General features: G+C 74.1%; 376 protein-coding genes, 7 tRNA genes, 3 rRNA genes, 64 pseudogenes and 2 riboswitches (2 of these 452 only partly in view). Of the genes and pseudogenes, 285 read left to right on the forward strand and 165 right to left on the reverse strand.

The genetic code is table 11. From position 1 onward, the window contains the following. Positions 1 to 995, reverse strand: the 5' portion of a protein-coding gene (locus tag REH70_RS04570; RefSeq protein ID WP_310752675.1) for a DUF2252 domain-containing protein. It extends 208 nt beyond the left edge of the window; the window shows 995 of its 1,203 coding nt (coding positions 1-995); it begins with the start codon at positions 993 to 995; the stop codon falls past the left edge of the window. A 647-nt stretch (positions 996 to 1,642) separates the two neighbouring features. On the opposite strand from REH70_RS04570, the gene REH70_RS04575 reads away from it, so the two are divergent. Beyond that, positions 1,643 to 2,494, forward strand: coding sequence for a PPC domain-containing protein (locus REH70_RS04575; RefSeq protein ID WP_310752677.1), 852 nt, complete (start codon positions 1,643 to 1,645; stop codon positions 2,492 to 2,494). Positions 2,495 to 2,606: 112 nt separating this feature from the next. Here REH70_RS04575 and REH70_RS04580 read toward each other — a convergent pair whose 3' ends face one another. The 3 genes and pseudogenes from REH70_RS04580 to REH70_RS04590 form a co-directional block, all read right to left on the reverse strand. After that, complete coding sequence (locus tag REH70_RS04580; RefSeq protein ID WP_310752679.1) at positions 2,607 to 3,467, reverse strand: hypothetical protein; 861 nt, start codon at positions 3,465 to 3,467, stop codon at positions 2,607 to 2,609. A 59-nt stretch (positions 3,468 to 3,526) separates the two neighbouring features. After that, positions 3,527 to 4,405, reverse strand: a complete 879-nt coding sequence (locus REH70_RS04585; RefSeq protein ID WP_310752681.1) for an ROK family protein — start codon at positions 4,403 to 4,405, stop codon at positions 3,527 to 3,529. Then, a pseudogene (locus REH70_RS04590) lies at positions 4,402 to 5,332 on the reverse strand (SIS domain-containing protein). The gene REH70_RS04585 and the pseudogene REH70_RS04590 overlap by 4 nt, the downstream one beginning before the upstream one ends. 173 nt (positions 5,333 to 5,505) lie before the next feature. Between REH70_RS04590 and REH70_RS04595 the strand changes: the two are divergent. After that, a pseudogene (locus REH70_RS04595) lies at positions 5,506 to 6,287 on the forward strand (DeoR/GlpR family DNA-binding transcription regulator). Beyond that, complete coding sequence (locus REH70_RS04600) at positions 6,284 to 7,834, forward strand: Gfo/Idh/MocA family oxidoreductase (protein ID WP_310752683.1); 1,551 nt, start codon at positions 6,284 to 6,286, stop codon at positions 7,832 to 7,834. The pseudogene REH70_RS04595 and the gene REH70_RS04600 overlap by 4 nt, the downstream one beginning before the upstream one ends. Here REH70_RS04600 and REH70_RS04605 read toward each other — a convergent pair. Continuing rightward, positions 7,772 to 8,712 (reverse strand): annotated as a pseudogene (locus REH70_RS04605) (DUF4862 family protein). The gene REH70_RS04600 and the pseudogene REH70_RS04605 overlap by 63 nt on opposite strands. A gap of 340 nt (positions 8,713 to 9,052) precedes the next feature. On the opposite strand from REH70_RS04605, the gene REH70_RS04610 reads away from it, so the two are divergent. The 5 genes from REH70_RS04610 (at position 9,053) to REH70_RS04630 (ending at position 13,905) form a co-directional block, all read left to right on the forward strand. Then, positions 9,053 to 10,303: an FAD-binding oxidoreductase gene (locus REH70_RS04610; RefSeq protein WP_310752687.1), complete on the forward strand. Its 1,251-nt coding sequence runs from the start codon at positions 9,053 to 9,055 to the stop codon at positions 10,301 to 10,303. Positions 10,304 to 10,385: 82 nt separating this feature from the next. After that, entirely contained in the window at positions 10,386 to 10,478 is a 93-nt protein-coding gene (locus tag REH70_RS04615; protein WP_310752689.1) for a BBE domain-containing protein, read from the forward strand. 33 nt (positions 10,479 to 10,511) lie between these two features. Then, positions 10,512 to 11,204, forward strand: a complete 693-nt coding sequence (locus REH70_RS04620; protein ID WP_310752691.1) for a TetR family transcriptional regulator — start codon at positions 10,512 to 10,514, stop codon at positions 11,202 to 11,204. 62 nt (positions 11,205 to 11,266) lie between these two features. Then, a complete protein-coding gene (locus REH70_RS04625; RefSeq protein WP_310752693.1) occupies positions 11,267 to 12,232 on the forward strand; it encodes an ABC transporter ATP-binding protein in 966 nt (321 codons plus the stop codon). After that, positions 12,229 to 13,905 (forward strand): hypothetical protein, encoded by a 1,677-nt coding sequence (locus REH70_RS04630; RefSeq protein WP_310752695.1) that lies wholly within the window; start codon positions 12,229 to 12,231, stop codon positions 13,903 to 13,905. Before REH70_RS04625 ends, REH70_RS04630 begins: the two co-directional genes overlap by 4 nt. 115 nt (positions 13,906 to 14,020) lie before the next feature. Here REH70_RS04630 and REH70_RS04635 read toward each other — a convergent pair whose 3' ends face one another. Both REH70_RS04635 and REH70_RS04640 read right to left on the reverse strand, forming a co-directional pair. Continuing rightward, the gene (locus REH70_RS04635; protein ID WP_310752697.1) at positions 14,021 to 15,022 is read right to left on the reverse strand and encodes a matrixin family metalloprotease; all 1,002 of its coding nucleotides are present in this window, start codon (positions 15,020 to 15,022) and stop codon (positions 14,021 to 14,023) included. A 100-nt stretch (positions 15,023 to 15,122) separates the two neighbouring features. Further along, positions 15,123 to 16,160: a Gfo/Idh/MocA family oxidoreductase gene (locus tag REH70_RS04640; RefSeq protein WP_310752699.1), complete on the reverse strand. Its 1,038-nt coding sequence runs from the start codon at positions 16,158 to 16,160 to the stop codon at positions 15,123 to 15,125. Positions 16,161 to 16,425: 265 nt separating this feature from the next. On the opposite strand from REH70_RS04640, the gene ggt reads away from it, so the two are divergent. After that, positions 16,426 to 18,207 (forward strand): gamma-glutamyltransferase, encoded by a 1,782-nt coding sequence (ggt, locus tag REH70_RS04645; RefSeq protein WP_310752702.1) that lies wholly within the window; start codon positions 16,426 to 16,428, stop codon positions 18,205 to 18,207. Here ggt and REH70_RS04650 read toward each other — a convergent pair. The 3 genes from REH70_RS04650 to REH70_RS04660 all read right to left on the reverse strand — a co-directional run bounded on the left by REH70_RS04650 (position 18,204) and on the right by REH70_RS04660 (position 20,697). Next, positions 18,204 to 19,157, reverse strand: a complete 954-nt coding sequence (locus tag REH70_RS04650; protein ID WP_310752704.1) for a DMT family transporter — start codon at positions 19,155 to 19,157, stop codon at positions 18,204 to 18,206. The two genes, ggt and REH70_RS04650, sit on opposite strands and share 4 nt — an antisense overlap. 5 nt (positions 19,158 to 19,162) lie before the next feature. Continuing rightward, positions 19,163 to 19,549, reverse strand: a complete 387-nt coding sequence (locus tag REH70_RS04655) for a hypothetical protein (protein ID WP_310752706.1) — start codon at positions 19,547 to 19,549, stop codon at positions 19,163 to 19,165. A 71-nt stretch (positions 19,550 to 19,620) separates the two neighbouring features. After that, the gene (locus REH70_RS04660; RefSeq protein WP_310752708.1) at positions 19,621 to 20,697 is read right to left on the reverse strand and encodes a hypothetical protein; all 1,077 of its coding nucleotides are present in this window, start codon (positions 20,695 to 20,697) and stop codon (positions 19,621 to 19,623) included. A 528-nt stretch (positions 20,698 to 21,225) separates the two neighbouring features. On the opposite strand from REH70_RS04660, the gene REH70_RS04665 reads away from it, so the two are divergent. Both REH70_RS04665 and REH70_RS04670 read left to right on the forward strand, forming a co-directional pair. Next, positions 21,226 to 21,717 carry an OsmC family protein gene (locus REH70_RS04665; protein WP_310752711.1) on the forward strand — a complete coding sequence of 164 codons (492 nt, stop codon included), beginning with the start codon at positions 21,226 to 21,228 and terminating at the stop codon, positions 21,715 to 21,717. Beyond that, positions 21,714 to 23,375, forward strand: a complete 1,662-nt coding sequence (locus tag REH70_RS04670) for a sodium:solute symporter family protein (RefSeq protein WP_310752713.1) — start codon at positions 21,714 to 21,716, stop codon at positions 23,373 to 23,375. Before REH70_RS04665 ends, REH70_RS04670 begins: the two co-directional genes overlap by 4 nt. Here REH70_RS04670 and REH70_RS04675 read toward each other — a convergent pair. Continuing rightward, positions 23,372 to 23,821 (reverse strand): hypothetical protein, encoded by a 450-nt coding sequence (locus REH70_RS04675; RefSeq protein WP_310752714.1) that lies wholly within the window; start codon positions 23,819 to 23,821, stop codon positions 23,372 to 23,374. The genes REH70_RS04670 and REH70_RS04675 overlap by 4 nt on opposite strands. 869 nt (positions 23,822 to 24,690) lie before the next feature. Between REH70_RS04675 and REH70_RS04680 the strand changes: the two genes are divergently transcribed. From REH70_RS04680 to REH70_RS04695, 4 genes are all read left to right on the forward strand, one after another. After that, positions 24,691 to 25,407, forward strand: coding sequence for a hypothetical protein (locus tag REH70_RS04680; protein WP_310752715.1), 717 nt, complete (start codon positions 24,691 to 24,693; stop codon positions 25,405 to 25,407). A 16-nt stretch (positions 25,408 to 25,423) separates the two neighbouring features. After that, entirely contained in the window at positions 25,424 to 26,230 is an 807-nt protein-coding gene (locus REH70_RS04685) for an FAD binding domain-containing protein (RefSeq protein WP_310752717.1), read from the forward strand. Beyond that, entirely contained in the window at positions 26,227 to 29,109 is a 2,883-nt protein-coding gene (locus tag REH70_RS04690) for a molybdopterin cofactor-binding domain-containing protein (protein ID WP_310752719.1), read from the forward strand. The genes REH70_RS04685 and REH70_RS04690 overlap by 4 nt, the downstream gene beginning before the upstream one ends. A gap of 107 nt (positions 29,110 to 29,216) precedes the next feature. Continuing rightward, positions 29,217 to 30,011 carry a hypothetical protein gene (locus REH70_RS04695; RefSeq protein WP_310752721.1) on the forward strand — a complete coding sequence of 265 codons (795 nt, stop codon included), beginning with the start codon at positions 29,217 to 29,219 and terminating at the stop codon, positions 30,009 to 30,011. 57 nt (positions 30,012 to 30,068) lie between these two features. On the opposite strand, the gene REH70_RS04700 is transcribed toward REH70_RS04695, so the two are convergent. Further along, positions 30,069 to 30,509, reverse strand: a complete 441-nt coding sequence (locus REH70_RS04700; protein ID WP_310752723.1) for a hypothetical protein — start codon at positions 30,507 to 30,509, stop codon at positions 30,069 to 30,071. A gap of 160 nt (positions 30,510 to 30,669) precedes the next feature. On the opposite strand from REH70_RS04700, the pseudogene REH70_RS04705 reads away from it, so the two are divergent. The 3 genes and pseudogenes from REH70_RS04705 to REH70_RS04715 all read left to right on the forward strand — a co-directional run bounded on the left by REH70_RS04705 (position 30,670) and on the right by REH70_RS04715 (position 34,670). Then, positions 30,670 to 31,951, forward strand: a pseudogene (locus REH70_RS04705) (IS3 family transposase). Between the two features lie 218 nt (positions 31,952 to 32,169). Next, entirely contained in the window at positions 32,170 to 33,519 is a 1,350-nt protein-coding gene (locus REH70_RS04710) for an IS110 family transposase (protein ID WP_310752724.1), read from the forward strand. A gap of 83 nt (positions 33,520 to 33,602) precedes the next feature. Then, positions 33,603 to 34,670 carry an IS110 family transposase gene (locus tag REH70_RS04715; protein ID WP_310752725.1) on the forward strand — a complete coding sequence of 356 codons (1,068 nt, stop codon included), beginning with the start codon at positions 33,603 to 33,605 and terminating at the stop codon, positions 34,668 to 34,670. Between the two features lie 275 nt (positions 34,671 to 34,945). Here REH70_RS04715 and REH70_RS04720 read toward each other — a convergent pair whose 3' ends face one another. After that, positions 34,946 to 35,398, reverse strand: coding sequence for a hypothetical protein (locus REH70_RS04720; protein ID WP_310752727.1), 453 nt, complete (start codon positions 35,396 to 35,398; stop codon positions 34,946 to 34,948). A 322-nt stretch (positions 35,399 to 35,720) separates the two neighbouring features. Then, on the reverse strand, positions 35,721 to 36,755 hold the full coding sequence (locus REH70_RS04725; protein ID WP_310752729.1) for an XdhC family protein: 1,035 nt from the start codon (positions 36,753 to 36,755) through the stop codon (positions 35,721 to 35,723). Positions 36,756 to 36,847: 92 nt separating this feature from the next. Between REH70_RS04725 and allB the strand changes: the two genes are divergently transcribed. The 4 genes from allB (at position 36,848) to REH70_RS04745 (ending at position 40,549) form a co-directional block, all read left to right on the forward strand. Then, complete coding sequence (gene allB, locus REH70_RS04730; protein WP_310752731.1) at positions 36,848 to 38,182, forward strand: allantoinase AllB; 1,335 nt, start codon at positions 36,848 to 36,850, stop codon at positions 38,180 to 38,182. A gap of 47 nt (positions 38,183 to 38,229) precedes the next feature. Beyond that, complete coding sequence (gene pucL / locus REH70_RS04735; protein ID WP_310752733.1) at positions 38,230 to 39,123, forward strand: factor-independent urate hydroxylase; 894 nt, start codon at positions 38,230 to 38,232, stop codon at positions 39,121 to 39,123. Continuing rightward, on the forward strand, positions 39,120 to 39,593 hold the full coding sequence (locus tag REH70_RS04740) for a nucleoside deaminase (RefSeq protein ID WP_310752735.1): 474 nt from the start codon (positions 39,120 to 39,122) through the stop codon (positions 39,591 to 39,593). The genes pucL and REH70_RS04740 overlap by 4 nt, the downstream gene beginning before the upstream one ends. Positions 39,594 to 39,639: 46 nt before the next feature. Beyond that, a protein-coding gene (locus REH70_RS04745) for an IS5 family transposase (RefSeq protein ID WP_310751787.1) occupies positions 39,640 to 40,549 on the forward strand; the annotation gives its coding sequence in 2 pieces (ribosomal slippage) (positions 39,640 to 40,008 and positions 40,010 to 40,549; 909 coding nt in all). 10 nt (positions 40,550 to 40,559) lie between these two features. Here REH70_RS04745 and uraH read toward each other — a convergent pair. After that, the gene (uraH, locus tag REH70_RS04750; RefSeq protein ID WP_310752737.1) at positions 40,560 to 40,883 is read right to left on the reverse strand and encodes a hydroxyisourate hydrolase; all 324 of its coding nucleotides are present in this window, start codon (positions 40,881 to 40,883) and stop codon (positions 40,560 to 40,562) included. Next, complete coding sequence (locus tag REH70_RS04755) at positions 40,880 to 41,374, reverse strand: 2-oxo-4-hydroxy-4-carboxy-5-ureidoimidazoline decarboxylase (RefSeq protein WP_310752738.1); 495 nt, start codon at positions 41,372 to 41,374, stop codon at positions 40,880 to 40,882. The genes uraH and REH70_RS04755 overlap by 4 nt, the downstream gene beginning before the upstream one ends. On the opposite strand from REH70_RS04755, the gene REH70_RS04760 reads away from it, so the two are divergent. Beyond that, positions 41,373 to 41,939 (forward strand): NTP transferase domain-containing protein, encoded by a 567-nt coding sequence (locus REH70_RS04760; protein ID WP_310754140.1) that lies wholly within the window; start codon positions 41,373 to 41,375, stop codon positions 41,937 to 41,939. The genes REH70_RS04755 and REH70_RS04760 overlap by 2 nt on opposite strands. 150 nt (positions 41,940 to 42,089) lie before the next feature. Here the strand turns inward: REH70_RS04760 and REH70_RS04765 are convergent. The 7 genes and pseudogenes from REH70_RS04765 to REH70_RS04795 form a co-directional block, all read right to left on the reverse strand. Beyond that, a pseudogene (locus REH70_RS04765) lies at positions 42,090 to 43,151 on the reverse strand (hydantoinase/carbamoylase family amidase); the annotation flags it as partial. Beyond that, a complete protein-coding gene (locus REH70_RS04770; protein ID WP_310752740.1) occupies positions 43,148 to 44,299 on the reverse strand; it encodes an alanine--glyoxylate aminotransferase family protein in 1,152 nt (383 codons plus the stop codon). The pseudogene REH70_RS04765 and the gene REH70_RS04770, both read right to left, overlap by 4 nt. A 61-nt stretch (positions 44,300 to 44,360) precedes the next feature. Continuing rightward, positions 44,361 to 44,855 (reverse strand): hypothetical protein, encoded by a 495-nt coding sequence (locus REH70_RS04775; protein WP_310752743.1) that lies wholly within the window; start codon positions 44,853 to 44,855, stop codon positions 44,361 to 44,363. Then, positions 44,843 to 45,583 (reverse strand): amidase family protein, encoded by a 741-nt coding sequence (locus tag REH70_RS04780; protein ID WP_310752745.1) that lies wholly within the window; start codon positions 45,581 to 45,583, stop codon positions 44,843 to 44,845. The genes REH70_RS04775 and REH70_RS04780 overlap by 13 nt, the downstream gene beginning before the upstream one ends. A 1-nt stretch (position 45,584) precedes the next feature. Beyond that, positions 45,585 to 46,100 carry a cupin domain-containing protein gene (locus tag REH70_RS04785; protein ID WP_310752747.1) on the reverse strand — a complete coding sequence of 172 codons (516 nt, stop codon included), beginning with the start codon at positions 46,098 to 46,100 and terminating at the stop codon, positions 45,585 to 45,587. Between the two features lie 81 nt (positions 46,101 to 46,181). Continuing rightward, entirely contained in the window at positions 46,182 to 48,212 is a 2,031-nt protein-coding gene (locus REH70_RS04790; RefSeq protein WP_310752749.1) for a helix-turn-helix transcriptional regulator, read from the reverse strand. After that, entirely contained in the window at positions 48,146 to 48,610 is a 465-nt protein-coding gene (locus REH70_RS04795) for a hypothetical protein (RefSeq protein WP_310752751.1), read from the reverse strand. Before REH70_RS04795 ends, REH70_RS04790 begins: the two co-directional genes overlap by 67 nt. 257 nt (positions 48,611 to 48,867) lie before the next feature. Between REH70_RS04795 and REH70_RS04800 the strand changes: the two genes are divergently transcribed. Continuing rightward, entirely contained in the window at positions 48,868 to 49,578 is a 711-nt protein-coding gene (locus REH70_RS04800) for an SDR family NAD(P)-dependent oxidoreductase (RefSeq protein ID WP_310752753.1), read from the forward strand. A gap of 548 nt (positions 49,579 to 50,126) precedes the next feature. Here REH70_RS04800 and REH70_RS04805 read toward each other — a convergent pair. Next, on the reverse strand, positions 50,127 to 50,726 hold the full coding sequence (locus REH70_RS04805) for a CueP family metal-binding protein (protein ID WP_310752755.1): 600 nt from the start codon (positions 50,724 to 50,726) through the stop codon (positions 50,127 to 50,129). Between the two features lie 288 nt (positions 50,727 to 51,014). Here REH70_RS04805 and REH70_RS04810 point away from each other — a divergent pair, with 288 nt between their 5' ends. Continuing rightward, positions 51,015 to 51,263, forward strand: coding sequence for a hypothetical protein (locus REH70_RS04810; protein ID WP_310752757.1), 249 nt, complete (start codon positions 51,015 to 51,017; stop codon positions 51,261 to 51,263). On the opposite strand, the gene REH70_RS04815 is transcribed toward REH70_RS04810, so the two are convergent. Continuing rightward, on the reverse strand, positions 51,260 to 52,234 hold the full coding sequence (locus tag REH70_RS04815; protein WP_310752759.1) for an aldo/keto reductase: 975 nt from the start codon (positions 52,232 to 52,234) through the stop codon (positions 51,260 to 51,262). The two genes, REH70_RS04810 and REH70_RS04815, sit on opposite strands and share 4 nt — an antisense overlap. 423 nt (positions 52,235 to 52,657) lie before the next feature. Further along, a complete protein-coding gene (locus REH70_RS04820) occupies positions 52,658 to 54,112 on the reverse strand; it encodes a DUF222 domain-containing protein (protein ID WP_310752762.1) in 1,455 nt (484 codons plus the stop codon). A 619-nt stretch (positions 54,113 to 54,731) separates the two neighbouring features. On the opposite strand from REH70_RS04820, the gene REH70_RS04825 reads away from it, so the two are divergent. The 6 genes from REH70_RS04825 (at position 54,732) to REH70_RS04850 (ending at position 60,628) form a co-directional block, all read left to right on the forward strand. Beyond that, positions 54,732 to 55,880 carry a 2-dehydropantoate 2-reductase N-terminal domain-containing protein gene (locus REH70_RS04825; protein ID WP_310752764.1) on the forward strand — a complete coding sequence of 383 codons (1,149 nt, stop codon included), beginning with the start codon at positions 54,732 to 54,734 and terminating at the stop codon, positions 55,878 to 55,880. Positions 55,881 to 55,964: 84 nt separating this feature from the next. Beyond that, positions 55,965 to 56,963 (forward strand): FAD-dependent oxidoreductase, encoded by a 999-nt coding sequence (locus tag REH70_RS04830; RefSeq protein WP_310752767.1) that lies wholly within the window; start codon positions 55,965 to 55,967, stop codon positions 56,961 to 56,963. Further along, positions 56,939 to 57,205: a hypothetical protein gene (locus REH70_RS04835; protein ID WP_310752770.1), complete on the forward strand. Its 267-nt coding sequence runs from the start codon at positions 56,939 to 56,941 to the stop codon at positions 57,203 to 57,205. Before REH70_RS04830 ends, REH70_RS04835 begins: the two co-directional genes overlap by 25 nt. Then, positions 57,205 to 58,107: an RNA polymerase sigma factor SigJ gene (gene sigJ / locus REH70_RS04840; RefSeq protein ID WP_310752772.1), complete on the forward strand. Its 903-nt coding sequence runs from the start codon at positions 57,205 to 57,207 to the stop codon at positions 58,105 to 58,107. The genes REH70_RS04835 and sigJ overlap by 1 nt, the downstream gene beginning before the upstream one ends. 95 nt (positions 58,108 to 58,202) lie before the next feature. Further along, a complete protein-coding gene (kynU, locus tag REH70_RS04845) occupies positions 58,203 to 59,459 on the forward strand; it encodes a kynureninase (RefSeq protein ID WP_310752774.1) in 1,257 nt (418 codons plus the stop codon). Then, a complete protein-coding gene (locus REH70_RS04850; protein WP_310752775.1) occupies positions 59,456 to 60,628 on the forward strand; it encodes an alpha/beta hydrolase in 1,173 nt (390 codons plus the stop codon). The genes kynU and REH70_RS04850 overlap by 4 nt, the downstream gene beginning before the upstream one ends. Positions 60,629 to 60,681: 53 nt before the next feature. On the opposite strand, the gene REH70_RS04855 is transcribed toward REH70_RS04850, so the two are convergent. The 12 genes and pseudogenes from REH70_RS04855 to REH70_RS04910 all read right to left on the reverse strand — a co-directional run bounded on the left by REH70_RS04855 (position 60,682) and on the right by REH70_RS04910 (position 73,950). Beyond that, entirely contained in the window at positions 60,682 to 63,663 is a 2,982-nt protein-coding gene (locus REH70_RS04855) for an NtaA/DmoA family FMN-dependent monooxygenase (protein WP_310752776.1), read from the reverse strand. Between the two features lie 4 nt (positions 63,664 to 63,667). Beyond that, positions 63,668 to 64,468: an energy-coupling factor transporter transmembrane component T gene (locus tag REH70_RS04860; protein WP_310752777.1), complete on the reverse strand. Its 801-nt coding sequence runs from the start codon at positions 64,466 to 64,468 to the stop codon at positions 63,668 to 63,670. Next, positions 64,465 to 66,459, reverse strand: a complete 1,995-nt coding sequence (locus REH70_RS04865) for an ABC transporter ATP-binding protein (RefSeq protein ID WP_310752779.1) — start codon at positions 66,457 to 66,459, stop codon at positions 64,465 to 64,467. The genes REH70_RS04860 and REH70_RS04865 overlap by 4 nt, the downstream gene beginning before the upstream one ends. After that, the gene (locus REH70_RS04870) at positions 66,456 to 67,103 is read right to left on the reverse strand and encodes an ECF transporter S component (protein ID WP_310752781.1); all 648 of its coding nucleotides are present in this window, start codon (positions 67,101 to 67,103) and stop codon (positions 66,456 to 66,458) included. The genes REH70_RS04865 and REH70_RS04870 overlap by 4 nt, the downstream gene beginning before the upstream one ends. 15 nt (positions 67,104 to 67,118) lie before the next feature. Continuing rightward, positions 67,119 to 67,805: a YkoF family thiamine/hydroxymethylpyrimidine-binding protein gene (locus tag REH70_RS04875; protein WP_310752783.1), complete on the reverse strand. Its 687-nt coding sequence runs from the start codon at positions 67,803 to 67,805 to the stop codon at positions 67,119 to 67,121. Between the two features lie 71 nt (positions 67,806 to 67,876). Continuing rightward, positions 67,877 to 67,957, reverse strand: a riboswitch (TPP riboswitch). 82 nt (positions 67,958 to 68,039) lie between these two features. Then, on the reverse strand, positions 68,040 to 69,035 hold the full coding sequence (dhaK, locus tag REH70_RS04880) for a dihydroxyacetone kinase subunit DhaK (RefSeq protein ID WP_310752785.1): 996 nt from the start codon (positions 69,033 to 69,035) through the stop codon (positions 68,040 to 68,042). After that, entirely contained in the window at positions 69,032 to 69,676 is a 645-nt protein-coding gene (gene dhaL, locus REH70_RS04885; RefSeq protein ID WP_310752787.1) for a dihydroxyacetone kinase subunit DhaL, read from the reverse strand. Before dhaL (REH70_RS04885) ends, dhaK (REH70_RS04880) begins: the two co-directional genes overlap by 4 nt. Positions 69,677 to 69,764: 88 nt before the next feature. After that, positions 69,765 to 70,502: an HAD-IA family hydrolase gene (locus tag REH70_RS04890; RefSeq protein WP_310752789.1), complete on the reverse strand. Its 738-nt coding sequence runs from the start codon at positions 70,500 to 70,502 to the stop codon at positions 69,765 to 69,767. Next, the gene (locus REH70_RS04895) at positions 70,499 to 71,152 is read right to left on the reverse strand and encodes a class II fructose-bisphosphate aldolase (RefSeq protein WP_310752791.1); all 654 of its coding nucleotides are present in this window, start codon (positions 71,150 to 71,152) and stop codon (positions 70,499 to 70,501) included. The genes REH70_RS04890 and REH70_RS04895 overlap by 4 nt, the downstream gene beginning before the upstream one ends. A gap of 83 nt (positions 71,153 to 71,235) precedes the next feature. After that, positions 71,236 to 71,358, reverse strand: a pseudogene (locus REH70_RS04900) (class II fructose-bisphosphate aldolase); the annotation flags it as partial. A 129-nt stretch (positions 71,359 to 71,487) separates the two neighbouring features. Continuing rightward, positions 71,488 to 72,732, reverse strand: a complete 1,245-nt coding sequence (locus REH70_RS04905) for a LuxR C-terminal-related transcriptional regulator (RefSeq protein WP_310752793.1) — start codon at positions 72,730 to 72,732, stop codon at positions 71,488 to 71,490. A gap of 90 nt (positions 72,733 to 72,822) precedes the next feature. Continuing rightward, positions 72,823 to 73,950 (reverse strand): ROK family protein, encoded by a 1,128-nt coding sequence (locus REH70_RS04910; protein ID WP_310752795.1) that lies wholly within the window; start codon positions 73,948 to 73,950, stop codon positions 72,823 to 72,825. Positions 73,951 to 74,088: 138 nt separating this feature from the next. On the opposite strand from REH70_RS04910, the gene REH70_RS04915 reads away from it, so the two are divergent. From REH70_RS04915 to REH70_RS04950, 9 genes and pseudogenes are all read left to right on the forward strand, one after another. Then, on the forward strand, positions 74,089 to 75,498 hold the full coding sequence (locus tag REH70_RS04915) for an extracellular solute-binding protein (RefSeq protein WP_310752797.1): 1,410 nt from the start codon (positions 74,089 to 74,091) through the stop codon (positions 75,496 to 75,498). Between the two features lie 51 nt (positions 75,499 to 75,549). Continuing rightward, on the forward strand, positions 75,550 to 76,515 hold the full coding sequence (locus tag REH70_RS04920) for a sugar ABC transporter permease (RefSeq protein ID WP_310752799.1): 966 nt from the start codon (positions 75,550 to 75,552) through the stop codon (positions 76,513 to 76,515). After that, positions 76,512 to 77,378, forward strand: a complete 867-nt coding sequence (locus REH70_RS04925) for a carbohydrate ABC transporter permease (protein WP_310752802.1) — start codon at positions 76,512 to 76,514, stop codon at positions 77,376 to 77,378. The genes REH70_RS04920 and REH70_RS04925 overlap by 4 nt, the downstream gene beginning before the upstream one ends. A 15-nt stretch (positions 77,379 to 77,393) precedes the next feature. Further along, positions 77,394 to 78,449: a zinc-binding alcohol dehydrogenase gene (locus REH70_RS04930; protein ID WP_310752805.1), complete on the forward strand. Its 1,056-nt coding sequence runs from the start codon at positions 77,394 to 77,396 to the stop codon at positions 78,447 to 78,449. Beyond that, positions 78,446 to 79,588, forward strand: a complete 1,143-nt coding sequence (locus tag REH70_RS04935; RefSeq protein ID WP_310752808.1) for a Gfo/Idh/MocA family oxidoreductase — start codon at positions 78,446 to 78,448, stop codon at positions 79,586 to 79,588. Before REH70_RS04930 ends, REH70_RS04935 begins: the two co-directional genes overlap by 4 nt. Before the next feature lie 460 nt (positions 79,589 to 80,048). Then, a complete protein-coding gene (locus REH70_RS04940; protein ID WP_310752810.1) occupies positions 80,049 to 80,900 on the forward strand; it encodes an alpha-galactosidase in 852 nt (283 codons plus the stop codon). Next, positions 80,897 to 82,582 (forward strand): alpha-amylase family glycosyl hydrolase, encoded by a 1,686-nt coding sequence (locus REH70_RS04945; RefSeq protein ID WP_310752812.1) that lies wholly within the window; start codon positions 80,897 to 80,899, stop codon positions 82,580 to 82,582. The genes REH70_RS04940 and REH70_RS04945 overlap by 4 nt, the downstream gene beginning before the upstream one ends. Then, a pseudogene (locus REH70_RS20385) lies at positions 82,567 to 82,695 on the forward strand (hypothetical protein); the annotation flags it as partial. The gene REH70_RS04945 and the pseudogene REH70_RS20385, both read left to right, overlap by 16 nt. A 70-nt stretch (positions 82,696 to 82,765) precedes the next feature. Then, positions 82,766 to 83,707 carry a glycerate kinase gene (locus REH70_RS04950; RefSeq protein ID WP_310752814.1) on the forward strand — a complete coding sequence of 314 codons (942 nt, stop codon included), beginning with the start codon at positions 82,766 to 82,768 and terminating at the stop codon, positions 83,705 to 83,707. Between the two features lie 34 nt (positions 83,708 to 83,741). Here REH70_RS04950 and urtE read toward each other — a convergent pair whose 3' ends face one another. From urtE to urtA, 6 genes and pseudogenes are all read right to left on the reverse strand, one after another. Continuing rightward, on the reverse strand, positions 83,742 to 84,437 hold the full coding sequence (urtE, locus tag REH70_RS04955; protein ID WP_310752816.1) for an urea ABC transporter ATP-binding subunit UrtE: 696 nt from the start codon (positions 84,435 to 84,437) through the stop codon (positions 83,742 to 83,744). Next, positions 84,437 to 85,300, reverse strand: coding sequence for an urea ABC transporter ATP-binding protein UrtD (gene urtD / locus REH70_RS04960; protein ID WP_310752818.1), 864 nt, complete (start codon positions 85,298 to 85,300; stop codon positions 84,437 to 84,439). The genes urtE and urtD overlap by 1 nt, the downstream gene beginning before the upstream one ends. Further along, entirely contained in the window at positions 85,297 to 86,217 is a 921-nt protein-coding gene (urtC, locus tag REH70_RS04965) for an urea ABC transporter permease subunit UrtC (RefSeq protein WP_310752820.1), read from the reverse strand. Before urtC ends, urtD begins: the two co-directional genes overlap by 4 nt. Next, the gene (locus tag REH70_RS04970) at positions 86,154 to 86,543 is read right to left on the reverse strand and encodes an ABC transporter permease subunit (protein WP_310752822.1); all 390 of its coding nucleotides are present in this window, start codon (positions 86,541 to 86,543) and stop codon (positions 86,154 to 86,156) included. Before REH70_RS04970 ends, urtC begins: the two co-directional genes overlap by 64 nt. Beyond that, positions 86,540 to 87,423 (reverse strand): annotated as a pseudogene (gene urtB / locus REH70_RS20390) (urea ABC transporter permease subunit UrtB). The gene REH70_RS04970 and the pseudogene urtB overlap by 4 nt, the downstream one beginning before the upstream one ends. 93 nt (positions 87,424 to 87,516) lie before the next feature. Beyond that, complete coding sequence (urtA, locus tag REH70_RS04985) at positions 87,517 to 88,797, reverse strand: urea ABC transporter substrate-binding protein (RefSeq protein WP_310752828.1); 1,281 nt, start codon at positions 88,795 to 88,797, stop codon at positions 87,517 to 87,519. A gap of 259 nt (positions 88,798 to 89,056) precedes the next feature. On the opposite strand from urtA, the gene REH70_RS04990 reads away from it, so the two are divergent. From REH70_RS04990 to REH70_RS05040, 11 genes are all read left to right on the forward strand, one after another. Beyond that, positions 89,057 to 89,359, forward strand: a complete 303-nt coding sequence (locus REH70_RS04990; protein ID WP_310752831.1) for an urease subunit gamma — start codon at positions 89,057 to 89,059, stop codon at positions 89,357 to 89,359. Between the two features lie 11 nt (positions 89,360 to 89,370). Next, positions 89,371 to 89,766, forward strand: coding sequence for an urease subunit beta (gene ureB, locus REH70_RS04995; protein ID WP_310752833.1), 396 nt, complete (start codon positions 89,371 to 89,373; stop codon positions 89,764 to 89,766). Next, positions 89,759 to 91,462 (forward strand): urease subunit alpha, encoded by a 1,704-nt coding sequence (locus REH70_RS05000; protein ID WP_310752835.1) that lies wholly within the window; start codon positions 89,759 to 89,761, stop codon positions 91,460 to 91,462. Before ureB ends, REH70_RS05000 begins: the two co-directional genes overlap by 8 nt. An 8-nt stretch (positions 91,463 to 91,470) precedes the next feature. Then, entirely contained in the window at positions 91,471 to 91,968 is a 498-nt protein-coding gene (locus REH70_RS05005; protein ID WP_310752838.1) for an urease accessory UreF family protein, read from the forward strand. After that, entirely contained in the window at positions 91,965 to 92,186 is a 222-nt protein-coding gene (locus REH70_RS05010; RefSeq protein WP_310752840.1) for a hypothetical protein, read from the forward strand. Before REH70_RS05005 ends, REH70_RS05010 begins: the two co-directional genes overlap by 4 nt. Before the next feature lie 84 nt (positions 92,187 to 92,270). Next, positions 92,271 to 93,080 carry an urease accessory protein UreG gene (ureG, locus tag REH70_RS05015; protein ID WP_310754142.1) on the forward strand — a complete coding sequence of 270 codons (810 nt, stop codon included), beginning with the start codon at positions 92,271 to 92,273 and terminating at the stop codon, positions 93,078 to 93,080. Positions 93,081 to 93,101: 21 nt separating this feature from the next. Further along, positions 93,102 to 93,881, forward strand: coding sequence for an urease accessory protein UreD (locus REH70_RS05020; RefSeq protein ID WP_310752842.1), 780 nt, complete (start codon positions 93,102 to 93,104; stop codon positions 93,879 to 93,881). 83 nt (positions 93,882 to 93,964) lie between these two features. Further along, entirely contained in the window at positions 93,965 to 94,732 is a 768-nt protein-coding gene (locus tag REH70_RS05025) for an energy-coupling factor ABC transporter permease (protein WP_310752844.1), read from the forward strand. Next, positions 94,699 to 94,965, forward strand: a complete 267-nt coding sequence (locus REH70_RS05030; protein WP_310752846.1) for a PDGLE domain-containing protein — start codon at positions 94,699 to 94,701, stop codon at positions 94,963 to 94,965. Before REH70_RS05025 ends, REH70_RS05030 begins: the two co-directional genes overlap by 34 nt. 93 nt (positions 94,966 to 95,058) lie before the next feature. Continuing rightward, on the forward strand, positions 95,059 to 96,255 hold the full coding sequence (locus REH70_RS05035) for a hypothetical protein (RefSeq protein WP_310752848.1): 1,197 nt from the start codon (positions 95,059 to 95,061) through the stop codon (positions 96,253 to 96,255). A 398-nt stretch (positions 96,256 to 96,653) separates the two neighbouring features. Next, a complete protein-coding gene (locus tag REH70_RS05040) occupies positions 96,654 to 97,226 on the forward strand; it encodes a M1 family aminopeptidase (RefSeq protein ID WP_310754144.1) in 573 nt (190 codons plus the stop codon). Positions 97,227 to 97,298: 72 nt separating this feature from the next. Here REH70_RS05040 and REH70_RS05045 read toward each other — a convergent pair whose 3' ends face one another. Further along, entirely contained in the window at positions 97,299 to 97,976 is a 678-nt protein-coding gene (locus tag REH70_RS05045; RefSeq protein ID WP_310752850.1) for a class I SAM-dependent methyltransferase, read from the reverse strand. 140 nt (positions 97,977 to 98,116) lie between these two features. On the opposite strand from REH70_RS05045, the gene REH70_RS05050 reads away from it, so the two are divergent. The 4 genes from REH70_RS05050 to REH70_RS05065 all read left to right on the forward strand — a co-directional run bounded on the left by REH70_RS05050 (position 98,117) and on the right by REH70_RS05065 (position 101,596). Then, complete coding sequence (locus tag REH70_RS05050) at positions 98,117 to 98,920, forward strand: NAD(P)-dependent oxidoreductase (protein ID WP_310752852.1); 804 nt, start codon at positions 98,117 to 98,119, stop codon at positions 98,918 to 98,920. Positions 98,921 to 99,078: 158 nt separating this feature from the next. Next, the gene (locus REH70_RS05055; protein WP_310752854.1) at positions 99,079 to 100,002 is read left to right on the forward strand and encodes a zinc-binding dehydrogenase; all 924 of its coding nucleotides are present in this window, start codon (positions 99,079 to 99,081) and stop codon (positions 100,000 to 100,002) included. Next, complete coding sequence (locus tag REH70_RS05060; RefSeq protein WP_310752856.1) at positions 99,999 to 100,481, forward strand: FGGY family carbohydrate kinase; 483 nt, start codon at positions 99,999 to 100,001, stop codon at positions 100,479 to 100,481. The genes REH70_RS05055 and REH70_RS05060 overlap by 4 nt, the downstream gene beginning before the upstream one ends. Next, positions 100,454 to 101,596, forward strand: coding sequence for an FGGY-family carbohydrate kinase (locus REH70_RS05065; protein ID WP_310752858.1), 1,143 nt, complete (start codon positions 100,454 to 100,456; stop codon positions 101,594 to 101,596). The genes REH70_RS05060 and REH70_RS05065 overlap by 28 nt, the downstream gene beginning before the upstream one ends. Before the next feature lie 77 nt (positions 101,597 to 101,673). Here the strand turns inward: REH70_RS05065 and REH70_RS05070 are convergent, their stop codons facing one another. The 5 genes and pseudogenes from REH70_RS05070 to REH70_RS05090 form a co-directional block, all read right to left on the reverse strand. Further along, complete coding sequence (locus tag REH70_RS05070; protein WP_310752860.1) at positions 101,674 to 102,177, reverse strand: ribose-5-phosphate isomerase; 504 nt, start codon at positions 102,175 to 102,177, stop codon at positions 101,674 to 101,676. After that, complete coding sequence (locus REH70_RS05075; protein ID WP_310752862.1) at positions 102,174 to 103,946, reverse strand: dihydroxyacetone kinase family protein; 1,773 nt, start codon at positions 103,944 to 103,946, stop codon at positions 102,174 to 102,176. The genes REH70_RS05070 and REH70_RS05075 overlap by 4 nt, the downstream gene beginning before the upstream one ends. After that, a pseudogene (locus tag REH70_RS05080) lies at positions 103,943 to 104,832 on the reverse strand (NAD(P)-dependent oxidoreductase). Before REH70_RS05080 ends, REH70_RS05075 begins: the two are co-directional and overlap by 4 nt. Beyond that, entirely contained in the window at positions 104,829 to 105,827 is a 999-nt protein-coding gene (locus REH70_RS05085) for a sugar phosphate isomerase/epimerase (protein ID WP_310752864.1), read from the reverse strand. Before REH70_RS05085 ends, REH70_RS05080 begins: the two are co-directional and overlap by 4 nt. Before the next feature lie 115 nt (positions 105,828 to 105,942). Further along, positions 105,943 to 107,226, reverse strand: coding sequence for a sugar ABC transporter substrate-binding protein (locus REH70_RS05090; protein ID WP_310752866.1), 1,284 nt, complete (start codon positions 107,224 to 107,226; stop codon positions 105,943 to 105,945). Between the two features lie 293 nt (positions 107,227 to 107,519). On the opposite strand from REH70_RS05090, the gene REH70_RS05095 reads away from it, so the two are divergent. After that, positions 107,520 to 108,599: a substrate-binding domain-containing protein gene (locus REH70_RS05095; RefSeq protein WP_310752869.1), complete on the forward strand. Its 1,080-nt coding sequence runs from the start codon at positions 107,520 to 107,522 to the stop codon at positions 108,597 to 108,599. A gap of 103 nt (positions 108,600 to 108,702) precedes the next feature. Here the strand turns inward: REH70_RS05095 and REH70_RS05100 are convergent, their stop codons facing one another. Next, complete coding sequence (locus REH70_RS05100; protein WP_310752871.1) at positions 108,703 to 109,953, reverse strand: MFS transporter; 1,251 nt, start codon at positions 109,951 to 109,953, stop codon at positions 108,703 to 108,705. Positions 109,954 to 110,241: 288 nt separating this feature from the next. Here REH70_RS05100 and REH70_RS05105 point away from each other — a divergent pair, with 288 nt between their 5' ends. From REH70_RS05105 to REH70_RS05120, 4 genes are all read left to right on the forward strand, one after another. Beyond that, positions 110,242 to 111,561, forward strand: coding sequence for a LacI family DNA-binding transcriptional regulator (locus tag REH70_RS05105; RefSeq protein ID WP_310752873.1), 1,320 nt, complete (start codon positions 110,242 to 110,244; stop codon positions 111,559 to 111,561). 10 nt (positions 111,562 to 111,571) lie between these two features. Next, a complete protein-coding gene (locus REH70_RS05110) occupies positions 111,572 to 112,543 on the forward strand; it encodes an aldo/keto reductase (protein WP_310752875.1) in 972 nt (323 codons plus the stop codon). 175 nt (positions 112,544 to 112,718) lie between these two features. Further along, entirely contained in the window at positions 112,719 to 113,291 is a 573-nt protein-coding gene (locus REH70_RS05115; protein WP_310752877.1) for a DoxX family protein, read from the forward strand. Between the two features lie 301 nt (positions 113,292 to 113,592). Beyond that, positions 113,593 to 113,979: a hypothetical protein gene (locus tag REH70_RS05120; protein ID WP_310752879.1), complete on the forward strand. Its 387-nt coding sequence runs from the start codon at positions 113,593 to 113,595 to the stop codon at positions 113,977 to 113,979. A gap of 145 nt (positions 113,980 to 114,124) precedes the next feature. Here REH70_RS05120 and REH70_RS05125 read toward each other — a convergent pair whose 3' ends face one another. The 3 genes from REH70_RS05125 to REH70_RS05135 form a co-directional block, all read right to left on the reverse strand. Beyond that, positions 114,125 to 114,991, reverse strand: a complete 867-nt coding sequence (locus REH70_RS05125; protein WP_310752883.1) for a DUF222 domain-containing protein — start codon at positions 114,989 to 114,991, stop codon at positions 114,125 to 114,127. Next, positions 114,874 to 115,479: a DUF222 domain-containing protein gene (locus REH70_RS05130; protein ID WP_310752885.1), complete on the reverse strand. Its 606-nt coding sequence runs from the start codon at positions 115,477 to 115,479 to the stop codon at positions 114,874 to 114,876. Before REH70_RS05130 ends, REH70_RS05125 begins: the two co-directional genes overlap by 118 nt. A 661-nt stretch (positions 115,480 to 116,140) precedes the next feature. Continuing rightward, entirely contained in the window at positions 116,141 to 116,665 is a 525-nt protein-coding gene (locus REH70_RS05135; RefSeq protein ID WP_310752887.1) for an SRPBCC family protein, read from the reverse strand. A gap of 6 nt (positions 116,666 to 116,671) precedes the next feature. Here REH70_RS05135 and REH70_RS20395 point away from each other — a divergent pair, with 6 nt between their 5' ends. From REH70_RS20395 to REH70_RS05160, 5 genes are all read left to right on the forward strand, one after another. Further along, positions 116,672 to 117,913 (forward strand): SPL family radical SAM protein, encoded by a 1,242-nt coding sequence (locus tag REH70_RS20395; protein WP_396134678.1) that lies wholly within the window; start codon positions 116,672 to 116,674, stop codon positions 117,911 to 117,913. 13 nt (positions 117,914 to 117,926) lie between these two features. After that, positions 117,927 to 119,150, forward strand: a complete 1,224-nt coding sequence (locus tag REH70_RS05145; RefSeq protein ID WP_310752893.1) for a spore photoproduct lyase family protein — start codon at positions 117,927 to 117,929, stop codon at positions 119,148 to 119,150. Between the two features lie 59 nt (positions 119,151 to 119,209). Further along, positions 119,210 to 119,509: a DUF1905 domain-containing protein gene (locus tag REH70_RS05150; protein ID WP_310752895.1), complete on the forward strand. Its 300-nt coding sequence runs from the start codon at positions 119,210 to 119,212 to the stop codon at positions 119,507 to 119,509. A 16-nt stretch (positions 119,510 to 119,525) separates the two neighbouring features. Then, positions 119,526 to 120,746 carry a M20 family metallopeptidase gene (locus REH70_RS05155; protein ID WP_310752896.1) on the forward strand — a complete coding sequence of 407 codons (1,221 nt, stop codon included), beginning with the start codon at positions 119,526 to 119,528 and terminating at the stop codon, positions 120,744 to 120,746. A 458-nt stretch (positions 120,747 to 121,204) separates the two neighbouring features. Then, positions 121,205 to 121,597, forward strand: a complete 393-nt coding sequence (locus REH70_RS05160; RefSeq protein ID WP_310752898.1) for an aromatic ring-opening dioxygenase LigA — start codon at positions 121,205 to 121,207, stop codon at positions 121,595 to 121,597. Between the two features lie 165 nt (positions 121,598 to 121,762). On the opposite strand, the gene REH70_RS05165 is transcribed toward REH70_RS05160, so the two are convergent. After that, entirely contained in the window at positions 121,763 to 122,644 is an 882-nt protein-coding gene (locus REH70_RS05165; protein WP_310752903.1) for a sulfite exporter TauE/SafE family protein, read from the reverse strand. Positions 122,645 to 122,939: 295 nt separating this feature from the next. Here REH70_RS05165 and REH70_RS05170 point away from each other — a divergent pair, with 295 nt between their 5' ends. Further along, positions 122,940 to 124,253: a Gfo/Idh/MocA family oxidoreductase gene (locus REH70_RS05170; protein WP_310752906.1), complete on the forward strand. Its 1,314-nt coding sequence runs from the start codon at positions 122,940 to 122,942 to the stop codon at positions 124,251 to 124,253. A 99-nt stretch (positions 124,254 to 124,352) separates the two neighbouring features. Here REH70_RS05170 and REH70_RS05175 read toward each other — a convergent pair whose 3' ends face one another. Together REH70_RS05175 and REH70_RS20400 are read right to left on the reverse strand one after the other, a co-directional pair. Further along, entirely contained in the window at positions 124,353 to 125,144 is a 792-nt protein-coding gene (locus REH70_RS05175; RefSeq protein ID WP_396134725.1) for a hypothetical protein, read from the reverse strand. 3 nt (positions 125,145 to 125,147) lie between these two features. Further along, positions 125,148 to 125,486: pseudogene (locus REH70_RS20400) on the reverse strand (Gfo/Idh/MocA family protein); the annotation flags it as partial. A 417-nt stretch (positions 125,487 to 125,903) separates the two neighbouring features. On the opposite strand from REH70_RS20400, the gene REH70_RS05180 reads away from it, so the two are divergent. The 3 genes and pseudogenes from REH70_RS05180 to REH70_RS05190 all read left to right on the forward strand — a co-directional run bounded on the left by REH70_RS05180 (position 125,904) and on the right by REH70_RS05190 (position 129,109). Next, positions 125,904 to 126,842 (forward strand): sugar ABC transporter permease, encoded by a 939-nt coding sequence (locus tag REH70_RS05180; protein WP_310752908.1) that lies wholly within the window; start codon positions 125,904 to 125,906, stop codon positions 126,840 to 126,842. 75 nt (positions 126,843 to 126,917) lie between these two features. After that, a pseudogene (locus REH70_RS05185) lies at positions 126,918 to 127,739 on the forward strand (carbohydrate ABC transporter permease); the annotation flags it as partial. Between the two features lie 83 nt (positions 127,740 to 127,822). Further along, complete coding sequence (locus REH70_RS05190; protein WP_310752910.1) at positions 127,823 to 129,109, forward strand: extracellular solute-binding protein; 1,287 nt, start codon at positions 127,823 to 127,825, stop codon at positions 129,107 to 129,109. Here the strand turns inward: REH70_RS05190 and REH70_RS05195 are convergent. From REH70_RS05195 to REH70_RS05215, 5 genes are all read right to left on the reverse strand, one after another. Next, positions 129,078 to 130,256, reverse strand: a complete 1,179-nt coding sequence (locus tag REH70_RS05195) for a hypothetical protein (protein WP_310752912.1) — start codon at positions 130,254 to 130,256, stop codon at positions 129,078 to 129,080. The genes REH70_RS05190 and REH70_RS05195 overlap by 32 nt on opposite strands. 132 nt (positions 130,257 to 130,388) lie before the next feature. Beyond that, complete coding sequence (locus REH70_RS05200; protein ID WP_310752914.1) at positions 130,389 to 130,598, reverse strand: hypothetical protein; 210 nt, start codon at positions 130,596 to 130,598, stop codon at positions 130,389 to 130,391. A 70-nt stretch (positions 130,599 to 130,668) separates the two neighbouring features. Then, positions 130,669 to 131,544 (reverse strand): SDR family NAD(P)-dependent oxidoreductase, encoded by an 876-nt coding sequence (locus REH70_RS05205; RefSeq protein ID WP_310752916.1) that lies wholly within the window; start codon positions 131,542 to 131,544, stop codon positions 130,669 to 130,671. Between the two features lie 59 nt (positions 131,545 to 131,603). Then, positions 131,604 to 131,804, reverse strand: coding sequence for a hypothetical protein (locus tag REH70_RS05210; RefSeq protein ID WP_310752918.1), 201 nt, complete (start codon positions 131,802 to 131,804; stop codon positions 131,604 to 131,606). Further along, positions 131,804 to 132,196 carry a hypothetical protein gene (locus REH70_RS05215; protein ID WP_310752920.1) on the reverse strand — a complete coding sequence of 131 codons (393 nt, stop codon included), beginning with the start codon at positions 132,194 to 132,196 and terminating at the stop codon, positions 131,804 to 131,806. The genes REH70_RS05210 and REH70_RS05215 overlap by 1 nt, the downstream gene beginning before the upstream one ends. A gap of 202 nt (positions 132,197 to 132,398) precedes the next feature. On the opposite strand from REH70_RS05215, the pseudogene REH70_RS05220 reads away from it, so the two are divergent. Beyond that, positions 132,399 to 133,381 (forward strand): annotated as a pseudogene (locus REH70_RS05220) (ATP-binding cassette domain-containing protein). Positions 133,382 to 133,447: 66 nt separating this feature from the next. On the opposite strand, the gene REH70_RS20405 reads toward REH70_RS05220, so the two are convergent. After that, positions 133,448 to 133,609 (reverse strand): hypothetical protein, encoded by a 162-nt coding sequence (locus REH70_RS20405; protein ID WP_396134679.1) that lies wholly within the window; start codon positions 133,607 to 133,609, stop codon positions 133,448 to 133,450. A gap of 102 nt (positions 133,610 to 133,711) precedes the next feature. On the opposite strand from REH70_RS20405, the gene REH70_RS05225 reads away from it, so the two are divergent. The 3 genes from REH70_RS05225 (at position 133,712) to REH70_RS05235 (ending at position 135,980) form a co-directional block, all read left to right on the forward strand. Next, positions 133,712 to 134,263, forward strand: coding sequence for an ABC transporter permease (locus REH70_RS05225; protein WP_310752924.1), 552 nt, complete (start codon positions 133,712 to 133,714; stop codon positions 134,261 to 134,263). Positions 134,264 to 134,340: 77 nt separating this feature from the next. Further along, complete coding sequence (locus REH70_RS05230) at positions 134,341 to 135,615, forward strand: hypothetical protein (RefSeq protein ID WP_310752926.1); 1,275 nt, start codon at positions 134,341 to 134,343, stop codon at positions 135,613 to 135,615. Then, positions 135,552 to 135,980 carry a hypothetical protein gene (locus REH70_RS05235; RefSeq protein ID WP_310752928.1) on the forward strand — a complete coding sequence of 143 codons (429 nt, stop codon included), beginning with the start codon at positions 135,552 to 135,554 and terminating at the stop codon, positions 135,978 to 135,980. Before REH70_RS05230 ends, REH70_RS05235 begins: the two co-directional genes overlap by 64 nt. 125 nt (positions 135,981 to 136,105) lie before the next feature. Here REH70_RS05235 and REH70_RS05240 read toward each other — a convergent pair whose 3' ends face one another. After that, positions 136,106 to 138,406, reverse strand: a complete 2,301-nt coding sequence (locus REH70_RS05240) for an immune inhibitor A domain-containing protein (protein WP_310752930.1) — start codon at positions 138,404 to 138,406, stop codon at positions 136,106 to 136,108. A 231-nt stretch (positions 138,407 to 138,637) separates the two neighbouring features. Here REH70_RS05240 and REH70_RS05245 point away from each other — a divergent pair, with 231 nt between their 5' ends. The 5 genes from REH70_RS05245 (at position 138,638) to iolC (ending at position 142,902) form a co-directional block, all read left to right on the forward strand. Continuing rightward, entirely contained in the window at positions 138,638 to 139,603 is a 966-nt protein-coding gene (locus REH70_RS05245) for an ATP-binding cassette domain-containing protein (protein WP_310752933.1), read from the forward strand. Continuing rightward, positions 139,600 to 140,421, forward strand: a complete 822-nt coding sequence (locus REH70_RS05250; RefSeq protein WP_310752935.1) for an ABC transporter permease — start codon at positions 139,600 to 139,602, stop codon at positions 140,419 to 140,421. Before REH70_RS05245 ends, REH70_RS05250 begins: the two co-directional genes overlap by 4 nt. A 42-nt stretch (positions 140,422 to 140,463) precedes the next feature. Further along, complete coding sequence (locus REH70_RS05255) at positions 140,464 to 140,865, forward strand: VOC family protein (protein WP_310752937.1); 402 nt, start codon at positions 140,464 to 140,466, stop codon at positions 140,863 to 140,865. Positions 140,866 to 140,944: 79 nt separating this feature from the next. Then, positions 140,945 to 141,919: an aldo/keto reductase gene (locus tag REH70_RS05260; RefSeq protein WP_310752939.1), complete on the forward strand. Its 975-nt coding sequence runs from the start codon at positions 140,945 to 140,947 to the stop codon at positions 141,917 to 141,919. Between the two features lie 35 nt (positions 141,920 to 141,954). Then, positions 141,955 to 142,902 carry a 5-dehydro-2-deoxygluconokinase gene (gene iolC, locus REH70_RS05265; RefSeq protein ID WP_310754145.1) on the forward strand — a complete coding sequence of 316 codons (948 nt, stop codon included), beginning with the start codon at positions 141,955 to 141,957 and terminating at the stop codon, positions 142,900 to 142,902. A gap of 6 nt (positions 142,903 to 142,908) precedes the next feature. On the opposite strand, the gene REH70_RS05270 is transcribed toward iolC, so the two are convergent. Beyond that, positions 142,909 to 144,288 (reverse strand): 6-phospho-beta-glucosidase, encoded by a 1,380-nt coding sequence (locus tag REH70_RS05270; protein ID WP_310752941.1) that lies wholly within the window; start codon positions 144,286 to 144,288, stop codon positions 142,909 to 142,911. 233 nt (positions 144,289 to 144,521) lie between these two features. Here REH70_RS05270 and REH70_RS05275 point away from each other — a divergent pair, with 233 nt between their 5' ends. From REH70_RS05275 to REH70_RS05295, 5 genes are read left to right on the forward strand one after another with little or no spacing between them, the layout of a single operon-like run. Continuing rightward, entirely contained in the window at positions 144,522 to 145,262 is a 741-nt protein-coding gene (locus REH70_RS05275) for a hypothetical protein (RefSeq protein ID WP_310752943.1), read from the forward strand. Beyond that, the gene (locus REH70_RS05280; protein WP_310752944.1) at positions 145,175 to 145,744 is read left to right on the forward strand and encodes a PfkB family carbohydrate kinase; all 570 of its coding nucleotides are present in this window, start codon (positions 145,175 to 145,177) and stop codon (positions 145,742 to 145,744) included. Before REH70_RS05275 ends, REH70_RS05280 begins: the two co-directional genes overlap by 88 nt. Then, positions 145,741 to 147,108, forward strand: a complete 1,368-nt coding sequence (locus REH70_RS05285) for an extracellular solute-binding protein (protein ID WP_310752945.1) — start codon at positions 145,741 to 145,743, stop codon at positions 147,106 to 147,108. Before REH70_RS05280 ends, REH70_RS05285 begins: the two co-directional genes overlap by 4 nt. Positions 147,109 to 147,115: 7 nt before the next feature. Beyond that, entirely contained in the window at positions 147,116 to 148,012 is an 897-nt protein-coding gene (locus REH70_RS05290; protein ID WP_310752947.1) for a sugar ABC transporter permease, read from the forward strand. Continuing rightward, positions 148,009 to 148,803, forward strand: a complete 795-nt coding sequence (locus REH70_RS05295; RefSeq protein ID WP_310752949.1) for a carbohydrate ABC transporter permease — start codon at positions 148,009 to 148,011, stop codon at positions 148,801 to 148,803. The genes REH70_RS05290 and REH70_RS05295 overlap by 4 nt, the downstream gene beginning before the upstream one ends. Before the next feature lie 87 nt (positions 148,804 to 148,890). Here the strand turns inward: REH70_RS05295 and REH70_RS05300 are convergent, their stop codons facing one another. Beyond that, complete coding sequence (locus tag REH70_RS05300) at positions 148,891 to 149,733, reverse strand: formate/nitrite transporter family protein (protein ID WP_310752951.1); 843 nt, start codon at positions 149,731 to 149,733, stop codon at positions 148,891 to 148,893. A gap of 165 nt (positions 149,734 to 149,898) precedes the next feature. On the opposite strand from REH70_RS05300, the gene REH70_RS05305 reads away from it, so the two are divergent. From REH70_RS05305 to REH70_RS05325, 4 genes and pseudogenes are all read left to right on the forward strand, one after another. After that, complete coding sequence (locus REH70_RS05305) at positions 149,899 to 151,047, forward strand: zinc-dependent alcohol dehydrogenase (RefSeq protein ID WP_310752953.1); 1,149 nt, start codon at positions 149,899 to 149,901, stop codon at positions 151,045 to 151,047. A gap of 2 nt (positions 151,048 to 151,049) precedes the next feature. Next, a complete protein-coding gene (locus tag REH70_RS05310; RefSeq protein WP_310752955.1) occupies positions 151,050 to 151,613 on the forward strand; it encodes a hypothetical protein in 564 nt (187 codons plus the stop codon). 389 nt (positions 151,614 to 152,002) lie between these two features. Continuing rightward, a pseudogene (locus REH70_RS20410) lies at positions 152,003 to 153,013 on the forward strand (DUF4872 domain-containing protein); the annotation flags it as partial. Positions 153,014 to 153,149: 136 nt separating this feature from the next. Beyond that, on the forward strand, positions 153,150 to 154,025 hold the full coding sequence (locus tag REH70_RS05325; RefSeq protein WP_310752957.1) for an SRPBCC family protein: 876 nt from the start codon (positions 153,150 to 153,152) through the stop codon (positions 154,023 to 154,025). A 91-nt stretch (positions 154,026 to 154,116) separates the two neighbouring features. On the opposite strand, the gene REH70_RS05330 is transcribed toward REH70_RS05325, so the two are convergent. The 4 genes and pseudogenes from REH70_RS05330 to REH70_RS05340 all read right to left on the reverse strand — a co-directional run bounded on the left by REH70_RS05330 (position 154,117) and on the right by REH70_RS05340 (position 157,091). Then, positions 154,117 to 154,470 (reverse strand): SpoIIE family protein phosphatase, encoded by a 354-nt coding sequence (locus tag REH70_RS05330; protein ID WP_310752959.1) that lies wholly within the window; start codon positions 154,468 to 154,470, stop codon positions 154,117 to 154,119. Between the two features lie 91 nt (positions 154,471 to 154,561). After that, a pseudogene (locus tag REH70_RS20415) lies at positions 154,562 to 154,651 on the reverse strand (hypothetical protein); the annotation flags it as partial. A 260-nt stretch (positions 154,652 to 154,911) separates the two neighbouring features. Beyond that, a pseudogene (locus REH70_RS05335) lies at positions 154,912 to 155,940 on the reverse strand (PAS domain-containing protein); the annotation flags it as partial. Continuing rightward, positions 155,937 to 157,091: a PAS domain-containing protein gene (locus tag REH70_RS05340; protein WP_310752963.1), complete on the reverse strand. Its 1,155-nt coding sequence runs from the start codon at positions 157,089 to 157,091 to the stop codon at positions 155,937 to 155,939. The pseudogene REH70_RS05335 and the gene REH70_RS05340, both read right to left, overlap by 4 nt. 130 nt (positions 157,092 to 157,221) lie before the next feature. Here REH70_RS05340 and REH70_RS05345 point away from each other — a divergent pair, with 130 nt between their 5' ends. The 7 genes from REH70_RS05345 to recQ all read left to right on the forward strand — a co-directional run bounded on the left by REH70_RS05345 (position 157,222) and on the right by recQ (position 164,023). Continuing rightward, positions 157,222 to 157,761 (forward strand): DUF2945 domain-containing protein, encoded by a 540-nt coding sequence (locus REH70_RS05345; RefSeq protein ID WP_310752965.1) that lies wholly within the window; start codon positions 157,222 to 157,224, stop codon positions 157,759 to 157,761. Next, positions 157,758 to 158,105 carry a DUF3140 domain-containing protein gene (locus tag REH70_RS05350; protein WP_310752967.1) on the forward strand — a complete coding sequence of 116 codons (348 nt, stop codon included), beginning with the start codon at positions 157,758 to 157,760 and terminating at the stop codon, positions 158,103 to 158,105. The genes REH70_RS05345 and REH70_RS05350 overlap by 4 nt, the downstream gene beginning before the upstream one ends. A 40-nt stretch (positions 158,106 to 158,145) precedes the next feature. Then, positions 158,146 to 159,249, forward strand: coding sequence for a hypothetical protein (locus REH70_RS05355; RefSeq protein ID WP_310752969.1), 1,104 nt, complete (start codon positions 158,146 to 158,148; stop codon positions 159,247 to 159,249). A 51-nt stretch (positions 159,250 to 159,300) separates the two neighbouring features. Next, on the forward strand, positions 159,301 to 160,239 hold the full coding sequence (locus REH70_RS05360) for an ABC transporter ATP-binding protein (RefSeq protein ID WP_310752971.1): 939 nt from the start codon (positions 159,301 to 159,303) through the stop codon (positions 160,237 to 160,239). Beyond that, on the forward strand, positions 160,226 to 161,041 hold the full coding sequence (locus REH70_RS05365) for an ABC transporter permease subunit (protein WP_310752973.1): 816 nt from the start codon (positions 160,226 to 160,228) through the stop codon (positions 161,039 to 161,041). The genes REH70_RS05360 and REH70_RS05365 overlap by 14 nt, the downstream gene beginning before the upstream one ends. Before the next feature lie 73 nt (positions 161,042 to 161,114). Then, on the forward strand, positions 161,115 to 161,903 hold the full coding sequence (locus tag REH70_RS05370) for a pentapeptide repeat-containing protein (RefSeq protein WP_310752975.1): 789 nt from the start codon (positions 161,115 to 161,117) through the stop codon (positions 161,901 to 161,903). 140 nt (positions 161,904 to 162,043) lie between these two features. Next, positions 162,044 to 164,023 (forward strand): DNA helicase RecQ, encoded by a 1,980-nt coding sequence (gene recQ / locus REH70_RS05375; protein ID WP_396134680.1) that lies wholly within the window; start codon positions 162,044 to 162,046, stop codon positions 164,021 to 164,023. Here recQ and REH70_RS05380 read toward each other — a convergent pair. Continuing rightward, a complete protein-coding gene (locus REH70_RS05380) occupies positions 163,990 to 164,766 on the reverse strand; it encodes a DeoR/GlpR family DNA-binding transcription regulator (protein WP_310752979.1) in 777 nt (258 codons plus the stop codon). The genes recQ and REH70_RS05380 overlap by 34 nt on opposite strands. Positions 164,767 to 164,992: 226 nt before the next feature. Between REH70_RS05380 and REH70_RS05385 the strand changes: the two genes are divergently transcribed. The 4 genes from REH70_RS05385 to REH70_RS05400 all read left to right on the forward strand — a co-directional run bounded on the left by REH70_RS05385 (position 164,993) and on the right by REH70_RS05400 (position 167,232). Beyond that, positions 164,993 to 165,562: a GXWXG domain-containing protein gene (locus REH70_RS05385; protein ID WP_310752981.1), complete on the forward strand. Its 570-nt coding sequence runs from the start codon at positions 164,993 to 164,995 to the stop codon at positions 165,560 to 165,562. Further along, positions 165,555 to 165,836: a DUF2087 domain-containing protein gene (locus REH70_RS05390; protein WP_310752983.1), complete on the forward strand. Its 282-nt coding sequence runs from the start codon at positions 165,555 to 165,557 to the stop codon at positions 165,834 to 165,836. The genes REH70_RS05385 and REH70_RS05390 overlap by 8 nt, the downstream gene beginning before the upstream one ends. 74 nt (positions 165,837 to 165,910) lie before the next feature. Continuing rightward, positions 165,911 to 166,288, forward strand: a complete 378-nt coding sequence (locus REH70_RS05395) for an ATP-binding protein (protein WP_310752986.1) — start codon at positions 165,911 to 165,913, stop codon at positions 166,286 to 166,288. Further along, on the forward strand, positions 166,285 to 167,232 hold the full coding sequence (locus REH70_RS05400; RefSeq protein WP_310752988.1) for a DUF72 domain-containing protein: 948 nt from the start codon (positions 166,285 to 166,287) through the stop codon (positions 167,230 to 167,232). The genes REH70_RS05395 and REH70_RS05400 overlap by 4 nt, the downstream gene beginning before the upstream one ends. Before the next feature lie 395 nt (positions 167,233 to 167,627). Here the strand turns inward: REH70_RS05400 and REH70_RS05405 are convergent, their stop codons facing one another. Beyond that, positions 167,628 to 167,996, reverse strand: coding sequence for a GntR family transcriptional regulator (locus REH70_RS05405; protein WP_310752990.1), 369 nt, complete (start codon positions 167,994 to 167,996; stop codon positions 167,628 to 167,630). A 454-nt stretch (positions 167,997 to 168,450) separates the two neighbouring features. On the opposite strand from REH70_RS05405, the gene nagB reads away from it, so the two are divergent. Next, a complete protein-coding gene (nagB, locus tag REH70_RS05410; RefSeq protein ID WP_310752992.1) occupies positions 168,451 to 169,233 on the forward strand; it encodes a glucosamine-6-phosphate deaminase in 783 nt (260 codons plus the stop codon). 110 nt (positions 169,234 to 169,343) lie between these two features. Here nagB and REH70_RS05415 read toward each other — a convergent pair whose 3' ends face one another. After that, positions 169,344 to 171,623, reverse strand: a complete 2,280-nt coding sequence (locus REH70_RS05415; RefSeq protein ID WP_310752994.1) for a DUF222 domain-containing protein — start codon at positions 171,621 to 171,623, stop codon at positions 169,344 to 169,346. Between the two features lie 214 nt (positions 171,624 to 171,837). Between REH70_RS05415 and REH70_RS05420 the strand changes: the two genes are divergently transcribed. From REH70_RS05420 to REH70_RS05430, 3 genes are all read left to right on the forward strand, one after another. Then, the gene (locus tag REH70_RS05420) at positions 171,838 to 172,218 is read left to right on the forward strand and encodes a DUF3039 domain-containing protein (RefSeq protein WP_310752996.1); all 381 of its coding nucleotides are present in this window, start codon (positions 171,838 to 171,840) and stop codon (positions 172,216 to 172,218) included. Then, the gene (locus tag REH70_RS05425) at positions 172,215 to 174,035 is read left to right on the forward strand and encodes a DEAD/DEAH box helicase (protein WP_310752998.1); all 1,821 of its coding nucleotides are present in this window, start codon (positions 172,215 to 172,217) and stop codon (positions 174,033 to 174,035) included. Before REH70_RS05420 ends, REH70_RS05425 begins: the two co-directional genes overlap by 4 nt. A 287-nt stretch (positions 174,036 to 174,322) precedes the next feature. Then, on the forward strand, positions 174,323 to 174,478 hold the full coding sequence (locus REH70_RS05430) for a hypothetical protein (RefSeq protein WP_310753000.1): 156 nt from the start codon (positions 174,323 to 174,325) through the stop codon (positions 174,476 to 174,478). Positions 174,479 to 174,575: 97 nt separating this feature from the next. On the opposite strand, the pseudogene REH70_RS05435 reads toward REH70_RS05430, so the two are convergent. Beyond that, positions 174,576 to 175,860, reverse strand: a pseudogene (locus tag REH70_RS05435) (nicotinate phosphoribosyltransferase). Positions 175,861 to 176,158: 298 nt separating this feature from the next. On the opposite strand from REH70_RS05435, the gene clpS reads away from it, so the two are divergent. From clpS to rdgB, 6 genes and pseudogenes are all read left to right on the forward strand, one after another. Next, the gene (clpS, locus tag REH70_RS05440) at positions 176,159 to 176,452 is read left to right on the forward strand and encodes an ATP-dependent Clp protease adapter ClpS (protein ID WP_310753002.1); all 294 of its coding nucleotides are present in this window, start codon (positions 176,159 to 176,161) and stop codon (positions 176,450 to 176,452) included. 225 nt (positions 176,453 to 176,677) lie between these two features. Beyond that, positions 176,678 to 177,193, forward strand: a complete 516-nt coding sequence (locus tag REH70_RS05445) for a DUF2017 family protein (protein WP_310753004.1) — start codon at positions 176,678 to 176,680, stop codon at positions 177,191 to 177,193. 9 nt (positions 177,194 to 177,202) lie between these two features. Further along, on the forward strand, positions 177,203 to 178,018 hold the full coding sequence (gene murI, locus REH70_RS05450; protein ID WP_310753006.1) for a glutamate racemase: 816 nt from the start codon (positions 177,203 to 177,205) through the stop codon (positions 178,016 to 178,018). Positions 178,019 to 178,025: 7 nt separating this feature from the next. Next, a complete protein-coding gene (locus REH70_RS05455; RefSeq protein ID WP_310753008.1) occupies positions 178,026 to 178,814 on the forward strand; it encodes an MBL fold metallo-hydrolase in 789 nt (262 codons plus the stop codon). A 52-nt stretch (positions 178,815 to 178,866) separates the two neighbouring features. Beyond that, entirely contained in the window at positions 178,867 to 179,631 is a 765-nt protein-coding gene (rph, locus tag REH70_RS05460) for a ribonuclease PH (RefSeq protein WP_310753010.1), read from the forward strand. Positions 179,632 to 179,677: 46 nt separating this feature from the next. Further along, positions 179,678 to 180,315, forward strand: a pseudogene (rdgB, locus tag REH70_RS05465) (RdgB/HAM1 family non-canonical purine NTP pyrophosphatase). Here rdgB and REH70_RS05470 read toward each other — a convergent pair. Next, positions 180,266 to 180,694 carry a DUF3054 domain-containing protein gene (locus REH70_RS05470; protein ID WP_310753012.1) on the reverse strand — a complete coding sequence of 143 codons (429 nt, stop codon included), beginning with the start codon at positions 180,692 to 180,694 and terminating at the stop codon, positions 180,266 to 180,268. The pseudogene rdgB and the gene REH70_RS05470 overlap by 50 nt on opposite strands. Before the next feature lie 96 nt (positions 180,695 to 180,790). Here REH70_RS05470 and REH70_RS05475 point away from each other — a divergent pair. Next, positions 180,791 to 182,514, forward strand: a pseudogene (locus REH70_RS05475) (ABC-F family ATP-binding cassette domain-containing protein). 77 nt (positions 182,515 to 182,591) lie between these two features. Here the strand turns inward: REH70_RS05475 and trxA are convergent. Next, complete coding sequence (gene trxA / locus REH70_RS05480; RefSeq protein WP_310753014.1) at positions 182,592 to 182,978, reverse strand: thioredoxin; 387 nt, start codon at positions 182,976 to 182,978, stop codon at positions 182,592 to 182,594. A 121-nt stretch (positions 182,979 to 183,099) separates the two neighbouring features. On the opposite strand from trxA, the gene REH70_RS05485 reads away from it, so the two are divergent. Further along, positions 183,100 to 183,663: an NUDIX hydrolase family protein gene (locus REH70_RS05485; protein WP_310753016.1), complete on the forward strand. Its 564-nt coding sequence runs from the start codon at positions 183,100 to 183,102 to the stop codon at positions 183,661 to 183,663. 40 nt (positions 183,664 to 183,703) lie between these two features. On the opposite strand, the gene REH70_RS05490 is transcribed toward REH70_RS05485, so the two are convergent. Both REH70_RS05490 and bcp read right to left on the reverse strand, forming a co-directional pair. Further along, positions 183,704 to 183,784 (reverse strand) — tRNA-Leu (locus tag REH70_RS05490). Positions 183,785 to 183,834: 50 nt separating this feature from the next. After that, positions 183,835 to 184,305: a thioredoxin-dependent thiol peroxidase gene (bcp, locus tag REH70_RS05495; RefSeq protein WP_310753018.1), complete on the reverse strand. Its 471-nt coding sequence runs from the start codon at positions 184,303 to 184,305 to the stop codon at positions 183,835 to 183,837. A gap of 54 nt (positions 184,306 to 184,359) precedes the next feature. On the opposite strand from bcp, the gene REH70_RS05500 reads away from it, so the two are divergent. From REH70_RS05500 to REH70_RS05510, 3 genes are all read left to right on the forward strand, one after another. After that, positions 184,360 to 184,710: a GroES family chaperonin gene (locus tag REH70_RS05500; protein WP_396134681.1), complete on the forward strand. Its 351-nt coding sequence runs from the start codon at positions 184,360 to 184,362 to the stop codon at positions 184,708 to 184,710. A 111-nt stretch (positions 184,711 to 184,821) separates the two neighbouring features. Beyond that, the gene (locus tag REH70_RS05505; RefSeq protein ID WP_310753020.1) at positions 184,822 to 185,097 is read left to right on the forward strand and encodes a hypothetical protein; all 276 of its coding nucleotides are present in this window, start codon (positions 184,822 to 184,824) and stop codon (positions 185,095 to 185,097) included. Between the two features lie 65 nt (positions 185,098 to 185,162). Then, positions 185,163 to 185,238 (forward strand) — tRNA-Lys (locus tag REH70_RS05510). Between the two features lie 624 nt (positions 185,239 to 185,862). Here REH70_RS05510 and REH70_RS05515 read toward each other — a convergent pair. Next, complete coding sequence (locus tag REH70_RS05515; protein ID WP_310753022.1) at positions 185,863 to 186,060, reverse strand: hypothetical protein; 198 nt, start codon at positions 186,058 to 186,060, stop codon at positions 185,863 to 185,865. A 2-nt stretch (positions 186,061 to 186,062) separates the two neighbouring features. Continuing rightward, the gene (locus REH70_RS05520) at positions 186,063 to 186,449 is read right to left on the reverse strand and encodes a hypothetical protein (protein ID WP_310753024.1); all 387 of its coding nucleotides are present in this window, start codon (positions 186,447 to 186,449) and stop codon (positions 186,063 to 186,065) included. Positions 186,450 to 186,719: 270 nt separating this feature from the next. On the opposite strand from REH70_RS05520, the gene REH70_RS05525 reads away from it, so the two are divergent. The 4 genes from REH70_RS05525 to REH70_RS05540 all read left to right on the forward strand — a co-directional run bounded on the left by REH70_RS05525 (position 186,720) and on the right by REH70_RS05540 (position 191,097). After that, the gene (locus tag REH70_RS05525) at positions 186,720 to 187,157 is read left to right on the forward strand and encodes a hypothetical protein (protein ID WP_310753026.1); all 438 of its coding nucleotides are present in this window, start codon (positions 186,720 to 186,722) and stop codon (positions 187,155 to 187,157) included. Positions 187,158 to 187,184: 27 nt separating this feature from the next. Further along, positions 187,185 to 187,667, forward strand: a complete 483-nt coding sequence (locus REH70_RS05530; protein WP_310753028.1) for an NUDIX hydrolase — start codon at positions 187,185 to 187,187, stop codon at positions 187,665 to 187,667. Between the two features lie 313 nt (positions 187,668 to 187,980). Then, positions 187,981 to 189,615, forward strand: a complete 1,635-nt coding sequence (locus tag REH70_RS05535) for an AAA family ATPase (protein WP_310753030.1) — start codon at positions 187,981 to 187,983, stop codon at positions 189,613 to 189,615. Between the two features lie 174 nt (positions 189,616 to 189,789). Next, complete coding sequence (locus tag REH70_RS05540) at positions 189,790 to 191,097, forward strand: ISL3 family transposase (RefSeq protein ID WP_310753032.1); 1,308 nt, start codon at positions 189,790 to 189,792, stop codon at positions 191,095 to 191,097. A 317-nt stretch (positions 191,098 to 191,414) separates the two neighbouring features. On the opposite strand, the gene REH70_RS05545 is transcribed toward REH70_RS05540, so the two are convergent. From REH70_RS05545 to REH70_RS05555, 3 genes are all read right to left on the reverse strand, one after another. After that, positions 191,415 to 191,582, reverse strand: a complete 168-nt coding sequence (locus REH70_RS05545; RefSeq protein WP_310753034.1) for a hypothetical protein — start codon at positions 191,580 to 191,582, stop codon at positions 191,415 to 191,417. A 45-nt stretch (positions 191,583 to 191,627) separates the two neighbouring features. Then, the gene (locus tag REH70_RS05550) at positions 191,628 to 192,695 is read right to left on the reverse strand and encodes a hypothetical protein (RefSeq protein ID WP_310753036.1); all 1,068 of its coding nucleotides are present in this window, start codon (positions 192,693 to 192,695) and stop codon (positions 191,628 to 191,630) included. Positions 192,696 to 193,481: 786 nt separating this feature from the next. Beyond that, positions 193,482 to 194,813 (reverse strand): DUF3500 domain-containing protein, encoded by a 1,332-nt coding sequence (locus REH70_RS05555; RefSeq protein ID WP_310753038.1) that lies wholly within the window; start codon positions 194,811 to 194,813, stop codon positions 193,482 to 193,484. A 173-nt stretch (positions 194,814 to 194,986) separates the two neighbouring features. Between REH70_RS05555 and REH70_RS05560 the strand changes: the two genes are divergently transcribed. After that, positions 194,987 to 196,012 (forward strand): hypothetical protein, encoded by a 1,026-nt coding sequence (locus tag REH70_RS05560; protein WP_310753040.1) that lies wholly within the window; start codon positions 194,987 to 194,989, stop codon positions 196,010 to 196,012. A 178-nt stretch (positions 196,013 to 196,190) separates the two neighbouring features. After that, positions 196,191 to 196,664, forward strand: coding sequence for a response regulator (locus REH70_RS05565; protein WP_310753042.1), 474 nt, complete (start codon positions 196,191 to 196,193; stop codon positions 196,662 to 196,664). A 35-nt stretch (positions 196,665 to 196,699) separates the two neighbouring features. On the opposite strand, the gene REH70_RS05570 is transcribed toward REH70_RS05565, so the two are convergent. Continuing rightward, the gene (locus REH70_RS05570) at positions 196,700 to 197,056 is read right to left on the reverse strand and encodes a TetR/AcrR family transcriptional regulator C-terminal domain-containing protein (protein ID WP_310753044.1); all 357 of its coding nucleotides are present in this window, start codon (positions 197,054 to 197,056) and stop codon (positions 196,700 to 196,702) included. Between the two features lie 654 nt (positions 197,057 to 197,710). On the opposite strand from REH70_RS05570, the gene REH70_RS05575 reads away from it, so the two are divergent. The 6 genes from REH70_RS05575 (at position 197,711) to REH70_RS05600 (ending at position 204,420) form a co-directional block, all read left to right on the forward strand. Next, on the forward strand, positions 197,711 to 198,718 hold the full coding sequence (locus REH70_RS05575; RefSeq protein ID WP_310753046.1) for an IS481 family transposase: 1,008 nt from the start codon (positions 197,711 to 197,713) through the stop codon (positions 198,716 to 198,718). Between the two features lie 130 nt (positions 198,719 to 198,848). After that, on the forward strand, positions 198,849 to 199,286 hold the full coding sequence (locus REH70_RS05580) for a hypothetical protein (protein ID WP_310753048.1): 438 nt from the start codon (positions 198,849 to 198,851) through the stop codon (positions 199,284 to 199,286). Positions 199,287 to 199,533: 247 nt separating this feature from the next. Next, positions 199,534 to 200,373: a PRC and DUF2382 domain-containing protein gene (locus REH70_RS05585; protein WP_310753050.1), complete on the forward strand. Its 840-nt coding sequence runs from the start codon at positions 199,534 to 199,536 to the stop codon at positions 200,371 to 200,373. A gap of 149 nt (positions 200,374 to 200,522) precedes the next feature. Next, on the forward strand, positions 200,523 to 201,167 hold the full coding sequence (locus REH70_RS05590; protein WP_310753052.1) for a hypothetical protein: 645 nt from the start codon (positions 200,523 to 200,525) through the stop codon (positions 201,165 to 201,167). Between the two features lie 41 nt (positions 201,168 to 201,208). Next, the gene (locus REH70_RS05595) at positions 201,209 to 201,607 is read left to right on the forward strand and encodes a DUF2382 domain-containing protein (protein WP_310753054.1); all 399 of its coding nucleotides are present in this window, start codon (positions 201,209 to 201,211) and stop codon (positions 201,605 to 201,607) included. Between the two features lie 251 nt (positions 201,608 to 201,858). Beyond that, the gene (locus REH70_RS05600) at positions 201,859 to 204,420 is read left to right on the forward strand and encodes a SpoIIE family protein phosphatase (RefSeq protein ID WP_310753056.1); all 2,562 of its coding nucleotides are present in this window, start codon (positions 201,859 to 201,861) and stop codon (positions 204,418 to 204,420) included. 151 nt (positions 204,421 to 204,571) lie between these two features. On the opposite strand, the gene REH70_RS05605 is transcribed toward REH70_RS05600, so the two are convergent. Then, complete coding sequence (locus REH70_RS05605) at positions 204,572 to 205,432, reverse strand: NAD(P)-dependent oxidoreductase (RefSeq protein ID WP_310753058.1); 861 nt, start codon at positions 205,430 to 205,432, stop codon at positions 204,572 to 204,574. Between the two features lie 422 nt (positions 205,433 to 205,854). On the opposite strand from REH70_RS05605, the pseudogene REH70_RS05610 reads away from it, so the two are divergent. After that, a pseudogene (locus tag REH70_RS05610) lies at positions 205,855 to 206,612 on the forward strand (SMP-30/gluconolactonase/LRE family protein). Positions 206,613 to 206,731: 119 nt separating this feature from the next. Here the strand turns inward: REH70_RS05610 and REH70_RS05615 are convergent. Together REH70_RS05615 and REH70_RS05620 are read right to left on the reverse strand one after the other, a co-directional pair. Next, entirely contained in the window at positions 206,732 to 207,592 is an 861-nt protein-coding gene (locus REH70_RS05615; RefSeq protein WP_310753060.1) for a spherulation-specific family 4 protein, read from the reverse strand. Between the two features lie 129 nt (positions 207,593 to 207,721). Then, positions 207,722 to 207,904 (reverse strand): hypothetical protein, encoded by a 183-nt coding sequence (locus tag REH70_RS05620; RefSeq protein ID WP_310753062.1) that lies wholly within the window; start codon positions 207,902 to 207,904, stop codon positions 207,722 to 207,724. Between the two features lie 155 nt (positions 207,905 to 208,059). On the opposite strand from REH70_RS05620, the gene REH70_RS05625 reads away from it, so the two are divergent. Both REH70_RS05625 and REH70_RS05630 read left to right on the forward strand, forming a co-directional pair. Further along, the gene (locus REH70_RS05625; protein WP_310753064.1) at positions 208,060 to 208,791 is read left to right on the forward strand and encodes a methyltransferase; all 732 of its coding nucleotides are present in this window, start codon (positions 208,060 to 208,062) and stop codon (positions 208,789 to 208,791) included. A gap of 19 nt (positions 208,792 to 208,810) precedes the next feature. Continuing rightward, positions 208,811 to 209,317, forward strand: coding sequence for a VanZ family protein (locus REH70_RS05630; protein ID WP_310753066.1), 507 nt, complete (start codon positions 208,811 to 208,813; stop codon positions 209,315 to 209,317). Here the strand turns inward: REH70_RS05630 and REH70_RS05635 are convergent. Together REH70_RS05635 and REH70_RS05640 are read right to left on the reverse strand one after the other, a co-directional pair. Continuing rightward, a complete protein-coding gene (locus REH70_RS05635) occupies positions 209,307 to 210,653 on the reverse strand; it encodes an extracellular solute-binding protein (RefSeq protein WP_310753069.1) in 1,347 nt (448 codons plus the stop codon). The genes REH70_RS05630 and REH70_RS05635 overlap by 11 nt on opposite strands. 234 nt (positions 210,654 to 210,887) lie before the next feature. After that, positions 210,888 to 211,094 carry a hypothetical protein gene (locus tag REH70_RS05640; protein ID WP_310753071.1) on the reverse strand — a complete coding sequence of 69 codons (207 nt, stop codon included), beginning with the start codon at positions 211,092 to 211,094 and terminating at the stop codon, positions 210,888 to 210,890. A gap of 145 nt (positions 211,095 to 211,239) precedes the next feature. Here REH70_RS05640 and REH70_RS05645 point away from each other — a divergent pair. Continuing rightward, positions 211,240 to 212,746: pseudogene (locus tag REH70_RS05645) on the forward strand (dihydrolipoyl dehydrogenase family protein). Positions 212,747 to 212,849: 103 nt separating this feature from the next. Here the strand turns inward: REH70_RS05645 and REH70_RS05650 are convergent. From REH70_RS05650 to REH70_RS05660, 3 genes are all read right to left on the reverse strand, one after another. Then, positions 212,850 to 213,866 carry a glycine betaine ABC transporter substrate-binding protein gene (locus REH70_RS05650; RefSeq protein ID WP_310753073.1) on the reverse strand — a complete coding sequence of 339 codons (1,017 nt, stop codon included), beginning with the start codon at positions 213,864 to 213,866 and terminating at the stop codon, positions 212,850 to 212,852. Between the two features lie 187 nt (positions 213,867 to 214,053). Beyond that, a complete protein-coding gene (locus tag REH70_RS05655; RefSeq protein ID WP_310753076.1) occupies positions 214,054 to 214,797 on the reverse strand; it encodes an ABC transporter permease subunit in 744 nt (247 codons plus the stop codon). Next, positions 214,770 to 215,450, reverse strand: a complete 681-nt coding sequence (locus REH70_RS05660) for an ABC transporter permease subunit (RefSeq protein ID WP_310753078.1) — start codon at positions 215,448 to 215,450, stop codon at positions 214,770 to 214,772. The genes REH70_RS05655 and REH70_RS05660 overlap by 28 nt, the downstream gene beginning before the upstream one ends. A gap of 86 nt (positions 215,451 to 215,536) precedes the next feature. On the opposite strand from REH70_RS05660, the gene REH70_RS05665 reads away from it, so the two are divergent. Together REH70_RS05665 and REH70_RS05670 are read left to right on the forward strand one after the other, a co-directional pair. Further along, positions 215,537 to 216,640 (forward strand): ATP-binding cassette domain-containing protein, encoded by a 1,104-nt coding sequence (locus tag REH70_RS05665; protein WP_310753080.1) that lies wholly within the window; start codon positions 215,537 to 215,539, stop codon positions 216,638 to 216,640. Between the two features lie 43 nt (positions 216,641 to 216,683). Then, positions 216,684 to 217,595, forward strand: coding sequence for a hypothetical protein (locus REH70_RS05670; protein ID WP_310753082.1), 912 nt, complete (start codon positions 216,684 to 216,686; stop codon positions 217,593 to 217,595). 119 nt (positions 217,596 to 217,714) lie between these two features. Here REH70_RS05670 and REH70_RS05675 read toward each other — a convergent pair. Both REH70_RS05675 and orn read right to left on the reverse strand, forming a co-directional pair. After that, positions 217,715 to 217,788: transfer RNA gene (locus tag REH70_RS05675), tRNA-His, on the reverse strand. Between the two features lie 117 nt (positions 217,789 to 217,905). Next, the gene (gene orn, locus REH70_RS05680; RefSeq protein ID WP_310754150.1) at positions 217,906 to 218,625 is read right to left on the reverse strand and encodes an oligoribonuclease; all 720 of its coding nucleotides are present in this window, start codon (positions 218,623 to 218,625) and stop codon (positions 217,906 to 217,908) included. On the opposite strand from orn, the gene REH70_RS05685 reads away from it, so the two are divergent. Both REH70_RS05685 and REH70_RS05690 read left to right on the forward strand, forming a co-directional pair. Then, entirely contained in the window at positions 218,615 to 219,058 is a 444-nt protein-coding gene (locus REH70_RS05685) for a hypothetical protein (protein ID WP_310753084.1), read from the forward strand. The genes orn and REH70_RS05685 overlap by 11 nt on opposite strands. Further along, the gene (locus tag REH70_RS05690; RefSeq protein ID WP_310753086.1) at positions 219,028 to 219,477 is read left to right on the forward strand and encodes a phosphatase PAP2 family protein; all 450 of its coding nucleotides are present in this window, start codon (positions 219,028 to 219,030) and stop codon (positions 219,475 to 219,477) included. The genes REH70_RS05685 and REH70_RS05690 overlap by 31 nt, the downstream gene beginning before the upstream one ends. 113 nt (positions 219,478 to 219,590) lie before the next feature. Here the strand turns inward: REH70_RS05690 and REH70_RS05695 are convergent, their stop codons facing one another. Both REH70_RS05695 and REH70_RS05700 read right to left on the reverse strand, forming a co-directional pair. Beyond that, entirely contained in the window at positions 219,591 to 222,158 is a 2,568-nt protein-coding gene (locus tag REH70_RS05695) for an efflux RND transporter permease subunit (protein ID WP_310754151.1), read from the reverse strand. Further along, the gene (locus REH70_RS05700) at positions 222,068 to 222,646 is read right to left on the reverse strand and encodes an efflux RND transporter permease subunit (protein WP_310754153.1); all 579 of its coding nucleotides are present in this window, start codon (positions 222,644 to 222,646) and stop codon (positions 222,068 to 222,070) included. Before REH70_RS05700 ends, REH70_RS05695 begins: the two co-directional genes overlap by 91 nt. A gap of 197 nt (positions 222,647 to 222,843) precedes the next feature. Here REH70_RS05700 and REH70_RS05705 point away from each other — a divergent pair, with 197 nt between their 5' ends. Continuing rightward, on the forward strand, positions 222,844 to 223,251 hold the full coding sequence (locus REH70_RS05705) for a MarR family transcriptional regulator (protein WP_310753088.1): 408 nt from the start codon (positions 222,844 to 222,846) through the stop codon (positions 223,249 to 223,251). Between the two features lie 31 nt (positions 223,252 to 223,282). Here the strand turns inward: REH70_RS05705 and REH70_RS05710 are convergent. The 3 genes and pseudogenes from REH70_RS05710 to REH70_RS05720 form a co-directional block, all read right to left on the reverse strand. Next, positions 223,283 to 223,355 (reverse strand) — tRNA-Arg (locus REH70_RS05710). 105 nt (positions 223,356 to 223,460) lie between these two features. Next, positions 223,461 to 225,233 carry a SpoIIE family protein phosphatase gene (locus tag REH70_RS05715; RefSeq protein WP_310753090.1) on the reverse strand — a complete coding sequence of 591 codons (1,773 nt, stop codon included), beginning with the start codon at positions 225,231 to 225,233 and terminating at the stop codon, positions 223,461 to 223,463. A gap of 133 nt (positions 225,234 to 225,366) precedes the next feature. After that, positions 225,367 to 227,297: pseudogene (locus REH70_RS05720) on the reverse strand (gamma-glutamyltransferase family protein). A 149-nt stretch (positions 227,298 to 227,446) separates the two neighbouring features. Here REH70_RS05720 and REH70_RS05725 point away from each other — a divergent pair. The 15 genes and pseudogenes from REH70_RS05725 (at position 227,447) to REH70_RS05795 (ending at position 245,252) form a co-directional block, all read left to right on the forward strand. After that, positions 227,447 to 229,183: a dynamin family protein gene (locus REH70_RS05725; RefSeq protein WP_310753092.1), complete on the forward strand. Its 1,737-nt coding sequence runs from the start codon at positions 227,447 to 227,449 to the stop codon at positions 229,181 to 229,183. Beyond that, entirely contained in the window at positions 229,180 to 229,962 is a 783-nt protein-coding gene (locus REH70_RS05730) for a GTPase (RefSeq protein ID WP_310753094.1), read from the forward strand. The genes REH70_RS05725 and REH70_RS05730 overlap by 4 nt, the downstream gene beginning before the upstream one ends. After that, positions 229,959 to 230,837 (forward strand): hypothetical protein, encoded by an 879-nt coding sequence (locus tag REH70_RS05735; RefSeq protein ID WP_310753096.1) that lies wholly within the window; start codon positions 229,959 to 229,961, stop codon positions 230,835 to 230,837. Before REH70_RS05730 ends, REH70_RS05735 begins: the two co-directional genes overlap by 4 nt. Before the next feature lie 84 nt (positions 230,838 to 230,921). Further along, positions 230,922 to 231,497, forward strand: coding sequence for a single-stranded DNA-binding protein (ssb, locus tag REH70_RS05740; RefSeq protein WP_310753098.1), 576 nt, complete (start codon positions 230,922 to 230,924; stop codon positions 231,495 to 231,497). Positions 231,498 to 231,794: 297 nt separating this feature from the next. Further along, complete coding sequence (locus REH70_RS05745) at positions 231,795 to 234,380, forward strand: rhamnogalacturonan lyase (RefSeq protein ID WP_310753100.1); 2,586 nt, start codon at positions 231,795 to 231,797, stop codon at positions 234,378 to 234,380. A 143-nt stretch (positions 234,381 to 234,523) separates the two neighbouring features. Next, on the forward strand, positions 234,524 to 236,206 hold the full coding sequence (ettA, locus tag REH70_RS05750) for an energy-dependent translational throttle protein EttA (RefSeq protein WP_310753102.1): 1,683 nt from the start codon (positions 234,524 to 234,526) through the stop codon (positions 236,204 to 236,206). Positions 236,207 to 236,212: 6 nt separating this feature from the next. Beyond that, positions 236,213 to 238,231, forward strand: a complete 2,019-nt coding sequence (locus tag REH70_RS05755) for a dynamin family protein (RefSeq protein WP_310753104.1) — start codon at positions 236,213 to 236,215, stop codon at positions 238,229 to 238,231. Positions 238,232 to 238,594: 363 nt separating this feature from the next. Continuing rightward, entirely contained in the window at positions 238,595 to 239,863 is a 1,269-nt protein-coding gene (locus REH70_RS05760; RefSeq protein ID WP_310753106.1) for a GTP-binding protein HSR1, read from the forward strand. 175 nt (positions 239,864 to 240,038) lie between these two features. After that, on the forward strand, positions 240,039 to 240,632 hold the full coding sequence (locus REH70_RS05765) for a thioesterase family protein (protein WP_310753108.1): 594 nt from the start codon (positions 240,039 to 240,041) through the stop codon (positions 240,630 to 240,632). Continuing rightward, positions 240,629 to 241,381 (forward strand): glycosyltransferase family 2 protein, encoded by a 753-nt coding sequence (locus REH70_RS05770; protein ID WP_310753110.1) that lies wholly within the window; start codon positions 240,629 to 240,631, stop codon positions 241,379 to 241,381. The genes REH70_RS05765 and REH70_RS05770 overlap by 4 nt, the downstream gene beginning before the upstream one ends. A gap of 53 nt (positions 241,382 to 241,434) precedes the next feature. Beyond that, positions 241,435 to 241,833 (forward strand): annotated as a pseudogene (locus REH70_RS05775) (NAD(P)H-binding protein); the annotation flags it as partial. Positions 241,834 to 241,906: 73 nt separating this feature from the next. After that, positions 241,907 to 242,290, forward strand: coding sequence for a hypothetical protein (locus REH70_RS05780; protein ID WP_310754501.1), 384 nt, complete (start codon positions 241,907 to 241,909; stop codon positions 242,288 to 242,290). 82 nt (positions 242,291 to 242,372) lie between these two features. Next, a complete protein-coding gene (locus REH70_RS05785) occupies positions 242,373 to 242,867 on the forward strand; it encodes a VOC family protein (RefSeq protein WP_310753112.1) in 495 nt (164 codons plus the stop codon). Between the two features lie 683 nt (positions 242,868 to 243,550). Continuing rightward, positions 243,551 to 244,147 (forward strand): L,D-transpeptidase family protein, encoded by a 597-nt coding sequence (locus tag REH70_RS05790; RefSeq protein WP_310753114.1) that lies wholly within the window; start codon positions 243,551 to 243,553, stop codon positions 244,145 to 244,147. Positions 244,148 to 244,250: 103 nt separating this feature from the next. Continuing rightward, positions 244,251 to 245,252, forward strand: a complete 1,002-nt coding sequence (locus REH70_RS05795) for a DUF222 domain-containing protein (protein ID WP_310753116.1) — start codon at positions 244,251 to 244,253, stop codon at positions 245,250 to 245,252. A 24-nt stretch (positions 245,253 to 245,276) separates the two neighbouring features. Here the strand turns inward: REH70_RS05795 and REH70_RS05800 are convergent, their stop codons facing one another. The 4 genes and pseudogenes from REH70_RS05800 to REH70_RS05815 all read right to left on the reverse strand — a co-directional run bounded on the left by REH70_RS05800 (position 245,277) and on the right by REH70_RS05815 (position 249,198). Then, entirely contained in the window at positions 245,277 to 246,782 is a 1,506-nt protein-coding gene (locus REH70_RS05800) for an SDR family oxidoreductase (RefSeq protein ID WP_310753118.1), read from the reverse strand. Then, positions 246,775 to 247,686: a DNA topoisomerase IB gene (locus REH70_RS05805; RefSeq protein WP_310753120.1), complete on the reverse strand. Its 912-nt coding sequence runs from the start codon at positions 247,684 to 247,686 to the stop codon at positions 246,775 to 246,777. The genes REH70_RS05800 and REH70_RS05805 overlap by 8 nt, the downstream gene beginning before the upstream one ends. Before the next feature lie 143 nt (positions 247,687 to 247,829). Beyond that, positions 247,830 to 248,668: pseudogene (locus REH70_RS05810) on the reverse strand (acyl-CoA thioesterase). A gap of 137 nt (positions 248,669 to 248,805) precedes the next feature. Then, positions 248,806 to 249,198 carry a globin gene (locus REH70_RS05815; RefSeq protein WP_396134726.1) on the reverse strand — a complete coding sequence of 131 codons (393 nt, stop codon included), beginning with the start codon at positions 249,196 to 249,198 and terminating at the stop codon, positions 248,806 to 248,808. Positions 249,199 to 249,320: 122 nt separating this feature from the next. Between REH70_RS05815 and REH70_RS05820 the strand changes: the two genes are divergently transcribed. Continuing rightward, positions 249,321 to 249,584, forward strand: a complete 264-nt coding sequence (locus tag REH70_RS05820) for an HPr family phosphocarrier protein (RefSeq protein ID WP_310753124.1) — start codon at positions 249,321 to 249,323, stop codon at positions 249,582 to 249,584. 50 nt (positions 249,585 to 249,634) lie between these two features. Here REH70_RS05820 and ptsP read toward each other — a convergent pair. Both ptsP and REH70_RS05830 read right to left on the reverse strand, forming a co-directional pair. Then, positions 249,635 to 251,244: pseudogene (ptsP, locus tag REH70_RS05825) on the reverse strand (phosphoenolpyruvate--protein phosphotransferase). Positions 251,245 to 251,326: 82 nt separating this feature from the next. After that, on the reverse strand, positions 251,327 to 252,661 hold the full coding sequence (locus tag REH70_RS05830) for a PTS transporter subunit EIIC (RefSeq protein ID WP_310753126.1): 1,335 nt from the start codon (positions 252,659 to 252,661) through the stop codon (positions 251,327 to 251,329). Between the two features lie 230 nt (positions 252,662 to 252,891). Between REH70_RS05830 and REH70_RS05835 the strand changes: the two genes are divergently transcribed. The 4 genes and pseudogenes from REH70_RS05835 to REH70_RS05850 all read left to right on the forward strand — a co-directional run bounded on the left by REH70_RS05835 (position 252,892) and on the right by REH70_RS05850 (position 254,728). Further along, complete coding sequence (locus REH70_RS05835) at positions 252,892 to 253,689, forward strand: GntR family transcriptional regulator (protein WP_310753128.1); 798 nt, start codon at positions 252,892 to 252,894, stop codon at positions 253,687 to 253,689. A gap of 61 nt (positions 253,690 to 253,750) precedes the next feature. Continuing rightward, complete coding sequence (locus REH70_RS05840; RefSeq protein ID WP_310753130.1) at positions 253,751 to 253,981, forward strand: glucose PTS transporter subunit EIIB; 231 nt, start codon at positions 253,751 to 253,753, stop codon at positions 253,979 to 253,981. A gap of 28 nt (positions 253,982 to 254,009) precedes the next feature. Beyond that, positions 254,010 to 254,264, forward strand: a pseudogene (locus REH70_RS05845) (glucose PTS transporter subunit EIIB); the annotation flags it as partial. Next, complete coding sequence (locus tag REH70_RS05850; protein WP_310753132.1) at positions 254,264 to 254,728, forward strand: PTS glucose transporter subunit IIA; 465 nt, start codon at positions 254,264 to 254,266, stop codon at positions 254,726 to 254,728. The pseudogene REH70_RS05845 and the gene REH70_RS05850, both read left to right, overlap by 1 nt. Positions 254,729 to 254,782: 54 nt before the next feature. Here the strand turns inward: REH70_RS05850 and REH70_RS05855 are convergent, their stop codons facing one another. Beyond that, positions 254,783 to 255,844, reverse strand: a complete 1,062-nt coding sequence (locus REH70_RS05855; protein ID WP_310753134.1) for a mechanosensitive ion channel family protein — start codon at positions 255,842 to 255,844, stop codon at positions 254,783 to 254,785. A gap of 92 nt (positions 255,845 to 255,936) precedes the next feature. Here REH70_RS05855 and malQ point away from each other — a divergent pair, with 92 nt between their 5' ends. Then, entirely contained in the window at positions 255,937 to 258,078 is a 2,142-nt protein-coding gene (gene malQ, locus REH70_RS05860; protein WP_396134682.1) for a 4-alpha-glucanotransferase, read from the forward strand. A 104-nt stretch (positions 258,079 to 258,182) separates the two neighbouring features. On the opposite strand, the gene pepN is transcribed toward malQ, so the two are convergent. After that, complete coding sequence (gene pepN, locus REH70_RS05865; RefSeq protein ID WP_310753138.1) at positions 258,183 to 260,768, reverse strand: aminopeptidase N; 2,586 nt, start codon at positions 260,766 to 260,768, stop codon at positions 258,183 to 258,185. A gap of 110 nt (positions 260,769 to 260,878) precedes the next feature. Between pepN and REH70_RS05870 the strand changes: the two genes are divergently transcribed. Both REH70_RS05870 and REH70_RS05875 read left to right on the forward strand, forming a co-directional pair. Then, positions 260,879 to 261,514: a DsbA family protein gene (locus tag REH70_RS05870; RefSeq protein ID WP_310753140.1), complete on the forward strand. Its 636-nt coding sequence runs from the start codon at positions 260,879 to 260,881 to the stop codon at positions 261,512 to 261,514. Between the two features lie 168 nt (positions 261,515 to 261,682). Further along, positions 261,683 to 262,276 (forward strand): hypothetical protein, encoded by a 594-nt coding sequence (locus REH70_RS05875; protein ID WP_310753142.1) that lies wholly within the window; start codon positions 261,683 to 261,685, stop codon positions 262,274 to 262,276. A 96-nt stretch (positions 262,277 to 262,372) separates the two neighbouring features. Here the strand turns inward: REH70_RS05875 and REH70_RS05880 are convergent, their stop codons facing one another. Beyond that, positions 262,373 to 263,584: a GDSL-type esterase/lipase family protein gene (locus REH70_RS05880; protein WP_310753144.1), complete on the reverse strand. Its 1,212-nt coding sequence runs from the start codon at positions 263,582 to 263,584 to the stop codon at positions 262,373 to 262,375. Between the two features lie 397 nt (positions 263,585 to 263,981). On the opposite strand from REH70_RS05880, the gene REH70_RS05885 reads away from it, so the two are divergent. After that, the gene (locus REH70_RS05885) at positions 263,982 to 265,379 is read left to right on the forward strand and encodes a DUF222 domain-containing protein (RefSeq protein ID WP_310753146.1); all 1,398 of its coding nucleotides are present in this window, start codon (positions 263,982 to 263,984) and stop codon (positions 265,377 to 265,379) included. A gap of 67 nt (positions 265,380 to 265,446) precedes the next feature. Here REH70_RS05885 and REH70_RS05890 read toward each other — a convergent pair whose 3' ends face one another. After that, positions 265,447 to 266,454 (reverse strand): IS481 family transposase, encoded by a 1,008-nt coding sequence (locus REH70_RS05890; protein ID WP_310753148.1) that lies wholly within the window; start codon positions 266,452 to 266,454, stop codon positions 265,447 to 265,449. 413 nt (positions 266,455 to 266,867) lie between these two features. On the opposite strand from REH70_RS05890, the gene REH70_RS05895 reads away from it, so the two are divergent. Further along, a complete protein-coding gene (locus REH70_RS05895; protein WP_310753150.1) occupies positions 266,868 to 267,542 on the forward strand; it encodes an SPFH domain-containing protein in 675 nt (224 codons plus the stop codon). An 80-nt stretch (positions 267,543 to 267,622) separates the two neighbouring features. Here REH70_RS05895 and REH70_RS05900 read toward each other — a convergent pair whose 3' ends face one another. Further along, on the reverse strand, positions 267,623 to 269,638 hold the full coding sequence (locus REH70_RS05900) for a M13 family metallopeptidase (RefSeq protein WP_310753152.1): 2,016 nt from the start codon (positions 269,636 to 269,638) through the stop codon (positions 267,623 to 267,625). Positions 269,639 to 269,784: 146 nt separating this feature from the next. Here REH70_RS05900 and REH70_RS05905 point away from each other — a divergent pair, with 146 nt between their 5' ends. After that, positions 269,785 to 270,234 (forward strand): ribose-5-phosphate isomerase, encoded by a 450-nt coding sequence (locus REH70_RS05905; protein WP_310753154.1) that lies wholly within the window; start codon positions 269,785 to 269,787, stop codon positions 270,232 to 270,234. 19 nt (positions 270,235 to 270,253) lie between these two features. On the opposite strand, the gene REH70_RS05910 is transcribed toward REH70_RS05905, so the two are convergent. Beyond that, positions 270,254 to 271,606 carry a GNAT family N-acetyltransferase gene (locus REH70_RS05910; protein ID WP_310753156.1) on the reverse strand — a complete coding sequence of 451 codons (1,353 nt, stop codon included), beginning with the start codon at positions 271,604 to 271,606 and terminating at the stop codon, positions 270,254 to 270,256. Between the two features lie 54 nt (positions 271,607 to 271,660). Between REH70_RS05910 and REH70_RS05915 the strand changes: the two genes are divergently transcribed. Continuing rightward, a complete protein-coding gene (locus tag REH70_RS05915; protein WP_310753158.1) occupies positions 271,661 to 272,758 on the forward strand; it encodes a PP2C family protein-serine/threonine phosphatase in 1,098 nt (365 codons plus the stop codon). A gap of 40 nt (positions 272,759 to 272,798) precedes the next feature. After that, complete coding sequence (locus REH70_RS05920; RefSeq protein ID WP_310753160.1) at positions 272,799 to 273,212, forward strand: MGMT family protein; 414 nt, start codon at positions 272,799 to 272,801, stop codon at positions 273,210 to 273,212. On the opposite strand, the gene REH70_RS05925 is transcribed toward REH70_RS05920, so the two are convergent. The 6 genes and pseudogenes from REH70_RS05925 to REH70_RS05950 form a co-directional block, all read right to left on the reverse strand. Further along, positions 273,190 to 273,804: a CoA-binding protein gene (locus REH70_RS05925; protein ID WP_310753162.1), complete on the reverse strand. Its 615-nt coding sequence runs from the start codon at positions 273,802 to 273,804 to the stop codon at positions 273,190 to 273,192. The genes REH70_RS05920 and REH70_RS05925 overlap by 23 nt on opposite strands. Positions 273,805 to 273,808: 4 nt before the next feature. Beyond that, the gene (locus tag REH70_RS05930) at positions 273,809 to 275,176 is read right to left on the reverse strand and encodes an O-acetylhomoserine aminocarboxypropyltransferase/cysteine synthase family protein (RefSeq protein ID WP_310753164.1); all 1,368 of its coding nucleotides are present in this window, start codon (positions 275,174 to 275,176) and stop codon (positions 273,809 to 273,811) included. Then, positions 275,173 to 277,349, reverse strand: a pseudogene (gene acs, locus REH70_RS05935) (acetate--CoA ligase). Before acs ends, REH70_RS05930 begins: the two are co-directional and overlap by 4 nt. Continuing rightward, positions 277,346 to 278,275, reverse strand: a complete 930-nt coding sequence (locus tag REH70_RS05940; RefSeq protein ID WP_310753166.1) for an ABC transporter permease — start codon at positions 278,273 to 278,275, stop codon at positions 277,346 to 277,348. The pseudogene acs and the gene REH70_RS05940 overlap by 4 nt, the downstream one beginning before the upstream one ends. A gap of 32 nt (positions 278,276 to 278,307) precedes the next feature. After that, complete coding sequence (locus tag REH70_RS05945; RefSeq protein WP_310753168.1) at positions 278,308 to 279,363, reverse strand: aliphatic sulfonate ABC transporter substrate-binding protein; 1,056 nt, start codon at positions 279,361 to 279,363, stop codon at positions 278,308 to 278,310. A gap of 158 nt (positions 279,364 to 279,521) precedes the next feature. After that, positions 279,522 to 280,331: pseudogene (locus REH70_RS05950) on the reverse strand (ABC transporter ATP-binding protein); the annotation flags it as partial. Positions 280,332 to 280,673: 342 nt separating this feature from the next. Between REH70_RS05950 and REH70_RS20420 the strand changes: the two are divergent. Genes REH70_RS20420 through REH70_RS20430 form a run of 3 tightly spaced genes read left to right on the forward strand, consistent with a single transcriptional unit; the run spans position 280,674 to position 282,141 of the window. Beyond that, complete coding sequence (locus REH70_RS20420; protein WP_396134683.1) at positions 280,674 to 281,276, forward strand: hypothetical protein; 603 nt, start codon at positions 280,674 to 280,676, stop codon at positions 281,274 to 281,276. Beyond that, positions 281,240 to 281,725, forward strand: a complete 486-nt coding sequence (locus REH70_RS20425) for a hypothetical protein (RefSeq protein WP_396134684.1) — start codon at positions 281,240 to 281,242, stop codon at positions 281,723 to 281,725. The genes REH70_RS20420 and REH70_RS20425 overlap by 37 nt, the downstream gene beginning before the upstream one ends. Before the next feature lie 50 nt (positions 281,726 to 281,775). Next, complete coding sequence (locus REH70_RS20430) at positions 281,776 to 282,141, forward strand: PQQ-binding-like beta-propeller repeat protein (RefSeq protein WP_396134727.1); 366 nt, start codon at positions 281,776 to 281,778, stop codon at positions 282,139 to 282,141. Between the two features lie 75 nt (positions 282,142 to 282,216). On the opposite strand, the pseudogene REH70_RS20435 reads toward REH70_RS20430, so the two are convergent. From REH70_RS20435 to cysK, 4 genes and pseudogenes are all read right to left on the reverse strand, one after another. Further along, positions 282,217 to 283,527 (reverse strand): annotated as a pseudogene (locus tag REH70_RS20435) (DUF4214 domain-containing protein); the annotation flags it as partial. Between the two features lie 160 nt (positions 283,528 to 283,687). Next, positions 283,688 to 284,721, reverse strand: a pseudogene (locus REH70_RS05960) (LLM class F420-dependent oxidoreductase). A gap of 38 nt (positions 284,722 to 284,759) precedes the next feature. Beyond that, entirely contained in the window at positions 284,760 to 285,344 is a 585-nt protein-coding gene (gene epsC, locus REH70_RS05965) for a serine O-acetyltransferase EpsC (protein WP_310753174.1), read from the reverse strand. 53 nt (positions 285,345 to 285,397) lie between these two features. Next, complete coding sequence (gene cysK / locus REH70_RS05970) at positions 285,398 to 286,333, reverse strand: cysteine synthase A (protein ID WP_310753175.1); 936 nt, start codon at positions 286,331 to 286,333, stop codon at positions 285,398 to 285,400. A 540-nt stretch (positions 286,334 to 286,873) separates the two neighbouring features. Here cysK and REH70_RS05975 point away from each other — a divergent pair. Continuing rightward, positions 286,874 to 287,386: a hypothetical protein gene (locus REH70_RS05975; protein WP_310753177.1), complete on the forward strand. Its 513-nt coding sequence runs from the start codon at positions 286,874 to 286,876 to the stop codon at positions 287,384 to 287,386. Between the two features lie 31 nt (positions 287,387 to 287,417). Here REH70_RS05975 and cls read toward each other — a convergent pair whose 3' ends face one another. The 8 genes and pseudogenes from cls to REH70_RS06020 form a co-directional block, all read right to left on the reverse strand. Then, the gene (gene cls, locus REH70_RS05980) at positions 287,418 to 288,872 is read right to left on the reverse strand and encodes a cardiolipin synthase (protein WP_310753179.1); all 1,455 of its coding nucleotides are present in this window, start codon (positions 288,870 to 288,872) and stop codon (positions 287,418 to 287,420) included. A gap of 174 nt (positions 288,873 to 289,046) precedes the next feature. Beyond that, positions 289,047 to 289,250, reverse strand: coding sequence for a hypothetical protein (locus tag REH70_RS05985; RefSeq protein WP_310753181.1), 204 nt, complete (start codon positions 289,248 to 289,250; stop codon positions 289,047 to 289,049). Positions 289,251 to 289,632: 382 nt separating this feature from the next. Then, positions 289,633 to 290,751 (reverse strand): annotated as a pseudogene (locus REH70_RS20440) (S8/S53 family peptidase); the annotation flags it as partial. Between the two features lie 126 nt (positions 290,752 to 290,877). Next, positions 290,878 to 291,759: an alpha/beta hydrolase gene (locus REH70_RS06000; RefSeq protein ID WP_310753187.1), complete on the reverse strand. Its 882-nt coding sequence runs from the start codon at positions 291,757 to 291,759 to the stop codon at positions 290,878 to 290,880. 382 nt (positions 291,760 to 292,141) lie between these two features. Then, positions 292,142 to 293,101 carry a phosphotransferase gene (locus REH70_RS06005; protein WP_310753189.1) on the reverse strand — a complete coding sequence of 320 codons (960 nt, stop codon included), beginning with the start codon at positions 293,099 to 293,101 and terminating at the stop codon, positions 292,142 to 292,144. A 334-nt stretch (positions 293,102 to 293,435) separates the two neighbouring features. Next, positions 293,436 to 293,506, reverse strand: a tRNA-Gly gene (locus REH70_RS06010). Between the two features lie 86 nt (positions 293,507 to 293,592). After that, positions 293,593 to 294,237: a DUF305 domain-containing protein gene (locus REH70_RS06015; RefSeq protein ID WP_310753191.1), complete on the reverse strand. Its 645-nt coding sequence runs from the start codon at positions 294,235 to 294,237 to the stop codon at positions 293,593 to 293,595. Then, positions 294,234 to 294,887, reverse strand: a complete 654-nt coding sequence (locus REH70_RS06020) for a DUF3105 domain-containing protein (RefSeq protein ID WP_310753193.1) — start codon at positions 294,885 to 294,887, stop codon at positions 294,234 to 294,236. The genes REH70_RS06015 and REH70_RS06020 overlap by 4 nt, the downstream gene beginning before the upstream one ends. Before the next feature lie 246 nt (positions 294,888 to 295,133). On the opposite strand from REH70_RS06020, the gene REH70_RS06025 reads away from it, so the two are divergent. The 9 genes and pseudogenes from REH70_RS06025 to REH70_RS06065 all read left to right on the forward strand — a co-directional run bounded on the left by REH70_RS06025 (position 295,134) and on the right by REH70_RS06065 (position 303,018). Beyond that, positions 295,134 to 295,207: transfer RNA gene (locus REH70_RS06025), tRNA-Pro, on the forward strand. A 57-nt stretch (positions 295,208 to 295,264) separates the two neighbouring features. After that, positions 295,265 to 295,912, forward strand: coding sequence for a DEAD/DEAH box helicase (locus REH70_RS06030; protein WP_310753195.1), 648 nt, complete (start codon positions 295,265 to 295,267; stop codon positions 295,910 to 295,912). Beyond that, the gene (locus REH70_RS06035) at positions 295,909 to 296,157 is read left to right on the forward strand and encodes a hypothetical protein (RefSeq protein ID WP_310753196.1); all 249 of its coding nucleotides are present in this window, start codon (positions 295,909 to 295,911) and stop codon (positions 296,155 to 296,157) included. Before REH70_RS06030 ends, REH70_RS06035 begins: the two co-directional genes overlap by 4 nt. Next, positions 296,097 to 297,701 (forward strand): annotated as a pseudogene (locus REH70_RS06040) (ATP-dependent helicase C-terminal domain-containing protein); the annotation flags it as partial. The gene REH70_RS06035 and the pseudogene REH70_RS06040, both read left to right, overlap by 61 nt. Before the next feature lie 375 nt (positions 297,702 to 298,076). Beyond that, a complete protein-coding gene (gene tig, locus REH70_RS06045) occupies positions 298,077 to 299,594 on the forward strand; it encodes a trigger factor (RefSeq protein ID WP_396134728.1) in 1,518 nt (505 codons plus the stop codon). Positions 299,595 to 299,880: 286 nt separating this feature from the next. Continuing rightward, positions 299,881 to 300,492 (forward strand): ATP-dependent Clp protease proteolytic subunit, encoded by a 612-nt coding sequence (locus REH70_RS06050; RefSeq protein WP_396134729.1) that lies wholly within the window; start codon positions 299,881 to 299,883, stop codon positions 300,490 to 300,492. 37 nt (positions 300,493 to 300,529) lie between these two features. Continuing rightward, positions 300,530 to 301,228: an ATP-dependent Clp protease proteolytic subunit gene (locus REH70_RS06055; RefSeq protein ID WP_310753199.1), complete on the forward strand. Its 699-nt coding sequence runs from the start codon at positions 300,530 to 300,532 to the stop codon at positions 301,226 to 301,228. Positions 301,229 to 301,405: 177 nt separating this feature from the next. Further along, positions 301,406 to 302,691 (forward strand): annotated as a pseudogene (gene clpX / locus REH70_RS06060) (ATP-dependent Clp protease ATP-binding subunit ClpX). 4 nt (positions 302,692 to 302,695) lie between these two features. Further along, a pseudogene (locus REH70_RS06065) lies at positions 302,696 to 303,018 on the forward strand (chorismate mutase). Positions 303,019 to 303,101: 83 nt separating this feature from the next. On the opposite strand, the gene REH70_RS06070 reads toward REH70_RS06065, so the two are convergent. Beyond that, positions 303,102 to 303,500: a VOC family protein gene (locus tag REH70_RS06070; RefSeq protein WP_310753200.1), complete on the reverse strand. Its 399-nt coding sequence runs from the start codon at positions 303,498 to 303,500 to the stop codon at positions 303,102 to 303,104. A gap of 108 nt (positions 303,501 to 303,608) precedes the next feature. On the opposite strand from REH70_RS06070, the gene REH70_RS06075 reads away from it, so the two are divergent. Beyond that, the gene (locus REH70_RS06075; protein ID WP_310753202.1) at positions 303,609 to 304,328 is read left to right on the forward strand and encodes an AAA family ATPase; all 720 of its coding nucleotides are present in this window, start codon (positions 303,609 to 303,611) and stop codon (positions 304,326 to 304,328) included. A gap of 8 nt (positions 304,329 to 304,336) precedes the next feature. On the opposite strand, the pseudogene REH70_RS06080 reads toward REH70_RS06075, so the two are convergent. After that, positions 304,337 to 306,149: pseudogene (locus REH70_RS06080) on the reverse strand (AMP-dependent synthetase/ligase). A 253-nt stretch (positions 306,150 to 306,402) separates the two neighbouring features. Between REH70_RS06080 and REH70_RS06085 the strand changes: the two are divergent. Then, positions 306,403 to 307,605 (forward strand): hypothetical protein, encoded by a 1,203-nt coding sequence (locus tag REH70_RS06085; RefSeq protein ID WP_310753203.1) that lies wholly within the window; start codon positions 306,403 to 306,405, stop codon positions 307,603 to 307,605. A 158-nt stretch (positions 307,606 to 307,763) separates the two neighbouring features. On the opposite strand, the gene valS is transcribed toward REH70_RS06085, so the two are convergent. Beyond that, the gene (gene valS / locus REH70_RS06090; RefSeq protein ID WP_310753204.1) at positions 307,764 to 310,487 is read right to left on the reverse strand and encodes a valine--tRNA ligase; all 2,724 of its coding nucleotides are present in this window, start codon (positions 310,485 to 310,487) and stop codon (positions 307,764 to 307,766) included. Between the two features lie 216 nt (positions 310,488 to 310,703). Here valS and REH70_RS06095 point away from each other — a divergent pair. The 3 genes and pseudogenes from REH70_RS06095 to REH70_RS06105 all read left to right on the forward strand — a co-directional run bounded on the left by REH70_RS06095 (position 310,704) and on the right by REH70_RS06105 (position 314,407). Then, a pseudogene (locus tag REH70_RS06095) lies at positions 310,704 to 311,707 on the forward strand (TIGR03557 family F420-dependent LLM class oxidoreductase). Beyond that, positions 311,704 to 312,501 carry a coenzyme F420-0:L-glutamate ligase gene (locus tag REH70_RS06100; protein WP_310753205.1) on the forward strand — a complete coding sequence of 266 codons (798 nt, stop codon included), beginning with the start codon at positions 311,704 to 311,706 and terminating at the stop codon, positions 312,499 to 312,501. Before REH70_RS06095 ends, REH70_RS06100 begins: the two are co-directional and overlap by 4 nt. Positions 312,502 to 312,613: 112 nt before the next feature. Continuing rightward, positions 312,614 to 314,407: a DUF222 domain-containing protein gene (locus REH70_RS06105; protein WP_310753207.1), complete on the forward strand. Its 1,794-nt coding sequence runs from the start codon at positions 312,614 to 312,616 to the stop codon at positions 314,405 to 314,407. Between the two features lie 116 nt (positions 314,408 to 314,523). On the opposite strand, the gene REH70_RS06110 is transcribed toward REH70_RS06105, so the two are convergent. Then, the gene (locus REH70_RS06110; protein WP_310753208.1) at positions 314,524 to 315,111 is read right to left on the reverse strand and encodes an HhH-GPD-type base excision DNA repair protein; all 588 of its coding nucleotides are present in this window, start codon (positions 315,109 to 315,111) and stop codon (positions 314,524 to 314,526) included. A gap of 281 nt (positions 315,112 to 315,392) precedes the next feature. On the opposite strand from REH70_RS06110, the gene REH70_RS06115 reads away from it, so the two are divergent. From REH70_RS06115 to rrf, 20 genes and pseudogenes are all read left to right on the forward strand, one after another. Next, complete coding sequence (locus REH70_RS06115) at positions 315,393 to 316,826, forward strand: aspartate aminotransferase family protein (RefSeq protein ID WP_310753210.1); 1,434 nt, start codon at positions 315,393 to 315,395, stop codon at positions 316,824 to 316,826. Beyond that, positions 316,823 to 317,584 carry an SDR family oxidoreductase gene (locus REH70_RS06120; RefSeq protein ID WP_310753212.1) on the forward strand — a complete coding sequence of 254 codons (762 nt, stop codon included), beginning with the start codon at positions 316,823 to 316,825 and terminating at the stop codon, positions 317,582 to 317,584. The genes REH70_RS06115 and REH70_RS06120 overlap by 4 nt, the downstream gene beginning before the upstream one ends. A 432-nt stretch (positions 317,585 to 318,016) precedes the next feature. After that, positions 318,017 to 318,583, forward strand: a complete 567-nt coding sequence (ssuE, locus tag REH70_RS06125) for an NADPH-dependent FMN reductase (protein WP_310753213.1) — start codon at positions 318,017 to 318,019, stop codon at positions 318,581 to 318,583. A gap of 57 nt (positions 318,584 to 318,640) precedes the next feature. Then, positions 318,641 to 320,191, forward strand: a complete 1,551-nt coding sequence (locus REH70_RS06130) for an ABC transporter substrate-binding protein (RefSeq protein WP_310753215.1) — start codon at positions 318,641 to 318,643, stop codon at positions 320,189 to 320,191. Between the two features lie 156 nt (positions 320,192 to 320,347). After that, positions 320,348 to 321,370, forward strand: a complete 1,023-nt coding sequence (locus REH70_RS06135; protein ID WP_310753216.1) for an ABC transporter permease — start codon at positions 320,348 to 320,350, stop codon at positions 321,368 to 321,370. Next, positions 321,367 to 322,296, forward strand: coding sequence for an ABC transporter permease (locus REH70_RS06140; RefSeq protein WP_310753218.1), 930 nt, complete (start codon positions 321,367 to 321,369; stop codon positions 322,294 to 322,296). The genes REH70_RS06135 and REH70_RS06140 overlap by 4 nt, the downstream gene beginning before the upstream one ends. Beyond that, a pseudogene (locus REH70_RS20445) lies at positions 322,293 to 323,168 on the forward strand (ATP-binding cassette domain-containing protein); the annotation flags it as partial. The gene REH70_RS06140 and the pseudogene REH70_RS20445, both read left to right, overlap by 4 nt. A gap of 317 nt (positions 323,169 to 323,485) precedes the next feature. Beyond that, positions 323,486 to 324,181: an ATP-binding cassette domain-containing protein gene (locus REH70_RS20450; protein ID WP_396134685.1), complete on the forward strand. Its 696-nt coding sequence runs from the start codon at positions 323,486 to 323,488 to the stop codon at positions 324,179 to 324,181. Between the two features lie 29 nt (positions 324,182 to 324,210). Next, a pseudogene (locus tag REH70_RS06150) lies at positions 324,211 to 324,804 on the forward strand (LLM class flavin-dependent oxidoreductase); the annotation flags it as partial. Positions 324,805 to 324,905: 101 nt separating this feature from the next. Continuing rightward, the gene (locus REH70_RS06155; protein ID WP_310753219.1) at positions 324,906 to 325,592 is read left to right on the forward strand and encodes an LLM class flavin-dependent oxidoreductase; all 687 of its coding nucleotides are present in this window, start codon (positions 324,906 to 324,908) and stop codon (positions 325,590 to 325,592) included. Between the two features lie 131 nt (positions 325,593 to 325,723). Continuing rightward, positions 325,724 to 327,232, forward strand: coding sequence for an acyl-CoA dehydrogenase (locus tag REH70_RS06160; protein ID WP_310753220.1), 1,509 nt, complete (start codon positions 325,724 to 325,726; stop codon positions 327,230 to 327,232). 436 nt (positions 327,233 to 327,668) lie between these two features. Then, on the forward strand, positions 327,669 to 330,983 hold the full coding sequence (ileS, locus tag REH70_RS06165) for an isoleucine--tRNA ligase (protein WP_310753222.1): 3,315 nt from the start codon (positions 327,669 to 327,671) through the stop codon (positions 330,981 to 330,983). Beyond that, complete coding sequence (locus REH70_RS06170; RefSeq protein WP_310753223.1) at positions 330,980 to 332,353, forward strand: folylpolyglutamate synthase/dihydrofolate synthase family protein; 1,374 nt, start codon at positions 330,980 to 330,982, stop codon at positions 332,351 to 332,353. Before ileS ends, REH70_RS06170 begins: the two co-directional genes overlap by 4 nt. A gap of 151 nt (positions 332,354 to 332,504) precedes the next feature. Continuing rightward, positions 332,505 to 333,499 (forward strand): annotated as a pseudogene (gene dhaK / locus REH70_RS06175) (dihydroxyacetone kinase subunit DhaK). 144 nt (positions 333,500 to 333,643) lie between these two features. After that, a pseudogene (dhaL, locus tag REH70_RS06180) lies at positions 333,644 to 334,281 on the forward strand (dihydroxyacetone kinase subunit DhaL). A 1-nt stretch (position 334,282) separates the two neighbouring features. Then, a pseudogene (gene dhaM, locus REH70_RS06185) lies at positions 334,283 to 334,600 on the forward strand (dihydroxyacetone kinase phosphoryl donor subunit DhaM); the annotation flags it as partial. Between the two features lie 223 nt (positions 334,601 to 334,823). Beyond that, positions 334,824 to 335,060 carry an HPr family phosphocarrier protein gene (locus tag REH70_RS06190; protein WP_310753225.1) on the forward strand — a complete coding sequence of 79 codons (237 nt, stop codon included), beginning with the start codon at positions 334,824 to 334,826 and terminating at the stop codon, positions 335,058 to 335,060. A gap of 615 nt (positions 335,061 to 335,675) precedes the next feature. Beyond that, positions 335,676 to 337,198, forward strand: a 16S ribosomal RNA gene (locus REH70_RS06195). 392 nt (positions 337,199 to 337,590) lie between these two features. After that, positions 337,591 to 340,700, forward strand: a 23S ribosomal RNA gene (locus REH70_RS06200). Positions 340,701 to 340,818: 118 nt separating this feature from the next. Continuing rightward, positions 340,819 to 340,935, forward strand: a 5S ribosomal RNA gene (rrf, locus tag REH70_RS06205). Together the 16S, 23S and 5S rRNA genes form the textbook arrangement of a ribosomal RNA operon. A gap of 2,060 nt (positions 340,936 to 342,995) precedes the next feature. On the opposite strand, the gene REH70_RS06210 is transcribed toward rrf, so the two are convergent. Beyond that, complete coding sequence (locus REH70_RS06210; protein WP_310753226.1) at positions 342,996 to 343,700, reverse strand: hypothetical protein; 705 nt, start codon at positions 343,698 to 343,700, stop codon at positions 342,996 to 342,998. Here REH70_RS06210 and REH70_RS06215 point away from each other — a divergent pair. The 13 genes and pseudogenes from REH70_RS06215 to REH70_RS06275 all read left to right on the forward strand — a co-directional run bounded on the left by REH70_RS06215 (position 343,687) and on the right by REH70_RS06275 (position 357,779). After that, positions 343,687 to 344,714, forward strand: a pseudogene (locus REH70_RS06215) (HAD-IIA family hydrolase). The gene REH70_RS06210 and the pseudogene REH70_RS06215 overlap by 14 nt on opposite strands. A gap of 76 nt (positions 344,715 to 344,790) precedes the next feature. Continuing rightward, positions 344,791 to 344,970: a hypothetical protein gene (locus REH70_RS06220; protein WP_310753227.1), complete on the forward strand. Its 180-nt coding sequence runs from the start codon at positions 344,791 to 344,793 to the stop codon at positions 344,968 to 344,970. A gap of 20 nt (positions 344,971 to 344,990) precedes the next feature. Next, positions 344,991 to 345,915, forward strand: a pseudogene (locus REH70_RS06225) (TlyA family RNA methyltransferase). Next, positions 345,912 to 346,810 (forward strand): annotated as a pseudogene (locus REH70_RS06230) (NAD kinase). The pseudogenes REH70_RS06225 and REH70_RS06230 overlap by 4 nt, the downstream one beginning before the upstream one ends. Then, positions 346,807 to 348,525, forward strand: a complete 1,719-nt coding sequence (recN, locus tag REH70_RS06235) for a DNA repair protein RecN (RefSeq protein WP_310753228.1) — start codon at positions 346,807 to 346,809, stop codon at positions 348,523 to 348,525. Before REH70_RS06230 ends, recN begins: the two are co-directional and overlap by 4 nt. Before the next feature lie 6 nt (positions 348,526 to 348,531). Next, positions 348,532 to 349,722 carry a putative cytokinetic ring protein SteA gene (gene steA / locus REH70_RS06240; protein ID WP_310753230.1) on the forward strand — a complete coding sequence of 397 codons (1,191 nt, stop codon included), beginning with the start codon at positions 348,532 to 348,534 and terminating at the stop codon, positions 349,720 to 349,722. 55 nt (positions 349,723 to 349,777) lie between these two features. Then, positions 349,778 to 350,908, forward strand: coding sequence for a copper transporter (locus REH70_RS06245; RefSeq protein WP_310753232.1), 1,131 nt, complete (start codon positions 349,778 to 349,780; stop codon positions 350,906 to 350,908). 739 nt (positions 350,909 to 351,647) lie between these two features. Beyond that, positions 351,648 to 351,857, forward strand: coding sequence for a hypothetical protein (locus tag REH70_RS06250; protein ID WP_310753233.1), 210 nt, complete (start codon positions 351,648 to 351,650; stop codon positions 351,855 to 351,857). Continuing rightward, the gene (gene murJ, locus REH70_RS06255; protein WP_310753235.1) at positions 351,854 to 353,578 is read left to right on the forward strand and encodes a lipid II flippase MurJ; all 1,725 of its coding nucleotides are present in this window, start codon (positions 351,854 to 351,856) and stop codon (positions 353,576 to 353,578) included. Before REH70_RS06250 ends, murJ begins: the two co-directional genes overlap by 4 nt. After that, on the forward strand, positions 353,575 to 354,687 hold the full coding sequence (locus REH70_RS06260) for a glycosyltransferase (RefSeq protein ID WP_310753237.1): 1,113 nt from the start codon (positions 353,575 to 353,577) through the stop codon (positions 354,685 to 354,687). The genes murJ and REH70_RS06260 overlap by 4 nt, the downstream gene beginning before the upstream one ends. A 134-nt stretch (positions 354,688 to 354,821) precedes the next feature. Further along, a complete protein-coding gene (locus tag REH70_RS06265) occupies positions 354,822 to 356,447 on the forward strand; it encodes a CTP synthase (protein ID WP_310754155.1) in 1,626 nt (541 codons plus the stop codon). Next, positions 356,444 to 357,091, forward strand: a complete 648-nt coding sequence (locus REH70_RS06270) for an NUDIX hydrolase (RefSeq protein ID WP_310753238.1) — start codon at positions 356,444 to 356,446, stop codon at positions 357,089 to 357,091. The genes REH70_RS06265 and REH70_RS06270 overlap by 4 nt, the downstream gene beginning before the upstream one ends. A 109-nt stretch (positions 357,092 to 357,200) precedes the next feature. Then, positions 357,201 to 357,779, forward strand: coding sequence for a dienelactone hydrolase family protein (locus tag REH70_RS06275; RefSeq protein WP_310753240.1), 579 nt, complete (start codon positions 357,201 to 357,203; stop codon positions 357,777 to 357,779). On the opposite strand, the gene REH70_RS06280 is transcribed toward REH70_RS06275, so the two are convergent. From REH70_RS06280 to REH70_RS06295, 4 genes are all read right to left on the reverse strand, one after another. Next, on the reverse strand, positions 357,713 to 358,534 hold the full coding sequence (locus tag REH70_RS06280) for a hypothetical protein (protein ID WP_310753241.1): 822 nt from the start codon (positions 358,532 to 358,534) through the stop codon (positions 357,713 to 357,715). The genes REH70_RS06275 and REH70_RS06280 overlap by 67 nt on opposite strands. Beyond that, on the reverse strand, positions 358,531 to 359,535 hold the full coding sequence (locus REH70_RS06285; RefSeq protein ID WP_396134686.1) for a heme A synthase: 1,005 nt from the start codon (positions 359,533 to 359,535) through the stop codon (positions 358,531 to 358,533). The genes REH70_RS06280 and REH70_RS06285 overlap by 4 nt, the downstream gene beginning before the upstream one ends. A gap of 72 nt (positions 359,536 to 359,607) precedes the next feature. After that, entirely contained in the window at positions 359,608 to 360,435 is an 828-nt protein-coding gene (locus REH70_RS06290) for an ABC transporter permease (protein ID WP_310753242.1), read from the reverse strand. Next, positions 360,432 to 361,379, reverse strand: a complete 948-nt coding sequence (locus tag REH70_RS06295; protein WP_310753243.1) for an ABC transporter ATP-binding protein — start codon at positions 361,377 to 361,379, stop codon at positions 360,432 to 360,434. Before REH70_RS06295 ends, REH70_RS06290 begins: the two co-directional genes overlap by 4 nt. Positions 361,380 to 362,400: 1,021 nt before the next feature. Here REH70_RS06295 and sufB point away from each other — a divergent pair. The 7 genes and pseudogenes from sufB (at position 362,401) to REH70_RS06335 (ending at position 368,458) form a co-directional block, all read left to right on the forward strand. Continuing rightward, entirely contained in the window at positions 362,401 to 363,855 is a 1,455-nt protein-coding gene (sufB, locus tag REH70_RS06305; protein WP_310753245.1) for a Fe-S cluster assembly protein SufB, read from the forward strand. Beyond that, on the forward strand, positions 363,855 to 365,117 hold the full coding sequence (gene sufD / locus REH70_RS06310; protein ID WP_310753246.1) for a Fe-S cluster assembly protein SufD: 1,263 nt from the start codon (positions 363,855 to 363,857) through the stop codon (positions 365,115 to 365,117). Before sufB ends, sufD begins: the two co-directional genes overlap by 1 nt. Further along, positions 365,114 to 365,464: a non-heme iron oxygenase ferredoxin subunit gene (locus tag REH70_RS06315; RefSeq protein ID WP_310753248.1), complete on the forward strand. Its 351-nt coding sequence runs from the start codon at positions 365,114 to 365,116 to the stop codon at positions 365,462 to 365,464. The genes sufD and REH70_RS06315 overlap by 4 nt, the downstream gene beginning before the upstream one ends. A gap of 5 nt (positions 365,465 to 365,469) precedes the next feature. Continuing rightward, positions 365,470 to 366,234, forward strand: a complete 765-nt coding sequence (gene sufC, locus REH70_RS06320; RefSeq protein ID WP_310753249.1) for a Fe-S cluster assembly ATPase SufC — start codon at positions 365,470 to 365,472, stop codon at positions 366,232 to 366,234. 41 nt (positions 366,235 to 366,275) lie between these two features. Next, positions 366,276 to 367,561, forward strand: a pseudogene (locus REH70_RS06325) (SufS family cysteine desulfurase). Between the two features lie 22 nt (positions 367,562 to 367,583). Further along, positions 367,584 to 368,099 carry a Fe-S cluster assembly sulfur transfer protein SufU gene (sufU, locus tag REH70_RS06330; RefSeq protein WP_310754159.1) on the forward strand — a complete coding sequence of 172 codons (516 nt, stop codon included), beginning with the start codon at positions 367,584 to 367,586 and terminating at the stop codon, positions 368,097 to 368,099. After that, positions 368,096 to 368,458 carry a metal-sulfur cluster assembly factor gene (locus REH70_RS06335; RefSeq protein WP_310753250.1) on the forward strand — a complete coding sequence of 121 codons (363 nt, stop codon included), beginning with the start codon at positions 368,096 to 368,098 and terminating at the stop codon, positions 368,456 to 368,458. The genes sufU and REH70_RS06335 overlap by 4 nt, the downstream gene beginning before the upstream one ends. Positions 368,459 to 368,540: 82 nt before the next feature. Here REH70_RS06335 and REH70_RS06340 read toward each other — a convergent pair whose 3' ends face one another. Continuing rightward, the gene (locus REH70_RS06340; RefSeq protein ID WP_310753252.1) at positions 368,541 to 369,503 is read right to left on the reverse strand and encodes a neutral zinc metallopeptidase; all 963 of its coding nucleotides are present in this window, start codon (positions 369,501 to 369,503) and stop codon (positions 368,541 to 368,543) included. Between the two features lie 129 nt (positions 369,504 to 369,632). Here REH70_RS06340 and REH70_RS06345 point away from each other — a divergent pair, with 129 nt between their 5' ends. Next, positions 369,633 to 370,925, forward strand: coding sequence for a hypothetical protein (locus REH70_RS06345; RefSeq protein ID WP_310753254.1), 1,293 nt, complete (start codon positions 369,633 to 369,635; stop codon positions 370,923 to 370,925). 44 nt (positions 370,926 to 370,969) lie between these two features. Here the strand turns inward: REH70_RS06345 and REH70_RS06350 are convergent, their stop codons facing one another. Genes REH70_RS06350 through REH70_RS06360 form a run of 3 tightly spaced genes read right to left on the reverse strand, consistent with a single transcriptional unit; the run spans position 370,970 to position 372,889 of the window. Next, entirely contained in the window at positions 370,970 to 371,581 is a 612-nt protein-coding gene (locus REH70_RS06350; protein WP_310753255.1) for an energy-coupling factor transporter transmembrane component T, read from the reverse strand. Further along, positions 371,578 to 372,288 carry an ABC transporter ATP-binding protein gene (locus REH70_RS06355; protein ID WP_310753257.1) on the reverse strand — a complete coding sequence of 237 codons (711 nt, stop codon included), beginning with the start codon at positions 372,286 to 372,288 and terminating at the stop codon, positions 371,578 to 371,580. Before REH70_RS06355 ends, REH70_RS06350 begins: the two co-directional genes overlap by 4 nt. A 43-nt stretch (positions 372,289 to 372,331) precedes the next feature. Then, complete coding sequence (locus REH70_RS06360; RefSeq protein WP_310753259.1) at positions 372,332 to 372,889, reverse strand: biotin transporter BioY; 558 nt, start codon at positions 372,887 to 372,889, stop codon at positions 372,332 to 372,334. Positions 372,890 to 373,150: 261 nt separating this feature from the next. Between REH70_RS06360 and abc-f the strand changes: the two are divergent. After that, positions 373,151 to 374,748: pseudogene (gene abc-f / locus REH70_RS06365) on the forward strand (ribosomal protection-like ABC-F family protein). Between the two features lie 41 nt (positions 374,749 to 374,789). On the opposite strand, the gene REH70_RS06370 reads toward abc-f, so the two are convergent. The 3 genes and pseudogenes from REH70_RS06370 to REH70_RS06380 form a co-directional block, all read right to left on the reverse strand. After that, positions 374,790 to 375,740 carry an SURF1 family protein gene (locus tag REH70_RS06370; RefSeq protein WP_310753261.1) on the reverse strand — a complete coding sequence of 317 codons (951 nt, stop codon included), beginning with the start codon at positions 375,738 to 375,740 and terminating at the stop codon, positions 374,790 to 374,792. Positions 375,741 to 375,750: 10 nt separating this feature from the next. After that, on the reverse strand, positions 375,751 to 376,020 hold the full coding sequence (locus REH70_RS06375; RefSeq protein WP_396134687.1) for a hypothetical protein: 270 nt from the start codon (positions 376,018 to 376,020) through the stop codon (positions 375,751 to 375,753). A gap of 220 nt (positions 376,021 to 376,240) precedes the next feature. After that, positions 376,241 to 376,477 (reverse strand): annotated as a pseudogene (locus REH70_RS06380) (DUF3099 domain-containing protein); the annotation flags it as partial. 196 nt (positions 376,478 to 376,673) lie between these two features. On the opposite strand from REH70_RS06380, the gene REH70_RS06385 reads away from it, so the two are divergent. Genes REH70_RS06385 through REH70_RS06395 form a run of 3 tightly spaced genes read left to right on the forward strand, consistent with a single transcriptional unit; the run spans position 376,674 to position 378,766 of the window. Beyond that, the gene (locus REH70_RS06385) at positions 376,674 to 377,411 is read left to right on the forward strand and encodes a beta-ketoacyl-ACP reductase (RefSeq protein ID WP_310753263.1); all 738 of its coding nucleotides are present in this window, start codon (positions 376,674 to 376,676) and stop codon (positions 377,409 to 377,411) included. 51 nt (positions 377,412 to 377,462) lie between these two features. Beyond that, positions 377,463 to 378,230, forward strand: coding sequence for an enoyl-ACP reductase FabI (fabI, locus tag REH70_RS06390; RefSeq protein WP_310753265.1), 768 nt, complete (start codon positions 377,463 to 377,465; stop codon positions 378,228 to 378,230). Between the two features lie 5 nt (positions 378,231 to 378,235). After that, complete coding sequence (locus tag REH70_RS06395; protein ID WP_310753267.1) at positions 378,236 to 378,766, forward strand: histidine phosphatase family protein; 531 nt, start codon at positions 378,236 to 378,238, stop codon at positions 378,764 to 378,766. 76 nt (positions 378,767 to 378,842) lie between these two features. Here the strand turns inward: REH70_RS06395 and REH70_RS06400 are convergent, their stop codons facing one another. Genes REH70_RS06400 through glgC form a run of 3 tightly spaced genes read right to left on the reverse strand, consistent with a single transcriptional unit; the run spans position 378,843 to position 381,539 of the window. Continuing rightward, positions 378,843 to 379,568, reverse strand: coding sequence for a ThuA domain-containing protein (locus REH70_RS06400; protein WP_310753269.1), 726 nt, complete (start codon positions 379,566 to 379,568; stop codon positions 378,843 to 378,845). Then, on the reverse strand, positions 379,565 to 380,254 hold the full coding sequence (gene serB, locus REH70_RS06405; protein WP_310753271.1) for a phosphoserine phosphatase SerB: 690 nt from the start codon (positions 380,252 to 380,254) through the stop codon (positions 379,565 to 379,567). Before serB ends, REH70_RS06400 begins: the two co-directional genes overlap by 4 nt. A gap of 43 nt (positions 380,255 to 380,297) precedes the next feature. Then, positions 380,298 to 381,539 carry a glucose-1-phosphate adenylyltransferase gene (gene glgC, locus REH70_RS06410; RefSeq protein WP_310753273.1) on the reverse strand — a complete coding sequence of 414 codons (1,242 nt, stop codon included), beginning with the start codon at positions 381,537 to 381,539 and terminating at the stop codon, positions 380,298 to 380,300. 82 nt (positions 381,540 to 381,621) lie between these two features. On the opposite strand from glgC, the pseudogene glgA reads away from it, so the two are divergent. Then, positions 381,622 to 382,838 (forward strand): annotated as a pseudogene (gene glgA, locus REH70_RS06415) (glycogen synthase). Between the two features lie 125 nt (positions 382,839 to 382,963). After that, positions 382,964 to 383,194, forward strand: a complete 231-nt coding sequence (locus REH70_RS06420; RefSeq protein WP_310753275.1) for a hypothetical protein — start codon at positions 382,964 to 382,966, stop codon at positions 383,192 to 383,194. A 16-nt stretch (positions 383,195 to 383,210) separates the two neighbouring features. Here REH70_RS06420 and REH70_RS06425 read toward each other — a convergent pair whose 3' ends face one another. Further along, positions 383,211 to 384,008 (reverse strand): hypothetical protein, encoded by a 798-nt coding sequence (locus REH70_RS06425; protein ID WP_310753276.1) that lies wholly within the window; start codon positions 384,006 to 384,008, stop codon positions 383,211 to 383,213. 106 nt (positions 384,009 to 384,114) lie between these two features. On the opposite strand from REH70_RS06425, the pseudogene REH70_RS06430 reads away from it, so the two are divergent. The 7 genes and pseudogenes from REH70_RS06430 (at position 384,115) to REH70_RS06460 (ending at position 392,543) form a co-directional block, all read left to right on the forward strand. Further along, positions 384,115 to 384,898 (forward strand): annotated as a pseudogene (locus tag REH70_RS06430) (ABC transporter ATP-binding protein). A gap of 202 nt (positions 384,899 to 385,100) precedes the next feature. Further along, positions 385,101 to 385,634 carry an NfeD family protein gene (locus tag REH70_RS06435; RefSeq protein ID WP_310753278.1) on the forward strand — a complete coding sequence of 178 codons (534 nt, stop codon included), beginning with the start codon at positions 385,101 to 385,103 and terminating at the stop codon, positions 385,632 to 385,634. Beyond that, positions 385,631 to 386,932: an SPFH domain-containing protein gene (locus REH70_RS06440; RefSeq protein ID WP_310753280.1), complete on the forward strand. Its 1,302-nt coding sequence runs from the start codon at positions 385,631 to 385,633 to the stop codon at positions 386,930 to 386,932. Before REH70_RS06435 ends, REH70_RS06440 begins: the two co-directional genes overlap by 4 nt. Positions 386,933 to 387,178: 246 nt before the next feature. Further along, a complete protein-coding gene (locus REH70_RS06445; protein WP_310753282.1) occupies positions 387,179 to 388,924 on the forward strand; it encodes an ABC transporter ATP-binding protein in 1,746 nt (581 codons plus the stop codon). Positions 388,925 to 389,112: 188 nt separating this feature from the next. Beyond that, positions 389,113 to 390,998: pseudogene (locus REH70_RS06450) on the forward strand (ABC transporter ATP-binding protein). Between the two features lie 43 nt (positions 390,999 to 391,041). Continuing rightward, positions 391,042 to 391,941 (forward strand): RNA methyltransferase, encoded by a 900-nt coding sequence (locus REH70_RS06455; protein WP_310753284.1) that lies wholly within the window; start codon positions 391,042 to 391,044, stop codon positions 391,939 to 391,941. After that, complete coding sequence (locus tag REH70_RS06460) at positions 391,938 to 392,543, forward strand: GNAT family protein (protein ID WP_310753285.1); 606 nt, start codon at positions 391,938 to 391,940, stop codon at positions 392,541 to 392,543. Before REH70_RS06455 ends, REH70_RS06460 begins: the two co-directional genes overlap by 4 nt. Before the next feature lie 62 nt (positions 392,544 to 392,605). On the opposite strand, the pseudogene REH70_RS06465 reads toward REH70_RS06460, so the two are convergent. The 4 genes and pseudogenes from REH70_RS06465 to REH70_RS06475 all read right to left on the reverse strand — a co-directional run. Then, a pseudogene (locus REH70_RS06465) lies at positions 392,606 to 393,616 on the reverse strand (GGDEF domain-containing protein); the annotation flags it as partial. A gap of 133 nt (positions 393,617 to 393,749) precedes the next feature. Beyond that, entirely contained in the window at positions 393,750 to 394,337 is a 588-nt protein-coding gene (locus REH70_RS06470) for a YbaK/EbsC family protein (RefSeq protein ID WP_310753287.1), read from the reverse strand. Next, positions 394,334 to 394,441, reverse strand: coding sequence for a hypothetical protein (locus REH70_RS20455; RefSeq protein ID WP_396134730.1), 108 nt, complete (start codon positions 394,439 to 394,441; stop codon positions 394,334 to 394,336). Before REH70_RS20455 ends, REH70_RS06470 begins: the two co-directional genes overlap by 4 nt. Beyond that, the gene (locus REH70_RS06475; RefSeq protein WP_396134688.1) at positions 394,423 to 394,863 is read right to left on the reverse strand and encodes a YbhB/YbcL family Raf kinase inhibitor-like protein; all 441 of its coding nucleotides are present in this window, start codon (positions 394,861 to 394,863) and stop codon (positions 394,423 to 394,425) included. The genes REH70_RS20455 and REH70_RS06475 overlap by 19 nt, the downstream gene beginning before the upstream one ends. A 678-nt stretch (positions 394,864 to 395,541) precedes the next feature. Between REH70_RS06475 and REH70_RS06480 the strand changes: the two genes are divergently transcribed. The 8 genes and pseudogenes from REH70_RS06480 (at position 395,542) to REH70_RS20480 (ending at position 401,394) form a co-directional block, all read left to right on the forward strand. Continuing rightward, positions 395,542 to 396,030 (forward strand): hypothetical protein, encoded by a 489-nt coding sequence (locus REH70_RS06480; protein ID WP_310753289.1) that lies wholly within the window; start codon positions 395,542 to 395,544, stop codon positions 396,028 to 396,030. 92 nt (positions 396,031 to 396,122) lie between these two features. Further along, positions 396,123 to 396,701 carry a hypothetical protein gene (locus REH70_RS06485; RefSeq protein ID WP_310753290.1) on the forward strand — a complete coding sequence of 193 codons (579 nt, stop codon included), beginning with the start codon at positions 396,123 to 396,125 and terminating at the stop codon, positions 396,699 to 396,701. 115 nt (positions 396,702 to 396,816) lie between these two features. Continuing rightward, entirely contained in the window at positions 396,817 to 397,941 is a 1,125-nt protein-coding gene (locus REH70_RS06490; RefSeq protein WP_310753292.1) for a hypothetical protein, read from the forward strand. Next, complete coding sequence (locus REH70_RS20460; RefSeq protein ID WP_396134689.1) at positions 397,938 to 398,921, forward strand: PHP domain-containing protein; 984 nt, start codon at positions 397,938 to 397,940, stop codon at positions 398,919 to 398,921. The genes REH70_RS06490 and REH70_RS20460 overlap by 4 nt, the downstream gene beginning before the upstream one ends. Next, positions 398,884 to 399,030 (forward strand): annotated as a pseudogene (locus REH70_RS20465) (hypothetical protein); the annotation flags it as partial. The gene REH70_RS20460 and the pseudogene REH70_RS20465, both read left to right, overlap by 38 nt. 62 nt (positions 399,031 to 399,092) lie before the next feature. Further along, complete coding sequence (locus REH70_RS20470) at positions 399,093 to 400,805, forward strand: hypothetical protein (protein ID WP_396134690.1); 1,713 nt, start codon at positions 399,093 to 399,095, stop codon at positions 400,803 to 400,805. Then, the gene (locus REH70_RS20475) at positions 400,736 to 400,984 is read left to right on the forward strand and encodes a hypothetical protein (RefSeq protein WP_396134731.1); all 249 of its coding nucleotides are present in this window, start codon (positions 400,736 to 400,738) and stop codon (positions 400,982 to 400,984) included. The genes REH70_RS20470 and REH70_RS20475 overlap by 70 nt, the downstream gene beginning before the upstream one ends. Further along, entirely contained in the window at positions 400,981 to 401,394 is a 414-nt protein-coding gene (locus tag REH70_RS20480) for an OB-fold nucleic acid binding domain-containing protein (protein ID WP_396134691.1), read from the forward strand. The genes REH70_RS20475 and REH70_RS20480 overlap by 4 nt, the downstream gene beginning before the upstream one ends. A gap of 34 nt (positions 401,395 to 401,428) precedes the next feature. On the opposite strand, the gene REH70_RS06500 is transcribed toward REH70_RS20480, so the two are convergent. Next, entirely contained in the window at positions 401,429 to 402,661 is a 1,233-nt protein-coding gene (locus tag REH70_RS06500; RefSeq protein WP_310753294.1) for an AI-2E family transporter, read from the reverse strand. Between the two features lie 142 nt (positions 402,662 to 402,803). Here REH70_RS06500 and REH70_RS06505 point away from each other — a divergent pair. Beyond that, positions 402,804 to 402,887, forward strand: a tRNA-Leu gene (locus REH70_RS06505). 992 nt (positions 402,888 to 403,879) lie between these two features. Here REH70_RS06505 and REH70_RS06510 read toward each other — a convergent pair. Then, on the reverse strand, positions 403,880 to 404,674 hold the full coding sequence (locus REH70_RS06510; protein WP_310753296.1) for a fructosamine kinase family protein: 795 nt from the start codon (positions 404,672 to 404,674) through the stop codon (positions 403,880 to 403,882). Positions 404,675 to 404,801: 127 nt separating this feature from the next. Between REH70_RS06510 and REH70_RS06515 the strand changes: the two genes are divergently transcribed. From REH70_RS06515 to REH70_RS06530, 5 genes and pseudogenes are all read left to right on the forward strand, one after another. Continuing rightward, the gene (locus REH70_RS06515; RefSeq protein WP_310753298.1) at positions 404,802 to 405,866 is read left to right on the forward strand and encodes an aminoglycoside phosphotransferase family protein; all 1,065 of its coding nucleotides are present in this window, start codon (positions 404,802 to 404,804) and stop codon (positions 405,864 to 405,866) included. Between the two features lie 82 nt (positions 405,867 to 405,948). Continuing rightward, positions 405,949 to 407,063 (forward strand): annotated as a pseudogene (gene ald, locus REH70_RS06520) (alanine dehydrogenase). Between the two features lie 133 nt (positions 407,064 to 407,196). Next, positions 407,197 to 407,502: pseudogene (locus REH70_RS20485) on the forward strand (dihydrofolate reductase family protein); the annotation flags it as partial. Between the two features lie 353 nt (positions 407,503 to 407,855). Further along, positions 407,856 to 409,823 carry a M3 family metallopeptidase gene (locus REH70_RS06525; RefSeq protein WP_310753300.1) on the forward strand — a complete coding sequence of 656 codons (1,968 nt, stop codon included), beginning with the start codon at positions 407,856 to 407,858 and terminating at the stop codon, positions 409,821 to 409,823. A gap of 114 nt (positions 409,824 to 409,937) precedes the next feature. Beyond that, positions 409,938 to 411,268 (forward strand): annotated as a pseudogene (locus tag REH70_RS06530) (M20/M25/M40 family metallo-hydrolase). Between the two features lie 34 nt (positions 411,269 to 411,302). Here REH70_RS06530 and REH70_RS06535 read toward each other — a convergent pair. Then, entirely contained in the window at positions 411,303 to 411,551 is a 249-nt protein-coding gene (locus REH70_RS06535; RefSeq protein ID WP_310753301.1) for a DUF5703 family protein, read from the reverse strand. A 103-nt stretch (positions 411,552 to 411,654) separates the two neighbouring features. Here REH70_RS06535 and REH70_RS06540 point away from each other — a divergent pair, with 103 nt between their 5' ends. Further along, entirely contained in the window at positions 411,655 to 412,011 is a 357-nt protein-coding gene (locus tag REH70_RS06540; RefSeq protein ID WP_310753302.1) for a primosomal protein, read from the forward strand. A gap of 21 nt (positions 412,012 to 412,032) precedes the next feature. Here REH70_RS06540 and REH70_RS06545 read toward each other — a convergent pair whose 3' ends face one another. After that, positions 412,033 to 412,995 (reverse strand): aldo/keto reductase, encoded by a 963-nt coding sequence (locus tag REH70_RS06545; RefSeq protein ID WP_310753304.1) that lies wholly within the window; start codon positions 412,993 to 412,995, stop codon positions 412,033 to 412,035. Positions 412,996 to 413,106: 111 nt separating this feature from the next. On the opposite strand from REH70_RS06545, the gene REH70_RS06550 reads away from it, so the two are divergent. Further along, positions 413,107 to 413,985, forward strand: coding sequence for an undecaprenyl-diphosphate phosphatase (locus REH70_RS06550; RefSeq protein WP_310753306.1), 879 nt, complete (start codon positions 413,107 to 413,109; stop codon positions 413,983 to 413,985). Positions 413,986 to 414,016: 31 nt separating this feature from the next. After that, positions 414,017 to 415,284 (forward strand): annotated as a pseudogene (gene mshC / locus REH70_RS06555) (cysteine--1-D-myo-inosityl 2-amino-2-deoxy-alpha-D-glucopyranoside ligase). A 19-nt stretch (positions 415,285 to 415,303) separates the two neighbouring features. On the opposite strand, the gene REH70_RS06560 reads toward mshC, so the two are convergent. Together REH70_RS06560 and REH70_RS06565 are read right to left on the reverse strand one after the other, a co-directional pair. Further along, positions 415,304 to 416,167, reverse strand: coding sequence for a PAC2 family protein (locus tag REH70_RS06560; protein WP_310753307.1), 864 nt, complete (start codon positions 416,165 to 416,167; stop codon positions 415,304 to 415,306). Positions 416,168 to 416,268: 101 nt separating this feature from the next. Then, a complete protein-coding gene (locus REH70_RS06565; protein ID WP_310753308.1) occupies positions 416,269 to 417,117 on the reverse strand; it encodes a sigma-70 family RNA polymerase sigma factor in 849 nt (282 codons plus the stop codon). Between the two features lie 251 nt (positions 417,118 to 417,368). Continuing rightward, a riboswitch (SAM riboswitch) is annotated at positions 417,369 to 417,480 on the forward strand. A 15-nt stretch (positions 417,481 to 417,495) separates the two neighbouring features. Here REH70_RS06565 and REH70_RS06570 point away from each other — a divergent pair. Further along, the gene (locus tag REH70_RS06570) at positions 417,496 to 418,986 is read left to right on the forward strand and encodes an LLM class flavin-dependent oxidoreductase (protein ID WP_310753309.1); all 1,491 of its coding nucleotides are present in this window, start codon (positions 417,496 to 417,498) and stop codon (positions 418,984 to 418,986) included. Between the two features lie 96 nt (positions 418,987 to 419,082). Beyond that, positions 419,083 to 419,835, forward strand: a complete 753-nt coding sequence (locus tag REH70_RS06575; protein ID WP_310753311.1) for an HAD family phosphatase — start codon at positions 419,083 to 419,085, stop codon at positions 419,833 to 419,835. A 76-nt stretch (positions 419,836 to 419,911) separates the two neighbouring features. On the opposite strand, the gene REH70_RS06580 is transcribed toward REH70_RS06575, so the two are convergent. Together REH70_RS06580 and REH70_RS06585 are read right to left on the reverse strand one after the other, a co-directional pair. Then, on the reverse strand, positions 419,912 to 420,337 hold the full coding sequence (locus tag REH70_RS06580; protein ID WP_310753312.1) for a VOC family protein: 426 nt from the start codon (positions 420,335 to 420,337) through the stop codon (positions 419,912 to 419,914). 66 nt (positions 420,338 to 420,403) lie between these two features. Beyond that, entirely contained in the window at positions 420,404 to 421,360 is a 957-nt protein-coding gene (locus REH70_RS06585; RefSeq protein ID WP_310753313.1) for a PD-(D/E)XK nuclease family protein, read from the reverse strand. 164 nt (positions 421,361 to 421,524) lie between these two features. On the opposite strand from REH70_RS06585, the gene REH70_RS06590 reads away from it, so the two are divergent. From REH70_RS06590 to hisF, 12 genes and pseudogenes are all read left to right on the forward strand, one after another. Further along, a complete protein-coding gene (locus tag REH70_RS06590; protein WP_310753314.1) occupies positions 421,525 to 422,685 on the forward strand; it encodes a site-2 protease family protein in 1,161 nt (386 codons plus the stop codon). 32 nt (positions 422,686 to 422,717) lie between these two features. Next, a complete protein-coding gene (locus REH70_RS06595; protein WP_310754161.1) occupies positions 422,718 to 423,743 on the forward strand; it encodes a tRNA (adenine-N1)-methyltransferase in 1,026 nt (341 codons plus the stop codon). 89 nt (positions 423,744 to 423,832) lie between these two features. Next, the gene (gene arc, locus REH70_RS06600) at positions 423,833 to 425,560 is read left to right on the forward strand and encodes a proteasome ATPase (protein WP_310753315.1); all 1,728 of its coding nucleotides are present in this window, start codon (positions 423,833 to 423,835) and stop codon (positions 425,558 to 425,560) included. Positions 425,561 to 425,686: 126 nt separating this feature from the next. Beyond that, positions 425,687 to 425,794 (forward strand): annotated as a pseudogene (locus REH70_RS20490) (hypothetical protein); the annotation flags it as partial. Positions 425,795 to 425,804: 10 nt separating this feature from the next. Beyond that, a pseudogene (dop, locus tag REH70_RS06605) lies at positions 425,805 to 427,078 on the forward strand (depupylase/deamidase Dop); the annotation flags it as partial. Between the two features lie 94 nt (positions 427,079 to 427,172). Further along, complete coding sequence (locus REH70_RS20495; RefSeq protein ID WP_396134786.1) at positions 427,173 to 427,340, forward strand: hypothetical protein; 168 nt, start codon at positions 427,173 to 427,175, stop codon at positions 427,338 to 427,340. Between the two features lie 101 nt (positions 427,341 to 427,441). Then, positions 427,442 to 427,633: a ubiquitin-like protein Pup gene (locus REH70_RS06610; protein ID WP_310753317.1), complete on the forward strand. Its 192-nt coding sequence runs from the start codon at positions 427,442 to 427,444 to the stop codon at positions 427,631 to 427,633. A gap of 6 nt (positions 427,634 to 427,639) precedes the next feature. Continuing rightward, positions 427,640 to 428,538: pseudogene (gene prcB / locus REH70_RS06615) on the forward strand (proteasome subunit beta). Beyond that, positions 428,535 to 429,230 carry a proteasome subunit alpha gene (gene prcA, locus REH70_RS06620; protein WP_310753318.1) on the forward strand — a complete coding sequence of 232 codons (696 nt, stop codon included), beginning with the start codon at positions 428,535 to 428,537 and terminating at the stop codon, positions 429,228 to 429,230. Before prcB ends, prcA begins: the two are co-directional and overlap by 4 nt. An 8-nt stretch (positions 429,231 to 429,238) precedes the next feature. Next, positions 429,239 to 430,600 (forward strand): Pup--protein ligase, encoded by a 1,362-nt coding sequence (gene pafA / locus REH70_RS06625; protein WP_310753319.1) that lies wholly within the window; start codon positions 429,239 to 429,241, stop codon positions 430,598 to 430,600. A 217-nt stretch (positions 430,601 to 430,817) separates the two neighbouring features. Then, complete coding sequence (locus REH70_RS06630) at positions 430,818 to 431,678, forward strand: FKBP-type peptidyl-prolyl cis-trans isomerase (RefSeq protein ID WP_310753321.1); 861 nt, start codon at positions 430,818 to 430,820, stop codon at positions 431,676 to 431,678. A 3-nt stretch (positions 431,679 to 431,681) separates the two neighbouring features. Continuing rightward, positions 431,682 to 432,452, forward strand: a complete 771-nt coding sequence (gene hisF, locus REH70_RS06635) for an imidazole glycerol phosphate synthase subunit HisF (RefSeq protein ID WP_310753322.1) — start codon at positions 431,682 to 431,684, stop codon at positions 432,450 to 432,452. 95 nt (positions 432,453 to 432,547) lie between these two features. Here hisF and REH70_RS06640 read toward each other — a convergent pair whose 3' ends face one another. Further along, a complete protein-coding gene (locus REH70_RS06640; protein WP_310753324.1) occupies positions 432,548 to 432,676 on the reverse strand; it encodes a hypothetical protein in 129 nt (42 codons plus the stop codon). A gap of 709 nt (positions 432,677 to 433,385) precedes the next feature. Here REH70_RS06640 and REH70_RS06645 point away from each other — a divergent pair. The 15 genes and pseudogenes from REH70_RS06645 (at position 433,386) to pyk (ending at position 453,434) form a co-directional block, all read left to right on the forward strand. Further along, the gene (locus REH70_RS06645) at positions 433,386 to 435,266 is read left to right on the forward strand and encodes an ABC transporter ATP-binding protein (RefSeq protein ID WP_310754163.1); all 1,881 of its coding nucleotides are present in this window, start codon (positions 433,386 to 433,388) and stop codon (positions 435,264 to 435,266) included. Further along, complete coding sequence (locus REH70_RS06650) at positions 435,263 to 437,158, forward strand: ABC transporter ATP-binding protein (protein WP_310753326.1); 1,896 nt, start codon at positions 435,263 to 435,265, stop codon at positions 437,156 to 437,158. Before REH70_RS06645 ends, REH70_RS06650 begins: the two co-directional genes overlap by 4 nt. A gap of 63 nt (positions 437,159 to 437,221) precedes the next feature. Beyond that, positions 437,222 to 437,620 (forward strand): phosphoribosyl-AMP cyclohydrolase, encoded by a 399-nt coding sequence (hisI, locus tag REH70_RS06655; protein ID WP_310754164.1) that lies wholly within the window; start codon positions 437,222 to 437,224, stop codon positions 437,618 to 437,620. Continuing rightward, the gene (locus REH70_RS06660) at positions 437,617 to 439,254 is read left to right on the forward strand and encodes an anthranilate synthase component I (RefSeq protein ID WP_310753328.1); all 1,638 of its coding nucleotides are present in this window, start codon (positions 437,617 to 437,619) and stop codon (positions 439,252 to 439,254) included. Before hisI ends, REH70_RS06660 begins: the two co-directional genes overlap by 4 nt. Continuing rightward, positions 439,251 to 439,895 carry a Trp biosynthesis-associated membrane protein gene (locus REH70_RS06665; RefSeq protein WP_310753330.1) on the forward strand — a complete coding sequence of 215 codons (645 nt, stop codon included), beginning with the start codon at positions 439,251 to 439,253 and terminating at the stop codon, positions 439,893 to 439,895. The genes REH70_RS06660 and REH70_RS06665 overlap by 4 nt, the downstream gene beginning before the upstream one ends. A gap of 146 nt (positions 439,896 to 440,041) precedes the next feature. Further along, positions 440,042 to 440,338, forward strand: a complete 297-nt coding sequence (locus REH70_RS06670) for an HGxxPAAW family protein (RefSeq protein WP_310753332.1) — start codon at positions 440,042 to 440,044, stop codon at positions 440,336 to 440,338. A gap of 407 nt (positions 440,339 to 440,745) precedes the next feature. Then, positions 440,746 to 441,015: a DUF4190 domain-containing protein gene (locus tag REH70_RS06675; RefSeq protein ID WP_310753334.1), complete on the forward strand. Its 270-nt coding sequence runs from the start codon at positions 440,746 to 440,748 to the stop codon at positions 441,013 to 441,015. A gap of 7 nt (positions 441,016 to 441,022) precedes the next feature. Continuing rightward, entirely contained in the window at positions 441,023 to 441,700 is a 678-nt protein-coding gene (locus REH70_RS06680) for a DUF2752 domain-containing protein (RefSeq protein WP_310753335.1), read from the forward strand. Next, positions 441,697 to 442,509, forward strand: a complete 813-nt coding sequence (gene trpC / locus REH70_RS06685) for an indole-3-glycerol phosphate synthase TrpC (protein ID WP_310753337.1) — start codon at positions 441,697 to 441,699, stop codon at positions 442,507 to 442,509. Before REH70_RS06680 ends, trpC begins: the two co-directional genes overlap by 4 nt. 65 nt (positions 442,510 to 442,574) lie before the next feature. Beyond that, positions 442,575 to 443,795 (forward strand): annotated as a pseudogene (gene trpB, locus REH70_RS06690) (tryptophan synthase subunit beta); the annotation flags it as partial. A gap of 40 nt (positions 443,796 to 443,835) precedes the next feature. Further along, positions 443,836 to 444,658, forward strand: a pseudogene (gene trpA / locus REH70_RS06695) (tryptophan synthase subunit alpha). Positions 444,659 to 444,705: 47 nt separating this feature from the next. Continuing rightward, the gene (gene lgt, locus REH70_RS06700; protein WP_310754165.1) at positions 444,706 to 445,737 is read left to right on the forward strand and encodes a prolipoprotein diacylglyceryl transferase; all 1,032 of its coding nucleotides are present in this window, start codon (positions 444,706 to 444,708) and stop codon (positions 445,735 to 445,737) included. 139 nt (positions 445,738 to 445,876) lie between these two features. Continuing rightward, positions 445,877 to 450,436, forward strand: a pseudogene (gene gltB, locus REH70_RS06705) (glutamate synthase large subunit). Continuing rightward, positions 450,429 to 451,903: pseudogene (locus REH70_RS06710) on the forward strand (glutamate synthase subunit beta). The pseudogenes gltB and REH70_RS06710 overlap by 8 nt, the downstream one beginning before the upstream one ends. 100 nt (positions 451,904 to 452,003) lie before the next feature. Then, positions 452,004 to 453,434: a pyruvate kinase gene (pyk, locus tag REH70_RS06715; RefSeq protein ID WP_310753338.1), complete on the forward strand. Its 1,431-nt coding sequence runs from the start codon at positions 452,004 to 452,006 to the stop codon at positions 453,432 to 453,434. 170 nt (positions 453,435 to 453,604) lie between these two features. Here the strand turns inward: pyk and REH70_RS06720 are convergent, their stop codons facing one another. Continuing rightward, positions 453,605 to 454,177, reverse strand: a complete 573-nt coding sequence (locus REH70_RS06720) for a DNA starvation/stationary phase protection protein (protein ID WP_310753339.1) — start codon at positions 454,175 to 454,177, stop codon at positions 453,605 to 453,607. A 582-nt stretch (positions 454,178 to 454,759) separates the two neighbouring features. Between REH70_RS06720 and REH70_RS06725 the strand changes: the two genes are divergently transcribed. The 3 genes and pseudogenes from REH70_RS06725 to REH70_RS20500 all read left to right on the forward strand — a co-directional run bounded on the left by REH70_RS06725 (position 454,760) and on the right by REH70_RS20500 (position 457,779). Beyond that, on the forward strand, positions 454,760 to 455,467 hold the full coding sequence (locus REH70_RS06725; RefSeq protein WP_310753340.1) for an alpha/beta hydrolase: 708 nt from the start codon (positions 454,760 to 454,762) through the stop codon (positions 455,465 to 455,467). A 93-nt stretch (positions 455,468 to 455,560) separates the two neighbouring features. Beyond that, positions 455,561 to 457,525: pseudogene (locus REH70_RS06730) on the forward strand (SpoIIE family protein phosphatase); the annotation flags it as partial. A gap of 56 nt (positions 457,526 to 457,581) precedes the next feature. After that, the gene (locus REH70_RS20500) at positions 457,582 to 457,779 is read left to right on the forward strand and encodes a SpoIIE family protein phosphatase (RefSeq protein ID WP_396134732.1); all 198 of its coding nucleotides are present in this window, start codon (positions 457,582 to 457,584) and stop codon (positions 457,777 to 457,779) included. A gap of 9 nt (positions 457,780 to 457,788) precedes the next feature. Here REH70_RS20500 and REH70_RS06735 read toward each other — a convergent pair whose 3' ends face one another. Then, entirely contained in the window at positions 457,789 to 458,235 is a 447-nt protein-coding gene (locus tag REH70_RS06735; RefSeq protein WP_310754167.1) for a DUF6098 family protein, read from the reverse strand. A 206-nt stretch (positions 458,236 to 458,441) separates the two neighbouring features. Here REH70_RS06735 and REH70_RS06740 point away from each other — a divergent pair. Continuing rightward, positions 458,442 to 459,052, forward strand: a pseudogene (locus REH70_RS06740) (DNA-3-methyladenine glycosylase I). Here the strand turns inward: REH70_RS06740 and REH70_RS06745 are convergent. Then, positions 459,040 to 459,951, reverse strand: a complete 912-nt coding sequence (locus REH70_RS06745) for a Gfo/Idh/MocA family oxidoreductase (RefSeq protein WP_310753342.1) — start codon at positions 459,949 to 459,951, stop codon at positions 459,040 to 459,042. The pseudogene REH70_RS06740 and the gene REH70_RS06745 sit on opposite strands and share 13 nt — an antisense overlap. Positions 459,952 to 460,212: 261 nt before the next feature. Here REH70_RS06745 and REH70_RS06750 point away from each other — a divergent pair, with 261 nt between their 5' ends. Beyond that, on the forward strand, positions 460,213 to 461,373 hold the 5' portion of the coding sequence (locus REH70_RS06750; protein ID WP_310753343.1) for an extracellular solute-binding protein. Its footprint extends 231 nt past the window's final position; the window shows 1,161 of its 1,392 coding nt (coding positions 1-1,161); the start codon lies at positions 460,213 to 460,215; its stop codon lies beyond the right edge, outside the window.

Below are 461,373 nucleotides of genomic sequence, written 5' to 3' on the forward strand. Positions count from 1 at the left end.
TTGGCGAGCAGGTGCCCGACGATGCCGGCGTAGTCGGCGAGCGCTGCGGCGTCCATCGCGTCCAGCGGGACGGTCCCCTTCATGTTGCGGAACTGCCGCACGTAGTACTGCCGGTCCCCGACGGTGGTCCAGCCCAGCAGCGGGTCGCTCACGGTCTGCAGCGCCTGCTGGTACTCCACCACCCGCTGGCCCTGGTGGGCGTGCCACGCGGAGTCGCCGTGCACGAACGGCGCGAGGACGGAGCGCCGGGCCTGCTTGAGCTGGAGGAACAGCACGTCGTCGGGGTCGCTGCCCTCGAGCAGGGCGACGTACGCGCGCAGGCCGACGCTGCCGACGCCGACGACCTTGTGCGCGAGGTCGACGAGCGTGTAGCCGCCCAGCACGCGGCGCCAGTGCGGGGCGAGGGTCTCGAGGTAGTCGTCCAGGGCGGCGGCGAGGTGCTCGGCCTCGTCGTCGGGGGCGTGGGTGATGAGCGGTGGCTGCTCGACGATGCGGCGCCGGCCCTCGTGCTCGTGCGTGAACTTCGGCAGGGCGCGGTCACTGGTCCGGGTGCGGGCCCGCCGGACGGCGCGCTCGATCTCGGCCCGGAGCGACTTCTCGGTCGCGGTCTCGTGCAGGCGCTGGACGTCGAGGCGGTTGTAGGACCGCATGAGCAGCGGCTGCTCGGCGAGGAAGACCACCTCGGCGCGGTAGGCGGCGACGCAGGACCGGACGGCGTCGGCGCAGTGGTCCTCGCTCGCGCCGTTCTGCCGTCCGGCCACCCAGATGCTCGCGACGAGGCGGCGCAGGTCCCACTCCCACGCGCCCGGGTGGGCCTCGTCGAAGTCGTTGAGGTCGATGACGAGCTCGCCCTCGGGCGAGGCGTAGAACCCGAAGTTGCCCAGGTGTGCGTCGCCGCAGATCACCGGGGTGATCCCGGTGGCGGGCAGCCCGGCGACGTCGTGGGCCATGACGACCGCCGTCCCGCGCAGGAAGCCGTACGGCGAGGTGATCATGCGGGCGACCCGGATCGGGACCAGGTCCGCGAGCCGGCCCTCGTGGGAGCGGCGGATCAGCTCGACGGGGTCGGGCCGGTCGTCCGGCGGCTCCCACTCGCCCAGAGCGGGCCGGGGGACCCCTGGCGCAGCGACCGCCCGAGGGCGAACCGCTCGCTGCGGGACGTCGGACGCCGCCGGAGCGAGCCGAACGCCTCGCCCCCTCGCCGGCCAACACCGTGTGCCGTCGCGGACTGGTCGTCACCGCAACCTCCCCGCTCGTGGTCGGACAGGTTGTACCAGACCCGCGGCGTCCGGGACCGGCCGAGCGACGGCCACCACCGGCGGTGCTCGCGGCGGTGGGGGACGGCCGGCGCCGTCCGGGGGACCGGCGCGCTCGGCGTTCTCCCCTGCCGATCGGGTCGAGACTCCTTGACGCGTGGGCTCGGGCGCGAGGACGCTTCGATGCCGGAGGCTGGACGGGCGCAGATGCCGTCCACGCCGCGGGACCGGTCGGGCCAAGGGGGCTCCATGTCGCGGACGCGGATGCGGCGAAGCGGTTGGGCTGCGGCGGTGCTGTCGGTGAGCCTGCTGGCTCTCGCTCCACCGGCCACGGGCGCACCCGGCGACGACGGGGACGACCTCGCGGGGGCCTCGGGTTCCAGCTCGTGCCGAAGGGCTCCGCCGACCAGCGGCGGGCGCCGGGCATGGTCGAGCCGAACCCGTACCTCAGCCTGCTGCCGGACCCGTCGGCGATCGACCGGCACGCGTGGAAGGCGCGCTCCGCCGCGGGATCCGCGGCGCGGGAGGAGAGCCGGTCCGCCGTGCCGGACGCCAGGACCGAGCAGCAGCGGACCGGCGGACGGCGGGGCGCGACCCCGCTGGTCGTCCAGGAGGCCGAGCCGGGCTCGGCGTGGGGCGTCAACGACACCCCGGCGACGGCCGAGCCCGTCCCGGGGTTCGGGTCCCGCCGCAGGGAGGCGTCGGCGGCGGACATCCGGGGCACGCTGTCGTCAGGCCCGGCGCCCGTGCCGTTCGCGTCACCGCCCGAGGACAACGGCTCGATCCCGCTGGCGGGCGCCACCGGCGTGAGCGCCGGCACGGCGATGCGCACGACGGGCACCATCGGTGACGGACCGCACGGCTCGGCGGGTGACGCCACGGGGGACCTGGACTTCTACGCCGTGCCGGTGGTCGCGGGGCAGCGGCTCGTCGTCGACACCGACACCGCCGGCGACGGGCTCGACACCGTCGTCATCGTCTGGGACGCGACCGGCGTCGTGATCGCGTCCAACGACGACGACGGCTCCGGCGGGTTCGACAGCTCGCTGTCGGTGCCGGTCCCCGCGACCGGTGACCTCTACGTGTCGGTGTCGGCGTACGGCTCGTACCCGACCGACCCGTTCGACTCCGCCAGCGGGTCCGGTGCCACCAGCGAGGGTGACTACGCGGTCACGTTCGCCCTCGACGCCACCGACGTCGACGTCTACGCGGTCCGGCTGCGGCCGGGGACGTCCTGAGCGGGTCGGTCACCGGCTCCGCGACCCGGCTGACCGTCCGGGCACCGTCGGCCGAGGGGAACGGGTGGTCTTCGGCTCCGGCCAGGACCTCAGCCTCCTGTACCCCCTGGCGTCACCGCTCGCCGGGGGCGGCAACGCCGTGGTCGACCACGTCGCCGAGACCGAGGGCCTGCACTACGTCGCCACGGAGGGCGCGCCGGGCGACTACGCCCTCACCCTCGAGGTCTACCGCCCGGGCCCGGGCGCCCGGGCCCGGCAGACGCTGTTCCTCGACTTCGACGGCGCGCGGGTCAACACCGGCATCTGGGGCGGGCCGGGCGTCCGGCAGCTCTCCCCGTTCTCGGGCTTCGTCACGGCGTGGGGCATCCCGGCGTGGCAGGAGGACGCGCTGGTCGACCGGATCGTCACGACCGTGACGGAGAACCTCGAGCGCGACTTCGCGCGGACCGGCGTGCGGGTCCGCGTGCTCGACAGCCGCCACCACGCCGACGGGTTCGGCCGACGCCCGCACGTGAGCCGCGTCGTCGTCGGCGGCACGATCGCCGAGTCCGGCATCCCGACCATCGGCATCGCGCAGTCCATCGACCCCGGCAACTTCGAGACGGCCGAGACCGCGCTCGTGCTCCTCGACGTCCTGTCCGCCCCACCGGACGAGCCCGCATCCCTCAACGCCTTCCTGCGGCCGGGGAGCGACCGGCTCAGGTTCGTGGGGACCGCGCTCGGCAACGTGGTGTCGCACGAGGCCGGCCACCTCCTGGGCAGCTGGCACGTCGAGCCGTTCAACGAGGTCGCGAACCTCATGGACTCGGGCGGGAACTTCGCCGTGCTCTTCGGCGTCGGCCCGGACGGTGTCGGCGGGACGGCGGACGACCCGGACGTCGACTTCGGCCCCGACACCCTCGATCCCTTCGAGGGCTTCACCGGCACGGAGGACACGTGGGTCCGGACGCGCTGGGCGCTCACCCCTGACCACCGGTCCGCGCCCCCGCGCGCCGGCCACGGCACGATCGACAGGCGATCCTCAGGCGTCCGTCATGACGTCAGCGCCGCGTCCCCTGCGAGCATGGCCGCCCCGAGCGCGCCCGCGCCGTCCCCGTGGTGGGCGACGACGAGCCGGGGCACCCGCAGCCCGGCGACCCGGCGCGCGAGCTCGGCGCGGATCGGCTCGAGCAGCAGGTCACCGGCCAGGGCCAGCCCGCCACCGACGACGATCGTCGAGGGCGCCACGGTCACCACGAGCCCGGCGAGCGCCCCGGCCAGCACGGACGCCGTCGTCCGCCAGACCTCGACCGCCGCGGGGTCGCCGGCCGCCACCCGGGCCGCGACGGCGCGGGCGTCCGGCTCCCCGGCGCGGCGCGCGGTGCCGGTGGCGGACGCGACCTCCTCGACCCGGGACCCGGCGAACGGCCCGTCCGCGAGGACGAGCTGCCCGATCTCCCCGGCCCAGCCGCCGGAGACGACCGGCCGGCCGTCGACGAGCACCGCGGCCGAGAGGCCCGTGCCGACGGCCATGAACGCCACGACGCCGTCGGCCCCCTGCGCCGCGCCCGAGCGGACCTCCGCGACCGCGCCGGCACGCACGTCGTGACCGAACGCGACCGGCCGGCCCAGCCGCTCCTCGAGCCGCGCGCGCAGGTCGAGGTCGCGCCAGCCGAGGGCGACCGACAGCACCGCGAGCCCGCGGTCCTCGTCGACCACCCCGGGGACCACGACGCCGACCGGGACGTCGTCGGGCACGTCGAGCGACGCGACCAGCGCGGCGATCGACTCCACGACGGCGGCGCCGCTCGGGTCGGGGGCCGTGGTGGCGGCGCGGCGCTCGGCGACCACGTGCCCGCCGGCGTCGACCCGCACGGCCTTGGTGCTCGTGCCGCCGACGTCGACGCCGACCCGATGGGCGGCCGGGCTCACGGCAGGATCACCGACCGGGTGAGGGACCGGGGGCTGTCGGCGTCCAGGCCGCGCCGGTTCGCCAGCGCGATCGCGAAGCGCTGAGCGACGACGAGGGCCGCTTGGGGGTCGAGGTCGTGCCGGACGAGGGTCGCCCCGGTGGCCGCGACCTCGTCCGTGAGCCCGGCCGGGGGCGCGCCGAACGACCAGACCAGGCGGCCCGGCTCCGCGATCGCGATCGGGCCGTGCCGGTAGTCCATGGCGGGGTACGACTCGGCCCACAGCTGGGCGGCCTCGCGGGTCTTCAGGGCCGCCTCGTGCGCCAGCCCGAGGCACCAGCCACGGCCGAGGAACGTGCACTGGTCGGCGTCGAGCAGGGCGTCGACCGGCACGTCCAGGGCGCGCACGCCGTCGGCGACGACCGCCTCGACGTCCGCGCCGAGGTGGGCCCGGAACAGCGTCAGGGCGGCCGTGGCGAACCGGGTCTGCACGACCGACTGCTCGTCGGCCCACGGCATCGGGACGACGTGCGTGGCGGCGTCGGCGGCGGGGAGTCCGGCACGGCGGTGACCAGCGTCGTCGTGCCGCCCAGGTCGGCGAGCAGGTCGACGACCTCGCTCGTGGTGCCGGACCGCGACAGCGCCACGACGCGGTCGTAGGTGCGCCCGCGCGGGTACTCCGACCCCGAGAAGGCGTCGGTCACCCCGTGCCCGGCCCCTCGCGCAGCGCGGCGTAGCTCATCGCGATGAACCAGCTCGTGCCGCAGCCGACGACGGCGACCCGCTCGCCCGGCTGGGGCAGGACGTCGCCGGCGGCGCCGGCGGCGCCGGCGAGCCGGGCGGCCTGCCGCCAGACGTCGGGCTGGGACGCGATCTCGGCGTCGACGAACGTGGACGGCACGGGGGCCTCCTCCCGCCGGCGCGGCGAAAGGTCTCCCCGCGCAGGCATCGAGCGAATATGCTGCGGTGCAGCCTCATCCGAGCAGAATCGCTCGGGGTCGTCAACGGAGCTCGGTCGTCAACGGAGTCGAGCCTCCACCACCCGAGTCCCGCGAGAGGTCGCCCGTGACGCAGCAGCAACGCCTCACCGCCGTGCTCGAGTTGGTCGGCCGCCGGGGCAGCGTGACCATCGCGGAGGTCGGCGACGCCCTCGGGGTGTCCAGCGCGACGGTGCGGCGCGACCTCGGCGTCCTCGCCGACCAGCGCCTGGTGACCCGCACGCACGGCGGCGCGTCCGCGCTGGGGTCCGGCTACGAGCTCCCGCTGCAGTACCGGTCCGCGCGGCAGGCCGAGGGCAAGGCGGCGATCGCCCGCACGGTGGCCACCATGGTGAGCGCCGGGGACTGCGTCGGCCTCAACGGCGGCACGACGACGACCGAGGTCGCCCGGGCGCTCGGCCGGGACGAGCGGCTGCGCACCTCGGCCGGCTCACCGGGGGTGACGATCGTGACGAACGCGCTGAACATCGCCTACGAGCTGTCGGTGCGCGAGCACGTGAAGATCGTGGTCACGGGGGCGTGCCCCGGCGCCAGTCGTACGAGCTGGTCGGACCGCTCGTCGGCTGCGCGCTGCGGGACCTCAGCCTCGACCTCGCGGTGCTCGGGGTGGACGGTCTCACCGCCGCCGGCGCCACGACCGTCGACGAGGGGGAGGCCGAGGTGAGCCGCCGGCTCGCCGCCGCCGCGCGCCGCGTCGTCGTCGTGGCCGACTCCACCAAGCTGGGGCGGGCGACCTTCGCGCGGATCGTGCCGCTCGACCACGCCGACGCGCTCGTGACCGACGCCGCCGTGCCGGACGACCTGGCCGCGGACCTCGACGCCGCCGGGGTCGAGGTCGTCGTCGCGGACGCCGGGTCGAGGTCGGCGCAGGCTGTGCCCGAGCGTGTCGGCGGGACGGACCGGTGAGCCGGCCGTCCGCGGCGGGGCTCGCCGTCGCCGTCATCGGGACGGGCTCGCGCGCGCAGATCGCCCTGCACGTCGCCGTCGCACGACCGGACGCGCGTGTCGTCGCCGCGGTCGACACCGAGGAGGCCGGGCGGCGTCGGGCCCGCGAGCTGTTCGGCGACGTCACCGTGCACGCCGACCACCACGCCCTGCTCGCGGCCGGCGGCATCGACGCGGCCATCCTCTGCACCCCCGACCACACCCACGCCGACATCGCCGTCGACCTGCTGCGCGCGGGCGTCGCGGTCTACGTCGAGAAGCCCCTGGCGACCACGCTCGCCGACGCCGACCGGGTGCTGACCGCCGCGGTCGACACCGGCGTGCCGCTGTACGTCGGGCACAACTTCCGTCACTCCGGGGTGGTCCGAGCCATGCGCGCGGTCATCGAGCGGGGCGAGATCGGCGAGGTCAAGGCCGTGTGGGTGCGGCACTTCGTCGGCAACGGCGGCGACTACTACTTCAAGGACTGGCACGCCGACCGCAGCAAGACCGGGACGCTGCTGCTGCAGAAGGCGAGCCACGACATCGACGTCGTGCACTACCTCGCCTCGGGCTACAGCCGCCGCGTGGTCGGCATGGGCGACCTCATGATCTACGGCGGGATCACCGACCGCCGCGAGCGCGTCGGCCAGACCATGCCGGACTGGTTCTCCTTCGACAACTGGCCGCCGGCGGCGCAGACCGGGATGAACCCCGTCGTCGACGTCGAGGACGTCTCGATGATGCTCATGCAGCTCGACAACGGGGTGATGGCGAGCTACCAGCAGTGCCACTTCACGCCGGACTACTGGCGCAACTACACGGTCATCGGCACCGAGGGGCGGCTGGAGAACGTCGGCGACACCGCGGGCGGCGTCGTGAAGGTGTGGGACCGCCGGCACGAGTGGCAGGTCGCGGGGGACCGGGAGTACCCCATCGAGGGCGTCGTCAGCGGCCACGCCGACGCCGACCTGCTGACGATGCGCGAGTTCCTCGACCTCGTGGTCGACGGCGTCCCGACCGTCGTCTCCCCCGTCGCCGCCCGGGAGGCGGTCGCCGCCGGCGCGCTCGCCGCGGAGTCGCTGCGGGACGGCTCGCGACCGCGCGACGTGCCGCCCCTGCCGCAGCACGTGCTCGACCACTTCGCCCGACCGCCGCGGCCCCGCCGGGACCCGGGAGTATCGCCCGGGAGCAAGCGGGACCGGGTGGTCGACTACGTCCTGCACGGGGCGCCGACGACCTTCACGATGGCCGACCTGCGCGAGGCGCTGCCCGGGATCGGTGACGGGACGATCCGCAGCACCCTCGGCCGGCTCACGGCGGCGGGGACGGTCACCCCCGGGCCACCCGCCGGGGGACGGGCTGGTCGCGGGTCTAACCCGCGAGCGCCATCACGCGCTCGACGTTCCGCGCGACCGCCGACGCCCGCTCGGCGGGGCCCGGGTCGTGCGGCCGGACGGCGACCTTCACGCCCACGAGGTCCACCGGCCCGGCGGCCGCGAGGGTGGCACGGACCGCGTCGTCGGTGAGGAGCGACGCCGGCTCGCCCGCCGGTGCCGGCAGGTCCCGCAGCGGGGGTGGGCGTCCGCCCAGGCCGGGCCGAACGCGCCGTCGCGGTCCGCGCAGCCGGACAGGACCACACCGACCAGGACACCCGCCCGCGCGGCCCGGGCGACGTGGTCGACCGGCCCGCGGGCGGAGCGGGCCTCGAGCGCCGAACGGCCCCAGTTCACGACGAGCCCCGCCGACGCGTGCCCCGCGGCGCGCAGCGCGACGACGACGTCGATCTCGGCGGCGAGGTCGAGGAACCCTTCGCCGGCGGCTGACCCGGGACGCGGGCGTCGCAGTGCTCCACCAGCACCCGGACGCCCCCGGCGCCGGTGCGGGTGTGGATGCCGGTGCGGGCGCCGGCGTCGAGCACGCCGGCCAGGCGCTCGGCGAACCGGGCCGCGCGTGCGCCGTCGGTCGCCGCCCTGTCCGCCGAGCCGTCCGTCGACTCGTGCGGCGACGTCGTCCCGGGGCGGGTCGGTGCGGAGACGACCCCGATCGCCGTGACGGCGCGCCGCCCCAGGCCCGCGTCGATCCGCGCCGCCGTCGACAGGCAGCGCTGCAGGTGGTCGACGGCGGCGTCGCCGCCGCGGTCGTCGGGCGACGCGAGGCCGAACGTGGGGTCCTGCGCCATCCGTGCCATGGTGCCCGGCACCGTCGTGAGGACGACGTCCCAGTGCGCCGGGATCAGCGGCAGGACGAGGTCGGCGTCCGGCAACCCGCCGTCCGCGTCGAGCGGCAGCTCCACCGCGCCGATGCCCGGGACGTCGTGCAGCCGTGCGTACACCGCGCGCACGGCGACCGGGTCGGTGGGCTCAGGGGTGAGGAGCGCCGGGTAGGCGCTGACCAGGATCGTCATCTCGCGGATGCTACTGACGCACCGCCCCGTCCGACGGAGGGTGCCGAGCCCGACGGAGGACCACGGTGCGCACGGTCCCCGGGGCTATCGGTGGGCCCCGGCGCCTCGCTAGCCTGGTGGACGAGACGCAGATCACAGGTCTCGGCGCGGCCCGCGTGGCTGGCGCCATGGTGGCGGTCCGGTTCCGCGCGCAGGCGCGGCTCGCCCCTCCCGGTGCGGCGACCGGGCGCGGCGCGGACGGGGCCGTCGGGTCGGCGGGTGCGTGGTCCCGCTCACGGCACGGCACGGCACGGGTCGGCGCGGCCCGACCATCCGCACGGACAGACATCCGGAGGGTGCCATGAGCCCCGCACCGCTGACCGACGACCTCCTGCACGGCTTGCGCGCCCGCGTCCGGGGCCGGGTGGTCGGTGCCGCCGACGACGGCTTCGACCTCGCGCGTGCGGTGTGGAACGGCATGATCGACCACCGCCCCGGCGTGGTCGTCCGTGCCGCGCACCCTGACGACGTCGCCCCGACCATCGCCTTCGCCCGCGCCCACGGCCTGGACCTCGCCATCCGCGGCGGGGGCCACAACGTCGCCGGCAACGGCAGCGTGGACGGCGGCGTCGTCCTCGACCTCGGCGAGCTCACCGCGGTCGAGGTGGACGCGGAGCGGTGCACCGTGCGGGTGGCCGCAGGTGCCACCCTCGCGCACGTCGACGCCGCGACCGCACGCCACGACCTCGCGGTGCCGATCGGCGTCGTCTCCGGCACGGGCATCGCCGGCCTCACCCTGGGCGGAGGGCTGGGCTGGCTCACCCGCCCGCACGGCCTCGCCGCGGACAACCTCCTGTCCGTCGAGCTCGTCACCGCGGACGGGGAGCGCCTCACGGTCGACGACACTCACCACCCGGACCTGCTCTGGGCGCTGCGCGGTGGTGGCGGGAACTTCGGCGTCGTCACCGCGTTCACGTTCCGCGCCCACCCGCTGGGACCGACGGTGCTCGGCGGGAACCTCGTCTACGGCGTCGAGCGCTGGCGTGAGGCGTGGACCGCGCTGCGCGAGTGGACCCGTGACCTGCCGGATGCCATGACGACGATCACCACGACCCTCACACCGCCCGCGCTGATGGAGGCGGGCGACGAGCCGCTGCTGATCGTCGGGTTCGCCTGGGCGGACGCGGACCGCGCCCCGGCCCGGGCGCTGGTCGACGCGCTGCGGAGCCGGGCGGCACCCGACGTCGACGACGACGTCGGGGAGGTCTCCTGGCTGGAGTGGCAGTCCGCCTTCGACCCCGCCTTCCCCCGCGGCGTGCGCGCCTACTGGCGCAACACGTCCTTCGACCGGCTCGACGACGACGTCATCGAGGTGCTCGTGCGCCGTGGCGCGGAGCAGCGGTGGCCGGGCACGGCGTTCGACGTGCACCACATGGGCGGCGCGTTCGGCCGCGTGCCGCAGGCGGCGACCCCGTTCCCCGGCGGGACGCCGGGTTCTGGCTCAACGTCTACGGGTTCTGGGCCGACCCCGCCGACGACGACGACCGCATCCGCTTCGTCCGCGGCCTCGCCGACGACATGGCGCCCTTCGCGACGGGCGGGCAGTACGTGAACTTCGAGGGCCGCACGATCGCGGGCCACCGCCCGGTCGACCTGCGTGCGCTCTACGGCGACGCGCGGCGTACGCGCGGCTCGTGGACGTCAAGCGCCGGTACGACCCCGCGAACGTCTTCCACGTCAACACCAACATCCCGCCGGACGGGTCACCACGGCGCCCAGCCTCTTGAACCTGTGCTGAACACGCGTATAGCGTGCTGTACGTGCGTTCAGCCAGTCCGTCCCGCCCGCCCCGTCAGGTCGCCGCCGACGACCTGACGACGCGCGCGCGCATCCGGGACGCCGCCGTGGCGCGGTTCGGGCGCGACGGGTTCGCCACGCCGCTGCGCACCATCGCCGCCGACGCCGGCGTCAGCGCCGGGCTGGTGATCCACCACTTCGGGACGAAGGACGGGCTGCGCGCGGAGTGCGACGCCCAGGTCCTCGCCGACATCCGCCACGCCAAGCACGAGAGCCTCGCCCAGGGCGGCGGCGGTCGCTTCCTGGAGTACCTGGCCACCGCCGAGCAGTTCGCCCCGACGTTCGGCTACGTCCTGCGCTCCCTGCAGCACGGCGGGCCGTTGGCCAAGGCCTTCGTCGACCACATGGTCGACGACGCCGTCGAGTACGTCGGTGCCGGCGTCGCGGCCGGCGTGATCGTCCCCAGCCGCGACGAGCGGGCCCGGGCGCGCTATCTCGTCCTGTCGTCCCTCGGCGCGACCCTCCTCCAGGCCGCCCTCGACCCGCCGGCGGACCCGGCGGACCTGGCGGGGGTCCTGCGCCGCCACTTCGACGCGATCGCCCTGCCCGCTCTCGAGCTCCACACCGAGGGCTTCCTCACCACGCGCCGGATGCTCGAGGACTACCTCGACTACGTCTCCGACCCGCCGGGTGCGCGCGACGAGGACGCTCGCTGACACCTCGCCCCCGGGCGACACACCGCTCGACCCGCACCACCCTTCGGTGAACGAGGCACGACATGACCACCACCACCCCGGGCGCCTCCGCGCCCGCCATCGACATCCACGGGCTGCACAAGGCGTTCGGCGCCGTGCGCGCCCTCGACGGTCTCGACCTGACCGTCGCCGCCGGCGAGGTCGCCGGCTTCCTCGGCCCCAACGGCGCCGGCAAGTCCACGACGCTGCGGGTGCTGCTCGGCCTCCTGCGCGCCGACGCCGGCACCGTGCGCCTGCTCGGCGGTGATCCGTGGGCGGACGCCGTCGCGCTGCACCGCCGGCTCGCCTACGTGCCCGGCGACGTCAGCCTCTGGCCCAACCTCACCGGCGGCGAGGCGATCGACCTGATCACCCGCCTGCGCGGTCCGGTCGACCCCCGCCGCAAGAGCGAGCTGCTCGAGCGCTTCGAGCTCGACCCGACGAAGCGGTCGCGCACCCTGTCCAAGGGCAACCGTCAGAAGGTGGCGCTGGTCGCCGCGTTCGCCTCGGAGGTCGAGCTGCTCGTCCTGGACGAGCCGACGTCCGGCCTCGACCCGCTCATGGAGGCGGTGTTCACCGACCTCCTGCGTGAGTTGAAGTCCGAGGGACGGTCGGTGCTGCTGAGCAGCCACATCCTCCACGAGGTCGAGAAGGTGTGCGACACCGTCACCATCATCCGCGGCGGGCGCGCGGTCGAGTCCGGCACGCTGCACGAGCTGCGGCACCTCACCCGGTCCACGGTCGACGTCGTCCTCGCCGGCCACCCGGGCGCGATCGCCGCGCTCCCCGGCGTGCACAACCTCGTGACGGAGCCCGACGCCCGGGGCACACGACTGCGCTTCGACGTGGACGACGACCGGATGAGCGGCGTCCTGCGCGCGCTCGGTGCCGTGGACGTGCACGGCTTCACGGCGACGCCGCCCTCGCTCGAGGAGCTCTTCATGCGCCACTACGGCGACGCCCTTGCGGACCGCGAGGACGTCCCGGCGGCCGCGGCAGGTGCGCGATGACCGCCACGACGACCGCCCCGCCGCGCGCCGTCCCGCACGGCGCGGGCGCCCCGCGAGCCGCCGCGGTGGACCTGACCGGCACCGGCACCCTGCTTCGGTTCGTCCTGCGCCGCGACCGGGTCCGGCTCGCGGTGTGGACCGGCTCCGTCACGGCCCTCTACGCGTACTTCGTCACCGCGCTCTCCGCGCTGTACACGACCGCCGAGGAGCGGCAGTCCCGGGCTGCCCTCATGGGCAGCCCGGTCAGCACCCTCATGGGCGGCCCCGGGTACGGCCTCGACGACTACACGATCGGGGCGATGCTCTCCAACGAGCTCATCGGCTGGGTCGCGATCGCGGTCGCGCTCCTGGGCGTCCTGCAGGTCGTGCGCACGACCCGCGCCGAGGAGGAGAGCGGCCGCGCCGAGCTCGTCCGTGCGGGCGCCGTCGGCCGCCACGCGCCGGCTGCGGCGGCGTTCCTCGCCGTCCTCATCGCCGACGTCGCCATCGGGCTCCTCAGCGCGGCGGTGATGGTTGGCGGTGGGCTCGCCGTGGCGGACTCGCTCGCGGTCGGCCTTGCCACCACCCTCGTCGGCGTCGTGTTCGCCGCCGTCGGCGTCGTCGTCGCGCAGCTCACCGAGCACGCGCGCGCCGCGACCGGCCTGGGCGTCGCCGTCCTCGGCGCCGCGTACATGGCCCGTGCGCTGGGGGACATGCAGCAGACCCACGGCTCGTGGCTCTCGTGGACGTCACCGGTCGGCTGGGCGCAGCAGATGCGCGCCTTCGTCGACCTGCGCTGGTGGCCTCTCGCCCTGCACGTCGCTCTGGTCGCCGTGCTGCTGGTGGTGGGCACGCTCCTCGCGTCCCGCCGCGACGTCGGCGCGGGTCTGCTCGCCACCCGCCCGGGCCGGGCCGACGCCGCCCGGACCCTGCGGTCGCCGTTCGCGCTGGCCTGGCGGCAGCAGCGGGTCGCACTCCTGTGGTGGACGCTCGGGCTCGGCCTGCTGTGGACGGCGTCCGGCACGTACGTCGAGGGCGTGGAGGAGATGTTCGCCGAGGTGTCGCGGACGAACCCCGAGCTGCTCGCCCTGTTCGGCGGACGCGACCAGCTCGTCGGGGGATTCGTCGCGGTCATGATGCTGTTCGGGATGCTGCTCGCGGCGGGGTACGGCATCGCCGCGGTGCTGCGGGCGCGCAGCGAGGAGTCCGCCGGGCGCCTCGAGCCGGTGCTCGGCCTGCCGGTCTCGCGCACCCGGTGGTTCGCCGCCCAGGTCGGGGTGGCGGCGCTGGGCACGGCCGTCCTCGCCGTCACGACCGGCGGGACGATCTGGCTCGGTGCGGTGCTCGTCGGCGTCGGCGACCCCGGCCCCGGCACGTTCGTCACCGCGGTGCTGGTGTACCTCCCCGGGCTCGCGGTGTACCTCGCCCTGACCGCGGCGCTGTACGCCTGGGTGCCGCGCGCCGCCGCGCCGCTGCCGTGGGTCCTGCTGACGCTCGGGTTCGTCGTGGGCGTCTTCGGTCCGCTGCTGGACGTGCCCGACGGCGTCGCGGCGGTCGACCCGTTCGACGCCGTCCCGCGCGTGCCGATCGAGGACGTCACCGCCGGACCGCTGCTCGCGCTGACGGCGCTCGCGGCCGCCCTCGCCGTGCTCGCCGTCGTCGGCTTCCGGCGGCGGGACCTGCCCGCGGTGTGAGGACCGGCTGCCCCGTCGGGCTGAGTTCGTGCCGCCCTCGGACGGGTGACGCCGCGGTCGGTGGACCGCAGGGGAACGTCCGCCTCACCGGGAACGATCCCTCGGTTCGAGGGGCCTACAGCCCCGGTGCGCAGGGGCCCCGGCCGAGCGCGGCGAGGCCTGCGAGGTCGCCGGCCTGGAACGAGACGACGTCCGACGTGACGGGGTGCATCAGCTGGGTGCTGTCCTCGGTGTGCGCGAGCCCGACCAGGTGCCCCAGCTCGTGGCGGAGGATCGGGAGGTATGCCGGTTCGGCGGTCGTCGGGGGCTTCAAGAACACGTCGACGTCGAGGTACACGATTCCGGACACGTAGTGCATGGTTCCCGTTCGCGGGTCCACCGCCGACGTGGCCCCGCCGACGCCCGCGACGTCGCCCGCGAGGTCCGGGACGGTCGCCGGGCCCGTCACGCCGATGAGGACCGGTGCCCAGCGGTCGCCGTACCGGTCGGGCTGGAAGGACTCACGGCTGTCCGCCGGGCCCTCCGTCGTGGCGCCATCGTCGACGAACGACAGCCCAGTTGCCGCGGAGAGCTCGGCGACGGCCCGGCCGACGTCGGCGGCGAAGGTCGGTGGCGCGCCCGTCGCGTCGACCACGTAGTGGATGGGACGACACGGCGACCACGTCACGGGGGCTTGTGCTCCGTCGGGCGTCTGCGTACCGCTGAACTCGTGACTGCCACCGGTCGCCGGCGGGACGGGTCCGGCGAGCACACGGGTTGCCTGCTCCTCGTACCCCGGGGCGGGAAATCTGCGGCTGCCGGCGGGCGGCAGCGGCCCACGCTGCGCCGTCCAGGCCCAGTCCTCGATCGCTCGACGGACACCGGCGCCGTGGTCGGGTGACAGCCCGACCACGACGACACCGGCTCCGACCAGGGTCGCGATGAGGGCGACGACGAACCCTCGCCGCACGATCGGGCGGCGCGGGTTCGCGACGGGTCGGCCCGCCCGATAGCCGACGGGGGACGCATGCTGGCGCCAGCCGTCCACCACCCGGGAATGGCCGGTGGCCTCGTCGAGGACCCACTGCGGGACCCGGCCCGTCGGGGAACGGGGCAGGTCGTCGAGAGGCAGCGGCACATCGGCCCATCGGCTCGGCGCGGTGCCGCGATGAGAGACGGCCGGCCCGCGACCGGCAGCAGCACTCGAACGGTCGTGCGTCCGGCGGCGCCTGACGCGCTCAGGGCGTGACCGGCACCCCCGTGCGTGCGGACCGGTAGACGGCCTGCACGAGCTCGACCGCGTGCCGGCCCTCGACCCCGTCGACGAGCGGCCGCCTGCCTGCCGCGGCTGCCGTGATGAAGTCGGCGAGCTGCGCGCTGTGCGCCTGACCCCACCCGTCGGGCCCGGGCTCCTCGGCCGCCTCCAGCGTGGCCTCATCGACCGCGGCGGTCGCCGCGCGGGTGCCGCCGGTCGCGATCTGGACGGCGTGCGCGTTCGCGCTCTCGCCACCGCTCGTCCTGCCGTCGACGGTCGCCAGCGTGGCGAGGCGGTCGCCCTCGATCGACGCGCCGCCACCGGTCCCGTACACCGACAGCGTCGCGGGGAAGCCGGGGTACGCGCTCGTGGTCGCCATGAGGGTGCCGACCGCGCCGTTCGCGAACTGCAGGGTCGCGCAGACGACGTCCTCGACCTCGATGCGCTCGTGGGTCGCCGTCCGCGCGGTGGCGTACACGGAGGTCACCGGGCCGCAGATCCACCGCAGCAGGTCCAGGGTGTGCACGCCCTGGTTCATCAGCGCGCCGCCACCGTCCAGCGCGTACGTGCCGCGCCACTCGCCCGAGTCGTAGTACTCCTGCGTCCGGTACCACGGCACCCGCGCCTCGGCCAGGACGAGGCGGCCGAGGTCGCCGTCGTCGAGCGCGGCCTTGACCACCTGCGACGCGGCGTCGAAGCGGTGCTGGGAGATCACGGCGAGCGTCGCGCCCGACTGCGCCTGCGCGGCGAGCAGGCGGTCGCACGCCTTCAGGGTCACCTCCATCGGCTTCTCGACGACGACGTGCTTGCCGGCGAGCAGCGCCGGCACGCCGACCTCCGCGTGCAGACCGCTGGGCGTGCAGACCGTGACGGCGTCGATGGCCGGGTCGGCGAGCACGTCGGCGTACGGCGTGGCAGTCAGCCCGAACTCGGCGGCGAGCGCCTCGGCGCGCTCGGGGACGACGTCGGAGCAGGCGACGAGCTCGGCCTGGCCACCGAGCGTCGCGCAGCGCGCGGACATGGGTGGGGGCGATGACGCCGCAGCCGACCAGGGCGAACCTCATCGGGCCGACCTCGCAGCGGACGGACGGGACAGGACGCGGTCGGGCACGGATCTCCTCGGGGTGGCGGGACGACGGCGCGCACCGGCGGTGGTGCCGCGCCGCACCCGTGACGCTAGGGCGCCGCGCCGACGTGCGCCCGTCCGGCGCGCCGGGAACCCCTGGGCGTACTCACCAGTAGGTGGTAGGACGAGATCCCGCGCCACCTCGCCCCAGGAGCCCCCCATGCGCTCGTCCCGGCAGCCCGCAGCACTCGGCGCACTCGCCGCCGTCGTCCTCGTCCTCGCGACCGGCACGGCGCCGGCCGCGGCCGTCCGCACCGAGGACAAGGTCCCGGTCGCCGTCGGCACCGGCGGGGCGGTCGCCACCGTCGACGCGGAGGCCACCGCCGCCGGCCTCCAGGTCCTGCGGCGGGGCGGCAACGCGGTGGACGCCGCCGTCGCGGCCGCCGCGACCCTGGGCGTCACCGAGCCGTACTCGGCCGGCATCGGCGGGGGCGGGTTCTTCGTGTACTTCGACGCCGCGACCGGGCAGGTGCACACCATCGACGGCCGCGAGACCGCGCCGTTGACGATGGGCCCCGACGCGTTCGTCGAGGACGGCGCGCCGATCCCGTTCGGCGAGGCCGTCACCTCGGGCCTGTCGGCCGGCGTGCCCGGCACCCCGGCGACGTGGGCGACCGCGCTCGAGCGGTGGGGGACCATGAACCTGCGCCAGGCGCTGCACCCCGCGATCGCGGTCGCGCGCCGCGGGTTCGTCGTCGACCAGACCTTCGCCGACCAGACGGCGGCCAACGCCGACCGCTTCGCCGCCTTCACGTCCACGGCCGAGCTCTTCCTGCCCGGTGGCGCCCCGCCCGAGGTCGGCTCGGTGTTCCGCAACCGCGACCTCGCCGACACCTACCGGCTGATCGCCAAGGACGGCGTCCAGGCGCTGTACACCGGTGAGCTCGCCCAGGAGATCGTCGACACGGTCCAGTCGCCGCCCACCGTCCCGGGCACCACGCTGACCGTCCGCCCCGGGCTCATGCAGCTCGGCGACCTGGCCGCCTACACCGCCCCGCTGCGCGAGCCGACGCACGTGAGCTACCGCGGGCTCGACGTGTACGGGATGGCACCGCCGTCGTCCGGCGGGTCGACCGTGGGGGAGGCGCTGAACATCCTGGAGACGGTCGACGTCGGTGCGCTGAGCCGGACGCAGGCCCTGCACCACTACCTCGAGGCGAGCGCGCTCGCCTTCGCCGACCGCAACCGGTACGTCGGCGACAGCGACGTCGTCGACGTCCCGCTCGGCGAGCTGCTCTCCGACGACTTCGCCGCCGAACGGGCGTGCCTCATCGGCGAGGCCGCGGCGCCCAAGCCGGTCCCCGCCGGCAGCCCGGACGGCGAGTACGCCCCGTGCGACCCCGCGCCGGCCGGTCCCGGCACCGACGCCGGGGACGGCGAGGGGCTGTCCACGACGCACCTGACCACCGCGGACCGGTGGGGCAACGTGGTCGCCTACACGCTGACCATCGAGTCGACCGGCGGCAACGGCATCGTCGTGCCGGACCGCGGCTTCCTGCTCAACAACGAGCTGACCGACTTCAACTTCACCGACGGCCAGGGCGGCGCCGACCCCAACCTGCCCGGCCCCGGCAAGCGACCGCGCAGCTCCATGGCGCCGACCATCGTGCTCGACGACGGCCGTCCGGTCCTCGCGGTCGGCACGCCGGGGGGCTCGACGATCATCACGACCGTCCTGCAGGTGCTGGTCAACCGCCTCGACCTCGGCATGACCCTGCCCGAGGCGATCGCCGCTCCCCGGGCCACGCAGCGCAACACCGCGAGCGTGCAGGCCGAGCCGACGTTCCCCCGGACCGACCTCGAGGCGCTCGGGCACACGTTCGCGGACAACCCGGAGATCGGCGCCGCCACCGGCATCGAGCTCACCCCGGACGGCTTCGTCGCCGCCGCCGAGCCCGTACGGCGCGGTGGGGGCAGCGCGGGCGTGGTGGACGCCGGTTAGCCCTCCGCCGGACGGGCCGCGGCCCGCAGCCTGCGCCCGCCCGAGGACGACAGCGCACCCACCACGCCGGCCACGGACACCACGCCGCCGAGCACGTGGAGGGCGGTGATGCGCTCACCGAGCAGCAGCCAGGCCAGGGCGCCGGAGATGAACGGGACGGCCAGCTGCACGACCGGCGGGATGTTCGCCGCGACCCGGCTGAGCGGGTACGTCGACAGGAAGTGCCCGAGCACCCCCGGGACGACCGCGATCGCCGCGGCGATCGACAGGTCCCGACCGCCCACGTCCGCGACCGGCTCACCCGCGACCAAGACGTAGACCGAGACGGTCAGCGCCGCGACCACCCCGACGCCGAAGAGGAACGGCAGAGCGCCGATGTGGCTCATCGCCCGCTTGGACCACACGACGTAGACGGCCGCGAAGACGACGTTCGCGAAGGCCAGCGACATGCCCACCGGGTCCCCGTCCGGGCCGGAGGTGCCGGCCACGACCACCACCCCCGCGCCGAGGACGGCGAGCCCCGACCACAGCCGGAACGCGACACCGGGACGCTCGCCGAACAGGACGCGCGCGAGGACGCCGACCAGCACGGGGGCGACCACCTGCATGAGGGTCACGTCGACCACCGAGGTCGCCTTGATCGCGACCATGAACAGGAGCTGGTGGATCCCGAACGCGATCCCGGCGAGCGCGGCCCACCGCCAGCCCACCCGGCTCGTCACGACGGCGTGCGTGCGGCGACGCCACAGCAGGGTGACGCCGAGGACGGCCGCGCCGATCCACAGCCGGTAGAACGACAGGACGGCGCCCGAGCCGGTGGACGCCCCGACGAGGACGGGGCCGACGCTGAACAGCAGCATGCCCAGGACGACGAGCAGCAGGGGCCGGTCGTCGACGGCGGCGACCCACGTCGGGCGGCGCCGAAGGCTCGCCGTGCCCCCCGTCGTCACGGGGGTCATCCCGCGGGTCCGACGAGGGTGGCCACGTACTCGAGGACCCGGTCACCCGTCTGCGTGCGCTCCTCCGTCACGACCAGTGCCTGGCCGGGCGCCGTCGGCGCGATGTCCCAGACGCGACCGGCGCGCAGCATGCCCGTCACGGTGCCCGTGGTGGCATCGAGCACGGTGACCTGGTCCCGGTCGGTCCGGGGCAGCAGGGGGTTGTGGCCGAGCGGCCGGGAGAGCATGGCGACGGCACCTCGCCCGAGGGTCGTCCCCGGCGCCGGGCCGGTGTCGGGACCGGCGGGCCGGAACCGCCACAGCCGCTCGCCGGAGCCCGGCGCGGTGGCGTTCACCGTGGAGGTGTTCGCGGTGTCGTGGGTGAGGACGACGTCGTTGCTCACCGAGTCGGCGTAGTCCCGTCCACGCCAGGAGGGGACAGGATCGGCCGGGATCTCGGCGACCTCCCCGGTCGTCAGGTCGAGGGTGACGACGGGCTTCTCGTCGCCCCGGACGCCGTCCGCTCCTCGTCGGGATCGGCCGTCCCGGTGAGCCGGTAGACGACGCGCTCGGTGTCGGTGTGCACGACGCGGTCCACGCACGGCACGGAGGCAGACCACTGCTCGGCGTCGCCGGTGACGGCCGTCGCACGGCACCGAGCGGCCCGTGAGGGGTCCGCGGCGGGCGTCGTCCACAGCACGGTCGAGCCCGCGGCTGCCATGGGCCGGTGCCCGACGGGCGACGGCAGGACGGATCCGGTCCGTGCGTCCATCGCGGTGACGTCCTCGTCGCCGGCGAGGCGGACGAGTGCGACGGTCGGGAGTTCCAGCCGGCCCGGTGCGCCGGGCGCCGGGACGTCCAGGCCCGGGTTGTAGGTCGCGCCCTCGCGCGACCAGAGCGCCGAGCCGTCCGGGGCGAGCGCCTGCACGGTGCCGGAGCCGTCGTCCGGATCTCGCCGGGCCACGACGACGGTGCCGTCGTCCGCGGCGACGGCGTTGACCGGGCCGCCGTCGGCGAACCGCTCCAGCCGCCACCGCTCGTGCCCCGCACGGTCGACGAGGCGGACGGCGTCCGGGCCGGTCAGCACGACGAGGCCGGCGCCCGCATCGGAGGCACCGACGACCGCGGCGTCCGCCACGAGCTCGGTCACGGCCCCGTCGGCGAGGTCGACCAGGTCGGCGCCCCACGGCCCGGCGACGACCACGGCCCCGTCGATCGCGGCGACCCCGTCCGGGGTGTCGCGCAGCGTCACGCTCCACCGGACCTCGTCGCCGGTACCCCGGGCGGTCCACCACGGTCCACCGACCGTCGCGAGCAGGACCGCGACGGCCACGGCACCGCCGACGAGGACCGACCAGCGCGGGGTGTGCCGTCGCGTGAGAGCACGTGCGACGGCTGCGGCGGTGAGCGCGACCAGCACGCAGCCGGCGACGTAGAGCACCGGGGTGATCGTCGCGACCCCCCAGGCGGCGAGGGCGACCCCAGCGACCGCGGCGGCACCCCACCGGGCCAGGGCGCGCCGTGCCGGCGGTCGGGTGGTCGGTGCGGTCATCGCTGCTCGGTCCAGGTCCAGCACGGAGCCCCTCCAGGTCGTCCGGCCGAACTGTAGGTGCGACCGGCGGTCCTCGGCGCACCGTCTCCACGGGCGGGAACGCCGCCCGAAGCAGGTCGGCAGCCCAGGGTTCCAGTGGATGAGACGCTCTGTCTCACGGGCGGTGACCAGTGTCATCGTCGTGCCATGCCACTGAACTCCCTGCCGACCGGGCCGTGCGACGTCGTCGTCGCACGAATGTGCTCGTCCGCGGGTGCGGTGGCCATGCGCTGTCGCTGACGGCCCCCTGACGGTCCGCGCGCCCCCGGCGCGCCGAGGACCCGTCGCCCCGCCCCGTCCGCGTCGCGCCGCTGCGCGCCCGGACGCTCCGCGGCGCCCCGCCCGGCGACCACCGTCGCCCGGCCGGCTGCCGCGCACCCGCCTCGCCCGGCGACCACCGTCGCCCGGCCAGGGGCCGCGCACCCGCCTGCGCATCCACAGCTCATCCACCGCAGCCCACCCGGACCCGCAGCCCCGAAAGGCACCGGCATGACCACCTCCACGTCCGCGCCCACCGCAGCCCCCGCCCCGGACGGCCCACGCCTCAAGACCCTCCGCGCCGACGGCGTCTGGGAGGGCCGGCAGCGCACCCGGCTGACCGTCCGGCACTTCGACCTCGCGACCGGCGAGCCGGAGAAGGTCGGCGGCGACGACAGCGCGCCCACCCCGATGGAGCTGATCCTCGCCGGCCTCGACGGCTGCCTCGCGGTCGTCGTCGAGACCGTCGCCGGCGAGCTCGGCCTCGGGCTGCACAGCCTCGCGCTGCACTCCGAGGCGGTCATGGACTCCCGCGGGTTCGGCGGCGTCCCCGGCGTCCGCCCGTACTACCAGGACGTCCGCACCCGGGTGGAGGTCGGCCTGGGCGAGCACACCCCCGACGACGTCGCCCGCCTGCAGACCTCGGTCGAGGCGCGCTGCCCCGCGCTGACCCTCATCCGCGCGGCCGACGTCGACGCCCGGGTCGAGTGGGTCGTCCGATGACCGCCGTCGGGGCCTGGGCGGTCGGGCTCGCCCTCGGGTACACGCTGCTGCTCGTCGTCCTGGGTCGGCGGGCCGGTCGCGCGGGTCAGGCCCGCGAGGGCTTCTTCGTCGGCGGGCGGTCCTTCAGCCGCTGGACGGTCGCGTTCTGCATCACCGGGCTGTTCTCCGGGTCGTCCTTCATCGCGATCACCGAGCTCAGCTACCGCACCGGCATCTCGGCCGTCTGGTACGGCGTCGCCGAGACCGTGCAGATCCTCCTCATCGCCCTGCTGCTCGTCGCGCCGCTGCGCCGCCGGCTCGTCGTCACGGTGTCCGGGCTCATCGGGGACCGCTTCGGCCGTGGGCCACGCGCGCTCGCCGGCGCCATCACGGCGGTCACCTTCCCCATGTGGTCGGTCGCGACCGCCATCGCGTTCGCGTCCGCGCTGCACGCCTTCACCGGGCTGTCGATCCAGCTCGCGGTCGTGTTCACCGCCGTGCTGCTGCTCGCGTACCTGTGGGCCGGTGGCATGCGCTCGGTGGCACTGACCCAGACGGCGAACTGCGTCGTCTTCGCGCTCATGCTCAGCATCGGGGCCGTCGCCATCCTCGCCCGGCCGGGCTGGTCGGGGCTGACGACGGCGCTCGCCGACGCCCCCGAGCTCGCGAGCTGGTCGAACGCCGGCAGCCCGCTGATCATCGCCTGGTTCGGCACGTTCGTCGTCAACGTTATCCTCGCCCAGGCCGCGTTCCAGATGTCGCTGTCCTGCCGGACCCCGGAGGAGGGCCGCCAGGGCCTGTTCATCGCCGCCGGCTTCGGGCTGCCGTTCATCATCCTCGGTGTCGGCCTCGGGGTGGCCGCCGCGATCGTCGTCCCGGGGCAGGATCTCGGGCTCGTCGCGATCCCGCTCTACATCGCCGAGGTGGTCCCGGCGCCGGTCGCCGGCGTGTTCGTCCTCGGGATCTGGGCCTGCGCCCTCGGGTGGGGCGCCCCGTGCCAGTTCTCCGGCGCCACCAGCCTGGGCCGGGACGTCGGCTCGGCGATCCGCCCGCGTGCGAGCGAGGCCGACCTCGTGCGGTGGACGCGCTGGTCGCTGGTCGCCCTGACCGTCCTCATGATCGTGTTCGGCTTCCTGCGCACCGAGCAGTCGGCCTGGTGGAACGTCCTGGCCTGGACGCTGCGCAACGGGTCCACGCTCGCGCCCGTGGTCGCGGCCCTGTTCTGGCCGCTCGCCACCCGCACGGCGGTCTACGCCGCCCTGACGTCCGGGTTCGTCACCGGCCTGACCTGGTACCACCTCGGTGGCTGGCAGCCGACCGGGTTCTTCTCCGGCGTGCACCCGGTGTGGGTCGGCATGGGCGTCAACCTCGCCGTCCTGGTCACCCTGACCCTGGTCGGCACCCGCTCCCGGCAGGCGATCACCACCGACGCCCGCCGCCGCGCGGTCGCCGGGGCCGCGCTCACCGCGGCGATCGGCGTGGCTGCGGTCCTCGCCGTGGCCTGGCAGTGGGTGCACCCGCGCGGGGTGTCCGGGTTGGGGCTCTTCGTCGTCGTGGTCCTGCTCGCGACCGTCGCCATCGCCGCCGTCCGGGAGCGCACACCGGGGCAGGTCGCGGCGTCCGACACGCCGGACGCCGCGGGGGCCCGCCGGCCCACGTCCGTCAGCGCCCGCGCCTAGCGCGCGGGCCGGTCGCCCTCGTCACCGCGCTCGGTCGGCCGACGCCGGCTGACCCCGGTGGCGAGGGCGACGAGCCCGGACAGCAGCGCCACCCCGACCAGGACGAGAAGTGCCCCGACCAGCCACAGGCCGGTGTCGTCGGCGGAGGCCGCGGTGACCGACCACGCGACGGTGAACCCGGCCGTCACCCCCACGACCGTGGGCCGGGCACCGGCCCAGCGCGCGCCGACCCCGGCCACGACCGCCAGGGTCACGACCGCGCCGACCACCTGCCACGTCTCGTAGGGCCCGGACGCCACGCCCGTCGCCGGGTCGACCTGGTACGTGTCGTCCCAGCCGAGCCACGCGAACCAGCACCCCGCGGCGAGCGCGGCGAGGGCGACCGCGCGCACCCAGCGTTCCGCGGGGCGGTCCGGGCGTCGGTCGGGCTCGAGCTGTCGGGGCATGCCGCGCATCCTGCCCCGTGCGGGCACCGCCGCCCGGGAGGCAGTGCCCGGGTTGTGCCGGTGAGGGCTGGTCGTGGCCCGGGTGCGGCGCCTACCGTTCACGGACCGGTGCCCGTGCCCGCGCTCGTCGGCGGTGCGGGTACCCGGCGCCGGTCCCGGTGCGCGTGCCACGGGCCCGACCCACGCAGGCGAGGGGGCGTAGTGACCCAGCGGCGCATGGTCGTGATCGGCGCGAGCCTCGCGGGCGCGTTCGCCGCGGCAGCGGGGGCCGCGGCCGGCTGGTCGGTGACCGTGGTCGAGCGCGACGTCCTGCCGGACTCGCCGCGGCCCCGGGACGGCGTCCCGCAGGGGCGGCACGCGCACGTGATCTTGCGGCGCGGGCTGCTGGCGGTCGAGGAGCTGCTGCCCGGGTTCGAGGCGGAGCTGCGGGCCGCCGGCGCGGTGCCGCTCGACACGGGCGACGTCGCCTGGCTCGCGGAGAGCGGATGGTCCCCGTTCGGCCGACCGGAGTTCGAGATCCTGTCGGCGAGCCGGCCGCTGTTCGAGCACCTCGTCATGGCTCGCGTGCGGGCGCTTCCCGGTGTCCGGGTGCGCGACGGGGTCCGGGTCGACGGGCTCGCCCGGGCGGGGGAGGCAAGCCCTCGGAGCTCGGTACGGCCGCGGTCGGTACGGCCGTGGTCGGTCCGGCTGGAGGACGGGACCAGCGAGCCGGCCGACCTGGTGGTCGACGCCGGCGGCCGGTCCTCGCGCCTGCCGGTGTGGCTGGCCGCCGCCGGGGTCCCGTCGGCGCCCACGACCCGGGTGGACGCCCGGATCGGCTACGCGACCCGGCAGTACGCGGTCGACCCGGGGTCCCTCGGGGTCGGGGAGTGGTGCTCCTCGCGACGCCGAGCCACCCGACCGGCGGGATCGCCCTGCCGATCGAGGGCGGTCGGTGGCTGGTGGGTCTGGTGGGGACCGGGGACGACCGCCCACCTCGGGACCCCGACGCGTTCGACCGGTTCCGGCGCGGCCTGCGCGACCCCGCGATCAGCGAGGTCGTCTCGACGGGTCACCCGGTCGGTGAGGTCGCGCTGCACCGGCAGACCGACAACCGGCGCCACCACTACGAGCGGGTGCCCGGCTGGCCCGCCGGGCTGCTCGTCGTGGGGGACGCCCTGTGCGCGTTCGACCCGATCTACGGCCAGGGCGTCACCGTGGCGGCGCAGGAGGCGCTGGCGCTGCGCCGGACGCTCGAGCGTGGTCTGCGGCCGGGTGACGAGCGCCGGCTGCTGCGCGCGTTCGCCCGCGTCCTGGCGGTGCCGTGGAGCGTCGCGACCGGTGAGGACCGACGCTTCCCGACCAGCGTCGGCGCGCCGCCCACCCGCGTCGAAGCGGTGCTGGGCTGGTGGGGCGGGGAGCTCGGGCGCCTCGCCGCGCACGGCGACACCCTGGCGTCGGACAGCCTGTCCCGCGTCTACCACCTCATGGCGACGCCGCTGCTGCTGTTCCGGCCCGGACTGGTCGGGCACGCGGTCCGCGCCCGGCTGCGTGGCCTCGGGCCGCCGAACCCGCGCCCGGAGATTACCTCCGCGTCACCGGCATGAGGTTGACTCCCGATCCATGGACCTGACCACCGTCGACGCCGTCCGCGTCGCGCGCACCCGCGCCGACGTGGTGATCGGCCCCGACGCCGCCGTGCTCGCCGGCGGGACCTGGCTGTACTCCGAGCCGCAGCCCGGCCTGCGCGAGCTCGTCGACGTCACCGGGCTCGGCTGGCCGCCGGTCGAGATCGACGACACCGGCGTGACCCTCGCGGCGACGTGCACGATCGCCGAGCTCGTGGCCCTGGCGCCGGTCCCCGGCTGGACGTCCCAGCACCTCGTCCGCTCCTGCGCCGAGGCGCTGGTCGCGTCCGAGAAGATCTGGGGCGCCGCCACCGTGGGCGGCAACCTCTGCACCGCGCTCCCGGCCGGCGCGATCACGTCGCTCGCCGTCGCGCTCGACGGCACCGCGGTGGTCTGGACCCCGGACGGCGGCGAGCGGCGCCTCGCGGTCGCCGACCTCGTCACCGGCGTCCGCACCACGGCGCTGACCCCCGGCGAGGTGCTCCGCGCGGTCCACCTGCCGGCCTCGACCCTCCGCGCCCGCGCCGTCTTCCGCCGCGCGGCGCTCACCCCGCACGGGCGGTCCGGCACCGTGGTGATCGGCCGGCTCGACGACGACGGCGCCCTGGTCGTCACCGTCACCGCCGGCGTCCGGCGACCGCACCGCCTGCGGTTCGACGCCCTGCCCGATGCGCACGACCTCGCCGTCGCGCTCGACGCCGTCGACGACTGGTACGACGACGTCCACGGCGCCCCGGACTGGCGACGCGCGATGACGCTCCGGCTGGCCGAGGAGGCCCGTGCTGAGCTGAGCCCCGCATGAGGTTCACCGTCAACGACACGTCCGTCGACGCCGAGCCCGCCCCGGGCCAGGTGCTCCGCACCCTGCTGCGCGCGCAGGGGCACACCGAGGTCAAGAAGGGCTGCGACACCGGCGACTGCGGGGCGTGCACCGTCCTGCTCGACGGCGCCCCCGTGCACTCCTGCCTGACCCCGGCCCACCGGGTCGAGGGCCGCGCGGTGACCACCTCGGCTGGGCTGGGCGGACCGGACGGCGACCTGCACCCCGTCCAGGAGGCGTTCGCGCAGGCGGCCGCGTTCCAGTGCGGGTTCTGCACGCCGGGGTTCGTCACCACGGCCGTCGGCCTGGGTCTCGGCTGCGGCGCCGCGGGCGAGTGCCCCACCCCGTGCACCCCTGGCACCACCCCGGGCGGTGACGAGGTCGCCCGTCTCCTCAAGGGCAACCTGTGCCGGTGCACGGGCTACCGGTCCATCCGGGACGCCCTCGCCGGCCGCCGCAACACCGTCGTCCCGGAGGCGGGCGAGGCCGCACGGGTCTCCGCGCTCGCTCCCGCGGCCCGGCGCGTGGTCACCGGGACCGAGGCCTACACGGTGGACGAGCCGTCGACCGACCTCGCGCACGCCGTCGTCCTGGGCAGCCCGCACCCGCACGCCCGGATCGTGTCGATCGACGCCACCGCGGCGGTCGACGCCCCGGGCGTGCTCGCGGTGCTCACCCACGAGGACTCCCCGGCGACGCTGTTCTCCACCGCCCGCCACGAGAGCCGGCTGGACGACCCGGACGACACCCTCGTGCTCGACCCGGTGCTGCGCTTCCGGGGGCAGCGGGTCGCCGTCGTCGTCGCGGAGTCGGTCCGCGAGGCCGAGCGTGCGCGGGACCTGCTGCGCGTCCAGTACGACGTGCTGCCGCACGTCGTCGACCCCGAGGCCGCCCGCGCCCCCGGGGCGCCGCTGCTGCACGCCGACAAGGGCCCGGCGTCGCGCATCGGCGACGCGACCCGCAACGTCGTCGCCCAGCTGCACGCCGAGATGGGCGACGTCCGCGCAGCGATCGACGGGGCCGCGCACCGGGTGCGGCTGACGACCCGCACCCCGCGGGTCTCGCACGCCGCGATGGAGACCCATGTGACCCGCGGGCACCTCGACCCCGACGGCCGCCTCGTGCTGCGCACGAGCAGCCAGGTGCCGTTCCTCGTCCGGGACGAGATCGCGCACATCTTCGGGCTCGAGCCGGACCGCGTGCGGGTGCTCACCGGTCGGGTCGGCGGCGGGTTCGGCGGCAAGCAGGAGCTGCTCACCGAGGACGTCGTCGCGCTCGCGGTCCTGCGCACCGGCCGCGCCGTCCAGTACGAGATGAGCCGCGCCGACGAGTTCACGATCGTGCCCAGCCGGCACCCCATGCGCGTCGAGGTCGAGGTGGGCGCGGACTCCGACGGCGTGCTGACCGGGCTGCGGGTCGACGTGCTGGCGAACACCGGCGCCTACGGGAACCACGGGCCCGGCGTGATGTTCCACGGCGTCAGCGAGTCGCTCGCGGTGTACCGCTGCGCGAACAAGCGGGTCGACGCCGAGTCGGTCTACACGAACACGCTGCCGTCCGGGGCGTTCCGCGGGTACGGCCTCGGCCAGATCATCTTCGCGGTCGAGTCCGCGATGGACGACCTCGCGCGCGCGGCCGGGCTCGACCCGTTCGAGCTGCGGCGCCGCAACGTCGTCGTGCCCGGGGACCCGCTGCTGGTCACCGACCCGGACGAGACCGGCGACCTCGGCCTGCACGGCTACGGGCTCGACCAGTGCCTCGACCTCGCCCAGGCCGCCCTCGCGGACCGCTCCGCCGAGCCGGAGGCGCCGCCCGGGACCGTCGTCGGCGAGGGCATGGCGCTGGCGATGATCGCGACCATCGCCCCGCGCGGCCACTACGCCGAGGCGTCGGTGCGCCTGCTCGACGACGGCGTCTACGAGGCGAGCGTCGGCACCACCGAGTTCGGCAACGGCACCACGACCGTGCACGCCCAGCTCGTCGCGCAGGCGCTGGGCACCACGCTCGACCGGGTGGTGATCCGGCAGTCGGACACCGACGTCGTGGCGTACGACTCCGGCGCGTTCGGCTCCGCGGGCGTCGTCGTCGCCGGTCTCGCGCTGCACCGCGCGGCACACCAGCTGCGGGGCAGGATCGTGGCCGCGTCCGCCGCGCTGCGCGGTCACCCCGGCGACGACCCACGCGCGTGGGACGGCGCGGTCCTGAGCCGCGACACGGTCGCCCTCGGTGACCACGTCGTCCCGCTCGCCGAGGTCGTCGCGAGCGGCGCGCACCTGGTCGGGCGGGGCACGCACGACGGCACGCCGCGGTCGGTCGCGTTCAACGTGCACGCCTTCCGGGTCGCGGTCGACCCCGCGACCGGTGCGGTGCACATCCAGCGGTCCATCCAGGCCGTCGACGCCGGCGTCGTGCTCAACCCCGAGCAGCTGCGCGGCCAGGTCGAGGGCGGGACCGGCCAGGCGATCGGGTCCGCGCTGCTCGAGGAGATGCGGCTGGACGACGACGGCCGCGTCATCACGACCTCCTTCCGCGGCTACCACGTGCCGCAGATGATCGACCTGCCCGTGACCGAGGTGCTGTTCGCGACGACGTCGGACGAGCTCGGCCCACTCGGGGCGAAGTCGATGAGCGAGGCCCCCTACAATCCCGTCGCGCCGGCGCTGGCCAACGCGGTGCGGGACGCGCTCGGCGTGCGCCCCACGACCCTGCCGATGACCGCTGACCGGCTCTGGCGCCTGGTGGATCAGGGGTCCGACCGGTTGATGGACCCCTCGCCGGCCGGCCGCGGCGGAGCCGTAGCGCGGCGGCGTCAGATGCGCGCAGCGAAGGCGCGCGCACTTCGGGAGTCCGGGCCGACGTAGCCGCCGCCCTCGAGTCGGCATGAGCGGAAGGCGGTTCGCCCTCTGTGGCGGGCGATCGTTCGAACGTGCACGCGCGGTGACGGTGCTGGATGCGAGAGGGTGGGCGGGTGGAGCGTCGGGGACTTGGATCGCTGCAGCCGCTAAGCGATGACGTCAGCGCTGCTGACTGGCTTGTGGCCGCGGTCCGCGACTTCGACCACAGCGTCGGCTCGCTGGTGCCCCCGGTGTTCCAGGCTTATGCCCGCGCCTTTCACCCGGCCCGCCGCCACGGCAAGGCAGGCGCGGACGTCGACGTTTCCTGGACCGAGGTGGCTGCGTTCAATGGCCGCCACGCCCATGCCGGAATGCAGTGGACGTCCATCACCGGCTCCTGGCAGTACCTGCACGAGGACACCCAGCCGGGCGTGTGGGACGTCGAGCCGGAGGAGGGGACCCTGCCGGCCGCGCAGGCCGAGGCGCTGGTGCAGGTCCTCGCCCGCTTCACCAGCTCACCGCAGCAGTGCTTTTTCTCGGTGTGGGAGGGTTTCGGTGCCCTGGCGGTGCCACCGGTCGCGCGGACGGTGCTGATGCCCCAGCGAGAGATGCGGCTCCTGACGGGACCGTTGTCGGAGGCAGTGACGGCGTCGATGGAGACCCCGCCGTGGGAGCAGAGCCCGAGCCTGTGGTGGCCGGCCGACCGAGCCTGGTGCGTGGCCACCGACGTTGACCTGATGAGCACCTACATCGGCGCGAGCTCCGCCTGCGTCCAAGCGGTCACCACCGCCGCCGACCTGGAGGCCTGGTCCATCGACAGCCGCCACGGCATCACCTACGACAGCGACAGCCTCAACACCGTCGTCGCACCCCCGCCTGACACAGCCCGCTTCCTCACTGCTTGTCTCCACTCGCCCACGCGGCAGTAGCTCGAGTCGCCGGTGGCCGGCGGACCTGTCGACCGCGTCGCGGCATGACGTGCGTCATCAGCCGTACGGCATCACCGTTCTCTGGGCGAGGACGTGCGCCAAGGAAGGCCGGAAGTTGCCGCGAATGAGTCGGTCGATTCCTCCGCGGAGAGTCGGGCCGTCACCGGTTCGAATCTCCACCCACGGCGTGTCCATCGAGACATGCACTCGCTGACCGTCGTCACGAAGATCGAGGCCGCAGAGGTGGACCGCCGGCCGCCGCGCAAGAGGCGGCGTAGCGGAGAAGAAGACGGTGAACTCCACGGAGTCAGCGTCGGTTCGAACCTCAGTGAGCCGCGCCGTGCCGGCCCAGCCACCACCGGCCGGGTCGCTCACCATGAGCAGTTCCGCGCCACTGTCGACGGCACTGAGCTTGATGGCGCTGCCGTACGCACGCCGGATCCGCGACATCTCGTCGACCGACCACCGGACGACCTCGGCAGGAAGAGAGTCCGTCATGCCACTCATCCTCCTTGGACGCACCGGTCCACGACACACTCGGACGGCGGCTGTTTGTTGCTCGGGTGCTGGCTGGCCGGTCAGTCTCGAGTAGGTGCCCGGGCCGGGTTGATTCGCCCCGGGTTCGGTGGAGGCTCTCAACCCAGGAAGGATGAGAGTCATGCCGGCACCGAAGAAGTACAGCGAGGAGCTGCGTGAGCGGGCCACGAGGATGGCGTTGGACGCGATCGCGGCGGGTGAGCAGCGGATGGTCGTGGTCCGTCGGGTCGCGGGCCATCTGGACGTGCACCCGGAGGCGTTGCGCACGTGGGTCAAGCGTGCGGAGATCGACGGCGGGCAGCGGGCCGGGACGACGAGCCAGGACGCGGCACGGATCACCGAGCTAGAGCGTGAGGTCAAGGAGTTGCGGCGGGCGAACCACATCTTGAAGACGGCTTCGGCTTTCTTCGCGGCGGAGCTCGACCGCCCGTCCGTCAGGTAGTCGACTACATCGACGCTCACCGCCACGAGGTGGTGGAGGGGCGCGAGCTCGGGGTCGAGCCGATCTGCGCGGTGCTCAAGGGCACTGCGGCGCAGATCGCTCCGAGCACGTACTACGCGACCAGCACGCGGGCCCCGTCGGCGCGTGCGGTTCGCGATGCGCAGTTGGTGCCGTTGATCCGCAAGACCTTCCAGGAGAACTTGTGCGTCTACGGGGCCAAGAAGGTCTGGGCCGAGCTGAACCGGACCGGCACCGCGGTGGCGAGGTGCACGGTGGAACGGCTCATGCGGGCCGAGGGGCTGCGCGGGATCAGCCGGGAGAAGACCCGCCGCACGACCACCAGCGACGGTGCGCAGACCGAGCGGCCGGCGGATCTGGTGGACCGCGCGTTCGTCGCGGACGCACCGAACCAGCTGTGGGTCGCGGACCTGACCTACGTGCGCACCCACGCCGGGTGGACCTACGCGGCGTTCGTCATCGACGTGTTCTCCCGGCTGGTCGTGGGGTGGCAGGTCTCGACCTCGCTACGCACCGATCTGGCCCTGGACGCACTCGACATGGGCCTGTGGGCACGGCTTCGCGCCGGGCAGGACGTGACCGGCCTGACCCATCACAGCGACCGCGGAGTGCAGTACCGAGCGATTCGCTACACCGAGCGGCTCGCCGAGGCCAAGGCCGTCGCTTCGGTCGGCTCCAAGGGCGACTCCTACGACAACGCCCTGGCCGAGGCGTTCAACGCGCTGTTCAAGACCGAGTGCATCCGCAACCCCGCGATGCGCCCACCAGGGGCTGGAAGTCCGTCGCCGACGTCGAGATCGCCGTCGCCGAGTACGTCGACTGGTTCAACCACCGGCGCCTGCACGGCGAGATCGGACTGGTCCCACCAGCAGAGCTCGAGCAGCACTACTGGGCGCACTACCCTGCAACCGCACCGGCCGAACTCACTGCCGGAGCCAGATAACCGGGCCTCCACCGAACCCGGGGCGAATCGGGTCGCTCTGATTGCGGCTGCCCACCGGTGGGTTCGGTGTGGCTCTTTCATGGAGTGCGTCCGGGTCGGGCACCGCGGCGGGGGTGTGGCTCACGAAGGGTCTGCTCTGCTCGAAACAGCGTTGCCCGTCCTCGCCAGCGCGCCGGTCAGCCCTGGCCGGTGCCGGTTCTCAAGGTGGAGGACGGGACATGCAGGAAGCACAGCACGAGGAGTTGGCCGCGGGAGACGTGGTGATCATCGGGGTTGACCCGCACAAGGCGTCGGTGACGATGGAGGCCCGTGACACCCGGGAGATCCTGCGGGCCACCGGCACGTTCCCGACCACGACGGACGGGTATCGGGCGATGCTGTCCGTCGCCCGGCAGTGGTCTCGACGAGTCTGGGCGGTCGAGGGCGCCCGCGGTGTCGGCCGCGGTCTGGTCGCGCGGCTGGTCGCCGGCGGGGAGCGGGTCGTCGACGTGCCGGCGAAGCTGTCGGCCCGGTCGCGGGTGTTCGACACCGGGCAGGGCCGCAAGACCGAGTCCCACGACGCGCACGCGATCGTGATGGTCGCACTGCGCGGCAAGCGGCTGCGGGAGGTCGTGATCGACGAGGACCTGGAGGTGCTGCGGCTGCTGGTCGATCGCCGCGACGAGCTCGCCGCCGCACGAACGCAGGCACTGAACCGTGCGCACCGGCTGTTTGCCGAGGTCACACCGGGTGGGGCGCCGACGAAGAAGTCCATCGCCCAGTACCAGGCGCTGCTGGCCGGGATCCGTCCCCGCGACGGCGCCGGCAAGGTGCGACCCAGGATGCTGGCCGAGGAGCTGACCGATGCCCACCGACTGGACGTGCGCGTCAAGGAGCTCACCGCGGAGATCAAGGCCGCCGTGCTTGCCCGTGGGTCGCACCTGATGGACCTGCCCGGGATCGGCCCCGCCGGTGCGGGCCGGATCCTGGCCGACATCGGCGACGTGGCCCGGTTCCCGTCCCGGCATCACTTCGCGTCGTGGACCGGGACCGCACCGATCGACGCCTCGTCCGGCGCGCACCAGCGGCACCGGCTGTCGCGGGCCGGGAACCGGCGGCTCAACCACGTCCTGCATATCGCCGCGACCGTCCAGATGCGCCACCCCGGCACCCTGGGCAAGGCGTACGACGACCGCAAGAGGGCCGCCGGCAAGCGGCCGCTGGAAGCGATGCGATGCCTGAAGCGGCGGCTGTCCGACGTCGTGTACCAACAGCTCGTCAAGAACGCCGTCGACGTCGAGGCGACGACGATGAACGCGGGCCCGGGAGGGCACAGCGGGGCGACTCTTCAATCCAGCGCGGCCGGCCTGCCCCCGCACACCGGCACTTCACTATGGATCGGTGAGGCCGGGTGGCTGATCCCCTGGAGGGGCGTGACGGTCCGCCTGGTCGGGGCTGAGGATGGTCCTGGCCAAGCGGGTCTGACCCACGGCACTTCTGACGTCGCCGTCACGGTGGCTGTCCTTGATCCGACATGTCGACCGGCTCGGCTCACGACCAGTGCAGCCGGGCGGGCCGTCATGTCCTGATAGGGGTTTGGCAAGGGTCCCGATAGTGAACTGACTGGCGCCCGACCGGCTGCGCACCCGACGGTGAGGAAGGGCGCAGTTCCATGGTGAAGCACAGTGCTGGACCGGTCTATGCCGGGATCGACACCCACGCCGAGACCCATCACGTCGCGGTGATCGACAGCAACGGTCGCCCGTTGGGAGACATCCGCGTCGCGGCCACCGCTGCCGGCTACCGCGAGGCGGTGCGATTCATCGGTCGGTGGCCGCAGGTAGCGAAGGTAGGTGTGGAGTGCACCGGCAGCTACGGCGCCCAGGTCACCCGCGAGCTACGTGCGCAAGGCTGGGCGGTGATCGAGGTCAACCGGCCCAACCGGTTCGACCGGCGTGCACGCGGCAAGACCGACGTACTGGACGCCTACTCGGCGGCCGAGGCGGTGCTCAGCGGCCGGGCCGATGCGGCACCCAAGGGCGCTGATGGCCTGGTGGAGGCCCTGCGGGTGCTGCGCACGACGCGGTCCTCGGCGCTGCGTGAGCGGACCGCGACGATGAATCAGATCACCGCGATGCTGATCGCTGGACCGGAACCTCTGCGAGCCCGCTATCGCGGCCTGTCCAGCAAGCGCCTCGTCGCGGCGCTGGCCACGTCCCGACCCAGCAAGACGCCGACGACCGCGGCCGAGTCCACCGCGTACGCGTTGCGCGTCCTGGCTCGACGCCACCAGCTGCTGTCCGAGCAGATCAACGACCTGACCCGACATGTGACGCGGCTGCTCGATGACCACGCCGCGAAACTGATGGCGGTGTTCGGTGCCGGCCCTGACACCGTCTCCCAGCTGCTGATCACCGCCGGGGACAACCCCGAGCGGCTCCGCTCGGAACGACACTTCGCCGCTCTGGCGGGCGCCTGCCCGATCCCGGCGTCATCCGGCAAGACCAACCGGCATCGACTCAATCGCGGCGGCGACCGGCAGGCCAACGCCGCGCTCTACCACGTCGTCATCGTGCGGATGCGCTACGACCCAGCAACGCGCGAGTACGTCGCCCGTCGAACCGTTGACGGCAAGAGCAAGAACGAGATCATCCGCTGCCTCAAGCGCTACATCGCTCGCGAGCTCTACCCGCTCATCCGCGACGTCATTCAGCCGCCCGGCACAGCCCACGCGGCTTGACGAAGATCTATAGGAGTGTCGGACCAGCCACTTCCCGGACCCGCGAGCCCAACGCTAGACCCGACGACCACCGCTCGGCAGGTCCCTGTCACCGCCGGTTGACAGCCGCCGCAACAGAAGGGAGCCATGAGCGCGCGGGACGACGTCCGTCACGACCTTGCGCTCCACTGGGTGCAAAGGCGGTCGGGCCTGGAGTTGAGGCCACGTACTACAAAGGCGTCGAGCGCACAACTCTGGAATGCCGTACAGCAACCTCGCTGGGTGTTAGCACTACGTCAGTGACGGTGAGCGGTCACCGTCGTCACCGGAAGCCCGAATCTGCGTTGTACCTTGCTGGGCAAGTCGGTATGCAGCCAGTGCGAAAGTCCTGTCGGAAGCGTGGAGACGATGACCTCGTCGAAGTGTTCGCGTGACAACACATCGCTCACCGCAATGAAGGGGTCCTTGTCGCTCACCTCGCCGCCGGCGGGAATACCCAGGTGCTCAAATCGGTAGAGTGCATCCCGTAGGCGCCCCTCGGCCACCTCGGCGGCACTCCGGTCTTGCGCAAGATGCGCCTCGACGACGACCGCGTGGCCCTCGACCATTCGAATGGATGGCTTAGCGATAGGCACCACAACCCATAACTCCGTCTCCGTCGCCCCATTCAGAACTCGTTCTCGGACGGCCGCGGTCAACTCCTCGCCGCCGAGCGTCCGATTTGCCACGAGGAGTATCCGGTGCGCCACGACGCTCTCCCTTAGCATGACCAATCGTCGAAAGGGTCTCCGCACTGAGGGGCGACATTGACAAGACACGCATGAGAGCCGCCTGCGCGATCAACACACACGATCCTCGCTGAACTGACGGATGGCAAGAGCATGTGGCGGCTACAGCACGTTCTGAGCCGTGCTTAGTCTTGGCGTGGCGTCGCCGCGACGCGCCGGAGACAGAGAAGTCTCAGGCCGATGAGCGAGGGCTGCAGAGCACCCGCTCATCAAGCATGTGCGGTAGACGGGTTGTCGCACCGTGGTCGTGAGTGATGATGCGAGTCTTGGTGCCGCACCCGGTTCAGCGGACCGACCGGTGGATCGGCCCGTCCCCGTCGGCGAGCGACCGCCCGGTCGCGCCGGTGCGCACTGCGAGGATCTCTGCCAGCACCGACACCGCGGTCTCCTGCGGGGTCGCGGCACCGATGTCCAGGCCGATGGGGGACCGGAGCCGGGCGAGCTCGTCGGGGGTCGCGCCGCGCTCGCCCAGCGCGGCGATTCGGCGCTCGTGGGTGCGCCGCGACCCCATCGCCCCGACGTAGCCGGCGCCGCTGCGCAGCGCCGCGAGGACGAGGTCGGCGTCGTAGCGGTCGTCGTGCGCGAGCACCGCGACCGCGTCGCGGGCCGTCAGGCGCGTGGCGGTCAGGTGCTGCGGCGGCCACGCCACGACGACGTCGTCCGCGCCGGGCAGCCGCGCGGGTGTGGCGAACACCGGCCGCGGGTCGCACACCGTCACGCGGTACCCGACCGCGCGAGCGGCCAGCGCGAGCGCCGCGGAGAACTCCATCGCGCCGTACAGCACGAGCCGGGCGGGCGCGGCCGCGACCTCGACGAACGCCTCGACCGGGCCGTCGTCGCACGCGAGCCGCACGGTGCCGGACCGCCCGAGCGCGAGGCGCGCGTCGGCGGCGGCGCGGAGCTGATCCATCACGGCGTCGGGCACGGCGGCGAGCGGCACGACGGCGACCGCCTCCCGACCGGCCGCCGCGCGGCGCAGGGCGGCGACGTCGTCGTCGGTCAGTGCGTGCGCGTGCACCCGCAGGATGCCGCCGCAGGTGAGCCCCACCGCGAAGGCGTCGTCGTCGGAGATGCCGAACTCCTCCGCCTGCGGCGCGGCCCCGCCGAGCACCGCGTCGCACAGGGCGTGCACCGCCCCTTCGACGCAGCCGCCGGCGATGCTGCCGGTCACCTCGCCGGCGTCGTCGACGGCCATCGACGTCCCGACCGTCGACGGTGAGCTGCCGCTCGCCGCGACCACGGTCGCCACGACGACCCGCCGGCCGGCGTCGACGAGCGCGAGCAGGCGGTCCGCGATCTCCAGCACGTCGCCCCTCACCGTCCGATCCCCGCCCCGTGCGGTCCTCACCGCGGCACGGGCAAGCGTGCCATCGATACCTGCCGGCAACGCGCGTCTGGTCTGCTGGGCCCATGAGCAACGACCTCGTGGTCCGCGGACGGGCGGTCCTGCCGGACGGCACCCGCCGCGTCGACATCGGCGTGCGCGACGGGCGCATCACCGCGATCAGCGACACCCCGCTGACCGCCCCGACGGTCGTCGCGCTCACCCCCGACGAGGTGCTCCTGCCCGGACTCGTCGACACGCACGTGCACGTCAACGACCCGGGCCGCACGCAGTGGGAGGGCTTCGCGACCGCGACCCGCGCGGCCGCCGCCGGTGGTGTCACGACGATCGTCGACATGCCGCTCAACAGCATCCCGCCGACCGTCGACCCCGCCGCCCTGGCCACCAAGCGCGCGGTCGCGGCCGGTCAGGTCGCGGTCGACGTCGGCTTCTGGGGTGGTGCGGTCCCCGGCAACCTCGGCCGGCTGCGCGCCCTGCACGACGATGGCGTCCTGGGGTTCAAGTGCTTCCTGGCGCCGTCCGGGGTGGACGAGTTCGGCCACCTCGACCCCGACGGTCTGCTGGCGGCGATGACCGAGGTCGCGTCGTTCGGCGGGCTCCTGCTCGTGCACGCCGAGGACCCCGGCGTGCTCGACGCGCACGCCCACACCCCGCCGGGTCGGGACCACGCGGCGTTCGTCGCCTCCCGCCCGGACGACGCCGAGACGGTCGCGATCCGCCGCGTGGTCGACGGCGTCCGGCGCACCGGTGCCCGCGCGCACGTCCTGCACCTGTCGTCGGCCGCGGCGCTGCCCCTGCTGGCCGACGCGCGGGACGAGGGCCTGCCCGTCACGGTCGAGACGTGCCCGCACTACCTGACTCTCACCGAGCCCGTCCCGGACGGCGCGACGCAGTTCAAGTGCTGCCCACCGATCCGCGGCGCCGCCAACGCCGACGCGCTGTGGCAGGGCCTGCGCGACGGCGTGGTCGACGCGGTGGTGAGCGACCACTCGCCGTCGACCCGCGAGCTGAAGCTCGCCGGCGGCGGGGACTTCGGGGTCGCGTGGGGCGGGATCGCCGGCCTGCAGGTCAGCCTCCCGGCGGTGTGGACCGAGGCCCGACGACGCGGCGTCGCCCTGGACGACGTCGTGCGCTGGATGGCTCACACCCCGTCACGCATCGCCGGCCTGGCGAAGGGTCAGATCCACGTCGGCGCCGACGCCGACCTCGTCGCCTTCGCCCCCGACGAGCCGTGGACGGTCGACGCCGACGCGCTCGAGCACCGCAACAAGGTGACGGCCTACGACGGCGCCCGCCTGCACGGCGTCGTCCGGCGCACGTGGCTGCGCGGCGTCGTCGTCCACCCGCGCCCGGACGCCGGGCCGCACGGCCGGCTCCTGACGCGCGGGACACACACCTGACACGAGATCGCGTCACGCCGGACACGCGATCGGCGCACACTGCGGCCATGACCGTCCGACTCACCGCCCACCAGTACGGCAAGGCGGAGACCCGCGTCGTCCGGATCGTGCGCGACGCCCCGCGCCACGAGATCGTCGACCTCAACGTCTCGACCGCCCTGCGCGGCGCGTTCGACGCTGCCTACCTCCAGGGAGACCAGTCGGCGGTGCTGCCGACCGACACCCAGAAGAACACCGCCTTCGCCGTCGCCAGGTCCCACGGCGTGCCGTCGGCCGAGAGCTACGCGCTGGCCCTCGCGCGGCACTTCGTGGACGACGTCGCCCCGGTCGAGGCCGCGCGGGTCGACGTCGACGCGTACGCCTGGACCCGCGTGACGGTCGACGGGCGCGAGCACGACCACACCTGGGTGCGCACGGGCGGTGAGGTGCGCACGACGGGGGTCACCGTCGAGGGCTCGGACGCCGTCGTGATCAGCGGCGTGCGGGACCTCGTCGTGCTGAAGTCCACCGGGTCGCAGTTCCGGGGCTTCCTCACCGACCCGTACACGACCCTGCCCGAGACGGACGACCGCATCCTCGCGACGTCGCTCACGGCGCAGTGGCGGTACGCCGGCACCGACGTCGACTGGGACGCGGCGTACGCACGCGTCCGCACCACGATGCTCGAGCAGTTCGCCCAGCAGCACTCGCTCGCGCTGCAGCAGACGCTGTGGCACATGGGCTCCGCCGTCCTGGAGCGCGTGCCGGAGGTGGTGGAGGTCCGGCTGGCCGCGCCGAACAGGCACCACGTCCTGGTCGACCTCACGCCGTTCGGGATCGACAACCCGGGCGAGGTGTTCCACGCCGCGGACCGGCCGTACGGGCTCATCGAGGCGGTGGTGACGCGCGACGACGCACCTCCGGCCGGTGCCGCGTGGACCCGATCGGTGGGCGCGCCGTGACCCCCGCGGACGAGCGCTGGCTCACCGAGGCGGTCCGGTTGGCGACCTCGAACGTCGCGGACGGCGGCGGGCCGTTCGGCGCCGTCGTCGTGCGTGGCGGGGAGGTGCTCGCGACCGGGCAGAACCGGGTCACCCGCGACCACGACCCCACCGCCCACGCGGAGGTCGTCGCGATCCGTGCCGCCTGCCAGGCGATCGGGGGCTTCTCGCTGGTCGGCGCGACCGTCTACGCCTCGTGCGAGCCGTGCCCGCTGTGCCTTGCGGCGGCCCTGTGGGCGCGGGTCGAGCGGGTCGTGTTCGCCGCGGACCGGCACGACGCCGCGCGTGCCGGCTTCGACGACTCGGAGTTCTACGACCTCTTCGCCCGTGAGCGCGGCACCTGGCACATGCCGGTCGTCGCGCACCGCATCGACGGAGCGGACGAGCCGATGGACGCGTGGCTGCGGTCCGGCACGCGGATCGACTACTAGGGCGTGTCTCCCATAGATGCGGTGAGGCTCGCGGCACTGTGACGGGGTGACGACTTCTCGGTACCGGGTGTTCTCCGATGATCAGTGGGCACGGGTCGAGCCGTTGCTGCCCTCGAACGCGGGCCGGCGTGGGCACCCGTTTGGTGACAACCGTCGGGTGGTCGAGGCGATCGCGTACCGGTACCGCACCGGGATCGCGTGGCGTGACTTGCCGCGGGAGGAGTTCGGGCCTTGGCAGACGGCGTGGAAGAGACATCGCCGCTACGCCGCCGACGGCACGTGGGACCGGGTGCTGGCGCGGCTGCTGGCCGAGGCTGACGCTGCGGGCAAGGTCGACTGGGCGGTGTCGGTGGATGCCACGATCACCCGGGCGCACCAGCACGCGACGAACACGACCCGTCCCGAGCAGGACACAGGGGGCCGGGTCGAATCACAGGAATCAGCTGCCGGCTGAGCGTGAACCTGCAGGTCACGGCATCGGACGCTCGCGAGGTGGGCTGACTACGAAGATCCACGCGGCGGTCGACGGGCGCGGACGCCCGCTGGCTGCGGTCGTCACCGGCGGGCACCGCAACGACGGCGCCGTGCTCGCCGCGGTCCTCGCCGACATCCGGGTCCCCAGGATCGGTCCGGGCCGCCCGCGCACCCGTCCCGATTCCGTGATCGCGGACAAGGCGTACTCGGCCGGGACCTACCGGCGCGCCTTGCGCGCCCGCGGGATCGCCGTCGTCATCCCGCAGAAGTCCGACGAGATCGCCGCCCGCAAACGCCGGGGCTCACGCGGCGGCCGACCACCCGGCCTGGACACCGACGCCTACAAGCGCCGCAACGTCGTCGAGCGCCACTTCGCCCTGGCCAAGCAGTGGCGAGGACTGGCCACCCGCTACGACAAGCTCGCCATCACCTACCGCGCCGCCGTCATCCTCGCCGCCTGCCTCATCTGGTCACGCATATAGGAGACATGCCCTAGCTCCCGCGGTACGTCGAGTACGCGAACGGGCTGAGCAGCAGCGGGACGTGGTGGTGGGCGTCGTCGGCCACCTCGAAGACCACCACGACCTCGGGGTAGAACCCGGTCCCCGCGAAGTACGTGCCGGTGTCGAACCGCAGCCGGTAGCGCCCGTGCGGCAGGGCGGCCGGGCCCAGGTCGCCGACGCGTCCGTCGGCGTCCGTCACGCCGTGGCCGAGCGGGCGCCAGGTGCCGTCGTCGAGGGCCTCGAGGTCGACCGGGACGCCGGCGGCGGGGCGGCCCAGCGCGGTGTCCAGGACGTGCGTCGTCACGAGGCTCATGCGTCGCCCTGGGCAAGGGTTCGTAGCCGCAGCCCGGCGATCTCGCGCAGCTGCTGCGCGACCTCGGCGCGCTCGGCGTCGTCGTCGAGGACGAGGCGGCGGTCGAGCTCCGCGAGGATCTCCCGGCGGCTGCGGCCGGCGGCGCGGATGAGGAAGATGCGCCCGAACCGCTCCTCGTAGGCGACGTTGCCCCGGGCCATGGCGTCGACCAGCTCGGGGTCGTCCGCGTCGGCCGACGCCTGCTCGCTGCGGCTGATCCCGGTCGCCCGCTCGCCGATCCGCGGGTGGTGGGACAGCGCCTCGTCGATCTCCGCGGGGTCAGGGTCGACGCGGCGGCGTCGGCGGCGGCGAGCAGGGCGTCCAGGTCCCGGTACGGGCCGCCGGCGGCGACCTCGTCGACGTAGCGCTGCACGCCCAGGCTCGTCGCGAGGCGCCCACGGAGGGTGTCGTCGGGGATCATCGGGGCACAGTAGCGATCGGGAGGTCGGCATGGGTCAGCTGTGCGGCGTCGTCCTCGCCGCCGGTGCCGGCACCCGGTACGGCGGCCCGAAGGCGCTCGCGGCCGGGCCGGACGGGCCGTGGCTGCCCGCGGCCGTGCGGCTGCTGCGCGACGGCGGGTGCGAGCGGGTCGTCGTCGTGCTCGGCGCCGGCGCCGGGGCGGCCCGGGCGCTGCTGGCCGATGACCCGGCGGTGACGGCCGTGGTCGCCGAGCACTGGGAGCGGGGCCTGGGGGAGTCGCTGCGCGCCGGCCTCGCCCACGCCTCCGGGGACGCCGCGGTCGTGACGCTCGTCGACCTGCCGGGGACGCCGGCCACCGTCGTCCGGCGCGTCCTCGCCCCCGGCGCGGACCCCGGCACGCTGCGCCGGGCGGTGTTCGACGCGCGCCCCGGGCACCCCGTCGTCCTCGGGCGGGACCACTGGGGGCCGCTCGCCGACCACCTCGCGGCCGACCCGGGGGACCACGGTGCGCGCACCTACCTGCGCGCGCACGGGGTCGAGCGGGTGGAGTGCGGCGACCTCCACCACGGGCAGGACGTCGACACGCCCCGTCAGTGAGACCGCGCCAGGGCGAGGACCGCCGCCTCGAGGGCGTCGACCGCGGCGGCGACGTCTTCGGCGCGGACCGACTCGTCGGCATGGTGGCTCACCCCCACCGCACCGGACGAACAGCATGCCGATGGGCGCGACCGCGGCGACCGCCATCGCGTCGTGGCCCGCGATGCTCGGGAGCTCCAGCGGGTCCGCGTCGCAGGTCGCGGTGATCCCCGCGCGCACGGCCGCGCGCAGCGCCGGGTCGCACGCGACAGCCGCGGCGACGTGCGTCGGGGTGACGGTCACCGTGACGCCGCGGCGGGCGGCGATCGCGTCCAGCTCGGCGAGGATCCGCGCGAGGGTCGCGTCGCGGGCGTCGTCGTCGGCGTCGCGCAGGTCGATGCTCAGCTCGGCGAGGCCGGGGATGACGTTGACGGCGTCCGGCTCGACCCGCAGGTGCCCGACCGTCGCGGGGCTGCCCGCGTCGCGTGCGACCCGCTCGATCGCGAGGACCATCTCGCTCGCGGCGGCCAGGGCGTCGCGGCGCCGGTCCCACGGGGTCGCGCAGTGCCGCGTCTCGCCGGTCACCGTCACGAGCATCCGCCGCGCCCCGGAGATCGCGGTGACGACGCCCAGCGCACGGTCCTCCTCCTCCAGCAGCGGCCCCTGCTCGATGTGCACCTCGAGGTAGGCGAGCAGCTCGTCGGGTCGCCGGGCGGCGTCGCGGACCGCGCCGGGGTCGAGCGCGAAGGCGAGGGCGGCGTCCTCCATCGAGACGCCGTCGGCGTCCCGCAGGGCCCACCAGGTCTCGTCCCAGGTGCCGGCCAGCGCCCGGCTGCCCAGCAGCGTCGCGCCGAACCGGGTGCCCTCCTCGTCGGCGAACGCCACGACCTCGACGGCGAACGGGAGCTCACCCAACCGCTCGACGACGGCGAGCGCGACCATCACGCCGAGGACGCCGTCGTACCGCCCCGCGCCCGGGACGGTGTCCAGGTGGGACCCGAGCAGCAGCGCCGGCAGCCCCGGGCGGGTGCCCTCGAGCCGCCCGCACAGGTTGCCGGCGGCGTCCTGCCACGTGGTCAGCCCGGCCTCGCGCATCCACGTCGCGGTGAGCTCGTTCGCGGCGGCGTGCTCGGGGCTGAGGTAGACCCGCTCGATGCCGTCGGGCCGGCTCGACAACGCCGCGAGCCGGTCGCAGCGGTCCAGGACGGTGCGGGCGGTCGCCGCCGGGCTCACGCCGCCACCCCGTAGGCCTCGAGCGCCGCGTCGACCCCGCCGCCCGGGGGCACCGCGACGCCCTCCGCCCGCAGCGCGTGCTCGAGCGCGGCGAGCGTGGTGAGCACGGTGTCGCGGCGCGCGTTGTAGCCCATCGTCCCCACGCGCCAGATGCGCCCGTGCAGCGGCCCGAACGACGTGCCGATCTCGATGGCGAAGTCGGTCAGCAGCCGCCCGCGGACCGCGTCGCCGTCCACGCCGTCGGGGATCTCGACGCCGACGACGTTCGACATGCGGTGCCGCTGGTCGCCGAAGAGGTGGAGGTCGAGCCCGACGAGGCCGGCGGCCATCGCGCCACCGTGCAGCCTGTGCCGCCTGACCGCGGCGTCCACGCCCTCCTCCAGCAGGATCCGGGCGCACTCGCGGGCGCCGTACAGGGCGGTCGTCGCCTCGGTGTGGTGGTTGAGCCGGGCCGGGCCCCAGTAGTCCAGGATCATCGCGAGGTCGAGGTAGTTGGACCGGATCGGGTGCGCGACGACCCGCGACGACGCGTCCCGCAGCCCCGCCTCGATGCTGCGCCGCCGGTCGAGCACGGCGACCGCCCGGTCGGACAGCGTGACCGGCGCGGTGCCGGACGGCCCGGCGAGGCACTTCTGCAACCCCGCGCTCACCGCGTCCAGCCCCCAGTCGTCGGTGCGGAACGGGTTCCCGCCCAGCGACGCCGTCGCGTCGGTGTACAGCAGGGCGTCGTGCTCGTGGCAGACGTCGGCGAGCCCCTCGAGCGGCTGCGCGAGCGTGGTCGAGGTGTCCCCGTGCACGACGGCGACCAGGTGGGGCCGGACGCGGCGCACGGCGTCGGCGATCTCCTCGACGTCGAACACCTCGCCCCACGGCCGCTCGATCACGTGCACCTCGGCACCTACCCGGGCGGCGATCTCGGTGAGCAGCAGGCCGAACCGCCCGAACACCGGCACCAGGACGCGCTGCCCGGGCTCCACGAGCGACACCAGGGCCGCCTCGATCCCGGCGCGGGACGTGCCGTCGACCAGGACGGTCGCGGCATGCGTGGTGGCGAACACCCCGCGGTACAGCTCCGCGGTCTCGGTCATGTACGCGGTCATCGCGGGGTCGAACTGGCCCACGAGCTGCGCGGACATCGCGCGCAGCACCCGGGGTCCGCCGTGATGGGCCCGGGACCCATGAGCAGGCGGTGCGGCGGGTGGATCTGCGTCATGGACGTCCTCCGGGATGGTCGGGGCAGGCCGCGAGGGCCAGGTCGATCAGTGCCAGGTCGAGCAGTGCCAGGTCGCGTCCGCGCGGCCCGACCAGGCACAGCCCGACGGGTCCGTCCGCCACGCGCAGCACCGGCACGCTGACCGCCGGTGCGCCGAGGACGCCGGCGAGGCAGGTCAGCGCGAGCGTCGCGGCGCGGGCAGCCTCGAGGGCGGCCGGGTCGGCGGTCGCGCTCGGCGCCGGGCCGGCGGCCGACGGCAGCAGCAGGACGCGGTCGCGGAGCACGTCGTCGAGCCGGTCCCGGGCCACGCGGAGCACCGTACGCCCGTCGCGCTCCTGCTCGGACGAGACCGTCGCCGCCCACGCGAACCGGGCGGCGACGTCGCTCCCGAGCGCACCGGGGTGCGCCGTGACCCAGTCGCCGTGCGCGCGCCACGCCTCGGCCGCCTGCACGGTGCGGAACGCCGCCGCGACGTCGGTCAGCGACCCCACGGCGCCGACGACGTCGACCCGTCCGGCACCCAGGCGCGCGGCCGCGGACCGGACGGCCGCGGCGACGTCGGGCACGAGGGGGTCCAGGAGCGTCGGGTCGAGGACCACCCCACCGGGCGCGAGGGGCGCGGTCCGGCGTCGTCGTGAGCCGCATCGGCGGCGAGCGTGGCGACCAGCGCCGCCCGGAGCGTCGCGCCGTCCCGGGCGAGCCAGCCGACGGTGTCGAACGACGGCGCGAGCGGCAGGACGCCGTCGGACGGGACGAGCCCGTGCGTCGGCCGCAGCCCCCACAGCCCCCCGTACGACGCCGGGACGCGCACCGAGCCGGCGGTGTCGGTCGCGAGCCCGAGGTCGGCCTGCCCGAGCCCCACCGCGGCGGCGGGTCCACTGGACGACCCGCCGGGCAGCCGGCCGCGCACGGCGGCGTTCGGCGGAGTGCCGTAGTGCGGGTTGCGTCCGGCGAGGCTGTACGCGAGCTCGTCGGTCCGGGCGACGCCCTGGACGTGCGCACCGGCCGCGAGCAGCGCGGCCAGCGCGGGGGCGTGCGCGGGCTCGACCGGGGCGTGGGTCAGCCACGCCGGGACGCCCGCGCCGCGGGCCTGCCCCGCGACGGCGATGACGTCCTTGACCGCGACGCGGACGCCGTCGAGCTGCCCACGCGTCGTCGGCGCCACGAGCGGCGCGCCGACGACGCGCCACACCGTGGGGTCGATCGGGGGCGGGGTCACCTCACCCACCACACACCGGCGAGGTCCGCGCGTCGTTTCCGCCGGGTGACGCCGGGGTTACGCGATCACCCTCCGGGAGGCGGACGCCGTGCCGCGCCGTGACCGCACGCATCGCGGCGATGGACGCGGGCGCGGGCGGCCCGGCCGGGACGGACGCGGCGGCGTCGGCGAAGAACCGCCCCGCGCCGTCGCCCGTGGTGACCGCCAGGAAGCGGGCGTTGTCGCCGGTGACGGTGAAGGTGCACGGGGTCCCCGCCGGGAGCGTCACCAGGTCGCCGGGACCGACGGCGCAGGTCGCGGAGTCGACCAGGACCGTCAGCGAGCCGTCGAGGACGTACAGCACCGCGCTCCACGGCGAGATGTGAGGCGGGGCGGGCGGGCCGGCGGGCGCGTGCACCTCGAAGACCTCGAAGGTGCCGTGCGCGTCCCGGACCGTCGTCTTCGCGATGTGGTCGCCGTCGATCATGGGCAGGTGGGCGCCCTCGTCGGTGCGGACGACGGGGCTCGTGATCGTCATGGTGGTCTCCTCGTGGCGGGTCGGGGGACCAGCGTCCGGCGCGGGGCCGGGGACGTCGCGAGTGGTGCACCACTCGGATGGTCAGCCGTCGCCGAGGAGGTCGGCGAACCGGGCGCGGTCGGAGATGTCGAGCTTGTGGCCGGCCCGGTAGAGGTGGCCCTCGACCGTCCGGACGGACACCGTGAGCCGTCCGGCGATCTCCCGGTTGGACAGGCCGCGCGCCGCCAGGACGACGACCTCGCGCTCGCGCGCCGTCAGCGGGAGCGGTCGCGCGGCGGTGGCCAGGGCGGGCGTCCGGGCTCCCGAGCGGTCCGCGATCCGCTGGGCACGGGCCGCGGCCGCCACGGCCGATCCCGCGCGCCCGTGCCGACGGTCGACCTCCGCGGCCTGGGCGGCCGCATCACCCGCCGCGACGAGGTCGCCCCACCGCTCCCAGGCGCCCGACGCCGCCCGCAGGCCGTCCCCGTCGGCCGCCGCCCACGCACGGGCGTGCGCGAGCGCGGTGCGGGCCCGCGGCCCGGACACCTCGGTGACGAGCGCGGTCAGGCGGGTCACCGCGTCGGCGGACCCGCCGAGCTGGGTCACCGCCTGCCAGGCCTGCACCTCGAGCGCCGGCGACGCCTGCCGACGCGCGAGCCCGGCCGCCCCCAGCGCGAGCCGGACCGCCTCGGTGACCGCGCCCTCCGCCGCGGCTCCCCAGGCCTGCGCGAGAGCGTCGTCGGGTGCGAGCAGCGCGTACGCCGGGTGCCGGTGCGCGGCCAGGCCGTCGAGCAGCGGTCGTGCCGCGGCGGGCTCCCCAGCCAGCGCGGCCGCCGTCGCGAGCAGGGCGCGGCACCGGAAGCGGAACTCGTGCGGGGAGGGCTCGAGCGCCGCCCACGCCTCCCGCAGCGGTGTGAGCGCCTCCCGGACGTGACCCGTCGCGAGCGCGGCGTGGCCGGCGAGGACGAGACCCATGACCCGGGCGGGACTGGGGAGGTCGGCGGACGCGGCCAGCAGCGCACGGGTCGTCTCGACCCCGGTCACGGGGTCCCCGGCCAGGCGGTACCCGAGCAGCACCCAGTCGGCCAGGCCGAACACCGGGATCGCGCCTGGCAGCCGGACGGCGCCCCCGTCGCGGACGACCTGGTCGAGCAGATCCGTCCGCCCGGTGACCGCGGCGCCGGCCGCCACCGCGACGGTGGCCAGGGTCCGGGTGAGGTCGTCCAGATCGTCCGGGTGGTGCGCGAGCACTGCGCGGCCTCGGGCCACCGCCGCCCGGGCGTCACCCAGCGCGGCGTCGAGCGCGGCCGCCATCGCCTCCACCGCCGGACGGGCCGGCCCCGCGTCGGGGGCGTCGAGCGCACCGTGGAGAACCGATCGCGCCTCGTCCGCCCGGGCGAGCGTCCACAGCAGGTTGCCCGCCCGGTACACGCGGGCGCGGGCCCGGAGCTCGCCGCTCGGTGCGTCGGTCACCAGCTCGGCGAGGACGGTCTCGGCCTCGGCGCCGCGGCTGAGCCAGGACAGGATCGAGGCGTGCAGCAGGCGGGCGTCCCAGCTGCCGTCATCCGTGGACGCCCCCGCGGCCGAGGCGGCGCGGGCCAGCCGCTCGGCGAGCGGCAGGTCGTGGAAGCTGAGCGCCCTCGCGGCGGCGCGCCGGAACAGGTCGAGGTCGGGGGCGAGATCCGAGTCCAGCAGGAGGACGGCCCGCTGCAGGGGATCCGCCTCCCCGTCGAGGCGCGCGGCGAGCAGGCCGCGCAGCCGGCGGGCGCGGACGCCACCCATCGACTCACGGCGCACCTCGCCGTAGAGCGGGTGAGCGAGCCGGACGACCGGTCCCGCGGGGCCGCCGGCCGATCGCACGAGGCCGCGCCCCTCGGCCTCCTCCACCGCGTCGGCGGTCGCCAGGTCGAGCAGCGTCGCGGCCCCCACCGGCTCGCCGAGGGCGACGAGGTCCACCACGGTCCGCACCGCGGGTGCCAGGGCACCCATCTCGTGCTGGAGCAGGGCCGCGAGCCGGGGCGAGAGGTGCGGGTCACCGGTCCACGCCCACAGCCCGGAGGTCGGGCTCAGCCGACCTGAGGTGATCTCCTCGGTGACCAGGTGCCGCAGGAGCAGCGGGCTGCCGCGGGACATCCGCCACAGTCGGTGGGCGGACGCGGACTCGACCGGCCCCTGCAGCACCTCGGCGACGAGCGCCGACGTCGCCGCGGCGTCGAGCGGCGTGAGGTCGAGCCGGGGAGCAGGTCCTCCCTCCACAGTGCGGTGACGAGGTCGGGCGCGGTCTCCCGGTCCCGCACCGTGACGAGGACGGGGGCGATCCCGCGGACGACGACCCGGTGCAGCACCACCGCCGAGAGGTCGTCCAGCAGGTGCGCGTCGTCGACCGCGAGCACCAGCCGGCCGCGCCGCACGAGTGCGTCCAGGGCGCGGGTGACCGCGCCGGCGGCGTCCCCGGCGGGGACGTCGACGAGCCCGGCGAACGCGCCGAGCGGGAACGGGTGGGCCGCCCGGCTGCCGAGCGCCCACGCCACAGCCCCCGGCTGCGCGCCGCGGCCTCACGCGCGAGGCGGGTCTTCCCCACCCCGGCGGCTCCCGACACGAGGATCCCCGCCGCACCGGGCCGGATGGCGGCGGTGACCGCCCTGAGCTCGCCGTCGCGGCCGGTGAGCGGCCACTGCCGCCCCATGCCGTGATGCTAGCCACGCCGTTCCGGGTACCGCACTACTCGCCTCGAGGTGTCGTCGCGGCGGCAGGGTGGTGACCTGCCGACCCGTCGGAGGGGATCTCGATGACCGCCACCCGCACCGTCCTGGTCACCGGCGCCGGCCGGGGCATCGGCCGCGCTGTCGCCGTCCGCCTCGCCACCCGGGGGTGGCACGTCGTCGGTGGCGTCCGGACCGCCGCCGCCGCCGCGTCGCTCGTCGCGGAATCCGCCCGGATCAGCGCGGTGCGTCTTGACGTGACCGAGGACGGCGACGTCGACGCGCTCGACGCCGTCCTGCCGGACCGGCTCGACGCACTGGTCAACAACGTTGGCATCGCCGTCGCCGGGCCGGTGGAGACGCTGTCCCGGCAGGACATGCACCGGCAGCTCGACGTCAACCTCGTCGGGCCGCTCGCCGTCACCCGGGCGGTGCTGCCACGGCTGCGGGCGAGCCGGGGACGGATCGTGTTCGTCTCCTCGGTCAACGGACTGGTGTCGTTCCCATTCACCGGGCTCTACAACGCCTCGAAGTTCGCCCTGGAGGCGACCGCCGACTGCCTGCGCGTCGAGCTCGCACCCTTCGGCGTCCGGGTGGCGCTGATCGAGCCGGGGGTCATCGACACCGACCCCTGGCACACGATGGACGACCTCATCGACACGCTCGAGGCCGCCCTGCCGGACGACCTGCGCGCTCTCTACGCCCGGCACTTCGCGGGGAGCGGAAGCTGGTCGCGAAGCTCCGTGCGGGTGCCGCGCCCCCGGACACCGTCGCCCGCGCGGTGGAGCAGGTCCTGACCGCGCGACGGGTCCGGCCTCGCACCCTCGTGGGCCGTGACGCGCACGCCCTGCGGGCGATGCGGGCCGCGCTGCCCGCGCGCGCGATGGACAGCGTGTGGCTCCACGGGCTCGGGCTCACCCGACCGGCTGATCCTGGCAGCGGGGCCAGCCGCCTCGCTCGGGCGGACGGTCGATCGTCGCGATGACCCGGTGGCCGGTCGCCCATCGCGTCTTGGACCGGCGGGTCACCGATACCGAGCCCGGCCAGGTTGCGATCGGGGACGGGGTCGAGCACCCACCGGACGTGCGGAGGGCGGGTCGCGTGGGTACGCGCGACCCGCCCTGCTTCAGGGGACTTCCTACTTCTTGCGGTTCTTCGCCTTGGCCAGCAGCTCCTTGGCCTTGCGCTGGTTCTCGGGCTTCTGCGCCTCGCGCATGATCATCTGCCCCGCCTTGATGGCGATCCCGCTCTTCACCGCTCTGCCGATGAATCCCATGGTGGTTCCTCCGTCGTGGTCGTGGCTCGGGTCCACGGTAGGACCGCGCGGTCCGGCCCGCACGGTGGATCAGGCGACCCGCAGGGTGGTGATGCAGGTGGCGCCGTCGGCGGTGGTGGAGAAGGCCGCGGTTCCGGTGCGGCCGTCGACGGTGACCTCGATCGAGCCCTCGACGTCGCGGGGCAGCCAGAAGCCGGCGAAGCCGTTGTCGAACGTGGTGGTCGTCTCGTCGACGAGGACCTCGCCGGTGGCGTCGTCGACGATCCGGACGTCGATCTCCTCATCGGGCATCTCACCGCGGCACGTGGTCAGGCTGTGGAAGAAGCAGTCGTGGGTGCCGTCCGCGTACGGCGCGACCGACACGTAGAAGCGGTCGTCGGGGATGTCGAGCACCACCTCGTCGTCGCCCGCGCCGAGCAGGAGCGCGTCGGGGCGCACGGAGGCCATGAGGTCGGTCGGTCGTCGGTCGAGCGGGAGCCGGTCGAGGTGGTCGATGATCGCGGGCGCGTCCATGCCGGTCAGCTCGTACGCGGCGAGCAGGTCACCGGTCGTCCCGGTCGAGACACCGGCAGGATCGAGCGCGTCAGCGGGCGCCGCGCCGGGCCCGGTCGTCGAGCAGCCGGCCAGGATGAGCAGCCCCAGCGTCGCGGCGGCGATCGGTCGTCTCACGGTGGTCTCCCGGTGTTGTGCTGGTGTTGGTGTTGGTGTTGGTGTTGGTGCCGGTGCGGGCGCTGCGACGACGACGTCGTCCACCACCGCGGAGCGGCGGGTGCCGCCCCGGCCCGCACCACGCTAGGTGGGCGGGACGGGTCCGCCCCGGGCCCTTGGACCCAAGAGCTGCCGATGCGTCCACCGTTCACCCGCGCGCCGGATGGCGCTCACCACGCCGGAGGGTCATGGTGGAAGCAGCCGGACCTGAGCAGAGCGCGACGTCGCGCTCACGTCGAGGGGAATCACATGGGGATGACCGCAGACCGGCACACCGGATCGTCGGACAACGCGCCGCCGCAGCCCGCGCCGCCGCACGCGGCGCCGCCCCGCGGGCACGTCAGGCTCGTCTACCACTACCGGGACGGCCACGACTTCACGACCGAGGCGATGCTCCGCGAGGAGGCAGTGGCGTACATGCCGCTGCTGGCGGCCGTCCCGGTCGACGCCGAGCACTACGTGACGTCGTTCGCCGACATCGAGCTGCGCTCGGCCTAGAAGCCGGCGACCGGGTGCGGCTGGTAGGGGCTCTCCAGTCGCTCCACCTCCTCGCCCGTCAGGTCGATCTCGAGCGCCGCAACGGCGTCGTCGAGGTGGCTCGCCTTGCTCGCCCCGATGATCGGTGCGGTGACCGCGGGCACCTGCAGCACCCAGGCGAGAGCCACCTGCGCGCGCGGGATGCCACGGTCGGTGGCGACGGCGGCAACCGCGGCGGCGATCTCGGCGTCGTTGCCCTCGGTCGAGTACAGCGTCTTGCCGAACTCATCGGTTTCCGAGCGCGCCGTGGACGCCTGCCAGTCGCGCGTGAGGCGGCCGCGGGCGAGCGGGCTCCACGGGATGACGCCGATGCCCTCGTCAGCGCATAGCGGCAGCATCTCGCGCTCCTCCTCGCGGTTGAGGAGATTGAGGTGGTCCTGCATGGAGACGAACCGCGTCCAACCGTTCGCGCGCTGCAGGTGCAGGGCCTTGCTGAACTGCCACGCCCACATCGACGACGCGCCGATGTAGCGGGCCTTGCCGGCCTTGACGACGTCGTGCAGCGCCTCGAGGGTCTCCTCGACGGGCGTCGTGGGGTCCCACCGGTGGATCTGGTACAGGTCGACGTAGTCGGTGCCGAGCCGGGTCAGGCTCGCGTCGATCTCGTGCAGGATCGCCCGGCGCGACAGCCCGCCGCCGTTCGGACCGGGACGCATGCGCCCGTGGACCTTGGTCGCCAGCACGACGTCCTCGCGGCGCGTGAAGTCCTTGATCGCGCGTCCGACGATCTCCTCGCTCGATCCGTCCGAGTACACGTTGGCGGTGTCCCAGAACGTGATGCCGAGCTCAACGGCTTTCTTCAGGAGCGGCCGGCTCGCTTCCTCGGTCAAGGTCCACGAGTGGTTGCCGCGGTCCGGCTCGCCGTAGGTCATGCAGCCCAGTGCGATGCGGGACACGTCGAGGCCGGTGCTGCCGAGCTTGGTGTACTCCATGCGTCCTTCTCCGTCGCTTGTCACGGGTGGTCGGGGTAGCGCTGCGAGCGTGCCACGGCGACGAGTCCGAAGCGCGGCGCCGAGCGATTCACGGGACACGACGCGCGCTGAGCCGTCTCCGCCGGACTAGGGTCGCGGAGGCTCGCCACCCACGCCGGGTCCCGTGCCTGCGCGAGCCGGTGCCCTGAGCGGGCGTTGTGGCTGCGCACGAGCCGTGCCTGCGCCCGGGTGCGGGTGGCGCTGCGACCTGCGCCCGCGCCGGGAACTGACCCTGACCAGAGCCGACACCGCAGCCGGGGCCTCAATCGGCACCTTCGACGGCACCTGAGCCGCCACCTCAGCTGCCACCTCAGCCGGTGTCGAACAGCGTCAGGTCACGACAGCCGCTGTCCGATGGCGAGCCGTTCCTCGTCGAGCCGTGCGTCATCGCGCCGGTTCCTGCGGCCGCGCTCGGCACCGTGGCGGCGGGTGCCGTCGCTCCGGGTGGGGTCGTCGCCGTCGCCGCACCCGTGGGCGGACCCGGTGGTCGTGGTCGCTCACCGAGGATGCGTCCCGAGCGGTCACGGATCTCGTAGGTGACGGCAGCGAGCAGCTCGCGACGCCGACGTCGTCCGGTGCCCGGCGGTCGACCTCCGCCGTTCGGTGGTCCTGCCCAGGGGGATCCGTGTCGGAGCCGACGTGGCGGATCACCACGAGGTCGCGCCGGTGGATCTCCTGGTGGTGGAAGCTGCAGACCAGGCCACCGTTGTCGAGGCTGGTGGGGCCGGAGTCCCGGTCCCACCAGCGCAGGTGGTGGATCTGGCACCAGCGAGCCGGCTGGTGGCAGGACGGCCAGATGCACTCTCGATCCCGGGCGATGATCGCCCGTCGCTGCTCTCCGGTGAACAGTCGTTGCGTGCGTCCGAGGTCGACCGGGACGCCGTTCGCGTCGACCGCGATGCGCGTCACGTCGCACTCGCACAGCGCGATCGCGAGCTCGCTCGCGGGAACCGGGGTGCCGTCCTCCCAGGTCGCCGGCGTGCACAACGAGCTCGGGTGCGGCGCAGCCCCGGCGTCCTGCGTGACCTGGGTCGCGTCAGCACTGCCCACGCCTGCGCCCGAACCTGCACCCGCACCCGAACGCGCATCCGCATCCGCATCCGCAGCTGCACCCGAGCCCGCACCCGCGGACGAGGCCGCGGCGCGTTGCCGGTCACGGTGCGCGCGGGCTGCGACCCAGGCCTCCTGGGTCATGATCAGCGACACCTGCGGGGGCACGTGGGCGCCCGGCTTGGTGTCCGCCGCCGCGAGGATGGCCTGCGCCATCGAGTCGAGGGCGTCCGCGGCTCGCTGGCCGCGGTCACGGTCGTCGTCCGCGGCGGGGCGGGGCGTCAGCGCCTCCAGGGCGTGGCGAAGTCGCCGTCCGGCCGCCTGGTCCAGTCGACCCCGCAGGAACGCACCGCGCGGGGTGTCCGACACGTGCAGGAAGCGCTCACGGCGTTGCGCCTGGTGATCGGCTTCGAGGGCGTCCGGGTCGACCGCCGCCGCCCATCGCGACACCGCCCCACCGAAGGCGCCGGCATCGACCTCGCCCGCCAACGCGATCAGCTGCTCCTGTGCGGACGGCGACGACACCGCCTCCTGCTGTGCCGGTGTCCCGGTGGCGGCCAGACCGGCGATCGCCTCGGCGTGCTCGAGGCCGATGCGACCCTGCACGACGGCGTCAGCCACCTGCGGCACGACGGCGAGTCGCTCGGCCTGACGCACCTGCGCGGTGGCGCAGCGGTCGCCGTTCCCCGAGGTCCGCGCGTGCCAGCTCGCGAACGACCGGTCCCCGGATCCCTGCCACGCCCCCGACCGCTGCTCGGCGACGAGCACGGCGGCACGGGTCGCGGTCATCCCGTCCACCACGTGCCCGAGCCCGGCGAGGACTTCTCGCCGGAGCTCTGGTGCCCACGAGTCGGCGTGCGCCGTCAGCGCTCGGAGCCGGGACAGCACAGCCGTCGCCGCCTGGACCTCTGTCAGCGCTGCTGCCCCGGGGAGGTCATCGGCGCGGGATGCCGTTGTGGTCCCGGGTGCGCGTGGAGGTGCGTCTGTGGTCATGGCGCCTCACCTCCACGCTCGAACTGATGTTCGAATCCTATCGCTCGGCACTGACACGCGGGGAGCGCGCGGCCATCTGTGGATGGTCCTCGAGCACCCGGAGTGCGCGACCTCGTGCTCCGCTGCCCGCCGCAGTCGGCGCCACCCACCGCTCGTCGCCGCGCCACCACCTGCCGCGCCGGTGTCGCTGAGCTGCCGCGCCGCTGCCGCCGCGCCACCACCTGCCGCGCCGGTGTGGCCGCGCCGCTTGCCGCCGCGCCCCCGGCGCTGTCGCTGCGCCCCGGCGCTGTCGCTGCGCCGCTACCCGCCGCGCCCATGCGGCAGCGCCCCTGGTCGCTAGCTCGCGACGCCACGCACCACGCACCCCCGCCCCCACCGCCGCGCCCCACGCTCGCCCGTGCGCAACGATGCGGCGGTGCGATTCATCATCATCGGCGCCGGTGCGGTCGGCGGGACCATCGGCGGGCGCCTCCACGAGTCCGGCCACGACATCGTCCTCGTCGCGCGCGGCGCCCACCTCGACGCGCTGCGCGAGCGCGGCCTGGAGCTGCACACCCCCGACGGCGTCGCGAACCTTCCGGTCCCCGCTGTCGCGGGACCGGACGAGCTGACGCTGACCGACGACGACGTCCTCGTCTCGGCGGTCAAGTCGCAGGACACCCCGGCGGTCCTCGACACGTGGGCCCACGTCCCGGTGACCGCCGCGTCGTCCGCCACCGCGGCCACCGCCGCGTCGTCCGGCACCGCGGCGACCGCCGCGCCATCCGCCACGCCGGCGACCGCCGCGCCATCCGCCACGCCGGTGACCGCCACACCGTCCGCCACCCCGGCCACCGCCGCGTCCCCCGGCACCGCAGCGACGCGACTGCCGTTCGTGGTCGCGCAGAACGGCGTCGCGAACGAGGTCGCCGCCCTGCGCGTGTTCCGGCGTGTGTACCCGGTCTGCGTCTGGCTGCCGGCGACCTATCTCGAGCCCGGGACGATCCACGCCGAGGGCGGCCCGTACTCCGGGATGCTCACGGTCGGCCGGCTGGGTGGCCCGCTCGACGACGTCTCGGCGCAGGTCGCCACCGCGCTCGCGGCCAGCCGGTTTCTGGCCCCCGAGGACGCCGACGTCATGCGCTGGAAGCACGGCAAGCTGCTCAGCAACCTGCGCAACGGGCTCGACGCGGCGTGCGGCAACGGTCCGGGCACCGACGAGCTCGGCCGCCGGCTGCGCACCGAGGGGGAGGCGGTGCTCCACGCCGCGGGGATCGCGTTCTCGACGCCGGACGAGGAGCGCGAGCGGCGCGGTGACGCGGTGCAGGTCCGGTCGACCGGCGGGTCGCGTGGCGGCAGCTCGACGTGGCAGAGTCTCGCGCGCGGCACCGGCAGCATCGAGGTGGACTACCTCAACGGCGAGATCGGCCTGCTCGGCCGGCTGCACGGCGTCCCGACGCCGGTGAACGACGCCGTCCAGGCGGCCGCCCACCGCCTCGTCATCGAAGGTCGCCCGCCGCGGTCGGTCGACGTCGCCGAGTTGCGGGCGCTCGTCGCCGAGGCGGAGGCGCGCGCGGGCTCGTGACCCACCTCACAGGGTGACGACCTCACATCCGGTCGGCCTGTCTCGTCAGACGTGACGACCCGCCGTCCACCTCGAGGAGCCGCCATGAGCACGCCCACCCCGCGCCGGACCGTCGTCGTCCTGGGCGCCGGATACGCCGGAGTCCTGTGCGCCAACCGGCTGCGCGCGTCCCTCACCGCCGCCGAGGCCGCCCGGACCCGCGTCCGGCTCGTGAACCCGACCGACGTGTTCTGGGACCGCGTCCGCCTGCACGAGCTCGCGGCCGGCAGCCGGGTGTCGGCGTCCGTTCCGCTGCGGGACGTCCTGCACCCGGACGTCGAGATCGTCGTCGGACGGGCCGAGCGCATCGACGCGTCCCGCCGCCACGTCCACCTGGCGCCGGTCGCTGCCGACCCGGTCGTCCCGTACGACCTGCTCGTCCACGCGGTCGGGAGCGAACCCCACCACGACGTCCCCGGCGCGCACGAGCACACGCACGCGATCGGCTCGTCGGCCGGCGCGACCGCGGCACGGACGGCGCTCGCCTCCGCCGCCCCGGGTGCGCGCGTCGTCGTCGTCGGCGGCGGGCTCACCGGGGTGGAGACCGCGGCCGAGGTGGCGGAGCGGCGCCCGGACGCCGACGTCGTCCTGCTCACGGGCGGCGACCTGGTGCCCACCATGCGCCCCGCGGCGCGCCGATCGGTGGCGCGCCGCCTGCGTCGGCTCGGCGTCACGCTGCGCGAGGGTGTGCGCGTGGATCGCGTCGAGGACCGCCGACTCCTGGCCGACGGGGGCACGACGTCGCCTTCGACGTCGCCCTGTGGGCCGCGTCCTTCCGCGCCCCCGACCTCGCCGCCCGCAGCGGCCTGCGCGTCGACGACCTCGGGCGGCTGCGGGTCGGGGCGGACCTGCGCAGCGTCGACGACCCGGCGATCATCGGCGCGGGTGACGCCGTCCGGCTGCCCGACGACGTCGGCGCTCACCTGCGCATGGGCTGCGCCGCCGCGCTGCCACTCGGCGGTGCCGCGGCCGCGACCGTGCTCGCCGTCCTGCGTGGGCAGGAGCCGCCGGCCGCGTCCGTGGGCTACCTCGTGCAGTGCCTGAGCCTGGGGCGGCCGGCGGGGTACGTGCAGGTGGTCCGGGCCGACGACGTCCCCCGTCGTCTCGCCCTGTCGGGCCGGGCAGGCGCCGTGGTCAAGGAGGCGATCTGCCGGATGGCCGGGGAAGCCCCGGCCACCGAGAGCGTGCACCCGGGCCGGTACCGGTCGCCGCGGGGACCCGTCGCGCGGCCGGCCCGGTCGGACCCCGCGCCCGCGCCCGCGCCCGCGGCCAGGGTGGGCGCCTGATGTTCGCGCCGGGCAGCGTGGGGTACCGGCACCTGTTCGGCGTCGCGTACCGGGTGCTCGGGTCGGTGCACGACGCGGAGGACGCCGTCCAGGAGGGGTTCGCCCGGTGGCAGGCGCTGACGCCGGCGGAGCGGGACGCCGTCCGGGAGCCGTTGGCGTGGCTGACCCGGGTGGTCGGTCGGGTGTGCCTCGACGTGCTGGGGTCGGCGCGCTCGCGGCGCGAGGCCGGCGCCGGGATCTGGCTGCCCGAGCCCCTGATCGGGTCGGTCGGCGCCGTCGCGCACGGCTCGGCGGCACCGGTCGACCCGGCCGACGCGGTGAGCATGGACGAGTCGGTGACCCTCGCCCTGCTGGTCGCGATGGAGCAGCTCACGCCGGCGGAACGCGTGAGCCTGATCCTCCACGACGTGTTCGGCGTGCCGTTCGCCGAGGTCGCCGAGGTGGTGGCCCGGACGCCCGAGGCGTGCCGACAGCTGGCGACCTCGGCGCGGCGCCGCCTCCGGTCGGGGCCGCGCGAGACGGTCGCCGGACCGGCTCGGGACGCCGTCGTCACCGCCTTCGCGCGGGCGTGCGCGGCCGGTGACCTCGAGGGGCTCGTGGCGGTGCTCGACCCGGACGTCGTCTCGCGCGCGGACGGCGGGGTGCACATCCGTGCGGCGCGTCGACCCGTCGTGGGAGCGGCGGCGGTCGCGCAGTACCTCCTCGGCGTGACCGCCCGGCAGCAGCGGCACAGCGCGGACCTGCGGCCGTCGGTCGAGCCGGTCAACGGTCGGACGGGCGTCGTCGTGCGGGACCGCGACGCGGTCGTCGCCGTGGTCGACCTCGCGGTGGGCGACGACGGCCGCATCCGCGAGATCGCGATGGTGGTGGACCCGGACAAGCTGACGCAGACCGAGGCATGACGTCGGGCCGCTGCCGACGCCGGGCACGCCGCCCCGCGCGCCGCCACCCGCCGTCGTCGGCGAGGATGAGGCGCCCGCACCCACCCAGGAGACCCGTGACCGCCACGCCGCACGTCGGCACCGACTGGCTCGCCCGCGCGGACGAGCTGGATCGGACCGACCCGCTCGCCGCCGTGCGCGACGAGTTCCTGCTCGACGCCGCCCCGGACGTCGTCTCCTACCTCGACGGCAACTCCCTGGGCCGACCGCTGCGGGCGACGGCGGACCGGATGGCCGAGTTCGTCGGCGGCCAGTGGGCCGGACGCCTCATCCGCGGCTGGACGGACGGGTGGATGCAGTGGCCCGAGACGGTCGGTGACGAGCTCGGCCGCGTCGCGCTCGGCGCCGCCCCCGGGCAGACCGTGGTCGCCGACTCCACGACCGTGCTGTTCTACAAGCTCGTCCGTGCGGCCGTGGACGCCGCCCCACCCGGCCGCGACGAGATCGTGTGCGACACCGACAACTTCCCGACCGACCGCTACGTCATCGAGGGCATCGCCGCCGAGCGCGGGATGACGGTCCGGTGGATCGACACCGACCCCACGGCCGGCGTCACCGTGGAGGAGGTCCGCGCCGCCGTCGGCCCCCGGACGGCGCTCGCGACGTTCAGCCACGTCGCCTACCGCTCGGGCTGGATGGCCGACGCCGTCGCGATCACCGACGCCGTCCACGCCGCGGGCGCCCTCGTGCTGTGGGACCTCAGCCACTCGGTCGGGTCGGTCGAGCTCCGGCTCGACGACTGGGACGTCGACCTCGCGGTCGGGTGCTCGTACAAGTACCTGTGCGGCGGGCCGGGGTCGCCGGCGTTCGGCTACCTCGCGACCCGGCACCACGGCACGCTGCGCCAGCCGGTGCAGGGGTGGATGGGGCACGCCGAGCCGATGCTCATGGGGCCCGGGTACGCGCCGGCGTCCGGTGCCCGCGCGCTGGTCAGCGGGACGCCGCCGATCCTCGCGATGGTCCCGCTGCGGTGCGGTCTCGAGGTGATCGGCCGCGCCGGGATGGCCGCCGTCCGTGCCAAGTCGCTCCGGCTGACCGAGTTCACCCTCGAGCTGGTCGACGCGTGGTTCGGCGACCTCGGGGTCGACGTCGTCTCGCCGCGCGACCCCGCCCGCCGCGGCGGCCACGTCACGCTGCACCGCGCCGACTTCCGCGAGGTCACCGACGAGCTGTGGCGGCGCGGCGTGATCCCCGACTACCGCGACCCCGGCGGCATCCGGATCGGCCCCGCGCCGCTGAGCACGTCGTTCCTCGAGGTGCACGACGGGCTGGCCGTCCTGCGGGACGTCCTCACCGAGCGGCCCGTCCCATGACACCCGACGCCGCCACGGGTCACGCCAGCCGTCACGTCACCGTGCTCGTGGCCCCGGACGAGCTGCCGGACGCCGCCGCGTCGCTCGAGGTGCTCGACGCCGCCCTGGACGCCCGCGGCCTGACCGGCGAGCTCGTGCTGACCGGGTCCCCGGACGAGCTGCGCGACGCGATCGCGGCGGCGACCGCGCGGGGGCACGAGCCCGTCGTCGTGCCCGGGGTGGCGACCGACCTCGGCCCTCTCGCCGCCGACGTCGCCGCACCGGTCCTGCGCCTCGACCTCGACGGCCGCCCGCGCGACCAGGCACCCGCCGTCCGCCGGCACCTGCGGGGCCGCGGCCTCGACGGCCTGCGGTACGCCGTCGACGCGTGGTGGGCGCACCACACGCACCCGCCCGCGCTGACGCACCGCTACGGCCCCGATCGCGACCAGGTCGCCGACCTGCACCTGCCGACGACGCCGCCCGGTCCCGACGGTCACCCGGTCGCCGTCCTCGTCCACGGCGGCTACTGGCGCTCACGCTGGGAGAGCGACCTCATGGAGCCCCTGGCGCTCGACCTCACCGCGCGCGGCTGGGCGACGTGGAACGTCGAGTACCGGCGTCCGGACGACCACGGCTGGGCGGCCACCACCGACGACGTCGCCGCGGCCCTCGCCGCGCTCGCGGACGTCGACGAGCATGCAGACGGCGCCGCGCCGCTCGACCTGGCGCGCGTCGTGACCCTCGGGCACTCCGCCGGCGGTCAGCTCGCCATCCGGCTCGCGGCCGACGTCGCCGCGGACGTCACCACCGACCACGCACCCCACGTCCGCCCGGCGCTCACGGTCTCCCTCGCCGGCGTGCTCGACCTCGTCGCGGGCGACCGCCTCGGGCTGGGTGGCGGCGCAGTCGCTGCCGCCCTCGGTGCCCGGCCCGAGGACGCGCCGGACCTGTATCGGGCGTCGTCACCGCTCTCGCGGGTTCCGGTCGGCCTACCGCTCGCGGTGGTGTGCGGTCTCGACGACGACCCGCACCTGCTGGCCATGGCCCGCGCCTTCGCGACGCAGGCCCGCGCCGCCGGCGACGACGTCGTCACGGTGGAGGGGCCGGGGGACCACTTCGCCGTCGTCGACCCGCGGTCCCGCCTGTGGCGCGCCGTCCTCGACGTGCTGGAGCCGCTCGCGCCGTGACCGGCGCGGGCCTGCACGGCCCGGCTGCGAGTGACCCCGCTGCGAGTGACGCGTCAGTGCGCCCCGACCGGCGCCTCGGCCGCGACACCCGTCCGGTCGTCGTCGGCGGCGGCCGCGGCGCGCGCGACCCGGTCCCGCTGCCCGCGCAGCACCGTCGCCCCGACGACGGTGACCAGCGCGAACCCGATCGCGGACGCCCAGAACGCGGTCTGGTACCCCTCGAGCGCCGCCGCGGCCTGCACGGCCGGCGACGCGTCGCGACCGACGAGGTAGTCGGCCGTCGCGTTGGCGGCCAGGGTGCTCAGCAGCGCGGTGCCGATCGACCCGCCGACCTGCTGCATGGTGTTCACGGTGGCCGACGCGACGCCGGCGTCCTGGCGCTCGACGCCGGACGTCGCGGTGGCGAAGCTCGAGGAGAAGATGAGGCCGAGGCCGGCGCCGAGCACGACGATCGCGGGCAGGACCGTGGTCGCGTACGCGGTGTCGACGCCGATCCGGGTCAGCAGCACCATGCCGATCGTGGCGAGCGAGCCACCGACCGTGACGAGCACCCGCGGGCCGACGCGCGGCAGCAGCCGGGCACCGACGAGGGTCGAGGACAGCATGATCGACGCGCTCATCGGCAGGAAGGCGAAGCCGGTCTGCAGGGCCGAGAAGCCGAGCGTGAGCTGCAGGTAGTACGTGAGGAACAGGAACAGCCCGAACATCCCGATGGCGACGAGGCCGATGGCGAGGAACGCCCCGCCGCGGTCGCGGTCGAGCACCACGCGCAGCGGCAGCAGGGGATGGGCGACCCGGCGCTGGAGCAGCACGAAGCCCACGAGCAGCGCGACGCCGAGGACGAGGCAGACGGCGGTGAGCGTGTCGTCCCAGCCGTTGACCTCGGCGTTCGAGAACCCGTAGACGATCGCGACGAGGCCGAGCGTCACGGTCAGGACGCCGGGCAGGTCGATGTGCGGACGCGTGGCCGGGCGCGGGACCGCGTGCAGGTAGAGGAAGGCGCCCACGACGCCGACCGCGGCGATGAGGATGTTCACGTACAGGCACCACCGCCACGACGCGTACTCGGTGAGCACGCCGCCGAGCAGCAGCCCGATGGCCGCGCCCGATCCGGCGATCGCGCCGAAGATGCCGAACGCCTTGCCTCGCTCCCGGGGGTCGGTGAACGTCGTGGTGAGCAGGGACAGCGCGGCCGGGGCGAGCAGGGCGCCGAACACGCCCTGCAGGGCGCGTGCGGCGACGAGCCACTCGAACGACGTCGCCGCGCCGCCGAGCGCGGAGGCGGCGGCGAAGCCGATGAGGCCGGTGACGAACGCGGGGCGCCGGCCGAAGAGGTCGGAGAGCCGACCACCGAGCAGCAGCAGGCTGCCGAACGCGAGCGAGTAGGCCGTGACGACCCACTGCCGCTGGTCGTTGTCGAACCCGAGGTCGGCCTGGGCGGTGGGCAGCGCGATGTTCACGATGGTGCTGTCGAGCACGACCATGAGCTGGGCGACGCCGATGACGGCCAGCCCCAGCCACCGGTGGTCCCGTCCGCTCGAGGTGGGTGCGGCAGCGGCGGTCGTGCCGCCGGGGGCGGCACGCAGGGAGGACGACGTCGGGTCGGTCATGGGGCGCCCTTCAGGCGGACAGCGGGGAGGACGCGTTCGACGCTGGACGCTGCTGGAGGCTAACGCCGCCGACGTCGTCCTGCTTCCCGGCGCCGACCAGCCATCACCGCACGACGGCCCCAGCCGATCGCGCAGCGTCGTCCCGTCGTACCGGCGCCGGAACCGGCCCCGGCGCTGCAGCTCGGGGACCACACCGTCGACGAACTCCGTGAGTGACGACGGGTAGAGCGCCGACATCACGACGAACCCGTCCGCGGCGCCCGAGTCGAACAGGTCGCACAGGTACTCCGCGACCGTGGCCGGCGAGCCGGTCGGCTGGGGCTTGAGCTGCGTCATCGCCTGCCGGACCGCGAGGTCCCGGACGGTGAGCCCCTCGGCACGGCACGCGCGCAGCAGCATCTCCTCGAACCCGTCGCTGCCGGTGGAGCCGCGGTGGGCCTCGATGAGGCGGGCGGCGTCGGCGTCGGGGTCGAGCTCGTCCGGGGCGGCGTGCAGCAGCCGACCGAGCACCGTGAGCACCTCGGACTCGTCGAGGAGGTCCTCGAGCTCTGTCACGCGCCGGTGGGCGGCCGCGTCGGTCGGCCCGACGACGGGCTGGACGGCCGGGAGCACCCGGAGGTCGTCGGGGTCGCGCCCGTGCGCGGCGGCCCGCTCGCGCAGCTCGGTCCGCAGGGCGCGCATCGCCTCGGGGGAGTCGGCGCTGGCGAAGACCACCTCGGCCCACCGGGCGGCGAATGCCTTGCCACGGTCGGAGGCACCGGCCTGCATGAGCACCGGCCGACCCTGCGGGCTGCGGGGGAGGGTGATCGGCCCCCGGCTGAGCGGCGGACCGTCGCCGCGGGCCGGGATGCGACCGATCCGGGCCGGGGCGGCGAAGACGCGGCCCGGCCGGTCGAGGGTCAGCGCGTCCGGCTGCCAGGTGTCCCACAGGTCGAGCACGGTCTGCACGACTCGGTCGGCGTGGTCGTACCGCTCACCTTTCGGCGGCATCGCGGGCAGCCCGAGGTTGCGGGCTTCGGCGTCGGTGGTCGAGGTGACGATGTTCCACGCCGTCCGCCCGCCGGACAGGTGATCGAGGGTCAGCAGCGTGCGGGCGATCGCGTACGGCGGCAGGAACGTCGTGGACACCGTCGCCCCGAGCCCCAGGTGCTGCGTGGCGCCCGCGGCGACGGCGGCGACGACCACGGGGTCGAGGTAGATCGTGCCCTTGCCGCCGGTCCGGACCGTGGTCGCGTAGTCCCCGGTGTGGTCCTCGGGCACCGCGAGCGCGTCGGGCAGGAACATCATGTCGAAGCACCCGCGTTCCAGCGTGCGGGCGAGGTCGGCGTAGAACCGGGCGTCGAGCCAGTCGGTCCGGCTCAGCGGATGACGCCAGTTCTCCGCGTACTGGCTGGTCGGCGGGGTGACCATCGCGATCAGGTGCATGGTGTCAGCGGGTGAGCGCACCGGGACCCTCCAGGATGTCGAGGACGGCGCTGAGCGCCAGGACGAGGGCGAGCACGGCGAGCACACCGACGACGAGCCCGGCGTCGCGGCGGTCCACCGCCACGGGCCGCCACGTCGTGTGCGGTGTCCGCCCGAGACCGCGGGACTCCAGGGCCTGCGACATGCGCTCGCCCTTGCGCAGCGAGACCACGAGCAGCCCGAAGACGACGCCCGCGTGGTGCCGGACGCCGAGCACGGCCCGGCCGTCGTCGCGCAGGGGAGCCCGCACGGCGTGCGCGTGCTGCAGGGTCGCCCACTCGCGCGGCATCTCCTGGAGCATCCGGTACCCGGCGAGCGCCGCGTAGGTGACCCGCGGGCTGAGCCGGGCGTTGCTGCGCAGGCTCGTCATGAGCGCGACGCCGTCGGTCGACAGCAGGAAGCCGACCGCCAGCACCCCGATGAGCAGGGTGCGGGCGGCCAGGGCCGTCCCGATCTCGACGCCCTCCTGCGTGACCCGCAGCGGCCCCGCCGTCCACAGCACCGTCCCGGGCCGGGACAGCGCGTTGACCAGGAGCACGCCGACGGCGAACGCGACGAACGGCACGTGCGCGAGCGCGAGCGTGCGCGGCGCGGCCCGCGTCCCGACGACGACGCCGACCAGCGCGAGGCCGTAGAGCACCCCGGGGGTGAGCGGGTCGAGCACGAAGAGCACGACCACCGAGACCACGGTGAGCAGCGCGAGCTTGACCGTCGGATTGCGCCGCGCGAGCGGCGAGTCGGTGACCGTGCGGCCCAGCGCGCTCATCGGGCCACCGCCGCGTCCAGCCGGCGCACGACTGCGGTGACCGCACTGTCCGGCAGGTGCTCGAGCAGCCACGCGACCAGCGGCGGCACGGCCAGCCCGGCGCGTCGCATCAGCGCGGTGTCGCGCAGCGTGGCCGCCGTCGGGCCGTCCGCGAGCACGCCGCCCCCGCCGAGGACGACGACGCGGTCCGCGACCGAGACGACCGTGCGCAGGTCGTGGCTCACCAGGACGACGGCGGTCCCGGCCGCGGCGGCGGCCCGCAGCGTCGCGACGGTGGCGAGCGTGTCGCGGCGGTCCAGGCCGAGGGTCGGCTCGTCGGCGAGGAGGACGGGGCGCTCGTGCGCGAGCATCGCCGCGAGGCTCAGCCGCCGCTTCTCCCCGCCGGACAGCCGGAACGGGCTGGCGTCGGCGAGGTGCTCGAGCCGGTGCCGCCGCAGCCGCTCGGGGACCACCGCGGCGGCGACGTCGGCCGGCAGCCCGTGGGCGATCTCGCCCGCGACGGTGTGCGCGACGAACCCGTGCTCGGCGTTCTGGAAGACCAGCCCCGGGCGGGGGCCCTCGACGCGGCCCGCCAGCGGGGGCAGGAGCCGGGCGAGGGTGAGCAGCAGCGTCGTCTTGCCGACGCCGTTCGCGCCCAGCAGCGCCACGACCTCGCCCGGGCGGACGGTCAGGTCGACGCCGGCGAGCACGGCGCCCGCCGGCGCGCCGGTCGCCGGCTCGGGCCGGCGACCTCGTCGCCGGCCGTGCCCACCCCGCCCGCCCCGGCGCGGAGCCGGACCGGCGGCGTCGCGCCCGACCGCCAGGCCGCGCGCGGCGAGAACGGGCGCGGGGTCGTCGGTCCCGGGACGGTCCGGTCCGGCGGCGGCCGCAGCGGCAGCCGGGACGTCGTGGGCCAGACCCAGGACGAAGCGCCGGTTGGCCTCCGCCGCGAGCCCGCCCTCGACCCCGGTCAGCGCGACGAGCTCGGCGTCCAGCGGCAGCCAGCAGCCCGCGGCGTGCAGGCGCGCGGCATGGTCGCGCAGCACGACCGCCGTCGGGCCGTCGGCGAGCACCCTGCCGTCCTCGCTCAGCGCCAGCGCCCGCGCGGGCAGTCCGGCGGTGCCGGCCGGGCCGGCCCACTCGTCGAGCCGGTGCTCGACCAGGACGACCGCCGGTCGGGGCCGCGTGACCGTCCCGGTCGCCCCGCCGCCCGCCCGCTCGCTCGCCGCGTCGCCCGGATCCCCGCCGGGCACCTCGCCGGGCACCTCGCCGGGCCCGGTGCGCACCGCGGACCGCACCGCGGACCGCACGGACGCGACGCCGTCGGGGTCGAGCATCGACGTCGGCTCGTCGAGCAGGAGGACCGCGGGCTCGGTCACCAGGGCCGCCGCGAGCGCGACCCGCTGGGACTCGCCGCCGGACAGCGCCGCCGTCGCGCGGTCACGCAGGTGCCCGGCGCCGACCGTGGCCAGAGCGGCGACCACCCGCGGCCCGATCCCCGCCGGGTCGACGGCGTCGTTCTCCAGCGGCAGCGCGAGCTCCTGCTCGACGAACGGCAGGCACACCGCCGACGCTGGGTCCTGCGCGAGCACCCCGAGGTGGCGTGACCGTTCGACGACGGACGTGTCCGCCGTCGTCGTCCCCACCACCGTCACCTCGCCGGTGAGCTCGGCGTGCACCGCGTGCGGGACGACGCCGGTCACGGCGTGCAGCACGCTCGACTTGCCGGACCCGGAGGGGCCCAGCACCACGACCTGCTCACCCGGGCCCACCCGCAGCGACACCGCGCGCAGCACGGGCTCGGGATGGCGCGGGAACCGCACCGACACGTCGCGGAGCTCGACGACGGCCCCTGCCGTCGCGCCGGCCTCTGCCGTCGCGCCGGCCTCTGCCGTCGCGCCGGCCTCTGCCGTCGCGCCGACCCGCGCCGTCTCGGCGGCCCGCGCCGACCCGGCGACGTGCGCCGCCTCGGCCGCGCCGGTGGACGGGAGGACCGCCTCGTCCGCGCTCACCGCCCGACCGCGTCGCGACCGATCGCGAAGTTGTCGACCACGCCGGTGCGCGCGATCGCGCTCACGATCACCTTCGCGAGCAGGCCGCCGAGCACGATTCCGGACACGAGCTGCATGCCGAACCGCAGGAAGAAGATCTCCTGGCCGTACCAGCCGGACCGGAACGCCGACCAGAAGAACACCAGCCCGGCGCCGAGCAGCCCGGAGACCGCGAAGACGGTCCACCCGAACCGCCGGTAGCGGGTGAGCGCGAACGGCAGCTCGCTGCCCGCGCCCTGCAGGATCGCGGCGACCATGAGCAGCGGCCCGACCGGTGAGCCGAGGAACACGAACTCCACGACGGAGGCGAGCAGCTCGGCGACGACGCCGGCGAACGGCCGCCGGACGATCGCGACGGCGATGGGGGCGACGAGCAGCCAGCCGCCGAGCAGGACGTGCTGGGAGAGGTCGCCCGCGGGGCCCATGAGGATGCTCAGGCCGTTCCACGCCTGGACCAGGGCCCAGTACGCGAACCCGAACACGACGCCGAGCACGACGACGAGGACGAGGTCCTTGAGGTCCCACGCCGTGCGGCGGGTGCGGGCCGCGCGGGCGGACGAGGCGGCGGGGGAGGAGGCGGAGGAGGGGGAGCCGGTGGTGGTCATGTCCGTCCCTGCCGCTCAGGCGCCGGCGGGGCTCGGCGAGCCCACGGACACGGTCAGGTGGGTGACGACGTGCGGCACGTGCGCACCGACCTCGGCCCAGGCGTCGGCCGCCGTCGCGAGCACCTCGGCGATGTCACCGGTCAGCCGGGTCGCGTAGTGGACGGAGCCCGTCGCGGTGCCCCGGGCGCGGGCCCGCTCGATCGCGGCCTCGATCGGGGCCATGTGGCTGCCCGCGTCGCTGCCGCCGTCGAGCAGGGGGTACAGCGACCACTGGGCGGTCGCGGCGACCCCGGTCGGCGCGATCTCGACCGGCGCGGCGGCCGGCAGCCCGGTGACGGTGAGGTCGCAGGTGACCTCGCCGGGGCACCCGCGGGACAGCAGCACGTGCGCGACGACGTGCCCACCGCCGGTCCGGCGCGACGCGGCGGCGAGCACACCGGCGAGGTAGCCGACGATGCGCTGCTCCGCCGGGGCGTCGACCGCGCCGACGTAGGTGCTGACGTCGTCGGTCTCGAGCACGAGGCCGTCGGTGAGCCCGGCGTCCGCCGCGTCGGCGAGCGCGCCGAAGATCACGTCGACGAAGTCGCCGGTGTGCGGGTGCAGGCTGAACCGGGCGCCGATGCCGAGGCGCGCGGGAGTCGCGTCGTCGGGCGTGCCGGTCAGGCTGCCGGTCGGACGGGTGACGTGCGTGGTGGTGGTCATGGCGGTCCCTCCCAGAAGGGCCCGCGGGTACGTCGAGACCGCCCGACGCGCGCGCGTCGGGCGGTGCCCTGCTCCCTACGCCGGTACGAACCGGATCAGGTGGACGGGTCTGCGGACGGTCCGCACTCTCAGCGCTCCACAGCGCTCCCCGGGGGTGCCGCCGAACCTAGCCACGTGCCACGGCGGTGTCCAGGCTGCGGTCACCGCGTCCCGCGGCCTGGACACCGTCGCCGGTCAGAACACCCGGATCGCGACCTCCGCCGGGGCGGCCAGGAGCTCCTCGATCTCGTCGTCGAGCCGGACCATCGTCAGCGACGCGCCCGCCATGTCGAGCGAGGTGCAGTACTCGTTCACGTAGCTGCGGCCGACCGTGATGCCGCGCTCCGCGAGGAGCCCGTGCGCGCGGCGGAACAGCAGGTACAGCTCGCTGATCGGGGTGCCACCCAGGCCGTTGATCATGAGCGCGACACGGTCGCCGTCGGCGAACGGCAGGTCGCTCGCCACGGCCTCGACGAGCTCGTCGACGATCGCGTCGGCGTTCGTCAGCGGCCGGCGCTCGCGGCCGGGCTCGCCGTGGATGCCGACGCCGAACTCCATCTCGTCCGCGCCGAGCTCGAACAGCGGCGACCCCTTCGCGGGCGGCGTGCACGCGGTGAGGGCGACCCCCATGGAGCGGGTGACGCTGTTGACCTTGCGGCCGATGCGCAGGAGCTCGTCGAGGTCCGCGCCGCGCTCGGACGCCGCGCCGACCGCCTTGATGACGAAGAAGTTCCCGGCGACGCCGCGCCGGCCGATCGTGTACGTGGAGTCCTTCACCGCGACGTCGTCGTCGACCATGAGGATCTCGACCTTGAGGCCGTCCGCCTCGGCCATCTCCTTGCCCATGTCGAACGCCATCCGGTCGCCGGTGTAGTTGTTCACCAGCAGCAGGACGCCCTTCGGCGAGGCGAGCCGCTTCGCGGTCTCGTAGACGTAGTCCATGGGTGGGGCGGCGAAGACGTCGCCGGGGCACGCGGCGTCGAGCATGCCGCGGCCGACGATCATCACGTGGGCCGGCTCGTGCCCGGACCCGGAGCCCTGGACGATCGACACCTTGTCCTCGCGGGGCGCGTCGGAGCGCATGATGAGGTTGAACTCCGGCACGTAGGTCAGCGTGTCCGGGTTGGCCAGCGCGATGCCCTCGAGCATCTCCGGGACGAACCTCTTCGGGTCGTTGACGAACTTCTTCACGACACTCCTTCCGTCTGCCACACCTGGTTGATGGATTCGATGATCACGGCGAGCCCCATGGCGCCGGCGTCGACCGAGCCCTTACTCCGCTCGCCGGTGTACGACGCGCGCCCCCGCCGGGCGACCATGTCGCGGGTCGCCTCGGCGGCCTCGCGCACGGTGGTCGTGGCGGCGGCGAGCGCGGCGGCGCCGTCCGCGCCCGACCGCAGCTCGTCCTCGAGGCGGTCGGTGAACGGCACGAGCGCGTCGAGCAGGGTCTTGTCGCCGACGTCGGACTGCCCGCGCGCCTTGATGCCCTCGGCCGCGCTGCGCAGCATCGCGACCACCTGCTCACCGGTCAGGGTGGTCGCGCCGCCGGCGACCATCCCGGCGCGCAGGAACGCGGTGCCCCAGATGGGTCCGGACGTCCCGCCGATCCGCGACGTGATCGTCATGCCGGCCTTCTTGAGGAAGGTCCCGATGTCGGTGCGATCGAGGTCGTCCCAGCCTTCGAGGAGCTTCTCGAAGCCGCGGGCGAGGGAGTAGCCGAAGTCGCCGTCGCCGACGACGGCGTCCAGCTCGCCGAAGTAGGTCTCGTTCTCCACGGCGGTCCGGGCGATCGTGCGGACGACGAGCTCGACGTCCTGGGCGCTGCCGGTCATGCGTCACCTCCAGCGGTCGGGTCGGCGGGGTCGGTCGGCGCGGTCGGGTTCCTGCCGGCCGCGAGGCAGGCCCGCAGGTCGTCCAGCGTCAGGTGGTCACCGGGGCGGACGTCGGCGCGGTCGGCGAGCACCTCGATCGGGGGCGTCCGGGGTCGCCGAGCTCGGAGACCACGAGCACGGCCTCGTCGAACGCCTCGTCGCGCGTGTAGCCGTTGACGGTCACCAGGCACGGCAGTCCGGCGCGGGTCGCGGCGAGCAGGCCGTTGCGGGAGTCCTCCACGACGAGCGTGTCGGCCGGGTCCAGCCCGAGTCGCTCCACCGCGAGGAGGTAGATCGCCGGGTCCGGCTTCTTCGCCGGCACGACGTCGCCCGCGAACACCGGGACGCGCGCGGCGGTCTCGTCACCGACGGCGTGGGCGAGGACCGCCCGGACCGAGGGCTCGGCCGACGTGGAGGCGACCGCGACCGTCCAGCCGGCGTCGAGCGCGGCGGTGACCAGGCGCGCGATGCCCGGCCGGGCCGGGATCGCGCCGTCGGCGACGAGCGCGGTGAAGCGGGCGGTCTTGTCCCGGTGCCAGGCCGCCAGCAGGTCGGCGCGGGCGGCGTCGTCGTCGGGGATGCCGGCGGCGCGGACGAACTCGGGGTCGGCGAACAGGCTCGCCATGCGCTCCTTGCCGCCGCCGATCCGCAGCTTCTCGGCGTAGTCGTCCTCGCTCCACCGCACCGGCAGGTCGTGCGCGGCGAACGTCGCGTTGAACGCCGGCAGGTGCCCGTAGCGCTCGGTGTCGCCCAGGACGCCGTCGCAGTCGAAGATGAGCGCGGTCACGCGGCACGCCCCGCGCTGCCGAACAGCCGGATGTGGCTCCGCGCCATCTCCAGCACGGCGGTCCGCTGCGCGGTGAACAGCGCCGGCGGGTCCCACCTGCCGCGGGCCTCCGCCTCCTGCAGGTGGGCGAGGCTTGCCTTGAGGTAGGCCTCCTTGAGCGCGGTGGAGATGTTGACCTTCGCGCAGCCGCGGGCGATGAGGTCGGTGAACTGCTCGTCGGTCAGGCCGGTCCCGCCGTGCAGCGCCATCGGGATGCCGGTGGCCTCGACGAGGTCGGTGACCCGCTGGTGGTCGAGGGTCGGTGCGGCGGTGTACTGACCGTGCGCGTTGCCGATCGCGGGGGCGAAGCAGTCGATGCCGGTGCGGCGGATGAAGTCGACCGCGACCTCGAGCGTCTGGATGACCGGAGAGTCGTCCGAGCCGACGCCGTCCTCGACGCCCTGGATGCCCTCGATCTCGCCCTCGACGTGCGCGCCGTGCCGGCGTGCCTCGGCGACGACCTCGGTGGTCTGCCGCAGGTTCTCCGCGACGTCGAGCTCGTGCGCGTCGAACAGCACCGAGCTCCACCCACCCTCGAGGCAGTCGGTGATGACGGACCGGTCGGGGCAGTGGTCCAGGTGCAGCGCGACCGGGACCGGGACGTCGCGCACGAGCGCGGAGAAGATGCCGTAGAGGGGTCACGTCCGTACATCCGCACCGTCTTGACCGACGTCTGCAGGATGACCGGGGCGTTCTCCTCGACGGCGGCCGCCAGGACGGCCTCGATGCTGAGGTCGTTGACGACGTTGATGGCCGCGACGCCGTACCGGTCGGCCAGCGCCCGGTCGAGGAGGTCCTTCAGCGGGACGACGGGCATCCGGTCTCCCTACGCCGGTGGGCGCCAGGTCGGCGCGGGGCCGTCCGGCGGCGGGGCGTCGTCGCCCGGCGACACCAGTGGACCCCGGCGGCGGGTCCCGGCGGCATGGGGAAAGCCCCCATCCTCCGCTCAGATCCACCCCCGCTCGAGGGCGTGCACCGCCGCACCGGTGCGGCTGCGGGTGCCGGTCTTGCGGATCGCGGCGCCCACGTGCTTCTCGACCGTCTTGGGTGACACGACCAGGCGACGGGCGATCTCCCGGTCCGCCAGGCCGCTCGCGACCAGGGCGAGCACCTCGGTCTCCCGGGCGGTGAGCGGGCTGGTCGCGGTGGGGCCGGCGGCCTCCACCGCCGCGACCCGAGGACCGGCGGGATGGTCGGGGGCGAGCGCGGCGAGCGGCACGTCGGTGACCGCGGCGTCGGTGATCGGCGCCGGCGGCAGGTCGGTGTAGGGCAGGTCCGCGCGCAGCAGGGTGCCCCAGCCGGGCACGTGCGCGACGTCGGCCGCACCGCCGGTCCCGGCGGCCAGGGCGTGCAGGGCGCGGCGCTCGGCGTCGTCGATCCGGTCGACCGCGTCGCGTCCGGCGCCACCGGCCCCCTCGTGCTGGATGAGCAGCCGCAGGGTGCTGCTGCGGTGCACGAGCGCGACGTGCAGGCGCGACGGCGGCTCACCGCGCGCGGCGGCACGCTCGGCGGACGCGACGAGGTCGAGGGCGGCCCGTGCGAGCGTGGCGGGGACCGGGCGCACGCGCCCGACCTCGGTCAGGGTCGTCGGCGCACGCGTGCCGGCGTCGGGCTCCTGGCCGCGGTCGCGGATGAGCCGGGCGAGCGACGGCTCACCGGACCCGGCGGTCACGATCGCGCCGGCGGCGGTCTGCGTGAGGACGTCGAGCCGGTCGATCTCGGCCGCGGTGAACCGGCGGCGCCGCCCGGCGAACGCGACGTTGACGCCGATGAGGTCCCCACGCCACCAGATCGGCACCGCGACGACGGACCCGCGGTTGGCGGGGTGGTCGGGCGGCAGGTGACGTGACGTCAGCGCGGAGTAGTCGTCGATGACGACCGGACCGCGGTGCGCGACGGCGTGCCCGGTCGCGCCGTCCGCGAGGGAGAAGGTGTCACCGAGCCGGCACAGGATGCCGCGCTCGGCGACCTTGCTGTAGGTGCCCGCGTGGTGGTCGACCACCGAGATGCTGCCCGCGATCCCCCCGACGAGCGGCCGGCTGTGCTCGAGCAGGCTGTGCAGCGTCGGGGTCAGGCGTAGGTCGGAGTACAGGCTCGCGACCGCACGCCCGAGGCGGAACGGGCCGTCGGGCGGGTCCGGTGGGTGCGCGGAGGGTGCGTCCGTGGTGCTGCAGTCGTCGTCGACCGTCACGCGAGCGACCCTAACGTGCCGCCCGCCGTCACCGAGCGCCCGTGCGGGGGCAGCTCTCGGCGACCCGGGCCTACGCCCCGAGCGCCGCGTTCACCGCCGTCGCCGAGTACTCCCGCTCGACCAGCATCGCGGCCAGCCCTGCCGCCGCGGCGTCCTCACCGAGCCCGGCCAGGTGCACCGTGAGGTGCCGGGTCGCACGGGGAGGGACCGCGGGTACAGCGTCTCGCGGACGCCGGCCAGCAGCGGTGCGGAGGCGAGGGCGCCGCCGATCACCACCTCCCCGGGGTTGAGCAGGCACACCACCGTCGCCATGACCTCGCCGATCACGCGGCCGGCCGCCTGGGTCAGGCGGTGGGCGTCGGGGTCGCCCTGGGCCAGCAGCGCGCCGACGTCCGACCCCGATGTCGCCGGCGTGCCGAGGTCGGTCAGGGCCCGGGCCACGGCCCGCCCGGAGGCGACGGCCGCGAGGCATCCGTGGGCGCCGCACTGGCACACCGCGTCCTCGTGCCCGGCCAGCCGGACGTGCCCGATGTCCCCGGAGCCGCCGTCGACCCCCCGGTACACCCGGCCGTCGATGACGATGCCGGTGCCGATCCCGGTCGAGACCTTCACGAGGCACAGCGATCGCGAGCCGGGGTAGCCCGCGCGTTGCTCGCCGAGCGCGGCGGCGTCGGCGTCGTTGGCGACGAGGACCGGGACGCCCAGCGCGTCGTGCAGGTGGTCGGGGACCGGGTAGGCGTCCCAGCCGGGCATGATCGGCGGCTGGGACGGCCGGCCGGTGTCCGGGTCCACCGGCCCCGGGACGCTGAGGCCCATCCCGCCGACCCGCCCTGCGGCGATGCCGGCGCGCTCGAGCAGGTCGAGGGCGGTCGCGGTGATGGCCTCGAGGGTCCGCGCCGGTCCGGCCGCCACGGCCAGGTCGATGCGTCGCCGGTGCTCGATGCGTCCGGCGAGGTCCGTCACGGCGATCGTGGTGTGGGTCGTCTCGACGGTCGCGGCGAGCAGGTGTGCGTGCGCGGTGTTGAACTCCAGCCGGCGCGGCCGACGACCGCCCGTGACGCGATCCGTGCCGTTCTCCACGACGAGGCCGGCGGCGAGCAGGGCGTCGACGCGCCCGGCGACCGTCATCCGGGACAGCCCGGTGACCGCGAGGACGTCACCACGGGTGACCGCCCGCCCGCTGCGGATGAGCTCGAGGACGTCGCCCGGTCCGGGCATGGGTGGAACTCCCGTCCGAGTCGTGATCGAAAAGTGATTGACCGCTATTCATCTTATGTCTAGCGTCTTTGCATATCAGCCCGGGACGACGACGTCCCGAACCTGTCCGCAGCACCACCCAGCGCGAGGAGGCGCACGGTGAAGATACGTGGCACAGCAGTGGCGATGACGACGGTGGCGGCCCTGACCCTCACCGCCTGCACGAGCGACGACGGCGGCGGCGGCGGCACCGGCGGCGGGGACGGCACGGCGAGCGGCGACGGCCTGACGGTCTGGATCCAGGAGGATCTCCCGGACCGTGTCGCCGCGGCCCAGGCGATCGTCGACGACTACTCGGAGGCATCCGGCACCGAGATCGAGCTGGTCTCCGTCGGCGAGGACCAGTTCAGCCAGCTCATCACGTCGGCCGCCGCGGCGGGCGACCTGCCGGACGTCATCGGCGGGGTCTCGCTGCCGCAGGTGCGGACGCTGTCCACCAACGAGCTGATCGACACCGAGGCCGTCGGCGAGGTCCTCGACACGCTGGACCCCTCGACGTTCTCCGAGAAGGCCATCGAGCTCACCCGGGACGGCGACGCCCAGCTCGCCGTCCCCAGCGAGTCGTGGACCCAGATGCTCTACTACCGGACCGACCTGTTCGAGGCGGCGGGCCTGGACGCACCGACGTCCTACGACGCGATCCTCGAGGCGGCGCAGACGCTCGACGGCGACGGCATGGCGGGCTTCGTCGGGGCGACCGCACCCGGTGACGCGTTCACCGAGCAGACCTTCGAGCACGTCGCGCTCGGCAACGACTGCCAGCTGGTGGACGCCGACGGGGAGGTCCAGCTGGACTCCCCGGAGTGCGTCGCGGCGTTCAGGTTCTACGGCGACCTCGTCACCGAGTACTCGGTCCCCGGTGCGCAGGACGTCGACACCACGCGCGCGGCGTACTTCGCCGGCCAGGCCGCGATGTTCGTCTGGTCGACCTTCGTCCTGGACGAGATGGCCGGCCTGCGCGACGACGCCCTACCGACCTGCCCCGAGTGCGCCGCCAACCCCGCGTTCCTCGCCGAGAACACCGGCGTCGTGACCGCGATCGAGGGCCCCGACGGCACCACGCCGGCGCAGTTCGGCGAGATCACGTCCTGGACCATCACGGCGAGCGCGAACACCGGTCCCGCCCAGGAGTTCGTCGAGCACATGCTCACCGACGGCTACGAGCCGTGGATCGCCTTCGCCCCCGAGGGCAAGGTCCCGGTCCGCACCGGGACCCCCGAGGAGCCGACCGTCTACTCCGACGCCTGGGCGCAGCTGCCGGTCGGGGTGGACACCAAGGCACCGCTGTCCGACTTCTACTCCCCGGAGGTGCTCGACGCGGTCGCGACCGGTCCGGAGGACCTCGCGCGGTGGGGCATCACGCAGGGTCAGGGTGACCTGCTCGGCGCGACCCAGGGCGAGAACCCGGTCGCCGAGGCGGTGAGCGAGGTGGCGAACGGCACCGACCCGGAGCAGGCGGCGCAGAGCGCGGCCGAGGCGGTGCGCTCCATCGCGGAGTCGCTGCAGTGACGCAGCTCGCCGGGGGTCGGGCGTCACCGGCCCGGCCCCCGCGCCCCCGAGGTGGTCGAGCCGGGGCCCGGTGGCCGCCGTCGACGGTCGGCCCGTTCCCGCGAGGAGTCGCGCACCGGGCTCGCGCTCATCTCCCCGACGTTCTTCATCGTCACGGTCGTCGTGGTGCTGCCGATCCTCTGGACGGTCTCGCTCGCCTTCCAGGAGGTGCGGCTGCTCAACATCCGCACCACCGGGTTCTTCGGCGCGTACACGCTCGACAACTTCACCGGGGTGCTGTCCTCACCCGGGTTCCTCCAGGCGCTGCTCACCACGGTCCTCTACTCGGTGTTCGGCACGGGCCTGGCGATCACCATCGGCCTGTGCGCCGCGCTCGCCCTGCGCCGCCCGTTCCCGGGCCGCGGCGCCGTCCGCGCGGCGATGCTGCTGCCGTACGTGGCGCCCGTGGTGGCCGCGACGTTCGTGTGGTCGACGATGCTCAACCCGCAGTTCGGGTTCGTCAACCACATCGGCACCACGTACCTCGGCTGGGACGACCCCGTCGCGTTCCTCTCCGCCCGCTCGACGCCCATGTCGCTGCTCGGCTGGGAGATCGAGGTCCCGACCGCGCTGGTGACGGTGATCCTCTTCGAGGCCTGGCGGTCCTTCCCGTTCGCCTTCCTGTTCCTCACCGCGCGACTGCAGGCCGTGCCCGAGACGCTCGACGAGGCCGCCCGCGTCGACGGCGCGACCCCCAGCCAGCGGTTCCGCTACATCCTGTGGCCGCAGCTCGTGCCGACCATCGCGGTGCTGTCCGTGCTGCGGTTCATCTGGACGTTCAACAACTTCGACGACATCTACCTGCTCACCGGCGGCGGGGCCGGCACGGAGGTCGTCTCCGTGCGGGTGTTCGACTACCTCACCGCCCGCGGGGACATCGGCGCCGCCGCGGCGCAGGCCCTCGTGCTCGCGGTGATCCTCGCCGTGCTCGTCGGGATCTACCTCAAGCGCTTCGGACGGAAGGGGGACCAGGCATGAGCCGCGACGCCCTGGAGAACCGGCTGCTGACGGTCCTGCGGCCGCTCGTCATCGCGGGGCTGCTGATCGCCGCCGTGTTCCCCTTCTACTACATGGTCGTGCTGAGCTTCCGGCCGCTGAACGCTCTCTTGCAGGACCCGGGCAAGCTCTGGGTCTCGTTCGGCGAGATCAACGTCGGGACCTACACCGACGTCCTGACCTCGGTCGCCGGCGGCGGCCAGGGGTTCATGACCTTCATCCGCAACTCGCTCGTGGTCGCCCTGGCGACCGTGGTGCTGTCGCTGCTCGTCGCCATCCCCGGCGCGTACGCGGTCAGCCGGCTGGAGTTCTTCGGACGGCGGCAGATCTCCGGGTTGTTCCTCGCGGTGTACTTCTTCCCGAGCATCCTGCTCGCGGTCCCGCTGTTCGTGTTCTTCACCCGGATCGGGCTGCGGGGCTCCCTCGTCGGGCTGCTCGTCGTGTACGTCGCGCAGGTCGCTGCGGTGTCGATCTACATGCTCCGCAACTACTTCGACACCATCCCGGCCTCGCTCGAGGAGGCAGCGGCCATCGACGGCTGCACCCGACTGCAGGCGATGCGCAAGATCGCCCTGCCGCTCGCGATGCCCGCGATCGTCTCCAACGGGCTGTTCATCTTCATGATCGCGTGGAACGAGTTCCTGTTCGCGCTCCTGTTCCTCGTGGAGCGGCGCGACCGGTGGACGGTCTCTCTCGGTCTGTCGCAGCTGTCCGGGAGCATCGAGGTCCCCACGACGGTGCTGATGGCCGGCTCGGTGATCCTCACCCTGCCGATCATCGTGCTGTTCTTCGCCTCCGAGCGGCTGCTGGTCGGCGGCCTGACCGCCGGCGCCGAGAAGGGCTGAGGAGGTCACGCCGTCGTGCCCCAGATCGTGCAGTTCCCCAGCCCGCACCGGGTGGACCTCGCCGACGTCGCCCCCATGCCGCTGACCCCCGCCAGCGTGCGGGTCGCCACCTGGTACTCGGGCATCTCGGCCGGGACCGAGCTCACCGCGTACCGCGGCACCAACCCGTACCTGACCTCCTCCTGGGACTCCGGGCGACGGCTGTTCGTGCCCGGTGAGCCGAGCTTCGGCTACCCCGTGCAGGGCTGGGGCTACTCCGAGGTGGGCCAGGTCGTCGAGGTGGCCGACGACGTCGACGCGCCCCGGGTGGGCGACGTCGTCCACGGCATCTGGGGGCACCGCAGCGACGTGGTGCTGCCCGCGGCCTCGCTCGCCTGGCGGGTGCTGCCCCCGGACGCCGACCCCGTGCTCGGCACGTTCGCACGGGTGGGGTCGGTGGCGCTGAACGCCGTCCTGGCGGCCGACGTCCGGCTCGGCGAGCAGGTCGCCGTCTTCGGGCAGGGGGTCATCGGCCTGCTCGCCACGCGCTTCGCGGCCCTGTCCGGTGCTCGGGTGCTCGCGGTCGACGCCCAGCCCACGCGGCTGGAAATCGCGCGCCGGTTCGGCGCCGCCGAGACCGTGGACGCGGCCGTGCCCGGCGGCGCGGGGGCGGCGGTCCGGGCGCTGACCGGCGGAGGCGCGGACAGCGCCGTCGAGCTGTCCGGTTCGGACCGTGCGCTGCACGAGGCGGTCCGGTCGGTCGTCGTCGAGGGCACCGTCGCTGCGGGCGGGTTCTACCAGGGTGGTGCGGCGCACCTGCGGCTCGGCGAGGAGTTCCACCACAACCGCGTCCGCATCGTCGCCAGCCAGATCTCCGGCGTGCCCGTCGGGCTCGGCGGGCGGTGGGACCAGCCCCGGCTGGCGCGCACCGTCGTCGGGCAGCTCCTCTCCGGCGCCGTCGACGCGCCCGCCCTCGTCACGCAGGTCCCCGTCGACGCCGTCGCGTCCGCGTTCGAGCGGCTGGACCGGGGCGACCCCGACGTCCTGCAGGTCGTGCTGCGCTTCGACGCCGCCCCGGAGCGCACCCCGTGACCGCACCCGCCGCCGTGCCCGACCACCGCCCGCAGCTGCCCGGCCGAGACCCCGCTGACCGCCCCGGCGTCGGCGTCGTCGGGGCGGGCGCCATCGCCCGGACCGCGCACCTGCCGGCCTACGCGGCCTGGGGCGTGCCCGTGGTCGCCGTCGCCTCCCGCACCCCGGCCCACGCCCACGACCTCGCCGGCCGCTTCGCCATCCCGACCGTGCACGACGACGTCGCCTCCTTGCTGGCCGACCCGCGCGTCGACGTCGTCGACCTCGCCACCGGACCGGCGGGACGGCTCGACCTGATCGAGGCCGCCGTCGCCGCGGGGAAGCACGTGCTGGCGCAGAAGCCGCTCCTCGTCGACCCGGCCGAGCTGCCGCGCCTCGAGCGGGTGCTCGCCGTGGCGGCCGGGCGCGGGGTCCGGGTCGCGGTCAACCAGAACGGCCGGTGGGCGCCGGCCTGGCGGCTCGCGACGCTGCTCGTGCGCGACGGCGCGATCGGGGACGTCGTCGGCGTGACCCACCTGCACGACAAGCCGCTGCCACCCCTGGCCGGCACCCCCTTCGACGACGTGCCGCACATGTTGCTCACCGACTACCTCGTCCACTGGCTCGACATCACCCGGTGCTGGCTCGAGGGCACCCGCGTCACGACGGTGGCCGCGTCCGACGCGCGGGTCCCCGGCCAGCCGGACGACGCCCGCAACCCGTGGGGCGCCACCGTGCACGTCGGGTGCGACACCGGCGCGAGCGCGTCCCTGCGCGTCGTCGGCGACGCCCGCACCCGCACCGGCGGCTGCCCGTTCTGGGTCCACGGCACGCAGGGGACGCTGCGCGGCAGCGTGCTGCTCGGCTCGGACGCGCTCGAGCTCGAGCGCGGCACGACCCGGACCCGGTACGCGCTGGACGGGCAGTGGTTCACCGACGGGTTCGCCGGGACGATGGGCGAGCTCCTGTCCGCCGTCACCGACGGCCGGGAGCCGGAGCACTCCGCCGCGCACGTCTCCGCGACCGTCCGGCTGGGGCTCGCCGCACGCGACTCGGCCGAGGCCGGCGGCGCCCCGGTGCACCCCGACGGCCTCGTGCTCACCCGCCCCGGTGAGCCCGCCGGCCGCACGCCGGTGCCGTCCGAGGCGGCGACCGCATGACCGTCGTCGACGAGGTCCCGGTCGGTCCGGGCGCCCGGGTGTACGCCGAGGGCTGGCAGAGCTGGAGCCCCACCACCTGGTACGCCGCGGACGACGCCGCGCACCGGCCGGAGCACGCGTGGCAGCACCTCATGCGCTTCCGGCCCGGGGTGGACCTACCCGCCGACGGCGTGCAGGGCGAGGGGCTGCTCGTCGTCGACCCCGGGGACGGCTCTCCCGCACGCACGTTCGGCACGCTGGACGCGACCACCACCGTGCCGAGCCTGCGCGCGGTGTGGCGGGGCGACCGCGTCGTCGTCACCGCGGACGGCCCGGTGGGCGCGTGGAGCACCGGGCTCGACGGCGACGCCGGAATCCATGACGCCGGAGCCCGCGACACCGGCCTCACCGCGCTCGGGGCCCACGGCGACCGGCTCGGAGCGGCCGCCGGCGCCCGCGTCGGGCAGCCGCCGCCGCGCGTGTGGTGCACCTGGTACCGCTACTTCGAGGACGTCACCGCCGCCGACGTGCTGGAGAACCTCGCCGCGCTCGACGCGCACGACCTGCCCGTCGACGTCGTCCAGGTGGACGACGGCTGGAGTCTGGGCACGGGGAGTGGACCCGCCCCCGGCCGGGCTTCGGGTCCCTGCCCGACGTCGTCGCCGCGATCCGCGACACGGGCCGGCGGGCCGGCATCTGGCTCGCGCCGTTCGTCGTCGGCGTCGACTCCGACGTCGCCCGCACGCACCCGGACTGGCTCGTCGGACCGGCCGGGCACAACTGGGGTCAGGACCTCGCCGGGCTGGACCTCACCCACCCCGGCGTGCAGGGGTACCTCGCCGACGTGCTCGCCGGCCTGCGCGACCTGGGCGTCGAGTACGCGAAGCTCGACTTCCTCTACGCGGGCGCCGTCCCCGGCCCGCGGCGCGACGACGTCACGCCCGTGGCCGCGTACCGCTCGGGCCTGGAGCTCGTGCGCCGTGTGCTCGGCGAGGACGCCTACCTGCTCGGCTGCGGTGCGCCCCTGCTGCCGAGCGTCGGGCTCGTCGACGCCATGCGGGTCTCGCCGGACACCTTCCACGAGGGCGGCGAGGACGGGTCCCACGGGCTGCGCGGCCGGATGTCGCTCGAGGCGCGGGCGTGGCAGGACGGCCGGCTGTGGACCACCGACCCGGACTGCCTCGTCGCCCGGCCGTCCTTCGCGCTGCGCGCCGAGTGGGCGGCCGTCGTCGGCGCGGCGCCGGGTCTGCGGTCCTTCTCCGACCGCGTCGCGGAGCTGGACGACTGGGGGATGGACGCCGTGCGGCGTCTGCTGACGGGAGGGGTGCCATGAACCGTGACGCGCTGGGAGAGCGACTCGGCCCGCTGGTCGCCGGGCTCTACCCGGACCGGGCCGACGAGGTGCTGACCGGGCTGCTCGACCTCGCCGACCGCTGGGCCCCGCACCTCGGCGGCCGCGGCGACCGACGGCCCGACGAGTCGACGAGCTACCTCATCACCTACGGCGACGCGTTCCGCCGCCCCGGGCAGGCGCCGCTGCACACCCTGGCCGAGCTGCTCCGCACCCACGTGCGCGACGCCGTCACCGACGTGCACCTGCTGCCCATCTACCCGTGGACCTCCGACGACGGGTTCGGGGTCGTCGACCACCGGCGGGTCAACCCCGACCTGGGCACCTGGGACGACGTCGCCGAGCTGGGCGCCGACCACGCCGTCATGCTCGACTTCGTCGCCAACCACGTCTCCGCCTCGAGCCCGTGGTTCACCGGCTGGCTGGCCGGGGACCCCCGGTACGCCGGCTACTTCCTGGACCCGGGCCCCGAGTGGGACACGAGCAGCGTGGTGCGCCCCCGGACGACGCCGCTCGTGCACGAGTACCGGCGCCCCGACGGCACGGTCGCCCACGCGTGGACCACCTTCGGGCCGGACCAGGTGGACGTCGACGTCCGCACACCGGCGGTCCTGCTCGACCTCACCGACGTCCTGCTGGGGTACGTGGCCCGTGGCGCGACGACCGTCCGGCTCGACGCGATCGGCTTCCTGTGGAAGCGGTCGGGGACGACCTGCCTGCACCTGCCCGAGACCCACGACGTCATCCGGGTGTGGCGTGCGCTCGTGGACGAGCTGTGCCCGGGAACCCTGCTGCTCACCGAGACGAACGTGCCGCACGAGGACAACATCACCTACCTGGGCGACGGCTCCGACGAGGCGCACATGGTGTACCAGTTCGCCCTGCCACCGCTCGTGCTGCACGCGTTCGTCACCGGACGCTCCACCGCGCTCACCGCGTGGGCCGCCGGCATCGGCCCGGTGAGCGAGACCGCGACCTGGTTCAACTTCCTCGCCAGCCACGACGGCATCGGCGTGCGCCCCACCCAGGGCTTGCTGTCCGACGAGGACCGCGCCCTGCTCGTGGAGCGCACCCTGGCGCGCGGTGGGCAGGTGTCCATGGCACGCCGCCCCGACGGGTCCGAGCAGGTCTACGAGCTCAACACGAACTACCTCGACGCCCTCGTCCCGCCGGGCGACCCCGACCCCGACGCCTCGGCGGTCACCCGAGGCCTCGCCGCGCACGCCATCCTGCTGTCCCTGGTGGGCGTGCCGGCGATCTACCACCACTCGCTGCTCGGCTCCCGGCAGGACCGCGCGGGGATGGTCGCCAGCGGCATCCCGCGCCGGATCAACCGGGAGGTGCTGGACGCCGACCGGCTGGCCGCCGAGCTCGCGTCCTCACCGCGCCGGTCCGGCATGCTCGAGGGTCTGCGCCACCTTCTCGGGGTGCGGCGTACGCTGCCGGGCTTCTCGCCGTTCGCGCCGCAGGGCGTCGAGACCCGGGACGAGCGTGTGCTCGTCGTCCGGCGGGCTGCGGGCAGCAAGGACGAGGTGGTGGCCGTGGTGAACGTCAGCGCCGAGCCGGTGACCCTGCCCGGCCTGGGCGGAACGGACGTCCTGACCGGGCAGCGGCACACGGCTCTCCGGCTCGGACCGCACGGGTACGCATGGCTGGTGCCGTGACCCGCGTCCTCGTCGCGCTCGACTCGTTCAAGGGCAGCGTGGACAGCGCGTCCGCGGGCCGCGCGGTGCGCGACGGTGTGCTCGCCGCCGACCCGACCGCGGACGTCCGGGTGCTGCAGGTCGCCGACGGCGGGGAGGGCACCCTCGCGGCGATCCACGCCGGGCGCGGGGGTGCGGGTGCCGGTGGACACCGTCGACGCGCTGGGCCGCCCCGTCCGGGCGGACCTCCTGCGCCTCGACGACGGGACGTACGTCGTGGAGGCGGCGTCGTCCCTCGGTCTGCCGCTCGTGGGCGCCGTCGACGCGACCGTCCCGCCCCGCGCCTCCTCGGCCGGGCTCGGGATGCAGCTGCGGCACGCGCTCGCCGCCGGGGCGACCCGGGTGCTGGTCGGGCTGGGCGGGACCGCGACGACCGACGGCGGGGCCGGTCTGCTCGCGGCCCTCGGGGTCCGGCTGTCCCCGGCGGCGACCGCGGGCCGTAACCCGCTGTGGGACCTCGACGACCTCGACGCGTCGACCCTGCCGGACCTCGCCGCGGTGGACCTCGTCGCGCTCACCGACGTGACCAACCCCCTGCTCGGGCCGGCCGGCGCGGCCGCGGTGTTCGGACCCCAGAAGGGCGCCACCGCCGAGCAGGTCGCCCACCTGGAGGCGCGGCTGGCCCGGTGGGCGACGGTGCTGGGCACGGCGACCGGCCGGGACCTCGACCGGCCGGGTGCGGGGGCAGCCGGCGGGACCGGGGCCGCGGTGCTCGCGCTCGGCGGCCGGATCGAGCCCGGCTTCGACGCCGTCGCCCGCGAGTCCGGGCTCGACGACGCGCTCGCCGGCGGCGTCGACCTCGTGGTGACCGGGGAGGGGTGCCTGGACGCGCAGACCGCGCACGGCAAGGCGCCGGCCGGGGTGGCGCGGCGCGGGCGGGTGGCGGGCGGCGTCGTCGTCGGGCTGGCCGGGCGGGTCGACCACCCGCTGGGCGCCACCGGCGACCTGTTCGACGCCGTCCTGCCCATCCACACCCGGCCGCTGCCGCTGGCCGAGGCGCTCGACCCGGCGGTCGCCGCCGCTGCGCTCCGCGACACGGCGACCCAGGCCATGCGGCTGTACCGAGCCGGGCGCGACCACCGCTGACGGCGCGGTCGCCGACCAGCCGCCCCGACCGGGGTCAGATCGCCATGGCCGCCCGGACGAGCCCCTCGCGCTCCTCGCCACCGACGCCGGTGTCCACCACGTGCCCGGACTCCAGCACGTAGTACCGCTGGGCGGCGGCGAGCGCGAAGCCGACGTGCTGCTCCACGAGCAGCACCGACAGCCCGCCGGCGTCGGTCAGGGTGAGGATCGCGTCCTCGATCTCGGCGACGACGGAGGGCTGGATGCCCTCGGTCGGCTCGTCGAGGATGAGCAGCCGGGGCCCGGTGATCAGCGCGCGGGCGATCGCGAGCTGCTGGCGCTGGCCGCCGGACAGCAGACCGGCCCGCCGCCCCAGCAGCTCGCGCAGCGCGGGGAACAGGTCCAGCGCGTCGGCCATCCGTGCGGCCCCGCCGGCCGGGGACGCGTCCGCGACGAGCTGCAGGTTCTCCCGCGCGGTGAGCTGCCCGAACGACTGCTGACCCTGCGGCACGTAGGCGAGCCCGCGCCGCACCCGTGCGCTGGGCCGCAGCCGGGCGATGTCCTCGCCATCGAGCAGCACGGCCCCGGCCTGCGGGCGCAGCAGCCCGACGACGGCGCGCAGCAGCGTCGTCTTGCCCGCCCCGTTGTGCCCCATGACGGCGACGACGGCGTCGTCCGGCACCTCGAGGTCGACGCCGTGGACGACCGACGTGCGGCCGTAGCCGACGCGCAGCCCGGTGAGCTGGAGCATCACGACACCTCCGTGCGGGTGGGGGATCCGGCCGAGGCTGCCGACCGGGCGGGCAGGGGAGTGCTGGTGGCACCGGCGACGGGCGTGCCGCCGCGCCGGCGTCGGCCGCGGGTGCCGCCGCCGGAGCCGAGGTACACCTCGACGACGCGCGGGTCGGCCTGCACCTCCGCGACGGTGCCCTCGGCCAGCACCCGCCCCTGGTGCAGCACCGTGACCGAGGAGGCGTACCGGCGCAGGAATTCCATGTCGTGCTCGACGACGACCACCGTGCGCTGCACCCCGATGCGGTGCAGCAGCTCGCCGGTCTGCTCGCGCTCGGCGTGGCTCATCCCGGCGACCGGCTCGTCGAGGAGCAGCAGCCGGGCGTCCTGGACGATGAGCATGCCGATCTCGAGCCACTGCTTCTGGCCGTGCGCGAGCATCCCGGCCGGGGAGTCCCGCAGGGCGGCCAGGCCGATGGTCTCCAGCGCCTCCTCGACCTCGGGCGACACCGAGGCCCGGCGCCGCAGCAGCGACCCCGGGCGGCGCCCCGCGCCGGCAGCGATGTCGAGGTTCTGCAGCACGCTGAGCTCGTCGAAGACGCTCGCCGTCTGGAACGTGCGCCCGACCCCGGACCGGACGATGCGGTGCGAGGACCGGCCGAGCAGCTCCACGCCGCCGAACTGGGCGGAGCCGGTCGCGGCGGTCAGGCCGGTGATCGCGTCGACGATGGTGGTCTTGCCGGCGCCGTTCGGGCCGATGAGGAACCGCAGGTCGCCGCTGGTGACGGTGAGGTCGACGCCGTCGACGGCGACGAAGCCGTCGAAGTCGACCCGCAGGCCGCGGACCTCGAGGTAGTCGTGGGTGAAGCGGGGGTCGGTCACGACGGCCTCCCGGCGGGCTCGGCGGGCTGGGGCTGAGGGTCGGGTGGGGCGGGGGCGTGCCGGGGCCCGTCGACGTCGGCCGTGGTGGTGCGGCCCGAGGCGCCGTCGTCGGCGCGCGCGGGGTCGGTGGCGGGGTCGGTGGCAGGGCCGGTGCGACGTCGCCGGACGGCGGCGCGCAGCCCGGCGAGGGACGCGAAGCCGCCCGGCAAGAACGCGATGACGAGGATGAACAGCGCCCCCTGGGCGTAGGTCCAGGCGGACGGGAACTGCTCCGAGAGCGACGTCTGCGCCCAGGCGACCGCGATCGACCCGAGCACGGGGCCGAGCAGGGTCGCGCGGCCGCCGATCGCGACCCCGACGAGGAAGGCGATGGACGGCACCACGCCGACGTCGGCGGGGGAGATGATCCCGACGATCGGCACGAACAGGGCGCCGCCGATGCCCGCGAACGCGGCCGCGATCGCGTACGCGACCACCTTGACCCGGGCCGGGTCGTATCCGAGGAAGCGGACCCGGTTCTCGCCGTCGCGCACCGCGACGAGCAGCTCGCCGAAGCGGGACACCATGAGCTGCCGGACGACGGCGACCATGACGAGCAGCGTGACCGCGGCGATGACGTACAGCATGCGCTTGTTCACCGGGTCGGCGAGGTCGTAGCCGAAGAAGCTGCGGAACCCGTTGAGGCCGTTGGTGCCACCGGTGACCTTCTGCTGGCCGACCAGCAGGATCGCGAACGCCGCCGCGAGAGCCTGGGACAGGATGGCGAAGTAGGCGCCGCGGACCCGCCGGGTGAACACGGCCAGGCCGAGCAGGGTCGCCAGCGCCACCGGCACCAGCACCACGAGGACCAGCGTCACCACGGGGCTGCGCAGCGGCTCCCACCACCCCGGCACGGTGCCGTCGCCGTAGAGGAGCATGAAGTCCGGGACGCCCCCGGGCCGGCGTCGGTCAGCTTGAGGTGCATCGCCATGAGGTAGCCGCCGAGCCCGAAGTAGACGCCCTGCCCGAGGGTGAGCATCCCGCCGCGTCCCCAGGCGAGACCGATGCCGACGGCGACCATGGCCAGGCACAGGAACTTCGCGAGCAGGTTGAGGCGGAAGTCGGAGAGCGCGGCCGGGGCGACGGCCAGCAGCAGCACCGCGGCGAGCGCGAAGCCCGCCGGCGCGCGCAGGCTCGACCGGCTCAGGGTGGGGCGGGTCAGGGTGGGGCGACGACGCGTCGTCGTCGAGCTGGTCGGGGTCATGCCAGGCTCCTCGTCCGGACCTGCACCAGGCCCTGCGGTCGCGCCTGGAGGAAGGCGACGATGACGACGAACACGAGCACCTTGGCGATGCTCGCCGTCGTCGAGTACTCGATGCCGGCCTGGAGCAGGCCGAGGGCGAACGCCGCGATCACGGTGCCCTTGAGCTGCCCGATGCCGCCGGCGACGACGACGAGGAAGGCGTCGACGATGTAGTTGATGCCCAGCGTGGGGCCGACCGAGCCGAGCAGCGTCAGCACGACGCCGGCGACACCCGCCAGGCCCGACCCGATGAAGAAGGTCAGCCGGTCCGTCGCCCGGGTGGAGATGCCGGACGTCTCCGCGAGGTCGCGGTTCGTCACCGTGGCGCGGATGCGCCGGCCGAGGGGGTCAGCTTGAGCACCAGGGACAGCGCGACGACGCAGACGATCGCGACGGCGATGATGAACAGCCGCGTCTTGGGGACCGCCAGGCCCAGCACCTCGACGGCGCCGGACAGCCAGCTGGGCGCCCGCACGTCGACGTTCGGCGCGCCGAACACGTCGCGGGCCACCTGCTGCAGCACGAGAGCCACACCCCAGGTGACCAGGAGCGTGTCGAGTGGTCGCTTGTACATCCGGGAGATCAGCGTCACCTCGAGCAGAAGGCCGAGCAGGCCGCCGACGACGAACCCGACCGGCAGCGACACCAGGAGCGAGAGACCGGCGTCACCGAGCAGGCCCTGGACGACGAAGGCGGTGTAGGCGCCCGCCATCATGAACTCGCCGTGCGCCATGTTGATGACGCCCATCTGGCCGAACGTCAGGGCCAAGCCGAGCGCGGCGAGCAGCAGGACCGAGCCGACGCTCAGGCCGGCGAACAGCTGGGAGAGCAGCGCGTCCATCTCGCCTCCTTTCCGTGGGGGCCCGGCCCGGCGCACGGGGCGCCGGGCCGGGCGGGGGTCAGACGGGTGGTGACCCGGGGAGCGGGCGAGGCGTCAGGACAGGCCCTCGGCCCACGCGTAGCCCTCGAGGAACGGGTCGGGCTCGATGGCGCCGTCCGACTCCCAGACGGTGTGGATGAGGCCGTCCGCGCCGATCTCGCCGATGAGCGCGGTCTTGGCGATGTGGTGGTTCTCGCCGTTGACGGTGACCGTGCCCTCGGGCGCCTCGAAAGTGATGCCGTCGGCGGCCGCGTTGACGTCCTCGGTCGCGAAGGACTCCGCCTTCTCGACCATGCCCTTCCACAGGTAGAGGGAGGTGTAGGCCGCCTCCATGGGGTCCGAGGTGACGCGGTCCGCGCCGTACTCGGCCTGGAACGCGTCGACGAATGCGGCGTTCGTGGGGCTGTCGACCGTCTGGTAGTAGTTCCAGGCGGTCAGCTGGCCCTCGACGTTCTCCACGCCGATACCGCCGACCTCCTCCTCCGCGATGGACACCGACACCACCGGCACGGACTCGGGCGTCAGGCCGACGTTCTTGTACTCCTTGAAGAACGCGACGTTGGAGTCGCCGTTGAGGGTGTTGAACACCGCGTCCGCACCCGAGGCGTTGAGCTTGGTGACGATCGTGGAGAAGTCGGTGTGGCCGAGCGGGGCGTACTCCTCGCCCACGATCTCGATGCCGTTCGCCTCGGCGTAGGCCTTGATGATCTTGTTGGCCGTCTGCGGGAACACGTAGTCGGACCCGACGAGGAAGACCTTCGTGCGGCCCTGCTCCTTGAGGTAGTCCATGCCCGGGACGATCTGCTGGTTCGTCGTCGCGCCGGTGTAGTAGATGTTCGGCGACGACTCCAGGCCCTCGTACTGCACCGGGTAGAACAGCAGCGAGTCGTTGCCCTCGAACACCGGCAGCATCGCCTTGCGGCTCGACGACGTCCACCCGCCGAACACGGCGGCGACGCAGTCGCTGGAGATGAGCTTCTCGGCCTTCTCGGCGAAGACGGTGGGCTCCGAGGCGCCGTCCTCGGCGACGACCTCGAGCTGCTTGCCGAGCACGCCGCCGGCCGCGTTGATCTCCGCGGCCGCGAGGTCCAGGGAGTCGCGCACGGTCTGCTCGGAGATCGCCATCGTGCCGGACAGCGAGTTGAGGAAGCCGATCTTCACGGTGTCGCCGGACGTGTCGACGCACGAGGAGCCGGCGCCGGCGGTGGAGCCGCCGCCGGCGGTCGCGGAGGTGCCGGCCGTGTCGACACGGGCACCGCCGCAGCCGGCGAGCCCGAGGGCGACGGTGATCGCGGCGGCGGGGAGGGCGAAGGAGCGCAGGCGGGACGGGGTCAACGGAGTGCCTCTCGGTGGGGGCTGCGGGCGCCGGGTCGCAGGGTCGTCCGCGGCCCGGGAGGGGGCCGGCGGGACCCGCCGGTGCATGGCCCGAACGCTAGAGAGGCGGTGTTTCGCGGGACGGTCGCGGTCGATGAACGCGGCGTTACGCCGCTCGGCGGCCGTCCCGTTCGCCGGCCACGGGCGTCGTCGGCGACGGATACCCGGGGCACACACGGCGGAAACATGACCGACACGGGCCGTGGCTAGCGTCCCGCGCATGCACCTGACGTCGGGGGACACCGAGAAGCTGCTGCTCGCGGTCGCGGGCATGGTCGCGCGGGACCGGCACGGGCGCGGCGTCCGGCTGAACTACCCGGAGACCGTCGCCCTGCTCACCACCTGGGTGATCGAGCGTGCCCGCGAGGGCCGCCTCGTCGAGGACCTCATGGTGGAGGGGCGCACGGTCCTCACCCGCGACGACGTCATGGACGGCGTCGCGGAGATGCTCGCCGACGTGCAGGTCGAGGCCACGTTCCCCGACGGCCGCAAGCTCGTCACCATCCACCAGCCGATCGTCTGAAGGGCGCCGACATGGCCAGCATCTCCAGCAGCGGACCCGGCGCGGTCCGGGTCGCACCGGGCACGGTGGAGCTCAACGCGGACCGTGCCCCGCACGAGCGCCGCACCGTCGTCGTGGTCAACACCGGCGACCGGCCCGTGCAGATCGGCTCCCACCTGCACCTCGCGGACGCCAACGCGGCACTCGCGATGGACCGGGACGCCGTCCGGGGGTTCCGGCTCGACGTGCCGTCCGGGACGTCGCACCGCTTCGAGCCCGGCGCCTCGCGTGAGGTCGCGATCGTCGCGCTGCGCGGCGCGCGCCGGGTGCCCGGCATCCAGCGGGACCGGTCCGACGGCGGCGAGCTGGGCCCGGTCGACGGAGCCGCCGGCGCGACCGGGACCGACGGCGGTGCGGCGCGTGGTTGAGATCTCGCGGTCCCGGTACGCGGCCCTGTACGGGCCGACCACCGGTGACCAGGTGCGCCTGGCGGACACCGACCTGTGGATCGAGGTCGAGGAGGACCGCACGATCGGCGGGGAGGAGGCCGTCTTCGGTGGCGGCAAGTCGATCCGCGAGTCCATGGCCCAGGGCACCACCACCCGCGCGGAGGGTGCCCCGGACACCGTCATCACGAACGCGCTCGTCCTGGACTGGTGGGGTGTGGTCAAGGCCGACGTCGGCATCCGGGACGGCCGCATCGTCGCGCTCGGGCGCGCCGGCAACCCCGACATCGCCGACGGCGTCCACCCCGACTTGAGGATCGGCCCGAGCACCGACGTCATCAGCGGCGAGGGCAAGATCCTCACCGCGGGCGGCGTCGACTCCCACGTCCACCTCATCTCGCCCTCGCAGATCGTCGAGGCGCTCGCCACCGGCCTGACCACCGTCGTCGGCGGCGGGACCGGGCCGAGCGAGGGCAGCAAGGCGACCACCGTGACGCCGGGTGCCTGGCACCTGGGCGCGATCCACCGCAGCCTGGACCGGCTGCCGGTCAACGTGCTGCTGTTCGGCAAGGGGAACACCGTCAGCGCCGAGGCCCTGCGCGAGCAGGCGATGGCCGGCGCCGGCGCGTACAAGATCCACGAGGACTGGGGCGCGACCCCGGCGGCGATCGACGCCGCGCTGCGTGCCGCCGACGCCTGGGGCCTGCAGGTCGCGCTGCACTCGGACTCGCTCAACGAGGCCGGCTACGTGCAGTCGACCCTGGCCGCGATCGGCGGCCGGTCCATCCACGCGTTCCACACCGAGGGCGCCGGCGGGGGCCACGCGCCGGACATCCTCACGGTCGCGAGCCACCCCCACGTCATCCCCGGCTCGACGAACCCCACGCTGCCGCACACGGTCAACACGGTTGCCGAGCACCTCGACATGCTCATGGTCTGCCACCACCTCAACCCGAGCGTGCCGGAGGACCTCGCGTTCGCCGAGTCCCGCATCCGCGGCACGACGATCGCGGCGGAGGACGTCCTGCACGACATGGGGGCGCTGTCCATCACGTCGTCGGACGCCCAGGCCATGGGGCGGATCGGCGAGGTCATCACCCGCACCTGGCAGGTCGCGCACGTCATGAAGCACCGCCGCGGCGACCTCGGCGGGGGGATGCCGGCGGACAACCTGCGGGCCCGCCGGTACGTCGCGAAGTACACGATCAACCCCGCGGTCGCGCACGGCATGGACGCGCACGTCGGCTCCGTCGAGCCGGGCAAGCTCGCCGACCTCGTGCTGTGGGAGCCCAAGCTGTTCGGCGTCCGGCCGAGCGTGGTGCTCAAGGGCGGCGCCCTCGTGTGGGGTGCGCTCGGCGACCCGAACGCGTCCATCCCGTCCCCGCAGCCCGTGCTCATGCGTCCCGCGCTCGCGGACGCGATCGCGCCCGAGCTGTCGCTCACCTTCGTCTCGCCCGCCGCCCTGGCCGACGGCGTCGCGGAGCGCCTGGGCCTGGCCCGCAGACTGGTGCCGCTCACCCCGACCCGGGACGTCGGCAAGGCGCAGATGGTGCTCAACGACGCCTTGCCGCGCATCGACATCGACCCCGAGACGTTCCGGATCGAGATCGACGGCGACGTCGTCGAGCCGGCCCCCGCCGACCGGCTGCCGATGGCGCAGCTGTACCAGATGTTCTGACGCGGCCCATGACCGACCTGCTCATGCCCTCGACCCCGGCGGTCAGCCAGGACGTGCTGCTCGCGCTCCTCGCGGACGCCCGGCTGCCGACCGGTGCGCACACCCAGTCCTCGGGCCTCGAGCCGGCCCTGCGCGCCGGCCTCCCACCCGGGCAGGTGCCGGCGTACATCGCGGCGCGGCTGCGCACCGTCGTCCGGGTCGAGGCCGCGACCGCTGTCGTCGCCCGCCACGTGGCGCTGGGCGCGGCGGACGACCCCGCGGCGGCCACCGCCGCGCTCGCCGCCGTCGGCCGGGCGTGGGCGGCGCGCACCCCCAGCGGCGCGATGCGGCAGTCCGCGGAGCAGCTCGGGCGCGGGTACGGGCGCCTGGTCCGCCGCCTGTGGGCGGGGCACCCCGCGGTCGCGGCGCTCGACGCCGTCGTGCCCGGGGTGGGGCGGACGGCGCGCCGTCGCACGGTGGGGCGCGGGTGCGCCGCAACCCGCCGCGGGCGGTCGTGCTCGGCGTGACTGCCGCCTGCGCCGGCCTCGACGCGCTCGGCGTCGCCCGCCTCGTGGGGTACGACGACGTGCAGACCGTCGCGTCGGCCTGCCTCAAGCTCGCGCCGGTCGACCCCGTCGTGACCACCGGCTGGGTGCTCGCCGCCGCCCCCGCGGTCGACGCCCTGGCGCGCGACCTGTCCCACCTCACCGACGCGCGGGACATCCCCGCCGCCGGTGCCCCCTGACCGAGGAGCGGGCCGAGACCCACGCCGTCGCCACCGAGAGGCTGTTCAGTGCCTGACACCACCGCACCCACCCCGCCGTCCACCATGGATCTGACCAGCGAGCCCGCACCGAGCCGCGCCCCCGGGGACACCCGGTCCCTGCGGCTGGGGGTCGCCGGCCCCGTCGGCACCGGCAAGAGCTCGGTCATCGCGACCCTGTGCCGTGCGCTCTCCGCCGAGATGCAGATCGGCGTCATCACCAACGACATCTACACCGACGAGGACGCCCGCTTCCTGCGCTCGGCCGGCGTGCTCGACCCCGAGCGGATCCGCGCCGTGGAGACCGGCGCGTGCCCGCACACCGCCATCCGCGACGACGTCACCGCGAACCTCCTGGCGGTCGAGGACCTCGAGCAGGACTTCGCGCCGCTCGACGTCGTCCTGGTCGAGTCCGGCGGGGACAACCTCACCGCGACGTTCTCCCCGGCGCTGGTCGACGCGCAGATCTTCGTGCTGGACGTCGCCGGTGGCGGCGACGTCGCGCGCAAGGGCGGCCCCGGCATCGCGCGTGCCGACCTGCTGCTCGTCAACAAGACCGACCTCGCGCCGCACGTGGGCGTCGACGTCGAGCGCATGGTCGCCGACGCGTCGACGGCACGTGACGGCCGACCGGTCCTCGCGCTCTCCCGGCACGACGCCGCCTCCGTGCAGGCCCTGGGCGACTGGCTGCGCGGGCTGCTCGGCAGCCACCGTGCGGGGCTGCACGTCGCGCAGGACCCCGGTCCCATGGCGCCGCACTTCCACGCGGACGAGGACGGCGCGCACGACCACGGCCACGACCACGAGCACGGCGACCACGCGCACGACCACACCCACCCGCACGCCGGCGCGGCCGCCGTGGCGTCGGCGGTCTGACCGCGGTCGGTCGACCCGCTCGTGACCAGCACCCTGACGGCCGGCGACCGCGCGGTCGCGCCCGTCGCGCCCGTCGCGCCCGCCGGCTGGACCACGGTGGACGTCGAGCGCCGGGACGGGCGGCTGGCGGCCGACCTGCGCCGCGGTGCGCTCGCGCCGTACCCGCTGGACGACGACGGGCGGACGCTGCGGGTCGCGCTGGTCGCGACCGGTGCACTCCTGCTCGGCGGCGACCACGTGGGCATCCGGGTCCGGGTGGGAGCCGGGGTGGTGCTCGAGCTCGTCGAGACGTCCGGCACGGTGGCCTACGACGGTCGCGGCGAGAGCGCCCGGTGGGAGGTCGACGTGGAGGTCGAGGCGGGCGGAGTCCTCGTCTGGGACGCCCAGCCGTTCGTCGTCGCCACCGGCGCCGACGTGCACCGGACGACGTCGGTCCGGCTGGGGGCGGGGGCGGTCGCCTGCCTGCACGAGACCGTGGTGCTGGGCCGGACCGGGGAGCACGGTGGTCGGCTGCTCACGTCCCTGCGCGTGGACGACCCCACCGGCCCGGTGCTGCACGAGGAGCTCCGGCTCGACGGTGCGCGGCCCGAACCCGGTGTGCTCGGTGACCACCGTGTGCTGGACTCGGTCGTGCTGGTGGGCCGTCGCCCCGCCGCTGCGCCCGAGCCGGGCGACGCGGTGACGGTCCTCCAGCTCGAGGAGCCGGGCGCCGTCGCCCGACGTGCGGGGACGGAGGTGCACCGCGTCGTGCTCACCGACGTCGCCGCGGCGTGGTCGCGGGACGGGTGCCGCGAGACCTGACGACCGACCGACCCGCGAGACGCACGGGAAGGACCCGACAGACCGACGCCCGAACCGGACCGCCCGATCGACTGGAGAACGACATGCACCTCCCCGACCACTTCCTCGACACGCAGACGACCGTCGCGACCACCGCGGTGGCGGTAGCGGCGGTCGCGCTGGCGGTGCAGCGCAGCCGCGGTGAGCTCAGCCACCTCGCCTCCGCTGCCGCTGACGCCGTCGACGCCCGCGCCGCCGTGCGGAGCCGGGTGCTCCTCGCCGCGGCCACGACGGGGCTCGTCTTCGCCGTGCAGATGCTCAACTACCCCGTCGCGGCAGGCACCAGCGGGCACCTCATGGGCGGTGCGCTCGCGGCGGCGCTCCTCGGGCCGGCCCTGGGCGTGCTCAGCATCACCGCCGTCCTGCTCGTCCAGTCCGTCGTGTTCGCCGACGGCGGCCTGTCCGCACTCGGCCCCAACGTCCTGCTGATGGCCGTGGTGGGCACACTCGTCGGGTGGGGCGTCGCCCGCGCCGTGCAGGGCGCCCTGGCCCGTCGGGTCGGGGACGGGGCCGTGCCGTGGTCGGCGGCCGCCGGTGCGCTCGTGAGCGTCCCGGCCGCGGCGGCGCTGTTCGCCGGCCTGTTCGCCGTCGGAGGGACGGTCACGGTGCCCGTCGGGGCCCTCGTGTCGCAGATGGTCGGCGTGCACCTCGTCATCGGGCTCGGCGAGGCCGTGATCACGGGCGCCGTCGTCGCGGTGGCGCACGCGGTCGCCCCCGCCGCGGTGGCGCTGTCGGCGACGACGTCGCACCCCGTCGCCGGGGGCGCCGGGTCGCCGTCGTGCTCGCCGGCCTGGCCACGGTCGCGGCGGTAGCCGTTTCGCCGTTCGCCGCCGCCACGCCGGACGGCCTCGAGGCGACGGCGTTGGCCGTCGGGTTCGCCGGCGCGGCCCGCGACCACGCGTTCGCCGGTGCGCCGCTCGCGGACTACGGCGCCGGCGCCGGGGTGTTCGTGGGCGTGGCGGGCCTCCTCGGCGTCGCGCTGTGCGTCGCGCTCGTGGCGCTCGTCCTGCGGACCGCGCGGCCGTCGGTCGTGGTCGCGAGCTGACCGGCCGGGCCCGTTGTGCCCCGCCGTCCCCGGGGCATACGTTCGCCACCTGAGCTGACCCGGACGCAGGGGGCGACCATGTCGAGGTCACGGGTGTCTGCACTGGCGCTGGGCGGTCTGCTCGCCCTCGCCCCGACGGCTGCGGTCGCCGCCGACCCCGGCCCGGAGCTCCGGGCCCACGGACCGGGCGGGCGGAGCTTCACGCCCGGCGCGGCGGGCGTGGGCGATCCCTACTTCCCGCTGGACGGCAACGGGGGCTACGACGTCCGGCACTACGACCTCGACGTCCGCTACGACCCGGCGACCGACGTGATCGTCGGCGAGGCGACGATCACCGCGCACGCCACCCAGGACCTGTCCGCGTTCAACCTGGACCTGTCCGGCCTGGCGGTGCGGTCGGTCGTCGTCGACGGCCGGACCGCGGCCTGGTCGCGCGACGGGGACGAGCTGACCGTCACCCCGCAGCGGGGCCTGCGGGAGCGCTCGCGGTTCCGGGTGGTCGTCCGGTACGACGGCGTGCCGGCGCCGATCGTCGAGAACCTGGGCCTGTCCGGCTTCATGCCCACCGACGACGGCGCCCTCGTCGCCGGGCAGCCGCACGTGGCCGCGACGTGGTTCCCGGTGAATGACCACCCGACCGACACCGCGTCGTACACGATCGAGGTCGCGGTGCCCGAGGGGCTGGAGGCATCCTCCAACGGCATCCTGCGCAGCACGCGTACGCGTGACGGCTGGACGACGTGGCGCTGGGAGGCGAAGGACCCGATGGCGTCGTACCTCGTGACCCTCGCGATGGGGGACTTCGACCTCTCGGCGTACCGGGCGGACGGCGTGCGGTACTGGGACGCCGTCGACCCGGCGCTGGACGACGCCGGCGGGCCGCGGACGGGGAGCGGGCGGCCATGGCGGTCCCCGCCAGCTCGGCCTTCCAGCGACTCGCACGCACGATCACGGTGCCGGCCACCGGTGCCACGCTGTCCTTCTGGGTCGAGCGGGACACCGAGCCCGCGTTCGACTTCCTCCTGGTCGAGGCGCGCGTGCCCGGGACCGACGCGTGGACCACGCTGCCGGACGTCCACGGGCACACCACCCAGGACACCGGGTTCGCGTGCCCCGCCTGGCTCGCGCTCCACCCGTTCCTCGAGCACTACCAGTCGGCCACCCCGGACGGCTGCAGCCCGAGCGGCACGACCGGCCAGTGGTGGGCGGCCTCGGGCGCCGGCTCCGGCCCCGAGCAGTGGGAGGTCGACCTCGCGCCGTACGCCGGCGGGCAGGTCGAGGTGTCGCTGAGCTACGTCACCGACGAGTCGGTCGAGGCCCCTGGCGTCGTCGTCGACGACGTCGTCGTGTCGACGGGCCAGGGCAGCACCTCGTTCGAGGACGACGGCGACGCGTGGGACGGCTGGGTCGCGGCCGCGGCGCCCGACGGCAGCCCGCCGGACGCACCCCGCTGGTTCCTCGGGACCGTCGACGACGTCGCGCCGGCCGTGGGGGCGAACGTCCGCGCGGTCCTGGCCCGGCAGCCGGAGATCACCGCGTTCCTCTCCGAGCTGTTCGGCCGGTACCCGTTCCGGGCGTCCGGGGCGATCGTCGACGACGCCGAGCTCGGCTTCGCCCTGGAGACCCAGACGCGGTCGGTCTACCCGAGCAGCATCTTCGAGGACCCGACGTTCGGCGCGGTGATCGTCGTGCACGAGCTCGCGCACCAGTGGGTGGGTGACAAGCTGACGCTGGCCCGCTGGCAGGACATCTGGCTCAACGAGGGCTTCGCGTCCTACACCGAGTGGCTGTGGCTGGAGCACGAAGGGCTGCTCACCGCTCAGGAGGGCTTCGACCTGCGGGCGTCGATCCCTGCGGACAGCGGGTTCTGGGACCTGCCGATCGGCGACCCCGGTCCCGACGGGCTCTTCGACGGCGCGGTGTACGAGCGCGGGGCGATGACGCTGCACGCCCTGCGGCTGCAGGTGGGCGACGACGCCTTCTTCGCCATCCTCCGGGACTGGGCCTCGCAGCGTCCCGGCCACGTGACCACGCCCGACTTCGTCGCGCTCGCCGAGAGGGTCTCCGGGCAGGACCTCGACGCGTTCTTCGAGCTCTGGCTGCACTCCGGCGTCAAGCCGGACGGGCTGCCGGACGACCCGTGGGGTCCGCCGGCCGGCGAGGCGGCGACCCGCGTGTCGGACGGGCGGCACGCCGAGCGGTCGCCGGACATTGCGCCGGCCGGGGTGCCCGGGCCGGCGCACGAGGTCCCGCGGCGCTGAGGCGCCCTCCTCGTCGGCCGCGGGTGTCACGGTCCGCCACGGACTGGGACGTCACCCGGACGTCACCCGACGTCACCGCAGCCGGCGTGCCCGGAGGACCACGTCCTCGCGGTGGTGCGCCCCGGCACCCGCCCGGGCGCCGTGCCGCGGGCGCCGCTCGTGCACCTCGACCCGCCAGTCGTCGTCGAGCAGCGCGGCCACGTCGTCGGGGCCGACGTAGTCGGCCGGGTCGAAGCCGCCGTCGTCGGGTCGGTGCGTGTCCATCCCGGCGTGGTGCACCAGCAGCAGGGTTCCGCCGGGGGCGACGGCGTCGAGCAGCGCGCGCTCGGCGCTCGCGTCCGGCGTCCGCAGCAGGGCGGGGTACTGCGCGCTCACCAGGTCGAAGGAGCGGGACGGGAGCGAGGCCTCCACCAGGCCGGCGTGGACCCACCGCACCGGGACGCCGGCGTCCCGGGCGTGCTGCGCCGCCCGTTCGAGCGCCACGCCGGACACCTCGAGCGCGGTCACCCGCCAGCCCCGCTGCGCGAGCCAGACGGCGTCCGCGCCCTCACCGCAGCCGACGTCGAGCACGCGTCCGGGCGGCAGACCCTCCACCTCGACCTCGAGCGCGTCGTTCGGCCGGCCGCTCCACAGGGGCTGGTCGGCGTACCGCTCGTCCCACGCGGCACGCACCGCCGGGTCCCCGACGTAGCGGTCGCGGTGCTCGTCGAGGTCGTCCGTGCGGGGGCCGTCCATGCCACGACTGTCCATGCCACGACTGTCCATCCCCCGACTGTCCGACCACCGGACCCGCCGTGCAAACGTCCGGCCCGCCCGGCGCGCGCTCGCCCGCGCCCGCCGGGAGACTGGCCGCCCGGCGACCGCGCACCGAGCTCCTGTGGAGGCACCACGTGACCCCGACCGACGCCACCCCCGCCGTCGTCCTGAGCGGCGCCGCCGGACGCATCGGCACCTACCTGCGCCGCACGGACGGCGGCCTCGCCGCACGCGGCTGGGGGCTTCGGCTGCTCGACGCCGCCGAGCCGGACGACGTCGGCCCCGAGGAGACGTTCACGCTCGCCGACATCACCGAGGAGGAGTCGCGCGACGCCCTCGAGACGGCGATGGCGGGGGCGGACGCCGTCGTGCACCTCGCCGGGATCCCGAGCGAGGACAGCTGGACCCGCCTCCGCCGGGCGAACGTCGACGGCACGTTCCGGGTGCTGGAGGCCGCCCGGCGCACCGGCGTCCGGCGGGTCGTGCTCGCGAGCTCGAACCACGCGGTCGGGTACTACCCGCTCGGTGAGGTCGCGCGGGTCGACGACACCCCGCGGCCCGACTCCTTCTACGGCGTGACCAAGGTCGCGGGCGAGGCGCTGGGCAGCCTCTACGCCGACAAGTACGGCGTCGAGGTCGTCTCGCTGCGGATCGGCATGTGCGCCGACCGGCCCCGGACGACGTTCGACCTCGGCATCTGGCTGAGCCCGGCCGACGTCGTCCGGCTCGTCGACGCCGCCCTGCGCGGCCCGGTGGACGGACCCGTCGTCGCCTACGGCGTCTCCGCGAACACCCGCGGCTGGTGGGACCTCACCTCGGCGCGCGACCTCGGGTACGACCCGCAGGACGACGGCGAGGTGTTCGCCGACGACGTCGAGGCGTACGACTGGCCGGACGTCCTCGGGCACGGCATGGTGGCCACGGACCCGCTCGCCTGACCTGCCAGGATGCACGGGTGCCCGGACGTGAGCCCGGGAACGACGATTCGACGAGTGGAGTGGTCCCACATGAAGGTTGCCCGTCTGCACGGACTCGGGGACGTGCGCGTCCAGGACGAGCCGGCGCCCGTCGCGGCGCCGGGGAGAGCCTGGTGCGCGTGACCGCGGTCGGCCTGTGCGGCTCCGACCTGCACTGGTTCAGCGAGGGCGGGATCGGTGACGCGCAGCTGACGAACCCGCTCGTGCTCGGGCACGAGATGGCCGGCGTCGTCGTCGGTGGACCGCGCGACGGGCACCGGGTCGCGATCGACCCCGCGTGGCCGTGCGGGCACTGCGAGGACTGCGTGCGGGGCAACCGGAACCTGTGCCGCGCCATCCGGTTCGCCGGGCACAGCGTCGACGACGGCGGCCTGCGCGAGCTCATGGCCTGGCCCGACCACCTGCTGCACCCCGTCCCGGACTCCCTCACCGACGCCGACGCCGCGATGCTCGAGCCGCTCGGCGTCGCGCTGCACGCGCACGACCTCGCGCGCCCGCGCCTCGCCCAGCACGTCGCGGTCATCGGGTGCGGACCCATCGGGCTGTGCCTGGTCCAGCTCGCGCGGGCCGGCGGCGCCGCGCAGGTGATCGCGATCGAGCCGGTCCCGCACCGGCGCGACGCCGCGGCCGCGATGGGCGCCGACCTCGTCCTGGACCCCGCCGACCCGGACGTCGAGGCGACGATCCTCGCGGCAACCGGTGGCCGCGGCGTCGAGGTCGCGTGGGAAGCCGCCGGCACCGACGACGCCGTCGCGCTCGCGACCGTGGCCGCGGCGCCCGGCGCCCAGGTGATCCTGGCCGGCATCCCGGGCGAGGACACGACGTCGTTCCCGGCGTCGATCGCGCGCCGCAAGGGACTGACGTTCAAGGTCTCGCGCCGCATGAAGGAGATGTACCCGCGCGCGACGAGCCTCGTGGAGCGCGGCACGGTCGACGTCCGGTCCGTGGTCACCCACACCTACGGGCTCGACGACGTCGCCGAGGCGTTCCGGGTCGCGGACAGCCGGGCCGGCCTCAAGGTCGTCGTCACCCCGAACGCATGAGGACCCGTCCCGACCTCGTCGTCGCGGTCGACTGCTCGACCACCGGAGCCAAGGCGATCGTGCAGGACGCCGCGGGCGTCGTCGTCGCGCAGGCCGCGCGGCCGCTGCGCACGTCGCAGCCGCGACCGTCCTTCCACGAGCAGGACGCCGAGGACTGGTGGACGGCGACGCGGGGCGCGGTGGCCGAGGCGGTCGCCGCGCTCGATGACCCGTCCCGCGTCGGCGCCGTGTGCCTCACGCACCAGCGCGAGTCGTTCGTGTGCCTGGACGCGGGCGGTCGCCCGCTGCGGCCCGCGATCCTGTGGCTCGACGGCCGCGCGCACGCGGAGATCGCCGAGCTCGGCACCGCGCGGGTGCACGAGCTGTCCGGCAAGCCGCCGGACACCACCCCGCGGTCTACAAGCTCGCGTGGCTGGCGCGCCACGAGCCCGCGACGCTCGGGGCGGCGGCGATGGTCGGCGACGTCCACGCGTTCCTGACCCTGCGGCTCACCGGGCGCTGGGCGACCAGCGACGGCTCGGCGGACACCCTGGGGCTGTTCGACCTGCGCCGCACGGCCTGGTCGCCCGAGCTCCTGGCCCTCGCCGGACTCCGGCCCGAGCAGATGCCCGACCTCGTGCCGGTCGGCGAGCCGATCGCCGACCTCCTGCCCGACGTCGCCGCGGGGCTCGGCCTGCCCGGACCGGTCACCCTGGTCTCCGGGATCGGGGACGGGCAGGCGGCCGGGCTGGGCCTGGGCGCGACGACGCCCGGGGTCGCCTACCTCAACCTGGGCACGTCGATGGTCATGGGCGTGCAGTCCGCGGACTACCGGTGGGACCCGGCGTTCCGCACCCTGGCCGGGATGCAGCCGGGCACCTACACGCTGGAGACCGTGCTGAACGCGGCGGCGTACGTCGCGACCTGGTGCCGGGAGCAGTTCGGTGCGCGCGGCCTCGACGGCCTCACCGGACCGGCCGGGGCCGAGCTCGAGGCGGCCGCGGCCGTCCTGCCGCCCGGCGCGGAGGGTCTGCTCACCGTGCCGTACTGGAACGCCGCGCAGACGCCGTACTGGGACCCGCGGGCACGCGGGGCCACGGTCGGGTGGCACGGCCGGCACACCGCGGCGCACCTGTACCGGTCGATCCTCGAGGGCGTCGGCTTCGAGCTACGCCTGCACCTCGAGCGGCTCGAGGCGGTGACCAGCGAGCCGGTCCGGGTCATCCGGGTCGTCGGTGGGGGTGGGCGCAGCCCGCTGTGGACGCAGATCGTCGCCGACATCACCGGGCGCCCGGTCCGGGTGTGCGCCGACGCCGAGTGGAGCGCCGCGGGCGCGGGTGTGCTGGCGCGGGCGTACCTGGACCGGTCGGCGGACGCCGGGGCCTCCGGCGCTCCGGGTGGGCCGGCCGGTGCTCCGGTCGCGGTCGCCGAGCCGGCCGGCCGGGACGTGCTGCCCGACCCGCCGACGGTGCAGCGGTACGAGGCCCTTGCCGCCGTGCACCGGCGCATCTACCCCGCGCTCCGGGACCTGTTCGGGGACCTGCTCGAGGCGTCAGCCGAGCCGGCGGAGTCGGTCGGGCCGGCGGGGCCGACCGCCGCGGCCGACCAGGGCTGAACGCTCGAGGGCCCGCCGGCAGGTGCCGGCGGGCCCCTCGCGCTGGGTCTCAGCAGACGGGGTGGAGCAGCGGTGTCCTAGCAGCTGGCCACGGTCTCGGCCTCGGAGCCGGCCGACTCCGCCGCCGTCTCGTACTCGCCGATCGCGGCGACCTTGGCGGCCGATGCCGAGGCCGGGTCGAACCGGTAGCCGACCCACTCCTTGACCAGGCGCAGCGCGAGCTCGGGGCCGATGACCCGCTGACCCATGCACAGCACCTGGGCGTCGTTGGACAGCACCGCACGCTCGACGGAGTAGGGGTCGTGCGCGGTCACGGCCCGGATGCCCGGGACCTTGTTCGCGGCGATGGCGACGCCCAGGCCGGTGCCGCACACGAGCAGCGCGCGGTCCGCGTCGCCGGCGGCGATCTGGCGCGCCGCGGCGACGGCGACGTGCGGGTACGCCGTCTCCTCGTCGGCCTGCACGCCGACGTCGGCCACGACCTCGACCCGGTCGTCGCCCTGGAGGGCGGACTTGATGAGGTCCTTGAGGGTCAGGCCGGCGTCGTCACTGCCGACGACGACCCGGAGCTTGTCGGTCATGCGTCCTCCGTAGGGATGGTGGGGACGGAGCCGTCCGACGACCCCACCGCGGTCGCGATGAGGGCCAGCGAGACGGCGCCGGGGTCGGGGTGGCCGACACTCTGCTCGGCGAGCGGGCGGGCCCGCCCGAGCCGGGGACGCAGAGCGGCGGTGTCCTCCGCAGCCTGTGTAGCACGTGCGGCGGCGTCGGCCCACACGGTGCCGACGTCGCCGGACCCGGACCGGAGCGCCTCGTGGAACGGCGCCAGGGCGTCCAGCATCGTCTTGTCACCCGGCTCGGCCTTGCCGAGCGTGCGCATCGCGTCGATCGCGGCGCCCACGGCCTCGGTGACCAGCCCGGCGGCGTCGGCGTCCCAGCGCTGCCAGGTCGCGTCGTCGTCGGGCACGACGGCGCCCGCGGCCTCGAGCATCGCGCCCCACAGGACCCCGGAGGTCCCGCCGGCGCGGCTGGACCACGCCTGCCCGGCGCGGGTGAGGGCGTCGCCCGGGGCGCCGCCGGCCTCGACGACCTCGCGCGCGGCCGCCAGGGCGGCCGAGCTGCCGCGCACCATGCCGCGCCCGTGGTCGCCGTCCCCGGCGACGGAGTCGAGCCGGCCCAGGGCCGTCTCGGCGTCGGCGAGCGCGCGGACGGCGCGGTCCATGGCGGCCAGCAGCGCGGCCGCGTGCTCGCGCCCGCGCTCGCTGGCGGGGGTGATCGCGGCCGCCGGGGGCGCGGCGGCCGCGGCCGCCTCCGCGGGACCTCGTGCGGCGCCGCCCTGCCCGGCGACGTCGGCGACCCGGCCCTTGCGGTAGGCGGGCGCCGCGGCGGGTGCGGTCCACAGCTGCTCGAGCTCGTCGTCGAGCCACATCAGGGTCAGGGAGCAGCCGGCCATGTCCAGGCTGGTCACGAGCTCACCCACATCGGGCGCGACGATCGTCACGCCCGCGTCACGGAGCAGTGGCGCGACCGTCGACCACACGACGAAGAGCTCCTCGTACTTCGTGCGGCCGAGCCCGTTGAGCACGACGGCGGCCCGTGCCGGCCCCGGCTCCGGGGCCTCGGCGAGCACCCGCTCGACCAGCGTCGCGGCCAGGTCGGCCGCCGTCGGCATCGGGCTCTCGCCGATGCCGGGCTCGCCGTGGATGCCGACGCCCAGGCCCATCGAGCCGTCGGGGACGGTGAACAGCGGCTCGTCGGCGCCCGGCAGCGTGCAGCCGTCGAACGCGACGCCCAGCGTGCGGGTGCGCGCGTTCGCGTGCGCGGCGGCGCGCTCCACGCCGTCCAGGTCGTACCCGGCCTCGGCCGCGGCGGCCGCGACCTTGAAGACCGTGAGGTCGCCGGCGATCCCGCGGCGCTTGTCCTCCTGGCCGGCCGGGGCGCTGGCGATGTCGTCGGTGACGACGAGGAAGCGCGCGTCGATGCCCTCGCCCTCGAGCCGGCGCTGGGCGAGGCCGAAGTTCATGACGTCCCCGGCGTAGTTGCCGGTGAGCATGAGCACGCCCGCGTCCGACGCGGCGCTGCGGGAGACCGAGGCGGCGTCGTCGGCGGACGGTGAGGTGAAGATGTTGCCGACGACGGCGCCGTCGGCGAACCCGGGGCCGACCAGCCCGCAGAACGCGGGGTAGTGCCCGGACCCGCCGCCGACGACGACCGCCACCTTGCCCGGCGGGGTCGCGGTGGCGCGCACGACGCCGCCGGGGACGAGCGTGACGACGTCGGAGTAGGCGTCGACAAAACCGCGCAGCGCCTCGTCGGCGAACTCGGCGGGGTCGTTGGACAGCACGCTCATGGCCGTACCTCCGGGGTGAGCGTCGTGGCGATGACCGAGTCGTCCGACCCGGCCAGACCCTGCGCCTCGCCGAGGAGGTAGAGCTGCTCCGCGGCGGACGCGACGGGCGTGGCCACGTGGGCCGCGCGGGCGAGCCGCGCGACGATCCCCATGTCCTTGGAGATGACGTCGAGCCGGGAGCGCAGCTCGGGCTGCTGCCCGGTGAGCTGCTGGGCGATGCGCGGCCCGCGGTCGGCGAGCATGAACGACGCCGCCGCGCCCTTGCCGAGCACGTCGATGGTCGCGTCCAGGTCGAGCCCGAGGGCGTGCGCCAGGGCGAGCGCCTCGGCGGCCGCGGCGGTGTGGATGCCGCACAGCAGCTGGTTGACCGTCTTGAGCATCTGCCCGTCACCCACCCGGGCCCCGGCGACCGTGAGGGTCGACGCGAGGGCCTCGAGCACGGGGCGGGCCCGGTCCACGGCGTCGTCGGGGGCGCCGACCATGATGAGCAGGTCGCCCTGCCCGGCCCGGACGGGGCCGCCGCTGACCGGTGCGTCGACGAGGTGCACACCGCCGGTGGCCAGGCGGGTCTCGGCAGCGCGGGCGGCGTCGAGCCCGACGGTCGAGGTCAGGACGACGACGGCGCCGGGCCGCAGCGTCCCGGCCGCGCCGGCGTCGCCGAACAGTGCCTGCTCGAGCTGGGCGGCGTCGCGCACCCCGATGAGGACGACGTCCGCGTCGACGCACGCCCCTGCGGGGAGTCCGCCGGGGCGACGCCCGCGTCCTGCGCGAGCCGGAGCCGCTCCGTGCTGATGTCGAACGCGACGACGTCGTGCGTGCGCGCGAGGTGCGTCGCCATCGGCAGGCCCATCGCGCCCAGGCCGAGGACGGCCACGCGGGCGCTCATCGCGCACCGCCGTCCGTGGTCGCGGCGAACGGCGCGAGCGTGCCGGCGCGGCCGGCGCGGGCCACCTCACCCGTGGCGACCGCGAGGATCTTGCGCAGGTAGGTGCGGTTCTCGGCCATGACCGACAGGCCGTCACCGCCGTAGTGCTCGACGCAGAACGCCCCGGAGAACCCGACCTCGAGCGCGGCCTTGATCGCCTGGCGGTAGTTCATCGACCCGGCGTACATGGGGGCCGGGACCGCGACGACGGTGCCCGACGGGTCGGTGTCGCGGTGGTAGTTCTTCACGTGCCAGTAGTTCGACACCGGCAGGCACGCCTCCACCGCGGCGGCGAAGCCCTCGATGTCACGGTGCAGGCGGAACAGGTTGCCCAGGTCCGGGTTGAGGCCGACGGACGGGTGCGCGATGTCCTCGACGAGCCGCACGGCGGACTGGGCCGAGCCGAGCAGCGTGTCCTCGTACATCTCCAGGGAGAGCGCGACGCCGGCGTCGGCCGCGTGCTCGCCGAGCTCGCGCAGCCGGGACACCGCGAGGTCCCAGGTCTCGGTGGAGTCGTCGTCGCGGGGGCCGTCGACCGTCCAGAACCACAGCACCTCGCGCTGCGCCGCGGTGAGCGGGCGGTGCAGGCCCACGCTCACCACGGAGCAGCCGAGCTGCGCCGCCGCGTCGATGGTGCGGTGCGAGTAGGCGAGGTTCGCGTCGCCGTCCTGGGGGTGGATGACGCTGCGGCGGATCGCCGAGACGGCCTCCGGACGCAGGTTCGTGCGCGTGAGCACGTCGGCCAGCTCGGTCAGCCGGGACGGCTCGAGGTCACCGACCCGCACCCAGGAGTCCGTGACGTCGACCTCGGTGAACCCCTCGAACGCGACCTCGGCGAGGTGGTCCTGCCAGGTGTCGGCGGAGGCGTCCTGCGCGGACGGGAACGGCAGCATCGCGGCCGCGATGGGCCACCGGTCGCTGGGGAAGGCGGGGTCGATGTCGCTGATGGTGATCACTCCGGTGGTCGTGGCGTACGGGGTGGTGCTGACTGTCGCAGGTGCTGGGCGGGATCTGTGGGCGGGGCTGGATCGGGAGTGGTGCGGATGTCCGCGGCCGGACCCGTGCGGCGGCTCAGCCGCCGATCACGGCCTCGACCTCGGTGCGGAACTGGTCGGCGGCCTGCTCGGGGGTGAGGCGCTCGAACAGGACCTCCTCGTTGATGCGCTTGATGATCGAGGCGACCTCGCCCGCGCCCACCGGCATCGACGGCGGCGCGTCGACGACCTCGTCCTGGAGGTCGGCGATGAACTCGGCGGCGATCTGCTCGTTCGGCGTGAGCTGGTCGGCGATCGCCTCGCGGACCGTCGCGTTCGCCGGCAGACCGAGGTCGGAGAGGACCTTCTCGCCCACCTCGACGCTGTTGATGAAGTAGTCGATGAACGCCGCGGCGGCGTCGGGGTACTCGGTGTCGGCCGACATCGACATGTACATGCCGGGCTTGAAGTACATGCCTGTCCGGTCGAACTCCGACTCGCCGGGGACCCGCAGGATCTCCATCTGCGTCCCCGCGGTGTCGCTGAGGATGCCGAGCTGGGCGGACCAGGTGACCTCCATCGCTGCCTTGTTGGTCGCGAGGAAGGTCTGACCGGTGGGCAGCCCGAGGGCCTCCGCCGCCCCCGGCTGTGCCCCCGAGGCCTGCATGTCGAGCGAACGCTGGAACCACTCCTCGAGCAGCTCGTCCTCGTAGCCGAGCTCACCGTCCTCGTCGTAGAGGTTCTGCCCGTGCTGGCGCAGGTACACCATGAGGCCGGTCTCGTTGTACGTGTAGTCCGAGGTGCCGTAGACGCCCTCGGGGGTGCCGTCGGAGATCTGCTGCGCGATGTCGACGTACTCGTCCCAGGTCCACTCCGTGTCGTCCGGGAGTGCGACACCGGCCGCCTCGAACAGGTCCGGGTTCGCGATGACCGAGTACACGTTCGACCCGGTGGGGATGCCGTACTGGGCGTCGTCGAGCTGTCCCGCGGCCAGCAGGGTCGGGTCGAGGTCCTCGGTCGCGATGTCGAGGTCGCTGAGGTCCCGCAGCACGCCACGCTCGGCGTACTCGCGGATGTAGCGGTCCTCCTGCATGAACACGTCCGGGGTGTCCCCGCCCGCGGTCACCGTGGCGAGCTTGTCCCAGTAGCCGCCCCAGTCGGTGAAGTCGGGGACGACGTCGATGTTCGGGTTCTCGGCCTCGAACGCGTCGATGATCTTCTGGTGGCGCTGGTGCCGGACGTCGGCGCCCCACCAGGAGAAGCGGATCTCGGCGGGAGCGTCCGGGTCGGCGGCGGTCGCCGGGGCGGCGTCGCCGGCACCCGCGTCGGGCTCCTCGCCCTGCCCGCACGCGGTCAGCGCCAGGGAGCCGATCGCCAGCACCGCGGCGGATCGGACGACGGCGCGGCGGCGTGCGCGGGGGCTCGGAGGCTGGTCATGGGGGCTCCTGGGTGTCGGCGTTGACGTGTCGGCGTTGACGGGGGCGCGCGTTACCGGCGGCTGCCCCGTGGGTCTGAACGGGCCGAACCTGTTTCGGGAAGCGCTTTCGGCCGGTTCGACCCTAGGACCGGCTGCGCGGTGGGTCAACAGCCTGTCCACGCGGCACGGCCGCGTTGACACCCACCGAATCGCCGTGAAACTGTTTCGGGCTCCACCGGGGAGAAGCGAGGACACGCATGGCCGAGGCCCGATCTCGACCGACGCTCGACACCGTCGCCCGCGCCGCGGGGGTCTCGAAGGCGACGGTCTCCAAGGTCCTCAACGGACGTCGCGAGGTCGCCGCGAGCACGCGCGAGCGGGTGCTCGCCACGGTCGCGGAGCTGGAGTACGCCCCCACGACGGGCAGCCGGGTCGCGCAGCACCGGCGGTCGGTGACCGTGGTGTTCTCCGCCGTCGTCGACCCCTACTCCGCCCAGGTGCTGTCCGGGCTGCTCAGCGCGGGAGCGGACCACGGCGTCGACGTCGTCGTCACGCACGTCCCCGGTGCGCGGGAGGCGCAGGGGCGGCGCACCGACGAGCTGGGGCCGGAGTGGTTCCGGTCGCTCGCGCGTCAGGGCCACGTCGGCGTCATCGGCGTGACCACCGCTCTGACCCATGCGCAGGTCCAGGCGTGCGCGGACGCGGGACTGCAGCTCGTGGTCATCGACCCGGTGAGCGTCGGCTCGGAGTCCGCCGAGGGGATCATCACCGTCAGTGCGACGAACTGGGCCGGCGGGATGCAGGCGACCGAGCACCTGCTCGAGCTCGGGCACCGCCGGATCGGGTTCGCCGGCGGGCTGCCCGCGTCCCGTCCCGGTGGTCACCGCCTGCACGGGCACACGGCCGCCCTGACCACGTGGGGGCAGGCGGTGGATCGCACCCTGATCCGCCACGAGGGCTTCAGCTACGAGGACGGCCGCGCGATGGGCGACGCGCTGCTCGACCTGCCGCAGCCGCCGACGGCGATCGTCGCCGGGTCGGACACCGCAGCGCTCGGGGTGATGGAGGCGGCGCACAAGCGCGGGCTGCGCCTCCCGGAGGACCTGAGCATCGTCGGCTTCGACGACACCCCGCTCGCGGTGTGGACCTCACCGCAGCTCACCACCGTGCGCCAGCCCATGCGCGAGATGGGGCGCCAGGCGGTGCGCACCCTGCTGAGCATCGCCGACGGCGCCCGCCCCGAGACCCACCACTTCGAGCTCGCGACGACGCTGGTGGTGCGGACGTCGACGTGTCGCGTCGACGCGGACGACCAGGTGGCGACGACCGCTCGCTGAGCGCGCCGCGTGCCTTCGTGTGCGCGCCGCGGGTTGGGCGTCCGCGTGCTGGGCGTCCGCGTGCCGGGCGCCCGCGTGCCGTGCGCCCGCCTGCCGCGTGGGCTCAGGCCAGTCCGGCCCGCCGACGCGTCGTGCGGTTGGCGTGCACGGACCACCGGGGCACCCACCGGACGAGCGCGCCGGTCGCCGCCGCACCCAGCGCGCCGGTCGCCCAGATGCCCACGGCGATCGACCCGAGCGCCGCCCCAGCGGACACCACGAGCGGTCCCAAGGCGGAGCCGGAGTCCTGCAGCACGCGCCACACCCCGAGGAACTGCGCGCGGCCGGCGGCGGGGGAGACGTCGGAGCCCAGGGTCATGAGGATCCCCGAGCTCATGCCGTTGCCCAGCCCCATGAGCGCGGCGGCCACGCACACGCCCGCGACCGTCTCGGTGAACGGCAGCAGCACCATCGACAGGCCCATGACCAGCATCGACGGCACCCCGATCCAGAGCCGTCCGTACAGGTCCATGATCTTGCCCGCCGGGTAGAACAGCAGCATGTCGACGCCGCCCGCGAGGCCGAAGATGAGCGACGTCGTCGACGCGTCCAGGCCCAGGTGCTCACCCCACAGCGGGATGACCGTCTGCCGGGCACCGCGGACCGCGCCCACCAGCAGCACCGCGACGCCGAGCGACGTGAACACCCGTCGGTGCTCGCGCAGGACGCCGACGAGGGTCGGCCCGGCCGGGGCCGACCGGCGCGCCTCGCGACGGGCCGCCGTGCGGGATCGCAGCGTCTCGCCGGGCGGCCGGTCCCCGGGCGCGGTCTCCCGCACCCCGACGAGCACCGCGGTCGCGACGACGGCGGCCCCGACGCCGAGGAGGAACCCGTTGCGCACGTCGCCGCCGTGGATGACCAGCGCCCCGGCGAACGGTCCGAGGAACTGCCCGATCCGGTGGACGCCCGCGAGGGTCGACAGCACGCGGGCCCGCCGGAGCGGGGGCGTGATCTCGGTGAGGTAGGAGTGCCGGGCCAGGTTGAACACCGCGGCGGCCGCGCCCGTCGCGGCGACGGCGATCCCGAGCGTCAGCAGGCCCGGGGCGAGGAACGCGCCGAGGAACGCCAGGGCGGCGACCGACCCGGCCATGATCTGCGCGGTCCGGTCGCCGACCTTGGCCGCGAGCGACCCGGCGGGGAGGTCCGCGAGGATCTGGCCGACCGGCAGGAGCGCCGCGACGACGCCGGCCGTCGCGAGGTCGGACCCGAGCCCGACGGCGGTCGGGACGATGATCGGCAGCATCGCGCCGGTACCGATGTCGAACACGAGAGACGGGACGAACGCACCGAGCACCACCGTGCGCATCGGGAACATCGGCGCGTCCGCCGGTCGGCGGGGGAGGGCGGGGCGGGGCGGGGGTCCACGGGTCCCAAGCATCCCCCACGCCGCGCCCGCAGCCGTCCGGTGCCCGCCCGTCGGTCCTTGTCGGGCACGGGTGCCGGTCGTCGTCGGGCACGCGTGCCGGTCGTCGTCGGGCACCTGCCCCGCGCCGCCGCCCGAGATGTGAGGATTGGCCGCGAGCAGTGCTGCTCACCCGTCCGGCGCGTCCGCCCCCGCACCGGACCCCGTGCACGAGGGCGGACCAGGGGGAGAGGATCGGCGATGGCGACGATCACGGACGTCGCGCGTGAGGCGCAGGTGTCCGAGGCGACCGTGTCGCGCGTGCTGAGCGGGAAGGGCTCGGTGAGCCCGACCCTCGCCGCACGCGTCGTCGCAGCGGCGTCCGCTCTCGGCTACCGGCCGAGTGCCACCGCGCAGGGGCTGGTCCGTGGGCGCACCGGGACGGTCGGCGTCCTGGTCCCCGACCTCGCCAACCCGTACTTCCACACGCTGCTCGAGGGGATCCAGAGCGCGGCGGAGAAGGACGGCGTCTGGGTCGTCGTCGCGCACTCCCACGAGGACCCCGAGCTCGAGCTGGAGCGGGCGCTCGAGCTCGGACGCCGCTCCGACGGGCTCATCGTGTGCTCGCCGCGCATGTCCGAGGACAGCATGCGCGACCTCGTGCGCTACCTCCCCAACGTCGTGTGCACGCACCGGTCGCCACGCGGCTTCGCCACCCCGGTCGTCCAGAGCGACGTCCGCCGCGGGTCGGCGGATCTCCTGGCGCTGCTGCGGGACACCGGCCACCGCAGGGCCGTCTACCTCGCAGGGCCCGCGCGCGCCTGGTCGAACGCCGAGCGGCTGCGGTCGCTCGCCGACGTCGACGGTCTCGACGTCACCGTGGTCGAGTGCGGCTCGACGATGGAGGACGGCTACGCGGTGATCGAGCCGGACGTGATCGACGGCGCCACCGCGGTGGTCGCGTTCAACGACCTCGTCGCGTTCGGCGTCCTCAACCGGCTCAGCGAGCTCGGCCTCTCGGTACCCGAGGACGTCGCGGTCACCGGCTTCGACGACATCGCCTTCGCCCGGTTCTCGTCGCCGAGCCTGACGACGGTGCGCACGCCGACGCGCGAGATGGGGCGCGAGGCGTGGCACCTCATGTCGCTGCTGCTCGACGGCCGCCCGGTGGGGCGGCCCCGTGTGCTGCGGACCGAGCTCATCGTGCGGCAGTCGACGCTCGGGCGATCGACAGCCTCGGGGGCGAGGCGGTCGGGCGGACGGGCGAGGTCGGGCAGGTCGGGCAGGTCGGGAACGTCGCTCCGGTGGGTGTCGCGCCGGGGCTGGTCACCGGGTCGTCCGGGACTGTCGCCTCCGCCTGACGGGGCCGCCGGGGCGCCGTCGTCGCCGACGTCGTCCCCGAAGGGCTCGCCGACGTCGTCCCCGAGCCGCTCGCCGACGTCGTCCCCGAGCCGCTCGCCGACGTCGTCCCCGAGCCCTTCCCCGACGACGCCGCCCCGCCCGTGCCGGCGTGGTGCGCGGCGCCGTCCAGGATGCGGTCGCACGCTCGTGAGCGGTGGACACGCCCACCGGGCGGGGTGAGCCTGGCGGCATGGACTACACCCACCTCGGCCGCTCCGGCCTGTCCGTGTCCCGCCTGTGCCTGGGGACGATGAACTTCGGCCCCCAGACGCCGGAGGACGACTCCCACGCGATCATGGATGCCGCGCACGAGCACGGCATCAACTTCTTCGACACCGCCAACCGCTACGGCGGTGAGCTCGGCGCCGGTGCGACCGAGTCGATCCTCGGGCGCTGGTTCGCCACCGGCGGCGGGCGGCGCGAGCGGACGGTCCTCGCGACGAAGCTCTACGGGGCGATGTCGGACTGGCCCAACGACGGCAAGCTGTCGGCGCTGAACATCCGCCGCGCGCTCGACGCGAGCCTGCAGCGCCTGCAGACCGACTACGTCGACCTCTACCAGTTCCACCACGTCGACCGGGAGACGCCCTGGGACGAGATCTGGCAGGCCATGGAGGTCGCCGTCGCGCAGGGCAAGGTGCTGTACGCGGGGAGCAGCAACTTCGCCGGGTGGCACATCGCCACCGCGCAGGAGCACGCCCGCAAGCGCAACTACACCGGTCTGGTGAGCGAGCAGTCCATCTACAACCTGCTCACGCGGGACATCGAGCTCGAGGTCATCCCCGCCGCGCAGGGCAACGGGATCGGCATCATCCCGTGGTCGCCGCTGCAGGGCGGGCTGCTGGGCGGCGTCGTCCGCAAGGAGCGCGAGGGCAAGCGTCGGCTCGAGGGCCGCGCGAAGGAGTCGCTCGAGTCGCACCGCGACGCGATCGAGGCGTACGAGGACTTCGCCGCCGAGCTCGGGCACGAGCCGGGCGACGTCGCCCTGGCCTGGCTGCTGCACCAGCCGGCCGTCACGGCGCCGATCATCGGTCCGCGCACGCGCGAGCAGCTCGACGCCGGCGTCCGCGCGCTGGACGTGACGCTCGACGACGCCGCCCTGACGCGGCTCGACGAGATCTTCCCGGGCCGCAGGACGGCGCCGGAGGACTACGCCTGGTAGTCCGCGCGCCGGTCGTCGCGAGCAGGTGCCCCGGGGCGGGGAGGACCTTCGTCCCGGGGACCTTCGGCTCAGGTGTCGCCCCGGTGCGGGCGGGAGAGTGGTCTCAGAGCCCGGAGGCCGGGTTCGGCGGGATGACAACGCGAAGCGCATCCCGGCACACCTGGGAGGTTGGATCATGTCGAACACCGTCAAGCCCGCGCCCACCGCCGGCACCCCGACCGCCGCCGCTGCTGTCGGCGCCACGGTCTACCAGGAGCAGATCGTCACCCGTGCCAGCGCACGCAAGGTGCTCGCGGTCGCTCGCATCACGATCGGCTTCACGTTCTTCTGGGCTTTCGTCGACAAGACGTTCGGGCTCGGGTTCGCCACCCCGGCCGAGCGGGCCTGGGTCAACGGCGGCACACCCGCGCAGGGCTTCATCGGCGGGATCGAGGGCCCGTTCGCCGGGTTCTTCCAGATGTTCGCCAACCCGTTCGGGGACGTCCTGTTCATGGTCGGCCTGCTCGGCATCGGGGTCGCGCTGATCGCCGGCGCGGGCCTGAAGATCGCCGCGGTCACCGGCACGCTGCTCATGGCGTTCATGTACCTGGCGGAGATCCCCTGGATCCTCGGCGGCAACAACCCGGTCGTCGACTCGCACTGGCACGAGGCGCTGCTGCTCATCATCGCCGCCGTCACGCTCTCCGGTGACACCTGGGGGGTCGGCAAGATCTGGGCTCGCATCGTCGGCAACAGCTGGCTCCGCTGAGACGCCGCGGTGGCTCGCGCACCACGACGCAGCTCCCACGACGCGGCTCCACAGCACGACGGCACCACAGCACGACGGCACCACAGCAGAACAGACGGAGGGCAGGCCCCGGGGCAGGGGTCCTGCCCTCCGTCGCGTCCGGGGTGGCTCTCGCCCGTCGCGTCCGGGGTGGCTCTCGCTGCGGCGGTGCGGTGCGGGGTCCGGGGATGCCCTGACCGGCAGCGCGGGAGTGCCCGATCGGACCGAGACTGGTCGTGCGCCGGCGCGTCCGCCGGGGCGTGGACGAGCCCGGAGGTCTGTCATGAGTGAGTTCCAGGTCGTGGTGGTCGGGCCGCGAGGCACTGCGGACAACGAGGCGCCCCACGGGGACGACCTCGGCGCGGCCGCAGGCGCCGGAGGCGCGGCGGGCGGCGCGCCGGCGCGGCCGGACCTGCGTGCTCACAGCGTCGCCGGCGACCGGGTGGTTGCCGGGATCGAGGAGCTGCAGGACGTGTGGGACACGGTGATCGGCAAGCTCACCGGACTCGCGGCGCAGTCCCGCGCGGCAGCCGAGGACTCACCGTTCGAGCTCTCGACCATCGAGTTCAACCTCGGGATCGAAGCGGGGCTGTCGATCGGCTTCGTGACGCGGGGCGAGGCCTCGGTGATGGTCGCCTTCACGCGCAAGCCCGAGCCCGGCGCGTCCTGAGCGAGCGCATCCTGCGGACGGGTTGACCGTCCGGCCGAGCGGATGCTCCGGCCGACCTCTGCGTCTGACCGTGCTGTGGCGTGCCGCCCCGCCCCGCACCGCGCCTCGGCCGTCGGAGCGCGCTGCTCGTCCCCGTGCCGACCGGTCATTCCGTCGCTGATCCGCCGTGTCGCCATCGCGCGGCGAGGGGCCGGTCCCGGTCGGGGTCGATGGTTTTCCCGTGGTGGTCGGTGAATTCCCATCGACCGCGGTGGCGGCGGATCGCGATGTCGCGGTCGTGGGTGATCCGGTGGTGGAATGCGCACAGCAGGATGCCGTTGTCCACGCTCGTCTCTCCGCCGTCGCGTGCCCATTGTTCGACGTGGTGCGCTTGGCAGATGATCGGTGGTGCGGTACAGGTCGGGTATCGGCAGTGTTTGTCGCGGGCGATGATCGCCGCCCGCCGCGCCCGGGTGAACGTCCGTTCCGTGCGACCGACGTCAAGCACTTCCGAGTCAGGGCCGAACAGGATCCGGTTGAGGCCGCCGTCGCACGCGATCCGGTCGAGGACCTTGCGCGGGACGGGGGTGCGGTCCTCGTACTGCGGTCCACCGGCGACCGTCTGACCGGTCAGCATCGCCTTCGTGAGCACCGGCGCGGTACGGGTCGGGCCCTCGTCGCTTGAGCCGTTCCCGCCGTCGGCGTCGTCGAGGAGGCGGCCCTGCCGGGGCCGGGTGTCTGCGGCGGTGACCAGGGCGGTCAGGGTCGGGTAGTCGACCAGCACGGTCACCACCGGGCGCACCGCCCGCCCGGTCCCGGCGAGCCCGTTGTCCAGCACGATCTGGGCCACGTCGCCCAGGGCGTGAGCGCGCCGCTGGGACGAGGTGCGGTCGTCATCCGCCGCCGGCACCGGCGTCACTGCGGCGAGGGCGGCCTTGAGCGCCTGCCCGTGCTCCGCGGTGAGCTGCCCCTCGACCCGGTACCCGTCACCGAGGCGGGCGATGTCCAGGCGTTCGCGGTCGCACGAGTCCACGTACCCGCGGTCGTCGGCGTCGGGGTCGGCGTAGGCGGCCCAGTGGGGACGAACACCCGGGTCTCGTCGACCGACAGCTGCCGCGCCTGCTCCACCACGAGGGTCTCGTTGCACTCGTGCTCCGGGTCGGCGAGCAGCTCGCGACGCTGGTCACTGGTCGGCGCGAGGGTGGCGATGACCTGCGCCTGCTCCACCGTCACCTCACCCGCCACGGCAGCGGCAGCGGTGGCGGGCAGGTGGTCGCGCAGCGTCCGCCCCAGCCGCACCTGCGCCCGCGCCACACCCACGGACAGCCGGTGGTCGTGGGACAGCCACACCGGGAACGACCGCGCACCACTCAGCGCCCACACGCCGTCGTCGTCGATCACCGGCAGCAACCGAACCTTCGCCACACCCGCCCGGCTGGTCACCTCCGCCAATCGGCGCGCGACCACCGCCGCTTCGCGGCCCTCGAGCACCGACAGATCGAGCCCAGCGAGGAATGACACGGCAGAATCCATCGCAGACAGGGCGGCAGCGACCTCTGGGGAGAGCGGCACGGCGTCGTCTCCCGTACCGTCCGATGGGGGCGGAACGCGTTCAGCCATGTCCGCCGCCCTCCCTTCTGGTCACCGCATCGGCCTATGTCGACACCGCAATTCTACGGCGAGCCACTGACATCCCGTGGCCCCCGCAGAGCGGCTGTGGAATACCGCGACAGCGGCGCGGTCGGGGTCGCGTCGGTGTATACACGGCGATTTTCGACGTGCACGCAGTGCGTCGTGCGGAGCCGGCGGGCATGACGCCGTCGAGATGGTGAACAATCTCGAGTGACTCGACCCGAGATCGCTTGCCGCGCAATTCGACGAGCGATCCCGAGGAGCAGCATCCACTTCAGGAGCGCCCGACCGCCGGCCAAGGTGCCACACCCGCACGAGTCGACTCCCGACTCGATCGCGGGAGGGGCGGAGCGCTCGGCGGGTGCGTCGCCGTGGGTGTCACCGTCGCGTCCGGAACGGTGCGCTCGTGGGGCCAGCTGGTCGGGTCCACGCGCCGATCGGAACCGCCATGACCGCCCGGTACACCCGTCCCGCGTCCTGCGTCCCGCGTCCCGCGCCCTGCGCCCCGGCTGCTCTTCCGCGACCGTGGCGCGCCGCGTCCGAGCGGCCGCTACGGGGCGCCGGACCCGACCGCGCCCTCCGTCGGTCCTCCGTAGCGGGTCATGAGCACGGGGTAGTAGGCGTCCCAGTCGTCCGTCACCGGTCGGCCGGTGACGACGGCGTCGAGCCGGTCGAGGTAGTAGTGCCAGCCGACGCCCGTGCTCACGACGTCGTCGGAGTCGGAGAGGCGGTGGACGAAGCGCAGCGTCGTGCCGCCGTCCGCGACCTCGGTCAGCGTGACCTCGAGCGGCCAGCGCGCGTCTGCGGCCCCGGTCGTCACGGCGAGCCGGTGCGGGGGCTCGCAGGCGTCGATCGTCACGGTCTCGGGCGGGGCGTCGCCCTCACCGGTCAGCGTCAGGACGACGGTGCCCGACGCCGGGTCCCCGGTCCACCGGCCGAACCAGAGCGCCAGTCGGTCGGGGTCGGTCAACGCGGACCACACCTCACCGACCGGCACCTCCCAGTCACGGTCGAAGACGAGACGGACGCCGGTGTCGTGACGTTCCACCCGGCCGGCGTCGTCGCTGGGTCCCATGCCCGCATGGTCCCGCTGTGCGTGGCGTCGGGCAACGACCGCTGCCTCCGGCAACGAGGCGACGACCGGCTCCCCGGCGGCAACAGCCTCCACGCACACCCGCGGACCGGTGACCACCTTCACACCCCCGGACGGCCCACACCGGACGCCCATCACCCGCGCCGGTGTTGTACCCGACGTGCCCCGCACCCCCTGGATCCCCAAGCACGTCCTGGTCACCCGATCCGCCGCCGAGCTCCCGCACGGCCGGCGGATCATCGAGCGCTGCCAGGCCGCCGGCGTCGCGGACATCCGACTCCTGACCGGCGACCGCCTCCCCAGCCTGACCGCCGACACGCCCCGTGCCACCTACGCGCAGGCCAAGTCGACGCTCGCCGTCGTCGTCGCCCCGCCGTCCAAGCGCAGGCTCCAGCCCATCCCGCCGAGCGCGGACTGGCGCGTCGACCTCGCCGAGGGTGCCCGGCGCACTGCCAGTACTGCTACCTCGCCGGGTCGCTCACCGGCCCGCCGATCACCCGCACCTACGCCAACCTCGACGACGTCCTCGGCGGGATCGCGCCCGCCGTCGGCCAGGGGTCGGTCACCAGCGGGACCGACGCGCGAGGCCACGAGGGCACCACCTTCGAGGTGTCCTGCTACACCGACCCGCTCGGCCTCGAGCACCTCACCGGCTCGCTCGCCGCCGCGATCACGCACGTCGGCACCGCCGACCTGGGCGGCCCGGCGCAGCTGCGCTTCACCACCAAGTTCGCCGATGTCGCCCCGTTGCTGGACCTCCCGCACCACGGCCGCACCCGGGTCCGCTTCTCGGTCAACGCGGCGTCGGTCGAGCGGTTCGAGGGCGGCACCGCCCGGATGCCGGACCGCATCGCCGCACTGCGGTCGCTCGCCCTGGCCGGGTACCCGGTCGGGCTGACGATCGCCCCGATCATGCCGGTCGACGGCTGGCGCCAGGAGTACGCCGACCTGCTCGACGCCGTCGCCGCCGCGACCGACGACGTGCCCGGCCTCGACCTCACCGCCGAGCTCATCACGCACCGGTTCACGCCGCGCAGCAAGGAGGTGCTGCTGGACTGGTACCCGCGGACGAAGCTGGAGATGGACGAGGACCTGCGCCGCCAGAAGCGGGGCAAGTACGGCGCCGTCAAGCACGTCTACCCGGCCCGCGTCATGCACGAGCTGCGCTCGTGGTTCGACGTCGCGCTCGCCGAGCGTCTGCCCGCCGCCCGTTCGCTGTACTGGACCTGACGAGGACGTGCCCATGAGCCAGCCCACCTTCGACCTCGACGCCCTCACCGCCCCGCCCGAGCAGGCGCCGGCGCGACCGCAGGCGCCAGCGCCGGCGGCGGCCCGATCGCAGGCGCCAGCGCCGGCGGCTGCGCACGCGCAGGCGCACGCCCCCGCACCACGTGCCACCGCCCGACCGGCCCGCGCACTCCTCGACGTCCGCCGCATCTACCTCGAGCCCGAGGCCGCCGCGCTGCCCCGCGGCCAGCAGGTGCTCGACCGCTGGCCCGACGCCGAGCGCATCGAGGTCGCGTCGCACTGGAACATCCCCGAGCTGCACGGCGACGAGGCGAACGTCGACCGGTGGGTGAGGATCAAGACCGAGGCGCTCGTCCTCGGGGTCAAGAAGTCGCTCGCGGCCCGGCCCAACGGGCGCTCGTCGGACTTCGTCGCGCCGTCGACGGCGAACGGCTGCGCGATGGCGTGCGCCTATTGCTACGTGCCCCGACGCAAGGGATACAGCAACCCCGTCACCGTGTTCGCGAACATCGACCGCATCACCGGGTACCTCGCCCGCCACGTCGGGCGGCAGGGCGTCAAGGCCGAGCCCAACCAGTGCGACCCGACGGCGTGGGTCTACGACATCGGCGAGAACAGCGACGCGAGCGTCGACGCCACCCTCAGCGACAACGTGCGCGATCTCGTCGACCTGTTCCGCGGGCTGCCCACCGCCAAGGCGTCGTTCGCGACCAAGCACGTCAACCGCGAGCTGCTCGACTGGGACCCGCAGGGACGCACGCGGGTCCGGTTCTCCCTCATGCCGGACCGCATGGCGCGCCTCGTCGACATCCGGACCGACCGCATCGCCGACCGGATCGCGGCGATCGACGACTTCGTCGAGGCCGGCTACGAGGTGCACCTCAACTTCAGCCCGGTGATCGTCCACGACGGGTGGCTCGAGGAGTGGGCCGAGCTGCTCGACCAGGCCGAGGCGGGCATCGGCGCGACGGCCAAGGCGCAGCTCGCGTGCGAGGTCATCATGCTCACGCACAACGAGGCCCTCCACGAGGTCAACCTCGGCTGGCACCCGAAGGCCGAGGAGGTGCTGTGGCGCCCCGAGCTCCAGCAGTCCAAGCGGTCGCAGACCGGCGGCTGGAACGTCCGGTACCGCACCGGGGAGAAGGGCCGCTACGTCGCCGCGCTGACCGACCTCATCGCCGAGCGGCTGCCGTCCTGCCGGGTGCGCTACGCGTTCTGACCCTGCGCGCCGGGACGACCTGGCACCCGCCGTGCCCGCGGCTGCGGCACCATTCCGCCATGACGTTCGAGTTCGACGCCGACCTGTGGCTGTGGGACGCGCGACGGGACAGCTGGACCTTCGTCAGCCTGCCGACCGACCTGGCCGACGACGTGCTCGACGTCGCTGGTCCGGTCGCCCGCGGGTTCGGCTCGGTGCGGGTCGAGGTCACGCTCGGTGCGACGACGTGGCGGACGTCGATCTTCCCCGACAGCGCGCGCCGCACCTACGTCCTCCCGGTGAAGAAGGCGGTCCGCACGGCCGAGCACCTGACGGTCGGCGACACCGTCCACCTGCGGGTCCGCCTCGTCGACGCCTGAGGCTAGGGTCGGCCGGGTGACCGACACCTCGCCGCACGTCCCCGCCGACCTGCTCGCGGACGCCACCGCCCTCGCCGGCGACCTGGCCGCGCTGCGCCACGACCTGCACCGCACCCCCGAGATCGGCCTGGAGCTGCCCCGCACGCAGGCGCGCGTGCTCGAGGCGCTCGAGGGTCTCGGGCTCGAGGTCACCACCGGCACGGGCCTGAGCTCCGTCGTCGCCGTCCTGCGCGGAGCGCACCCCGGCCCGGCCGTGCTGCTCCGCGGGGACATGGACGCGCTGCCGGTCACCGAGGACTCCGGTGAGCCGTTCACCAGCGAGCACCCCGGCGTCATGCACGCCTGCGGCCACGACCTGCACGTCGCAGGTCTGGTCGGGGCCGCGCGCCTGCTCGCCGCGCGCCGCGACCAGCTCGCCGGCTCCGTCGTCCTCATGTTCCAGCCGGGGGAGGAGGGCAACCACGGCGCGCGGATCATGATCGAGGAGGGCGTGCTCGACGCCGCCGGGGAGCGGGTCGTCGCCGCGTACGGCGTCCACGTCGTCTCGGCGATGATCCCCGGCGGCGTCGTCACCGGACGGCCCGGGACGGCGATGGCCGCCGCCGACCAGATGTACGTCACGGTGCAGGGACGCGGCGGGCACGGCTCGATGCCGCACCTGGCCGCGGACCCGGTGACCGTCGCCGCGGAGATCGTCCTTGCCCTGCAGACCGCGGTGACCCGGCAGTTCGACGCGCACGACCCCGTCGTGGTGTCCGTCGGGCGGCTCGCCGCGGGGACCACCGACAACGTCATCCCCGGGACCGCAGAGATCGACGCGACCGTCCGGACGTTCTCCGCGGAGCAGCACGCGGTCATCCCCGACCGGCTCATCCGCGTGGCCGAGCACATCGCCGCGGCGCACGGCCTGACCGCCGACGTCACCTACGTCCGGGGCTACCCCGTGACGGTCAACGACCCGGGCGAGGTGGCCCGCGCCGGCCGGGTCACGCGCGCCCTGCTCGGTGAGGAGCGCTTCAGGACGGCGCCCCGCCCGGTGTCCGGCGCCGAGGACTTCTCCTACGTGCTCGAGCAGGTGCCGGGAGCGTTCGTGTTCGTCGGGGCGACGCCGCCCGGCGCCGACCCGGCGACCGCGCCGTACAACCACTCCGCGCACGCCCGGTTCGACGACGCCGCGCTGCCGCTGGCCGCGGCCGTGCTGGCGGGGCTCGCGCTGGACCGGCTCGCCGACGGCTGACTGCCACGCCGGTGGGTGCGTCCGCCCGCGCGACCGGGCGGGCGCACCCCGACGCCGGACGGGCGGGGCGACTCCTGGGCAGAACGCCCCGGCACCGCCGTGGCGCCGCGCGCACGTCGGGTGCGCGCGTCGTGGGGCGGTCCTGGTGAGGACCGTGGTGCCGCGGGCCGCCGAGGTCGCGCTCATGGGTGGCCCGCTCCCTCAGCGTGAGCCCGCGGTGCGGCCCGGCGATGGGTCGAAGGTCCCGGGGACCTTCGGCCCAGGTCGGACGCCCGGGCGGGGGCAGGCTGGTGCGTGAGCCCGGAAGCCCGGGTTCCCGGCGGCGGACGCGAACCGTGGCCGGTACCACCTGGGAGGGAAGCACCATGAGCACCACGAGCACGTAGTCCACCGCCGCCGCGACCGGCACGTCGACAGGGTTCGCCCGGATCGCCGGGATCCTGGCCATCATCGCGGGGGTGGTGCTGATCGCCGCGGGAGCCACGACGTGGACGATGGTCCGTGGCCAGCTGATCGAGGAGAACATCACGGTCGCCGAGGACGCGGCGATGTTCGGCGGGGAGCGTGTGGACGGCCCGTTGGACGCCTACTTCCAGGCCGACATCATCAACCAGCACGCGCTGGAGTCCTCCGGTGGGCTGACCTACGCCGAGCTCGACCGCGAGGACCCGGTGCGCGACACGATGATGAACGCCTCGTTCCTGCGCTCGTCGCTGTTCACCTCGGTGATCGCGTTCGGGGTCGCGGCCTTCGCCGCCGGCATGGGCCTGATGTTCATCGTCCTCGGCTGGGCCGTGAGGTCCCTCGCCACCACCACGAGTGCCGCCCAGGGCCGGCCCGTCCGGGCCTGAGGCGCAGCCGCCCCACCACCGGACGACCGGCGCCAGCCGGCGCCGATCGACACCGCACACGCAGCCCCGCCCCCGGGACCCCCGGGAGCGGGGCTGTCGGCGTCCCGGGGCTGTCGCGTCCCCGGCGATATCGCGTCCCGCGGTCGTCAGGCCCCGCGCGGCGCGTCACGCCACGACGAGGTATCCCGCGGAGACGACCGTGAGCACGAGCACGAGCCGGTCGAACACCGCCTGGTCGAGCCGTCCCGCGACCCGCCGGCCGACCAGCGCACCGACCACGACCGCGGGAGCCAGCACGAGGTCGAGGGTCAGCGTGTCGCGGTCGATGAGGCCGAGCCCGACCGAGAACGGCAGCTTCGCGACGTTCACGACGAGGAAGAACCAGGCGGCCGTCCCGAGGAACCGGCCCATCGGGAAGCGGGCGGCCAGGAAGTACATCGACATCACCGGGCCACCAGCGTTCGCGACCATCGTGGTGAACCCGGCGACGCTCCCGTACGCGCCGGTGTCCAGGCGTCGTCGCCACCCCGGCGGCGCGTCGTCGCGTGTTGCCTCCGCCGCACTCGCTCCCTCCCGTGGTGATGCCTCGGGTGACACCGCCGGGAGCGCTGTCGCGGAGGCCGCCGCCGGGTGCGACGCCGCGGCCGCCACCCGTTCACCGCGTCGCGCGGCCGCCCGCCGCACGAGGGTCACCGCGACGAGCACCAGCAGGATGGCGCCGATCACCCGCTGGACGGTGGCGTCGTCCGCCACTCCGAGGAAGACCGTGCCGAGCCCGACGCCGACGACGACCGCGGGCACCATCCGGCGCAGCGTCGGCCAGTCGGCATGCGCGTGGTACATCCGCACCGCGAACAGGTCGCCCAGGACGAGCAGCACCAGGAGCACCCCGGTCGACTGCCGGGCGGGAAGGATCGCGGCGAACACCGCGACCGTCAGCGTCCCGGCCCCGGGCAGCGCCGTCTTGCTCACCCCGACCAGCGAGGCGGCGAGCGCGAGGAGGCAGACGTCAAGGACGGAGAGGTCGAGGCCGGAGAGGTCGAGCACGCGCCCGAGGGTGCCACGGACGATCCGGCCTGGCCCGGCGGCGTCCACCCGCACCGCGCGGTCGTCCCCTCGCGGGCGGCGCCGGCGGGTGGGCAGGCGGGCAGGCGGGCGCGCTGGTAGGCGGGCGGACGCGGTGAGCGGGCGGGCGGGCAGATGGGTGGGGCCGATCCGGCCGGGACGCGGCCCCCGCCCGTCGACCGCCACGCGCCGAGCCGTGGCATCCTGGGGGTAAGCGCTTTCACCTCCAGACCGGGAGCATGCCGATGACGTCAGAGAGAGCCCCCGCCGCTACGCCGTGGCCGGCACGGGCCACCGTTCCCAGATGTATGTCGACGCGATGCTCGGCGACCACGCCGAGGTCGCCGAGCTCGTCGCGTGGTGCGAGCCGAATCCCGGCCGCGCCGCCTACTACGACGAGGCCGTGGTGGCCGCCGGGCGCGACCCGCTGCCCCGATACGAGCCGGCCCAGCTCGAGGACATGATCCGTGAGCAGCGGGTCGACGTCGTGGTCGTCACGACGCCGGACCACGCCCACGCCGACATGGTGACCCGTGCGCTGCGGGCCGGTGCTGACGTCGTCGTCGAGAAGCCGCTGACCATCGACGTCGACGGCTGCCGGCGCATCAACGCCGCCGTCGCCGAGACCGGTCGCGACATCGTCATGACCTTCAACTACCGCTACTCGCCGCGGAACTCCTCGCTCAAGGAGGTCATCGCGTCCGGGCGGATCGGGACGGTGACGTCGGTCCACTTCGAGTGGGCGCTGGACACCGTGCACGGCGCGGACTACTTCCGGCGCTGGCACCGCGAGAAGGCGCTGTCCGGCGGTCTGCTCGTCCACAAGTCGTCCCACCACTTCGACCTCGTCAACTGGTGGCTCGACGACGCCCCGCAGCGGGTCTACGCCCGCGGCCGGCTCGCCTTCTACGGCGACTCGGGACTCGGCGCCCCCCAGGCCGGGCCACGTCCGGCGCGGGGCAAGGACGCCGAGCCGGGGGACCGGTGGTCGCTCGACATGAGCGGGGACGCGCGGCTCAAGCGCCTGTACCTCGACGCCGAGCACCACGACGGGTACCTGCGCGACCAGGACGTGTTCACCCCCGGCATCACGATCGAGGACAACATGGCCGCGGTCGTCGACTACCACGGCGGCGCGGTCATGACCTACTCCCTCAACGCCCACGCGCCCTGGGAGGGCTACCGCGTCACGGTCAACGGGTCCGAGGGCCGGGCCGAGCTCGAGGTGATCGAGCGCGGGTCGGTCGAGTTCGACGCGTCCGGTGGGGCCGTCCTGGACCCCAGCGCCCGCGAGGCCGAGAGCGCCGACGTGCTGCGCCCCAAGGGCGAGCGCCTCGTGGTGCAGCGACACTGGGAACGGGCGCAGGAGGTCGAGATCCCGATGGGTGAGGGCTCGCACGGCGGCGGAGACGCGATCCTGCTGACCGACGTGTTCCGCGGTCGCACCGAGGACGACCCGCTGGGCCGCCCGGCCGGGTACGTCGACGGCGTGCGCGCCGTCGCCGTCGGCATCGCCGCCAACGAGTCGATCCGCACGGGCCAGCCCGTCGACGTCGACGCGCTGGAGCTCGGGGTCGACGTCCGTCGCTGACCCCCGGCCGGGTGGTGACCCGGACGCACCGCGGCCCGGTGCCGGCTCCCGTCGAGAGCCGGCACCGGGCCGTCGCGCTGCTCGGGCTCGTCCTCGGGCTCAGCCGGCGGCGGTCACCGGCGGCGTCGTCGCCCAGGGTGCGCCGAGCTCGCTGAATGTCCGCAGCTCGGTCGCCACCCGCGCGCACCACAGCTCGACGTCCTCCACGACGGCGTGACGGTCCGGGCCCTCGCCACGCCAGTCGACCGCCTCGGGCCGGACGGGCGCCGGGTCCGGTGCCGTGCGGATCGCCTCCATGACCCGCATGAAGCCGCCCGACTCCTCGAGCGGGCTGACCAGCGCCCGCGTCGGGTCGGCCACGTGCTCGATCAGGTCCTCGAGCAGACCCGTGCTCGTGCACGGCACCGTCCGGTGCCCCGCCGTGCCGTCGACCTCGACGACGTCGGTCTTGTACCAGAAGGTGATCCGCCCGGCCGTGCCGTGCACGACCACGCGCGGCTCGGCCTGCTCGGCGGCGCACACCGTCAGGCCCATGGCGATGGTGATCCCGCTCGCGCGGGTCGTGACCCGGACGGCCGAGGTGTCGTCGGCCTCGATGTCGTTGGCGCGGTACAGCTCGGTCTCCACCGTGGCGACCTCGTCGGCGCGGTTCGCGTCTGCGAGGCGGAGCGCGGCCGCGACCGCGTGCGCGAGCGGGTTGGTCACGACGCCGTCGACCACGTCGACGCCGTCGAGCCGCCGTCGTCCGGCCCAGGGGGCGCGCTCGAAGTAGGACACCGGGCGCAGCCAGGTGCCCTCGACGCCGATGCCGACGACGCCGCCGATCTCGCCCGCGGCGATGGCGTCGGCGATGCGTCCGTAGGCGTCCGAGCCGTTCGCCTGGAAGCCGATCTGGCACGCCCGTCCGGTCTGGTGGGCGACCTCGAGCAGGTCCGTGTACTCGGCGAACGACGCCGTCGGCGGCTTCTCGACCAGGACGTGGCAGCCCGCCCGCATCGCCGCGGTGGCGAGCGGGGCATGGGTCGGGATGGGGGTCGCGATCGCGACGACGTCCGGCGCTTCCGCCGCGAGGAGGTCGGCGAGGTCGGTGTAGGCGGTCGCGTCGCCAGCGAGCTCGAGCGCCTCGCCGGACAGCGGGCGGCGGTCGACCACGCCCGTGAGCACGCAGCGTCCGTCCGCCACGAGGGGCTGGAGGTTGCGCAGGTGCACGAGCCCGAAGCCCAGCACGCCGACGACGGCGACGCGGACGGGGCCTGCGGACGGACCTGCGGGCGAGGGGCGGCGTCGCGGGGGCTGGGCATGCGGGAAAGCGTTTACTCAGCGTCCGGCGATGTCAAGCGCCCGTGCTGGCGTGCGCAGGCCACGGTTCGGTATCCATCACCGTGGCGCGCTTGACGCCGCCGAGGGCGCGGTCCCATAGTGGAAGCGCTTTCCGGGGCAGTGCCGCCTGGCGGCGCGCGCCCGATGGAGGGCGTCTCGGTCCATCAACGACGATCCACCGAAGAGGGAGCATGACTCGTCCTCCCCACGCAGGTCCGCGCGGTGCGCTGACCGCTGCTCACCCTGTGCTCCCACCCGCCCGCGGGTCGCACGTCACGCGTGACCGCGTGACCTCTGCGCTCCGTGGCCTCACCGTTCCGGGAGGTGTCGATGTCCGCTCTGTCTGAGCTCGGCTCGCTGCGCAAGCAGAAGGGCCACGCGACCCAGGCCCCGTCGGAGAAGAACGACGGCAAGTGGTCGCTGTTCTTCCTCGGGCCGTGGTTCGTGGGCCTCCTGCTCATCGTCGCCGGCCCGCTGCTCGCGTCGCTCTACCTGTCGTTCACCGACTACGACCTGCTGACCGACCCGGAGTTCATCGGCCTCGGGAACTACGAGGACATGCTGAACGACCCGCGCCTGATGCGGGCGCTGCGGGTGACGTTCACCTACGTGTTCGTCTCGGTGCCGCTGCAGCTCATCGCGGCGCTCGGGCTGGCCCTGCTGCTGGACCGCGGGATGCGCGGCCTGGCCCTGTACCGGTCGGTGTTCTACCTGCCGTCCCTGCTGGGCGGGTCGGTCGCCATCGCGATCCTGTGGCGCCAGATCTTCGGCACGACGGGCCTCATCAACCAGGTCCTCGGCTACTTCGACATCGACGGCGTGGGCTGGGTCTCGCACCCGGACTACGCGCTGGGCACGCTGATCATCCTCAACGTGTGGACGTTCGGTGCACCGATGATCATCTTCCTCGCCGGGCTGCGCCAGGTCCCGGAGATGTACTACGAGGCCGCGTCGATCGACGGCGCCTCGAAGCTGCGCCAGTTCTGGTCGATCACCATCCCGATGCTCACGCCGATCATCTTCTTCAACCTCGTGCTGCAGTTCATCGGGGCGTTCCAGAGCTTCACCCCGGCATTCGTGGTGTCGGGCGGCACGGGCGGCCCGGCCGACTCGACGCTGTTCTACACGCTGTATCTCTACCAGCAGGGCTTCGCGGCCCTGAACATGGGATACGCCTCCGCGATGGCGTGGCTCCTGCTGGTCATCATCGCCGTTCTCACCGCCCTGAACTTCTTCCTCTCCAAGTACTGGGTCTTCTACAATGACTGATCTCCAGAACGCCGCCGAGACGTTCGTCGTCGAGCCGAAGGCTCCCCGGAGCACCACGACAGGACCAAGCGCCGACGCGCCCGCTCGCTCATCAAGCACGTGCTGCTCATCGCCCTCGGGGTGGTGATGCTGTACCCGCTGCTGTGGATGCTCTCGTCGTCGATCAAGCCGAACGACCTCATCTTCCGCGAGCCCGGGCTCATCCCGTCGCAGTTCGACCTCAGCAACTACTCGGTCGGCTGGGACGCCCTGCTGAACCCGTTCAGCCACTACCTGATCAACTCGGCGATCATCGTCATGGGCTCGGTCCTGGGGAACCTCATCTCGTGCGCCCTGGCCGCCTACGCGTTCGCCCGGCTGAACTTCCGGTTCCGCACGCTGTGGTTCGCGATCATGCTGATGTCGATCATGCTGCCGATCCACGTCGTGATCGTGCCGCAGTACATCCTGTTCTCGGAGCTGGGCTGGATCAACACGTTCCTGCCGCTGATCGTGCCGAAGTTCCTGGCCACCGACGCCTTCTTCGTCTTCCTCATGGTGCAGTTCTTCCGCGGCATCCCGAAGGAGCTCGACGAGGCGGCGCGGCTGGACGGCGCGGGCCACCTGCGGATCTTCTTCCGCATCATGCTGCCGTTGTCCCTGCCGGCGCTGGCGACCACCGCGATCTTCACGTTCATCTGGACCTGGAACGACTTCTTCTCGCAGCTGATCTTCCTCACCAACCCGGACAAGTACACCGTCCCGGTCGCGCTGCGGACGTTCGTGGACTCCACCGGCGCCAGCTCGTGGGGCTCGCTGTTCGCGATGTCGATCGTGTCCCTCATCCCGGTCTTCTTCGTCTTCCTCTTCGGCCAGAAGTACCTGGTCAAGGGGATCGCGACGACCGGCATCAAGTAACCGCCCGGGTCGCACGGGCTCGACGACGAGCCCGTGCGGCCACCCTCCCGTGACCCCGCGGGAACGACGCACAGGAGACACCCATGCGCAGCACCCTGCGTACGCCCGGCCGGCCCCGCCGCCGGCTCATGACCATGGCCACCGCCCTCACGGTCGGCTCGCTCGCACTGGCCGGCTGCGGCCAGGCGGAGAACGCCGCCGAGAACACCGGAGACGACGCCACCCCCGCGGCAGGGGGCGACTGCGAGGAGGCGGAGCTGCGCTATTCGTGGTGGGGCTCCGACGTGCGCCACCAGCTCAACCAGGAGGTCATCGACGCCTTCGAGGCCGAGAACCCGGGCATCACCATCACCCCGGACTTCACCGACTGGGCGGGGTACTGGGACAAGCTCGCGACCGGTGTCGCCGGTGGCGACACCCCCGACATCCTCATGCAGGAGGAGCGCTACCTGCGCGAGTACGCCGAGCGGGGCGTCCTCGCCGACCTCGGGCAGTACGACATCGCGACTGACGCGATCGACGACAACATCCTCGCCGCGGGGGAGACCGACGGGGGTCTGTACGGCATCCCGACCGGCGTCAACGTCTACTCGGTGCTCGCGAACCCGCAGGTCTTCGAGCAGGCCGGCGTCGAGATGCCGGACGACACGACGTGGAGCTGGGAGGACTTCCAGGAGGTCGCCATCCAGATCGGGCAGACCGAGGGTCTGTACGGCATGCAGGACCACGGCTACAACGAGCCCGGCTTCATGATCTTCGCCCGTCAGAAGGGCGAGGAGCTCTACACCCCGGAGGGCGAGCTCGGGTACGAGGACGAGACGCTCGTCGAGTGGTGGGAGATCGCCCTCAACCTGCAGCGCAACGGCGGGCAGCCGGCCGCGTCCGAGACCGTCGAGATCCAGGGTCTCGGGCCGGAGCAGTCGCTGCTCGGCACCAACCGCGGCGCGATGGGCGCGTGGTGGAGCAACCAGCTCACCGCGATCGAGACCGCTGCCGGGACCGAGCTGGAGCTGCTGCGCTGGCCGGGGAGTCCACGGGCGAGCGGACGGGCATGTACCTCAAGCCCGCGATGTACATCTCGATGGCCGCCGAGAGCGAGTGCCCCGACGCGGCCGCGTCGTTCATCGACTTCATGCTCAACAGCGAGACGGCCGGTGGGCTCCTGCTCTCCGACCGCGGTCTGCCGGCCAACACCGACGTCCGCGAGGCGATCTCGGGCAACTTCAGCGCGAGCGAGCAGAAGGCGGCCGAGTTCATCGCCGACCTCGAGGACGAGATCGTCGACGGCACCGCCGTCCCGCCGATCGGCGCCGGTGAGGTCGCGGCGATCCTCGACCGCTACAACAACGAGGTGCTCTTCGAGCGGATGACGCCGCAGGACGCCGCGGAGCAGTTCCGCACCGAGGTGGAGTCGGTCATCGGCTGATCAGCCCCACCGGTCCGACCCGCCGCCGCGCCCCGCACGACACCCGTCGTGCGGGGCGCGGTGCGTCCATGTGGGTCGTGCAGCGTGGATCCCAGCACCGGCCGGTCAGCGGCCGGTGCGCTCCTCCGCGGCGGCGAGGTCGGGGAACAGGCGCTCGAGCGCCGTGCGGGCGTGCGCGAGCGCGAGGTCCTTCGCCTTCGCCTCGAGCATGACGTCGAGCGGGCCGGGTGCCGAGCGCAGCAGGTCCACCAGGTCCCACGGCGCGATGAAGTCGGCGTGCGGCGTGAGCCGCGGGGTGACCGGGACGCGCTCGACGCGTCTGCTGCCCGCGGGCCTGCGCTCGGCGATCTCGAGGTCGACCCGCGGGCTGGACAGGTGCACCTTGGGTCGCACCCCGGCGCCCAGGTGCGGTACGCCGCGGCGAGCGCGTCGGCCGGTGGCACCGTGACGGACTCCGCCGACGTGCGGTGGTGGTGGTGGTCGTAGGCGATCCGGACCCCGGTGCGCCGGTGCAGCTCCAGCACGTCGGTCACCCCGAACGGGCCGTCGTCGTTCTCCAGCGCCAGCCGCGCCCGGGTCCGCTCCGACAGGGTCTCGTAGGCGCGTGCCCACCGGTCCAGCGCGGACGGGCGGTCACCGTAGAGCCCACCGACGTGCACGACGACGGCGCCCTCGGGGCCCTGGTCGAGCGCGTCCAGCAGAGCGGTGTCCTGCTCGAGGTCGGCCGCCGACTTCGCGGTGAGGACCGGGTCCGCCGAGTTCAGGACGGTGTACTGACCGGGGTGCGTCGACAGGCGCAGGCCCAACGCGGTGGCGCGCTGACCGAGCGCCGTCAGCGTCTCGCGGCACTGGTCGATCTGGCGCCGGTAGTCCAGGTCCGGCAGGTCCGGGTGGGTGCCGTAGGGGATGGTCTGGCTGGAGAGCCGGAACATGCGCACGTCGAGGCGCTCGAGCCGGTCGAGGACGGGCCCGAGCATCTCGAGCGACCGCGACAGGTGCGGTCCGCTGCGCCAGCGACGGGTGTCCGCGGTGGGCAGTCCGCCCTCGCCGAGCACCTTGACCGCGAAGCCGAGCCGGTAGGGATGGGGCACGCGCCCATCCTGACGTCGATCGACCGTGACGTCGCCCCGAGCGCACGTCGGCCCCGCAGCCGCCGGAGCGGTGCGGGGCCGGTGCGCCGGTGCGCCGGTGCGGGAAGTGTGGCGGAGACCGTGACGCGCAGGTCAGCGCCGGGCGTCGGGGCCGTCGTCGTCGACGTCCGCCGCCGCCGGACCCGGGCCGGTGTCCGGCTGCGCCGTCCCTGTGCCGTCACCCGACGTGGGCGATGCGGCGTGCGTGGAGTCGGGCCCCGGGCCGGTCGGCGGGGCGACCGTGGTGTCGTCGGTGCGGCGGTCGGCGCTGCCGTCGTGCGGGGTGGACGCGGAGGTGCTCATCGGTGCTCCTTGGGTCGGTCACGGGATGCGCGGCGGGCACCACCGGACGGCACTGCCCGCACCCGTCACGCTAGCCCTCGACGTGCGTCCCGCGCGCCCGGCGATCCGGCGCCGGGCCGAGGTCGACGCCGACCATGGCGGCGCTGCGCTCCCACAGTCCCGCGGCCAGCGCGGGCTGCGACGCCTGCGGGTTGGTGCGCGCGACCCGCCGCTTGTCGTAGAAGCGGCCCGGCTCCCAGTCGGGGCCGGGTCGCCGGGTGGCGAGCCACACCAGCGTGTCGGCGCCCTTGTCCGGACCGACGGTCAGCAGGTGACGCAGCGGGGTGTGGTAGAGGAAGCGCATCGCGTCGGTGGTGTCGGACGCGAAGCCGGTCGCGACGACGCCGGGATGGAAGGCCGCGGCGGAGACGCCCCGGTCGCCGAAGCGGCGCTGCAGCTCGACGGTGAAGAGGATGTTGGCGAGCTTGCTGTCGCCGTACGCCTTGCGCGCGGAGTACCCGCGCTCGTTCTCCAGGTCGTCGAGGTCGAGGTGCCCGAAGAGCCGCGCCGCGACGCTCGACGTCGTGATGACGCTGGCCCGGCTCGCGACCAGCGTGCCCATGAGCTCGTGGGTGAGCAGGAACGGCGCGAGGTGGTTGACCTGCAGGGTGCGCTCGTGGCCGTCGACCGTCAGCGCACGCTCACCCATGAGCCCGCCGGCGTTGTTGGCCAGCACGTCGATCCGCGGGTACTGCGCACGCAGGGTCGTGGCGAGCGCCCGGACGTCGTCGAGCCGGGCGAAGTCGGCCAGGTGGAACGGGGCCCCGATCTCGCGTGCGACGGCCTCGGTTTTGTCCGGTGACCGGCCGACGACGACGACCTGCTCGCCGCGCCGGGCGAGGGCACGCGCCGCGGCGGCGCCGATCCCGTCGCTTGCCCCGGTGATGACGATGGTGCGGTCCGGCATGGGTGTTCTCTCCTCGTGGTCGGTCGTCGATCATCCCCGAGCGCGGGCGGTGGTGCGCGTCAGCGCCGGGCGTGCGCCGCCCGTCGCACCAGCGTGACCAGCGCGTGGCCGGCGACCAGCGCCCCGAGACCACCGGCGGCGAGGTCGCCGAGGGTGTCGACCTGCTCGACGAAGATGGAGTCGTCGACGTAGGTGTGGCCGAGCCACTCCCCGAGCTCCCACAGGACGCTGAGCCCGAGCCCGAGCGACGTCGTGAGCATCACGACCCCCAGCGGTGCGCGCCCGAGACCGCCTCGACCGGGTCCCGCGCCACGTCGAGCCGCACCGCCACGAGGTAGGCCATCGCCGACACCAGACCGGTCACCGCGAAGTGCACGACGAGGTCCCACCAGGGGATCCGCTCGTACAGGCCGACCACGCCGCTCCACGCGGCCACGAGCAGCGCGGCGCCGTAGGCGACGTCGAGCCGGCCCGGGGTGCCGAGCGCCCGCGGGACCATGAGCCCGCCGAGCACGAGCAGCATGAGCGCGACCGCGACGCCGTCGAACCAGAGCACCGCCACGCCGACGCTGACGGCGCCCACGACCCGGACGGCATCGGCGGGGACCAGGAGAGCACGTGCGGTGGACGTGCCGTCGGGGAGGGCGCTCACCACGAGGAGGTTACCGGCGGGTCACCTCTGCGGCCGGTGCAGCGATGAGATCGCAGCGGTGCCCCGGTCTACCCGCGTGCACCCCGTGCCGACCCGGGACGGGCGACGCCGTGAAGACGACGACGACGAAGGGCTCACCCATGCGACACACGACACGCGGCACCCCCGGCCGACCCGACCGGCGGGCGAGGGAGGCGACGAGGTGACCGACCTGGCGATCGAGACCACGGGGCTGGTCAAGGCGTTCGGCGGCACCCGCGCCGTCGACGGCATCGACCTGCGCGTCCCGCGCGGCGGCGTCCACGGCTTCCTCGGGCCCAACGGCGCCGGCAAGACCACGGTCATCCGGATGCTCGCCACCCTGCTGCGGCCGGACGCCGGGAGCGCGCGCGTGCTCGGGCTGGACGTCGTGCGGGACGCCGACGAGGTGCGCAGCCGGGTCGCGCTCACCGGTCAGTTCGCGTCCGTCGACGAGGACCTCACCGGGCGGGAGAACCTCGTGCTGGTGGCCCGGCTGCTCGGCTACTCGCGACCCGGCGCCCGGGCGCGCACGGCGGAGCTGCTCGACGCCTTCGGCCTCGACGACGCCGCGGACCGGCTCGTCAAGAAGTACTCCGGCGGGATGCGGCGACGCATCGACATCGCCGCGAGCATCGTCGTCACGCCGGAGCTGGTGTTCCTCGACGAGCCGACCACCGGGCTCGACCCGCGCAGCCGCAACCAGGTGTGGGACATCGTCCGGGCCATGGTGGCGGCCGGCACCACGGTGCTGCTCACCACCCAGTACCTCGACGAGGCGGACCAGCTGGCCGACCGGATCTCGGTGATCGACGAGGGCCGGGTGATCGCCGAGGGCACCCCGGTCAGCTCAAGGCGTCCGTCGGCGCCGGCGCGCTGCACGTGCGCGTGCACGACGCCGCCGACCGCGCCGCGGCCGCGGACGTGCTCAGCCGGGTGCTGGGCACCGAGGTGCGCGCGGGCACCGACCCGATGGCGTTGTCCGCCTCGGTGGACTCGCCGGCGCCGGCGATGCGGGCGCTCGCGGCGCTCGGGGACGCCGGGCTCGACGTCGCCCACTTCTCCCTCGGCCAGCCGAGCCTGGACGAGGTCTTCCTGGCCCTCACCGGGCGCCCGGCCGAGCCCATCCCCGACGGGGACCCCCAGACCACGGAGGCTGTCCGATGACCCTCGACCGCGACACCGCACCCGCTGTCACCGCGACCGCTGTGACCGCGGTGACCGCCTCCGCCGTCACCGCACCTGCAGCGACCGGGGTGCACGCCGCGCTCGCGTCCGGACGCCGTCCACCACGGCCCAGGCCCTCACGACGTCGGTCGCCTTCGGGTGGCGGGCGCTGCTGAAGATCAAGCACGTCCCCGAGCAGCTGTTCGACGTCACCGCGTTCCCGATCATGATGACGCTCCTGTTCACCTTCCTGTTCGGCGGGGCGCTGGCCGGCAGCCCGGGGAGTACATCCAGTTCCTGCTCCCCGGGGCGCTGGTGCAGAGCGTCGTCATGATCACGATGTACACCGGCGTGACCCTGTCGACCGACGTGCAGAAGGGTGTGTTCGACCGGTTCCGGTCGATGCCGATCTGGCGGCCGGCACCGCTCGTCGGGATGCTGCTCGGTGACGCGGTGCGCTTCACGATCGCCTCGGTCGTGATGCTGACCGTCGGGTTCCTGATCGGGTTCCGGCCGGCCGGCGGGGCGGTGGGGACGGTCGCCGGGGTCCTGCTGCTCCTCGCGTTCGCGTTCAGCTTCGGGTGGATCTGGACGTTGCTCAGCCTCGTGCTGCGCACCCCGAACTCGGTGATGGGCGTCAGCATGCTCGTCATCACGCCGCTGACCTTCGGCAGCAACATCTTCGTCGACCCGTCCACGATGCCGCGGTGGCTGCAGGGCTTCGTCGACGTCAACCCGATCTCGCACCTCGTCACCGCCGAGCGAGGACTCATGTCCGGGACGGCGACCGGCGGCCAGGTGCTCACGGTCCTGGTCTGGTGCGCCGTGCTGGTCGCGGTCTTCGGGACGCTGACGATGCGCCGGTACGGCGCGGGCCGCTGAGCGCTCCGCGGGACCGCGCGGGTGATGCGCGCAGGGGGTGACTGCCGTGGACCCGGGTGCTGTGCGACGTTGTGCGGGTGACCGCCTGCCGTCCACGTCGTGACCGGGGCGTCGACCTCGCGTCGGACGCCTGGCTGGCCGCGCCCGCCGCGCACCCGTGGTTCCTCACCGCCGCTGAGCGTGGCAACCCGGCCACCCGGCTGCGCCCCTGGACCGAGGGGAACGCCGTCCGGGCGCTCGTGCACGGACGGACGTACTTCGCTGCGCTGGCCGAGACGCTGCGGCGTGCCGGGTCCGGTGACCTCGTGCTGTTCGCCGACTGGCGCGGCGACCCCGACGAGCGGCTCGCCCCCGACGGGCCGACGGTCGGCGCGGCGCTGTCGGCGGCGGCGGCCCGCGGTGCGCGGGTCAAGGGGCTCATCTGGCGCTCGCACCTGGACCGGCTGCGCTTCTCCGCCGACCAGAACCGCGACCTCTCGCAGGACGTCAACGCCAGCGGCGGGGAGGTGCTGCTCGACCAGCGGGTCCGGCCGCTGGGGAGCCACCACCAGAAGTTCGTCGTCGCCCGCCACCCCGACCGGCCCGCCGACGACGTCGCCTTCCTCGGCGGCATCGACCTCGCGCACAGCCGGCGGGACAACGCCGCGCACGACGGCGACCCGCAGGCCCAGCCGTTCTCGCGGTGGTACGGCCGGACCCCGGCCTGGCACGACGTCCAGGTCGCCCTCCGGGGCCCCGCCGTGCGCGACGTCGAGGACGTGTTCCGGGAGCGGTGGGAGGACCCCGCTGCGCTCTCCCGGCTGCCGTGGCACGTGGTCCCCGACGTACTGCGGCGCCTGGACCGCGACGCCGGCCACCTGCCACCAGCCCGGCCCGACCCACCGGTCGCCGGGACGTGCGCGGTGCAGCTCCTGCGGACGTACCCGAACCGCTGGCCGGGCTACCCGTTCGCCCCCGACGGCGAGCGCAGCGTCGCCCGCGGGTACGCCAAGGCCATGCGCCGCGCCCGGCGCCTCGTGTACGTCGAGGACCAGTACCTGTGGTCGGCGGCCGTGGCCCGCGTCTTCGCGGACGCGCTGCGCCGCGAGCCGGACCTGCACCTGATCGCCGTCGTGCCCCGGTACCCCGACCACGACGACCCGGTGACCCTGACGACGGGGCGGCTCGGCCACGCGCAGGCCCTCGACCTCGTGCGGGCCGCGGGTGGGGACCGCGTGCTGGTGCTCGACGTGGAGAACCCCGGGGCGTCCCGGTCTACGTGCACGCGAAGGTCTGCGTCGTCGACGACGTGTGGGCGACCGTCGGCAGCGACAACTTCAACCGGCGGTCCTGGACGCACGACTCCGAGCTGAGCGCGGCCGTCGTCGACGAGGAGCGGGACGTCCGCGAGCCGGTCGACCCCGCGGGGCTGGGCGACGGAGCCCGGCGGTTCGCGCGGGACCTGCGGCTGCAGCTCATGCGCGAGCACGTCGACGTGGACGACGACGCCGGGCTGGTCGACCCCCACGAGGCAGTCGAGACGCTGCGCGGCAGCGCCGCGAGGCTGGACGCCTGGTACGACGGCGGGTGCACGGGGCCTCGCCCGGCCGGGCGGCTGCGGTCGCACGCCGTGCGGTACCCGCCCCGCTGGCAGCGCCTGCTGGCGAGCCTGGTGTACCGGACGGTGCTGGACCCCGACGGACGCCCACCGCGGATGAAGCTGCACGCGCGGCACTGACGGTAACGGGCCGGTGCTCGTCGGTGCTCCTCGGTGCCCAACCGTTCCTCCCGGTGCTGCGTCGCGACGACGGGGTGGCGCCGCCGGCTCTCCCGAGCCGGTGCACCACCCCGTCGTCGACCGGGTCAGTTGACTCGGACCTGCATGAACGTGTCCCGCGCGCTGGTGCTCACCACGCGGATCCTCGTCCCCGTCCGCGGCACCTCGACGCCGCTCCAGCCGTTCGCGTCGGGCTGCTCACCGGGCGCGACCCACCAGTCCTTCGTGTCGTCGAACACCGGGACGCCCGGTAGGCCGCCGTACGTGCCGGCGACACCGGTGTCCGGGTCGTGCAGCGTGATCCGGTCCGTCTTCGCCAGCCCGAACGTCGAGTCGTAGGACTGGATCCGCGGACGCCAGCTCTCGCCGTCTCGCCGGTCCGTCCCCTCGTCGTCCGTCGGCTCGTAGAGCAGGCCGGGGTGGGCGTCGACCGGCAGGACGAGCCCGGCACCGGGGTGGGAGCCGACGTTGTTGTCGGTGTACTGGGAGTTCCAGTAGCTGATCAGCAGGCCGTCCTGGTAGGGCAGCCGCTCGGCCCAGTCGGGACGGGTCGGGTCGCCGAAGCTGTACGGACCCGTCCGCAGCCCTGCGTCGTACCCCGTGTAGGCGCGGTTCTCCGCGATGTACGCGTTGAAGTACGACTCCGTCGCCGTGCCTGTTGTCTGCGTGAACCCGTCGAGCGTCCAGGCCGTGACCGCCGCGCCGTCGATCGCGACCGCGTCGACCTGCAGGCCCGGCTCGGTGGCCGCGCCGTCGGTCCAGTACCGGAAGCCCACGAGAGCCCCGGCCGGGACCGCGGTGAGGTTCGCGGTGAGATCCACCCACTGGCCGCCGGTGCTGCCGGTGAGGCCCTGACCGAAGTTCTGGCCGTTCGGGTCGGTCGTGGTGGAGCGGTTCGTCGGCAGCGACGTGAACGTCGTGCCGCCGTCGGTGGAGTAGACCGCGTAGGCGTAGTCCCAGTCCTGCTCGATCTGGTACTTCACCTTCGCGGTGAGGGTCGTCGCGCCGGCCGGAGGCTGGGTCAGCATCGAGTGGTCGAGGTCGTCACCCGAGCCGGAGTACCAGAAGTCGGTGCCCTCGAACGGCGACCCGACCGTCGTGGTCACCTCGCGGTCGGGGAGGAGGGCGATCAGCGCCTGCGCCTGCTTGGTGTTCGCCGTCGACGGGCCGAGCTTGGTGTTGGCCCGTGCGCCCGGCTGGATGACCTCGTGGTTGAGCCAGCCCAGCTGCAGCTTCTCCCAGGCGCCCATGTGGATCGGCCGGGTACCGATGCCGTCGGCCGCCTGGCCGCTGCTGCCGTACGACCCGGAGCTCATGAGCGTCCAGTAGGCCGTCGAGTTCTCCGCGCCGCCGCTGTTGCCCGAGGTGTCGTAGAGGTCCGGCAGCCCGAGGTCGTGGCCGAACTCGTGCGCGAAGACGCCGACGCCGCCGTTCTCCGGCTCGACGGTGTAGTCCCCGACCCAGTACCTCGACTGGCCGACCCGGGCGCCACCGAGGGGGTTGATGCCGGCGCCGTCCACGGTCGGGCCATCCGTGCCGATGCGGGTGGTCTGGTTGTACCAGCGGTGCGACCAGATGGCGTCGCTGCCCAGCACGCCGCCGCCGACCTCCTCGCCCATGCCGGAGTGGACCGCCTGGAAGTGGTCGATGTAGCCGTCGGCCTCGTCGAAGTCGCCGTCGCCGTCGAAGTCGTAGCGGTCCCAGACGTCGAACTGGGACAGGTACTCGTCGATCTGCGCCGGGGTCCGGCCCGCGGCCAGCTGCTCGTCGTACCAGCCGTTCATCGTGTCGTTGACGAACTTCCACGTGACCGCGTCACCGAGGGCGTTGCTGCCGTAGGACGCGCCGGTCCCGGGAAGCCTCACCCAGTCCTCGACCTCGCCGGTGACGGTGTAGCGCCCGGACGACAGCTCGTCGTAGAAGTTCGCGACCGAGTTGGCGCCCTCCGCCTGGGAGTACAGCAGCTCGTCGAAGTACGGCTGCGAGAAGTCGGGGGCCCAGATGGTGGTGTTGTCCACCGATCGGTCCGGCTCCGGGATGGAGTTGTGCGGCAGATCGGCGAACTCGCCGAGGACGGTCCAGATCGCGTCGGTGTCCTCACGGGCGAGCTCGACGTACTGGCCCTTGGCGACCTTGACGACCTTGTTGTCGCCCCGTGGGGTGGTCTCGCCCGAGAGGACCTTCTCCAGGCCCGCGGCCCGCAGCTCTCGCTGCTTGTCGCTGAGCGGGCTGGAGAGGTCGTCCGGGCGTCCTGCGGTGTCGGCCGCCGGGGCGGCGGCGAGACGGGTCGGCGCCGAGGTGGCGACCGGGCCCGACGAGGCGAGCGCTGCCGCGGGGGTCACCACGACCAGTGCTGCCCCGAGGGCGAGCGTGAGCGGTCTGTTCACAAGGATGCTCCTGTGCTCCGAGGATCTCAGCGGTCACGGTGGCCGCCGAGCGCCGTGACTGTAGACCCATGGATCGACCGGGACACAACCGGAAAACGCCGTCGTCACCAGGGCGTCTGGTGGTCGCACGCCCCGATGACCAAGGCTAGGCGTGCAATGACCCCCGGGGCGGGCACGGGCGCCGGTGGAACCACTGGCCGCGTGTGGGTGGCGGCCGCCACACTGTCCTGCGTGCCGACCATCACCGCGCAGGGCCTCGTCAAGACCTACGGCAGCGTCCGGGCGCTGGACGGGCTGGACCTCACCGTCGAGGAGGGCACCGTCCTGGGGGTGCTCGGCCCCAACGGCGCCGGCAAGACCACCGCCGTGCGCGTCCTGACCACGCTGCTGCAGCCCACCTCCGGCACGGCGACCGTGATGGGGCTGGACGTCGTCCGCGACGCCAAGGCGCTGCGGTCGCGGATCGGGGTGTCCGGGCAGTACGCGGCCGTCGACGAGCACCTCACCGGGTACGAGAACCTCGACATGGTCGGACGGCTGTACCACCTGGGCGCGACGCGCTCGCGGCAGCGCGCATGGGAGCTCCTCGAGCGCTTCGACCTGACCGACGCCGCCAAGCGCCCGGTCGGCACCTACTCCGGTGGCATGCGCCGCCGGCTCGACCTCGCCGGAGCTCTCGTCGCCGAGCCCGAGGTCCTGTTCCTCGACGAGCCCACGACCGGGCTCGACCCACGCAGCCGGCTGGGCATGTGGGACGTCATCTCCGAGCTCGTGGCGGGCGGGACCACGCTCCTGCTCACGACGCAGTACCTGGAGGAGGCCGACCGGCTCGCCGACCGGATCGCGGTCATCGACCTGGGCCGGGTCATCGCCGAGGGCACCGCGGACGAGCTCAAGTCCCAGGTCGGCGGCGAGCGCGTCGAGGTCACGATCGCCCGCACCGAGGACCTGGGCCGCGCGCGCGAGGTGCTCGGCCGGTACGCGGTGGGGGAGCTGGTCGCCGACGAGCACTCCCGGACGGTCACCGCGCCGGTCTCCGGTGGTGCGGCGGCGCTGGTCGCCGCGCTGCGGGGGCTCGGGGACGCCGACATCGAGGTGCTCGACGCCGGGATCCGCCGCCCCACCCTCGACGACGTCTTCCTGTCCCTCACCGGCCACGAGGCCGAGGCGCGCGCGACCGAGGAGGCCACCGCGTGAGCACCGTCGCCCAGGCGCTCGGTGACGGCTGGACCGTCACCCGACGCAACCTCATCAAGATCAAGCGCGTGCCGGACCTCCTGGTCGGGTCGACGCTCGCCCCGATCATGTTCGTGCTGCTCTTCGCGTTCGTGTTCGGCGGCTCGATCTCGCTGCCGGGCGCGGCCGAGATCGACCCCGCGCTCTACCGCGAGTTCCTCATCGCCGGGATCTTCGCCCAGACCGTCATCTTCGGTGCCACGGTCACCGGCTCCGGGATGGCGCAGGACGTCAAGAGCGGGATCGTCGACCGCTTCCGGTCCCTGCCCATGGCGTCGTCGGCGGTGCTGGTGGGCCGGACCACGGCGGACGTGCTCAACAACGTCGTCACCGTGGTCATCATGACGCTCACCGGCCTCGTGGTCGGGTGGCGCGTCACGACGTCGATCGGTGAGGCGCTGCTCGGCTACGTGGTCCTGCTGTTCTTCGCGTACTGCATCTCCTGGCTCATGGCGTACGTCGGCCTGCTGGTACGCACGCCGGAGGTGTTCAACAACGCCTCGTTCATCGTCATCTTCCCGCTCACGTTCATCGCGAACACCTTCGTGCCGTCGGAGAACCTGCCCGGACCGCTGCGCACCTTCGCGGAGTGGAACCCGGTCTCCAGCGTCACCCAGGCGGCGCGTGAGCTGTTCGGCAACATCATCCCCGGGACCCCGCCGCCGACCGCGTGGCCGCTGCAGAACCCGGTCCTGTACACGCTGCTGTGGGGCGTCGCCCTGCTCGTCGTCTTCATCCCGCTCACCGTCCGCCAGTACCAGCGCGCAGCGGCCCGCTGACCCGCTGACCCGCACCGGCTATCACCCGCCCGAGGAGGACCCATGACCGACACGACCGCGGCCGACGCCGCCCCGCTCAACACCGTCACGTGGTGGGAGCTGCCGGTGACCGACGTCGCCCGCGCCCAGCAGTTCTACGGCGCCCTGTTCGGCTGGACGTTCAGCTCGTTCGGCGACGAGACCGACACCGTGGGCGCCCACCACGACGGCACCCTGGTCGGCGCGCTGTACCGCTCGGACACCGACCCGTCGGCCGCTGCGGCGGTCCGGGTCTACGTCAACGTGGCGGACCTCGAGGCCGTCCTGGACACGGTCCGGACGCTCGGCGGCTCGGTGCGCACACCGCGCACCGAGGTGGGCGGCGACATGGGCTGGTGGGCGGAGATCGCGGACCCGGACGGGCGCTGGCTCGGGCTGTGCACGGGGAACCCGCCCCGCACCTGAGGTCGTCGACCGCGACCTGAGGTCCTCGACCCCGCTCGCGTGGTGGGATGGGCGTCCACGCTGCGACGACGGAGGTCCCATGACGCCCACCCCTGCCCCCGGCTCCCCGACCTGGACGCGCCCGCTGGGTGCCACCGGCCTGAGCGTCACCGCCGTGACCCTCGGGGGCAGCCCGCTCGGCAGCATCCCGCGCCTATACGGGCGCGACGTCCCCACGGACGAGGGCGTGGCGACCGTCCGGGCCGTGCTGGACAGCCCGATCCGCGCGTTGGACACCTCCAACGGCTACGGCGACGGTGAGAGCGAGCGACGCTTCGGTGCCGCGTTCGCGCAGGCCGGCGGTGTGCCCGACGACGTCGTCGTCATGACGAAGGTCGACCCCCGCGACCGCGACTACTCCGCCGACCGCGTGCGCGCGTCGGTCGACGAGAGCCGGGAGCGGCTCGGGATGGACCACCTGCCGCTCGTGCACCTGCACGACCCGGAGAACTTCGACTTCGCCGAGCTCACCGCCCCCGGCGGAGCGGTCGACGCGCTCGTCGCGCTCAAGGAGTCCGGCGTCATCGGCGCGATCGGGCTGGCCGGCGGGCGCGTGCAGGAGATCGCCCGGTACCTCGCGCTCGGGGTGTGGGACGTCCTGCTCGTGCACAACCGGTGGACGCTGCTGGACCGCAGCGCGGCCGACCTCCTCGACGAGGCGGTCGGCCGGGGGATGGGCATCCTCAACGCCGCGGTGTACGGCGGCGGCATCCTCGCCGCACCCGGGTCGTCCACGACGTACGGCTACCGCCAGGCGCCGCCGGAGGTGCTCGACGCCGTCGCCGCCATGCAGCGCGCGTGCGCCGAGCACGGCACCGACCTGCGGACCGCCGCCCTGCAGTTCTCCCTGCGCGACGACCGCTTCGCCTCGACGATCGTCGGGATGAGCCGGCCCGACCGGGTGCAGGCCACGGTCGACGCCGCGTCCGCCGCGCTGCCCGAGGCGATCTGGGACGAGCTCGAGGCGCTGCTCCCGCCGCAGCGGGTCTGGCTGGACGCGCCGTTCGACCGGTGACGACCGCACCGCGACGGCTGCCCGCCGTCGTCACCATGGGGCGGTCCGGGGTCGACCTGTACCCGCTGCAGACCGGTGTCGGGCTCGAGGACGTCGAGACCTTCGGCAAGTTCCTCGGCGGCAGCCCCACCAACGTCGCGGTCGCCGCGGCCCGGCTCGGGCACGCGACGGCGGTGCTCACCGGGGTGGGCGACGACCCGTTCGGGCGCTACGTGCGCCGGGAGATGTCCCGGCTCGGCGTCGACGACGCGCACGTGCGGGTCGTTCCCGGGTACGCCACCCCCGTGACGTTCTGCGAGATCTTCCCGCCGGACGACTTCCCGCTGTACTTCTACCGCCGCCCCAGCGCGCCCGACCTGCAGCTGAGCGCCGACGACGTCCCGACCGACCTCGTCGCCGCGGCACCGGTCATGTGGTTCACCCTCACCGGCCTGTCGCAGGAGCCGTCGCGCGGCGCGCACGGAGCTGCGCTGGGCGCGCGCGCCGGACGCGCGCACACCGTGCTGGACCTGGACTACCGGCCCACGCTCTGGTCGTCCGCCGACGACGCGCGCACGGAGGCGCGGCGGTTCCTGCCCGGCGTCACGGTCGCGGTCGGCAACCGCCAGGAGTGCGAGCTCGCGGTCGGGGAGAGCGACCCGGACCGGGCCGCGGACGCGCTGCTGTCCGCCGGCGTGCGGCTCGCGGTGGTCAAGCAGGGGCCCGCGGGCACGCTCGCCAAGACGCACGACGAGCGGGTCGAGGTACCGGCCATCGCGACCACCGTGGTCAACGGGCTGGGCGCGGGCGACGCGTTCGGCGGCGCCCTGTGCCACGGCCTGCTCAGCGGGTGGTCGCTGCGCCGGACGATCACCGCGGCGAGCGCGGCGGGCGCGATCGTCGCGTCCCGGCTCGAGTGCTCGACCGCGATGCCCACCGAGGCGGAGATCCTCGCCGTGGTCGACGACGGCGCGGCCCCGCACCGCGTCGACCGGCCGCGCTGAGGCCGGTCAGCGCAGCGCGCGACCGAGCTCGGGGAAGGCCTGCGTGTAGTGGTCGAGCAGCGAGCGGCCGACCGCGACGGAGTCGACGAGCGGGTGCACCGCGAACGCCTTCCACGCGAGCTCGGCGGAGGCTTCGAGCGCCGCGGCGATCGTCAGCTGCTCGGCGGCCTTGGTCTGCGCCATGAGCCCCGCCATGTGACCGTCGAGGGGCGCGACCGGCCACGGGTGGACGCCGCCGCCGTCGACGACGCAGCCGACCTCGACGACCGCCTCGGCGGGCAGCTGGGGGACGAGGTCGCCGTTGCGGACGTCGAGGATCATCGTCGCCGGGCGCCCGGTCGTCAGGGCGGCCATGAGGTCGAGCGCGACCCGGTGGTAGCCGCCCTCGACGTCCTCCGCGTGCCGCTCGCCCCCTTCCCCCTCGGGGCGGCTCTCGGCCATGTAGGTGGCCTCCCGCTCGTGGTGGTACCGGTGCCAGACGGCGAGCGGGTCGGCGCCCGGCGCGGCGGCGTCGGCGTAGAAGCCGGCCTGCTGGTCGGCGAGGAACTCCCCGCGGGTGACCGAGCCCGCGATGCGCGCCGTCGCCTCGCGGGTGAAGTAGTAGTAGTAGAGGTACTCGTTGGGCAGCGCCCCGAGCAGGCGCACCCAGTCCGCGCCCATGAGCCGCGCCTCCTCGATGCCCTCGAGCGCGGCGTCGTCGGCCAGGAGGTCGGGGAGCCGGTCGACGCCGTCGACGCGCAGCGCGCGCAGCCAGCCCAGGTGGTTGAGGCCGACGTAGTCGAACTCGCCGGCCGCCGGCACAGCGCCCGCCCGGCCCGCGCCGCCCGCCGCGCCCCCGTCGAGGCGCGCGACCGACCGCGCGGCGCGCCGCATGAGCCCGATCGGGGTGTCGCAGATGCCGATCACCCGGTCCCCGAGCACGCCGCGCATCGCCTCGGTGACCATGCCGGCCGGGTTGGTGAAGTTGATGACCCACGCGTCGGGGGCCACCGCGGCGATGCGACGCGCGAGCGCGACCATGAACGGCACCGTGCGCAGCGCGTACGCCTGCCCGCCGGGACCGATCGTCTCCTGGCCGAGCACCCCGAGGGCGAGCGCGGTGCGCTCGTCGAGGATGCGGCCGGCCGTCCCGCCGACGCGGACGGCGGCGAAGACGAAGTCGGCGCCGCGCAGCGCCTCGTCGAGGTCGGTCGTGACGGTGAGCCGCGGCGGCCGGCCCACGCCGTCCGCGAGCCGTCGCACGACCGCCGCGATCACGCCCAGGCGCTCGGTGTCGACGTCGTGGAGGGCGACCTCGTCGATCCGGACGGGTGCGTCCGGGGCGCCCACCGCGCTCCACACCTGCGGCACGCGGAAGCCGCCGCCACCGACGATCGTGAGCTTCATGCCGCCACCTCTGCCTGCTGCGTCGCCGTGAGCACGGGCGCGAGCGTACCCGTCGCCTCCTGGGCGGGGACCGGTCGCGTGCCGGGGCGCGGGCCGGGCACGCCGCCGTCGCCGTGCTTAGATGACCGCGTCCGCGGCGGTGGCGGCGTGCTGCCGCGTGGTCGCGCGGTCGCGCGGAGCACGGGACACGGGCGCCGCCGGACCGCGGTGGCGCAGGGACGGGGTGACGGGCAGTGACGGACGCACCGGTCGACCGCGGCGCCGCAGGCCTCCGGCCGCCGTCGCTGCGGCGCGGGGACCCGCTGGCGAAGCTGCGGGCGAGCCAGGACGCCGAGCTCGACGTGCTCCTCTCCGGGCCCGTGTTCTTCGACATCGTGTTCACCGACCTGCCCCAGGAGCCCGCCCCGGGGACCGAGGTGTGGGCGGGCGGCATGGGCTCCTCGCCCGGCGGGATCTCCAACCTCGCGGTCGCGGCGAGCCGCCTGGGGCTGCGCACCGGGCTCGCCGCCGGGTTCGGTGACGACGTCTACGGCAACTGGTGCTGGGACGTGCTGGGCGAGCAGGAGGGCATCGACCTGCGGTACTCCCGACGCATCCCCGGCTGGCACTCCGCGGTCACCGTGTCGGTCGCGACGCGCGGGGACCGCAGCATGATCACCCACGGTCACCCCGTGCCGTTCGCCGCGGACGAGCTCATGACGCCCCCGCCCCGGGTGCGGGCCGCGCTCGTCGAGCTCACCGCGGCCGGTCACGGACCCGCCCCTGGTGGCGCCCGATGGCGGCCGAGGGCGCCCTCGTGTTCGCCGACGTCGGCTGGGACCACACCGGCGCGTGGGACGTGGCGACGCTGGACGCGCTGGCCGACTGCCACGCCTTCACGCCCAACATGGTCGAGGCGATGGCCTACACGCGTACGGACACCCCGGCGGCGGCGCTCGACGTGCTGGCCGAGCGGGTGCCGCTCGCGGTCGTGACCTGCGGGGCGGACGGCGCGCTCGCGGTGGACGCGACCACGGGCGAGCGGGTCCACGTGCCGCGGGTCGACGTCCGGGCGACCGACCCGACCGGGGCCGGCGACGTGTTCGCCGCCTCGCTCGTGCTCGGCACGCTCGCCCGGTGGCCGCTCGCCGACCGGCTCGCGTTCTCCGCCCTGTGCTCGGCCCTCGCCGTGCAGCAGTTCGGCGGCTCGCTGGCCGCGCCGGGCTGGGGCGACATTGCCGACTGGTGGCACGACACCCGCGCCCGCGGGACCGATGCGGCCCTGCTGTCGCGGTACGCGTTCCTCGACGACGTCCTGCCCGTGGACCCCGTCGACGCGGTGCGCCGCGCCGAGGCCACACTGACCCTGTACAACGATCTGCCGCACCACCGTGGACCGGCGGGCCACCCCGCGGCGCCGCCCGGACCGGCGCCAGGTGCCTCACCGACACGCCCACCGAGAAGAGGACAGCCATGACACACAACGCACGGGCCCGTTGGTGGGGCCTGATCTCCGTCGCCGCGGTGCTCGGCGTGGCGGCGTGCGCCCCGGGGTCCGGGAACCAGGAACCTGCCGAGCCCGCCGGGACGGCAGGCGGGGGCGACGTCACGACCGACCTCGGCGACGTCGAGGCGACCCTGACCGTCTGGGACCAGGAGGTCCGTGGCGGCCAGAACGAGCAGATGGAGCGCCTCAACGAGGCGTTCCAAGAGCAGTACCCCGGGGTGACGATCGACCGCGTCTCGCAGTCGTTCGACGACCTCGCCACGACGCTGCGCCTCGCCCTGACCGACAACGAGGCCCCCGACGTCGTCCAGGCCAACAACGGCCGGGCCACGATGGGCGCGTTCGTCGAGGCGGGCCAGCTCATGCCCCTGGACGCCTACGCCGAGGAGTACGGCTGGTTCGACCGTTACCCCGAGAGCGTCCTGCAGTACTCGACCTACTCCGAGGACGGCACGGTGTTCGGGGAGGGGAACCTCTACGGGCTCCCGCAGGTCGGCGAGGTGGTCGGCGTCTTCTACAGCAAGGCCAAGCTCGACGGGCTCGGCCTCGAGGTCCCCACCACGTGGGACGAGTTCGAGGCGGCGCTCGAGGCGGCGAAGGCCGCGGGCGAGACGCCGATGCAGCTCGGCAACATCGAGGCGTGGCCGGCCGGGCACGTGTTCGGCCCGCTGCAGGGTGCGTACACCGACCCCGAGGACATCACCGCGCTCGGCCTGGGCAACGAGGGCGCGAGCTGGACCACCCCCGAGAACGAGGCCGCCGCGGCCCGGCTGCAGTCGTGGGTGACGTCGGGCTACTTCAACGAGGGCCCCAACGGCACCGACTACGACGCCGCCTGGCAGTCGCTCGCCGACGGCGACGGCGTCTTCCTCCTCGGGGGATCGTGGCTGGCGGCGGACCTCGAGGACGCGATGGGCGACGACGTCGGCTTCTTCGTGCCGGCGACGCAGGACGGCACCCTGGCGACCACCGGTGGGACGGGGCTGCCGTTCGCGGCGACCGCGGACACCGACGTGCCCGACGTCGCGGCCGCCTACATCGACTTCGTCACGAGCGACGAGGCGATGGAGATCCTCGCGGAGACGGGCAACCTGCCGGTCAACCGCGCGGACGAGCTCGCACCCGAGGGCGGCGTGCTGGGCGACGTGTACGCGGCCTTCGGTCGGGTGACGTCCGAGGGCGAGCTCCTGCCGTACCTCGACTACGCCACACCCACCATGGGCGACACGCTCGGGCAGTCGCTGCAGAACCTCATCGCGGGCGAGATGACCCCGGCCGAGTTCACCCAGGCCCTCGAGGCCGACTATGGCGAGTTCGTCGGCTCTGCGGGCTGATCTGGGGGTGCGGGGCGACGCGGGTCGTCGCCCCGCACCGCCGGTGCGCCGCCGACTCGTCCCCTACGGCTTCCTGCTCCCGGCGTTCGTGCTGTACGCGGCCTTCATGCTGTTCCCGATCGCGCGCGCCGTGCAGCTCTCCGTCTACGAGTGGGACGGGCTCACGCTGGGGACGTTCGTCGGCGCGGACAACTACCTCGCGGTGGTCACCGACCCGCAGCTGCGCGAGGCCTTCGTGCACGCGCTCGTGCTCATCGTCTTCTTCTCGCTCCTGCCGGTCGCGATCGGGCTCGTGCTCGCCGCCGTGCTCAACCGGGCGAAGGTGCGCGGGCTGCCGTTCTTCCGCACGGTGATCTTCCTGCCGCAGGTCGTGGCGATGGTCGTCGTCGCGGTCGCCTGGCGGCAGATCTACGCGCCGGACGGGTCGCTGAACACCGCCCTGCGCGCGGTGGGCCTGGACGCGCTCGCCCGGCCGTGGCTCGGGGACTACACCTGGTCGCTGCCGGCCGTCGGGTTCATCGGGACCTGGGTCTCGATGGGCCTGGTCACCGTGCTGCTCCTGGCCGGCATGTCCCGCGTGCCGGCCGAGCAGTACGAGGCCGCTCGGCTGGACGGCGCCGGCGCCGTGCGCGAGTTCTTCGCCATCACCCTGCCCGCGGTCCGCGGGGAGGTGACCGTCGCGCTGACGCTGACGATCATCGCGGCCCTCAAGACGTTCGACCTCGTGTACGTGACGACCGGTGGCGGCCCCGGCACGTCGACGACCGTCCCGAGCTACGAGGTGTACCGCCGGGCGTTCCAGCTCGGCGAGGTGGGGATGGCCGCCGCCGTCGGCATCACGCTCATGGTCCTGATCTTCGGCATCAACCTCGTGGTCAACCGGGTCGGGGACCGGACCACATGATCAGCTCGCGTCCGGAGCGGATCGCCAACTACGTCATCCTGCTCGCGTTCGCGGCGTTCGCCCTGTGGCCGATCCTGTCGATCGTCGTGACCGCGTTGGGACCCGAGTCGGCGTCCGTCGCGCGCGAGGGCCGGACGCTGCACTGGGAGAACTTCTCCGCGGCCTGGGTGCAGGGCAGCTTCGCCCGCTACATGGCGACGTCGGTGGTCGTCTCGGTGCTCGTCGTCTCGGTCTCGGTCGTGTGCTCGATCATGGCCGGCTACGCCCTGGGGACCATGCGGTTCCGGGGTCAGGGCGTGCTGTTCTACGTGTTCCTGCTCGGGATCATGGTGCCCACCGAGGCGATCATCGTCCCGCTGTACTTCGACCTGCGGTCGGTGGGGCTCACCAACACGATCTGGGGCGTCGCCCTGCCGCAGATCGCGCAGTCCATCGCGTTCGGCACCTACTGGATGCGTGCGTACTTCCGCAGCAGCAACGCGTCGATCATGGAGGCCGCCCGCCTCGACGGCGCCGGGACCCACCGGGTCCTGTGGCAGGTGCTGGTGCCCATCGGGCGACCGGCGATCACCACGCAGGTGCTGCTGACGTTCATGTGGACGTGGAACGAGTTCCTCATCCCGCTGGTGATGTCCCCGGCGGGGCGGGTGCGCACCGCACCCTGGGGCTGGCGTTCTTCCAGGGCCAGTACGTGCAGGGGACGACGCTGCTCGCGGCGGCGGCCGTGCTCGTCGCGCTGCCCGTCGTGCTCGTCTACCTCTTCCTCCAGCGGCACTTCATCAAGGGGATGATCGAGGGCGCCGTCCGGGAGTGACCCGTGGTGGTGCCGGTCGGTCGCGCTGCCGGTCAGTCGCGGTTCCGGTCAGTCGGGGTGCCGGTCAGTCGCGGTGGGCGGACGGCCCGTGGTCGGGGGCGCGCCACGCCATGAGCCGCTCCCGGCTGCGCACGACGCGCAGCAGCGTGGTCAGCACGAGGCCGCCGGCGAGGTTCCCCGCGACGACGAGCCCGAACCAGGGGAGCCAGACCCCGTAGGAGATCCCCGCCTCGCCGGCGTGGATCGCCACGAAGATGATCAGCGTGTCCAGCACGGAGTGCAGCAGGCCCGTCCCGACGATGACGAACGCGATGGCGACGGCCGCGACGATCTTGGCCATGTCGTCCTCGGTGCCCTGCTGCATCCGGGTCAGCAGCGTGATGGCGCCACCAGCCAGGACCGCCAGGACGAAGGTGCGCGCGTCGAGCGCCGCGGTGAACTCCCGCGCGGCGTCACCGGCCACCCCGTGCAGGTCGGGCAGGCCGACGGCGACCAGCCAGGCGAGCGCCCAGCCGCCCACGAGGTTGCCCAGCAGCGTCCCGCTCCACAGCCGCACCAGCTGGACACCGGTGGCCTCCTTGGCGGCGACGACCATGACCGGGATGTGGAACCCCTCGGTGAACAGCTCGCTGTGACCGAGCCGGAGGGCGATGAGGCCGACCGAGAACGCGAGGGCGGCGAGCAGACGGCTCCCCGTGACGTGCTCGACGGTGAGCAGCGCCAGCACGCCGAACCCCACCTCGATGCCCGCGACGGCGCCGGTGGCGAGGAGGTCCGGGGTGCTGCGGTGCAGCCGTGGCACCCCCTCGCGGATCACCCGGTCCAGCGTGCTCTCCTTCTCCTCGGTGCTCTCGGCGTCGTCCGCACTGGGCGCCGCCGAAGCGTCCCCGCGTGCTGCACTGCCCATGTCGTCACTCCTCGCTCACGTGCCCGGCCGCCCCTGCTGCGCTCACCCCACCACGGGGATCCGGCCCGTGCACGGGCGGCCCACGCAGCCGTGGCGTGTCGGTCGAAAGCGTGTGACGCTGACCGACGTCCACGATCGGCACCACGACTCCGAGGCGGCGGCGACATGCAGGCGATGGTCTACCGGGGGCCCTACAAGATCCGGGTCCAGGAGAAGGACGTCCCGCGGATCGAGCACCCGAACGACGCGATCATCCGGGTCACGATGGCGGCGATCTGCGGCTCGGACCTGCACCTGTACCACGGGCTGCTGCCCGACACCCGGGTCGGGCACACGTTCGGCCACGAGTTCATCGGCGTGGTGCACGAGGTCGGCTCGTCGGTCGAGAACCTCCGGGTGGGGGACCGGGTGATGGTGCCGTTCAACATCTACTGCGGGTCGTGCTTCTACTGCGCGCGCGGCCTGTACTCCAACTGCCACAACGTCAACGCGAACGCGACGGCGGTCGGGGGCATCTACGGCTACTCGCACACCGCCGGTGGATACGACGGCGGTCAGGCCGAGTACGTGCGCGTGCCGTTCGCGGACGTCGGCCCGACCGTCATCCCGGACTGGCTGGCCGACGAGGACGCGGTGCTGTGCACCGACGCGCTCGCGACGGGGTACTTCGGCGCGCAGCTCGCCGACATCGTCGAGGGCGACGTCGTCGTCGTGTTCGGCGCCGGGCCGGTGGGCCTGTTCGCCGCGCGGTCCGCCTGGCTCATGGGCGCGGGGCGCGTCATCGTCGTCGACCACCTCGAGTACCGCCTGGAGAAGGCGCGGACCTTCGCGCACGCGGAGACCTACAACTTCGCCGAGTACGACGACATCGTCGTGGAGATGAAGCGCACCACCGGGTACCTCGGGGCGGACCGGGTCATCGACGCCGTCGGCGCCGAGGCGGACGGCAACCTGCTCCAGCACGTCACGGGCGCGAAGCTCAAGCTGCAGGGCGGCTCCCCGGTGGCCCTGAACTGGGCGATCGACTCCGCGCGCAAGGGCGGGACGATCTCCGTCATGGGCGCCTACGGGCCCATCTTCAGCGCGGTGAAGTTCGGGGACGCCGTCAACAAGGGGCTCACCCTGCGGATGAACCAGGCGCCGGTCAAGCGGCAGTGGCCCCGCCTGTTCGAGCACCTGCGCAACGGGTACTTCCGGCCGAGCGACATCGTGACCCACCGCATCCCGCTCGAGCACATCGCCGAGGGGTACCACATCTTCTCGTCGAAGCTGGACGGCTGCATCAAGCCCCTCATCGTCCCGAACGGGAGCTGACCATGGTCTACACCGCCGACAAGCCGCCGCTGCCCGAGACCGCGGAGCAGCTGCGCGCCCGCATCCCCGGCTGGGGCGCCGATCTCGACCCGCGCGACCGGCCCTCGGTGCCGCGTGAGTCGCCCCTCCCGACGGGCGCGCACTGGGACCTGCCCGAGCAGCAGCCCGAGCTCGTCCCCCGGGAGCGGTCCATGGAGCACGCCCGCCTCACCCCGGTGTTCGGCACGTCCGCGCCGCTCAAGGGCGCGTCCGGGGTCGTCCGCCGGTATGCCTACCGCCGGTTCAGCGAGGGCCGCGCCGCGCACTGGCTCCTGCTCATCGCGGCCGACCGGGTGGACGCCGTCGAGGGTCACCTCGCCTCCTTCGTGACCTCCCGTCCTGACAACCCGGTCACCGAGACCGGGGTGCTCGGTGAGGCGGGTCACCACCCGGTCGCGTCCCGCCGGGGACGGGTCGACGTCCGGCACGCGGCCCTGGACCCGGTGATCGTCGCCGGCCCGTGGGTGCTCGCGGGCGGACTCGCCTTCGCCGGTGCGCGCCGGGTGCTGCGACGCGTGCGGGCCTGAGCTTGTACGGTGGGTGCCGGGCGCCCTCGTGCGCCTGACCCCCAGACCGCCGGCTCGCGCACGGCGGCAGACCGATCCGTCGGCACGCGGGGGCGGAGGTGACCCCCATGTCATCGCGAGGCACGCACGACGCAGAGCGACGGTCATCCGACTCTCGAGCGGCCGGTGTGCCGACGGCGCGAGCGGCGGTGCACGCGGGCCGCGGAGAGCCCCGCCATGACCGACCACCGCACCCTGAAGAAGCTGGTCCGCGCGCGCATGGCCCGCACCGGCGAGCGGTACACGACGGCGCACCGGCACGTGACAGCAGCCATCGGGCGAGCCGCGCCCGGTAGCCCGGACCCCGTTCCGGGCTACCCGGCCCCGGACCCACGCAGCACGCGCCGTCGGCCACCGCCCGCGCCCTGCTCGCGCAGGTGGGCGTCGACGTCACCGAGCCCGTCGCCTGCGGCCTCGGCGGCGGGATCGGCTTCCTCTACGCGGTCTTCACGTACCGGGAGGTGGCGGTGCCGCTGCTGACCGTGGTCGCCCAGCACCACCCCGAGCCCTGGCTGGACGCCGTCGCGCGTCACCTCGGCCTCGACCTGACCACCGTGACGTCCTCCAGGCCGGCGCCCGCACTGACGAAGCTCGACACCGTGCTGGCGGACGGCGCCGCGGCGCAGGTCGTCGTGGCGTCCGGGCACCTGCCGTGGAACGAGCCCGACCGGCCCGAGGAGGCCGCCGACCCGTGCGCGGTCGTCGTCGCCGGTCGGGAGGGCGACCGGTACCTCGTCGACGACGGCGGGGGGACCGTGCACGTGCTGGGACGCGACGGGCTCGCCGACGCCTGGGCCGCGCACCGCACGGGCCGCTTCGCGCTCACCACGCTCCCGCGCCCGACGACGCCCCCGGACATCGCCGCCGGGGTCCGCGCGGCGCTCGCCACCACCCACGCCCACCTCACCGGTCCGGTGCTGGGGCACTCGTTCGACGCCAACATGGGGCTGCGCGGCATCCGGCGGCTCGCGGCAGACCTCGCCGACACCCGCGCCGCCAAGGGCTGGACGCGGCGGTTCGGCGAGCCGGCGGCGTTCGCGGCCGGGATGTCCCGGCTCGCCGAGTGCCTGACCACGGCCTACACCGCACCCGGTGCGACGCGGCCGCTGTACGCCGAGTTCCTCGGCGAGGCGGCGGCGCTGACGGGACTGGACCTGCACCCGGCCGCGCGTGCGGCCGCCGAGGCGGGGGCGCGCTGGACCGAGATCGCCGACGTCGCGGGTGCGGCCGGTCCGGACGATCACCCCGCCACCGTCCTCGAGCGGCTGGCCGAGGGGGTGGCGGCGGTCGCCGAGGTGGAGCAGCGCCTCGCCGACCGGCTCGGGACGGCGATCGGCGCGGACGGTCCGCCGACAGGCTGAGCCCGGCGGCCCGCGGCCGACGGGTCGGGGGCGACCTCGCCGCGCGGGGCGGGCCGCTGTCGGCCATGCTGGACGGGCGCTAACCGATGGGGCACGGACCGCCGCCCCGTCGCCGAGGTCAACACAGGGAGAGGTCATGACGACGACGGTCGAGAAGTCGATCCTGGTGAACGTGCCGGTGAGTGTTGCGTACAACCAGTGGACGCAGTTCGAGGAGTTCCCCCACTTCATGGGGGGTGTCACGAGCGTGACCCAGCAGACCGACGACCGCCTGCGCTGGGTCGCCGAGATCGCCGGCGTCAAGCGCCAGTGGGAGGCCAAGATCCTCGAGCAGGTGCCCGACCGCAAGGTCGCCTGGGCGGCCACCGAGGGAGCCACGAACGCGGGCTCGGTCACCTTCGAGGACCTCGGCGGCGGGCAGTGCCGCGTGCACCTGCATCTCGAGTACGAGCCCGAGGGCCTGGTCGAGAAGGTCGGCGACAAGCTCAACGTGGTGGAGAACCAGGCCGAGGGCGACCTGGACCGGTTCAAGGCCTTCATCGAGGACGAGGGCTACGCGAGCGGGGCCTGGCGCGGGACGCTCAACGCCGGTGCCGGCGTGGACGCCGGGGTCGAGCACGCCTCCGCCTCACGCGGCAGCTCGGGCAAGGCCGGCATCTCCGGCAAGGCCGCGGCTGCCGGCGTCGGCCTCGCGGCCGCCGCCGCGGCGGCAGTCGTCGCCGGCCAGAAGAGCTCGGACGACGACGAGGTCGACGTCGTGAACCCGACCACCCCGCCGCCGCCGGTCACGCCCCCGGTCACCGCGACGCCCCCGGCCACGGCCACGACGACGCCGCCGGTCACCGGCACGGTGCCGGACCCGGTCGAGCCGGTCCGGCTCGAGGACGACCGCGGCGAGCAGCCGGGCGCCGGTGCGGCGCCGGCCAACCCGGTCGTCGCCGACGGCACGGGCGCGGACCCGGACCCGGTGCTCGACCTCGAGCGCGACCGGGACCGGGACGACCGGGCCTGACAGCCCCGACATCAGCGGGACGACGAAGGGGAGCGGCCTCGGCCGCTCCCCTTCGTGGTCCCTGGGTCAGACCGTCCCCGGGGCGGGTGACTCAGGACTGAGGCGACGCCCCGCGCACGACGAGCAGGGCGACGTCGTCCTCGTGGCTGGCTGGTCCCAGGTCGCGCAGGATGAGGTCGGCGACCTCCTCCGCCGACGCGTCCCCGGCGGTCTGCACGGTGCGCACGAGCCGGGCGATGCCCTCGTCGAGGCCGGCGTCGCGTCGCTCCACGAGCCCGTCGGTGTACAGGACGAGCGTGCTGCCGGGCGGCAGCTCGGTGACCGTCTCGGTGCGCGGCGAGGTGGCGTCCCAGCCGAGCAGCAGCTCGGGCTCGGGCTCGAGGAGCGGGCGGACCTCGCCGTCCGGCGTGCGCAGCACGGGGGCGGGTGGCCCGCGTTGGACCACCGCAGCCGACGACCCCGGGCATCGGGGGCCCGTCGCCGTCCTCCACCCGGGCGATCACCGCGGTGGCGAGAGTGTCCAGGCCGAGCCCGCGCATGGCGCCGTCGAGCCGGGTGAGCAGGCGCGCCGGGCTGTCGTCGCTGTCGTACGCGAGTCCGCGCACGAGGTTGCGGAGCTGACCCATGAGCGCGGCTGCGGTGCGGTCGTGACCGTTGACGTCGCCGACCACGAGGACCGTCGCGCCCGCGGCGTCCCCGAACGCGTCGTACCAGTCCCCCCGATCTGCGCCTTGGACGCGGCCGGCTGGTACCGGACGGCGATCTCGAGGGTGTCGGAGCGGGTGGGCCGGGTGAGCATGCTGCGCTGCAGCGTCTCGGACAGCTGCAGGGCCTCCGCGGCGGCCGCCTGCTGCGCCTCGTTCGCCCGGATGCGCTCGAGCGCCAGGGCGAGCTGGGCGGCGAAGCCGTCGAGCAGCTCGAGCTCGTCCGCGGCGGGCGTGTGCTCCTCGGACCAGGCGACGGCGAGGGAGCCGATCAACGTCTCGCCGGCCCGCAGCGGGAGCAGCACCCACGCGGGACGCTGGGTGTCCTCGTACGTCTGCGCCATGACGGGGTGGAAGGCCAGCCCGGCCTTCCGGGTGGGCAGGACGAGACGCTGACCGGTCCGCGCGGTCCAGCACCCGGGCAGGGGGCTGTCGTAGGGCAGGTGCTCGTACCCGGCGATCGCGTCCTCGGGCAGCGCGGCGTTCATCGAGACCCGCCAGCCGCCGTCCGGGTGCGGGGTCACGACCGCGCCGCCGTCGGCGCCCAGCACCTTGAGCCCCTGCCCGACGACGATCTGCTCGACCTCCTGCACGGTGTCCGCCGAGGTGAGCAGGAGCGCGACGTGCGCGAGGCTCGCGAGCTGCCGCGCGGCGAGGTCGCGGTCGCGCAGGGCCGCCTGGACCTCCTGCGCGCGTGCGTACAGGTCGGCCTCGACCTCCTCGATGCGCCGCCGCCACTCCCGCCCGCGCTCGCGGTCCGCCTCGGTGCGCTGCCGCTCCCGCACGAAGTCGGTGATGTCCTCCGCCCGCTGCACCACGAGGGTCGTGCGGCCCTCGGCGTCGAGCACCGGCACGCTGATGAGGGACCAGAACCGCTCGACCGTCCCGCCGTGCACGGGATCCGGGATGTCGTACCGCTGCACCGGCATCGCGTCGAGCCGGCCGGTGTCCCGGGCCCGCTCGAACGACCGCTGGATGCGCGACACCCCGGTCTCGTCCAGGGCGTCGGGGGACGGCGGGAACGCCTCGAACACGGGGCGGCCGACGATGTCCTCACGGGCCTGGACGACGCTCGCGAGGTAGGCGTCGTTCGCCTCGACGACGTCGAAGTCCGGGGTGAGGACGAGGTACCCGGTGGGCAGCGTCCGGAACAGGTGCCGGTAGTCGATGGTGGGGCCGTTGCTGGTGCCCTGGCCCGCGGACGCCGTCATGCCGGTGCCGGCTCGGCGCAGGGACGCGCGTCCGGGGTCACGGCCGGTGCGGGCTCCGTGGCCGGACCGATCCAGGCGAGGTACAGGCTCCCGCCGGCGCCGTGCTCGACGCTCTCGATGAGCAGGTGGCAGGTGACCTGGGTGCCGTCGGACCGCAGCACGGGCACGGTGAGCGGCACGCCGAGGATGCGCGCCTCGCCGGTGCTCTGGTGCCGCGTGAAGCCGGCGACGTGCGCCTCCCGCAGGCGGGCCGGGACGATCGCCACGATCCGCCGGCCCACCAGATCGTCCACCGACCAGCCGAGCAGATGCGCGAGCGGCTCGCTCACGGCGACGATCCGGTTGGTGTCGTCGGCGGCCGCGACACCGTGGTCGCTCGTCCGCACCCGCTCGACCACAGCTTGCACCGGGCCCGCGGTCGTCGCCGCGCCGTGGCCCGCGACGCGATCCGCGTCGGGGACGTCGTCCAGCCCGGGCCACGCGGCGGGTGGGATGCCGGCCAGCTGGGCGACGACCTGCTCGCACGCCCAGTCCCGCACCGCGATGACCTCCGCGAGCCCCGGCCGGGCGAGCAGCTCGCCCGCACGCGCGAGGTCCTCCGCGGTGTCCAGCGCGTCCTGGAGCGCCTCGAAGTCCCCGATCATCGTCGCGGGCACCTCGAGCGTCAGGTCGATCGGCACGGGGTCCCAGCCGCGCTCGCCGGGTGCCGCGTCGGTCGCCGCGTCGGTCACCGCGTCGGTCGCCGCGTCGGTCACGACCGTGGACGACGCACCGGACGGCGCCTCGGCCGACTCGCCGGCGTCGGCGAGCCCGCCGACCCGCTGCTCGCCGGCCCGGAGCCCGTCCACCGCGGCCGCGACAGCCGCGGACAGCACCGCCCGCGCGTGGTCGGCCGCCACCAGGTCCAGCCCGGTCCGGGGGTGGCGGGTGGCGTGCAGGGTCAGCTCGCGCAGCAGGTCGTCGTGGTGCTGACGGGCCGCGAACCACAGCGTGGTGGGGAGCGCGAGCAGGCGGACGGTCGCCCCCGCGCCGGGCTCGTCGACCGGGGAGGGGCGTCGTCGTCGGGCCCCAGGTCCCAGTCGGCCGCGGCCCAGGCGCGCAGGAGGTCCTCCTCGCTGCGCTCCCGCGGACCGCCGCCCACGGTGAACCACATCGTCTTGCCGTCCGGCCCGGCGTCGGCGATGCCGTACGCGTCCGTGATCGCCGCGACCAGGGCCAGCCCGCGGCCCGTCGTCGCCTGCCGGTCGCGGCTGCGGTACCGGGGAGTGCGTCGCTGTCGTCGTGGACGCACACGCGGACGGCGTCGCCGACCTCCACGGTGACCTCGATCGGGGTGTGCGCGTGGAGGACCGCGTTGGTGACCAGCTCGGTGCACGCGAGCTCGGCGGCGTCGAGGCAGTCCAGGCGGTCGGCTTCCGCGAGCACCGCGCGCAGCACCTGGCGTGCGCGGGCGGGGCTGCCCGGTTCCGGTGGCAGGACGACGGCGACGCGCGCCTGCCCGACCCCTGCCACGCGGACAACCTAACCGCTGTCCCGCCGCGCCGCCCGGCCCGGTGCGGAGCATCATGGCGTGATCCGTGCGACGCCGACCTGAGCCGAGGAGACGCCATGAGCGACGACGACCTGTCCAAGGGTGACCACGTCACCTGGAAGAGCCACGGCGGCACCGCCGAGGGGACCGTGGAGGGGAAGATCACCGAGGACACCGAGGCCGCCGGCCGGACCGTGCGCGCGTCGAAGGACGACCCGCAGTACCTCGTGCGCAGCGAGAAGTCGGGCGGCGAGGCCGTCCACAAGCCCGGCGCGCTGGACAAGCAGTGAGCGGCGGCACCGACCCAGCGGTCGCCGAGGTCTGGGACGACTGGTCCGCCGCGGTCAACATGACCCCCGCCGCGCTCGAGCGGTGGCTCGGCACCGAGGAGTCGCAGGGCGTGGGGGACACGTCCGGCGACGGCGAGTCGACCGGGCACGCCTCGGGCCGGCGCATCGTGGAGCTGCTGCGCACCAACAAGACCGACCTCACCGCCGACGACGCCGCGCACATGCGCACCGTTGTCGGGTACGTCCACCGGCACCTCGCCCAGCGCCCCGACGGCGACGTGACGGACACCCGGTGGCGGTGGTCGCTGATGAACTGGGGTCACGACCCGCTCGCCGAGGGCTGAACCGCTCGACGCCCGCGCCGGGCAGGGTGAGGATGGGGTCATGTCCACCACATCGCGTCCCGCCCTGCGCTGGGCCGTCCCCGCCGGGGTCACGGCCCTCGTGCTCGGTGGCGCCGTCCTCGGTCCCGCGCTCAGCGCCTCCGCCGAGGTCGAGCTGCCCGAGCGCACCCCCGAGCAGCTGCTCACCGACCTGCAGACCGCGGACGTCGACGTGTTCTCCGGCACGGTCGCGCACCACGCCGACCTCGGGCTGCCGTCGCTGCCGTCCGGCCTCGGTGACGGTCCCGGCGGCAACTCGCACGGCACCGACGCGACGGCCCTGCTCGACGGGTCGCACGACCTGCGGGTGTGGGCCGACGGCGACGCCGCCCGGGTATCCCTGCACGGCGAGATGGGTGAGCTCACCCTCGTCACCGACGGGGACGACCTGTGGACCTGGTCGAGCGACGAGCAGACCGCCACGCACGTCGCCCTGCCGGAGCGCGACGCGGACGCCGAGGCCCGGGCGCGGGCGGCGATGCCCACGGCGACCCCCGAGGCGGTGACCGACGCCGTGCTCGCGGCCCTCGACCCGTCGACCACGGTCTCCAGCGGCCCGCACGTCAGCGTCGCCGGCCGGGACGCCTACTCGCTCGTCCTGGAGCCCGCCGATCCGGGCTCCCTCGTCGGCAGCGTCCGGATCGCGGTCGACGCCGAGCAGCTGGTCCCCACCCGGGTCCAGGTCTACGCGACCGGTGCGCAGTCGCCCGCGCTCGACGTCGGCTTCACCAGCCTGAGCTTCGACACCCCGGACGCCGGGCTGTTCACGTTCACGCCGCCGCCCGGCGCGACCGTCGAGGAGAAGGACGTCCCCGACCACGGTGATGCCCCCGCCGTCCTGCCCGAGGGCGCCTACCCGGACCCCTCCGGGTACGCCGCGCGCGTCGGCACCGGCTGGTCGACGGTCCTGGTCGGTCGGCTCCCGGCATCCGCTGGTGCCGGGGCCGCCGGCGAGCCCACCGGCGACGTCGCCGCCTTCCTCGGCGCGCTGCCCCGGGTGAGCGGGGAGTGGGGAGCGGCACGCTCCTCACCTCGACGCTGTTCTCGGTGCTGCTCACCGACGACGGCCGCCTCCTCGCGGGCGCCGTCGACGGTGACGCGCTGACCACCGCGGCCGCGGACCCCGCAGCCGCACTCGCCGCCGATCTCGGCTGAGGTGACCGCCGATCTCGCGATCTCGTCGACCGGCCTGACCAAGCGGTTCCGCTCCGGGCAGGTCGCGGTCGACGGCATCGACCTGGCGGTGCCCACCGGGGCCGTGTACGGGTTCCTCGGCCCCAACGGGTCGGGCAAGACGACGAGCATCCGGATGCTGCTCGGCCTGCTCCGCCCGACCGGCGGCAGCCACCGGCTCCTCGGTGAGAACATGCCGGACGGCTTCGCCCGGGTGCTGCCGCGCGTCGGCGCGCTGGTCGAGGGGCCGGCGTTCCACCCCTACCTCAGCGGGGTCGACAACCTGCGGCGGTCCGATGCCGCCGACCGCACCGTCGACCCGTCGACCACCGGCACGCGGATCGGCGACGCGCTGGACCGGGTCGGTCTGGCGAGCGCTGCCGGCAAGCGGTACCGCCACTACTCGCTGGGGATGCGGCAGCGTCTCGGGCTCGCCGCGACGCTGCTGCGACCGCGCGACCTGCTCGTGCTCGACGAGCCGACCAACGGCCTGGACCCGCAGGGCACCCGCGAGGTGCGGTCGCTGCTGCTCGAGCTCGCCGCCACCGGGACGACGGTCGTGCTGTCCACCCACCTCTTGTCGGAGGTGCAGCAGGTCTGCACGCACGTCGGCGTCATGCACCGCGGTCGCCTCGTCGCGCAGGGACCCCTGGACGAGCTCGGTGCGGCGTCCGCGACACGGGTCGCCGTCCAGTCGTCGCGTCCCGCCGACGCCGCCGCCGTGCTGACCTCCCTCGGGCTCACCGCCGTCCGTCCCGAGGCCGACGCCGTGACCGCCGCCCTGGGCGCCGTCGAGCCGGAGGCCGTCGTCGCCGCGCTCGTGCACGCGGGCGTGCCGGTCCGCGGCTTCCGCGTGCAGACGGCCGACCTCGAGGAGATGTTCGTGGAGCTCACCGGTCAGGGATTCGATGTCAGCGCCTAGCACCCGGTTCCTGCGCTCCGAGCTGTGGCTCGTCTACGGCCGCCGCCGGAACTGGGTCGGCGCGATCGTGCTCGCGAGCGTGCCGGTCATCCTCGCCGTCGCGGTCCGGCTCTCGTCGTCGAGCCAGGGCGGGCCCGGGTTCCTCGACCTCATCACCGCCAACGGGCTGTTCGTCGCCCTGGCCGCCCTCGCGCTCGAGCTGCCCCTGTTCCTGCCGGTCGCGGTCGCGACCATCGCGGGGGACGCCGTCGCGGGCGAGGCGAACCTCGGGACGCTGCGCTACCTGCTCGTCACCCCGGTCGACCGCACCCGGCTGCTCGCGGTGAAGTTCGCCGCGATGGTGATCTTCACGGTCTCCGCGACCGTCCTGGTCGCCGGGGTCGGGGTTGTGATGGGGCTGCTGCTCTTCGGCGGCGGCCCGCTGCCCACGCTGTCCGGCACCACCCTCACCTTCGCCGAGGGGCTCGGTCGCCTCGGCCTCGTCTGCGGGTACATCAGCCTGTGCCTCGTCGCGCTCGGGGCGATCGGCCTGTTCGTGTCGACGCTCACCGAGCAGCCCATCGGCGCGACGATCACCGTGCTCGTGCTCACGCTCGCCAGCCAGATCATGGATGCCATCCCGCAGCTCTCCGCGATCCACGAGTTCCTGCCGACGCACTACTGGCTCGCGTTCGGCGACCTGCTGCGCGACCCGATCGCGTGGGAGGGCCTCCAGCCCGGCGTCCTGTCCGCGCTCGGCTACATCGCCGTCTTCACCACGGCGGCGTGGGCCCGGCTCACCACGCGCGACATCAGCTCATGACGCCTGTCGCCCCGGTCGGCGACGGCCTGACCTGCGCGCCGACTGCTCCCGGTGCGTCGGACTGTGCTGCGTGGTGCCCGCGTTCGCGCGGTCGGCCGACTTCGCCCTGGACAAGCCCGCCGGGCGTCCGTGCCCCAACCTCGCGGACCACGCCTGCACGATCCACGACCAGCTGCGGCCCCGCGGCTTCCCCGGGTGCGTCGTGTTCGACTGCTTCGGCGCCGGTCAGGTCGTCACCGCGGAGGCGCTCGGCGGACAGGACTGGCGCACGTCCCCGGACGCGGCGGCCGCGATGATGGTCGCCTTCCCCGTGGTCCGCGCGCTGCACGAGCTGCTCTGGTACCTCGACGCCGCGGTCGCCCGCCCGGCGACCGCCGAGCTCGACCCCGCACTCGCCGCCGCCTTCGACGACGTGGAGGCGCTGACCCACGCGCCCGTCGACCGGCTTGCCGAGATCGACGTCGACGCCGTCCGGAGCCGGGTCAACCCGCTCCTGCAGCGCGCCGGGGAGCTCGTCCGCGCCGGCGCGCCGGGTGGGCGTGAGCTGCGCGGTGCGGACCTCGTCGGTGCGCGACTGCGGGGCGCCGACCTGCGCGGGGCGAACCTGCGGGGCGCCGTCCTGCTCGGGGCTGATCTCCGCATGGCGGACCTGCGGCTCGCCGACGTCACCGGTGCCGACCTGCGGGGTGCGGACCTGCGCGGGGCCGACCTCACCGACGCCGCCTTCCTCACCGGCTCGCAGCTCGAGTCCGCCCGCGGCGACGCCGCGACGCGCCTGTCACCCCCGCTCGCGCACCCGGCTCACTGGACGACGCCGTCGCGCCCGGTCGCGCTCGCCGCCCCGACCCGCCGCCCCCGCTGACCTCAGCTGCCCCCACCCCGACGCCCCACCCCCGCCGAGTGAGACGTTCTCGACGGTTGCCGTGCGCCGAAGCGTCCAGCACGTCGCACGCGGGGCGTGTGGGTGACCGGTCCGTCGGGTCAGGGACGCCTCGTACCCTGGTGACCGTGAACCCGGGCTGGACTGCGATCGACGACGACGAACCGCCGTACGACCCGGAGTACGACTCCGCCCCGCCGGACGCCCTGGACCTCCTGCCGCCGGCCGACGCCGAGGCCGCGCGCCGGGCGCCGTCGTCCCGCTCGCCTCGCACTCCGGCCGCGGGCCCCGGGACCGCCGCGACGACGCCGCTCGAGGTGCTCCGCACCGTGTTCGGCTACGACGCGTTCCGCGGCGAGCAGGCCGAGATCATCGACACCGTCGTCGGGGGCGGGGACGCCCTCGTCCTCATGCCGACCGGTGGCGGGAAGTCGCTGTGCTACCAGATCCCGGCGCTCGTCCGGCCGGGGACCGGCGTCGTCGTCTCCCCGCTCATCGCCCTCATGCAGGACCAGGTCGACGCGCTGTCCGCGCTCGGCGTGCGGGCGGGCTTCCTCAACTCGACCCAGGACTCGGCCGCGCGGCGCCGGGTCGAGGACGCCTTCCTCGCCGGTGAGCTGGACCTGCTCTACCTCGCCCCGGAGCGGCTGCGGGTGCCGAGCACCCTCGACCTGCTCGACCGCGGCGAGATCGCGCTGTTCGCGATCGACGAGGCCCACTGCGTCTCGCAGTGGGGGCACGACTTCCGGCCGGAGTACCTGCAGCTGTCGCTCCTGCACGAGCGGTGGCCGGACGTCCCCCGGATCGCCCTCACCGCGACCGCGACCGCAGCGACACACGCGGAGATCGCCCAGCGCCTCGACCTCGGCGCGGCCCGGCACTTCGTGGCGAGCTTCGACCGGCCCAACATCCAGTACCGCATCGTCCCCAAGGACAACCCGCGCGCCCAGCTCCTCGACCTGCTGCGCACCGAGCACCCGGGCGACAGCGGCATCGTGTACTGCCTGTCGCGGGCCTCGGTGGAGTCGACGGCCGAGTACCTCGCGGGCCAGGGCATCCCCGCGCTGCCGTACCACGCGGGTCTGGACCGGTCGGTCCGGGCGGCCAACCAGTCGAGGTTCCTGCGCGAGGACGGCCTCGTCATGGTCGCGACCATCGCGTTCGGCATGGGCATCGACAAGCCCGACGTCCGGTTCGTCGCCCACCTCGACCTGCCCAAGTCCGTCGAGGGCTACTACCAGGAGACCGGCCGGGCGGGTCGGGACGGTCTTCCTGCGACCGCCTGGCTCGCGTACGGCCTGCAGGACGTCGTCCAGCAGCGCCGCATGATCGACACCTCCGACGGCGACGCCGCCCACCGGCGCCGGCTCGGGGCGCACCTGGACGCGATGCTCGCCCTGTGCGAGACCGTCGGGTGCCGGCGGCAGCGGATCCTCGGCTACTTCGGTCAGGCGGCCGAGCCGTGCGGCAACTGCGACACGTGCCTCACCCCACCGGAGTCCTGGGACGGCCTCGTCCCCGCGCAGAAGCTGCTGTCCACCGTCGTCCGGCTCGAGCGCGAGCGGGGCCAGCGCTACGGCGCCGGGCACCTCGTCGACATCCTGCTCGGCAAGACGACGCCGCGGGTCACCCAGCTCGGCCACGCCGACCTGAGCGTCTTCGGGATCGGCACCGAGCTCACCGACACCGAGTGGCGCGGCGTCGTGCGGCAGCTCCTCGCCCAGGGGCTGCTCGCGGTGGACGCCGACGGCTACGGCACGTTGCGCATCACCCCGCAGAGTGCCGACGTCCTCAAGGGCACCCGCGAGGTGCGGTTGCGCCGGGAGCTGCCTCGTGCCCGCGTCCCCCGATCGGCGAAGCGGGTCGGCGCGGCGCCCGACCTGGATGCGGCGTCGTCGTCGGTGTTCGAACGGCTGCGCGCCTGGCGCGCCGCGACCGCCAAGGAGCAGGGCGTGCCGGCCTACGTCGTCTTCCACGACGCGACCCTGCGGGAGATCGCGACCCGGCGACCGGGATCGCTCGAGGAGCTCGCGTCGGTGAGCGGGGTCGGCGTGACCAAGCGCGAACGCTACGGTCCGGGGCTGCTCGCCGCGCTCGAGTGAGCGGGGACCCGCAGGACCTCGACGTCGAGCGCGGCCGCGGCCCCGTCGGGCAGGCCGTCGTCGGTCACCACGACCCCGACATCGCTCAGGTCGGCGATCCGCACGAGCGCTGACCGCTCGAACACCGAGGAGTCCGCCACGACCACGACGGTGGTCGCGGCCTGGATCATCGCGCGCTTCATCGGGGCGCCGAACGTGTCCGCGACCGCGATCCCGCGGGCGTCCACCGCGTCGGCACCGAGCACGGCGTAGTCGAGCTGGAAGTCCGCGACCAGGTCGACCGCGCGGTCGCTCACCAGCGTCGAGCGGTCCGGCAGCAGCTCGCCGCCCAGCACGATGAGGCGCACGTCGTCCTGGGACGCCAGCTCGGTGGCGATCTGCAGGTCGTTCGTGACCACGGTCGTGCTGCGGCAGGCGTGCAGGGCACGCGCCACCTCGAGCGTGGCGGAGCCGCCGTCCATGACCACCGACCGGCCGTCGCCGATGAGCCGGGCGACCTCGCGGCCGATCGCCCGCTTCTCCGGCAGGTGGTCGGCGTCGTCCGCGTCGGTGGGCTGCACGCCCTCGGCCGGCAGCGAGGCGCCGCCGTGGTTGCGCACCACCAGGCCGAGGCGCGCGAGCGCGTCGAGATCGCGCCGCACCGTGGACGTGTCGACGCCGTACTCCTCGGCGAGGTCGCGCGCGCTGACGTAGCCCGTCCGCTGCACGCGGTGCAGGATCTCCTGTCGGCGCTTGGTGCCCACGACCGCCCCCTGTCGGGCAGGGCCCGGCGACCTCGTCGTCGTCGGGCACTGCCATGCCCATCATCGCGCACGATCGGGTGATCGTCGGGGCGCGGGAGCGTCACAACCTCGTAACCACGCACGCCCCGCCCGCGGACTGCCGGGGCGTGGGCACCTCACGTGCGCGCGTCCGCGCCGTGGCGGGCGTTCGATTGCGGGACGCCGCGCGCCGCCGGATGCTCGTGGCATGACGGTCCTGGCCCCCGACGACGCGGCCCGCTGGCTGCGCGCGCACCGCCACGGGACGTCCGCCGACGAGGCGCTCGCGTTCGTCGACCGCCTGCCGGCGGTCGGGGTCGACGAGCTGCGCGGGCGGTGGCACGGCTCGGGCTGGCACACCGGTCACGGCTGGGACGGGCTGCTCGAGGCGTACGGGTGGTACGGCAAGGAGTTCGACGACGCCGACCACGTGCGGCCCCTGCTGTTCCGCGACCGGTCGGGTGACCCGGTGCCGGTGCGGCCGCTCCCTGCGCCCGTGGCCGTGCTGCGCGCGCGGCCGGGGCTCGCGCGTGGACCCCTGCCGCGGACCGGGTTCCGCATGCTGCTGCCGCTGCTGGCGTCGTCCCGGCCGGCCGGTCGGCTGCGGGCGGTCGAGCACCGCGGCACGGTCACCGCGGCCCTCGTGTACGACGACGTGCCGATCGTCGACGCCTTCCGCCGCGTCACGCCGGACCTCGTCGTGGGCGCCGCGGACATCCGCGGTCAGTCCGGGTCGCTGCTCTTCGTCCTGCGGCGCGCCGGGGCCGGGCATGGATGAGCTGCCTCCCGCGGTCGCGCGGTTCTTCATCCGCGGGGTCGTCGAGGTCCTGCCGCGCCGCTGGGCCGACCGCGAGCTCGTGCTGCGCTACGTCGCCGCGCGCATCCTGCCGGTGCACGACCCGGTCACCGAGCGCGAGCTCACCGCTCGGCTCGGTGAGGTGGCGCACGACCCCGTGCGGGTGCGGCGTGAGCTGGTCGACGCCGGGCTCGTCACCCGCACGCGCGACGGCGCGGAGTACTGGCGGACGCACGTCACCGAGTTCGACGACTGACCCCCGGTGCGTCGTGCCGGCGCACGCGCGCTAGGGTCGGCTCCGCTCACCCACCCGACGACCCCGGAGCCAGCGTGGAGCTCAAGCTCGAGGCGGAGCGTTTCGCCGCCAGGACCGGCCGCCGCTGGGTCATGGACGTCGTGCGCAGGTCCGGCGACCTCGACCGGTCGGCCGCTGAGCTCGTCGAGCTGCTGGCCGGCGAGCTCCTCGCGAACGCCGTGATCCACGGCCCCGCGGCGGGTCGCATCGTCGTCACGGCGTCCCGGGAGGGGGCCGTGGTGCGCGTCGCCGTCCGCGACCAGAGTGCCGCCCTGCCGCGGTTGACGGAGGCGTCGCCGACCGCGCTGGGTGGGCGCGGCGTGGCGCTGGTGGACGCTCTGGCGACCCGCTGGGGCGTCGACGAGCACCCGGGCGACGGCAAGACGGTGTGGTTCGCGCTCGAGCTCGCGTGACCGACTCGCTCGACCCGCGTGAGACGCCCGGCGGGGTCGTGCGCATCGGGATCTCCGGCTGGCGGTACGCGCCGTGGCGCGGCTCGTTCTACCCGCCGGGACTGCCCCAGCGGCGCGAGCTCGAGCACGCCGCGTCGTCGATGACGTCGATCGAGATCAACGGCTCCTTCTACTCCCTCCAGCGACCGGAGAGCTACGTCGCCTGGGCGGAGCAGACCCCGCCCGGCTTCGTGTTCTCCGTCAAGGGTGGCCGCTTCATCACCCACATGAAGAAGCTCGCCGACGTCGGCACGCCGCTCGCCAACTTCTTCGCCTCGGGCGTGCTCGCGCTGGGGAGCAAGCTCGGCCCCTTCCTGTGGCAGCTCCCGCCGGTCCTCGGGTACGACGCTGATCGGCTCACCTCCTTCGTCGACCTCCTGCCGCGCACGACGGCGGCCGCGGCCGAGCTCGCCCTGCGGCACGACGAGCGCCTGGACGGTCGCGCCTGGACGACCACGGACGCCGACCGTCCGTTGCGGCACGCGGTCGAGGTCCGGCACGCGAGCTACGCGACGCCGGCGTTCGTCGACCTCCTGCGCCGCCACGGCATCGGACTCGTCGTCGCGGACACCGCGGGCCGCTGGCCGCTCTTCGAGGACGTCACCGCCGACTTCGTCTACGTCCGACTGCACGGCGACACCGAGCTCTACGTGAGCGGCTACGACGACGACGCGCTGGACGCCTGGGCCACCCGCATCCGTCGGTGGAGCGCAGGCGACTCCTTCGTCGGCGGTCCGGTCGCTGCGCCACCGGGTTCCGCCGCGGTCGACCCGCCGCCGGCACCGAGCGGTCGCGACGTCTTCGTGTACTTCGACAACGACGTCAAGGTGCGCGCTCCCTTCGACGCGATGGCGCTCGCCGCGCGGTTGGGGGTGCTGCCGCCCGGGGCGGCGCCCCCGTCCTGACCTGCCCTCGCTCCCGTCCCCGACCCCCCGCTCGCGTCCCTGACCTGCACTCGCTGCCGTCTCTGTCCTGCAGTCGCTCCCGTCGCGGTCCTGGCGGAGCTCGCTGCTGATCTCCGGCGAGCGCCCATGTCGCCTGCCACGTGGCACGTGCTTCGTGCCTCGTGACACGTGCTTTGTCGCAGTGGCCAGTGGCCAGTGCCCAGTGCCCAGTGCCCAGTGCCCAGGGCCTCGTGCCCAGTGCTTCGTGCTTCGTCGCAGTGCCCTCGTTCGCGAATGCCCCGTGCCCCTTCCCCCGTGCCCCGTGCCTCGTCGCGGTGCTGTGCCCTCCGCCGCGCGCTGCACGCGGGATGCCGGATGCGCGATGCGGCGGGCGAGACTCGCCCGTCTCCTGCGCGTCAGGTCTCGGGTCCCGCCGCGCACGCCTGGCGCACCCACGCCACCGCGGCGTCGTCGTCGAGCCCGAGCGACCGGGCGCGCCGGAGATAGTCGCGGGCTGCCTCGAACGCCGCCCGCTCGCGCGCGTCTCCCGACGCAGCCACGAAGGTTCCCTGCCGTCCCCGTGTCTCGACAACTCCGGCGCCCTCGAGCTCGCGGTAGGCACGGGCCACCGTGTTGGCGGCGAGCCCGAGTGTCTCGGCGAGGCTGCGAACCGTAGGGAGCCGGGTCCCGGGGGCCAGGGTGCCGTCGTCGGCGAGCGCGGTGATCTGCAGCCGCACCTGCTCGTACGGCGCGACGGAGGAGAGCGGGTCCACGGTGAGGTGCATCGTCGGCTCCTGTGGTCGGGATCGTCATGGCGAGGTGGCCCGAGGAGCGACCAGCCGGGTGAGCGGGGTCGCGCCCGCGGGATGCGCACCCGGTCCCGGGTCGGCGCCCCCGACCGCCGTGCGAAGTACAGCAGACGCCGCCCCGACGTTCGCCGCGTCGTCGCCCCGACGTTCGCCGCGTCGGCGCCCCGAGGTTCGTCGCGTCGGCGCCCCGACGTTCGCCGCGTCGCCCCGTCGTAGCCCAGACGCCTCATCGCCTCATCGCGTCGTCGTACCGACGCGCCGTCGCGCAGTCGCCTCGACTGTCGTTGCGTCGTCGCACCGCCGCCCCGCCGCCCCGTCGCCCTACACCCGCCGCGTCACCGCACACCGCCGCCTGCTCATCGCCACGGCGCCGACAAGAGCCCGTCCCGGCGATTGGCGCGGCGATCGCGGCGCGTGGGACGGTGACCGGATGGAGGTCGTGATCGCCCCAGCGCCCGAGCTCGCTCGCCTCGCGGCAGGTGCCGTGGAGGACCTGCTGCGTCGTCGTCCGGACGCTGTGCTCGGCCTTGCGACCGGCTCGAGCCCTCTCGCGGTTTACGACGAGCTGGCTCGCCGACACACGGAGCAGGGGCTGTCCTTCGCCCGCGTGCGCGCGTTCATGCTCGACGAGTACGTGGGCCTGTCCATGGACCACCCGCAGCGGTACCGCAACGTCATCGACACCGAGTTCGCGGCGCGCGTCGACATCGCGCCGGACGCGGTGCAGGGACCCGACGGGCTCGCCGCCGACCTGCCGGCCGCCTGTGCCGCGTACGAGCAGGCGATCGCGGACGCCGGTGGCGTCGATCTGCAACTGCTCGGCATCGGTACCGACGGTCACATCGCCTTCAACGAGCCGGGATCGTCCCTCGCGTCCCGCACCCGCATCAAGACGCTGACCGAGCAGACCCGTGTCGACAACGCGCGGTTCTTCGACGGCGACGTCGACCAGGTGCCCCAGCACTGCCTCACCCAGGGGCTCGCCACGATCATGTCGGCGCGGCACCTCGTCCTCCTCGCCACCGGGCGAGGCAAGGCGGAGGCAGTGCACCAGCTCGTCGAAGGCCCGGTGAGCGCGATGTGGCCGGCGACGATCCTCCAGCACCACCCGCACGTGTCCGTCCTCGTCGACAACGCCGCCGCCAGCCGCCTCCAGCTCGCCGACTACTACCGCGGCGCGTACGCGTCCAAGCCGGCCTGGCAGGGCCTCTAGGTCATCCCAGCCGTCACGCGTCCGGGCGCCACCTCGGGTCATCGGCTTCTCGGACTCGTGCTCGTGACCTCGCAGGCGGGGGCTGCCGGCAGACCGAACGCGCACCGTCATCACATCCCGAGAGAGAAGGCGGGCACTGTCGCGCCGGTCAACGGGTCGGTCGTGCACTCGAGGTCCGGCTCACAGGGTGGTGCCGTTCCGCGAGGCGACGCAGCGTCCGCTCGTACGGCTTCCGTGCCGGACCGCGCGATGCCGTCCTGCGCATTGATGACTCGTCCGGCGCGGTCGCGGAACTCGTAGATGACGCGCGCGACGGGCCCTGGTGGTGCAGCACCGGCGCAGGTGCCGGTGCGGGGTGGGTCTGCACCCGGTGGCTCACTCGTCATCGCAGTGGCTGTGCCGGAAGCCGTCGCCGTCGCATTGCTGGGCACGCGGGTGATGGTGAGGTCGCGTCGGTGGGTCTCGTGGTGGTGGAACGAGCACAGGGGGACGCCGTTGTCGGCGGAGGTCGGTCCGTCGTCGCGGTCCCACCAGGCGATGTGGTGGATCTCGCACCACCGGCCCGGTGCGTGGCACGAGGGCCACCCGCACTGCCGGTCGCGGGCGATGATCGCCTTGCGCAGCGCCCCGGTGAACAACCGCTGCGTGCGGCCCAGGTCGAGGAGTTCGCCGTTGGCGTCGATGACGACCCTGGTGATGTCGCAGTCGCACATCGCCGCGGCGAGCTCGGTGACCGGGACGGGGGTGCCGTCCTCCAGGGTCGCCGGCGGGTAGCTCACCGGTGCGGCCGTGGCCGATGGGCTGGCCGAGCCGCCGGCGGAAGCCGCCGAACCGGAGGGCGCATCGCCGATTCTCACGGTGCCCGTACCAGTGCCGGTGCCGGCACCCGTACCAATACCGGTGCCAGTGCCAGTGCCAGTGCCAGCGCCGGTGCCGGTGCCAGCGCCGGTGCCGGCGCCGGTGCCGGTGGCCGTGCCGGCGAACGTGTCTGCGCCCACGCCGGTGCCCGCGCCCGCGCTCGTGGTGGTGGGCTGTGGTGCGTGGCGGCGCCGGTCGCGTTCGGCCCGTGCTGCCGCCCAGGTCTCGGGGGTCATGATCATCGTGATCTGCGCCGGGACGTGCCCACCGGGCTTGGTGTCCGCCGACGCGAGCACCCGGGTGACCATCTCGGTCAGGGCGTCGGCGCGGCGCTCGCCCGGGTCACGGTCGTCGTCCTCTGCCGGGCGCGGGGTCAGGGCCTCCAACGCCAGTGCGAGCCGGTGCCCGGCGATCGTGTCCAGACGCCCTTTGAGGTACGTCCCGGTCGTGGCGTGGGTCAGGTGCAGGTACCGCTCGGCCCGCCGCGCCTGATGCTCGCGTTCCAACCCGTCCGGGTCCACGGTCGCCGCCCACCGGTCCACGGTGATTTGGAACGTCGCGGCGTCCTGCCGCTGCGCCACCTCGACCAAGGCCTCCTGCACCGCCGGGGCGGCCAGTGCCTGGCGTTGCACCGGCGTGCCGGTCGCGGCGACCTTCCCCAGCACCGCGGCGTGCCCGATCGTGATCAGCCCCGCGGTCACCGCCGCCGCGGCCGCCGGGGCGGCGTCCAACTGCTCGGCCTGCCGCACCTGCCCACCCGCCGCCCGGACCCCCGTCCCCGAGACGCGCCCCCGCGCCGCCTCGTACGACCGGTCACCCGCACCCCGCCACGCCCCGGCATCCCGGTCGGCCACCAGCACCCCGGCCCGCACGACGCTCAGACCGTCGATCACCCGGTCCAGATCCGCCAGCAACGCCGACCGGTCCTCGCTCGTCCACCCGGCCGCGCCGGCGACCTGCCCGGTCAGCGCCGTCATCGCCGAGACGAGAGAACGCACCGAGGAGAGCGCGTTCACGGACGGGGTCGCGGCGGTGGTCGCGGTACGGGCCTCCGCGGCGGTGGGCCGGGCAGCGTCGTGGGAGGCGGCGCTCCGCGACGGCGCAGCGTCAGTGGAGACAGCGGCGCTCGGCGACGGCGCAGCGCCAGTGGAGACAGCGGCGCTCGGCGACGGCACAGCGTCACTGGAGACAGCGGCGCCCGGCGACGGCGCAGCGTCAGTGGAGAGAACGGCGCCCGGCGACGGAGCATCACCGGTCGAGATTGGGCTGCAGCCGAGTCGAGAAGCGTCGTAGGAAGCGCCGGCGCCCGTGGACGGCGGCTTGGCACCGGCGCCCGTGGCAGAAGGGGAACCGGGGGAGAGCCCGGATCCGGTCGACAGAGCGCCCCCGGTGAAGACCAGGGCGTCACCGGAAGGGACGACGGCGGGTGTCGCAGCACGATGCAGATGTCGGGCAGGCGTGGTGTCCGTCGTCATCGTCGCCACCTCCTCGCTTCGAACGTCTGTTCGAAGTCTACCGAGCGGCACCCACACGCGGCGGCGTCAGGCAAGATCTGTGGACAGCCGAAAGGCGCGGCCGACCGCTCCGTGCGCGAGGAGGTGCCCGTGCACGCAGGCGCAGCGCCGCTGACACAACGCAAGGGGTCTGCACTGGCACCCCCGCCCACCCCCGGCCCCCCGCCCACCCCCACCCACCCACCCACGCCGCACACCGTCCATGTCCGACCCTCGACGTAGACTCCGTCGCATGAGTGAGCCGTTCGCCTCGACCACCGGACCTGACGACCCGTTCGCGGACCAGCCGGACACCCAGGGCAGCACGGGCACCGCGACAGGCGTCCTCGAGCGCACCGAGGCCACGCCCGAGGTCGAGCCGGGGGACCGCGAGCGGTTCGCGCACTACGTACGCAAGGAGAAGATCCTCGACTCCGCGCTGTCCGGGAAGCCGGTCATCGCGCTGTGCGGCAAGGTCTGGGTCCCCGGGCGTGACCCGAACAAGTTCCCGGTGTGCCCCATCTGCCAGGAGATCTACAACGGTCTGCGCCCGCCCCAGGACGGCGAGGGCGGCGACGGCGGCTCGGGCGGCGGCACGGGCAGCGGCTCCGGCTCCGGCTTCCGCGGCAAGTGAGCACCCCGCACCGCCTGGCCCCTACTCACGCTTCCGCTGCTGCGGCCTCCCAGCTCTCGCCCGCGTTCCCCGGGCGTGCGCCGTGGGGGACCGCCGGCAAGCTGCGCGCCTGGCAGGCCGAGGCGCTCGAGACGTACCGGACGGCGGCTCCCCGGGACTTCCTCGCGGTCGCGACCCCGGGGGCCGGCAAGACGACGTTCGCCCTGCGCATCGCGACCGAGCTGCTCAGCGCGGGCACGGTCCGACGCGTGACGGTCGTCGCCCCGACGGAGCACCTCAAGCGGCAGTGGGCCGACGCCGCCGCGCGGGTCGGTATCCACCTCGACCCCACGTTCAAGAACGCTCAGGGTCGGCACGGCGCGCACTACGACGGCGTCGCCCTGACCTACGCCCAGGTCGCGACGAAGCCCGCGCTGCACGCGGCGCGGACCGCGGCCGCGCCCACGCTCGTGATCCTCGACGAGGTCCACCACGGCGGCGACGCGCTGTCCTGGGGCGACGGCATCCACGAGGCGTTCGAGGGCGCCACGCGACGGCTGGCGCTCACCGGGACGCCGTTCCGCTCGGACACCGCGGCCATCCCGTTCGTCCGGTACGAGCGCGGTCCGGACGGCATCCGACGCAGCGCGGCGGACTTCGTCTACGGGTACGGCGAGGCGCTGCGCGACCACGTCGTGCGCCCCGTGCTCTTCCTCACCTACTCGGGGCAGATGCGGTGGCGCACCAAGGCCGGTGACGAGATGAGCGCCCGCCTCGGCGAGCCGCTCACCAAGGACCTGACCGCGCAGGCGTGGCGTACCGCGCTGGACCCGAACGGGGAGTGGATCCCCTCGGTGCTCGCCGCCGCGGACCGCCGCCTCACCGAGGTCCGCCGCACCGTCCCGGACGCGGGCGCGATGATCATTGCCACCGACCAGACGGACGCGCGCGCCTACGCCGGGCACATCGCGCGGCTGACCGGTGAGTCCCCGACCGTGGTGCTGTCGGACGAGGACGGCGCCTCGGACAAGATCGACGCGTTCTCGGCCGGCACCAGCCGGTGGCTGGTCGCGGTCCGCATGGTGTCGGAGGGCGTCGACGTCCCCCGCCTCGCGGTGGGCGTCTACGCGACGTCGACGGCGACCCCGCTGTTCTTCGCCCAGGCGGTCGGGCGGTTCGTCCGCGCCCGGCGTCGCGGCGAGACGGCGTCGGTGTTCCTGCCCAGCGTGCCGCAGCTGCTCGAGCTCGCCGGCACGCTCGAGGCAGAGCGCGACCACGCCCTGGACCGTCCGCTGACCGCGGAGGAGCAGGGCGACCTGTACAACCCCGAGGACGCCCTCATGGCGGCCGCGAACCGGGCCGACTCGGGCCCGGACGCGGTCGGCCCCGACGGCACCCAGGGGTCGTTCGAGGCGCTGGACGCCCAGGCGTCGTTCGACCGTGTGCTGTTCGACGGCGGCGAGTTCGGCACCGGCGCCGACGTCGGGTCCGAGGAGGAGCTGGACTTCCTGGGGCTGCCCGGTCTGCTGGACGCCGACCAGGTCACCACGCTGCTCAAGCAGCGCCAGGCGGACCAGCTCACGGCCCGCCGGGGTCGCGGAGGCGCGGCCCAGCCGGCCCAGCCCGAGCCCGTCGTCGACCACCGTCGCGTCGCGGAGCTGCGCAAGGAGCTCAACTCGCTCGTCTCCGCCTGGGCACGCCGCAGCGGCCAGCCGCACGGGTCCGTGCACACCGAGCTGCGCCGCCGCTGCGGCGGCCCGGAGGTCCCGCTGGCGACGCTGGACCAGCTCGAGCAGCGGGTCGCGCTCGTGCGCGGGTGGTTCGTCGGCAAGCGCTGATCCACCCCGGGGACGACGCCGCACCCGCGCGGCACGGCGTCCCGCGGGCCGCCCGCGCGGCACGGCGTCCCGCAGGCCGACCGCGCGGCACGGCGTCGCGCAGGCCGCCCCCACGGCACGGCGTCCCGCGGGCCCGCCCCGCGGCACACGTCGCGAGCGGTCACGAACTCCTGTGTCGGGTGTGACGGGAGTTATGTCGCGCGGACCGGGGCGACCCCTGCCACGCTGGACGGGTCTCACCGCCCCGGGCACCCTCGTGGGCGGCAACGGAACCGAAAGGCGCCATCATGCCCACCTGGCTTCTCATCCTCATCGTCGGTGTCGTCCTGCTGATCATCGGCGTCGCGGTCGAGGCGGCGAAGATCCTCATCTGGATCGGCATCGCGGTGCTCGTCATCAGCCTCATCCTCGGGCTCGTCCGTCGCGGCGGAGCGAAGGTCTGACCCGAGCACGGTGACGGAGCCCGGTACCCGGCGAGAGCGGGGTGCCGGGCTCCCGTCGTCCCACCCGGGCTCGTCCCACCCGGGCTCGCGGGCCAGCTCAGTCCTCCAGCGTCACCGTGACCGTCGGCACCGCGGCCTCGTCTGCCGAGAGCCGGCGCGCCCCCGCGGCAGCTCCGCCCGGGAGTCGCGGTGCCGCTCCTGCGCGGTGTGCACCCCGTGCGCCCCGCACCAGCGCGTGTCCACCGCACCCCCGACGACGAGCGGGACGTGGAGCGGCCGCAGCGCCTGCTCGTCGGGCGACCACGTCGCGACGGCGTTGTCCGGCCCGGTGATGAGGACCTCCGCCTCCGCGCGTCCCTCGTCGTCGAGCCGCCGGGCCGCGGTCTTGCGGCCCCCGACGCTCGTCTTGGACGCCGACGCCTTCGCGACCGGCTCCAGCACGCCGTCGACGCGGGCGCGGGCCACGAGCTTGTAGACCATGCCGCACGTCGGCGCACCGGACCCGGTGACCACGGACGTGCCGACGCCGTAGGCGTCGACGGGCGCCGCGGCGAGCGCCGCGATGGCGTACTCGTCGAGGTCGGAGGAGACCACGATCTTCGTGCTGGTCGCGCCGAGCGAGTCCAGCTGCCGGCGCACGTCCTGGACGAGGTACGGCAGGTCCCCGGAGTCCAGCCGGACCGCCCCGAGCTCCGGTCCGGCGGCGGCGACCGCGGCCTCGACACCGGCGCGCACGTCGTAGGTGTCGACGAGCAGGGTGGTGTCCTTGCCCAGGGAGGCGACCTGGCTCGCGAAGGCCGACGCCTCGTCGTCGTGCAGGAGCATGAAGGCGTGGGCGGCCGTGCCGATCGTGGGCAGTCCCCAGCGGCGTCCGGCCTCGAGGTTCGACGTCGCGGAGAACCCGGCGACGACGGCGGCGCGGGCCGCGGCCACCGCGGCGTGCTCGTGCGCGCGGCGAGAGCCCATCTCCAGCACCGGACGGTCGACCGCCGCGCTGGTCATGCGCGAGGCGGCGGACGCGACGGCGGAGTCGAAGTTGAGCACCGACAGGATGAGCGTCTCGAGCAGGACGCACTCGGCGAACGTGCCCTCGACGACCATGACGGGGAGTGCGGGAAGAAGATCTCGCCCTCCGCGTACCCCGAGATGTCGCCGGTGAAGCGGTAGTGGGCGAGGTAGTCGATCGTGGCGTCGTCGACGACGCGCTCGGCGGCGAGCCACTCGAGCTCTGCCGCGCCGAAGCGGAAGTCGGCCAGCGCCTCCAGGACGCGCCCCGTGCCGGCCAGCACGCCGTACCGGCGGCCCGCCGGCAGCCGCCGCGCGAACACCTCGAACACCGAGTGACGGTGCGCGGTGCCGTCGGCGAGCGCCGCCTGCAGCATCGTCAGCTCGTACCGGTCGGTGAGCAGCGCGGTGCTCGCACGCGCCGCCGGTGCGTGGGCTGGGGGAGGGGGTCACGGCCGGGGCGGCGCCGATGCCGCCCGGGGCCGAAGGCTCCGGTGCACTCATGCGCTCACCGTAGGGGCGGGCGCGGGGGCTCGTCGCCCCGAACACCACCCGGAGGTCGTCGCCCTGGGCAGGGTCCCGCGGCGCGTCGCCCCGAGCAGCACCCCGCGGCGGCGCTCGCCCCGGACGCACGGCCCCGGCGGGCCGTCACCAGCGAACACCTACAGTGGGACGGTGCCCACCCAGACCCTTCCCGAGGCCGACGTCCGGGTCGAGGAGGGCGCGGAGGTCGCCGACGCGTGGGTCACCATCGTCTGGAACGACCCCGTGAACCTCATGACCTACGTCAGCTACGTGTTCCAGTCCTACTTCGGCTACGCCGCGGAGAAGGCCGAGCGGCTCATGCGCCAGGTGCACGAGGACGGCCGCGCCGTCGTCTCGACCGGCAACCGCGAGCAGATGGAGGTCGACGTGCAGGCGATGCACGGCTTCGGCCTGTGGGCGACGCTCCAGCAGGGCGGCCAGTGATGCGCGGCTTCCGCGCCGTCGGCCCGTTCTACGTCGCCGGCCTCGGCCCGGTCGAGCGGCAGGTCTTCGCCGGGGTGGTGGCGGACGTCGCCGAGCTCCTCGGCGCCGAGCGCTTCGCACCGCCCGCCCCCGGCGGCACCGCCCCCTCCTCCGACGACGCCGCCTCCCCGGCGGGGGCCGACGCCGCCCCGGGACGCCGCGACGTCGTCGTCGGCGGGGCTGCGGATGAGCGCGACGGACCTGCCCGCCCCGGACGACCCCGCGGTCCGCCGCCTGCTGCCGGACGCCTCGCGCGACGACGACGCCGTCGCCGCGGAGTTCCGCCGCCTCACCGAGGCCGACCTGCGGGCGACCAAGGTGGCCCGCCTGCGTGACCTGTGGCTCGCGCTCACCCGCGACGCCGAGCCGGTCCCCGGTGTCGGGGTGGACGACGACGTCGACCTGCCCGTGCGTCGCGAGGACGCCCCGGCCGTCGCGGCCGCGCTGACGGACCTGCGGCTCGTGCTCGCCGACCGGCTCGGGCTGGAGTCCGAGGAGGACGCCGACGCGCTCTACACCTCGCTCGAGGAGCAGGCCGCCGCCGAGGAGGCCGGCTGGGTGCCGGACGACGACCGCCCGGCCCGCGAGATCGTCGCCGCCGAGGCCAGGGCCCACCTCGGGGCCGTCTACGCGGCGCTGTCGTGGCTCCAGGAGACGCTCATGGCGGTCCTGCTGGCCGACCTCGACCGCCCCGGCGACTAGGCTCGCCGCGTGAACGACGCTCCCATCGGCATCTTCGACTCGGGCGTGGGAGGGCTCACGGTCGCGCGATCCATCCTCGACCAGCTGCCGCACGAGTCGCTGCTCTACATCGGTGACACCCTCAACTCCCCGTACGGGCCCAAGCCGCTCGCCGCGGTCCGCGCGCACGCGCTCGAGGTCATGGACGACCTCGTCGACGCCGGCGTGAAGATGCTCGTCATCGCCTGCAACAGCGCGTCGGCGGCGGTGCTGCGCGACGCTCGCGAGCGGTACACCGTGCGTCGGGGGCTGCCGGTCGTCGAGGTGATCTTGCCGGCCGCACGGCGCGCCGTGGCGGCCAGCCGGAGCGGACGCATCGGCGTCATCGGCACGAAGGCGACCATCGCGTCGCGCGCCTACGAGGACGCGTTCGCCGTCGCGCCGCGCCTGCACCTCGTCGGGCAGCCGTGCCCGCGGTTCGTGGAGTTCGTCGAGGCCGGGGTGACGTCCGGCCCCGAGGTGCTCGCCGTCGCCCACGAGTACCTGGACCCGGTCCGGGCCGCGGGCGTCGACACGCTCGTGCTCGGCTGCACCCACTACCCGCTGCTGACCGGCGTCATCTCCTACGTCATGGGGGAGGACGTCACGCTCGTCTCCAGCGCGGAGGAGACCGCCAAGGACGTCTACCGCACCCTCGTCGCGCACGGGCTCGAGCGGTCGGACGCCGCCGGCCCGCCGCAGCACCGGTTCCTCGCGACCGGCGACTCCGCGTCGTTCCAGCACCTGGCCCGCCGGTTCCTCGGGCCCGAGGTGGGCGCCGTCGAGACCACCGGGGTGCTGCGGTGAGCGCGGCATGAGGCTCACGGTCGTCGGCTGCGCCGGCTCCTACCCGAGCGCGGCGTCCGCGGCGTCGAGCTACCTCGTCGAGGCCGACGACGCCGCCGGGCGCACCTGGCGGGTCGTGCTCGACCTCGGCAGCGGCGCGCTCGGCGCGCTCCAGCGGCACTGCGACCCGGCCGACGTCGACGCGTTCGCCGTCTCGCACATGCACGCCGACCACTGCGCGGACCTCGTCGTCCTCGGCGTGTACCTGCGCTACCGGCCGGCCGGACGACTGCCCGCGATCCCCGTGCACGCCCCGCCCGGCGCCGCCGAGCGGCTCGCCCAGATGGCCGGGTCCGACCCGGCGACCGGGCTCAGCGGGTGCCTGGACGTGCAGGACTGGGTCGAGGGCACCGCGGTCGACGTCGGGCCGCTCCGGCTCGAGCCGATCGCCGTCGAGCACCCGGTGCCGTCGTTCGGCGTCCGGGTCACCGGACCCGCGGAGGACGACCCGACGCGCCGCGTGACGCTCGCGTACACCGGTGACACCGACGAGTGCGCGGGGCTGACCGCGCTCGCATCCGACGCCGACCTCCTGCTGTCCGAGGCGGCGTTCCTCGAGGGGCGCGACGACGACCTGCGCGGCGTCCACCTCACCGGCCGCCGGGCGGCCGCCGCGGCCGTGGCCGGTGACGCGCGTCGCCTCGTGCTCACCCACCTCGTCGCGTGGAACGACCCGGTGGCGTCGGTCGCGGAGGCCCGCGCGGTGTACGACGGCGCCCTCACGGTCGCCGAGCCGGGGGCCGTGTACCGGCTCTGACCGGGCACCCACCGGCGGCGGCCTGTCGGTCCCGCCGGATAGGCTCGACGGCATGACGACCCCCTCCACCCCCTTCTCGCGCGCCGACGGTCGCCGCCCCGACGAGCTGCGCCCGGTGACGATCACGCGCGACTGGCTCGACACCGGGGAGGGCAGCGTCCTGGTCGAGTTCGGCGGCACGAAGGTGCTGTGCGTCGCGTCGTTCACTCAGGGCGTCCCGCGCTGGCGCAAGGGCTCGGGCCAGGGCTGGGTGACCGCGGAGTACGCGATGCTCCCGCGCGCCACGTCGACCCGCTCGGATCGCGAGTCGGTCAAGGGCCGCATCGGGGGCCGCACGCACGAGATCTCGCGGCTCATCGGCCGCTCGCTGCGCGCCGTCGTCGACGTCTCCGCGCTGGGCGAGAACACGCTCGTGCTCGACTGCGACGTCCTGCAGGCCGACGGCGGCACCCGCACCGCCGCGATCACCGGCGCCTGGGTCGCCCTGGCCGACGCCGTCGCGTGGGGGCAGCGCCAGGGCGCCATCACCGGGAGCAAGCCCGTCCTGCTCGACTCGGTCGCGGCCGTGAGCGTCGGGATCGTCGACGGCGTCCCGGTGCTCGACCTGCCGTACGTCGAGGACGTGCGCGCGCACACCGACATGAACGTCGTCGTGACCGGCAAGGGGCAGTTCGTCGAGGTGCAGGGCACCGCGGAGCAGGCGCCGTTCGACCGGCGCGAGCTGGACGCGCTGCTCGACCTCGCGCTCGCCGGGACGAGCGAGCTGACGCGGTTCCAGGAGCAGGCGCTCGCGAGCGGCGCCACGACGCACCCGTGACCGGCGTGCCGACCCCGGAGGCCGGGTCCGCAGGCGCCCCCGGCTCGTGCTCGCGACCCACAACGCGCACAAGCTCGGTGAGCTGCGGGCGATCCTCGCGCCCGCCGTCCCCGACCTCGACCCCGCGGCCGTGGTCGGCGCGCGCGACGTCGGCGCACCCGAGCCCGTCGAGGACGGCGTCACGTTCGCCGAGAACGCGCTGATCAAGGCGCGTGCGCTCGCGGCGTTCACCGGCCTGCCGGCCGTCGCCGACGACTCCGGGCTCGCCGTGGACGTCCTGGGCGGGGCGCCGGGCATCTTCTCGGCGCGCTGGGCCGGGCGGCACGGCGACGACGCGGCGAACCTCGCGCTGCTGCTCGCGCAGCTCGCCGACATCGCCCCCGAGCACCGCGGCGCGCAGTTCGTGTGCGCGGCCGCCCTCGTCACCCCGGACGGGGCCGAGCACGTCGAGCTCGGGTCCCTGCGGGGACGCTCGCGGCCGAGCCGCGCGGCACCGGCGGCTTCGGCTACGACCCGATCCTCGTGCCCGCCGACCAGCCCGCCGGCGCGCAGCCGCGCACCTGCGCCGAGCTGTCCCCGGCGGAGAAGAACGCCATCTCGCACCGCGGCCAGGCGTTCCGCGCGCTCGCGCCGGTCATCGCCGAGGTGCTGGCTCGCCCGTCCGCCGACGGGCCGGGCCGCTGACGACCATGGCCACCGTGCGCCAGCCCACCAGCCCGAGCGCGAGGACGCCGCCGGCCACCGCGACGAACGCCGGCGCGAGCCCGCCTCCGGCGAGCCCGCGCAGCGCGAGCCCGCCGGCCCACGTCACCGCCCACACCACGACGCCGGTCGGCCAGACCGCCGTCGGCCGCCGCCACGCCCGTGCGACGACCCACCCCGCGGCGCCGGCCACGAGGAACGGCCACGCCGTCCCGAGGACCCCCACGACGCCGCCGCCCTCCGCGTGCGACGACCGCCCGGCCGCGGCGAAGGCGACGACGCAGGCGGCGTCGAGCACGGCGGCGAGCAGGACGGCGAGCGGAGCGGTGAGCGGGGCGGCGGACCGGGCGCGGGCAGTCATGGGGACGACGCTAGCCCGCACGTCCGGCGGGAGACGCTCGTGAGCGGGGCGACGGCGCCGGTCGTCGAAGTCGGGACGCCGGTCGCCCCGGGCGTCGTGCACGTCGCCGCGCGCGACGTGTCCTTCGGGTACCCGGGGCGGCCCGTGCTCACCGGGCTGACGCTCACCGTCGGCGCCGGGGCGCGCCTCGGCGTGGTCGGCGAGAACGGCGCGGGCAAGTCCACGCTGCTCGGAGTGCTCGCCGGGACGCTGCCGCCGCTGAGCGGAGAGGTGCGCCGGGCGGGGTCGCTCGCCGTCGTCGCGCAGGAGCTCACCGCGCCCCCGGGGCGACCGTCGGCACGCTCGTCAACGAGGCGCTCGGTGCCGTCCGGGCCGCCGAGGCCGAGCTGCGCCGCACGCTGGACACCTTCGACCACGAGTCCGGCGACCTCGCGGCGCTCACCCGGGCGCTCGCGCGGCTCGACCACCTGGCCGGCTGGGACGCCGACCGGCGGATGGACGAGGCGCTCACCCGCTTCGGCGCGCCGCGGGACCGGTCCCGGGTGCTGGCCGAGATGAGCGTGGGGGAGCGGTACCGGGTCCGGCTCGCGTGCCGGGTCGCCCAGCGCGCCGACGTGCTGCTGCTCGACGAGCCGACGAACCACCTCGACGAGTCGGGCGTCACCTACCTCACCGCCCAGCTCGCGGCCTGGCCCGGCGTCGTCGTCCTCGTCACGCACGACCGCCGGCTGCTCGACGACGTCATGACCGGGATGATCGACCTCGACCCGACCATCGACGGGCGTCCGGCGGTGTACGGCGCGACGACCTACGCGGCCTACCGGTTCGCCAAGGACGCGGCGCTGCGGCGCTGGCGGCAGCGGTACGCCGCGGAGACCAAGCGGAAGGCGCAGCTGCTGCGGCGGCTGGACGAGTCGTACGAGGGACTCTCGGACGAGTGGCGCCCGCCCAAGGGCAGCAACAAGCACCGCCGGCAGACCGGCGCCCGCATCCACGTCAAGGCGGCCGACCGCCTGGTGCAGCGCCTCGAGGCCGAGGCCGTCGAGATCCCGGCGCCGCCGCGGTCACTCGCCTTCCCGGACCTGCCCGCGCTGCCCAGCCAGAACGACGGCACACCCTCCGGCGGGCCGCTGCTCGAGGTCCGGGCGCCGCTCGTGCCCGGGCGCCTGGACCTGCCCGGGGTGCGCGTCGGGCTGCCGCCGTGCGGTCGGCTGCTGGTGACCGGGCCGAACGGGTCCGGCAAGTCGACCCTGCTCGCGGCGCTCGCCGGGGCGGTCCGGCTCGAGCGCGGCGTGCGGACCGTGGCGCCCGGGGTGCGGATCGGGACGCTCGCGCAGGAGGGCCACGCGTCGGTGGGCCCGCGCGGTGAGCCCCTGCCGGACGTCACCGACCCGGCCGTCGCCCCCGGCGCCGGTCCGGACACGGCCACCGGTGGCGCCGGTGGCGCCGCACCGGGCGACGGTTCGCCCACCGGCTTCGCCGCGTACGCCCGCCGGGCCCTGGACCTGCTCGCGATCGGCGCGCTCGACCCCGAGCAGCTCGTCCCGGTCGCGGCGCTCGGGCTGCTGTCCGAGGAGGACCTGGAGCGCCCGGTGACCGAGCTCTCGGTCGGCCAGCGGCGCCGGTTCGACCTCGCGTGCGCGCTGCTCGCGGCGCCGCACGTCCTGCTGCTCGACGAGCCGACCAACCACCTGTCGATCGCCCTGGTCGACGAGCTCACCGCGGCGCTGCGGGCGACGTCGGCCGCCGTCGTCGTCGCCACGCACGACCGGCGCATGCGCGCCGACCTCGCCGACTGGCCCGAGCTGGCGCTGGGCTGACCCGACGCACCGGCGGCGCCGGACGCAGAACGGGTGCCACCCCGCGAGGAGTGACACCCGTTCGTCGTGCGTGGGGCTCAGTGCTGGTGCGAACCCTCGTGCTCGGCGTGCTGCGAGGCGATCTGCGCGCGCACGTCGTCCATGTCGAGCGCCTTGACCGCGGTCAGGACCTGCTCGAGCGCAGGCGCGGGGAGCGCGCCGGCCTGGTTGAAGACGAGGATGCCCTCGCGGAACGCCATGAGCGTGGGGATCGACGTGATGCCCAGCTCGCCGGCGAGCGCCTGCTCGGCCTCGGTGTCGACCTTGGCGTGCACGACGTCGGTGTGGGTCTCGGACGAGGCCTCGAAGACGGGCCCGAAACGCTTGCACGGGCCGCACCACTCGGCCCAGAAGTCGACCAGGACGATGTCGTTGTCCTTGATGGTCTGCTCGATCGTGGTGCCGGTCAACTCGGTCGTCGCCATGGTTCCGCCCTCTCGTTCGTCTGTTCCGTCCGGTCGGCACAGCAACGCAGGCGCCGGGAGTATTCCGCCCGGCTGCGCGTCGAGTTCGGCCGGCGGGCGGATCCGGGGGTAGAAAAGGTCGGTGACCGACACCTTCGAGCTGCCCGACCCCGACCACGAGCCGCACCGTCCCGCGGGCTGGCTGCCCCAGGACGAGATCGCGCGGATCCGTGCGGTGGTGCCGATCCTCTACGTGGACGCGGTGCCGGTGCGGGTCGACGACTCGGGCGACGTCGTCGCCGTCGGGCTCCTGCTGCGGGTCACCCCGGAGGGCGTCATGTCCCGTGCGCTGGTGTCGGGGCGCGTCATGCACCACGAGCGGATCCGCGACGCGCTGCTGCGGCACATCGAGAAGGACCTCGGTCCGGTCGCGCTGCCGCACATCCCGTCGTCGCCGCAGCCGTTCACCGTCGCGGAGTTCTTCCCCACGCCGGGCGTGACGCCGTACCACGATCCCCGCCAGCACGCGGTGTCGCTCGCGTACGTCGTGCCGGTGTCGGGGGACTGCCGCCCGCAGCAGGACGCGCTCGACCTCGCGTGGCTCACGCCGGAGGAGGCCGCGAGCGAGCAGGTGCAGGTGGAGATGAACGGCGGCCAGGGGCTGCTGCTGCGCCAGGCGATGGCGCACGTCGGTCGGCTGCCCTGAGGCGGCACCGGGCACCGCGCGGGGCACTGCGACCGCTGGGTGCGGGAGACGGGATTCGAACCCGCACGCCCGAAGGCACCAGGACCTAAACCTGGCGTGGCTACCGTTACACCACTCCCGCGGGGAAAGCCTCGCACACCGCCGGTCGCGGCCGGGGGCGAGGCGGGCCGGTCAGTCGATGCCGAGGTCGCGGCGCAGCTTCGCGACGTGCCCGGTGGCCTTGACGTTGTACTGCGCCAGCAGCACCTGGCCCTCGGGGTCGACGACGACCGTGGAGCGGATCACCCCGGTGACCGTCTTGCCGTAGAGCTTCTTCTCGCCGAACGCGCCCCACGCGGTGAGGACCTGCTTGTCGACGTCGGACACGAGGGGGAAGGTCAGGCCGTCGTGCTCGGCGAACTCGGCCAGCCGCTCGGGCGGGTCGGGCGAGACACCGACGACGGCGTACCCCTGCCCCTGCAGCGTCTGGAGCGAGTCGCGGAAGTCGCACGCCTGCGTCGAGCACCCCGGCGTCATCGCCGCGGGGTAGAAGTAGACGATGACGCTCTGCCCGCGCAGCGAGGACAGCGTGAGCTGACCCCCGTCGGCGGTGGGCAGGGTGAAGTCCGGGGCGGTGTCGCCGGGGGCGAGGCGGGTCGTCATGGCGCCAGCGTAGTGACGCGCCGGGGGCGCGCGGACGCGGGTAGCGTCGGCGTCGTGAGCACGGAGTCGAGGACCGCGGACGGCGCCCAGGGGGCGGCCTCCATCCGGATGCTGGGCGACCGGCTGCTCGTGCGGCTCGACGCCGAGTCCGCCGAGCGGAGGTCGTCGTCGGGCATCGTGATCCCGGCGACCGCCGCGGTGGGCCGCAAGCTCGCGTGGGCGCAGGTCGCCGCGGCCGGGCAGGGTGTGCGGCAGGTGACCGTCGGGGACCGGGTGCTGTTCGACCCGGAGGACCGCGCCGAGGTCGAGCTCGGCGGGACCGTGTACGTGCTGCTGCGGGAGAAGGACGTCGCCGGCGTCGCGCAGTCCGACGGCGGCGGCAGCGGGACCGGGCTGTACCTGTAGGCCGCCCATCCCCCTGACGGAGCAGCGTCGGCGCCGGCGCGCGCCCGGGCGGGTGTGGCGCCTTGCCAGCCGACCGTGAGGGTGGTCCGATGAGCGCCGACCGAGAACGGGGTGAGTGACGTGCCGCAGGACGACCGCACGACGGAGGGCGACGGCCCGGGTGCCGAGGGCGCCATGGACCTGCTCGCCGAGCACGTGCCGCTCGCCCTCCTGCTCGACCTCGCCGCGGCCGACGGCCCCGCGTCCGAGGAGATCCTGCGCACCGAGGGCGTGCCCGACGACGCGTGGTGGGAGCCCGAGGCGTCGAACGCGTCCGACGGCGGCGCCCCGGCCGACGACGCGGCTGCGGCCGGCGGTCCCGCGGACCCGGGCGAGCCGACGGCGTGACGTCCGCCACGTCGGGCCCGACCGGTTCGCCGATCCCGGCAGGCTGGTGCTAGGTTCTTCACCGCGCGCCATTAGCTCAATTGGCAGAGCAGCTGACTCTTAATCAGCGGGTTCGGGGTTCGAGTCCCTGATGGCGCACCATCACCGCAGGCCAGCGACTCACACCGGGTCGCTGGCCTGAGGCATGTCCGGGGCCGGGTCCACGTGTGGGTCCACGTGTTCTCCGGGGTTGTGGTCGAACAGCGTGTCCAAACTTCGCGCTACGTCGGCCCGAGGCAGCCGCCGGCCCATGTAGACGTCCTGCGTCATCGACACCCGCGCGTGCCCGAGCTGACCCTGTCGAGGCCACCGACACCAGGCGGGGCAGGTACTCGGTTCCGTCGACCCGGATCGACAGGCCGGCGGTGACCATGGCCGGTTGCCACACCCACCGGTACACCGCGGCGGAGCGCCACAGCCCCCGCACGCGCCAGGTCACGAGCCTTGCGAATGACTCCGCGTGCATGCTGCGCCAGCTCGCGAGCAGCACGACCGCCACGGCGGCGACCGAGAGGATGAGCAGAGGTCCCCGGGTCGCGGTCACCCGGACCGCCACCAGCCCAACCAGGACCAGGGCGACGGCGAGCGGGTGCCTCAGCAGCCACCACACCCCAGCGGCGAGCCGCCTGCCCGCCCACGCTGCCAAGACCGCGGTGAGGGGGACGTGAACCTTCGCGACGTTGAGCCGCATCGGCCCGTGCTCGCGCCGGTCGCCGCCGAGGCGGTTCACAGCGTGCTCACCTGCTCCCACAGCCACGTCCCCGCAGCCGTCAGCGCCTCATTGACCGCCGGACCGGCCGGGGTCGCCCCGAGCACCAGACCGAGCAGGACGCACACCACGCACGAGCCGATCCGCAGCTGCCGGGTGCGCAGCAGGAGGACGACCAGGGCGGCCAGGACGAGGGCGACCGCTGCGACACTCATGGTCAGGCCGCCTTGCCGTCGGTCACGCCCTGGCCCTGGACCTTGGCGCCCGCCACGCCGTCAGCGGTCCAGGTCTCCACCAGGCCGCCGGCCTTGTTGACCCGGGTTTCGACCCACAGGTCGGTGAACTCCACCCGACCGAACTCCTCCACCACCGGCCGGCTCAGCGAGCCCACCGTCACAGTTGCGGTCGTGTTCGACACCCGCCCCCAGGACGACTGGCGGCAGATGACCTCCACCGCCCACAGCGGCATCCCGGTGTTCTCGTCCCGCGCCTGGGTCTCCGAGGGGCGGCGTCGCCCATCCAGCTCGACCCACTCCTTGACCTCGTCAACGATGCCCGTCGCCCGCATCACCTGACGCTTGCTGTCCACCGCGTACCCGCTCATCAGTGCCGCCTCCGTCGCCGTTGTGCCAGCGGGACTGCTGGCTGTCCCTCAAGCGTCATGGCGCCCTGGTCGCGCGACCCGCAATCGGATTCCGGGGTCTGTCGGTGGGGAGTGGCATGCTCGACGGATGAAGGGTGCGACGAGCCACTGACGCCGGGGGAGAAGGTGGCGTACTACCGCCGTCGGCGAGGCATGTCTCAGACGGTGCTCGCTGACCTGGTAGGCAAGACGACGAGCTGAATCGAGAAGATCGAGTCCGGCCGAGCGAACTTGCAGGTCCTGCCGAACATCGCCCACTTGGCAGAGGTGCTCGACATCTCGCCGTTCGAACTGCTACCCGACGACATCGTCCAGGTGAACGCAGCCACCCGCGGGCGCAGCGTCCCGGCACTCCGCAAGCAGTTACTCAGCTACCGCTTCGTCAACCCGCGCTACCTGGACGACGACGTCGCGCCGCTCCCTCTGCCCGAGCTGAAGGCAGCGGTCGCCGAGACGTGGGACGCATACCAGGCGAGAGCCCTCCACTTCCAGCGCAAGCAGCCCGAGGCCCTTGCGCTGCTGCTCGATGCCGAGCGGCGCGCGCCCGAGCAGGTACAGCGGCACTACATGACCCACTCGCTTCTCCACGAGTGGCTTCGCAGACGGCGCGTGACGCCCAGCACCGAACTCCACGGCCTGGCCAGTCGAGCCGGCATCCTCGCCGATTGACACGAGCGGTGCACCTATCCTGACCCCGTGACAGAGGCCGAGAAGTTCGCTAGCCCTCGCGTAGCCGCCGGTGTGCTCTTCCGCGACGACGATGGACGGGTCCTCCTAGTCAAACCGAGTTATAAAGACGGCTGGGAGATCCCAGGCGGTTACGTCGAAACGGGTGAAAGTCCCCGTGCCGCCGCAATTCGCGAAGTTCGTGAAGAACTCGGCATCGAGTTAGGTGTCACAGACCTGTCGGTCACGGACTGGGCTCCTCATCCCGACGAGGGAGATAAGATCCTCTTCATCTTTCACGGTCGCACAGTCGATCAGCGAGACCTTGACCGATTCGAACTCGACCACACTGAGGTCATTGACGCCAAATTCTTTCCCGTTGAAGAGTTGGCAAGCGTCATGCCTGACCGGCTTGCCCGCCGTGTCGTCGAAGCAACGCGCCAACGCGCCGCAACTTATTTGGAGCACGGCTCGCCTGTTCCCGCTTCAGTCGAAACCCAACCGCGTGGCTAGCTTCAAGCCTGCGCCAGTCGCAGTACGGGAGACTTCCTAGCAAGGCTCACGCCCAAATGCTTTACTTCTGCCCGGCGCCCCACTCGAGCATCGGGCACCGCCGATGCGTCGCGACCATGCTTACAACGACCTGCCCTTGGAGCTCGGTATGACAACTACTGACGCTTATCTGCCACTGCTTCCGGGAATTGGGTTTTCCGGTTATCGATCTTTCGCAACGTGGCAACACTTCCAGTTCCCAACGAAGGTAACCGTACTGGCAGGAATCAACAACAGCGGAAAGTCTAACGTCTTAAGATTCCTTCAGAATGTAGTGCCCAACCTTGGCAGCGCCGGCAGAGCAGGCAGGGCCGGTGTGCCGCAATTTCGCGGAGAGCCGGCGATGGGAGACCTCGATCGACCACGCGGTTTCGCGGAGCCATCGCCCCTGCAAGTTGGTGTACCCGTGAAATTGGGCAGTTTCGCTGAACCGCGGGACCCGAGGAAGCGCCATGGGCGAATTCACCCCGAGAACCTCGATGGCTATCGTGAAGCGGCGATGTCGCTACTTGTTGACGATGATGGCTACTTCTGGTCCCGATTCCAACTGATCGATAACCAGTTCGCGGTGGCAGCGTCGCGCGTTGAGGAGGCAATCAGCGCGTGGCCCGACTGGCGGGCTCATTACCGAAGCGTGCTTAACGCAATGGGCGGGGGAACAATCGACGCCCAGAACGTCATGTCCCGCCTCCTAACTTCTGTGGGCGGATTTGCCGATCCGCCCACAGTAGTTACGATTTCTAGCTCGCGGCGAGTGCAGGCAACAGACGACTTAGAACCAGACTGGCTTTCAGGTCGCGGCATCATACGCGCGCTGGCCGCTATTCAGAATCCGCCGCACAGTAGTTGGGAAGAGTCGGCGCCTCGATGGCGGGCAATCAACGAATTCGTGCGAGCCGTCCTCGGAGACCCCAATGCGTCTCTCAATGTCCCGTTCGATTACTCCACCATACAGGTCGAGACGCCACAACGCGTCCTACCGCTCGCGAGCCTCGGTAGCGGCGTAGAACAAGTCATTGTCTTGGCAGCGGCGGCCACGGTCACTTCTAGATCGCTCGTGTGCCTAGAGGAGCCGGAAACCAACCTTCATCCCCTGCTCCAGAAGAAGCTTGTCCGGTACTTGACTGACGAGACGGATAACCAATACGTGATCGCGACGCATTCCTCTCACCTACTCGACGACGCGCGAGCAAACGCGTACCACATCAGGTTGACCGTAAAGGGCAGTGTGGCAACTCTCGCTCGCCGTCCCCACGAGCTGGTCCAGATTTGCAACGATCTAGGCTATCGTCCGTCCGACTTGTTGCAGGCCAATTGTGTCATCTGGGTGGAAGGACCATCGGATCGAATCTACGTTCGTCGGTGGCTCGAACTGGTCGATCCTAACTTGAAGGAGGGTATCGACTACTCGGTGATGTTCTATGGTGGAAAGCTCTTGTCGCACCTAACTGTCGACCAGCAAGCACTCGAAGACTTCATCAGTCTGAGGCATCTGAATCGAGCGAGCGCCGTCCTAATCGACTCCGACAAAACCGGAAGCCGAAAGAAAATCAGCGCAACGAAAGCGCGTATTAGAGACGAGTTTCTTAACGATCAACCCGCGCCGGGGCTTGCATGGATCACCAAGTGCTATACCGTCGAAAACTATATCCCAATCGACGTTCTGAAGGCGGCAGTGCAGACAGTTCATTCAACCGCGACTCTCGAATCGTTCGACCAGTGGCAGAATCCGCTACCGAAGAGAGCAGGCGGTGCCGCGTACGACAAAGTCGGCATAGCCCACGCAGCGGCGCCGCTGCTACAGCCGGACCACCTGAATACGTTCGACCTCCGTACACAGTTGCTGGCCCTTCAGCAGTTCATACATCGCGCTAACGGCCAGACTGTAGCTCCCGACGCGGACGTGTAGAACCGTGATGGTCGCTCCGTGTATCGGTGCGGGACTGTGCCCGATATGGAGGCCTGCGTTCTACTGGCTCTTCGCAGATGACGGTGTAGCGGGGCCAGCGCGTCGGTGCCCGGGTAGGGGTCGAGGTCTCCCGAGGATGAAGGTTCCTACGCCGCTCATCCGGAAGACCTCGACGTGCCCGACGCTACCTTCGCTGCCCCGGACCTGACCACGTTCTGCCGGCTGGACGAGCTTGGCCTGGAAGTCACCGGGCAACGCCTCGAACCGGATCGTGCGGTGCTGTCGTGCCGGGTCGTCGACCCGGACCAGTGGTGTCGGCGCTGCGGCTGCGAGGGCACCGCCCGGGACACGGTGGTCCGGCGGTTGGCGCACGAGCCGCTGGGTTGGCGACCCACGATGCTGCTGGTCACGGTGCGCCGGTACCGGTGTACCGGGTGCGGGCACGTGTGGCGGCAGGACACCAGCCGCGCGGCCGCGGCTCGGGCGAAGCTGTCCCGGCGGGCGCTGCGCTGGGCCCTGGAAGGACTGGTGGTCGGACACCTGACCGTCGCACGGATCGCCGAGGCTCTGGCGGTGTCGTGGAACACCGCCAACGACGCGGTCCTCGCCGAGGGACAGCGGGTCTTGATCGACGATCCCCGCCGCTTCGACGGGGTGCAGGTCGTTGGCGTCGATGAGCACGTGTGGCGACATACCCGCCGCGGCGACAAGTGCGTGACCGTCATCATCGACCTGACCGCGATCCGCGCCGGTACCGGCCCGGCCCGGCTGCTCGACATGGTCGAAGGCCGATCCAAGCAGGCGTTCAAGCAGTGGCTGACCGCTCGCCCCACGGGCTGGCGGGACGGGATCGAGGTCGTCGCGATGGACGGCTTCACCGGCTTCAAGACCGCCGCCACCGAGGAGCTGCCCGACGCCGTGGCGGTCATGGACCCCTTCCACGTCGTACGCCTTGCGGGCGACGCGCTCGACCGCTGCCGTCGACGCGTCCAGCAGGATCTGCACGGCCACCGCGGCCGCAAGACCGACCCGCTCTACCGCGCGCGGCGGACCCTGCACACCGGCGCTGACCTGCTCACCGACCGGCAGCGGCAGCGGTTGACCGCGCTGTTCGGCGTCGACGAGCACGTGCAGGTTGAGGTGACCTGGAGCGTCTACCAGCGGATGATCGCCGCCTACCGCGATCCGGACCGGGCTCGTGGACGCCAGCTCATGACAGCGCTGATCGCGTCCCTCAGCCGCGGCGTCCCGGCCGCTCTGACCGAGCTCGTCACCCTCGGCAGGACCCTGACCAAGCGGGCCGGCGACGTCCTGGCGTACTTCGACCGGCCCGGTACCAGCAACGGACCGACGGAGGCGATCAACGGCCGGCTCGAACACCTCCGCGGCTCCGCCCTCGGCTTCCGCAACCTCACCAACTACATCGCCAGGAGCCTGCTCGAGACCGGCGGCTTCAGGTCCCGACTACACCCTGGATCGTGATGAGCCGTTCTACTCCCCGTTGCCGCATTCGCCTCTAAAGGATCAAGGCGCCGGCTTCGCCGGCGCACGGCCTGCGGGCGGCGCTGGCGCGCCGTCCTCGGCCGGCGGCACAAGCAGCCCGCAAGGTCCGAGTCTTCCGGTTCCGCACCTCCGAGCCGCCGACCCGATCGCAGGGGCATCCGCCCGCCTACGGTCCGCGTCAAGGGCGCCTACGGCGTCACTTCGTGATGGGCTCCGCCCACCCTTGACCCAGACCTCCGGCGAGCTCAGTGCTCCGCTATCGGGTCGGCGGCTCTCCTGCCGATGCACGCAGATGGTCAACGAGTACCGATCGGCGCTTTCGGTGGAGCCGTCTGGTCGCCTTGCCCCTGTCCCCACCGCAGGTAGAACGCGAAGTACGGGTCGGAGATGTGCAGGGTAGACAGGTCCTCGTCGTAGTCGAGCACCGGTTCGCCCTCGACCTTGGTCTTCGCAATCTGAGTCATCTGGTCGAGCACTCGAGTGATCTCGTGCCGCTGAGGGGTCGCTCTTCAGGACGGCACGTATTGCGGCCCGCAGTTGCTCATACCCGATGGTGAGCGCCGGGCCTGTGTGAGCGATGGCCGCCAGCACTGCGCCGTAGATGTCAACTTCACGACCGTCCTGGAGCGTACGTCTGATGCGGTCCGTTCGGGCCCGTGGACCTTGAGCCAGTAGGTCGAACGCAGTCTTCGCGGTGTCGACGGCAGTAGCACGGAAAAAGCCGACCAGTCGTCCGGAGGTGTGAGAGCCGTCGGGCTAACCTGCGTTTCCTCGATCCGATTCAGTCGGCACAACCGCCTGCAGAAATCCTGCATCAGGTGCGGACTAGCGAAGCTCTCCCTTGCGAGACGCTGCGCGAGCTCGCCACCCGCGTCCTCAACATTCAGCGCGGTGAAGCCGCGGCGGGCAATCTCCACCAGGTCGGCCTCCTCCCACGGCTCGATGTTTAGATGAGTGACGCGACCAGTCATCTCTTTCTCGACTCGAACAGCGTCGTACGCCCGGTGAGGCACTGAAGCGAAGACTACGCCCAGGCCGTCGAACACAAGGTCCTTCAGTCCACGCACGATACCCAGTTGCACAGCGGGGTCGACGTAGTGGAAGTCGTCGATGACGATGATGTGAAGGCTGCCGCTGAGCGCCGATCGCGCCGCAACCAACGGACTCGTCGTGCGACCGAGCGCGTCTTCTCGACCGGACTCAGTCGTTGAGGTCGCTCCGTAGCGACCGGACGCCAGCCCCGCCGAAAGCCCGCCTTCCTTGGTGCGGGACTCCCCTTCCGAGTTGGCGACCGTTGAACCAACCTCCGTCCATAGCCCGAGCTTCTCTGCGACCTGGCTCCAAAGGTCGTTGGTCGACTCGATCACTCCGCCCGAGAGCCAAACCGCATCCCTCGCGACCGACCGAAGCAGTGTCGTTTTGCCGGTCTTGGTTGGTCCCGACACAGAGAGGATCGTGCCGCGATCGCCGAGGTACTCCCGAAGCTGTCGTTCGAGCCCGAGATCTTCGCGAGGGTTGTACGTCACGTGAGGCAGACGCCCGACGACGAAGACCTCAGTGAGCGAGACGTGATCCATGGACCGACCGTACCAACACTACGACTAGCGTCCGGTGCCGAGCGCCTCCGTGTCGCGAGGGGCCCTGAACCTACCCCCACATCACCCGCGCGGGCTCTCCCGCCGCACACCGACGTCCTTCTGGGTCCACGTGCGGGTCCACGTGGCGCGCGGAACCGCCATGACCGTCGATGCCTAATCAGAGCCCGCATGCAGGTCAGGCGCTGCGGAGCGGGCCGGAGCGCCCCTCAGGACCAAATCAGCGGGTTCGGGGTTCGAGTCCCTGATGGCGCACCAACACCACAGGCCAGCGACTCACACCAGTCGCTGGCCTGCGGCGTATCTGGCCAACTGGATACCGTCTCGAGCCACATCCAGAGCCACATGCGTCACGGGGCTTCGCCGTCGAGCAGCGAGCCGAGGCTCGGGCGACGTCACGCGCGGGGCAGTCGGCGGCCCATGTGGACGTCCCGAGTCATCGAGACCCGGCATGGCCGAGCTGGTCGGCGATCGACCGCGCCGTCAGCCCCTGCTCGTCGAGCAGCGTCCGTCGCGCCGTGTGCGAGACGAACCACTCGAACTCCGTCCCAGCAGGTACCCGGGTGCAGGTGTCGGTCTACGTTCCGGGATGGTTGCGGGCTGCGCTCACCCGGACCGGGACCAGCGGGGACTGACCGCAGGGCTGAGTCGACGAGTCATCGCACCGACAGGCAGTGACGGGCTGTGGCCCCGGCTCGGTCATCGAGCCAAGGCCACTGCATCTCCGGCACACGGACCGGTTGTCGGACCTGCTGTCGCAGGCCGGGCTCAGCCGTCGGTGGGTGCACCGGGGCCGCCGGTGGGCGGCGTGCCGCCGTCTCCGGGGGCGCCGCCTCCGGTCGGTGCGCCGCCGCCCATGCCGCCGGTGGCCTCCTGCTGCTCGACGCTGCCGGCGTAGTCGTTGCTCGGGTCGCGGTAGATGGTGTGGACGTGTCCCCAGCCGGAGGTGACGACGCCGTCGACGTCGGCACCGGCCGAGCCCTGCTGCGAGGCGAACTCGATGTACACGTCGAGGCCGGAGATCTGGAAGTAGATCCCGTCGCCCTGCGTCATGTCGTAGACCGTGGCGCCGGACCAGCTGATGTACGTGTCGTCCAGCGTGGCCTCGATCTCGGCCAGGGCGTCGGCGGTGGTCTCCTCGTCGGCCAGACCGACCCAGTTCGCGACGACGTCGAGCAGCAGCTGCCTCTGCTCGTCGGTCAGCTCGGAGCCGGCCAGGCCGGTGCCGGTGGGGTAGGTGCAGGTGCCGCCGGGCGCGCAGACCATGGCCTGCACGACCTCGCCCTGGTACAGAGCGGCCTTCTGCTCGTCGGTCAGGCTGTCGTAGAACGCGAAGGCGGTCGTGTAGATGCTGCCGAGGGTCTCGACCTCGGCGCCGTCGGCGGTCGTGTAGACCTCGGGTTGGGTGCCCAGGTGGGTGGGAGCGAAGGTGATCGTGTCGGCGCCCGCATCGAGGCTGGCGTTGATGCCGAGGTGGTGGCCGCCGAACTGGACCTCGTACACGCCCGTGGCGGCGTCGCCGAAGAAGGCGATGTAGTACTGCCCCAGGGAGTCCTCGGTGCTGCCGCTGTTGTCCAGCAGGTACTGGTCACCACCGATGATGTTGGCGACGGTCTCGTACCCGGCGTCGCTGAGCAGCGACTCGAGCACCTGCATCGCCGCGACCTGCTGATCCTCGGTGAGGTCGGCGACGTTCAGACCGGCCCGCTCGACGAAGGTCACGGGGAAGTTCGACCACGACGTCGACTTCGTCTCGTCGTCGTAGTCGTAGAGGACGGCGTCGACCTGCTCGTCGGAGAGCGTTGCCAGGAAGGCCTCGACCGCCGCCGTGGTGTCGGCGATGGTCTCGGCGGTCGTGCTCGCGGTCGAGGACGTCACCTCCTGCGCTGCCGAGGCGACCGTCGTCCCGGAGGTCGTCCCCGCAGCGGTGGTCTCGGAGGCCGCCGCGCTGGACTGGCTCGTGCTCGAGGTCGAGGACGCGGTGGTGTCCGCGGCGCAGCCGCTCAGCAGGAGTCCGCCGGCCAGGACCAGGCTGGTCGTCCTCAGCAGCAGCCGGCGCCCGCGGCCCGAGTTGTTCATGGTGTGCGTGTTCGTCGTCATGGCTCATAACGTGGGGCCGGACGCTGTGCGATCCCTGTGGCCTGCGTGTGGCTCATCCATGACCTCGGTCGGGACCACCTGGGCGCCGCCGTGCGCGCCATTCCGCATCAGCTCCGGACGACGACGAACGTGGCCTGCGGACCGCTCCGGCGAGGACGGCGACGGGGAGCAGAGTGACCGCGCCGGTCGCGCCCCATCGCAACCGCCCCCGCGACATGCGTGGTGCCGGCGAGGAGGCCGAGGTCCTAGCCGAGGCCGAGGAGGACGAGCGCGACCGCGAGAAGCGCCACGCTGTGGTCGGGCGCGGTCGCCGCGACGGGCCCGGCTCCGAGCAGCGCCACGCCGGCGCGCTCGGGTGCGAGCTGGCCGAGCAGGTCGAGCGCTCGGCGTCTGGCGCGTCACCCCGTCAGGGCGAGGAAGCCACACGACTGCGGCCCATGGTCGCCAGACATGGTCCGCATAGGTTCCGCTCAGGTCGCTCGGCCACGGTGGCGGCCACACCCCGGGAACGGCCCGGGGACATCGCAGGAGGATCCCTCATGAACATCACTCGCAAGGTGGCTGCCGCTGGTGTGGCCGGCATCCTGGGCGTCACGGGGCTCGCCGTCGTCGTGGCACCCGTCGCCTCGGCGGTCACGGCCGACGACGGTGCCACGACCGTGAGCGACCGCGTCCAGGCGATCACCGAGGCTCTGGCAGGCCTCGTCACCGACGGGACGCTGACCCAGGAGCAGGCCGACTCCGTGGCCACGACCCTCGACGAGTCCGACGCCCTGCGCGGGCCGGGCGGTCACGGTCCCGGCCACGGTGGGGGAGGGGTGGACCTCTCGGTGGCTGCGGAAGCGCTCGGGATGACCGAGGACGAGCTGCGGACAGCGCTCGAGGTCGACGGCACCACGCTCACCGATGTGGCGCACGCGCAGGGCGTGGAGACGTCCGCGCTCGTCGACGCCCTGGTGGCTGACCAGACCGAGCGCCTGACCACGGCGGTCACCGAGGGCCGCCTCACGCAGGAGGAGGCGGACGATCGCATCGCGGCGCTGCCCGAGCGCATCGCCGCCGCGATCGAGGAGGAACTGCGAGGCGGCGGGCACGGGCGGGGCCCGCGCGGCGAACGTCGGTCCGGTGACGTCACGGGACGGGACAGCACGACCGACGCCGCGACCGCCGACGACGGCACGGCGGACGACGCCGCCTGACCGCTCTTTCTCACGCTCTCCGGGTTCGTCCACGCGACAGGCCCGCCCCGGTGACGCCGGGGTGGGCCTGTCGCTCTCCCGCCCGATCACGGGCCTCGGTCGGGACCTCGGACGACGCACAGGGTTCGCACAGACGCTCCTCACGCGCTTTCGCGATCGACGGCGGCACAGTGAAGGCATGAACGCGAGGCCTGCCGGGACCTCACCCCTGACACGAGCCGACGGCTCCTCGGTCAGGGCCCTGGTCGCCGACGACGAGCCGGCGCTGGGGGAGCTGCCGTCCACCGTCCTGCGCGACGAGGGGTGGGTGGCGGACGCGGCGCTGTCAGGTCAGGCCGCCATCCGCTCGGCCAAGGCGACGGCACCCGACGTCGTCGTGCTCGACGTGATGCTGCCGGACCTGACGGGACTGGAGGTGCTGCGCCGCATCCGCGGGCTGCACGCGACCGTGCCGGTGCTGTTGCTCACCGCCAAGGACGCGGTCGAGGATCGCGTGGTCGGTGACCGCAAACGGACAGACCCAGGATGCCGCCCCGTGCAGCGTGTCGCCTGGCGACCGACGAGCCCGAGCGTGCCCGCGAGTCGCACGTCTCCGGCGCCTGACGACTCGGACTGGCGGGCCACGCCACCGGACTGCCGGGGGAGACCATGACCGGAGGCCCCGATGCCCCAGGTCGCCCGATCGCGTCACGCCATGCGGTCGCGGGCTTCCTCGAGGCGCTCGAGCAGGTTTCCGAGTGAGTGCTCGAACTCCTCGCGCATGTCTTCCACCGCGAGCCGGTCGGCCAGCCGCGTGAGTGTGGGGTAGGCGCTGAGGTCCAACGCGGACCGCTCCCCGCTCTTTCGGTCGGCGTCGCCGCGGGCGTCGATGGCGGTGGCCGGGTCCGCGCCCTCCGCCGAGGCCTCGAGGAGCAGGTGCCCGATGAGGAAGCTCCCGAACGCCCGATAGGCGTAGACCGCGGCGTCCTCGCTGAAACCGCGGGACAGCAGCGCGGCGAGAAAGCCCTCGATCCAGCGCAGGCTGCGCAGCGGGGGCGCAACCACGGGGCTGCGCGATGACGGGTCGCGATGAGGGGGAAGATCTGCGGGTGGTCCAGCGCGAGGCGGCGCACGCCGGCGGCGACCTTGCGCAGGAAGGTCTGCCAGTCGTCGTCGGGGCCGAGGAGCACCTGAGGGTCGGCGTAGAGCTGGTCCATCAGCCGGTCCACCATCGCGTCGAGCAGCTCGTCGCGGCTGTGGACGTACCGGTACAGCGCCATGCCCTCGACCTGGAGCGAGGCTCCGAGCTTACGCATGGACAGCTCGGCCAGCCCGTACTGGTCGACGAAGTCGATAGCCGCCTCGAGGACGACGGCCCGGCTCAGACCCGGTCGCAGCCGTCGCGCTCCCGGGGCGCCGGCCGTGGCCCGCTCGCTCGACGCGTCACCGTCCGGACGCACGTCGGACTGGCCGTTGGTGTTGCGGGGCGCGGGTCGTCCCGACACGGTCCTCCTCTCGACGCCGGTCCCGATGCTGGACCGAGCCGCGGACATCCTGGCGTCGTCCGACGGCGTCGTGCAGGGCCTTGCTCTCTGCTCCAGTCTAGGTGTTGTGGCTCATGAGGTTGGTGACGCCGGCGGGGGTGTGAGGGAGGGGTAGGTCCCGGCGGCAGGATGGAAGTGCGACCAACCTCCTGCGAGCTGAAGGACCTACCCCTCGATGACCCACGCTAACGCTCCGTTGACCCCTGCCGGCCGGCTCCGTCTGGTCCTGCGGTGCGAGTCCCGTCCGATCGCGCACGTCGCGGCTGAGGCCGGGGTGTCGCGCCAGTGCCTGTCGAAGTGGAAGACCCGGTACGACGACCTCGGCGACGCCGGCCTGGTCGACCGGCCCAGCGTCCCGCACCGCACCCCGACCCAGGTCCCGGCCGACGTGGTCGAGCAAATCGAGACGTGGCGGCGCACGCACAAGTGGACCGCCCGGCAGATCCACCTCGAGCTGATCCGCACCGGACACACGGTGTCCCTGGCGACCGTGTCACGGTGGCTGGTCCGGTTGGGGATCAACCGCCGCCGCGACATCGACCCCGACGGGCAGACCAACCGCACCACCACGGCGATCACGGCCCGGTACCCCGGGCACATGGTGCACTTGGACGTGAAGAAGGTCGGCCGCATCCCCGACGGGGGCGGATGGCGCGCCCACGGCCGCGGCTCAGCCCAGGACAAGGCCGCCCGGCGCGCCAAGACAACCGGGGCCCGTGCGGGGTACGTGTACCTGCACTCGGCGATCGACGGGTACTCCCGGCTGGCGTACACCGAACACCTCGCGGACGAGAAGGCCGTCACCACCATCGGGTTCTTCCACCGGGCCCGGGCGTTCTTCGCCGCTCACGGCATCGTGCGCCTGGTCCGCGTCGTCACCGACAACGGCGCTAACTACAAGGCCACCGCGTTCGCCCGCACCGTGACCGCCGTCGCGTCCCGCCACCAGCGCATCCGCCCCCACACCCCGCGCCACAACGGCAAGGTCGAGCGGTACAACCGGACCCTGGCCGAGGAGCTCCTCTACGCCCGCGTCTGGACCTGCGAGGACGAGCGCGCCGCGGCCATCACGATGTGGAACGTGCACTACAACTACCATCGCGCTCACACTGCCGCCGGCAACCAACCACCGGCCTCACGCCTGCACGCAGGCGTCACCAACGTCCTGAGCCAGAACATCTAGGTGCTGCGATCAGCGCCCGATCGTCCACGGGGGCGCCGAGCGTGCCGTTGGGCGGAGACAGTGCTTTACGCTGTAATCGCACTTTCGGACGCGCGCCGCGGCCGACCCGCACGCCGTCGTCAGGAGCGTCATGCCGATCAGCGAGGACCAGGCGTTCCTGGTCGCCCGGTCGGCGGCGTACGACCGGGACTCGCAGCGCATCGGGCCGGTCGTGGGGATCTACTCCGACAACCACACCGGACGCCCCGAGTGGGTGACGGTCGCGGTCGAGGCGGATGTCGCGTCGTCGGCCCCGGCGCAGCAGGCGGACGACGTGCGGTTCGCGCCCCTGGCCAGCGCCACGTATGCGCGAGGCCGGCTGCTGCTGGACGTCACCCGGCGTCAGGTCGCCGACGCTCCGCGTGTGCCGGGCGGTGATGAGCTCGACGGCGGAGCGGAGGCGGTGCTGTACGCCCACTACGGACTCTCCCCGGCCGGTGACACCGACGTCGACCCGGTCACCGGCACCACCCCGCGCGCGGATGCGGACGGCTCTGACCACAGTCTGCTCCCGCCCGCCGAGCGCTAGGCCTGGTCGCCCGCGGGATCGCAGACGGCGGGCCTTCGCGACGTCGACATCACCTACGTGGGCAGTGCTTTCGCAGGTCAGGAGCCTTTTCATCGTTCGGCTTGCCGGGCCCATCCGCCCGTGTTGACATTGTAAACGTGCTCGTGTCGGGCCTCGGAAGCGCGTCGCAAGCGACGCCAGCACAGGCCCGACCGTGTCTGCCCGCGTGGGCAGATGAACGCATTCCGTACACACCGATGGAGGAAGCATGGTCACCACCAGCGAGATCCAGAGCCTGCTGACGTCCGGCGGCACCGTCATCGGCACCGATGGCGACAAGATCGGCAAGGTCGGCCAGGTGTTCCTGGACGACGTGAGCGGGAACCCGGAGTGGGTCACGGCCAGCACCGGACTGTTCGGTACCGCCGAGTCCTTCATCCCGCTGACCCAGGCCACCGTGCAGGGCGACCAGATCGTGGTTCCCTACGACAAGGCCAAGGTCAAGGGCGCGCCGCGGGTCGAGGACTCCGACGGCCACCTGTCCGAGACCGAGGAGGCGGAGCTCTACCGCTACTACGGCCTGGACTACACGTCGGGCTACGACTCCACCACGACCGCGGGTGTCGACACCACGACCACCGGCCTGGCCTCGACGACCGGCGGCACGGACGTCAACGAGCACGGCACGGTCGGCCACGACACCTCCGGCCCGACCACCGACTCGGCGATGACACGCTCCGAGGAGCAGTTGCACGTGGGCACCGAGCGTGTGCAGACCGGTCGCGCCCGCCTGCGCAAGTACGTCGTGACCGAGCAGCAGACCGCCACGGTCCCGGTCAGCCACGAGGAGGTCCGCCTCGAGCGCGAGCCCATCACCGACGCCAACATCGGTGACGCGCTTGACGGTCCGGCCATCAGCGAGGAGGAGCACGAGGTGGTCCTCACCGAGGAGCGCCCCGTGGTCGCCAAGGAGACCGTCCCGGTCGAGCGCGTGCGCCTTGACACCGACGTGGTCACCGAGCAGCAGACCGTCACGGAGAACGTCCGCAAGGAAGAGATCGAGCTGGGCGGCGACAGCGACACCCGTCGCGGCACCACCGGCCGCTGACTCCCCCAGCCGCTGACGTCGCCCGGTCGGGTGGCGCTCCGGCACGCACGACCCGCCGACGGCCGGTCCCTGGGGCACTCCCAGGGACCGGCCGTCGCCGTCACCGGACACGCCGCGCACCGCGGCACTTCACGAGAGGCGCCACCACCATGAGCACTCCCCACGGGTCCAGCACCCCCGAGTCGGCCGGGACACCCAGCGGCGCCGTCTCGCCCAAGAGCTTCGGTCGCGACCGTGAGAGCGTCGTCGCGCGCGAGAAGGAGCAGTACGGCGGCATCAAGTTCGGCTCGGCCTTCTTCGGCTGGCTGACCGCCACCGGTACCGCCGTCCTGCTCACCGCGCTGGCGGCCGCCGCCGGGACGGCCGTCGGCGTCGCCAGCAACACCGACGTCGCCGAGGCGGCTGACCAGGCGGCGTCGGACCCGGGCACGGTCGGCCTCGTCGGCGGGATCGTGCTGCTCGTCGTGCTGTTCGTCGCGTACTACTGCGGCGGCTACGTCGCCGGGCGCATGGCGCGCTTCAACGGAGCTAAGCAGGGCGTGGCCGTCTGGCTGTGGGCCGTCGTCATCGCCCTCGCCGTCGCCGTCCTCGCCGCGGTCGCCGGGGATCAGTTCAACGTCCTGGGGCAGCTCAACAGCTTCCCCCGCATCCCGGTCTCCGAGGGTGACGTGACGACCGGCGGCATCATCGCGCTCCTCGTCATCGCCGCCGCCAGCCTCGCCGGCGCGGTCCTCGGCGGTCTCGCCGGCATGCGCTTCCACCGCAAGGTCGACAAGGCCGGCCTGGGCCGCTGACACCCGGCGCAGGGCGAACCCCATCACCTCGAGGAGACGACATGGAAGACATCCGACCGACGTCCGACGACGCGGTGGACGTGGTGCTGTCCGAGGAGCGGCTGGTCGCCGGGACACAGGTCGTGGAGCGCGCCCGCGTCCGGGTCAGCAAGCGCGTGGTGGTCGAGGAGCGGACGGTGACCGTCCAGGTGCGCCGCGAGGAGCTCGTCGTCGAGGAGGTGCCGTCGGCACCCGACGCGGTCGCCGCCGGCCGTCCCGCGACCCCCGGGCCGGTGCTCGAGCTCGTCCTCGCCGAGGAGGAGGTCGAGGTCGTCACGCGCGTCGTCCCCCGGGAGCGGGTCCGCGTCTACGTCGACACCGTCGAGTCCGCACAGACCGTGTCCACGACCCTCGCCCACGAAGAGGTCGATCTCGACGCCGAACGCGGCCCGCGGCGGTGATCACGGCAGTCGTGGGCGCAGGTGCGTGGGGGTGACGACCGTGGCCGTCGTGCGACGCCGGCACGTCGCCACGGACCGGGGCGGGATGTGACGAGCCGATCGTCCGTGGGCGGCGTCCCGTCCCGGGGGCATCCGCGAGAATGGTCGGGGTCGATGCGGTGCACCGACCTGCTACAGGTGGACGAGCGTCGGAGGGTGATGTGGTGACCGGTCCGGGCGGTGCGTCGACGGAGGCTCGGGCGGCGGAAGCGTTGACGCGCGATGCGGCGCGGACGGCCGCAGCGCGGCGCCTGCTGGATGCGGGAGCGATCGAGGACAACGCGCTGCAGACGTTGGCCGGGGTCGCGGTGCAGCTGCTCGGCACCCGGTCGGCCGAGATCTCCCTGCTGACCGACGAACGGGTCATCGTCGCGGCGGTGGATGCGCTGCCCGGGCTCGCCGGTACACGCACCAGCCTCGAGTCCGCCCTGTGCACCCAGGCAGCCGCCGAGGGCGCCGCGGTCGTGGTCACGGATGCCGCGCACGACCCGCGCACGGCGCACCTGGCCGGGGTGGCGCGCGGTGAGCTCGGCGCCTACGTGGCTGTGCCGGTCGTCAGCGACAACCACGAGGTCGTCGGCGCCTTCTGCGCCTACGAGCCCGTGCCCCGGGCGTGGGACGAGAACGACGTGGAGACGCTCCGCCATCTTGCTGCCGCTGCGGCGGCACGTCTGGAGGTCGGTGCACTGGACCGGCAGTACGGCGCCACCAGCCGTGAGGCGCTGCTGACCGCGGCGGTGGACGCCGCGGCGGTCGGGACGTTCCAGTGGGACCTGCGCAACGGGGCACTGCGCTGGGACACCTCGCTGCTCGAGGCGTTCCAGTACGACGAGGAGACCTTCGGCGGGACGATCGACGCGTTCGACGCACGCGTCCACACCGATGACCTGCCGCAGGTGACCGACGCGCTGGAGCGGGCCATCGCGTCCTGCGGCGTCTACGAGGCGGAGTTCCGGGTCTGCCGGCCCGACGGCACGACGCGGTGGCTCGTCGCTCGGGGCCGGGCGCTGCCCGGTGTGGACGGCCGCGCCCACCAGGTGGTCGGCGTGACGACGGACACCACGGCCCTGCGCCTCCAGGAGGACCGGGTGCGCGAGGTGCTCGAGGGCATGAGCGTGGGGTACTACCGCCTCGACGCGGACTGGCGGTTCGCGTACGTCAACGCCGAGGCCGAGCGCATCCTCGGTCAGCCCCGCACGCGCCTGCTGGGCGAGGACGTGTGGGAGCTCTTCCCCGCCGCCGTCGGCGCCCCGTTCCAGACCAGCTACCGTCATGTCGCCGCCACGGGGGAGGGCGTCGTCTTCGACGCCTACTACCCGGCGCCCCTCGACGCCTGGTACGAGGTCCGTGCCGTGCCCGAACGTGGCGGTGTGGCCGCGTTCTTCACCGACGTCACCGCGCGCCGGCGCGCCCTGGACGCGGCCCAGCGCGCCGAGCACCGGGCCACCTTGCTCGGCCGCGTCGGTACGGCGATGGCCGAGGTCCAGGAACCGGTCGACGGGCTGCGGACCGTGCTGACGATCCTGGTGCCCGCCCTGGCGGACTTCGCGATCGCGAGCGTCCTGGAGGACGGCGCGCACGGCTGGCAGCACCACATGCGCGACGTCGCCGGTCACCACCGTGACCCGCGCCTGCAGCCGGTCCTCGAGGAGTACCTGGAGGTGCGGGTGCCGGCCCTGACGACCACGTCGCCGGCCGCCCGTGCCCTGGCCACCGGGCGGCCGGCCGCGGTCGTCGACGCAGGACGCGCGGAGTCCGGGCAGGTGCTGGAGCCGGGCGAGGCCGCCACCCTGCTGCAGCGGCTCACGCCGCACGCGACCGTCGTGTTCCCGCTGCGCGGCCGCGGACAGGTGCGCGGCATGCTCACGCTGGTCAACGGGCCGGCGCGCGGCACGTTCACCCCGGACGACGTCGCGATAGTGCAGGACGCCGTGGCCCAGATCGGGCTGGCGCTGGACAACGCGCAGCTGCAGGCAACGCGGCGCAACCTCGTCGAGGAGCTCCAGCGCAGCCTGCTCACCCGCCTGCCCGAGCCCGACCACCTGCAGCTGGCGGCCAGGTACGTGCCGGCGGCCGCGGCCGCCCAGGTCGGGGGCGACTGGTACGACGCCTTCCTCGTCCGCGACGGGGCCACCTGCCTGGTCATCGGGGACGTCACCGGCCACGACCTGCACGCCGCCGTCGCCATGGCCCAGATCCGCAACGTCCTGCGCGGCGGCGCGCACGCCGTGGTCAACCCGCCGGCGAAGATCCTGCAGTCCCTCGACTGGGCCATGCACGACCTGGGCATCGACGTCCTCAGCAGCGGCATCCTGGCCAAGATCGAGCAGCCCGCCGAGCTGGCCGAGCGGGGGCAGCGGCTGCTGCGCTGGTCGAACGCCGGCCACCTGCCGCCGCTGCTGCTCCACCCCGACGGGACCGCCGAGCTGCTCTCCCACCCCACCGACCTGCTGCTCGGTGTCCACGCGCACACGTCACGGACCGACCACACCCACGTGGTGGCGTCCGGGAGCACCGTTCTGCTCTACACCGACGGCCTCGTGGAACGCCGTGGCGAGTCGCTCACGGAAGGCCTGGAGAGGCTCCGGACCACCGTGGAGCGCCACGCCCACGTGTCGCTGGAGCAGCTGTGCGACGTCCTCATCGCCGACCTCGCGCACGACAGCCCCGACGACGTCGCGCTCCTCGCCGTACGCGCGCACGACGAAGACCAGCCGCGCCCGGCTGAAGCAGGTCCCCGGCATGTCCCCGCCGAAGAGCGCGCGGCAGGCTGATCCTGACCCTGAGCCGGAGGCGGACGCGCTGTTCGTGCGGCCCGCGCGCTCGACCTGGCACCTGCGGCGGCGCCGAGCATGCCGACGGGGACGCGCACCGGCCCTGACCCGCCGGGGACCCGGCGGGCCGAAGGCCCGCGCAACTACGGCGTCACGCGCCGTCGCGCCAGGAGTGCTCGGGCTCGAACCCCAGCACCCGCCGCGCCTTGTCGATCGACAGGAGCGTCTCGTGCTCGCCGAGCTCCTTGCGGACCTCCACGTCGGGGTAGACCTCGGCCATGAGCTCGGCGCTGGACCGGCTCATGACGGTGTCGGCGTTGGCGACGATGAACACGTCGACGCCGGTGGCGTCGTGGTCGAGCGCCCGGCGCACCGCCTGGGCGCCGTCCCGGGCGTCGATGTACCCCCACAGGTTCCACCGGCGCGCCTGGGGATCGGCGTCGAAGGCGGGGAAGTCCGCGTACTCGGCGGGCTCCTTCACGTTGGAGAAGCGCAGGCCGATCATCTTCAGCTCCGGGTCCCACCGGCACAGGTGGTGCGCCATCTCCTCCTCGAGCGCCTTGACCAGCGAGTACGTGCTCTCCGGCCGCACCCGGTACTCCTCGTCGAGCGGGGCGTACGGGGGCGGCGTCTCGAACGGCAGGCCCAGCACGGTCTCGCTCGACGCCCACACGACGTTGCGGATCCCGGCGGCGCGCGCGGCGTTGAAGACGTTCCACGACGCCGTGGCGTTGTTGGCGAAGATCGTCGAGTTCGGCCGCAGCCCGGGGGCGGGCAGCGCGGCGAGGTGCACGACGGCGTCGACCGGGCCGACGTGCTCGTCGACGCGGCCGGTCATGATCTCGAGCACCTGCCCGTAGTCCGTGAGGTCCACCGCCACGAACTCGCCGACCACCTGCGCCGGACGCACCCGGTCGATCGAGATCACGTCCCACCCGTGCGCGGCGAGGTCGGCGACGACGGCGCGCCCGAGCTTCCCGGCCGCACCCGTGACCGCGACGCGGCCCGTCACAGCGCCGACCCCGCGGTGCGCACGGGCGGGGCCGGGATGGTGGTCGAGCGGGCGGGCAGTCTCATGGCGTCCTCGCAGGTCGTGGATCGTTCCGGTAGGTCAGGTCAGGGCCGACGTCGGTCGGGGCGGCTGGCGCCCCGGCGCCGGCGTGGCCGGTCGTCCGACCGTAATCGCTCGCCCCGGTCCCGGCCGGGTGGGAGCGGCCTGCTCCGGCGCGTTCCGCCCGCCGTGCCGCCCCGGGCGGGCGTGCGCCGCCATACTGGACCGTCCGGTCGAGGGTGACCGCGCGGTGGCGAGGGCCCCGCCGCCCAGCGCCGGCGGACAGGAGCACCGTGAAGGCCGATCAGGTGACCGAGCCCCTCGCGAACCACGGGGAGGGCCCGGTGTGGGACGTCGACGCCGGCGTCCTGCGCTGGGTCGACATGCTGGCGGGGGACATCCTGACCCTCGAGTCGTCGGGGGACGTCACCCGACGGCACCTGGGCGACGTCGCCGCGGCGTTCCGACCGCGTGCGGGCGGCGGGATGGTGGTCGCCGTCGAGCGCGGGTTCGTGCTCGTCGACGCCGACGGGCGGGCGGGGGAGGTCCACCCGGCCTTCACCGAGACGGGCGTGCGGCTCAACGAGGGCGGCTGCGACCCGGCGGGGCGGTTCTTCTGCGGGTCCATGGCGTACGACGCCGCGCCCGGTCGAGGGAACCTCTACCGCTTCGACCCGGACGGCACGGTGACCCGCGTGCTCGATGGCGTGACCATCTCCAACGGGATCGTCTGGACGCCGGACGGCGGGACCGTCTTCTACATCGACACGCCGACGGGCCGGATCGACGCCTTCGACTACGACCTGGGGACCGCCGCGCTCTCCGGTCGCCGGCCGGTCGTCCACATCGACCCCGACCACGGCAAGCCGGACGGGCTCGCGCGCGACGCCGAGGGGGCCTCTGGGTCGCGCTCTGGGAGGGCAGCGCGGTGCACCGGTACACCCCGGACGGGACGCTCGACGCCGTCATCGAGCTCCCGGCGGCGCAGGTCACCGCCTGCGCGTTCGGCGGGCCGGACCGCGACCGGCTGTTCATCACGACCTCCCGGGACGGGCTGTCCTCGCCCGAGCCGGCGGCGGGTGCGGTGTTCGTCGCCGACGTCGGCGTGGTGGGCGCCCCGGTCCCGATGTTCGCCGGCTGACGGCGCGGCGGGCGCGCAGCAGGGCCCGCACGGACGCCCGCCCCACCGACAGGCGGGGCGGGCGTCGGAGGCTCCGGTGCTGGCCGGGGGAGTGACGTGCGGGCGGCGAGGGGCTCAGGTCACCCGGCCGCGGCCCGGCGTCGCGCGAACGGCTGCCGGGCCAGTCGCCGCGCGTGCACGGCGGTGCGCCGGGCCACCCACCCCGGCGTCGGGCGCCACAGCCGCCGGCCCAGCATCGGCAGGAACATCGACAGCTGGTTGTAGATCGGGCCCTTGGCGTGGTGCGGGTACACCGAGCCGATCCCGTAGCGGCGGGCGACATCGAGCAGCAGGTCGACGTCGGCCTCCCCGTTGCGCGGGCTGTGGGCGATGATCCCCAGCCGCCGGGCCGGGACGGTGCGGACGCCGTCCTCGCGGTCCTTGACCCACCCGCGGGTCGGCCACCGCCCGAAGGGGCGGTAGGCCTGCTCCTGGAGGACGACGGTGGCCGGGTCGGTCGCCGCCATGAACTCCTCGGACGGCAGGGTGCCCGGGTTGAACACGACGACGGCGTCGGGCCGGTGGCTCCGGACGACTGAGGTCAGCCACGCGCCGCGCTCGACGTCGGTGTGCGAGGCCTCGTCGATGAAGATGCCCTCGACGTCGTACACCTCGAACCAGCGCGCGATGTCGTCCTCGATCTTCGTCAGGCGCGGGCAGCTCTCCGCCTCGGGCGGGTTGGTGTTGCCGTAGCAGTCGTGGACGTACCCGATGACGGTGGCGCGGGCCTTCTTGAGGTCCGCGATCGACCGGACGTAGTTGTGGTCGGTGGGCCGGTAGGCACGGGTGTCGGGGTCGTAGCCGGGGCCGTTGTCCGGGTTGGCGATGACGACGACCGCGCCGCGCGGTGCCCGGTGGGCGAGGCTGATCAAGGGGTCCCAGACGCCCGGGGCGGGGTACTCGTAGGCCGGGACCAGGATCTCGGTCGGCTCGTCGGCCATGGTTCTCGCTCTCGGGAGGTGACGCAGGGGCGGCAGGGCCGGCGCGTCGACGTCGTCGCGGTCAGCCCCGCCCGGGCCGCCGGCAGGGGGCTGCAGGGCCGACGTGGGCCCCGCAGCCCCACGGTGGGACTAGGACGACACCGTGCCGTCGGCGTGGACGAGGGTCGCGAAGGCCTCCGCGACATCGCGGCACGCCTTGGCGTACGCCTCGGCGGCGACGTGGCCGCCTGCCTCCCGGGCCTTCTCGGCCAGGTCCATGACGCTGTCCAGCATGGCTACGCGCAGGGCCTCGTTGCTTGCCACTGTGGTCACTCCTTCGACGATGGGTGCAGGCGGTCCCTGCGGCGTCGTCAGCGTAGACGGAAGGTGTGCGCGAACAGGGACGAATGCGACACGGCGTCCGTCGATCACCCGAGCTGCTGACGCGCCGGCTCGTCGGAACGGTCGCCGTGCCGCACCATGTCCCGGTGCCTGCGCAGACCATGACCTTCGGACCGCTCGTCGTGACCTTCGACGAGCGGGTGCTCCGCCCCCGCCCGTGGACATCGTTGCAGGCGGAATGGGCCGCGGAGCTCGACGCGGACCTGCCGTCCGGGCCCGTGCTGGAGCTGTGCTCGGGTGCCGGGCACATCGGGCAGGCGGCGGCCGTGCTGACCGGCCGTGACCTCGTGCAGGTCGACGTCGACCCGCACGCGTGCGCGCTCGCCGAGGCCAACGCCGCGGCCAACGTCGCCGACGCACGCGTCGACGTCCGGTGCGGCGACCTCGCGGCGATGGTCGAGGCGCACGAGCGGTTCCCGCTCGTGCTGGCGGACCCGCCGTACCTGCCCCGCGACGAGGTCGGCGACTGGCCGGACGACCCCGCGCTCGCCGTCGACGGCGGCCCCGACGGCCGCGAGATCCTGCGCCGCTGCCTCGCCGTGGCCGGTGCGCACGTGCAGCCCGGCGGCGCCGTGCTGCTCCAGGCGCTGGGCCGCGAGCAGGTCGAGGCGCTCGCGGGCGACCTGGACGGTGCCGGACTGGCCCTGGTGGACCTGCGCGCGCACGACGACCGACGCGCGGTCGCGCTCCTGCGTCCGGTCGACGTCCGGCACGGGACGCAGGTACGCGATCACGGGTCGGCGTCGGGGGAGCGGGCGTCGTCGTCGCAGGAAGGGCGCGCCGCGGCGCCGGTGCCGTGCCACTCCGGCGCGGCGTGACGGGCGGGAGCGGCGCCGCATGATCAGCACCGTCCTCGTCGAGCACCCGTGGGCGACGACCGCCGCGCTCGTCCTGCTGCTCGTCGTCGGGCCGGTCGTGGGTCGGTCGCTGGTCGCCCGCCCGCACGCGGCGTGGGTGCTGGCGGGAGTGTCGCTGCTGCCGGTCGTCGCGCTCACGGTGGTGCCCACCGCCCGGGAGGTGGTGGGCGGCTGCGCCGTCCAATGGGCGCTGCCGACGCTGGGCGCGGTCGAGGTGATGGCCAACGTCGTGCTGTTCGTCCCGCTGGTGCTGCTCGCCGCGGTGGCGTCACGGCGCCCGGTGCGGGCGGCGCTCGTGGGCAGCGCCCTGTCCGTCGGCATCGAGGCGGTGCAGGCGGTGGCGCCGGTGCTCGGGCGGTCGTGCGACACCACGGACTGGCTCGCCAACACCCTGGGCGCCGTCCTCGGCGGAGTGCTGGCCTGGGTCGCGTTGCGACTGGCCCCGACCGGTCGCCCGGCCGGGGCCGACCGCAGCGTCAGCCGGTGATGGTGGCGACCTCCTCCACGAACCGGTCAGCGGCGTCCTGCGGCTTGATGAGGCCGAACAGGACCTCCTCGTTGTAGCGACCCAGCAGATCGGCGACCTGGCCCGCTCCGGTCGGCGGTGCGGGTGCGGCGTCGACGATGTCCTCGGTGACCTCCTCGACGAACTCGGCCACCATCTGCTCGGTCTCGCTGAGCTGGTCGGTGATGTGCTCGCGGACGTCGAGGTTGGCGGGCAGGCCCCGGTCGCTGAGGATGATCTCGCCCGCCTCGGGGCTGTTCACCATCCAGTCGACGAAGGCGGCAGCGGCCTCCGGGTACTCGGAGTCGGCCGACATCGCGATCGACATGGCCGGCTTGAGGAAGTGGCCGGTGCGGTCGAACTCGGTCTCACCCGGGAAGCGGAGGGGCACGACGTCGCCCCCGGCGGCGACGGACATCGGCTCGACCGTGTTGGTCCAGCCGGGGATGATCGCGGCCCGGTTGGTCCCCACGAGCGTCTGCTCGATCCCGGCGTTCCTCTGCTCGAGGCCCTCGCTCACGGGCGGTGCGCCACCGTCCGCGATGAGGGCTAGGCTGCGCTCCCAGAACTCGGCCAGGAGCTCGGGCTCGAAGCCGATCTCACCGTTCTCGTCCCACAGGTTCTGCCCGTGCTGGCGCAGCCAGATGCCCAGGTCGGACTCGATGAAGCCGAATTGCTCCGCGCCGTAGGTGCCGTCGGGGGTGTTCTGGGTGATCTGGACCATGAGGTCGTGGTAGTCGTCCCACGTCCACGTGGTGTCGTCCGGCATCTCGACCCCGGCTTCCTCGAACACCTGGCGGTTGGTCAGCATGACCCGCACGTTGACGCCGGTGGGGATGCCCCACAGGCCGTCGTCGAACTCCCCGGACGCCAGGAGGCTCTCGTCGATGCCGGAGGTGTCGACGTCGTAGTCGGCGAGGTTCGCCAGCACGCCCCGCTCGGCGTACTCCCGCAGGTACCGCTCCTCCTGCATCATCACGTCCGACGTGTCGCCACCGGCGGTCTGGGTCGCCATCTTGTCCCAGTACCCGCTCCAGTCGGTGAAGTCCGGGACCACCGTGATGTCGGGGTTCTCCGCCTCGAAGGCGTCGATGAGCGCGTGGTTGATGTCGGAGCGGTCACTGCCGCCCCACCACGAGTACCGGATCGTGGCCTCGCCACCGGACGCGGTCGTGGCGTCGTCGTCGGCGCCGGCAGCCGGGTCGGCCTCGTCCGCCTGTCCGCAGGCCGCGAGGGCGAGCGAGCCGGCCATGACGAGGGCTGCAGCGCGGGCGACGGGTCGGCGTCGGTGGGTGGGACGGGTCGGTGCAGGCCTCATGGATCTCCTCGTGCGGTTCGCTGGTCGATGGCAGGGCGCACACCCTGCGGGTCCCTGGACGGACCTTCGTCGTGCCGTGGCACGACGGACGCTCCACGCTGAGCTGGTCGCTCCACCACGTCGTGAAAGCGCTTACCGCAGCATGGCACACCGAGGGGTGGTCGGTGAAGAGCGCGTGCCGGACGTGCGGGCGGCGACGGCGGCACGGGCGTCCGCCACGGTGGGCCCGTGCGCTCAGGCGGTCGCCGGCTCCGGGACGTCGCCGTCGAGGGTGACCACCCGCGCGGACCGGCGACGCGGAGCCAGGACGGCGTCGAGGGCCAGGGCGGCGAAGACGGTGGCGATCGGCCACTGCCAGGCCGAACCCAGGACGGCGAAGGTGACCAGGAGGGCCGCCAGGAGCACGCCGGAGACCTCCCCGGCCGTGCGGGCGCATCCCACGTCGCACGGGCCGAGCGTGGCACACCCGCCCGACTGCTGGGCGGCATCCGCGTCCTGACGGCGGGGCCCTGACGGCGGGGCCCTGACGGCGGGGCCCTGTCGGTGGACGATGGGTGGACCGTCACCGAGCACCCCGAGGAGCGCCATGACCACCACATCCGAGCCCGACCGCACCGACTCCGCCGAGCGCACCTACGACGTCGTCGTCGTCGGGGCGGGGGCGGTGGGGGAGAACGTCGCCGACCGCGCCGGACGCGGTGGCCTGTCGGTCGCGATCGTCGAGTCCGAGCTCGTCGGTGGGGAGTGCTCGTACTGGGCGTGCATGCCGTCCAAGGCGCTGCTGCGGCCCGGCGCCGCGCTCGAGGCCGCGCGGGCGGTCCCGGGTGCCGCGGCAGCGGTCACCGGCACGCTCGACGTGCCCGCGGTCCTCGCCCGGCGGGACTCGTTCACGTCGGAGTGGGACGACTCGGGCCAGGTCGAGTGGCTCGAGAGCACCGGTATCGAGCTCATCCGCGGCAGCGCCCAGTTCACGGGGCCGAAGCGGCTGGAGGTCCGGGACGCCGACGGCGCCACGACCGCGGTGGTCGCCCGCCGCGCCGTCGTCGTCGCGACCGGCAGCGAGCCGGTGATCCCGGACGTCCCCGGGCTGGCGACCGCCCGGCCGTGGACCAGCCGCGAGGCCACCGCCGCCCAGCACGTGCCGGAGTCCCTCGCCGTCATCGGCGGTGGGGTCGTCGCCGCCGAGATGGCGACGGCGTATGCCGACCTCGGCTCGCGTGTGACGGTCCTGGTCCGCGGCGACGGACTGCTGCCCGGCATGGAGCCGTTCGCGGGGCAGGCGGTCGCGGACGCGCTCGTCGCCCGGGGGTGGACGTCCGCTTCGGCACCGAGGCGCAGCGCGTGACGCGCGACGACGACGGCGTCCACCTCGACCTCACGTCGGGCGACACCCTGGTCGCCGAGGAGGTCCTCGTCGCCACCGGCCGCCGTCCGCGGACGGCCGACCTCGGCCTGGGGGCGCTCGGTCTCGAGGAGGGGGAGCGCTCGCGGTGGATGACAGCCTGCGGGTCACCGCCGTCGACGACGGCTGGCTCTACGCCACCGGCGACGTCACCGGCCGGGTGCAGACCACGCACCAGGGCAAGTACGACGCCCGCGTCGCGGGGGACGTCATCGCCGCCCGGTTCGCGCCGGACGGCGGCCCCGTGACGGGCGACGGCCCCACCGCGGGTGCGGCGCCGGCGGACGCGGAGTCCGGCGGCGCGTGGAGCCGGTGGCGCGCGACGGCCGACCACGAGGCCGTCCCGCAGGTCGTGTTCACACGACCCGAGGTCGCCGCCGTCGGGCTCACCGAGGCGCAGGCGCGCGACGCCGGGTACCCCGTGCGGGTCGTGGAGTACGCGCTCGGCTCGGTCGCCGGGGCGTCGCTGTACGCCGAGGGGTACGAGGGCACGGCGTCGCTCGTGGTCGACACCGACCGCGAGGTGATCCTGGGCGCGACCTTCGTCGGGCCCGAGGTGGCCGAGCTGCTGCACGCCGCGACGATCGCCGTCGTCGGGCAGGTGCCGCTCGGCCGGCTGTGGCACGCGGTGCCGGCCTACCCCACGGTCAGCGAGGTGTGGTTGCGGCTGCTCGAGAGCTACGGGCTGTAGGCGCGGGCCGTCGACGCGGGCTGTCGACGCGCCGGAGCCCGGCTCGCCGTGGGCGAGCCGGGCTCCGTGGTCCGGCGGGGCGGCGTCGAGCGCCCCGGGGGCGTCAGCCGGCGAGCGCGGCGTCCGAGGAAAACACGAGCCCGACGGCGATCTCGCCCTGCTGCAGGGCGGTCTTGGTCAGCGGGCCACCGGCGTCCAGCGAGACGAACTCGGCGACCTCGAGGCCGTAGGTGTCCTCCAGGCCCGGCTGGCAGAACGGGCGCTCCGGGCACTCCGGCGGGCCACCGAGGACGACGCCGCCGCACGTCTCGGCGAGCTCGCTCAGCGTCGCGACGCCGTACTCCTCGGCGAACGCCGTGGTGACCGCGAAGGCGTTCTGGTCCTGCGCCTGCGACGGCGTGCCGAACACGAGGCCAGCACCGGTGCCCAGCTCGGTCAGCGCGGTCACGGTCGCGTCCAGGTCCGAGCTCGCGACGGCCGGCGCGTCGGCCCCGTTCGCGCCCTTGTTGAGGAACTCGGTGAGCGTGCCGACGTACTCGGGCACGACGGTGAGCTCCCCGGCGCGCAGCGCGGGCTCGTAGGTCTCGCGGTTGCCGATGGCCTGCGTCGAGGCGTCGTACCCGGCCGCACGGAGCGTCCCCGCGTACAGCTCGGCGAGCGTCGCGCTCTCGGAGAAGTTCCCCGCACCGACGACGACGGTGCGGCCCTCGCCGACGGCGTCCTGGGTGCTCAGCCCGGTCTCGGCGAGGTACGCCTCGGCGACCTGCGTCGACGTCTGCCGCTGCACGTCGACGGCGCTGTTGAGCTCGATGAGGGTGGGGGTGTCCAGGGTCGCGGAGACTTCGTCGAGCAGCGGGACGAGGTTCGGGTCGGCCGCGGCGGCCTCCGCGTTGACCGCGGGGATGATGTTGTCGACCGTCTGCAGGCCCTGGTCGTCGTCGAGCACGACGAGCTGCTCCCCGGCGACGGGCTCGCACGCGGCGGCGTCCGCGCCCTGGGTCGCGGCCGGTGCGGGCGTCGCGGGAGCGGCGGTGCCGGACGACCCGCCCTCGCCGCACGCGGCGGTGAGGGTGAGCACGCCGATCGCGAGCAGGGACATCAGGGGGCGTCGTGCGGTCATGGTGGCTCCGTAGGTCGTGCTGCGCGGGCGGCGTCCGGGGAACATTGGACCCCGGACGGCAGACCACGGCAACGGCCCACGGTGTGCGCGGGGTCACACCGCCGCACCGCGCCGTCGGCGGACCGGTGCCGGGGCTCCGGCGTGCCGGTGCGCGGCCCGTGTGAGGCGCCCGTGTGAATCGCCGGTGTCAGGCGCCGGGGGCGGGCGCCCCGGTGCCCACCCGGGAGCGGCGCGCCGGCCGCAGCCCGGCCGGCGTCACGGCGCGCTGCACGAGGGCGAGGACGGCCTCGGCGAGCAGGCACACGCCCGCCACCAGGACCGCCCCGGCGAGCACCTGCCCGAACCGGCGGTTGGCGAACCCCGAGACGATGATCGTGCCCAGACCGCCCCCGCCGACCAGCGCCGCCAGCGGCACGGTCGCCACCACCTGGACCGCCGCGGTCCGCAGACCCGCCGCGAGCAGCGGGACCGCCAGCGGCAGCTCCATGCGCAGCAGCGACCGCGCCGGGGTCAGACCCATCCCGTGGGCGGCGTCGCGCACGTCCGGGTCGACGCCCATGACCCCGGTGTAGGCGTTGGTGAGGATGGGCGGGATCGCGAACACCGCGGCCGCGAGCACCGTGGCCCTGTTGCCGAAGCCGATCGCGGTCGAGGCGAAGATGAGCAGCAGCGCGAGCGTCGGCAGCGCGCGCGAGGCGTTCGCGACGACGACCGCGACCCCGCCGCCGCGCCGGACGTGCCCGAGCCAGATGCCGACCGGCAGCGCGACCGCCGCGGCGAGCAGCACGGCGAGCGCGGACATGCCCAGGTGCTCGGCGAAGCGCGCGGGTACGCCCGCCGGCCCCGACCAGTTGAACGGGTCGTTGAGCCAGGTGATCGCGTCGCCGACCACCGACGTGCGGTTCACCGCGGGCTCCGGGTCCGCAGCCACGGCGTCACCGCGTGCCCGACGACGCGCAGCAGGACGTCGGCGACCAGGGCGAGCGCCACGCACAGGACCGTCGCGGTGAGGATCTCCGCGTGGTAGTCGCTCTGGAAGCCGCGGAACAGCAGCTGCCCCAGGCCGCCGTACCCGACCACCACGCCGATGGTGACGAGCGCGACCGTGGTCACGGTGGCCAGCCGCAGCCCGGCGACCACGGCCGGGGTCGCGTGCGGCAGCTCGACGGTCAGCAGCATCCGCAGCCGCCGGTAGCCGAGCCCGCGGGCGGCGTCGCGCACCTCCTCCGGCACGCCCTGCAGCCCGACGAGCACGTTGCGCACCAGGACGAGCAGCGCGTACATGACCAGGCCGATGAGCACGGTGAGCCGCGCGTCGAGCAGGAACGGGTAGAGGAGCGCGAACAGGGCCAGGGACGGGACGGTGTACAGCGCGCCGGACACCCCGAGGATCGCCCCGGCCAGGCGCGGCCGCAGGTGCGCGACCACCGCCAGCGGGACGGCGACGGCGGTCGCGATGGCCACCGCCTGCAGCGTCAGGCCGACGTGCTGGCCGAGCGCGTCGGTGATGTCACCGAGGTTGTCCTGGACGTAGCGCCAGGACACCCACGGGTTCGGGGTGGCGTCGGCCGGGCTCGCGGTCACGGTCCGGACGCTACCGGCAGCGGGTCCCGGTCCGCGGGTCGGGGACCGGCGGCGGGTCAGCACGCCCGGCCGGTAGCGTGCGTCGGGTGACCGACGCCGGGCAGCCCGTCATCCGCTACGAGCGGGTGCGCAAGGAGTACGACGACGGCACGGTCGCCGTCGAGGAGCTCGACCTCGACGTCGCCGCGCACGAGCTGCTCGCGCTCGTCGGCCCGTCCGGGTGCGGCAAGTCCACGACCCTGCGGATGGCGAACCGCCTCGTGGAGCCGACGTCCGGCCGGGTGCTCGTCGAGGGCGAGGACATCGCCGGCACCGACCCGGTCGAGCTGCGCCGCCGCATGGGGTACGTCATCCAGAACGTCGGGCTGTTCCCGCACCGGACCGTCGAGCAGAACGTCGCGACGGTCCCGCACCTGCTCGGGTGGGCGCGCGAGCGCACCCGGGGCCGGGTGGCGGACCTGCTCGAGCTCGTCGGCCTGGCGCCCGGCACGTACGCGCGGCGCTACCCGCACCAGCTCTCCGGCGGCGAGCGCCAGCGAGTGGGCGTCGCGCGGGCGCTCGCGGCTGACCCGCCGGTGCTGCTCATGGACGAGCCGTTCGGCGCGGTCGACCCGGTGGGCCGGCGGCGCCTGCAGATGGAGTTCGGCCGGATCCGGCGCGAGCTGGGCACGACGGTCGTCCTGGTGACGCACGACATCGACGAGGCGGTCCGGCTTGCCGACCGCGTCGCGGTGTTCAGCCGCGGCGGCCACCTCGAGCAGCTCGCCGATCCGGTGCGGCTGCTCGCGCGTCCGGCGACGGCGATGGTCGCGGACTTCGTCGGCCGCGGCGCCGCCGTGCGGCTGCTCGGGCTGGGCCGCCTGGGGCGCGCGGACGTGCGGCCCGACGGCGGGTTGGGTGCCGGGCGCGCGGGCGACGGCGGGGGAGGCGACGGGACGAGCGCGACCGACGCCGTGGTCCTCGGGGCGCCGCTCGACGAGGTGCTCGGTGCGCTGGCGACCGCACCCGGCGGGGCGCTGCCTGTGCGGGACGACGCCGGCGGCGTCGTCGGTGTCGTCACGGCCGATGCCGTCCTCGCGTCGGTGCGGCGCATGACCGACGGCGCTGCGGACGGCGCGGACGGCGCGGACGGCGCGGGCGGCGCGGGTGGCGTCGAGCCGGCCGGTGTGCGCCAGGACCGTCCGGCGTAGGCCCGGACCGGTCGCTGTCGGCGGGTGTCGGTAGCCTGCGCGCATGACCTCCCCGCGGATCGCCCTCGCCACCTGCTCGACGTTCCCCGACCTCGACGCCGACGACGCCCCCGTGCTCGCCGCGCTCGCCGACCGGGGCGTCGACGCGGTCGCCGCCGTCTGGGACGACGCCGAGGTGGACTGGAGCACGTTCGACCTGGTCGTCGTCCGCAACACCTGGGACTACTCGCCGCGGCGCGAGGAGTTCCTCGCCTGGGCCGAGGCGCTGCCGGCGGTCGCGAACCCGGCGTCCGTCCTGGCCTGGAACACCGACAAGGCGTACCTGCGCGAGCTCGCGGCGGCCGGCCTGCCGACGGTCCCGACCATCTGGCTCGACCCGGCGCGCAACCTCACCTCCCGCGCCGTGCACACCCGCTTCCCGGCCACCGGCCACTTCGTCATCAAGCCGACCGTGAGCGCGGGCGCCAAGGACGTCGGCCGGTACGACGCCAACGAGGCGGATCAGCGCGGCCTGGCGATCGTGCACGCCCGTGACCTGCTCCGTGCGGGCCGGCACGTCATGATCCAGCCGTACCTGTCCCGCGTGGACACCGCGGGGGAGACCGGGCTGGTGTACGTCGACGGGGAGTTCAGCCACTCCGTGCGCAAGGGACCGCTGCTCGAGGGCCCGTACCGCGGCGTCGAGGGCCTGTTCAAGCCCGAGGAGATGACCGCGCGCGAGGCGACCGACGAGGAGCGCGCGATCGCCGACCGCGTCGTGAAGACGCTCCCCGACGTCGTGCCCGGCGCCGGGGACGGGCCGCTGCTGTACACCCGGGTCGACCTGCTCCAGGGGCCCGACGGCGCCCCGGTCGTGCTCGAGGTCGAGCTCACCGAGCCGTCGCTCTTCCTGTCCTTCGCCGACGGCGCCCTGGACCGGTTCGCGGACGCCGTCGCCCGGCGGGTCGGGGCCTGACCGCAGCGTCGGGGTCGGGGCGCGACCGCAGCGTCGGGGCCCGACCTGCCCCGGTCGCTGCGACGGGACCCGAGATGCAGAACGGCGCCCGGCCCTCGGGCCGGACGCCGTTCGTGCGGGGTGGCTAACGGGACTTGAACCCGCGACCCCCTGGACCACAACCAGGTGCTCTACCAGGCTGAGCTATAGCCACCATGACCGGTCGTCGTGCTGACCGGCCGACGAGAAGTGTAGCGGTTCCGCGGGGTGCTCGGGCGCACCGTCCGCGAGGACCCGGACCCGGAGCAGTCGGTCCGGATCAGTCGGTCGATCAGTCGGTGGCGACCGGGGCGACGCCGTCCGGGGTCACCGTCGCGGCGGTCGCACCGGCGGGCCCCGCCGTCGTCGCACCGGCCGTGGCGGGGTCACGGCGCGCGACCGTGGTCGCCTTGACCTCCGCGGCGATCGCCTTGGCGGTCTTCGAGTCCGGACCGGGCAGCGGGACCATGAGGGCGGCGCGGTAGTAGCGCAGCTCGTCGATGCTCTCGAGGATGTCCGCGAGCGCACGGTGGCCGCCGGCCTTGGCGGGGGACGCGAAGTACACCCGCGGGTACCAGCGCCGGGCGAGCTCCTTGATCGAGGAGACGTCGATGATCCGGTAGTGCAGGTGCCGCATGAGCTCGGGCATGTCCCGGTCGAGGAACGCCTTGTCGGTGCCGACCGAGTTGCCGGCGAGCGGGGCGCGACCCGGCTCGGGGATCCACTCGCGCAGGTACGCCAGCACGCGGGCCTCGGCGTCGGCGAGCGACGTGCCGTTCGGCAGGTCCTGCAGCAGCCCGGACGACGTGTGCATGTCCCGGACGAAGTCGCCCATCTGCTCCAGGGCGGGCGCCGGCGGCGTGATGACGATGTCGACCCCCTCGCCCAGGACGTTGAGGTCGGAGTCGGTCACGACGACGGCGACCTCGACGAGCGCGTCGGCGCCCAGGTCGAGGCCGGTCATCTCGCAGTCGATCCAGACGATGCGGTCGTTGCTGCCGGTGCTGTTCACGGTCACGCGGGCCAGCGTACGGGGCGGTGCCCACCGGCCACCCGGGCACGTCGTCGCCCGGCGCACCGGCCCGCTCGCCGGTACCGTCGGCCCGATGCCGGCCCCTTCATCCCTGCAGTCCGCCCTGGCCTGGTACGCCCACCGGCCGATCCTCCGGGCTGTCGTCCCGGGCATCATCCTCCTCGGCCTGGGCCTCGGGCTGTTCGGTGCGATGTACGACGCCGTCGACGAGCGGGACGACTTCTCCCTGCTGGACCAGCCCGTGCTCGAGTTCCTCGTGGCCGCACGCAGCGACCTCGCCACGTCGGCGCTGGCCGCGCTCACGTTCGTCACCGGTCCGACGGTCCTGCCGATCATCGTGCTGGTGTCCTGCGTCGTGTGGGGCCGGGTGCGCCGGGAGTGGTGGCGACCCTGCTGCTCGCCGGGGCGATGATCGGCTCGACCCTGGTGTCCCTCGCGGTCAAGGGACTCGTCGCCCGTCCGCGACCGCCCGAGGAGACGATGTACATCCCGGGCTCGGAGACGACCGGCTCGTTCCCGTCCGGCCACACCATCGGGACGGCGACGTTCCTGTTCGTCGCGGGCTACCTCGTGGCCAGCCGGCACCGCACGACCCGGTCGGTCGTGGCGTGGCTGATCGGGGCGGTCGTCGGGGTCGCCCTGGTCGCGCTCAGCCGGCTGTACCTCGGGTACCACTTCCTCACCGACGTCGTGGCGGCGACCGGGCTCGCGATCGCGGTGGTCGGCGTCGTGACGGTCGTGGACCGCGTGCACGTGACCCGCGGGCTGCCGCCCAGCGAGCCGGACCCGGGCTGGAGCCCCGAGCCGCCGCCGGAGCTCACCCGCCGCTGAGCCGCCGGCCCGGAGGTCGCGAGATCGCACCCCGCCGCGAGATCGCACCGTGCACGGTGCGATCTCGCATGGACGGTGCGATCTCGCGGCGCCGAACGAGCGGGACACCCCGGTCACGCCGCGGCGTGCACCCGTCGTCGGGTGGTGCCGCGCAGCCGCTCGACCGCAAGGTAGAGCACCGGCACGAGCACCAGGGTGAGCAGCGTGGACGTGATCAGCCCACCGATCACGACGATGGCCAGCGGCTGGGAGATGAACGCGCCCCCACCGGTCAGGCCGAACGCCATCGGTGTCAGCGCGAGGATCGTCGCGGCCGCCGTCATGAGGATCGGCCGCAGCCGCTGCCGCGACCCGTCGACCACCGCGTCCCGCGGCGACCTGCCGTCCTCGCGGTACTGGTTGATGAGGTCGATGAGCACGATCGCGTTGGTCACCACGATGCCGATGAGCATGAGCATCCCGATGAGCGACGCGACGCCGAGCGGCACCCCGGTCACCAGCAGCAGGCCGAGCGCGCCGGTCGCGGCGAACGGGATCGAGACCAGCAGGATCAGCGGCTGCACGAGGGACCGGAACGTCGCGACCATGACGAGGTAGACGATCGCGATCGCCACCACGAGCGCGAGCCCGAGCTGGCCGAAGGCCTCCTCCTGGTCGGCCGAGACGCCGCCGATCTCCGCCGTCGCACCGGCGGGCAGGCTGAGCTCGTCGAGCTCGGCCTGCAGTGCCGTGGTGACCGAGCCGAGGTCGTCGCCGACCGGGGTCGCCGAGACCGTGACGCTGCGCTCGCCGTCGACGCGGGTGACCGTGGTCGGCACCTCGACCTCCTCGACGTCTGCCAGCTGTCCCAGCGGCAGGATGCCGGTCGCCGTGGGCACCGGCGTCGCGCGCAGGGCCTCGACGTCCGCGGGCTCGGAGCCGGCGGACAGCACGACGTCCAGGACGCCGTCGTCGAGCGTGACGGAGCCGAGCGGGACCGCCTGGATCGAGCCCGCCACGGCCTGGGCGACGCCGGCCTCGCTGAGCCCGACCTCGGCCGCCGCGGCGCGGTCCACCACGATCTGCACGGTGGGCTGCACGACCGAGGCGTTGCTGGTGACGTCGGAGACGCCGTCCAGCCCGCGCACGGTGTCCAGGACGCGCGCGGAGGCCTCGTCGAGGGCGTCGTCGTCGGTGGCCGTGACGACCACCTCGACGGACGAGGCGAAGCCGGCGTTGCCGCTCTCGACGGTCACGGTGCCGGGGGCGTCCGCGAGGCGCTCGCGCAGGTCGTCGGTGAGCGCGACGGTGTCGGCGTCGGGGTCCGTCGTGATGGCGAACGACGCGTCCGACCCGCCACCGAACAGGCCCGCGAACCCGTCACCGCCGCCGACCGTCGCCTGCACGGTCTCGACGCCGTCGACGCCGAGCAGCACGTCCTCGACCGCGCGGGCGGCCGCGTCCTGCGCCTCGAGCGACGCGCCGGGCTCGAGCTCCTGGCTGACGGTCAGCGTGTTCTGCCCGGAGTCCCCGAGGAAGTTCGTCTTGAGGAACGGTGCCATGGCGCCGGTCCCGAGCAGCAGGACGACGGCGACCACCACGGTGATCACCGGGTGCGCGATCGAGCGGGTCAGCACCGGCAGGTAGGCCCGCTGCAGGCGGCTGCGGCGCTCGTCGGCGTCGGCCTGCGCGCGCACCGCCTCGACGTCGACCGTGCCCCGCGGCGAGCGCAGGAAGACCGCGGCGAGGACCGGGACGATCGTGAGGGAGACGAGCAGCGACGCGAGCAGCGCGATCGTCACCGTGATCGCGAACGGCCGGAACAGCTCCCCGACCTGCCCGCCGACGATGGCGATCGGCAGGAACACCGCGACGGTCGCCAGGGTCGAGGAGGTGATCGCCGTGGCGACCTCCTTGACCGCGGTGAAGATGGCGGCGGCCTTGGGCTCGCCGTAGGACAGGTGCCGCTTGATGTTCTCGATGACGACGATCGAGTCGTCGACCACGCGTCCGATCGCGACCGTCAGCGCGCCGAGCGTGAGGATGTTGAGGGTGTAGCCGCCGACGTACAGGCCGGCGAAGGTCACGAGGATGGACAGCGGGATCGAGATCGCGGTGACGAGCGTGGAGCGCACCGACGTCAGGAAGACGAGGATCACGACGACGGCGAAGAGCAGGCCGAGCCCGCCCTCGGTGGTCAGGCCCTCGACGGACTCCTCGATGAACGGGGCCTGGTCGAAGACGACCGAGAAGGACGCGTCACCGCCGAGGATCTCCTCCAGCTCGGGGCGGATCTCCTCGACGGCGTGCGAGACGTCGACGGTGTTGCCGGCCGGGGTCTTGGTGATCGCGATCGCCAGGCTCGCCTCGCCGTCGGTGCGGGCCAGCGAGGTCGCGGGCGCCTCGGCCCGGACGACCTCGGCGACGTCGCCCAGTGCCACCGGCGCCGCACCTCCGAGCAGCGGCAGCGCGCGCAGGTCGTCGACGTCGCTCAGCCCCTGCCCCGCCTGGACGGTCAGCGTCCGCTCGCCGTCGCTGACCGTGCCCACCGGCAGCAGGGCGCCGTTCTGGGTCAGGGCGTCGCCGACGGCGGTGGGGGACAGACCGGCGGTCAGGAGCGCGAGCCGGTCCAGCCGGACCTCGATCCGCTCCACCGGGCCGCCGGAGACGGTGACGTCCCGGACGCCGTCGAGCGCGGCCAGGCGCGGGACGACGTCCGCGCGGACCCGGTCCGCCAGCTCGCCCAGGTCCCCGGGGAGGCGACGGCGAGCTGGACGACGGGGAAGTCGTCGAGGCTGCCGGCGATGACCGTCGGCTCCACCTCGTCCGGCAGGCCGGTCGTGGCGCTGCCGACGGCGGACTCGAGCTCGACCTGCGCGGCGTCCAGGTCGGTGCCGTACTCGAGGTTGACCAGCACGGACGCGACCCCGGTGCTCGAGGTCGACGTGATGCTCTCCACCCCGCCGACGGTGCCGGCGGCGTCCTCGATCGGAATCGTCACCTGGCGCTCGACCACGGCGGGGGACGACCCGGGGTAGGGCGCGACGACGGCGAGCGTCGGGATCTGCAGCGACGGGATGAGCTCGAGCTTGAGGGACGTCAGCGACACGACGCCGAAGACCGCGATGAGCACGGTCGCGAGCGACACGAGGGCGCGGTTCCTCAGGCTGAACTGGGCAAGGCGAGACATGGCTCTCCCGGGGAGGGCGGACGGCGGAGACCGGCGACGGTGCCGGGAGTAGGGTAAGCGCCACACTAACCGTTTGGCGGAGGCTAATGATTCCCGAAGTATGCGGCACCGCATCTCCGGCAGCGTCTCCGGGTCGTCCGGACGCCGACCCCCGGCGCGCCGAGCTGCTCGAGCGCCTGCACACCGACAGTCGCGCGGTGTCGGCGTACGCCGCGCGCCGCGGCATGGACTCGGTCATGTCCCTGCCCCTGACCATCCAGCAGCTCAAGGTGCTCATGCTCGTCGTGACCGCGGGCGCGGTCACCGCCCACCGCGTCGCCGACGAGCTCGGGCTGACCGCGGCGACCGTGTCCGGGATCGTCGACCGGCTGGTGGAGCGCGACCTCGTCATCCGCGACCACGACGCGACCGACCGCCGCGTCCGCCCGCTGCGCGCGACGCCGGCCGGCACCGCGATCATCGAGAGCCTCACCGAGATCGGGGCCTGGCACGAGCAGGAGGCGCTCGCGCTGCTGGGCACCGACGACCTCGCCGCGCTGGTGCAGGGGATCGGTGCGGTGCGCCGGGCGGTGGAGACCATCGAGGCGCGCGACGCCGGCGCGTAGGCCGCCGCGAGCCCGGAGCCCGGTCCCCAGGTGCCCCCAGCAGGACTCGAACCTGCAACCTACGGATTAGAAGGCCGTTGCTCTATCCATTGAGCTATGGGGGCCCGGGCCGTACGGCCCGTCCGGGTACAGAATCGCACAGGCCCCGGGCACCTTCGCGGGCGCGACGCCGCCTCGGGCGGAGCCGGCCGACCGCGGTGGCGGGAGCGCTACGCCGGGGTGCGCCGCAGCACGAGGACGACGCGGTCGTCGTCGACGGCGACCGACCCCGGCTCGCGGGCGAGGCGGTCCGCCATCGTCGGGGCGTCCTCGCCGGCCGCGGCGGCCGCGGTCGCGGTGAGGTCGGCCAGGCCCCGGTCGAGGTCGCGGGTGCCCTCGATGAGGCCGTCGCTGTAGAGCACGAGCGTGTCGCCCGCCGCGAGCGTCGCCGAGCGCAGCACCGAGCTCCCCGCCCCCGGCACGCCGATGCCGATGCCGACGGTCTCGAGGAACTCGCACCCGCCGTCCGACCGCACCACCAGGGCGGGCGGGTGCCCGGCGGAGGCGACCTCGAGGTCACCGGTCCCCGGGTGGTAGCGCGCGACGACGGCGGTCGCCATGAGGTCGTCGTCGTGGTCCGCGAGGACGCCGGCGGCACGACCGAGCAGGTCGTGCAGCGGCCGCCCGTCGAGCGCGAGGACGCGGACCGCGTGCAGGACGGCGATCGCGTGCTTGGTCGCGCCCCGCCCCTTGCCCATCGCGTCGAAGACGGCGACGTGCACGGTGCCGTCGGGGGAGACGAACCAGTCGTACAGGTCACCACCGAGGAGCGCCTCGGACGCCGGCAGGTAGGTCGCGGCGAGCTCGAGACCGGGCAGGTCGAGCGGCGGCGGGCTCACCGAGGCGGCGAGCTGCTCGACCTCGGCGCGCTCGACGAGCCGCTCGGCGGTGAGGTGCCGCAGCTGGCGCTCGGCGACCAGCGCCCGGTGCGAGCCGGAGACGTCGGTGAGGGTCAGGACCCACGCCGCCGCGCCGTCGTCGTCCACCGCGGCGAGGCGGAACGTGACCGGCACCGGGACGGCGGCCCCCGGGTCGGGCTCGACCTCGTCGGTGCCGGTCGACGCCGCCGCGTCCCGGCCGGCGAGCGGGCACCGGTCCGCCGGGTGGTGCGCGCCGGGGTGGACGGCGCGGTGGACGTCGCGACCCGTCAGGTCGGCCGCCGGCACGCCGAGCAGGGCGGTGGCGCGGCTGTTGGCGGACAGGATGCGGCCCTGGAGGTCGAGGGCGAGGACGGCGTCGCGCACCGAGTCGAGCACCACGCGGTGGTGCTCGCCGACCTGGCGCAGCTCGTCGCGCACGAGCTCGTCGAACCGCCAGCCCGCCAGACCCACCACGCTCGCCAGCGCGACGAACCCGCCGTGGATGCCCGCCCACGCCCAGGGGTGGGCGATCGCGGCCGCGTGGTTGTACGTCGCCTCCGGGTGGGTGGTCCCGATCACGCCGTGGTGGAGGATCACGAACGCGACTGCCGACAGGAACGGCGCCCACTGCTGGTACAGCGTGACGGCCGCGACGATGACGAAGAACAGGAAGTGCATCTCGATGAGCCCACCGGACAGGTGGACGAGCACCGCGGTCGCGAGCAGCAGGGCGACGGACGCCGCGGAGGCGGCCAGCGCGCGTCGGTGCGCCGGGATAGCCGTCGTGAGCCCCGCGACCACGACGAGGCCCACCGCCTCGAGCACGGCGTGGCCCCCGGGTCCGGCGACCACCGCCCAGGTGGTCGCGGCGAGCGTCATGACCCACAGGAAGGCGAGCACGGCCCGGTGGCGCAGCGTCCAGGACCGTGCGGAGAGGTCCACCCCGCGGGGCAGCAGCCGCGAGCGCAGCCGCCGCACGCGCGACGCCCGCGCCGGACCCGCCAGGAGCGGGTCGCCGAGAGGCTCCGCGGGCGGGGGGCCGACGGAGGAGCGCGGGTCGCGCCGCTCGGAGGTCTGGGTCATCGGTCGCAGTGAACCACGCCGCGGTGCCCCCGGCCGTGGCGTGCGCGGGGTCACGCGTCACGCGTGGCGATCGTCACGGCGCGCGGGGAGCGGGGCCCGCGAGCACCCGTCGACCCGGCGAGGACGAGCGCCCTCAGCGACCGACCGCGTACGCCTGCATGCCGCGCGGCGTGGCCGCCCCGCGCAGCATCCCGTCCGGCCGGGTGCCGACGGCGCTCAGCCGCCCGAGCGACCACGGTCCGGTGACGGTCACCCGGTGCCCACGACGGCGCAGGTCGGCGAGCACGTCGGCGCCCAGGCGGTCCTCGGCGTGCAACCCGAGGATCTCGATCTCACGCGGGGCGAAGGACGACACGAGGTGGGTGGTGTGCCAGGACGGCGCGTCGATCGCCTCCTGGATGCCCATGCCGTACACGAGGTGGTTGAGCAGGAACGGCAGCTGCCACTGGTCCTGCTGGTCGCCGCCGGGCGTCCCGCAGGCGAGCTCGGCGACGCCGTCGCGCAGCACGAGGGTGGGGCTGAGCGTGGTCCGCGGTCGCTTGCGGGGGCCGAGGGAGTTCGGCAGCCCCGGCTCGACCCAGAACATCTGGGCCCGGGTCGGCAGCTGGAAGCCGAGCCCCGGGATGGCCGGTGAGCTCTGCAGCCACCCGCCGCTGGGTGTCACCGACACGACGTTGCCCCAGCGGTCGACGACGTCGAGATGGCAGGTGTCCCCGCGGGCGACCCCGTCGGGTCCGGTGCGGGGATCGGGTCCGGTGCGGGGATCGGGTCCGGTGAGCGGGTCGGGCCCCGCGTCCGGGGCGAACGTCGGTTCTCCGACCCCCGCGGCGCGGGCGCGCGGCGCGGGGGTCGCGCCACCGGTGCCCGTCCCCGTGCCCGTCCCCGCGGTGCGGGCGGCGTCGACCTCGGCCAGCACGCGCCGGGGCAGGCGCGGCTCGCGGCCGTCGGGGCGTCCGGGGCGCAGCCCGTCCGAGGCGTCGGCGCCGATGAGGGCGCGGCGCTCGTCGGCGTAGCCGGGGGAGAGCAGGGTGTCCAGCGGCACGTCGACGTGGTCGGGGTCGCCGTACCAGGCGTCCCGGTCGGCGAGCGCGAGCTTGGCGCCCTCCACGACCGTGTGGACGAGCTCGGCGGAGGCGGGGCTGGTGTCGGCCAGGTCCATGCCGTCCAGCACCGCGAGCTGCTGCAGCAGCGCCGGCCCCTGACCCCAGGGTCCGGTCTTGGCGATCGTGCGACCGGCGAGCTCGGCCGTGGCCGGACGCTCCTCGCGCACCCGCCAGGTGGCGAGGTCGTCGAACCGCAGCAGGCCCGCGTGCGGCGTGCCGGACGAGTCCATGACCGACGCCGACCGGCTGAACCGGTCGATCCGCTCGGCGACGAACCCCTCGTAGAACGCCGCGCGCGCCGCCTCGATCCCGGCCTCACGGTCCGGGCCGGCGGCGTCGGCCGCCGCGACGAGCCGCTCGAGCGTCTCGGCGAGCGTGAGGTTGCGGAACCGCTCGCCCGGGCCCGGCGGGCGCCCCCGGGCAGGTACACCTCGGCCGACGTCGGCCAGTGCTCGGTGAACATGCGGGCCACGCGAGCGACGGTCGCCGCGGCCTGCGGCAGCATCGGTGCCCCGCCGCGTGCGTACCCGATCGCGTAGCCGACGACATCGCGCACGTGCAGCGTCCCGTAGCGGGCGAGCAGGTCCATCCACGCGCCCCAGGCCCCGGGGACGACGGCGGGCAGCTGGCCGGTCCCGGGGACGAGGTCGACGCCGAGGTCGGCGAACGCCTGCGCGGTGGCCAGCGCGGGCGACGGCCCCTGCCCGCTGAGCACGAACGGCTCGCCGCTGCCGGCCCGGTAGCCGATCACGGGGACGTCGCCGCCGAGTCCGTTGAGGTGCGGCTCGACCACGTGCAGCACGAGCCCGGTCGCGACGGCGGCGTCGAACGCGTTGCCGCCCGCCTCGAGCACCGCCATGCCGGACTGCGAGGCGAGCCAGTGGGTCGAGCCCACCATCCCGTGGGTGCCGACGAGCTCGGGTCGGGTGGTGAACGGACGCGGCGTGGTCACGTCCGGCATGCTCGCACGGCCGTCGGCATCGCGCCGTCCTGGCCCCGGGCCGGGCCGGCCGCACCGCCGCCGCACCGCCGCACCGCCGCGGCGCCGCCCGCCGCGCCGGACCGGGCTCGGGTTTGGGTCGACCGGTGGCGTTGGGTGAGGATGACCCGGTGAGCCCCCAGCCGGTTGTCCCCGCGACCGACGCCGCCCACGAGCCGCCCACCGTCACGCCGACGCTGCTCGACGCCGTCCGCGACCTGCGGCGCGACGTGCACCGGACGCGCTTCCCGCTCGAGATCCCGGGGGTGGACGAGGCGCGCGCCGCGCGCGGCCGGCTGCTCGACCAGCTCGCCGACCACCTGCTGCCCCGCCTCGAGCAGCTCTCCACGCCCGCCGTCGTCGTCGCCGCCGGGTCGACCGGTGCGGGCAAGTCCACGCTCGTGAACTCGCTGATCGGCACGGAGGTGTCCGCGTCCGGGGTGCTGCGTCCGACCACCCGCCGACCGGTCCTCGTGCACCACCCCCGGGACGCGGACCTGCTCGCCGACCACCCGCTCCTCGACTCGGTCGACGTCGTCGCCCACGAACGGGTCCCGCGCGGCATCGCGCTGCTCGACGCCCCCGACCTCGACTCCGTGCTCGCCCAGAACCGGGAGATCGCGCACCGGCTCCTCGAGGCGGCCGACCTGTGGCTGTTCGTCACGACGGCGGCCCGCTACGGCGACGCGGTCCCGTGGCGCGTGCTCGAGGCCGCGATGGCGCGGACCGCGTCGGTTGCGATGGTGCTCAACCGGGTCACCCCGGACGCGCTGACGACCGTGCGCGGCGACCTGCTCATGCGGCTGCGCGAGCGGGGGATGGACGGCGTGCCGCTGTTCACGGTGCCCGACGCCGGCCCCCACGAGGGGCTGCTCGACCCGTCCGCCGTCGCGCCCATCCACCGGTGGCTCACCACGCTCGCCGGCCCCGACCGCGCCCGCGCCGTCATCGCCCGCACGCTGCACGGGGCGCTCGCGTCGCTGCGGACCTGGGTCGACGACCAGGCGGAGGCCGTGCAGGCCCAGGCGGACGCCGCGGCGGCCCTGCGCGTCGAGGTCGCCGCCGCCGTCGCCGGGCCGATCGTCGCCGCGGAGGAGTCGGTGCTCGCCGGCGCGCTCGTGGACGGTCCGGCGGGCGTGCGCTGGACGGAGCTCGCGTCCGGGCCGCTGGCCAAGCTGCTGGGACGCGGCGGCCGGCTGCGCGGGTGGCGACGCACCGCGGCCCGGCGCGAGGCCGCCCTGCTCGAGCTCGTCGAGGACCTGCGGGCGTCGTTGGCGGTGCACCTGTCCTCCGTCGGGGCGGCCGGCGAGGTCGCCCTGCGCTCGCGGCTCACCGACCCCGCCGCACCGGCGGGAGCCGCGGCCCTCGTCGCGGGGTGGCCCGCCGCCGACCACGTCGCCGCCCGCGAGCGTGATGCCGCCGACGCCGCCGCGAGCTGGGTCGCCGAGGCGGACGCTGCCGTGGCGGCTCTGGTTCCCGGGGCCGCTGCCGGTGCGCCCGGTGCGCCCGCGGCGTCCGGCACGACCGGCACCGGCGTGCCGGCCGCCGCCGGCGCAGCCGCACCGGCAGCCGTCGACGCCGACCGCGCCGCCTCCGCCGTGGCGAGACTCGGACCGCGCGGACTGGCCGCCGTCGTGCTCGCCGCCGCCGCCGGGCTCGAGCCGGCAGCACGCCTCCTCGACGCCGTCCTGCCGGGGGCCGGACCCGCGCTCGTCGACCCGCTGCGGGCCACGCTCGCCGCACGCGCCCGGGAGGGCGTCGCCCGCGAGGGCGAGTCGCTCGAGGAGCAGCTCGGCATCGCCGACCTCGCGCCCGACGCCGCCTCCCGGCTGCGCCTGCGCCTCGCCGTGCTCAAGGGACTGACATGACCCAGCCGTCCGACGGCCGCCACCCCGGGCGGTCGGGTGCCGCCGCGCCCGCCGCGGCCGCCACGCCCACTGCCCTCGCCGCGCCCACCGCGCCGTCGCGCACCGCGCACCGCTCCTTGACCTCGGACCTCTCCGGTCGCGTCGACGCGCTCGAGGCTGCGCTGGCCGCAGCCGGTGACCGCGTTGCGACGGACGTCCGGACGGAGGTGCGGCGCTCGGTCGCGGCCGTCCGTGACCGGCTGTCCCGCGACGTCGACCACACGCTCGTCGCCCTCGTCGGCGGCACCGGCTCCGGCAAGTCCAGCCTGTTCAACGCGCTGTGCGGCCTGCCGTTCGCCGACGTCGGGGTGCACCGGCCCACGACCGCGGAGGCCACCGCGTGCGTGTGGGGCGGCCGCGGCGAGGCGCTGCTCGACTGGATCGGGGTGTCACCCGTCCGGCGTTTCCAGCGCGAGACCGCCCTCGACGGCGAGTCCGAGGCGGACCTGCGCGGGCTCGTCCTGCTCGACCTGCCCGACCACGACTCGGTCGCCGACGAGCACCGCGAGGTCGTCGACCGGCTGCTGCCCATGGTCGACCTGCTGGTGTGGGTCGTGGACCCGCAGAAGTACGCCGACGACGCGCTGCACACGGGGTACCTGCGCGGGCTCGTCGGCCGCGAGGCCACGATGGTGGTCGTCCTCAACCAGGTCGACACCGTGCCCCCGAGCAGCGGCACCACGTCGTCGCGGACGTCGGCCGGCTGCTCGCGGAGGACGGCCTGGTCGGGGTCCCGGTGATCGCGACCTCCGTGCCGGACCGCACCGGCCTGACCGACCTGCGCGCGACCCTCGCCCGGGTGGTGAGCGGCCCCAGCGTCGCCGCGGTGCGGGCGGGCGCCGAGATCGCCGCCGCCGGCCGCGCGCTGACCGCCGACCTCACGCCCCCGGGCGTGGTGCCGGACGGTCCCGACCGGCTGCCGACCGCACCGGTCGTCGACGCCCTCGTCGCCGCGGCGGGTGTCCCGGCGATCGCCGACGCCGTCGAGGCGACCGTGCGCGGTGGCGCGGACGTCGTGCCCGCCGTCGGCGCGGTGCAGGCGCACGCCGTCGGGCTGGCCCGGCACCGCTGGCTCCGTGACGTCGGACGTGGGCTGCCCCCGGCCTGGCAGCGGTCGCTCGACGCGCGGCTGGCGTCCGTCCCCGAGCTCGCCGAGGCCGTCGGCTCCGCGATGCAGGGCGTGGCGCTGCGCGTGCGGCGTTCGCGGACCGCGACGTCCCTGACGATCGGCTCCGTCGTGGTGGGGATCATCGCGATCGTCGTCGCCGGAGCGGTCGCGGCCCGTGCCCTGCTCGACGTGGACGTCGCCGACGCCGTTGCCGGCGTCCCCGTCACCGCGTGGCTGGCCGGGGCACTGACCCTGCTCGCCGTGGTGCTCTGGGCGACCGCGTGGCTCGTGCGGCGGCGCGCCGGTCGCCGACGCGCTGCCGCTGTCCGCCGGGACGGCCGCGCCGCGGTGGAGGGCGTCGTCACCCACCGGCTCGGCGAGCCGACGCTCGCGCTGCTCGGCGAGCACCGGCACGTGCGCGAGCTGGCGGCGACCGCGGCGGCCGGGGAGCGGGCGGTCGCGGCCGCGACCCCAGGCGGTGTGGTCGGGGCGTCGTCCACCGCCTGACGACGGCGCCCCCGGTCGGGACGGTCCGCGGGCCAGCCTCGGGGTGAGGGTCGGCGCCGTCGGCCCCTGCCGCGAGGAGGAACGATGAGCACGAGCGACCCGACGCTGACCCTGATCGGCTGGGTGGGGACCGAGCCCAAGCACTACACGGGGGCGAGCGTCACCCCGTTCACCAGCTTCCGCATGGCCACCACCCGGCGCTGGTTCGACCGTGCGCAGAACACCTGGGTGGACGGGCGCACGGAGTGGTTCACGGTCAAGAGCTGGCGGCAGACCGCGCTGAACGTCGCGTCGTCGCTGCGCAAGGGGGACCCGGTCGTCGTGCACGGCCGGCTCGCGACCGAGCAGTGGGACGGGCCGGAGGGTCAGCGCACCACCCTGGTGCTCGAGGCGCTCGCGATCGGTCCGGACCTGACGTACGGGCGGGCGAGCTTCGCCCGCACCGTCCACGTCGCCGACGCCGGTGCCGCGTCACCCACCGACGGCGCCGCCGGGGACCCGGCGGACGGGCCCGGCGTGGACGACCCGTGGGCGACCGACTCCGGCGACAACACCTCACCCGGCAGCCTCGCGGCCGACGACGTCCCCGGTGGCGACCCCCGGGACGGCGCCGACGCGGACCCTGAGTTGCCGGTCGGGACGCTCGACCCGGTGCGCTGACCGGTGCGTGACCCGGTGCGGTGAGCGGGCGCAGGTGCAGGTCGCGGGCGGTCCGTGGTGGCAGGGGGTGCCCCCACGGACCGCCATGCGGACGCCGCTCAGGGTCGCCGCCCAGGGTTGCCGCGCCGACCCCGCGCCAACACCCGCTGCCGGCTCCACGCGGCGGAAAGCGGTGTCCGGAACGGTTGACGCTGGGACTGACGGGTGTCACGGTGGTTGAGACCCGGGGGGTCGGCGCGGGGCGTGAATCGTTCCAACGGGCCGCCGCGGGCCCCCCACGAGCCGAAGGATTCGACGATGAGTCTTCTCAGCAGCACACCTCTCCGTCACGCCGCCGCAGGTCTCGCCGCCGGCGCGCTCCTGCTGTCCGGCGCCGCGACGGCGTCGGCCGCCCCACCGGGCACCCCACCCGGCGCACCCGGACCCCAGCTCGACCGGCTCGACCGCGGGCTGGTCGCCGCCGTCACCGACGACGGCGTGTTCCTCTCCTGGCGACTGCTCGGCCACGAGGCGACCGGCCACAGCGCGACCGGCCTGACGGGCACCGACTTCCGGGTCTACCGCGACGGTCACCGCGTGGCCACGGTGACCGACAGTACGAACGTCCTGGACCCGGACGGCATGGCCGCGTCGACCTACCGCGTCGTCCCGGTCGTCGACGGCGACGAGGTGGGCCGGGGCACGTCGGTCACCCCGTGGGCGCAGGCGCACCACGACCTCCCGCTGCGCAAGCCCGCTCCCGGGCGCACGCCGCCCGGCGTCCTGCACCCCGAGGGCGAGGAGTACACGTACGTCGCCACCGACATGAGCGTCGGCGACGTCGACGGGGACGGCGCGTACGAGTTCGTCGTGAAGTGGGACCCGTCCAACGCCAAGGACGTCTCCCAGGTCGGCTACACCGGGCCGGTGCTCATCGACACCTACCGGGCCGACGGCACGCTGCTGCACCGCCTGGACCTCGGGGTGAACATCCGCGCCGGTGCGCACTACACGCAGTTCCTCGTCCAGGACTTCGACGGCGACGGCCGCGCGGAGATCATGCTCAAGACCGCCCCCGGCACGCGCACCCTGCCCGGTGGCCGCGAGGGCGACGCGGAGTACATCACCATGGCCGGCGACGACGTCGCGGACGGCTGGACCCACCACGACGACCTGCGGATGAGCGCCGCGGAGTACGAGCAGCACCTCGTGGAGACGTTCCGCGGCTGGAGCCTGCACCCCGAGGTCGTCGCCGGCCGCTGGCCCGCGACGGTGGAGGAGGCCCTCGGGATCCCGCAGCGCCATGCCTACCCGCTGTCCGAGGAGGCGGCGCAGGATCTCGTCGACCACTTCATCGACGTGTACGCCCCGAGCCGCAGCGCCCGGAACGACCTCCGGGCGTTCGAGGGGTTCGTGCTCACGGGGCCGGAGTACCTCACGGTGTTCGACGGCGAGAGCGGCGCCGAGCTGCAGACCGTCCCGTACGCGCCCGGCCGGCACGACGACGGCCTCATGTGGGGTGACTACGCGATGTCCCGCATCGAGCCGGGCAACCGGGTCGACCGGTTCCTCGCCGGCGTCGCCCACCTCGACGGGGAGCGCCCGTCGGCGGTCTTCGCCCGCGGCTACTACACGCGGTCGACGATCGCGGCCTACGACTGGGACGGTGAGGACCTGTCCCAGCGCTGGTTCGTGGACTCGGGCTGGACGCCGATGACGAATCCCTTCGACGACGGCCCGCACGGCCGGCTGGGCACGGACCCGGAGTTCGGCTCGATCACCACGCAGGGGTTCCACTCGCTGTCCGCCGCGGACGTCGACGGCGACGGTCGTCACGAGATCGTCTACGGCTCGGCGACGATCGACGACGACGGCAGCCTGCTGTACAGCTCGTTCGCCGAGCTGCCCGAGGGCAGCGGCGCTCCCGGGACGGTCGCGGGCCTCGGGCACGGGGACGCCATGCACGTCACCGACATCGACCCCGACCGCCCGGGTCTGGAGATCTTCACCGTGCACGAGGGCGGCCCGTGGGCGCCGTACGGCATGGCGCTGCGCGCCGCGGCCACCGGGGAGGTGGTCTTCGGCGAGTACTCCGGCCGCGACACCGGGCGCGGCATGATCGGCGACGTCCTGCCGGGCAGCCGCGGCATCGAGGTCTGGGCCAGCATGCCCGGCGGCACCGACGGGTCCGGGATCCAGAGCCCCACCGGTGAGGACCTCGCGCCGACCACGCCGGGCACCAACCAGAGCATCCGGTGGGCGGCCGACATGACGACGCAGATCGTCGAGGGCGCGGGCGACGGGGACGTGCGGATCGTGGACTGGGAGGACGGCACGGTGCTCACCGCCACCGGCACCCGGACCAACAACGGCACGAAGGGCAACCCGTCGCTGGTGGCCGACGTCGTCGGTGACTGGCGCGAGGAGCTGCTCGTCCGGACTGCGGACTCCACCGCGATCCGGATGTTCGTGTCCACCGAGCTCACCGACCGCAAGCTCTACACGCTGATGCACGACGCGCAGTACCACGCCGAGGTGGCCCGTCAGCAGACGAGCTACAACCAGCCGTCGCACCCGGGCTTCTACCTCGCCTCCGACGTCGACTGGTCGCAGGTGCCCCTGCCCGCGGCACCGTCGGCGACGGCCGAGCTCGCGGCCTTCCGGGCCGCGTTCGACGAGTACGTCGCCGCGGGTAAGGTGTCCGGCCCGATCGTCCAGCAGCTCGTCAACGCGCTGCGGCAGGCGGACCGGCACGCGGCGGCCGGTCGGCACGGGCCGGCTGGGGCCGCGATGGAACGGGCGCTCGCCCGGCTCGAGGACTCCAAGCGCCCCGACCGTCTGACCGACGACGCGCGGGCGAACCTCACGCTGCGGGCGGTGACGCTGGTGACGGTCCTGTCCTGACCTCGGCGGCGGCGCCGTGGCGGGACGTGCTCCCCGTCACGGCGCCGCAGCCCGGGTCACCGTAGGCTGGGGGTCGTGGCCGCCCCCGACCCCTGGCGGGCGGCCGATCCGACGACACCGAACGTGAGGCGGACGACGAGCCCGTGGCTGAGTTCATCTACACCATGTACAAGGCGCGCAAGGCGCACGGCGACAAGGTCATCCTCGACGACGTCACCCTGAACTTCCTGCCCGGCGCCAAGATCGGCGTCGTCGGCCCCAACGGCGCCGGGAAGTCGACGATCCTGAAGATCATGGCCGGGCTCGAGCAGCCGTCGAACGGCGAGGCGCGGCTGTCGCCCGGCTACAGCGTCGGCATCCTCATGCAGGAGCCGGACCTCAACGAGTCCAAGACGGTCCTGGGCAACGTGGAGGAGGGCGTCGCCGAGCTCAAGGGCCAGATCGACCGGTTCAACGAGATCTCCGCGCTGATGGCCGAGCCCGACGCCGACTTCGACACGCTGCTCGCCGAGATGGGCGAGCTGCAGGAGAAGATCGACGCCGCCGACGGCTGGGACCTCGACACCCAGCTCGAGCAGGCCATGGATGCGCTGCGCTGCCCGCCGCCGGACGCCGACGTGTCGGTCCTGTCCGGTGGGGAGCGTCGCCGCGTCGCGCTGTGCAAGCTGCTGCTCGAGAAGCCCGACCTGCTGCTCCTCGACGAGCCCACCAACCACCTCGACGCCGAGAGCGTGCTCTGGCTCGAGCAGCACCTATCCCAGTACGCGGGCGCCATCCTGGCCGTGACCCACGACCGGTACTTCCTCGACCACGTCGCGGAGTGGATCTGCGAGGTCGACCGCGGCCGCCTGTACCCGTACGAGGGCAACTACTCCACCTACCTGGAGAAGAAGCAGGCCCGCCTGGAGGTCCAGGGCAAGAAGGACGCGAAGCTCTCCAAGCGCCTCGCCGACGAGCTGGCCTGGGTCCGGATGAACGCGAAGGGTCGCCAGACCAAGTCCAAGGCGCGCCTGGCCCGCTACGAGGAGATGGCCGCCGAGGCGGACCGCACCCGCAAGCTCGACTTCGAGGAGATCCAGATCCCGCCGGGCCCGCGCCTGGGGTCGGTCGTCATCGAGGCCAAGGACCTGGAGAAGGGCTTCGACGGGCGCGTCCTCATCGACGGGCTGTCCTTCACGCTGCCGCGCAACGGCATCGTCGGGGTCATCGGCCCGAACGGCGTCGGCAAGACGACCCTGTTCAAGACGATCGTGGGGCTCGAGCCGCTCGACGACGGCGAGCTGAAGATCGGCGAGACGGTCAAGCTGTCCTACGTCGACCAGAACCGCGGCGGCATCGACCCCAAGAAGTCGCTGTGGGAGGTCGTCTCCGACGGGCTGGACTACATGAAGGTCGGCAACACCGAGATGCCGTCGCGCGCCTACGTCGCCGCGTTCGGGTTCAAGGGCCCGGACCAGCAGAAGGCGGCCGGCGTGCTGTCCGGTGGTGAGCGCAACCGCCTCAACCTCGCGCTCACGCTCAAGCAGGGCGGCAACGTGCTGCTCCTCGACGAGCCCACCAACGACCTGGACGTCGAGACCCTCGGCTCGCTGGAGAACGCGCTGCTCGAGTTCCCGGGGTGCGCCGTGGTCGTCTCGCACGACCGGTGGTTCCTCGACCGGGTGGCGACGCACATCCTGGCCTACGAGGGCACCGAGGAGAACCCGTCGAGCTGGTACTGGTTCGAGGGCAACTTCGCCGCGTACGAGGAGAACAAGGTGACCCGGCTCGGGCCCGACGCGGCCCGCCCGCACCGGGTCACGTACCGCAAGCTCACCCGGAGCTGACCGCCGGTGACCACGGCGGTCGAGGACGAGGGCGCGGGCGGGGACCGCACCTCGGCGGAGCTGCTCGCCGCCCTCGTCGGGCTGCGTGGCGCCGTCGCCGAGGTGCGGCTGCCGCTCGACGTCCCGGGTGCGGACGCCCAGCGCGAGGCACGCACCCAGGTCCTCGACCAGCTCGACGACTACCTGCTGCCCCGGCTGCGGGCGGCGGCCGCGCCGCTGCTCGTGGTCGTCGGCGGGTCCACCGGGGCCGGCAAGTCGACCCTGGTGAACTCGCTGCTCGGCGCGCCGGTCAGCCGCAGCGGCGTGCTGCGCCCGACGACGCGCTCGCCCGTCCTGGTGCACCATCCCCTGGACGCCCAGTGGTTCCGGGGCGACCGGATCCTGCCCGGCATGGCGCGCCTGACCGGTGAGGCCGCGGACGCCGGCTCGGCGCGCTCCCTGCGCCTCGCGGCGTCGGACGCGGTGCCGCCCGGTCTGGCGCTCCTGGACGCCCCGGACATCGACTCCGTCGTCGCCGAGAACCGCCGCATCGCCGCCCAGCTGCTCGGCGCGGCCGACGTGTGGCTGTTCGTCACGACCGCCGCGCGCTACGCCGACGCCGTCCCGTGGGACCTGCTGCAGGACGCCGCCCGCCGGCACGCCCAAGTCGCGCTCGTGCTGGACCGGGTCGACCCCGGCGCGCGCGAGGCCGTCGCCACCCACCTCGCGGCCATGCTGGCCGAGCACGGGCTCGAGGACTCCCCGGTGCTCGTCGTCCCGGAGTCGCCGCTCGAGGACGGCATGCTGCCCGCGCACGCGGTCACGCCGGTCGCGGACTGGCTGACGACGCTCGGCGGTGACGCCGGCGCCCGCCAGGCCGCGATCGCCCGCACCCGCGACGGCGCCACCGCCGACCTCGTCGAGCGCGCCGGCGCGCTCGCCGCGGCGGCGGACGAACAGCGCGCCGCGGACGCCCACCTGCGCCGCGTGGTGGCCGACGCGCACGAGGAGGCCGCGCGGTCGGTCCGGGAGGCGACGTCCGACGGGACCATGCTGCGGGGAGGTCCTCGCCCGGTGGCAGGACGTCGTCGGGACCGGGGAGTTCCTGCGTGCGGTCGAGCAGCGTGTCGGACGGGTGCGCGACACGCTGACCGCGTTCGTCCGCGGGCGCGCCGCCGCGGAGCCCGAGCTGACCCACGCCATCGGGCACGGGCTGGAGGCGGTCATCCAGGACGCCGCCGAGGGCGCGGCGGAGCGCTCCTACACCGCCTGGCGCAGCGACCCGGCCGGGGCCGCGCTGCTCGACGGGCTCGAGCTCGCACGCGGCGGCAGCGACCTGCGGGCCCGCATCGCCGACCAGATCCGCGGGTGGCAGTCCGACGTCCTCGCGCTCGTCGGCGCGGAGGGGGCGGACAAGCGGACGACGGCGCGCGCGCTCTCCTTCGGGGTCAACGGCCTCGGTGCCGCCCTCATGGTCGCGGTGTTCGCGTCGACCGGTGGCCTGACCGGCGCCGAGGTCGGCATCGCCGGCGGGTCGGCGGTCCTCGCGCAGCGGCTGCTCGAGGCCGTGTTCGGCGACGACGCCGTCCGCCAGCTCACCAAGGTCGCGCACCAGCGCCTCGACGAGCGCGTGCGCGGGGTGCTCGCCGCGCAGGCGCTGCGGTTCACGGTCCAGCTCGACGCGGTCGGCGCCGGACAGGAGAGCGGGGTGCCCTGCGCGACGCCGTCGGGCGCGTCCGGTCCGCCGCGGCAGCCGCACGTGCGGCCGAGGCCACCGGCACGGCGGGCACGGCCGGGTCGACGGACGCCGTGGCGGTCGATGCCGCGACCGGGCTGCGCCTCACGGGTCAGCCGTCGACCGCCGGCGGACGCCTGCGGGGTGCCGGGCTCGTCGCGCCCCCCGCCGGGACGGTCCCGGCGACGACCGCGCGGATCGCCGCCGACCCCGGCGCCCGCGCAGGCCGCCCGGCGGACGACGACGCCGCCCCGGACCCGGCCGGCCTGCGCGGCTGGTGGCAGCGGTTCACCCGCGGACCGGACGCATGAGCCGACGCGGACCGGACCTCCCCACGCGCGTCGCCGCGCTCGCGGAGGCCACCGAGCTGGGGGTCGGACGCCTCCCGGACACCGCCCTCGAGCACGCGCGAGCGGTCACGACACGGGCCCGCGAACGGGCCGCGCTGTCCCCGGACCACACGGTCGTCGCCCTGGCCGGGTCCACCGGGTCCGGCAAGTCGTCGTTGCTCAACGCGCTCGCGGGGAGGAGATCGCCCGCGCCGGGGTCACCCGCCCGACCACCGGCTTCGCGTCGGCCGCCGTCTGGTCGCCGCGCGGGGACGGTGACGGCCGGGCGGTGTCGGGCCGGGCGCCGGGAGCCACGTCGACCCCGGCACCGGGCGCGGGGACCCGGTGCCCGGCGCCGACGACGCGGGGGACCTCCTCGACTGGCTCGAGGTCGGGTCGCGGCGCTACCTCGGCGTCGCCGGCGCGGCGGGTACCGGGTCCGGTGGCGCGCCGGCGACCGCGGCGGGTGCGGTCCCGACCGGACTGGTCCTGCTGGACCTGCCCGACCACGACTCCGTCGTCGTCGAGCACCGCGTCCGCGCCGAGCGCCTCGTCGAGCGGGTCGACCTCCTCGTGTGGGTCATGGACCCGCAGAAGTACGCCGACGCCGCGCTGCACGAGCGCTACCTGCAGCCGCTCGCCGGGCACGGCGACGTCGTCGTGCTGGTGCTCAACCAGGTGGACCGGCTCAGCGACAGCGAGCGTGAGGCCTGCCTCGCCGACCTGCGGCGGCTGGCCGCCGAGGACGGCCTGCCGGGCGTACGCGTGCTCGGGGTGTCGGCGGCGACGGGGTACGGCCTGGACGCGCTGCGCGAGGTGCTCGCCGACGCCGCCCGCCGCCGGGTCGCCGCGACCGCGCGCCTGACCGCCGACGTGCGCGACGCCGCCCGCCGGCTCGGCGACGCGTGCGGCGAGCCCGTCCCGGCCAAGGTGCGCGGGGCCGCGCGGGACGGGCTGGTCACCGCCCTCGAGCAGTCCGCCGAGGTCGCGACCGTCGTCGAGGCGGTCCGGTCGTCGTCCGGTCGCCGCGCGCGCGCCGCGACCGGGTGGCCGGTCACCCGCTGGCTGGGACGGTTCCGCCCGGACCCGCTGCGCCGCCTGCACCTCGACCAGCCGACCGACCGTCCCGACCTCGCTCGCACCTCGCTGCCCGGGGCCGGCGCCGCCGCCCGGGCGCGGGCGAGCAGCGCCGTGCGCGCGTACGCCGACACCGCGACCGCGGGCGCCCCCGATGCGTGGGTGCTCGCCGCCCGCGAGGTCGCCATGGCCCCCGGGCTGCCCGACGCGCTCGACCAGGCGGTCGCGGGCACCCGGCTGGAGGCCGAGCGGCGCCCGGTGTGGTGGCGGGTCGTCGGCCTGCTGCAGTGGCTCCTGCTCGCGACGCTGGTGGCCGGCCTCCTCTGGCTGGGCGTCCTCGCCGGGCTCGCCTACCTGCGCCTGCCCGAACCCGAGACGCCGATGTGGTGGGGGCTGCCCGCCCCCACGGTGCTGCTCGCCGGGGAGCGCTGGCCGGCATCCTGCTCGCGCTGCTGTCCCGGTTCGCGGCGTCGATCGGCGCCCACCGCCGCGCCGCGCGGGCCCGCAGCCGCCTGCGGGCAGCCGTCGCCCGGGTGACGGACGACCGGGTGGTCGAGCCCGTGGCCGCCGAGCTGGACGCGCTCGAGCGGTGCCGGGTGGCCGCCCGGCTCGCCGCGCAGTGAGCGCCGGCGGAGCGCGGGCCCGCACCGGCCCCGACCATCTCGACCATCCTGACCACCCCCCACGAACCCCTCGACGACAGGAGTGCCCGATGAGCCGGTTGCGGGTCCCGGCCCAGCTGCGCTGGGCCGACATGGACGCCTACGGGCACGTGAACAACGTGCAGATGCTCCAGCTCCTCGAGGAGGCGCGCATCGAGGCGTTCTGGACGCACCCCGACCCGGCCGACGGCGGCCGCGCGACGGCCGTCCTCGACGCCGGCCCGGGCGCCCCCACGACGACGCTCGTCGCGCGGCAGGAGATCGAGTACCTGCGGCCGTTGTCCTACCGGCGGGCGCCCGCCGTCGTCGAGCTGTGGATCGGGCACCTCGGCGGGGCGAGCATCGACGTCTGCTACGAGGTGGTCGACGCCGAGCCGGCCACCGGCCTGACCATCGGAGCCGAGCCGACCACCACCGGCGCACCGACCACCGCCGCCGAGCGCCTCGCGGCCGCGCCGATCGAGGGTGCGGCGGGCCGCCCGCTGCCGGCGCCCGTCCCCTACGCGCGTGCGTGCACCACGCTGGTCCTCGTCGACACCTCGACCGGGCGACCGCGGCGCATCAGCGACGCCGAGCGCGCCGCGTGGTCGCCGTTCCTGGGCGACATGATCACGCTGCGCCGTCGGCGCCCGGCCGACGGGTGAGCGCGGAGGGGGCGCGCACGTCGGTCGTCGTCCCGGCGTGGGACGAGGAGGCGGTGCTCGGCGCCTGTCTGCGGTCGCTCGCGCGGCAGACGCGTGCGCCGCTCGAGGTCGTCGTCGTCGACAACAACTCGCGCGACCGCACGGCGCAGATCGCCCGGGCGCACGGCGCCCGCGTGGTCTGCGAGACCGTGCAGGGCATCTGGCCCGCCGCGGCGACGGGCTACGACGCCGCGGTCGGTCCGATCGTCGCGCGCTGCGACGCCGACTCGGTGCTCCCGCCGGACTGGGTCGAGCGGATCGAGGCCGCCTTCGACGCGGACGCCGACCTGCGCGCGCTGACCGGGCCCGGGGTCTTCGCGGGTCTGCCGCCGGTGCGGCGAGCGCTCGCCGACGTGCTCTACATGCGCGCCTACTTCGTGCTGGTCGGGCTCGCGCTCGGCCACCCGCCGCTGTTCGGGTCCAACTTCGCGATGCGCGCGTCCGCATGGCGCGCCGTCCGCGGTGAGGTCCACGCGCAGTCCGACGCCGTGCACGACGACATCGACCTGTCCTTCCACATCGGCCGCGGCCGGCAGGTGCGGCTCGACCCGCGGCTGCGGGTCGACATCTCCGCGCGCCCGCTGGGCGACGTGCGCGGCCTCGCCAGGCGTGTGGTCAAGGGCTTCCGCTCCGTGCGGGTCCACTCGCCGGGTGACGGCCCGTGGGCGCGCTACAGCGCAAAGCTGCTCGCCCGCACCGGGCGGGGCTGACGCCGGAAACCCGTGACCGACCCGCACCACCACCCCGACCCCAGGAGAGCACCATGACCACCTTCGCCGTCACCGGAGCGACCGGACACCTCGGCCGCCGCGTCGTCCTCGAGCTGCTCGAGCGGGGCGTCCCCGCCACGGACGTGGTCGCCGTCGTCCGCACCCCGTCCCGCGCCGCCGACCTCGCGGCCCGCGGCGTGCAGGTCCGCGAGGGCGACTACTCCCGCCCTGAGACGCTGCCGGCCGCGCTCGCCGGCGTGCAGCGGCTGCTGCTCGTCTCCGGCAGCGAGCCGGGCCGACGCGTCGAGCAGCACACGGCCGTCATCGAGGCGGCGCGGGACGCCGGGGTCGAGCGGCTCGCGTACACGAGCATCCTCCACGCTGACGGGACGACGAACCCGCTCGCCGGTGAGCACGCGGGCACCGAGGCGGTGCTGCGCGGGTCCGGGTTGCCGTTCACCCTGCTGCGCAACGGCTGGTACACGGAGAACTACACCGACCGCATCGACCAGTACCTCGCGACGGGTGAGGTGGTGGGCGCGACCGGGGAGGCCGGATCTCCGGCGCCCCCGGGCCGACTACGCCGTCGCGGCCGCCGCGGCGCTGCTCGCGGACGAGGCGGGCGACGTCGTGCACGAGCTCGGTGGACCGGCGTTCACCTTCGACGACCTGGCCGCCGCGGTCACCGAGGTGACCGGCACGCGCGTCGTCCACCGGGACGTCACGGTCGAGCAGTACGCGACCGAGCTCCAGGCCGCCGGGATGGACGCCGGGACCGCCGGGTTCGTCGCCGCGTTGGACGCCTCGATCGCCGCGGGCGACCTCGAGACGGACAGCGACGACCTCGCCAAGCTCCTCGGGCGTCCGGTCACCCCGCTCGTGGAGGCGGTCCGCGCCGCCCGGGAGTGACCGCGCACGGCACCCACGGCACCACCGGGCCGTCCCGCCTCGCCGTGCCGGGTGCGTCGCTGCCGGCCGCTACCGTCGTGACATGGACCAGCGCGTCAGCCTGATCACCCTAGGAGTGGCCGACGTCGAGCGTGCCCGGGACTTCTACGCGGCGCTCGGGTGGCACGGGCAGACGGTCGAGCAGACCGTGTTCTTCCAGGCGGGCGGGCTGGCCGTGGTGCTGTGGTCGCGGGCCGCGCTCGCGGCCGACGCCGGTCTGCCCGACGCCGGCGTGCCTGACCACGGCCTGCCCGACGACGGTGCGCGCGACGACGGTGCGCGGGCCGTCGCTGCCGGCGGAGTCGCCCTCGCACACAACGTCCGGTCCGCGCGGGAGGTCGACGCCCTGGTGGCTGACTGGGCCGGCGCGGGTGGCGCGGTCGTCCGGGAGCCGGTGCGCACGGTCTACGGCGGGTACGCCGGCTACGTCGCCGACCCGGACGGCCACCTGTGGGAGATCGCGTACAACCCCGGCTTCCCGCTCGCCGACGACGGCTCGCTGACCGTCCCCGACCTGGGGCCGCCGACGGGCGGCTGACCGGACTTCGGGTGGCCGGTCGGTCCCGTCGTCGCCGACCGCTCCCGTGCCGGGTGCAAGGTGCCGCCCCGTCGCGACATGTGCAGGGTGGACGGACGCTGCGAGCCGGCCGCGAGCAGGCACGGCGGCGCACCACCCCACCGGAGAGGCTGACGACGATGTGGACACGCACGGCCCGACCCCAGGGCCGACGGGACGGACGACGACGGGCCGTGCCCGAGGGCCGCGCCGGGACGTCGCCAGCCACGGCTGCGTCCCTCGTCCCGGCCGGACGACGGGTCCGGACCGGTGCGTCCCTCGCGACGGCGGTCACGCTGATGGGCGCCCTGCTGGCCGGTTGCACGACGGGGCCCGCGGAGTCCCCGGGCGCCGCGGGGCCCGCGGCGACGCCCAGCGCGTCCCCCTCCGACGTCTCGCCCGTCCCGTCGCCGGAGCCCACGGACGAGGTCACTCCCGCTCCGGACGAGTCCCCGGCTCCGGGCAGCACGCCCGAGCCGCCGTCGCCATCGCCGACCCCCGGGGGGACGACGCCTGCACCGATACCCGAGCCGTCGCCCGACCCCGAGCCGTCCCCTGACCCCGCGCCGCCGACCGACGAGCCCGCCCCGCCGGCGCCGGCGCCCGTTCCACCCCAGCCGCCCGCCCCCGAGCTGGCTCCCGCCCCCGCTCCGCAGCCGCCCGCCGTGCTCGAGCGGGGCGACGAGGGAGCCGAGGTGCTCGCGGTGCAGGAGCGCCTCATCGAGCTCGGCTACTTCCTCCGCCGTGCGGACGGTGACTTCGGGCCCGCGACCCAGCAGGCGGTGTGGGCGCTGCAGAAGGCCGCCGGCCTCGCCAGGGACGGGCTCGTCGGTCCGGCGACCCGCGCGGCGCTGGACGCCGGCACCCGTCCGTCGGCGCGCACGACGTCGGGCCGCGCCATCGAGATCGACCTCGACCGGCAGCTCGTCCTCGCGGTCGACGACGGCGTCGTCACCCGGGTCGTCAACGCGTCGTCCGGCAACGGCGAGCGCTACGTCGCGCTCGGGCGCCCGCAGCGCGCGTACACCCCGACCGGGGACTACACCGTGGTGCGCCAGATCAACGGGATGCACGAGTCGACGCTCGAGCTCGGCTCCATGTACCGCCCGAAGTACTTCCGCGGCGGCTGGGCCGTCCACGGGTCGACGTCCATCCCGCCGTGGCCGGCGTCGCACGGATGCGTCCGCGTCTCCAACGCCGCCATGGACTGGATCTGGGACACCTGGGGCGCCCCGCTGGGCACACCCGTCGTCGTCTACTGAGCCGTGTGTCGTCCATGGCACGACGGGCCGCGGCGCGCGCTCGCGTGAGCCGCGGTCCTGATGCTCTCCGCGCCCTCGAAAATGCTGCAGCCGTACCCAGGCCGTGCATTGCGTTGACGGTCCCCAAATACCCACCGAGGCGCGGCCGTGTCAGTGGCTCGCCGTAGAATTGTCGGGTCAGATCGGGACGGGAAGCACGCCGCGGGAGGGCGAGATGGGCCTCGACAACACCCCCGTCCCGCCCAAGGAAAGCGCCCAGGACGCGTCCACGCTGTCGTCCGAGGTGGCGCTTTCCCCTGGCATCGCTGCCGCCCTTTCCGCGATGGATTCCGCCGTCGCCGTGCTGGCCGGTCTGGACCTGTCCGAGCTCGACGGCCGCCAGGCCGCGGTGGTCGCCCGTCGCCTCGCGGAGGTGACCAGCCGGGCCGGGGTGGCGAAGGTGCGGCTGCTGCCGGTGATCGACGACGACGGTGTGTGGGCGCTGAGCGGTGCGCGGTCGTTCCCGGTGTGGCTGTCCCACGACCACCGGCTGTCCGTGGGCGTGGCTCGGGCGCAGGTGCGGCTGGGGCGGACGCTGCGTGACCACCTGCCGCTGACCGCCGCTGCGGCGGTGGCCGGGGACGTGACCGTGGAGCAGGCGCAGGTCATCGCCACGCTCGCCCCGACGAGTGAGCAGCGCCGGCACGTCCTGGCTGATCCGGAGCAGGAGTGCAACGAGAGTTTCGTGGTCGAGCAGGCTGGGCTGTTGTCGGTGGACGAGACGCGCGTGTTCGTGCGCAAGTGGGCCGCGTACGCCGATCCGGACGCGGACGACCGCGGCTACGTGGTGTCGTGCGAGCGGGAGCGGCTCGACATCGCCCGCTTCGGTGACGGCTACCGCGCGGGCGATGATCGCTTCCCGCCTGGCCCGGGTGGACGTTCGTTCGGTACGGCCGACGTCGAGGACCTCCGAGTCCGCCACCGCATCATTCACGACCGCGACATCACCATTCGCCGCCACCACGATCGGTGGGAATTCAACGACCGCCACGGGAACGTGATCGACCCGGACCGTGACCGACCCCTCGCCGCGGGGTGGCGAGAACGCCGAAGGATGGACGGGTGACGATCGGATGGGTGTGCAGGGCCGTCACACCACGCGGCGTGCCGCGGACCGCCGCTCGGCCTCCTCGGCGATCCCGCGCTGCATCCCGCCGAAGACCACGCCGTGGAACGGCGCGACGGACCACCAGTACAGCTGCCCGATGAGCCCGTGCGGGTGGAAGACCGCCCGCTGGGAGAACACCGGACCGGATGCGCCGTCGTCCTCGACCCTCAGCTCCAGCCACGCCAGGCCGGGCAGGCGCATCTCGGCGCGCAGCCGCAGCAGCCGCCCGCGCTCGATCTCCTCGACCCGCCAGAAGTCCACGGCGTCGTCGACCGCGAGCCGCTGCGGGTCCCGCCGGCCACGACGCAGCCCCGGCCCGCCGGAGAGCCGGTCGAGCAGGCCGCGGACCCGCCAGGCCAGGGCCCACGAGTACCAGCCGCGCTCCCCGCCCACGCTCTCCAGCACCGACCACAGGTCCTCCGCCCTGGCCCGGACCGGGGTGGTGCGCTCGTCGACGTACAGCGAGCCACCGGCCCAGTCCGGATCCGTGGGGAGAGGGTCGCTGGGTGCTCCGGCGACCGACGCGGACGACCACCGGGTGACGACGTCGGCGTCCTGGATGCGGGCGAGGGCCAGTCGCACCGCGTCGTCGAAGGAGAGCAGGCCGCCGGGCGGGTCGGGGACGTACCGGGTGATGTCGTGCTCGTCGCACACCACCTCGTGCACCAGGGACTCCACGAGCGGTCGCGCGAGCCCGGAGGGCACGGGCGTCACGAGCCCGACCCATAGGCTCGACAGCCGCGGGGACAGGACCGGCACGGCGACGATGATGCGCCGGGGCAGTCCCGCGGCGCGCGCGTACCGCTGCATCATGTCGCGGTAGGTCAGGACCTCGGGCCCGCCGATGTCGAAGGAGCGGCTGACGTCGGCGGGCAGGTGCGCCGCTCCGACGAGGTACCGCAGCACGTCCCGGATCGCGATGGGCTGGATGCGGTTCTCCACCCAGCGCGGCGTCGTCATCGCGGGCAGCCGCTCGGTGAGGTAGCGCATCATCTCGAACGACGCGGACCCCGACCCGAGGATGACCGCGGCCCGCAGGACCGCGGTCGGCACGCCGGACGCGAGGAGGATCTCCCCGACCTCCTTGCGCGACTCCAGGTGCGGCGAGAGCGCCTCGCCCTCGGGGTAGAGCCCGCCGAGGTACACGATCCGCTTCACCCCGCACTCCCGCGCGACCTGCGCGAACGTCAGAGCGGTGCGCCGGTCGCGCGCCTCGAAGCGACGACCGGAGCCGAGCGAGTGCACGAGGTAGTAGGCGACGTCGACGCCCTCGAGCGCCGCGCGCAGCTCCTCCGCCTCACCCACGTCGCAGCGCACGACGTCGACGTCGTCGAACCACGGGCGGTCGCGCAGCCGGCCGGGGTTGCGCGCGAGGGCGCGTACCCGGTGGCCCGCGGCGAGCAGCTCGGGCACGAGCCGCCCACCGACGTAGCCGGTGACGCCGGTGACGGCGACGGTCAGGGACGGGTCGGTGCGGGGATCAGTCACCCAGGAGCTCCAGAACGGCTCGTTCGGCGTCCTCGCGGGAGCGGGTCCGTCCGATGGACTCCCCACGCTCCCACAGGTCCACGAGGCGGGGGTCGATGTACGACGCCCGGCAGACCGCCGGGGTGTTGCCGAGCGCGTCCGAGACGTCCCGGACGACGGCCGTCACCACCTTGCGACGCGCGCGGTCGGACGACGGCGGCGCGCCCGCGTCGGCCAGACCCTGCGCGGCGAGCACGGTCGCGTGCCAGGTCCGGAAGTCCTTCGGGCTCGCGTCGTCGCCCAGCACCTGCTTGACGTAGGCGGTGACGTCCGCGCTGGAGATGTCGTACCAGGTGCGTCCGTCGCGCCACGCGAGCAGTTCCTCCCCACCGCCCGTGCGCCGGCGCAGCGACGTCACCATCCGGGCGACCTCGGGGTCCTCGACGACGACGTCGCGCACCTGTCCGGACTTCGCCGGGTAGAGGAAGCGGACGGTCTTGTCGCTGCGCACCTGCACGTGCTCGCGGCGCAGCGTCGCGAGCCCGTAGGAGCCGTTGGTGCGGGCGTACGTCTCGTTGCCGGCGCGGAAGTACGCGAGGTCCAGCAGCCGGAACGCGAGCGCGAGGGCGCGCGACCGCGGCCACCCCTTCTGGTCGAGGTCGGCCTCGACCTGCTTGCGGGCGTCCGGGAGGCGGGAGGCGACGTCGAGCACGTGGTCGTGCTTGGCACGGTCGCGGCGCAGCCGCCACTGCGAGTGGTAGAGGTACTGCCGCCGGCCGGCGCCGTCGAGCCCGGCGGCCTGGATGTGCCCGCCGGGCCACGGGCAGATCCACACCTCCTCCCAGGCAGGCGGGATCGCCAGGGCGGTGATCCGCTCGATCGCGTCGGGGTCGGTGAGCCGGGTGCGGTCCGTGTCGAGGTACACGAAGCCGTCCCCGGCGCGGGTTCGGGTCCATCCGGGGAGTCGATCCGGACCCGGCGCAGGCGTGGCATGGCGTGAGTGTCACCCGTGCCGACCCGGCGCGCGCGCCGAGCCCGCCGTCACCAGGGAGGTCGGCGGCTCGGCGGTCAGTCCGGCAGCCGGACCATGCCCTCCTGCGCGATGCTCGCGACGAGCGAGCCGTCCTGGGCGTACACCGTCGCCGCGGTGAGGCCACGACCACCCTGCGCGCTGGGGGACGACTGCACGTACAGCAGCCACTCGTCCACGCGCGCCGGGCGGTGCCACCACATCGCGTGGTCGAGGCTCGCCATCGACAACCCGCGCGAGATCCAGCTGTGCCCGTGCCGACGCAGCACCGGCTCGAGCATGATCTGGTCGCACGCGTACGCCATGAGCGCGCGGTGCAGCAGCGGGTCGACCGGCACCGCGCTCCGCGCGCGGACCCAGACCATCTGCCGGTCGGTCGGGGACGGGCCGGGGCCCAGGAAGATCGAGGAGTCCACGTGCCGCAGGTCGAAAGCGGCCGACTCGGTGAAGAACGTCGCCATGGGGTGGTCGATCGGCCGGAGCAGGTCGAGCGCGCTGACGACGTCGTCCGGCGGGGAGCGTCCGGCATCGTGCTGCCGTGGTCGAGGCCCGCCTGCTCCTCCTGGAACGACGTGATCATCGACAGGATCGGCTCGCCGTTCTGCAGCGCGTGCGTGCGGCGGGCGCTGAACGACCGGCCGTCGCGCATGCGCTCCACCGCGAAGGTGATCGGCTGGCGGACGTCCCCCGGGCGCAGGAAGTACCCGTGCAGCGAGTGCGGCAGCCGGCCCTCCGGCGTGGTGCGTCCGGCGGCGACCAGCGCCTGCGCCAGCACCTGCCCGCCGAAGACCCGCCCCAGCGGACGCGGCAGGCTCGGGCCGACGAACTCGTCGTCGCCGGTCTGCTCGAGCGCGAGGGCGGTGAGCACGCGGTTCATCGCGTCGGAGGTGTCGTCCGGGGTGCGGTCGTCGGCGGGGACGGCGCCGTCGGCGGGGCTGGGTGCGGTCATGCGCCCCAGGGTCGCGGCCGGGGGCCGACGACGCCAGCGCGCCACACCGTCGGGTGACGCAGTCCTCAGTCGTCGAAGGTGTTGAGCAGCGAGTGGGCCGCTCGCTCGAGGTAGTCCCACAGCTGGGCCTCGTGCAGCGGCGCGAGCCCGAGGGAGCCCACCGCCTCCCGCATGTGCGACAGCCAGCGGTCCCGCGCGTCCGGGTTGACCTTGTAGGGCGCGTGCCGCATCCGCAGCCGGGGGTGGCCGCGCTGCTCGGAGTACGTGGTCGGCCCGCCCCAGTACTGCTCGAGGAACATCGTCAGCCGCAGCCGGGCGCCGGCGTGGTCGGACTCCGGGTACATGGCCGACAGCACAGGGTCGTCGGCGACGCCCTCGTAGAAGCGGTCGACGAGCCGGACGAACGTCTCGTGCCCGCCGATCGCGGCGTGGAAGGAGTCGGCACGTCGGGGGTCGATGGCGCTCACGCACCCATTCTCCCACCGGCGCGATGCCCCACGGCTAGGGTGGTCTGGACCAGTGCGGGTCCGCCCCGCACGGGTGCAACGCCGCAACGCCGCACCGAACAACGGAGGTAGTCGTGCCGGAACGTCGAGTCACCGTCGCCATCCCCGAGGGTCTGCACGCCCGGCCCGCGGCGCTCTTCGTCAAGCTCGCGGGGGAGCAGCCCGCCACGGTGACGATCAGCAAGGACGGCGGCGACCCGGTCGCCGCCAACAGTATCCTCGCTGTCATGACGCTGGGCGCCTCGGCCGGGGACGACGTCGTCCTGGCGGCCGACGGCGAGGGCGCGGACGCCTCCCTCGACGCGCTCGAGCAGTTCCTCACCACCGCCGAGCACTGACGCGGGCCGCCGGAGCCCGAGCTTCCCGAGCCCTGAGAGCCTCGGAGTCCTCAGAGCCCCAGCTCCTCCAGCACCGGCAGCGCCGCGCGGATCTCGGCCCGCGCAGCGTCCGCCGTCTCGGCGACGAGCGCCCGCTGCGCGAGCCGCGTGCACTCCTCTCGGGTGACCGAGGCGAGCACCGCGGCGACGTCGGGCAGGGCGCGCGGGCTCATCGAGAGCGTCGCGACCCCGAGGCCGACGAGGACGACGGCGAGCGCGGGGTCCGCCGCCGCCTCACCGCACACCCCGACCGGCCGGCCCTGCTGCGCCCCGCCACGGCAGGTGGCCGCGACGAGGTGCAGCACGGCCGGCTGCCAGGAGGTCGACAGGGTGGCGAGCGACCCCAGCAGCCGGTCGGACGCCATGGCGTACTGCGTGAGGTCGTTGGTGCCGATGCTCGCGAACGCGGCCCGCGCGAGGATCGGACCGGACAGCAGCGCGGCGCTCGGCACCTCGACCATGACGCCGGCGGTGCCCAGGCCGTGCGCGGTGCAGCGGGCCACGAAGTCCTCGGTCTCCTCGACGGTCGCGACCATCGGCGCCATGACCCAGACCTCGGCGCTCTCCGCGGCCGCGGCCCGGGCGATCGCGGTGAGCTGGTCCTCGAGGACGTCGGGGTCGCGCGACGCCGTGCGCAGCCCCCGCACGCCGAGGGCAGGGTTGGGCTCGTCGGTCGCCGTGAGGAACGGCAGCGGCTTGTCCGCCCCGGCGTCCAGGGTGCGGACCACGACCTTCTTGCCGGGGAAGGCCGCGAGCACGCGTCGGTAGGCGGCGACCTGCTCGTCGACCGTGGGCGCCTGGTTGCGGTCGAGGAAGCAGAACTCGGTGCGGAACAGGCCCACCCCCTCGGCGCCGGCGTCGGCGGCCGGCTGCGCGCCGTCGGGGTTGCCGATGTTCGCCAGCAGGGGGACCGGGTGGCCGTCCCGGGTGCGGCCGTGGCCGTCGAACGTGCGCACCTGCGCGGCGAGCGCCTCGGCGCGCGCGACCTGGTCGTCCGACGGGTCCAGCACCACCTCGCCCTTGCCGCCGTCGACCAGGACGCGGGCGTCGTCCGCGAGGTCGACCGCCCCGGCCGCGCCGACGACGGCGGGGATGCCGAGGGCGCGGGCGAGGATCGCGGTGTGCGACGTCGGGCCGCCCTCGCTCGTGACGATCGCGAGGACGCGCGCGGGGTCGAGGGTCGCGGTGTCCGCGGGTGCCAGGTCGCGGGCGGCCAGCACGAACGGGTGCCCGGGATCGGGGACCCCGGTGCGGGCCGGCCGGTGAGCGCCGCCACGACCCGGTCGCGCACGTCGGCGACGTCCCGGGTCCGCTCCGCCATGTAGCCGCCCAACGCCGCCAGCTGGTCGATGACCTGCCCGGCCGCCTCCCACACCGCCCGAGCCGGCGTGAGGTCACCGGACCGCACGAGGTCCTGCGCCGTGGAGACCAGCGTCGGGTCCGCGGCCATCATCGCCGTGGTCTCGAGCACCTCCCGGCTCGTGCCCGACGCCGCCTGCGCGGACCGCTCGAGCCCTTCCCGCACCTGGGTCGCGGCGGCGGCGATCTGCGCCGCGGCCTCGTCGTCGGACGTGCCCGGACCGCGGCGCGTGCCGGACGGCTCCGGCACGGCGGGCGGCATCCGGACGACGGTGCCCACGGCGAGGCCGGGGCTGACGCCGATGCCGGTGACGGTGCGGGGGAGGTGCCGCGCGCGCTCATGATCAGGCGCTCGTCGGACGGGTGTCGGTCACCGGTGCGCCGGTCGGGACGGCGGGGTCGTCCATCGGCTGGTCGACCAGCACGTTGTTGTCCGCGACCCCGTCGTCGTCCTCGCGCCCCGGCGTGCGCAGGTTCCACCTCGTGATGACGAAGCGGAACAGGACGTAGTAGATGACGGCGTACCCGAGACCGATGAGCAGCAGGAGCAGGGGCTGCTGCGCGATGCGGAAGTTGAGGAGGTAGTCGATCGCCCCCGCGGAGAAGCCGAACCCGTGGTGGATGTCCAGGGAGTTGACCAGCGCGAGCGACGTGCCGGTCAGCACGGCGTGGATGACGTACAGCGGATAGGCGACGTAGACGAACGCGAACTCGAGCGGCTCGGTCACGCCCGTGACGAAGGAGACCAGCGCGGCGGAGCCCATGATCCCGGCGATCACCTTGCGCTTCTCGGGCTTGGCGGTGTGCACGAACGCCAGGGCGGCGGCCGGCAGGGCGAACATCATGATCGGGAAGAACCCGGTCATGAAGGCGCCGGCGGTCGGGTCACCGAACAGGAAGCGCTCGATGTCGCCGTTGCGCTCGATCCCGTCGGCGTCGACGAACGAGCCGAACTGGAACCACGGCAGCGAGTTGAGGATGTGGTGCAGGCCGACCGGCACGAGCAGCCGGTTCGCGGTCCCGTAGACGAACCCGCCGAGGACCGTCGTGCCGGTGACGAACTCGCCGACGGCGGTCAGCCCGGCGTCGAACACCGGGTAGATGAGCGCCCCGATGACCGCGGCGACGATCGCCATGCCCGCGGTCACGATCGGCACGAACCGGCGTCCGCCGAAGAAGGCGAGATACGTGGGCAGCTTGATCCGGTAGTACTTCTGGTAGAGCAGCGCGGCGATCAGCCCCATGACGATGCCGCCGAGCACGCCGTAGTTGATGAGCTCCTGCGTCTCGCCCTCGGCCGCCTCCCCGAGCACGTACGGCGACAGCGCGTCGCCGACGCCCTTGAAGACGAGGTACCCGATGAGCGCGGCCAGACCGGTCGAGCCGTCGGACTTGCGCGCGTAGCCGACGGCGACGCCGAGCGCGAAGAGCAGCGGCAGGTTGTCGAAGAGCGCGCCGCCGGCCGACGCCATGACGGCGGCGACCGGGAGCAGCCAGTCGCCCCACACCCCGGCCAGGCCGTCCTCGCCCAGCATGTCCGCCTGACCGAGCCGCAGCAGCAGCGCGGCCGCCGGCAGCGAGGCGATCGGCAGCATGAGGGAGCGGCCCACACGCTGGAGCTGGGCGAGCCCGGGGATGGTTCTCTTCTCGCGTGCGGCGGTAGCCGTCGTGGCGCTCATCGGGCACTCCTCGTCGTGGACGGGCGCGTCGCCGGGCAGCCGCCGGGACGCGGCAGGGCCCAGGCGGGAGCGCCGTCGGCGAGCACGGCTAGATGTCTGGACCAGCCGCGTTCACCATGGTGGAATGGCGCGGCTGGTGTCAAGGATCACACCGCGGGGGCCGTGCGGGGTCGCACGGTTGGGATCCGCGGGCTCTCGACCGACGCCTCGACCGGATCGCGGAGTCAGGGGTGGCAGCAGTGCGTCCGTCCGTCCTGAAGTACGTCCGGGTCCGCGACTACCTGCGGTCCCTGGTGACGCACGAGCTCGCCGTCGGCGACGCGATCCCGTCCGAGCGGCTGCTGTGCGAGCGCTTCGGCGTCTCCCGGATGACCGTCCGGCAGGCCGTGGACGCCCTCGTCGTCGAGGGGCTGCTCGAGCGCGAGCAGGGCCGCGGGACGTTCGTCGCCCCCGCCAAGGTCGACCTCCAGGTCCGGCTGTCGTCCTTCGGTGAGGAGATGGCCCGGCGAGGGATGGTCGCGTCCTCCCGGGTGATCGCGGCCGAGGAGGTCGCGGCGACGCCCGACGTCGCCGACGCGCTCGACCTGGTCCCGGGGGACGCCGTGCACCACCTGCACCGCATCCGCTACGCCGACGGCGAGCCGATGGCGATCGAGCAGTCGTGGGTGCCGCGGCTGCTGCTGCCGGGTCTGTTCGAGCACGGGCCGCCGGCGAGCGTGTACGGCGAGCTGCGCGCGGCCGGGCTCGACCCCGACTGGGGAGAGGACACGGTCGCCGCGTCCGAGATCGATGCGCAGGGCGCTGCCATGCTGGGCTTGCGGGCGGGGGCAGCGGTGCTCCGGCTCGCGCGGCGGACGTTCGCCGGCCAGACCGCGTGCGTGTACTCCCGGTCGTCCTACCGGGCGGACCGGTACGTGCTGTGGGTGCCGTTGCGAGCACCGCGCCGACCGCTCACGCCGCGGTCGGCCGGGGTCGCGGGGGCAGCCGGCGCGGACGCGGGGGCCGGCACGACGCCGGGCACGACATGACCACGACATGACCACGACATGACCGTGGCGCGACGGGGCGCCACGGGACGGAGGGGCGGCGATGACGCAGGCGAGCACGATCCTCGCGGCGCTGGGCGGTGTCGCGAACATCATCGACATCGAGCCGTGCACCACGCGCCTGCGCTCGGAGGTCCGGGACGTGCGCCTGGTCGACGCAGCCGCCCTGCGTGCCGCCGGCAGCCACGGCGTGATGGTCTCCGGCCGGGTGGTGCAGGTCGTCGTCGGGCCGGGGGTGGACGTCCTCGCGACCGATCTCGAGGACCTGATGTGACTAGTCTGGGCGGCGGCACGAGGCGGTCGTCGCCGATCAAGGAGGAGAACCCATGAGCAAGGCAGAGCAGATCCTGGCGGCACTCGGCGGGGACGCGAACGTGCTCGACCTCGAGCCCTGCATCACCCGGCTCCGCGTCGAGGTCGAGAACCCGGAGCTCGTCGACGAGGCAGGCCTCAAGGCCACCGGCGCCTTCGGCATCGTGCGCTCGGGCAAGGTCGTGCAGGTCGTCGTCGGCCCCGAGGCGGACACGCTGGCGTCGGACATCGAGGACCTGCGCTGATGACCCTCCCGCTCACCGTGCTGGCGCCCGTCGCCGGCACGGTGGTGGCGATGGCCGACGTCCCGGACCCGGTGTTCGCCGGTGAGCTCGTCGGCCCGGGCCTGGCCATCGACCCCACCCGCGACGGCGCCGTGGTGGCGATCGCCCCCGTCGCCGGCCGGATCGTCAAGCTCCACGCGCACGCGTTCGTCGTGCAGGCCGACGAGAGCCGCGCCGCCCTGGTCCACCTCGGCCTGGACACCGTCCAGCTCGGTGGCGAGGGCTTCACACTGCACGCGACCGAGGGCGACACGGTGGCAGCCGGCGACAAGGTCGTCAGCTGGGATCCCGCCCGGGTCGAGGCGGGCGGCCGGTCGCCGGTCTGCCCGGTCGTCGCCCTCCAGGGCGTGCCGGACGCGCTGACCCCGCTCGCCGCCGTCGGCTCGAGCGTCGAGGCCGGGGACCCCCTGCTCGAGTGGGCTTAGCAGGTCCGGAGTCGGCGAGCATTCCCGCGCCAGCGCCAGCGCCAGCGCCTGCGGTCAGGTCGCGGCCGGCGAGTCCGTGACCGGGTCGTGCGCGGAGCGCTGGACGACGACCTCCCGCCGCGGCAGGGCGAGGTCGATGCCCTCGGCCGCGAGCCCGGTCCGGATCCGCGCACGCAGCTCGCGCGCGACCTCCCACTGCTTGGAGGGTGCGACCTTCACCAGCAGCCGCAGCATGACGCCCTCGGCGGTGAGGTCCTCGATCCCGGCGACCTCGGGCTCCTCGAGCACCATGTGACCGAGCTCCGCGTCCGCGGCGACGTCGGCGGCAGCGGCGAGCATGAGCGCCCGGACCCGCGGGACGTCCTCGTCGGCGAGCACCCGCAGCTCGAGCAGGGCGCGCGACCAGCCCTGCGTCATGTTGCCCACGCGCAGGATCTCGCCGTTGCGGACGTACCAGAGGGTGCCGTCCAGGGACCGGATCTGGGTCACCCGCAGGCCCACCTGCTCCACCGTGCCGGTGGCCTCGCCGACGTCGATCACGTCCCCGACGCCGTACTGGTCCTCGACGAGCATCGAGATCCCGGCGAGGAAGTCCTTGACCAGCGTCTGGGCGCCGAACCCGAGGGCCACACCGACGACGCCGGCCGAGGCGAGCAGCGGGCCGACGTCGACGTTGAGGATGCCGAGGCTGATCACCACCACGAGGGCGCCGATGACGAAGCCGCTGATAGACCGCAGCACCGACCCCATCGTCTCCGCGCGCTGGACGCGTCGCGCCGCGCCGAGCGGGCTGGAGTCCACGCCCGGACCGTCCTGACGCAGCCCGCGGGAGAGCAGGGCGGCCGCGTGCCGGTGCACGGTCGGGGTGCCGTCGACGATGCGCCTGACCGTGTGCGCGATGGACGTGCGCAGCAGCGCGAGCGCGATCGCGCCGATGAGGACCGTCAGCCCGATCTGCCAGGCCGGGGTGATGAGGTGGTCGAACCAGCGCTCGATGTCGTCGGTCCGGGGGAGCTCGGGGCCGTCGGTCGACGTCGGGTCCGGTGTGGCCGCCGCCAGCAGGCGTGCGGGGTGCAGGGTGGCCAGGTGCTGGGCGAGGTCGAGTCCGGCGGGCATGGCTCACAAGGGTAGTCGGGCCGCCGCGGCCCCGGTCCGGGCGCCCGCCCGGGCACGGACCCGCCGCGCCGTGCTCCGTGCGCTCTGGCAGGATGCGGGTCGTGCCAGAACCGATCCACGACGCCCCGGACACCCTCGTACAGCTCGCCGAGACCCACGGGATCACCCCGCGGTACCACAGCTTCTTCGGCACCGAGGAGCAGGTCGCCCCGGAGACCCTCGTGGCGCTGCTGAAGGCCATGGGCGTCGACGCGTCGTCGCCGGAGCGCGTCGACCTGGCCCTCGCCCACGCGCGGGATGAGCCGTGGCGCCGGACGCTGCCGCCGGTGCTCGTCCTCGTCGAGGGCGAGCGGCCCGAGGTGCCGGTCCACGTGCGCCACGGCGACCCGGTCGACGTGTGGCTCGAGCTGGACGCGGAGGCCGGCGGCGGTCGGCGCGCGCTCGACCAGCTCGACACCCACACCGAGCCGCGCACCGTCGACGGCCGCGAGACCGGACGGGCCACCTTCCGCCTCCCGGCGGACCTGCCCCTGGGCTGGCACACGATGCGCGCCGACGGTCCCGGCGGACCGGCCCAGTGCGCCGTCGTGGTCACCCCGCGGCGTCTGGAGCTGCCCGCGCACCTCGAGCAGGAGCGCGCCTGGGGGTTCATGACCCAGCTGTACTCCGTCCGCTCCCAGCAGTCCTGGGGTGTGGGCGACCTCGCCGACCTGGCCGAGATCATGCGCCTGGCCGGGCACCGCTGCGGCGCCGACTTCGTGCTGATCAACCCGCTGCACGCGGCCGAGCCGATCGCGCCGATGAGCCCGTCGCCGTACCTGCCCACGACGCGTCGCTTCGTGAACCCGCTGTACGTGCGGCCCGAGGACGTGCGCGAGACCGCGTACCTGTCGGCAGCCGACCGGTCCCTCGTCGAGTGGGCCGGCGAGCCCGTTCGTACCGCGTCCACCGACACCGGTCCGATCGACCGCGACGCCGCCTGGGCGGCCAAGAAGAGCGCGCTCGAGGTCATCTTCGCCGCGCCCCGGACGGCCGCGCGGCAGGACGCGTTCGACCGCTTCCGTGCGGACCAGGGCCAGGGCCTGGAGGACTTCGCGCTGTGGTCCGCGCTGTGCGAGGAGCACGGACGGCCCGGGGAGTGGCCCGCCGAGGCGCACGACCCGACGTCGTCGTTCATCGCGCAGGCACGCACCGACCTCGCCGAGCGGGTCACGTTCCACTGCTGGCTGCAGTGGGTCGCGGACGAGCAGCTCGCCGCCGCCCAGCGCGCCGCGCACGAAGGCGGGATGCGGATCGGCGTCATGCACGACCTCGCGGTCGGGGTGCACCCCGAGGGCGCGGACGTGTGGTCGCTGCGCGACGTGCTCGCCCGGCACGTCGGCGTCGGCGCGCCGCCGGACATGTACAACCAGCAGGGGCAGAACTGGTCCCAGCCGCCGTGGCGCCCGGACGCCCTGGCGCGGGCCGGCTACGCGCCCTACCGGGACATGCTGCGCACGGTGCTGCGGCACGCGGGCGCGATCCGCATCGACCACATCCTCGGTCTGTTCCGCCTGTGGTGGATCCCGGACGGCGCCGCACCGTCCGAGGGTGCCTACGTGAGGTACGACCACGACGCCCTCGTGGGGATCCTGTGCCTGGAGGCCGCGCGGGCCGGCGCCGTGGTGATCGGCGAGGACCTCGGGCTGGTCGAGCCGTGGGTGCGCGACTACCTCAGCGACCGCGGGGTGCTCGGCACGTCGGTGCTGTGGTTCGAGCAGCGCGACGACCGCCCGCTGCCGCCCGAGAAGTACCGGCGGCTCGCCCTGGCGACCGTCACCACGCACGACCTGCCGCCGACGGCGGGCTACCTCGCCGACGAGCACGTCGCCATCCGCGAGCGCCTCGGCCTGCTCACCGAGTCGGCGGCGGTCGTCCGGCGCGCCGCCCAGGTCGAGCGGGAGAGGTTCCTGCGCCTGCTCGACGACCGTGGGCTGCTCAGCGAGGACCCGTCCGAGCGCGAGATCGTCGAGGCCCTCCACCGCCTCGTCATGCAGACGCCGTCGGTGCTGGTCGGGGTCGCGCTGGTCGACGCGGTGGGGGAGCGGCGCGCGCAGAACCAGCCCGGCACCAACGAGGAGTACCCGAACTGGAAGGTCCCGCTCGCCGACGGCGCCGGCCGGCTGGTGACGGTCGACGAGCTGTTCGACAACCAGCGGCTGCGGTCCCTGGTCGCGGCGCTCGACCGCTCCTGACGCCCGGCCGTCACGAGAGACGGACGACGGCCCCGCTCGCACCTCGGTGCGAGCGGGGCCGTCGTCGTGCCGGGCCCGTCTGCCGGCTGCGGGCGCGGCGTGGGTCAGCTGCGGGCGCGGTCGCACTCCTGCGCGGCCAGGGCGCGGCGGACGCCGTCGCGGTTCTCCACCACGAGCCGGCGCAGTCCCGGCAGGCGGTCGCCCAGCGCCTCGAGCCACGCGTCGGTGCGCGCGAGCAGGTCCACGTCGGGGTGCGCCGCGAGCTCGGCCGGGTACAGCCCCTGGACGATGTCCTGCCCCATGTCGTTGCCGCGCGTGGTCCACACGCCCTCGAGCGCGTCGAAGTAGCGGTCGACGTACGGCAGCAGCAGCTCGCGGTCGTGGACGAAGGTGAATCCGCCGATCGACGTCTCGAGCAGCGCGTTCGGCAGCGTGTCGTCCTCGACCATCGACGCCCACGCCGCGGCCTTGCCCTCCGGCGTCGGGAGCGCGGCTCGGGCGGCCGCGGCCGCGCGCTGGCCGGTCGCGGTCGGGTCGCCGGCGAGCGCGTCCTCGATGGCCGCGGCGTCGGCGCGCCCGCCCGCGACGAGCGCGGTCAGCAGCTCCCAGCGCAGGTCGGTGTCGATCGTCAGCCCCTCGAGCGTGAGGTCGCCGGAGTGCAGCCGTGCGACGACGTCGATCTGCTCGGGCGTCGTCGCGCGGCTGCGGTACGCCTTGACGAGCTGAAGCTGGGCGTCGCTCCCGGCCGGCGCGGCCTGCGCGAGCCCCCACACGCGGTCGGCCGCGGCCGCGGACGCCTCGAGCCGGTGCTCCTCGGCGACGTACGCCTCGAGCGTGGTCGCGAGCTGGCGCAGCAGCACCTGCATGACGGAGGAGTCGGTCTCGTGCGCGATGTTGGCGAGCACGAGCTCGACGAAGTCGCGGCCGGGGAGCTCGCCGTCGCGCGTCATGTCCCACGCCGCGGCCCACACCAGGGTGCGCGGCAGCGATGCCGTGAACGAGCCGAGATGCGCCGTCGCGGTCGCGAGGGACTCGGGGTCGAGGCGCACCTTGGCGTAGGCGAAGTCGTCGTCGTTGACCAGGATCAGCGCCGGACGCGGGCGTCCCACGAGCTCGGGGACCTCGGTCCGGGCGCCGTCCACGTCGAGCTCGACGCGCACGGTCCGCTCCAGGCGCGGGGTGCCGCCGTCGTCGACGACGTCGTAGCCGCCGATCGCGAGCCGGTGCGGGCGCAGGTCGGGGTGCTCGGCCGGGGCCTCCTGCAGGACGGCGAACGAGGTGATGACGCCGTCGTCGTCGGTGATGTCGGGGCGCAGCAGGGTGACGCCCGCGCGCTCGAGCCACAGCGCCGACCACGGTGCGAGGTCGCGCCCGCTCGCGGCCTCGAGCTCGACCAGCAGGTCCCGCAGGGTCGTGTTGCCGTAGGCGTGCTTCGCGAAGTACTGCCGGACCCCCGCGAAGAAGTGGTCGGTGCCGACCCAGGCGACGAGCTGACGCAGCACGCTCGCACCCTTGGCGTAGGTGATGCCGTCGAAGTTGACCTCGACGTCGGCGAGGTCGCGGATGTCGGCGACGATCGGGTGCGTGGACGGCAGCTGGTCCTGGCGGTACGCCCATGACTTCTCCATCGAGGAGAACGTCGTCCACGCCGTGGTCCAGCGGGTGGCCTCCGCGGTCGCGAGGGTGGACGCGTACTCGGCGAACGACTCGTTGAGCCACAGGTCGTCCCACCAGCGCATGGTCACCAGGTCGCCGAACCACATGTGGGCGAGCTCGTGCAGGATCGTCACCGCCCGTCGCTCGACGGTCGCGTCCGGGACCTTGGAGCGGAAGACGTACGACTCGCGGAACGTGACCGCCCCGGCGTTCTCCATCGCGCCCGCGTTGAACTCCGGGACGAACAGCTGGTCGTACTTCGCGAAGGGATAGGGGCGGTCGAACGCCCGCTCGAAGAACGCGAAGCCGGCGCGTGTGATCTCGAGGATCGCGTCGGTGTCCAGGTGCTCGGCGAGGGACCGCCGGCAGAAGACGCCGAGCGGCACCGTGCGCCCGTCGGTGCTCGTGAGCTCGCCGGTCTCGCGGTGGTACGGGCCCGCGACGACCGCCGTCACGTAGCTGGACAGCACGGGCGTCGGGGCGAAGGTCCACACGGCGGAGGGGACGGGGGCGGCGTCGTCGACGACCGGCACGGGCTCCGGGGTGGGTGAGTTGGAGACGACCGTCCAGTGGTCGGGCGCCGTGACCGTGAAGGAGAAGACGGCCTTGAGGTCGGGCTGCTCGAAGACGGCGAACACGCGGCGGGAGTCGGCGACCTCGAACTGCGAGTAGAGGTAGACCTCGTCGTCGACCGGGTCCACGAAGCGATGCAGGCCCTCGCCGGTGTGCGTGTAGGCGCAGTCGGCTTCGACCCGCAGCTCGTTCTCGGCGGCGAGGTCGTCCAGGGCGATGCGGGAGTCCGCGAACACCTGCGCCGGGTCGAGGTCGCGACCGTTGAGGGTCACGGACCGAACGCTCGGCGCGATGAGGTCGATGAAGGTCGACGACCCGGCGGTGGCGGAGAAGCGCACGACGGTTGTCGAGGCGAACGTGGTCGGGCCGGTGGTGACGTCCAGCGTCACGTCGTAGCTGTCGACCGTGAGCAGCGCGGCGCGCTGTCGGGCCTCCTCACGGGTGAGGTTCTCGGCGGGCACGGGCGCTCCTCTGCGTGGTCCTCGGCGGGGTCGGCTGCGCGGAATCATCGCACGCACGTCAGGGTTGGCCCCGTCGACACGTCTCCTTTCCGCCCGACCTGGAGGTCCCTGTGAGCGCAGCACCCACCGAGAGCACGTCCGGCACCCGTCCCGTCGTGGACTTCTGGTTCGACCCCGCCTGCCCGTGGGCGTGGATGACGTCGCGCTGGATGGACGAGGTCACGCAGCTGCGCGACGTCGAGGTGAACTGGCACGTCATGAGCCTCGCGGTGCTCAACGAGGGCCGGGACCTGCCCGAGGACTACCGCCGCAGCATGGACGACGCGTGGGGCCCGGTGCGGGTGATCGTCGCGGCCGCCGACGCGCACGGCGACAAGGTCGTCAAGCCGCTGTACGACGCGATGGGCACGCGCCGGCACCCCGGCGGCCGTCGCGACACCGCCGCGATCATCGCCGAGGCCCTCGAGGAGGTCGGCCTGCCCGCCGAGCTCGCTGACGCCGCGGGCACCGACGCCCACGACGACGCCCTCCGCGCGTCCCACACCGAGGGCATCAGCAAGGTCGGCGAGGACGTCGGCACCCCGGTCGTCGCGATCGACGGGATCGGCTTCTTCGGCCCGGTGATGACGCCCGCGCCGAAGGGCGAGGACGCCGCGAAGCTCTTCGACGGTCTGCACCTCGTCACGCAGGTGCCCGGGTTCTACGAGCTCAAGCGGACCCGCACCCAGGGCCCCGTCTTCGACTGAGCGACCCCGCGCTGCCCGCCCGCCGGTGCCCGGCGGGCGGGCAGTGGCGTGTGGCCCGGCCCAGCCCGCCGTGCCAGGCTGTCAGCGGCCGGACGACGACGACGGGCGCCACCCCGGGTCGGGCCGACGCACGACGACCACCCCCGAAGCCGAGGACGGACACCGCCGATGGACGAGTGGACGACCGCCCGGCCCGCCCGCGGACGACGCGGGCTCGGGCCCGGGCTGACCGTGTTCGTCGTGGTCGACGTGCTGCTCGTGGTGGCCGCCCTCGTCGTGCTCGCTGCGTTCCTGTCCGGTCGGGGCGAGCCGGGGACGACGGTTGACCCGTCGCCGTCGGTGGCCTCGACCGCCCCGGCGCCGACGGACCCGGGACCGACCGCCCCGGCACCGACCGCCGGGCCCGGGACGTCGGCCGACGCGGGGACGTTCGCCTCGCCCAGCGGCAACATCGCCTGCGAGATCGGCGCCGACGCTGCGACGTGCACGATCGCCGACAGCACCGCCGAGCCCGTCACGGTCGAAGGATGCGCCGGTCCGGTCGGCCAGGTGGTCACGGTGACCGCCGCGGGCTCCGAGACGCCGTGCATCACCGGCGCGATCCCCGGGCCGGCGGCCCCCGGCACGCCGGTGCTCGACTACGGCCAGTCCGCGACCGTCGACGACTTCACGTGCGAGAGCGAGGAGTCCGGCATGACCTGCCGCCACGAGCCGTCGGGTGCGGGCTTCACGCTCGCGCGGGCGGGCGTCGAGCTGTTCTGACCGGCGCCGACGGCGTCGCGCGGGCCCGGCGGTCGTCCGTCCTGCGTCGGCGTCCTGCGTCGTCGTCGCGCGTCGCGCGTCGCGCGGCTCTCGGGACTACCGGTCCGCGAAGGGTCCGTCCGGGGCGAAGGCGAGCTGCGCGAAGCGCTCACCCATGCGGCGGTGGGTGGCGGCGTCCGGGTGGAGCCGGTCCGGCAGCGGCAGGTCCTCGGTGTCGGACGCGCCGTAGAGCTCGCGGCCGTCGAGGAGGTGCAGGTGCGGGTCGTCCGCGCGCCGCCGGGCGACGATGCGGGCCAGCTCGTCGCGGACGACCGCGAGGGTCAGCTTCCCGCTCGCGCGCTCGGCCGGGTCGCCGGTCGCCATGAAGGCGACCTGCCCGGATCCGAAGGTGGAGGGGTCCGGTGCGCTCGGCCCCGGGGTGTCCTCGTGGATCGGGCAGAGGATCGGTGAGAGCACGAGCAGCGGCGTGGTGGGGTGCCCGTCGCGGATCGTGTCGAGGAACCCGTCGACCGCCGGTCCGAGGGCGCGCAGCCGCATGACGTCGCCGTTGACCAGGTTGATGCCGACCTTGACGCTGAGGAGGTCCGCCGGGGTGTCCCGCATCGCACGCGCGGTGAACTGGTCGAGCATCGCGCTGCCGCCCAGGCCGAGGTTGACCAGGCTCACGCCGCCGAGTGACGCGGCCAGCGCCGGCCACGTCGTCGTCGGGCTCGCCGCGTTGGAGCCGTGGCTGATCGAGCTGCCGTGGTGCAGCCACACCCGCCGCCCGTCCTCCGGTGCCACCTCGACGGGGGCGTCGGTGCGCAGGGCGACGAGCTCGGTCGCATCGTTGTAGGGCAGCCAGAGCTCGACGTCCTTGACGCCGTCGGCCAGGCCGGAGAAGCGCGCCGTGCCGACCGGACCGCGCTGCGTGTCCCTCGCGCCGGTCGCCAGGTCGATGGTGAGGACGTCGCCGCCGTCCACGGTCGCCTGTCCGACGAGCCGTCCGTCGACGACGAGGTCGAGGACGCCGTCCGGACGCGGCGGGGCGCCGCGGTAGGCGACCCGGGTCCGGATCGCGTCGAGCTCGATGGTTGTGGCGTCGGTCCGGAAGGCGAGGCGGACGCCGGACGGCTGGGACTCCGCCATCGCGATCTGGGCGTCCGGGAGCTGCGCGCGGGCCGACGCCGGGAGCCGGTGGGGGAGCAGGCCGCGCTCGGTGCGCTCGGTGTCGAGGGCGCCGCGGACGAATGCCGGGGTGATGGGTGTGGTGATCCAGTCGACGCCGGCCGGGTAGCCGTCCGCGGTCGGCTCCGGGTGGGTGCTCATGGCGCCAGCCTGCCGAGCGGGAGGCGGTGGGGGAAATCGGCGGTGCGTGGCGCGTGCCGGTGCGAGACGAGCCGCAAAGACGACGCAACGAACCGCGCGCCCGTGCGGCCGTCGTGCCCGGTATCGGCGGGACTTCTGTGGCTCGCAGTGGATGCTGGCGCCACAAAAGTGCACAAGCTCCGCGGGAGCGGTGACGTCCACAGTGGTGTCGACGCTTCTCCGGAATGTCAGTGGGTCGCCATAGAATTGCGGTGTCCAAACGGGGTGGCGCACGGCGACCGGGGCGGAGGCGGTATTCATGGATGAACCCGTTCTGCCGTCGCCGGAAAGCGCGGGCGACGACGCCGCGCCGCTCTCTCCTCACATCGCTACCGCGTTGGCGTCGATGGACGCCGCCGTGGACGTTCTCGCGGGTCTGGACCTGTCGGTGCTCGAGGGTCGCGAGGCCGCGGTGGTCGCCCGGAGGCTCGCGGAGCTGACCAGCCGGGCTGCCGTGGCGAAGGTCCGGTTGCTGCCGGTGATCGATGACGACGGGGTGTGGGCGCTCAGCGGTGCGCGGTCGTTCCCGGTGTGGTTGTCCCACGATCACCGCCTGTCGGTGGCGGCGGCTCGGGTGCAGGTGCGGCTGGGCCGGACGCTGCGCGACCACCTGCCCGGCACGGCCGCTGCCGCGGCGGCCGGTGAGGTGACGGTGGAGCAGGCGCAGGTGATCGCCTCGCTGGCGCCGACGAGTGACCAGCGCCGGGAGGTGCTGGCCGACCCGGAGCAGGTGTGCAACGAGGCGCTGATCGTCGATCGGGCGCAGCGGCTGTCGGTGGATGAGACCCGGGTGTTCGTGCGGCACTGGGCCGCCTACGCCGACCCGGACGCCGACGACCGCGGGTACGTGGCGTCGTGCGACCGGGAACGACTCGACATCGCCCGCCTCGGGGACGGGTACCGCCTCGAAGGGCTGCTGACCGTCGAGCACGGCCAGGCGCTCAAGGCCGCGCTGGCGGCGGTCACACCGGTGCCCGCCGCGGACGACAACCGGCCCTCGACGCAGCGCCGCGCCCACGCCCTGGGCGACCTGGCGCAGGTCGTGCTGGACAACGGACTCGCCGGGACCGGGCGGGCGGTACGACCGCAGGTCACCGTGCTCGTCGACTACCCGACCCTCGCGGCCCTGGTGGCCGCTGGGGACGCCAAGCCGCGGCAAGGCAGCCTCCTCGACAGCGACATGACTGGCGACGACGGCGACGACGGCGACGGCGGCCGGAGCGGTGACGGGGGCGAGCGCTGCAGTGAGGGGCCGATCCGGACCGCCCCGATGCTCTCCACGGCGATGCTGACCGGTCAGACTCTCGCCGGTGGACCGCAGTACGAGGACCGCACCCCGTGCCCACGCACCGTCCTCGACCGCATCGCCTGCGACAGCGGCCTCAACCGCATCCTCTTCGGCCCCGACTCCGAAGTCCTCGACGTCGGACGCACCGAACGAACCTTCACCCGCGCCAGACGCGCCGCGATCATCGCCCGAGACAAACACTGCCAATACCCCACCTGCACCGCGCCGCCGATCATCTGCCAAGCACATCACGTCGAACAATGGGCGCGCGACGGCGGGAAGACGAGTGTGGACAACGGCATCCTGCTGTGCGCATTCCACCACCGGACGATCCACGACCGCGACATCGCCATCCGCCGCCACCACGACAAATGGATCTTCACCGACCGCCACGGGACGACGATCGACCCGGACAGGGACCGGCCGCTCGGCGCAGTCCTCCGGCGACACGGGATCGCAACGGAGTGACCGGCCGGCACGGTCACGTCGCCGCACACGCGGTGGAAAAAACCGTGCCGTCGGCGTGGGTCGCGGTCTAGCTGTTCTGGCTCAGGACGTTGGTGACGCCTGCGTGCAGGCGTGAGGCCGGTGGTTGGTTGCCGGCGGCAGTGTGAGCGCGATGGTAGTTGTAGTGCACGTTCCACATCGTGATGGCCGCGGCGCGCTCGTCCTCGCAGGTCCAGACGCGGGCGTAGAGGAGCTCCTCGGCCAGGGTCCGGTTGTACCGCTCGACCTTGCCGTTGTGGCGCGGGGTGTGGGGGCGGATGCGCTGGTGGCGGGACGCGACGGCGGTCACGGTGCGGGCGAACGCGGTGGCCTTGTAGTTAGCGCCGTTGTCGGTGACGACGCGGACCAGGCGCACGATGCCGTGAGCGGCGAAGAACGCCCGGGCCCGGTGGAAGAACCCGATGGTGGTGACGGCCTTCTCGTCCGCGAGGTGTTCGGTGTACGCCAGCCGGGAGTACCCGTCGATCGCCGAGTGCAGGTACACGTACCCCGCACGGGCCCCGGTTGTCTTGGCGCGCCGGGCGGCCTTGTCCTGGGCTGAGCCGCGGCCGTGGGCGCGCCATCCGCCGCCGTCGGGGATGCGGCCGACCTTCTTCACGTCCAAGTGCACCATGTGCCCGGGGTACCGGGCCGTGATCGCCGTGGTGGTGCGGTTGGTCTGCCCGTCGGGGTCGATGTCGCGGCGGCGGTTGATCCCCAACCGGACCAGCCACCGTGACACGGTCGCCAGGGACACCGTGTGTCCGGTGCGGATCAGCTCGAGGTGGATCTGCCGGGCGGTCCACTTGTGCGTGCGCCGCCACGTCTCGATTTGCTCGACCACGTCGGCCGGGACCTGGGTCGGGGTGCGGTGCGGGACGCTGGGCCGGTCGACCAGGCCGGCGTCGCCGAGGTCGTCGTACCGGGTCTTCCACTTCGACAGGCACTGGCGCGACACCCCGGCCTCAGCCGCGACGTGCGCGATCGGACGGGACTCGCACCGCAGGACCAGACGGAGCCGGCCGGCAGGGGTCAACGGAGCGTTAGCGTGGGTCATCGAGGGGTAGGTCCTTCAGCTCGCAGGAGGTTGGTCGCACTTCCATCCTGCCGCCGGGACCTACCCCTCCCTCACACCCCCGCCGGCGTCACCAACCTCATGAGCCACAACATCTAGCGTCACCGTCGCTCGGCGGTGAGCAGCCGGACGACGTCGTCGTCGCGGGTCCTGCGTGTGATGACCGACGAGCACCTGCCTCAAGGAGCAGCGCCTGTCAGCGCTCGGGTTCGACTCCCGACTGCCGGCCGACGCGCGGTCACCCAGGGCGGTCACGGTCTGCGACGTCGGGTCACCCCGGACGTCCCCCGTGAGCGCCCGACCCCGCGTCGGCCGGTCCGCGCTGCGGCGGGCGGGCAGAGGGACAGGACGGACCGGCCGAGAGACGGCGGGTACGAGTGCGTGGAGGACGCCGGATGCGGATCGTCGTGCAGGAGTGGGAGCGGGTGCTGGTGCACCGGGACGGACGGTTCGAGCGCGAGCTCGGACCCGGACGCCACCAGCTCGGCCGGTGGCGCCGGCGCGTGGTGCGCGTCGCCGTGCGGCCGCGGCTCGTCGTCGTCCCGCTGCAGGAGGTGCTGACCGCGGACGGGTTGCCGGTCAAGGTGAGCCTCACGGCGACCGTCCGCGTCACGTCGCCCCGGACGTGGCACGAGGCGGTGGACGACCCGGACGCCTTCCTCCACACCGCGCTCCAGCTCGCGCTGCGCGAGGAGGTGGTCAGCCGCACGCTCGACCAGCTCCTCGCCGAGCGCGCGGAGCTGTCCGCTCGCCTGCGCACCGCGGTCGCCTCGGCCGCGGCGGAGGTCGGCCTCGCGGTCGAGCGGCTCGCCGTGCGCGACGTCGTCGTGCCGCCGGAGCTGCGTCACGCGGCGGCAGAGGTGGCGACGGCGCGGGCGCTCGGGCTCGCGTCGCTCGAGCGCGCGCGGTCGGAGGTCGCGGCCACGCGGGCGCTGGCGAACGCGGCGAAGCTCGTCGACGCCCAGCCGGGGCTGCTGCAGCTGCGGACGCTCCAGGCGGTCGAGGCGGGCGGCGCCACGGTGGTCCTCACCTCGCAGCCGTCCGCCACGTCCGCGGCGGCGACGCCCTAGCCGCACACAGGGCATGCGGCGGGCCCGGCACCTCCCGCGAAGGAGGTGCCGGGCCCGCCGTCGTGCCTACCGGCCGCGCGTCACCAGATGCGCACGCGCTCCCCGGGTGCGAGGTAGAGACCGTCTCCGGGGACGACGTCGTACGCGGTGTAGAACTCGTCGATGTTGCGCAGCACGCCGTTGCAGCGGAACTCGTTCGGCGCGTGCGGGTCGGTCGCCAGCCGACGGACGACCTCCTCGTCGCGGCCCTTGGACTGCCACACCTGCGCCCAGCCGATGAGCACGCGCTGGAGCCCGGTGAGCCCGTCGACCACCGGTGCCTCGTCGAGCGACGTGCCGAGGGCTATCCGGTAGGCCTTGATGGCGATCGACAGCCCGCCGAGGTCGCCGATGTTCTCGCCGATGGTCAGGGCGCCGTTGACGTGGTGCTCGGTGCCGTCGAGCTGCGTCGGCACGTAGGTGTCGTACTGCGCGATGAGCGCCTTTGTGCGCACCTCGAACTCGGTGCGGTCGTCCGCGGTCCACCAGTCCTCGAGGCGGCCCTCGCCGTCGTACTTCGAGCCCTGGTCGTCGAAGCCGTGGCCGATCTCGTGCCCGATGACCGCACCGATGCCGCCGTAGTTGACGGCGTCGTCGGCGTCGGCGTCGAAGAACGGCGGCTGCAGGATCGCCGCGGGGAAGACGATCTCGTTCATGCCGGGGTTGTAGTAGGCGTTGACCGTCTGCGGGGTCATGAACCACTCGTCGCGGTCGATCGGCCTGCCGATCTTCGCGAGCTCCCGGTCCTGCTCGAAGGCCGACGCGCGGCGCACGTTCCCGAGCAGGTCGTCGGCGGCGAGCACGAGCGCGGAGTAGTCGCGCCACTTCACCGGGTAGCCGATCTTCGGCGTGAACGCGTCGAGCTTGGCCAGCGCCTTGACCTTGGTGCCCTCGCCCATCCAGTCCAGCGCGGTGATCGACTCGCGGTACGCCTCGACGAGCGTCTCGACGAGCCGCTCCATCCGCTGGCGGTGCGACGGCGGGAAGTGACGCTCGACGTAGACCTTGCCGACCGCCTCGCCGAGCACGGCCTGGACCAGCGCGACACCGCGCTTCCAGCGGTCCCGCAGCTCCTGCGCGCCGGTGAGCGTGCGTCCGTAGAAGTCGAAGTTCGCCTCGACCAGCTGCGACGACAGGTACGGCGCCCGCGCGCTGACCACGTGGTACGCGAGCCACGCCTGCCAGTCCTCGAAGGGCTCCTCGGTCCACAGCCGCGCGAACGTCTCGGCGTAGGACGGCTCGCGCACGACGAGGTGCTCCATCGCCTCGACCGGTGCACCGAGGGCGGCCACCCAGGCCCGCCAGTCGAAGCCGGGTGCCCGCTCGGCGAGCTCGGCCAGCGTCAGGGGGTTGTAGGTCAGGTCGGCGTCCCGGTCGGTCACGACGTCCCAGTGGTCCGCGGCCAGCTTCGTCTCCAGCGCGAGCACGCGTGCCGCGGCGTCGTCGGCGGCGTCGCCTGCGGCCACGCCAGCCAGGGTGAGCATGCGCGCCACGTGCGGCCGGTACGCCTCGCGGACGGCGGCGTAGCGGTCCTCGCGGTAGTACGACTCGTCCGGCAGGCCCAGCCCCGACTGGTACAGGTGCACGACGTAGCGCGTGGGCTCCTTCGCGTCGTTGTCGACCCAGAAGCCGACCGCGCCGCCGACGCCGCCACGCTGCAGCGATCCGAGCGCGCCGACGAGGTCACCCGTGGACGTCGCGCCGGTGACCAGCGCCAGGTCGACGGCGAGCGGCTCGGTGCCGAGTCGCTCGACCGCATCGGTGTCCATGAAGCTGCGGTACAGCGCACCGATCTGCGCCTCGACCGCGATGGGGCCGGTCCCGACCGCACCCGCCTCCCCGGCCGTCGCCGCGTCGGACCGGTGGGCGGCGTCCTCGACGATCTCGCGCACGTGCTCCTCGGCGCGGTCGTGCAGGGCGCGGAACGCCCCGTCCATGGCGCGGTCGGCGGGGATGACGTGCTCGGCGAGCCAGCGTCCGTTGACGTGCCGGTAGAGGTCGTCCTGGGGGCGGACCGCCGGGTCGAGGGCGCTGGTGTCGATGCCGCTGGCTGCCATGTGTGGTGGGGCTCCTCTTCGTCCGATGGCCAGGTCGCCGGTGGCAGACGACGCCGGTGGCGAGGTGGCCGGATCGCCGTGTGCCGTGGCCACGCCGTCGGACACACTAGGCGACCGGCACGCGCGAGGTGCGGCAGGATGAGCGCATGCGCATCCACCTCGCCGCCGACCATGCCGCGTTCGAGCTCAAGGAGCACCTCGCGGAGCACCTGCGAGCCGGCGGGCACGACGTCGTCGACCACGGGGCGCACACCTACGACGCGCAGGACGACTACCCCCCGTTCTGCTTCAGCGCCGGGGAGGCCGTCGTCGCCGAGCCCGGCTCCCTGGGCATCGTCCTGGGCGGGTCGGGCAACGGCGAGCAGATCGCCGCCAACAAGGTCCCGGGGGTGCGCGCCGCCCTCGCCTGGAACCAGGACACCGCGCGCCTGTCGCGTCAGCACAACGACGCGAACGTCCTGTCGATCGGCGCACGGCAGCACTCGCCGGACGACGCCGTCGCGCTCGTCGAGGCGTTCCTCGCGGAGCCGTTCTCCGGCGACCCGCGCCACCAGCGCCGCATCGACCTGCTCGCGGCCTACGAAGCCGGTCGCTGATCGCTGGGCCCTCGGTGACCTACCAACCCCAGGTGCACACCGGCGCGACCGGCCAGCCGAAGGCCGTCGACGTCGTCGCGAGCGCCCCTCGCCGGTGCTCGGTAACCAGCCCCGCCGCGGCGAGCGCCCCCAGCGCCCGGCCGCCGAGGTAGGCGGCGCCCAGCTCCCGGACGTCGAGCGTGACGTCGGCCGGGTCGGTGGACCGCTCGACGGTCGCGGCGTGCTCGCCCGGGTCGTCGGTGGGGGTCGTGCGCAGCCGCCACGTCCCGGCGTTCTGCGGCAGGCGGTCGTCGGTCACGCCCAGGACGACGTCGAGCGGGGCGGCGTAGCGCCGCGCCGTCAGGGCCGCCGGCAGGTCGAGCAGTCGGACCCACAGGTTGTCCCGCAGTCGCGCCACCGCCTCGCGCGGGTCGGCGAGCAGCTGGGGCAGGGCGTCGTCGACGGGCAGCGGAGGGCCCTCGACGGTCGAGGTGAGGTCCAGGTCGAGCACGAAGGACCACAGCCGGTGGGCGGCGGCCGCATCGAGCGCCACCAGCTCGCGCAGCTCGACCTTGCCGCGCGGCCGACCGTCCTCCCAGCGCTCGGTCCGCCGCAGCAGCGCGTAGCCGCGCACGCCGCCGCCGTCACCAGCGCCGTCACCAGCGCCGTCAGAACCGCCGCCGTCGGCACCCGTGCCCCGCACGGTGACGATCCGCAGCGGCTCCCCACCGAACCGCCACGCCGGCGGGTCCACGAGATGCCGGCGGCGCAGCACGTCGGTGTCCCGCAGGATCCACCCCGGTCGTCCCCGCCCCGCGGCGGCGTGCACGCGCTCGACCGTCTCGAGGTGCTCCTCGACGTCGAGGGTCTCCAGTCGCAGGTCGAGCGCCTCCGAGCCGGGCACGTCCCGCAGCGCGGTGCCGCGGGTGAGCGTCACGCGCAGATCGTCCGCGGCGCAGCCGTAGCCGAAACGTCCGTAGATGCCGGACTCGGCGGCGAACAGCGCGGACACCGGCTCGCCGCGCGCGGCGGACCGCTCGAAGTGCGTCGCGATCATCGCGCCGAGCAGGCCGCGACGCCGGTGGTCGGGCCGGACGCCGACCCACGTGAGCCCGGCCGTGGCCACCGCGCCGCCCGGCACCGGCAGCGAGAACGGGTAGGAGGCGTGCACGCCGGCGAGGCGGCCGTCCGCGGCCTCGACGCCGACGGTGCGCTCCCAGTCCAGGGTCACCGGGACGACGGCGTCGACCTCGGGGTCGGTCGCCATCGCGAACGCCAACCGGTCGACCTCGAGGAACTCCCCGCGGCGGTCCCGGGGGTCGACGAGACGGTAGCCCGCGGGGAGGGGCGAGGGTCCGGCGGGGAGGGAGGACGGGCCCGGCGAGGTGGTCATGCGCCACATGGTGCCCGTCGACGACGTGAGCCGTCTCCTCGATACCCTCACCGCGTGAGGACCCAGGGCTTTGCCGGACCGCGACGCTCGCACCTCGTCCGGCGGCTCCCGGCATGGCTGCAGCGCGCCGGCGTGTCCCGTCAGGGCGCGCTGACGGCAGCGCTCGTCGCGGTCAGCCTGCTGGTCGCCGTCGGGATCGCCACGGTCCGGCTGTGGGTCCCGCCCTCGACGATGGTGCTGCTCATGCTCGTCGCGGGCTACCTCCTGCGGCTGCGCGGGACGCTCGTCGTCTGCGGGCTCATCGTGCTCGAGGTGGCGACGCTGCACTTCTCGGGTACGGCCCCGCTCAACCCCGGCGTCGCCCTCGTCCAGGTCGTCGCGCTCGCGTCCGTGCTCGGGTTCGCGCGCCGCAACGAGCGCCTGGGCCTGCGGGGTGCGTCCGGCAACGTCATGCTCGTCGACCTGCGGGATCGGCTCGAGGCGCACGGACGCATCCCGTCGCTGCCGCCGGGCTGGCGCGTCGACCGGGCGCTGCGGGCCGCGTACGGCGAGGGGTTCTCCGGTGACTTCCTCGTCGCGTCGAGGTCCGCGGTCGACGGCACCCTGGAGATCGTGCTCGTCGACGTCTCCGGCAAGGGGCAGGACGCCGGGGTGCGCTCGCTGCTCCTGTCCGGGGCCTTCGGCGGGCTGCTCGGCGCCATGCCGCGTGACCGCTTCCTCACCGCCGCCAACGAGTACCTGCTGCGGCAGGACTGGGACGAGGGCTTCGCGACGGCGGTCCACGTCGCCGTCGACCCGGCGACCGGGGACTACTGGGTCGCCGGGGCCGGCCACCCGCCGGCGGTGCAGCGGCACGCCGGCTCCGGCGTCTTCGAGGTGCTCGACACCGTGGGCGGCCCGGCGCTCGGGATCGTCGCGGACCCGCGCTTCCGCACCCATACCGGCCGCCTCCTGCCGGGCGACCTGCTCATGCTCTACACCGACGGCATGGTCGAGACGCCGGGCGCGGACCTCGAGCTCGGCATCGACCGGCTCCTCGGGGTCGCCGAGCGGGTGGTGGCCACCGGCCGCGGCGGCGCCGACGCGGTGCTCGCCGGCGTCGGGACGGGCGACTCCGACGACCGCGCGCTCGTGCTGCTGCACCGCGACTGAGCGACCGCCGCGACCAGACAGACCCAGGGGAGCGATCGGCGTGGACGAGGACTACCTGGAGGCGGTCCTCGACCTGGTCGACGCCGTCCCGCCGGGGCGCGTGATGACGTACGGCACGGTGGCCGACGTCGTCGCGGACGCCTTCGCCGCCGCCGAGGGCCGTCCGCGCGGCGGCCCGCGTCAGGTCGGTGCGGTGCTGTCCCGCGCGGGGTCCGGCGTCCCGTGGTGGCGCGTGGTCAACGCGGCCGGTCGCCCGCCCGCGGCGCACGCGACGCGGGCGCTGGCAGCCTGGCGTGCGGAGAGCACGCCCCTGACCGCGGACGGCGCACGCGTCGACCTGCGTCGTGCCCTGTGGTGGCCCGACGACGCCCCCGAGGCGGCGTCCGCCGTCGGGCCCGACGACGTCGCTGCCGGGCCCGACGACGGGCCGGCTACAGCGCCCGACGCGAGCTGATCACCCCGGTGTCGAAGCCGGCGAGGTGCAGCCCGCCGTGGAAGCGGGCGTGCTCGATCTTCACGCACCGGTCCATGACGACGTCGAGCCCCGCGTCCTCGGCGCGCCGGGCGACGTCCTCGTGCCACGACCCGAGTTGCAGCCACAGCGTCTTCGCGCCCACGGCGAGGGTCTCGTCGAGGACGGTGGGCAGGTCGTCGTGCCGGCGGAACACGTCGACGAGGTCCGGGACGACGGGCAGCGCCTCGAGCGAGGGGTACACCGGACGACCGAGGATCTCGCTCGCGCGGGGGTTGACGAAGTAGACGTCGTACGGCGACGACGACAGCAGGTACGTCGCGACGAAGTAGCTCGCGCGGGACGGGTTCGCCGACGCACCGACGATCGCGATGGACCTCGTGCGCCGCAGCAGTGCGAGCCGCTCCGGGGCGCTCGGCCCGACCCAGGTTCGCGTCGGCGGGGCCTCGTCGCGCTGGAGCGGCGTCTGCTGCGCGGCCGGGGTCGTGGCAGTGGTGGCCGCGCCGGTGACGCTCGGCGCGTCGACCTCCGCGGGGACGGGACGGGCGCCGGGCAGCGCGCAGGCGTCGGTCATGCCGTCACCCCTCGAGTGCGCCGGGGAGCGCCTCGTCGATCGCCGGTGCGGTCCCGGCGGCGTCGTCGGCCGCGGTCGCGGCGGTCAGCGCCTGGTCGAGGTCCCACAGGATGTCGTCGACGTCCTCCAGGCCCACGCTGATCCGCACGAGGTCCTCCGGGACCCCCGCGACGGCGAGCTGCTCGGCGGTCAGCTGCTGGTGCGTCGTCGACGCCGGGTGGATGACGAGGGTGCGGGCGTCGCCGACGTTGGCGAGGTGGCTCGCGAGCTGCAGCGACTCGATGAAGCGCCGGCCGACCTCGCGGCCCGCCCGGGTCGGGGTGTCCCGCAGACCGAAGGCGAACACCGCCCCGGGGCCCTGCGGCAGGTAGTGGTTCGCCCGCTCGTGGTGCGGGTGGCTGGGCAGGCCGGCCCAGTTGACGTAGGCGACGCGATCGTCGGCCTCGAGCCACTCCGCGACCGTGCGCGCGTTCGCGATCTGCGCGTCCAGGCGCTGGGGGAGCGTCTCGACGCCCTGCAGCAGGTTGAACGCGGACTGCGGGGACAGCGACGGGCCGATGTCGCGCAGCTGCTCGCTGCGCAGCTTCGTCAGGAACCCGTACTCGCCGAAGTTCTCCCACCAGCTCACGCCGCCGTAGGACGGCACGGCCTCGGTCATCTGCGGGAACTTGCCGTTGCCCCAGTCGAACCGTCCGCTCTCCACCACGACGCCGCCGAGGGTCGTGCCGTGGCCGCCGAGGAACTTCGTGACGGAGTGGATGACGATGTCCGCGCCGTGCTCGATCGGCCGCACGAGGTAGGGGGTCGCGAGCGTCGCGTCGATGACCAGCGGCACGCCGGCGTCGTGAGCGACGCGCGCGAGCCCCTCGAGGTCCGCGATCTCACCGGACGGGTTGGAGATGACCTCGGCGTACACGACCTTGGTCTCCGGGCGGATCGCCGCGGCGTAGGCGGCCGGGTCGGTGCCGCCGACGAAGGTCGTCTCGACGCCGAACCGGCGCAGGGTCACGTCGAGCTGGGTGACCGTGCCGCCGTACAGCGAGGCAGCCGCGACGACGTGGTCGCCCGCGCCGACGAGCGCGGCGAAGGTGATGAACTCCGCCGCCATGCCGGACGACGTCGCGACCGCGCCGATGCCGCCCTCGAGCGAGGCGATGCGCTCCTCGAGCGCGGCGACGGTCGGGTTGCCGATGCGGGAGTAGATGTTCCCGTACTTCTGCAGCGCGAACAGGTTCGCGGCGTCGGCGGTGTCGTTGAAGACGAACGACGTCGTCTGGTAGATCGGGACGGCGCGCGCGCCGGTGGTGGCGTCGGGGACGCCTCCGGCGTGCAGGGCGCGGGTACGGAAGCCCCAGCGGCGGTCGGCGGTCATGCGGTGGGTGTCCCTTCAGACGGTGCTGCGGGTGCTGCGGGTGCTGCGGGTCGCGCAGGTGCGGGTGCGGGTGCGTGCAGGACGGTGTCGACCTGCGCGACCGCCCACGGGTTCTGCAGCGAGGTGGTGTCACCGAGTGTCTCCCGCGCGGAGAGCTGGGCGAGCAGGCGGCGCAGGATCTTCCCGGACCGCGTCTTGGGCACCTCCGGGACGACGACGACGTCCCGCGGCTTGGCGATCGGCCCGATCTCGTGCGCGACGTGGTCGCGCAGGACGGCGCGCAGGCGGTCCGCCTCGGCGCGCCACGCGGCGAGGTCCTCCGGACGCCAGTCGGCGACGTCGTCGGGCGCGGGGGCGGGCGGGACGGCGGGGACCACGAACGCGGCGACGGCCTGGCCCGTGGTCGGGTCGGCGACGCCGGTCACCCCGGCCTCGCCGACCGCCGGGTGCGCGACCAGCGCGGACTCGATCTCGATCGTCGAGAGCCGGTGGCCCGAGACGTTGATGACCTCGTCGACGCGGCCGAGCACCCACACGTGGCCGTCCTCGTCGACCCGGGCGCCGTCGCCGGCGAGGAAGTACCCGCGGTCGGCGAACCGGCGCCAGTACGCGTCCCGGTACCGCTCGGGGTCGCCCCAGATCGTCCGGGCCATCGCCGGCCACGGGCGGTCGATGACGAGCAGGCCGTGCTGACCGGGTGCGACGTCGTCGCCGGCGTCGTCGACCACGCGCACCGAGGCGCCGGGGAGGCGTGTGTCGCCGAGCCGGGCTTGAGCGTGGTGACGCCGGGCAGCGGGGCGACGACGGCCGCGCCGGTCTCCGACTGCCACCACGTGTCGACGACGGGGGCCTCGCCCCGGCCGATGTGCCGGTGGAACCACGCCCACGCCTCGGGGTTGATCGACTCGCCGACGGTCCCGAGCAGGCGGATGGACGACAGGTCGTGCTCGGGCGGGGGGCCGTCCGGGAACCACGTCATGAAGGTCCGGATGAGGGTCGGCGCGGTGTAGTACGTCGTGACGCCGTAGCGCTCGATGATCTCCCAGTGCCGCGCGGGCGTCGGGACGCCCGGGGTGCCCTCGTAGAGGACCTGGGTCAGCCCGTTGGCCAGCGGCCCGTAGATCTCGTAGGTGTGCGCGGTGACCCACGCGAGGTCCGCGGTGCACCAGTGGACGTCGTCGGCACGCGCGTCGAAGTGCGCCCAGTGCGTGTAGGAGGCGCCGGTGAGGTAGCCGCCGGACGTGTGCACGAGGCCCTTGGGCTTCCCGGTCGTCCCGGAGGTGTAGATGACGAACAGCGGGGTCTCGGAGTCGAAGGCCTCGGGCTCGTGGACGTCGTCGGCGGCGGCCATCGCGTCGTGCCACCACACGTCCCGCCCCGGTGTCCACGGGACGTCCGGGGTCCGGTCGCCGGTCCGCCGGACGACGAGCACGTGCTCGACGGCGGACCCGCGGCCCTGCGCGTCCGCGCCCGGCAGGCCGGCGACGGCGGCGTCGGCCGCGGCCTTGGTCGCCACCGCCGTACCGCGACGGAACTGCCCGTCGCTCGTGACCAGCAGCTTCGCGCCGGTGTCCTCGAGGCGGAAGCGGACGGCCTCGGCGGAGAACCCGCCGAACACGAGCGAGTGGATGGCCCCGATCCGGGCGATCGCGAGCGTGATGACGACCGTCTCGACGAGCACGGGCAGGTACACCACGACCCGGTCGCCCTTGCCCACACCGAGCGCGAGGAGCGCGTTCGCGGCGCGGGAGACCTCCCGCTGCAGGTCGGCGTAGGTGACCGCGCGGCGGTCGCCGGGCTCGCCCTCGAAGTACAGGGCGACCTTCTCGCCGCGGCCCTCCGCGACGTGCCGGTCGACGCAGTTGACCGCCACGTTGAGCTTCCCGCCGAGGAACCACTGGGCGACCGGGACGCTCAGCTCGCCGTCCGGGTCGTCCGGTGTGGGCTCGCCGCGGGTCGCCGGCTCCCAGGTGTGCGCGGTGTGCCAGCGCTCCGCCCACACGAGGCGGTCCGCGGCGCGCTCCCAGAAGGCGACCGGGTCGGCGTCGGCCTCGGCGTAGGCGTCCGCGGTGACGTTCGCGGTCGCCGCGAGACCGGCCGGCGGCGGGTAGGTGCGGTGCCGGTCGAGGTCCGTGGCGGCCGTGCCCGCGGCGGCCGTGCCCGTGCTGGTCATGCCCACCGCCGCAGCAGGCGCTTCTCGGCGAGGCCGATGAGGGAGTCGGTGATCTTGCCGAGCACCGCGAGCAACGCGATGGCGAGGAGCATGCGGTCGGTGCGCCCGTTGTTCTGGGAGTCCATGAGCAGGAAGCCGAGGCCCATGGACGACGCGATGAGCTCGGCCGCGACGAGGAACAGCCACGCCTGCGCCATCGCCAGCCGCAACCCGGAGACCACGCTGGGGAGCACGGCCGGCAGCTGCACCGTGGAGAACAGCGACGCACCGCGCAACCCGTACGCCCGGCCGACCTCGACGAGGTGGTGGTCGACGTGCCGGAGGGCGGCGGCGACCGTGGTGTAGACGGGGAAGAACGCCCCGATCGCGATGAGGGTGATCTTCGAGTCCTCGCCGATCTTCATCCACAGGATGAGCAGGGGGACCCAGGCGAGCGACGGGACCGCGCGGACGGCGCCGAGCGTCGACGACAGCAGGACGTCGCCGAGCCGGGACAGGCCGACGACGGCGCCGGCGAGCAGCCCGAGAACCGCTCCGATCGCGAAGCCGATGAAGACGCGCTGCACCGAGATCGCGACGTGCATGCCGAGCTCGCCGCGCTCCACCAGGTCGACCCCCGCCCGCCACACCGCGGCCGGCGCGGGCAGGAGGTAGGAGGCGACGAGCCCGGTCACGCTCACCCACTGCCAGACGGCGACGATGAGCAGCGGCACCACCGCGGCGAGGACGAGGCGCACCGCGCGCCGGTCGGTGAGGCGCGGCCGGCCACCGGGGACCGGGCCGGCGCCACCGCGACCGCCGGGGCCCGGTCCCGCGGGCGACGCCGCCTCCCGAGCCGCGTCCGTGTCGTACTGGTTCAGCGCGCGCAGCGGCCTGCCGTCACGGTCGATGACCGGAGCGGAGCCGGTGCCTCCGACGAGGTCCATCGTGGTGCCTTTCAACGCGGGGGAGCGTGCGGTCAGGAGCCGGCGACGGTCGACGGGTCCGCCTGGGTCGCGAACGAGTCGTCGAGCAGGGAGTTCAGGGCGCGGTCGATGTCGGCCTGGCTCGCGACGTCGCCGGACTCGACGAAGATCGGGCCGACGACCTCGAGCACGTCGAGCTGGGCCTGGCCGGGGACGGGGTCGACCCCGAGGTTCGTGCGCTCGACGATGACCTTCTCCGCGACCACGGGGTCGATCGCGGCGACCTCGGCGAGGATCCGCACGACCTCCTGCGGGTTCTCCTGCGCCCAGGCGCGCGCCTTCTCGTAGGCGTCGACGACGAGCTGGGCGAGGTCCGGGTTCTCCTCGAGGAAGGACTCGGTCGCGTTGAGGAAGCCGTAGGTGTTGAAGTCGATGTTGCGGTAGATCAGCTTCGAGCCGGCGGTCGCCTCGCTCGCCGCCATCAGCGGGTCCAGCCCCGACCACGCCTGGACGCTGCCGGTCTCGAGCGCCGTCTTGCCGTCCGCGTGCTGGAGGTTCTGCACCTCGACGTCGTCGAGCGCGACCCCCGCGGCGTCGAGGGACTGCAGCAGGAAGAAGTACGGGTCGGTGCCCTTGGTCGCGGCGACCGAGGTGCCGGCCAGCTGTGCGACGTCGGTGATGGGGGAGTCGGCGGGCACGACGATCGCGGACCACTCGGGCTGGGAGTAGATGTCGATCGTCTTGATGGGGGAGCCGTTGGCGCGGGCGAGCAGGGCGGCGGAGCCCGCGGTCGAGCCGACGTCGACGGCTCCGGCCTTGAGTGCCTCGTTGGCCTTGTTGGAACCCGCGGACTGGAGCCAGGTCACCTCGACGTCGTCGCCGAGCGTCTCCTCGAGCCAGCCCTGGTCCTTGATGACCAGGCTCAGCGGGTTGTAGGTGGCGAAGTCGAGCGTGAGCTGGTCGTCGCTCCAGCCCGTGGCCTCGGCACCGGCGGCGTCCGGGGCGGCGGGGGCGGCGTCCGCGGAGCCCTCGCCCGCGACGCAGCCGCTGAGCATCAGGGCGGCGGCGAGGGCGGTCGCGGTGAAGGTCAGGGGACGGCGTGCGTTCATCGGGGGATCTCCGTGTCGTGGGTGGAGCGAGGTGCCGACGCGACCGGGCGGTCGGCGGCAGGGTCTGTGGTGGTGGTCCGGCCCGTGGCGGGCGGCACGGTGGTGCGGGGCGCAGTGGTGGGCGTCGCGACGGTGGGGGTCGCGCCGACTGCCGTGCGGGTGTGGTGGGTGTCGACGCCGAGGCCCTCGAGCAGCTCCGCGCGCAGCTCGGCGAGAGCGCCGGAGGCGCGGTCCCGCGGGCGCTCGCCCGGGACGTCGATGACGCGCCGGACGGAGCCCGGGGCGTCCGGGGTCGGGGTGCCGAGCAGGACGACGCGGTCGGCGAGGTAGAGCGCCTCCTCCACGTCGTGGGTCACGAGGAGGACGGTGGTCGGCTCGGCGGCGTGCACCTCGAGCAGCAGCTCCTGCATCTGCAGCCGGGTCAGCGCGTCCAGCGCGCCGAACGGCTCGTCGAGCAGCAGGACGCCGGGGTCGCGGGCGAGCGCCCGGGCGAGCGCGGCGCGCTGCGCCATCCCGCCCGAGACCTGACGCGGGCGCAGCCCGGCGGACGCCTCGAGGCCGACGAGGTGCAGCAGCTCGTCGACGCGCGCCGCGCCGGCGTCCTTGGCCGTGCCGGACGGCAGGCCGAGCGCGACGTTCTGGCGGAGCGTGCGCCACGGCAGCAGTCGCGGCTCCTGGAAGGCGACCGCGCACCGCGGGTCGATCCCGCCCGCGCTCGTGCCGCCGACCAGGACGGCGCCGCGGTCGGGGTTGTCCAGGCGGCTGACCTGGCGCAGCAGGGTCGACTTGCCGCACCCCGACGGTCCGATGAGCGCGACGATCTCGCCCGCGTGCAGGTCGAGGTCGACCTCGGCGAGGACGGTGCGGGCTCCGCTCGGCGTGGCGAAGGTGCGGCCGACCTTCTGGAGGGAGACGGGCAGGGCGGTGCTGGTGCCGGTGTCGGGGTGGGAGAGCGCGGTGAGCGACATGGGGCGTTCCTTGCCGAGAGGGTGCGGGGCGCGGACGGGGGCCGGTGACGCCGGCTCGGGATGCGAGGCCTGCGTCTCGGCAGCCGCGTCGGGCTGCGCGGCGTCAGGCGGCGCGGAGGTGCTGCGGACAGCAGGGGGCCGGACAGCACCGGCAGCGGGTCCCGACCGGCATGAGCAGCGCCATGGTCGCGGTGGTGCGAGCCGTCATGGCGCTGCCTCCTCTCCGAGAATGTCAGATGCTGAGACGGATACGTTCAGCAAGTGGGAACACGGCCGACAGTAACCCCGGACCTGCACGGGGGCAAAGCGGTGCCCGCCTGCTGGACGTGCCACGCTGACGGGATGACGCGCAGGGACGAGCCCCGGCTCGTCGAGGTCGTCCTCGAGGAGGGCTCCCCGACGGACGGGGCGCCCCCGCGCGGCGCGCCACCGGCCGGACCGGGCAGCACGCCCGACGACGGCGTGACGGCAGCCGGGCCTGGGCGGCGACGGCCGCGGCCGCGCCGGCCCCGGCGCCGGACGGTCCTCGGCGGCGTCGCCCTCGTGCTCGTGGTCGCCCTGCTCGGGCTGGCCGACGTCGTCGCGGAGCGTCGCGAGGCCGCGGCGCTCGCCGCCGTCGCAGGCGTCCCGGGCGTGGTCATCACGCTCGGTGATCGGCTCGATGAGCAGTGGCGGCTGCCGCGGCGTTCGGCCGTGACCGCGGCGCCCGGGCGGGTCGTGACGATCGAGGAGGACACCCTCGTCGGGCGTGACGCCGGGACAGGGGACCGTCGGTGGTCCGTGCCGCTGCCCGGCGCGGGCGCGTCCTGCCCCTCACCGTCCCGTCACCGGACGACACGGGGCGCCTGCTGTGCTTCGGCGTCGGGGGGCGCGGCCGGGCGGTCGGTGACCGGGTGTCGCTGCGCGCCGTGGACGCCGCGGACGGCACGGTCCTCGCCCCGTTGACCGGGCCCACCGCGCTCCTGACCGGGGACGCCGCCGAGCACGACGTCGTCCTCCTGGGCGTCACGGACGGCCGGCTCACGATCGCCCGCCACGAGCTCGTCGGCGGGACGGAGCGGTGGCGGACGCCGCTCGAGGGCCTCCGGGTCCCGCGCGGGCCGGACGGCCCCCGCGTCCACGCCGACGCCGCCGTCGTCGCCGTCGAGGACCGCACCGGTGTGGTCCTCGACGCCCGGGACGGGCGCGAGCTCGGTCGCTGGGAGAGTGACCGAGCGGGCCGCGGTGCGCAGTCCGTCCAGGTCGTCAGCCATCCCGGCGTCGGCTTCGGCGTGTGGTCCTCGCGCGCGGTCGGCCGGTGGCACGCCCCGGACGGCACCCCGGTGCCGTCCTCCCGGGCGAGCCGGTGGAGGCAGAGGTGGACGACGGCAGCGCGCCGGACGTGGTGCTGGTGAGCGCGGAGGACGACGAGCGTCTGCGCGGCCTCGACGTCGGCTCGGGTGACGTGCTGTGGGACCGCCCCGCCCCGATTCGGGTCCTCGTGCGGATCGGCGGGCGCCTCGTCGTGCACGGTCACGGCACGATGGAGTCCTGGGACGTGCGGACCGGCGAGGTCCTCTGGTCGACCCCGCTGGAGAGCGGTGAGGACCCCGCGCTCAGCACGCCGCTCACCGACGGCGTGCGGGTCGCCGTCCCGGGGAGCGCCGACGGCGCGCTGCACCTGACCGTGTTCCGGGTCGCCGACGGCGACCGCCTGTGGCGCAGCGGCCTGCCGGCCGGGGCCGAGCGGGTCATCGTGCTCGGGGACCGCCTCGCAGCGATCGGCCGTCTCGGTGCGGACTCGTTCGAGAGCGTCGTCGTCCTGGGGTGAGCGGTGCCGTGCGCGGATGGCGCGCCGGCGCGACTCACCCCGGTAGTTCTCGGCCTTGAGGTAGTACTCGGCGCTCGCCACGATGCTGGCGATGATCTGCTCCGTGCGCACGCCGTTCTGGATCGAGGAGACCCACGTGCGCTGGCCGGCGGGATCGATGCCCCGCCCCAGGAGGTGCTGGTAGTAGCCGTCGACGACGGTGGTGAGCCGCTCGGTGGAGATCAGGAACCCCATGGCCACGGCCTGCCGGCTGGTGCCCTGGCTCAGCCTGTCGACCCACCCCTGGATCTCGGCCGGCGCGGCCTCGCGCGACAGCACGTGCCGGTACAGCATCTGCACCCAGCCGGCGTCCGTGGACCCCGCCTTGCCGTAGTACTCCGGCGATGCCAGGAAGCCCGACTCCATGGTCTGGATCGTCGAGCCGCGCACCATGTGCTGCAACCACCCTGCCAGGCCCGCCGGCTCCGCCGAGCGACCGAGGAACTCGCGGTACGCACCGTTGATGAGGCCGGAGCGGTACTCGGTGGACGACGTGATCGAGTCCGCCACGGCCGTGCGCGGCACCCCGCTGGTCAGCGCGGTGGTCCAGGTCGTCAGGCCGGACGGGTCGACCTGACGGTTGAACAGGTGCCCGTACACGAGCGCGACGTACCGCCTCGTCGTGGCCTCGGTGGGGAGCGCCGTGCCGGTCCACCAGGAGGTCCGCTGGTAGGCGCCGTTCCAGCTGAGCGAGATGTGGACGTGGTCGGTGTGGGGCTGGGCGCCGGTGTAGGGCTTCCACCCCGAGCTCGCGCTGGAGTTGTTCCAGATCCGCTTGTTCCAGATGACGTACATCACGCCCAGGCGCCGGGCGTTGTAGGCGACCTTGCCGTCCGGTCCGACGGCGGTCAGCCAGGCGACGAACGCGTCTCCGGCCGCCTTCTGCGCGGGGTTCGCGACGTTGACCGCCCAGTCGACCGCCCGACCCTCCTTGTGCTCGCTCGTCCCGCCCACGGTGCAGCCCCGGGCGATGCCCGCGTTGCGGCCGATCTTGTAGTGGGCGAGCAGCATGTCGATGACGTACTTCGCCCCCGGCTTGACCGTCGGGTCGCAGGTGCTCTGGCCCTGGTAGGGGACGTAGGCGTCGACGGGGTGGGGGGCCGGCGCGGGCGCTGTGGGCCCCGGGGGAGCGGGGCAGCGTGTGCGGGTGCGACACCCCCGGCTATGCACAGCACGGCGAGCGTGACGGCCAGGACCCGTCGTGCCATCGAGCGGGACGGGTCGGTGAGCGGTCGCATGTGTCTCCAAGTGGTCGCCGTGGGATGCGAGCTGGCGTGCGCGGCCGGGTGGGTGGCCCCGCCGTGCGGGCGTCGGGCGAGGTGACGCCCGGGTCTGCACGTTCCCCATCGGACACGGTTCGGGCAGGTGTAGAGGAAAGGGACGAAAAGATCCGCGCCGATCCACGGGGCGGTTCGACGGCCGGTCCGACGGCTGGTCCGACGGCTGGTCCGACGGGTGGTCCGACGGGTGGGTGGCCCGGCGGGGCGCGAGGGCGCCGTCGGTGCGGTCACACGTCGGCGAGCACCTCCGCGACCGCGGGGAGGGTGCGCGGGTCGGTCTGCACCAGCAGGGTGGTCACCGCGGTCGAGCGCCACGACGGCAGCTGGGCGCGCACGACGTCCGGCGGGCCGACGAGGGCGACGTCCTGGACGAGCTCGAGCGGGACGGCCGCGGCCGCCTCCGCCCGGCGGCCGGCCAGGTAGTGCGCCGCGATCTCGTCGCACGCCTCGGCGTAGCCGAGCCGGTCGAGGGCGTCGCGGTGGAAGTTCGCGCCGGGAGCGCCCATCCCGCCGGCGTACAGCGCGATGAACGGCCGGACGACGTCGGCCGCCCGCTCGACGTCGTTGTCCAGCACGATCGGCACGGTCGCGGTGACCTCGAACGCGTCGACCGGGCGCAGCGCGCCGTCCCGCCGGGCGAAGCCGTCGGCGAGTTGCTCGCGGAACGTCGCGTCCATCCGCGGGGAGTAGAACAGCGGGAGCCAGCCGTCGGCGACCTCGGCGGCGAGCGCGATGTTGCGCGGCCCCTGGGCCGCGAGGTGGATCGGCAGGTCGGCGCGCAGCGGGTGCACGGTCGAGCGCAGCGCCTTGCCCAGCCCGGTGCCGCCGGGGTACGGCAGCCGGTAGAACTCGCCGTCGGCCCGCACCGGGGCCTCGCGGCGCAGCACGTCCCGCACGACGGCGACGTACTCGCGGGTGCGGGCGAGCGGGCGCGGGTAGGGCTGGCCGTACCACCCCTCGACCACCTGGGGGCCTGACGCGCCGAGCCCGAGCGTGAAGCGCCCTCCGGAGAGGTGGTCGAGCGTCAGCGCGGCCATCGCCGCGGCGGTGGGGGTGCGCGCGGAGATCTGCGCGATCGCCGTGCCCAGCCGGACGCGGGTGGTGCGCGCACCCCACCACGCGAGCGGCGTCAGTGCGTCGGAGCCGTACGCCTCGGCGGTCCACACCGAGTCGAAGCCGAGGCGGTCGGCGGCGACGACGGCCTCGGCCGCGCCCGGGGCGGGCCCGCCGACCAGTAGCCGGTGTGGTACCCCAGACGCATCGCACGCTCCCTCGCGTCGCCGCGGGGAAGCACCCCGCTCAGATGTAGATCGCCGGGTCGTCGACGTCCACGGCATCGGGCAGCGTACGTGGCCGCGGGCGCACCCGGGCCGGGACGCCGACGGCGACGGATCCGGGCGGGACGTCCGCGATGACGACGGCGTTCGCGCCGATCTGCGCCCCGTCGCCCACCCACACCGGGCCGAGCACCTTGGCGCCCGCCCCGACGACGACGCCGTCGCCCAGGCTGGGGTGCCGCTTGCCGCGGCGCATCGCCTTGCCGCCGAGCGTCGCGCCGTGGAACAGCACGACGTCGTCGCCGACCTCGGCGGTCTCCCCGACGACCACGCCCATGCCGTGGTCGATGAACAGGCGCCGACCGATCCGCGCGCCGGGGTGGATCTCGATCCCGGTGGCCGCCCGCACCGCCTGCGACAGCAGGCGGGCGGGCAGCCGCAGGCCGGGCTCCCGCCACATCCGGTGCGCGACCCGGTACCCCCACACCGCGTGCACGCCGGGGTACCCGAGGGCGACCTCGGCGAGCGACCGCGCGGCCGGGTCGCGCCGGACCGCGGCGTCGAGGTCCTCGCGGAGCACGCCGAGGAAGCGCCGGAGCCGGGTCACGGGAGGGGCCCGGTCATGGCAGGAGCCGTGTCATGGGTGCGCTGTCCGCCCGCTCAGTCGAGGAGGTCGGCGTAGAGGATGGAGGACAGGTAGCGCTCGCCGTACGACGGGATGATGACGACGATCAGCTTGCCCGCGTTCTCGGGGCGGTGCGCCACCTGCACGGCGGCGTGGATCGCGGCGCCGGAGGAGAGCCCGACCAGCAGGCCCTCGCGCTTGGCGGCGTCCCGCGCGACGGCCACCGAGGTGTCGGCGTCGACGTCGATGATCTCGTCGTAGACGGCGGTGTCGAGGATGTCCGGGACGAAGTTGGCGCCGATGCCCTGGATCTTGTGCGGGCCGGGGGCGCCCCCGTTGAGGATCGGGGACTCGGCCGGCTCGACGCCGATGATCTGCCCGCCGGGCTTGCGCTCCTTGAGCACCTGGCCGACGCCGGTGATGGTGCCCCCGGTGCCGATGCCCGCGACGACGATGTCGACGGCGCCGTCGGTGTCGGCCCAGATCTCCTCGGCCGTCGTGCGGCGGTGCACCTCGGGGTTGGCGGCGTTGGCGAACTGACGCGCGAGGACGGCGCCCGGGCGCTCGGCCGCGATCTTCTCCGCCTGCTCGACGGCGCCCCGCATGCCGCCGGAGCCCGGGGTCAGGACGAGCTCGGCGCCGTAGGCGCGCAGCAGCGCGCGGCGCTCCTTGGACATGGTCTCGGGCATCGCGAGCACGACGTCGTACCCGCGGGCCGCGCCGACCATGGCCAGGGCGATGCCGGTGTTGCCGCTGGTCGCCTCGACGATCGTGCCGCCCGGGGGCAGCTCGCCGGAGGCCTCGGCGGCGTCGACGATCGCGACCCCGATGCGGTCCTTGACCGAGCTCGCCGGGTTGTAGAACTCCAGCTTGCCGACGACGGTCGCGCCGGCGCCCTCGGTGAGTCGGTTGAACCGGACCAGCGGGGTGTTGCCGACCAGTGCGGTGACGTCGTCGTAGATGCGAGCCATGTGTCCTCTTCCGGAAAGGGGCCGTGGGCGGCCCGGGTGTGCGGGAGCGTGCGGGGCTGGGGGTGGAACGCCGTCCGGCGACCGGGGTGTTCCCCGGGCTCTCGAACGGGTGGTGCGCGTGATGCCGGCGGTGCCGGCCCGGTGCGCGATCCGGTGCGCCCCTGCGAGCGAGGTGCGCCGTGCGCGGTGCGGCTCGGCGGGGCCGGGCGAGCTGTCGGCGCGGTGCGCGCCGAGGCGGGGCGAGCGCCGGCCGTCGTCAGTGGTGACGAGGCGCTGGGCCGGCGCTCCGACGACAGCGACAGGGCACCGGCGCGACCAGGGCGCGGGTGAGCGGAGGCGTGACCAGGGAGATGACCGGGGTGGTGCTGCGGCGCTCCACGGCTCGTCCTCTCCTTTGCGTACTCGTCGTCCTGGTGCCGGTACCGGCTGCGGTGACCGTAGCGGCCCCGCTCACCGGGTGCCAAGACGGGGCCTCACCGCACGCGATCGCCGCGGCTGGGGCAGGCTGGTCCCTGCAGGTCCGACGACGAAAGGCTCAGCATGAAGCGGCTCGTGACAGCGACGGCGGCAGCTCTCCTCCTCGGCGGGTGCACGTCCGGCGGCACCGGTCATCTCGACCCGGAGATCTCGCCCGACCTGATCGGCCCGCGTTCCACCCAGGAGCCCGAGACGACCACCGCGCCCGAGGACGAGGACGGAGCGGGCGTCCAGACGCCGGCCCCCGGTGCGGGTGCCGGTGCGGCGAACGACGTCGAGGCGGCGTTCGCCGAGTCCTCCGGCTCCGAGACCTGGTACGGCGAGGTCCAGAGCGTCGACGTCGACGAGTTCACGGTGGTGGTGTCGACGTCGCTCGACGCCGGCGACGCGGACGCGGTCGAGGTCTGCGAGGCGGCGTTCGCGGCCGCCGGGGACACCGGCATCGCGTCGCCGATCGTCGAGGTGCGGGACAGCGGCGGGCAGAGCATCTCCGAGCGCAGCGAGCCCGCGGGCGACGAGGGCTGCTCGAGCGACGAGCCGGAGCCGACGGCGTCGGCGAACCCGGGGGACAGCTGACCGTCCGGCGCGGCGTCGCTCGCGCTCGCGGCTACTGCACCGCGGACGTGAGGCGGGCGAGCCCGTCGACGACCCCGTGCCCGAACGACCGCCGGGACCACTCCTCGAGGGTGAGCTCGCGGGACACCGCGCGGTAGGAGTCCTCGAGCGCGCGCAGCTGGTCGGCGAACTCCCGGCCGCACGTCATGAGGGACACCTCGAGGACGAGCCCGAACGAGCGCATGTCCATGTTGGACGACCCCACGACGGTGACGTCCTCGTCGATGCTCAGGTGCTTGGCGTGCAGGATGGACGGCGCCGGGTAGAGGTGGAGCCGCACGCCCGCCTCGAGCAATGCGCGGTAGTAGGAGTGCTGGGCGTGGAAGGTGACCCGGTGGTCCCCGGTCTCGCCGACGAACATCTCGACGTCCACGCCCCGGCGTGCCGCGGTCGTGATGGCCATGAGCAGCGACTCGTCCGGGACGAAGTACGGGCTCGTGATGCTCACCCGGCGCTCCGCGCGGTAGATGAGGCTGTTGAACAGCACGAGGTTGTTCTCGACGTCGAAACCCGGGCCGCTCGGCACGACCTGGCACAGCAGGTCCCCGGCCGGACGCAGCGCGTCCGGCCCGCGCTCGCGCTGCGGCTCGAGCAGCTCGTCGGTCTCGCTGAACCAGTCGGTGACGAACAGGCCGTCGACCTCCTGCACCGCGGGGCCGGTCAGGCGCACCAGCAGGTCCCGCCACACCAGCCCGCGGCGGCGGTTGGCGGCCCGGTTGTAGCCGGGGTCGATCATGTTGAGCGACCCGAGGAAGGCCTGCTCCCCGTCGACGACGACGAGCTTGCGGTGATTGCGCAGGTCCGGGCGCTGGTAGCGGCCCCGCAGCGGCTGCACCGGCAGCATGAGGTGCCACTCGACCCCGGAGCGGTCGAGCTCCGCGAGCGTCGCGCGGTACCCGCCGTACCCGCGTGAGCCGAGGTGGTCCAGCAGCACCCGCACCCGCACGCCCCGCGCGACGGCGTCGGACAGGGCCGCGAAGAAGGGCGCCGTCGTGGTGTCCAGGCACAGGATGTAGAACTCGACGTGCACGTAGTGCCGCGCGCCGCGCACCGCCTCGACGAGGGCGGCGAGCTGGTCGTCGGTGCCGGTCAGCAGGCGCGCGTCGTTGTCGCCGAGCAGCGGCATCGCACCCAGGGTGCGGTTGAGCCGGGCGATCGAAGGCAGCCACGGCGGGGTATGCGCGTGCTGGTCCCGGACGGCGACGTCCGGCACGACGGCGCGGGCCCGCGCGTCGATCCGTGCGTCCATGGTGCGCTGCTTGGCCTGGCGCCCGCGGGGCAGCTTCGGGCTGCCGATGACGGCGAACACGAGCGCCCCCAGCACGGGGACCAGCACGAACAGCAGGATCCAGGCGAGGGCCGACGACGGCCGCCGCTCCCGGGGACGACGACGAGCGCGACGAGCAGCAGGGCCAGCTCGAGGGCCAGGAGGAGCCCGGTGGCCCATGCGCCGAGGGACCACCACTCCAGCCGCACCGATGCTCCCCGTCGTCGTCCCGCCCGGGTCGCACCCTAGGGGCTGAGCGGCGGGCCACGCACGTGAGAAGGCCGCACGTGAGGACCTCGGGCCCGTCGCGGGGGTGCGCCGCGCGCGACGGGCCGCCGCGCGGCCGGCGGCGCCTCACACCGGGACGTGGACCGCCCGCTGGAGCGTGCGGGACGCCGTGGCACGGCACACGGTGCGGATCCCGTCGAGGCGCGTGGGGCGATCGCGCATCTGGAGACCCGCGAGCGACCTCGCGTCGACGTGGAACAGCAGCGAGCACAGCTCGGCCATGAGCAGATCGGGATGCGGCTGGTCGGCCATGCCGAGCTCGGTCAGCACGGCGTCGGTCGACTCCGCGTCCCGCAGGTGCAGGACGTCGGCCAGGACGCCGGACCAGTGCCCGAGGTCGTCCCTCCGCCGCGGTGGCGTCCTGGGGCCGCCGCCCGCCGGGAGGGGCGGCCAGCAGGGCCTCGACGTCGAGGATCCCCGCGCCGAACCGGTCCTGGCGCCAGGCGGTCAGCGGCCGGACGAGGTCGACGAAGCGGACGTCGTCCGGCCCGGGGCTCGGCAGGGGGTCGGGGCGTCGGGCCGTCGTGCGCAGGAGCTCGTGGAACACGTGCTGCAACGGCGGCCCGTCCCGGTACCGCGCGCGCAGGTGGTCCCGCCCGTGGTGGCTCACCCAGAGCGCCGCCGCCCCCGCGACGTGCGGGGTCGCGTACGAGGTGCCGGACCCCGCCCGCACGACGGGCGTCCGGCCGTCACGGGAGAAGTCGGCCACGGACACCCCGTGGCCGGGCGCGGCGACGTCGATCCGGGGCGACGCCGTCGTGTGCCGCCAGGGACGATCCGTGCTGGTCGTGGCCGCGACGGCGATGCAGTCGCCGTACGCGGCGGGGTAGACGCAGGCGGGGAACCGCTGGCCGGCGGCGGCGACGACGATCACGTTGGCGTCCCAGACCAGGCGCGTGAGCGCGTCATGCAGCAGGACCGACGGGATGCCGCCCAGGCTGATCGTCACGACGTCGACCTGCTCCAGGCCCGCGAAGTGGGTGAGCGCACGGGCGAGGAGCTGGTCGGAGAACAGGATGACGCCGTTGGCGCAGCGCGCCGGGACGAGCACCGATCGGGGTGCGATGCCGGCGATCGTCGTCGTGCCCGGCCCCGGGTCGCGCCCGCCGGCGATGACCGACGCCGTGGCCGTCCCGTGCCCGTCGAAGGGGTCGAAGCGCAGCACCGGGTCGCCGGCATCCGGTGACCCGTCGAAGGCGTTGAGCGCGCGAGCGAGGTCCCACGTCTCCGGCGCGATCGCCGGGTGCGGCGCCCAGCCGGTGTCGGCGTGCCCGATCGTGACGCCCTCCCCGGCGGGCCCCGCACCGGGCCGGGGCGCTCGGACCGCCCCCTGCGACCAGTGACGGACGTCGGCCGAGCGGGGAGGAGCCCGGCGGCCAGCGGGTCCCCGGGCCGCACCGTGCCCTCGACCGACCCGGAGATCCCGGGCGCAGCCCCCACGATCCGGTGCAGCTCGTCCCAGGCGTCCCGCGTCCGGTCGACCTCGAGGTCGACGACCGTGCTGGTCGCCGCGAGCCGGTCCGTCACCGGCGGGCCGACGTGGTCGGGGGCACCGTCGTGAGCCGTGACCGTTGCGCTGGGTCCGAGCCCGGGCAGCGGGACCGCCGCCGCGCGATCGTCGGCGTAGAGCGAGATCCGCACCACAGCACGCACCACCCGGGACGAGCGAGGCCCTGACGTGTCCGTCACTGTACGCGTGGTCGTTCAGCGCGAGAAGGGCACCGAGGACGCGCGTCCGCGAGGGCGTCCGTAGGGTCGAGTGGTGGCGCACCTCGGTGACCAGGACGTCCTGCGACGGATGACGGCTGAGCGCGGGTTGCCGGCACCTCCGTCGGGCTCTGGCAGGCCGTACGGAGGACCCGTCGGGCTCGGGCGACCGCTGGCGGGGCGGAGATGTTCACCCCGTGTCAGCGTGGCGTTCCAAGAACTCGAAGACTCGGTGCGCGGTCTCCACCGGGTGGGTGGAGGCGACGAGGTGTCCGGCGCCGGTGATGGTCTCGCTCTGTGCATGTGGGAGCACCGCCAGCGTCTCGCGTCGCATGCGCTCGAAGATCGGCCAGGTGTCCGCGCCCCCGATGTACAACACCGGGCAGGTGATCCTCACCGCCTGCGCAGAGTCGAAATCCCAGGACTGAAGTGCCGGGACGTCGTGCCCGAAGAATGTCGCCGCGTCCCGCTCCAGCGCGGACACGGAGCCGGCATGGGCCCCGTCGAGCTCGACCCGCCAGTGGGGACCGGTGAGCATGGTCATGAACTCGTCGAGCGCGACCGCTGCGCCCTGCCGTCGGAAGGTGTCGAAGAGTCGGGCGTTGGCGGCGCGAAACTCCGGCGAGCGACCGGGTGGAGCCTCGATGGCAGTCACCGTACGAGTCTGCTCGGGAGCCATCGACGCGAGGGTCATGGCCACCGCCGCGCTGTAGCTGGCGCCCAGGACGTGCGCCGGTGCGATGCCCAGTGCGCTGATCAGGTCCCGGCAGTCGGCGGCATCGCGTGCGATCGATGCCTCACCGTCGACCGGGCTGCTCCGGCCGTAGCCGCGGCGGTGGTAGTGCAGCGAGCGGTGGCGCCCGAGCCTCGCCACCTGCCCAGCCAGCGGGCGCAGCTCGTCAGCGTCGAGGGCGGTCTGGATGATGACCACCGGCTCGCCGGCCCCGACGGCGTCGACCTCCAGGCTGATCCCACCGACCTTGACGCAACGTGACCGGTGCATAGGCACACGGTTGCCGGTGTACGGGCCGCTCCACAAGGCCGATGCAGGTTTCCGCGCACGCTCGAACACAGCAGCAGATCTGGGCGAGCGTCCGGGGGTGGTGTGACGCGCTCGTGGAGCACGGCGCGACCCGGTGGCTGACTGCTCGGTGGCTCTTCCTTCTCACGTCGCTCCTGGGCCTGGGCCTCGTGGTGGGACTGCGAAGGCTGGCACCGCCGGGGCGGGCGGCGCTGGCCGACTGGTCCGCCGCAGTCGGAGGACTCGGCTTCGCCGCTGTCGCTCTCGACCAGACCAGGCTCATCGCCCACGTCTCCGGACTCGTTCAGGCGCTCGCGCGCCTCCCGTGGATGAGGTGGCCTGATCACATGCGCCCTCAGCCCAGCTCCCAGCCCCAGCCCCGGGCCGCACGGGCTGGGTACGTGAAGATCCGGTGCTGGAGATGCCCCGAGCCTCAGGTCCCCAGGCGGGGCGTCATGGCGCGGGCCACATCGAGGAGCTCTCGAAGCGACCTGCGGGTGTGTGGATCGTCGAGCACCTCGCTGATCCAGGCGTTCGAGTCCGCGCGGTCGGGGGAGCGGTGGTTGGGCTGCGACCAGTCCATCGCCGCCATCTCAGTGATGTGCCCGAGCTGGGCTATGAGCATCGAGAAGTGCCCCGGCCGGTCGACCTGTCCCGAGCCGCCGGCGTCGTGGTAGGCCGCGATCAGGGCGCGCGCTCGACCCGGATCGGAGCGCCCGAACTCGAACAGCACGCATGCGAGCTCCTGACTCGGATCTGCCGATCCGCTGTTCTCCCAGTCGATGACGCAGAGCCCGCCACCCGCCGTGGGCAGCACATTGTCGGCCCACAGGTCGCGGTGGCATGTGCGTACCGTCCCGGGCGGCTCGATCCAGTACTCGAGCGCGACCAGCTCATCGCGCAGCTCGGCGAGCCGACCGGCGAACGGTGCGCCGGCGGCGCGCGCCTGCTCGACCACCTCGTCCCAGCGACCAGCGCCGACCGGCTCGCAGTACCACGGGTGTACCGGCCGAGGGTCCTGAACTTCCACGCCGTGGAGACGGGCCACGACCGTGCCCACGAGCGCCGGGTCGAGAGCAGTGTCCGGGGCTTCGAGATCGACCCACTCGTACACCCTCACCTGCCGGCCGCCCACGTCCGCGACCACGTACCCGTCGGTCGTACGTCGGACCTTCGGTGTGGGCACGCCGGCGACGTACGCCGCTTCCTGAAACTCCGCCGACAGCCGCGCCTCGTCCTCCGCGGACTCGTTGAACGCCACCTTCACCGCCCAACGGCCATCCGCCGTGTCCAGGCGCCACACCACGCCCTGTTTGCCTCGCGCGACAGGACCGTCAGACAACCTCGCCCCGCCGCCGAGAGCGAACTGTCGGGCGACCTCGGAAGCGTCCACGTGCCTACTGGAGCACAATCCCCATCGAGCGCGTCACTCCGGCATGCCGCGTGATGGCGACCGACATCGAGTCCGCATCTCGGTGGGGCGCGAAGGAGATGGCGCCCACGACCCCGGGGTCAAGAGCGTCGGGGCCACGCTGGACCCGGCTGCAAGCAGTCGCCGTTCCCGCCGATCCAGGCGTGGGTAGGACCGCTGGCGCACTGACGGGCGTGGGCGCGCCCGGCGCGCTCGGCGTCCAGCACGGGTCTGCTCGACGGACGCCGGGTGACGCAGGCGAGCGCGAGAAACCCCCACGCCGTTCGTGCAGGTGGCGTGGGGGTTTCGGTGGTTGAGCGGGTGACGAGAATCGAACTCGCGTAGCCAGTTTGGAAGACTGGGGCTCTACCATTGAGCTACACCCGCGTGACCGGTCGAGCCGGTCGGCGGCACCAGGGTAGCGGGTCCGCGGCGGGTGTCCCGTCACGGCCCGGTCCGGTCGGCCGCACGCGTCAGCCGGTCGGCCCCCCGCGCTCGGCGAGCATCGTCTCGAGCACCTGGATCTCCGCGTCCTGCGACCGGACGATGGCGTCGGCGAGGTCCCGGACGTACCGCACGTCGACCCGGTCGAGCGCCAGCTCGGCCATCTCCACCCCGCCGCGGTGGTGCGGGATCATGAGCTCGAGGTAGATCCGCTCCGCCTCGACGCCCTCGGCGTCCCGCAGTCGCGCCAGGTCCTCGCTGCTGACCCAGCCGGCCATGGCGGCGTACCCCGTCGGGGCGTCCGGGTCCCCGGACCCGCCGCCGTGGTCGTGGTCGTCGCCGGCCCACGCCATGGGCTCGCCGGCGCCGGACTGCGGCAGGTCCCACACCTCGAGCCACCCCGTCATCTGCCCGGCCTGGTTCTGCTGGGTCAGCAGGATGTCCAGCGCCACCGTGCGGAGCTCCTCGTCGTCCGTCCGGTCCCGCACCAGACGGGACAGCTCGACGGCCTGGCCGTGGTGCGCCTGCATGTCCCGCGCGAAGCCGGCGGCCGCGGACGTGTCGGCCGGGACCGACAGCTCCGACGGCCGCAGCAGCACCGACCCAACCAGCACGCCGAGCGCGAGGGCGGCCGAGGTCAGCAGGGCGACGACGGCGGCGACGCGGCGGCTCACTCAGGCGTCCCCGTCCCGCCGGAGCAGGCCGCGCCGGGCTCGGGCGTCTGGTCACCGCGCACGTACTTGCGCAGGAAGACGTCGAGGCGCTCGTCCGCGGCGTCGTCGAGCTGGAGCTGCAGGCCCCAGGCGCTGGCGACGACGGGCGTGGGGACGCCCTCGTACGGTGAGACGAGCACGTAGTTGTTCGACGCCGCCTTCGCCTCCAGCGCCTCGACCTGGTCGGCCGGGAGCGTGGGGTCGTAGGTGATCCAGACGGCGCCGTGCTCGAGGGAGTGCACGGCGTTCTCGTCGGCGACCGGCTCGCCGTAGACGCCGCAGTTCTGCCACACGGCGTTGTGGTCGCCGCCGACCGGGGGGACCTGCTCGTACTCGACCGTGGTCGACACGTGCGAGTTCCCGAGTCCCTCGAACTCCTCGACGCCCTCGATGTCCTGCTGCGCGGCACGCTCGATGGCGTCCTCCTGCGCGTTGTTCTCCGACTCCTGCCCCAGCACGATCACCAGGGTCACGGCGACCAGCGCGAGGACGATCACGCCGACGACCGCCGCGATGATCGTGGTGCGACGCCGCTCGGCCTTGCGCTGCGCCGCCTGCATGGCGGCGATGCGGGCCTTGCGCTCGGCGGTCTCGGCCTTGCGGTTGCTCACGTCGGGCTGCTCCTCGTGCTGTGGCCGGCTCGCGGCGCGCGGGGTGGTACCGGTGGGGTGGGTACCGGTGGGTGTGCCCGGTCGGGCGGTCCAGTGCGGCAGAACGTACCGACGCGCCGAGGAGTTCCCGGTGGTCGAGACGGTGCCTGCGGGAGGTGGCGGGCGCGGACGGGCGTCGCGCTCCCACCCCGACGGTAACGCGCGCGGCGGGCCGGACGGGCACGGCCACTAGACTCGGCCGCGCCACGGGCTGTGGCGCAGGTTGGTAGCGCGCTCGGTTTGGGACCGAGAGGTCGCGGGTTCGAATCCCGCCAGCCCGACCCTGTCGCACCGGTCCGGTGCGTCGCCCCGGCGGTCACGGCATGGAGGTGCACGCGGTGACCGACGACGCGCTGCGGCGTCTGCTGCGGGACCCGCCCGACCTCCCCGTCGCCGCCGGACTGACCGAGCTCGTCCGTGCGGTGCGGTCCCACGGCACCGCGGTGCTGCTGGCCCCGCCCGGCGCCGGCAAGACCACGCTCGTCCCACCCGCGCTCGCGGCCGCGGTCGACGGCAGGGTCGTGGTCACCCAGCCGCGACGCCTCGCCGCCCGTGCCGCGGCCGGCAGGCTCGCCGCGCTGCTCGGTGAGCCGGTGGGCGCCACGGTCGGCTACGCCGTGCGGGGCGACCGCCGCAGCGGCCCCGCCACCCGCGTCGAGGTCGTCACCACCGGGGTGCTGCTGCGCCGGCTGCAGCGCGACCCCGAGCTGCCCGGAGTGGGCGCCGTCGTGCTCGACGAGGTCCACGAGCGCCACCTCGACGCCGACCTGTGCCTCGCCCTGCTCGTCGACGTCCGCGCGCACCTGCGCGAGATCCCCGTCGTCGCGATGTCGGCGACCCTCGAGGCCGGACGGACCGCAGCCACGCTCGGTGGCCCGGGCCCGGGCCCGTCCCCGGTCGTGGAGGTCCCGGCGTCCCTGCACCCCGTCGAACGGGTGTGGGCGCCGCCCCGCGCGGGGTGCTGCCCTTGGACGAGCGGGGCGTGACCCCGGCGTTCCTCGACCACGTCGCGGCGTCCGTCCGGCGGGCGCTGCGCGAGAAGGACGGCGACGTGCTGGTCTTCGTGCCCGGTGCCGGCGAGGTCGGCGGGATCGTGCGCCGGCTCGGGGAGTGGACGCGGACGTCCGCCCGCTGCACGGACGGCTCGACCCCGCCGAGCAGGACCTCGCGCTGGCCGCGGGGCCGCGCCGCCGTGTCGTGGTGTCGACCGCCGTCGCCGAGTCGTCGCTGACGGTGCCGGGCGTGCGCGTCGTCGTCGACGCCGGGCTGGCGCGCGAGCCCCGCACCGACCACCGCCGCGGACTGGCCGGCCTGGTGACCGTGCGGGTGAGCCGCTCCGGTGCCACGCAGCGCGCCGGTCGGGCCGGCCGGCAGGGGCCCGGTGCGGTGTACCGCTGCTGGTCGCCGACCGATCACACCCGCCTCGAGCCGCACGCCCGGCCCGAGATCGCCACCGCGGACCTCACCGCGTTCGCGCTCGAGCTCGCGTGCTGGGGCAGCGCCGACGGCGCCGACCTGGCGCTCCTCGACCCGCCGCCCGCGCCGGCCATGGCGGTGGCCCGGCGCACGCTCACCGCCCTGGGGGCGCTGACCCCGGGCACCGACGAGGCCGGCGGCGCGGTCACCGCGCGGGGGCGCGTCATCGCCGGGGTCGGCGCCGACCCGCGGCTGGCCCGTGCCCTGCTCGACGCCGCCCCGGTGGTCGGGGCACGCCGCGCCGCCCAGGTCGTCGCGCTGCTCGGCGAGGACGTGCGTGCCCCCGGCGCCGATCTCGCCGCCGCCCTGCGGGACGTCCGCCGCGGCGGGCCGGGCGCCGCGGCGTGGGCGCAGGCCACCCGGCAGCTCCTCACCGCCCTGCCGGACGACGCCGGCGGCACCGTCGTGCTGCCGCACGGGGAGCGGCTCGGTGACGACCACGCCGTCGGGCTCGTCGTCGCGCTCGCCCACCCGGACCGCATCGCGCACCTGCGACCGGGCGGGTCGGCCTACCTCATGGCCTCGGGGACCGGCGCCGTCCTGACCGGGCCGTCGCCGCTGACCGGGACGCCGTGGCTCGCGGTCGCCGACGCCGACCGGTCCACCGGCCGCCGCGACGCCACGATCCGGGCCGCCGCGCCCCTCGACGAGGACCTCGCCCGCCGCGCGGCCCCCGCGCTGCTGACCGACGACGACGTCGTCGAGTGGGTCGACGGCCGCGTCGTCGCGCGCCGCGTCACCGCCTTGGGCGCGATCGAGCTCTCCGCCACGACCCTCACGCAGCCGCCGCCCGCGCTCGTCGCCGAGGCGGTCCGGACCGGACTCGCGCGGGACGGTCTGGCGGTGCTCCCGTGGTCCGCGGCAGCGCTCGCGCTGCGCCGTCGCCTCGCCTTCCTGCACGCGGCGCTCGGCGACCCGTGGCCGGACGTGTCCGACGACGCCCTCCTGACCGACCTCGCGCAGTGGCTCGGCCCCGAGCTGGGGCGCATCCGCCGGACCGACGACCTGCGACGCGTCGACGTGATCGGCGCGCTGCGCCGCCTGCTGCCGTGGCCCGCCGCGGCGCGGCTCGACGAGCTCGCCCCCGAGCGCGTGACCGTGCCCAGCGGCAGCGCGGTGCGGGTCGACTACGACGCCGACCAGCCGGTGCTCGCGGTCCGGCTGCAGGAGACGTTCGGGTGGCGGAGCACGCCCCGGCTTGCGGACGGCCGGGTGCCGCTGCTGCTCCACCTGCTGTCCCCGGCCGGACGCCCCGCCGCGGTGACCGCCGACCTCGGCTCGTTCTGGCGCACGGGCTACCCGCAAGTGCGGTCAGAGCTGCGGGGGCGGTACCCCAAGCACGCGTGGCCCGAGGACCCGACCACCGCACCCCCACGCGGGGCGCGCGCCGCCCGCCCGGCGCGGCGTCGCGCTGACCATCCGGCGCGGCGTCGCGCTGACCGAGGCCGACGGGCGCTGACCGGGCGCTGGCCGGGCGCCCGGGCATGCTTTGGCGGCCCGACGGGGCGGTGGCGTAGCATCGACGCCGTTGCGCGAGCGGTTCGCCATGCCCGCACGCGCCGGCACGTGCGGCTGGGGCGGGGTGATCACACCCGGTCGCCGCGACGCCGCACCGAGAGCAGACCTGCCGCCGGCACCCCGGCACAGCCACCCGAGCAGTTGGAGACCACTGAAGTGAAGAGCGCCGTCGAGTCCGTGGACGCCACCAAGGTCAAGCTGACCGTCGAGGTGACGTATGACGAGCTCAAGCCGAGCATCGACCACGCCTACTCCCACATCGGCAGCCAGGTCACGGTCCCCGGCTTCCGCAAGGGCAAGGTGCCGCCGCGCATCATCGACCAGCGGGTCGGGCGCGGTGCCGTGCTGGAGCACGCCATCAACGACGGCATGCAGTCGTTCTACTCCGGTGCGGTGCGCGAGAACGCGCTGCGCCCGCTGGGCCAGCCGCAGATCGAGATCACGCAGGTCCCGGACCTGTCCGACACCTCGTCGTCGCTCCACTTCACCGCCGAGGTCGAGGTGCGCCCGGAGATCGAGCTGCCCGCGCTCGACGGCCTGACGATCACGGTGGACGACGTCGAGGTCTCCGACGAGGACGTCGCCGGTCGCCTGGACGCGCTGCGCGAGCGCTTCGGCACCCTCGTCGGCGTCGACCGCCCCGCGGCCGAGGGCGACTTCGTCGTCGTCGACCTCACCGCCAAGGTGGGCGACGAGGAGGTCGACTCCGTGAGCGGCGTGAGCTACCAGATCGGCTCCGGCAACATGCTCGAGGGCCTCGACGAGGCGCTGACCGGCCTGTCCGCCGGCGAGAGCACCACGTTCACCACCGCGCTCGCCGGTGGCGAGCACGCGGGCGAGCAGGCCGACGTGTCGGTCACCGCGACGTCGGTCAAGCAGCGCGACCTGCCCGCCGCCGACGACGACTTCGCCCAGCTCGCGAGCGAGTTCGACACCCTCGACGAGCTGACCGCCGACCTGCGCGAGCAGGCGTCCGGCGCGAAGGCGTCCAACCAGGCGGTCCAGGCCCGCGACCTGCTGCTCGAGCAGCTCCTCGCGGCCGTGGAGATCCCGGTCCCGGCCGGCGTCGTCGAGGCCGAGGTGCACCGTCACCTGGAGTCCGAGAACCGCCTCGAGGACGACGAGCACCGCGCCGAGGTCGCCGAGCAGGCCGCCACCGCGCTGAAGAACCAGATCCTGCTCGACACCCTCGCGGAGAAGCTCGAGGTCCGCGTCGACCAGAACGAGCTCCTCGAGTACCTCGTGAGCGCGTCGCGCCAGTACGGCATGGACCCGAACACGTTCATCAAGACGGTCGACGAGCAGGGCCAGGTCCCGGCCATGGTCGCCGAGGTCGCCCGCTCCAAGGCCCTCGCGCTCGCCCTGCGGCAGGTCACCGTGACCGACGCCGCCGGCACCGCGGTCGACCTCTCCGACTTCATCGGCTCCGACGCCGACGACGAGGCGGCCGAGGCCGCCCTCGCCGACGCGGAGGACGACGCGGACCTGGACGAGGACGACGTCGAGCTCACGGCCGAGGAGAGCGCCGCGCTCGCCGACGCCCAGGCGAAGATCACCGAGGCGTTCGCGGCGCGCACGGGTGCCGCCACGACCGACGACGCCGACGCTGCTGCGACCGACGCTGCCGCAGCCGACGACGACGAGTCGGGTGACGCCGCGGCCGCCAAGGCCTGACGTCGTCCGCACGCCGGGGCCCCGCACCGCACGTCGGTGCGGGGCCCCGCGCGTTTGCGGCAGAGCGCGGCGCCCCGCAGGGGGTGCGGCAGTGCGCCGGCCGCCCGGCGGTGGCGTCGGCGGCGTCGTCCGGGAGCGGCGTGCGCCATCAGCGAAAACGTCCCGCCGCCGCGCGGGCGTGTCGGTGCCCCGGGTTAGGGTCGCTGCACAACGCAGGTACCCGGTGGCGTCCACACGCCCCGGGGACGAGAAGCAGTCAGACGAGGGAGCTGTGGTGAACGAGCAGATGCCGATGATCGGGCGGGCCGACGGTGCCGGCCTGGGTCTCAACGACTCCATCTACAACCGACTGCTGCGCGAGCGGATCATCTGGCTGGGCTCGGAGGTCCGCGACGAGAACGCCAACGCGATCTGCGCCCAGATGATGCTCCTCGCGGCGGAGGACCCCACGAAGGACATCTTCCTGTACATCAACTCGCCCGGCGGCTCGATCACGGCCGGCATGGCGATCTACGACACGATGAAGTTCATCCAGCCCGACGTCGCGACCGTCGCGATGGGCATGGCGGCCTCGATGGGCCAGTTCCTGCTGTCCTCGGGCACCAAGGGCAAGCGCTACGCCACGCCGCACGCCCGCGTGATGATGCACCAGCCGTCCGGCGGCATCGGCGGCACGGCCACCGACGTGCGCATCAACGCGCAGCTGATCATGCACATGAAGTCCGTCCTGGCCGAGCTCATCGCCGACCAGACCGGCAAGTCCGTGGAGCAGATCCACGCCGACTCCGACCGGGACCGCTGGTTCACGGCCCCGGAGGCGCTCGAGTACGGGTTCGTCGACCACGTCGTGGCCCACGCCGGCTCGGTCGCCGGCGGCGGCGGCACGACCGCCTCCTGACCCGACCCGTCGACCCCACCCAGAACAGGGAGAATTCGTGAGCACCGAGTCGCAGTTCATCTCCACCGCGGGCCGTCTGGCCGGCGGGCGCGCGCTGCCGTACGGCGCGCCGGGCAGCCGCTACGTGCTGCCCCAGTTCGAGGAGCGCACGGCCTACGGCTTCAAGCGCCAGGACCCGTACACCAAGCTGTTCGAGGACCGCATCATCTTCCTCGGCGTCCAGGTCGACGACGCCTCCGCGGACGACGTCATGGCGCAGCTGCTCGTGCTCGAGAGCACCGACCCCGAGCGCGACATCATCCTGTACATCAACTCGCCCGGTGGCTCGTTCACGGCGATGACGGCGATCTACGACACGATGCAGTACATCAAGCCGCAGATCCAGACGGTGTGCCTCGGCCAGGCCGCCTCGGCCGCCGCGGTGCTCCTGGGCGCCGGCTCGCCGGGCAAGCGCCTCGCGCTGCCGAATGCGCGCGTGCTCATCCACCAGCCCGCGATGGAGGGTGGCGGCTACGCGCAGGCGTCCGACATCGAGATCCACGCCAACGAGCTCATCCGCATGCGGGAGTGGCTCGAGGCGACGCTCGCCCACCACAGCGGGCGCACGGTCGAGCAGGTCCGCACCGACATCGAGCGGGACAAGATCCTCACGGCCGCGGAGGCGCTCGAGTACGGCCTCGTGGACCAGGTGCTCGAGAGCCGCAAGGCCGCCACGACGGTGACCGTCCCGGCCTGATCGACCCACCGGCCGGGTCCCCGCGGACCCGGCCGGTGGCACCGGGGTGTTGCTGCTGGCCTGGGCGGCACGCGTGGTGTGCAATGGATGAAGCGGCGGCGGACCGAGCCTGTGGTCTGGTCGCCGGCGATGTACCCGCCCGTCGGCTGACGGGTGAACCGGAGAGAGGGGACGGCAGTGGCTCGCATCGGGGACGGGGCCGACCTGCTCAAGTGCTCCTTCTGCGGCAAGTCCCAGAAGCAGGTCAAGAAGCTCATCGCAGGTCCGGGTGTCTACATCTGCGACGAGTGCATCGACCTGTGCAACGAGATCATCGAGGAAGAGCTCGCCGAGACCACCGAGGTCTCGATGGTCGAGCTGCCCAAGCCGAAGGAGATCTTCGACTTCCTCGAGCAGTACATCATCGGCCAGGAGCCCGCCAAGAGGTCCCTCGCGGTCGCGGTGTACAACCACTACAAGCGCATCCAGGCCGGTGAGGCCGGGCGGCTTCCCGGTGCGGAGGGCGACGCCGTCGAGATCGCGAAGTCGAACATCCTGCTGATCGGCCCCACGGGCTGTGGCAAGACGTACCTCGCGCAGACGCTCGCCAAGATGCTCAACGTGCCGTTCGCCATCGCCGACGCCACGGCGCTGACCGAGGCCGGCTACGTCGGCGAGGACGTCGAGAACATCCTGCTCAAGCTCATCCAGGCCGCTGACTACGACGTCAAGAAGGCCGAGACGGGCATCATCTACATCGACGAGGTCGACAAGATCGCCCGCAAGAGCGAGAACCCGTCGATCACGCGCGACGTCTCCGGCGAGGGCGTGCAGCAGGCGCTGCTGAAGATCCTCGAGGGCACGACCGCGTCCGTCCCCCGCAGGGCGGCCGCAAGCACCCGCACCAGGAGTTCATCCAGATCGACACGACGAACGTGCTGTTCATCGTCGCCGGCGCCTTCGCCGGGCTGGACGAGATCATCACGTCGCGGGCCGGGCGTCGGGGGATCGGGTTCGGTGCGCCGCTGCACTCGGCGGACGACGTCGACGTGTACGGCGAGGTCATGCCGGAGGACCTGCTCAAGTTCGGGCTCATCCCGGAGTTCATCGGGCGCGTCCCGGTCATCACGACGGTGTCCCCGCTGGACCAGTCGGCCCTCGTGCGCATCCTCACCGAGCCGCGCAACGCCCTGGTCAAGCAGTACCAGCGGATGTTCCAGATCGACAACGTCGAGCTCGAGTTCACCGACGACGCGGTCGAGGCCATCGCGGACCAGGCGCTCCTGCGCGGCACCGGGGCCCGCGGGCTGCGGGCCATCATGGAGGAGGTCCTCCAGCAGGTGATGTTCGAGGTGCCGAGCCGTGACGACGTCGCCCGCGTGGTCATCAACCGCGGTGTGGTGCTGGAGAACGTCAACCCGACCCTGGTGCCGCGTGAGGCGCCGCCGGCGTCCAAGCGTCCGCCGCGCGAGAAGAGCGCCTGACCCGGTGACGGACGCAGCACCGGGACCCGTCACGGCGGGCAGCGTGCCGGCGGAGCTCGTCTCCATCCGGCAGAGCATCGACAACATCGACGCCGCGCTCGTGCACCTGCTCGCCGAGCGCTTCAAGTGCACCCAGCGGGTCGGTCACCTCAAGGCCGACCGGGGTTGCCGCCGTCGGACCCGGCCCGTGAGGCGCAGCAGATCGACCGGTTGCGCCGGCTCGCGGCGGAGGCGGGTCTCGACCCGGTGTTCGCGGAGAAGTTCCTCGGCTTCATCGTCGAAGAGGTCATCCGGCACCACGAGGAGATCGCCGGTACGCAGGGCTGACGCCCGCTCGGTGGGACCAGGGTCGGGATGACGGCCGTCATGGCCGACGCTCGCCCGCGCCTCGACGTCGCAGGAATCGCTCGTCAGAACTCACGGGACGACAGGACGCAGAACTCGTTGCCGTCCGGGTCGGCGAGCACCTCCCAGCTGGCGTCCGGACCTTGCCCGACGTCCACGCGCGTCGCCCCGAGGGACACCAGGCGTTCGATCCGGGCGTCGCGGTCGTCGCTCACGTGCGGTGCGAGATCCAGGTGCAAGCGGTTCTTGCCGTGCTTGCCGTGCTCGACGGGCACGAACACGAGGCCGGGCGGCACCTGTTCGAAGCGCAGCGTCGGTGCCAGCTCACGGGCCCACGGCGGGACGAGGACCACCTCGTGGTCCGTCTCGATGATCGCTTCCCAGGCCAGCGCGAGCGCCCACCAGGCGGCCAGCGCACGGTGGTCACGGAACTCGATGACGGTGGAGTACCAGCGCAGGGCCATGGCTTCCCCTCTCCGGTCGCGCGTGCGGCCTAGATCCGGCCGGGTCCACCGTGGATCTTCGGCACGGCTGCTGTCCATCACCCGGGCAGGCCACGCCAGACTGGTCCGGTGAGCCTCGACGACGTCCGCCCCGTCCGCCGGATCACGCGCCGGGACTCGGCCGGGTACGACCCGGAGCAGTGGCCGTACCACCTGCCCGCGGTCCGCATGCTGCTCGACGACGGCCTCGACCTGCCACCCGGTGTGACGTTCCTCGTGGGGGAGAACGGCGCGGGGAAGTCGACCGTCGTGGAGGCGGTCGCCGCCGCCGCCGGGCTCAACGCCGAGGGCGGCAGCCGCAACGCGCGCCACACCACCCGGGTCAGCGAGTCCCCGCTGCACGAGGCGCTGCAGATCGTCCGCTCGCCGGGTGCGCCGCGGTGGTCCTACTTCCTGCGGGCCGAGACCATGCACGGCCTGTACACCTACCTGGAGGACCTCGGCAGCGGCCCCCGGTTGCACGAGATGAGCCACGGGGAGTCCTTCCTCGAGGTGCTGTCCCGGCACTTCGACGAGCCCGGCTTCTACGTGCTCGACGAGCCCGAGGCGGCGCTGTCGTTCACGTCCTGCCTCGCGCTGGTCGACCTCCTCGACCGGCTCGCGAAGGCGGGCGCGCAGGTGCTATGCGCCACCCACTCACCGCTGCTCACCGCCCTGCCTGGCGCCACCATCCTCGAGCTGGACGACGACGGCCTGCGTCGCACGACGTGGGAGGACCTCGAGCTCGTCGCCCACTGGCGCACGTACCTGCGCGACCCGCGCGCCTACCTGCGCCACGTCCTGGACTGAGGCCAGCCCTACGCCGTCGGGCGCTGCGCCGCGTAGACCGCGTCGATCTGGTCCGCGAAGTCGGCGAGCACCCGGGCGCGCTTCACCTTCAGCGACGGCGTGAGGTAGCCGTTGGCCTCGGTGAAGTCGACGTCGAGCACCGACACCTTGCGGATGGACTCCGCGCGCGACACCGCCTCGTTCGCGCGCTCGGCCGCGCGGTCGAGCGCGGCCAGCACCTCCGGGTGCGTCGCGGCCGCGGCGACGTCCATCTCCGGGAGCCCGTGCGACGCGAGCCACCCGGGCAGCATCTCCGCGTCGAGCGTCACCAGTGCCGCGATGTACGGGCGTCCGTCGCCGACGACGACGCACTGGCTCACCAGGGGATGGCCGCGGAAGCGGTCCTCGAGGACGGCCGGGGCGACGTTCTTGCCGCCCGCGGTGACGATGATCTCCTTGGAGCGGCCGGTGATGCGCAGGAAGCCGTCGTCGTCCATGGCGCCCAGGTCCCCGGTGCGGAACCAGCCGTCGACGAGCGCCTCCGCGGTCGCCTCGGCGTTGCCGCGGTAGCCGCGGAAGACGTGCGGACCCTTGACGAAGATCTCGCCGTCGTCGTCGATGCGCATGCTCGTGCCGGGGAACGGCGGCCCCACGGAGCCGATCCGGAGCGCGTCCGGCCGGCTGACCGCGGTCGGAGCCGCCGTCTCCGTCAGGCCGTAGCCCTCGAGCACGTGCAGCCCCAGCCCGCGGTAGAAGTGGCCGAGCCGTTCGCCGAGCGGCGCCCCGCCGGAGATCGCCCAGTCGGCGCGGCCGCCCAGCGCCGCCCGCAGCCGGCCGTAGACGAGCCGGCCGGCCAGGGCATGCTGCGCCCGGAGCGCGGGGACGGGCCGCCCGGGGTCTCCAGCGCGCGGGACCACGTGATCGAGACCTTCGCGGCCCAGCGGAACAGCCGCAGCCGGGGCCCGGTGCCGGCCTTCTGCTCGGCGGAGTTGTAGACCTTCTCGAACACCCGCGGCACGGACAGGATGAACGTGGGCCGGAAGGTCGCGAGGTCCGGCAGGAGCTGCTTGGGATCGGGCGTGTAGCCGATGACCGCGCCGGAGGGGATGCACAGGATCTGGATGAAGCGTGCGAAGACGTGGGCGAGCGGCATGAAGAGCAGCGTCCGGGCGCCCGGCGTCGCGCAGACCGCGCCGAACGCGATCGCGCCGTTGAGGGCCAGGTGCAGGAAGTTGCCGTGCGTGAGCTCGACGCCCTTGGGGCGTCCGGTCGTGCCGGACGTGTAGATGACGGTCGCGAGGTCGTCGGCGCGGGGGAGCCCGCGGCGGCGGTCGAGCTCGGCGTCGTCGACCGCCGCACCGGACGCGGCGAGGTCGTCCAGGCCGCCGTCGTCGATGGTCCACACGTGCTCGACCTGCGGCAGGTCGCCACGGATGCCCTCGACGAGCGCGGCGTGCGCCGGCGTCTCCACGACGGCGGCGCGGACGCCGGAGTCGGACAGGATCCAGTGCACCTGGTCCGCGGACGACGTCTCGTACACCGGCACACCGACCGCCCCGGCGGCCCACACGGCGAAGTCGACGACCGTCCACTCGTACCGGGTGCGGGACATGATCGCGACGCGGTCACCGGGCTCGACGCCCGCCGCGACCAGGCCCTTCGCGACCCCGTCCACCTCCTCGGCGAACGCGCGGGCGGACACCGCGACCCAGCCGCCGTCGAGGGGGACTTCCGCTCGGCGAACGTCCCCTCGGGATCGCGGGCGACCCGCTCGGTGAGCAGCGTGGTGATGCTGGCCCCCGGGTCGACGTCGACGAGGCTGGGTGCGGTGAACTCGGGCATGACGGCTCCTGTGCGGCGGCGGCTACCACGACCCTATGCCTGGGTCCGGCCCGGCCGCGGGACGCCGCGCGCGGTCGCCCCGGGGCCCCGGCCGCGAGGCGGGTCCCGGCGCCAGAGCACCCGCGCCGGGTCCCGCGCTCTGAGCCCGGGGTGGCGCCACTCGTCCGGGTGGTCGAAGGTGGGAGGGGTCAGCACCCCTCCGGTGTGCCGCACCGGACGGGTCTCGCTCCGTGCTCCTTTGGAGGCGCTGCCCATGAAGCTCGACTGGCTCAAGCCGCTGCTCAACCGGACCGGACCGTTCACCACGGTCTACATCGACTCCACCCGCTCGGATCCCTCGGGCGAGACGGAGGTGCTCGACCGGTGGAAGGGGCTGCGCCGCGACCTGGAGCGGCAGGGTGCGCCCGCCCGAGTGCTGGAGGACATCGAGGACGTCGTCGGCCGCCCCACGCGGGTCGCCGGGCCGCACGGCCGGGTGCTCATCGCGGATGCGGAAGGCGTGCGGGTGGACCGCGTGCTCGCCGACCCGCCGGACCGCAACGCCGCCACCTACGGGCCGGTGCCGGCGCTGCTGGAGGCGGCCCGGGCCGCGGACGAGGCGGTTACGTACCTTCTCGTCGAGACCGACCGGCAGGGCGCTGACCTGCACTGGAGCGACAGCACCGGCCGGCTCGAGGCCGGGGACCACGAGGTCGTCCAGGGTGACCACGACGTCCTGCGCAAGGTGCGCTCGGGCGACGGCTTGCGGCACGACCGCGAGCAGAACCGCGCCGAGGACTCCTGGGAGCGCAACGCCGAGATCGTCGCGGCCGACATCGACCGGCAGGTCGTCGAGCGGTGCCCTGAGCTCATCATCCTCACCGGCGACGTCCGCGAGGTCCCGCTGCTGCACGAGAAGCTCGGGCAGCGCGCCAAGGAGCTCGTCATCGAGGTCCCGGGCGGCTCCCGCGCCCAGGGCATCAAGCAGGACGTCTTCCAGGAGCGGGTGAACGCGACGCTCGAGGCGTTCCGCGCCCGTCGTCGGGAGGGCGTCCTGGACCACTTCCGCCAGGAGCAGGGCCGCGGGGGAGCGGCGGTCACCCAGCTCGACGACGTCGTCGACGTGCTGCGCCGTGGTCAGGTGCTCGACCTCGTCATGCACGAGTCGGTCACGACGGCCGCCTCACCGCTCGCCGACCGGATGGCGTGGGTCGGTCCCGACCCGCTGCAGATCGCCCTCACCCGGGGCGAGCTCGTCGCGATGGGGGTCGACGAGGGCGCCCGCGAGCTGCGGGCGGACATCGCGCTCGTGCGGGCCGCCCTGGGGCAGGACGCCGGGCTCACCTTCGCCGTGGACGGCAGCGTCGACCTCATCGACGGGATCGGGGCGATCCTGCGGTGGACGGACTCCTCGACGCCGAGCGAGTCCCTGCAGAGCCAGTCCCGGGACACCGAGCGACTGCGCGACGTGGGCTGACGAGACGGGCCGCCGCCCGACGGCGTCCCTGCTCGGCCCGCGCCGTACGGCGCACTCACGTGAGGGCCCGACCGCTGCGGCGGTCGGGCCCTCACGTCATGGTCCGGTGCCCATGTCCTGGTGTCCGTGGCCCGGCGTGGGTGTGGACCGGCTCGTCGTCAGGCCCTGACGCGCGCCTCGGCCTCGCCGAGCTCGACCTCGCGCACGACGGTCAGCGCGGTGACGTCCGCCGCGCCGTCCCCGGCCCCCGGCGTCGCGGCCACGACGTCCAGGTCGCCGGTCACCCGGCCCGCGGCGCGCACGTCACCGACGACCGAGCCGACGGCGTCGACCGCGGTCGCGGGGACCGCGAGGACCGCGCGCAGGATCGGCGTGCGCATGGAGACCTTCGCCTCCGACTTCACCTTCCGCAGTGCGGCCAGCGCCGCACCGGCGACCCCGAGCAGACCGGGGTCGGCGTCGCCGGCGGCCTGGCGCAGCGGGGCCGGGTCCGGCCAGGCGGCGCGGTGCACCGAGCCCTCGCGCCACCACGACCAGACCTCCTCGGTCGCGAAGGGCAGCACGGGGGCGAACAGCCGCAGCATGGTGTCCAGGGCCAGGCCCAGCGCGGCCCGGGCGGACGCCGTCGCTTCGCTCACCTCGGCCGCGCCGCCGCCGTAGGCGCGGTCCTTGACCAGCTCGAGGTAGTCGTCGCAGAACGTCCAGAAGTACGTCTCGGTGAGCTCGAGGGCGCGCGTGTGGTCGTACGCCTCGTACGCCTCGGTGGCCCTCACGACGACGTCGGCCAGCCCGGCGAGCATCGCGCGGTCCAGCGGGTCCGTCACCAGGGACGGGTCCAGCGCCACGTCCGCGCCCTCGCCGCCGAAGGTGAGCGCGAACTTGCTTGCGTTGAGCACCTTGATCGCCAGGCGGCGGCCGATCTTCATCTGGCCGACCTCGAAGGCCGCGTCCGTCCCGAGCCGCGCCGACGCGGCCCAGTAGCGCACCGCGTCGGAGCCGTGCTCCTCGAGCAGGCCTCGCGGGGTGACCACGTTGCCCTTGGACTTCGACATCTTCTTGCGGTCGGGATCGAGGATCCAGCCGCTGATCGCCGCGTTCGCCCACGGCAGCGACCCGTGCTCGAGGTGCGAGCGGACCACCGTGGAGAACAGCCAGGTGCGGATGATGTCCTGCCCCTGCGGGCGCAGGTCCATGGGGAACACGCGCTCGAACAGGTCCGGGTCTGAGCGCCAGCCGCCGGCGATCTGCGGGGTCAGCGAGCTCGTCGCCCAGGTGTCCATGACGTCCGGGTCTCCGACGAAGCCGCCGGCCTGCCCGCGCTGCTCGGCCGTGTAGCCGTCCGGGACGTCGCTCGACGGGTCGACCGGGAGCGCGCTCTCGGCCGGCACGATCGGGTGGTCGTGGTCCGGTTCGCCGTCGTCGCCGACCGGGTACCAGACCGGGAAAGGGACGCCGAAGAAGCGCTGGCGCGAGATGAGCCAGTCACCGTTCAGGCCGCCGACCCAGTTCTCGTACCGGACCCGCATGAAGTCGGGGTGGAACGCGAGCTCGGTGCCGCGCGCGAGCAGCTCGGTGCGCAGCTCACGGCCCGGCGCGGGGCGCCCGCCGTTGCGGATGTACCACTGGCGCGACGTGACGATCTCGAGCGGCTTGTCGCCCTTCTCGAAGAAGTTGGCCTTGCGCTGGGTGGCGACGGGCTCGCCGTCCAGGTCGCCGCTAGCACGCAGCGCCTCCACGACCTTGGTGCGGGCGGTGAACGTCGTCGTGCCCGCGAGCTCGGACCAGAGCGCCTCCGCCTCCGGGGCCGCGCCGGCGTCGGCGGCGAGCCACGCCGGGGTGTCCCGCACCAGGCGGCCGTCGCGTCCGATGACCGAGCGCGTGGGCAGCTGCAGCTCGCGCCACCACTGCACGTCGGTCAGGTCGCCGAAGGTGCAGCACATCGCGATGCCGGCGCCCTTGTCGGGCTCGGCGGCGGGGTGCGCGAGCACCGGGATCTCGACGCCGAACAGCGGCGAGCGGACCGTGGTGCCGAACAGGTGCTGGTACCGCTCGTCGTCGGGGTGCGCGATGAGCGCGACCACGGCCGGGAGCAGCTCGGGGCGCGTCGTCTCGATGTGGACGGGGCCGGCGGCGGCGTGGAAGGCGACGCGGTGGAAGGCGCCCGGGTAGTCGCGCGCCTCGAGCTCGGCCTGCGCGACGGCCGTCTGGAACGTCACGTCCCACAGGCCCGGGGCCTCGGCCTGGTACGCCTCGCCGCGGGCGAGGTTGCGCAGGAACGCCTGCTGGGCGACGGCGCGGGCCTCGGCGGAGATGGTCTGGTAGTGGTGCTGCCAGTCGACGGACAGGCCCAGGTAGCGCCACAGGGACTCGAACTCGCGCTCGTCCTCGACCGTCAGGCGCTCGCAGAGCTCGATGAAGTTGCGGCGCGAGATCGGCCGCTGATCGGCGGCCTTGGTGCTCTTGCCCTCGCCGCCCACCTGGGGCGGGGTGAAGTCGGGGTCGTACGGCAGCGACGGGTCGCAGCGCACGCCGAAGTAGTTCTGCACGCGGCGCTCGGTGGGCAGGCCGTTGTCGTCCCAGCCCATCGGGTAGAACACCTCGCGCCCGGACATGCGGCGGTAGCGCGCGACGACGTCGGTGTGCGTGTAGGAGAACACGTGCCCCACGTGCAGCGAGCCCGAGACGGTCGGCGGCGGGGTGTCGATGGAGTACACGTCGGAGCGTGCGGCGGTGCGGTCGAACGCGTACGTCCCGCCGTCCGTCCAGGCCCGGTCCCAGCGGTCCTCCAGGCCGTCCAGGGAGACCTTGTCCGGGACCCGCCCGACGCTCGCCGACGGCGCGGGTGCGGGGACGGGGGACTCGGTCGGCTGCAGGTCGCTCATGGTCACGATCCTCCCAGATGGGCGACGGTGGGCCGGTCGGTGTCCGGCGGTGCCCTGCCGGCACGCCCACGCCCGCCGTGCGGGGCACGACGTCGTCGTCGGTCGTCCGGGCGGGCCCGCGCGGGCGGGACTACGCTCGCCGGGGCGTCCAGCGGGATGCCCGCACGCAGGGACGACGACGGCGCCACGACGGCGCGACGAGGGGACGGGACGCACATGGCGCAGGGTCTGACGATCGGGTACGCGGCGGCGCTGGAGCAGTTCCACCCCACCGACATCGTCGATCTCTCCGAGCTCGCCGAGTCCCATGGGTTCTCCGGCGTCATGGCGGCGGACCACTTCCAGCCGTGGGTGCCCGCCCAGGGGAGAGCGCCTTCGTCTGGAACGTGCTGTCGGCGCTCGGGCAGCGCACGCGCGGCGACCTGGGCCCGGGCGTGACCGCCCCGACGTTCCGGTGGCATCCCGCGATGGTGGCGCAGGCCTCGGCGACCCTGGCCGCGATGTACCCCGGCCGGCACTGGCTCGGCCTGGGGTCGGGGGAGGCGCTCAACGAGCACATCGTCGCCGGCTACTGGCCCGAGGCGCCCGAGCGGATCAACCGCATGTTCGAGGCCATCGAGATCATCACCAAGCTGTTCAACGCCTCTCTCGCGGGCAAGGACGTCAAGCACTCCGGGCAGTTCTACAAGCTCGAGTCGACCCGCCTGTGGACGATGCCCGAGGTCGCACCGGAGATCCTCGTCGCGACCGCCGGCCCGGTGACCGCCAAGCGCGCCGGGCGCCACGCCGACGGCCTCATCACGGTCGGCGCCCCGCTGGAGAAGATCTCCGGGCTGTTCGGCAAGTTCGCCGAGGGCGCCCGCGACGCCGGCAAGGACCCCGACACGATGCCGAAGGTGCTCCAGGTGCACCTGTCCTGGGCCGAGACCGACGAGGCCGCGCTGGCGAACGCGATGCAGCAGTGGCCCAACGGCGGCATGAAGTTCCCGAAGGGCGACATCCGCTCCCCGTTCGACTTCGAGCAGATGTCCAAGCTCGTGCGCCCCGAGGACTTCGCCGGCCGCATGGTCATCTCGGCCGACCCTGACGTGCACCGCGCCGAGCTGCAGAAGTACGTCGACCTCGGCTTCGACCGCATCTACCTGCACAACGTCGGCCGCAACCAGCGCGAGTGGATCGAGACGTTCGGCCGCGACGTCCTGCCGAAGCTGGTGCGGTGAGCGCAGGCTTCTGCGTCACCGCACCCGACGGGCTGCCCGAGGTCGTGCCGGGCGACGACCTCGTCGAGCTGCTCGCGGGTGCGCTCGCGCGCCTCGACCTGCCCGCGGGGCCGCCGGCGCTCGTGAGCGGTGACGTCGTCGTGGTGACGAGCAAGATCGTCTCCAAGGCGGAGGGGCGTGTGGTCACGGCGGCCGACCGGGAGCAGGCGATCACCGACGAGACCGTGCGTGTGGTGGCGACCCGCGAGCACCCCGGTGGGGTGACCCGCATCGTGGAGAACCGCCTCGGGCTCGTCATGGCCGCGGCCGGCGTGGACTCGAGCAACACCCCCGAGGGCACCGTGCTGCTGCTGCCGGTCGACCCGGACGCCTCCGCACGCGCGCTGCGGGCCGGGCTGGCTGCGCGGCTCGGTGTGCGGGTCGGGGTGGTCATCACCGACACCGCGGGCCGGCCGTGGCGTCAGGGGCAGACGGACCTCGCGATCGGGGCTGCGGGCGTCACGGTGCTCGACGACCTGCGGGGGCAGACCGACACCCACGGACGGCGCATGGACGTAACGGTCGCCGCCGTGGCCGACGAGATCGCCGCCGCGGCCGAGCTGGTCAAGGGCAAGACGTCGGGGCGTCCGGTGGCCGTCGTGCGTGGGCTGACGCACCTCGTGACGGCCGAGGACGGTCCGGGGGCGCGGAGCCTCGTGCGGACCGGGCCGGAGGACATGTTCGCGCTCGGCACGGCGGAGGCGTACGCGCAGGGGTGGCGGGACGCATCGGACGGAGTGACGTCACGGCGGTGACCTGACTGACGTCGGGCGCTGCTCCGTTCTCCACAGTTCGCTCGCCGCCCTCTGGTTGTCGGGGGTTCCCGGTAGGATTCGAACAGGCGTTCGAAGCGGGGAGGTGGCGGCGATGACGACGGACACCACGCCCGCCGAGCGCCCGCTCGTCGCCGCCGTGCCGGCCGCCGCTCTTGGTGACGGTCCGGCCGACCCGGGTGGCTCCGCAGTCGTGCCCGGCCGTTCTGTCGCCCCCGGTGGCGTTGCCGTCGCTGACACGGCTGGCGCTGCCGGCTCAGCGTCTGCGACGCCGGCGCTCGCCTCGGGGCGGTCCTTGGTGTCGGTGATGACGGCGTTGACTGGGCAGGTCGCCGGCGCGGCGGGGTGGACGGGCGGGGACCGGTCGGTGTTGTTGGCGGATCTGGACCGGGTGATCGACGGTCTGAGCGTCGTGCGGGCCGGGGTGCTGGTGGCGGATCGGGATGCGGGGGCGTGGCGGGGTGCCGGGGACCGGTCGTACGAGGCGGCGCGGGGGCGGGTCTCGGGGACGGGTGTGCGGGCGGCGGGTGGGCAGGTGCGGCAGGCCGAGCAGCTGGACGCCGCCCCGGCGGCCGCGGCGGCGGTGACCGCGGGGCTGATCACGATCGGGCACGCCGCGGTGCTGGGGAAGGTCGCCGCGACCGGTACGCCGGTGCAGCGCCAGGCGCTGGCGGACCCGGCGGTGCAGGAGGCGCTGGTCGAGGTGGCGCAGCGGCAGGACGCCGCGACGTTCCAGATCACCGTGGACCGGTGGGCCGCGACCGTGGACCCGGACGGGTTGGAACGTGACCACCAGGCGCGGCGGGCCGAGCGGTACCTGCACGTGACCCACGCCACGACCGGGACGTACCTCAAAGGGCGTCTGGACACGATCGCCGGGCACCGGCTCGCATTGGCGTTAGAGGCGCTGACCCCGCGCCCGGCGCAGGACGACGACCGTGACCCGGGCGAGCGCCGCGCGGACGCCCTGACCGAGATGGCGGGGCGGGTCCTGGCGTCGGCGGACACCAAGCCCGGTGGGCATGTGCCGGCGCAGATCACGATGGTCATGACCCCCGAGACGTGGGCGGCAGCACGGGCTGAACGCGACCGGCGACGACGCGCACCACAGCCCGCCACCACGGGCGCGGGCGCGGGCACCGGCGTGGGCGCAGACACGTTCGCCGGCACGGCCACGGGCACCGGCACCGGCACAGGCACCGACAGGGGCACAGGCGCGGGCACCGGTGGTGCCGGCACTGGCACGGGCACCGTGGAAACCGGCGATGCGCCCTCGGGTGCGGGGGCTTCCGCCGGCGACTCGGTCACCCCATCGGCCACGACCGCCCCGGTGAGCTACCCGCCGGCGACCCTGGAGGACGGCACCCCCGTCCCGATCACCGAGCTCGCCGCGGCGATGTGCGACTGCGACATCACCAGGGTCGTCATCGACGCCCACGGCGAGCTCCTCGACCTGGGTCGCACCCAACGGTTGTTCACCGGGGCGCTGCGCAGGGCGATCATCGCCCGCGACCGCGAGTGCGGGTGGCCGTCGTGCCACGCACCGGCACGGTGGTGCGAGATCCACCACATCGCCTGGTGGGACCGCGACGACGGACCGACCTCCGCCGACAACGGTGTTGCCCTGTGCTCGTTCCACCACCACGAGACCCACCGACGCGACCTCACCATCACCCGCGTTCCTGTTCAGGGGCGGGCAGGCGTGGCGCTGCCCGACCCTCCACCCCGCGCGGGTGCCGCACCACCGGGGCCACTTGCGTGTGTCACCTACACGTTCCGCGACCGCGCCGGGCGCATCGTCGGCGCCCCGGAGACGGCACCGGGAGCAACCGAGCGCACCGAGCGCACCGAGCGCACCGAGCGCACCGAAGCGAATACACCGCCTTGACGAGGGGTCAGCCCGACGTGGCGAGGGGGCGAGGGGTCGGCCCGACGTGGCGAGGGGGCGAGGGGTCGGCCCGACGTGGCGAGGGGGCGAGGGGTCGGCCCGACGTGGCGAGGGGGTCAGTCCGACGACGCGGGGCGCTTGGCGGCAGCCTTGGCGGCGCGCTTGGTCTCGCGGACCTCGCCGAGCGACTGCGCGTCGACGACGTCGGCGATGGAGCGCCGCGCACCCTCCTCGCCGTAGGGGCCGGCCGCCTCGCGCCACCCCGGGGGTGTGACGCCGCACTGCTTGCCGAGCAGGGCCACGAAGATGCGGGCCTTCTGGTCGCCGAAGCCGGGCAGCGCCTTGAGGCGACGCAGCACCTCGCGGCCGTCCGGCTCACCGTCGGTCCACAGACGGGTGACGTCGGCGTCGTAGTCGTCGACGACCGAGCGGGCGACGGCCTGGATGCGGCCGGCCATCGACCCGGGGTAGCGGTGGACCGCCGGCGGAGTGGAGCAGAGCGCGGCGAAGGCCTCCGGGTCGGCGTCGGCGACGGCGGCCGGGTCGAGGGTGCCCAGCCGCTCGGCGATCTTGTGGGGCCCGGCGAAGGCCGTCTCCATGGCGACCTGCTGATCGAGGAGCATCCCGAGCAGCAGGGCGAACGGGTCGTCGGCGAGGAGCCGGTCAGCCGCCTCGTCACCGGTCATCCAGAGCGTGAGCGCCATAGGGCTCATCCCACCACGTCGGGCGGATGGCCGGCAGCGCCCCCGTCCTCGCGCTCAGGTGCGGCACAGGCGCCCACCGCGTGCCGTCGGGTGTCGCTAGCGCGCTACCGGTCGCCGCGGGTGCCCTCGGCCGCCTCCCGCGTGCCGTCGGTGTCGCCCGCGTGCCGTCGCCGCCTGCAGCGTGCCGTCGGCCGTCGGCCGTCGGCCGTCACGAGCGTGCGCCAGCGCCGTCGGACCCCGTGGCGCGGCGAACCGGGCCCGGACCTGGAAGGGTGCAGACCATGGTGACCTCCCCAGCCGGCGGCTCGGCGTCAGAGCCGATGGCCGGACCCGCCGCCGGTGTTCTGACGGGCGTCGCGACGTCCGCTCGTGCTGCTGGGGAGCGGCGTGGAGCCGCCGGGGCCTCGGACGGTGAGCGTGCGCTCGAGCTCGACCGGGCTCACGTCTTCCACTCCTGGTCCGCGCAGGGGGACCGGTCCGCGATCGCCATCGCGGGCGGGCGAGGGTCCGAGGTCTGGGACCACGACGGTCGCCGGTACCTGGACTTCGCCAGTCAGCTCGTGAACACGAACATCGGCCACGGACACCCGGCGGTGGTGGCCGCGATCCAGGCGCAGGCGGCGACGCTGGCGACGCTCGCCCCCGGCCACGCCCAGCTCACCCGCGGACTCGCCGCGCAGGCCGTCGTCGCGCACGCCCCGGAGGGCTTCTCGAAGGTCTTCTTCACGGGCGGCGGTGCCGACGCGAACGAGAACGCGATCCGCATGGCCCGGCTGCACACCGGACGGCCGAAGGTGATCTCCGCGTACCGGTCGTACCACGGCAACACCGGCGCGGCGATCGTCGCCAGCGGGGACTGGCGGCGCGTGCACAACGAGTACGCGCACGGCCACGTGCACGTGTTCGGTCCCTACCCGTACCGCAGCGAGTTCTGGTCCACGAGCCCCGAGCAGGAGACCGAGCGAGCCCTGCACCACCTGGAACGGACCATCCAGGCCGAGGGCCCGGGGACGATCGCGGCGATCCTGCTCGAGACGGTCGTCGGGTCGGCCGGTGTGCTCGTGCCGCCACCCGGCTACCTGCCGGGCGTCCGGGCGATCGCCGACCGCTACGGGCTCCTGCTGATCCTCGACGAGGTGATGGTCGGCTTCGGCCGGACCGGCGCCTGGTTCGCCCTGGACCACTTCGACGTGCGCCCCGACCTCATCACCTTCGCCAAGGGCGTCAACTCGGGGTACGTGCCGGTGGGCGGGGTCATCCTCTCCGACCCGGTCGCGGCCACGTTCGACGACCGGGTGTTCCCCGGTGGGCTGACCTACTCCGGGCACCCGCTCGCGATGGCCTCGATCGTCGCGACGCTCGACGCCATGGCACGAGAGGGCATCGTCGAGAACGCCGCGCGGATCGGCACGGACGTCCTCGGCCCCGGCCTGCGCGACCTCGCCGACCGCCATCCCGTGGTCGGCGACGTGCGCGGGCTGGGCGTCTTCTGGGCGCTCGAGCTCGTGATCGACCGGGCGACCCGCGAGCCGCTGGCACCCGCCGCGATGGCTCAGCTCGGCAGCGCGCTGCGCGACCGCGGGCTGCTGCCACTGATCGCCGAGAACCGGATCCACGTCGCGCCGCCGTGCGTCGTCACCGACGACGAGGTGCACCGGGCGCTCGGCATCCTCGACGACGCGTTGTCCACCATCGACCAGGAGGTCCAGGCATGACTCACACGGTGCTGCGAGCGGTCGTGACGGGGGCGTCGTCGGGCATCGGCGCCGCGACGGTGCGCCGCCTGCGCGCGGAGGGCTGGGACGTCGTCGCCGTCGCGCGGCGCGAGGACCGCCTGCGCGCGCTCGCCGCCGAGACCGGCGCCCAGGCCGTCGTCGCCGACGTGACGTCCGACGACGACGTCGCCCGCCTCGTCCGGGAGGTCGCGGCGGGCGGTCCGGTGCACGCGCTGGTCAACAACGCGGGAGGTGCGTTCGGCACGGACGCCGTCGAGAGCGGGTCGGTCGACGACTGGCGCGCGATGTACGAGGTGAACGTGCTCGGCACGTTGCGCGTGACGCAGGCGCTGCTGCCTGCGCTGCGGGACACGGGCCGCGGTGACGTGCTGGTGCTCACCTCGACCGCCGCCCACGGCACCTACCCGGGCGGCGGCGGGTACGTCGCCGCGAAGCACGCCGAGCGGCAGATCGCGACGACCCTGCGGCTCGAGCTGGTGGGCCAGCCGGTCCGCGTGATCGAGATCGCCCCCGGGATGGTGCGCACGGACGAGTTCTCGCTGACGCGGTTCGCCGGCGACCAGGCCAAGGCCGACGCCGTCTACGCCGGTGTGGACGCGCCCCTCGTCGCCGAGGACATCGCCGACGCGATCGCCTGGACGCTCACGCGCCCGCACCACGTCAACATCGACTCGCTCGTGATCCGGCCCCGGGCACAGGCGTCGAACACGCTGGTCGCACGCTCGCACGAACGGTAGATCTCACCTGGCGGACGCCATCTCAGATGGTGGTCATGGGGTGTCGCCGCGTGGTGACCTCTGCCACGCTCCTGCCATGGCCCACCACGGACTGCACACCTCGCCGCGCGACACCGTCGCCCCGCGAATGTGCATGCCCATGGGGGCCGAGGCCACGTCCTGTCGGTAGGACCGCGCCCGCGACACCACGTGTCGCCCCCGGTCGCCGCGAGCTGACTCCGCGCCGCGACCGCCCCGCAGCCCTCTGAGCTGCCGGCCCCCTCGTCCCACCAGCACCGTCGTGCTCGACCGCCGTCGGCCTCGTCGCCGCTCGCGGTCCACCACCACCCCTGCCGCATGCGCCGGCACCCGTGCGAACGCCCTCAGGCGTGCCCGCGCGGCCCTCGACGCACCCTCGTGCCGCGACCTCGTCGCACCGACCGAAGGACCACCATGGCCCGCATCCTCATCCTCACCGGCAGCCCCTCGCTGCGGTCCCGCACCTCCGCCCTCGCCCTGCACGTGGGGGACGAGCTGTCGCTCGACGGCCACGACGTCGAGGTCCTGCACCTGCGCGGCCTGCCCGCCCCGGCGCTGCTGTCCGCCGACACCGCGGACCCTGCGATCGCCGCCGCCGTGCGCGCGGTCATCGCGGCCGACGCCGTCGTCGTGGCGACCCCCATCTACAAGGCGTCCTACTCCGGTCTGCTCAAGGTGTTCCTCGACCTGCTGCCGCAGGCCGCGCTGCAGGGCAAGGTCGTGCTGCCGCTCGCGACCGGCGGGACCATCGCGCACCTGCTGGCCATCGACTACGGCCTGCGCCCGGTGCTCGTCTCGCTCGGCGCCCGCCACATCACGGCGGGTCGCTTCGTGCTCGACACGCACATCGACCACCTCTCCGGCGGGCCCGTGCTCGTCGACCAGACCAGCCGGGACTGCATCGACCGCACGGTCGCCGGCTTCCGCGACGCGGTCAGGCTGGTCGGCGACCCCGCCGACGCCGCCCTGGCGACCGCGTGAGCGCAGCCGCGCCCCGCTGACCTTCCCCCACCGCTCCGCTCGGCCCGCCCTCCGGGTGTGACCGACACCTTCGGCGACTCCGCCGACGACTTCTTTGGAGAACCCATGTCCGCCCACCGCACCCGCGCGGTCGCCACCATCACCGTCGGCCTCCTGGCACTCGGCGCGTGCAGCACCGGCACCTCGTCCGGCAGCCCCGCCGGCACCCCGTCCGGCGACGCCACCACCTCCGCCGAGCCCCGCACCGGCGGGCTGTTCCGGATCGGGACGAACGGCCAGGAGCCGACCTGCCTCGACCCGCACGGCAACGCCAGCACGCTGGGCCCGATCCTCACGGTGCCGTTCTCCGACTCTCTCGTGTGGCAGGAGGAGGACGGGACCCTGTCGCCCTGGCTCGCGGAGAGCTGGGACGTGTCCGAGGACGGCCTCGTCTACACCTTCCACCTGCGCGACGGCGTCACCTTCACCGACGGCGCGGTGTTCGACGCCGAGGCGCTCCGGGTCAACTTCGAGCACATGGTCGACCCGGCCACCAAGAGCCCGCTGTCCGCGTCGTACATCGCGCCGTACTCCTCGTCGCGGGTCGTCGACCCCCTGACGCTCGAGGTGACGCTGTCCTCGCCCTACTCGGCGTTCCTCAACGTCCTCGCGCAGGGCTTCCTCGGCGTGATCTCCCCCAAGCAGATCACCGAGGCGCCGGACACCATCTGCGAGGCCCCGATCGGCTCCGGGCCGTTCGTCGTCGAGAGCTGGAACAAGGGCCGCAGCGTCGAGTACACGAAGAACCCCGACTACGCGTGGGGACCGGGCGGCACGCACGAGGGGCCGGCCTACCTCGACCGCCTCGAGGTCGTCTTCGTGACCGAGGACGCCACCCGGTACAGCGCGCTCGCCTCCGGCGAGCTCGACGCCATCGAGTTCGTCCCGCCGCAGAACTACGCGGCGGTCGAGACCGACCCGCGGCTCGAGACGTTCACCGAGTACCGGCCCGGGCACCCGTTCTCCCTGTGGTTCAACACCTCGCGTGCCCCGTTCGACGACGTCCGGGTGCGCCAGGCGCTGATCGCCGCCGTCGACCGTCAGGCCGTCGTGGAGAGCATCTCCTTCGGTCAGTGGGACGCCGCCGAGGGGTACCTCACGCCGTCGACGCCCGACTACATCGAGGACGTCGCGGGCGACCTGGGCCACGACCCGGACCGCGCGAACGACCTGCTCGACGAGGCCGGCTGGACCGGGCGCGACTCCGAGGGCTACCGGACGAAGGACGGTCAGCGGCTCGTCGCCTCGCTGCCGACGACGAACGCCGTGCCGCTGCGCATCCAGATCGCGGAGCAGACGCAGGCGGCGGCCCGTGAGGTCGGGATCGACATCCAGATCGAGTACCCGGCCCCGCAGGAGCTTCGAGGAGCGCAGCCTCGCGGGCGACTACGACCTCAGCGCCGGACTGTGGTCGACGAACACCGCCGACGTGCTGTTCATCCGGTACCACTCGGACAACATCACGACCCCGGAGCGGCGCGGTCTCAACGGCTCCTACCTGCGCGACGACCAGCTCGACGGGCTGCTGCAGAGCGCCCGGGAGACGACCGACGCGGACGAGCGCGGTGACCTGTACCGGCAGGCGCAGGAGCGGCTCGTCGAGCTCGCGCCGGGCATCCCGTTCTACAGCGACCCGCGGCCGGTGGCGTACGGCACGCACGTGCACGGGCTGACCTTCGCGCACGGCTACCTGTCCCCGTACTTCTTCGACGTCTGGCTCGACTCGTGAGCGGCGCGGCCACCGTCGGGCGGACCGGTACCGGCACGGAGTCCGAGGGCGTGCTCACGTCGGCGAGGTCAGGGACCCGCGCAGGCGGGGCCGTGCGCCGGCTCGCCGGGCGCGTGCTCGGCGCGGTGGGCGTGCTGTGGGGCGCGGCGACGCTCACGTTCCTGGCGCTCGTGCTCATCCCGGGTGACATCGCGTACGCCATCGTCGGCGGGCCGGAGAGCAACCCCTCACCGGAGGTCCTGGCCGAGGTCCGCCGGGAGTACGGGCTCGACCGTCCGGTCGCAGAGCAGTACGGCGCGTACCTCCTGCGACTGGCGACCGGCGACCTCGGGACGTCGTACCAGTTCCACTCACCGGTGACGCAGCTCATCGGCGAGCAGGCGGGGTCCACGGTCGCGTTGGCGCTCAGTGCCGCGGTCGTCGCCGTGGTCGGTGCGGTGGTGGTCGCGCTGGCGACCGCGGGTCGGCGCCCCGCCGTCCGCGGTCCCGTCTCCGGGACCGAGCTCGTCCTCGCGTCGCTGCCGTCGTTCTGGCTCGGCATCGTCCTGCTCACGGTCTTCTCGTTCACGCTCGGGTGGTTCCCGGCGATCGGAGGCGAAGGGTGGCGCGGGCTCGTGCTGCCCACCCTGACGCTGGCGCTCCCGGTCGGTGCGGTCCTCGCGCAGGTGGCGCGGGCCGCGGTCGAGGAGGTGCTCGAGGAGCCGTTCGTCGTGACGGCCCGGGCCCGCGGCCTGACCGACACCGCGGTGCGCGTCCGGCACGTCCTGCGGCACACCCTCGTGCCGCTCACGACCATGACGGGCTTCGTCGTGGGCGGGCTGTTCGGCGGCGCGGTGATCACCGAGACGCTCTTCAACCGGGCCGGGCTCGGGCGGCTGCTCCTCAGCGCCGTCAACTCCAAGGACATGCCCGTCGTGCTCGGCCTCGTCCTGCTCTCGGCCGCCGTCTACGTCGTCATCAACCTCGTCATCGACGCGACCTACCCCCTCATCGACCCGCGACTGCGGAGGACCTCATGAGCACGTCCGTCCTCACCCCACCCGCCACGGCCGGCGCCGGCTCGGGCAGCACCGGCGGGCCGGCCCCGACGACCGCGCCCGCGCCGCCGTCATCACGCCCCCTGCGAACCGCGCGCCGGCTGCGGGTGCCGCCGAGCGTCGTCCTCGCGGCGCTGGCCCTCCTGGTGATCGTCGCGGCCGCCGTCTTCCCCGAGGCGCTGGCCCCCCACGACCCGCTCGCCGTCGACCCCTCCCAGACGCTCGCCGCCCCGAGCGCCGCTCACCCGCTCGGCACGGACGAGAACGGGCGTGACGTGCTCAGCCGCATCGTCCACGGCACCCGCAACTCGCTCCTGCTGGGCTTCGGGGCCATCACGATCGGCCTCGTGGCCGGCACCGTCCTCGGGCTGCTCGCCGGACTGGGGAACCGCTGGGTCGACGCCGTGCTCATGCGCACGATGGACGTCGGCCTGGCGTTCCCCGAGCTGCTCCTCGCGCTCGTGGTGATCGCGATCGCCGGTGGTGGCACCCGCAACGCGCTCCTCGCGATCGGGATCGCGAGCACGCCGAGCTACGCCCGGCTCGTGCGGGCGCAGACCCTCGGGGTCCGGCGCGCCGGCTACGTCGAGGCGGCGCGCGCGACGGGGCTCTCGGAGTCGGCGGTCGTCGTGCGGCACGTGCTGCCGAACGCCGTGAAGCCGGTGCTGGTGCTGGCGACCATCGGCGTCGGCACCGCGACCGTGGCCGGCGCGGCGCTCAGCTTCCTCGGCCTGGGCACCACCCCGCCGACGCCGGAGTGGGGCTCGATGCTCTCGACGGCGCGCAACTTCATCGAGCTGTCCTGGTGGTACGGGCTCTTCCCGGGCCTCGCCATCACCGTCCTCGTGCTCAGCACGTCCGTGCTGGGCCGTCACCTGCAGCGCCGAGCCGAGGGAGGCCTCCGATGAGCGCCACCACGCCGACCACGACCAACCGCCCGACCGCCCACACGACCGCCACCCCGGACGCCGGACCGTTCTCGGACGGCCACGCGCTCGATGCCGGGCTCACCGGCGCACCGACCACGGCCCCCGCTCCCGCCGTCCGTGTCGACGACCTGCGGATCGCGTTCGGCCGCGGCGCCGCCCGGCGCGAGGTCGTGCACGGCGTCTCGTTCGACGTCGCCCGTGGCGAGTGCCTCGCGCTGGTCGGTGAGTCCGGCTCGGGCAAGAGCGTCACCGCGCGCACCCTCGTCGGCCTGACCGGTCGGGACGCCGACGTCCGGGCGCGGACCCTCGCACTGGGCGAGCGAGACCTGCTGCGCTACGGCGAGCGGGACTGGCGCCGGCTCCGGGGCGGCGACGTCGGCCTCGTCCTGCAGGACGCGCTGGTCTCGCTCGACCCGGTCCGTGCCGTGGGGCGGGAGATCGACGAGGCGCTGCGCCTGCACACCGGTCTGACCCGGACCGAGCGCGCGGCACGCGTCGTCGAGCTGCTCGACCACGTCGGTGTCCCGGACCCCGCGGTCCGTTCCCGGCAGTTGCCGCACGAGCTGTCCGGCGGTCTGCGCCAGCGAGCGCTCATCGCCGGCGCGCTCGCGGGTGAGCCGGACCTGCTCATCGCGGACGAGCCGACGACGGCGCTCGACGTCACCGTCCAGGCTCAGGTGCTGGACCTGCTCGCCCGGCTGCGCGACGAGGGCCGCACGCTGCTGGTCATCAGCCACGACCTCGCCGTGGTCTCCCGCCTCGCCGACCGGGTCGCCGTCATGCAGGACGGCCGCATCGTGGAGACCGGTCCCACCGCGCAGGTCCTCACCGACCCGCAGCACCCCTACACGCGACGGCTCCTGGCCGCCGTCCCGGCGGAGCACGCCAAGGGCACCCGGCTGTCGCCGCCGGTCGCCACCGGGGACCCGTCCGGGGCGCCGGGGAGGTGGCGGCGGGTGAGGTGGCGGCGGGTGAGGTGGTGGCGAGCACACCGCAGCCCGCCTCCGCCACCGACGTGGCGCCCCGGGCGCACGACCGTCACCCGATCGGCGAGGTCGTCGCCCGGCTCGACGGGGTCGCCCGGTCGTTCCCGGGGCCGGACGGCCGGCCCCGGGTCGCGGTCGCCGACGTGTCCTTCACGCTCCGGGCCGGCGAGACGCTCGGGATCGTGGGGGAGTCGGGCTCCGGCAAGACGACGACGGCGCGGATGCTGCTCGGCCTCACCGAGCCGACCGCGGGGACCGTCCAGGTGCACGGGCGCTCGTGGGCGGGGCTCTCGGCGCGCGAGCGACGGGACCTGCGCCGTGACGTGCAGGTGGTGCACCAGGACCCGTTGAGCTCCTTCGACCCGAGGCACACCGTCGGCCGCATCCTCGGCGACGCGCTCGGGGTGGCCGGCGTCCCGCGCTCGCGGCGACACGACCGGGCGGTCGAGCTGCTCGAGCAGGTCGGCCTGACCGCCGAGCACCTGGAGCGTCGACCCCGGCGGCTGTCCGGTGGGCAGCGTCAGCGCGTGGCGATCGCCCGGGCGCTGGCACCGCGCCCCCGGATCGTCGTCTGCGACGAGCCGGTGTCGGCGCTGGACGTGTCGGTCCAGGCGCAGGTGCTCGACCTGCTCGCCGACGTCCAGGCCGAGACGGGCGTCGCGTACGTCTTCATCTCGCACGACCTCGGCGTCATCCACCACGTCAGCGACCGGGTGCTCGTGCTCTCCGGTGGCGAGGTGGTCGAGCACGGCGACGTCGACGACGTCTTCACCGCACCGCAGCACCCGTACACGCGCCGTCTCATCGCTGCGATCCCGCGACTCGCGGCGGCGGCACCGACGAGCGCGACCACGACCACCGACAGGACCGAGCGATGACCAAGCCCATCTCCTTCAACCTCTTCGAGATGAACACCGTGGGGCACATCTCCCACGGCCTGTGGGTCCACCCCGAGAACACCCGGCACCGGTTCAACGACCTCGAGTTCTGGACCGAGCACGCCAAGCTCCTCGAGGAGGGCCTGTTCGACGCCGTCTTCCTCGCCGACGTGATCGGCACCTACGACGGCTACCGCGCCGGCCCCGACACCGCCCTGCGCGAGGCGGTGCAGATCCCGAACAACGACCCGCTGCTGGTGATCCCCGCCATGGCGGCGGTGACGCGTCACCTCGGGTTCGCGGCGACCTTCTCGACGACGTACGAGCCGCCGTTCGCGTTCGCCCGCCGGGCGAGCACGCTCGACCACCTGACGAAGGGCCGGTTCGGCTGGAACATCGTCACCTCGTACCTGCCGAACGCGGCCCGGAACTTCGGGCTGACGCAGGAGGTCGAGCACGAGCTCCGGTACGCGATCGCAGAGGAGTACCTCGACGTCCTGTACAAGCTGTGGGAGGGGTCCTGGGACGACGACGCCGTCGTGCGCGACGTCGCCGGACGCGTCTACACCGACCCGTCGCGCGTGCGGGCCATCGACCACGTCGGTGAGCACTTCTCGGTCGCCGGGCCGCACCTCAGCGAGCCGTCGACGCAGCGCACGCCGGTGCTGTTCCAGGCCGGGGGTCGCCGACCGGCAAGGCCTTCGCGGGCCGGCATGCGGAGGCCGTGTTCGTCGGGGGCCGCGGGCTCGCGGACTACCGCGAGGGCATCGCGGACCTGCGGCGGATCGCCGTCGAGAACGGGCGCGAGCCCGACGACATCAAGGCGTTCGCGGGCGCCGTCGTGATCGTCGGGAAGGACAGGGAAGCCGCGGAGCGCAAGGCGGAGGAGTTCCGGCTGCTGTCCCGCGCGGAGGGCTACCTCGCCCATGCGGGCGGTGGCGGCGTCGACCTGGCCGCCTACCCGCCCGAGACCGTCATCGACGACATCGTCGCCGGCCTCGGCGGCCGCGAGCAGGTGCCGAGCAACCGGCGGTACGCGCCCGGCACCACGGTGGGCCAGGCGCTCGCGGCGGTCACCCGCTTCGACAAGGGGTTCTTCGCGGTCGGCACGCCCACCGAGGTCGTCGACACCATCGAGGGGTGGGTGCGCGACACCGACCTCGACGGCTTCAACCTGCGCCAGTTCCTCACCCCGGGCACCGCCGAGGACTTCATCGAGCTCGTGGTGCCGGAGCTGCAGCGCCGCGGGCTCTACCGGACCGAGTACGCCGAGAGCACGCTGCGCGAGCGCCTCTTCGGCGCCGGCCGCACCCGGCTGCCCGACTCCCACCCCGGTGCGCGGTACCGGGGCGGTCGCCACCTCGGCGGTGCGCCCGTCCCCGAGCCGGCCGCTGAGCTCGCCGCCGTCTGACCGCCGCCGTCTGACCGGCGCCGTCTGACCGGCGCCGTCTGACCGGCGCCGTCTGACCGGCGCCGCGGCCCACGACCGCCCGCGCCCTCTGCTCGACCACGACCCATCACCATCGCACCGGAGGTCTCCCGATGACCGACACCCTGCTCGATCCCGCCGTCGACCCCGCTGTCGGAGCGGCCTTCGGTCGCCCGGCGCCGCATCCCAGTGCGACGTCCGACGCCGCCGCGCCGTCCCGCCCGGCCGCACCATCCGACGACGCCGCACCATCCGACGACGCCGCACCATCCGACGACGCCGCACCATCCGACGACGCCGCGAGGTCCGACGACCACGCACCGTCCGACGACGCCGCGCCGTCCGACGCCGCCGCCGGCCAGGAGGCGGCGGTGCCCGCGATCCTCACCGGCGCAGCCGAGGACCCGCCGCCGTACGAGGAGCTCGCGGCCGACTTCCGACCGCTCTTCGAGCGCATCGCCGCCGGCGCGGTCGAGCGGGAGGAGCGGCGCGAGCTGCCCTTCGAGGCGGTCGGCTGGCTGCGCGACGCCGGGTTCGGTGCGCTGCGGGTGTCACGCCTCGCCGGCGGGCGCGGTGCGAGCCTGACCCAGCTGTTCCGCCTGCTGATCGAGCTCGCGCACGCGGACTCCAACGTCGCCCACCTCCTGCGCGGCCACTTCGCCTACCTCGAGCACGCGCTGACCGACCGCGACCCGTCGGTCCGGCGCTTCTGGGCGCAGGAGGCCGTCGCCGGGCGGCTCATCGGCAACGCGAGCAGCGAGCAGGGCAACGGCGGCCTGTGGGACACGCGCACGACCGTCGCTCCGGACGCCGACGGGCGCTGGCGGCTCGACGGCACGAAGTACTACAGCACCGGGACGATCTTCGCGGACTGGATCTCGGTCGGCGCGGTCGCGCCGGACGGCGAACGCGTCACCGTCGCCGTCCGGGCCGACGCCCCCGGCGTCGAGCGCCTCGACGACTGGGACGGGTTCGGCCAGCGGATGACCGGCAGCGGCACCACCGTCCTCACCGCCGTCGAGGTGGACCCGCGCGGCATCGTGCCCTACGCCGCGCGCCGGCCCTCGGTGCTCGGCGCCTACTTCCAGCTGCACCTGCTGGCGACCCTGGCCGGGATAGGGCGGGCGGTCGTCACCGACGCCACGGCGTTCGTCCGCCCCCGGAGCCGGACCTTCGGCAACGCCGCCACCCCGGCGCCGCGGGCCGACCCGCTGGTCCAGGCCGTCGTCGGGCGGCTCGCCGCGGCGTCCTTCGCCGCCGACGCGACCGTCCTGGCGGCCGCCGAGACGCTCGACGCGCTGACCCGGTCCGTCGCCCGCGGGACCGCGACCCAGGAGGACCACGACGCGGCCGACGTCGCCGCCTACCAGGCGCAGCTCGTCGTCGTCGACCTCGTGCTGCGCAGCGCGACCGACCTGTTCGAGGTCGGCGGCGCGTCCGCGACGAGCAGCGGGCGGCTGCTCGACCGGCACTGGCGCAACGCCCGGACCATCGCCTCCCACAACCCGGTCGTGCTCAAGGAGCGCACCGTCGGCGACTTCGTGCTCAACGGCACGTCGCCCAGCGCCGGCTTCGTGACCACCGTCGCCGGCACCACCGACGCACGTCCCTCCGCCGGGTGACGGCTCACGCCTGACGGCTCACCCCTGACGGCTCACGCCTGACGGCGGGCGGCAGCGGGCGGCGGCGGGCGGGGGCGACCGGGCAGGGGGCCGGCCGCACCCCGCCCGCCCGTCCGCCCGCTCACCCGCCCGACCGGCCGCACGCGCCACCCAGCGGGTACGATCGCCCCAGAGGCACCGACCCGGCCATCACCGGCGAGCCTCCGGAAGAACGGACCACCCCGGGTGGCCCCAGTAGAACCGGACGGGTGGGCCCGTGACAGCCCGCAGGAGTGGTCGTCGCACGCAGCCCCCGGGCGGTGAGCGGCGGCAAGCGAGGTGGTACCGCGGCGGGCATGCGCTCGTCGTCCTCGCACGGTGTGGTCCACGCAGCCCCTGAGGGTGGCGCGGACCGGCAGGACACAGTGCACGACGACGACGACGAAGGACCGGCCCCATGGCGTACCCCCTGCACCGCCCGAGCGACCCGACGGGTGACGGCAAGCGACCCGCGGTCCCGGCGTCCCCGGACCTGCCCGCGCTGGAGAAGGACGTCCTCGCCTACTGGGCGGCCGACGGCACCTTCCGCGCCTCGATCGACAACCGCGACGCGGGCCCGGACGGGTCCAACGAGTTCGTCTTCTACGACGGCCCGCCCTTCGCCAACGGACTGCCGCACTACGGCCACCTGCTGACCGGGTACGCCAAGGACGTCGTCGGGCGCTACCGGACCCAGGCCGGGCAGCGGGTCGAGCGCCGCTTCGGCTGGGACACGCACGGCCTGCCCGCCGAGCTCGAGGCGGAGCGCGTCCTGGGCATCACGCAGAAGTCCCAGATCGACGAGATGGGCATCGCCGCGTTCAACGAGGCGTGCCGCACCTCGGTGCTCAAGTACACCGACGAGTGGCAGGACTACGTCACGCGGCAGGCGCGCTGGGTCGACTTCGAGAACGACTACAAGACGCTCGACGTGACCTACATGGAGTCGGTCATCTGGGCGTTCAAGCAGCTGCACGACAAGGGCCTGGCCTACGAGGGCTACCGCGTGCTGCCGTACTGCTGGCGTGACGAGACGCCGCTGTCCAACCACGAGCTGCGCATGGACGACGACGTCTACCAGTCCCGCCAGGACCCGGCCCTCACCGTCGGCGTGCGCCTGGAGTCCGGCGAGCTCGCGCTGATCTGGACGACGACGCCGTGGACGCTGCCGTCCAACCTCGCGGTCGCCGTCGGGCCCGACATCCCGTACGTCGTCGTCGCGCCGGGGGAGTCCAGCACCCTTCACGGCGAGCGGGTGCTGCTGGCCGAGTCGCGCCTGGCGTCCTACGCCCGCGAGCTCGGCGAGGACGCGACCGTGCTCGAGACCGTCCGGGGCAGCGAGCTCGTCGGACGCTCCTACACCCCGCCCTTCCCGTACTTCGCCGACCCCGAGGGCAACCCCGCGGCCCACCACGTCCTGCCCGGTGACTTCGTCACGACGGAGGACGGCACCGGCCTGGTCCACCTCGCGCCCGCGTTCGGCGAGGACGACATGCTCGTGTGCGACGCCGCCGGCATCCGGCCCGTCGTCCCGGTCGACGCGCGCGGCCAGTTCACCACCGAGGTCCCCGACTACGCGGCCCTGCAGGTCTTCGACGCCAACCCGCAGATCATCGCCGACCTCAAGGCGGGCACCGGACCGCTGGCGGCGACCGACCCCGCGCGGCGCGCCGTCGTCGTCCGGCACGAGACCTACCAGCACTCCTACCCGCACTGCTGGCGGTGCCGGAACCCGCTGATCTACCGGGCGGTGTCGAGCTGGTTCGTGCGCGTCACCCAGTTCCGGGACCGCATGGTCGAGCTCAACGACGGGATCACGTGGGTCCCCGAGCACATCAAGGACGGCCAGTTCGGCAAGTGGCTCGCCGGCGCGCGGGACTGGTCCATCTCCCGCAACCGGTACTGGGGCACGCCCATCCCGGTGTGGGTGAGCGACGACCCCGCCTACCCGCGCACCGACGTGTACGGCTCCCTCGCCGACCTCGAGCGGGACTTCGGGCGACCCGTGACCGACCTGCACCGTCCGTTCATCGACGAGCTCACCCGCCCCAACCCGGACGACCCCACCGGACGCTCGACGATGCGCCGCATCCCGGACGTGCTCGACGTGTGGTTCGACTCCGGGTCGATGCCGTTCGCGCAGGTGCACTACCCGTTCGAGAACACCGAGTGGTTCGAGAACCACTACCCGGGCGACTTCATCACCGAGTACATCGGCCAGACCCGCGGGTGGTTCTACACGCTGCACGTGCTCGCGACCGCGCTGTTCGACCGGCCCGCGTTCCGCACCTCGGTCTCGCACGGGATCGTGCTGGGCTCCGACGGCCGGAAGATGAGCAAGTCGCTGCGCAACTACCCGGACGTGTCCGAAGTCTTCGAGCGCGACGGCTCGGACGCGATGCGCTGGTTCCTCATGGCCTCGCCGATCCTGCGCGGCGGCAACCTCGTCGTCACCGAGGAGGGCATCCGCGAGAACGTCCGGCAGGTGCTGCTGCCGCTGTGGAGCACGTGGTACTTCTTCACGCTCTACGCCGGTGCCGCCCGCGGCGGCGAGGGCCTCACCGCGCACCGCGTCACCGCCGACGACGCCGCCCACCTGGGCACGATGGACCGGTACCTGCTCGCGCGGACCCGCGACCTCGTGGTCACGGTGACCGGGCAGCTGGACGCCTACGACGTCCCGGCCGCGTGCGAGGCCGTCCGGGAGCACCTCGACGTGCTCACCAACTGGTACGTGCGCACGTCGCGGCAGCGGTTCTGGGACGAGGACCCCCAGGCGTTCGACACCCTGTGGACCGCGCTCGAGGTCCTCACCCGGCTCATGGCGCCGCTCGCGCCGCTGCTCACCGAGGAGGTCTGGCGCGGCCTGACGGGTGGTCGCAGCGTGCACCTGACCGACTGGCCGACACCGGACGAGCTGCCGGTCACGGATGCCACCGCCACCGCCGCCGCCACCGCCGACGCCGCCGCCGGTGGGCTCAGCGACGCCGAGCTCGTCGCGGTCATGGACCGCATCCGCGAGGTCTGCTCGGTGACCCTCGGGCTGCGCAAGGCCAACGGCCTGCGCGTCCGGCAGCCGCTGCGGCTCCTGCGGGTCGCCCTGCCGGACGCCGCCCACGCCACCGCGTTCACCGACCTCGTCGCCGCCGAGGTCAACGTCAAGGCCGTCGAGGTCCTCGGCCTGGACGACGCCGCCGCGGCCGGGCTCGGGGTGTCCAGCCGGCTCGCGGTCAACGCCCGCGCGGCCGGCCCGCGCCTCGGACGCCAGGTGCAGGCGGTCATCAAGGCCGCCAAGGCCGGGGACTGGGAGCTGACCGACGGCGCGGTGGTGGTCCGGACCGCGGACGGTCCGGTGCCGCTCGAGGCGCCGGAGTACGAGGTCGTCACGGTCGTGAGCGCCGGCGACGGCGACGAGGTCGCGGCCGCGGTGCTGCCCGGTGGCGGCGTCGTCGTCCTGTCCACCGCGCTCGACGACGCGCTGGTCGCCGAGGGGCGCGCCCGCGACGTCGTCCGCGCCGTCCAGGACGCCCGCAAGGCGGCCGGGCTCGATGTGAGCGACCGGGTGCGCCTGACGGTCGCGGTGCCCGCGGGGTGGCGTGACGCCGTCGAGCAGCACCACGCCCTCATCACCGCCGAGACGCTTGCGACCGCGCTCACGGTGCAGGACGCGCCGGGTGACGGCGTGAGCGTCGACGTGACCAAGGACGACACGACGGAGGGGTCGGGCGCATGAGCGGAGCGGACCACGCACGCCGGCAGGGCCGCACGGAGGCCGAGACGGCGGCCGCGGAGGTGTACGCCGGGATCCTCGAGCGCACGCCCGAGCACGACGTCCAGCCGACGCTGGACCGGGTGCGGGCGGTGTGCGAGCTGCTGGGCGACCCGCAGGCGGCGTTCCGGACGATCCACCTCACCGGGACCAACGGCAAGACGTCGACGTCCCGCATGGTCGAGCGTCTCGTCCGGGAGCACGGGTTGCGGACCGGGCGGTTCACCAGCCCGCACCTCACCGACGTCCGGGAGCGGATCGCGATCGACGGCGAGCCGATCAGCGCCGAGCGCTTCGTCGAGGTCTGGCAGGACGTCGCGCCGTACGTGCACATGGTCGACACCCGGTCCCTGGCCGAGGGCGGCCCGCGGCTGAGCTTTTTCGAGGTGCTCACCGTGATGGCGTTCGCCGCGTTCGCCGACGCCCCGGTCGACGTCGCGGTGATCGAGGTCGGCATGGGCGGGTCCTGGGACGCCACCAACGTGGTCGACGGCGAGGTCGCGGTCATCACCCCGGTCGCCTACGACCACGAGCGCTGGCTCGGCCACGAGCTCACGGCGATCGCCGGGGAGAAGTCCGGGATCATCAAGGACGGCGCGACGGTCGTGCTCGCCGAGCAGTCCGAGGACGCCGAGGGGGTCCTGCTCGCCGTCGCCGCCGAGCGCGGTGCGCGGGTGGTGCGGCAGGGCATCGACATCGACGTCGCCGAGCGGCAGGTCGCCGTCGGCGGGCAGCTGCTGTCGCTGCGCGGGTTGGGCGGGACGTACACCGAGGTGTTCGTCCCCCTGCACGGCGTCCACCAGGCGCAGAACGCCCTGCTCGCGCTCGTCGCCGCCGAGGTCCTGCTCAGCGGGGGAGCCGCGCTCAACGGGGACCTGGTCGGCGCGGCGTTCGCCGACGTCGACTCCCCGGGGCGCCTCGAGCTCGTCCGCACGAGCCCGACGATCCTCGTCGACGCCGCCCACAACCCGGCCGGCATCGCGGCTCTCGTCGCCGCGGTCGACGAGTCGTTCGAGTTCACCCGGCTGGTCGGCGTGGTCGGCGTCCTCGACGACAAGGACGCCGAGAACGTGCTCTCCGGCCTGGAGCCGCTGCTGGCCGAGATCGTGGTGACCCGGTCGTCCTCACCGCGCGCGCAGGACCCCGAGGACCTCGCGCAGATCGCGGTCGACATCTTCGGCGAGGACCGCGTGCACGTCGCGGACCGCCTGGACGCGGCGATCGACGTCGCCGTCCAGCTCGCCGAGCGCGCGGAGGACATGGGGTCCGGGGTGCTCGTCACCGGCTCGATCACCCTGGTCGCGGACGCCCGCTCGCTGCTCGGTCGCGGCTGACGCCGCGGCCGAGCGTGCGTCCTTGACGCCGCTGGCGACCACGGCGAGGCTGGCCGACGGGGGACCGGACGCCCGCGTCCGGTGCACAGGTCACGGCCCCGGCTCGGCGGCTCGACGACGAGCGCGCGGCCGGCCAGCGAAGGGAACCCGCGTGAAGAAGCTGATCAACGACCCCGCCCACGTCGTCGACGAGTCCGTCGAGGGCTTCGGGTGGGCGCACGCCGACCTGGTCACCGTCCATCACGACCCGCTCTACGTGGTGCGGGCCGACGGGCCCGTCGAGGGGAAGGTCGGGCTGGTCAGCGGGGGCGGCAGCGGGCACGAGCCCCTCCACGCCGGCTTCGTCGGCGCCGGGATGCTCGACGCCGCCGTGCCCGGGGCGATGTTCACCTCGCCGACCCCGGACGCCATCGCACCGGCGACCCTCGCCGCGAACGGTGGCCGCGGCGTGCTGCACATCGTCAAGAACTACACCGGCGACGTCCTGAACTTCGAGACCGCCGCCGAGCTCGCCGACGCCGACGACGTCGAGGTCCGCACGGTCGTGGTGAACGACGACGTCGCCGTCGAGGACTCGCTGTACACGGCGGGACGGCGCGGTGTCGCCGGCACGCTCTGCGTCGAGAAGATCGCCGGGGCGGCCGCCGACCGCGGCGACGACCTCGCCGGGGTGGCCGACGTCGCCGAGCGTGTGATCGCGAACGTGAGGTCGATGGGGTCGCGCTCGCCGCGTGCACGGTGCCGCACGCCGGCGTGCCGAGCTTCGACCTCACGGAGAGCGAGATCGAGATCGGCATCGGCATCCACGGCGAGCCCGGTCGCCGCCGCGTGCCGATGGCGTCCGCCGACGAGATCACCGAGCAGCTCACCGTCCCCGTCATGGACGACCTCGGGTTGGGCGGCGGGGAGTCCGTGCTGCTCTTCGTCAACGGCATGGGCGGCACGCCCGCGTCCGAGCTGTACGTCGTGTACCGCCAGGCCCGCCGCCTGCTCGAGGCGAAGGGCGTCACCGTCACCCGGTCGCTGGTCGGCAGCTACGTCACGTCGCTCGAGATGCAGGGGGCGTCCGTGACCGTGCTGCGGCTCGACGACGAGCTGACGACGCTGTGGGACGCGCCCGTCCGGACGGCCGCGTTGCGCTGGTGAGCGCGTCGGTCGGGTCCGTCGCGGCGTCCGGGTCACGGTTCGGTCGCGACGGGCCCGGCGGGCCTGCAGTCCGGCCGCGCCGTGGCAGGCTGCGTCCGGGGCAGTGCCCGCCGACCGGTGGGCACGCGTCGACGAAGGAGGAGAATGGCACTCGACGTCGCATGGGCGATGCGCTGGGTCCGACGCTCGGCCGAGGTGGTGGCCGAGCACCGCACCGAACTCATCGAGCTCGATCGCCAGATCGGCGACGGCGACCACGGCGAGAACATGCACCGCGGCTTCAGCGCGACGGTGGCCCGCCTGGACGCGCTCGACGACGAGCCCTCACAGGTCGGTGACGTCCTCAAGCTGCTCGCCACGACGCTGATGTCCACGGTCGGCGGCGCCGCCGGACCCTCTACGGGACCGCCTACCTGCGGGCCGCCAAGGTCACCGGGCTGACGGAGCTCGACTCGGGCGCTGTGGTGGCGATGCTCGAGGCGGGGCTCGAGGGCATCGTCGCGCGGGGCAAGGCGACGACCGGGGAGAAGACGATGGTGGACGCGTGGTCACCCGCGGTCGCTGCCGCGGTGCACGCGGCCGACCGCGGCGACGGACCCGCGGCCGTCCTGGACGCGGCGGCGCAGGCAGCAGCCGACGGGGCGGAGGCGACCATCCCGCTCGTCGCGACGAAGGGGCGTGCGAGCTACCTCGGGGAGCGCAGTGCCGGGCACGCCGACCCCGGGGCGACGTCGACGGCGCTGCTCCTGCGGGCAGCCGCGGACGCCGCGCAGGCCGGCTGACATGGCGTCGCCGACGGTGGCCCTCGTGCTCGTGTCGCACTCGCGCGTCCTGGCGGAGGGGGTCGCCGAGCTCGCCGGTCCGATGGCCCCCGACGTGGTCCTGCTGCCCGCGGGCGGGACGGACGACGGCCGGCTCGGCACGAGCTTCGACCTCATCGGCGCCGCGGTGGACCGAGCGCTGAGCGATGGCGGGTCCGCGGTCGTCCTCACCGACCTCGGGTCGGCGGTCCTCACGGCGGAGTCCGTGCTCGAGATGGCCGGCGCCGCCGTCGCTGCGCGGGTGCGGCTGGTCGACGCACCGTTCGTCGAAGGTGCCGTCGAGGCAGCGGTGGTCGCGCAGGGTGGTGCCGATCTCGACGAGGTGGCACGTGCGGCTCGGGCAGCCGGTGCCGGGTTCGCGCCCGAGCGCGGCGCCCCGGCCGGTACCGAGGGGACGACCGCACCCCCGTGGAGGAGCCGACTGCCGGCGGCGTCAGCGCGACGCACGCGAGCGGCACGCCGACGCGCGAGCACCGCGAGGTGCCCGAGGCGCGGGGACCGCGATGCTGCGGAACCGGCTCGGACTGCACGCGCGGCCCGCGGCGCGGCTCGTCCGGACCGCGAGCGGCTTCGACGCGACCATCGCGGTGAACGGCGCCGATGCCAAGAGCGTGCTGGCGCTGGTGGCGCTCGGAGCCGTCGGCGGGCAGCAGCTCGTGGTGACCGCGTCCGGACCCGACGCACCGCAGGCGGTCCGCGCCGTCGTCGCCGAGCTCGAGGAGGGCTTCGGCGAAGCGTGACCCACGCCGGGACGCGCTGCCGGCCGGCTGAGCGTGCGTGTGACGGGCAGACGAACGGCCGACGACCGGCCGGTGACCGGCGTCACCGAGCACGGCTTTGACGGCACGGCCCGGCATGCGTAGTGTTTCTCTTCGCCGCCCGGCAGGGAGGAACGGACACCGGCTCTTCGGAGTGGGGGTGGCCGGTCCCGGGGTTGGCTCCCTGAAGCAGTGGATGCTCCGGCTGTTGTGGTCGGGTGTTGTGGTGTGGATGGGGCGGTCTGAGCGGGTTCGGGTGGTTGACGGGTCTGGTTGGGTCGGGTAAGTTTGAGCGGTTGCCTCTTGGCAGGGTCGGAAGGCTCTGCGGGATGCGCGTCCGGTCCTTGAGAACTCAACAGTGTGCCAAGTAGTCGATGCCATTTTGGCTTGCTGCGTGTCTGGGGTGTGTCTGCCGTTGTGGTGGGTGTGCCCCGGGTGTGTGGTGGGTTGGTCTGGTTCATCGATGTCACGCCTCACGGTTTGTGGGGTGTGTGTTTGTGGTCAGATCATTTTTGGGCCCTGGCTTTAGCCGGTTGGGGTCTGTTTCGTGTGTCGGTTGCTCCTGCTGCTTTGGTGGCTGGGGGTGCCATGTTGACATTTACGGAGAGTTTGATTCTGGCTCAGGACGAACGCTGGCGGCGTGCTTAACACATGCAAGTCGAACGGTGATATCAGGGCTTGCTCTGGTTGATCAGTGGCGAACGGGTGAGTAACACGTGAGTAACCTGCCCCTGACTCTGGGATAACTGCTGGAAACGGTGGCTAATACCGGATATGAGACCTGATCGCATGGTGGGGTCTGGAAAGATTTTTTGGTCAGGGATGGACTCGCGGCCTATCAGCTTGTTGGTGGGGTGATGGCCTACCAAGGCGACGACGGGTAGCCGGCCTGAGAGGGCGACCGGCCACACTGGGACTGAGACACGGCCCAGACTCCTACGGGAGGCAGCAGTGGGGAATATTGCACAATGGGCGAAAGCCTGATGCAGCGACGCCGCGTGAGGGATGAAGGCCTTCGGGTTGTAAACCTCTTTCAGCAGGGAAGAAGCGCAAGTGACGGTACCTGCAGAAGAAGCGCCGGCTAACTACGTGCCAGCAGCCGCGGTAATACGTAGGGCGCAAGCGTTGTCCGGAATTATTGGGCGTAAAGAGCTCGTAGGCGGTTTGTCGCGTCTGCTGTGAAAACTCAAGGCTCAACCTTGGGCTTGCAGTGGGTACGGGCAGACTAGAGTGCGGTAGGGGTGACTGGAATTCCTGGTGTAGCGGTGGAATGCGCAGATATCAGGAGGAACACCGATGGCGAAGGCAGGTCACTGGGCCGCAACTGACGCTGAGGAGCGAAAGCATGGGGAGCGAACAGGATTAGATACCCTGGTAGTCCATGCCGTAAACGTTGGGCACTAGGTGTGGGGCTCATTCCACGAGTTCCGTGCCGCAGCAAACGCATTAAGTGCCCCGCCTGGGGAGTACGGCCGCAAGGCTAAAACTCAAAGAAATTGACGGGGGCCCGCACAAGCGGCGGAGCATGCGGATTAATTCGATGCAACGCGAAGAACCTTACCAAGGCTTGACATACACCGGTAACGTGCAGAGATGTGCGCCCCGCAAGGTCGGTGTACAGGTGGTGCATGGTTGTCGTCAGCTCGTGTCGTGAGATGTTGGGTTAAGTCCCGCAACGAGCGCAACCCTCGTCCCATGTTGCCAGCGGGTTATGCCGGGGACTCATGGGAGACTGCCGGGGTCAACTCGGAGGAAGGTGGGGATGACGTCAAATCATCATGCCCCTTATGTCTTGGGCTTCACGCATGCTACAATGGCCGGTACAAAGGGCTGCGATACCGCGAGGTGGAGCGAATCCCAAAAGCCGGTCTCAGTTCGGATTGGGGTCTGCAACTCGACCCCATGAAGTCGGAGTCGCTAGTAATCGCAGATCAGCAACGCTGCGGTGAATACGTTCCCGGGCCTTGTACACACCGCCCGTCAAGTCACGAAAGTCGGTAACACCCGAAGCCGGTGGCCCAACCCCTTGTGGGAGGGAGCTGTCGAAGGTGGGACTGGCGATTGGGACTAAGTCGTAACAAGGTAGCCGTACCGGAAGGTGCGGCTGGATCACCTCCTTTCTAAGGAGCTCTTACGCATCGCCGTGCCTGTCTGGTCTCTTCGGGGGTCTGGTGGGTGGGTGGTGTGTCAGGACCATGCCTCGGCCGAGCGTGTCGGGGGTGGTGCTCACGGGTGGAACATCGGCTATGGGCTCGCCTGGTGGTGGGTCGGCATCTAGTACGCCGTGTCTTCTCTTCGGAGGGGGCGCTGGTTGGAGGGGTGTCGGTCTGGTTGCTGGGGTGGGGTTGGCACACTGTTGGGTCCTGAGGGAGTGGGCGCCGGTTGGCGGCACTTGCCTCGTAGCGGACCACTCGACCCTCTGCCTGGTGGTGGGGTGTGTGGGGTGGGGTCGCCCGTAGCTTGAGAACTGCACAGTGGACGCGAGCATCTTTATTTTCTTGTCTTTGTGGTTTGTGAAGTTTTTAAGGGCACAGGGTGGATGCCTTGGCACTAGGAGCCGAAGAAGGACGTTGTAGCCTGCGATAAGCCTCGGGGAGTTGGCAAACGAACCGTGATCCGAGGATGTCCGAATGGGGGAACCCCGCCGCAGTCATGTGCGGTGACCTGCACCTGAATATATAGGGTGTGTGGAGGGAACGTCGGGAAGTGAAACATCTCAGTACCGACAGGAAGAGATATTCCGTGAGTAGTGGCGAGCGAAAGCGGATGAGGCCAAACCGTCCTCGTGTGATAGCCGGCAGGCGTTGCGTGGGCGGGGTTGTGGGACCTTTCAGTAGTCTCTGCCGAGACTGCAGGGAGTCAGAAAGTCGTGTCATAGTCGAAGGGTCTTGAAAGGCCCGGCACAGAGGGTGTGACCCCCGTAGACGAAATGGTGCGGCCTCCCGAAGGGGATCCCAAGTAGCACGGGGCCCGAGAAATCCCGTGTGAATCTGGCAAGACCACTTGCTAAGCCTAAATACTACCTAGTGACCGATAGCGGACAAGTACCGTGAGGGAAAGGTGAAAAGTACCCCGGGAGGGGAGTGAAATAGTACCTGAAACCGTGTGCCTACAATCCGTTGGAGCCTCCCTAGCTGGGGTGACAGCGTGCCTTTTGAAGAATGAGCCTGCGAGTTAGTGGTACGTGGCGAGGTTAACCCGTGTGGGGAAGCCGTAGCGAAAGCGAGTCCGAATAGGGCGTCACGAGTCGCGTGCTCTAGACCCGAAGCGAAGTGATCTAGCCATGGGCAGGTTGAAGCGCGGGTAAGACCGCGTGGAGGACCGAACCCACTTGGGTTGAAAACCGAGGGGATGACCTGTGGTTAGGGGTGAAAGGCCAATCAAACTTCGTGATAGCTGGTTCTCCCCGAAATGCATTTAGGTGCAGCGTCACGTGTTTCTTGCCGGAGGTAGAGCTACTGGATAGCCGATGGGCCCTACAAGGTTACTGACGTTAGCCAAACTCCGAATGCCGGTAAGTGAGAGCGTGGCAGTGAGACTGCGGGGGATAAGCTCCGTAGTCGAGAGGGAAACAGCCCAGACCACCAGCTAAGGCCCCTAAGCGTATGCTAAGTGGGAAAGGATGTGGAGTTGCACAGACAACCAGGAGGTTGGCTTAGAAGCAGCCACCCTTGAAAGAGTGCGTAATAGCTCACTGGTCAAGTGATTCCGCGCCGACAATGTAGCGGGGCTCAAGCATACCGCCGAAGCTGTGGCATTCACACGTTGACTAGGCCTTCGTGGTCCAGGTGTGTGGATGGGTAGGGGAGCGTCGTGTGGCGAGTGAAGTCGCGGGGTGACCCAGCGGTGGACGCCACACGAGTGAGAATGCAGGCATGAGTAGCGAAAGACGGGTGAGAAACCCGTCCGCCGAATGACCAAGGGTTCCAGGGCCAGGCTAATCCGCCCTGGGTAAGTCGGGACCTAAGGCGAGGCCGACAGGCGTAGTCGATGGACAACGGGTTGATATTCCCGTACCGGCGAAGAACCGCCCATACCGAGCCCGGTGATGCTAAGCGCCCAAAGCCCGCACCGGTCCCTTCGGGGGCCACCGTGGGTGGCGCGCGTGACCCGAACCGGTAGTAGGTAAGCGTATTAACAGGGGTGACGCAGGAAGGTAGCCTCCGCGTGGCGATGGTTGTCCACGTCCAAGGTCGTAGGGCGAGGGGTAGGCAAATCCGCCCCTCATGGAGCCTGAGAGCTGATGGTGACCCCGTATGGGGGAAGAGGGTGATCCTATGCTGCCTAGAAAAGCCTCGACGCGAGGTTCTAGCCGCCCGTACCCTAAACCGACTCAGGTGGTCAGGTAGAGAATACTAAGGCGATCGAGAGAATCGTGGTTAAGGAACTCGGCAAAATGCCCCCGTAACTTCGGGAGAAGGGGGCCTGAGGCGTGAACCCACTTGCTGGGGGAGCGTTCGAAGGCCGCAGAGACCAGGGAGAAGCGACTGTTTACTAAAAACACAGGTCCGTGCGAAGTCGCAAGACGATGTATACGGACTGACGCCTGCCCGGTGCTGGAAGGTTAAGAGGACGGGTCAGCCGCAAGGCGAAGCTCAGAATTTAAGCCCCAGTAAACGGCGGTGGTAACTATAACCATCCTAAGGTAGCGAAATTCCTTGTCGGGTAAGTTCCGACCTGCACGAATGGCGTAACGACTTCTCCGCTGTCTCAACCGCGAACTCGGCGAAATTGCACTACGAGTAAAGATGCTCGTTACGCGCAGCAGGACGGAAAGACCCCGGGACCTTTACTATAGCTTGGTATTGGTGTTCGGTGCGGCTTGTGTAGGATAGGTGGGAGACTGTGAAGCCGGCACGCCAGTGTCGGTGGAGTCATCGTTGAAATACCACTCTGGTCGCTCTGGATGTCTAACCTCGGTCCGTGATCCGGATCAGGGACAGTGCCTGGTGGGTAGTTTAACTGGGGCGGTTGCCTCCTAAAATGTAACGGAGGCGCCCAAAGGTTCCCTCAGCCTGGTTGGCAATCAGGTGTCGAGTGCAAGTGCACAAGGGAGCTTGACTGTGAGACTGACAAGTCGAGCAGGGACGAAAGTCGGGACTAGTGATCCGGCGGTGGCTTGTGGAAGCGCCGTCGCTCAACGGATAAAAGGTACCCCGGGGATAACAGGCTGATCTTGCCCAAGAGTCCATATCGACGGCATGGTTTGGCACCTCGATGTCGGCTCGTCGCATCCTGGGGCTGGAGTAGGTCCCAAGGGTTGGGCTGTTCGCCCATTAAAGCGGTACGCGAGCTGGGTTTAGAACGTCGTGAGACAGTTCGGTCCCTATCCGCTGCGCGCGCAGGAAACTTGAGAAGACCTGTCCCTAGTACGAGAGGACCGGGACGGACGAACCTCTGGTGTGCCAGTTGTTCCGCCAGGAGCACGGCTGGTTGGCTACGTTCGGAAGGGATAACCGCTGAAAGCATCTAAGCGGGAAGCCTGCTTCAAGATGAGGTTTCCATAGGGCTTCGGTCCTGAGAGGCTCCCAGCTAGACCACTGGGTAGATAGGCCGGATGTGGAAGCGGGGACCAACGACCCGTGAAGCTGACCGGTACTAATAAGCCGATGACTTCACACACCAAACAAAGCCTTGATCTGTGTGCTACGCGTCCACTGTGCGGTTCCCGAGAGACGGGCACCCACGACCCAAACCCTGTGACGGGGGCGGGCTCGTGGCCCGGACATCTCCATAGAGTTACGGCGGTCATAGCAAGGGGGAAACGCCCGGTCCCATTCCGAACCCGGAAGCTAAGCCCCTTCGCGCCGATGGTACTGCACGGGAGACTGTGTGGGAGAGTAGGTCGCCGCCGGACACCCATTCGAAAAGAGCCACCCCATCGGGGTGGCTCTTTTCGCATCCCCAAAAACAGCCAGGACCCCGCCCATCGACAGCTGAGCATGCATCACTACCCCTGACGGTGCGACTGTCCAGGGCGGTCCGGGCAGCCGAATAGACCAGAAGGTCACACTCGACGCCCGCGCACGCGTTGACGGGGACGACGTGCACCCACGACAACTGGCGGCGGGCCGGACAATTCTGAACGAGCGCGCGCGACGGCGTTGGTGCCGCCGCCGGACGCGGGTGAGCCATAGCGGAGCGATGGGCTGCACGTCGTCGACCACGACCCAATCGCAGAACGCGTCGCGCCAGCGCGCTCCGGGCGGGTGACCGTCACGGATGTGGCGGTCGACCGACCCGCACCCGTGACGTCGAGGTCGCTCGCCACCGCCCAGGATCTCCTCGGAGCTGCCGTGGGACGTCCTCGTCACGGCAGCACAGTCCGTCGAATCGCCCGTCGGCGCGCGCCGAGCCCGGCCTCCGGTTGGGTGTGTCGAGGTCGGCGGGGCGCGGGTGGCGGGGCGCGGGGCAGGCAGTGAGACGATGAGGCTTTGCTTGTCGATGAGGGAAGTCACACGTGAACGCCGACGCAGGTCGCTCGGACGGATCGAGCAGCGGGGACTCCCGTGGGCCGCGGGACGGGCGCGGTGGTGGGGCCAGCGGGCGCAGGCCCTCGCACGACCGACGGAGCTCGGCTGACGGACCCCGCGGCACCGGGCGTGGTGCCGGGGCGGCGCCCCGTCGCGACGACCGAGCCGGCGGGCGGCCCACTGAGCGCAGCGATGATCGGTGGACCAGCACGGAGCAGCGGTCCGGTTCCGGTCGCGAGCCGTATCGAGGCGGCGGCTCGGGCGCCGGGACGGACCGCGGATCGCGCGGACCCCGACGGGACGACGAACGTGCCGGTGGTCGTCCCGTCGGTGGTGGACGCCCGTCGGGTGGCGGACGTGACGAGCAGCGCGGTGGGTACTCGGCGCCCGGTCGGTCCGCGCAGGAGCGTGACGACCGCCCGCAGCGCTCCGGCGACGGCGGCTGGCAGGAGCGTCGACCGTTCCGGCCGCGCGGTGACGACGAGCGGCGACCGTACGCGGCTGGAGGGCGCCCCGGGTCGGATGGCCGCCCCGGGGGTGCGCGTCCCTCGGGCAGCCGACCAGGCTCGGCCGACGAGGCCGCACCTCGGTCGGACGCCGACGCGCGTCCCTTCCGACCGGCCAGTGGGGCGGCGGGGAACTGGTCCGCCGGCGACAGCCGTGAAGCTGGACCACGCACGTCCGCGGACCGCCCGGCTCGAGAGTTCCGCGGGGGCCCGAGCGTGGCGAGCGGCCGTCGCGACCCCCGGCTGACCGGCGCGACGGTCCTGGCCGGGCCGATGACCGGCGGTCCGAGCCGTCGCGTCCCTGGAGAGATCGGACGGAGCGGCCCGCCCGCAGCTCCGCCGACCGTCCCGAGCGGTCGCCTCGCGCTACCGGAGGTGACCGGGGCTCCTGGGAGCGCACCGAGCGCCCTGTCCGCGGCGGTGCGCCGGACACGCGAGGGCGGCGGCCCGACAGCTCGACGGGCGACCGTCCCGAGCGCCGTCCGATGTCCGCCGGCGACCGCGCGGAGCGCGGGCGCCGGGCGCCGGACGACCGCTCCGCACGCCCTCACCGCGGGAGTGACCAGCCGGGTCGAGGCGCTCGTCCCCCGGCAGCCCAGGACCGTCGCCCCTACGGTTCGGGACCGCGACCGGATGCGGGCGACGACCGTCGTCCGACGCGGCCGCCTCAGGCGGAGCGGACGCCCGCCCCGGACATCGCCGACGACGCGCAGTTCTCCGACCTGGACCGCGTCGTCCGCGCACGCCTCCGCACGCTGAGCAAGGACAACGCCGAGCAGTGCGGACGTCACCTCGTGATGGTGGGGCGTTTGCTCGACTCCGACCCGGAGCTCGCGTACGAGCACGCCCAGGCCGCTGTCCGGCGGGCCGGACGGGTCGACGTCGTCCGCGAGGCGGCGGGGCTAGCCGCGTACCGGACGGGACGTTTCGCCGAGGCCCTACGGGAGCTGCGCACGGTGCGTCGGCTCAACGGATCGTCCGAGCACCTCGCGATCATGGCCGACTGCGAGCGCGGGCTGGGGCGGCCCGAGCGTGCCCTGGCGCTGGCCGCGTCGGACGAGGCCGAAGGCCTCGAACCCGCCGTACGCGTCGAGCTGGCCATGGTCGTGAGCGGTGCCCGGCTCGACCTCGGCGAGCCGGAGTCCGCCCTCGCGGTGCTCGACGCCGGCCCGCCGGCCCGGGTCGACCCCAAGGACGGTGTGCTCCTCGCCCGGGTGGCTCAGGCGCGTGCCGCCGCGCTCGAAGCGCTCGGACGGCACGACGACGCGGCGGCGGCGCTCGCGCCGTTCTCCGCCGCCGACCTGGCCTCGGCCTCCGGTGACGTGCCCGACGACGTCGTGGTCTACGACCTCGCCGAGGACGCCGAGGACGCCGAGGACGCCGAGGACGCCGAGGACGCCGAGGACGCCGAGGACGCCGAGGACGCCGAGGACGCCGAGGACGCCCGGGGCGCCGAGGACATCGAGGACATCGAGGGCACCGAGGCCCTCAGGCAGCCCGGGCCGACGCGACCGACGTCGGCACCGACGGGACCGAGGGTGCCGTGGCAGCGGAGGGTTCCGCGGCGGTGGAGGGATCCGAGGCGGAGACGACCGGCGCAGCGCCGGCCGGTGACGAGGAGGAGCACGCGTGACGGGTCTCATCGGGTGCGACGTCGCGCCGGCCGACCGGTACGACCTGGCCCTGGTGGACCTGGATGGCGTCGCCTACCGCGGCCACGACCCGATCCCGCACGCGGCGGAGGGCCTCAACGGGGCCCGAGGCCGGGGATGCGGCTCGTCTTCGTCACGAACAACGCCTCGCGCGAGCCCGAGTCGGTCGCCGACCAGCTGACCGGCCTGGGCATCGCGACCGGCGCGGACGAGGTCATGACGGCGGCGCAGGCCGCGGCGGCGCTGCTGCGCACCCGGCTCGAGCCGGGGGCGACGATCCTCGTCGTCGGGGGTGCCGGACTGGTCACGGCGGTGCGCGCCGTCGGGTTCACGGTGGTGACGTCCGCCGACGACGAGCCGGACGCCGTCGCGCAGGGGTTCGCACCGGAGGTGGGGTGGCCCGAGCTGGCCGAGGCGGCCTACGCCGTCCAGCGCGGCGCCTGGCACGTGGCGAGCAACCTGGATCTCAGCCTGCCCACCGCGCGCGGGTTCGCCCCCGGCAACGGCTCGCTCGTCGGCGCCGTCCGCGCGGCGACCGGGGTGACCCCCGACAGCGCGGGCAAGCCGTCGCCCACCATGTACCGGCTCGCCGTCGAGCGCGCCGGGGCGGCGAACCCGCTCGTCATCGGGGACCGGCTCGACACCGACCTCGCCGGCGCGCGCTCCGGCGGCTACGTCGGGCTGCACGTGCTGACCGGCGTGAGCACCGGTCGCGACGCCGTCCTGGCGCACCCGGGAGAGCGACCGCACCTGCTCGGTGCGGACCTGCTGTCCGTCCTCGAGCCCCACCCCGTGCCCGAGCCCGCCGCTGACGGGTGGTGGTCCACCCGCGGGTCCGCGGCCCGGGTCGTGGACGGCGCCCTGGCGCTGCACCCCGCCGGTGACGACCGGGCGTCCGTCCTGGACCTGCTGCGCTCGGCCTGTGCGGCCGCGTGGCAGGCCGTCGACGACGGCCGACCTGTGGACGGCGCGACCGTCCCGGAGTTCGCCGTCCCCGTCGGCTGAGCCGCGCAGCCGCGGCTAGCGTGAAGCCCACCGGCCCGACCCGTCCGACCGACCGACCGACCCAGGAGGAGCACGCGTGCCCGACGACGCCCACCGCCCGTCCCCGGGTCCGGACGGACCCACCGGTGACACCGCCGTCGACGCCGCCCTGACCCGCCTGACCGAGCTCGACGGCGCGCCGGTGCCCGAGCACGTGGCGGTCTTCGAGGCCGTGCACGCCGCGCTGCAGGACCGGCTCGCGGACGTCGAGGACTGACCGTGCCCGAACGTGCACGGCTGGACGCCGAGCTCGTCCGGCGGGGCCTGGCCCGGTCACGTCGGCACGCGGGCGAGCTGATCGCCGCGGGGCGGGTGCGGGTCGCCGGTGCGGTCGCCGGCAAGAGCGCGACCGCCGTCGCTCCGGACCAGCCCGTCGAGGTCGACACCGACGCCGGCGCGCCCGAGTACGCCTCGCGTGCCGCGCACAAGCTCGCCGGTGCGCTCGGCGCGCTCGACTCCCCGATGCGCTCGACTCCCTCGATGCGAACGGAGCCGAAGGCCCGGTCGTGGCGGGCCGCCGCTGCCTGGACGCGGGCGCGTCCACCGGCGGCTTCACCGACGTGCTGCTCCGGCGCGGCGCGGAGCACGTCGTCGCGGTCGACGTCGGGCACGACCAGCTCCTCCCGTGGCTGCGCGCGGACCCCGGGTCACCGTGCGTGAGGGCGTGAACGTCCGTCACCTCCGGCCGGGGGACGTGGACCCCGCCCCCGACCTCGTGGTGGGGGACCTGTCGTTCATCTCCCTCACGCTCGTGCTGCCGGGGCTGCTCGCCGTCGCAGCGCCCGGCGCGGACCTCCTGCTCATGGTCAAGCCGCAGTTCGAAGTGGGGCGCGAGCGGCTCGGCTCCGGCGGTGTCGTGCGGGACCCACGGCTGCGTGCGGACGCCGTCGTCGCCGTCGCCGAGGCCGCCGTCGGACTGGGCGCCCGCCCGCGCGCGGTCGTGGCGAGCCCGCTGCCCGGTCCGCACGGCAACGTCGAGTACTTCCTGTGGTCGGTGGCCCCCGGTGGGCGGGGCGGTGACGCGCGTGTGGGCGGCAGCGGGCAGGATGGCCCCGGGCGGGACGCGCCGACCCCGGCCGGGCTGCGGGCCATGGTCGAGGCGGCGGTCGCCGCCGGGCCGACCGGCGCGGGGTCGAGCTGGACGAGCGGAGGTGGACGATGACACGGCGCGCACTGGTCGTGACGCACGGCGGACGCGAGGAGGCCGTGGCGGCGACTGCCGAGGCGGTCCGCGAGCTCGAGCGGGCGGGCTTCGAGACCGTCCGTGACGGCGGCCACCGGGTCGACCACGCCGACCACGACGTCGACCTCACCGACGTCGAGATCGCCGTCGTCCTCGGCGGCGACGGCACCATCCTGCGCGCGGCCGAGGTGACCCGCGGCACCGCCATCCCGCTGCTCGGGATCAACCTCGGTCACGTCGGGTTCCTCGCCGAGAGCGAGCGCGACGACATCGGCGAGGCGGTCCGCCGCATCGCCGCTCGTGACTACGAGGTCGAGGAGCGCGGCACGCTCGAGGTCCGGGCGATGCTCCCGGGCGAGACGGCGCCGATCCTGTCGTCGTGGGCGCTCAACGAGGCGACCGTCGAGAAGGGCGACCGCGACCGGATGATCGAGGTGGTGGTCGAGGTCGACGGGCGCCCGCTGTCCTCGTTCGGGTGCGACGGCGTCGTCATGGCGACGTCCACCGGCTCGACGGCGTACGCGTTCTCCGCCGGGGGCCGGTGGTGTGGCCGGACGTCGACGGCATGATCCTCGTGCCGGTCTCGGCCCACGCGCTGTTCGCGCGTCCGCTCGTCGTCGGCCCGCGCAGCGTCCTCGCCGTCGAGGTCCTCACCCGGTCGACCTCCGCCGGCGTGGTGAGCTGCGACGGCCGCCGCCGCTTCGACCTGCCCGCGGGCGCGCGCGTCGAGGTGCGCCGCAGCGGCGTCCCGGTCCGCCTGGCCCGCCTGAGCCGGGCCCCGTTCGCGGACCGGCTGGTGAGCAAGTTCTCGCTGCCCGTCGAGGGCTGGCGCGGACGGTCGCCGGGTGACCCGAGCCGGGTGGGCACACCGTGATCGAGGAGATCCGGATCGAGAACCTCGGGGTGATCACCCGCGCGCAGGTCGCGCTCGGTGCCGGCCTGACCGTGCTGACGGGGGAGACCGGGGCCGGGAAGACGATGGTGCTCACCGGCCTCAACCTGCTCCTCGGCGGCAAGGCCGACACGTCCTCGGTCCGCACCGGGCAGCGGTCCGCGTCCGTCGAGGGTCGCGTGGCCGTCGACGCCGCCTCGCCCGTCGCCGGGCGTGCCGAGGAGGCCGGCGCCGAGCTCGACGACGACGGCACGCTCGTCATCCTGCGGACCGTCGCGGCCGAGGGACGGTCGCGCGCGTTCCTCGGTGGCCGCAGCGTCCCGCAGGGGGTGCTCACCGAGCTCGCCGACGACCTCGTCACGGTCCACGGTCAGGCCGACCAGGCACGCCTGCGCTCACCGGCGCGGCAGCGGCAGGCCCTGGACGCGTTCGCCGGCGCCGAGCACGCCGCGACGCTCGCCGAGTACCGGTCGACGTGGGCCGACATCGCGCGGCTCGACGACGAGATCGACGACCTCACCTCCCGCGCGCAGGACCGCGCCCGGGAGGCCGAGCTGCTGCGGCTCGGGCTCGCCGAGGTGGAGCGGGTCGACCCGCAGCCCGGGGAGGACGTCGAGCTCGCAGCGGAGACCGAGCGGCTCGCGCACGCCGAGGACCTGCGGTCCGCGGCGACCGGCGCGCACGCGGCGCTGACCGGCGACGACTCCGGAACCGCGGACGCGACGGCCGTGGCCGCCGTCGAGGCGGCGCGCCGGGTGCTCGAGGGTGCCGGGCACCACGACCCCACGCTCGCGCAGCTCGCGGGCCGGCTCGCCGAGGTGGGCTACCTCCTGGCGGACGTGTCGACCGAGCTGTCCGGCTACCTGCAGGACCTGCAGGCCGACCCGCTGCGGCTCGAGTCCGTGCAGCAGCGCCGCGCCGAGCTGGCCCAGCTCACCCGCAGCTACGGCACCGACATCGACGAGGTGCTGGCCTGGTACGACGCCGCCGGGCGCCGTCTGCTCGAGCTGGACGACGGCGGCGAACGGCTCGCCGGGCTGACCGCGCGCCGCACCGCGCTGGCGGAGGCGCTGGGGACGCTGGCCGGCACGCTCACCGGCGGCCGTCGCCGGGCGGCGCAGGCGCTCGCCGACGCGGTGACCGAGGAGCTGAGCGGCCTCGCGATGGGTGGCGCCCGCCTGGTCGTCGACGTCCGCGAGGCCGAGGAGCCGGGCCCGTGGGGCCGCGACGTCGTGGAGATGCTGCTCGTGCCGCACGCGGGTGCGCCCGCCCGACCGCTCGGCAAGGGGGCGTCCGGCGGTGAGCTCTCGCGCGTCATGCTCGCGATCGAGGTCGCGCTGGCCACGTCACCGGAGTCCGGCGCGCACCGCCCGCCGACGTTCGTCTTCGACGAGGTCGACGCCGGGGTGGGCGGCAAGGCCGCCGTCGAGGTCGGACGCCGCCTGGCGTCGCTCGCCACGGGTGCGCAGGTCCTCGTGGTGACGCACCTCGCCCAGGTCGCCGCGTTCGCCGACACGCACCTCGTCGTCACGAAGGGGGCGTCGGGTGACGCCGACACGATCACCGAGTCCGACGTGCGCCCGGTGACCGGCCCGGACCGGGTCCGCGAGCTCGCCCGGATGCTGTCCGGCCAGGACTCGCAGGCGGCGCGCGTGCACGCCGCAGAGCTGCTCGAGGCGTCGGGCGTGGGACGATGACGCACGATGAGACTGACCCTGCGCAAGCGCGCCCCGCTTCCTGACATCCCCGGGACCGCCGGCCCCGCCCGCGTGGACGCCCGGACCAAGGCGCTCACGAAGCGGTTGCGCCCCGGCGACATCGCGGTGATCGACCACCTCGACATCGACCGCGTGTCCGCCGAGGCCCTCGTCGCCTGCCAGCCCGCGGCCGTCCTCAACGCGGCCCGCTCGACGTCCGGGCGGTACCCCAACCTCGGCCCGGAGATCATCGTCAGCGCCGGCATCCCGCTGGTCGACGACCTCGGGCCGGACGTCATGACGCTCACCGAAGGGCACGTCGTCCGGGTCGAGGACGGCGTCGTCCACGACGGTGACCGGCTCGTGGCCGAGGGCGTCGAGCAGACGCCCGAGACCATCGAGCGCAACCTCGACGAGGCCCGTGCCGGGCTGTCGGTCCAGCTCGAGTCCTTCGCCGCGAACACCATGGACTACCTGCGGCGCGAGCGTGAGCTCCTGCTCGACGGCGTGGGTGTCCCGGACATCTCCACGGTGATCGACGGTCGCCAGGTGCTCATCGTGGTGCGCGGGTACCACTACAAGGAGGACCTCGCGACGCTGCGGCCCTACATCAAGGAGTACCGGCCGGTGCTCATCGGGGTCGACGGCGGCGCGGACGCGATCCTCGAGGCCGGTTGGCGCCCCGACCTGGTGGTCGGGGACATGGACTCGGTCTCCGACCGCGCGCTCGGCTGCGGCGCGGAGATCGTCGTCCACGCCTACCGCGACGGTCGCGCACCGGGCGTCGAGCGCGTCGAGAAGCTCGGCATCCCGCACGTCGTCTTCCCGGCCACCGGGACCAGCGAGGACGTCGCGATGCTCCTCGCGGACGACAAGGGCGCCGAGCTCATCGTCGCGGTCGGCACCCACGCGACGCTCGTGGAGTTCCTCGACAAGGGGCGCTCCGGCATGGCGAGCACCTTCCTCACCCGGCTCCGCGTCGGCAGCAAGCTGGTCGACGCCAAGGGCGTGTCGCGGCTCTACCGTCACCGCATCTCCAACGTCCAGCTCGCGCTCCTCGTACTCGCCGGACTGCTCGCCCTGTGGGTCGCCCTCGCGGCGACCGCGGCGGGGCAGACCCTGATCGGCCTCGCCGGAGCACGCCTGGACACGGTGTTCTCGTGGTTCGGTGGGCTGTTCGGCGGTGCCGCGCCGTGAGCGTCGACACCGCCGTCAGCACCGGACCCACCCCTCGACGAACGGCCTGCACCCTGTGATCGACTTCCGGTACCACATCGTCTCCCTCATCTCGGTGTTCCTGGCTCTCGCGGTCGGCATCGTGCTGGGCGCCGGACCGCTGCGCGAGACCATCGGCGACACCCTCACCGGCCAGGTCGAGAGCCTGCGCGAGGAGATGGAGGTGCTGCGCTCGGACCTGGCCGCGGCGCAGTCCGTCGTCGACCGGCAGAGCGTGTTCCTCGACGAGTCCGCCCCGCAGCTCGTCGGTGGCACCCTCACCGACCGCCGGGTCGCCGTCGTCACCCTGGGCACGGTCGACGACGACGCCCGGGCCGCGGTCGAGGAGCAGCTCCTCACCGCGGGCGCCACGATCAGCGCCCGCGTCCAGGTGACCGACCAGTGGACCGACCCGGCGCTGCGCGAGTTCCGCGGGGCGCTGGCCGGCAGCGTCGTCACCTACCTGGACCCGGCACCCGCCGCCGATGCCGGCGCCGAGGTCGAGCTCGCCCAGGCCCTCGCGCAGGGCCTGACGGGTGCGGACCCGGCCGACCCGAACGCGCTCTCCGAGCCCGCCGAGCTCATCCTGCAGCTCCTCGCGAGCGACGAGAGCGACCTGATCACCGTCGCCGAGCCGATCACGGCGCCCGCCGACGCCGTCGTCCTCCTCGCCGGCGAGCCGGAGCCGCTCAGCGACGACGCCACCGAGGCGGGGGAGCAGTCCGAGGCCCAGGACGCCGTGGTCGCCGCGCACCTCGCCGTGGTGAGTGCGGCACAGGAGCGCTCGGAGGGCGCCCTGCTCGCCGGCGGGGTGGCGACGCCGGGTGACCTGGTCACGACCGTGCTCGCCGACGCCGACCTCGCCGCGGACATCGCCACGGTCACCGGCTTCCGCGGTGTGACCGGTCAGCTGTCCGTCCCGCTGGGCCTCAACGCGCGCATCGGAGGCCAGGTCGGCCACTACGGGTTCGGTGACGGGCTCACGCCCGTCCCGGAGCCGGTGACCCTGCCCGAGGTCGACCGCACCCCGGCCGGCGCCGACGACGCGACCACCGACGACGGGACGGGCACGGAGGGGACCGGCACCGACGGGACCGGCACCGACGACGCGACCGCGACCGACACCACCGGCACCGACGACGCGACCGACGCCACCACGGAGGGCTGAGCCATCCCACGTCCGCTGTCGGCCGCCGTCGTCGCCCACGAGGTGACGCGCCGTGCACGCACGCTGCTCGCGCACCGGACCCGCACCGGTGACACCCCCTCGGGACCACCGAGCGCTGGACCCGGACGAACCACCGTGGCGAACCGGTCAGCCTGCTCGAGGGACCGGCGGTCGCCGCGGGGCTGCTCGCCGGTGGCCTCGTCGGCGCGGGCAGTCTGCGAGCGGCCACCGCGGCGACCTTCGCGACCGCCGGTGGCGCCGCGTTCGGGCTCGTCGACGACCTGACCGAGGACCCCGCCGACCGCGCCAAGGGGCTGCGCGGTCACCTCGGCGCGCTCGCCCGCGGACGGCTCACCACGGGTGGGCTCAAGGTGCTCGGCATCGGGGCGACCGCCCTGGTCGCGGCGGCGGTCGCGACGCCCAGCGCCGCAGCGACCGGCACGACCCGCCGCGCGTGGGCCGTGGACGTGCTCGCGTCGGGCGCCCTGGTCGCGGGCGCCGCCAACCTCGCCAACCTGCTCGACCTGCGCCCCGGTCGGGCGCTCAAGGCCGCGGCCCTGTGCGCCGGACCCCTCGCCCTGGCCGGCGGGCGCGGTGCCGGGGTGGCCGCCGCCGTCCTCGGTGCCGGCGTCGGCGCGCTGCCCGCCGACCTCGCCGGTCGCGACATGCTCGGTGACGGGGAGCGAACGCCGTCGGCGCGCTCCTGGGCACCGCCGTCGTGCTCGACGCGCCGCGACCCGTGCGACTCGCCGTGCTCGGCGGCGTCGTCGCGCTCACGCTCGCCAGCGAGCGCGTCAGCTTCACCGAGGTCATCGCGCGCCGTCCGGTCCTGCGCGAGCTGGACGAGTGGGGTCGTCGTCCGGCGGAGGCCGTCGCGGCCGTGCCGGTCGCCGTGCCGGTCGCCGTGCCGGTCGCCGTGCCGGTGGCCGTGGCGACCGACCCGGCGTGAGCGCTCCGGCGAGCCCGGCACGCCAGGCCCTGACCGGTCTGGCCGGTGCGGCGGCCGTCATCGCGGTCGTCACGGTGCTCAGCCGGGTTCTGGGCTTCGGCCGGTGGCTCGTGCAGTCGAGCACAGTCGGCTACGCCACGATCGGCGACGCCTACAGCTCCGCCAACACCCTCCCGAACGTCCTGTTCGAGGTCGCCGCGGGTGGCGCGCTCGCCGGCGCCCTGATCCCGTTGATCTCCGGGCCGCTCGCGCGCAACCTGCGCGGTGACGTCGACCGCATCGCGTCCGCGATGCTCGGCTGGGCGCTGCTCGTGCTCGTCCCGCTCGCCGTCGTGCTCGTGCTGCTCGCGGAGCCGATCGCGACGCTGCTCACGCTGCGGGACGGCCCCGGACCCGAGCGGGACCTCGTGCGCTGGTTCCTGCTCGTCTTCGCCCCGCAGGTGCCCCTGTACGGGGTCGGCGTGGTGCTCGTCGGGGTGCTGCAGGCGCACCGCCGGTTCTTCTGGCCGGCCCTCGCGCCGGTCTTCTCCAGCGTCGTGGTGATCGGCTCCTACGCGGCCTTCGGCGTCCTGTCCGGCGGTCGCGTCGACGACCCCACCGCCGTACCCGTGGCGGCTCTGGCATGGCTCGGCTGGGGGACGACGGCCGGCGTCGCGGCGATGAGCCTGCCGCTGCTGGTCCCGCTGCGGCGCACCGGTGTGCGGCTTCGCCCGACCCTGCGCTTCCCGCCCGGCGTCGCGGTGCGCGCCCGCTCGCTCGCCGCCGCGGGGATCGGTGCGCTGCTCGCCCAGCAGGTGGCGGTGCTCGCCGTGCTCGGTCTCTCTCGCGCCTCCGGCGGCGAGGGCGCGTACCCCGTGTTCCTCTACACCCAGGCGGTGTACTACCTGCCGTACGCGGTGCTCGCGGTGCCGCTCGCGACGAGCACGTTCCCGCGGCTGGCCGCGCGTGCCTCGACCGGCGACCTCACGGGGTACGCCCGCCTCGCGGCGCTCACGACCCGCGCCGTCCTCGTGGTGGCGGCCGCGGGGGCCGCGGCCCTCGCCGCCGCCGCGCCCGCGGTCGGTGAGCTGTTCCGGTCGATCGGCCGCGGCGACCCGGCGCTCGCGGTCGCGATGGGCCCGGCACTGACCTGGATGGCGCCCGGCCTGCTCGGCTACGCGCTCGTCTTCCACGTCTCCCGGGCGCTGTACGCGCTCGAGCGGGGCCGCCCGGCGGTGCTCGCCACCGCCGCGGGGTGGCTGACCGTCGTCGTCGCCTCCGGCGTCCTGTGCTGGTCGCTGGTCGCGGAGGTCCCGGACGGCCCGACGACGCTGCTCGCGCTCGGGGCCGGCAACACCGTCGGCATGACGCTCGCCGGCACCGCGCTGCTCGAGGCGCTGCGCCGCGCCGCGGGGTCGCACGCGCTGACCGGGCTGCCGCGCACGGTCACGGTGCTCGTCGTGGCAGCGACCGTCGCCGCCGTCGTGGGTCGCCGGGTGACCGATGCGGTCGCGGCGGCCGCGGGACCGGGCGTGCCCGCGGCGATCGGCTCCGGCGCAGCCGGTGCGGTGCTCGCGGCCGTGCTCGTCGTGGTCGCGACCGGGATGCTCGACGCCGGCACGGTGCGCGGCCTGCGGTATGCCGACCGTGACGGCGCTCACCACGACGACGTCGCCGGGGACGCGGGCGGGACGAGCACGGACCACCGGACGAGCACGGACCACCAGCGGTCGGAGGGATGACGATGTCGGCAGAGGTGCGCGTCCTGCAGGTGCTGGGGTCGAGCGCGGGCGGGGTGGCCCGGCACGTCCGTCAGCTGGGGGAGGCGCTCAGCGCCCCGGCGCCGGACGGCCCGGGCTGGACGGTGCACGTCGCCGGCCCCGGAGCCCTCGCCGACGACGTCGCCCCGGCCGGCGGCCGGGTCGTGCTCGACCCGGTGGAGATCGCCGACCGGCCCCGCCCCGACGACGTCGCGGCGGTCCGTCGCCTGCGGGCGCTGGCCCGCGGCGCGGACGTGGTGCACGCGCACGGCCTGCGCGCCGGGGCGCTCGCGGTCCTCGCGACGCGCAGCCTGCCGTCCGCGCACCGTCCGCGGCTCGTGGTGACCCTGCACAACCTCACCGTGGGTGGCCGGGCGGTGCGCACCGTCTCCGCCGTCCTGGAACGGGTGGTGGCGCGCGGGGCCGACGTCGTCCTGGGCGTCTCCGGGGACCTGGTGGCCCGTGCGCAGGGGCTCGGCGCACGCGCCACGGAGCGCGCCCTCGTCCCGGCGCCGCCGCGTCCCCAGGGGCTGACGGCCCAGGTCGCCGTCCGTGACGGGCTCGCCGTCGTGCCCGGTCAGCCGCTGCTGGTCACGGTCGCGCGCCTTGCACCCCAGAAGGGTCTCGGCACGCTGCTGGACGCCGCCGCGCTGCTGCGGGACACCGGGGCGGTGTGGCTCGTAGCCGGTGACGGACCGCTGCTCGGCCCGCTCGACGTGCGCGTCGCCGACGAGCGGCTGCCGGTGCGGCTGCTCGGCCGACGGGGTGACGTCCCGGACCTCCTCGCCGCCGCCGACGTCGTCGTCAGCACGGCGGTGTGGGAGGGGCAGCCGATCGCGATCCAGGAGGCCCTCCAGCTCGGCGCGGCCGTGGTGGCGACCGGCGCGGGCGGCACCCGCGAGGTCACCGGCGACGACGGCGCCGTCCTCGTACCGGTCGGGGACGCGGCGGCGGTGGCCGCCGCCGTGCGGGCGCTGCTGGAGGACCCCGCGCGCCGGGACGCGCTGCGCGCCGCGGCCCGTCGTCGGGCCGGCGAGCTGCCGGACCTCCCCGCCGTCGTCGGTCAGCTGCGTCGGGTGTACGGGGCCTGACGCGCTCGTGACCGCCGGGTGTCGGCCGTCACGGCGCGGCCGCGCCCCGGGCGCGCCCGCGGTGCCGTACAGTCGAAGCCCGTGGCAGACCGAGCGAAGCGACTCTCCGGGGGTCGGACAACACGACCCGGCACATCTTCGTCACCGGAGGCGTCGCCTCCTCTCTGGGCAAGGGTCTGACGGCGTCCAGCCTCGGCCGGCTGCTGAGGTCCCGCGGGTTGCGGGTCACGATGCAGAAGCTCGACCCGTACCTCAACGTGGACCCCGGGACGATGAACCCGTTCCAGCACGGCGAGGTGTTCGTCACCGAGGACGGCGCCGAGACCGACCTGGACATCGGGCACTACGAGCGGTTCCTCGACGTGAACCTCACCGCCCCGGCCAACGTCACCACCGGCCAGATCTACTCGACCGTGATCGCGAAGGAGCGGCGCGGGGAGTACCTCGGCGACACCGTCCAGGTCATCCCGCACATCACGGACGAGATCAAGGAACGGATGCGGGCCCAGGCGGGCCCCGACGTCGACGTGATCATCACCGAGATCGGCGGCACGGTCGGTGACATCGAGTCCCAGCCGTTCCTCGAGTCGGCCCGCCAGGTGCGGCACGACCTGGGCCGCGACAACGTCTTCTTCCTGCACGTGTCGCTCGTGCCCTACATCGGCCCCTCCGGTGAGCTCAAGACGAAGCCGACCCAGCACTCGGTCGCGATGCTGCGGTCCATCGGCATCCAGCCGGACGCGCTCGTGCTGCGCGCCGACCGCGAGCTGCCCGAGAGCATCAAGCGCAAGATCGCGCTCATGACGGACGTCGACAACGAGGCCGTCATCACCTGCCCGGACGCGCCGAGCATCTACGACATCCCGCGCGTGCTGCACTCCGAGGGCCTCGACGCCTACGTCGTGCGCCGCCTGGACCTGCCGTTCCGCGACGTCGAGTGGGCCGCGTGGCACAAGGTCACCGACCGCGTGCACAACCCGACCCATCAGGTCGAGGTCGCGCTCGTCGGCAAGTACATCGACCTGCCGGACGCGTACCTGTCGGTCACCGAGGCGCTGCGCGCGGGCGGGTTCGACCGGGACGCCAAGGTCTCCATCCGCTGGGTCACGTCCGACGACTGCGCGACGCAGGAGGGTGCGCGCCTCGCGCTCGAGGGCGCCGACGCGATGCTCGTCCCCGGCGGGTTCGGCGTACGGGGCATCGAGGGCAAGCTCGGGGCGCTGCGGTACGCCCGGGAGAACGGCATCCCGACCCTCGGGATCTGCCTCGGCCTGCAGACCATGGTCATCGAGTACGCGCGCACCGTCCTCGGGCTCGACGACGCGTCGTCGTCGGAGTTCGACGTCGACACCACGCACCCGGTCGTCGCGACGATGGCGGAGCAGCTCGCGATCGTCGGCGGCGAGGGCGACCTCGGCGGGACGATGCGGCTCGGTTCGTACGAGGCGGTCCTCGCCGAGGGGTCGGTCGTGGCCGGTGCGTACGGCACGCACCGGGTCACCGAGCGCCACCGTCACCGCTACGAGGTGAACAACGCCTACCGCGAGCAGCTCGAGGCGGCCGGGCTGGTGTTCTCGGGCCTGTCCCCGGACGGTCGGCTCGTGGAGTTCGTCGAGCTGCCGCGCGAGGTGCACCCGTACTACGTCTCGACGCAGGCGCACCCCGAGTTCAAGTCCCGGCCCACGTCGGCGCACCCGCTCTTCGCGGGGCTCATCCAGGCGGCGCTCGACCGCCAGACCGACGACGAAGCGGCCGCGTGACGGTCGCCGACCACCGCGACGACCGTCCGGTCGTCGAGACCGAGGTCATCCACTCGGGCATGGTGTTCGACGTCGTCGCGGAGCGCGTCGCCCTGCGTGGCGACGGTGGCGACGGCGCGGACGGCGACGACGTCGTCCGGCGCGAGTTCATCCGGCACTCCGGGGCGGTCGCGGTCGTGGTCCTCGACGACGACGAGCGCGTCCTGCTGCTCAGCCAGTACCGCCACCCGGTGCGGCACACCCTGTGGGAGCCGCCGGCCGGGCTGCTCGACGTCGACGGCGAGGACGCCCGGGACGCCGCGGCCCGCGAGCTCGCGGAGGAGGCCGACCTGGTCGCCGGTCGCTGGGACGTGCTCGTCGACTACTTCACCTCACCCGGCGCGAGCGACGAGGCGCTGCGGATCTACCTCGCGCGGGACATCTCGGCCGTCCCCGACGGCGAGACCTTCGACCGCGAGGACGAGGAGCGGGACATGGTCGCCGAGTGGGTCCCGCTCGACGACGCCGTCGCACTCGTCCTGGCGGGGGAGCTGCACAACCCGTCGGCGGTCACCGGCATCCTCGCCGCCGCCGCCGCGCGTGGCGCGGGCTGGTCCACGCTGCGCCCGGCCGACGCGCCCTGGCCGCAGCGACGCGCCACCTGATCCGGCACCCCGCCGCGCGCTCGGCACCCCGGTCCACCGGCACCGTGTGGGTGGCGGGGGCCATGATGCTGTCCGAGCGCGCACCCGCGCGCAGAACCGGAGGAGCGACATGGCCGAGGTGCTGCTGTTCCATCATGCTCACGGAGTGACGGCCGGCGTGCGCGGCTTCGCCGACGCGCTGCGGGCCGTGGGGCACGAGGTCCACGTGCCGGACCTGTACGACGGGCAGGTGTTCGAGAGGCTCGAGGACGGGCTCGCCCACGCCCGCGCGGTCGGCTTCGACGTGCTGGCCGAGCGCGGCGTCGCGGCCGCCGACGGACTGCCGAACGGACTCGTGTACGCGGGCTTCTCGCTCGGCGTCATGCCCGCCCAGCGGCTGGCGCAGACCCGGCCAGGGGCCAAGGGGGCGCTGCTGCTGCACTCCTGCGTGCCGCCGGAGGAGTTCGGCGGTCCGTGGCCGCCGGGCGTCCGGGTGCAGGTCCACGGCATGGACGCCGACCCGTACTTCGCGGGCGAGGGCGACATCGACGCGGCGCGCGAGCTGGTCCGGGACACCGCGGACGCCGAGCTGTTCCTCTACGCCGGCGCCGAGCACCTCTTCGCCGACAGCAGCCTGCCGTCCTACCGCGAGGGCCCGGCCGCGCTGCTGACCGAGCGCGTGCTCCGGTTCCTCGACGGCATCCGCTGACGGCGTCCGTCCGCCCAGCCGTGTCCGTCAGCCCAGCCGACGGCCGAACGTGAGGCTGCCGTCGTCGCCGGTGAGCTCGGACATCCCCATCCGGCGGTAGAACGCGACCGCCCGCTCGTTGCGCCGGGCGACGACGAGGTGGACCCCGGGGAGCCGTCCGCGGCGAGCGCGTCCCACAGCGTCCCGAGCAGCCGCCGGCCCCAGCCGGCGCCCTGCCAGTGGGGCAGCAGGTCGACGTGCAGGTGCGAGGGGTGCTCGGCGAGCACGGCCGGGTCGGCCCGCGGCGGGGCGTGGAGGTGCCGGACGAGCGTCGCGTCCGCTCCGCCCCGCGCGGTCCACCGCTCGACGGGGTAGCGCTCGCGCAGCGCGGGCCACCAGTACTGCTCACAGCGGCGCTCGAACTCCGCGGTGTCCCGCGCGCCGACGACGTAGCCGCCGACCGTCGGCGTCGGGCCGGGTCCCGCGCTGCGCGGCGCCTCACCGGCCTGCGCCGCACCGGCCGGCGCCCGACCGGCCTGCGCCGCACCGGCCTGCGCCGCACCGACCTGCGCCACGCCGGCCGGCGCCGGGGCGTCGTCGTCGGCCACCACGAAGGCGAGGTGCGGCTCGAGGGCCAGGTAGGGCCGCAGGTACACGTCGGCGAGCAGGTGCGGCTCGGCGTACCGGTCGGTCGCGTCCTGGCCGGAGTCGCCGGTGCGCACGCAGATGTCGTCGAGCGCGGCCGCGTCGGCGGGCCGGGCGGGGCGGATGGTCACGCGGTGCGCGTGGGTGCCGCGGTGCCCGGGAGCGTCGAGGCGCCCACGACCGGCGGGCGCTCCCGCAGCGTCAGCAGCGTCCAGGTCACCGAGGACGCCAGCAGTGCCGCGCCGAGCATGTGCACGCCGACGAGCAGCGCGGGCAGGCCGGTGAAGTACTGCACGTACCCGACCAGGCCCTGCGCGAGCGTCACCGCGAGCAGCACGGTGACCGCGCGGCGTGCCCGGCGTGTCGCATCGCCGCGGGTGAGGGCGACGGCCAGCGCCACCGCGAGGACGACGAACACCCACACCGCGGCGGCGTGCAGCTTCGCGACGAGCACGGGGTCCACGGCGAACCGGTAGGCGACGTCGTCGTCCCCGCCGTGCGGGCCTGCGCCGGTCACGACGATGCCGAGCGCGAGCAGGACGACGGCGACCGCGCCCAGCGCCTGGCCGATCGCGCGTGCGCGCGGGCCGACCACCGGGACCCTCGCTCCGTCGCCCTCGCCCGAGCGGCGCAGCAGCAGCGTCGAGACGGCGACGAGGCCGAGCGACACGAGCATGTGGACGCCGACGACGGCGGGGTGCAGGTGCAGCAGGACCGTCACGCCACCGATGACCGCCTGGACGAGGACGCCGACCAGCGGGGCGACGCCGAGCCAGCGATACCCGCGTGAGCGGCGGGTGTCGGTGACGACGAGGAGGGCGACGGCGATGGCGATGACCCCGACGACGCCGGTCAGCGTGCGGTTGCCGAACTCGATCAGCGGGTGCCAGGTGGTCGCCTCGTGCAGGACGGGCGTGAAGGAGCCGGGCTCGCACTGCGGCCAGGTGGAGCACCCGAGACCGGACCCGGTCAGGCGCACGGCGCCGCCGGTGACGATGATCCCCATCTGCGCCACGAGGTTGGCGATGAGCACCGCGCGGGTCCATCGCCGGGCCGCGGGCCACCGCGGGGACGGCGTGGACGGGGCCGCGGCGGTGCGCGCGGCCGGGGTCCGCGCCGGGATGGTGCTCACCCTCCACGGTAGTCGCCGCACCCACGCGATCGGGTCTCGCGAGGGCCCGGACGACGAGCGTCACATCGCCGATCAGCTCCAGCGGAACAGGCGGGCGGCGAGCCCGCCGAGGACGACCGCCCAGGCGGCGAGCACGGCCAGCGGACCGGCGGCGAGGACGCCGTCGCCGAGCGCGGCGCGCAGTGACTCCCCGAGCGCGCCGGACGGCAGCGCCGACGCGATCGCCGCGAGCGGGCCGGGCAGCTGGTCGGCCGGGACGACGACGCCGCCGGCGACCGCGAGCAGCACGAGCACGAGGTTCGCCAGGGCGAGCACCGCCTCCGCCCGCAGGGTCCCGGCGATCAGCAGGGCGAGCCCCGTGAACGCCGCGGTCCCGAGCAGGACGGCGAGCACCGCCGCGCCCACGCCCGCGACGGCGGGCTGCCAGCCGAGGGCGAGCGCGACCGCGCCGAGGACGACGACCTGCACGAGCTCGACCGCCAGCACGCCGAGGACCTTGCCGGCGAGCAGCCCACCGCGCCCGAGCGGTGTGGTGGCGAGCAGGCGCAGCACGCCGTTGCGGCGGTCGAAGCTGGTGGCGATCGCCTGCGAGGTGAACGCGGTCGACATCACGGCCAGCGCGAGCACCCCCGGCGCGACGACGTCGATGCGGGTGCCGCCCCCGGTGCCCAACCCGATCACGGTGGTGCGTGCCAGCCCGAGCAGGAGCAGCACCGGCAGGACGAGCGTCACGAGCAGCTGCTCGCCGTTGCGCAGGATCGCGCGGGTCTCGAACAGGGTCTGCGCGAGCACCCGCCGTGCGGCCGGTGCCGCACCCGGGCCCGCGACGGTCCCGGCGACGGGCTCGGCGTGCCCGGCGTGCCCCGCGCTGGTCGAGGTCCCGGTCGGGCGGGTCGTCATCGCAGGTCCTTGCCGGTCAGGTCGAGGAAGACGTCCTCGAGGGTGCGGCGCCCGACGGTGATCCGGTGCGGGAGCACGTCCCGGGCCGCACACCAGGCGGTCAGCGCCGCGAGCACGTGCGGGTCGACCGGCCCGGTGAGCACGTAGTCGCCGGGGGCGACCTCGCGCACGCCGGGGCCGGCGTCCGGAGCGGCGGAGCCCGACCCGGTGAGGGTGGCGGTGAGGTCGGTCACGTCGAGGTCGGGGGTCGCCGAGAACCGCAGCGTCCGGTCGTCGTGGGAGGTGAGGAGGTCGGCGACCGGTCCCTGGGCGATGACCGTCCCGTGGTCGACGACGACGACCCGGTCGGCGAGGCTCTCGGCCTCGTCCATGAGATGGGTCGTCAGGACGACGGCGACGCCGTCGTCGCGCAGCTCCCGGACCAGGTCCCAGACCGCGCGCCGGGCCTGCGGGTCCATGCCCGCGCTCGGCTCGTCGAGGAACACGAGCTCAGGGCGCCCGACGACGGCCGCGGCCAGCGCGAGCCGCTGACGCTGCCCACCGGACAGTCGCCGGACCGTCGTCCGGGCGAACGCACCGAGACCCAGCCGGTCGGCCAGGGCGTCGACGTCCCGGGGGCGGGCGTACATCGACGCGACGTGCCGCAGGACCTCCATGGCCCGGGCCCCGGTCGGCAGGCCGCCGTCCTGCAGCATGACGCCGACGCGTGGCCGCAGCGCCCGGGCATCGCTGGCGGGGTCGAGGCCGAGCACGCGGACGCGGCCGGCGTCGGGGGACCGCAGCCCCTCGCAGCACTCGACCGTCGTGGTCTTGCCCGCCCCGTTGGGTCCGAGGACGGCCGTCACCGCGCCCTGCTCCGCGACGAGGTCCAGCCCGTTCACCACCGGTCGGCCCGCGTACCGCTTGACGAGCCCGACGATCTCGACGGCAGGGGGCGCGGGCACGGGGGCGAGTCTAGGGCGGCGTGGACCGTGCCCCGGGGCACCGGCGCGGACGCTGCCGCCGAGCGGGTGAGGTCCACCTTGCTTGCAGGGATGGATTTCGGCAACAAGGATGTTGGCAATATCAGCAGGGTGGTGCGTCGCACCGCCCGCCGTCCGACGGGCGGCATCGGCATCGGCATCCCGACCAGCGGTGGAGGTGACATGAGCACGGCCCTGAGTCCCGCACGCGACCTGCCCGTCGCCCACCCCTCCCGCATGGCCCCCGCGCGCCCGACCACCGGCTCGACCACCCACTCGGCCGCACACCCTGCCGAGACCGGCGACACCGAGGCCACGACCCGCCAGCGTGTGCTGCACCTCGTCGCGTCCGCAGGTCCGGTCGCGACCACCGAGCTCGCGACCGAGCTCGGTCTGACCGCCGCCGCGATCCGCCGCCACCTCGGCGTGCTCGAGACCGAGGGACAGATCGCGGTGCACGAGAGCACCGGGACCGGGCCCGCGCGACCGGCACGACGGGGCCGGCCGGCCCGCCGGTACGTGGTGACCCGCCGCGGCCAGGACGCCCTGACCAGCGCCTACCCCGAGCTCGCGTCGCAGGCCCTGCGGTTCCTCGTCGAGGTCGCCGGCCCGGGCGCGGTCGAGGCCTTCGCGGCGTCGCGGGTGCGGGCGATCGAGGAGCGGTACGCCGCCGCTCTCGACGACGCCGGCACCGACGTCGCCGCCCGCGCCGAGCGGCTCGCCGCGGCCCTCGGGGCGGACGGATACGCCGCGAGCACCCGACCGGTGCCCGGACGCCCGACGGTCCAGCTGTGCCAGGGCCACTGCCCCGTGCAGCAGATCGCAGCCGAGTTCCCCCAGCTGTGCGAGGCGGAGGCCCAGGCCTTCTCGCGGCTGCTGGGCGTGCACGTGCAGCGGCTGTCGACGCTCGCCGCGGGCGGTCACGTGTGCACCACGAACATCCCGACCTCCACCCTCCCGACCCCCAGCCCCACGCCATCCGAACCCTCGAAGGGGAGACGACATGAGTGCGCCTACTCAGGACGCCAGCGCAGCACCGACACCCGCGCCGATGACTCAGGACGAGGCCATCGCCTCCCTCGGCAGCTACAACTACGGCTGGCACGACTCCGACCTCGCGGGCGCCAACGCCCAGCGCGGGCTCTCCGAGGACGTCGTGCGCAACATCTCGGCGCTCAAGAACGAGCCCGAGTGGATGCTCAAGACGCGCCTGAAGGCGCTGCGCCTGTTCGACAAGAAGCCGATGCCCAACTGGGGCTCGGACCTGTCGGGCATCGACTTCGACAACATCAAGTACTTCGTGCGGTCCACCGAGAAGCAGGCCGCCACCTGGGACGACCTGCCCGAGGACATCCGCAACACCTACGACCGCCTGGGCATCCCGGAGGCCGAGAAGCAGCGTCTCGTCTCCGGTGTCGCCGCGCAGTACGAGTCCGAGGTCGTCTACCACCAGATCCGCGAGGACCTGGAGGAGCAGGGCGTCATCTTCATGGACACCGACACCGGCCTGCGCGAGCACCCGGAGATCTTCGAGCAGTACTTCGGCTCGGTGATCCCCACCGGTGACAACAAGTTCGCGGCGCTCAACACCGCGGTGTGGTCGGGCGGCTCGTTCGTCTACGTCCCGCCGGGCGTCCACGTCGAGATCCCGCTGCAGGCCTACTTCCGCATCAACACCGAGAACATGGGCCAGTTCGAGCGGACGCTGATCATCGCGGACGAGGGCTCGTACGTGCACTACGTCGAGGGCTGCACCGCGCCGGTCTACTCGAGCGACTCGCTGCACTCCGCGGTCGTCGAGATCATCGTCAAGAAGAACGCCCGCGTGCGGTACACGACCATCCAGAACTGGTCGAACAACGTGTACAACCTCGTCACCAAGCGGGCGACCGCCGCCGAGGGCGCGACCATGGAGTGGGTCGACGGGAACATCGGCTCCAAGGTGACCATGAAGTACCCGGCCATCTACCTCATGGGCGAGCACGCGCGCGGCGAGACGCTGTCGATCGCGTTCGCCGGCGAGGGCCAGCACCAGGACGCCGGCGCGAAGATGGTGCACGCCGCACCGCACACGTCGTCGTCCATCGTGTCCAAGTCGGTCGCGCGCGGCGGTGGCCGCACGTCGTACCGCGGGCTCGTGCAGGTGCTCGAGGGTGCCTCGCACTCCGCCTCGAACGTGCTGTGCGACGCGCTTCTGGTCGACCAGATCTCGCGGTCGGACACCTACCCGTATGTCGACGTCCGCGAGGACGACGTGTCGATGGGTCACGAGGCGACGGTCTCCCGCGTGAGCGAGGACCAGCTGTTCTACCTCATGTCCCGCGGGATGCCCGAGACCGAGGCCATGGCCATGATCGTGCGCGGGTTCGTCGAGCCCATCGCGCGTGAGCTGCCCATGGAGTACGCGCTCGAGCTGAACCGCCTCATCGAGCTCCAGATGGAAGGGTCCGTCGGCTGATGACCACCCCCACCACCACCCTGTCCACCGACCACTCCCGGGCGGTCGCGGACGGCGCCCACTCCCACGGGACCGGTGGCACGCCGCAGGGCTCGCGCGCCGAGCGGGCGACGTCGTTCGACCTCGCCGACTTCCCGATGCCGAACGGCCGCGAGGAGGAGTGGCGCTTCACCCCGGTCGACCGGGTCGCGCCGCTGTTCGCGGCGGACCTCGGTGGGCACGGCGTGCTCACCACGGTCGTCAACGACCCCGAGGTCCAGGTCGAGATCGTCGACCGTGACGACGCCCGGCTGGGCCGCGCCGGTGTCCCCGGCGACCGGGCGGCCGCGGCCGCGTGGCAGTCCTTCCACCGCGCGACCGTCGTGACGGTGCCGCCGCAGACGGTGGCGACCACCGCGACGTCGATCCGCGTCGAGGGTGTGGAGGGCGCCGCGGCCGAGCCGACGGCGACCCACCTGCTCGTGCACGCCGGTGCGCTGTCGGAGTCGATCGTCGTGCTCGACCACGTCGGCGCCGCGACCCTCACCGAGACGGTCGAGGTCGTCGTCGACGACGGCGCCCACCTCACCCTGGTCTCGGTGCAGGACTGGGCGACGGGCGCGGTGCACGCCGCGTCGCACCGCATCCGCATCGGGCGGGACGCCAAGGTCAAGCACATCGTGGTGACGCTCGGCGGCGACGTCGTCCGGGTCACCCCGGACGCCGAGTTCACCGCCGAGGGCGGCGAGGTCGAGATGCTCGGCCTGTACTACGCCGACGCGGGCCAGCACCAGGAGCACCGGCTCTTCGTCGACCACGCGGTGCCGTCCTGCCGCTCGCGCGTGACCTACAAGGGCGCCCTGCAGGGCGACGGCGCGCACACGGTGTGGGTCGGCGACGTCCTCATCCGGGCGGCCGCCGAGGGCACCGACACCTACGAGCTCAACCGCAACCTCGTGCTCTCCGACGGCGCCCGCGCCGACTCGGTGCCGAACCTCGAGATCGAGACCGGCGAGATCGAGGGTGCCGGCCACGCCTCGGCGACCGGCCGTTTCGACGACGAGCAGCTCTTCTACCTGCGCTCGCGCGGCATCCCCGAGGCCGACGCGCGTCGCCTCGTGGTGCGCGGCTTCTTCGCCGAGCTGGTCCACCAGATCGGCGTGCCCGAGATCGAGGAGCGCCTCATCGCCTCCATCGAGGCCGAGCTCGAGCGCAGCATGAGCGACCTCGAGGTCCTGCCCCAGATCGCCGGTGACCCGGCCGTCGAGGCGGCCGACGCGTGAGCGCGCAGCTGGCCTGCTTCGCCCAGGACGTCCCGCCCTGCGGCGCCTTCCGCGCCGAGCTCGAGGGCGAGGACGGCCCGGTGCCGGTCGCCGTCGTGCGGGCCGAGGACGGCGAGCTCTACGCCATCAACGACATCTGCTCGCACGGGGCGGTGTCGCTGTCGGACGGCGAGGTCGAGGGCACGACGCTGGAGTGCTGGCTGCACGGGTCGAAGTTCGACCTGCACACCGGCGCCCCGACCGGCCTGCCGGCCACCCGGCCCGTCCCCGTGTACCCCGTGACCGTCGAGGGCGAGCGCGTGCTCGTCGACATCGACGCCCCCATCGTGACCGCCAAGGAGAGCTGAACCGCATGTCCACTCTGGAGATCCACGACCTGCACGTCAGCGTCGAGACCAAGGAGGGCCCCAAGCCCATCCTGCGCGGTGTCGACCTGACGGTCGCGAGCGGCGAGACGCACGCGATCATGGGCCCCAACGGGTCCGGCAAGTCCACCCTCGCGTACTCCCTCGCGGGTCACCCCAAGTACCAGATCACCGCGGGTACCGTGACGCTCGACGGCGAGGACGTCCTCGCGATGAGCGTCGACGACCGCGCCCGCGCCGGCATGTTCCTCGCCATGCAGTACCCGGTCGAGGTCCCCGGCGTCAGCGTCTCGAACTTCCTGCGCACCGCGAAGACCGCCATCGACGGCCAGGCGCCGCCGCTGCGCACCTGGGTCAAGGACGTCCGGTCCGCGATGGACCAGCTGCGGATGGACCCCGCGTTCGCCGAGCGCTCCGTCAACGAGGGCTTCTCGGGCGGTGAGAAGAAGCGCCACGAGATCCTGCAGATGGAGCTCCTCAAGCCGAAGTTCGCGATCCTCGACGAGACCGACTCCGGGCTGGACGTCGATGCGCTGCGCGTCGTCTCCGAGGGCGTCAACCGCGTCCGCTCGGGGGGCGAGGTGGGCGTCCTGCTCATCACGCACTACACGCGCATCCTGCGCTACATCACCCCGGACTTCGTCCACGTCTTCGTCGACGGCAAGGTCGCCGAGGAGGGCGGGCCCGAGCTGGCTGAGCGTCTCGAGAACGAGGGCTACGACCGCTTCCTCGGCGCCGGCGCCTCCGCCTGAGCACCACCGACCGCCTGGAGGGCACGGCGATGACCGAGACCATGGACACGAGGCTGAGTGCCGGGGAGCTGGCTGCCGTGCGGGCAGACTTCCCCTGCTCGCGCGCACCCTGCGAGACGGCAAGCCGCTGGTGTACCTGGACTCGGGCGCGACCTCGCAGAAGCCCGACGTCGTCCTGGACGCCGAGCAGGACTTCTACGCCCAGCGCAACGCCGCCGTGCACCGCGGCGCGCACCAGCTCGCCGAGGAGGCGACCGAGGCGTTCGAGAACGCCCGGGAGCAGGTGGCGTCCTTCGTCGGCGCGGGTGTGGACGAGATCGTGTGGACGACGAACGCCACCGCGGGGATCAACCTCGTGGCGTACGCGATGTCCAACGCGACGGCCGGCCGCGGCGGGGACGCCGCGCGCCGGTTCGCGCTCGCCCCGGGCGACGAGATCGTCGTCACCGAGGCCGAGCACCACGCGAACCTCGTGCCGTGGCAGGAGCTCGCGGCCCGGACCGGCGCCGTCGTGCGCTGGATCGGGGTGGACGACGACGGCCGGCTGCGCACCGACGAGCTCGCGCAGGTCGTCGGGGACCGGACCCGGGTGCTCGCGTTCACGCACGCGTCGAACGTGACCGGCGCGGTGACCGACGTCGCCCCGTTCGTGGCCCGGGCGCGCGAGGTCGGTGCGCTCACGGTGCTCGACGCGTGCCAGTCGGTCCCGCACCTGCCGGTGGACCTGCACGGGCTCGGTGTCGACTTCGCGGTGTTCTCCGGGCACAAGATGCTCGGGCCGACCGGTGTGGGTGCGCTGTACGGGCGGCGCGAGCTGCTCGAGGCGATGCCGCCGGTCACCACCGGCGGGTCGATGGTCGAGGTCGTCACGATGGAGTCCACGACGTACGCGCCGCCGCCGCAGCGGTTCGAGGCCGGGACCCAGATGGTCGCGCAGGCGATCGGCATGGGCGCCGCGGCGGCGTACCTCGCCGAGCTCGGCATGGACGCCGTCGCCGCCCACGAGGCGGCGCTGGCCGCGGAGCTGCTCGACGCCGTCGCGTCCGTCCCCGACGTGCGGGTCATCGGCCCGACCGACACGCGGGACCGCCTGGCGACGGTGTCGTTCGTCGTCGACGGCGTGCACGCGCACGACGTCGGCCAGGTGCTGGACGACGCCGGCGTGGCCGTGCGGGTCGGGCACCACTGCGCCCAGCCGCTGCACCGCCGCTTCGGGGTCGCGGCCACCGCGCGGGCGTCGGCGTCGGTGTACACCACGTCCCAGGAGATCGCCGTCTTCCGGGAAGCACTGGCGGGGGTCCGGACGTTCTTCGGGTGGGACCGATGAGGAGGCACGCGTGACGAGCTCGATGGAGCAGCTGTACCAGCAGGTCATCCTTGACCACGCCCGCGACCCGCACGGCCGCGGCCTGGTCGACGGGCCGGTCGGCGCCGTGGCGGGGGAGTCGCACCAGGTGAATCCCACGTGCGGTGACGAGGTGACCCTGCGGGTCGCGCTCGGCACCGACGGGGCCGTCCCGGTCGTGGACCGGGTGAGCTGGGAGGGTCAGGGCTGCAGCATCTCGCAGGCCTCCGTCTCCGTGCTCACCGACCTGGTGACCGGGACGGACCTGCGCGCGGTCGACGAGATCTCGGAGACCTTCCGGGCGCTCATGCACACGCGTGGCGCCGGCCTGGACGACGAGCGTGAGGACGCCCTCGGGGATGCCACCGCGTTCACGGGCGTCGCGAAGTACCCCGCCAGGATCAAGTGCGCGCTGCTGGGCTGGGCAGCGCTCCGGGACGCGATCGCGAAGTCCGGGGTCGCCGTGCCCGTCACGGCGTCCGCCACCACGTCCACCACCACGACCGAGGAGAAGGCATGACCACCGAGACACCGTCCGGCACCACGCCGGCCACGCCGTCCGTGACGACGCCGCCCACCGCGGCGGACGTCGAGGAGGCCATGCGCGACGTCATCGACCCCGAGCTCGGGATCAACGTCGTCGACCTGGGCCTCGTCTACGGGCTGACCGTCGACCAGAACAACCAGGCCGTCATCGACATGACGCTCACGTCCGCGGCGTGCCCGCTGACCGATGTCATCGAGGACCAGACCGCCTCGAGCCTCGACGGTCTCGTCGACGGCTTCCGGATCAACTGGGTCTGGATGCCGCCGTGGGGCCCGGAGAAGATCACCCCCGACGGTCGCGAGCAGATGCGGGCGCTCGGCTTCAACATCTGAGCCGCCCCACGCACGTCGACGGGCCCGCGGGTGCACACGCACCGGCGGGCCCGTTCGTCGTCCCGGCTGCCGGCCCGCACGCCTACAGGCCCGCGGCCGCCAGCGCGTTGCAGTCGTCGAACGACCCACCGTCGTAGCCGATGGTGAACCAGCGCTGCCGCTGCTCGCTCGACCCGTGCGTCCACGCTTCGGGGTTCACCGTGCCGGTGGCCTGGTGCTGGATGCGGTCGTCGCCCACCGCGGACGCCGCGGACAGCGCGTCCGCGAGCTCCTGCGCGGTGATCCGCTGGAGGTACGGCACCCCCGTGTCCGGGTCCACCGTCGAGGCCAGATCGCCGATGACCATGCCGGCGAGGCAGTCCGCCGTGAGCTCGATGCGGACGGAGTCGGACTCGGGACCGGACCCGCTGCGGTCGGCGGACTCCATCAGGCCCGTCAGCTGCTCGATGTGGTGACCGAACTCGTGCGACAGGACGTAGATCTCGGCGAGGGACCCGCCGCTCGCACCGAACCGGCTCTGCAGGTCGTCGTAGAACCCGAGGTCGAGGTACACCGTCTGGTCGGGCGGGCAGTAGAACGGCCCGGTGGCGCTGGTCGCGGCGCCGCATGCGGTGTCGACCGACCGCTCGAAGCTCACCACGCCGGGCTCGACGTACGCCACACCGAGCGCCGGGAGCGTCTGGCCCCAGAACGTGTCGTTCGCGTCGACGGTCGCGACCAGCCGGCAGTCCCGCCGGGTGTTGGCCTGCTCGGCGGTGCACTCCCCGAGGAGCTCCTCCTGGACGCCGCCGGTGCCACCGCCGCTGCTCACCCCGGTGACCAGCGGGGTGAGGTCCTGCCCGAAGACGAGGTAGCCGACCAGGACGAGGATTACGCCGGCGCCGCCGCCGATCGCCCCGCCGCGTCGGCCGCCGCGTCCTCGGCGCCCACCGCGCCCACCGCCGAAGCTCCCACCGCCGCCGCCGGACCCGCCGCCCCGACGACCGCCACCGCGCTGCGAGCGCACCCTGCCGCCGCCGAAGCGCCCGCCCTCCTGGAACGTCATGCGCGGCACCGTAGCCGCCCGGTCGGGCGGCCGCCCGTGCAAGACCGACGGCCCGGCCGACACGGACAGAGGGAGGGGAGCAGCCCTCGCCGGGTCACGGACCCGCCCGCGGAGCAGGAGGAGGACACCATGACCGGATCCACCGCGCAGCGCACCCTCACCGGTCGGCGCCCGCACCTCGCCGTCGTCCTGGTGGGCGCGCTCGGGCTGATCGGCGGCTGCACGGCCGACGACGCACCGCAGGCGCCGGGGACGCCGGACGTGACCGCACCCGCCCCGACGCCCGGCCTCGGGACGCCGTCGGTGACGGACGGACCCAGCATGCCGACCAGCACACCGACCAGCACGCCGCCCGCCACGTCCCGGCCCGACGTCCCACCCACCCTGCACGTCGGGGGCGCGGTCGCCGACTTCCCGGCGGGCGCCCCCGAGGCCGAGGTGGTGCCGTACCTGACGGACACCCTCGGGGCCGAGCCGGAGGTCACCGACCCGGACGTCGCGTGCGTGACCAGCGCGCTGCCGGGGCGGCGCCTGGTGTGGGAGGGGCTGACGGTGCTCGTGCGGACGACCGACGAGACCGACGCCGACGTCGAGCCCTACGTCGCCGGGTGGGCGCTGGACGAGCGCACCGGGACGTCCGCGCTGGGGCCGCTGACGACGGCGGAGGGCGTCGGCCTCGGTGACCCCGAGCGGGCGGTGAGCGCCGCCTACCCGAACGGAGAGGCGTTCGACACCCCGGACCCCGGGGTCACGCTGTGGGCGCTCGGCGCCGGCACCGCCCCGCACACCGATGACCTGACGGTCCGCCTCACGGACGGCGTGGTCACGACCATCAGCGGGGGCTCGGCTGCGGCGACTGAGAACCGTCGGCGAGTCGGCGCTGACGGGGCTCGCTGGGTGCGGCGGGCGCCTCGCGGCCGCGCCCGCGATGACCGACGACGTCGCGCACGCTCGCGGGTCAGGGGTCTGGTCGCCCTCGAAGCCGATGAGCCAGTGCAGGCCGTAGCGATCGACCACCTGCCCGTCGGTGGCGCCCCACGGTCGCGTCTGCAGGTCGTCCACGACGCGGCCACCCTCGGAGAGCCGGGCGAACCAGGCGCGGAGGACGGAGGGTGCGGCTGTCCCCAGCAGGGCGAACATCAACCCCTCCGACCGCAGCGCGGCGTCCCCACCGGTCGCGTCCGCAGCGAACAGCGCGACGGGCCCGTCCACGAGGTACCCGTGCGCGACGGCCTCCGCGGGGCCGTCCGTCCGGTCGAACTCCTCGAACGTGTGCAGCTGGACGGCGCACCCGAACACGTCGCCGTAGAAGATGAGGGCCTCACGAGCCGTCCCCGGGAGGTGGAGGTAGGGCGTGGGTGCGGTCATGGGCACACGCTAGCGGGGCCACGAGCCGCATCGTTCTCGGTGGTCCGGGGCTGATCGACGACAGCACGCACTCGAGGTCGTGCACGCCACCCGCGCTCTCAGTCGCCGATGCCGCGGGCGGCCAGCGCCTCACCGGTCGACCGGGCGCGTGCCACCGTGCGGACCGCGGTGGGCACCAGCACGGCGCGGGGGTTGCGCTCGAGGCCGCGCGCGCGGGCCGCGTCGCGGACCTCGTGCGCAGTGGTCAGCAGGGCGGGGACAGCCCGGAGCATGAGGGCGACCGCGAGTGCGACGACCTCGGGTCGGACGCCGACGCGGCGCAGCGGACCCACCGCCCGTTCGAGCACGTCGAGCATGCGGTCCGCGGGCGTGGTGGCCGTGACAGCGGTCGCCGCGAGGACGAGGCTGAGCAGGTCTGCGGCCACCTCGGTCGCCACGGCGGGCCCGCGCTGCCACCACTGGTACGCCGCCAGGACGCCTGCTGTGACGAGCACCGGGAGCAGCGACCGCACCGTGCTGCGCCACGACACCCGCGCGACGGCGACCGCGGTCGCGGCGAGGGCGAGCAGCACGAGGGACGCCACCGGCCCCCGCGACACCACGACCGCCACACCGAGCACGCCGAGCGCGGCGAGCTTGGCGGGGGCGGGCAGCCGGTGCAGCACGCTCGTCCCATGGCGGTACTGCCCGAGCGGCATCGCGACGCTCACCGGACGGCCATGAGGTCGCGGTAGTGCGCCACGCCGTCGGGTGCGGGACCGTCGAACACGACGCGCCCGCCGTCGACCACGAGGACGCGGTCCGCGCGGGCCGCCGCCTCGAGGTCGTGCGTCACCTGCAGCACCTGCTGGTCCAGGGAGGCCAGCAGGTCGTCGACGACGCGTCGCCAGCGCAGGTCGAGCAGCGTGGTCGGCTCGTCGCACACCAGCACGGACGGCTCGGTGGCGAGCACTCCCGCGAGCGCGAGCAGCTGCTTCTGCCCGCCGGACAGCGCGTGCACGCTGACCTCGGCGCGGTCGGCCAGGCCGAAGCGGTCGAGGACGGCGTGCACCCGGGCGTCGCGCGCGTCGCGGCCCAGCCCGAGCCGGCGCAGCGAGAGGGCGACGTCCTCCCGCGGGGTCGGCATGACGAGCTGGGCGTCGGGGTCGGTGAAGACGAACCCGACCCGGCGGCGCACCGCGGCGCCGTCCCGCACGGTGTCCAGCCCGTCGACCCGCACGCTGCCCGACGACGGGGTCGCCAGGCCGTTGACCAGCCTGGCCAGCGTCGACTTGCCCGACCCGTTCGCGCCGACGACGGCGACCCGTCGCTCGGTGAGCTCGCACGTCACCGGGTGCAGGATCGCCAGCTCGGTGGGGCGGCCGCCGGGCCCGTCGGCGCCCTCGACGGTGACCGAGGCGGCGTCGAAGGTGATCATCGGAGGGCGCGGCGGCGGCCTGCCGTGCGCGCGGCCACGCCGCTCAGCGGCGCTGGCGGAGCATGTCGGGGAAGGCGCGGAACACCGCGGTGGCGACCACGGCGACCAGCACGTTCTTCACCACGTCCCCGGGCAGGAAGGTCGCGCCGGTGACGACGGCCTCGGCGGGCTCAAGACCCAGCCGCCAGCCCATCACGGTGATGCCGATCGGGTGGGTGGCCAGCAGGCTGCCGGCCATCGCGGAGCCGAACACGACGAGCGGCAGGTACCGGGCGCGCACCCGGCGGCCCGCGGTGACCAGCGCACCGCCGATCGCGGCGGCCAGCGGGAAGGCGAGCAGGTAGCCGAACGAGGCCCCGCCCACGATCGCGAGCCCACCGGCGCCACCGGAGAAGACGGGCAGGCCGGCCAGCCCGACGGCGAGGTAGAGCAGTGCCGCCAGTGCACCGCGTCGAGCGCCCAGCACCGTGCCGGCGAGCATGACGCCGAACGTCTGCAGCGTGATCGGCACCGCGAGTCCCGCCACCGGGATCGCCGGCAGCAGGGCGCACACCGCGATGAAGGCCGCGAAGGTCGACACGAGAGCGACGTCGGTCGCCACGGACGTCCGGGCCGCCGGGCGGGGAGTGCCGCGGCGCCACCGGCCGACGTGCTCAGCGCTGGGGTTGGCCGCGGGGCGGTCGGCTCGTGGTCCGGGGTGTCGGCATGGTTCGCTCCGGGGTGCGCGGTGACGGAAGGTGTGAGGTGGTCGCAGGCGCAGCGGGGGCCAACGCGACCGGTCGTCACGCTAGCCGGTCGTAAGATGGACGGCGTTTGTGTCCGCGCCCAGAAGCGCGGTCCGCGATTGTGAGGAAGTCACACAGTGATCACTGCCCAGGCCGTCGAGCTGCGCGTGGGCGCGCGCGTGCTCCTGGAGGAGGCGACGTTCCGGATCGCTGCGGGTGACCGCATCGGGCTGGTCGGCCGCAACGGTGCGGGCAAGACGACGCTCACCAAGACCCTGGCGGGCGAGACGCTCCCGACCGGAGGCCAGATCGTCCGCGGCGGCGATGTCGGCTACCTTCCGCAGGACCCGCGCACCGGCGACCTCGACACCGTCGCGATGGACCGGGTGCTGTCCGCCCGCGGTCTCGACGAGGTCGTGCGCGCCATGCGCGCGACCGAGGGTGCGATGGCGAGCGCCGACGACGCGACGCGCGACGACGCGATGGAGCGGTACTCCAAGCTGGAGGCGCGGTTCACGGCGGCCGGCGGGTACGCGGCCGAGAGCGAGGCCGGCCGCATCGCGTCGAACCTCGGGCTGGACGAGCGGGTGCTGGGCCAGACCATCGGCACGCTGTCCGGGGGCAGCGCCGTCGCGTCGAGCTGGCGCGCATCCTGTTCTCCGGGGTCGACACCCTCCTGCTCGACGAGCCGACCAACCACCTGGACGCCGACTCCATCGTGTGGCTGCGCGACTACCTCAAGGCGTACCCGGGCGGGTTCGTCGTCATCAGCCACGACACCGACCTGCTGCGCGCCACCGTCAACAAGGTGTTCCACCTGGACGCCAACCGCGGCGAGCTCGACCAGTACAACCTCGGCTGGGACGCCTACCTCCTGCAGCGCGAGACCGACGAGAAGCGTCGCCGGCGCGAGCGGGCGAACACCGAGAAGAAGGCCTCGGTGCTCCTCGCGCAGGCGGACAAGATGCGGGCCAAGGCCACCAAGGCCGTCGCCGCGCAGAACATGGCGCGCCGCGCCGAGCGGATGCTGTCCTCGCTGGACGAGGTGCGTGCGTCGGACAAGGTCGCGCGCCTGCGCTTCCCGACCCCGGCCCCGTGCGGCCGGACGCCGCTCACCGCGGAGGGCCTGAGCAAGTCCTACGGGTCGCAGGAGGTCTTCACCGACGTCGGCCTCGCGATCGACAAGGGCAGCCGCGTCGTCATCGTCGGCCTCAACGGCGCGGGCAAGACGACGCTCCTGCGCATGCTGGCGGGGATCGACGTCCCGGACACCGGCGAGGTCCATGCCGGCCACGGCCTCAAGCTCGGCTACTACGCCCAGGAGCACGAGACGCTCGACGTCTCGCGCACCGTGGTGGAGAACCTGCGGTCGTCCGCCCCGGACCTCACCGACACCCAGGTCCGCTCGGTGCTCGGCTCGTTCCTGTTCTCCGGGGACGACGCGGACAAGCCGGTCCGGGTGCTGTCCGGCGGGGAGAAGACCCGGCTCGCGCTCGCGGCCCTCGTCGTCTCCTCGGCGAACGTGCTGCTGCTCGACGAGCCCACCAACAACCTCGACCCCGCCAGCCGCGAGGAGATCCTCGGCGCGCTGCGGTCCTACGAGGGCGCGGTCGTCCTGGTCTCGCACGACGAGGGCGCGGTCGAGGCGCTCGACCCCGAGCGCGTCGTGCTGCTCCCGGACGGCTACGAGGACCTGTGGGGTCCGACGTACGCCGACCTCATCTCCCTCGCCTGACGCCGACCTCCGCGCGGTGCGGCGTGCGGTGCGGGCTGGAGTCAGCGGAGCTGGGCGTCGATGAGGGCGTCCTCGACATCCTCGGCGCTCGGTGCCCGACGACGACGCCGCGCGGGCGCCACCGGTGCGGTGCGGCGCGGCCGACCGCCACGCGCGTCGTCCGACCCGTCGCGGCGTCCGTCCGAGTCGTCGGCAGCGACGTCGTCCTCGCCCGCCGCGGTGACCTCGCGCCGGGCGAGGATCGCGAACCCGATGAGCGCGCCCACCGCGAAGGTCCACCACTGCAGCGCGTAGGACAGGTGTGAGCCGGGGTCGGTGCTCGGCTCGGGCAGCGGACCGAGCCGCTCCGCGGCGGCCGGGCTCTCGCTCACCAGCGCGCCGTAGCCCGCGTACGCCGGCCGGTCGCCCGCGACGCCGCCCGCCTCGAGCACCTGCTCGACCGAGATGGCCTGCACCTGCCCGTCCGGTGCGTCCCGGGCGGACGCCGGCTCGTCGGCCCGCAGCCGCACGACGAGGTCCACCGTCCCGGACGGCGGCGGCACGTCGTCGGCGGTGCGGTCGACGCTCAGCGCGCCACGGTCCACGACGAGGAGTGCCTCCGAGCCGTCGGGCCGGTCGACGACGAACGGCACCAGCACGTGGTACGCCGGGCGGCCGGCGACCGGCCGGTTGCGCAGCAGGACGGCCGCGTCGGCGTCGTACCGGCCGGTCACGCGGACGGGGCGCCACACGGCGTCGTCGTCCACGGGGACGGCGGGGGAGGTCAGCACCGCGTCGAGCGGGACGGGGTCCGCACCGAAGTTGGCCTCGACGACCTCGATCGCCGCCGCGCGCGCCTCGTGACGGTGCCACTGCCACAGCCCGAGCATCACGCAGACGCACGCGAGCACCACCGAGAAGGCCACCAGGCCGATGGCGCGCCGGACCGCCGGTCGGTCGACGGCGCGATCCGTGGCCGGTGCGTCGCCGGTGCGGGGTCGGTCGCTGCTCATGCGAGCGGGCTCAGGCGCCCGGGGCGCCCGGGCCAGGTCCGTCCGGGGCGTCGTCGAGGTCGGTGACCGGGACCGTCGCCCGCAGGAAGGCCCGGGTGCCGAGGAACTGCTCGAGGTGGGTGCGGTGGGCGTCGCACGCGAGCCACACCTTGCGGCGCTCCGGGGTGTGCAGCTTCGGGTTGTTCCACAGCAGGCCCCACGCGGCCTCCTCCCGGCACCCGCGGGCGCTGCACACGCGCTCGTCGATGCTGTCGGGGCGGGGGGACAGGAGGTCGATCACGGCCGCGGACCCTCCGTCGGGGCGGGGGCGCAGCGGTGGGTGACGCAGCGGTGGGCGACGCAGCGGGGTACGGGTACGTGCGGTGCGGGTCGGCCGGGCGTGCCGGACCGGCGGTCGGCACGCCGACGGCGTCCGGCCACGGCATCGCGGCGCCGGCGGCAGCCGCACCCAGCCGGCGCTGGAGCAGGACCTCCTCCGGGCGCTCGGGCCGCTCCCGCCCCGCGTTGGCCAGGACGACGGCGACGTACGGAAGGATCACGGCCCCGACGAGGAGCGACACGGCCACCCACGTCGGGACGCGGCCCCACAGGGCGACCGCCGCCATGAAGCAGAGCGTGCGGAGCGCCATCTGGATCAGGTACCGGCGCGCGCGCCGGTCGATGTCGTCCCCCAGGGGAACGGCGACGGAGGTGACGGTCTGCACCTCGGAGCCTTTGTCGCGACGGTTGCTCACCACATGAGTTTAGGCGCCCGGATGTGGTAGGGCCGTCCGGGTTGTACGGATGTGACAAACCACTCCTCGCATCGGTGTGCGCCTGTGCCACGACGTCGGAGGGTCGGTCGGCTAGCGTCGACGGGCGTGACCCCCGGCGTGGGTCCAGCGCAGGACGACCAGCCGCACCACCCCAGCCGCACCACGACCGAGGAGACGCGTGACGCAGACAGGCACCGACCCCGCCACCGGCGCACCGCGCAGCGTGCTGGTCACCGGCGCGAACCGTGGCATCGGCCGGGCCATCGCCGAGCGCTTCGTCGCCTCGGGCGACCGGGTCGCCACGATCTACCGCAGCGGCGACCTGCCCGACGGCGTCCTCGGCGTCGTCGGCGACATGCGGGACACCGCGTCGATCGACGCGGCGTTCACCGAGATCGAGGCCGCGCACGGCCCGGTCGAGGTGCTCGTCGCCAACGCCGGCGTCACGCGCGACGGCCTGCTCATGCGGATGACCGACGAGGACTTCCAGGACGTCCTCGACGTCAACCTCACCGGCACCTTCCGCTGTGTGCGCCGCGCGTCCAAGGGGATGATCCGGCTGCGTCGCGGTCGCATCGTGCTGATCTCCTCGGTCGTCGGCCTGTACGGCGGTCAGGGCCAGGTGAACTACTCCGCGTCCAAGGCGGGCCTGGTCGGCATGGCCCGCTCGGTGACCCGTGAGCTCGGGGGCCGGGGCATCACCGCGAACGTCGTCGCGCCCGGCTTCATCGACACCGCGATGACCGCCGAGCTGCCGCAGGACCGCCAGGACGCCTACCGGGCGTCCATCCCCGCCGGTCGCTTCGCGCAGCCCGACGAGGTCGCCGGCGTCGTGCACTTCCTCGCCTCCGACGACGCCGCGTACATCTCCGGTGCCGTCGTCCCCGTCGACGGCGGCCTCGGCATGGGCCACTAGGCCCGCCCGCCCCGACGCACCCCCCACCCTCCCGACCCGAACGGACGTCCCATGGGCCTGCTCGACGGCAAGAAGCTCCTCATCACCGGTGTCCTCACCGACAGCTCGATCGCCTTCCACGTGGCGCGCCTCGCGCAGGAGCAGGGCGCGCAGGTCGTCCTCACGTCCTTCGGGCGTCAGCTCCGCCTCACCCAGGCGATCGCCCGGCGCCTGCCGGCCGAGGCGCCCGTCGTGCAGCTCGACGTGACGTCCGCCGAGGACCTCGCCGGCCTCGCCGACCGGGTCCGCGAGCACGTCGACCACCTCGACGGCGTCGTGCACTCCATCGGGTTCGCCCCGCAGTCGGTCATGGGCGGGAACTTCCTCGGCGGCGAGTGGGACGACGTCGCGACGGCGCTCGAGGTGTCGGCGTTCTCGCTCAAGTCGCTCGCGGTCGCCGCGCAGCCGCTGCTCGGCGCGGGGGGCTCGATCGTCGGCCTCACCTTCGACGCCCGGTACGCGTGGCCGGTCTACGACTGGATGGGCGTGGCGAAGGCGGCGTTCGAGTCCACCGCGCGCTACCTGGCCCGCGACCTCGGCCCGCAGGGCGTCCGGGTCAACCTGGTCTCCGCCGGCCCGATCCGCACGACCGCGGCCAAGTCGATCCCCGGCTTCGAGGCCATGGAGGGCGGCTGGCCCGACCGCGCGCCGCTCGGCTGGGACGTCACCAACCCGGAGCCGACCGCGCGCGCGGTCGCCGCGCTGCTGTCCGACTGGTTCCCCGCGACGACCGGGGAGATCGTGCACGTCGACGGCGGCGTGCACGCGATGGGACTCTAGGCGGCATGTCGCCGATCTCCGACCGCACCCGCCGGCTCGTCCTCCTCCGGCACGCCAAGGCGGAGCCCGGCGACGGCACCGCCGACGAGGTGCGCCCGCTCGCGCTGGACGGTCGCCGCCAGGCGGGCCGGGTCGGAGCGGCGCTGCACACCACCGACCTGGTCCCCGAGCTCGTCCTGGTCTCGCCGGCGGTGCGCACGCGCCAGACCTGGGAGCTGCTGCGCGGCGCCTTCGGTGACGCCGAGCCCGAGGTCGTCCTGACCGACGGGCTCTACACCGCGGGCGTCGACGACGTCCTGGCACTGCTGCGCGAGGTCGACGAGCGGGTCCGCACGGTGCTCGTCGTCGGGCACGAGCCGACGATGTCGGCCGCCGCGGCGGCCCTCGCCGGGCCGTCGTCGGACACCGCCGCGGTCGCGCGCGTGCGTGCGGGCGTGCCGACCGCGACCTATGCGGTCCTCGAGCTGGACGGCCCGTGGGACGGCCTCGCACCCGGCACGCTGGACCTGCGCGCGGTCATCGCCCCCCACGAGTAGGGGGCGGCGCCGGCGGGCGGACGCGAGCGGGCAGACGCGAGCGGGCAGAAGCGGCCGGGTCGGTCGCCGGCCCCGGTCAGGCGACCGGAGGCAGCCCGGCGGCCCAGCGGGCCTCGCGGCGCAGCAGCTCGCGGCGCTCGGCGCTGGCGTAGGAGCGCGCGTCGTGGCCGAGCGCGTCGTACACCGCCCGGCTGCCGCTCGGCAACGTGCCGACGAGCACCAGCGGGTGCGTCCGGCCGTCGTGCTCGTGGGTCACGAGCGGCTGCCGGTCGGGCGCGACGTCGAGGTCGCTGTACCGCTCGTCCTCGAGCGTGACGTCGGCCAGGTCGGCTGTCACCGGGTGCGCACCGCGGTCCACCTGCACCGTGCACAGGCCCAGATCCGGGTGACCGGACGTGCCGTGCACCCACCGTGCGCCGAGCAGCGCGTGCCACGACGGGACGGCCGGGAACGCCATGCCGCCCGCGTGGACGGCGAGCACCGGGCCGCCGGCGGCCGCGTGCCGGTCCAGCGCGGCCCCCACGCGGTCGGCCTCGGCGAGCTCCTGGTCGCGGCCCTCGCCGTCGACGGCGCCCGAGCACGAGACGACGACCAGCGAGCGTCCGGCGTGGTCCTCCAGGGCCGCGGCGACGTCGTCGCGCACCTCGACCTCGAACCCGGTCTCGGCGAGGAGCTCCGCGATCGTCGCGGCGACGCCGGTGAGGTCGTGCCACGGATCGGCGTAGGCCGGACCGCTGCTGGTCAGGACGACCGCGGTGCGGCGGGGTGCCGGGTCGGTCGCGGTCGTGTCCGTGCTGGTCATGGCACCTCGTCGGGTCGGGGCGGGAAGGGGTCCAGGAGGTCGAGCACGCCGTCCAGGCGCCCGTCGACGGCAGCGTCCGCGTGGTCGCGCACGAGCGGCTTGGCGTTGTAGGCGACCCCGAGGCCCGCTGCGGCGATCATGTCGAGGTCGTTCGCGCCGTCGCCGATCGCGACGCAGCGCTCGAGCGGCACCCCCTCGAGGTCCGCGAACGCCCGCAGCGCGGTCGCCTTCGCGGCGCGGTCGACGACCGGGCCGAGCACCCGGCCGGTCAGCCGGCCGTCGGCGACCTCCAGCCGGTTGGCCACGGTGTGCCGGATGCCCAGCGACGCGGCGAGCGGCTCCACGATCTCGGCGAAGCCACCGGAGACCAGCCCGACCGGCCAGCCCCGCCGCGTGCACTCGGCGACCAGCTCGCGTGCGCCGGGGCTGAGCTCGACCTCGGCGGCGACGTCGGCGAGCACCTCGACCGGCAGGCCGGCCAGCAGCGCGACGCGCTCGTGCAGCGACGTCGCGAAGTCGATCTCCCCGCGCATGGCCCGCTCGGTCACCAGCGCCACGACCGCCCCCGCACCGGCGCGGTCCGCGAGCAGCTCGACCACCTCGGCGGTGATGAGGGTCGAGTCGACGTCCATCACCACGAGCCTGCGCTCCGGCCGGGCGGTCGGGTCGACGTCGTCGGTGCTCACCCGGGCAGGGTAGCGGCGGGCCGCCACCGGGCGGCCCGCCGTGTCACGGCTCGACGACGGTGCCCTTGGGGACGACCGTGATCCCGCTCTCGGTGACCGTGAACCCGCGTGCACGGTCGCGCTCGGGGTCCAGACCGATCCGCGCGCGCTCCGGGACGATGACGTTCTTGTCCAGGATCGCGCGGTGGATCTGGGCGTGCCGGTGCACCTTGACACCATCCATGAGCACGCTGTCCGAGACCGCCGACCACGAGTGCAGGTACACCCCGGGGGACAGCACCGACCCCGAGACCGTCGCCCCGGACACGATGACGCCCGGCGACACCACCGAGTCGGCGGCGTAGCCGACGCGGTCCGGCCCGGCGTGCACGAACTTGGCGGGCGGCAGACCGGTGTAGCCGGTGTGCAACGGCCACTCGTCGTTGTAGACGTTGAAGACCGGGGTGATCGAGATGAGGTCCTTGTTCGCCTCGAAGTAGGCGTCGACCGTGCCGACGTCCCGCCAGTAGTCCCGGTCGCGGTCGGTCGATCCCGGAACGTCGTTGTGGATGAAGTCGTAGACGCCGGCCGTGCCGCGGGCGACGAAGTACGGGACGAGGTCGCCGCCCATGTCGTGGTTGGAGTCGGCGTTCGCGGCGTCATCGGTGACCGCGCGCCGGAGCGCGTCGGCGTTCGCCACGTAGTTGCCCATGGACGCGAGGATCTCGCCGGGGGAGTCCGCGAGCCCGACCGGGTCCGACGGCTTCTCCCGGAACGCCGCGATCTTCCTGGGGTCGTCCGCGGTGGTCTCGATCACGCCGAAGTCGCTCGCCAGGGCGATCGGCTGGCGGATCGCCGCGACGGTCATCTCGGCGCCGGACTCGATGTGGGACTCCACCATCTGGGAGAAGTCCATCCGGTAAATGTTGTCGGCGCCGACCACGATGACGATGTCCGGACGCTCGTCGTCGATGATGTTGAGGCACTGGTAGATCGCGTCGGCGCTGCCGAGGTACCAGTGCTTGCCGACCCGCTGCTGTGCGGGGACCGGGGTGACGTAGTTCCCGAGCAGGTTCGACATCTGCCACGTCTTCGTGACGTGCTTGTCGAGGCTGTGGGACTTGTACTGGGTGAGCACCACGACTCTGAGGTACCCGGAGTTGATGACGTTCGACAGGGCGAAGTCGATGAGGCGGTAGATGCCGCCGAACGGGACGGCGGGCTTGGCTCGGTGCGAGGTCAGGGGCATGAGGCGCTTGCCCTCCCCACCTGCGAGGACGATTGCGAGTACGCGCGGCGCTGCCATGAGGTGAACATAGGCCCGCGACTGTGAGCCGGGCCACCCGGAACGGCTGCTCGTCCGCACGTGTCGCGCTAGCGTCCCGTCCATGAGAGTCGACCTGCTGACCCGTGAGTACCCGCCGAACGTGTACGGAGGGGCAGGGGTGCACGTCGCCGAGCTGTCCGCCGTCCTGCGCCGCAGCCTCGACGTGCGCGTGCGGTGCTTCACCGGGAAGGGTGGCGCCGTCGAGGGCGAGGGCGTCGCGGAGTACGGCGTGCCGGGCGAGCTGTCCGGCGCGAACGCCGCGCTCGCCACCTTCGGCGTCGACCTCGCGATGGCCGACGACGTCGCGGGCGCGGACCTGCTGCACTCCCACACCTGGTACGCCAACCTCGCCGGGCACCTCGGCGGGCTGCTGCACGGGGTGCCGCACGTCGTCTCCGCGCACAGCCTCGAGCCGCTGCGCCCCTGGAAGGCCGAGCAGCTCGGGGGCGGGTACGCGCTGTCGTCGTGGGCCGAGCGCACCGCGTACGAAGGTGCCGCCGGGATCATCGCGGTGAGCGCCGGCATGCGCGCCGACATCCTGCGCTGCTACCCGCAGGTCGACCCCGGCAAGGTGCACGTCGTGCACAACGGGATCGACCTGGCCGGCTGGCAGCGGCCCGAGCCGGGGACTCCCGAGGCCGAGGCCGCCGACGCCGTCGTGCGCGAGATCGGCATCGACCCCGACCGTCCGGCGGTCGTGTTCGTCGGGCGGATCACCCGGCAGAAGGGACTGCCCTACTTCCTGCGGGCCGCGGAGCAGCTGCCGCCCGAGGTCCAGCTCGTGCTGTGCGCGGGTGCCCCGGACACCCCGGAGATCGAGGCGGAGGTGCGCGGGCTGGTGGAGACGCTCGCCCAGACCCGCACCGGGGTCTTCTGGATCTCCCGGATGCTGCCGCGCCACGAGCTGGTCGCCGTCCTGGCCAGCGGCACGGTGTTCGCGTGCCCGTCGGTGTACGAGCCGCTCGGCATCGTCAACCTCGAGGCCATGGCCGTCGGGCTGCCCGTCGTGGGGACCGCGACCGGGGGATCCCCGAGGTCGTGGACGACGGCGTGACCGGGCTGCTGGTCCCGATCGACCAGGCGCAGGACGGCACCGGGACGCCGCTGGACCCCGAGCGGTTCGTCGACGACCTCGCCGCGGCGCTCACCACGGTCGTGAGCGACCCGGCGCGGGCCGCGGCGATGGGCGTGGCCGCACGGCAGCGCGTCGAGGAGCACTTCTCGTGGGACGCCATCGGCGACCGCACGGTGGACGTGTACCGGTCCGTGCTGGGCTGACCCGTCCGGACGGCATCCGGGGGCTCGTCCCGCCGGTGCGGTGTCACCCGGTCCGGGCGCTCACGTCCGGACCGGGCCGGTCGATGAGGACCCGACGGCACCCACCCCGACGCAGGAGCACGACCATGAGCACCACCACCGCACCGCCCGTGCCGCCCGAGTTCGTCTTCGTCGCCCTCGACACGTCCCCGACGCGCCCGTCCGGGATGCCCAGCGACCGGGAGCGCATGGCCCTGCACCGCGCGTGGATCGCGTCCTGGGACGCCGGGACGATGACGCCGTCCAAGGCCGCCACCCTCGACCGGTGGATCCCCGGCTGGCGCAGCGACACGGCCCGGGCGCTCTTCGCCCGGTAGCTCGCACCGGGCCGGCTCAGACCGGCCCGGCCGCCACCGTGGCCGTGGCGGCCGACATCGCCCGCCGGGCGGCGCGGTCGACCTCGCGCAGCGCCGTCGAGCGCTGGTCGGCCTGCCACAGGTTCACCGCGCCCCCGTCGTCGGCGGTCGCCAGGGTGACGATCGCGCGCAGGCGCGCGGCGCTCGCCAGGACCCGGAGCCGCCGTCCGTCCAGCGTGTGCGGAACCGGCCAGCCGGGCCCGACCTCCGAGCGCAGCGCGGCGATCGCCTCGGCGGCGTCCGGCCGCCAGCGCGCGACGTCGAGGGACGCGAGCGCCTCGGTGGCCGAGATGAGCGCGAGGCGCAGCTCCCGCTCGGCGTCGGCGAGCGAGCCGAGCGAGCCCAGCAGCCGGGTGCGCCACTCCGGCACCGCGCGGACCTCCCACGTCACGAGGTGACCGGGCTCGAGGGCGCTGCCGAACTCCTCGACGACCGGCACAGCGGCGAACGACCCGGTCCCGGAGTGCACGAGCACGCACTCGCCGGCGTCCACCGCGAGGGTGGACACCGCCGCCGGGACACCGGCGAGGTCACCCGGTGCGGGCAGGACCGCGGCGACCTCCCGCGGTCCGGACGCCCACGCGGCCACGAGCCCCGCCAGGCCGTCCTCGCCCGGGGTCCCGTCCTCGCCGACGCGGACCGCGTGCGGCTCGTCGTCGCCCTGCACCGCGGCGAGGGCCTGCTGCAGCGGTCCGGCGCCCGCGCCGACGTCCTGCGCCCACAGGGCGAGCAGCACCGATCGGGGCAGGGCCAGGAGGTCCGAGGTCGCATCCACGCCCGACAACCTACGGCGCCCCGGCCCGGTCCGAGCCGTCGTGAGCCGGCCCGCGCGGCCCGTGCCGGCCGGTGGTGCGCCGGCGCGCAGGCTAGGGTCGCTCCTCATGAACGAGGTGCTCGACCTGCAGGCCGTGTCCATCCGTCGGGGGACCAAGACGATCCTCGACGACGTGTCCTGGCAGGTGGGGGACGGTCAGCGGTGGGTCGTGCTCGGGCGCAACGGCGCGGGCAAGACCACGCTGCTGCAGATCGCCGCGGGCCGCATGCACCCCACCGCCGGCACCGCGGACCTGCTGGGCGAGCGGATGGGGCGGGTCGACGTCTTCGAGCTGCGTCAGCGGATCGGCCTGGCGAGCTCGGCGCTCGCGGACCGCATCCCGTCCGGCGAGACCGTGCGCGACGTCGTGCTGACCGCCGCCTACGGGGTCACCGGTCGCTGGCGGGAGAGCTACGAGGCGCCCGACGACGAGCGCGCCACCGACCTCATGGCCGCGTTCGGGGTCGCGGACCTCGCCGACCGCACGTTCGGCACGCTCAGCGAGGGAGCGCAAGCGCACCCAGATCGCCCGCTCGCTCATGACCGACCCCGAGCTGCTCCTCCTCGACGAGCCGGCCGCGGGCCTGGACCTCGGCGGCCGCGAGGAGCTCGTCGCCGCGCTCGCCGAGCTCGCCGCCGACCCGCGCTCGCCCGTGCTCGTGCTGGTGACCCATCACGTCGAGGAGATCCCGCCCGGGTTCACCCACCTCATGCTGCTGCGCGACGGGCGCGTGCACGCCGCGGGTCCGCTCGAGGAGGTGCTCACCGCCGAGCAGCTGTCCGGCGCGTTCGGGCTCCCGCTGACCGTGGAGCGCCACGAGGGTCGCTGGGCGGCGCGCGCCGCACGCTGACCCGCGTGCCCTGCATGCCCCGCCCTGACCTGGGTGCCCTGCGCTGACCTCCGTGCCCCGGGCGGGGCACGACGCGCCGTGGCTCTCCTCACACCACCGGGAAGCGGCAAAGAAACCCCCTAGAATGGGTACAGGCGCCGCCCACGCGCGGCGCCCGGAGCCACCCGCACGTGCGGGCGCTCCCGCCCGAGAGGGGACCACGATGGACTGGTTGTGGTGGCTGGGAGCGGCTCTGCTGCTCGTCGCGATCGAGGTCGTGACGCTCGACCTCGTCCTGCTCATGTTCGCCGGCGGCGCGGTCGCGGCCGGCATCGCCAACGCCCTGGGTGCACCGTTCCCGGTGCAGATCGTCGTCTTCGCCGTCGTGTCCGTCCTGCTCCTGGTGTCGATCCGGCCCTGGCTGCTGCGTCACCTGCGTGACCGCGTGCCGCTGGTCGAGACGAACGCCGCGGCGCAGGTCGGCCGGCTCGCGCTCGTCGTCGAGGACGTCGACGTCCACGGCGGCCGCGTCAAGCTGTCCGGCGAGGTGTGGTCCGCCCGCACCGCGCACGAGGGCATGCTCATGCCCACCGGCGCCGAGGTGCGCGTCATGCGCATCGACGGTGCGACCGCCGTCGTCGACCACGCCTCCGCCGCGGCACCCGTCCGCGCCGACGCGGCGGCCCCGTCCCCCGGCCGGGTCGTCCAGCGGTTCGCCGCCCACCCACGCCTGCACCGTCCGAAGGAGAACGCATGAACGACATCTCGGTGGGCACCGTCGTCGGCTACATCGTCCTGGGCCTGCTGCTGATCTTCGTGGTCGTCGCGCTCGTCCGGGCGGTCCGCATCGTCCCGCAGACGGTCGCGCTCATCGTCGAGCGGCTCGGTCGCTACTCGCGCACCATGGACGCCGGCCTGCACCTGCTCATCCCGTTCGTCGACCGCGTCCGGGCGGGGGTCGACCTGCGCGAGCAGGTCGTGTCCTTCCCGCCGCAGCCGGTCATCACGTCCGACAACCTCGTCGTGAGCATCGACACCGTCATCTACTTCCAGGTCACCGACCCCAAGTCGGCGGTCTACGAGATCGCGAACTACATCACCGGCATCGAGCAGCTCACCGTCACCACGCTGCGCAACGTCGTCGGGTCGATGGACCTCGAGCAGACCCTGACCAGCCGGGACCAGATCAACGGTCAGCTGCGCGGGGTCCTCGACGAGGCCACCGGTCGCTGGGGCGTGCGCGTCAACCGCGTCGAGCTCAAGTCCATCGACCCGCCGCAGTCGATCCAGGGCTCCATGGAGCAGCAGATGCGCGCGGAGCGGGACCGCCGTGCGGCCATCCTCACCGCCGAGGGCGTCAAGCAGGCGCAGATCCTCACCGCGGAGGGTGACCGCCAGGCCGCGATCCTGCGTGCCGAGGGCAATGCGCAGGCCGCGATCCTCAACGCCGAGGGCGAGGCGCGCGCCATCCTGCAGGTGTTCGACGCCGTCCACCGCGGCGACGCCGACCCCAAGCTGCTGGCGTACCAGTACCTGCAGACGCTGCCGAAGATCGCCAGCAGCGCCTCGAACAAGGTGTGGATCGTGCCGTCCGAGCTCACCGGCGCTCTGGGGCAGTTCACGCAGGGGTTCGCGGGGGCGATGTCCGGCGAGGGCAGCGGCGACACGCCGTCCCGTCCGCCGGGGTCGTCCCCCGTCCGGGCGGAGGACCTGCCACCGACCGTCCTGCCCGACGCCGCGGCTGCGCTCGCGCAGGCGCGCCGCGACTCCGAGGCGGCCACCGCCGACGCCGTGAGCGCCGGCACCCTCAGCGGCAGCCCGGCTGACCGGCGGGCCGAGGCCGGTCAGCGTCCGTACACGGCGTCCCGGCGCCCGGAGCCGACCGGTCCCACAGCGACCGAGCCGACGACGACGCAGCCGGTCCCCGGGCAGCGGCCGGGCGCACCCGCGGTGCCCCCCGAGACGCAGCCGCCGGTTCAGGCGGACCCCGGTCCGGACGCGCCCGGGCCGGAGCCGGGTGGTCCGGCGGGTGGCTCGACCGCCACCGAGCGCTAGCAGCACCGAGCCTCCCGGGACGATCCGGGACGATCCGGGACGATCGAGACCGAGCGACGGGCCGTCTGCCACCGGCAGGCGGCCCGTCGCACGGCGTTCCCGGGAGGCAGCCGCCAACGCCGGCGTGGACGACGTCACCGCATGACGCCGGGAATGGGCTCGGACGTCCCCGTGGCCCCGCCTAGGATGCGCGGGGAACGTCTCGCCACGCGCACGGCGACGTCCCGCGACCCGAGCGGAGGCTCCGTGCTCGTCCGACTCCTGCGCCACGGCCTGCGCCCCTACCGCGGGGCGGTGGCCGCGGTGCTCATGCTCCAGGTCGTGCAGACCATCGCGACGCTCGTGCTGCCGTCCCTCAACGCCGACCTCATCGACCGCGGCGTGGCCACCGGCGACACCGGGTACATCCTGCGGCTCGGCGCCGTGATGCTCGTCATCAGCGCCCTCCAGGTCGTCTCGGCGGTCGTCGCCGTGTACTTCGGCGCCCGGGCGGCCACGGCGCTCGGGCGGGACGTGCGCGGCCGGCTGTTCACGCACGTCCAGACGTTCTCCGCGCAGGAGGTCGGTCGGTTCGGGGCGCCGTCGCTCATCACGCGGACCACCAACGACGTCCAGCAGGTGCAGATGGTCCTGTTGTTCGGGCTGACGCTCATGGTGGTCGCGCCGATCATGCTGGTCGGTGGTGTGGCCATGGCGCTGCGCGAGGACGTCTCGCTGTCCGCGCTGCTGCTCGTCGCCGTCCCGGTCCTCGCGGTGACCATCGCGCTCATCGTGCGGCGGATGATCCCGCACTTCCGCGTCATGCAGCAGCGCATCGACCGCATCAACGGGGTGCTGCGCGAGCAGATCGCGGGCATCCGGGTCATCCGGGCGTTCGTGCGCGAGCGGCGCGAATCCGAGCGCTTCGCCTCCGCCAGCACCGACCTCATGGCGACGTCGGTCCGGGTCGGTCACCTCATGGCGCTCATGTTCCCCACGGTCATGCTCGTGATGAACGCGACGAGCGTCGCCGTGGTGTGGTTCGGCGGGCGGCGGGTCGACGCCGGGGAGATGCAGGTCGGTGCGCTCATCGCCTTCCTCAGCTACATCATGTACATCCTCATGGCGGTGATGATGGCCACGATGATGTTCGTCATGGTGCCGCGCGCGGTCGTGGCCGCCGAGCGCATCACCGCCGTCCTCGACACCGAGCCCAGCGTCCGGCCGCCGGCCACGCCGCGCCGCCCTGCCCCCGCCCCGGACGGGCGTCGCGGGCACCTCGAGCTGCGCGACGTCGACTTCCGCTACCCGGGGGCGGAGGCCGGCGTCCTGCACGGCGTCAGCCTCGTCGCCGAGCCCGGACGCACGACGGCGATCATCGGCTCGACCGGAGCCGGCAAGACCACGCTGCTCAACCTCGTGCCGCGGCTGTTCGAGGCGACCGGGGGCGCGGTGCTCGTGGACGGCGTGGACGTCCGCGACCGGGTGCCGGAGGAGCTGTGGGCCGGCATCGGGCTCGTGCCGCAGAAGGCGTTCCTGTTCGGCGGGACCGTCGCGTCGAACCTGCGCTACGGCAAGACCGACGCGTCCGACGACGAGCTCTGGCACGCGCTCGAGGTCGCGCAGGCGCGCGACTTCGTCGAGCGGCTCGACGGCGGCCTGGACGGCGCGGTCGCCCAGGGCGGCACGAACCTGTCCGGCGGCCAACGGCAGCGCCTCGCGATCGCCCGCGCCCTGGTCCGTCGCCCGTCGCTGTACCTGTTCGACGACGCCTTCTCCGCGCTCGACGTCGCGACCGACGCGCGGCTGCGCGCCGCGCTGGAGCCCGAGACGCGCGACGCGACCGTGGTCGTCGTCGCGCAGCGGATCGCGACCATCCGGGGCGCCGACCGCATCGTCGTGCTCGACGAGGGCGCCGTCGTCGCGACCGGCGACCACGACTCGCTCATGGCCACCTCGGAGACCTATCGCGAGATCGTCCTGTCCCAGCTCAGCGCGCAGGAGGCGGCGTGAGCAGCGCGATCGGCCCGCGCGGCCGCACCGCGGCAGACGGCTCGCCCGCCGGGGGCCAGCCCGCCGCCGGCGGTGGCCCCGCCGGGACGGCACCCACCACCGGACCCGCACCGGTGCCACCAGGAGCCGGCACCGCGGTCCCGCGGCGGCCCCCGCGCCCCGGGCACGGCCCGATGGGCGGCATGGGCATGCCCGCCGAGAAGTCGATGGACTTCACCGGCTCGGGACGCCGACTCCTGCGCGCGCTCGCCCCCGAGCGGGCCCGCATCGCCGCCGTCGTCGTGCTGTGCGTGCTGTCCGTCGCGCTCTCCGTCTCCGGGCCCAAGCTCCTCGGCACGGCGACCGACCTGGTGTTCTCGGGCTTCATCGCCCGCGGGCTGCCCGCGGGGACCACGCAGGCCGAGGCGATCGCGGGCCTGCGGGCCCAGGGCGAGGACCGGCTCGCCGACGTGGTCAGCGGCATGACCCTGGTGCCCGGCACCGGCGTCGACACCGGCCGGCTGGCCACCGTGCTGCTGACCGTGCTGGCCGTCTACGTCGGGGCCTTCGGGTTCGGCTGGTGGCAGGGCCGCCTGACCACGGACATCGTGCAGCGCAGCACCTTCCGGCTGCGGGCCGACGTGGAGGCCAAGCTGTCCCGGCTGCCGCTGCGCTACGTCGACCGCCAGGAGCGCGGCGAGGTCCTCTCGCGCGTCACCAACGACATCGACAACGTCGCCCAGACCCTCCAGCAGACCCTCGCCCAGCTCGTCACCGCGCTGCTCACCGTGATCGGCGTGCTCGCGATGATGGTGTGGATCTCCCCCTGCTCGCCCTCGTCGCGCTGGTCACCGTCCCGCTGTCGATCGCCGTCACGGTGGCGATCGCCAAGCGGTCGCAGCCGCAGTTCGTCGCCCAGTGGGCGTGGACGGGGCAGGTCAACGCCCACATCGAGGAGATGTACACCGGGCACGCGCTGGTCAAGGTCTTCGGCCACCAGGCGCAGGCGATCGAGACGTTCCGCGAGCGCAACGAGCAGATGTACGCCGCGAGCTTCCGGGCGCAGTTCATCTCGGGGACGATCCAGCCCGCCATGGGGTTCCTCGCGAACCTCAACTACGTCGCGGTCGCCGTCGTCGGCGGGCTGCGGGTCGCCTCGGGAGCGCTGACCCTGGGTGACGTGCAGGCGTTCCTGCAGTACTCGCGCCAGTTCACGCAGCCCCTGACGCAGGTCGCGTCGATGATGAACCTGCTGCAGTCCGGCGTCGCGTCGGCCGAGCGAGTGTTCGAGGTGCTCGACGCCGAGGAGCAGTCGCCGGACCCGCAGCCGGCCGCCGCGCCGGTGCAGCCGGTACGCGGCCGGGTCGCGTTCGAGGACGTGTCCTTCCGGTACGACCCCGACACCCCGCTCATCGAGCACCTGTCGCTCGTCGCGGAGCCGGGCAGCACCGTGGCGATCGTCGGGCCGACCGGCGCGGGCAAGACGACGCTGGTCAACCTGCTCCTGCGCTTCTACGAGCTCGACGGTGGCCACATCACGCTCGACGGCGTGGACACGCGCACCATGACACGCGCGGGGCTGCGCTCGCAGATCGGCATGGTCCTGCAGGACACCTGGCTGTTCGGCGGGACCATCGCGGAGAACCTGCGCTACGGCGCCGAGGACGCGACCGACGAGCAGGTGCTCGAGGCCGCGCAGGCCACGCACGTGGACCGCTTCGTGCGCACGCTCCCGGACGGGTACGACACCCGCCTGGACGACGAGGGGTCGAACGTCAGCGCGGGGGAGAAGCAGCTGCTCACCATCGCGCGGGCGTTCCTCGCCGACCCGGCGATCCTCGTGCTGGACGAGGCGACGTCGTCGGTGGACACCCGCACCGAGGTGCTCGTGCAGCAGGCGATGGCCGCGCTGCGGGACGGGCGCACGTCGTTAGTCATCGCCCACCGGTTGTCGACCATCCGCGACGCCGACGTCATCCTCGTCATGGAGCACGGGTCGATCGTGGAGCACGGCACCCACACGGAGCTGCTCGCGGCCGGTGGCGCCTACGCCGCGCTGTACGCGAGCCAGTTCGCGGCCGCGGTGGCGGAGTAGCGGTCGCGCAGGACCTGCCCGACGGGCCTGGGAGGATCGGCCCGTGCCGATCCACCACCTGACCACCGCCGACGACGAGCGGCTGGCCGACTACACGCACCTGACCGACGTCGCGCTGCGGTCCAAGCACGAGCCGGCCAAGGGCCTGTACATCGCGGAGAGCTCGACCGTGATCCGGCGCGCGGTCGCGGCCGGCCACCGGCCGCGCTCGTTCCTCATGGCCGAGCGGTGGCTGCCCGACCTGACCGACCTGCTCGACGCCGTCGGCGCCGGGCCGGACGGTGACGTCCCGGTGTACGTCGCGGACACCGCGGTCCTCGAGCAGATCACCGGCTTCCACCTGCACCGCGGCGCGCTCGCGGCGATGCACCGACCCGCCCTGCCGGACGTCCACACGCTCCTCGCCGGCGCGCGCGGAGGGGCAGGCGCGCGGCGCGTCGCGGTGCTCGAGGACGTCGTCGACCACACCAACGTCGGCGCGATCTTCCGCAGCGCCGCGGGCCTGGGCGTCGACGCCGTCCTGGTCAGCCCACGCTGCGCCGACCCGCTCTACCGGCGGTCGGTCCGGGTGTCGATGGGCACCGTGTTCCAGGTCCCGTGGACGCGCCTGACCTCGTGGCCGGGCGGGCTCGACGACCTGCGGGCGGACGGCTTCACGGTCGCCGCGCTCGCCCTGACCGACGACGCCGTCACGCTCGACCACCTCGCCGCGCACGCACCCGACCGCCTCGCCCTCGTCCTCGGGACCGAGGGGGACGGGCTGTCCCGCGGTGCGGTGGAGGCAGCCGACGTCGTCGTGCGGATCCCGATGGCCGGGGTCGTCGACTCGCTCAACGTCGCGGCGGCGTCGGCCGTGGCGTTCTGGGCGACCCGCGTGCCGGGCGACGACGTCCCGGCAGCCGGGCCGGGTGTGACCGCCCCCACGGCGACGGTCGCACCGTGACGACCCCGTTCAGCGTCAAGCCGACGCTCGTGGGCGAGCGCGTCGTGCTGCGCCCGTTCACGCCCGGCGACATCGACGCGATGGGGCCGGTGCTCGCCGACCCGGACGTCCTCCGGCTGACCGGCAGCGCGCACACCACCGCGGACACGGTGGGCCGCAGCCCCACGCACGACGGCGCCACCCGGCACTGGTACGAGACCCGCGCCGACCAGCTCGACCGTCTCGACCTCGCGGTCGTCGACCGCGCGACCGACCGCTGCGTGGGCGAGGTCGTGCTCAACGACTGGGAGCCGGAGAACGAGTCCTGCGGGTTCCGGATCCTCGTCGGCCCCGCGGGACGCGACCGCGGGCTCGGCTCCGAGGCGACGGCACTCGTGCTGCGCCACGCGTTCGCGCACCTCGGCCTGTACCGGGTCGAGCTCGGCGTGTACGCGTTCAACCCGCGGGCGCGGGCCGTCTACGAACGGGCCGGGTTCGTCCCGGAGGGTGTGCGGCGGGCGGCGCTGCTGTTCGACGGCGAGCGCGTCGACGAGGCGACGATGGCGGTGCTGCGCCCGGAGTGGCTCGCGCGGTCCCGCGGTGACGGGACGCCCGTGGGCTGAGCGGCGGTCGGCGCGACGACGTGCTCGACGGAGGGCGCCGGGGCGCCCTCCTCGACGCGGTCGCGGCCACCTCGCTTGGCGCGGTAGAGCGCGTCGTCCGCCCGGCGGTAGAGGTCGTCGAACGCTGCCGAGGTCGCGAACGCGCCGGACGCGAGGCCGATGCTCACCGTGACGGGGGCGCCGTCGGGCCGGCGCAGGGACGCGCTGACCTGGCGCCGCAGGGCGTCGGCGCGAGCGAGAGCGGCCTCGGCGTCGGTCTGGCGCAGCACGAGCAGGAACTCCTCGCCGCCCACGCGCACCGCCATCTCCGGTCGCTGCGGGATCGCCCGCAGCAGGGCACCGAGGTCGCGCAGCAGCCTGTCGCCCGCGAGGTGCCCACCGGTCTCGTTGACGCCGGTGAAGTGGTCGACGTCGAGCAGGAGGACCGTCCCGGCGGTGAGCACGTCCGGGCACGCGGCGACGCGCACCATGCCCTGGCGGTTGAGCAGACCGGTCAGCGCGTCGCGGTCCGCCTGCTCACGCAGCTCGCTGAACAGGCGGTCGACCTCCGTCACGAGCTGCTGCACCCGGCCGCGCAGCCGGGTGACGGCGGCGTTGAGCACCGCGAGCGTGACCAGGACGGGCAGCACGGTCAGGGAGATGGCGCCCGGGGCCATCCCGACCACGGCGAGCCCGGTCGCGTACCCGGTCATGGCGACGGCGAGCTGACCCCACGCCTCCCGGCGGCCGCGCAGCAGGCCCACCTGGAGCACCGGGATGACGTACAGGACCGGCCCGGTCGCGAAGGTGGTGCCCTCCGGGACGTGCACCGCGACGCTGGTGATGCCGATCGTCCCCATCACGCTCGCTCCGGTGAGCATCCACGGCGCGAGGCGGTCGGCGAACACGAACATGAGGACGCCCCACACGGTGCACAGCCCGGCGAAGGTGAGGAGCACACCGGGGACCGGGCTCTGCTGGGCGAAAGGGATGGCGGTGAGGGACCCGATCACGCTCATGACACCGCTGATGCGCGCGTCCGTGCGCCGTGCACGCGGACCGTGCAGCGGTGGCGGCGACCAGTCGGGCCTCATGCCGTCCCAGTCGGGCGCGGCCGTGACGTGTTGAGGCGCACCCGGCGGCGTCACCCGGGTGGAGCGGTGGGATCACCCGGCGCGTACCCGCGCGCGGGAGAGCGCGAGGGAGAGGTGGCGCCGGCGTGCCGGGCTACTCGACGGCGAGGCCCTCGACGACCTCGGCGCCCGGCAGCCGCCCCAGGAGCGCGCCGGGCAGGCTCAGCTTGGACCCCCGGATGCCGCTGCCGACGACGACCGCCGGGTGCCCACCCGTCACGCCCCCGGCGGCGACGACGCGCGCGTCGATCAGCACGCGCCACCCGTCCGGCAGCCCGACCGGCGTGATGCCGCCGTACTCCATGGCCGACTCCGCGGTCGCGCGGTCGGTCGGCAGGAACGACGCCTTGCGGACGTCGAGCAGACGCTTGACCGCGGTGTTGACGTCCGCGCGCGTGGTGGCCAGCACGACGACGGCCGCGATCCGCTCCTCGCCGGCGCGGCGCCCGGAGACGACCACGCAGTTCGCCGACGCGTCCGGCGCCAGGTCGTAGGCCGCGGTCAGCGCGGCGGTGTCGGCCAGCGCCGGGTCGATGCGGGCGACCGCGACGGCGTCCGCCACGTCCGGGTCGACGGCGGCCCACCCGCTCAGGGCGGCATGGGTCCCGGTGGCCATGAGCTCGGGGTGGTCGACGGCGCGCAGCCAGTGCAGGGGCGGGTGCCCGGCGGGCGTCGTCGTCATCGCCGGAAGGTGGCGGTGAGGGTCGCCCGCGCGAGGGTGTGGAAGAGGGCGGTGAACGCCACGGTGGTCGGGGTGGCGTCGGGCGTCAGGTCCAGGCTCTCCATGTCCAGGGCGTGCACGGCGAAGACGTAACGGTGCTCGCGGTCCGCGGGGGCGGCGCGGCGCCGGTGTAGCCCGTGGTCCCGCCGTCGTTGCGAGCCTGGAAGGCCGGGGCAGGCAGGTCGGCGCCGTCGGGGGCCCCGGCGCCGGTGGGCAGCGACGTCGTGCCCACGGGCAGGTCGACGACGGTCCAGTGCCAGTAGCCGGCCGGCGTCGGGGCGTCCGGGTCGAAGCAGCTGACGACGAAGGAGCGGGTGGCGTCCGGGAAGCCGTGCCAGCGCAGGTGGGGCGAGCGGTCGTCGCCGTCGGCGGTGTGGGCGCCGGGCAGGGTGGCGCCGTCGGTGAGGTCGTCGCTCGCGAGGGTGAACCCCGGGACGGGCGGCAGGAGGTCGTACGGGTCCGGGGGGATCGGTCGGTCCAGGTCCACGCGGGTCTCCTCGGTGTGCGGGTCGGCGCTGGTCGTGCCGCGCCCATGCTGCCCGCCGCGGGGGTCGGTTGCATCTGCGCCCGCGGGGTCGTGGCGGCGCGTCGGCGCGCGGCCACGACACACCGGCACGGCTGTCCACGACGCGCCGGGCGCGGTTGACAGCGACGGACCGGTGGCCCTGTACTGACTGGTGTTCGAACACGTGTTCGAACGTTCATGGGTGCCGGAGGTGACGCGCGATGACAGCAGTGCTCGACGGCGTGGACCGCGTCGCCCTGGCCCGAGCCGTGCTGGCCCGCGCGGAGCAGCGCACCGGCGCCCGCAGCGCCACGGGCCCCGGCACGGGTGCGGGCACCGCCGGCGCGGATGCCGGCACGACGGGCGGCTCGCGCGCGGTTGGCCGCGCCGCCGCGCCCGCGCCGGAGCCCTCACCTTCGCCGGGCACCGTACCGCCGTCGACGACGTCGTCGCTGACCCACCCCGACCGTCCACCCCTGCCGGTGGACCCTGCGCTGGCCCCGCTGCTGCCCGAGGGGGCGCTGCGCCGGGGGCGTCCCTGGTGGTCACCGGGTCCACCTCGCTCGTGCTGGCGCTGCTGTCCCGCGCCTCCCAGGAGGGGCGTGGGTCGCCGCGGTCGGCCTGCCCGCGGTCGGGCTGCTGGCCGCGCAGCAGGCCGGTGTGGTGCTCGACCGCCTCGCGGTGGTCCCGCGCCCCGGGCCGGACGCCGCGACGGTGCTGGCCGCCCTGCTCGACGGTGTGGACGTCGTCGTCGTCGGCGACGGTGCGGCCCTGGTCGACGCCGACCGCCGGCGGCTGACGGCGCGCGCCCGGGAGCGCGGCACGGTGCTGCTGTCCACCTCGACCTGGCCCGGGGCGCACGTGGTGCTGGCGGCCGAGCCGGTGGGGTGGACCGGCCTGGGTGACGGGCACGGCCACCTGCGCCGGCACCGTCTGGCGGTGACCCGCAGCGGGCGGGGCAGCGCGGGACGTGCGGCGCGGGCCGAGGTGGTCCTCCCGCTGCCGGCGCAGGCGTCGCAGCCCGAGGCCACCGAGACCCACCGCGGTCGTCGGGCGGGTGTGTCGCCGGGTGGGTCAGGTGTGCCTGGCATGCCTGACATGCCGGATGTGCCCGCTGAGTCTGCTGTGCCGCTGCGGATGGTGGGGTGAGTGCGGTGACCCTGACCCCGTCACGTCCCGCGCCGCCGAGCACCGGTCATCACGGCGCACGTCGTCGTGACGCCGCGGCCGGTCGCGACGGCGTGAGTCGCCGTGACGCGGGCGCCCGGGACGGTGACGCGACCCGCACGGCCGCGCTGTGGGTGCCGGACTGGCCGGTCGTGGCCGCGATGGTGGACGGCGAGATCGACGCGCACCGGCCCGCCGCGGTCCACGACGGGCGCCTGGTCACCGCCGTCTCGGCCTCGGCCCGGGCGCACGGGGTGCGCCGCGGCATGCGGCGCCGTCAGGCTCAGGAGTGCTGCCCCGGGCTGGAGCTGCTCGCGGTGGACGAGGGGCGTGACGCCCGGGCGTTCGAGCCGGTCGCGAGCGCCGCGGAGACCGTGGTCGCCGGCCTGGAGATCGCCCGCCCCGGGTTGCTGCTGCTGCCCGCGGCCGGGGCCAGCCGCTACCACGGCTCCGAGCAGGCCCTCGCGGAGCGGCTCGTGACCGTGGTCGCGGAGTCCACCGGTCACGAGTGCCAGGTGGGCGTGGCGGACGGTCTGCTCGCCGCGGTGCTGGCCGCCCGGTCCTCCCGGGTGGTGCCCGCGGGGAGGCGCGAGCGTTCCTCGCGCCGCTGGGCGTCGACGTGCTGCTCCACGCCGCGACGACCGAGCGTGTGATCAGCGAGATGAGCGCCCTGGTGGACCTGCTGCGACGGCTGGGTCTGCCCACGCTCGCAGACCTCACCGCCCTGCCGGCCACCGACGTCGAGACCCGGTTCGGCGAGCTCGGCGCGTGGGCCCACCGGCTCGCTCGTGGTCAGGACGTACGCCCCCGGCCCGCCGACGGGTCGAGCCGGACGTCGCGGTCGAGTGCGAGCTGGACCCGCCGGCCGAGCGGGTCGACGCCGCGGCCTTCGCGGCCCGCCGGCTGGCCGAGCAGCTCCAGGCGATGCTGCTCGAGCGGTCGGCGAGCTGCGGCCGGCTGCGGATCACCGCCCGGACGGAGTCCGGTGAGGAGCTCGTGCGTACCTGGCGGACCGACGCCGGTGGCCTGGGCGGCCTGAGCGCCACGCGGATCACCGACCGGGTGCGCTGGCAGCTCGAGGGGTGGCTCTCCGGCGGCGGGCGCGCCGGCGCCGGCGCCGGCGGTGCGGTGCGGACCGGCACGCCGGAGCCGTCCGCGCTGGTCCGCCTCGGGGTCGTGGCCGAGGAGGTCGCCCCGGCCGGTGCGGAGCAGGGACGGCTGTGGGGCGGGGCGAGCGGTGGGGACCTGCGGGCGCACCGCGCGCTGCTGCGCGTACAGGGCCTGCTCGGCGGTGACGGGGTACTGGTCGCGACGCTGCAGGGCGGCCGCGACGTGCGCGACCAGGTCCACCTCGTCCCGTGGGGCGACGCCCGGGCGACCGAGCGGGCCGCCGACCGTCCCTGGCCGGGCCGGCTGCCCGAGCCCGCTCCCGCGACCGTCCTCGTCGAGCCCGTCGTCGTCGACGTGCTCGACGACGCCGGCCGCACGGTCCGGGTCGACGCCCGCCTGGTGATGAGCGCGCCGCCGGTGACGGTGTCCCCGTCGTCCGGCGTCGCAGGAGCCGGGGACCCGGGGGACCGGGGGTGCCTGGGTCGGCTCGTCAGCCCACCCTGCCCGGCCTCGAGCCCCGGGCCGATCTCGACCGCTCCGAGCGGAGCGACCGCCTGCCCGGGCTGGATGCCCCGCGCCGGGTGGTGGCGTGGGCCGGACCGTGGCCGCTGGTCGAGCGCTGGTGGACCGATGCGCCCCGCCGACGCGTGCACCTGCAGGTTGCGCTCGAGGACGGGCGGGCGCTGCTGCTGGCCTGCACGCAGGGGCAGTGGACGTGCGAGGCGCTCTATGACTGAGCGCTCTCATGACCGGGCAGCCTTCAGGACCGGGCGGCTCCCATGACCGGGCAGCCCCGCTACGCCGAGCTGCACGCGCACTCGGCGTTCAGCTTCCTCGACGGCGCCAACCAGCCCGAGGAGCTCGCCGCCGAGGCGGCACGCCTGGGCCTGTCCGCGCTCGCGCTCACCGACCACGACGGGCTGTACGGGGTCGTGCGGTTCGCCCAGGCGGCACGCGACGTCGGGCTGCCCACGGTCTTCGGCGCCGAGCTGCACCTGCCGGCCCCGGGCCGGACCGGCGACGTCCTGGACCCGCCCACCGGCGTGCCCGACCCCCGCTCCACGCACCTGCTCGTGCTCGCCCGCGGCGCCGACGGCTACCGCAACCTGTCCCGCGCGATCGCCACCGCCCACCTGGCCACCGGGCACAAGGGGGCCGCGGCGTACACGCTCGAGGGGCTCGCCGAGCAGGCGGACGGGCAGTGGCTCGTGCTCACCGGGTGCCGCAAGGGTGCGGTGCGGCGCGCCCTGGAGGGGCACGGCCTCCGGGCCGGTCACGGTGCCCCCGGTGGGCACGCCGAGGGGCGCCGCCGGCGGCCCGGCGGCGGCCCGCGCGGAGCTGGACCGGCTGGTCGCCCTGTTCGGCCGGGACAACGTCGCCGTCGAGGTCACCGACGTCGGCGACCCGTGGGACTCCGAGCGGGCCGACGCCCTCGCCGAGCTGGCGGCGTCGGCGCGGTTGCCACTGGTCGCGACCGGGGCGGTGCACTACGCGACCCCGCGCGACGCGGACCTCGCCGGTGCGCTCGCGGCGGTGCGCGCGCGCTCGTCCCTGGAGGAGATGGACGGCTGGCTGCCGGCCACGGCCGGTGCCCACCTGCGGTCGGCGCGGGAGATGCTCGTCCGGCACGCGCGTCACCCGGGGGCCGTGGCCACCGCCGCGGCGCTGGGCGACGAGTGCGCGTTCGACCTGTCCCTGGTCGCCCCGAACCTGCCGCCGTACCCGGTGCCGCCGGGGCACACCGAGGCGAGCTGGCTGCGTGAGGTCACCTGGCAGGGCGCCCGCCGCCGCTACGGGCCGCCCGAGGCCGAGCGGGTGCCGGGGGCGTACGCGCAGATCGCCCACGAGCTCGACGTCATCGAGGCGCTGGACTTCCCCGGGTACTTCCTCATCGTCCACGACCTCGTCGACTTCTGCCGGCGGTCGAACATCCTGTGCCAGGGCCGGGGAGCGCGGCGAACTCCGCCGTCTGCTACGCGCTGGGGGTCACCGCGGTCGACGCGGTCCGCCACGGGCTGCTGTTCGAGCGGTTCCTGGCCCCCGAGCGTGACGGGCCCCCGGACATCGACGTCGACATCGAGTCCGACCGGCGCGAGGAGGTCATCCAGTACGTCTACGCCAAGCACGGCCGCACCCACGCGGCCCAGGTCGCCAACGTCATCTCCTACCGTCCCAAGTCCGCGGTGCGCGACGCCGCCCGCGCGCTGGGGTACGACGTCGGCCAGCAGGACGCGTGGAGCAAGAGCATCGAGCAGTGGGGGAGCCTGCGGGACACCACGCCCGTACCCGTGCGGCCCGAGGACGTGGGCGCCGACCGGCACGACACCGTGCCCGCGCACCGGCCGGAGTCGGCCGAGGCGATGGCGGTGATCCCGCCGCCCGTGCTCGACCTCGCCGAGCGGATGCTGCGGCTGCCGCGGCACCTGGGCATCCACTCCGGGGGCATGGTGATGTGCGACCGGCCGGTGATCGAGGTGTGCCCGGTGGAGTGGGCCACCATGCCCGGGCGCACGGTGCTGCAGTGGGACAAGGACGACTGCGCCGACGCCGGGCTGGTGAAGTTCGACCTGCTCGGCCTCGGCATGCTCAGCGCGCTCCAGAACGCCTTCACCCTGGTCCGCGAGCACGAGGGCATCACCCTGGACCTGCACGACCTGCCGCAGGAGGACCCGCACGTCTACGACCTGCTGTGCGCGGCGGACACCGTCGGGGTCTTCCAGGTCGAGTCGCGCGCGCAGATGGGCACGCTGCCGCGCCTGCGGCCGCGACGGTTCTACGACATCGTCGTGGAGGTCGCGCTCATCCGCCCCGGACCGATCCAGGGCGGGTCGGTGCACCCGTACATCGCCCGCTACCAGGGCCGGGAGAAGGTCACCTACCTGCACCCGCTGCTGGAGAAGTCGCTGAGCAAGACCCTCGGCGTGCCGCTCTTCCAGGAGCAGCTCATGCAGATGGCGATCGACGTCGCCGACTTCACCGGCGCCGAGGCCGACCAGCTGCGCCGTGCGATGGGCTCCAAGCGGTCCACGGCCAAGATGGAGGCCCTGCACGCCCGGCTGCTGGACGGCATGGAGCGCAAGGGGATCGGCCGGGACGTCGGTGAGCAGATCTTCGACAAGCTCAAGGCGTTCGCCGACTTCGGGTTCCCCGAGTCGCACGCCTACTCCTTCGCCTACCTCGTCTACGCCAGCACCTGGCTCAAGGCGCACCACCCGGCGGCGTTCTACGCCGGGCTGCTCGCCGCGCAGCCGATGGGCTTCTACTCCCCGCAGTCCCTCGTGGCGGACGCACGCCGGCACGGCCTGACCGTGCTGCGCCCCGACGTGCAGGCGTCCGGCGTGCTCGCCGGGCTCGAGCGGGTGCCCGGTGCCGCCGGCCCCGAGGTGCCGCTGGTCCCGCTCACCGGAGGCACCACACTGCCTGCCGAGCGCTCGGCGGAGGCGCTGCGGCACCGGGCGGAGGCCCCCGGCGTGCGGACGACGGCGCCCCCCGGTCCGACGACGACGATCGCGGCGCCCTGGCGATCCGTCTCGGTCTGGCGTCGGTCCGAGGCGTCGGCGAGGACGTCGCCGAGGCGCTGGTCGCCGAGCGCGCCCGGGGCGGACCGTTCACCGACCTGCGCGACCTCGCCCGACGGGTCCGCCTGACCACCCCGCAGCTCGAGGCGCTGGCCACCGGCGGCGCGCTCGCCGGCGTCCCGGGGAGCGTGGTGCCGGGGTCGACCGGCGCGGCGCCCTGTGGGCGGCAGGTGCGCTCGCGCAGGAGGGCCCCGACACCCTGCCGGGTGTGTCGGTCGGGGTGGCCGCACCGACCCTGCCCGGCATGAGCGACGTCGAGCTCGCGGTGGCGGACGTGTGGGCGACAGGGGTGTCGGTGGACACCTACCCGACCGAGCACGTCCGCGCGGGGCTGGACGCGGCCGGGGTGCTCCGGGTCGCCGACGCGTTCGCGCACGAGCCCGGGCGGCGGGTCGCCGTGGCGGGCGTCGTGACCCACCGCCAGCGTCCGGGGACCGCCCAGGGCGTGACGTTCCTGTCGATCGAGGACGAGACGGGGCTGCTCAACGTGGTCTGCACCGCGGGCCTGTGGCGGCGGTTCCGGCGGGCGGCGCGCACCTCGGCGGCCCTGGTCGTGCGCGGGCAGGTCGAGCGGGCCGACGGCGCCACCAACCTCCTGGCCGAGCACCTCGCGCCGCTGTCGCTCCAGGTGGCCACGCGGTCCCGCGACTTCCACTGACCCGCGCGCCTGTGGCCGTCGTCCGGCCGGCTGGTCAGCTCTCCGCGGCGGCGGCGGCGTCGTCGTCGACGTCGTCGAGGTCGGTCTCGTCCACCGGCGGGTCGAGCCGGCGCAGCCGGGTGAAGACCGCCCACGCGACGGCGACCAGGGGCACCGAGATCACCGCACCGAGGATCCCGGCCGTGATGGTCCCCGCCGTCACGACGAGCGCGATGACGACGGGGTGCAGCGACACCTGCCGGCCCATCACCAACGGCTGCAGGATGTGCCCCTCGAACTGCCCGATGAGCGCCACGAACAGCCCGACGAGCAGCGCGTTGATCGGCCCGTTCGCCGCGAGGGCGACGACCATCGCGATGACCATGGCGGCCGGTGCGCCGACCAGGGGGATGAACGCGCCGATGAGCACGAGCACCGCGAGCGGCGCCGCGAGCGGCACCCCCAGCGCGAGCAGGACGATCAGTGCCAGCACGCCGTCGACCACGGCGATGATGACCGTGCCGCGCGTGTACCCCGAGAACGTGTACCAGCCCGCTCCGGCCGCCGTCTGCCAGGTGTCGCGCGTGCGCGCCGGGAGCTGGTTGAGGAACCAGACCCACATCTCGTGCCCGCGGGCGAGGAAGAACACCGAGCAGAAGATCGCCAGCGCGATCGCGCCGAACACCTGCACCACGGAGCCCGCGCTGGCAGCGGCCTGCGAGGCGAGCTGTCCGCCGTGCTCGACCACCCAGTCGCGCCCCTCCTGGATCCACGCGTTGATCTGGTCGTTGGTGATGGTGACCGGGAGCGGGCCGTCCTCGAGGAACGCGATGATGTCGTCGATGCCGGACGCGAACTGCCGCGACAGGCTCTCCCACTGCCCGGCCACGGAGTAGCCGACGTAGGTCAGCGTCCCCACCGTCGCGAGGATCCCGAAGAGCAGGGCGAACGCGGTGGCGAGCCCGCGCGGCATGATCCGCTCGAGCACGTCCACCAACGGCCGGAGCACCGCGGTGAAGACGAGGGCGATGAAGACGGCGATGAAGACGAGCTGCACGCGGGACGTCGCGTAGAACACCAGGACGATCGCCGCGACCACCACCAGGAGCCGCCACGACATGCCGGCCAGCACCCGCAGCCAGTGCGGCGCGGTCTGCTCGATCCCGACGACCGAGGGGTTGCGTCGTGCGCCGGCGACCCGCCGTGCTGCTGGGCTGGCGCCCGCCAGATGCCGCGTCGACGCGAGGGGACGCTCGTTCCCGGTGAGGGACGAGTCCTGGTCGGTCATGGGCGTGACCCTCTTCACAGTGGTGCGCCGGCAGCGTGTCGGCGTCAGTCTGCACCCCGGTCGGCGTGCCTGCGCGCCTCCCGCACCGTGCTATCTTTACGGCCGCGCCTGACGCAGGACCTGCTCCTGGGAAGGCCCACCTGTCCGGGTGGCGGAATGGCAGACGCGCTAGCTTGAGGTGCTAGTGCCCTTAACGGGCGTGGGGGTTCAAGTCCCCCTCCGGACACTCGTTGAGACAGCGACGATGCGAGCCCCCGGCCCCACCAGGTCGGGGGCTCGCGTCGTTCCGCGGCCGTCCGCCCGTCCCCGGCGGGACGGTGCGGGGAGGTCGACACCGTCCGTCCATCCGGACACCCTGGACACCGCCCACGGTGGTCGTCATCCTGAGCGAGACCCGCGCCAGTACCCAGAGGCCGCGACGCACACCGAGGGGCACCCCATGACCTTCCAGGCATCTCCCCAACCCGTGATCTCCGGCGTCCCGTACCCGGTGGTGGACGTGGACGGCACCCCGACGGACGACCTCTCCGCCTTCGTCGGCACGGTCGCCATCACGATCGACAAGCGCGGCACCCCCTATGTCATCGAGGGGAGGGCCGGGCGCGTGCCGACGCCGTCCGGGTGCACGAGAAGAACGGCAAGGGCGGCAAGGACGTCCGGGTGTGGCAGGTCTCGCGGTCCGACGGCGGCTTCGTCGCCGAGACGGTGCAGTGACCCGGCGTCGGCGGCCGCTCCGGCTCGACAGCTGACGAGCCAAACGGCCTGACTGGAGGGCTGATCGCGGCCCGCCGGAATATTCGTGGGACCTGTCGCCTTGATTCCCTCAGACTGCCTGCGTGCCCGCCGATGGGTGGGGTGTCGCGGCGAAGGCTGCGGCGCAGAGCAGTTCCCCGGTCTGCGTGGTGGTGCCAGCATCCCACCGCGAATGGATCGGCCCGGTCGTGCCGCGCACCTCTCGTGAGGGGTGGACGGGTACGGGTCGGGTGGCACGTCACCGACAGTCCCCAAGCAGGCCGGGGACGGTTCAAGCCGCGCGAGACAAGGACAAGCGGGCGCGGTGGGTGGTGACGCAGACGATGCTGGCGACTTCGGCGGCGGCCCGGTGACCTCATGGCGAGGACACCGGGCCGTCGCTCGTCCCGGGTGCGGGCCGCGGTCAGCACGCCACCGCGGCCGACGCCGGCCGGACGAGTCCTCGGCGTCCCCAAACCCCCGTCGTCACCCGCGGGCCCACCGCGCCGCGATCGCCTCGGTCCGGGCGACGTACGGGTCGCCGAACAGCACCGCGTGCATGCCCACGGGGTAGAGCTGGTGCAGGCTCATGCGGTCGGCCGCCCGGGGCCGCAGGGGGTGCACCTCCCCGTACCCCGCGACGACGTCGGCGAGCCCGGGCAGCCCGAAGAGCGCCAGCATCGCCAGGTCGCTCTCGCGGTGCCCGCCATGCGCCGCGGGGTCGACGAGCACGGCCCCCGACGCCGTCCACACGACGTTGCCCGACCACAGGTCGCCGTGCACGCGCGCCGGGACGTCGTCGTCATCGAGGTCGCCGGACCGCAGCCGCGCGGCCAGGCGGTCGAGGTCGCCCGCCAGCGTGCGACTCAGGCGCCCCCGCTCGGAGAGCAGCGCACGCATCGGCTCCAGGCGCCGCTCGGCGAGGAACTCACCCCACCGGTCGTGCCGGCCCGCCGGCATCGGCAGCGGCTCGTCGAGGGGACCGAAGTAGCCGTCCCCGTCCCAGCCGGGTGGCGTCACGCCGAATGCCTCGGCCCCGGCGTCGTGCAGGTGCGCGAGCCGACGGCCGAGCTCCCGGGCGTGCGTCGGGGTCGGTACGGCGGGCACGAGTCGCTCGAGGTCGAGATGACCGGGGCCGACGTCGAGCACCCGGACCACCGGGACGGCATCGGGGCCCGCGTCCCCGAGCCAGCGCAGCCCGGCAGCCTCGCACGCGAGGAAGCCGGGCGGTGCGTCCGCACGCTGCTTGCGGAACACGTCGGGGGTCGACGCCGTGGCCATGCCCTCAGTCCACCACCCCGTCCGCGCCGGCGCCCCGCCGCACCGGGCCGGGGCCAGAGGCGCCGAGCCGCCGAGCCGCCCTGCCCGACGAGCGTCCGCCGGTGCGGGGAGCGGGCAGGATGGCGGCGTGCACATCCCGGACGGTCTGCGCCGCACCGCGCAGCACCACCCGGCGGGCCCCGGCTGGCTCGCCACGCTGCCCGCGGTGCACGACCGCGCCGTCGCCGGGTGGGACCTCACCGTGGGACCGCCATTCACGACCGGGGTGGCCGCCTGGACCGCGCCGGCCCGCACCGGGTCCGGCGCCGACGTCGTCCTCAAGCTGTCCCTGCCCGACGACGAGGCGCGTGACGAGGCGGTCGCGCTGCGGCTCTGGGACGGCCGCGGTGCCGTCCGGCTGCTCGCGCACGCCGCGGACGACTGGGCGCTGCTGCTCGAGCGCTGTCGCCCCGGCATCGCGCTCGCGGACGACCCCGCGCCGGACGACGAGCGCCTGCAGGCCGGGGCCCGCGTCCTGCGGGCGGTGCACGCCGCAGCTCCGGTGGCACGGGCAGGGGCCACACCGGCGGCCACACCGGCAGGCGCCACACCGGCGGGGGCGACGTCCTCCGCGGACGTGCGGTCGATGGTCACCGTGTGCGCGCGGGGCGCCGACGTCCTGCTCGCGACCGCGGCCCGGGCGGCCGGACGCCCGTCGGACGACGGCGACCGAGGACCGGGCGGCGCGGCGTCGCGCGGGCGGGAACCGGGCAACGTCGTCGTCGACCCCGGAGCCGTCCGTGCGGCGGCAGCCCTGCTGCGGGACCTGCCGGGAACGGGGTGCTCGGGCGTCGTCGTGCACGGCGACCTGAACCCGGGCAACGTGCTGCGCGTGACCGGGACCCCACCCGGCACCGCGTCCTGGGTCGCGATCGACCCCAAGCCCCTCGTCGGGGACCCGGCCCACGACCCCTGGCCGCTGCTGGCCCAGGTCGGGGCCCCGTTCGACGCGGCCGACCCGGTGACCACGCTGCGCCGCCGCACCGCGCTGGTCGCCGCGGAGGCCGGCCTGGACGCCGACCGCGTCGTCGCCTGGTCGTTCGCCCGCTCGGTCCAGTCGGCGTACTGGTGGGTCGCGGACGGTGCGTGGGCGCAGGCCACCGCCGAGCTGGCTCGGGCCCGCGTCTGGGGGCGGCTGCTCGGCCGGACGTGACCGGTCGCCGTCGCGGGGTCCGCCGGGCACGCTGGGGGCAGCGGCCGCGACCCGGCCCACCCGTCGCCACCTGGAGCGCACCATGCAGATCGGCGTCCCGCGCGAGGTCAAGAACAACGAGCACCGGGTGGCGATCACGCCGGCCGGCGTGCACGCCCTGGTGACGGCCGGTCACCGCGTGCTCGTGCAGTCGGGTGCGGGGAGGGCTCCGCCGTGCCCGACGACGCCTACCTCGGCGCGGGGGCGGACCTCGCCGCGACCGCGGAGGAGGTGTGGGGCACCGCGGAGCTCGTGTGCAAGGTCAAGGAGCCGGTCCTCGCGGAGTTCGGGCTGCTCCGGCGCGGCCAGACGCTGTTCACCTACCTGCACCTGGCCGCCGACCGCGCCGCGACGCAGGCGCTCGTCGACGCGGGGACGACCGCGATCGCGTACGAGACGGTGCAGGCGGCCGACGGGAGCCTGCCGCTGCTCGCACCGATGAGCGAGATCGCCGGGCGGCTGTCGGTGCAGGTCGGCGCCTACCACCTCATGCGCAGCGCGGGCGGCGCCGGCGTGCTGCTCGGGGGGATCGCCGGGGTGCGCCCGGGGAAGGTGGTGGTGATCGGGGGCGGCGTCGCGGGCATGCACGCCGCGCAGATCGCGGTCGGCATGCGGGCCGACGTCACCGTGCTCGACGTCTCCCTGCCCAAGCTGCGCGCGCTGGACGCCGCGTGGGGCGGACGGGTGCGCACGCTCGCGTCCAGCCGCTACACGCTCGAGGAGCAGCTGCTCGACGCCGACCTGGTGATCGGCGCCGTCCTCGTGCCCGGTGCCCGGGCGCCGAAGCTGGTCGGGGACGACGTCGTCGCCCGGATGCGGCGCGGGTCGGTGCTCGTGGACATCGCGGTGGACCAGGGCGGCTGCTTCGAGTCGACCCGGCCCACCACGCACGCCGACCCGACCTTCACCGTGCACGGCTGCGTCCTCTACTGCGTGGCCAACATGCCGGGCGCGGTCCCCGTCACCGCGACGCGGGCGCTGACGAACGCGACGCTGCCCTACCTCGCGCGGCTCGCGGACCTGGGGTGGCGGGATGCGGCGCGGGCCGACCCCGAGCTCGCGGCCGGACTCACCACCCACGACGGCGCCGTGCTCAACGCGGCGGTCGCCCAGGCGCACGGGTACCCGGCGACCGACGTCGCCGCCGTCCTCGGGTAGGGACCCGCGTCCGCGCCCCTCCCGCCGTGTGGGTGCCGGGGAGGACGATGGCCTCATGACGCGGACCCAGTACTACGTGGCAGCGAGCGTCGACGGGTACATCGCCGACCCGGCGGGCTCCCTCGACTGGCTCATGCAGTTCAATGACGTGCCGGGCGTGGCCGAGCACTACCGGACCTTCCTCGCCGGCGTCGGCGCGGTCGCGATGGGCGCCGACACCTACCGGTTCGTGCTCGACGAGGGTCTGGCCGAGTGGCCGTACCCGGACCAGCGGACCTGGGTGTTCACCCACCGGGACCTGCCGGTGCCGCCCGGCGCGGACGTCGTCCTGACCGCGGACGACGTCGCGGCCGTCCACGCGCAGATGGTCGACGCGGCGGCCGGCCGCAACATCTGGCTGGTCGGCGGCGGGGACCTGGCCGCGCAATTCGCCGAGCGCGGGCTGATCGACGAGATCTGGCTCGGCGTGGCGCCCGTGGTGCTCGGCGGCGGGGTGCCGGTCCTGCCGGCGCGGCTGCCCGGCCCCTGGCCCTCACCGACATCACGCGCTTCGGGGACGCCTTCGTCGAGCTGCGGTACACCGTCCCGCGCGGATGAGCGCCGGCCGGGCCTGGGAGGCGCGGGCCGCGTCGGCGCGCGGGACGAGCGGTCCGCGCACGGCAGGATGGGGACCATGACCGCCATCCTCTCGACCCTGCCAACCCGTTCGCCCGGCCCTCCGGGCTGCCGTTCCGCCTGCCTGACTTCGCTGCGATCCAGCAGGAGCACTACGCCCCCGCGCTGCTCGCCGGGATGGCGGAGCAGCGGGCGGAGATCGAGCGCATCGCGACCGACCCTGAGCCCGCCACCGTGGAGAACACGCTCGTCGCGATCGAACGCTCCGGCCGGCTGCTCTCCCGCGCGGCCGCCGCCTTCTTCAACCAGGTGGGGTCGGACAGCACGCCGGAGCTGGAGGCGGTGGAGGCGGAGATCGCCCCGCAGCTCGCCGCCCACCACGACGCGGTGTACCTCGACGCCCGCCTGCACGCCCGCCTCGAGGCGATCGCGGCGGACGTCGACGCCGGACGGACCACCCTCGAGCCGGACACCGCCTGGCTGCTGCACACCCTGCGCACCGAGTTCCGCCGCTCCGGGATCGCGCTGGCCGACGCGGACCAGACCCGGCTGCGCGAGCTGAACGCCGAGATCACGTCGCTCGAGACGGCGTTCGGCCGCACGCTGCTCGCCGCGCAGAACGCCGCCGCCGTGCTGGTGACCGACGTCGCGGAGCTCGACGGTCTCGCGCCGGACGCGATCGCCGCCGCACGCGAGGCCGCCGTCGGGCGGGGGCACGAGCAGGGCTACCTCATCGAGCTGATCCTCCCGACCCAGCAGCCGGTGCTCGCGAGCCTGACCGACCGGGCCGTGCGTGAGCGCGTGCACCGGGCGTCGGTCACGCGCGGGACGGGCGGCGAGCACGACACCCGCGCCACGCTGCTGCGCCTAGCCCGCCTGCGCGCCGAGCGCGCCCGCCTCCTGGGGTACGCCCACCATGCCGCCTACGTGGCCGACGACGCCTGCGCCCGCACCACGGACGCCGTCGACTCCCTGCTCGGCCGGCTCGCCCCCGCCGCCGTGGCCAACGCCCGCGCCGAGGCGGCCGACCTGCAGGCCGCGCTCGAGGCCGACGTCCCGGGCGCCACGCTCGAGGCGTGGGACTGGTCCTTCTACGCCGAGCGGGTCCGCAAGGACCGGTACGCGCTCGACGACGCGCTGCTGCGGCCCTACCTCGAGCTCGACCGCGTCCTGCAGGACGGGGTGTTCCGTGCCGCCGGCGCCCTGTACGGGCTCACCTTCACCGAGCGTGCCGACCTCGTCGGCTACCACCCGGACGTGCGCGTCTGGGAGGTCGCGGACGAGCGGGGGACCGAGCCGATCGGCCTGTTCCTCGGTGACTTCTACACCCGGGCGTCCAAGCGCGGCGGTGCGTGGATGAACAACCTCGTCGACCAGTCGGCGCTGCTCGGTGAGCGCGCCGTCGTGGTCAACAACCTCAACCTCAACAAGCCGCCCGCGGGTGAGCCCTCCCTCCTGACGTGGGACGAGGTCATCACGCTGTTCCACGAGTTCGGCCACGCGCTGCACGGGCTGTTCTCCGACGTCCGGTACCCCTCGCAGTCCGGCACCGACGTGCCCCGGGACTTCGTCGAGTACCCCTCCCAGGTCAACGAGATGTGGGCGTGGGAGCCGTCGGTGCTGCGTGCCTACGCGGTGCACCACGTCACCGGCGAGCCGCTGCCGCAGGAGTGGGTCGACACCATGCTCGCGTCGCGCCAGTTCAACGAGGGCTTCTCGACCACCGAGTACCTCGCGGCCGCGCTGCTCGACCAGGCGTGGTACCAGCTCGCTCCCGAGGACGTGCCGACCGACCCGGCCGAGGTCGAGGCGTTCGAGGTCGCCGCGCTCGAGCGCGCCGGGGTCGCGTTCGCACCCGTGCCCCCGCGGTACCGGACGAGCTACTTCAACCACGTGTTCGCCGGCGGGTACTCGGCCGGCTACTACTCCTACATCTGGTCCGAGGTGCTGGACGCCGACACTGTCGAGTGGTTCGGCGAGAACGGCGGCCTCGACCGGACCACCGGCGACACGTTCCGGGACCGCCTGCTGAGCCGTGGCGGCTCGGTGGACGTGATGGACGCGTTCCGGGACCTGCGCGGCCGCGACCCGCGCATCGAGCCGTTGCTCGCCCGGCGCGGCCTGACCGACGCCGCCCCGCGCTGACCGAGGGCCGGCCCGCGCGGCACCGCGCGGGCCGGCCCGGCACGGGGTGTGCCGCCCCTCGCCGGGGCGACCGCGCCGGGTGGGGGCCGCGCGGGCCGAAGGTACGGTGGACGCATGGCCACGCCTGTCGACGACCTCGCCCGCACCGCCCAGGACGAGGTCCTGGGGATCTGCCAGGACCTGCTCCGGATCGACACGTCGAACTACGGCGACGGGTCGGGGCCGGGGAGCGCGCGGCGGCCGAGTACGTCATGGCGTCCCTCACCGAGGTCGGTCTCGAGCCGGAGTACCTCGAGTCGGCGCCCGGCCGGGCGAACGTGGTCGTCCGCCTCCCCGGCGAGGACTCCTCGCGCGGCGCGCTGGTGCTGCACGGTCACCTGGACGTGGTGCCCGCGCAGGCATCGGACTGGCAGGTCGACCCGTTCGGCGGCGAGGAGCGCGACGGCCTGCTGTGGGGACGCGGCGCCGTCGACATGAAGGACATGGACGCGATGATCCTCGCGGTCGTCCGGCAGATGGCGCGCGAGGGCCGGCGGCCCGCACGCGACGTCGTCGTCGGCATGTTCGCCGACGAGGAGGCCGGTGGCGCGTTCGGTGCCCGCTGGCTCGTCGACCACCGGCCCGACCTGTTCGAGGGCGCGACCGAGGCCATCAGCGAGGTCGGCGGCTACTCCGTCGAGATCGACGGTCGCCGCGCCTACCTGCTGCAGACCGCCGAGAAGGGCATCGCCTGGCTGCGGCTCGTCGCCGACGGCCGCGCGGGGCACGGCAGCCAGGTCAACACCGACAACGCGGTGACCCACCTCGCCGCGGCGATGGCGCGCATCGGCCAGCACCCGTGGCCGCTCACCCTGACCCCGACCGTGCGCACGCTGCTCGAGGGTGTCGCCGACCTCACCGGCACCCGGTTCGACCCGGAGGACGAGGACGGCATCGACCGCCTCGTCGCGGCGCTCGGACCCGCCGCCCGCTTCGTCGGCGCCACCATCCGCAACACCTCCAACCCGACCCAGCTCGCGTCCGGCTACAAGGCCAACGTCATCCCCGGGCGGGCCGAGGGAGTCCTGGATGCGCGCTTCCTGCCGGGGCACGAGGAGGAGGGCCTGCGCACGCTGCGCGAGCTCGCCGGCGAGCACGTCCGGATCGAGCCGGTCCACCAGGACATCGCCCTCGAGGTCCCGTTCGAGGGGGACCTGGTCGACGCAATGGTCGCCGCCCTGCAGGCGGAGGACCCGGGCTCCGCGGTGCTGCCGTACACGCTGTCGGGCGGGACCGACAACAAGTCGCTCGCCCGCCTGGGCATCACCGGGTACGGGTTCGCCCCGCTGCTGCTGCCGCCGTCGCTGGACTTCTCGGCGATGTTCCACGGCGTGGACGAGCGGGTGCCCACGAGTTCCCTGACCTTCGGCGTGCGCGTCCTGGACCGGCTGCTCGGGTCCTGCTGACCGGGTGGCCGGTCGTGCCTCACCGACCGGTCAGTCAGTCGAGCGTCTCGGCGAGAGTGCTGCGCACGCGGATGATCTTGCGGCGCAGCCAGACCTTGCGCTCCCCGCCGGCGAACAGCAGGGTGCGGGCCAGCTCCCAGCGGCCGTACTCGGCCTGCTCGGTGAGCAGGCGGCGGGCGTCGTTGCGGCTGGTGGTACGGGGGATCGTCAGCACGCGGTACTCGTACTGACCGCCCTCGGCGGCCCACTCGCTGCGGGTACGACCCGCGAGCCTGCTCCCCATGCCCAACCCTTCGTCGTCCGGTCCCTGCCCCCGCGGCCAACACCGGCCGTGGGGCGGGGATTCCCCGGTGCCATTGTGCCCTCGGCGGCGCTACGGTCGGTGCATGACCGTCGACCCGCGTGCCGCTCTCGATCGATTCGTCGCGGCGCTGGAAGCCCACTTCCACGCGGTCGAGGCTCGCCGTGAGGACGACGACCCCGCGGTCGACGACGCCTACGACGTCCTCGCGGACGCGTTCGAGGCGTACGACGACGCCCTGGCGAGCGTCCACGGCGAGGCCACGCCGTTCTACCTCGTGGACGACGACGACGAGGACGAGGACGACGAGGACGACGAGGGGGAGAGCGACGACGTCGACGCCGCCGGGCGCCCCGGCGCCCGGACCGACTACGACGCCGACGTCGACGACGACGACCTGCTGGAGCGCTTGGGCGACGTGGGCTCGGGCCAGAGCCGCTGACGGTGGGCTCCGGACCGCGCGTCAGCGCCGTTCGGGGTAGCCGACCTCCGGAGCGCTGACCTCGTCGAGCGCGTGCACGATCTCCGGCGGCAGCTCGAGCCGGTGCGCCGTGAGCGAGCCGCGCAGCTGCGCGGCGGTGCGGGCCCCGACGATCGCGGACGTGATCTGGCCCCGGACGCGCAGCCAGGCGAGCGCGACCTCGAGCGGGGCGCAGCCGAGGCCGTCGGCGGCCGTCGCGACCGCCTCGACGACCGCCAGTGAGCCCGCGCCCAGGTACGGCTCGACGAAGCCGGCGAGGTGCGGTGACGCCGCGCGGGAGTCGGCGGGGATGGTGCGCCGGTACTTGCCGGTGAGCACGCCGCGGCCGAGCGGGGACCACGCGAGCACGCCGACCCCCAGGTCGGTGGCCGCCGGGAGCACCTCGCGCTCCGCGCCGCGCTGCAGGAGCGAGTACTCGACCTCCACCGCGGCGAGACCGACGTCGCCGGCCAGGAGGGTCGCGGCGCGGGCCGTCATCCAGCCGGGATGGTTGGACAGGCCCACGTAGCGGGTCCGGCCGCTCGCGACCGCGAGCCGCAGCGCGCTGAGGGTCTCGTCGAGCGGTGTGCGGGGGTCCGGCGTCTGCACGAGCCACAGGTCCACGTGGTCGGTGCCGAGGCGGGCGAGGGACGCGTCGAGCGAGTCCAGGAGCGCGCCCCGTGAGGCGTCCACCACACCGCCGGTCGCGGTGCGGCGGACCCCGGCCTTCGTGCACAGGACGATCTCGTCGCGCGGGACGACGTCCCCGAGCAGCGACCCGATGAGCTCCTCCGCCGCACCGTCGGCGTACGAGGCGGCGGTGTCGAGCAGCGTCCCACCTGCGTCGACGAAGTCCCGCAGCTGCTCGGCGGCCTCGTGCTCGTCGGTGTCCCGGCTCCAGGTCATCGTGCCCAGGCCCAGGTGGGAGACCCGCAGGCCGGTGCGTCCGAGCCCTCGCTGTTCCATGGGGCCGAACGCTACCGGGCAGCGCACGGGCGACCGCACGGCACGGACGCCGTCCGCGGAGCCGACGCCGCGCCACTAGCCTTGCGCACCATGGCACCAGGGGGCTCCGTCATGAGCATGTGGGAAGCGATCGTCCTCGGGTTCGTGCAGGGGTTGACGGAGTTCCTGCCGGTCTCCTCGAGCGCGCACCTGCGGATCGTCGGCGAGCTCATCGGCGCGTCCGACCCCGGGGCCGCGTTCACCGCCATCACCCAGATCGGCACCGAGGCCGCGGTGCTGCTCTACTTCCGCCGCGACATCGTGAACATCTGCCGGGCGTGGTGGCGAGCCCTGTCCGGCCAGCAGGGCACCGACCGCGCCGCACGCCTGGGCCAGCACGACCCGGACGCCCGGATGGCCTGGTACATCGCGCTGGGGAGCATCCCGATCGTCGTGCTGGGCCTGCTGTTCCAGGAGTCCATCGAGAACACGTTCCGCAACCTGTACCTCATCGCCGGCACGCTGGCGGGCTTCGCACTGGTGCTCGGGTGGGCCGACCGCCGCGGCGCCAAGACGCGTCCGCTGACGGCGCTCACGCCGCGGCACGCGATCGCGTTCGGCTTCGCCCAGGCGCTCGCGCTGGTGCCGGGCGTCTCGCGCTCCGGCGGCACGATCACCGCGGGACTGCTCATGGGCTACACCCGGGAGGCCGCAGCCAGGTACTCGTTCCTGCTGGCGATCCCCGCGGTGCTCGGGTCGGGGCTGTACCAGCTGTTCACGAACCTCGGCGAGTTCGGCACCGCGGGCACGCCCGGGGTCGCGCAGACGGTGGTGGCCACGGTCGTGGCCTTCGGCGTCGGGTACGTCGTGATCATCGGCTTCCTCAAGATCGTGTCGACCTACAGCTACAAGCCGTTCGTCGTGTACCGGATCGTGCTCGCCGCGGTCGTCCTGGTCCTGCTCGCCGCCGGTGTCCTCAGCGCGGTGGCGCCCACGTCGCTCCCCGGCTGAGCGCACCCACCGGCGCGGTTAGGCTCAGCCGGTGCAGACCTGGCCCTCCCCGCAGATCCCCCAGCTCCCCGGGCGAGGGGGCACCGTGCGCGTGCGTGACACGTCGACGGGCCGGCTGGTGCCCGCGGCGGCCGGTCCCCGCGCCGGCCTCTACGTCTGCGGGATCACCCCGTACGACTCCACGCACATGGGGCACGCCGCGACCTACGTGGCGTTCGACCTGCTGGGCCGTGCCTGGCGGGACGCCGGCCTGGACGTGCGCTACGCCTCGAACGTCACCGACGTCGACGACCCGCTGCTCGAGCGCGCCACCGCCACTGGCGTCGACTGGCGCGACCTCGCCGAGGACCAGACCGCGCTGTTCGCGGACGACATGGCCGCCCTCGGCGTCGTCCCGCCGGACGTGTACCTCGGCGCCGTCGAGACGGTGCCCGACGTCGTCGCCGCGGTCCAGGCGATGCTCGACGCGGGTGCCGCCTACCGCGTGGCGGTGGAGGTGGGCGCCGGCGGGGACGACCCCGGGACGGGCGACGTCTACGCCGACCTCACGGCCGACGGTGCGTTCGGCCAGGTCGCGCGGCTCGCGCGTGACCACATGACGACGCTGTTCGCCGAGCGGGGCGGCGACCCCGACCGCCCCGGCAAGAAGGACCCGCTGGACCCGCTGCTGTGGCGGCGCGAGCGGGTGGGGAGCCCGCCTGGGACGGCGGGCCGCTCGGCACCGGCCGACCCGGGTGGCACATCGAGTGCGCGGTCATCGCCCGTGACGGTCTGGGCCTGCCGTTCGACGTCCAGGGCGGCGGGGTCGACCTGGTGTTCCCGCACCACGAGATGAGCACGTCGCACGCCCGCATCCTGTCCGGGGACGGTGGCGCGCGCGTGCACGTGCACGCGGGCATGGTGGGGCTCGACGGCGAGAAGATGTCCAAGTCGCGCGGCAACCTCGTGCTGGTGTCCGCGTTGCGGTCGGCCGGCGTGGACCCCATGGCGGTCCGGCTGGCGATCCTCGAGCACCACTACGCGTCGGACTGGGAGTGGACCGACGCGGGCCTGGCCGGCGGCGTCGAGCGACTGGACCGGTGGCGTCGTGCGGTGGCCGCCGGCGCCGGTCCGGACGCGGACGGGATGCTCGCGGACGTGCGCGCCGCGCTCGCGGACGACCTGGACGCGCCCCGCGCGCTGCGGGTCGTGGACGCGTGGGTCGAGCGCGCACTCGCGGGTGCGTCCGACGACGTGGCCGACGACGCCCCCGCGCTCGTCCGCGCGACCGTGGACGCGCTGCTCGGCGTGCGCCTCTGACCCTCGCGGCCGAGGCGACCTACGCGCCGGTGCCCTTGTCCCGCCGGCGCAGGAACCGCTCGAACTCGCGCGCGATCGCCTCGCCGCTCGCCTCGGGCAGGTCGGCGGTGTCCTTGGCCTCCTCGAGCTGGTGGACGTACTCCGCGATCTCGGTGTCCTCGGCCGCGAGCTCGTCGACCCCGTGCTGCCACGCGGCGGCGTCGTCGGGCAGCTCGCCGAGGGGGACGGGCTCACCGAGCAGCTCCTCGATGCGTGCGAGCAGCGCGAGGGTGGCCTTGGGCGACGGCGGGTGGGCGACGTAGTGCGGCACCGCCGCCCACAGCGACATCGCACGCAGGCCACGCTCGGACGCCTCGTGCTGGAGCACCCCGACGATCCCGGTCGGGCCCTCGTACGTGCTCGGCTCGGCGCCGACCAGCGCCTGGACCTCCGGGTCCTCGGCGGACGCGCTCACCGGGATGGGACGCGTGTGCGGTGCGTCGGCGAGCAGTGCGCCGACCGTGATGACCGACCGGACGCCGAGGGTCGCCGCGATGTCCAGCAGCTCGGCGCAGTACCGGCGCCACCGCATCGACGGCTCGATGCCGTGCACGAGGACGACGGTGCGCCCGGACTGCGGCGCGGTGGCCACGGCGATGTGCGTGGTGGGCCAGGTGATCTCGCGACGCCCGGAGTCCCCGACGGCGACCGTCGGCCGGTTCACCTGGAAGTCGTGGTACTCCTCGGGGTCCAGCTCGTCGACCTCCTCGGCGCCCCATACCTCGTGCAGGTGCGCGAGGGCCTGGCTGGCGGCGGACCCCGCGTCGTTCCAACCCTCGAAGGCGGCGAGCAGGACCGGTTCGCGCTCGGCTCGGTCCTCGCCCTGGTGCTGCTGCTCGGTCATCCGGTCAGCCTAGGCCGCATCGGTCGGGGCCGAGAGCCAGGCGCGGAGCCTCGGCCGCGATGTCCCGGTGCCCCGCACCCGCAGCCACCCGTCGGCGGGCGTCATGCGACGGCGTGCCGGGCCCTCGGGTCGCGCTGGGTGGGCAGGACCACCAGCGCCGCCTCCGCGGCATGGGTCGCCACCCGCGCGTAGTACGCCTGCCGACGGCGCTCGACCACGCCGTCGGCGCGCCTCGGTGCGGGCACCAGCTCCGGGTCGAGGTGGGCGTTCATCCCGTCACGCATCAGCGCCATCGCCTCGGTCCGCAGCTGGCTGACGCGCGACTGGGTCACGCCGATCTCGGCGGCCAGCTCCGCGGCGGGGCGCCCCTCGAAGAAGATGCCCACGACGACCTGGCGCAGGGTGTCGGGCAGCGCGGCGACGGCGGCGTGCAGGTACTGCTGGCGCTCGCCGACCAGGAGGCTCCCCTCCGGGCCGAGTGCGGCGTCCGGCACGCTGTCGACCAGGGACGACTCGTCCGGGCCGGCGTCCATCGACAGCACCTGCACCTCGGAGACGGACCGGGCCGCGGTCACCTGGTCGGGCGTCATCGACAGGTGCTCGGCGACGTCGTGGTCGGTCGGGGTGCGTCCCAGGGACGCGGTCAGCTCGGTGGTCGCCCGGGTGACGCGGGTGGCTCGCTGGCGGGCCTGACGCGGCGCCCAGTCCTGGCCGCGCAGCTCGTCGATCAGCGCCCCGCGGATCCGCATCGCGGCGTACCGGTTGAAGGGCACGCCGGTGCCGGGGTCGTACGCGCGGGCGGCTCGGACCAGGGCGAGGAGCCCCGCGGACGTCAGGTCGTCGCGGTTGACGTGTGCGGGCAGCCGGGCGGCGAGGGACCGGACCTCGTGGCCCACGACGGCGATGTGCTCGGTGACCAGGGCGTTGGACGGGTGCTCGTCGGGTGGCATGCAGCTGGCTTCCGGTCGGCAGGTGCGGTCGCGCCCCCAGGCTCACCCAGGCGGGGGCTACCGCGACCGCAGCGGGCGCCGGCTGGCGCCACGGCCGGCGACCCGGGGCCGCTCGGCCGAGGCTCCGTGCGTCGTGCCGGAGGGCGACGAGCGACTCGTGTGCAGCGCGACCTGTCGCGGCGCATCGGCGGAGTCGTCCGGTGCGTGGACGATCTTGACCCATGGAGTGAGACGTCCCTAGGTTCGGCGCAGGTCATGAGTGCCAGCGCGCAGCCCCGGCTTGCTGGTCGGCAACCCCTCCTCGTCGTGGGGGTGCTCCGGGTGAGGACCTGACCCGCGCGTCCGCGCGGGTAAGACGAGCCCGGAGGAGCACCACCCATGGCCCAGCGCATCGTCCTGAACGCCTTCGACATGACCTGCGTGACGCATCAGTCCGCCGGGACGTGGCGCCACCCGGACAGCCAGGCGTGGCGGTACAACACCCTCGAGTACTGGACCGACCTGGCCCGGCTGCTCGAGCGCGGCCGCTTCGACTCCCTGTTCATCGCGGACGTCGTCGGGGTCTACGACGTGTACCGCGACACGGTCGCCGCCTCGCTGACCGACGCGGTGCAGGTCCCGGTGAACGACCTGTTCGCGCAGGTGCCCGCCATGGCCGCGGTCACCGAGCACCTCGGGTTCGGCATCACGAGCGCGCTCACCTACGAGCAGCCGTACGCGCTGGCCCGCAAGTTCTCGACGCTGGACCACCTCACGGGCGGTCGCGTGGCGTGGAACGTGGTGACCGGCTACCTCAACAGCGCAGCCATCAACCTCGGCTTCACCCGCCAGCTGGGTCACGACGAGCGGTACGACCTCGCGGACGAGTTCCTCGACGTCACCTACAAGCTCTGGGAGGGCTCGTGGGACGACGACGCCGTCGTGCGCGACAAGGAGAGCGGGGTCTTCACCGACCCGACGAAGGTGCACCCGATCGGGCACCAGGGCACCTACTACAGCGTCCCCGGCATCCACCTCACGGAGCCGAGCCCGCAGCGCACGCCGGTGATCTTCCAGGCGGGGGCGTCGTCCCGCGGGCGCGCGTTCGCGGCGAAGCACGGCGAGGGCGTGTTCATCAGCCCCGCGACGATCGCCCAGGCGAGGGAGACGAGCGACGACGTCCGCGACCGGGCGCAGGCGCTGGGCCGGTCGCGCGACTCGGTCAGGATCTTCGCGCTGGTCACCGTGATCACCGCCGAGACCGACGAGCTCGCGCACGCCAAGTTCGCCGACCTCCTCTCCTACGCGTCGGCGGAGGGCGCCCTGGCGCTGTACGGCGGCTGGACCGGCGTGGACTTCTCGCAGTACGACCCGGACCAGCCGCTCGTCGAGGTCGAGAACGACAGCCTGCGGTCGGTGCTGGCCTCGCTGGCCACCATCGACCCGGCGCGCCGGTGGACGCCGATGGACATCGTGACCCAGCGCAGCATCGGTGGCATGGGCCCCGTCATCGTGGGGTCGGCGCAGACGGTCGCCGACCAGCTCGAGCAGTGGGTCGACGAGGGCGGGATCGACGGCTTCAACTTCGCCTACGCCATCACGCCGGGGACGTTCGAGGACCTCGTCGAGCTCGTGGTGCCCGAGCTGCAGCGCCGGGGGCGCGCGCGGACGGAGTACGAGGGCACGACGCTGCGGGAGAACCTCTACGGCCCGGGGCACGTGCTCGCCGAGGACACCCATCCGGCCCGCCGCTACCACGGCGCGTTCACGGACGGTGCGACCGCGGCGGACGGGACGCGTGGCTCGATCATCTCCGACCGGCTCGCGGCGCAGGCGGGCCAGGCGGACCAGGCGGGCGAGGCGGGCCCGGCGGCGGCAGCCCCGGCCTGACCGGTCGGCGCGACGGGCGTCGGCCGGGGCGCCGGATCGGGCGTCGGACCCGGCGCGCCGGATGCGGCTAGCCTCCTCGGTGGCATGGCCCGACGTATGACGACCCTGGAGCTGACTGTGACCGTCCGTCCAACTCACGGTGCCGCAGGTGAGGGTGCCGACCGGGCCCTCCCGCTTCCCGAGGCCGTGCTGTGGGACATGGACGGCACCCTGGTCAACACCGAGCCGTACTGGATGGCCGCCGAGACCGAGCTCGTCGAGGCCCACGGCGGGACGTGGAGCCACGAGCAGGGGCTGGCCATGGTGGGTCAGCCGTTGGAGGTCAGTGCGCGGATCCTGCGGGACCACGGCGTGGACCTCCCGGCCGAGGAGATCGTCGACTTCCTCATCGGTCGGGTCGTCGACGAGGTCGGGCGGCACGTGCCGTGGCAGCCCGGGGCGCGCGAGCTCCTCCTCGCGCTCGCCGAGGCCGAGGTGCCGTGCGCGCTCGTGACGATGTCCTACCGGCGGCTCGCCGACCCGTTCGTCGCGGCCGCCCCGCCCGGGGTCTTCCGCGCGGTGGTCGTGGGGGACGAGGTCACCCACGGCAAACCGCACCCGGAGGCGTACCTCACGGCGGCGGCCCAGCTCGGGGTGGACCCGACGCGGTGCGTCGCCGTGGAGGACTCCCCGTCCGGCATCGGCTCCGCGCTCGCCTCCGGTGCGCGCACCATCGGGGTCGAGGTCATGCTGCCGATCGCCCCGGCGCCGGGCCTGAGCAGGGTGGGATCGCTCGCCGACCTGACCCTGGACGACCTCGCGCGCGTCGCCGGCGGAGACGTCCTGGACCTCATGGCGCCGACGGCCTGACCGCCGACGCAGCGATGAGCACGCGGCACGCTGAGCGCGAGGACCGCACGTGTCGGTCTCGTGCCCGTTCGCGAGCTCACGGACCCGGATGCTCGCGCTGAGGGACGGGCGCTCCGTCCGCGCCCGCCGACGCACCGTCGCGCGCACCCTGACGGCCCGATGGCGACGACGGCCCGGTGGCGACGACGCGGTTGCCGTCGGGATCGGCAAGGACCAGCACGCGGGACGAGGTGGCCTGCTGCGGTCCGTCGTGAGCGAGACCGGCCGCCGTCAACCGAGCGGCCAGGGCGTCGAGGTCCGACTCGTCGAGCACCATGCACGACCGCCCGGCGCGATCCGCATCCCGCCACACCTGGACGCCGAACGTCGGCGCCAGGTGCCACTCCAGGAGTCCGTCCATGGGGCGCGCGTGCGGAGGGCCCTCGAAGAGGATGGAGTACCACCGCTCGGCGATGTGCAGGTCGCTGACGGCTGACTGGGCGAGGATGCGTCGGAAGGTCATGCAGGGCCAGACCGGTGACGACCCGAGGACTCATCGGTGCGCCGTCCGTTCCTGGCTCGCAGCCGGTCAGGCCGGCGTGCTGACCGGTGCGGCGACGTCCCGGTCCGGCTCGTCGTCGGGGCGGACGCCCAGCGCCACCTCGACCGCACCGGCCGGCACGGGCGGCGGCGTACCGCCGAACGCCGGGCACAGCGACTGGTGCGCGCACCAGCCGCACAGCGCCGACGTGCGCGGCTTCCACTCGCCCGAGCGCGCGGTCCGCTGGATGGACTCCCACAGCCAGCGCACCCGTCGCTCGGTCGTCACGAGCTCGGCCTCACCCGGCTCGTGGCGCAGCACCTGCCCGTCCCCGAGGTAGACGAGCTGCAGCATCCGCGGCACCTCACCGGTCGACCGCCACAGCACGAGCGCGTAGAACCGCATCTGGAACAGGGCGTTGCCCTCGTAGCCGGCGCGCGGGGACCTGCCCGTCTTGTAGTCGACGACCCGCACGGCACCGTTCGGCGCGACGTCGAGCCGGTCGACGATGCCGCGCAGCAGCGGACCGTCGTCCAGCTGGCTCTCGATGAACAGCTCGCGCTCGTGCGGCTCGAGCCGGGTGGGGTTCTCGAGGGTGAAGTACGTCCCGAGCAGGTCCCCCGCACCGGCCAGCCACGCGCTGACCTGATCGGAGGAGGTGAACAGCTCGGCGAGGCGCGGCTCCGTCTCGCGCAGCCGGTCCCACTCGGCGGGGAGCATCGCGCGCGCCGCCTCCACCGTGCGCTCACCCGCCGGCGCGTCGTAGAGGCGCTCGAGGACGGCGTGGACGAGCGTGCCGCGGGCCGCCGCCTCGCTGGCCGGCTCGGGGAGCTTGTCCACGACGCGGAACCGGAACAGCAGCGGGCACTGCATGTAGTCGTTGGCCCGCGACGGCGACAGACCCGGCCGACGCGGCCGGTCGACCGGGGCCGGGACGACGGCATCGCCCACGGGCGCCACGGCGGTGGACGGTGCGGTGGGGGAGATGAGGGTCGAGGACGACATGCGCACGAGGGTAGGTCGCCCCACCCACACGCCGATCCACCCACGCCGGTGCACCACCACGCCGGTCCACCCACTCCGGTCCACCTACGCTGCCCACGCCCGGGTCCGTGCGCGCGGGACGTCGGCGGCACAGCCGTGTCACCGCCACCACCTACGCTGAGCGGGTGCAGCAGCCGAGCAACGGACCCCGGCGGGGATCCCGCCCCCAGGGCACCGCCGGGTGGGTCATCGGTCACGCCGCCGGCGCCCCGATCATCCTGGCCCGGTCGTGGATCGTGGCCGCGGTCGTCCTCACGGTGATCTTCGCCCCGACCGTGCGCGGCTTCGGCTTCGGCCTGAGCGAGGCGGCGACCTACGCGGTGTCGCTGACCTTCGTCGTGCTGCTGTTCGCCTCGGTGTTCCTGCACGAGCTCGCCCACGGGTTCGTCGCCCGGGCGAACGGCCTGCGGGTCCACGAGTTCGCGATCACGCTGTGGGGCGGGCACACCTCGTTCGCCGGCGGGGGCGCGACGGCACGCGTGAGCGCCCTCATCGCCGTGGTCGGGCCGCTGACCAACATCGCGCTGGCCGTCCTCGCGTGGGCCGCGGTGCAGGCGGTCGGCTCGACCGGGCTGCTCGTCGCGCTCCTGTACTCGGCTGCGTTCGCCAACGCCTTCGTCGGTGTCTTCAACCTCGTGCCGGGCCTGCCGCTGGACGGCGGCCGCGTCCTCGAGGCGCTGGTGTGGGGCGTGACCGGGAACCGCTACCGCGGCACGGTGGTCGCGGGCTGGGCCGGGCGGGTCGTCGCCATCGGCCTCGTGCTCTGGACGATCGCCCTGCCGCTGGCGCGCGGCGGTCAGCCCTCGCTGTTCACGGTCCTGTGGGCCGTCCTCATCGCCGGCTTCCTGTGGACGGGCGCCACGGCAGCGCTCACCGGTGCCGCGGCGCAGCGGTCGGTCGAAGGGCTGTCCGCCGCCCGGCTGGGGCGCCCGGCCGTCGTCGTGCCGCTCGGCTCGACGCTCGCCGACGCGCAGCGGGCGGCGCTCGCAGCCGGCGTCGTCCACGTCGTCGTGCTCGCCCGCGACGGCCGGCCCGCTGCCTACGTCGACCCGGGCGCGGCCGCCACGGTCCCCGTCGAGGCGTACTCCACGACCGACGTGCTGTCCGTCGCCGTGCCCATCCCGGTGGGGGCGGTCGTGGACGCGGGCACCACGGGGGAGGACCTCGCGCACGAGGTGAATCGCGTCGCGCCGATGTCCCCGGTCATGGCACTCGTCGACGCCGGCCGGGTCACCGCCCTGCTGTTCACGAGCGACGTCGTCGCCGCCCTCGGCGCGCGCTCCTAGACTCGACCCCCGTGACCCAGACGCCCCCGCCCCTGCCGCACGAGCCGAGCGAGCCGGACCCGACCCGACCCGGCGCCACCGCCACCGGGGCCGAGATCCGCCGCGGCCCGCTGCGCGAGGGAGACCGGGTCCAGCTCACCGACCCCCGCGGCCGCCTGCACACGATCACCCTCGCGGCCGGGGGCCAGTTCCACACGCACAAGGGCTTCCTGCTGCACGACGACCTGCTCGGCCGGCCGGAGGGGTCGGTCGTGCGCAGCACGGCCGGCATCGAGTACCTCGCCCTGCGCCCGCTGCTCAGCGACTACGTGCTGTCGATGCCGCGCGGCGCCGCGGTGGTCTACCCCAAGGACGCCGGGCAGATCGTCGCCATGGCGGACATCTACCCCGGCGCGCGCGTCGTGGAGGCCGGGGTCGGCTCGGGCGCGCTGACGATGTCGCTGCTGCGCGCGGTCGGCGACGCGGGGTCGCTGCACTCCATCGAGCGGCGCGAGGACTTCGCCGCGATCGCCCGCGGCAACGTCGAGCTCATGTTCGGCGAGCCGCACCCGGCCTGGACCTTGTCGGTGGGTGACCTGGCCGACGTCCTGCCCACGGTCACCGAGCCCGGCTCGGTCGACCGCGTCGTGCTCGACATGCTGGCCCCGTGGGAGAACCTCGACGCCGTCGCGACCGCGCTCGCCCCCGGCGGGGTCCTCATCGCGTACGTCGCCACGACGACCCAGCTGTCCCGCCTCGCCGAGGACCTGCGCAGCGACGGCCGGTACACCGAGCCCGAGGCGTGGGAGTCCATGGTGCGCGGGTGGCACCTCGAGGGCCTCGCCGTCCGGCCGCAGCACCGGATGATCGGGCACACCGGCTTCCTGCTCACCGTGCGCCGGATGGCCGACGGCGTCGAGGCCCCGCTGCGGCGTCGTCGTCCGGCCAAGGGGTCCTACCCGGTCGACGCGGCCGAGCCCGGCGAGTGGAGCGCGGAGGACCTCGGTGAGCGTCCGATCTCCGACAAGAAGGTCCGGCGCGTGCGGCGCGACGTCGGCCAGGCGCCCGAGACGCCCTGATCCGCCGGCCGACCCCGCGTGGTGCGGCGCCGCAGCCCTGGGGCGTGCATAGGCTGGGCCATCGCCAGCCCACGCGGAAGGGGGCCGTCATGACGGATCCGTCGGGCATCGCCCAGCACCCGGACCACCAGCGCCCGGACCACGCCCAGCAGCCGGACTACGCCCAGCACCGTGAGCAGCTCCGGCAGCGGGAGGTCGAGCGCCAGGCCGCCGCCCTCGCCGCCAAGAACGAACGGCTCGCCGACGCCCTCGTGGCGGCACGGGAGCAGATCGTCGACCTGCGGCGACAGCTCGACGAGCTCGCCAAGCCGCCCGGCACGTACGCGCTGTACCTCGGTGCCCGTGCCGACGGCTCGGTCGACGTCGTCTCGGCCGGACGCAAGATGCACGTCGGCGCGAGCCCCGCGCTCGACCTCGCCGCCCTGCGGCCCGGCCAGGAGGTCATGCTCAACGAGGCCCTCACGGTCGTCGAGGCGGGCGGGTACGAGCCGGTCGGCGAGCTCGTCACGGTCAAGGAGCTGCTCGGCGGCGACCGTGCACTCGTGGTGGGTCACGCCGACGAGGAGCGGGTCGTGCGGCTGGCCGGCCCCCTGCTCGACGACGCGGGCCCGGTGCGCGTGGGGGACGCGCTGACGATCGAGCCGCGCAGCGGCTTCGTGTTCGAGCGCATCCCGCGGGCGGAGGTCTCCGAGCTCGTGCTCGAGGAGGTCCCCGACATCGACTACTCCGACATCGGGGGCCTCGGCCCGCAGATCGAGGCGATCCGGGACGCCGTCGAGCTGCCGTTCCTGCACCCCGACCTCTTCCGGGAGCACGGGCTCAAGCCCCCCAAGGGCGTGCTGCTCTACGGGCCGCCCGGGTGCGGCAAGACGCTCATCGCCAAGGCCGTCGCGCACTCGCTGGCCGCGACCGCGGCCCGCGCCCGCGGCGAGGAGACCGGGGAGGGCGCCGAGGCGAAGAGCTTCTTCCTCAACGTCAAGGGCCCCGAGCTGCTCAACAAGTACGTCGGCGAGACCGAGCGGCACATCCGGCTGATCTTCGCCCGGGCCCGGGAGAAGGCGTCCCAGGGCCACCCGGTCGTGGTGTTCTTCGACGAGATGGAGTCCCTGTTCCGCACCCGGGGCACCGGGGTGTCCTCCGACGTCGAGACGACAATCGTGCCGCAGCTGCTCAGCGAGATCGACGGCGTGGAGCGGCTCGACAACGTCATCGTCATCGGCGCGTCCAACCGCGAGGACATGATCGACCCGGCGATCCTGCGGCCCGGCCGGCTCGACGTGAAGATCAAGATCGAGCGTCCCGACGCCGAGGGCGCGAAGGAGATCTTCGCGAAGTACCTCACGCCCGACCTGCCCATCCACCCCGACGACCTCCTCGAGCACGACGGCGACGCCGCTGCCGCCGTCGAGGCGATGATCGACCGCGTCGTGGAGCGGATGTACACCGAGAGCGAGGAGAACCGCTTCCTCGAGGTCACGTACGCGTCGGGGGACAAGGAGATCCTGTTCTTCAAGGACTTCAACTCCGGCGCGATGGTCCAGAACGTCGTCGACCGCGCCAAGAAGTCGGCCATCAAGGACTTCCTCGCGACCGGTCAGCGCGGCATCCGGGTGGATCACCTGCTCACCGCGTGCGTGGACGAGTTCAAGGAGAACGAGGACCTGCCCAACACGACCAACCCGGACGACTGGGCGCGCATCTCGGGCAAGAAGGGCGAGCGGATCGTGTTCATCCGCACGATCGTCACGAGCAAGAAGGGCGGCGCCGACGGGTCCCGCACGATCGAGACGGTCACCAGCACCGGGCAGTACCTGTAGCCGGGTGCGGTGCGGGCGTGGGCGGCGCCGGTGGGGGCCGCCCACGCTGACTAGGGTGGCCCGGTGACCGTGCGCCGGGTGATGGGGATCGAGACGGAGTACGGGGTCCTCGAGCCCGGCAAGCCGATGGCGAACCCGATGCTGCTGTCCAGCCACGTCGTCGCGGCGCACGTGCCCGCCCGGGTCGGGTCGCGAGCCCGTGCGCGCTGGGACTACGACGACGAGGACCCCCTGCACGACGCGCGTGGCTTCCACGTGCCCCGCGCCGCGGCGCACCCCTCGATGCTCACCGACGACCCCGCGCACGCCGCGCCGCCCGCTCCCGCCGCAGGGGGACGCCGCCGCGTCGACCGCGGACGCCGCCGCGGTCCTCGAGGAGGTCGCCCGTCCCGCGGTCGAGGAGTACGACGACCCGAGCGCGGCCAACGTCATCCTCACCAACGGCGCGCGCCTGTACGTCGACCACGCGCACCCCGAGTACTCGTCACCGGAGGTCACCGGACCGCTGGACGCCGTCCGCTGGGACCGTGCCGGGGAGCTGGTCATGCTGGCGTCGGCGCGGGCGCTCGCCGCCAACCCGGCCCTGCCCGACGTCGCCCTGTACAAGAACAACGTCGACGGCAAGGGCGCGTCGTACGGGACGCACGAGAACTACCTCGTCGACCGCGCCGTGCCGTTCGCCGACCTGGCCCGCCGGGTCATGCCGTTCCTCGTCACCCGTCAGGTGTTCACCGGAGCCGGCCGGGTCGGCCTCGGGCAGCGCGGCGAGGAGCCCGGCTTCCAGCTCAGCCAGCGCGCGGACTACATCGAGGCCGAGATCGGCCTGGAGACGACGCTGCGGCGCCCCATCGTCAACACGCGCGACGAGCCGCACGCGGACCCCGAGCGGTGGCGCCGGCTGCACGTGATCATCGGCGACGCCAACCTGCTCGAGGTGGCGACGTACCTGAAGCTGGGCACCACGTCGGCGGTGCTGTGGCTCGTGGAGCAGGCCGTCCGCGCCGGGCACGACGAGGCGGCCGCGGGCCGGACGGCGCACGGTGCCGCAGCCGGCGACGTCCCGGCCGACGACCTCGCGGCGGCGCTCGCCGTGGTCGACGGCCTCGCGCTGCGGGACCCGGTCGAGGCCGTCCACACCGTGAGCCGCGACCTCGCCCTCACCGCGCGTCTCGAGCTCGCCGACGGTCGGTGGCTCACCGCGCTGGAGATCCAGGGGAGTACCTCGCGGCGGTGCGTCGCGCGATGACGGCGACCCGCGGCGCGGCGCTCGATCCGGAGACGGCGGACGTCCTCGACCGCTGGGGGTCGGTGCTCGACCGCCTGGCCACCGCGCCGGCGTCGTGCGCCCGTGAGGTCGAGTGGCTGGCCAAGCTGCGCCTGCTCGAGGGGCTGCGCCGGCGCGACCACCTCGCGTGGGACCACCCGCGGCTCGCCGCGGTCGACCTGCAGTGGTCCGACGTGCGACCCGAGCGGGGGCTCTACCACCGGCTCCTCGAGGCCGGGGCGGTCGAGCGCCTGGTGGACCCGGACGCGGTCGCCCGGGCGACGGTCCACCCCGCCCGACACGCGCGCGTACTTCCGCGGCGAGGCGCTGGCCCGGTACGCCGACGAGGTGTCCGCGGCGAGCTGGGACTCGATCATCTTCGACGTCGCCGGCGCGCCGACCCTGCAGCGCGTGCCGATGCGCGACCCGCTGCGGGGCACCCGTGCGCACGTGGGCCGGCTGCTCGACGCCTGCCCGGACGCCGGCGCGCTGCTGCGGTCGCTCGCCGGCGGCTGAGCGCGCGGCGACGGGCGGCCGACCGGGGCGCCGTCCACCCCGGTGTCGGTGCCCTGACATAGGGTGGGAGGAGCAGGCAGCACCCATCCGCGGAGGTCACCATGGCTGGTCAGGAACACGTCAGGCCCCAGCGACGGGACGGCGGGGACGAGCCCGAACCGGTCACCCCGCCGGCGCCCGCCGCGCAGTCGCAGGACACCGAGGTCGACGCCCTCCTCGAGGAGATCGACGAGGTCCTGGAGTCCAACGCCGAGCAGTTCGTGCGCGGGTTCGTGCAGAAGGGCGGCCAGTAGGCCTCGATGAGCAGCGACCCCTACGGCCGTCTCCCGCGTGCCTTCACGGCGCCGGGATCGTCCTCTTCGTCGAGTTCCTCGCCGGTCACGCGCCGGAGCTCCTCCCGGGCCGTGCGCTGCCCGCCGGGCAGGTCCCCGCGGCCCCGCACGCCACCACGATCGTCGCCCTGACGTTCGACGGCGGCGTGGTGATGGCCGGGGACCGTCGCGCCACCATGGGCCCGACGATCGCGCACCGTGAGATCGAGAAGGTGTTCCCCGCCGACGAGTTCTCCGCGGTGGGGATCGCGGGCTCCGCGGGGCTCGCGCTGGAGATGGTGCGACTGTTCCAGCTCGAGCTCGAGCACTACGAGAAGATCGAGGGCGCGCTGCTGTCGCTCGACGGCAAGGCGAACCGCCTCGGGACGATGATCCGCTCCAACCTGGGGCTCGCGATGCAGGGCCTGGCGGTCGTCCCGCTGTTCGCGGGGTACGACCTCGACCGGCGCACCGGGCGGATCTTCTCCTACGACGTCACCGGCGGCCGCTACGAGGAGCACGACCACCACAGCGTGGGGTCCGGGTCGGTCTTCGCCCGCGGCTCCCTGAAGAAGCTGTGGCGCCCGGGCCTGGACGCCGAGGGCGCCGTCCGCGTCGCGGTGGAGGCACTGGTCGACGCCGCCGACGACGACTCCGCGACCGGCGGCCCGGACACCGTCCGGCGGATCTGGCCGGTCGTGGCCACGGTGACCGCGGCCGGGTACCTGCGCACCGACGCGGACGCGTTGGCGGGCGTGGTCGACGCGGTGCTCGACCACCGTCGGGGGCAGCACGAGCGCGAGCGTGACGGGCGTGCCGGCGGCGCGCGCGACGGGGACGGGCGCACCGGTGATGCGCGCCCCGCGACGGACGGAGGCGCGCGATGAGCATGCCGTTCTACGTCTCGCCCGAGCAGCTCATGAAGGACCGCGCCGACTACGCGCGCAAGGGCATCGCGCGCGGCCGGTCGGTGGTCGTCCTCGCCTACGACGACGGCATCGCCTTCGCGACCGAGAACCCGTCGCGTGCGCTGCACAAGGTGTCGGAGATCTACGACCGCATCGCGTTCGCGGCCGTCGGCAAGTACAACGAGTTCGAGAACCTCCGCGTCGCCGGGGTGCGGTACGCGGACCTGCGCGGCTACTCCTACGACCGCGGCGACGTCAACGCCCGCGGTCTGGCGAACGCCTACGCCCAGACCCTCGGCACCGTGTTCACCACCGAGTCCAAGCCGCTCGAGGTCGAGCTCGTCGTCGCCGAGGTCGGGGCCGAGCCGGGGGCGGACCAGATCTACCGGCTGTCCTACGACGGGTCGGTGACCGACGAGCACGGGTACGTCGTCATGGGCGGCCAGGCGGAGCACCTCGGCGCGCGGGTTGCCGGGGAGTGGGCGGCGGGCATGACGCTGCCCCAGGTCCTGGGGCTGGCGGTGCGGACCCTGGGGGCCCAGGCTGAAGGGGAGACCCGGGTCATCCCGGCCGGTCAGCTCGAGGTCGCGGTCCTGGATCGCACCCGGCCGCGCCGCGCGTTCCGCCGTCTGAGCGGACCGCTGCTCGAGGACCTGCTGGCCGGGACGTAGGGAGCAGCATGGACCGGCGGATCTTCGGCCTCGAGACCGAGTACGGCGTGACCTGTGCCGCGGACGACGGCCGCGGCCTGTCCGCGGACGAGGTCGCGCGGTACCTCTTCCGCAAGGTGGTCGCGTGGGGGCGGTCGTCCAACGTCTTCCTGCGCAACGGCTCGCGGCTCTACCTCGACGTCGGGTCGCACCCCGAGTACGCGACCGCGGAGTGCGACGACGTCCGCCAGCTCGTCGCGCACGACCGCGGCGGCGAGCGCATCCTCGAGGGCCTCGTCGCCGACGCCCAGCAGCGGCTGGTGCACGAGGGGCTCGCCGGACGCATCCACCTGTTCAAGAACAACACCGACTCGGCCGGCAACTCCTACGGCTGCCACGAGAACTACCTCGTGCGGCGCCAGGGGGACTTCGCGCGGCTGTCGGACGTGCTGGTCCCGTTCCTCCTCACCCGGCAGGTGCTCACCGGGGCCGGCAAGGTCCTGACGACCCCGCGCGGGACCCGGTACTGCCTGTCCCAGCGTGCCGACCACATCTGGGAGGCCGTCTCGAGCGCCACCACGCGGTCGCGGCCGATCATCAACACGCGCGACGAGCCGCACGCCGACGCCGAGCACTACCGGCGCCTGCACGTCATCGTCGGTGACTCCTCGATGTCGGAGACGACGACGATGCTCAAGGTCGGCTCGACCGACCTCATCCTGCGGATGATCGAGGCCGGCGTGCCGCTGCGCGACCTCGCACTGGAGAACCCGATCCGCTCCATCCGGGAGATCAGCCACGACATGACCGGCATGGCGCCGGTGCAGCTCGCCAACGGCCGCACCGCCACGGCGGTGGACCTGCAGGAGGAGTACCTCGCGCGGGTCAAGGAGTTCGTGGCGTCCGACGTCGGCCCGACGCCCGAGGTCAAGCAGGTGGTCGACCTGTGGGAGCGGGGACTGCTCGCGCTGCGCACCGGGGACCTGGGCCTCGTGGACCGGGAGCTCGACTGGGTGATCAAGTGGAAGATCCTGCAGCGCTACATGGACAAGCACGACCTGCCGCTGTCCGACGCGCGGATCGCCCGGCTCGACCTCGCCTACCACGACATCTCCCGCACCGAGGGGCTGTACAACATGCTCGCCGCGCGCGGGATGGTCGAGCGGGTGACCACCGACCTCGAGGTCTTCGAGGCGACCGCCGTCCCGCCGCAGACCACGCGCGCCAAGCTCCGCGGTGACTTCGTCCGCCGCGCGCAGGAGGCGCGCCGGGACTACACGGTCGACTGGGTGCACCTGAAGCTCAACGACCAGGCGCAGCGCACCGTGCTGTGCAAGGACCCCTTCCGCAGCGTGGACGAGCGCGTCGAGCGGCTCATCGAGTCGATGTGATGTGACCCGCTCACCCGGGCCGACCGGCGCTGACGGGCGCCGACCGGCCGTGACCGGCCGTGACCGGCGCTGACCGGGGTCGGCCCGCGACCGAGGCCCGTCCGCCGCGCAGTAGGGTGGGCCGCCGATCCGGTGCGGCACCCGCCACGGTGCCGGCGCCCGGAGGCAGCCGGTGGTCCGTCCGGCGCCGACGAACGAAAGGCTCGACGTGCGACGTGTGCTGGTCGCGGTCCTCGCGACCGCGCTGCTCGTCGGGTGCTCCCCGAGGTCCGAGCCCGCGCCGGAGGTCGACGTGACCGGCGGCGCCGGTGAGGAGCCGTCGCTCGAGTACACCCCGCCGCTGACGATCAGCGAGGCCACCTCGGAGGTCCTCTGGGAGGGCACCGGCCCCGAGCTCGAGGACTCCGGACCGGTCCTGCTCGACTACCGCCTGCAACGGGCGGACGACGGCTCGCTCGTCGAGGAGACGTACTCCACCGTCCCCAAGCCGTTCACGCTCACGCCCGAGGTGCTCAGCGCCGACCTGCACGAGGCGCTCGACGGCCGGACCGTCGGCTCACGGCTGCTGCTGCTGCTGCCGGCGACGTCCGACACGTCGAGCTTCGCGTCGGTCATGGTCGTCGACGTGCGTCCCACCCGGGCGTGGGGCGAGCCGGTCGAGCCCCGCGAGGGGCTCCCGGCCGTGACGCTCGCCGAGGACGGCGAGCCGCTCATCGAGACCCCGCAGGGGGACCCGCCCCGCTCGCTCGTCGTCCAGGCGCTGCTGCGCGGTGACGGCGACCAGGTCGTCGAGGGGTCCACGGTCACCGTGCAGTACACCGGGGTCCGCTGGTCCGACGGCTCGATGTACGACTCGAGCTGGGTGCAGGGCGGCCCCGAGTCGTTCGACCTGGGCTCCGGCGTGCTGCCCGGCCTGGCCGAGGGGCTCCTCGAGCAGACGGTCGGCAGCCAGGTGATGCTCGTCATCCCGCCCGAGAGCGGCGGTGCCGTCGGCGGCGAGGAGGACACCCTCGTGCTCGTCGTGGACATCCTGGCGACCAGCGCACCCGCGCCGGACGCCCTGACCGAGGAGGGCTGAACGATGGCGGTGGCCGTCCGGGTGGTGCCGTGCCTCGACGTCGACGCGGGGCGCGTCGTCAAGGGGGTCAACTTCGAGAACCTGCGGGACGCCGGGGACCCGGTCGAGCTCGCCCGCCGGTACGACGCGGAGGGTGCCGACGAGGTGACGTTCCTCGACGTGTCGGCGTCGTCCGGTGACCGCGAGACGACGTACGACGTCGTCCGGCGCACGGCCGAGGAGATCTTCGTGCCGCTCACCGTGGGCGGCGGGGTGCGCAGCGCCGACGACGTCGACCGGCTGCTGCGGGCCGGCGCGGACAAGGTCGGGGTCAACACGGCCGCCATCGCGCGTCCCGAGCTCATCGCGGAGATCGCGGCCCGGTTCGGCAGCCAGGTGCTCGTGCTGTCCGTCGACGCCCGCCGCGTCACCGGCGACACCCGCACCGACTCCGGCTACGAGGTCACGACCCACGGCGGTCGGCGCGGCACGGGGATCGACGCCGTGGCGTGGGCGGCCCGGGCCGCCGAGCTCGGTGCGGGGGAGATCCTGCTCAACTCCATGGACGCCGACGGGACGACCGCCGGCTTCGACCTGGAGATGCTCACGGCGGTGCGCCGCGAGGTGCGGTGCCCCCTGATCGCCAGCGGCGGCGCGGGCACCCCCGAGCACTTCGTCGCGGCGGCCCGGGCGGGCGCCGACGCGGTGCTCGCGGCGAGCGTCTTCCACTTCGGCGCCCTGACCGTCGGGCAGGTCAAGGACGCGCTGCGGACGGCGGGCGTCGTCGTCCGCTGACGCGGGCGGGGAGCGCGCGGGCGGAGCGCAACGCGCGCAGGGCCGCGCGAGCAGGGCAGCGCGCGAGCGAGACCGCGCGGGCGGGACGGCCGGCGTCAGACGCCGGCGGAGGCCGTTCCCAGGCGCTCGACGTCGTCGGGGTGACCCAGCACGTCGACCCGGGCGGCGCCCTCCCGGCCGAACGCGTGCAGCGCCAGCTCGCCGACCTCGCCGCGCAGCACCACCGTCCCGGCGTCCCCGCGGGGCGGCGCACCGCGCGGCGCGGACCGCCCGGCACCACCAGGACGACGCCGACCCCGGCGCGCCGGTACATGAGCGGCGCCCCGCGCACGAGCCGGGTCCAGATCGCCTCGACGTGGTCGGGTGCGAGGTCGCGCGGCGGGACCGGACCCGCGCCGCGGCGCACGTCCTCGGTGTGGATGAAGAACTCGAGCAGGTTGGCGCCGTCGCCCATCCGCGACGCCGGCCAGCGTGACGGCCCGCGCTCGACCTGGCCGAGCAGCTCCGCCCACCCCCGGGGCGGTCCGCGTCGCGTGCCCGCTCGGCGACCCGTCGCTCGGCGTACCCGCTCAGCGGTGGCAGCGCGGCGCCGGCGGCGGCGACCGGTGAGGTCTCGCGCAGCACGACGTGTGCCGCGAGGTGGCGGGCGGCCCAGCCCTCGCACAGCGTGGGTGCGTCGGGTCCGGCCTCCCGGAGGGCGTGCGCGAGGGCGGCTCGCTCGAGGGGGTGCCAGGGCATGGGTGTGATGGTCCCACGGGGCCGACGTCGGTGTCGCGTGCGACGATGAGCACATCCCCGGTGTCCGCCCTGTCCCAGCACGTCCGGTCACCGAGCCAGTCCCAGCTGTCGAGGAGCGATGTGCCCGCGCGTCCGCAGTCCGGCCGAACCCAGCACGCGCTCACCGGCTCGGTGCTCCGGCGGTCCCTGGCGATCATGGGGCGCGGCATCGCCGCGGAGCCCCGCACCTACGCCTTCGCGATCGGCATCTCGGCCCTGTTCGGCGCGGTCACCGTGGCGGTCAGCCAGGTCCTCGGTGCGGTGACCGACGGCGTCGTCGTGCCCGCGCTGGAGGGGGACGGCGTCGCCCGTGACGGGGTGTGGCTGGCCGGTCTCGCGCTCGCCGGTGTCGCGATCACGCTCGGCGTGACCGTCGCGGGCCGGCGCATCTTCGCCGGCATCGGCTACGCGGACCTGCAGAAGCGGCACCGCACCGGGGTCACCCGCCAGTACCTGCGCCTGCCGATGTCCTGGCACCGCCGGCACCCGACCGGGCAGCTGCTGTCCAACGCGAGCTCGGACGTCGAGGCCGCGACCGGGGTGTTCAACCCGCTGCCGTTCGCGCTCGGGGTCATGGTGATGATCGGGGTGGCGGCCGTCGCCCTGTTCACCACCGACCCGTGGCTCGCGCTCGCCGCGCTGAGCGTGCTGCCGCTGGCCGTGATCGCGAACCTCGTCTTCCAGCGCCGCATGTCGCCGGCGATCATGCGTGCCCAGGGCCTGCGGGCGGCGGTGGCCGACATCGCGCACGAGAGCTTCGAGGCCGCGGTGCTCGTCAAGTCGCTCGGCACGGAGGACCGCGAGGAGGAGCGCTTCGCCGACCGGACCACCGAGCTGCGCGAGGCGAACGTGCGGGTGGGGATCGTGCGCGCGATCTTCGACCCGGTGATCGACCTCCTGCCGAACATCGGCACCCTGCTCGTGCTCGGGGTGGGCACGCTGCGGATGCGCTCCGGTGCGGTGGAGACCGGCGACGTCGTCTCGGCCGCGTACCTCCTCGTGCTGCTCGCGGTGCCCGTGCGGGCGTTCGGCTGGGTGCTGGGGGAGCTGCCGCGCTCCCTCGTCGGGTTCGACCGGATCGCCCGCGTGCTGGACTCCGGCGGCGCGCTGAGCGTCGGCACCCGGCCGCTGCCCACCGAGGGCGCGGGTGCGCGGATCGAGATGCGCGGGGTCGGGGTGGACGTCCCGTCCGGCGACGGCACCGCGCACCTGCTGCGCGACGTCGACGTCGACATCCGCCCGGGCCGGACGGTCGCCGTCGTGGGCGTCACCGGCGCCGGCAAGACCACGCTCGTGTCGCTGCTGTCCCGGCTGTCGGACCCGACCACCGGCACGGTCACCGTCGACGGCGTCGACCTGCGCGAGGTCCGCCCCGAGGACCTCACCCGCCAGGTCGCGCTCGTCGGGCAGACCACCTTCGTGTTCGAGGACACGGTCCGCTCCAACGTGACGCTCGCCGACGACGGCGACCCCGGCGCGCCCGACGACGACGCCGTCTGGGCGGCGCTGCGCCTGGCCCGGGTCGACGACGTCGTCGCGGCCCTCCCGGGCGGGCTCGACGCGCCGCTGGGCGAGCGGGGGGCGAACCTGTCCGGCGGCCAGCGCCAGCGGCTGGCGATCGCGCGGGCGCTCGTGCGCCGACCGCGCGTCCTCGTGCTGGACGACGCGACGTCGGCCGTGGACCCCCGCATCGAGCAGTCCATCCTCGCCGGGCTGCGTGCCCGCGACGCGGACCACCCGCGCGAGCGCGACGACGGCGCGGCGGAGGGTGCGCGGGACCCGCGCGCCGACGCGCGCTACAGCGGTCCGACGGTCGTCATGGTCGCGTACCGGATGTCCTCGGTGACGATGGCCGACGAGATCGTGCACCTCGACGGCGGCCGGGTCGTGGACCGCGGCACGCACGCCGAGCTGCTCGCGCGTGACCCCGGCTACCGCGACCTGGCCACCGCGTACGAGCGCGAGTCGACGCGCCGTGCGGCCGACCGGGAGGACCTCGCCGTGGTCGCGGCGGCCGGCGGGGAGGAGGACCGATGAGCACGCACCGCACCGCACCACGGGCCACCGACCGCCCCGCGCAGCCGGCCACCGCGACGGCGTCGGGCTCCCACGCCGCGGATCCCGTCGAGGCGTCGCGGATCGGCCGCACGAGCGGCCTCGGCGTCGGCGCGACGCTGCGCCGCGGCATCCAGGTCTCCCCGGAGATCGTGCAGGGGCTCGGGATCACGGTCGTCCTCGCCGTGCTCGCCGCGATCGGGCGGGTCGTCGTGCCGATCGCCGTGCAGCAGACCGTCGACACCGGCGTCCTCGCCGACGGCGGCCCGGACGTCGAGCGGGTCGTCACGCTCGTGATCGCGGCCGCGTTCGCGCTGCTCGCCGCGGCCACCTGCTCCGCGCTGGTCAACATCCGCCTGTTCCGCTCCACCGAGGCCGGGCTCGCGACGCTGCGGGTGCGCGCGTTCCGGCACGTGCACGACCTGTCCGTGCTGACCCAGGGCACCGAGCGGCGCGGGGCCCTCGTCTCGCGGGTGACGTCGGACGTCGACACGATCTCCCTGTTCGTGCAGTGGGGCGGCATCATGCTGCTCGTCTCGGTGCTGCAGATCGGGGTCGCCACGATCCTCATGGCGATCTACTCGTGGCAGCTCACCCTCATCGTGTGGGCCTGCTTCATCCCGCTCCTGCTCGTGCTGCGTCCGGCGCAGCGGCGGGTCAACGGGGCGTACACCGCGGTGCGTGAGCGGGTCGGCGCGATGCTCGGCGCCATCTCGGAGTCCGTGGTCGGCGCGGAGACGATCCGCGCCTACGGCGTCTCCGACCGGGTGCAGCGGCGCATCGACGCGACCATCCAGGCCACCCGCGACGCCCAGGTGCGTGCCCAGAAGCTCGTCGCGATCGTGTTCTCCAGCGGCGTCCTGGTGTCCAACCTCGTGCTGTCCGTCGTGGTCGTGGTCGGGACGCTCCTCGGCGTCGACGGCGGGATCTCGGTCGGCCGCCTGCTGGCCTTCCTGTTCCTCGTCCAGCTCTTCACCGGACCGGTGCAGATGGCCACCGAGATCCTCAACGAGCTGCAGAACGCCGTCGCCGGATGGCGCCGCGTGCTCGGCGTCCTGGAGACGCGCGTGGAGGTCGCCGACCCCGGCCCGGACGCCGTGCGCACACCCCGCGGCCCGGCGACGGTCGAGCTGCGCGGGGTCGAGTTCGCCTACCCCGACGGCCCGCCGGTGCTGTCCGACGTCGACCTGACGATCCCGGCCGGCACGTCGGTCGCCGTCGTCGGCGCCACCGGCTCGGGCAAGACGACGATGGCCAAGCTGCTCGTACGGTTCATGGACCCCACGCGCGGGGAGGTGCTGCTCGACGGCGTCGACCTGCGCCGGATCGAGACGGCGCGCCTGCGCGAGCGCGTCGTCGTCGTGCCGCAGGAGGGCTTCCTGTTCGACGGCACGCTGCTGACCAACATCGCCTACGGTCTGCGCGGCCCGGACGTCGACGCCGGCCCGGACGTCGTCGAGGCCCGGGTGCGCCGTGCGATCGACGCGCTCGGGCTCGGTGACTGGTTGGCGGAGCTGCCGCACGGGCTCGCGACGGACGTCGGGCAGCGCGGGGAGTCGCTGTCCGCGGGGGAGCGGCAGCTCGTGGCGCTCGCCCGGGCCTACCTCGCCGAGGCGGACCTGCTGGTGCTGGACGAGGCGACGTCGGCGGTGGACCCCGCGACGGAGGTGCGCATCGCCCGCGCGCTCGACTCGCTCACCGCGGGACGCAGCACCGTCACGATCGCCCACCGGCTGTCCACCGCGGAGGCGTCCGACCTCGTGGTCGTGGTCGACGCGGGCCGCGTCGTCGAGGTCGGGCCGCACGCGGAGCTGGTCGGCGCGGGCGGCACGTACGCGTCGATGCACGCCTCGTGGGTGAGCCAGACGCGCTGACCGTCACGCGCGCCGTGGGACAATCGCGACGTGCCTGCCCCGTCCACACCCCCGTCCGCAGCCCTGCCCGAGACCGTGCCCGCACCTCCCGTGGCCCTCGACCCGGCCGTCGCCGCACGGCTCAAGCGGGACGACCACGGCCTGGTCGCGGCGGTCGTCCAGCAGCACGACACCGGCGAGGTGCTCATGCTCGGCTGGATGGACGACGAGGCCCTGCACCGGACCCTCACGTCCGGCCGGGTGACGTTCTGGAGCCGGTCGCGCGGGGAGTACTGGCGCAAGGGCGACACCTCCGGCCACGCGCAGTACGTGCAGTCGGTCGCGATCGACTGCGACGGTGACGCGTTGCTCGTGCGCGTGGACCAGGTCGGCGCCGCGTGCCACACCGGCGCCCGCACGTGCTTCGACTCCGGCGGCGTGCTGCCGGCCGTGGTCGGCCGCCGCCCGGCGGACGCCCGATGACCGCCGACGACGCCGCGGCGCCGGTCGAGGCGGCTGCGCCGGTGGAGGCGGCTGCGCCGGTGGAGGCGGCTGCGCCGGTGGAGGCGGCTGCGCCGGTCGAGGTGCCGTGGGGCACCACCTGGCCCCTGCTCGAGGAGTTCCGCGAGCTCGCGCCGACCCGCCGCGTCATCCCCGTCGTGCGGCGCCTGCTCGCCGACGACGTGACCCCCGTGGGCCTGTACCGCACGCTCGCTGCCGGGCGGCCGGGGACGTTCGTCCTGGAGTCCGCGGAGAGCGACGGGTCGTGGTCGCGGCACTCGTTCGTCGGCGTCCGGTCGCGGGCGACCCTGACGGTCGCCGACGGCCGGGCGGTGTGGACCGGCGACGTCCCGGCCGGCGTCCCGACCGAGGGGACCCCGCTCGAGGTCCTCGGCCGCACGCTCGAGGTGCTGCGCACGCCCGCGGTCCCCGGGCTGCCGCCGCTCACCGGCGGGCTCGTCGGTGCGCTGGGCTGGGACGTCGTCCGGCTCTGGGAGCCGACCATCCCGGCCGACGCGCCGCGCGAGCTCGACGTCCCCGACATGACCCTGTGCCTGGCGACCGACCTGGCGGTCGTCGACCACGTCGACGGCTCGGTGTGGCTCATCGCGAACGCGATCAACTTCGACGACACCGACGCCCGGGTCGACGAGGCGCACGCGGACGCCGTCGCGCGCCTCGACGCGATGCAGGCCGCGCTGGCCGACCCGGCCCCGGGCGGGCCGGCCGTGCTGGCCGCCGCCCCCGAGCCCGCGCTGGAGTTCCGCTCCACGCGCGAGGAGTTCGAGGAGTCGGTCCGGGCCGGCAAGCGCGCGATCGTTGACGGCGAGGTGTTCCAGGTCGTGCTGTCCCAGCGGCTGGACCTCGACTGCCCGGCCGACCCGCTCGACGTGTACCGCGTGCTGCGCACCATCAACCCGAGCCCGTACATGTACCTGTTCGCCCTCCAGGACGCCGCCGGCGCCGACTTCGCGGTGGTCGGCTCCAGCCCGGAGACGCTCGTCAAGGTCACCGCGGGCCGCGTCGTGACGTTCCCGATCGCCGGGTCGCGCCCGCGCGGCGCCGACCCCGAGGAGGACGTGCGGCTCGCCGACGAGCTGCTGGCCGACCCCAAGGAGCGCTCCGAGCACATCATGCTCGTCGACCTGTCCCGCAACGACCTCGTCAAGGTGTGCGAGCCGGCGTCGGTCGAGGTCGTCGAGCTCATGGCCGTCAAGCGGTTCAGCCACATCATGCACATCTGCTCCACCGTGGTCGGGCAGATGCGTCCGGGGGCGACGGCGCTCGAGGCACTCGCCGCGACGTTCCCCGCCGGGACCCTCTCCGGAGCGCCGAAGCCGCGCGCGATGGCCCTCATCGACGAGCTCGAGCCCGCCCGGCGCGGCATCTACGGCGGGACGGTCGGCTACTTCGACTTCGCCGGGGACATGGACATGGCCATCGCCATCCGCACGGCCGTCATCGCCGGCGGGCGGGCCAGCGTCCAGGCCGGTGGCGGCATCGTCGCGGACTCCGTGCCGGCGCTGGAGTACGCGGAGTCCCGCAACAAGGCCGCGGCCGCCGTCCGGGCGGTCCAGGTCGCGTCGCGGCTGCGGCCCGCCGGGGGTGCGGCATGAGCCTGCCCGACGCACCGCCGGCACCCGCCGTGGCGAGCGGCGGACGTCGCCGCGCGATCCTCGCGGTGCTGGCGCTCGCCCTCGCGTCCCTGGTCAGCGGCGTCCCGGTGTGGATGACCACCGCCGGGACGTCGGCGCTGCGTGCCGAGGTGCCCGTCGAGGTGACCGGCACCCAGGCCGCCCCCGGGGTGCCGGCGGCGGCGCTCGTGCTGCTCGCGGCCGGCATCGCGATCGGCCTCGCCGGCCGGGTCGGGCGCTGGGTGGTGACCGGCGTCGTCGTGGTCGCGGGGCTGCTGCAGGCGGTGTCCGCGTTCGCGATCGCCGCCGATCCCGAGCCCGTCGCCCGGACCGTCGTGGCCGGGGCGACCGGCGTCGAGACGCTCGTCACGCCGGTGATGCTGACGCCGTGGCCCTGGGTCGCCGGGGTGGTCGGCGTCGTCGTCGTGCTCGTGGGCGGCTGGCTCGGGGTGACGTCGCGGACGTGGGCCCGACCCTCCTACCGCCACGACGCCGGTCACGATCCCGGTCACGATGCCGGTCGCCACGGCACCGGCGCGGCGCCGGGCGGTGCCCGCGTCGCCGTGCCCGACGACGACCAGGCGGCCTGGGACGCCCTGACCCGTGGGGACGACCCGAGCTGACCCTCGGGGGCCGGACCGTCCGCCCGCGTCGGGGACGGGGAGGCAGCGCACGAGCGACCGGTCGAGGGACACGGGCGTCCCGCGCGGCCGGGGGCCGCGGCGGACGATAGGCTCGCCGCGAATCCGCAGATGAAAGGCTCCCGCGCATGGCCGACCGCAGCACCTCTCCGTCCGAGACCGCGTACCTCCCGCCGAGTCCGCCACCCATGAACCACGGGCACACGACGGCCGCGTGGACCATGACCGTGCTCGTGATCGCCGGGTTCGTCATCGGCGCCGTCGGCATGGTGCTCGCCCTCCCGTGGCTCCTGTGGGCCGGCATCGGCGTGACCGTCCTCGGCGTCGTCCTCAGCAAGATCCTGCAGGTCATGGGCCACGGCCAGGGCGGCGACAAGACGCGCGCCAAGCAGGAGCGCGCCGCTGCCGCCGGCAAGGGCCACTAGCCCGGAGCCCGCACGGGCCCGGTGGACACGACCGTCCGCACCGCAGCCCGCCCCACCGCCGTACCTGCCGAACAGGCCGTACTCCCACTCCCGACCGCCCGGGTCATCCCGGTCCGCGCCACCCACCACGGAGGTCCGATGTCGTCCCCGAACAACCCGCAGGACCCGTACGGCAGCCCGCAGGAGCCGGACCGCTCGTCCGGTTCCTCGTCGTCCGGCTCGACGTCCTCCGGCGCCGGGTCGACCCCGCCGGCCTACGGGTCGCAGCCGCCCGCGTACGGTTCCCAGCCCTCCTACGGGTCGCAGCCCGACTTCGGCAGCACCCTCCCGCGTACGGCGGCGGGTACGGCGGCTCCCCGTCGCCCTACGGCCAGCAGGGCTACGGCTACCCGAAGAACTCGCTCGGCGTGTGGGCCCTCGTGCTCGGCCTCGTCGGGTTCTTCCTGTGCGGGCCGATCGCGGCGATCCCCGCGATCATCCTCGGTTCGAAGTCCCGCACGGCCGCGGCCAACGGTGAGGCCAACAACGGCGGCATGGGGCTCGCCGGGGTCGTCCTGGGCTGGGTGACGATCGCGCTGTGGATCATCGGGATCGTCCTCTTCTTCGCCGTGTTCGGCGGCTTCGCGGGGTACGTGGAGTTCATCGAGTCGAACTCGGGCACGACCACCACCTTCTGACCCGCGCATGACGCCTCGCACGCAGCCCGGCGGCCCGGACCTCGACGCAGGTCCGGGCTGTCGGCGCGTCCGGGGTGCGGTCGCGCCGTCCGGCCCGACGGCGGCGCGGATGCCGCTCGCCGTGGGTGGGGTCGCCCTCGCTGCCGTCGTGCACCTCGCGATCACCGACCCCTACCGGCCGGGCGGGCACCTCGTGTGCCCGGTGCTCGCGCTCACCGGCCTCTTCTGCGCCGGCTGCGGCGCCCAGCGCGCCGTGCACGACCTGACCCACGGCGACCTCGCGGGCGCGTGGGGCATGAACCCGTTGGTCGTCGCGCTGGCACCGGTCGCCGTCGTCGCCTGGGCGCTGTGGCTGCGACGCCGGTGGGCCGGAGCCGTCCCCGCTCCCGCCCCCGCCCCCGCCCCGCGGCGAGCCGGGGGCACCGTGATGGCCTGGGCGCTGCTCGTCGTCGTCGTCGGGTTCGCCGTGCTCCGCAACGTGCCGGCGCTCGCGCCGTGGCTCGCCCCTGACCGCATGCCGACGGGCGCCCGCCGGCGCACCGGGACGGGCCACGTCCGCACCACGGACGCGTGGTCCGGGGTCACACCCGTGCGGCTCTACGATGGACCGACTCGCTGCCGGTCCTCGCAGGCGGCCGAGAGTGTCCGTGAGGGTTCGCCCGAGGGAAGGTGTGGCCGACGATGACGGTGCTGGACGAGATCGTCGCGGGGGTCCGGGAGGACCTCGCGGCCCGCGAGTCGGTGACCCCGCTGAGCGAGCTCAAGGAGCGCGCCGCCCGGGTCCCGGGTGCCCTGAACTGCCTGGACCGGCTGCGCGACGACGAGGCCGTCGCCGTGATCGCCGAGGTCAAGCGCTCCAGCCCGAGCCGGGGACCGCTCGCCACCATCACCGACCCGGCCGCGCTCGCGGTCGAGTACGAGAAGGGCGGCGCGCACTGCATCTCGGTCCTCACCGAGGAGCGTCGCTTCAAGGGGTCGCTCGCCGACCTCGACGCCGTCCGCGCCGCGGTGGACATCCCCGTGCTGCGCAAGGACTTCATCGTCAGCCCGTACCAGATCTGGGAGGCCCGGGCGCACGGCGCGGACCTCGTCCTGCTCATCGTCGCCGCGCTCGAGCAGACGGTCCTGACGAGCTTCGTCGAGCGGGTGCACTCGCTCGGCATGACCGCGCTGGTCGAGGTGCACGACACCGAGGAGGTCGCCCGGGCGGTGGACGCCGGTGCGCGCGTCGTCGGCGTCAACGCACGGGACCTCAAGACGCTCGAGGTCGACCCCGGGACGTTCGCCCGGGTGTCCCCGGCGATCCCCGACGGCCTGGTGAAGATCGCCGAGTCCGGGGTGCGCGGACCGCACGACGTGATGGAGTTCGCCCGCGCGGGCGCCGACGCCGTCCTCGTCGGCGAGGCCCTCGTGACCGACGACGCCCCGCGTCAGTCCGTCGCCGACCTCGTGGCCGCGGGCGCCCATCCGTCGCTGCGCGCGGTGCGCCGCTGAGCCGCTCGGCACGACCTGCGCGCCGCTGACCGGCGCGACCTGTGAACCAGAAGGGACCCATCCCGGTGGACCAGCCAGACACGTCGCTCGCCGACTCCCTCGCCACGCTCGAGGGCCCGTACTTCGGGGACTTCGGCGGGCGCTTCGTCCCGGAGGCGCTCATCGCGGCCCTGGACGAGCTCGACACGGAGTACGGCAAGGCCAAGGTGGACCCCGCGTTCACCGAGGAGCTCGCCCGCCTGCACCGGACCTACACCGGTCGCCCGAGCATCGTCACAGAGGTGCCGCGGTTCGCCCGGCACGCCGGGGGCGCGCGCATCATCCTCAAGCGCGAGGACCTCAACCACACCGGCTCGCACAAGATCAACAACGTGCTCGGCCAGGCGCTGCTGACCAAGCGGATCGGCAAGACGCGCGTGATCGCCGAGACCGGCGCCGGCCAGCACGGCGTCGCGACGGCGACCGCGGCCGCCCTGTTCGACCTCGAGTGCGTCATCTACATGGGCGAGGAGGACACCCGTCGGCAGGCCCTCAACGTCGCCCGGATGCGCCTGCTCGGGGCCGAGGTCATCCCGGTCACCACGGGGTCGCGCACGCTCAAGGACGCGATCAACGAGGCGCTGCGGGACTGGGTGACCAACGTCGAGACGACCAACTACGTCTTCGGCACCGTCGCCGGGCCGCACCCGTTCCCCGCGATGGTGCGCGACCTGCAGCGGATCATCGGCGAGGAGGCCCGCGCCCAGGTGCTCGACCTCGTGGGCCGCCTGCCCGACGCCGTCGCGGCGTGCGTGGGCGGCGGGTCGAACGCCATCGGCATCTTCCACGCCTTCCTCGACGACGCGGACGTCCGCCTCGTCGGCCTCGAGGCGGGCGGTGACGGCGTCGAGACCGGCCGGCACGCGGCCACCATCACCGCCGGTGCCCCCGGCGTGCTGCACGGCGCGCGGTCCTTCCTGCTCCAGGACGAGGACGGCCAGACGGTCGAGAGCCACTCGATCTCCGCGGGTCTGGACTACCCCGGCGTCGGACCGGAGCACTCGTGGCTGTCGAGCATCCACCGCGCCGAGTACCGGCCGATCACGGACGCCCGGGCCATGGACGCCTTCAAGCTGCTGTCCCGCACCGAGGGCATCATCCCGGCGATCGAGTCGGCGCACGCGCTCGCCGGCGCCATCGACCTCGGCGCCGAGCTCGGCCCGGACGCGGTGATCCTCGTCAACCTCTCCGGCCGCGGGGACAAGGACGTCGAGACCGCCGCGCGCTGGTTCGGGATGCTCGAGGAAGAGGTCACCGCCCAGGTCGCCGAGATCCCGGGGAGGAGAAGTGAGCGCCCCCCGCGGCCACGTCGGCGAGCGCCTGGACGCGCTGCGCGCCGAGGGCAACGCCGCGCTGATCGGCTACCTGCCGGTCGGCTTCCCCAGCGTCGAGGGGTCCGTCGCGGCCGCCGTCGCGATGGTCGAGGCCGGCGTCGACGTCATCGAGCTCGGCATCGCCTACTCCGACCCCGTCATGGACGGACCGGTCATCCAGCACGCCGTCGAGCGCGCGCTCGAGGGCGGCGTGCGGGTGCGCGACGTCTTCGCGGCGGTGGAGGGCATCGCCGCGACCGGTGCACCCGTCCTCGTGATGAGCTACTTCAACCCGGTGCTGCGGTACGGGGTGGACCGCTTCGCGCGGGATCTCGCCGCCGCCGGCGGGGCCGGGATCATCACGCCCGACCTCATCCCGGACGAGGCGGGGAGTGGATCGCCGCGTCCGACGCCCACGACCTCGACCGCGTGTTCCTGGTCGCCCCGAGCTCGACCCCCAGCGGCTCGCCTCGACCGCCGCCGCCTCCCGCGGCTTCGTGTACGCGGCGTCGACCATGGGCGTCACGGGCGAGCGGACGTCGCTGGGTGACCGCGCCGCCGAGCTCGTCGCCGCGACCCGGGAGGCCGGCGCCCCGCGCGTCTGCGTCGGCCTCGGCGTGTCGACGGCCGAGCAGGCCGCGCAGGTCGCGGGCTACGCCGACGGCGTCATCGTCGGGTCGGCCTTCGTACGGCCGATGGTGCAGGCCGACACGCCCGCCGCCGGCCTCGACGCCGTCGCGGCCGTCGCGCGGGATCTCTCCGCGGGGGTCCGCGGCGCCGTCCGAGCCGGCCGGTGAGCGCCGTGCTGGCCGGCATGCCGGTGGGCGCCGGGCACGCGCTCGGGATGCTCGCGGGTGGGGCCGGGGCGCTGCCCGCCTCGATCCCCAGCCCGCCGGAGTCGGTCTGGCACCTGGGGCCCTTCCCGCTGCGGGCCTACGCGCTCGCCATCCTCGCCGGCATCGCCGCGGCGCTCTGGATCACCACCCGGCGCTGGGTCGCACGCGGCGGCGACGACGACACCGTGCTCGAGATCGCCTTCTGGGCGGTCCCGTTCGGCATCGTCGGCGGCCGGATCTACCACGTGCTGAGCTCGCCGGACGCGTACTTCGGGCCGGGCGGTGACCCGGTGCGGGCCCTGTTCATCTGGGAGGGCGGCCTCGGGATCTGGGGGGCCGTCGCGTTCGGGGCGGTCGGGGCCTGGATCGGCTGCCGCCGGCAGGGCGTGCGCCTCGCGCCGTTCGCCGACGCGCTCGCGCCCGGTCTGCTCGTCGCGCAGGCGGTGGGTCGCCTCGGGAACTGGTTCAACCAGGAGCTCTTCGGGGGGCCGACCACGCTGCCCTGGGGCCTGGAGATCGACCCCGCCGGCCCCACCTTCCCGGCCGGGTACGACGCCGGGACGCTGTTCCACCCCACGTTCCTCTACGAGCTGCTGTGGAACCTGGCCGGCGCCGCGCTCATCGTGTGGCTCGACCGTCGGTACCGCCTGGGCCACGGTCGGGTCTTCTGGCTCTACGTCATGGTCTACACCGCGGGCCGGCTGTGGATCGAGATGCTGCGCATCGACCCCGCGGAGCAGGTGCTGGGGCTGCGGCTCAACGTGTGGACCTCGATCCTCCTGCTCGTGACCGCGCTGGTCGCGTTCGTCGTCCTCGGGCGCCGGTATCCCGAGCGCGAGGTGAGCCTGCGGCTGGACGGCGCGCTCGCGGGGGCTGACGGGACCGACGACGTGCCAGGTGAGCTGCCCGGTGACGTGCCCGCCGGCAGCACCGCGGAGGGCTCCGGCGCCGCCGTCGGCGGGACCGGGTCCCACGCCGCCGCACCGGGCGAGAACCGGGCCGCACCCGGCGCCGTCGGGCCGGGGTCCGACCAGCCCTGAGACGGTGTGACCGGGCGGGTTTCGGGCATGTATCGTCGCCCCACGCTCGGCCGACGACGTCCAGGCGCTCCCTCAGCTCCCCTACCGTCTGCTGTTCGGGCGGTCCCTGTGAGGACGGTGCTCCATGCCTACGTCGCCGATGCTCTCCGCGGTACCCGCCCTGCCCGGCGCGCCCGCGCGCCAGGGCCTCTACGACCCCGTGCACGAGCACGACGCCTGCGGCGTCGCCTTCGTCGCGACGCTGCGGGGACGCCCGGGCGTGACATCGTCGACGCCGGCCTGACCGCGCTGCTCAACCTGGACCACCGCGGCGCCGTCGGCGCCGAGCCGGACAGCGGTGACGGCGCGGGCATCCTCACCCAGATCCCCGACGCCTTCCTGCGCGACGTCGTCGACGCCGAGCTGCCGCCCGCGGGCGGGTACGCGATCGGCATGGCGTTCCTGCCGACCGACGCCGCCGGCCAGGACACCGCGGTCCGGGGCATCGAGGAGATCGCGGCCGAGGAGAAGCTGGACGTCCTCGCCTGGCGCGACGTCCCGGTCACCGCCGATCTCGTGGGGCCCACCGCGCGCGCCTCGATGCCCGTGTTCCGCCAGCTCGTCGTCGCGGACCCCTCGCGCGAGCTGCGCGGCATCGACCTCGACCGCCGCACCTACCGGCTGCGCAAGCGCGTCGAGCACGAGCTCGGGGTCTTCTTCGCGTCGCTGTCGGCGCGCACCCTGACCTACAAGGGCATGCTCACCACCGGGCAGCTCGAGCCGTTCTTCCCCGACCTGTCCGACCCGCGCTACGCGAGCGAGATCGCGCTCGTCCACTCGCGCTTCTCCACGAACACGTTCCCGTCCTGGCCGCTCGCCCAGCCCATGCGGCTCGTCGCGCACAACGGTGAGATCAACACGGTCAAGGGCAACCGCAACTGGATGGCGGCGCGGACGTCGACGCTCGCGAGCGACAAGCTCGGCGACCTCGAGCCCCTGCTCCCGGTCGTCAGCGAGGCGTCCAGCGACTCGGCGACGTTCGACGAGGTGCTCGAGCTGCTGCACCTCGCAGGCCGGTCCCTGCCGCACGCCGTGCTCATGATGGTCCCGGAGGCCTGGGAGAACCACGCCGAGATGGACCCGGCGCGGCGCGCGTTCTACGAGTACAACTCGACCCTCATGGAGCCGTGGGACGGCCCCGCGTGCCTGACCTTCACCGACGGCACGCTCATCGGGGCGGTCCTCGACCGCAACGGTCTGCGGCCGGGCCGCTACTGGGTGACCGAGGACGGTCTCGTCGTCCTGGCGTCCGAGGCCGGCGTGCTGGACATCGACCCGGCGACCGTCGTCCGCAAGGGCCGCCTCGAGCCCGGCCGGATGTTCCTGGTCGACACGGGCGCGGGTCGCATCGTCGAGGACGACGACATCAAGGCGCAGCTGGCCGCCCAGCGCCCGTACGCGCAGTGGGTGCGCGACCACGAGGTCGCGCTGGGTGACCTGCCGGAGCGGGAGCACGTCGCGCACTCCTCGGCGTCGGTCCGGCGCCGTCAGCGTGCGTTCGGCTACACCGAGGAGGAGCTCAAGGTCCTGCTCGCGCCGATGGCGCAGGCCGGTGCCGAGCCGCTCGGCGCGATGGGCTCCGACACGCCCGTCGCCGTGCTGTCCGAGCGTCCGCGCCTGCTGTTCGACTACTTCACCCAGCTGTTCGCCCAGGTCACCAACCCCCGCTGGACGCGATCCGCGAGGAGCTCGTCACGAGCATCGGCGGGGCGATCGGTCCCGAGCCGAATCTCCTCGACGACGTGCCCGAGCACGCCCGCAAGCTGTACCTGCCGTTCCCGGTGATCGACAACGACGAGCTGGCGAAGATCGCCCGGGTCCACCGCGACCCCCGGCTCGCCGGCGTGTTCAAGGCGATCACCGTGCGCGGCCTGTACCGGGTCTCGGGCGGCGGGGCGGCGCTGGAGGAGCGGCTGGACGAGATCTTCGCCCAGGTGGACCGCGCGGTCGACGACGGCGTCAGCTTCATCGTGCTGTCCGACCGCGACGGCGACGCCGACCGCGCCGCGATCCCCTCGCTGCTGCTGGTCAGCGCCGTCCACCACCACCTGCTGCGGCGCCGGACCCGGACGCGGGTCTCGCTCGTCGTCGAGGCGGGGGACGTGCGCGAGGTGCACCACGTCGCCGCGCTCATCGGCTACGGGGCGGCCGCGGTCAACCCGTACCTCGCCATGGAGTCGGTCGAGGAGATGGCCCGCTCGGGCTACCTCGAGGTCTCGCCGGAGAAGGCCGTCGCCCACCTCATCAAGGCGCTCGGCAAGGGCGTCCTGAAGGTCATGAGCAAGATGGGCATCTCGACCATCGCGTCCTACCGCGGCGCGCAGGTGTTCGAGGCGCTCGGGCTCTCCGAGGACTTCGTCGGCCGGTACTTCACCGGCACCACCAGCCGCCTGGGCGGCGTCGGGCTCGACGTCATCGCGGCCGAGGTCGCGGCGCGCCACGCCGACGCCTACCCGCGCAGCGGGAACCGCCAGCCGCACCAGCGGCTCGCCGAGGGCGGGGAGTACCAGTGGCGGCGGGACGGCGAGGAGCACCTCTTCGACCCCGAGACGGTCTTCCGCCTGCAGCACGCGACCCGCACCCGGCAGTTCGACGTGTTCCGCGAGTACACCCGCCGGGTGGACGACCAGTCCGCGCGGCTGATGACCCTGCGCGGGCTGCTCCAGTTCCGCGCGGGTTCGCGGCCCGCGATCCCGATCGACCAGGTGGAGCCGGTCAGCGAGATCGTCAAGCGCTTCAACACCGGCGCGATGTCCTACGGCTCGATCTCGGCCGAGGCGCACGAGACCCTCGCGGTCGCGATGAACCGCCTCGGCGGCCGGTCCAACTCCGGTGAGGGCGGCGAGGAGCCGGCGCGCCTGCGGGATCCCGAGCGGCGCAGCCGCGTCAAGCAGATCGCGTCGGGCCGGTTCGGCGTCACGGCCGACTACCTGTCCACCGCCGACGACCTGCAGATCAAGATGGCGCAGGGCGCCAAGCCCGGTGAGGGCGGCCAGCTGCCCGGTCCCAAGGTGTCGCCGTGGATCGCCGCGACACGGCACTCCACGCCCGGCGTCGGGCTGATCTCGCCCCCGCCGCACCACGACATCTACTCCATCGAGGACCTCGCCCAGCTCATCCACGACCTGAAGAACTCCAACCCCTCGGCGCGCGTGCACGTGAAGCTCGTCAGCCAGGTCGGGGTGGGCACCGTCGCCGCGGGCGTCTCGAAGGCGCACGCCGACGTCGTCCTGGTCTCGGGGCACGACGGCGGCACCGGCGCGAGCCCGCTGACGTCGCTCAAGCACGCAGGCGGTCCGTGGGAGATCGGCCTGGCCGACACCCAGCAGACCCTCGTCCTCAACGGCCTGCGGGACCGGATCGTCGTGCAGGTGGACGGCCAGATGAAGACCGGGCGGGACGTCGTCGTCGCGGCGCTCCTCGGCGCCGAGGAGTTCGGTTTCGCGACCGCCCCCTGGTCGTCTCGGGCTGCATCATGATGCGCGTGTGCCACCTGGACACCTGTCCGGTCGGCGTCGCCACCCAGAACCCCGAGCTGCGGGCCCGCTACACGGGCAAGCCGGAGTTCGTCGAGACGTTCTTCGAGTACATCGCCCAGGAGGTGCGCGAGCACCTCGCGGCGCTCGGCTTCCGCAGCGTCGAGGAGGCGGTGGGCCGGGTCGACGCGCTCGACGCGCGCCGCGCCATCGACCACTGGAAGGCCGACGGCCTCGACCTCGGCCCCGTGCTCACGAAGCCGGACGTCGCCGACCCGTCCCAGCTGCGCCACTCGCGCAGCCAGCAGCACGGCCTCGAGCGCGCGCTCGACAACCAGCTCATCGCGCTGTCGGCCGACGCGCTCGAGCGGGCCGAGCCGGTCCGCATCGATCTGCCGGTCCGGAACGTGAACCGCACCGTCGGCACGATGCTCGGGCACGAGGTCGCCAAGCGCTACGGCAGCTCGGGCCTCGCGGACGGGACCATCGACGTCACGCTCACGGGGTCCGCCGGGCAGTCGTTCGGCGCGTTCCTGCCGGGCGGCGTCACGCTGCGCCTGTACGGCGACGCCAACGACTACGTCGGCAAGGGGCTGTCCGGGGGCCGGATCGTCGTGCGCCCCGACCGGCACGCCCAGCTCACCGGGGACCGCGACGTCATCGCCGGCAACGTCATCGGCTACGGCGCGACCGCCGGGGAGGTCTTCCTGCGGGGCGTCGTCGGCGAGCGGTTCGGGGTGCGCAACTCCGGGGCGACCCTGGTCGTCGAGGGCGTGGGCGACCACGGCTGCGAGTACATGACCGGGGGGACCGTGGTCGTGCTCGGCCGGACCGGACGCAACTTCGCCGCCGGCATGTCCGGTGGCACCGCCTACGTGCTCGACCTGCGTCCCGGCGCTGTCAACACGGCCGCGGTGGCGTCCGGCGACCTCACGCTCACCCCGCTCGACGACGCCGACCTCGTGGTCGTGGAGGGGCTCCTGCGCCGTCACCACGAGGAGACCGGCTCGCCGCTCGCCAACGAGCTGCTCGCCACACCTGAGTCCCTGCGCACCCGGTTCACCCGTGTGCTGCCCACCGAGTTCGCACGCATGACCGTGGCGATGTCGAACGCCGAGGCCGAGGGCCTCGACCCGACCCAGCCCGGCGTGTGGGAGCACATCCTGGAGGTGTCCCGTGGTTGACCACCGCGGCTTCCTGAAGGTGCGGGAGCGCGAGCTGCCCGCCAACCGACCGGTGCCGATCCGGCTCATGGACTGGCGGGAGGTGCACGAGTACCGCCTCGCCAACCCCGAGGAGGAGGGCCTGGTGCGCCGGCAGGCCGGGCGCTGCATGGACTGCGGCATCCCGTTCTGCCACCAGGGGTGTCCGCTGGGCAACCTCATCCCGGACTGGAACGACCTGACCCGCACCGGACAGTGGGCCGACGCCATCGAGCGGCTGCACGCGACCAACAACTTCCCCGAGTTCACCGGTCGCATCTGCCCTGCCCCGTGCGAGTCGGCGTGCGTCCTGGGCATCAACCAGGACCCGGTGACGATCAAGAACGTCGAGGTCACCATCGCCGAGGAGGCCTGGGGACGCGGGCTCGTCACACCGCAGGTGCCGTCCCGGCTCACCGGCTCGACGGTGGCCGTCGTCGGGTCCGGACCGGCGGGTCTCGCGGCCGCCCAGCAGCTCACCCGCGCGGGCCACACCGTCGCGGTGTACGAGCGGGACGACGCCGTCGGCGGGCTGCTCCGGTACGGCGTGCCGGACTTCAAGCTCGACAAGGCGGTCATCGACCGCCGGATCGCGCAGATGACCGCGGAGGGTACGCGCTTCCGCCCGGGCGTCGAGATCGGCCGGGACATCACCTGGGCGCAGCTGCGTGCCCGGTACGACGCGGTCGTCGTCGCGACCGGCGCGCAGGTGCCGCGCGACCTGCCGCTGCCCGGCCGCGAGCTCGCCGGCATCCACCCCGCGATGGAGTACCTGCACCAGGCCAACGAGGTCGTCGCGGGCCGCGAGGTCGCCGACCAGATCGTCGCGACCGGCAAGCACGTCGTCATCATCGGCGGCGGCGACACCGGGTCGGACTGCCTGGGCACGGCGCTGCGTCAGGGTGCCGCGTCGGTCACCACGCTCGCCATCGGCGTGCAGCCGCCGTCGGAGCGCCCCCGCACCAGCCGTGGCCGATGGACCCCACTGTGTTCGAGGTCTCGACCTCCCACGAGGAGGGCGGTGAGCGGGACTACCTCGCCTCGACCGTCGCGTTCGAGGGCACGGACGGCACCGTGACGGGTCTGCGGGTGGCCACCACCGAGTACCTGCCCGACGGTCGGCGGGTGCCGACCCCGGGTACGGAGCGGGTCATCCCCGCCGACCTCGTCCTCATCGCCATGGGCTTCGTCGGCACCGAGACCGACACCCTCGTGGCCCAGGTGGGCGCCCCCGTGACGCCCCGCGGTGTGGTCGCGCGCAGCGACGACTACGCGACCACGCTGCCCGGTGTGTTCGTCGCCGGCGACGCCGGGCGTGGTCAGTCCCTCATCGTGTGGGCCATCGCGGAGGGCCGCGCGGCGGCCGCCTCGGTGGACGCGTACCTGTCCGGGGGCCGCAGCGAGCTGCCGACCCCCGTCCGTGCGAGCACCGTCTCGCTGCACCCCTAGCCCGTCCGCACGCCGCCGTCGTCCGGACCTCACCAGGGTCCCTCGGCTCCGGCGGCGTGCGGCGACGGCGCAGACCTCAACACCGACATAGGCTGGAGCCATGCGTAGAGCAAAGATCGTGTGCACCATCGGACCAGTGACCGAGTCCGCCGAGCAGATCCAGGCGCTGGTCGACGCCGGCATGGACGTGGCGCGGCTCAACCGCAGCCACGGCGACACCGAGGTCCACGAGCGCGTGTACAACAACGTGCGCGCCGCGGCGAAGGCCTCCGGCCGCTCGGTCGCCGTCCTCGTCGACCTGCAGGGCCCCAAGATCCGCCTGGGCCGCTTCGTCGAGGGCAAGCACGAGCTCGCCGAGGGCGACGTCTTCACGATCACGACCGAGGACGTCCCCGGCACCAAGGAGCTCGTCTCCACGACCCACAAGGGCCTGCCGGGCGACGCCCGGGTGGGCGACCCGATCCTCATCGACGACGGCCGCGTGCTCGTGCGCGTCACCGCGGTCGAGGGCCCGCGCGTCGTGACCCGCGTCGAGGTCGGCGGCCCCGTCTCGAACAACAAGGGCCTCAACCTGCCGGGCGTCGCCGTGTCGGTGCCCGCGATGTCCGACAAGGACGAGTCCGACCTGCGCTGGGCCCTGAAGATCGGCGCTGACCTCATCGCGCTGTCCTTCGTGCGCAACGCCGCCGACTACGACGACGTCCGCCGGATCATGGAGGAGGAGGGCCGGGTCGTCCCGGTCATCGCCAAGGTCGAGAAGCCGCAGGCGGTGGACAACCTCGTCGAGATCGTCGAGGCATTCGACGGCATCATGGTCGCCCGCGGTGACCTGGGTGTCGAGATGCCCCTCGAGCAGGTGCCGCTGGTCCAGAAGCGTGCCGTCGAGCTCGCTCGCCGCAGCGCCAAGCCGGTCATCGTCGCGACCCAGGTCCTGGAGTCGATGATCTCGGCCCCGCGTCCCACCCGTGCCGAGGCGTCGGACTGCGCCAACGCCGTGCTCGACGGCGCAGACGCGGTCATGCTCTCCGGCGAGACCAGCGTGGGGGAGTACCCGATCGAGGCCGTGCGCACCATGGCGCGGATCATCGAGAACACCGAGGAGCTCGGCCGCGAGCGGATCGCGCCCCTCGGCTCGACGCCGCACACGCGCGGTGGCGCGATCACCCGGGCCGCCGCCGAGATCGGCGAGATCGTGGGCGTGAAGTTCCTCGTGACCTTCACCCAGTCCGGCGACTCCGCGCGGCGGATGTCGCGCCTGCGGTCCTCGATCCCGCTGCTCGCGTTCACCCCGGTGACCGCGGTGCGCAACGTGCTGTCCCTGAGCTGGGGCGTGCAGACGTACGAGGTCGCCGAGGTGGCGAGCACCGACGCGATGGTCGAGCAGGTCGACCAGACCCTGCGGGCCAACGGCCTCGCGGAGCTCGGCGACTACGTCGTCGTCGTCTCCGGTGCGCCGGTCGGGGTGGCCGGCACCACGAACTCCATCCTCGTGCACAAGATCGGCGAGGAGGCGGGCGCCCGCCGCGGCTGACGCCCCGCCGCCGGCCGGCGTGCGCCGGCCGCCGCACGCCGGTGAGCACGACAGAGCCCCCCGGGACCCGAGGTCCTGGGGGCTCTGTCGTGCGGTGGTACCGGTGCGCTGTGCCGGTGCGCTGTGCCGGAGCGCGGTGCGCAGTGCGCGCCTGCGCTCCGGCACCGGGCTCACTCGGTGCCGGTGCGCGCACCCTCCTCCGCCTGCGCGGCGGAGCCCTTCTCGGTGCTCTCGCCGTCCGTGCTCAGGCTGCCGCCGGCGGACTCGAGGTGCGCACGGACGAACCAGTGGAACAGCTCGAGCTCGTGCAGGTGGCCCACCAGCAGGTCGTTGGTGACGTCGTCGATGTCCTCGACGGCCTCGGCGGCGGCGCGGTGGTCGCCGATGACTCCCTGGTAGACGACGTCCAGCGCACCGAGGTGCTCGATGGCACCGGCGCGGCCGATGGAGTAGTCGTCCCAGGTGCGGGCGGCCACGAGCGCGCCCGGCGTGCCCTGCGGCGGGACACCGAGGGTCGCGATCCGCTCCGCGATCGCGTCCACCATCAGGCGGACGGCGTCGACCTGCGGGTCGATCATCTCGTGCACGGAGATGAAGTGCGGCCCGACCACGTTCCAGTGGATGTGCTTGAGCGTGAGCGCCAGGTCGTTGAGCGCGTGCAGACGGCCCTGCAGGGCGTCCGCGACGGTCCGGCCCTCCTCGGGCGTCAGCGAGGGGACGGTGAACTTGGGGAGATCGGTCATGACGGTCCTCCGGTCGATGCGTCGACGGCGTGCTCAGGTCCGGCCCCGCGCGGGGCCCAGACCCCGATCCTTTCCCACCTCGGCCCGGCTCGCGCGGTGAGAGCGCGCCGTCGGCGGCCAGGCGCCGACGGCCGGGCACCGGCGGCCAGGCGCCGACGGCCAGGCGCCGACGGCCAGGCGCCGACGGTCGGGCACCGACGGTCGGGCCCGGCGGATGCGGGCGCCGGCCGCGCGCGGTAGGACAGAGCCATGAGCACCCCCATCCCCGACCCCGCCGACCCCGACGCGCACACCGACGACCTCGTCGAGCCGGAGGGCACGAACGCCGGTGGCCTCGCCGACGCACCACCCCCGCCCCGCGGGAGGACGGGCACGCGACCGGCGGCGCCGACGTCCGCGGTGGCGGCCACCCCGAGGCCGGACCCCGCTCGCTCGCCGGCACCGAGGCGAAGTGGCACGAGCACGAGCTCGCGGGAGAGTCCTGGGACGATCCCGACCGGCTCTAGCGCGGGGCGCCCCGGGGCGACCGGATCCCGCGCGGCGCGCCTTGGGGGCGCGCCGCACCGTCGTAGGCTCGGACCCATGTCCGCCACCGTCCGTCACCACGTCACGGTTTCGGGTGACCCCACCGGTCGCCCCATGGTGTTCGCCCACGGGTTCGGCTGCGACCAGACGATGTGGCGGCTCGTGGCGCCGGAGTTCGAGCGCGACCACCGGGTGATCACGTTCGACCACGTCGGCGCAGGTCGGTCCGACCCCGGCGCGTACGACCCGGACCGCTACTCCTCGCTCGACGGGTACGCCGACGACGTCGTGGCGCTGTGCCGTGAGCTCGACCTGACCGACGTCGTGCTGGTGGGGCACTCGGTCAGCGCGATCATCGGCGTCCTGGCCGTCACCCGCGCGCCCGACCTCTTCGCGTCGCTCGTCATGGTCTCGCCGTCGCCGCGGTACGCCGACGACGAGGGCTACGTCGGCGGGCTCACCGAGGCGGACATCGACGGTCTGCTCGAGTCCCTGGACAGCAACTACCTGGGCTGGTCGGCGCAGATGGCGCCGGTGATCGCCGGGCCCGACAACCCGGTGACCGGCGCCGAGCTCACCGCGAGCTTCTGCCGCGCCGACCCCGCCATCGCGCGGCGGTTCGCGGAGGTGACCTTCCGGTCGGACAACCGGTCGGACCTCGCCGGTGTCGGCGTGCCCACCCTCGTGCTGCAGGTCGCCGACGACGCCATCGCGCCCCCGACGGTCGGCCGCTACGTGCACGAGCAGATCCGGGGAGCACGCTGACCGTCCTCGAGACGTCCGGCCACTGCCCGCACCTCAGCGCCCCCGGGAGACGATCGCCGCGATCCGGTCGTTCCTGGGCGCGGCGGCCACCGGATGACCGACCCGCTCCGGTCGACGGAGGGTGCGGCGTCGGGCGCGGCTGCCGTGCTGCCCGACGAGTCCGCGGAGGAGCTCTACGACGACGCGCCCTGCGGATACCTGACCACGACGCTCGACGGCATGATCGTCCGGGTCAACGACACGTTCCTGCGGTGGACGGGACGGACCCGTGAGGAGCTGCTCGGCCGCACCCGGCTGCGGGACCTGCTCAGCGCGGGCGGGCGGCTGTTCCACGAGACGCACTACGCCCCGATGCTGCAGCTGCACGGCAGCGTGCAGGAGATCGCGCTGGAGGTCGTGCGGACCGACGGGTCGACGATGCCGGTGCTGCTCAGCGCCGCCCGGCGCCCCGCGGAGGGCGACACGCCGGCGCTGGTGCGCACGACGGTGTTCGACGCGACGCACCGCCGGGAGTACGAGCTGGAGCTGCTGCGTGCACGGCGCGCCGCGGAGGCGTCCGAGGCGCGCATGCGCGCGCTGCAGGAGGTCCTGGAGCGGCTCGCCGCGGCGTCGTCGTCCCCGGAGGTGGTCGAGGTCATCGCGTCCGCCGCCGGGCCCGCGCTGGCGGCCCGCGGGTCGACCGTCTGGCTCCTCGACGGCGCCCCGGACGCCCCGGGTGGGGGCGACCTCGTGGTCGTGGCGTGGACCGGGACGGAGCAGCCGTCCGTCCGCCGCATCGGGCCGACGTCGAGGCTCCCGCACCGCGCGTGCCTCACCGAGGGGGCGGTGCAGACGATCGAGCCGGCGCCCGACGACGCCCCGCCCGGCCCGCTGGCGGAGGTCACGACCGCGCCGGGGACGAGCCGGCTCGCGCTCGTGCCGCTCGTCACCGGGGGCCGCCCGCTCGGTGTGCTGGCCGTCGAGCTGCCGCCCGACCGCGAGGTGACGGACGTCGCGGCGAGCCTCATGGGCACGCTCGGACGCCAGGCCGGGCAGGCGCTCGAGCGGGCGCGGCTGACCGACAACGCCGCTGCGGCGGCCCGGCGGTCGTCGTTCCTCCTGCGCGCCGCGACCGTTCTCGCCGCGGCCACGGACTTCCGCGACACGCTGGAGCGGCTCGCGGAGGTCGCGGTGCCCGCGCTCGCCGACATCTGCCTCATCGACATCCTCACCGACGCCGGCCCGGTCCGGATGGTCGGCCGGCACGGCGACCCGGCGCTGCAGCCGCTGGTCGACGAGGTCGTACGGGACTACTCCCCGACGCTGACGGACTCGTCGCCCGCCGTGCAGGCGCTCCTCGACGGGAAGGTCGTGTGGCGGCCGACGGTGGACCGCGCGTGGCTCGCCGCCGGCACCCGCGACGAGCGCCACCTGGACCTCGCGCTGCGCGCCGGGTTCGCCGGGTTCATCGCCGTCCCGCTCCTGACCGAGGACCGCCTGCTCGGGGCGATCACGCTCGCCGCCGGACCGGACCGGCCGCCCTTCACCGAGGCCGACGTCGACATCGCCCTCGAGCTCGGGCAGCAGGTCGCGCTCGTGGCCGCGCGGGCGGAGCGGTTCGACGTCGAGTACCGCGCCTCCCACGCGCTGCAGGCCGGGCTGCTGCCGCCGCCGCCGCCCCCGGTCGCGGGCCTCGAGGTCGGTGTGCGGTACCTGCCCGCCTCCCGGTGGGCCGAGGTCGGTGGGGACTTCTACGACGTCCTTCCCCTGGCGGACGGGTCCATCGCGTTCGCGGTCGGCGACGTCGTCGGGCACGACCTCACCGCGGCCGCCACCATGGGTCAGATCCGCAGCGTGTACCGCGCGTTGGTCGCCGAGGGGGCGTCACCCGCCGCCGTCGTGGACCGGATGCAGGCGAGCTGGCCCGTGCTCGGTCTCGAGCGCATGGCCACCGCGGTGTTCGGCCGGCTCTGGCCCGCCACCGGTCGGGTTCTGCTCGCCTCGGCCGGGCACCCGCCGCCGCTGCTCGTCAGCGACGGCGAGGCGCACGGGCTGCCAGTGGAGCCGACGACGCCGCTCGGCGTCCGGCTCGGGGCCGCGCCGGAGTGGTCCGGCACGGTGCCCCCGGGACCACCATGCTGCTGTACACCGACGGGCTCATCGAGACCCGGACGGAGTCGCTCGACGTGGGCCTCGAGCGCCTGCGCCGCGCGGCCGCGGGAGCCGGGACCCACGACCCCGAGCTGCTCTGCGACGCGCTGCTCGCGGCACTGGCGTCCGGGCACCGCAGCGACGACATCGCGCTGCTCGCGCTCGGGCGCCCCGGGGGCTGAGGCGCTCGGTCAGCCGCGCCGGTCCAGCGGTCCCCACTCCGGGGAGTGCTGCTCCGCGACGAGCCGCTCGCACTCATGGAGGGCGGCGTCGTCGACCCACGCGACCGGGTGGATGTCCTGCACCAGCGGCTCGTTGTCCGGACCGCGGCTGCACTCCCGGCCCCGCAGGATCCACGCGCGCACGCCGGGACCGCGCAGGTCGCGCAGGTGGCGGTAGTCGTACAGCCGGCGGGCCACCCAGAGCCGGAGCGGCCGGTCGCCCCACCACGGCTCGACCCGCAGGGAGTTGGCCGAGACACCGGGCAGCTCGATGCCGGTGAGGGCGTCCCGGCTGGTCGCGCGGCCGTCACCGTCCAGGTCGGTGTGCGGGCCCAGGGACCACCGGACGTACAGGTCGGCGTCCCCCTGCTCCACCAGCCCGACGAGCTCGTCGAGGGTGGAGATGGTCGGCAGCATCACGCGAGGCCCCCTGTCCGGTCCTGCCCCAGGGTGCCCCGGGCGGCGTCGTCGGGCATCCGCGGACCTCGGGACCCGCGGCTGGCTACCGTGGGTGCGTGCCCACCGACGACGTCCGCGACCCGGCCCCGAGCACGGCCGCGCGCCCGGCGGTGGGCTCAGGCGCGGGCTCAACCGCGCGCCCGGACGCAGCCCCGGTCGCCGACGTGCCGGACGGCACGGTCGTGGGGGAGGACGGGCTGGCCCGGCCCGCCTGGGCGGCGACCGACCCGCTGCTGCGCACGTACTACGACACCGAGTGGGGGATGCCGGTCCGCGACGAGCGTGGCATGTTCGAGCGGCTGACCCTCGAGGCGTTTCAGTCGGGGCTGTCGTGGGCGACCATCCTGCGCAAGCGCCCCGCCTTCCGGGAGGCCTTCGACGGGTTCGACCCCGACCGGGTCGCGGCCTACACCGACGACGACGTCGCCCGCCTCCTGGCGGACGCCCGCATCGTGCGCAACCGCGCGAAGGTCCTCGCGACGGTCACCAACGCGCGCGCCACCGTCGCGCTGCGGGACGACGGCGGCCTGGTCGAGCTCGTCTGGTCGCACCGGCCCGAGCGCACCCCCGCCCGCGGACCGCGGCCGAGGTCCCGACCCGGTCGCCCGAGTCGGAGGCGCTCGCCGCGGCCCTGCGCCGCCGCGGCTTCGTGTTCGTCGGGCCGACCACGATGTTCGCGCTCATGGAGGCCGTCGGGATCGTCGACACCCACCTGCTCGGCAGCCACCGGCGTGGCACCTCGGGGGTGTGGGGGAGCGGGCCTCAGGCCGGCTGAGCCGCCTTCTCGGCCGCCCGCACGACCTGCTCGCAGACGTCGTGCGTGACCAGCGCGTCGGTCGCGTGCATCCGCCGGCCGTCGCGGACCGCACCGAGGAACTCGGCGCACATCGCGTCGAAGCCGCGCAGCCGCGTCGCCGGGGCCCACCCGTCGCGGCGCACGAGGCGCTCGTCATCGACGAGGTCGACGACGTCGGCGAGGTCGGTCACCTGGCGGCGGCGACCGTCCCCGACGACGTCGAGCAGCTCGTGCGACATCCCGGCCGTCCAGCTCATGATCCCGATCGCGAGCCGTCCCTCGCCGGTGAACTGGACCGCGACCCGGCGGCAGGCGCCGTCGTCGGCGGTGCGGACCTGGATGCGCAGGTCCGCCAGCGGCGACGGCACGAGGAACCGGACGGTGTCCACGACGTGGATGAAGTCGTCGAACACCATGTCCCGCGCGGGCCCGAGCGGGTGCGACCGGTGCTTGTGCAGCACGACGACGTCACGGTCGGGCCAACCCGCGAGCTCGGTGACCGCCGGTGCGTGCCGCCGGTTGAAGCCGACCGTGAGCGTCACCCCGGCGGCCTCGGCGACGTCGACGAGCGCGCGTGCCGCCGCGGCGTCGGTCGCGAGCGGCTTGTCGACCAGCACGGGCACGCCCGCACGCAGCAGCGCGCCGGCGATCGCGGGATGGGTGGACGACGGCGTGTGCACGAGGGCGGCGTCGAGGCCGGCGTCGATCGCGTCGTCGACGGACGTGAACCGGTCCGCCGCGCGCACCGCGTCGCCCACGTCGGCGAGCGTGCGCGGGTCGCGGGTCACCAGCACCGGCGTCACGCCCGGCGTCGTGGCCAGGACCGGCACGTAGGCCTTGCGGGCGATGGAGCCCAGGCCGATGACGCCGACGCGCATGGAGCAGCTCCGTTCGTGGTCCGGCACCCGGCGGGCGCACCCCAGGGTAGGGGCGGCCAGACGTGCGGCTCCCGGCGACCCGCACCCCGGTTGCTGGCCCCGGAGCGAAGTGGTTACGTTCTCACTGCTGGCGCACCCACGCCGAGCCATCGGGCACCGGAGAGATCCCGCCAGCGCGGGCGGCGCGCCCGCCCGTCCGCCCGACGGGCACGACGCCCACCTCCGAGGCGCCGCACAGGCCCTGACGAAGAGGATGAACCGATGAAGCGAACACCATGGCGCTGGACCGCCCTCACCGTCGCCGCCGGCCTCGCGCTCGCCGGCTGCGCGACCGGCACGGGTGGCTCCGGAGGCGACGACGACACCGAGTACGACTCCGGTGCCGAGCTCAGCGGGGAGCTGTCGATCATGGGCTTCGGTGCCGGTGACGAGGTCGCCACCGCCCGCCTCGACCGCGTCGAGGAGCAGATGCCCGAGGTCGACGTCACGCTCATCGAGGGCGACCTCGACATCCAGCAGTTCCTGTCCGCCGTCGCCGCGGGCGACCCGCCCGAGCTCGTGTACGCCAACCGCGACCAGATCGGCACCTTCGCCTCGCGCGGCGCGATCATCCCGCTGGACAGCTGCATCGAGGGCGAGGGCATCGACACGTCGCAGTACCTCGACAGCGCGCTCGAGCAGGTGACGTTCGACGACCAGATCTACGCGATCCCGGAGTTCAACGGTCTGGCGATCACGATGGCCAACTCCGAGCTGCTGTCCGCCGCCGGCCTGACGATCGACGACGTCAACGGCTCGGACTGGGACGCGGTCACCGCGGCCACCGAGGCCATGATGGTGAACGACGGCGGCAGCCTCAGCGTCATCGGCTTCGACAGCAAGCTCCCCGAGTTCCTGCCCCTGTGGGCCAGGGCCAACGGCGTGGACCTGCTCTCCGAGGACGGCCGGACGGCCCACATCGACGACCCCGCGGTCGTGGAGGCACTCGAGTGGGCCGTGAACGTCTACGACCTGCAGGGTGGGTTCGGTGCGGTCAAGGCCTACCGCGACTCGGCCGACTTCTTCGGTGAGGGCAACCAGTTCGCGACCGACGTGCTGGGCGCCATGCCGATGGAGACCTGGTACGTCAACGTGCTCCAGGACGTCTCCCCGGACGCCCCCATGGTGTTCGACACGGTGCACGACCGCGAGGGCGACCCGCTCGCCTACGGGTCCGGGTCCTCGTGGGCCATCCCGGCGGACTCGACCAACCCCGAGGCCGCCTGCCGGTACATGAAGGTCATGACGGAGGCCGACTCCTGGATGGCCGCGGCGCAGGCGCGTGCGGACATCCGGGCGGAGGAGGGTCAGCCGTTCACCGGCCTGCAGCCCACCGCCAACACCGAGGCCGACGCAGCCATCCGCGACATGATCGGCGACGAC

It is taken from the genome of Cellulomonas sp. ATA003 (genome assembly GCF_031582905.1).
Taxonomy (GTDB): domain Bacteria; phylum Actinomycetota; class Actinomycetes; order Actinomycetales; family Cellulomonadaceae; genus Pengzhenrongella.

What these genes read in the sequence shown, in the direction of transcription:
- REH70_RS04800 (WP_310752753.1), top strand. Translation starts at nt 48,868, where the DNA reads ATGACCGCCACCCGCACCGTCCTGGTCACCGGCGCCGGCCGGGGCATC.
- REH70_RS05890 (WP_310753148.1), bottom strand. Translation starts at nt 266,454, where the DNA reads ATGACCCACGCTAACGCTCCGTTGACCCCTGCCGGCCGGCTCCGTCTG.
- REH70_RS05210 (WP_310752918.1), bottom strand. Translation starts at nt 131,804, where the DNA reads ATGCTCACGACGTCGCTCGGGCTCGGGCTCAGCGTCCTGTGGGAGCTC.
- REH70_RS04970 (WP_310752822.1), bottom strand. Translation starts at nt 86,543, where the DNA reads ATGACCCCGACCAGCTCGACGACGACGCGTCGTCGCCCCACCCTGACC.
- ssb (WP_310753098.1), top strand. Translation starts at nt 230,922, where the DNA reads ATGAGCACGAGCGACCCGACGCTGACCCTGATCGGCTGGGTGGGGACC.
- REH70_RS04630 (WP_310752695.1), top strand. Translation starts at nt 12,229, where the DNA reads ATGACCGCCACGACGACCGCCCCGCCGCGCGCCGTCCCGCACGGCGCG.
- REH70_RS20480 (WP_396134691.1), top strand. Translation starts at nt 400,981, where the DNA reads ATGAGCGACGTCGAGCTCGCGGTGGCGGACGTGTGGGCGACAGGGGTG.
- REH70_RS06370 (WP_310753261.1), bottom strand. Translation starts at nt 375,740, where the DNA reads ATGAGCAGCGACCGACCCCGCACCGGCGACGCACCGGCCACGGATCGC.
- REH70_RS06525 (WP_310753300.1), top strand. Translation starts at nt 407,856, where the DNA reads ATGGCGGAGCAGCGGGCGGAGATCGAGCGCATCGCGACCGACCCTGAG.
- REH70_RS06400 (WP_310753269.1), bottom strand. Translation starts at nt 379,568, where the DNA reads ATGACCAGCACGGACACGACCGCGACCGACCCGGCACCCCGCCGCACC.
- REH70_RS04690 (WP_310752719.1), top strand. Translation starts at nt 26,227, where the DNA reads ATGAGGTTCACCGTCAACGACACGTCCGTCGACGCCGAGCCCGCCCCG.
- REH70_RS05635 (WP_310753069.1), bottom strand. Translation starts at nt 210,653, where the DNA reads ATGAGGCCTGCACCGACCCGTCCCACCCACCGACGCCGACCCGTCGCC.
- REH70_RS06745 (WP_310753342.1), bottom strand. Translation starts at nt 459,951, where the DNA reads ATGCGCGTCGGCGTCATCGGCCTGGGCTCCATCGCCCGCAAGGCCTAC.
- REH70_RS06140 (WP_310753218.1), top strand. Translation starts at nt 321,367, where the DNA reads ATGAGCACGTCCGTCCTCACCCCACCCGCCACGGCCGGCGCCGGCTCG.
- glgC (WP_310753273.1), bottom strand. Translation starts at nt 381,539, where the DNA reads ATGGCAGCGCCGCGCGTACTCGCAATCGTCCTCGCAGGTGGGGAGGGC.
- ureB (WP_310752833.1), top strand. Translation starts at nt 89,371, where the DNA reads ATGGCCAGCATCTCCAGCAGCGGACCCGGCGCGGTCCGGGTCGCACCG.
- REH70_RS05940 (WP_310753166.1), bottom strand. Translation starts at nt 278,275, where the DNA reads ATGGACCTCGTCGGAGGCACCGGCTCCGCTCCGGTCATCGACCGTGAC.
- REH70_RS05355 (WP_310752969.1), top strand. Translation starts at nt 158,146, where the DNA reads ATGTCCACCACATCGCGTCCCGCCCTGCGCTGGGCCGTCCCCGCCGGG.
- REH70_RS06735 (WP_310754167.1), bottom strand. Translation starts at nt 458,235, where the DNA reads ATGCTGCCGACCATCTCCACCCTCGACGAGCTCGTCGGGCTGGTGGAG.
- dhaL (WP_310752787.1), bottom strand. Translation starts at nt 69,676, where the DNA reads ATGACCGGCAGCGCCCAGGACGTCGAGCTCGTCGTCCGCACGATCGCC.
- lgt (WP_310754165.1), top strand. Translation starts at nt 444,706, where the DNA reads ATGCTCGCGGGTGGGGCCGGGGCGCTGCCCGCCTCGATCCCCAGCCCG.
- REH70_RS20500 (WP_396134732.1), top strand. Translation starts at nt 457,582, where the DNA reads ATGCTGCTGTACACCGACGGGCTCATCGAGACCCGGACGGAGTCGCTC.
- nagB (WP_310752992.1), top strand. Translation starts at nt 168,451, where the DNA reads ATGGAGGTCGTGATCGCCCCAGCGCCCGAGCTCGCTCGCCTCGCGGCA.
- valS (WP_310753204.1), bottom strand. Translation starts at nt 310,487, where the DNA reads ATGAGCGACCTGCAGCCGACCGAGTCCCCCGTCCCCGCACCCGCGCCG.
- REH70_RS06210 (WP_310753226.1), bottom strand. Translation starts at nt 343,700, where the DNA reads ATGAGACCCGTCACGCGTGCTCCTCCTCGTCACCGGCCGGCGCTGCGC.
- REH70_RS05550 (WP_310753036.1), bottom strand. Translation starts at nt 192,695, where the DNA reads ATGGATCACGTCTCGCTCACTGAGGTCTTCGTCGTCGGGCGTCTGCCT.
- REH70_RS06275 (WP_310753240.1), top strand. Translation starts at nt 357,201, where the DNA reads ATGGCCGAGGTGCTGCTGTTCCATCATGCTCACGGAGTGACGGCCGGC.
- prcA (WP_310753318.1), top strand. Translation starts at nt 428,535, where the DNA reads ATGAGCATGCCGTTCTACGTCTCGCCCGAGCAGCTCATGAAGGACCGC.
- REH70_RS06650 (WP_310753326.1), top strand. Translation starts at nt 435,263, where the DNA reads ATGAGCACGCACCGCACCGCACCACGGGCCACCGACCGCCCCGCGCAG.
- REH70_RS05270 (WP_310752941.1), bottom strand. Translation starts at nt 144,288, where the DNA reads ATGAAGCTCACGATCGTCGGTGGCGGCGGCTTCCGCGTGCCGCAGGTG.
- pafA (WP_310753319.1), top strand. Translation starts at nt 429,239, where the DNA reads ATGGACCGGCGGATCTTCGGCCTCGAGACCGAGTACGGCGTGACCTGT.
- REH70_RS05555 (WP_310753038.1), bottom strand. Translation starts at nt 194,813, where the DNA reads ATGACGACGAACACGCACACCATGAACAACTCGGGCCGCGGGCGCCGG.
- REH70_RS20460 (WP_396134689.1), top strand. Translation starts at nt 397,938, where the DNA reads ATGACCGGGCAGCCCCGCTACGCCGAGCTGCACGCGCACTCGGCGTTC.
- REH70_RS06510 (WP_310753296.1), bottom strand. Translation starts at nt 404,674, where the DNA reads ATGGCCACGGCGTCGACCCCCGACGTGTTCCGCAAGCAGCGTGCGGAC.
- REH70_RS05910 (WP_310753156.1), bottom strand. Translation starts at nt 271,606, where the DNA reads ATGACCACCTCGCCGGGCCCGTCCTCCCTCCCCGCCGGACCCTCGCCC.
- REH70_RS04875 (WP_310752783.1), bottom strand. Translation starts at nt 67,805, where the DNA reads ATGACCACCACCACGCACGTCACCCGTCCGACCGGCAGCCTGACCGGC.
- REH70_RS04925 (WP_310752802.1), top strand. Translation starts at nt 76,512, where the DNA reads ATGAGCCGCGACGCCCTGGAGAACCGGCTGCTGACGGTCCTGCGGCCG.
- REH70_RS05075 (WP_310752862.1), bottom strand. Translation starts at nt 103,946, where the DNA reads ATGAGCGTGCTGTCCAACGACCCCGCCGAGTTCGCCGACGAGGCGCTG.
- REH70_RS06565 (WP_310753308.1), bottom strand. Translation starts at nt 417,117, where the DNA reads ATGCCACCCGACGAGCACCCGTCCAACGCCCTGGTCACCGAGCACATC.
- malQ (WP_396134682.1), top strand. Translation starts at nt 255,937, where the DNA reads ATGCGGGTCGTGCCAGAACCGATCCACGACGCCCCGGACACCCTCGTA.
- REH70_RS06345 (WP_310753254.1), top strand. Translation starts at nt 369,633, where the DNA reads ATGACCGGATCCACCGCGCAGCGCACCCTCACCGGTCGGCGCCCGCAC.
- REH70_RS04860 (WP_310752777.1), bottom strand. Translation starts at nt 64,468, where the DNA reads ATGAGCGCGCTGGGCCGCACGGTCACCGACTCGCCGCTCGCGCGGCGC.
- sigJ (WP_310752772.1), top strand. Translation starts at nt 57,205, where the DNA reads ATGTTCGCGCCGGGCAGCGTGGGGTACCGGCACCTGTTCGGCGTCGCG.
- REH70_RS05115 (WP_310752877.1), top strand. Translation starts at nt 112,719, where the DNA reads ATGTCGAACACCGTCAAGCCCGCGCCCACCGCCGGCACCCCGACCGCC.
- REH70_RS06120 (WP_310753212.1), top strand. Translation starts at nt 316,823, where the DNA reads ATGACTCACACGGTGCTGCGAGCGGTCGTGACGGGGGCGTCGTCGGGC.
- REH70_RS06680 (WP_310753335.1), top strand. Translation starts at nt 441,023, where the DNA reads ATGACGCCTCGCACGCAGCCCGGCGGCCCGGACCTCGACGCAGGTCCG.
- pyk (WP_310753338.1), top strand. Translation starts at nt 452,004, where the DNA reads ATGCGTAGAGCAAAGATCGTGTGCACCATCGGACCAGTGACCGAGTCC.
- REH70_RS04830 (WP_310752767.1), top strand. Translation starts at nt 55,965, where the DNA reads ATGAGCACGCCCACCCCGCGCCGGACCGTCGTCGTCCTGGGCGCCGGA.
- REH70_RS05590 (WP_310753052.1), top strand. Translation starts at nt 200,523, where the DNA reads ATGAGCACTCCCCACGGGTCCAGCACCCCCGAGTCGGCCGGGACACCC.
- REH70_RS04855 (WP_310752776.1), bottom strand. Translation starts at nt 63,663, where the DNA reads ATGCACCTGATCGCGATGGTCACCCCGCCGACCAGCCAGTACGCGGAG.
- REH70_RS05430 (WP_310753000.1), top strand. Translation starts at nt 174,323, where the DNA reads ATGCCCACCTGGCTTCTCATCCTCATCGTCGGTGTCGTCCTGCTGATC.
- REH70_RS05285 (WP_310752945.1), top strand. Translation starts at nt 145,741, where the DNA reads ATGACACACAACGCACGGGCCCGTTGGTGGGGCCTGATCTCCGTCGCC.
- REH70_RS06050 (WP_396134729.1), top strand. Translation starts at nt 299,881, where the DNA reads ATGCCGATGATCGGGCGGGCCGACGGTGCCGGCCTGGGTCTCAACGAC.
- REH70_RS06335 (WP_310753250.1), top strand. Translation starts at nt 368,096, where the DNA reads ATGACCACCGAGACACCGTCCGGCACCACGCCGGCCACGCCGTCCGTG.
- REH70_RS04710 (WP_310752724.1), top strand. Translation starts at nt 32,170, where the DNA reads ATGCAGGAAGCACAGCACGAGGAGTTGGCCGCGGGAGACGTGGTGATC.
- REH70_RS05260 (WP_310752939.1), top strand. Translation starts at nt 140,945, where the DNA reads ATGACGCCCACCCCTGCCCCCGGCTCCCCGACCTGGACGCGCCCGCTG.
- REH70_RS05150 (WP_310752895.1), top strand. Translation starts at nt 119,210, where the DNA reads ATGACGTTCGAGTTCGACGCCGACCTGTGGCTGTGGGACGCGCGACGG.
- REH70_RS05145 (WP_310752893.1), top strand. Translation starts at nt 117,927, where the DNA reads ATGAGCCAGCCCACCTTCGACCTCGACGCCCTCACCGCCCCGCCCGAG.
- REH70_RS06420 (WP_310753275.1), top strand. Translation starts at nt 382,964, where the DNA reads ATGAGCACCACCACCGCACCGCCCGTGCCGCCCGAGTTCGTCTTCGTC.
- REH70_RS06570 (WP_310753309.1), top strand. Translation starts at nt 417,496, where the DNA reads ATGGCCCAGCGCATCGTCCTGAACGCCTTCGACATGACCTGCGTGACG.
- REH70_RS05630 (WP_310753066.1), top strand. Translation starts at nt 208,811, where the DNA reads ATGATCAGCACCGTCCTCGTCGAGCACCCGTGGGCGACGACCGCCGCG.
- REH70_RS05900 (WP_310753152.1), bottom strand. Translation starts at nt 269,638, where the DNA reads ATGGCAGCCAGCGGCATCGACACCAGCGCCCTCGACCCGGCGGTCCGC.
- REH70_RS06470 (WP_310753287.1), bottom strand. Translation starts at nt 394,337, where the DNA reads ATGACGACGACGCCCGCCGGGCACCCGCCCCTGCACTGGCTGCGCGCC.
- REH70_RS05005 (WP_310752838.1), top strand. Translation starts at nt 91,471, where the DNA reads ATGACCGACCTGCTCATGCCCTCGACCCCGGCGGTCAGCCAGGACGTG.
- REH70_RS04815 (WP_310752759.1), bottom strand. Translation starts at nt 52,234, where the DNA reads ATGGAGTACACCAAGCTCGGCAGCACCGGCCTCGACGTGTCCCGCATC.
- REH70_RS05670 (WP_310753082.1), top strand. Translation starts at nt 216,684, where the DNA reads ATGACCTCCCCGCGGATCGCCCTCGCCACCTGCTCGACGTTCCCCGAC.
- REH70_RS06395 (WP_310753267.1), top strand. Translation starts at nt 378,236, where the DNA reads ATGTCGCCGATCTCCGACCGCACCCGCCGGCTCGTCCTCCTCCGGCAC.
- REH70_RS20455 (WP_396134730.1), bottom strand. Translation starts at nt 394,441, where the DNA reads ATGGAGAGCCTGGACCTGACGCCCGACGCCACCCCGACCACCGTGGCG.
- REH70_RS04625 (WP_310752693.1), top strand. Translation starts at nt 11,267, where the DNA reads ATGACCACCACCACCCCGGGCGCCTCCGCGCCCGCCATCGACATCCAC.
- REH70_RS06115 (WP_310753210.1), top strand. Translation starts at nt 315,393, where the DNA reads ATGGTGACCTCCCCAGCCGGCGGCTCGGCGTCAGAGCCGATGGCCGGA.
- sufD (WP_310753246.1), top strand. Translation starts at nt 363,855, where the DNA reads ATGACCACCCCCACCACCACCCTGTCCACCGACCACTCCCGGGCGGTC.
- REH70_RS05585 (WP_310753050.1), top strand. Translation starts at nt 199,534, where the DNA reads ATGGTCACCACCAGCGAGATCCAGAGCCTGCTGACGTCCGGCGGCACC.
- REH70_RS05745 (WP_310753100.1), top strand. Translation starts at nt 231,795, where the DNA reads ATGAGTCTTCTCAGCAGCACACCTCTCCGTCACGCCGCCGCAGGTCTC.
- REH70_RS05325 (WP_310752957.1), top strand. Translation starts at nt 153,150, where the DNA reads ATGACGACGACGGTCGAGAAGTCGATCCTGGTGAACGTGCCGGTGAGT.
- rph (WP_310753010.1), top strand. Translation starts at nt 178,867, where the DNA reads ATGACGACCCCCTCCACCCCCTTCTCGCGCGCCGACGGTCGCCGCCCC.
- REH70_RS06085 (WP_310753203.1), top strand. Translation starts at nt 306,403, where the DNA reads ATGAAGCTCGACTGGCTCAAGCCGCTGCTCAACCGGACCGGACCGTTC.
- REH70_RS20420 (WP_396134683.1), top strand. Translation starts at nt 280,674, where the DNA reads ATGACGCGCAGGGACGAGCCCCGGCTCGTCGAGGTCGTCCTCGAGGAG.
- REH70_RS06535 (WP_310753301.1), bottom strand. Translation starts at nt 411,551, where the DNA reads ATGGGGAGCAGGCTCGCGGGTCGTACCCGCAGCGAGTGGGCCGCCGAG.
- REH70_RS06540 (WP_310753302.1), top strand. Translation starts at nt 411,655, where the DNA reads ATGACCGTCGACCCGCGTGCCGCTCTCGATCGATTCGTCGCGGCGCTG.
- REH70_RS05765 (WP_310753108.1), top strand. Translation starts at nt 240,039, where the DNA reads ATGAGCCGGTTGCGGGTCCCGGCCCAGCTGCGCTGGGCCGACATGGAC.
- fabI (WP_310753265.1), top strand. Translation starts at nt 377,463, where the DNA reads ATGGGCCTGCTCGACGGCAAGAAGCTCCTCATCACCGGTGTCCTCACC.
- REH70_RS05060 (WP_310752856.1), top strand. Translation starts at nt 99,999, where the DNA reads ATGAGGACCCGTCCCGACCTCGTCGTCGCGGTCGACTGCTCGACCACC.
- REH70_RS05110 (WP_310752875.1), top strand. Translation starts at nt 111,572, where the DNA reads ATGGACTACACCCACCTCGGCCGCTCCGGCCTGTCCGTGTCCCGCCTG.
- REH70_RS05895 (WP_310753150.1), top strand. Translation starts at nt 266,868, where the DNA reads ATGCGGATCGTCGTGCAGGAGTGGGAGCGGGTGCTGGTGCACCGGGAC.
- REH70_RS05520 (WP_310753024.1), bottom strand. Translation starts at nt 186,449, where the DNA reads ATGAGCGGGTACGCGGTGGACAGCAAGCGTCAGGTGATGCGGGCGACG.
- REH70_RS05715 (WP_310753090.1), bottom strand. Translation starts at nt 225,233, where the DNA reads ATGACCCAGACCTCCGAGCGGCGCGACCCGCGCTCCTCCGTCGGCCCC.
- REH70_RS06610 (WP_310753317.1), top strand. Translation starts at nt 427,442, where the DNA reads ATGGCTGGTCAGGAACACGTCAGGCCCCAGCGACGGGACGGCGGGGAC.
- REH70_RS05945 (WP_310753168.1), bottom strand. Translation starts at nt 279,363, where the DNA reads ATGAACGCACGCCGTCCCCTGACCTTCACCGCGACCGCCCTCGCCGCC.
- REH70_RS04675 (WP_310752714.1), bottom strand. Translation starts at nt 23,821, where the DNA reads ATGCCCCGACAGCTCGAGCCCGACCGACGCCCGGACCGCCCCGCGGAA.
- REH70_RS05190 (WP_310752910.1), top strand. Translation starts at nt 127,823, where the DNA reads ATGCGCAGCACCCTGCGTACGCCCGGCCGGCCCCGCCGCCGGCTCATG.
- REH70_RS05205 (WP_310752916.1), bottom strand. Translation starts at nt 131,544, where the DNA reads ATGCCGGACCGCACCATCGTCATCACCGGGGCAAGCGACGGGATCGGC.
- REH70_RS06660 (WP_310753328.1), top strand. Translation starts at nt 437,617, where the DNA reads ATGACCGCCGACGACGCCGCGGCGCCGGTCGAGGCGGCTGCGCCGGTG.
- REH70_RS06355 (WP_310753257.1), bottom strand. Translation starts at nt 372,288, where the DNA reads ATGATCACCTTCGACGCCGCCTCGGTCACCGTCGAGGGCGCCGACGGG.
- REH70_RS04755 (WP_310752738.1), bottom strand. Translation starts at nt 41,374, where the DNA reads ATGCCGACCTCCCGATCGCTACTGTGCCCCGATGATCCCCGACGACAC.
- REH70_RS05785 (WP_310753112.1), top strand. Translation starts at nt 242,373, where the DNA reads ATGGACCAGCGCGTCAGCCTGATCACCCTAGGAGTGGCCGACGTCGAG.
- REH70_RS06070 (WP_310753200.1), bottom strand. Translation starts at nt 303,500, where the DNA reads ATGGCCCTGCGCTGGTACTCCACCGTCATCGAGTTCCGTGACCACCGT.
- REH70_RS05575 (WP_310753046.1), top strand. Translation starts at nt 197,711, where the DNA reads ATGACCCACGCTAACGCTCCGTTGACCCCTGCCGGCCGGCTCCGTCTG.
- iolC (WP_310754145.1), top strand. Translation starts at nt 141,955, where the DNA reads ATGGGGCGGTCCGGGGTCGACCTGTACCCGCTGCAGACCGGTGTCGGG.
- REH70_RS05515 (WP_310753022.1), bottom strand. Translation starts at nt 186,060, where the DNA reads ATGAGTGTCGCAGCGGTCGCCCTCGTCCTGGCCGCCCTGGTCGTCCTC.
- REH70_RS05385 (WP_310752981.1), top strand. Translation starts at nt 164,993, where the DNA reads ATGACGGTCCTGGCCCCCGACGACGCGGCCCGCTGGCTGCGCGCGCAC.
- REH70_RS05470 (WP_310753012.1), bottom strand. Translation starts at nt 180,694, where the DNA reads ATGACTGCCCGCGCCCGGTCCGCCGCCCCGCTCACCGCTCCGCTCGCC.
- uraH (WP_310752737.1), bottom strand. Translation starts at nt 40,883, where the DNA reads ATGAGCCTCGTGACGACGCACGTCCTGGACACCGCGCTGGGCCGCCCC.
- REH70_RS05595 (WP_310753054.1), top strand. Translation starts at nt 201,209, where the DNA reads ATGGAAGACATCCGACCGACGTCCGACGACGCGGTGGACGTGGTGCTG.
- REH70_RS06575 (WP_310753311.1), top strand. Translation starts at nt 419,083, where the DNA reads ATGACGACCCTGGAGCTGACTGTGACCGTCCGTCCAACTCACGGTGCC.
- REH70_RS06585 (WP_310753313.1), bottom strand. Translation starts at nt 421,360, where the DNA reads ATGTCGTCCTCGACCCTCATCTCCCCCACCGCACCGTCCACCGCCGTG.
- REH70_RS06550 (WP_310753306.1), top strand. Translation starts at nt 413,107, where the DNA reads ATGAGCATGTGGGAAGCGATCGTCCTCGGGTTCGTGCAGGGGTTGACG.
- REH70_RS04910 (WP_310752795.1), bottom strand. Translation starts at nt 73,950, where the DNA reads ATGCCCGGACCGGGCGACGTCCTCGAGCTCATCCGCAGCGGGCGGGCG.
- REH70_RS20405 (WP_396134679.1), bottom strand. Translation starts at nt 133,609, where the DNA reads ATGATCGGGAACGCGGTGACGTCGAACAGCTGCTCGGGGACGTGCTTG.
- REH70_RS06665 (WP_310753330.1), top strand. Translation starts at nt 439,251, where the DNA reads ATGAGCCTGCCCGACGCACCGCCGGCACCCGCCGTGGCGAGCGGCGGA.
- REH70_RS04785 (WP_310752747.1), bottom strand. Translation starts at nt 46,100, where the DNA reads ATGACGATCACGAGCCCCGTCGTCCGCACCGACGAGGGCGCCCACCTG.
- urtE (WP_310752816.1), bottom strand. Translation starts at nt 84,437, where the DNA reads ATGCTCCAGCTCACCGGGCTGCGCGTCGGCTACGGCCGCACGTCGGTC.
- REH70_RS06340 (WP_310753252.1), bottom strand. Translation starts at nt 369,503, where the DNA reads ATGACGTTCCAGGAGGGCGGGCGCTTCGGCGGCGGCAGGGTGCGCTCG.
- REH70_RS05365 (WP_310752973.1), top strand. Translation starts at nt 160,226, where the DNA reads ATGTCAGCGCCTAGCACCCGGTTCCTGCGCTCCGAGCTGTGGCTCGTC.
- REH70_RS06440 (WP_310753280.1), top strand. Translation starts at nt 385,631, where the DNA reads ATGAACGACATCTCGGTGGGCACCGTCGTCGGCTACATCGTCCTGGGC.
- REH70_RS04820 (WP_310752762.1), bottom strand. Translation starts at nt 54,112, where the DNA reads ATGACCGCGACCCGTGCCGCCGTGCTCGTCGCCGAGCAGCGGTCGGGG.
- REH70_RS05615 (WP_310753060.1), bottom strand. Translation starts at nt 207,592, where the DNA reads ATGGCCGACGAGCCGACCGAGATCCTGGTCCCGGCCTACGAGTACCCC.
- REH70_RS06645 (WP_310754163.1), top strand. Translation starts at nt 433,386, where the DNA reads ATGGGGCGCGGCATCGCCGCGGAGCCCCGCACCTACGCCTTCGCGATC.
- pucL (WP_310752733.1), top strand. Translation starts at nt 38,230, where the DNA reads ATGACCGTCCGACTCACCGCCCACCAGTACGGCAAGGCGGAGACCCGC.
- REH70_RS06670 (WP_310753332.1), top strand. Translation starts at nt 440,042, where the DNA reads ATGGCCGACCGCAGCACCTCTCCGTCCGAGACCGCGTACCTCCCGCCG.
- REH70_RS05305 (WP_310752953.1), top strand. Translation starts at nt 149,899, where the DNA reads ATGCAGGCGATGGTCTACCGGGGGCCCTACAAGATCCGGGTCCAGGAG.
- REH70_RS05930 (WP_310753164.1), bottom strand. Translation starts at nt 275,176, where the DNA reads ATGACCGCCGACCGCCGCTGGGGCTTCCGTACCCGCGCCCTGCACGCC.
- REH70_RS05855 (WP_310753134.1), bottom strand. Translation starts at nt 255,844, where the DNA reads ATGCCCGCCGGACTCGACCTCGCCCAGCACCTGGCCACCCTGCACCCC.
- REH70_RS05180 (WP_310752908.1), top strand. Translation starts at nt 125,904, where the DNA reads ATGTCCGCTCTGTCTGAGCTCGGCTCGCTGCGCAAGCAGAAGGGCCAC.
- REH70_RS05905 (WP_310753154.1), top strand. Translation starts at nt 269,785, where the DNA reads ATGCGCATCCACCTCGCCGCCGACCATGCCGCGTTCGAGCTCAAGGAG.
- REH70_RS05120 (WP_310752879.1), top strand. Translation starts at nt 113,593, where the DNA reads ATGAGTGAGTTCCAGGTCGTGGTGGTCGGGCCGCGAGGCACTGCGGAC.
- ssuE (WP_310753213.1), top strand. Translation starts at nt 318,017, where the DNA reads ATGGCCCGCATCCTCATCCTCACCGGCAGCCCCTCGCTGCGGTCCCGC.
- REH70_RS05095 (WP_310752869.1), top strand. Translation starts at nt 107,520, where the DNA reads ATGGCCGAGGCCCGATCTCGACCGACGCTCGACACCGTCGCCCGCGCC.
- REH70_RS05830 (WP_310753126.1), bottom strand. Translation starts at nt 252,661, where the DNA reads ATGAGCGCCACGACGGCTACCGCCGCACGCGAGAAGAGAACCATCCCC.
- REH70_RS06160 (WP_310753220.1), top strand. Translation starts at nt 325,724, where the DNA reads ATGACCGACACCCTGCTCGATCCCGCCGTCGACCCCGCTGTCGGAGCG.
- REH70_RS06190 (WP_310753225.1), top strand. Translation starts at nt 334,824, where the DNA reads ATGCTGCGGAACCGGCTCGGACTGCACGCGCGGCCCGCGGCGCGGCTC.
- REH70_RS04810 (WP_310752757.1), top strand. Translation starts at nt 51,015, where the DNA reads ATGGGGATGACCGCAGACCGGCACACCGGATCGTCGGACAACGCGCCG.
- REH70_RS04715 (WP_310752725.1), top strand. Translation starts at nt 33,603, where the DNA reads ATGGTGAAGCACAGTGCTGGACCGGTCTATGCCGGGATCGACACCCAC.
- REH70_RS05580 (WP_310753048.1), top strand. Translation starts at nt 198,849, where the DNA reads ATGCCGATCAGCGAGGACCAGGCGTTCCTGGTCGCCCGGTCGGCGGCG.
- REH70_RS04945 (WP_310752812.1), top strand. Translation starts at nt 80,897, where the DNA reads ATGAACCGTGACGCGCTGGGAGAGCGACTCGGCCCGCTGGTCGCCGGG.
- REH70_RS05070 (WP_310752860.1), bottom strand. Translation starts at nt 102,177, where the DNA reads ATGACCGACAAGCTCCGGGTCGTCGTCGGCAGTGACGACGCCGGCCTG.
- allB (WP_310752731.1), top strand. Translation starts at nt 36,848, where the DNA reads ATGAGCAACGACCTCGTGGTCCGCGGACGGGCGGTCCTGCCGGACGGC.
- ggt (WP_310752702.1), top strand. Translation starts at nt 16,426, where the DNA reads ATGCGCTCGTCCCGGCAGCCCGCAGCACTCGGCGCACTCGCCGCCGTC.
- REH70_RS04790 (WP_310752749.1), bottom strand. Translation starts at nt 48,212, where the DNA reads ATGTCCCGCGGCAGCCCGCTGCTCCTGCGGCACCTGGTCACCGAGGAG.
- REH70_RS05390 (WP_310752983.1), top strand. Translation starts at nt 165,555, where the DNA reads ATGGATGAGCTGCCTCCCGCGGTCGCGCGGTTCTTCATCCGCGGGGTC.
- REH70_RS05300 (WP_310752951.1), bottom strand. Translation starts at nt 149,733, where the DNA reads ATGGGCAGTGCAGCACGCGGGGACGCTTCGGCGGCGCCCAGTGCGGAC.
- steA (WP_310753230.1), top strand. Translation starts at nt 348,532, where the DNA reads ATGAGACTGACCCTGCGCAAGCGCGCCCCGCTTCCTGACATCCCCGGG.
- REH70_RS06170 (WP_310753223.1), top strand. Translation starts at nt 330,980, where the DNA reads ATGAGCGGAGCGGACCACGCACGCCGGCAGGGCCGCACGGAGGCCGAG.
- REH70_RS05925 (WP_310753162.1), bottom strand. Translation starts at nt 273,804, where the DNA reads ATGACCGACGCCTGCGCGCTGCCCGGCGCCCGTCCCGTCCCCGCGGAG.
- ileS (WP_310753222.1), top strand. Translation starts at nt 327,669, where the DNA reads ATGGCGTACCCCCTGCACCGCCCGAGCGACCCGACGGGTGACGGCAAG.
- trxA (WP_310753014.1), bottom strand. Translation starts at nt 182,978, where the DNA reads ATGGCGACGACCGAGTTGACCGGCACCACGATCGAGCAGACCATCAAG.
- sufU (WP_310754159.1), top strand. Translation starts at nt 367,584, where the DNA reads ATGGAGCAGCTGTACCAGCAGGTCATCCTTGACCACGCCCGCGACCCG.
- REH70_RS06720 (WP_310753339.1), bottom strand. Translation starts at nt 454,177, where the DNA reads ATGACCGATCTCCCCAAGTTCACCGTCCCCTCGCTGACGCCCGAGGAG.
- REH70_RS05880 (WP_310753144.1), bottom strand. Translation starts at nt 263,584, where the DNA reads ATGAGCACCCACCCGGAGCCGACCGCGGACGGCTACCCGGCCGGCGTC.
- REH70_RS04850 (WP_310752775.1), top strand. Translation starts at nt 59,456, where the DNA reads ATGACACCCGACGCCGCCACGGGTCACGCCAGCCGTCACGTCACCGTG.
- cysK (WP_310753175.1), bottom strand. Translation starts at nt 286,333, where the DNA reads ATGGCTCGCATCTACGACGACGTCACCGCACTGGTCGGCAACACCCCG.
- REH70_RS05455 (WP_310753008.1), top strand. Translation starts at nt 178,026, where the DNA reads ATGAGGCTCACGGTCGTCGGCTGCGCCGGCTCCTACCCGAGCGCGGCG.
- REH70_RS05200 (WP_310752914.1), bottom strand. Translation starts at nt 130,598, where the DNA reads ATGAGCACCTCCGCGTCCACCCCGCACGACGGCAGCGCCGACCGCCGC.
- REH70_RS04870 (WP_310752781.1), bottom strand. Translation starts at nt 67,103, where the DNA reads ATGACCACCACCGGCTCCCCCTCCTCCGCCTCCTCCCCCGCCGCCTCG.
- REH70_RS06105 (WP_310753207.1), top strand. Translation starts at nt 312,614, where the DNA reads ATGACGACGGACACCACGCCCGCCGAGCGCCCGCTCGTCGCCGCCGTG.
- REH70_RS05295 (WP_310752949.1), top strand. Translation starts at nt 148,009, where the DNA reads ATGATCAGCTCGCGTCCGGAGCGGATCGCCAACTACGTCATCCTGCTC.
- REH70_RS05255 (WP_310752937.1), top strand. Translation starts at nt 140,464, where the DNA reads ATGACCGACACGACCGCGGCCGACGCCGCCCCGCTCAACACCGTCACG.
- REH70_RS06725 (WP_310753340.1), top strand. Translation starts at nt 454,760, where the DNA reads ATGTCCGCCACCGTCCGTCACCACGTCACGGTTTCGGGTGACCCCACC.
- REH70_RS04760 (WP_310754140.1), top strand. Translation starts at nt 41,373, where the DNA reads ATGGGTCAGCTGTGCGGCGTCGTCCTCGCCGCCGGTGCCGGCACCCGG.
- REH70_RS04990 (WP_310752831.1), top strand. Translation starts at nt 89,057, where the DNA reads ATGCACCTGACGTCGGGGGACACCGAGAAGCTGCTGCTCGCGGTCGCG.
- REH70_RS05045 (WP_310752850.1), bottom strand. Translation starts at nt 97,976, where the DNA reads ATGGACAGTCGTGGCATGGACGGCCCCCGCACGGACGACCTCGACGAG.
- trpC (WP_310753337.1), top strand. Translation starts at nt 441,697, where the DNA reads ATGACGGTGCTGGACGAGATCGTCGCGGGGGTCCGGGAGGACCTCGCG.
- REH70_RS06580 (WP_310753312.1), bottom strand. Translation starts at nt 420,337, where the DNA reads ATGACCTTCCGACGCATCCTCGCCCAGTCAGCCGTCAGCGACCTGCAC.
- REH70_RS04640 (WP_310752699.1), bottom strand. Translation starts at nt 16,160, where the DNA reads ATGTCCGCGCGCTGCGCGACGCTCGGTGGCCAGGCCGAGCTCGTCGCC.
- REH70_RS05700 (WP_310754153.1), bottom strand. Translation starts at nt 222,646, where the DNA reads ATGTCTCGCCTTGCCCAGTTCAGCCTGAGGAACCGCGCCCTCGTGTCG.
- REH70_RS05975 (WP_310753177.1), top strand. Translation starts at nt 286,874, where the DNA reads ATGAAGCGGCTCGTGACAGCGACGGCGGCAGCTCTCCTCCTCGGCGGG.
- REH70_RS06290 (WP_310753242.1), bottom strand. Translation starts at nt 360,435, where the DNA reads ATGACGACCCGCCCGACCGGGACCTCGACCAGCGCGGGGCACGCCGGG.
- REH70_RS05730 (WP_310753094.1), top strand. Translation starts at nt 229,180, where the DNA reads ATGACCCAGCCGTCCGACGGCCGCCACCCCGGGCGGTCGGGTGCCGCC.
- REH70_RS05445 (WP_310753004.1), top strand. Translation starts at nt 176,678, where the DNA reads ATGAGCGCGACGGACCTGCCCGCCCCGGACGACCCCGCGGTCCGCCGC.
- REH70_RS05420 (WP_310752996.1), top strand. Translation starts at nt 171,838, where the DNA reads ATGAGTGAGCCGTTCGCCTCGACCACCGGACCTGACGACCCGTTCGCG.
- REH70_RS05105 (WP_310752873.1), top strand. Translation starts at nt 110,242, where the DNA reads ATGGCGACGATCACGGACGTCGCGCGTGAGGCGCAGGTGTCCGAGGCG.
- REH70_RS04610 (WP_310752687.1), top strand. Translation starts at nt 9,053, where the DNA reads ATGAGCCCCGCACCGCTGACCGACGACCTCCTGCACGGCTTGCGCGCC.
- arc (WP_310753315.1), top strand. Translation starts at nt 423,833, where the DNA reads ATGACGGATCCGTCGGGCATCGCCCAGCACCCGGACCACCAGCGCCCG.
- REH70_RS05280 (WP_310752944.1), top strand. Translation starts at nt 145,175, where the DNA reads ATGGTCGAGGCGATGGCCTACACGCGTACGGACACCCCGGCGGCGGCG.
- REH70_RS05545 (WP_310753034.1), bottom strand. Translation starts at nt 191,582, where the DNA reads ATGACTCAGATTGCGAAGACCAAGGTCGAGGGCGAACCGGTGCTCGAC.
- sufB (WP_310753245.1), top strand. Translation starts at nt 362,401, where the DNA reads ATGAGTGCGCCTACTCAGGACGCCAGCGCAGCACCGACACCCGCGCCG.
- REH70_RS04665 (WP_310752711.1), top strand. Translation starts at nt 21,226, where the DNA reads ATGACCACCTCCACGTCCGCGCCCACCGCAGCCCCCGCCCCGGACGGC.
- REH70_RS06260 (WP_310753237.1), top strand. Translation starts at nt 353,575, where the DNA reads ATGACGATGTCGGCAGAGGTGCGCGTCCTGCAGGTGCTGGGGTCGAGC.
- REH70_RS05135 (WP_310752887.1), bottom strand. Translation starts at nt 116,665, where the DNA reads ATGGGACCCAGCGACGACGCCGGCCGGGTGGAACGTCACGACACCGGC.
- REH70_RS06435 (WP_310753278.1), top strand. Translation starts at nt 385,101, where the DNA reads ATGGACTGGTTGTGGTGGCTGGGAGCGGCTCTGCTGCTCGTCGCGATC.
- REH70_RS04685 (WP_310752717.1), top strand. Translation starts at nt 25,424, where the DNA reads ATGGACCTGACCACCGTCGACGCCGTCCGCGTCGCGCGCACCCGCGCC.
- REH70_RS20395 (WP_396134678.1), top strand. Translation starts at nt 116,672, where the DNA reads ATGGTCCCGCTGTGCGTGGCGTCGGGCAACGACCGCTGCCTCCGGCAA.
- urtC (WP_310752820.1), bottom strand. Translation starts at nt 86,217, where the DNA reads ATGCTCCTCTACGGCGACGGCACCGTGCCGGGGTGGTGGGAGCCGCTG.
- REH70_RS05405 (WP_310752990.1), bottom strand. Translation starts at nt 167,996, where the DNA reads ATGCACCTCACCGTGGACCCGCTCTCCTCCGTCGCGCCGTACGAGCAG.
- REH70_RS06560 (WP_310753307.1), bottom strand. Translation starts at nt 416,167, where the DNA reads ATGACCGAGCAGCAGCACCAGGGCGAGGACCGAGCCGAGCGCGAACCG.
- REH70_RS05850 (WP_310753132.1), top strand. Translation starts at nt 254,264, where the DNA reads ATGACCCTCCCGCTCACCGTGCTGGCGCCCGTCGCCGGCACGGTGGTG.
- ureG (WP_310754142.1), top strand. Translation starts at nt 92,271, where the DNA reads ATGGATCTGACCAGCGAGCCCGCACCGAGCCGCGCCCCCGGGGACACC.
- sufC (WP_310753249.1), top strand. Translation starts at nt 365,470, where the DNA reads ATGTCCACTCTGGAGATCCACGACCTGCACGTCAGCGTCGAGACCAAG.
- REH70_RS05565 (WP_310753042.1), top strand. Translation starts at nt 196,191, where the DNA reads ATGAACGCGAGGCCTGCCGGGACCTCACCCCTGACACGAGCCGACGGC.
- REH70_RS06545 (WP_310753304.1), bottom strand. Translation starts at nt 412,995, where the DNA reads ATGGAACAGCGAGGGCTCGGACGCACCGGCCTGCGGGTCTCCCACCTG.
- REH70_RS05025 (WP_310752844.1), top strand. Translation starts at nt 93,965, where the DNA reads ATGCACCTCCCCGACCACTTCCTCGACACGCAGACGACCGTCGCGACC.
- REH70_RS06110 (WP_310753208.1), bottom strand. Translation starts at nt 315,111, where the DNA reads ATGGCGCTCACGCTCTGGATGACCGGTGACGAGGCGGCTGACCGGCTC.
- hisF (WP_310753322.1), top strand. Translation starts at nt 431,682, where the DNA reads ATGGCGGTGGCCGTCCGGGTGGTGCCGTGCCTCGACGTCGACGCGGGG.
- REH70_RS05310 (WP_310752955.1), top strand. Translation starts at nt 151,050, where the DNA reads ATGGTCTACACCGCCGACAAGCCGCCGCTGCCCGAGACCGCGGAGCAG.
- REH70_RS05100 (WP_310752871.1), bottom strand. Translation starts at nt 109,953, where the DNA reads ATGTTCCCGATGCGCACGGTGGTGCTCGGTGCGTTCGTCCCGTCTCTC.
- REH70_RS05065 (WP_310752858.1), top strand. Translation starts at nt 100,454, where the DNA reads ATGGTCGGCGACGTCCACGCGTTCCTGACCCTGCGGCTCACCGGGCGC.
- bcp (WP_310753018.1), bottom strand. Translation starts at nt 184,305, where the DNA reads ATGACGACCCGCCTCGCCCCCGGCGACACCGCCCCGGACTTCACCCTG.
- REH70_RS04670 (WP_310752713.1), top strand. Translation starts at nt 21,714, where the DNA reads ATGACCGCCGTCGGGGCCTGGGCGGTCGGGCTCGCCCTCGGGTACACG.
- REH70_RS05225 (WP_310752924.1), top strand. Translation starts at nt 133,712, where the DNA reads ATGATCACGATGTACACCGGCGTGACCCTGTCGACCGACGTGCAGAAG.
- REH70_RS05650 (WP_310753073.1), bottom strand. Translation starts at nt 213,866, where the DNA reads ATGACCGCACGACGCCCCCTGATGTCCCTGCTCGCGATCGGCGTGCTC.
- REH70_RS04660 (WP_310752708.1), bottom strand. Translation starts at nt 20,697, where the DNA reads ATGACCGCACCGACCACCCGACCGCCGGCACGGCGCGCCCTGGCCCGG.
- REH70_RS06500 (WP_310753294.1), bottom strand. Translation starts at nt 402,661, where the DNA reads ATGACCGACCAGGACTCGTCCCTCACCGGGAACGAGCGTCCCCTCGCG.
- cls (WP_310753179.1), bottom strand. Translation starts at nt 288,872, where the DNA reads ATGGGCCACCGGGCTCCTCCTGGCCCTCGAGCTGGCCCTGCTGCTCGT.
- REH70_RS05840 (WP_310753130.1), top strand. Translation starts at nt 253,751, where the DNA reads ATGACGCAGGCGAGCACGATCCTCGCGGCGCTGGGCGGTGTCGCGAAC.
- REH70_RS05875 (WP_310753142.1), top strand. Translation starts at nt 261,683, where the DNA reads ATGGACGAGTGGACGACCGCCCGGCCCGCCCGCGGACGACGCGGGCTC.
- REH70_RS04700 (WP_310752723.1), bottom strand. Translation starts at nt 30,509, where the DNA reads ATGACGGACTCTCTTCCTGCCGAGGTCGTCCGGTGGTCGGTCGACGAG.